Origin of the sequence: Lysinibacillus sp. G01H, from assembly GCF_028872195.1 — a bacterium.
GTDB classification, from domain to species: domain Bacteria; phylum Bacillota; class Bacilli; order Bacillales_A; family Planococcaceae; genus Lysinibacillus; species Lysinibacillus capsici.
Genome location: NZ_CP118397.1, coordinates 1845489 through 2306861, shown reverse-complemented (window position 1 = coordinate 2306861; position 461373 = coordinate 1845489). Strand labels below are relative to the sequence as shown.

Genomic DNA, 461373 nt, shown 5'->3' with positions numbered 1-461373 from the left:
TTCCCTTAGGTAATTCAATCTGTATACCTGTCTTAATGAGTTTGGCTACGCCTGCTGGGATTTCTACTGCTTCTATGGAATAGAGATCCATGCCTGCATCCCCAGGGTTGGCTTGTATCGGTAGCATGGCATCAGCGTGAACTTTTTTAATTTTTACTTCTAGATTCATTGTTCTTCATCCTTAACGATTAAAATTGAATGTGTCATCTGTGATTGGCGCAACTTTTGCCTTCGCATACGTAGCGCCCTTTTGTGAAAAGAAATCATATGTGGAGCCTTCATTACGAATACCATTCATCACAATTGGATTGACTTCCTCTTCTGGGAACATGGCTTCAAAGCCTACATTCATTAAAGCTTTATTAGCATTATAACGTACATATGCTCGCACTTCAGGTGATAATCCTGTTTCCGCATAAATATCATCTGTATACTTCATTTCATTTTGATATAAATCTAATAATAGCTCATAGCCCCATAAATGTAGCTCTTCTTGCTTTTCCTTTGAAAATTGCTTGAATAGATTTTGAGCAAAAAATCCAACTGCTACCCCATGGATAGATTCATCCCGCAAGATGAGTGAAATAATCTCGGCACTGTTTCGTAGGAAGCCTTGTCCTCCTAAGTAGAGTGGATAGAAAAAGCCAGAATAGAACAAGAAAGATTCAAGCATAACGGAGGAGAACATCGCTTTCCATAAGCTCTCTGGGTTGCCTTCTTCAATACTATTATAAATGTCTGCGATTTTATTGGCCTTATACTGTAGAAATTCATTTTTCTTGACCCATTCAAATAGCTCGTCGATTTCTTCGTTTGTACAAAGCGTTGTGAAAATATAAGAATAGGACTTGGCATGTATCGCCTCGAATGCATCAAAAACAGTTAGGACAGCCTTTTCCTGTAAATCGTCTGTATAAGCAGCAACACGATTCATCCCGATATTTGTTTGTACAGTATCCAGTAAGGTTAATCCTGCAAATACTTTTTTATATGTGTCCTGATGCTCAAAGCTTTTCCATTGTTTAATATCTTTACTGACCGCAATTTCTTCTGGAAACCAAATTTGCTTCCATTGCTGGTCCCAAAATATTTGGGCAAGCTCACTTGTTGCCTTATTCCAATTGACTGCCTCATAAATTATATTTGACATGCTACACACTCCTCTAAGCTTTGTAATCGTTGACGAACATAGTAAACAGACTTAATGCCCTTTACCCACGCATAAATGTATACTTTAGCCAATTGTTCGGTTGTCCAATTGTCCGTTACATAAAGCGTCATGGAAATACCTTGGTCAACGTGCTTTTGAGAAGCTGCATATAAATCAATTAAATCATAAGGATTCACATCATACGCCTCCACATATAAATGACTATTGTCATTTGTTAAATGAGGCATTGGATAAATGGTTCTACTATCGGCATAATCACGAACCTCTACGCGCTCTGTACATGGAGCGATTGAAGCCGTACAGCTACGAATATATGAAATACTACCAGTTGGTGCAATAGCCAAACGATAGGAATGGAATAGCCCATATTGCATCACATCTTGCTTTAACGTTTCCCACATCTTGTTCGTAATGATTGGAATATTGCCAAGTGCCTTCAATACAACAGGTGACAATTCTTCCTCAGCTTTATTGATATATTGGTCAAAATAGCTACCAGATGCATAATCACTGTCCTCGAATCGATAGAAGGTTGCAGCTTTTTCTTTTGCCATTTCCATCGAAGATTTCAGTGAATAATAGTTCATCGCTTCCATAAAGTGATCCATGAAATCAATAGACTCTTTAGAGCCGTACAGGATGCCCTCCGTCACCAGATGCCCATGGAGGTTCATACAGCCAAGCCCTACAGAATGCATTAATTGATTGGCTTTTGCAACAGACGGTACATTTTTAATATGCGTCATTTGCGATACATTTGTTAATAGGTGCATCGCTGTATCGACTAATGCGCCGAAATCATTCACTTTACTTGCTGCATGGATATCGATGGAACCTAAGTTACACGATACATCTAATCCATAGTCATTTGGTTGATCCTGATCCGTAATGATACTTGTCTCTTGCACTTGCAGAATTTCTGTACATAGATTGGACATTTTGACACGTCCAATATTTTTTAAAGGATGTACCTTATTGACATTATCATCAAAGATTTCAAACGGGTAGCCTGATTCAAATTGTGCTTTTTTCACCTCTGTATAAAGCTTCCGTGCATTTAAACGTTTAATTTTACGAATTTTTGGGTTATCAAGTAGCTCGTAGTACATGTCTGAAATGGAAAGCTCAGACATACGTTTACCGTATTCTTTAAAAATATCGTATGGGCTAAACAAGACGATATCCTTATCACGTTTCATCAGTTCGAAGAAAATACTAGGTATAATAATCCCTGTTGAAAGGGTTGCGAGGCGAATTTTATCATCAGCATTTGGTTTTTTTGATGATATGAAATTTTCTATGTCTGCATGGAAAATATTTAGATAGACAACACCTGAGCCATTTCGTTGCCCTAACTGATTCGAATAACTGAAAGAATTTTCTAACAGTTTCGCTACTGGGATGACACCACTTGCACGATTTAATATTTCTTTAATTGGATCACCTAAAGGACGTAAATCTGTTAAGTTGACCCCAACTCCACCACCAAGGCGTGATAGCTCTAAACAATAGCCAATATTTTCGGCAATACTATTCATGGAGTCATCCATTGATAACTTAAAGCAGCTGACTAATTCACCACGTGCTTTCTTACCACTATTTAAAGCAGTTGGTGTCGCTGGCTGGTAGGCTTCCATCATTGCTTCGACAGAGCGTTCTGCTAGAGTTGTGTTTCCTTGCGCCAAATACAAAGCAATAATGACAATACGATCCTCATACTTTTCTAAGATCTCTTCCCCGTCACGACTTTTCATAGCATAGCTATCATAAAATTTGCTTGCGCTCATAAAGGATGGGAAGCGGAAATTATAATCATAGGCTTTCTTGTACAGCTTCTTAATAAATTCCATCTCGTACATATCGATAAATGCTTTCTCATAGTAGCCCTCATCAACTAAATAGCGGATTTTTTCCTCAATATCTATAAAATAACGCAAACGTACGTTAACATACTCTAAAAAGTAGCGGCGCGTAGCTTCGCGGTCCTTTTCTAACTCAAGTAATCCAGTTGTACTATAACGATTCAGTACGTCATTATTAAGCTTTAAATAGGTTTTCATCTCATTACCCTCGTTTCATAAAACGTTTGTATTGCTTCGTAATCCGTTTGATTACCTCGTAAATCTAATTTCCTTACTAAGGGTACATGATAGGTAGCGGCGATTTTCTCACCAGCAGCGCCAAATACATGATGGCCGAAATTACTATTGCCACTGGCAACTACTCCTTTACAAAAATCCCTGTTTTTTTCTAAGAAACGTTGTACCTTTGCTGGAATGTCACCTAAACCATCTGTGTAGGTAATTAAAAGATAGGGCTTGTTCAATCGCAATTCCTCCGAGAGCTCGATACATTCTGCCTTTAATTTGGATACAACATTTCGGACATTACCTGTACGACTCGCGTAAACGATCATAGAGCAATCAACTCAATTTGAGAAACAATTTCCTGAACATCTCCTATAAAAGTTTCATTCATCTCTAAAACAGGCACACTTAAAAAACCTGCGTCAATAATCGTTTGCTTTGCCTGTTCATCATGATCGATGTTAACAATTTCAGCTTCAAGTCCTGCACGTTGTAGTTCAGATTTTACCCATAGGCATTTTGGACAAATTGTTTTCGTATAAAGTTTCATAGAAATCCCTCTTTTCATAAAATAAAAAGCCTATCTCCTCTAGAGAGATAGGCTAAATGGAAACGTTAACATACCAAAAATACTGACGTTCCCATCTCTTAATCCCCGAAGAAATGATAAATTTGTTTTATAAAGGCAGGTCTCCTGGCTTTGCTTCATTCTCTGATTCCCTTCCCATGCAAATGCACAGTGGTTGCAATCATCGTCAGCTTCACAGTTGCGGGGACAGCGTCGGAATTGTACCGAACTTCCCTTTTAAACTACATATAGTAGTACCTTTGTAAAACGAACACAATATATAGTTGTTGTTCAATAGTTTTAAGTGTACCATCCTTCAAATGAAAAGTAAATCAAGATTCTAAACTTCTTTATTTTTGGATTATTCAGTATTTTTAATTATGTAGTTCCAAGTAGATTACCACTAATCATTTATACCCAAATCAAAAATCTATTTTAAACGATGAACATCTTTATCTATCAAAATGTATCTAGAATTCTGAAAGAAATGTTCTATTTTAAGTACCATTGAAAAATAGTAGCTTCTATATGTAAATCCTGAAATAATTATCATCTCTTACACGTTTCAAATGACACTCATTAAAAAAGAGCATGCTTTTATCATAACATGCTCTAACCATTCTATCTTTGGGATTATAGTCTAATCTTAACCTCAGTCCCATCCTGAGCTTTGACATCGACTAGCACGAGTCCCTTATAATTTTGTAGTTCCTTGATAATCGGCTTTAGCATTTCTTTGTCGATGAGCGGAAAGGTAAAGTCTATGTTCTTTCGATCGAAGTATGCCTTTGTCCACTTATTGGCTTGTTGCTGAATCCATTTAGAAGTTAAAATGGAGAGGACAATGGTTAGCACGGTATAGGGAACTGGGACTGTAAAGCGAACATCTTTTGCTTTCACTTTTACATGCATCATTCGTCGCCTCTACTCAATGAAGACTGCAACGGAATCCCCGTTTGCTGATTTTATATCTACAATTTGTCCGTCTAATTCATTTTCGATTGCTTCAAGAAGAAGATTGATGTCGATATCTTTTACGTATTTTTCTGATTGTGGAATACTCGCAGCGATGCTGTGTCCTGCCATAAGTACGGCTTTGACAAGTTTAATCGGCAAGTTTACCGTAACATTATCATTTTCGGTGGATACAACACGAACCTTTAATGTTTTTTCTAAATACTTTGTTTTTTCCACAAATTTGTTCTCTGATTCTTCTTTCTGTTGTAGCACTTGAATCAGCTCTGATCCTTTATCCGCATCAATTTTTCCCTCTTGAATCATGGTTAACACTTTTGTGATTTCCTCTTTCATGGTCCGTTCCTCCCTATTCGTCTTTTAAGAGCTTTATCGCTTCATCTGTTGTGATTTCGCCATTTTCCAGCATGCTTACAATTTTTTTCTCGTCTACTTCATTTTTCTTTTTTTGAGCATAGCCAAGGAATGAAATAATGTCGTTTAGCTTGCCTCGAACTGTTGGATACGAAACCCCCAGTTCCTTTTCAACCTCTTTAATGTTTCCTCGGCAGGTTAAAAATACTTCCACAAAATGAAGCTGATCCTGTGATAAGGATGCTAGCTTCGACAATTCAAATTCATTTTCAATGGTCGTGTGACAATGAGAACACTGTAACTTCGTAATTTTTAATGTTCTACTACAGACAGGGCAATTTGTGATTACTTGATAAGCCATAGTGAACTCCTTCCTTTAAGTTAAGTTGATTATATAACAAAGAAATTAAATATGTAAATAATAAAAATTGATTTTTTTTAATTATAAAATAAATAAAATTAATTATTAAATTAAAAATGTTAATTAATCATTGCTGTATTGCTTGTCCTAAGCAATTTCAACTTTACTCTATGTATGTCTTTTCTATTTCTACTTGTAGCTAGCGGCATCAGTTAGATAATGACAGTTTAGAATTGAAAATAAGGTTACATTGTATTCTGTAAAAAAATTTGTTACTATAAAAAGACAATTATGAGAGGACTGATGAATGGACAATGAAGAACTAAACTATATTTTCATTTGAATTGAATGATTTCAAACACAAAATATAGGGTTAGTCTATCCATTTTTAACAATCAGTTTGCATTGTATTTGTCATGACACAAATGGCAAATTGTATTTATTCAGTGAAAGACTAATCCTTCCAATGCACAATTGGAGGGATTTTTTCTTGCTTTCATAGTTGATTTTGCACCTTTCATTTACCCATAAAGGAGAGGGAAAATATGAGCGATTCAGAAACTATTGTGACGCATGTAACACTCCGTATAAGTCGTTAATATCCATCTGCTTATACGGAGAAATAAAACATAGATGGATAGACCGACTTTGTATGAAAAGTAAACTGTTGTAATACAAAGGAGGAATTATCATGTCCATGATACAAGTACAAAACTTAACTTTTTCTTATCCAAGCAGCTTTGACAATATTTTTGAGAATGTCAACTTTCAAATCGATACGGATTGGAAACTTGGATTTATCGGTAGAAACGGACGAGGTAAAACAACATTTTTTCAGTTGTTATTAGGAAAATATGAGTATAGCGGAAAAATCATCTCTTCTGTAGACTTTACTTATTTCCCCTACCCTGTTTCAAATCCAAATAAATATACCCACGAAATATTTGAGGAAATTTGTCCTCAGGCAGAGGATTGGGAATGTCTACGTGAAATAGCTTACCTACATGTAGATGCAGAGGTCATGTATCGTCCTTTTAAAACATTATCCAATGGCGAGCAAACAAAGGTGCTGATTGCTGCGTTGTTTTTGACAGAGGGTCAATTTTTATTAATTGATGAGCCAACCAATCATCTAGACACGGATGCACGAAAGACGGTTTCAGATTATCTTCGCAGGAAAAAAGGATTTATTTTAATTTCACATGACAGAAGCTTTTTAGATGGCTGCGTTGACCATATTCTATCGATCAATAGAGCCAATATTGACGTTCAAAGTGGAAACTATTCTTCTTGGAAGTTAAATTTTGATCGACAGCAGGAGCACGAAGAAGTAACCAATCAACGACTGCAAAAAGATATCGACAGATTAAAACAATCCTCAAAGCGTTCGGTAGGATGGTCTAATCAAGTGGAAGCCTCCAAAAATGGCACAACCAATTCAGGTTCAAAGCTGGACAAAGGCTTTGTCGGGCATAAAGCAGCTAAGATGATGAAACGAGCAAAGAATCTGGAATCCAGACAACAAAGAGCTATTGAGGAAAAATCAAAGCTGCTAAAAAATGTGGAAAAAACTGAGTCATTGAAAGTAGAGCCATTATCATGTTCATCTAAAGAAATGGTTGCTGTAACAGATGTATCCATTCAATACGATAACCATATCGTGAATAAGCCTATTAGCTTCAAAGTGGCACAAGGGGATCGAGTTGTTTTAGATGGCAAAAATGGAAGCGGAAAAAGTAGTATGTTAAAACTTATTCTAGGTAAGCCCATCCAACATACAGGCTCCATAAAGTTAGCTTCAGGTCTAGTCATTTCCTATGTTCAACAGGATACATCCCATTTAAAGGGATTGTTATCGGAATTTATTGAAGAGTATGGTATTGATGAGACGTTATTTAAATCAATCCTGCGCAAGATGGATTTTGAGCGTATTCAATTTGAGAAGGATATCTCTCATTATTCTGGTGGGCAAAAGAAAAAGCTCCTGATTGCTAAAAGCTTGTGTGAGAAGGCTCATTTATATATTTGGGATGAACCACTCAATTTTATTGATATCTATTCACGCATGCAGATTGAAGAGCTTATAAAAAGCTCCCATCTCACAATGGTGATTGTTGAGCATGATCAGGCATTTCAACAAACTGTAGCAACGAAAACGGTAGCGATGTCGTAAAGAGAAGAATCCATTTTATGGATTCTTCCTTTTTAATGATATTGAAATCAATGGACCCATTTAGTATTTGTCTCTTTCACGATATATAGCTCACCTAGTGATGCACTTTGCGCTGGCAGTAATCTTGGAAACCTTAATCGAACAAACCAGGAGTGATTAGCAACATTTTCTCCACAGAAGTTCACCGCCATTTTATAGTAATTCTCCTCCATGCCAGTTAATATGGGCATGGGCTTTATCACCTCAATTTGCCACTCCTGATAATCAGGGCTTGAGCCATATACTTTTGGAATGATGTCAGCTAATGCTTGACTAAGCTCATCTTTGTCTTTCTCCGTTGTTTTCATCAATACATCTGGATTTGGACATTTTAAGCCTTCAGGTTCTGACCCCCAAGTAGCTGTTGGAAATAACAAAAGCATACATAAAAAGGGCAGTATTATTTTTCCCATTGTTCAACTCCCTTTCTTTAAAAATGCTCGATAATTTGCTGTGATTGGTGCACTCTATAAAGTATCATCCTGCAGAAAGGTCACTATTCCATGAAAAAATTTGCTTATGTTTTAATGGCTATCTTCACTATGTTCATTGTGCCATGTAAGATTTATGCGCAAAGTGAACAAGCTGATGATCAACTAATCAGGGACACATTCATTACAATCCTTAATCCATTTATCGAAAAGGAAATTGATCATTACTACGGCTATCCTAAGCAGTACGGCTTATATGATGTGAAAATTTTAAAGATTGTCAGAGAAAGTCAGTTTAGCTTTAGGGTTGACGTGGAAGCTACTACCTTTGAGCATGCACATTCCCCACCCTACAGTAAGGAAATCATTACATTTGAAGTCAGTCCAACTGGTGTCAGCACACTTCGCTATATACATGAGGCAGATGATGTAGAAAAAGCAATAAACGCATTCTATAGGGCAACACTGTTAGATATACAGCAGAGTTTTAAGCTGGACTTAGCATCGTATACTTCCTATCATTACGATCAATTGCAATATCAAGCTGAAATAAATAGTGATATGAAACCCCTTGCTACGATTGCAGAGGAAATAGTGACCCATATTTTATTTCCTGATCGAAAGATTCCCTACAAAAATGTCATAGACCCTGTCACCTTTATCAAGGGTAATATAGGCTATATGGTCTTTAAAAGGGCGGATGGTACAAATGTAAGCTATCAACTGCAAAAGAAAGACGGCACATGGATCGTAACAGATAAAACAAGTAAGCCAGGTAAGAAAATGGAGGATTTGTTGCCGTGGTATATATAGAAAAATGAAGCCAACTGATTCCATCAGTTAGGCTTCATTCTTTAAGAGCGTTTGCATCATACTTTTTATAATCCCCATGTGTAAATTTTCATGGTTCATATGAAAGACAACCATGTCGCCTAATGTTTTCATACCTAAAAAAGGTTCTTTAAGCGGTTCATGTAAATGTCCTTCACAAGCTTGTTCAATAAGAATGGGTTGTTCCTCTAGGAGTATAATGATTTGATCCATTGTTGGCGGTTGCTCAGTCCAGTTATCTGGTTTACTGCCACTTGGGAACATTACATGATAGGATAGGGGCAAACGCCTTTCTTGTGTAACAGCTGGAAAAACGGTATGATCCCAACCAACTAATAGATGACCAGCATTCCAACGAATATTGTTATGATGTCCAGCGGGTATCTGATCAGCAATATTTTCAGGGATTGTACGTAGAAATTCAACAGTCCAATTACGCCACATTTTCATTTGCTTAAATAATTGCTCTTCGTTCATATACTAGCTCCCTTTCTATACGTTTTCAGTTCTATTGAATACCATGGATTAAATTAATTTATAGTAAATTACGGTTGCTTCTAATTCTCCATCTGATGAAATAGTATATTGAGGAATTTTCCCCACTTCTTGATAATCTAATGATTTATATACTCGTTGTATTGTCTATAAATTTTTTCTGGCACAGGGAGATCAATTTCAGCTAATTTTGCCTCTATCGATTCAAAGAATTTTATACATTCTTGTTTTCTATTTTGTTGAATTAAGAATTCTAACAATTGAAACATATAGTGTTCATTATATTCGTCTAGCTCTAATAGCTTTTGTAGGCAATTATACTTTAATAAAGTATGGGCAGCGTTTGGACGTGCAATATACTGTTCAAGCACATGTAATACAGCTTGCTTTAAGCGGAGCCTAATTTGATTAACCCATAAATACTCCTCATCTATTAAAAAATCACCCTCATAGCAATTCAATAACTGCTGAATAGATTTCTCATCATGTTGTTCCTGCTCCAATAGTTGATTCAGCTCATCATAATCAGTTTGAATTTCAGCATTTAATTTATAGTGATTATTGACCAAGAGTATTGGATCTTGAATGCCATTGTCCTTTAATATCTTTCTTAAATGATAAATAGTTGTATGTAAATTACTAGCTGCCTTTTCAAAGTCCAAATCTGGCCACAATTCCTCTAAAAGAACTGCATTTAACATAGGTCTTTTTTGGTGAAATAGTAAATATAAAAATAGTTCACGTACTTTTCTTGTACGCCACTTAATCACATTATGTTGAACATCCAGTAGATAAAAGCTGCCTAATGTATGCGCATATAATGAGTTTTTCTTCTCATCCCTCGGCGCCAACGTAACGACCATTTTTTTCTGTGCTTTTGTTAACGCAATAATCAGTCGTTTTTCATGTACAGGCTTTAATAAATAATCCGTTGCCTCTACTTCAAAAGCCTCCACTGCAAATTGTGTATGAGCTGTAACAAAAATAATTTGTAAGGATGGTTGCTTGTGTAGTAACTGCTTTGCAAGTTGCATACCGTGTGTGTCAATCATTTCAATATCTAAAAACACTACATCTATTATTTCTTTTTCAAGAAAATGGAGGGCTTCAGTTGAATTTGTAAATGTCCCCTTAATGTTAATCTGAAATTGGGCAAGCTGTTTAACCATAATAGTTAAAACATCAATAGCCAATTTTTCATCATCAACGATCATTATATTCATGTGCCACCACCCTCTGGTAATAAAATGACAATTGTTGTTCCCTTTCCTTCTTCGCTGTAAATTCGTAAACTAGCATTTTTTATTAATTTAAATTTCTTTAATGGATTCATAAAGCCAATTCTTGTACTTTCTTCATTAAGCAATTGGTGCACTTTTTCTTCTGAAATTCCTACACCATTATCATAGATTTTTATTCTTACAAATTGTCCCTCTCTCTGTAGGCTTAATTCAATGGTCCCTCCCTCTACTTTCTTAGAGATTCCATGGAATACTGCGTTTTCAACTAATGGTTGAATGGACAAAGCAGGGATTCCTAATTGAATAGATTCGTCAATATCATATTTAATACGTAAACGATCTCCAAAGCGCATTTTTTCAATCGATAAATAGGCTTTTACAAGTTCCATCTCCTCATCAATGGGGACAATGCTATTTCGGTAATGAACATTCAATTTTGCACGGAAATAAGTGGCTAAACAATAAAGAGCTTCACGTGTGTTTTCCATATCTGTATAACTTAAACCAATAATCGTATTAAGGGTGTTATATACAAAATGTGGTGTGACCTGTGAATATAAATAGTTCATTTCTACTTCGATCGCATCGATTGAAGATTGTCGAACAGCCAATAAAGATTCAATACGAATAAAAAGTTCATCGGTAGAAATCGGCTTTTGTAGATAGTCATTCGCCCCAACTTTTAACGTTTGCAGTAAGTCAGATTGCTTCATAACTGTAGTTAAGATAATTATGGGTAGTTCCAGCATATCATATTGTTTACGTACACGTTTACATAACTCATAACCTGACATCCCATTCATCATTAGGTCGATTAACATACAATCTACATGATTGGTTTTAATATAATAAATCGCATCAAAGCCATTATCTACGGCGATCACTGTATATCCCTTTAAACTTAATGCTTCCGTTAAAGCTTTTATATTAACATGGTTGTCATCTACCACCAGTATTTTTTTATCACTTCCTTTATAAATAAGAGGTAATCGAAGCTGTATTTCTGTATCGGTATGCGATGTAATGGTAGCTTGTTCATTACTTACGTTTTCTGGTGTTGAGAGAGGCATTGTAAATGTAAATGTTGTACCTTCCTCTACAGTGCTTGTCACATGAATGTTACCATTTAATTTTTCAACAATATTTTTAGTAATACTTAGTCCCAAACCTAACCCTTCTTTATTATGATGATTGTTTCCTTGATAAAAGGCGTTAAAAATACGATCTAACTCTTGTGTCGCAATTCCACAGCCTGTATCACTTACTTGGATGACCATCTGCTGCTGTTCAACATGCGCAGTGACTGTGATTGTTCCGTTTTGTGTAAATTTAATAGCATTATGCAGCAAGTTATATAAAATTTGTTTAAAGCGTAATTCATCCGTGAAGATCTTTGGCAAATCCCAGTTTATCTCTGCTGCTACCCTTACTTGACTATTTTTGGGCATTACACTACGAATTTCGGCCACTACTTCATGTATAACAGACAGAGATACACTACGTAGACTAATCCTTAATTCTCCTGTCATTTGATTGGAAGAAAACAATAAATCTTCTACTAAATGACCTATGCGCTGTGTAACGCTGTGAATTAGAATAACTTGCTCCTGTTGCGATCGTTTTAATGGTCCTTGAGCACCTTCCATTAAGGATTTGGATAAATTTAATATTCCGTTTAGGGGGGCACGGAGTTCATGCGATGTTTTCAGAAGAAATTCATTCTTCATTTGGTTATGTTCAAGCAATTCTTCTGACAATGCTGCTATTTTTAAAAATGCTTGATTGGCACGATAATTTAATAATGAGGCAAAGCCAAATAATATTAGTAAAAATAACAAAAATTCTGTATAGTCAAAAGGCGTCCCAAATAAAAAGTTACAAATGAGTAAAATGGAATAACAACTAATCGCTGTAATAACTATTAGCACATAACGCACAGCCTCTAGACGTTTTAGCATGACCTTTATAAGAATCCATATATTATAGAAAATAACCGGAGCGGTGACACTAATATAGATTATTTTTCTCATAATCATTTCAAATTCTGAGGAGGCCCTTTCATTTTTAGTAAAGGGATTATAGATACCGTACATAACAAACACGATACCAAGCAATATGGCAAGCGTGTATAAAATTTTTCTTTCTAGTAATTGTGGATACATCGCATTTATAAAAAATGTTAAAGCAAGCAATGCAAGTGGAATGATTCCTAATTGCAGACGTAATTGATTGACCGTTGATAGATCAGTAAATAACAGGAAAAACACTTTTTGATTGATAAACGACATATAAAACCCTAATGAAATAGTAAAAAGACCAAAAAATAACTCTTCTTTACGCTTGCGATTCTGTAAAAATGTAAAGACATAGATCGCACCAACTATCATATGACCTATACTCACTACTATATCTAAAACCAATTTCCAGTGATAATGCTTTTGAATAGCCTTCATCGTACCAAATTCAATAGGATAAACAATTCCAGCCTGAGGATAATTGTAGTTTGCAACATGGATGACAATGTCTAGTTTTTTATTGACACTAGGAGAAAACACGGTATATTTATCATCATTTTCAGATGCATACGCACTTAAAACGGTACTTGGATTTCCTTTAGCCCCTACCTCAACGCCATTAATGAATACACGACTAGCTTGACGAATCGTTCGAATATATAGGCCGTAAAATCCATCTGATGGTACCTCTATGCTGACGTGATAGGTTCCCACCGAAAGCCCCTCTTCATTTGGCTCTACATATGATTGCCAATTAAAGGGTACATTTAAATTCAGTTTTTTATGTTGATAGCTATCAAAATTTTCCCCCAAAGAAATTAATACATTTGGATAAAATACCCATTCGCCTTCTAGCTTTACAGGCTTTAATAATTGCTCTTCCTCTAACTTTCCTACACCTTTATGTATAATTTTCGGCTGATTATTGGAGAAATATTGCCAATTACCAATCAAAAAAACAATCACAAAAAGCATGATTATACTGACAATAATTATGATATTTTTTTTCATTTCCGTGCCCCCAAAGATCGATCATTTATGATGTATCTTTACATCATATTGCTCACAGTTTTTACAATCAACCCCTTTTGAGATAGTAGCATACTGTGTTTGAACAAAATCTAAACAAACAATAATAATACCTTTCTTGATGTTTTATTTGTTGTTATTTTAAAAAAATGATTGTGAGCAGATTATGGATTTTTATTAGCCTCTGCAAGTATGTGAAGGGATTTGTTTTTCAACAACATACTATTGTCTAAATAGTCTTTCCACATTATTGAAGGAAAATATTAATCATTAAAATTTTTCTGAAAAAATGTTATGATCAAAAAGGATTTTGATTGATGGAGGATTTTGATGAAGGTTGATTTTGAAGAGTTATTAAATGGTGTTTTTTCAGCTTTACAAGCTATTGAAGGAGTAAAATCCGTGGATTCCATTCTTGAAGTACTAAAGGATCGAATTATTTTTCCTGAGATTACCACTCTAGTATTGAACGCTAGGTTTGAACTGGTTTATTTATTTAACGAGCAGAAAGTAGTGTTTAAAACATTAAAAGAAGTATTGATTGATTCAAATTATATAGAAGAAATTAATTTAATCAATCAACATTGTCATTCAATTGAAAGTATTTTAAATGACTTTGTTCACACAGATACACTTAAAAACTATTCTTTAAGCCTCCTCTCCTTTAAATATAAAGAGAAAATTCCGAATAGTTAATATTTTTAGGGTGTAGCGACCTGAAAATGGAGTATGGCAAGTGTCCCTTCTCCAAACTCCATTTTCCAGACGTTAAGACCTAGTATTTCTGTTGATATAAAATGGTTTGAGCAATCCCGATAAAATATTCGGATTCTACAATGATATGATTTAATACAACTTTAGCTGTCGGATTGGCGCTTATCGGTTGACTTTCTTGCATAAGCGTTCGGCAAAATTGAATAAATTGATCACTCTGTTGCAGACAGAAGGAAGTAAGCTGTAAAATATCCTGAAACAAAGCTGGAGAAACTTGTCCCTGTGAACGATTGACGGTTTCTATATATCTCACAACTTGCTGATGTGTTTGAGCGAAAGCTTTTTCCCATTCCTTTAACGCATCGACATATTGCTGCTCCAAATCTTTCACAAGCTCTCTGATTACTACTGTATGCTCCTCTTCTTGATGTTTCCAAAATTCAGCTTCATCTAATACACGTAATGGCATTTGATGGCCATAATAAAATTGCATAAAAATCCCCCTCCCACTTTTCTCTACTATGTATATACAAGAAATGTAGAAATAGAACTTTGAAAGAGATTCACGTCATTGTAGTACTGTTAAACCAAGCATTGTTTAATAGCTTAATGCCTGTGTCAATCTCATCTTCCGCTAGATTAGCAAATCCAAGTAATACCTTTGCAGGCTGAACACCCAAGGGATTTGCATAAAAAACAGAAGTAGGGTAGACCTTAACACCCACCATTTTTGCTGTATCAATCAATTCCTCTTCAGTCATCTTATTATTTGGTTCAAGTAAAATATGTAAGCCACTGCTCGCTCCATAAATTTTCCCATTTTCCCCGAAAGTTTGATGAATGGACTTTAGTAAGGCCTCATATCTTCGCTTATAACTATTTCGTGTTTTATTCAAGTGTCTCTCCCAATGCCCACTCTCTATAAATAGCTGTAACGTATGCTGATGGAGTCTAGACACAGTTTGAACATAGTAATTGTTTTGATGAAATAAATCTATTAATTTTCTAGGTAATATCATATAGCTTAGCTTAATGGCTGGAATCAAAGATTTTGAAAAGGTGCCCATATAGATGACGCGATCACTCGAATCTAATCCCTGTAGTGCAGGAATCGGTTTCCCAGCATATCGAAATTCTCCATCATAATCATCCTCGATGATATAAGCATCTTCTTCCTTTGCCCACTCTAGTAATGCTAATCTTCTTGAGATAGGCATAACCGTTCCTAGAGGAAATTGATGGGAGGGGGTGACATAAACAGCTTTGATATTATTTTTCCTTAACGGATTGATATGAATACCATGCTCGTCAAGTGGGATTGGTTTCACCTTTATCCCAGTATCTTTAAACAGGTAACGAACGCGATAATAACCTGGATCTTCCATAGCAAAAAGCTCATTTCGTCCAATTAGGTTACATACGATACCCAGAAGAAACTGCAAGCCTGCTCCTATAACGATTTGCTCTGCACTACATTGCACCCCTCTTGATTCATAAAGATAGCTTGCCATATAATTTCTTAATTCCAGCTCTCCCTGTGGATCTCCATATAAAAGGAGTTGAGCCTGTTCTTCATCAAGGCTCTGCATCGATAATTTACGCCATATTTTAAAGGGAAAATCTTTTAGATTAATATCCCCATAATTAAAATCGTACTTAATCGCTGGTCTGTCTTGTTTCTGCTGAGTCGCTAGTTGTGGTTCAAAATGGTGAGGGCCTCCTTGAAAATAACCTTTTTCAAGGTCAACCACATATAGTCCATCTCGCTCTCTACTTATCACATAGCCCTCTGCAAGAAGCTGCTGATATGCTGCATCTACTGTGTTGCGACTAATCTGTAAATGTTTAGCTAAACTACGCTGAGACGGCAATTTGCTTTGAGCTCTTATCTTTCCATTTTGGATTTCTGCTTTTATATAGTTATATAATTGAAGGTAAAGTGGTTCCTGATTATTCAAGTTTGGGGTCATTTCGAGCATGCTTCTTGGCTCCTTTAGAAATAGCGTTATTGGCACTTTTAAGAGGTGCCAGTGATTGATTATAATAAAATCTACATTGTTGAGTAGAAAATGTAAAGACATCCCTGCATAATTATTTTTTTATTCAAAAAACTCGCGATGATTTTATGTATAAGGAGAGATTTCCATGTATGTTCCTAAGTATTATAAAGTATCGGATTTAGAAGAAATCAAAGAATTTATTCAACATAATTCCTTCGCAACAATCGTTTCAATAAGAAAAGGTAAGCCAATTGCAGCTCATATACCCGTGTTGCTGAAAAAAATCGAGAATGACTATTATTTGACTGGTCACTTAGCCTATGGTAACCCTTTATGGAAGACCTTTGAGGAAGTACAAGACATTCTCGTGATATTTAATGGTCCACATGCCTATATCTCTTCCTCTTGGTATGAGCATGAAAATGTGCCAACCTGGAATTATCAAGCTGTCCATGTATATGGAAAGGCAAGTCTGATTGAAGGAATAGCTTTAGAACAAGATTTGACTAGCTTACTTGAAAAATATGAGTCATTCCGTGAAAATCCTGTGTTGTGGGATAAACTATCTCCTGAGCTTTTGCAGCAAGAAATGAAAGGAATAAAGGGGTTTAAAATAAAGGTGGAAGAAGTGCAGGCAGCCTATAAATTAAGTCAAAATCGAAATGCTAGTGATTACGCCAATATAATAAAGGAACTTTATAAAGAGGATAATCCACATGCTGATGCGGTGGCTGAGGCGATGAAGAAAAATAGAAGCCATTAAAATAGCAGGCAGAAATGTTGTGAATCAACGTTTCTGCCATAACATTTTGGCTAGTGTTTTCGTCATGATAAGATCAATTTGTTCTTCGTCACCCATATAAAAAGAATGGGCGCCTGTTTGGACAAAGCCTATTTTCTGATAAAAACCGATGGCACTGTCATTTTTCTCCCAAACCCCTAGCCAAATGCTTTTTTTGTTTTGAGCTACAGCCTCCTCTATTGCTTTATTCATAAGGTATTTGCCAAGCCCTTTTCCTTGATATTGATGTCGAACATAAATTCTCTCCACCTCTAATGACTCATCCCCCATTAGTTCCGATTGTGCTTCATTGACATTTACTTTTAAATAACCAGCTATTTCTTCCTCATAATAGATAAAATAGAACGCTGAATCCAAATTGGCCAATTCCTTCTCTAGCTGTTGCTCATGAAAGGCACGCTCTAAATAAGCCTTCATATTTTCGGGGGAGTTCTGATCTTTAAATGTATCATTAAATGTTTCAATACTTATTGCTTGAAGCTGTTTTAAATCTGCGTGCTCACACTTCTCTAATTTAACAGACATTGATTCCACTCCTTTGTCGTAACTCTTCCTAGAATTTATATTGCAAATGCAATAAAAAGAGTATATAGTCAATTTAACGCAATTTTGTTGTATTTGCAATAAAAATAGTAGAAGGGGGTCTTTTAGTTGAAATATGTCTTTTATGTAGTGGGCATTTTAATTTTAACGCTAGGTATTTCGCTCACGATTCAATCTAAACTCGGTACATCACCTTTCGATGCGCTTCTAGTAGGATTATCTAAAAATGTGGGGCTAACTGTAGGTAGTTGGGAAATCCTCTTAGCTCTCCTATTAATAGGTAGTAATTCCCTATTAGCTAGAAAAAGGCCTGAAATTTTAGGGTTGATCACCGCATTGATCACTGGCATAGGGATTGATATATGGTTATTTTTATTACACGATGTAGTATCACCAGATATTTTGTTTAGCCAAGCTGTCTGTTTTACTACTGGATTAGTTATAGTGGGGTTAGGAACGGCAACTTATTTACATACAAATTTTGCACCAATTCCTGTAGATCGACTTACTTTGATCATCAAAGAATTAACAAGAAAAACGGTTTTCTTCTCAAGAACCCTTATTTATATTTTATTTTTAATATTAGCTATCATTTTTAATGGCCCCATCGGTGTCGGTACATTATTAACAGTTTGCTTAGGTGGTTATATCCTCCATTTTTTTATGCCGATAACTGGAAGAATACTAGATAATATACTGAACAACTCCTAAAATATAAAACCAGATACTCGTTCAAGAATGAGTTCTGGTTTTGATGCCTAATTTTCCCCAAGTTCCACACCGTATTGATTGAAAATGGCTTGGTATTTATTTTTGAAAATGGACCACCTCTGTTCGGTTCCATGCTTTTTCTGCAATGCATTGTAGTAGAGCTTTGCTGTTGTTACATCATTGGCTTGTAATAACAAATGAAAACTTTCTTCGCCCAAGTGCAAAAATGGCCCTGCTATATAATAATCAACAATGGATCTTGCGGAAGTCATCGTTTCATAGAAATTATGAACCTCCTCTAACCCCAGCAGCAATATGTTGGTTAATTCGTCCAAATTTGTAGTGGCTGTGATGGAAAATCGATCAGGTGCATCTTCGACAATGGAGCTAATCCTTGCTCGAAAGTGGCATTCTGCTTCTTTGGGTGCTGTCACACACTCTCTTGATTGTAGCTGTGCCAGCTCAGCTGCATATATCCCACAATTCACATAAAACATCAGAGTGTCGGCTGTATTACCAGAGGATTTTTGAAAATTGATGAGATAGATAAGATTTTCAGTTGTTTGATAGAAGTTCAATCCTTTCTTTTTGTAGCCTAGCTTGATTAGAAATGGCTTGATGTCCTGTTTTATTAATTCATTAAAAATTTGCTGCAATGGAGTGCCTCCTTCTCGTTTAGTATTCATTCGATTTTAATATCTCTATCACTCTCGTATGTTTCTTTATTATTTTTATTATAGTTTAACGTATCCATTGATCAAAAAGACATACATTAAGGCTAACCATTCCTATTTAGCAATAAATGACTTTGAAGATACTGGAGCTACATAAAAAGCAGCGCATGTCCACATGTCTAAGGCTGTATAAATTCCTTAAAGAGATAAAATGGAAGATACGTTGATAAATAGAATTTTCTACCACCATCCTTAGTGCCATAACGTGAGAAACACTTAATAATGATTTAAATAGCTGGAAAGTTACTATTAAAATATCGGTTTTTCAATTGGATAAAACATTTAAATTAACACTTATGTCCCTATAAAACCATTAATTTCATATATTTTTAGTAAAATTGCCCATTATTATTGCAAAAGTTTTACACAATTAAAATTAAGGTTTCAATTTTGGTGTTTAGGGGTAATCGGTAATATTATTGAAAAATAACTCTACCCTATTTCATGCTATTCTTACTTTAGTTCAAAGGCGAAAGCTTTTTGAAAGGAGTAAGATTGATTTGAAGAAAAAATGGTTACTACCCATTTTCGCATCGTTTATGTTCTTTACAGGTATGGGTATTCATGATGCGAAAGCGGCAACAATAGCAGATATAACAAATACAGCCAAAGCATATATTGGAGCTCCTTATAAATATGGAGGAACGGATATTAAGACAGGTGTGGATTGCTCAGCATATACACAATTAGTTTTTTCTAAGCTAGGCATTTCATTAGAACGTACATCTAAAGCTCAATACCAGCAAGGTACTTCAATTTCAAAAGACAATTTAAAAACGGGTGATCTCGTATTTTTTAATACTTCTGGAAGCGGTGTTTCACACGTTGGTATATACATAGGTGACAATAATTTTATCTCAGCTACTACGAGTTCTGGGGTTAAGGTAGATACAGTGAATGACCCATACTATTGGGGTTCACGTTATGTAGGGGCAAAACGTATTGCCAACTTCTCTGATTATGGAGAAGTAAAAGATGCGGAAATTGACTTTAGCATTTATGCATCGCGTGGAGAGGTAGCTCTTCGATTAGCCAATAAATTACATTTAGATACGAGTAATACGAATTCAAGTTTCCCAGATATTAAGCCATCATCGAAATATGCAGGTGCTGCAGAGGCACTTAAAAAAATTGGCGTTTTTACGGGTGATGATAATGGAAAATTCAATCCTGGTTCTCCAATGACACGTGGGCAACTATCTAAAGTCTTAGTGGAAGCATTTCATTTAACACAGCAAGGAACAGCTGAACAATTTATTGATGTTCCAGGCTCACATTGGGCAAATAATTATGTAGCGATCCTTGCTTCGAATAAAGTAACCGTAGGTAAAGGTGACGGCACATTCGGAGTGAACGACAATGTCACATTGATCCAATTAGAAGCCTTTATCCAACGATTAGCTCAATAACTACTAGAATAGGTATTTCATCTATGGATGAAATGCCTTTTTTATTCTTACTAGGAAATGGCATTTTATACTCCCCCACTACCATATAGAAAAGCCAGTACGAATTGTACTGACTAATCAACTAGGATTTTCATATAAATTATTTTGGACTCTGTAAATAAGTTTTCTCAAATTATTCAATCGAAATTAAAGTTGAGAAACAGGTACTTGACTTTCATTTTTCTCACTGACTCTCAAATCTAGTGTTTTTGTAACTATATAGTACAAAAATGTACCAGTTAATCCTAGTAGAAGAAGTAAGCCTCCCATATAAATAGGTGGAACCCACTCCCCTATGATGATTAGCAGTGAAGAAACTACCATTGCTCCATAGAGGGTCATGCTATTAAAAGCCATATAGGTACTCCGAGCGTTGGGTGGTGCAATTTCGCCTAGCATTGCCTGCTTTATCGGAACATACATCAGTTCACCGATTGTTCCAATAAACATAGCGATGAAAAGAATTAACACATTATTTGTAAAAGCAAAAATACTAAAGCATATCGAAAAGATCAGCATGCCTGTAACTAGCGTCCAGCGATCACGCCATTTTTTAAAGGCGAATAATATAACACTGGATAAGAGAACCACAAGAATGGTGTTCTCTGTGCGTAGAAAGCCTAACATCTTTGTGCCATCAAGCATGAAATCTATATTGAAGAATGTAGATAGTTGATGAGGTATTTCTTTTTCGAGACGAATGCCAATATAGTTTGTTAAAGACTGTTCCAATGAAAGGATTAAGACCCCTCCTATAATGTAAAACATAAACAATTTATCTTTTAAAACGGTAGAAAAACTATAGAACATTTCTTTTAATGCCCAATTTTGTTTTTGATTTGATGGTTTAGCAGGTTCTTCGGGTATGTAGGTTTCCGTAATTAAAAAAATGGTCATTAATACAGATAGCAAAGAGATAAATGATATTCCGATAAATAATTCAAATAAGTAATTTTTGAAGAGAAATGCGCCAATGATTCCGCCAATAGCAGTTGCTAAATTCCCTAACCAATAGCTAATTGTAAAAACAAGCTTTCTGGATTCAGAATTAGTTACATCAATAATCATAGCTTGTGCTGCGGGCTGAAACATGCCTCCCCAAAACATATTAATAATAAAGAAGCCAGCAGAAAGATATGGTGAATCGAACCAAGGTGAATTACAAATAGTGATAAACAGATACGAAAGTAATAAACCTATTTCAGCATAAATCATTATTTTTTTTCGACCTATTCTGTCTGAAATGTGACCGCCGATTAAACCACCAATGACACCACTTATCACAATGGTGATAAGTATAATTCCTGTTTGAGTAGCTCCTATTTTTTGAGAAAAATAGATTGCTAAAAAGGGTATAACAGCCATGGACATAAGGCTGCCTATAAATTGCATTGCTAAACGAAGTTTGACATTAGGATGGATATCCTTTAGTTTCATACTACTCACCCCTTTTTAGTGATAGGACCGAATAACCTCAAAGCCTGTCTCGTTATATCTTTCCACATCAAATTTGTATACTCATCGATAAACGTTAAACGCATTCCATTTAAGATGGATAGGTATGACTCGGCAATTAAGGATGTATTTTCTTCATAAAAATAACCTTGCTTTTGTCCTGCTTCTATAACAGGATGAATACTAACAATAAAACCGTTGACGAAATCGTTTAATTCATTAAAGAGTTTTGGATATCGATCAGGTCTTGCTAGAACCTGCTGAATTAATCGTAGAAATTCACTTTTCATTGAAAAAAGTTGTACATGGCAATCTATCATTTTTCTCACAATATCAAGAGGCTCGCCTTTAAAGTGTTTTTCTATCTCGATAAAATATGTTTTAATTTCCTCCAATGGTTCTAAAATCGCTGCTTCATAAAGTGCTTCTTTCGATTCAAAATATGTAAATACTGTTCCAAAACTAACACCTGCTTCTTTTGCTATTTCTGCCACCTTTGTCTCTGCAAAACCATTTTCGCTGTATAATTTGATTGCAGCGTTTAGAATAGTGGATCGTTTTATTTTCTTTTTTTCATTAATAGTAAGTTTAGATTCCATTTCAAAACTCCTTCAAAAAATGATTGATGAATCAATCAAATTGTATTGTAAGTTGTTTCCTATGTCAATTTAATTTTTGGATTTATTTTCATATTCTTAAAGTTCTTTGTATTAAAAACAGACGTTGCTCAGCATAAGCAACGCCTGTTTTTTCATCTTTTCATTATTCCTCTACCTGTTTTCCAGCAACTTCCCCACCTGTGAGATTATCATCGTTAGGCTTAACTCGCTTTATAAAGAAGGCAAGTATGAGTGCGATGGCCGCAATCAATGTGGAAAGGAAGAACGTATAATTGATGCCATGCAGCATGGCTTCGTTTAAGATTTGCTGTTTTACTTCGCTGGCAGATTGTGTCGTAGCCTGTGCTGCATTGGCACTCATATTGTTCATCGCACCTGCAGTCAATTCCTCTGCCTTGGCAGTTGTTTTATTGTTCATAATCGTAATCAGCACCGCAGAACCAATCGCACCAGAAACCTGTTGTAATGTGTTGTTCATAGCTGTACCGTGTGGATTATTGTGTGCTGGTAGCTGATTTAAACCGTTTGTCATCACAGGCATCATTACCATAGACATCCCAAACATACGTAATGTATACAGCAGCACCAATGTAGAATAAGCTGTATCCATGCTAATTTTACTGAAGTAATACGTCGTTACAATGGTAATGATTAAGCCAAATACAGCCAAGCTTCTTGCCCCGTATTTATCAAAGAGCTTCCCTGTAATCGGCGACATAATTCCCATCACAATGGCACCAGGTAGCATGAGCAGACCTGAATCCATTGGTGAAATACCACGAATGGTTTGTACGTAAATAGGCATTAAAATCATAGCCGAGAACATCGCTACCGAAATAACGATGGAGATGGCTGAGGATAAGGCAAACATTGGATATTTGAAAATACGAAACTCAAGCATTGGTTCATCCATTCGTAGCTGACGAAGGGTAAAGGTAATTAATGCAATCGTCCCAATAATAATAGTTCCATATACAAGGATATGATCCCATCCTTTTTCACCTGCGGAACTAAAGCCATAAAGCAAGCCGCCAAAACCAATGCTTGATAGAATAAGAGAAATCACATCGAGCTTAATCGCACGTTGTGGTGTTACATCCTTTAATTTAAAGGCTGCAAAAATTAAAGTTAAAATGGCAATTGGTAGCACAAGGTCAAATAACATTCTCCAGCTATAATGCTCGATTATCCAACCAGAAAGCGTCGGGCCGATCGCTGGAGCTGTAATCATCACAAGACCGAACATCCCCATTGCAGCTCCTCGTTTTTCTACAGGGAATGCTGTCAGCATAACATTCATTAATAAAGGCATCATGATCGCTGAGCCTGCAGCTTGTATCATACGTGCTGCTAATAACACACCAAATGCAGGTGCAATACTAGCTAGAAATGTACCTAATGTAAACAGAGCCATCGCTGTAATAAATAATTTTTTATCCGTAAATCGTTGAATGAAGAACGCGCTGGCAGGAATTAAAATACCGTTAATTAGCATATAGCCTGTTGAAAGCCATTGTACTGCAGTGGCTTTCACATCGAATTCGTCCATAATGGCTGGTAGTGCAATGTTGAGTAAGGTCTCATTTAAAATAGCAACAAAGGCCCCGATAAATAAAATGGCAATCATGCCATATGGCGCTTTTGTCTCAACTGAAATGGTTTTCTCTGACATATAGTATCAGTCCTACTTTCTTTATCTTTTTCAATTTCATTCACATGTTTAGGAAGCCATTTGATTGTCTCAAAGAATGGAGCTTCTTCGTTGTTTGTTCCCCCAATCTGCTGTTTTGCCCCTGTTAATTTCATCGCAACCACCCCTCAAAAAATTAAAATTAAAATTGTTGACGACACAATAGATTGTATTGTATAATTAAAATAGGGATAACTCGCTGTTTAATAATTATACAGTGTCTATCTCTATAAATTTATCACAAGACTATTCACATTTCAATGTATTTTACATAATTTTTTCACAAAAAGTCGATTCCTGAACTCTTGGAATGCGACTTTTTTGTTGTCGTTATTTTTATAAATAATCCTTCCCTTGTTAATTCGTAAATGGTAGGGGTGACTTCTTGTAAGTAGCAGTGACTACGCGAAACACTAATGTTTCCACCGCAATATCTAGGACCAATTATACAAGCTAACCAGGCGCTCAAATATTTACAGGCCAATGTCTCAAATCAATTATTTATTGACGATGATTCAGCAGGGACTCAAATTGCCAGTCGAATAAAGGCGATAATAACTAATGAAGCACTAGCAAAATCAATGGATATTCAAACTTTTGTTGATAAGAAACAGTTAAAAAGTGCACTTTTATTCTGTGGTGTTTACAACATGGAAAAATAGGTGCTCAGTCATCTTTCATTATTATTCATAAGAACCATAAATGTGCAGGTAAAGATTTTTCTGAAACAAAAATGTTGAACAGACGAATAATTAGTTTCATTTTATTTTTTCATAAAAAATATATAATCCTAGAAATAAATATCTATTTAAAATGATTCATGAATATAAAAATGAATAGTGAACTTTGTATGTAAACACAAACCTCCCTTCCAACTTATGAATAAGTTATCGTGAGGAGGTGATAAAAAATTGAGTGAGAATAAAACTAGAAAAAATGCTACTAATAATGAAATAGATCAGTTTTATAAAGCTGTTGATGATTTCAATGAAGCAGCGAGTGCTTTTTTCCGTATACCTATTTTTTTTTAGCCATCAGAACCTATTTACTCTGGGGCCATCGCAACCACCATTATCACAAGAGCAGCGATTCATTATTCGTATGTTTAATGAAATAAAAGAGGTTCTTCTTTTCCCTAGAACACTACCCAATACAGACCAGTATCCTAACACCACTTTAGAAAATGTACGTAGAATTAACTCTAGTTACGGAACTATAGCTGCCCTTTTAAAGCCAACACGTCGTACGGATCAATTAGAACCCTATTCACCTTTCATGCAAATAGAACCTTCGATGTCTTTTCAACACGGGCTCCCCTTGCTTCTTGTGAAACAAAGTACGATTAAAGCTGGGGGGATTTGGGGTGATGCGGGACCACTTGCACCCTTCACACCATTAATTTGGTTTTCTGAAACAACAACAGTAGATGAGTTTTTTGAAAGTGTAGCGTGGAAAGAAGCACTACAGAATTGGGCAGGGCAAGTTAGAAGTGGATATTTTATTCAGACTAATCCGGAATTTAAATATACATGCGATGACTAAAACCTGTATTCCTTATGGACGTATAAAAAAGAAGGATCACTTGTCGCTCAAAGTGATCTTCCTTATCTATATTATATGTAGTTCATTTGTGAACCATTTGAAAGTGTTTTTACTCACATTAAATACCCATACATAAGGTTATTGTTCATGCCTAATACTCTTTACTACATATTATAAATAGAAAGGGGATAAGTTCTTGTATGGATAATTGTCGATATAATAGTAGTTTGTCAACATTTAGAGCATGCGATCAATCAGGACCATTTGTGGCTACAGAAACCAACTGTTTAAACCCTTCTTCTACCACTGACAGCACTATAATTGCATTCTCAAGCGGAAATTCAACATCACATATTCAAGCTCTAGTTGGACTCGCAAGTAGCATAGGGTTCGGTACTGTAAATACCGTTTCTATTATAAATAATGTCATTAACATAGATGGAAACACAAGTGAAGCCTTCGCAGTTCCTTGTAATGGTAACATTACAGCTATCTCAGCGTCATTTTCTCCATTAGGATCATTACCTTTAGTAGAAGGAACTGTTACAATCCGTGCTCAAATTTTTCATGCACCCGTTGGAAGTAATATTTTCACTGGTACAAGTGCCTTTATTGATTTGACTCCCCCCATAACATTACCGATTGTAACCTTAGGAAAAATAGCTTTCGCATCAGGTAATATTTCACCCTTACCTATATCGATAGGTGATTGTTTATTAATAGTTTTTTATATTCCTTCAATAACAGTGAATCTACCAGTTAATGTAATAGGTACTGCAAGTGCAGGCATTAATATAGTAACTAAAAAATAATATTGTATATCATCACCACTAACTGAGTGATCACGAAACTTTTATAATCAGATATTATTACTTAACTATTTTCTCAATCTTTCTATAAAAGCAGCCAGCCACCTAGCGAGCTGACGGTATTGCAGAGCTAGGTGGCTAAGTGATGCTTTTAACTAGTTTTAATTGAATATATAAGGAGTACCTATATCCTTTCTATATTCTCGTTGGCCTTAAAATATAATAAGTAGTGACTGCCTTGGTTTTTTTCATCAGCAGCTAAAGCTAAAATGAAATTGGTCGAACAGGTAAAGCTTTCAGACAACTTTAACAATCGGTGTTGTGAATGTTATAACCTCTTTATTAAAAGTGGGCTCTAGCAATTTTTTCCAATAACCTCTGTGAAGCATTAACCTACTAGCATTAGCGATCTACCTCTTCCCTAACGTCCTCGGCATAGCAGTCAAGGTTTCTCTATCACCTTCCCAATTTACAGATTTCATTACTTGTGTGAATAATTGTGAATCCATCCACACTGCCATGATAGTAGTTAGCCTTGATGGATAGTTGTTATCCATGACTCTATCTTAAATACTTTCTAACGAATTTAAACCATCCACTTAAGCACTTTCTCAGCCATCCACTTGGCTATAATTTACAAAATTACTAGAAGCTATTTAGAGCTTGTGCAAACCTTTTAATCCCCTCATTGATTGAATGAACATCCTCTCTGGCGTAAGTGAAGCGTACAAAACCCTTTTTGGAGCCCATCGTAGATCCAGGAACATAAATGACGCCTCGCTTAATGGATTCCTCAAGTAATTGCGTTTCGTTATATCCCTTGAGAACATGACACCATAAATGAATCCCACCTTGTGGAATGGAAAACGTCACTATGTCCTTTAAATACATATCGAGGCTCTGTACAATGCTATCTCGTCGTGTTTCTAATTCCTTCACTAAATGCTTAATATGCAAATTAAAATTAGGGGACTCTAAAAAATCATTGGCGATCCATTGTGTGAAACTAGAATGCCCAAAGTCAATTTGTTGCTTGGCATCGGATAGTCGTTCAATTACAGATGTAGGACCAACAATCCATCCGATTCGTAAGCCTGAGGCAACAATTTTGGACAAAGAGCTAATATATAAAACATTCCCGTTCTTATCGAGCGATTTAAGCGTAGGCATTTTATCCCCCGAAAAAGCTGTTAGGCTATAGGGGTCATCTTCTACTACTGGTATACCTAGTTTAGAGGATATGTCTAGAATAGCTTCTCTTTTCTTCAAATCTAAGGAAGACCCTGTTGGATTATGAAAATCAGGATTTAGAAAAATCATTTTAATTCGATGTTTTTTATATAATACTTGCAAATCATCCGGTTTAATGCCATCCTTGTTGACAGGAAGATAATGGATTTGTAAGCCTGCTGTTTTAAAGATAGGCAGATTAAAGTTGTAAGAAGGATCTTCTATGGCGACTGCATCTCCAGGCTTTAACAGGCATTGGACAATCAAATGTAGGGCTTGCTGTGCTCCTGATGTAATCAGTATGGAGGACGGCTTTGTCTCAATTCCCCTGCTGTTTTTAATATGCCGTGTAAGGGTTGTCCGTAATATGTCACTCCCTAAAGGATGATCATACCCAAGACTACCGATAAATGAACGCGTTGCGGTAATCTCTCTCAAGGCGCTTTTTGGAAAAAGATCCTCTGATAATTCGCCAGTAGCTAGATTAATTAATTTATGCTCAATAGCCTCTTTTCTAATTTTTTGGGTAACAGGAAGGTTCGGTAAAAAGGAACCTGCCTCAATATAGCGATTCCAGCTAGGAATCCGTTTCCTCGTGATGCCCCAGATGTCTTTACTAATGGTTGTGCCACTTCCACGATTCCGTTCAATCAGCCCCATTGCTTCCAATTCATCGTATGCACTCACTACCGTACTTCTGTTTACACTCAAAGCGTTTGCTAAATAGCGCTCAGATGGTAAGGGTTTATCGGGCGGGAATGTTCCATCTGCAATACCCTTCTCAATGTATTCTGCGAGCTGCTTATAAATCGCTTTTTTTACTGTTCGATCAGGTTTCCAATCCATGTTTATTCACCTCGGTTATGCCTTATCCTTTCTTAGCTCTAGTAAATAAGCTAAAAAGACAATCATACTATAACAATATTTGAAGCTAACCATCCATTTCCTTATTACTTTCACCATCCACTTTCAATTTCAATCCATTCTAATTGATGAAAGCCCTTACTTGATGCGCATTTCCCTCTATAAAATTATACTGAAATTATTTTTCTCGTTTGAGAACATTCTGTGTTATCTTGGAAAACGCCTTGTCTTTCAAAAGAAGTGCCCCTATTATAAAAATCAATTGTGAATCGAATTCCATACAAACCCGTAGTAGCCTATAGCACTTCAATGAAATAGTTAAAGGGGTTTGTTTATGAAAAAAAGTTGGCTCAGATTAATTGGTCTTTCCACTATTGTCACAATGCTAACAGGCTGTGACCCATTGTTAGTATTAGATCCAAAAGGACCTCAAGCTCAAGTGCAAGCCAAAGATATTATGCTCTCGATAGGGATTATGTCCTTTATCATACTCATTGTTTTTGTGTTGTTAGCTTATATGTTAGTGAAATTTCGTGCATCTAAGCAAAGCCCTGACTATAAGCCTCCCCACATTAAGGGGAGTACAAAGGTGGAAATCATTTGTGTAGGTATACCCGTTCTAATTGTAGTGTACCTATCCTTTATTTCTGTTGAAAGTAACTATAAGGTGGAATCTACACCAGAGAAATACAAACAGGAAGAGCCGTTAATTATTTATGCTTCAACATCGAACTGGAAATGGCATTTTAGCTATCCAGAAGAAGATATTGAAACGGTAAATTATTTGTATATTCCTGCAGAGCGTCCTATCGAATTTAAACTTTATTCTTACGGACCGATTACAAGTTTCTGGATTCCTCAACTGGGTGGTCAAAAATATGCAATGGCCGATATGGTGAATACATTGCATCTGGCTGCGGATCTACCTGGGGAGTATATGGGGAGAAATGCAAACTTTAATGGTAAAGGGTTCGCTGAAAATACGTTTAACGTAACAGCAGTGACTCAGGATGAGTTTGATGATTGGGTGAAGGAAGTAAAAGCAACAGCTGAACCATTAACAGAAGAAAAATTTAATACGTTGCTAGAACCAGGACACGTTGGCCAATCAACCTACACGGGTACACATTTAACATTCCTGCCAGCCCCTGAGGGTGAAAATGGTGGACATCAGCATGGCACATCACACATTAAAGATCATGCTTCTCAACAAAACGATCATTAATTAAAAGGAGACATAGTCATATGGAGTACTTCGAACGATTTGCTATACCCCACCCAAGCCCAGCTATCTATGCATCGATGGTTGCGATTGGACTGACGGTGATAGCAGTTATAGTTGGCTTAACCTACTTTAAAAAATGGGGCTACCTTTGGCGTGAATGGTTAACAACCGTTGATCATAAACGTATTGGTATTATGTATCTAATTTCTGCCCTTCTGATGCTTTTCCGTGGTGGAGCAGATGCGATTATGATGCGCGCCCAAATGGCTGTACCTGACAATACATTACTTGATGCGCAGCATTATAATGAAATCTTCACAACACATGGAACAGTCATGATTATTTTTATGGCCATGCCTTTTATTATGGCCTTTATGAATTATATTGTGCCCTTACAAATCGGTGCAAGAGACGTTGCTTTCCCACGTTTGAATGCTTTAAGCTTTTGGCTATTTTTCATGGGGGCTATGCTACTAAATATATCCTTTGTTATAGGTGGCTCCCCTGATGCTGGCTGGACGAATTATTTCCCTCTAGCAAATAATGAATTTAGTCAATCTGTAGGAACAAACTATTATTTATTTGCCTTACAGATTTCAGGTCTTGGCACATTAATTACTGGTATTAATATGATTGTGACGATACTTAAAATGAGAGCACCAGGCATGACGCTTATGAAAATGCCGATGTTTACGTGGTCTTCATTAGTAGCAAACGTGATTATCGTTTTTGCTTTTCCAGTTTTAACGGTTGCCTTAACGATGGGAACTTTTGACCGACTATTTGCTACTAATTTTTTCACAACTTCCGATGGTGGTATGGATATGCTGTGGGCAAACTTTTTCTGGGTCTGGGGGCATCCTGAGGTTTATATTCTGATTTTACCTGCCTTTGGGATCTACAGTGAGATTATTTCTACTTTTTCAGGTCGAAATCTCTATGGCTATAAATCAATGGTCGGCTCCATGGTGATCATTTCCTTCCTTTCGTTTTTAGTATGGACACATCATTTCTTTACGATGGGACAAGGTGCTTTAACAAATAGTATTTTCTCGATTACAACGATGGCCATTGCCGTTCCAACTGGTGTTAAAATTTTTAACTGGTTATTCACCCTGTGGAAAGGAAAAATTGTTTTTACAACGCCAATGCTTTACTCCATGTTATTTATTCCTACTTTTACAATAGGTGGCGTAACGGGTGTAATGCTTGGCATGTCAGCAGCTGACTATCAATACCATAACACAATGTTCTTGGTTGCCCACTTCCATATGGTAATTATTCCTGGTGTTGTCTTTGCTATGCTAGCTGGTTTACATTACTATTGGCCAAAAATGTTTGGCTTTATGTTGAATGAAAAAATCGGCAAGTGGACGGCTTGGATTATTGCTATCAGTACGTTACTAGCCTTTATGCCAATGTTTGTCTCTGGCTTAGATGGACAAGCACGACGTATGTACACTTATTCTGCCTCCACTGGCTTTGGATTATGGAATATGATTTCGTTTATCGGTGCAATTGGCTTAACAATTGGTTTTATCTTAATTGTTTACAATGTTATCTACAGTATTCGTTATTCACCAAGGAATGTTGGGTCGGATCCATGGGACGCTCGCACGTTAGAGTGGGCTACACCAAGCCCTGTGCCTTACTATAATTTTGCCAAGGTGCCACATGTGATTTCAACGGAAGCGTTATGGGATGCAAAATATCATCAGCATGAACTGTTCCCAGAGCCATATGAAAAGATTCATATGCCGAATAATAGCGGTGTGCCTTTTATATTAGGATGTATTTTCTTTGCATGGGGCTTCTCCTTTGTTTTCGGAATGTGGATACCGACAATTCTCACAACCATTGGTATTTTTATTTGCATGGCTCATCGTTCATTGGAAAAAGATCCAGGACACTATGTACCTGTCGAAAAAGTGAAAGCAACGGAATCGAAATTGCGAGGTAGTCAATTATGAAAATCGATCAATCACTCCCTTTAGAATATAGTACTCAGCAAAATCAATTGAATATATTAGGCTTCTGGGTGTTTATTGGTGCTGAAATTATGCTCTTCGGCACATTATTCGCAGGTTATTTTGTTTTAGTAGACCGTACTGGGAATGGTCCAACAGGAGCGGAGATTTTTGAAATTACACCTGTTTTATTTGAAACGTTTATTCTTTTAACAAGTAGCTTTACCATTGGCTTAGGTATACATGCTATGCGTAAGGGCTACACGAAAGCAATGATAGGTTTCTATGTTTTGACAATAGTACTCGGTGTCGTTTTTATTGGTTTTGAAGTTTACGAGTTTATGCACTATATTCATGTTGGTGCGAGCTTACAGACGAGTGCCTTTACGGCTGCCCTTTTAACAACATTAGGAACACATGGTGCACACGTTACCTTTGGGGTATTCTGGGGAATGTTCATCGTCTATCAGCTCATCCAACGTGGCTTAACACCAGAAACAGCCAATAAATCGTTTATCTTCTCTTTATACTGGCACTTTTTAGATGTGGTCTGGATTTTTATTTTCAGCTTCATTTACTTGAAAGGAATGGTGTAACATGAATGATTTATTCCCGATGAAACAAGTCATGGGGTTTGGTGTGTCCATAATCCTTACGATCCTTGCGGCATGTGTATATTTTTTCAATCTATCTTTTCCGATTACCATGACTATTTTATTAGTCACAGCATTTATTCAGGCAGGCTTGCAGTTAGTTGTCTTTATGCATGCTGGTGAAACAAATGATAAACCAGCTATCTATACCAATATTTATTATGGTTTAATCATTGCGCTCGTTACCATTTTCGGAACATTATTATGTATGATTTGGGGTTATATCTGAATAGAAAAAAATCGTCCTTACTTTAACTTAGTAAGGATGATTTTTGTATGGAAACGCATGATATTCAAAAGACAATGAGGGTAAACAATTCTTTGAAATTTTCACAATCAAAGTAAGAGTCCACTTTCATTAATTGTGATATGAAGTGATTCGTGGTTGAGCTTGGTTGAATGGTATTAATATAGAATTGCCTTTATCAATAATTATAGAGGATGTTGTTTCATTTATGACGCCAATTTTATCGATTTCCTCGTTTCTTACAAGATTTTTTTGATATTCATGAAAATAATAAATGATGAAATCGATAATCAGAATTATTTTTTCCTCCCAAAATAGTATCATCTTCTGCTGGATTTTTGTTGAACAATCATGGGGTTGTATACGTTAATGACAGCATTAAATGTACTTTTTCATCCGAGTGATTGATATACGTGTGAAGTTCTTCACCCTTGAATTTAATGACATCCCATTGGTTTAGCTGATGGGTTTTCTCTCCGACCTGTAGCTCCAATTGCCCATTTAATACAAGCACAATTTCCTCGGAGCCTGCTAGGTGACACTCGCTGTATTCACTATTCGGTTCAAGACGACCTCTAAACCACTCAGTCCCATTTGTTTTGAATAATGGATCAACAAACCAGTCGTTATTATGACCTACGAATTGATAGTCTGAGCCAAAACGATGAACCTCTATATTTTCCTCAAAAGATAGTAAAGCGACAAGCGGAATATTAAGTCCTCTACAAATTTTCCAAAGAATATTTACAGTCGGATTCGTTTCCCCTCGTTCGATTTTCCCTAACGTCAATTTACTAACATTGCTGACTTTCGCCAGTTCCTCTAAACTCATCCTTTTGCTTTTTCGAATTTCTCGCAAATTTCCTCCAACTTGTCCAGATAAGTCGATATGTTCCTCCTGCATTCTACGCACCCCTCCCATTGACTTTGTATAAATAGTATATTATAGTATACAAATCGATTAATTATAGTTTATTTTTAAATTTAAAAGTTAACTATAGTATATCAAATAATAACTAAAAGAGGTGTTTTCAGTGATGGCAAAATCAAAAAACTTTCCAATTATTTGGAGCGTTTTTTCTTTGTTTATACTATCTATGAATTTACGAGCTTCGATCACATCTATCTCGCCAGTATTGAAAAATATTCAAATGGATTTGCAGATGACAAGTGTTGTTGTAAGTTTATTAACAGCACTTCCCGTATTTTGTATGGGGATTTTTGCACCATTGGCTGGTAAGCTAAGTGAACGATGGGGTATCGAATGGACGATTGGGCTATCCGTTTTATTAATTGGTGTATCAACAGCTTTACGGTTAGTGGCGACTTTTCCTTTATTTTTATTAGTAACAGCTATTCTTAGTGGGATAGGTATTGCTATTACAGGCCCACTGATTTCAGGCTATATCAAAAAGGAATTTCCTAAATATTCTTCTACGATGATTGGTGTATATTCTGCGGGTATGGGAATTGGAGCGTCTTTGAGTGCTGGTTTAGTTGTGCCAGCTATGCATGCTTTTCATCAATCCTGGAACGCAGCTTTAGCGATATGGTCGGTATTCGCTCTTATGGGTATTATTGTTTGGATTCCAATTATCAAAAAATCCAAACAATCTCAAGAGCCATTAGAGAAATCTGCAAGCCAAAAAAGTCGACTACCTTGGGGAAACCGTTATGTTTGGCTCCTTATGGTCATGTTCGGTTTACAATCTGGCGTCTATTATTCCCTAGCGACATGGCTCGCTCCAAAAGTACAGGATATGGGATATAGTGATGCCTACGCCGCAACAACTGTAACTATTTTTTCTGTCATGCAAATGATTTGTAGCTTTATTATTCCCATTATCATTAATAACAGCGTGAAGAGAAAGCCTTGGATGCTACTGTGTGCTTCAAGCTCCTTTATTGGCATTTTGATGTTAATTCTGGGCGGCATCTCGCCTATTTTCTGTGCGACGTTAACAGGGATCGGTGCTGGTGGTTTATTCCCGTTAGCAATGATTTTACCTTTAGATGCTACAACTACACCAAAAGAGGCAAGTGAATGGACAGCGATGATTCAATTCGGTGGCTATATCATTAGTGGTATCATTCCAATGCTTGTTGGTGTCATCAAAGATATGACGAATACATTTGACGTTGCCCTTATCACCTTATTATTGATCATCATCATTATCATGGTGCTGACGTTAAAGGTTAAAACAAAGGTGGAATCAGCTACTATTCGCGTACTTCCTAATAGATGAGGTAAGGAATATTAAAACCGTGTTTAAAGAAAGTAGACAATCTATTTTTTGAGATTTTAGTTGCTAAAAAATTTATCCAACAACATTTTTACGTAGTTCTTTATATGCTACAATTCACTATAAATGAGGAAGGAAGATGTTTTATGAAAATATCCGTTTATGTTGCAAGTGCGTTTAGCAAGGATCATCAAGGCGGGAATAAAGCAGGAGTGGTATTGAATGAACATACATTGACCACTACTCAAAAAATGGCGATAGCCAAAGAATTGGGCTATGCGGAAACCGCATTTATATCAGCATCTGAAATGGCTGATTATAAATTTGAGTATTTTACACCAAAAGAAGAGGTTGATTTATGTGGTCATGCCACAATTGGCTCTTTTACGATAATGATGCATTTAAATAAACTTTTCAAGGATCGCTATACAATTGAAACAAACAGCGGTGTTCTTACTATTACCATAAAAGATGACATCATTTTCATGGAACAAAACAAACCGATATTCTATGATATTATTTCTCCAAACGAGTTTATCGATTGTTTTGACATTAAAGATATAGACAATCAATACCCGATTCAAATTGTCTCCACGGGCCTAAAAGATATTTTAATTCCTATAACAAGCGAAACACAATTACATGCACTGCAACCTAATTTCGAAAAAATTAAAGAAATCAGCAAGTACTATCATGTTGTCGGGACCCATCTGTATACTTTTAATGACGATCGAATTATATGCAGAAATTTTGCTCCACTATATGACATCAATGAAGAAGCAGCGACTGGCACTTCTAACGGTGCATTAGCTTGCTATCTTTATGAACAGCACCACTTGCAAAAAGAAGTCTATGTATTTGAACAAGGTTATTCTTTACACTCTCCTTCCGAAATATTAGTTAAACTAGCAACCAATAGCAAGAATGAAATAGAGAAAGTTTATGTTGGCGGCAAAGGCTATTACTGTGAAACTAAATATTTAAAAGTAGAAAATATGGAGTGAAAATAATTTCTCAACCTCAGACTGTAGATTTTCTGAATTTTAATTTAAAAATAGAACAATAGATAAAAAGACAAACACATTATTTAATTGAACAATGTGTTTGTCTACAATGAATGCCTTTTTTTCCACCCTTATAAGGAACCGTATGTTGACCATTTATAGTCAAGATAACGGTTTATTTTTTATAATAATAAACCTACTTTAATCCCTTTATTTAAAATATTTTGATACTCAATATAGTCATAGATATCGTCATCGATGAACGAACTTAATTCTTTCAATTCATCCATTGTTAAATCTTCAATGGCTTTTTTTATGATCTTCACAATAAATAACAATGGAACCCACGATGCTGTGTGCATCTCTGAACGCAACGCCTTTACTCACTAAATAATCAGCGACCTCTGTTGCATTCAGAAACCCTCCTTTGACTGCTTTTTTCATGTTTTCACTGTTTACCTTCATTGTAGCAATCATTTTTGACATGATTTGTAGACAAGCTAATACGGTATCCAATGAATCGAAAAATGGCTCCTTATCTTCCTGCATATCTTTATTATAGGCTAATGGTAAGCCCTTCATAGTTGTTAAGAGTGAAGTCAGTGAACCATATACACGTCCTGTTTTGCCTCGTATCAGTTCAGTGGCATCAGGGTTTTTCTTCTGTGGCATAATACTGCTGCCAGTAGAATAGGCATCATCAATCTTAATAAATCTAAACTCTTGGCTACTCCATAAAATTAACTCTTCACTTAATCTAATAATAATCGAAAAATCGGAATTGAATGATGCGTTCTACAGATGAATGAGGATCGCTGACACCAACTGTATACATTGCTTCCTCCTAATGAAATAACTTTATCTATACCATCCTATAGAGAAATGCCCAATATTTATAATGTCAATTAAAAAAGGCTGTTATGGTATGTGAAAATGTGATCCAATTTCATGTTAAAGCGCTCTTGTTCTTGTTCGAAGCGCTCACTTTTTATCCAATGTCGCTCATATTTCAGCTAGAAGTGATCATCCAACCTAGCAATGGGATGTTAAAGGAAACATAAAGTGCCCTTGTAAGAAGGGCTTTTTCGAGAGAATGAATAAGGCATCGTCATCATTTGTGGTGATAGTGGCTGTCATGCCTTCGATTGTAAAGTCAGGTGTAAAATAGAATACTACTTTTTTTGTTGTATCCTTAATAATGCTTGTTAATACAGTCTCTACATTGGTTGCCTGTAAAGAGATGATATCATAAATATTTAATACCCCTTCTTCTTCCTCCATTACTACTATTGTTTCAAATTCTTCTAAATAGTAAATAGCATGAGGGAAAACTAACGTAAAATAAAACATTAATAAACTTTCATTTTCCTCAACAGCAATCATACTTAAATGGATATAACGATTTTTTGCATACTCTTCAAGGAGTGCTAGATCCTGCTCAATTGTCAGCTGTTGAACGCTGGTCTGCTTTGGTTGAATAGTTCTTGTGGTAAGATCTAAGCTGTATTCACTTTCATGGATTCTTCTAAAACCAAACTTTGGATAAAAATCTAGTACTGTTTTATTGGCAAAGAGATACATGAAATCACAGGCACCTTCGTACTCTTTCATGATATGCAACATCAACTGCTTTGCCAAACCTTGATGACGATAGTGTTCATCCGTCATCACTGTACCGATCTGAATTCCCTTTAATCGCTTGCCATTTATGCGAATCGACATCTTATAAACAGAAGCATTCGTAATCACTTTTCCTTCTCGTACAAATGAGTAAGGAATATATTGGTCACTCCAATAACCTTTGTTATACCACCCTCGAAAATCCAAACCAAATGTTTTCATTGCTAAATCATTAAAACTTGCCTTTAATTTTTCATTGTGACGATAATCACTAACTAAATCATATTTTTCCAAGTCTATTCCCTCCAATTTTATGTTTCAATCGCTAATTTTTGTGGGAATCATCACCTCCTAAAAACAGAAAAAGACCCTATGAGAACAAGCTCATAAAGTCCGTTGTATACAAAATATAACTGTGGATTAGACATCATTATGCTTCTCTTTTATCGCAAAAGGGCATCACTAAATGAACCCTATAATTAAAAAAATTATAGGATGGCCCCTTTATTAAATTCATTGGAATTTAATTAGCGATAATTAGTTTTAGCATAAAAAAGCTAATCTCCCTTCTGTTTTTAAGAATACTATTATATTACCGTTATTTGTTAGATATGTCTACATGATGAAAATAAATGAAATAAGTATAGAATACCCCTTTAAAGCCTATTCTATAAACGAAGTTAGCAATGAAGGGAGCCTACCATTTACTATGAAATTTAAACTACCTTTCAACAAACAACAACAACCAGTTCAAGAGGCGCCTAAAGAAAATCTTGTGAGAGTTGCACATGCCACAGATCATTTTATTCAATCGATTAAAAATGCAACGAATCATCCAGCCGATTTAATCATTAAATCTCTTCCACCAAACGTCACCCTTATTTACATCGATAATCTGATTGATGATCAGACTTTAAATAATGATATTATTGCTAATTTACAGAGCAAGCCTCATGATACCCCCGAGGCAATTGAGGTGGCCCTTTCTATTGCAGAAGTTAGTCAAACCGGTCTACTAAGGGAAACCGTAGAATTGATGGTCAATGGTCATGTTGTGATACACATAGATGGTTTTCCACAGACTATTTTAGCCAATATCGCTAGCAGAGAGTCTAGAGCATTGTCAGCGCCTGAAAATGAATCGCAGGTAATAGGTACACAGGTTGGATTTAATGAGAGTCTATCTACCAATGTTTCCTTGATTCGTCGCTACATAGTGAGTCCTAATCTTTGTAATGAAAAAGTAAAAATTGGTGCAAGGACAAGTACCTCTGTCTCTCTTTTATATATGCGTGGCATTGCCAATGATCAAATGGTTCAAACAATGCGTCAACGAATCACAGATCTTTATATCGATGAGCTTATCGATAGTGCCGTATTAGCTGAAATGATTGATGATAATTCACTATCTGTCTTTCCACAAATGCTTTTGACGGAAAGACCTGACAGATTTTGTGATGGCATTTTAGACGGGAAAATTGGGGTTCTCGTAGATGGTAGTTCAATGGCTATCGTTTGCCCCCAAGGATTTACTGAGTTTTTTCAAAGTCAAGAAGATCAAAATTTAAGGTGGCAAATTGCTACTTTTCTTCGTTTATTACGACTGGCTGCCTTCTTTTTATCTGTTTATTTAACACCGTTTTATGTGGCAGCTCTGACATTTCACTATGAAGTGATTCCACAAGCCTTTCTCGTACCATTAAGTGAATCAAGGGCTTTGGTTCCTTTCCCACCCATATTTGAGGCTTTGCTGCTGGAATTTATTATTGAACTACTGAGAGAAGCAGGAGCCAGATTACCAACAAAAATTGGACAAACAATTGGTATCGTTGGTGGTATCGTTATTGGAACAGCTGCTGTACAGGCGGGGATTACCAGTAATATATTGCTGATTATCATTGCGTTAAGTGCCCTAGCCTCTTTTACATCGCCAAGTTATATGATGGGCAATGTGATTCGTCTTATTCGCTTCCCTATTATTATACTTGCAGGATTTTGGGGTTTTTATGGTATCATGCTGGCTTTTTGTTTTATTCTTATTCATTTGTTACGTCAGTCAAGCTTGGGTGCTCCTTACATGTCGCCCTTCTATCCACCGAGGTTGAAGGAAATGCGGGATAGTATTATTAGAATGCCTGTCCCATTAACAGCGAAAAGACCTGCTTTGACAAGACCAAAGGATGAGCATAAATTTGTCCCAGAGCCAGTGAAACCTGATAAAAGTTGAACTGAAGGTGAAATAAATGGGAAAACCTATACAACTTAGCCCTAAAGATATGATCAATGCTTATTTGCTTTTTTTTGTGGTACATGGTGCTCAAATTGGGGTTGGTATACAGGGATTTCAACGCATTATCTATCAGGATGCAAGACAGGATGCATGGATTTCTGTTTTACTGGCTGGGATTGCCACACATGTTGTTACCATTTGTATGATTAAAACATTAGAAATTTACGGCTCTAATGACCTTTACGGAATTCAAATTGATATTTTTGGCAAATGGATTGGCAATTTTTTAAATGCAATTTATGTCATCTATTGCTCCGTGGCGTTCTTTTCTGTTTTACGAAATTATATTGAAGTTATACAAGCATGGATTTTTCCTAGCATCGAGACCTGGTTCCTGTCAGCAACTTTATTAATTATTATTATTTATGCCTTTACGGGAGGGCTTCGCGTCATTGTAGGCGTGTCTTTTTTTAGTATCATTCTCTCCTTATGGATTTTCCCAATGCTAGCATTTCCGATGAAATACGCTACAGTAGAAAGTCTTCTCCCTATTTTAGAAAATGATATTCGCTCCATTTTAAAAGGGGCACAATCAATGACCTTTACGATTATCGGCTTTGAAATCCTAAACGTGATTTACCCCTTTGTAAAAGACAAGAAAAAAATCAGAAAACCTGTTCATTTAGGACTATTAGCTACAACCATCATCTATTTAGCTGTGATGCTGGTGTCCATTGCTTATTACAGTGAGGGCAAGCTATTGAAAACGATATGGGCAACCTTGACATTATTTAGTTTTATTAGCTTCCCCTTTATGGAACGCTTTGAATTTGTAGCTGTTTGTTTTTGGATGCTAATCATTTTACCGAATCTATGTCTATACTTATGGGCTGCGTACCGCGGAGCAATTCGTTTATTCCCGATAAGTGAAAAGACATTTGTTTGGCTCTTTTCATTCATCGTTTTAATTGGAACATTATTGGTTCAAACACGGACACAGATTAATACAATTAACACGGTGTTTGGACAGATTGCTTTTTACGTAATCTTTGTCTACCCTATTTTACTTTGGCCAATAGCACGACTAAAGAAGAACTTCACATCAAAGAAGGTGAAAAAGAATGAACAAACTTAGAGGAAGATGGATGATTCTTCTATCCTTTGTTTTTTTATATGGATGTGCACAAACCAATATTTTGGATAAAGTTGGATTAACTACTTTAGTCGGCTATGATGTAGGAACAGAGGATAAAATAAAGACAACAGCTGTTATTCGTGAAGTAAATCCCGAATTTCAAAGCAATGTGGAAGTTCTGTCTACAGAAAACGATACGAGTAAAGGAAATCGGATGGAAGCCAATCGTAAGCTTTCAAAAAAAATCATGGTTGGTCAAATGAGAGTCATCCTATTTGGAGAGGAATTGGCAAAAAAAGACCTTCGCTATTATATTGATACAAACTTAGAAAATGCTAGTGTCAGCAATGGAATCTTTATGGCTATTGCGGAAGGTGAAACAGAAACATTACTGAAATACGAATATCAAAATATTGAGGATATTGGGCAGCATATTTTTAGGTTAATTGAACAAAATGTCAAGCAGGAATACATGATTTCTTCTACACTTCATCAAATTGCCCATGATTTCTATTCATCTGGAAAAGATTTTGCCATGCCTATTATTAAAAGAGATGATGAGCTGGTGGAATTAAGTGGGATAGCTCTTTTTAAAGGCAGCAAAATGGTCAGTACCCTTCCAGCAAAAGATAGCTTTTACGTAAAAATTGTCAGAGATACCTTTAAAGTAGGCTTATATGAAACCATTCTGGAAAAAGAAGATATCCCTTCCAAGATTCTTCAAAAGCCTGCAAATAAAATAACGGTAGCCTTTGATGCAATCCATTCGAAACGAGATATGAAGTTAGTTGATGCGGAAACGCCAACATTTGACCTGAACATCAAAATCAAATCAAGAGTATTAGAGGTGTACCCTGATATCAATCAAGGGGACCCAAAAAGTGTGGCGGCACTGGAAAAAGCAATCGAGAAAAAATTGTCAAAGGAAATACGTAGAGTAATTGCTCATAGTCAGGAAGTTGAGTCTGATATTTTTGGCTTTGGTGAGAAATATCGAAGCGAAGTAAGACATTCTAAGCTAACAAAGGATAAATGGCAAAAAATATATAAAGACATGAAGGTAAATGTCCATGTTGATTTTACAATTTTAAGAGATGGTGTTTTTGAATAACTAGTGAAATGGTTGCCCTGTCATAACCGATAAAAAGTTTTGGAAAAAATGTTCATAATGAATATCAAAAGCAATACGATGCTTTTTTTCGCCATTATTATTTTCATAAGGTCTTGTCTCGGCAATACTTTGCCCTCTTGCAGGTCCTTCTAACTTATCGACAACGGTTACAGGATAGGACTCATAAATAAACATGTCAGGATAAATGACTGCCATTAGTGTTAACGCATCATGCACGGGACTTCCTAGAAGTGAGGGGTCCCGTTCTTTATAAAAACGTGTATAGTATTCCATTAAGGGTTTTAGAATTTTTGTTTTGCCAAAGGAGTCAATATAGTCCACCATCCCAGGTGTGACAATGGCCTTTTGTGTCGCATTTAAAGGGATGATTGTCACATTCGTTGCATAGGTAAGCACAATATTAACGGCAAAGGGATCACCATGGAAATTCGCTTCAGCCACTGTCGTTACATTACCTGGCACCCAAAATGCTCCACCCATAATATAAAATTCCTTGATATTTTTCATAAGCTCTTTATAAAGGATAAGCATCGTGGCTAGTGAGGTTAATCGCCCAATATTAACAATAATTAGCTCATCATGCTTATACCTTTCAATAATGTTGATGATTTCAAAAAAGTTTTCAATTTTTAATTCGTGATCATCATTTGGGATGATGGGTCCAAGACCTCGTTCACCATGAATTTCTGGGTAATAGGTCGGCTGCTCTCCTGTTAAGGGTACTTCTGCTCCTAAGATCACAGGAATGCCTTGAGGGAAGTCGAACAATTTCATGACATAATAAATATTGGATACCGCATCCTCTCGTGATACATTGCCATAATCTGCAACGAGTCCCACAATTTCTATTTCTTGATTAAGCCGTGCATAGATCAATGCCACCGTATCATCAATGCCAATATCCCCGAATAACAGCACTTTTTTTACCAAACCATGTCCTCCCTTTTACTACCATTACTGTTATCTTTATAGTAATCAAAGATGACACGAATTATGAATTTTTGTGGAAAAATGAGTGAGTAATTCTAGTCCAACGAAAGAAACCCATATGCCGAAGCACATGGGTTTGATGATTTAGTGATTTGATTGGAGGAACTGATAGACTGCCATCATTTCCTGCTTATTCAATTCGCGCATACGATTAAAAATAGGAATATTGGCAACGGCCTCAAGATGGGAGCCCTCTGTCACAACATCGCTTACAGTACCAGTTAGCCATGTTTCCACATCAATGCCATCAACGATTTGCTGGCGTCCTTCCTCATTAATGCCACTTGCGCCACAGCTTACACAGGGCACGGTTAATTTATGGACTCCATCATGCAGTCCATCTTCTGAGAGCACCTTTTTCCCTTTACAGAATGGACAGGAATGATTGGCTTTGACTTTATTGATTTGGGTTACGATTTTCTTGTAGCCAAATGCTTCATATACATATGTTAGTTTTTTATATTTACCATTCGTAAAATATTGATCGATGATGAATTCTCTTGTCTCCTGTATATTGGAAAAATCACAGATGGTCACTTGATTTTTATGGCTGATGCGCTCTAGATTATCTTTGATTTTGTTCCAAAAAGGAAAAGCGTTTTGTAGTACGATTTCATAGCCGACAAAGCTTGCCAGCTCTAATTCCAGCATTTTTAGGGATACCTGTGTTTCCCTTGGCAATAAGGAAACATCTTGTAGCAGTGACATGTCTCCGCCAACGATGGCTTTGATTTTTTCTAGTTGTGGTAAGTTGCCTACAATGTTGATGACTTCATCAAGCGGTTGACGAATTAAGTTACGAATATCTGTGTTCCCAAATCGTAATTTCTTTTGGTGGTTGAGCACAGAACCATGACAAATTGGGCATGGCACCATTTCTCTTGTTTCCTTCATTTGCTCTTTAATAATGGATTTTGAAATCACGATATAACGACCAATGATAAAATTAAAGCCCTCCCACTTTTTCGAGGATTTTGTTGCCTTATCATAAAAGGACTTGTCCCAATAACCATATAAAAATGTATGCTTTTCCTCCTCAGTCATATCATGATAGCTTTTACTAATGTCCTGACCAAGCTCGATTTTAATCTGCTCAAAGAGAAATTCTAATTTAGAATGTTGATAGTATTTTAAAACCTCCATTATATCGGGATGTAGTAGGCCGTCCCAAAATGGCACGTTTTTGTCTTGCACCACAAGATCAAAATCGAATTTTTCAATTTCCAATCGACCAGAGCAGCTAGGACAATGATTTTCTTGGCTATAAAAATCGAAGCTTCTCGTATCCTTATTTGTTGGATGAGCAGCCACAATATGATTGATAAGACCACCTATTTCATACAGGAAACTATATTGGCTATATAAATGTCTTTCCAAATCAATGGCAACAACAGGGGCAATTTTGTTAGATTCATATTCACCGTAAATCAGACGAGCCATGGAAGATAAGCTTTTTAAGATGCCACCCTTATATATATTTTCCGCATTTTTGAAATAGCTAATATGGTTGTTTTCTAAGTATTGAATGCCATTCCTTAATGCGAGCGTAGATGTGATTTGTAATGGAGCTGAAACCCTTGAATGATTATCCTGATTAAAATAATCTTCATGGCTAACTACATTTAGATGTGTTACAGGCTCCTGCTGTCTTTTACCGAAGTCAACAACAAAATCAGAGCTTTCCAGCATATAGGCATTATGCTCAATCATGATGATGGAGATAGATTCATCCTCTAGGATATCCCTTACACTATCGATAAATTGGTTTAGAATGTTCTGAGATAGCCCTTTAGATGGCTCATCAAAAATAAATAATGTATGGGGATTACGAGAGTTGGCAAATAACTCTGAGACTAGATGCACACATTGGAATTCACCAGTCGATAGAGATTGCGTTTTTCTCTCAAGTGTTAAGTAGCCTAGTCCAAGCTTAATCAATAAGCTTAAGCGTTTATGTGCGATATCTTCATTAGGTAGTTCATCGATAATATCTTCAATCGAGCGCTGGAAAATATCATCAATGTCCTCACTATATTTTGTTAGTTTCTTTTTAATATCGAGGAATGTTGCGACAGTGGAACGACTCGTAATGGATTGGTTACGATCTTGCCCAACCATCACGAGTTTGTCCTTTGGATAGCGTTTGATAAAATCTTTAGCAATACACTCATTAACAAGCGTTGATTTCCCACAACCAGACTCTCCTGTAAAGGTAACAAGTCGATTTTGTGGAATGTCTATTGCATCTATTTGGATATTACGGCAATACAAATCTCGGAATTGATAATAGGATATGGGTGCTGCTGGATTTCGTCCCCAATAGATAGGCTTTGGTCGTGGAGATTCTTCAACGATTTTTCCTCCGTATTTTCCACTACCTGGTCCGAAGAATAGATGCTCGTCTGCCGTGTCTAACACGGTATCAGAATGATCAATCAACCAAATTTGGTTTTTTGCGCCTAGTTGTTGAATTTGCTCTAAAATTTTTAGTAAGGTGTTATGGTCAAGACCCACAGAAATTTCATCAACAATAATCACGGTGTTTTCGCTTGTTGCCATGAATTCTGCTAAGTACAGCCTTGTTAATTCTCCACCTGATAAAGTCCCCATAATACGATTTAAGGTTAAGTAGCCAATATTCATTTGCATAATATTATGCAGAATATGCTGTTTTTCTTCACTGATATTTAATTCTTTTGATAAGGAATAGATGGCCTCTATACTTAAATGATGAATATCAGAAATACTATAGGGCTCATTCCATAAAGTGATTTTATACTGCTCTACTTCTGGACTATAGCGCTTACCCAAACATTTTTTACATTCTACATTTTTTGTCGTGCCTCGCCCCTTACATGCAGGACACCAGCCTAATGCATTGTTAAAGGAAAACATCTCTGGCGATAGCTGAAACTCATCTGCCAGTCGATTACGAATTTCTTTAAAAACACCTGTATGAGTACCAATTGTGGAACGTGGATTGCTAGAGATCGAGGATTTTCCTAGAAAAAGTACAAGGGGCATGTCCTCCATTTTGATGGCACTGAAGTTCGTTTCCATAATGTTTGGAAATAAATATTGATATTCAGCCTTTGGCAATAAAGAAACAAGACGTTTTTTGGATTCTTCTCCAATCGTTTGACAAAATGTCGTCTTCCCTGAACCAGACAAACCTGCTATGGCTAAAGATTGATCGTCGGATAAAACGACATCTAGACGGTTAATATTATTGGCAATAAGTTCATTAATTTTCATTTAGTTATCCTTCCATTTAAGAAAATTAAAAGATGGGACTGAACATGAAAGAACACAATTCTTGCTACTGAATTGCGCTCTTCTTGCTGTTATTTAATTTATACTACGCTAATACTTTTTCAAGCTGTGCACTCATATTTGTCCAAGCATATTTTGCTCCCTCGATTGCACCTTGACGCGCTTTCGTTTCTTCGCTGAAGCCACCTTGATCAAGATGAAGCTGAGTCGAGCCATCTGCTTCCTGTGTTAATGTCCATATAACTGTTGTTGTTTCGCCAGCACTTGTCCAAGTATAAGATAATTTGTGAGGCTCTTCCACTTCCAGTACCTCACAGTCTACAATACCGTCCCACCATTCATTTGGTTCAGCACGGAATTGGAATTTATGTCCTACAACTGGTTGGAAGTCATTGCTCCAGATCCATTTTGCTAGTGTATCTGAGTCTGTTAAAGCATGCCATACTTGTTCGATGGAACTTGTAAATTTAAAATCTAATGATACATCTGGTTTCATTTTTTTTCCTCCAATAATAGCTGTAATTTCGCGATTCTTTCTTTCCAAAAACCTTCATAAAACGATACCCAATCTTGTATTTCTTTCAATGGAGCTGCATTCAATCGATATCTCGTCTCTCTACCTTCCTTGCGTGCAATGACGAGGCCTGCATCTTTCAGGATGGCTAAATGCTTCGAAACAGCCGTACGCCCCATATCAAATTGAGCGGTTAATTCGTGAAGCGGTAACTCATCTACCTCTGCCAATAAATGGATCAACTTTCGTCTTGTAGGGTCAGCAATGGCTACATAAACGTCACGCTCTTGATGATTGTTATTCAAAACCACCACCCTTTCTAATAGGACACTGATTGGTGTCTTAATTATATGACACCAATCAGTGTCCAGTCAAATATTATTTTGGTCAAAGTGTTAGGAGTTCTATACCTACAAGGAAAAACTAGCTGAAATACAAAAAAGTACAGAGGAGAGCCTGTGTACTTTCGGGTAATTATTCATTTGTTATGGATAACCCACGTTCGTAGCAAGAGACAAATGTTATAATGATGTCGATGTCCATATGAGCCAATGTTGAATTCAACCTATTATTCCTTTTACCTAGAAATAGTTAAAATATCTTACTCCTAATCAACTTGTTTCAATATATTTTCAATCGTTGTTAAACGTTTATTTATTTCTTGAATCTGTTGCTGTTGCAATTGAGCTGATTCTTTCTCTATTTTTAGGCGTTCCTCTGCACGGCGTTCCACTCGTCGAAAGATACTAATAACAAATACAAAAATAAAAACAAGTACTAGAAGTGGAAGTAAACCAAAGAACGCTGAAAATATGGTAAGTGTTGTTGATGACATATAATAAAACTCCTTTCATAAAATCTGCACTCTCTCGCAAGTTGGCTAACATATTGTTTTTCTTGATGAAGAATTGCAATAATATTTAATCGATAAGGATTGGACAAGCACCCAAAACTGTTAATAATTCATCACCTTTTCATATGTAATAATTTTATTATATATAAAAAAAATAACAATACACCTCAAAATAAAAACCCTTATTGTTATGAATTGCGCATGGCAATAAGGGTTTTCTGATGTAAATTTATGCTAGCTCTAAAGGTAAAAAGGCGTAGTCTCCATCTTTTATAATGGAACCTTTACGCACCGCAATTGGCTGCTGGAAAAGAGGTCCATCAATGACGGTCGTATGGAATTCGCCGCCTTCTCCGCATGGGTCAATGCTCCGGGCTTCAAGCTCCTTTACATAATCAGGGGTAAGCACACGCCCTAAATCGTCCTCCGTCATGCCCAAGGATAGGTTGACTGTGACAATCATTGTAATAAATCCTAAGTGAATAAATTCATCGACAGCCTCACGATGGTTCATCTCCCACAATGGCATGCCTAGCTTTAAACCTACCTTTTTAGTGACTTTGTCGTGCCAGCAGCCATGTTCAGGCATATCTAAGTCTCCTGTTACTAATACTTCAGCTCCCTGCTGCTTTGCATTTACTAATAAACCTACAAATACTTCTTCATAATCAGCCCAGCTTGCTGCAGCAGTATAGACTGGCAGCCCAATAGAGTCAGCTTGTGCCTGGATTAGGGCAGGTGGCATCCCGTGGGATCTTGAACGTTTTCCTTCTTCCTCCAGCATCACGATAAGCCCCATTGCTTGGCCCACCTGTGATGCTTTATATAAAGCTAAAACACTATCCTTGCCACCACTAAATGAAGCTATAAATGTGCGATTTTGTGCATTCTGTTTCCAGCCTGTTGTGTTGGTCATTTCCTTGTCTCCTTTTACTGTTCATCAAGATATATGCTTCTAGCATCCTCGTCAAAAAACTCTATGATCGATGGATAATTGTTAATGTTAATATTTCCCTCTTTCAAAATCTTTTGCATAAAGATGGTATCGACAAAAATTTTATTGATAATCATCCTACAAATTGATGGTGAATCATTGAAATACGCTATTAACTGAATAAGGTCATCAAAGTGAAAAGTCAAAATATAAGTGACATAATTCTGTAATAGCATACTAAAGCAATGCTCACGATAAGGATTCGATTGATGATCGAATAGAAAGCTATGAAGCAATTGATAGAATGCCTTATTATTTTGATTAAACATATGTAAAAAATCATCTATATTGTTAATTAGATGTAGGTACTCTATGCCATCTTCAAATGGCATAACGAGTCTTTTTGATTTTCCTTCGATGCTTCTCAATAGTTCGATTGTCAGCTTCTTGCAAGCATTTATCTCATGTGGTGTTAATAATGTTCGGTCATGCTTATGCTTACAAATATAATCATGATAATGAGAAAAATATTGCTCCATATTGATATTCGTTTTAGCATGAATTAAAGTTCCTTCTTTGAACGAAAAAGCGTAAAGCGTTTCCTCATTCACTGGATGGGTATACAGATAGAAAAAGAATAAAAAGTCCTTTAACTGTTGTTTCTGCTCTTTGTTGAGTATCGTAATATGCTCTAATTGAGCAAGTTGAAAGAAGCAATAGTTTTTCATAAAATCATTCATCTTGTTATAAGGGTTCCGTGGAATTATTCTAGTTGTTGCATTTATCGTGTAGAGCAAATAATAGCATACTTGCTCATCATAAACATCTAGCTGCTTGAAAAAAGATGTAAGCATAGGCTGCCAGTCTGGCTTTTGAACATAATGCGGATTTTGTGGTTGAAATGCCTCTGCCCATTCCAAAAATGTCCCCTGTTCGTGATCAATAAAAAAGAGCTCTGCGCTAGTATCTTCTAATAAAACATATTCGAAATCATTCATGTGAACAGCTGGTAATCCCCGGTTAAATTTGATATTAAGGTAGTTATCAAATACTTCTTGTAATACTGTCATTCATATCCTCATTTCTTTAGGATTTTTCAGAAGCAAACGTCCCTTTATTTTATCACAATCATGATGAGAACTTGGCGATATACGCTAAGGTTTAGACAGAGTGAAGGAAACACCATTATGAGTGATGAAGGCTGTTCGTTGGATCAATGCCTGGAGAAACAGGAGTGAGAATTTTAAAATTTGGTATAAGAGTTTCCGTGAAGAAAGCATAGCGTGTTATTGTTCACCATCTTAACATGAAAAACCCAAACTAATTATAAAACAACCAAGTGTGCTTCATAATTGTTCGGGCTTGCTTCATATGGCTTTATTAATTAATAAGCTTGCGCAAACCAAACTGTATGTTTTGCTTCGTTTCCACAGCCAATACATGTGGTTTTCGTTGTTGGTGGATTGAATGGAATATTGCGAGATGTGTATTTCGTCTCTTCCTTCACTTTTTCTTCACATGCATCCTCGCCACACCATCCAGCAAGCACCCAGCCTGGGATTGTGCCATTGTCTTTTGCTGTGTCAATGTGCTGTTGCAATTGTGAAAGTGTGTCAATTGTTGTGTGAGCATTTGCTTCACGGAATTGACGAGCTTTTTCTAATAAGCGCGTTTGCATGGTTGTTAATTCTTCTTCAATAGCTGTGATGATAGTAGGTAATTCGACAGTTCGTTTTTCTTCTTCATCACGCGCTTTCAGTAAAGCTTGCTTGTTTTCTAGGTCACGTGGCCCTAATTCAACACGCACAGGCACGCCTTTTAGCTCCCATTCATTGAACTTATAGCCTGGCGATTGGTCTGAATCATCCAGACGTACACGAATACCCTTCGCTTTTAAGGCTGCAAAAATCTCATCTAAATGCTCCATGATTTGAGGGTTCTTTTTCCATGGCCCTACTGGAATTAAAACGACTTGTGTTGGTGCGATACGTGGAGGTAAAACAAGTCCCTGCTCATCACCATGCACCATAATAACCGAACCAATTAAACGTGTGGAAGTACCCCAAGATGTTGTGTGTACGTATTCGTGCTGGTTCGCTTTATTTAAATACTTGATATTAAAGGCTTCAGCAAATTTTGTTCCTAAATAATGGGATGTTCCTGCTTGCACAGCCTTGCCATTTTTCATCATTGCCTCAATAGAGTACGTATCGACAGCCCCTGCGAAACGCTCAGAAGGGGTTTTTTGTCCGTCATAGACAGGAATTGCTAGTACCTGTTCTACGACTTCTTTATAAATGTCTAGCATTTGCATTGTTTCCTGACGAGCATCGGTTTCATCTACATGCGCTGTATGCCCTTCTTGCCATAAAAATTCAGAGGTACGAATAAAAGGCAGTGTTTTCTTTTCCCAACGGAAGACATTTGCCCATTGATTGATCAGCACTGGTAGGTCACGGTAGCTTTTAATCCAATTAGAGTAAAGATGACCAATCATCGTCTCAGATGTTGGACGAAGGGCTAGCCGTTCTTCTAATTGTTCCCCTGCTGCCTCGGTTACCCAAGGAAGCTCAGGTGAGAACCCTTCGATATGATCCTTTTCCTTTTGGAAGAAGGATTCAGGAATAAGCATTGGGAAATAGGCATTACGATGTCCTGTCTCTTTAAAGCGACGATCCATCTCCTCCTGAATATGCTCCCAAATTTCATAGCCGTCTGGCTTAAAGGCGATACAGCCTCGAACAGGTGTATAATCCATTAAATCGGCTTTTTGGATGGTCTCGATATACCATTTCGAAAAATCTTCTAGTTGTTTTGACATGTGTTCTCCTCCAATTGTGTTAAATGAATACTTGTTCAACCCGTATGAAGATTTAGCTGAAGCAAGAAAAAAAAGCACAAAGCTGTCCTCAGAATAAGGACGTCTTTGTGCTGGAACGACGTGGTACCACCTTGATTTAGCTTTAAGTAGAATATAAAGCCCTCTCACGTTTGGTAACGAAAACGACTCGGTTATGTTTGCATAACATCTCCGTGGTAGGTGTTCAGTCAAGAAGCGGTGATATAGCTCTCAGCAGGTGCTATATTTTCTGTTTCACAATTCTTACTTACTTGGCCACATCATCAAAGGGTTTATCATGTTAACAGTTTTACTTTATCCCACTTTAGCAAAATCATTCAGGAATAGCAATTAATAACTGGATTTATTTGTGACAGTATTAACAATGAGATTCGTAAAATCTCCTACAGATAAAGGCTTACTGAAATAATAGCCCTGCACATACTCACATCCATGCTCACGCAGAACATTTAATTCAGCTTCCTCCTCTACACCTTCAGCTACTACTTGTAGGTTTAAGGCATGTGCTAATGAAATCATGGCTGAAATCATAGCGATTCCAGACTTCTCAGGTACGATATCACGGACAAAGGCACGATCAATTTTAAGCACATCCACCGGGAATTTTTTTAAGTAATTTAACGATGAATAGCCTGTCCCGAAATCATCTAATGAAATAGTTATACCTAGTTCTCGTAATTGCTTGATGGTATCAATTAAATCTTCCGTATAATCAAGCATACTCATCTCGGTAATTTCAATTTCTAATAAATTAGGGTCAATGCCTGTTTCTGCAATGACACTACGCACCATATCCACAAAGCCACCTGTACTAATATGAATTGGTGAAATATTCACAGCTACCCGCAATGATAGTTCATGTGCTTCATTCCACTGACGAGCTTGAGCACAGGCTTTACGTAAAACCCATACACCGATATCATTAATCAGGCCACAATCCTCTGCAAATGGAATAAAACGATCTGGCGGAATATGACCTAATACAGGGTCATACCAGCGTAGCAATGCCTCCATCCCAATAACAGAATCCGTTTTTAAGTCGATCTTAGGCTGATAATGTAATTCTAGACGATCTTGCTTTAATGCTTGATGTAATTTCGTTTCTAGTAAAAGCCATTTATCATTGGCCTCGTCCATATTATCGCGATAGAGGCGATATTGGTTACCACGTGTAGATTTTGCCGCATACATAGCAATATCCGCATTTTTCAATAATTCTTCCACAGAGTTTGCATGATCTGGGAATATACTGATGCCGATGCTGATACTTGCATAAAACTCATAGGTGTCGACAATAAAGCTTTCATTGAAGACGCTAATAATTTCCTTAGCCATTTCCTCAATGCGACTGACATCATTTAAAATCATGACAAATTCATCACTATTGTGGCGATAGAAAGAATTTGATGTATGATCAATATTGCGCAGACGATTCGACATTTCCACTAAAAACATATCGCCGATAATATGACCAAGTCCGTCGTTAATATGTTTGAAACGATTCACATCAATGAAAAATAACGCAAACTTCTCTCCTGTACGTCGAGATTGATGAAATTCATTTTCTAAACGCTGTTCTAATTTGCGACGATTTGGTAGCCCTGTTAGTTCATCATGATAGGCAATGTGAGTAATTTTTTTAATGTCCTTTTGCGCTGTAATATCTACGCGAATGGCAATATATTGATACGGCTTTCCTCGTTCATCTAGGAACGGGATAATCGTTGTTTTCACCCAATATAAACTGCCATCTTTCGCACGATTGCACACCTCGCCATTCCACATATCGCCATTACCGATTGTTTTCCACATCTCTCTAAAAAAAGATTTGGGATGAAAGCCTGAATTTAGTAAACGGTGATCTTGACCAACTAATTCTTCACGCGTATACTTCGAAATTTTACAAAAATGATCATTAACAAATGTAATTTTTCCGGTACGATCTGTAATCGCTACAATGATGGAACTATTCATGGCGGAAAAGATATCTTGTAATTCTTTTAGACTGTAGTTCATTTGATTAACACTACTAGGCGTGATATTCATCATTTTCATTCTCCATTCATTAAAATATGAAGGGTTTGGTACTTTTGCTTTATCTTACAGCGAGGTATAAAGTTGTGGTATATCGCCCTTTTTTATGTAATTATATTATAGTCTTAGAAAAGCAGTTAATTCAACCCAAATCTCAAAAACATTCAAAGCTGTATTTGATAGTTTTTAATAAAATAGACAAAAATTAGTGGATATAACCTCCTTGTAAATGTCTAAATATATAGTTATTTAATACTTTTGGACTACGTTAAATAGTTTATTTAGGCTATTTATCTTTTTAATACAAAATTTAAAAGTTTCATATAATAAGTTTTAATGTCTTGTAAAATTTTTGTTAAAGTAAAATACCTTACTGTCCCACATAGGAAGTAAGGCATTTTATATGTTAAGAGACCTCATATTCTATTGAACCCCCTATTGATTTCGCCTGCATGTTGTAGGCATCTAATTGCTCTTGGGATAAACTTGAAATGTAATAGTGAAAATTAATAGGCTCTAGCCCATGCTCCTCACATACTTGACGATAAAATTCATAACCTTCTCGATAATCTGTCATCCTCATAACTTCCTTTCACATTTGCTACTATATGTCTATTTTTTGTTATATAACAGAAATATTATTTGTTTAAAAATATATAACAGGCTACTGTACTTGTCAATGAATTATCTGAAATTTCTTGCTGAAATTACGAAAGCCCAGACCATTTTATTTAGTATGGCTGGGCTTTTCATAAAATATTCACGGCGGCTTCCGTCATAATCACTCCTTTTAAATTCCTAATTGTTTTGCTTGCATATTGTAAGCTGAAAGTTGTTGCTGTGATAATTGTAATACATAGTAACGGAAAGAAATTGGCTCCAATCCATAGCGCTCACACATTTCACAATAAAATTCATAACCATCACGATACTTTGACATTTATATTTCCTCCTCTAACGAAAACTGTTTTATAACAGTTGTTATTATTTTTATTTAATATATAACAGATTATGTAGCACGTCAAGAGATTATAACAGAAAAATTGAATAACAATAAAAGGAATTTAGCTCATCTCCTGTGGCCAAATTCCTTTCATACATGTTATTCTTTAACGATTTCTTGTAATTGCTTGATATGACGTTGCTCGTGCAAATAGACCATTTCAATCCATTGATCGAGTGGTAATTCGCCTAAAGCTGGGTGCTGCACAGCGCGCTTAGCTAATGCTTCAGGTTCCTCAATTGTTTGTAAAAAGGCGAGGAGGTTCTTTCTTGTTGTAGCTAGTAAATCTAGCATTGCTTGAACAGTGAAAGGTTCTTCTGCTGGCTCTACAATAGGCGGTGCTTGGAACTTTCTTGATCGATCTAAGATGAGCTGAACATTTTTTCGAGCGGGTGTTGACTGTTCCTCTGCCTTTAATCCCCATGTAATGGCTTTCTTTGTTGCTTCCTCTACTAATACGAGATGATGACAGATTTGTGCCACACTCCAGCTTTGAGCATCTGGTTTCTTATTAAAGGCTGTATCATCCAATAAGTGAATTTCCTGAAGTAATTGTGTTCTTGTGGTATCGAGATGTTCTTTGACGTTTGACATCCTTGGCTCCCCTTTCATTAGGTCTTCTTCTATATATTCGATATGGAGGGGAGAAAATCATCTTTCACGAACAATATTAAATGGATTATTCTCTAAAACATGCTGTAGCTGCTCATCTTCAACATGGGTATAAATTTGCGTGGTTGCGACGCTAGAATGCCCCAAAATGTGCTGCAAACTACGGATATCTGCCCCTGCTTTATACATCATCGTTGCGGATGTATGGCGTAGCTTGTGTGGTGTAAGCCGTTCTTTTTGAAGACCTGATTGCTTATTAATACGTTTAACAATTTTGGCAACGGTTTGTCTTGTAAAGCGTGTTCCCTTTTGTGACACAAAAAGTGGCTCCTCGCCTTCTCCCTTATAGGGTGTCTTCCCACTGTTTTCATAGTCAGCAAGTGCCTGCATACAGCTATCATTTAAATAGACGGTGCGCTCTTTATTGCCCTTTCCCATTACGGTTAAATAACGTCCTTGAATGGATGTTTTATTAAGCTGACATAGCTCAGTGACACGTATTCCTAAATTTAAGAAAAACATCATCATGCAATAATTTCTCGGGGATGCCTGATTGCTTTTAATCCCATCTATAAATTGTGTAGCTTCTTGTAGGTTCATATAAATAGGTCGTTTTCTGCCTATCTTTGGTGTCTCTAATTCATCTGCTGGATTTTCCTCGATAAGTCGACGTTTGCCTTTTAAATATTTAAAAAAGGATTTTAATGTGGCCACTTTTCGTGCTCTTGCAGCAGCAGAATTACCTCGCTGTACTTCACAATATTCCATGAATAAATAAAGATCCTCTAATGTCATTTCACGAATTTCTTCTATTGTAATAGTACCAATATCAATGGTAGCTAAATTCTCTATATCCAAGTCCTCCTGGACAGCTTTGTGGAAGCGGAAAAATAAGGTCAGGTCATATTCATATTCTTTTCTTGTGCGCTGAGACTTTCCTTTTATGGTTGTTAAATAGACAAGAAAATCCTTCATGAATTTTGGTTGCTTCATTTTTTGCATGCTCATCACCTCTATTTGCTCTATTTTACCATAAAAAACGTTCCCAAATATAAATTTGGGAACTTTATTGAAAAAAATGCCCTTTTTCGTACGTTAGAACAAATGTTCTGTTCGAAGGTAATAAAAAAACCCCTTTTTAAAAAGAGGATTTTTGTTACAACTATTTTGTGACAGTTATAGGATTTTAGGCATAAAGTTCACGGTAAATGAATATTAAAATCTAGTAGACTTTATTTGCTTTGTGAGACGCTTCGAAAAAACAATAGATGGGTAACTGTTCATGTCAATTCGTCTCACAACACACATGGCATTATTTTACAAAAACTGAATAATTGCCATCCTCTTGTTTTGTTAGTGACCAGTTTGTCGATAACATTTGCTGAAGTCTTGTGATTGTTTCCTCATCACACGTTAAATGCTGGATACCTGTTTCTACTAGTTGGTAATCCTTCCCTTCTTCTAATTGAAAGCGTAGCTGCAATAAACGTTGGATGCCTGGTAATGTTACATACTTGATTCGATAATGGCCATGGTATGCATCTAAGAACTGTTGTTCCCCTTCCTGATATAGAGCCATTGTCTCGCTAAATTCATAGTTTGGCACTTGTTCTTGCCAAGCTGATACATCCCCCGAACGCAAAGCTCGTAAAATTTCCTCGTCTGATAAATGTAATTTGGATAGTTTATCTAATTCATACGCTTGCATTAAATTAATGATGGTCATGGTTGTTAGCTCCTTTTATGTATTTATTCACAGTGTAACATGTTTTCTCTACTACTTGAATTCGGAGGCGATCCATATGATGAATTTATATGATTCTAGTCTGTTTTTCGATGAAATGTTTGATGGCAATAAGCCAAAGCCTCATTATCGATCTTTTCATCATAAGCTAACCTTTTTTTCGCGGGAGCAACTTGAAGAAAAATACCGTCAAGCGCAAGCAAGCTTTCTCAGACAAGGGATTACATTTACCGTATATGGTGCACAAGATGGAACAGAACGTACCATGCCTTTTGATTGTGTCCCAATTATTATTCCTCAAACCAATTGGGCCATGATTGAAGCAGGTGTCAAACAGCGCGTGGAAGCCCTCAACAAATTTTTACAGGATGTTTATGGACAACAAAAGATCATTCAGGATGGTCTTATTCCGAGACAGCTTGTTGAAAATAATCCCTATTTCAAACCAACCATGAGAGGACTTCAAGTACCAATTGCGAATCATATATTTTTAGCAGGGATTGATTTAATTCGGGATGAAAAAGGCGATTATCATGTACTCGAAGATAATTTACGCAATCCTTCTGGCATTTCCTATGTCTTTGAAAATCGGGATGTGATGAAGGAAGTATACCCAGAATTTTTCTCCAAGCATACGATTCGACCTCTTGATAAACAAATGGCTTATATGAAAAAAGCACTTCTTGCCCATCGCCCACCTTCCATGCAAGCAGAAAGAGAGCCTAAAGCTGTACTCCTGACAGCAGGCATGTACAATTCTGCGTATTACGATCATGTCTTTTTAGCCCAGCATTTAAACATCCAGCTCGTGGAGGGCCGCGATTTAGTTGTACAGGATTTAAAGGTCTATATGAAAACCATTTATGGCCTACAGCAAATCGATATTATTTATCGTCGGATTGATGATGACTTTTTAGATCCTACTGTCTTTCGTGAGGATTCTTTATTAGGTGTTCCACATTTAATGGCTGCTTATCAAGCTGGTCATGTATCCATCTTGAATGCCGTTGGGAATGGAGTGGCAGATGATAAAGCAATGTATGCCTATGTGCCTGAGATGATTCGCTATTATTTACAGGAAGAACCTATTCTACCAAATGTGAAAACCTATCATCTAGAAGATGACAGTCAGCGTGAATGGGTGCTAGAGCATATTCACGAGCTCGTTATTAAAAACGTAGGAGCCTCTGGTGGCTATGACATGTTAATTGGTCCACATGCGAGTAAGGAAGAGATTGCTTTATTTAAGCAAAAAATTGTTGAGCAGCCCTATCAATACATTGCACAACCAACGATTAAATTGTCCAGAGCACCTGCCTTCCAGAATGGGCGATTTTATCCTTGCCATGTTGATTTACGTGTCTATGTTATGAAGGGTGAGGATTGCTATGTGTTGCCTGGTGGTTTATCCAGAGTGGCACTACAAGAAGGGTCTCTTGTTGTGAATTCATCTCAAGGGGGCGGTGCAAAGGATACGTGGATTTTAAAGGAGGAATTGCAGCATGCTAAGTCGAGTAGCCGACGCATTGTACTGGATGGCACGTTATAGTGAACGTACACAAACAAATGCACATATATTACAGGTACAGCTGTTGAATATGTTGGAGCAATCTGGGCAAGAACATGATTATATTGATCATTGGGAGGCTGTTTTAAATATTTGTGCCTCTAAGGAGGAGTATTTAGCAAATTACACAACGATTCGTGTTAACCCATTGATTGATTATCTTCTGTTTTCTGAGAAAAACGGTAATGCCCTTCATGCCACATTACGTGCTATTCGGGAAAATGCACGAGTTACACGTGATAGTATGCCAACGGAACTTTGGGAAATTCAAAATTCCTTTTATTTAACAAAGCAACAGTCCATACTAAAAAGAGAACGACCTATTCCACTCATTGCCCTTCAAGATTTTTTACAGGATGTGCGAAAGACTTTATGGATGGAGACAGGGTTAATTGAGGGTTCGATGGATCGCGATCTTCCCTTCTATTTTATGCAGGTCGGCAAATGGCTTGAACGAGCAGAAAAAACCATTCGGATGATCGTTATAATCTTAGAACAACAGAAGCTAACAGGTACGTCACTGTTAGAGGATGATGGTACCTTTTTATTGGATCTTTCTGCAGCAAGAGAATCTTTCATGCGAAAGCATCGCCAGACCAATTTACTAACGGTCATTCGCTATTTAGTTCAAGATGAGCATTTCCCATGTTCTGTGATGTTCTGTGTAAAGAAAATAGAAGAAGCCATAATGGCTATTGAACACGATTCTTTATCCTCACGATTTTTAACGCTTCAGTCGGATATTAGTAGCCTTGTTCTTGCAATCGATCATATTGATTTTTGGCAAATGACTATTGAGGAAACCCTAAAAATGATGGAGGAAAGATTGTCTCAATGTATGGCTTTTAGTGATGCCTTTTCGACAATCTATCATTTATATGAACCCAGCGTACAACCTTGAAAGGAATTCACCACAGCTCCCTTTCAACAGGCAAGTCAGTAAGCAGAAGGAAGCGGACACGATGAAATTTGAAATTCAGCATACAAATATTTTTCAATATGAGTCTGAAGTCGATCAAAGCTTGAATACTATTCGTTTAAAGCCGCGTAGTGATGAGCGTCAGCGATTGTTATCTTATCGAATTGCCATTACGCCATCCTCCCTAACCCGTGAGCATACGGATATTTGGGGCAATACAGTTGGTTCTTTTTATATACCAGAGCAACATCAAATCCTAGAAATTCATACATCTTCAATTGTTAGTATTCAGCGTGCACCATTTATTCATCGTATTCAATATTCGCCCGAAATGCAGACCATCTTTCACTCACAGCTATTCTATGAGCATTATTTACCGTATTTAAAAGCAACACATTTTACATTTATGACAGAGCAGCAATTAGAGGAAGTTTATCATGCGATCGGTCATGCTGAAAATCCTGTGCTCTTTTCGCTTAATTTAATGCAGTATTTATATTCTAGCTTTGAGTATGACCCGACAGCGACCGATGTAACCACAACAGCAAGTGAGGCATTTGCTTTAAAACGTGGTGTTTGTCAGGATTTCACCCATGTCATGCTTGCTGTTTTACGGGCGAAAGGAATACCAGCTCGCTATGTCAGTGGCTATCTATATGTCGATGAAAACTCAGCCCTTATCGGAGATATCGCTACACATGCCTGGGTAGAAGTCATGATTCCAGGTATCGGCTGGATCGGTCTTGATCCCACAAATAATGTGGAAGTATTAGAAAACCATATTATTTTATGTATTGGTCGCGATTATAGTGACATTAGCCCTGTGGAAGGGGTATATACAGGAGGCAAGCATGATTTAACAGTCAAAGTAAATGTCAAAGCATTGAATCATTTATAAAAGGCGTGCAGTAATGGTGATAAATCGCGATTACTGCACGCTTTTATTCTAGACGCTGCTGTCTTTCTGTTAGCACCCATTTCCGTACATAGCCCATTTCTAGTTGAATGTGCTCCAATGTTTTTTCCTGTTGAAACGCCCGTTGCATCACAGTATAACGCAAGTCAGTGGCTCTTACATTCTTCCCTATATCTTGTGACATCGTTTGAAAAATGCGTTCAACTGTTTTCGTAGTAATCGGCTTCGTTAAACTTGCCTCGCTTACCCAAACCCATTCCCCTACCTCTTGCTCATGTAAATTGGCTGTCTCTTTTTATACTGTGCCAGCATGTCCATAAGGATCGGTGAACACTTTATTTCTCGACGTCCATTTCGATTGGCAATAAAAAGAGTCCCTTTTTCTTCATTAAAGTGAGTCCATTTCATTCGAACGAGCTCGGCAGGCTTACAACCCGTTTCCATCAACACTTGAACGATACAGCCATTACGTCTTGCCAGCCATGCATGCTCCTTTGTTTTAGCATATTGGAAATAGGTCGGCCATACGTTAGCAATTTGCATGATCTGCTTGTTTGTCAGTGCTTGCAGTGCCTCTTTTTGTCTTTTTTTCGGCTGTAAAATAGGCTGATAATCAAAAGGCTCCACCCATTCTCGTAAAAAAAGAAAGTCTACAAAGCCTCGTAATGTCGCTATTTTATGGTTAAAAGTATTGCTATTACTGTAGGTTTCCTTTAAATAGTCGCAGTAGAGCTGTAATAAATTTTTCAATTGATGATCTACATACAAGTAGTTTTGCTTATGGGCGAAATTTAAAAATTGCTGTCCATCCATATTGTATTGTTTTTTTGTAGCAGCACTTTTTTTCAAAGATTGTAGCAATAAATAGTAGCTATTCCATGCGTCCCTAAGTGCAACCATATGGCACCTCCTTGTTTGCTATGCGTGTGTTATTTATATTTTACTATATTTTGGGTGCGTAGGTTCAATTTCATTTTATCATATTGTAATGTCGGATAATCTGTATTTCTATAACATGAACCCGCTTCTACCATTCAAATGCCCCTTACGTATTGAAGAAACATATGTTCCTAAAGTAGTTTCTCATAATTTTTACTTTCTTACAATAGTAAATTCCGCTCCCCTGTTGTAGTACAATAAATGCTTACTATTCCCTACATTCTTGTATAACAACGCAATTTTATGTGAAAATTCGTATCATTTCGTGTTTAAGGTTAATTGTGTTATATAATAAAGATAGACACTAACATGTAGGAGGCTTTCCGATATGCAAGTAAAAACGACTCGACTGGAAGCAGAAGATGCGAAAATTATTTATCAAGAAACAGCTGGACTAGCGATTATTACGATTCATCGACCACAAGCAAAAAATGCTTTAACCGCAAACATGTGGGATCAATTAGCCAAGATTGCCCTACAAGTATTAGATAACCCGAAAAATAAAGTACTAATTTTACGAGGTTCTGGCCAAAACTTTACAGCGGGCTCTGATATTAAAGAGTTCAATGCCATTTCTCTTGAACAAGCTGAAGAAGCCTTCGTACATATGGAAAAAACCATTTCTACCATTGAGCGCCTCCCAATTCCAACGATTGGCGTTATCAATGGGCCTGCGATGGGCGCTGGCTTGGAATTAGCCTTAGCCTGCGATATCCGCATTGGCTCTGAAAAGGCCAAGCTCGGCATTCCTGTCGGTAAATTAGGAATTACCTTAAATAACAAATTTGCACAGCGTTTAGTCCAGCTTGTCGGTCCTGCCACAACCAAGGATTTAGTCTTTACAGGACGAATGTTTAAAGCAGAGGAAGCCTTCAAGCTTGGAATGCTTAACTACCTAGTAGCTGAAAAAGATTTAAATAAATACATGATTCGAATGGGTAAGCTGGTTGCAGGAATGTCGCCTGAATCCTTACTTGCCGTGAAGCAATCTGTTCAAGAATGTCTCGATAGTGTGCCGACCTTATGGCAAGGCTCTTCGCCATTTGTAGGCAGTGATTTCGCAGAGGGTTGTCGTGCCTTTGTGGAAAAACGCCAGCCACAGTTCACGCGCCAGCCTAAATGAAAAACAGGTACTCTTAACGCCAACGTGCGAGCGGAGTACCTGTTTTTTAAGCTTTTTTCTTTTGCAAAGCCGTTTTTACATGTACATGAATAGCATCTAATTCATAGCCAAAATGTAGATAAAAATCTTGCTGCACAGCTTGTTGTAATTCTACTAAACGCGCTGCTAATGGATAATCAATCGGCAACTTCACCTGTATAGTGAGGATAGCTTGAACCTGATCCCCTAGTATAAATTGTGCTTGCTCGACCTTTTGTACAATTGCCTGTTGGCTACAGCAGTATGTCAGTAGCTGTACATAAACAGGCTTGCTGATTTCTATATATTCCCGCTGAAAATCAGGACGTACAATCGTCGTTTCCCCGATTTTTTCTCGTTTCGAAGAAAAAATCTCCATGCCCTTTTGCACCAATCGTTTAAAGAAATTTTGCTCCACTTGTCTATATGGGATCGGCATAACATGCTTGCCCTGTGTTTGACGGATAAAGCGTGCTTTTTGAATTTCTTTCAATGAACGGACATCTTCTACATTATAATAGTGTTCAATCGGACCCAGCTCTAGCTGCTTGGCAATACTATTCGTCATTTTAGTTGATGTGCCTATCAGTAAAATAGATTGTACCTGATGATGAGCTAGCGCCTTTTGGACAGCCTCACGATGAACTGGATCTGTAAAAATGGCACGTCGTACAGCAGTAATTGTATTCTTTTCGAATTTAGCAGAAAGGCCTGCCACCCTGACGCCATTCACAATGAGTAATCCATCATCAACAATGGCCTCTACGCCTAATTTATGGGCAAAGGCAAGCGCACTTGTACTTTTACCTGTGCCGCTTGGTCCACTTAATGAATAAACCTTCACTGCCCTCTTCCCCCTTACAATATCGTTTTAGCATCTGCTGGTAATGAACGTACATGCTTCAAATAGGCTGACATATGAGCATCATCCTCATGAGGGTACGCGAACTGAAAGTGATGGGCTACCTCCTTTGCGATACTTCGAAAGAGTGTGCATGCCGCAAACAGGGCATTCCACATGTTAGCATAGTCTGCGTCCGCATAGGTTTTTACATACAATGTCCAATAGTTATCTGGTACATAGTTTTTTAAATACTTTCCCATTTTGCCCGTAGATAATTGAAAATGATGATGCTGACCAATCCACCAATTGAGCATTTGATGTAAGCACTGCCTTGTCGTTTCCTCAAACATTTGCTTGGCATATGGGAGTTCGTCCCGCCAAATACCCTTGGCTACATTTTGTAAGCACCACCAAAAATCATTCGTACAGCTGGCAAATTGCCCCACAGTCGGCGGGCTAATATGATAGTCACAATCTGAAGATGGAGAGATAGGTGGCAAAAGCTGATCCTTATCGAGTAAAGAGACTGTCAGCTTGTCTTGACCATACTCATTCAGCATAGCTTGTGTCGATAATAAGCGAAGGTCAATGCGATGCCCATCCTTTAATAACATTAAATATGTATAGCTATAAGAAAAGTCTTTGTCCAAGCCAAGCCCCTTATCCAGTCGATCAGGCTCCTGCACCATCAGCCGCTCACCAAATACGTGAATCCATTTGTCATCTTGTAAAAAAGAGGCTGTGTCTGTTACGACATACACAACATCAAAATCTTGAAACATATCCCTTGGACCATTCGGATTTGCTCTTGAGCCATTTAGGTAAACAGCTCGAATTCTAGTGTCCTGCTGTGCGATAGCCAGGATTAAATCATACATTTCTTGTTCTGTTCTCATAGGATTCACCCCACCTGAAAAGCTTTATACTCAGTATAATACACTTTCCTCTTTGAAGGAATTTATAGTAGCTTCTCCCAATGGTAGAAAATCTTTTTTCGCTAGTCTATGCACACATCCTCTTCATTATATAAATATTTTCTTTTTTCAGAATTTCTGTCCCTTTCTGCGCTTCAGTATGATAAAATGTGAACTACTATTCTGTTATACAACTACAAGGAGTGTACTAGTTTTGAAAATCGTACCATCTAAAAAAATGTCATTATTTAAACCAGCAATTTTCGGAGATTTGAAAAATTTTGCTCGAGAGCAGCAAGCAAAGGGTATGACCTTAATTGACTTAAGCTTAGGAAGCCCTGATCTTCCTCCACATGCAAAAATACGTGAGCATCTTTCCTATCGCGCAGGTTTAGCTGAATCTTACGGCTATACACTGACTGGCACACAGCGTTTTTATGACGCGGTGAGTCGCTACTATAAACGTCGTAGTAATGTTGATTTAGATCCCGCAACAGAAATTATTCAAACAATTGGGTCGCAAGAAGGCTTAGTGCATTTACCAATCGCCTTTTGTGATCCAGGAGACATCGTCTTATCCACAAACCCAGCTTATGTAGCGTATGACGCAGGGATTCACTTAGCTGGCGCAACACCTTATTACATGCCTCAAACAGCCGACAACGATTATTTACCTGATTTAGACGCTGTACCAGAAGAAATTGCACAGAAAGCAAAGCTATTGATTTTAAACTTACCAGGAAATCCTGTACCAGCAATGCCGTCATTAGCGTACTTTGAAAAAGTCATTGCCTTTGCTAAAAAGTATAATATCATCGTCCTCCATGATGCAGCCTATTCAGAGTTCTATTTTACGGGAGATGGTCCTATTAGCTTCCTAGCTGCTCCTGGAGCAAAAGAAGTCGGTATGGAAATTAACTCCCTCTCTAAAAGCTTTAGCCTTGCTGGAACACGTATTGCCTATATCGCAGGAAATGCAGAAATGATCGCGGTTATTAAGCAATTAAAATCAAATTTAGATTTCGGTATTTTCGAGCCAATTCAGGATGCGGCTGTCGTAGCATTGGATAACGCTGAGGAAATTACGGAAAGCTTACGTGCCACTTTCTCAGAGCGCCATAAAACGCTGATGAATGGTTTAGAAGCTTTAGGCTGGGAAGCAGCACCCTCTGATGGGGGAATGTTCGTATGGGCTAAATATCCCTATGCTATCGATTGCACAGAATTAGCCTTTCAATTGATTGAACAAGTAGGCGTTGTCACAGTTCCAGGAACCGTATTTGGTACAGCTGGACAAGGCTATTTACGTTTAGCATTAGTCCAACCAAAGGAACTTCTGCAAGAAGCAGTGGATCGCTTAGCACAAGTACAATTATTAGCAAAGCAATAATTAAAAAACCCTTCTAACGTTTTGTTGGAAGGGTTTTTCTATGAAGGTTAAATCCACACATCATTTTCAGCGGTAAGCGCTGATTGCTCCTCACCTGTATTCACGACACCCATTGGCTCTACAAGCAGAATTTTACACTCTGAAGCTGCAAAGGGTTTATGTTCCACATTGCGAGGAACAACAAACATCTCTCCTGCACGCAAGCTTACCTGACCATCTCGAAATTCGATAATTAATTGCCCCTCCAGGACGATAAACACCTCATCCGTATCCTCATGCTTATGCCAAACAAAATCCCCCTGAACTTTAACTAGTTTGAATTGATAATCGTTCATTTCAGCAATGACCTTTGGAGACCAATGCTCTTGAAATTTAGCCAATTTCTCTTGGAAATTGATCGGTATGTATGCCATTTCCTTCCCTCCTTGTTTTAACTCTACTAATAGAATAGCATAATGCGATTTTCCACAGCAAAAAAACAGCTACTGCGTTGCTAGCAGTAGCTGTTTTGTTAGATATCATATTTTTGATGAACGTCATCTTCGTAGCGATTATAGCGCTGCTTAAAGAGCTTGAATAAATGCGTGACAAGTACCTTAAAGATCGCATAGCCTGGTATCCCTAAAATAACGCCTGGGACTCCAAATAACGAGCCTGCCGTTAATAGTACAAAGATAATCGTAATCGGGTGAATACTGAGTGATTTCCCCATAATTTGCGGGGAAATGAACTTTCCTTCGATTAACTGAACGATTGTCCATACAATCGCTAGCTTAATCAGCATCAATGGGGATGTAACAAGAGCGATAATGACTGCTGGTGTGATCGCAATAACGGGTCCTAAATAGGGCACCACACTTGTAATCATCGCAAGGAAGCCGAGCAATAAAGCATACTTCATGCCAATAATTAAGAAGCCTATCGTCACCATTGCTCCAATACACATGGATACTAAAATTTGTCCCTGTATGTACGAACTAATTTGCTTGTCCATGTCATGGAAAATGTCAGTTACCTCTTTACGCATACGTGGTGGGCACACTTTCAGCATAAATTTCGGTAATTTTTCGCCCTCTTTTAGTAAATAAAACAGAATGAATGGCACCGTTACAAGTGAAAGCAAAATACCTGTTAACGTTGATAGGAAGCCAGTAATACCAGATGCCACACCCTGTGCTACATTGGTCGCCATATCCTTCACTGTTTTTACCATATCCGTTGTGAAGTTATTCAAAACTTCATCAAAATTAAAACTAATTTTATCTAAGTACTCATTAAAACGTGAATGATTTAGGAATTCTACAATGTTTTGCGTAAATGCCATGAAGTACTCTGGGAATTCCTGTGCTAAATTAGTAAACTGATCGCGTAAAAACGGATAGACTAGCACCACAAGTAACGTAATGACACCAATGACCGCAATATAGAGGATTAAAATACCCCATATTCTTGGAATGCGCCATCGTACTAGAATCGCCAGCAATGGGCGTAATAAATAGTAACCAATGACGGCTAGTACCCCTGGTAAAATGACTACTTCAAATAAAACTTGTAGCGGGGTAAAGATAAAGGAAACTTGATTAAACATAAAAATAACACATGCCACCAGTAATAAAATTACCAGTGTAAATAATAGGTTTCTACCACCTAAAAAACGAATAAACTTGGTTGCTAACAGGCTTGAACGCTCTTTTGGTCTCTCTTTTTCCATATATCCACCCCAATCCAAATGCTCTACCTTTATATTACAGGATAATGCTGGTTTTTGCGAAACATCACTCTAGTGAAATACCTAAAAAATCACTTAAAAAGGCTTTGTTTTGCTCCACATCGATGACAATGGAATCGCCCGCATGGCTAAAGTTTTGGAATTGATAGCTCCCCTCGATAGGGATGGTTGCTTTCTCAATGTTTACCTTGCCCTTTGATAGCAATTTAAGCACTTGCTGCATTTCCTCAGTAGATGAATAATCTGTTGTGATATAGCCCTGTGCCGCACCAACAAATTTTGGTAAATGCAACATATTCGTAGGCATTAATAACTCTGTTTTTAATGCTTCAATCACTTTTTGCTGACGTGCAACACGCCCAAAATCTCCTTCTGCATCATGACGGAAACGCGCATAACCTAGTAGCTCCTGTCCATTTAAACGATGAACACCTTGCTTTAACTCTACCCCAATATTTTCAGACATGTCCTTTTCAACATCCATTTCCACACCATTTGGGGCTAAAATATCCACTAAGGATTCAAAGTTTTTAAAATCAATCAGTGCATAATGATGAATCGGTAGGCCAAACATATTTGTCAATGTATCCTTTAATAGCTGAACACCATCTAAGTAGTAAGCTGTATTAAGTTTATAGGATTGATAGCCTGGAATATCCGCGTAAATATCGCGCATAAAGGATACGAGTTTAATGTCGTTGTTTGCTTTATTCCAGGATAATACCATCATTGTATCGGTCCGTGATTTTTCCTCTCCACGTGTATCGACCCCTAAAATCAAATAGTTTTCGATATCCCCTTTGATGCTATCACCCGTAAATTCTTCCTGTGCAACTTTAGTATCGTTGGCTAACTCAAGTCCGCTGCGATATTGCATGACCGAATAGCCGACAATCACAATGATACACAATAGTAATAGTGTAAAAAATGCTCTCCCTTTACGTAATCGACGCTTTTTAGGACGTTGGGAGCGTCTTGTATAATCTTGCTCTTCCATAACAACTAACTCCTCTATTTTGATATAGTTAATGTAACGATTGATTAGCTAGAAAGTTTCATTATAAAAAGGAACTATTCCATGTTTTTCTATCTAAACGTTATTTTACACCCATTTGCACAGTTTGGCGTCAAACAATGCTATAATATTTTCACAAAAGAAAGGATGATTCAATTGATAGAAAAAGCGACATTTGCTGGCGGCTGTTTTTGGTGTATGGTCAAGCCATTCGTCGAGTGGGACGGTATACATAAAGTCACTTCAGGCTATATGGGTGGCCACTTAGAAAACCCAACCTATGAAGATGTCAAAAAAGGAACGTCAGGTCATTTAGAAGTAGTCGAAATTGAATTCGACCCTGCTATTTTTAGTTATGAGCAGCTCCTTGATATTTATTGGATGCAAATTGATCCGACAGATGCGTATGGACAGTTCCATGACCGTGGTGAATCCTATACTACCGCAATCTTTACCTATACAGATGAGCAAAAGCAAATCGCAGCGGCCTCGAAAGAAAAACTTGCCAATAGTGGACGCTTTGATAAACCTATTGTAACCAAAATTCGCGATGCTGAACGCTTTTACCCAGCAGAGGATTATCACCAGGATTATTATAAAAAAGAGACAGAACACTATCAGCAAGACCGGGCTGTTTCTGGGCGTGATACGTTCATTACAAAGCATTGGGAAAAATAATAAAAAAGAGGTGTCCCACAAGCTGGAGACATCTCTCTTTTATACAATCGCAACAAATTTATTAAATAGAGGCTTCTAAAAACGATTGTAGTGCGTCAAAAAAGCGTTGACCATACTTCTCAAATTTTACTTCCCCTATACCACTCACCTGTCGTAAATCCTCCAATACAGTTGGTCTCTTATCACATAAATCACGTAACGTTTTATCGGAAAATACAACAAATGGTGGTACCTTTTCCTCATCGGCAATCTCTTTGCGTAATACCCGTAAGTGTTCAAATAATGGATCATTATCCACTAGCTTCTTCACTGTGACAGCTTCCTTGCGCATGACCTGTCGATTACCAAGTAGCACTTCCTTGCCTTCAGTTGATACATAAATTGTAGGGAATGTACCATGCTTCACGGCCAGCAAGCCCTCTGCAATTAAAAATTCGATAAAGTTAGAGACATCCTTTGAGGCATATTGTCCTTTTAAAATGCCATAGGTCGATAAACGGGCAAAGCCAAATTCAGCTATCTTTTGATTTTTAGAGCCAATTAACACCTGCGCCACCATGGTCTTACCGAATTTTTGTCCCATACGCACAACACAGGCCAGCACCTTTTGCGCATCCTCTGTCACATCCGTCACTGCTCGCCCGTCAATACAGTTACTACACCGCCCACACGGCTCCTCCTCTACTTCTCCAAAATACGCTAAAATCGCATTCTGTAAGCAGCCCTCAGTATGGCAATAATCGACCATTGTTTGGAGTTTAGCTAGCTCCTGTGTAATACGAGCCTCATCCTGTGACTGTTCGATAAGAAAACGCTGTGTTTGAACGTCCCCTGAAGCATACAATAAAATACAAGCACTTGGCAGACCATCTCGGCCAGCACGACCCGCTTCCTGGTAATAGCTCTCCATATTACGAGGCATTTGATAATGCAACACAAAGCGCACATTACTTTTATCAATACCCATACCAAAAGCATTCGTTGCCACCATGATACGTGCCTCATCTTTTAAAAACCGCTCCTGCTCAGCCATTCGCAAGTTTTCTGAAAGACCTGCATGATATTTTGCTACATCTTCACCAGAGCGACTCAGCACATCATAAATGGCATCCACAGCTTTTCGAGTAGCTGCATAAATGATGCCCACTTCCTGTTTATTTTGTTGTACATAATTTTTTACATAACGTTCTTTATTTTCACCAATTAACACCGAAAGTGCCAAATTCTCACGTGAAAAGCCTGTCATGACCGTTGCCTGCTCATCAATCGCTAACAATTGACGAATATCATCACAAACTGTTGGAGTAGCAGTGGCTGTCAGCGCTAAAACAGTGGGTTTTTGTGGCCATAGTGTAAAAAGCTTGTGGATCGAACGATAGCTTGGTCTAAAATCATGCCCCCATTGCGATATACAATGAGCCTCGTCAATCGCAAGTAAAGGGACAGATAAATTCGACAATGCTTGAAGAAACGTCGTACTTTCCAGACGCTCAGGTGCAATATAGAGGAGCTTTAAATAACCCGCACTGGCAAGCTGCATGGTTTCATCCACTTCCTGTGCTGTCAGCGTACTATTGATATAGGCTGCTGGAATATTTGCTGTACGTAAAGCCTCCACCTGATCTTGCATCAGTGAAATCAGTGGCGAAATCACGATGGTTAACCCCTCAAGCATTAACGCTGGAATTTGATAGCAAATGGATTTCCCTCCACCTGTTGGCATGACACAAAGACTTGACTGCCCTCGTAATGTTTGTTCAATAATTTGGGCTTGACCTTGGCGAAAGGTATCATAGCCAAAATGATGCTGTAGCATTTGTCTAGCTTGCTCCATGCAAAATTCACTCCTTGTTTGTGAGACCAAGTAGCTTGTACTCGCCCTGTTCATTTTTTTCTAACTCATACAACATGTTGGAGTAGGCAAGTGCCTCCTGTCCAGCAGCATTCGTCAGGATATATTCCGTTTTAGCCTGGACGATAAGACGCTGTCCTTCTACGCGAATTGCCTGAATATCCGTGTCTGAGAAATGAATTTTGGCTTGCTTGGAAGCATAATAGGCAACCATACTAGCCAAGGTTTCTTGTATAGCCTCTGTTCCGACAATCGGTTTCATAACACTTGCATCCTGGGTTGTCACCGCCCCCTTTAAATACTTGTGAAACGTATCTAAAAATAGCTTAATTTCATCGGTATTATACGCAAATATATTTTCTCCATATTGTTCGATGGCTTGCTGTACAGCTTCTTTATCCCCTTGTTCAATATAGGGGTATAAGTTTTTCGATTGGGAAAGTCGTACACTGGCTGTCATGCCCTCCTCAATCCATTCATCGATGGATGCTTGGAATTCCTTTATAGGCAATATGTATGGCTGTGACTGTCCTTGCTGTTGTCGATTAAAATATAATCCGACAATGGCTCCGTTTTCAGCCTCCATGACAGGGCTTCCTAGAGGGATCGATTGTTCCGCTTTTATATAATAGGCCGCTACTCTATCTTGGTATTTTTGAATCGTATAGGGTAAGCCATTCACATAAACAGCCAGCTGACTTAGCTCTCCTTCATATAAATTAGGCACTTGCACTTCCGCTTGATAGGTTACTCGTAACAGGGCCATATTATAGGCTGTTGACATGACATGAATAGTTGCTGCTACCAGCTTGTCATGACCAAATTGAACAAGAGCAGTTGGTTTGGATGCCACTAGTGCACCATTCGTTAAAATATACAGTTGATCATCCTGTTGTCTGATAATAATGCCTGCTCCAACACCATGCTCTCCAATCACTTTGACCTCTGGGACAATTTTTTCCTGTTGCTTCGTCACAGTTCCCTCTGTTTCCACCTCTGCCTTTTTATTTTGAAACCATCCTGTCCCTATTTGACTGTCGCAGCCTGCGACAAGAAAAGCTGTCGCTCCTAAAATGAGCACTTTTTTATACATACCTTCACCAAAACTTTCTATTCTACATTCTCTCTTCTCTATCATAATCAAGGACTAGTAATGTTTCAAGTTTACATAATATTATTATAAATTGAATAATATTAGAAAAATGCAGCAACTACCTTAAAGTCATTTCTTTCTACCCATTAATATTGATGGAAGCCAAAATTTGCTGTGAGGATGGAAGGATATCATACCCTCAAAATAATTTTCACATAAAAAGACATGTGCAACCTGACACATGTCTCTGACAATCATTTTTTCCTTAATAGTCCTGTCGTTACTAGAATGCCGAGCATTAATAATACAAAGATCAGATACGTCCATGTATGGTTGCCTGTTAGGTCATAGCAAACGCCTATTAGAATGGGGATAATGGCACTTACCATAAAGCCACCTGCCAGCACCATAGATGACCAACTAGTGGCCTCCTGATCATTTTTGGCTTCATCAAGAGGCAACAATAGTCCGATTGGAAATAGCCCACTTAGCACAATACCAATTAATAAAACAGCCAGCCATAGGTAAAAACCCGCTGTCAGCCAGAGTAGCATAAAACTAATCACGCCAACAAAGCTAAACACTAGTAGCCAGGCCATTCGACTTGGCCATTTTTCCATGAGAATTGGGACCGCCATATTACCTATCATTTGTACAATAGACATAATTGTTAGCATGGCACTGGATGCCTCTAATGACAGGCCTTTATCCTGCAATAGCGGCGTAAGCCATGACATAATTGAGAAAAAGAGTGATGTTTGTAAACCAAAGTACAGTAAAATTACCCAGGCACGTCTAGATGTCCACGGATTACGGACTTCTTCTGACGTAGTTACTTGTTGGAGTTGCTCGTTGTGTTCGGATGGAATTGCCGCTAGCCAGATAACGAGAGCAACTATAGCAAGGATTGACCACATGCCAAGGGCGATTGTCCAACTATTACTGAAACCCTGATAAAAAGTCACGGTTAAGGCTGCACTTAAGGTAGCCCCTACGCCAATACCGAATGAATAGATACCGACTACTGTCGTAAAGCGTTCTGGAAACTTTTTCTTAATATAAGCATTTAGAATAGGACCAATCATTGCAATCGCTAAGCCTGCCGCAAAGCTTGTCACGATGAGCAAGAGATAACTTGCTTGGAAAAAGCGTAGCCCATTCGCAACGACAAGGATCGCCACTAAAAGGGTGATAGCTGATTTCGTGCCCATTTTTCGCTGAAGCGGGACAGCCAAAGGTGCAAATAATCCCATACAAAAAACGGGGATAGCAGTGAGAAAGCTCATGCTTGTATTCGAGACTTGTAAGGATGTCATGAGGATATTAAAAAGCGGTCCTATTCCCGTGACAGCTGGTCTCATATTAAGAGCTACAAAAAATGTACTAATGACCACGAAGGTGAGTGATACGGTCCAATGTTTTTTAGCCATTTGTTTGATCCTCTCTATTAATACGCTGCCTTTATTTATGAAAAGCTTGCATGGATTCCTCTATCCTTTTATCATGTTTTCGATGGATGGTCAATGATTGGACAGTTTATCTTTAAATGGCTAATGCTTCTTACATATTTTCAGGTGATTCAATACCTAATAAGGCTAATGACTCTTTTAAAACAATCGCAACACTCTGACATAGAGCAAGACGGGATGCTTGCTGTTCGTCCTCTGCTAATATTTTGTACTGTGCATAATATTTATTAAATAAACGTGCCAGTTGTAAGGCATACTTCGCTATTTGGGACGGATCAGCCTGCTCAAAAGCCATAGCTACCGTTTTAGGAAACTGTTCTAATAATAGGATCATCGGCCAAGCCTGCTCTCCTAAAGATTTGAATAATATATCTTGAGTCGGAGCTTTCGCTTTATCTAAAATAGAGCAAATACGTGCATATGTATATTGTACGTATGGCCCTGTTTCGCCTTCAAAATTCATCATTTGCTCGATTGAAAATTCAATATCGTTTAGACGATGGGCTTTTAAATCATTAAAAATTACCGCTCCAACCCCCACTTGCTTTGCGACTTGCTCTTTATTAGGCAGAGAAGGATTTTTCTGCTCCATATTACGCTGTGCTGTCGTTATAGCTTCTGCTAGTACATCAGCTAATAGCACCACTTTGCCTTTACGCGTCGACATTTTTTTACCATCCTTCAGCATCATGCCAAATGACACATGTTGCAAATTCTTTGCCCAAGGATAGCCCATTTTTTCGATGACCTGAAAAAGTTGTTTAAAGTGGAGGGACTGCTCATTGCCAACAACGTAGAACATCTTTTGGGGCTGGTAGTGCTGTTGGCGATACAGGGCAGCTGCTAAATCACGCGTCGCATAAAGCGTGGCCCCATCCGTTTTCTTTATTAAACATGGAGGCATCTCCTCCATCTCCACAACATACGCACCTTCTGATTCCACGAGGAGCCCTTTTTCTTTTAATTCTGTTACAACGGATGGCATTTTGTCATTGTAAAAGGATTCACCTGTAAAGCCATCAAAATGAATTCCTAATAGCTCATATATTGTTTGAAATTCTACGAATGACACATCTCGGAACCATTGCCATAATGCCTGTGCCTCTTCATTACCGTCCTCCAATGCTTTAAAGGCGGCACGAGCCTGTTCATTGAGCGTTGGGTCTTGCTCTGCCTCTTCATGAAACTTCACATAAATCTTTAATAACTCCTCTATCGGTGACGCTGAAATGGCCTGTTTATCACCCCAAAGCTGATAAGCAACAATAAGCTTGCCAAACTGTGTACCCCAGTCCCCTAAATGATTAATACGAATGGCTTGATAGCCATTTTTTTCTGCAATATTTGCTAAGGCATTGCCGATGACCGTTGAACGTAAATGTCCCATTGAGAAAGGCTTGGCGATATTAGGAGAGGAAAAATCCAAGACGACCGCTCCCACCTTTGTTGGAGTAGTACCATATTGTTGCTTGTCGCGCAGAATCTTGCTTAACACCTGTTGGGTCACCTTTTGTTGATCGAGAAAAATATTAACATAGCCACCAACAGCTTGCACACGCTCAATGCTGTCATGATTTATTTGACTTGCAATATGTGCTGCGATACTTTGCGGTGATTTTTTCCACACTTTTGCTAGAGTAAAGCATGGAAAGGCTACGTCCCCAAGCTCCAAACTTTTGGGTTTTTCTAATAATGACACTATTTCCTCTCCTATTATTTGTTGCTTTAATGCGACCGCTATACTGTTGGCGATTAGTTGATTCATTTTACTCCTCCTCCTGTTCAAATAAAAAAGCCCTCGCCTCTATAATTAGAGACGAGAGCATGATAATCCCGTGGTACCACTCTAGTTGTCATGTAACATGACCACTTTCCGTTGTTAACGAGGTGACGCCCCGCTATTCTCTACTACTTGTTCGAGAACCTTCTCCAAAGTGCGCTTCATTCATGGTTCCTGCATTAGGCTCCCACCATCCCTAACTCGCTTGCCAGTCATCCCATCAATTACTCTCTTTTTCATCGAATTTTTCTATGATTTTGACATATATTACAGGATTTCCTTATTGGCGTCAACCATTTTTTACGTTGCCATTTCAGCAAAAAACGCTCCTCACAAGGAGGAACGTTTTTTTTCTACATACTGAATCACATCAGCCATAATGGCATACATCTCTTTTAATTTTAATTCCTTATTGTCAGAGACTTTCTTCGCTACTTTCTCCGTGATAATTCCTTTTTCTACTAATGTATCCCAGTTAGTCTCATTGGATTCACCGATTAGGACGTCGGCCAAATATTGAGCCAGCTCATCTCGCTCAATAGCTTCATCACCTTGATTATAAACCTTATTGATGACAATTTCGAGTTGGTCCTTCATTCCTGATCCACTTTCTCCACCAGCACGTAACATACTCTCTTTTAACATTTTAGCAAACTTTATTTTCGTCGCCTTACTGTCTACTTTTAAGTCATTATCATAGCCGCCCACTACAAGGCCGTAATTAATGAGCGTTTGAATGGCTTCATCATACCATTCTCCTTGATATGGATACTCAATTGAAAATGAATCAACATAGGCACCTTGTTTAGCCAATTGCTTTCGTAATGTAGCGATTAATGGTTTATCCTTACTCATGTCTCTAAAGGTTACATCGTGCTTCTGTGCAAGAGCAGCTGCAGTCCCAGCCGCTTCACCAGTTACCATCCCTGTTGGAACAATACGTGCACTACCAGCTGCAAGTGATGAATAACCAGCAGAGCGTCCGACAACCAGTAAGCCATCAATATCCTTCGGTACTAACGAACGGAAAGGAATAGCATATTGCTTTGGTGCAGCGATCACATAGCCGTAATCATGAGGCGTTTGCGCTTGCACATCGACTGGATAAGAGGCAATGCCAATGCTATCCCACTGATCACTATTTTTCCACAGGTCTGCCATTGGTAATTGATACTCTGCCCAAATGTGTCTCGTTTCTCGGACGTAGAGTTCTTCTGGATAGCTGACAATTTCAGCCTTTTCAAACCCTGGGAAGTTTGTTTGTAAATATTTTAGAATGTGTAACGTTTCTTTCTTCCCAGCGACAATCGCCGCTTGTTTTGAGGATTCATTCAAGCCATCAATACCAAAAATCTGTAAGGCATTGATGAAATATTCATCATCTACACGAGCTAAGTTTAAGCCTCGTAATCTTGTGCCCTCTTGTAATGGCTTGTATTCATCATGCAGCTTTGTAAAGCCCCACATCACCGTATGATTTAAATTAGCACCGCCAAATACACCAGAATTAGCCGCTTTTTTGACTTCATCCCAATTGACATTTTTTAAATGTAGCATTAACGTCACAGCCATACGCTTATCCTTTATGCCAATATCTTCTCCACCCACAAAGAAAGGAACGCCCGACAAGGCAGCAAAATCAGCATCCTGTGTAGCATCTATAAATGATTTCCCCGTCACAACATATGTACCGTACTCATTTTTTAATTCCACAGACGTTAATTGTTGTTGTTTGACATTCGCTTTCACAACCTCGGTTTGCACGGATAAAGTTAAGTTGGGCTCTTCATCGATCAGCTTTTTAAAGGCTGCATTAGCACCTACAATGCCAAAAGCGTCATTCCCTCTAACAAGCTCATGCCATTCCTTAAATATTCCCTCACTAATCGATTTGTTATGGCCATTACGAGGAATGTCGAGGAAATTCAGCATACCATATGTAAATAATCCACCTAACTCTTGTCGTTTTTCGACCAGCAATGTTTTCGCACCATTTCGAGCAGCAGCCACAGCCGCAGCCACACCCTCTGGTTCACCACCGATGACAATAACATCATATTCTTCCTCTATATGTTCAATTGGTTCTGGCTTTTTATACTCATCTACTAATTTATTGTATGCCATAGAGTTTGTTATTTCTTTAATAAAATAGTAGCTACCAAACCCAAGTAAAACTACTATTACACAAGTGGCTGTCCATAATAAGCCCTTACCCATAATATACCTCCAATTGTTAAAATTTCCATCGATGTGTTTATTTAATCATCATTCCCGCCACAAGGGCTGAATGTCCTAGTTGAACGCAGGCATATCATTACCAACAACGAATAATTCATTGGCTTACAGCATTTTTTATGAAATTATCATCAAGATAAATGAATGAAATCATTTATGAGGATTGTGATGTTTTTAGTCTAACTTTAGCAACATCTATCTAGTATAAATGAAAGAGCCACAAATAGCTGGCATTCAAAACGGGGATGGGCTTGTGGGCACCAGTGATGATTTACTTGATATATAAACAGTCAGAATCATTTTAGACGAAACCTTTGTGAATAAGCAACTAAAATCCCCGTGGTAAATGATGTCATTTTTCTATTCTTTTTCAAAAATAGTTAATCACACTACAATATAGACGTCTCACTCTCAAAGAAAGTTACACCAAATTTAACTTTTTTATTGTATCTTTATTCAGTTTATGTTTAACAAAAAATGTGAAAAGAACGCCAAACCTTGATTTAATAATGTTTATAGACTATGGAACATATTTCATGCTATACTAGAGCCATTGTGAAAAAAAGGAGGAACTTGCATGATTCAAGTTAGTAATGTAGGTCTTCGCTATGGCGATCGTAAACTATTTGAAGACGTAAATATAAAATTCACACCAGGCAATTGCTACGGTTTAATTGGGGCAAATGGTGCTGGTAAATCAACATTTTTAAAAATTCTTTCTGGTGAAATTGAAGCGCAGGAAGGAAATGTATCGATGGGTAAGGACGAACGTTTATCTGTCCTGAAACAGAACCACTTCGAATACGATGAGCATACTGTGCTCGACACAGTTATTATGGGAAATAAACGCCTATATGACGTGAAAACAGAAAAAGACGCTATCTATGCAAAGGAAGATTTCTCCGATGAGGATGGCATGCGTGCTGCAGAGTTAGAAGGTGAATTTGCAGAGCTAAACGGTTGGGAAGCTGATTCAGAAGCGGCTACACTACTAAACGGTTTAGGTATCTCCGATGATCTTCATTACATGCTAATGGGCGATCTTGAAGGTTCTGACAAAGTGAAAGTATTACTGGCACAGGCACTGTTTGGTCAACCTGATGTACTATTACTCGATGAGCCTACCAACCACCTTGACTTAAAGGCAATTCAGTGGCTGGAAGAGTTCCTGATTAACTTTGAAAATACAGTTATTGTTGTATCCCATGACCGTCACTTCTTAAATAAAGTATGTACACATATTGCGGATTTGGACTTCTCTAAAATCCAATTATATGTAGGGAACTATGATTTCTGGTATGAATCTTCTCAATTGGCGCAAAAAATGGCACAAGACCAAAATTCGAAAAAAGAAGAGAAAATTAAAGAATTACAAGCGTTTATCGCACGTTTCTCTGCCAATGCTTCTAAATCGAAGCAAGCAACATCTCGTAAAAAAATGCTGGATAAAATTGAGCTGGATGATATTAAGCCATCAAGCCGTAAATATCCATTCATCAACTTCCAAATCGGCCGTGAAATTGGTAACGATGTCCTAACAGTAGACGGTCTAACGGCAAGTCATGAAGGCGAAACACTATTCAAGGACATGCGCTTCTCGATGAACAAAGAAGATAAAATTGTTTTACTTGGTAGCCCAATGGCGAAAACAGCACTTCTTGATATTTTAATGGAAGAAAAAGAAGCGGATGCTGGCACATTCAAATGGGGTGTAACGACATCTCAAAGCTACTTCGAAAACGATCATGACAAGTACTTCGAAGGTTCTGAAAAAACATTAGTAGAATGGTTACGTCAATATTCGCCAGACGATGAAACAGAAAGCTTCCTACGTGGTTTCCTAGGACGTATGCTATTCTCTGGTGAAGAAGTGAAGAAATCTCCTGCTGTTCTTTCTGGAGGCGAAAAAGTACGTTGTATGCTATCGAAAATGATGCTTGCGACAGCAAATGTTATTTTATTAGATGAACCAACGAACCACCTTGACCTTGAATCTATTCAAGCATTGAACGAAGGCTTAATTCGTTTTAAAGGCGCAATGATTTTCACATCCCATGACCATCAGTTCATCCAAACAATTGCTAACCGTGTCATCGAAATCCGTGAAGACGGCTCTATTTTAGATAAGCAGTTAACATATGATGAATTCTTAGAATGGAAAGATAGCCAAGGCTTAAGCTAGGCTTTACAAAAAACCTCTACCCAAAGTAGGTAGAGGTTTTTTTGTCTTTGTTTTTAAAGGATTAAAAGGATTTTTATTGAATTATTTAGTATAGCATTAATGAGGGGGTAAGCTTCGTGAAGAAAATTGCAATTATATCAGATATTCATGGGAATAAAACGGCATTAGAGGCCGTATTAAAAGACATTCGCTTAAGAAAGATTGACAGAATTTTTTGTTTAGGTGATTTAATCGGCAAGGGCCCTCCAGGATCTGCCTGTATTGAACTTATCCAACAAAATTGTGAACAAGTCGTACGAGGCAATTGGGACGTATTTATTCAATCCCCTACTGACAATGATTTTCTCCAATGGTTTAAAGATCGATTAACAGCAAAAGACTATCAATATCTCGGGTCATTACCCTTCCATATTGATCTTGAATTAAATGAACAGCTCATTAGATTTTTCCATGCGTCTCCAAGGAGCGAGTTTGAACGTATCTTACCGAGTCATCCGCTTGAAAAGCGTTTATCTATGTTTGAGAATAATGCAGTAACCAACTCAATCCATTACAAGAAACAACCTGATATTGTGGTCTATGGCGATATCCATACAACTTTTTTACATACATATAAACAAGGAATTCTTTGTAATGTAGGAAGTGTTGGTAATTCACTTGACCTAACTTCTGCTTCCTATGCCATTCTAGATGGAACACAGTCAAACAATGCCATCCAATTTATTAGAGTAGCATATGACCGAGGGGCTGAGCTAATGATCGCAAAAGAGCTGGGTATGCCTCAATTAGATCAGTATTATAATGAAATTATGTTTGCCAACTATCGAAATGCTTAGTACCGTCACAATCAAAAAAGGAATCCATTTTAATGCCAGCATGGATTCTTTTTTATATTTAACGCTGGAAATACCATTGCCACGCATTCTCGTAGAGGATTTTATCAGCCGCCTGTTGATCAAATAGCAGTTGAATCAATTCGACATCCCCATAATTAAAAGGTCGTCTGGCTCTTGTAGATGGCAAATCTGTTCCGAACATCAGCGCAGCTGGATTCACATTATAAATCGCTTGTAAAGCATGCTTCACATCCAGCTCCACACGACCAAAGCCAGTCGCCTTGACACGTACTCCCTTATCAACAAGCTTTAATAAATGTGGCAGCCCCTCTTCCGTCAACCCTAAATGATCGATGGAGATGGCTGGTAATGCTTCAATTGTCGAGGCTATCTCTGGTAATTCCTTCGCATCGATATATAATTCACTATGCCAACCGACCAATTCATAAACCCGTCGCGCAAAGGTATCTAGCTGCGATAAATCCTCTGAGCCACCTCGTTTTACATTAAAGCGTAATGCCCGTACCCCATTGTTATGTAAATGTACAATTTCATCATCCGTCACCGTATTAGGTAATTGTGTTACCCCACAAAATGTGGGACCCAGTTGTTTTAATGCTTTTAAAAGATAGGCTTGGTCAAATCCTTGAAAAGATCCTGATACAATGGCTCCTCCCGCTATCTGGACACTCACTGTATCCTTTTGATAATCCTCTACTACATAGCTTGGTGGTGTATAACCTTGGTTTTCGATAATCGGAAAATTAAAGTCAATGATATGTAAGTGTGCATCAAAGATTCGCATCATTTATCCCCCTTTTCCTTTGAATTTACCATACTCTAACTATAAGTTATAATACGAATTTCTAGCCATTTATCATAAGGAAAACTTATTGACTTGTCTCTTTTCTTTTCAAGTGAATAAAACAAACGTAAAAAATGGTATGAACAATCAAATTCATACCATTCTTTTTAGCAAATAGCTAATGCCTTAATCCTCAAATTTTTTAAATGCTAGCACAGCATTATGGCCGCCAAAGCCAAACCCATTGGATAGCGCAAAGTTAACGTCTTGATGAAGCGCCTCATTAGGAACATAGTTTAAATCACATTCGGGATCTGGTGTATCATAATTGATGGTTGGTGGAATAATGCCATCCATTATACTTTTCAATGTAATAATGGCTTCTATTCCACCGGCCGCGCCAAAGAGATGTCCTGTCATCGATTTTGTGGAGCTAACCTTTAGTTGATAGGCATGGTCACCAAAAACATGTTTAATAGCTTTTGTTTCAGATTTATCTCCCTCTGGAGTACTTGTGCCGTGTGCATTTATATAATCGATGGCTGACCCATCGATATCACCCATTTTTAATGCTAGCTTCATGGCATTGGCAGCACCCGTAAAATCAGGAGCTGTAATATGATAAGCATCAGTTGTCACACCATAACCAACAATCTCACCGAGAATCGTAGCACCCCTTTGTTTCGCGTGTTCATACTCCTCTAGGAATACGATGCCAGCTCCTTCAGACATGACAAAGCCATCTCGCTCGCTATCGAATGGTCGACTGGCCTTTGTTGGTTCTTCATTCCTCGTGGACATGGCTTTCATGCGGGAGAATCCTGCAAAGCTTAGTGGATTTATGGGTGCCTCCGCTCCACCTGCTAAAATGCCATCCGCATAGCCATGTCGAATCGCTAAGAAAGCTTCTCCAATCGCCTGGTTTCCTGTCGCACAAGCTGAAACAGGTGAAAAGCTTGGCCCTTTAAAGCCTGTTTTAATGGCTAGTATTCCTGCAGCCATATTACTAATCATCATTGGCACCATAAATGGTGACACCTTTCTAGGCCCTTGATTGAGCATCGCTTGATGATTTTCTAAAATCGTTTCAATGCCCCCAATGCCAGAGCCAATGTAAACGCCTAAACGCTCCTTATCTACCTGGCCCATACTTAAATTAGCTTGCGTCAGAGCTTGTTGGGCAGCGGCAACAGCATATTGCACAAATAAATCATATTTACTGATTTCTTTTTTATCCATATACAGCGTTGCATCGAAATCCGTACTCGTCCCAGCAATTTGCGTATTAATGCCGCTGAATGCCTCCCCTTGAATTTTTTGAATCCCTGATTTTCCTGCTTTAATATTCTCCCATAAGGCTGATACCGAATTACCTAACGGGGAAACAACACCATATCCAGTCACAACGACTCTTCGTACCATGCACATCGCTCCTTCTTGTTTCATGTCTTACTTTAACAGTTCCTTTAATTGCTCCAGCATCTTTAGAAAGAACGCTTCTCCTAAAACACGTTTATATTGTAAGGCCCCTTTCGTACTTGAAATAAGTAATACAGCTAGAGCCTCCAAATCATTAGTAGCTTGGAGTGCGCCCTGTTGTTTAGCTTCTTTCAATAGCTCAACAAAGACATCGATTTCCATTTGACTAAGCTGCTGAAGCTTTTCTTGCATTGGTTGCGGTAATTCTTGATAATCTGCCTGTAAAGCTGAGATAGGGCAAATGCCGTCTTGCTCTAGAAATTCTATTCGCTGCATAATAAAGGCAAATGGCTTTTCCTCAGCTGGCAAAGTGGACTCCTTCGTCAATGTAAAAGTTCTCTCTAACCCTTGTTGAATCCTTTCACATACAGCAATCCCTAAGTCTCCCTTCTTCTCGAAATGATAGTGAATACTGGCCTTCGTGACGCCAAGCTCCTTTGCTAAATGCTCATAACTAAATGATGTGAATCCTTTTTCCTGAATATTCTTCAATGTTAATTCTATAATTTGCATTTTTCTATTTGTCATGGCTTTATACTAACTTACTAGTAGGTAAGTGTCAATCTAAAAAATGCAGCAGATAAATCGTTTATCTGCTGCTCGCGTGATTATTGCATTTCCTTTGTTGGTCCCATCACGCCAGGTACTGGTAAACCTGCTTGACGGAGCAGGACCGTCATTTGTCCACGATGATGTGTTTGATGGTCAATTAATACACGCAATAAAGCCCCTTTTGGCATCGGCGCTGTAAAGCCGGTTACTACCTCTAGTAAATCGTCATTCGAAAGCTTAGCCACTTCCTCTTTAATACCATTTGCTACGCTTTCATAGGCTGTCACGATCTCAGCCGCAGTCGTTGGCACAGGATCTTCTTGACGAATCATGGGTACTTTTAACCCTGCTAGATAGCTAAAATAACCTGCTGCTCCAACTAAATGCCAGCCCAACCAGCCAAGTGTACTGTGACCCTCCACAATACTTTGATCTAATTTGTCATCTGTTAAAGCCTGTAATACCTGTAGTGTCCCGTTTGATGCATTTGACCATTCTTGTAAGAAATCATCTACATGTCTATACATGTCTTTGCCCCCCATTTTTGAACTTCATTTCTATCATAAATAATTTTCCATGCTGTTACAAGTTTTCGCTAAATAGTTTACATAATAATAATATGTATATATCTCATATTATTCGTATAACACTCCTCGTTCACGTATAATGAAAGAAAATAGCGAAGGAGTGTGCCCATGAGATACCCTGTTCTAGTACTTTCTGTAGTATTTTTACTAGCTGGCTGTCGTGAAGAAGTTCAGAAAGAGCCTGTGCCAGCTCCAACACCATCTGTGGAAGACAAGCAACCAGTGGAACAAGATCAAACGTCACTTCTCTCCTATTTTCCACCTGATGGATCTGTTGCTTCTTTTCAAGGGGAAGGAAATGAATTTGCTAGCTTCACACTAAAAACCACCTACCTCGATACACAGCATATCGTACAAATAGAGGATAATGGTGGTGTAACACTATTAAAAATCTTCCGCATAACGGATACAAGTATTGATCTTGTCTATCGAGAACCTGTTGACAGTAATCCAAGCATGCCAAGTGCAGCTGAGGCAGCTTCTTATCCTGTACTGGAAACCGTACTTCAAAAACCATTACAAGTCGGGACAAGCTTTCAAGGTTGGACCATTGAATCAACGACAGCTACTGTTGATACTGGTACAACGGTCTATCAAGATGTCATCCAGCTAAGTCGCTCTGAAGATCAAATGACCACAACCAAATATTTTGCAAAGGACATTGGTCTAATTCGCAAAGAGGACACGATGGAAACAGAGCAAGATGAGCCATTTGTTGTGACATCAACCTTGCAAAAAATAGAATAATTGAAAGAAAACAGGCGTCCTGCTTGGGCGTCTGTTTTTTAGCAAAGGAGGCCAAACAATGAGTGATATACATAATACAACACCCAAGCAAGATGAATTAACGGAAGAAGAATTTATTGAACTTGTACTAGAGGAACAGCAAAAAGCATTAGCACAGGCGCAAGAAGAACGCATTTATGGAAAAAAGCCCAAAAAACAAAAGCCTCTTGTACGCTGGATCGTGTGGGGTATGGCACTGGTGCTGTTTTTCAATACATTTGCCCTCATTTTTCAAATCTACTCCATACCTGCACTTGAATTTATCAAGGTTTCAACGCGGCTCTCTGCACAAGAAGATATACAAACCTATAAAAAGGCAGTCGTTGAAATTTCAACAGGCTCCAGTAAAGGCACTGGTTTTGCCATCTCACCAGATGGTCTGATTGTCACTAACGCCCATGTTGTCGAACATGCCACAACATTATCAGTCGTCTTTCCTGATGAGGGATTGATGGAGGCAACACTAATCGAGAGCTATCCAGCCGTAGATTTAGCCTTTGTACAGGTGCAAGGTGAGCAACTTCCCTATCTACCTCTTGCAGAAGATCCACCTTACACTGTTAATGAACATGTCTATTTTATTGGAAATCCACTTGCTTTCACCGGCATCGCTAATGAAGGAAGATTGCTAGAAGCCATTCAATTAGAAGATTGGCAGGAACCAGTTAGGATGCTAAAAGCTCCTGTTTATCGTGGCAATAGTGGTAGCCCTGTAATCGATCAGCATGGGGAGGTCATTGGAGTTATCTTTGCCACGATGAAATATGAGCCCATTGGACGTGTTGGCCTGTTTGTACCTGTACAACAACTCCGAAATTTATTAGAAGAGCAATAAAAAATGAACCTGCTTATGACAGGTTCATTTTTTTAGATGCTTTAGGTTTACATAATATTATTATTTATTTTTACTTTCTTGCTTGACGAACTGAGCAATTGGCGATTTTACAGGAATTTTACTGACAACCTCATCACTCACTTCTGCAACCTTTTGTAGCACATGTAAAAGCTTGTCATCCCCTGTCCAATGCTTTTCCACTACATCTGGACCCAACTTATTAATAATGGTATTTACCACAAAAGTTGCTAGTACAACATCATCTAAATAGCCACCAAAGCCTAGCAGTCCTTCTGGCATTAAATCCATCGGTAATACAAAATACGCAATGGATGCCCCAATTAATGCACGACTCTTTTTATCTACACCTGCATCGGTTACAGTTTTAATTAATAAATGAAATAAATCAGGCACAAACATTAAATACGGAGTAAACTTGTTACTTTTTCCTTTTTTCGACCCAAGAAAAGCTACTAATTTTGTACGTAGTTTCTGATAAAAATCTTGTTGCTCCTGTTCATCAGGCAATTTTTCTTCATTATTCACATTCATCTGCCTCCTTCTTTACAAGCATGCGCTATTTTGGCGGGGCTACCCTCCATTTTATGGGGTTATCCGCTACTTTTGTGCAGCTATCCATCAGTTTCACATGGCTATCCGCTACTTTTATAGTGCTATCCTTTACTTTTGCATGGCTATCCACCACTACTATATATTTAACCTAAAATAGAATTTGTAATCCTTAAACTTGCAAATGATACAAAAAAGACATCCTATTTGCATAGGATGTCTTGGGTTTAACGAAAGTGATTTTAATTACTGAGAATTAAAGTTTAGTTACGTTAGCAGCTTGTGGTCCGCGGTTGCCATCTACAACTTCGAATTCCACTTTTTGACCTTCGTCAAGAGTTTTGAAACCTTCGCCTTGGATAGCTGAGAAGTGTACGAATACGTCGTTTTCACCTTCAACTTCGATGAATCCAAAACCTTTTTCTGAGTTAAACCATTTTACTGTACCTTGTTTCATTTAAGAAAACCTCCAAAAAATAAAAGTGAACAATATGTAATTTCTTCAGCGATTGAAAAAAATTCACATATTACAAAGAGTACCGAACTAACGCGATCACTTTTTGTAATATGTGAATTCATGTTTCCGGTGAAGCAATTAAATTGTTAAGTTAAGTATAACTGCCATCCATAATTTTGTCAAATAAAGAAAAAATCTTTTTTACTTTTTTTCAAAATTTTTTTACTTCTCTTCTATTTTACAAGCAATTATTCCATGATATACTTGTGCATCATCATCGCAAGCCTCACAATAAAAGCTTTCATCCTCAGACCAAAAAGCCCAATACTGCTCCTCTTTCGTTGCCTCATTATCATAAGAGGAACGAAAATGCGCTAATCTTTGCTGTAATGCACGTTCAAAGAGCTCCTTCGTGTCAAATGTATCTTCGGTTTGAATATAAGCTTCCCAGCCTTCAAATTTCCACCAAGGCTCATAGTCTGCTTTCATGTAAATAATTGTATACATATTTGCCCATTCCTTGCTGTCATAAGATAGTTTCATTTTAGCAAACACAACTGAAATGTCTATTAAAACCACCTGAATTATGCTATTATTACCTTATTATACATACTTTTTGGAGGTATTTTTATGTTTTCAAGTATTCGACCTAAAGCAGAGCTAGAAGAACTACTAAAACGTGGTACAGATTTACATGCAACAGGCCGATTTTACCAAACACTGGCATTCAATCATTTCAATTCACAAGATGAGGAGCACTTAAAGGCACTTTATCAAAAGCTCAAAGATATTACCCCTTCCATGAATGCCATTTTTCACCATTATTTAAGCGAGATATCCCCTACCTCTCAATTAATCATTAGTGAAGAAAATATTAATCAATACTTAACACAGTTTTTCTTAGCAACTCGTGATGATCATTATGTAGATGAAACTGTCAAATTTTTCAATCTATTCCGTAAGCATCAATATGAGCCTGGTAAATTAATTGTTGTCTTCAACCAATTTGCCTTCTATATTACTACATATATTTTACACAATTTTGGTATCAAGCCAAATAAAGCATTTCAATATATGAAATCATTCCAATCCGCTGTCAATGTCGATCAAGAATTATTAGTGGAAGTGTTAACAGAACGCATTATTGAAAATGTGGTAGGAGAAGTATCCTCTTTAATGGATGTCAATGCCAAAATTATGTACATGAAGGATTTAGTTTTTAGCCTAGATAAGCAAAATGAAGAAATTCAATCCTCTACTGCTGCAACAGAACAGATTGCTGCTTCTATCAATGAGGTTGCACGCATGTCTTCTCATATATCAGAGAAAACAACTGAATCTGTTGACCATGCTACAAAAGGTAAAAACGCTATTGAGCATGCTCTATCGGAGATTTTTAAAACAGAAGAGACATTTACATCCATTGTTGACTCATTTTCAGAATTACAAAAACGGGTAAATGATATTGAGCAGGTTGTCACATTAATCAATCAAATCGCCGATCAAACGAATCTACTCGCACTTAATGCCTCCATTGAAGCAGCGCGTGCAGGTGAACATGGGAAGGGCTTTGCGGTCGTTGCACAGGAAGTACGAAAGCTTGCTGAAAACACGGTAGCTGCGCTAAGTGAAGTATCTGCAAATGTTCATCATTTAAAGAGTTATTCTAATGATGTTTCTAACTCGATTACAGATACGACAGCTATTATTAAAGAAGCAACCGTTGAAGCAAAGGATTCGTTACCATTATTAAATGCCATTGTTCAAGCGATTGAGGGTATTAATTTAGATGTGACAAATACGGCTGCCATTTCCCAGGAACAAGCAGCTGCGATTGATGAAGTTTCAGCAAGAATGATCGAAATTTCAAGCTTGCAGGAAGATATTCGTGATTATAGTCATAATACATCCAGCGATATTCATTTATTAGGAAAAGAAATTAACCGTTTCCGTAATGATCTTATTGCTAACAATAATGTACAGCTTTCATCTATTGCCCTACTACAATTATCGAAAGCGGATCATATTTTATGGAAATGGCGCATTTATAACATGTTCCTTGGCCTAGAAAACGTTGATCCAAGCGATGTTTCTTCTCACAGAGACTGTCGACTTGGCAAATGGTACACTGCGCCTCGTACAGTCGAACGTTTCGGTCATTTACAGGACTATCATGAATTAGATGGCTATCATTTACGCGTCCATGAATCAGCGAAGCTTGCGGCTGAAGCCCATAAAGCGGGTCATATCGTGCAAGCTGATGTTCATCTAAAAGAGGTCGATGAGGCATCAAAGCATGTACTTTATCACATTAATAACTTAATTGCCTATTTAGAAAAAGAACGTGTCATGCAATAAAAGGAGAGGTTCGCCCCTCTCCTCTATTAAGTAGGAGGTATTCCCTTGAACAAACGAGCAAGTATAAAATTTTTTGGTGATGTCTACGGCACAGGCTACCGATTCTTCATCAAGCAAAAAGCTATTGAATTAGGGTTAAAAGGATACTGTCGATTGAATGACGCAGAGCAAATTGAAGTGGAAGTGGAGGGCTCAGAAAAGGCACTCAATGAATTTCTCCTTTTTGTCCAAAAAGGTGTGAGTCCCCAAGCCGATTCCAATTCATTTTCTTTAGAATTATACGATGATTTAAAAGGCTATATACGTATGGAGTCAGACATTGTTTAATGTCTGACTTTTTTGTAGTGTTGTTTTAGAGAGGGGTTTAACAATTTTTAATTAACACGGCGTTTTGTTACATAGGAAGTATGATAAAATTATCGAAAAATATATCGGAGTGATAATAATGAAATTTACTTGTCCTTGTTGCGGATATAAGACATTGAGCGGAAAACCACCAGGTACATATGAGATATGTGAAATTTGTTTTTTGGAAGATGACAGCGTTCAATTTTATGATAATGACTTTGTAGGTGGTGCTAATACACCATCCTTAAGGCAAGCACAGAAAAATTTCATTATATTTGGTGCGTGCGAAGAAAGATGTATTGCGTTTGTAAGAAAACCAAACGAAAAAGACGAAAAAAATTCAAATTGGAAGCCGTTTGTCTAGAGATTAGTCAACACTGGGAAATGATTACTATTCTCCTTTTTATTGAAATCAAAAAAAGTCATGCTCTTAAGAACATGACTTATCATCATTTTTTGATTTTTATCTTTTGAATGGCAGCCACTAATATTGATTCATCAGTGATTTTCACATATTGATTTTTAGATTCCTTCATATACCCTTCTTTGTTTAAATAGGCTTTTAATTTTGATTTTTTCTCAAAGACTTTTTCTTTCACTTTCTGTTCACTTACTGGTTCATCGATATTTTTTGTAATAGACACCAGAAAAATTTTTGTCATCATATATCCCCCTTTGTTTCAGTTACGAATTCACTTGGAAAAAGTTTCATACAAGACTCATTCATTTTGGATGAAGATGCTCTTCTTAGAGAATAAACGGCTCCTTTTCGAGTTAGAGCCGCTCATGGAACTCACTTATCCGCTCTCTCAAGGACCAAAACCGCTCGCAATTTGAGTAATACCGCTCGCTCTGAGGCAGAAGCCGCTCTTGAAATCAAATTACGCTCCTCTATTCAGAGACCGAATTGCAAAAAATCGCTCATTCCGATGTCAAAATGGCTCCTTAGGAGAACTAAACCGACTTATTCATGGAAACAACTCACTTATTCTATGTATTATCATTGAGAAAGTTCACAAATAGCAGTAAAATTTATGTAGGGGATTAATTTTCAATGAAACTTTATGTCGATTATTTCGTATAAGAAGATAGACATATTGAAAAGCAAGGAGGATGAAACAATGCTTAGTGTCGGACAGTTTTTCTCTAGACATAGTGCCAGCTTTCTTATTTCGCTCACAACTGTTTCTATCGCAGCCATTGCGGCAAATCCTGGATTCTTCCTTGGTGGTTTACTGTTTGCGGGTTCCTATGCGACGAGTACAGCGTTGCTGAAACATAGACAAAAAAAGAAAGTCATGCAAATAGCAGGCATCACAAAAGAAGAGTTCAAACACATTGAATCACAAGTATTAACAGCCAATAAGCATATTCAAACATTGAGTCAAAACTATTTACGTGTACGTTCTGTTTCTGCTTTTAAACAACTACTTGAAATGACGCGTATCTCCAAAAATATCGTCAAAATCGTCAAGACAGACCCACGTAAATTTTATAATGTGGAACCATTTTTCTATGCACACTTACCTTCTGCTGTGGAATTAACGGATAAATATACGATGCTTTCCAAGCAGCCTGTGAAGGATAAGGAAATTCAATTAACTTTATCCAAAACACGCGAAACCTTAACTGATTTGAATGACACAATTCAAATTGATTTAAAGGATGCGCTTGCAAATGATATCGATCATCTGCAAATGGAGATTGAATTCGCAAATCGTTCCAATCTTAGACGTAGAGAACAATTGGACTGGCGAGGCGATGATAAATGACAGCAAACGAACACGCTTTTCAACTAAATACCATACCAGGGCTTTCTCCACTAGTCCAATCCTATTTAGAAACAACTCCGCAAAACGAGGCGATAGCGACTTATGAAACGCTATCGCCTCTTGCACAAAGTCGTGCATTATTGTATGCCAGTCAAATCGATTTGGCTGATTTTGAATCATTGCTGTCCCTTGGGCAAGATTCACAGCGAGCTCTGTCTCAATTTGCCGACCGTATGCTTGCTCAAGTAAAGCAAAAAGATGTCACTAAAATTGGTCAAATGCTGGATTCTTTAATGCAGACGTTAGATCGAGTAGATCCGACTGCTTTGGAACCTAAGAAGCAAACCTTTTTCAAAAAAATCTTTGGCAAAACCGAGCCTAATGTGAAGCAAACACTCACAGAATTTGAGCGTATTAGTATACAGGTGGAACGTATTGGTGTACAGCTGGAGCGTGCACAGCTCCAGCTGATCAAAGATGTCGAAAACTTAGAGGCGCTTTATGCCCATAATCGAGGATTTTTTGAGGAATTGGCAACGGCCATTGCCGCAGGACAAATGAAAAAGCAGCAAGCCATTGAGGTAGAACTACCTGCACAAATAACGAGTGTCCAAGCAACCAAACAGCCACTTGCAATTCAGCAATTAAATGACTTTGCTGCTCAAATCGAAAGACTGGATCAACGTATTTATGATTTACAAGTATCACAGCAAGTCGCCCTGCAAACAGCTCCTCAAATCCGTATGATTCAACAGGCCAATCAAACCTTAGCTGAAAAAATTGAGTTTTCTATCGTTACCTTGATTCCGCTCTGGAAAAACCAACTGGCGATGATGTTGTCGATGCATATGGATCATCATTATGCACGTTTAGAGGAGCGATTATCAAGGGCTCATGATCGCTTCTCAAGTCCCACGTTTGAACAGCAAGTTTCGAAGTTTAAAGAAACACAGCAAGAACTGCAAACAGCAATTAAAGATGTTTTTGCCCTGCATACCGCAACTGAACAAGAGAAACAGCAGCTACAGGATGTGGCGGGTGCTAGCAGCTATCAGCGAGATTAACAAAAAAATGGGTGGCTCAGCAAATGTTCTGAACCACCCTGTTTGTTTTTATTCAAAATATTCTTTATAGTAGCCACCGACATTACCTGTGTTGTCGATGATAAAAATGAACTCTTCTGTTTCATTTTTCACTTCATACTCTTTCCCTACAGTTAATACGTTTGATACTAAGTATTTCGATGCATTTGTATGTTTGCAAGTAACCGTTCGTAATGTTGGCGCATCTTTCCATTTTAAATGTAACATATTCTCTCTACCTCTCTTTACTAGCAAAAGCTAATGTCTATTGTTTATTTTATAATATTTTTGGTCTTTTGTGGAGAAAAAAGAAATACTATACCTATTCTATCCAAAAAAAATGAATATTTGAGGTGTTATGATGAGTTTTGGTGGAGTACCGCAATGGTTTTTTATCATTGCTGTAGCATTCGCAATCTGCTTTGTACTTTATGCAGAATGGAATTCTAGAAAATAAGTGAGTCCAACAGGTTGGACTCACTTTTTTGTGCTTATTTTAATGTACGCTTTAAAAATTCCTTCGTACGTTCATGTTGTGGATTGACTAATACTTGTGCTGGAGGGCCTTCCTCCACAATTACACCCTTATCCATAAAGACAACACGATCTGCTACTTCTTTGGCAAATTCCATCTCATGTGTCACAATGAGCATCGTATTGCCCTCGTTTGCTAGCTGACGCATTACCTTTAACACCTCACCCACCATTTCTGGGTCTAATGCGGATGTTGGCTCATCGAATAGCATAACATCAGGATTCATTGATAAGGCACGAGCGATGGCCACGCGCTGCTTTTGTCCGCCTGAGAGTTGACGAGGCTTGGCATTCACATATTGTTCCATGCCAACGATTTTCAAGTATTTAAGCGCCGTTTCTTCTGCTTCTTTTTTCGATCGTTTTAACACTTTGATTTGGCCCACTGTGCAATTACTTATGACATTGTGGTTGTTAAATAAATTGAACTGCTGGAACACCATGCCTAAATGTGTACGATATTCTTGAATATTGTGCTTTTCATCTAGGATGTCTTCCCCTTTATAAATAATTTGACCGCCACTTGGCGTTTCTAATAAATTTATGCAACGAAGCAATGTGGATTTACCAGAGCCAGAGGAGCCAATTAAACAAACTACCTCTCCTTTTTCCACTTGGAAATTCACATCTTTTAACACTTGGTTACGTCCAAATGATTTACTTAAATGTTCGATTTTAATGACTGCCATTTGTGCGTCCCCCCTATACAGCTTCTTTTTGTTCTTTTTGATAGGCATCAGGACCATCTAGACGTTTTTCAACATAAAGAAGGATGCGAGATGCGGTAAATGTCATGATGAAATAAAGAACACATGCAACGAAGAATGATTCGAAATAACGGAAGTTGTTACCCGAAATTGATTTTGTTTGGAAGAATAATTCCGTTACTCCAATGACATTTAATACGGCTGTATCTTTAATATTCATGATTAATTGGTTACCTGTTGCTGGTAAAACATTACGCGCTACTTGTGGTAAAACTACATGAAGCATAATTTGGAAGTGATTCATGCCAATTGCTGATGCTGCCTCGTATTGACCATTATCAATAGATACAATACCGCCACGAACAATTTCTGCCATATAGGCCCCTGTATTGAGGGAAACGACTAAAATACCTGCTGTAATAAAGTGCATATCGATACCGAATGCGATATCTAATCCGTAGTAGACAACCATAGCTTGTACAATCATTGGTGTACCACGGAAAAATTCAACATAGCATGTTAGTATAAAATTAATGAGCTTTAAGCTATAAAATTTCACACCTTTTTTACGAACTGGAATCGTATGCATAATTCCGATGAAAAATCCGATAAATGCACCAATAATTGTACTAATACTCGAAATCAGTAACGTATAATACGCACCTCGTAAAAACATTTGCCAGTTGTTTTCAATAATTGAAAGTATCCATTCAAGACTCATGATGTTCCTCCTAACAATGTCATCTTGCTCGTTTATTTCTTTTGTGTCCTAGCTCTTTCTACTATTCTATGATTTGTCACGCTAGGACATTATCATTATGTAGAGAGGTTCTCATTTTGATAATGATGAAATGATCATGCACGGACTAATTGCTAGTCCGTGCCATATCATTATTGTGCTGCGGGCTGTTGAGAAATAGCTTCTTCCATAATGGCTTGACGATCATCTTCTGAAATGCCTTTTAGGATTTCATTGATTTTTTCACGATTTGCGTCATCTTTACGTAAGCCTACAGCAATTGAAGTATTTGATAGGTCTGTATCAAAGCCTTCTTCAAATGCTACATATGTGAATTTATCGTTGGCTGCAGAAGCGGAAATGCCCTCTGGACGTTCAGCTACATAGCCATCAATTTTACCTGCTTCTAGTGCCACACGCATTGCTGGGAAGCTCTCCATTGCCGTTTGCTTTTCTACGCCTTTAATTTGATCGATAACTGTGTAGTTTGATGTATTTAATTGTGATGTAATTTTAGCACCTGAGAAGTCTTGAATCGATTTTGCGCCTTCATATTTGCTACCTTTTTTAATAACCATAACAAAATCAGAAGTATAATAGTTTTCTGTAAAATCAATTGTTTTCTTACGTTCTTCTGTTGGTGACATACCTGCAATAATTGCATCAATTTTGTTCGATTGTAGCGCTGGAACTAATCCGTCCCACTCCATTTTAACAATGACTAACTCTTTGCCTAAACCTTCAGCGATTTTCTTTGCCATTTGTACATCATAGCCACCTGCATATTCTGCATTATCCGCAATTTTCACTGCGCCATTCGCATCGTCTTGCTGTGTCCAGTTGAACGGTGGGTAGCCAGCCTCCATGCCAATTCGGAATTCACCGCCGCCTTCTTCTTTGTCAGTTCCAGCATCACTTGAACCGCCCTCTTTTTTGTCGCTTGTGCCACATGCAGCTAGCACAATTGCCGTCATGATAGAGATCATTACTAACAACCATTTTCTTTTCATGAAAAACTCCCCTTTTCTGTAAAAAAATAAGACAACTGTACTAAAAAAGACCTAAGTTTATTGAACTTAGGTCTTACCTTTTATGACAGTTGCCCAAATCCTCACTATAATTTCCATGTTTCCGAGATAGCACAACCTAGTAAATCTGGAAATCCATTTACTAGGACAGTCCTGCACTTATTCACTGCAGACCCAGTATAAAAGTACGAGCTCCTTTTATACTTCGGCGATATTTCCTTCTTCATTGCGTCTTCGCTTGCTTTTACTCAACAATGAACTAATAAATACCGCGCCTCTACCTCACTGGTAACAATTCGTGAGGTTTGTTTATTTAATTGATATTTAGATACTACTATAAAACTAATATGTTCGTCAAGACGATTTTAACATTTTTCTGACTAATGACAATATTAGGATATTGTGCGTTCTGCTTCCACTTTAAATCGTTGAACTTTTGTTGATATTTCTGAAAATTACAACAAATATTTATTATAGAGTATGTTCTCTATGTGAGAAAAGTCGCTTTTTTTCTTTCTTTGCTCCTCTAAACGATATAACATTCGTACTCATTCAAGCATAGAATCGGTCAATACCTTTTATCATACAAAAACCCTGCTGAACATTGTTCGCAGGGTTTAATGGCATTATGAATTTAATAATAAATCTTCAGGATTTTCGATTAATTCTTTAACTGTTTTTAAGAATCCTACAGAATCTTTACCATCGATGATACGGTGGTCGTATGAAAGTGCTACATACATCATTGGACGGATTTGAACTTCACCATTTACTGCAACTGGACGGTTTACAATTGAGTGCATACCTAAAATACCAGCTTGCGTACCGTTCATAATTGGTGTTGACATTAATGAACCGAATACACCACCATTTGTGATTGTGAATGATCCACCAGCCATGTCATTTAAGCCTAATTTTTTATCACGAGCTTTTGTCGCTAAGTTAGCGATATCTTTTTCGATTTCTGCAAAGTTTTTACTATTTGCATCGCGTACAACTGGTACGACTAAACCTTCTTCAGTTGATACAGCAATACCGATATCAAAGAAGTTATTTAAATGAATTTCATCGCCAGAGATTTGAGCGTTTACGTATGGGTATTTTTTCAGTGCTGCAACAACAGCTTTAGTGAAGAATGACATGAAACCAAGTTTGATGTCGTTTGCTTTTACAAACTCTTCTTGTTTACGTTTACGAAGTGCCATGATGTTTGTCATGTCAATTTCGTTGAATGTTGTTAACATTGCTGTTGATTGTTTAACTTCTAATAAACGTTTTGCAATTGTTTGGCGACGACGGCTCATTTTTTCAATTGTTACACGGTCAGAATTAGCTGCTGGTGTGAATACTACTGGGCCACCTGAAGTTGCTACGGATGTAGGTGCTGCTGCTGGCGTTACAGCTGGTGCTGTACCGTGAGCTGCTACATCTTGTACACGTACACGTCCTTGTGGATCTACTGGAGATACCGCTGCAAGGTCAATACCTTTTTCACGTGCAAGACGACGTGCTGCTGGAGATGCAACTACACGCTCACCAGAAGTTTCTTCTACTACTGGAGCTGCTGCAACTGGTGCAGGTGCTGCTTGTGGCGCTGCAGGTGCAGGTGCTGCCTCAGTTGGTGCTGCCGCTGGAGCTGCTGCTGCGCCTTCGCCTGCTTCTACTACTGCGATAACTTGACCAACTAGTACAGTATCGCCTTCTTCAGCTAAAATTTGTGTTAATACACCTGCTTCTTCAGAAATGATCTCAGCGTTTACTTTATCTGTTTCAAGTTCAACGATGAATTCACCTTTTTCAACGCGATCGCCCACTTTTTTTACCCACTGTGCGATACTACCTTCTGTAATCGATTCTGCTAATTCAGGGACTTTAATTTCAGCCACTTTCATTTCCTCCTTTGATTAACGTGCATGACGCACATAGAAGGGCTACTGCTTAAGGGCAAGTAGCCCGGTTTCAAAAATTGATATATGATTATTTAACCTTTACTGGCTCAGCAACCGCTTCTTCAATAAGAGCTGCTTGTGCTGCTTTATGAGAATCTGCATCCCCTTCAGAAGTTGAGCTCATTGCAGGACGGCCTACATAGCGAAGTTTTTTACCTTCTGAAAGTTCGTATAATGTTTCTAATGCATAATTCCATGAGCCTTGGTTTTTAGGTTCTTCCTGTACCCAAACAATCTCTTTTGCATTAGGATACTTAGCAATGATACCAGCAACTTGCTCTTTTGGGAATGGGTAAAGTTGTTCTACACGAATAATGTGTAGGTGATCGAAGCCTTCGCCGTCTTTCACGCGCTCTGCTAAGTCGATCATCACTTTACCTGTACCTAAAACGATACGCTCTACAGCTTCTGGTTTAGCCCCTAAGCCTGGTTGTTCGATCACTTCTTGGAATGAACCATTTGCTAATTGCTCAGCATTCGCCGCAGCTAGTGGGTGACGTAATAATGATTTTGGTGATACGACTACAAGTGGACGTACCCCTTCTGTACCTAATAATGCTGCTTGACGGCGTAATAAGTGGTAGTAGTTTCCTGCATTTGAACAGTTCGCTACAAACCAGTTATTTTCAGCTGACATTTGTAAATAGCGTTCCATACGGCTTGAAGAGTGCTCTGGACCTTGACCTTCATAACCATGAGGTAAAAGGATAACTAGGCCAGATTTTTGACCCCATTTTGAGCGTGCCCCTGAAATAAAGTTATCAAACATCACTTGTGCCATATTCGCAAAGTCACCGAATTGTGCTTCCCATACTGTTAGTACATGGCTATTTTCTAGGTTGTAACCATACTCAAAGCCTACCACCCCAGCTTCAGTCAGCGGAGAGTTGTGTACTGTAAAGGATGCGTTCGCACCAGAAATATGGTGTAGTGGCGTGAAGACATTGCCATTGTTTTTATCATGCAGTACTAAGTGACGTTGAGAGAATGTACCACGTTGTGCATCTTGACCTGTAAAGCGTACTGGTGTGCCATCTTGAATAATCGTTGCATACGCTAAAGTTTCAGCATGACCCCAGTCAACTTTTGCAGACGCATAAGCATCACGGCGTTTTTCTAAGATTTTACCAAGCTTTTTCTGTGGTTCGAAGTTTTCTTCAAACACTAAAAGCTCTTCATTGATTTTTTCTAAACGTTCCGCACCTACTGCTGTATCAATTTGTGGGAACTCTACTTTTAATTCTTCTGGCATTTCTAAATGATGATGATCATCTTTTTCTGCCATTTCTTTGACATGGTCATAGGCTGCTTGCATTTCGGCATAGATAGCTGTATCTAGTGCCGCTACATCATCAGCAGTTACAAGACCTTCTGCCACTAATTGTGCACCATATAATGCACGCACTGTTTCATGTTTAGACACTAATTTGTATGTTTCTGGGTTTGTCACTGTTGGGTCATCTGTTTCATTATGACCATGGCGACGGTAACCTACTAAGTCCACAATAATGTCTTTGCCAAATGTTTGACGGTAGTTTGCCGCAAAACGTCCGACTTGCACTACTGCCTCTGGGCTATCTGCATTGACATGGATTACTGGTACTTCATAGCCTTTTGCAGGGTCAGAAGAATACACAGAAGAACGAGAATCATAATGTTCTGTTGTGAATCCGATCATATTGTTTGCGATAATATGGATTGTTCCACCTGTTGTAAAGCCTTCTGTTTTAGCGAAGTTTAACACTTCTGTTACAATCCCTTGACCTGGGAATGCAGCGTCACCGTGTACAAGAATGCCTAAGCCCTTTGTACGGTCAAAAATAGGTTGCCCTGGTTTAGATGTATCATCTTGTGTTGCACGAGTAGCACCAAGTACTACTGGATTACCCACTTCTAAGTGAGATGGGTTGTAAGCCAATTTCACATTCATACCAGATTCACGGTTGTAAGAAGCACCCATGTGGTATTTCACATCACCTGTCCAACCTTTTGTAATTTCAAGGCGGCCATGCTCTGGCATAAATAAATCATTGGAAACATGTGCAAAATCAGAGAACATCATGTCATAAGGTTTATTTAAAATATGTGTTAAAACGTTTAAGCGACCACGGTGTGCCATACCAATACGTACGTTTTCCACATTTTTTGCTTCTGCCGTTTTAATAATTTCATCAAATAGTACGATTTGCGTATCTAAGCCCTCACCAGAGAAACGCTTTTGTCCTACAAAAGTTTTATGAATAAATTTCTCGAAATTTTCAACGCGAGTTAAACGATCTAATAAGGCTTTCTTCTCATCCGCAGATAATGCTTGTTTGAATGAGCCTGATTCGATTTGCGCTTGAATCCAATCACGTTCTTCAGTAGCTACTACGTGACCATATTCAAATGCTACTTTATCTGTATAAATAGCTTTTAAATAGTCGATTGCATCCTTACCATTTTTCACGTTTGCTGGCACATCTTTGAAGAAGATTGCTGCAGGAATTTCAGCTAAATCTGCAGCGCTTAAGTTGAACGCGCTTTCTTCAATTTGAGCTGTTTGTAGTTCACGGTTTTTCAGAGGATAGATATCTGCCGCTAAATGACCGCGTGAACGAATTGCATCTGCTAGTTTTACAGCGGCTAACACTTTTTTGTAATCGCCAGCAGGAGCCGCTGCTGTATGACTAGCTACAGCTACTTCACCTTCTACTACTACTGGTGCACCAAATTGTTGGAATAAAGAAACTAACTCCGGTTCTACTTCTTCAGGAGACTGTAAGAATAAGTCGTATTGCTCCATCACATATCCTAGGTTAGGACCAGAGAAAGCTGACCATGGAGAACTTACAGTTGTAACGTTGTTCGACATGAAAAATGACCTCCAAATTTTGCCTTTCGGCAGTTCCATTAATTAAATTGCAATTAATTATATAATATTTAGCCGTTCTTTAAAAGAATGTTTCACACTACTTTTCCATATTTTAAAGAACGTTTTTTCCATCTCAATCTTACTACTCTTCACAAAAAATACAACTCTTTTTAGCAAATTAAGCAATTTTTTTCGCAAAGGATAGAATAATGAAATAAAGCATGTATTTTTCTTAATATTTTAGCGGGATTTTCAGCAAGAAAACGGTTCCAATATTAACCTCACTCTTGACTTCTACTGTGGCATTATATTTTTCAAGTAACATCTTCGAAATACTAAGCCCTAAGCCTGTTCCACCAATTTGGCGATTTCTTGCTTCATCCACTCGATAAAAACGATCAAAGATAAACGGAATATTGTCTTGTGCTATTCCTATACCATTATCAGTAATTTCTAAACAAGCATAATTTCCAGCAACAGAAATAGAAATTTGTATCTCAGGAATTTTTTCACAATAACGAATAGCATTCTCTATTATATTACGAACGATTTGACTTAGTGCATTTTCGGTAATAAATAACGGACCTATTTCACCATGTTTCGACAGCGACATTCGCGCTTGAGGATGAACAAGCTTTACCTCATCCATCACTGCTTCGATGACCACTAGTGCATCGGCCTCACTTGTTTCATCTTTTTCCTCACGCCGTGCAAGTTCTAATAATTCTTCAATCATTTTGCGCATACGAGCAATTTCTGTTAAGGAGGTATCAATGGATTCCTCTAATATAGCAGGATCATGTTTGCCCCATCTTTTTAAAAGAGAAAGATGCCCTTCAATTGCTTGAATGGGCGTACGCAGCTCATGAGAAGCATCGGCGACAAATTGTTGCTGCTGGGTAAATGAGATTTGCAGCTCATTCATCATGGCATTGTACATCTTCAGTAAATCACCAATTTCGTCATGTGATGTATAGGATAGCTGTATAGGCTCGTTAAATCCTTGATCCATCACAGTTTTCATGGATGCTCGCAATTCGTGCAGTGGCTTCATTAAATAGTTCGCGAGATAATAGCCAATAGAGCCAGATAACACTAAGGCTCCTAACCCTGCAATCAGCATGGCTGTCAAGAGATAACGCATGAGAGATTGAAAACTAGTTAACGGGTGAATCACTTGAATATAGCCTTGGAAAAAACCCATCCGAATCGGTTCATTAATGACCAACACATCTTGCTTATCAATGGTCATCTCAAAAATTTCTTGCAATGAATTAAGTGGTGCAGCAGCAGAGGTATCATTGATTCGTAAAATATCCACCCCATCAGCATTAAATATTCGGACCGTCTCATCACGATCCGCAATCGATTTGAGCAAGCCCGTATTGTGCTGAATTTGCTGAATGGTAATTGTAGGACCTTGGGACTCTAAAAAAGAAATGATATCCTTACTAGTCCTATTGACCTTACTCTCCTCATCGTTTAATAACCATGTATGCAGAGAAAGATAGACGACTACACAAATAATCGTAAAGCTAATAAAGATGACACTGCTTGAGGTCAGCATCCATTTTTTTTGCAGGGACTGATGACGTAAATAATTTCTTAACTTATTCATTCTCGCATCACATACCCAACACCGCGAACGGTTTCAATATAATCATTCATCGCCCCAGGGAGCTTTGTACGTAAATGTCTGATATAAACATCTACCACGTTGGTCTCGATATCCGTATCATAGCCCCAAACGGATGTTAAAATATGCTCTCGTGTGCATACTCTATTTTTGTGCTCGATTAATAGTTTCAATAAGTCATATTCTGTCTTTGTTAGATCAAGTTTATTCCCCTGAACGAAAACTTCATAGGCAGCTACATCTATTTCAATATCCCGTAGGCATAAAGATTCACTGTTTGTCTGCTCTGGCGTGACACGACGTAAAATCGTCCGTATTCTAGCCAGCAGCTCTTCAATCGCAAATGGCTTGACGATATAGTCATCAGCCCCAGCATCGAGTCCTGCTACACGATCCATCACAGCATCTCGTGCCGTTAATAAAATGATCGGCACTTGTGATTGTGTTCGGATACGGCGGCAAATCTCTATCCCATTAATACTTGGTAACATCACATCCAGTAAAAGTACATCAAAATTTTCCGACGTTGCCAAAGACAATCCTTCTCGACCATCAAAGGCAGTTTTCACTTCATAGCCTTCGTGTTGTAATTCAAGTTCCACAAAACGAGCGATATGCTTTTCATCTTCTACCAACAATATCTTCTTAGGCATCGTATCACCTTCTATTCCAAAATAACGATGTAGGATTTTTATCCCTATACTGTTATAGCATAACATCAAATAAAAAGTCTGTCTCACAAGGAAAACCTTGTGGACAGACTTTTTAGTGTATGTCGGAAATAGAGAGGTTGTTTTTCCCCGACTCTTTTGATTTATATAATGCTTGGTCAGCTAAATCCATTAGCTGATCCAATGTTTGAGCATGGTCTGGGTAATAGGCAATGCCAATTGAAGCAGTTGGTGTAAAAAGATGGTCCTCTATCATCCAGCCTTCTGCTAATTCATCGCGTATGCGTCGAATTATATGCATAATTTGATGATGTCTTTTTTCTTGATCTCTTGTTAAGCCCGTTAAGATGACAATAAATTCATCGCCACCTATTCGAATAACCATATCATGGCTACGAACAGTTTTGTTCAAGGAACTGCCGAATCGCTGAATAAACGCATCGCCAGTCTCATGACCAAAGTGATCATTTACTTCTTTAAAATCATCACCGTCTATATAGAGCATCGCCACACAGGTTTGATTTTCATTTGCTTCTGCTAGGATTTTAGGAAACTCCTTTTCTAAAAAACGCCGATTAGGTAGCTGAGTTAAAGCATCATGATACGCTAGATATAGCAAATCATTTTCCCTTTCTTTGCGATGCGTAATTTCACGAGACACCATCATAATTTGGGAAACTTTTTCACGTTCAGGATCATGCACAACCGTGACATTTCCTTCTGTCCATATCGGGGTTCCATCTTTCGCCTTCAGTAAAAGTTCAAACTGTGAATCTGTTTGCCCTGTATAATTATTTAAGAATGTTTGCCATTCGTCTTTACTTTCTCGATCAATAATGTCACTGTAAAACTGTCCTTGTAGCTCTACATTTTCATAACCTAAATAAATACCATAGGACGGGGAAGCATAAATAATGATGCCATCTTCATTAGTAATCACAATTAAATCATTTGTATTTTCTGTGATAAGTCGGAAAGTACGTTCAATATTTTTTAATTCTGTGAACATTCTTTTCTTATCCGTAATATCATAGTTAATGGTTAAAATTTGTTCAATTTGACCAAACTCATCTTTTAATGGAACAATGGTAGCTTCTACCCAGTAATCGGCATGATATTTCGTTCGATAGCAAAGTTCTCCACGCCACATTCCCATCGTATCCAGCTTATCTTCAATTATTTGAAAAAGGTTTTGCCCACGGAATCGAGGTTCGATCAATGCGTAGGGCTGACCGATTAATTCCTCCGCCGTGTAGCCAGAAGCCTGTAAAAACATCTCACTCACTTCGGTAATGTTACCCTTACGATCTAATACAGCAATGGCCGTAGCTGAATTTAATGCAGATTTAAAGACCTCTAGTCCATGAGACTTCGAACGTAATTCTGCTTTTTGTAAAGTAAATTGTGTAAAATCTTGCATGATAAGAAAAATGGCAAATGAATTATCATCCTGCATCACTGGTGATAGTGACAGTAAATACATACGTTCCTGCTGGTCCAATGTATGCAATTTAATAAACTTCTCACCAACGTTTTCCCCTCTTGCAGCTTTTTGCAAACAAATTTTAATTTGTTCAACTTCTTCCTTTGGAATAATCGGTAAATCCACAAACATTTTCTGTTTGACGGCTTCATTATCTAATTGAAAATCTTCCATAAAGCTTGAATTCACTTCGTATATCATTCCTTCAGCCGATAAAATGACTGTTGAGAAAAAGGCATGGTCAAACATGGACCGCATAAATAAAAATTTATCTTCAATACTGCGGTCATAGAGTATTTCCTTCGTGATGGCTAATATATAGTCTTCATTCTTATATTTCAACGGTCTGACGGATGTTTCATATTTACGAACCTCCGATTGAACATATGCATAATCTACATAGTCAACCTGTTTATGTTGTCTAATGGCCTCATGGTAATTTTTCTGAATGATCAAAAAATTACGCTTTGAGGTAACGGTCGAAATCATTTTGCCAATCGCCTCATTCGATAACAGATCTTGAGCTGCTTGATTTAAGCGAATATATTGATAATCGTCCCCTACTTTTTTCACGAGAAAAACAAAATCCTTGCCAATAAATAATGAGTTAAAGAAATCTTCGCTTAAAATATACTCCATGCTGTCACCTCCAGAAAAGCCATTGCCATCATGATAGAAATGTTCGTATGTATGTGTTGTTAGAATAAAAATAATACTACTATTATAACATAAAAATAAAAAATTACCTTTCTAGAATCATAAAAATTATATCCTTTTAAGGATAATATTTGATATATTACCTATTCTAACAAGCAACCAATCCTACTAAAGATGTAGATAAATGATTAATATTAGATAAAATTGATAGGTTAGACTTAAGGCTATAAAACAACAATTTTATGGATAATCTCGCTTCACTTGTCAGAATATACTGACAATTAACCTCAAATTTTGTTTTTTTACGAGCAAAATGATTGCATCGAACAGATAATATGTTATATTATATTTAAAAAACTAGCCTTTTTTCGGTATGGTCGAAATCAGTAAGACAGCGGGAGATTATGGAATATCATAGTTATAACGTCTAGTTCTTTGGGTTTTAATTCCAGTACGAATTTTAGTTTTCTTCTTTATGCTTCAACGGAATTGTTTTAACTACCCTAGTAAAGGAGGCGTTTCGTATGCTTAAACATCGAGACCTGCATGAATGTACAGAGCTTTATGAGCTATTATCACACCCTTCTGTATTCCCTTTTGTCCGTCAAAAAGCCACATCCGCTGATGAATATTGGTTTATGACAAAACAACTGATTGAAGAGGAAGCGAGAGGACTCGCTATCTCGAGGACCATAACTGATGATTGGGGTCAACCAATCGGCACCATTAGTATTCACGATGTGGAGGACGGTGCAGGCTTTCTAGGAACGTGGATTGGACTCCCTTACCAAGGTAAAGGTTATAATCAAAAAGCAAAAATGTTATTTTTGAACGAGTTATTTTTTGACTATAATTTTCATACGGTCTTTCTCCGTATACGTGTTGAAAATTTAAAATCACAGCGTGCTGCTTTAAAGCTTCCTTATGTGGTGAGTGCCAATGAAAGTCATCCAACATTATTAGCGCAGGTTAATAGCGGTGAGGCACAATTTAATTTATTTAAAATACCAAAAGATTTATTCTACCTAACAACAGCACATCAAATGCAAGAAGGCGAAGAGCAAGCAATGTAGTGTGTATATATAAAAGAGAAGCTATAAGGTTTTGTCATTTCGACCTACCTCATAGCTTCTTTTCTTTTTTCAAATAGCACTTATTTCTTATACCGTAAAATTAATGACGCCATTTCATCTGGTGTTTTTGGTTTTTGCGTTTTTGCCATTGTCTCCACCATTTCCACTTTACGCTCTGTTAGTGTATGAACAGACTTCATAAAAGATTCCTTTGTCAACTCGTCTTCCTGTAGCACTTCTGCGTAACCTTGTTTTTTAAACAAGTTGGCATTTAAAATTTGATCCCCACGGCTTTTTTGCGCTGAGAGAGGTACTAATAGCATCGGCTTGTGAAGCGCTAAAAATTCAAAAATGGAGTTAGAGCCTGCTCGTGACACAATAAAGTCTGCAGCATGCAGTAAATCAGGTAACTCTGTTGTCACATACTCAAATTGCTTGTAGCCTGGCATTGCCTCCAGTGCTTGATCATAATTCCCCTTCCCACATAAATGAATGATGTGAAATTGTTTGAGGAGCTCTGGTAAGTTTTTACGTAGTGCCTCATTTAAGACAACAGAGCCTAAGCTCCCTCCCATAACAAGTAAAACAGGCTTTAAAGTAGAAAAGCCGCAGAAAGATAGCCCCCTTGCTCTTTCTCCCTCAAATAACTCAGGACGAATAATGGAGCCTGTGCAAGTAGCCTTCTCTTGAGGTAAATGCTTCAGTGTTTCTTCAAAAATCGTGAATACATGTGAAGCAAAAGGTAAGGCTATTTTATTGGCAAGACCAGGTGTGACATCAGATTCATGGATGACGACTGGCACACCTGCTAATTTCGCTGCCATCACAACGGGTACAGAGACAAACCCTCCCTTTGAAAAGACAACCTGTGGCTTTACTTTTTTTATAATACGAAAAGCCTGCATCATTCCAGCAAGCACTTTAAATGGATCTGTAAAATTTTTCATGGAGAAATAACGACGCAATTTACCACTCGCAATGCCATAAAACGGAACATCGGGGAACGCCTCACCAATTAATTCTTTTTCAATACCTTGCTCTGAGCCAATATAGTGGACATCATAACCAAGTTCTAGTAAAGACGGGAGTATCGCCTGATTTAACGATACATGGCCAGCTGTCCCACCACCGGTTAAAATGATTGTTTGTTGTTTCACACAAATTCTCCTATTCCTTAAAAACCATTGTAGTTAGCACTACTTTTTGTTTACAGTGTTCTATTTTACTATATGCTGACGAAAAGATATAGATGAAGCATGAAAATTTCAGCTTTTCTCTCTTTACATATGCTATACTTGTTCATTATGTTCATGAAGGAAGTAGAAAATATGTATCAAACATCCACAATTAAGGAAAAATACGTGCTGCTTTTAAAAATGATTGTCCCTATTTTAGTGACACAGGTAGCTATTTATCTTATTTCATTTTTTGATATTTTAATGTCTAGTCGTTACGGGACGGTTGATTTAGCAGGTGTTTCGATTGGTTCCTCCATATGGATGCCGATTTATACTGGACTTTCAGGTATACTCCTAGCTATTACCCCAATTGTCTCCCAGCTTGTGGGAGCGAAAAAAGAGATGGATGCAAAAAAGGCAGTCCAGCAAGGCATTTATGTCGCCATATTGCTAGCGATCCTTATTTTTACAGGACTCTTCTTTGGCATTGATTGGATACTTAGTAAGATGAACTTAGAATCTGCTGTACATAACATTGCAAAAGGCTACATCTATGCGATGTGTGCTGGTCTTTTGCCACTTTTCTTATTTTTTGTGATGCGTTGCTTTATTGACGCTCTTGGTCAGACACGGGTCACGATGATCATTACCTTAATGACAACGCCAATTAATATCATGCTGAACTATATCTTTATTTTCGGCAAATTCGGTGCACCTAAGCTTGGCGGCATCGGGGCAGGTGTAGCGACAGCAATAACGTACTGGCTAATATTCATGATTACTGTATGGATCATCGCTAAACGAGTACCGTTCGAACGATTCCGCCTGTTTCATGATTGGCCTAAGCTTGAATGGCTTCGATGGAAGGAAATTTTATTAATTGGGGTACCGATCGGTATATCCCTATTTGCAGAAACGAGTATATTTTCTGCTGTGACCATGATGATGAGTAATTTTAGCACAGAAATCATCGCAGCCCATCAGATTGCTATCAATTTCACTTCTCTGTTATACATGGTTCCGCTCAGTATTTCTATGGGTGTCACAATATTAGTAGGTTTTGAGATCGGCGCTGGTCGCATGCGAGATGCTCGTATGTATAGCTATCTATGTGTCGGAACAGCCATTTTATTTAGCTTTATATCAGCTTGTATTTTGTTTATTTTACGTGAACCTGTAGCACATATGTATACGACAGATAAGATGGTACTTGAATATGCCGTACAATTTTTAGTCTACGCAGCCATTTTCCAGCTATCTGATGCGATACAAGCACCAGTACAAGGCGCATTGAGGGGCTATAAAGATGTCATGATCACGTTTATCATGGCCATTATATCTTATTGGGTGATTGGCTTGCCAGTTGGGTATACCCTTGCCACACATACGGATTTCGGGCCATTTGGCTATTGGATTGGCCTTGTGGCAGGTTTAACAATGGGTGCGGTTACTCTTTTAATCCGTCTGTTGATTGTTCAAAAAAGAGTCACTGTTTAACGACAAAAAATCGCTTTTCTCTAACTTGAGAAAGGCGATTTTTTAGCGTAAAACACCTGTACGAATGATTTTCACTTGAACAGACGGCACTAGCTGTAAGGATGCATAGATAGTATGCCAATCCTTCTGAAACATCTTGGGGTGATAAGCACGAATATATCGACCAATCCCCAACATATCCGATTGCTGAACTTGAAGAATTCGCAAAACCTCCTCAAACTCTGCCTGCACATGGTCTTGAATCAACTGCTGAACCTCCTTGAAAATGGGGTCTTTATATAAATGGTCATGTGCAAATTCCTCAATTTCTACCTCGATGAGATAATCCATGTCTATTCTTTTTAATTCCTCATTCACCCTCCATTGACGCTTGATATGAATGACATCAGCCGTTATTGGCATCGCTTTTCCATCATGTTTCCACATATAGCTCATCCGTGCTTGTTTGCTAGGTTGATTCATTAAGAGAAGCATCGTGAGCGATTGTTTTGGTGTTAATACTGTACCCGTAAACGTTTGACCTGAGAACAAAGCAACGCCTGCCGCAACAGCATGCTTTTTATCCTCACTTAACTGAATATAAGGTAGTGCAATATCAATTGTCTGTTCAAATAGCATGGAGCCAACCGTCTGTAAATCTAATTTCGGAAAAATTGTATTTTCCTCTGTGCTTTCCATAAAACGTTCATAATAGCCTCCTGCACCCCCTGCTAAATCCTTTGTTAGCTCAATAAACGGCTTGACATCCCCTTCAGTTACAGCTATTTTTATCGAAATCGGGTTTTGGGGATCACGAAAATAAATATCTAAAATATCATAAAGAGGCTCTCTTACCGTTTGATCCGATACAAGGATGGTCGATAGCTCAGATAAATCAAGTGTTTGTTCTACTTTTAAATTGGCTTGATTCCGTACATCTCTTGGTGAAATACCGTCCGCTTCAATCACTTCATTTTGCTGAGCTGCTGTATTCGGATAGGCATAATATCCCTTGTATGCCCCTATATATCCGTCCACCCCAACGAGCGTCACAACGGAAGCGTTTTTATAAAGTCGTTCATCCCAACAGCCAGTTAAAAGTAACATAGACAAGAGGAGCATAATCCCTTTACGATACACGTTTTCCCCTCCATTTATTCCAACAAATTATCGTCATTGGTAGTAGAATCGTAAACACTATGAGTACGTAGTGTATAGAATTTTTGATAAACTCAATGCGCTGAAATTGCATGACAAATAGCGGTAGGATGGCTAAGAGAAGATGATAAATAACAATAAATCTTTTCGGATGCTTTCGCTTTTTTGACAAATAAAGCACACGAAAGGACAAACCAAAGATCATAACCGTAACAATGGACCACGAAAGCCAAATATAGATGAAAAAAATATCCAGCCGTTTTACAAAAGTCACTTCCTGTGATTTTAATATATACATAATAGGCTCTGGTATCAGTTGAACCTCCTCCAAAGCAAAGAACATTTGTGTAAAGACAACCGAAATAAAATAAAAGATAAAAATGACAAGTTGATAAATCCATAAGGGCTTTCCCTTCACTTGTACATCCTGTTTGAGAAATGGACGATAAAGGAGGTACATTTCAATCCCAAAATAAGCATACATGCTATGAATCATGCCCGCCATGATTTGCCTAGTATTGTTCCACTCAACGGGAAAAAGATTACTCCACGTTAAATCTGGAATAGCCAGCATTAAAAAAATGACAAAGAGGAAAATGATAGGAATTAGCATGACACCAATATTGATGATGGTTTCTGGTCTAACTAAATTGGCATACAAAGAGAGCCCTACAATCATCATGACAACAATCCATTCAGGTGTTTGGGGCAAGACCCATGAGGCCAGAACATACCCCATATAGGCAATTAATACAGCTGTTATTAATAACCAATAGATAAGATAGACCCAGCGAAAGAACCCATTTAAAAAGAAAAATTGATAATAGCGTTCAAAAAATAACAGCAAGCCGTAATGGAAGATGCTAGCAAGGAAGAAGACATACCATGCACTATGTTGGCTGTATATGATTAACGGTGTTTGAAAGGCAATGTAGACAACACCTGTCTGAATGATAAAGAGTAGTAAAAAAAATTGTGCCTTTGATAGAGAAAAATTCATGGTGTATCCTCATTTTTTCCCTTTTCATCTTTCGGTGGTTGAAAGGAAGTGACTTGGACTGTCGGTTTAATGAATGGCCAGCGTAAAAAAATTTTATAAACAGCTTTCGGTTGAAAAGGTACGATAGGTGAAAAATACGGCTGTTTCAATGACGTTAAACTAATTAAATGAATTAATAGGATGACAACCCCTACCACAATGCCTAAAAACCCAAATAATGAGGCAAGTAGCATAAACGGAAAACGGAGCATGCGAATCGTGCTATTCAATTCAACAGACGGGACAACATAGCTTGAAATGGCCGTTAAGGCGACAACAATGACCATTAAGTTCGACACGAGTCCCGCACTTACAATGGCATCTCCTATCACTAATCCCCCTACGATCCCAATCGTTTGCCCTACTGATTGTGGTAAACGAATACTTGATTCTCGAATGAGCTCCATAATAATCTCAAGTATCAGTGCTTCAATTAACGGTCGATAAGGTATATCATTAACATCATTTTTTACTTGATTACTTAATTCTAAGGGTAATACCTCAAAGTGAAAGCTAATCACAGCAATATAAAATGCTGGTAAAAAAACCGCCGTTACAAACGACAGTAAACGCACTATTTTATAAAAAGAGCCAACCACTACCCGACTATTATAGTCATCAGGTGTTTGATAGAAAGAGAAAAATGTCACAGGGCCAATCAAGGCAGACGGCGAAATATTGGTCATGACCACAACTTTACCCTCCACTAAGTGGGCTACCACACGATCTGGATGCTCTGTATTTAACAATTGTGGAAAGGGCGATAACACGGAATCCTCTAGTGCATCACTTAACTGGCCAATGCTATAAAAATAGTCGATTTTAATGTCCGCAATCCGCTTTTCCATCTCTTGTAAGGTTTCAGGCTGTATAACCCCATCCATATAGAGATAATAAGCTTTAGTGTTAGTTTGTTGTCCAATTGTAAAAGATTTGACCACAAGAGCGGGATTATTCACTCGTTTTCGTATCAATGTTAAATTGGTATCCGCCCGCTCCACAAGACCCTCATGGGAGCCTCGCAGAATATGTTCATTGTTTGGCTCCTCAAGGTTACGACGAACTTCATTGGTAATCGCTAACGTCAGCATTTTTCCCGTATCAGGCAAAATCACGAGCGTTTCACCTTGGCAGACCCGTTCAATCGCTTTCGGTAGCGCAAAATTATCAAGTGTTGTAAGTAGGGTTTCACTCCAAAAAGGTTTTTCTGTATCTAAACGTGCATAAATCGTATCCAGTATTTTTTGTACTTCCTTCGCATCAACAAGAGAAGCGTAAAAGCATAAAATAGCCGTGTCCCCTTCATGCCAATCTATTTGTCTGACGGTCAAATCCGAGGAATGGTAGAATGCTTTTTGTAGGCTTTTCATCATATACTCCACTTTATCCATAAAACGCCTCCTCTACTGGAGAGTATAAGCATTTTTCGTGTATTTCAAACGCTTAGTTCGTGTGATTCCACGCCATGAAAAAAAGATGCCCTCTAGAACATTTGGGCATCTTCATGATCAGCTATTTTTTAAAATAAGCTTCAATATCCTCATACATAAAGGGCGTTCCCTCTATTTTTTCATGGTGATTATGCAATGCTGTCATTCGATTGATAATTGGGGCTAATTTTCCTTCATCCTCCTGCGTCAAATTGAAGGCGACGCCATAAGAATAGATTTGGTATTTTTCTTCTAAGGTCCATCTAAAAGTACCCTCTAGGTTAAATGATTGATTCATTAAAATAAAGCTAAATTTAAATTTCATCGTTTGATTAACGGGTAGCTTCAAAGAAGAGCGAATCTTCATCCCGCCTAAGCTAATATTTTCAATGATGATCGGCGTATGACCGATATTAATTTTTTGCTCATTCATTTCGATAATCGTCATGAAGCCCTTCACATAGGCCGGGAATTGAAAACGATAATATTTGCGCCGTTCCACCACAGGTTTTTTATGAACAATGGCTTTTTGTGGTGTTAAAATGCCTTGTACCAGCATTTTTTCAAAGGCTTTCGCGGGAACAGCCTTCGTATAAATACTACCTTGCAAATAATCACATTCTTGCTGCTTTAAAAAGATAAATTGCTCGTAACTTTCAACTCCTTTTGCCACAACCTGAATACCAAGCATTTTGGCTAAATAAATCGTTGTTGAAATGAGTCCATTTTCAATCGGACGATCATAACGAATTTCACGGATAAACGCTTCATAGATATGGAGTGTCGTTGGTTGGAATGTTCGCAATGATTCTAAGGAAGAGTAGCCTGTTCCAAAATCACCAATAGCAATTTTAACACCGATGTCTTGTAATTCTTTGAGAACGGCCATCACACTTGTACTATTTTTTAAGATGGTACTTTCGCTAATCTCGAACTGTATATAATGAGCGTCAATCGAATTTACCTGTAATTGCTCTTGGACAAACTGAATAAAGCCCTTTTTCATCAGACGGATTGGCGATATCTTAATACTAATTGTTCGCAGCACATGCCCTTGCTGCTTCCAGTGCTGTAACAACACACATGCTTTTTTAATCACCCAATCTGTAATGATGTGAATCATATGGTTTTCTTCCGCTAATGGAATAAATTCACCAGGTGACACAAGGCCCCATTCTTTATGATGCCAACGAATTAACGCTTCTGCACCGTTGATAACCCCCTTTTGCGGCTCCACCAATGGTTGGAAATATAATTCGAATTCCTCATTTAACATGGCTTGTCGCATATCTCGGTCTAACACGTACTGTTTATAGGAAGTAATATCCTCTGTAAAGGCATAAATATGAAAACGATTCCTTCCCTGCTGTTGCGCATAGCATAAAGCTGAATATGCATTTTCTAATAAAATATTTCTCGTTAAGCCCTCCTCTGGGTAAAAAGCAATACCTATGCTAGCAGATAGGTGCAAGCGATAGTCTTTTATCGAAAAAGGTGTATCAAAGGTTTTCAGTATACGGCTAGCCAGCGCGTAAATATGTTGCTTGCTCACATATTTTTTAATGACAATGATAAAATGCTGATTGTCTAAACGTGCCATGTAACTGTGATCATCTGTTAGTGTTGAAAAGTAGTTGGTCACCGTGCGCAGAAGCTCATCACCAATTTTTGTACCTAGCGCATTATTTAAGATATGAAAGCGGTTAATCGAAATATATAATAGTGCGAAGGGTTCGCCAGCTAAGCATAAGGTATCAACTTTATCATGTAAGCTCAAGCGATTTGGTAAACCTGTCAATTCATCATAATACACTAAATAATTAAGCTTCTTTTCCCGTTCAATCTCCTTTGTAATATCCGTTACTAAGCCGAAAATATGGTTGACCTCCCCTTGCTGATCTAGTCTCGGCACAATCTGTTCCAGTAACCACTTTGTCTGATTCTCCCCCGTTAGGATACGATAAATCACTTGATAGCTTTTGCCTGAAGCGAGATGATCTGTATACGCTAATACTTCCTCACGATGCGCAGGATGAATCATATTAATCCATACTTCTGAGTCTTCGTAAAGCCTGGCTAATGGAATACCTAGAATTCCTTCCAGTCCTTTAGAGGCGAACAGCATATTGCCACGAATAGAATCTCGCATCCAAATCCCTGCATCTAAATTGTCAAAGATAGAATGATAGTTGGCTAATGTATCATTTAGCGTTTTCTCAAGTAATTTGAAAGCCGTTTCGTCTTTGACAACCCCAATCATCTTAAAGGGCTTGTCATCCTTCCAAATGACTTCAGCGGCCGCCTGTAGAAAACGCAGTTCATTGGTTTTACCGTGATAAATTCGGAAGTCACTGTCAAAATTAGTCCCTTTTCGAGCATGATTAAATGCATCATATGTCCTTTCATAATCATCTGGATGAATGAACTGGAAAACGTGATCAATACCATCGTTATCTGAACGTGCAAAGCCAAAAATATGATAAAAATTATCCGAGCAAAACAGTTTGTCATGCTGAATAAAGTACTCCCAGCTCCCAACTGCCGCAATATGCTGGGCGTAATTTAAATGCTTCTCATGGAGCATTAACTGATGCTTCATGGCTGAATACGTGGACATATCTTCAATGATTAAATAGAGCCCCTCCGCCTGATTGTCGTCATTTTTGATTGGTATAAATGTCAGTACTAGGCTTAGATTTTGTCCTTGATGCTGTAGTCTTTCAATATCAATTTTGACCGACTTTCCTCGTAATGTTCGATTGAACGCTCTTTTTAATCGTTTATAATCTACATCAGTCAGAATTTTCTTGAAATCTTCAGCATGACTAGGTCGATCTTGTAATAGTTCATAGAGTGCTTCTTGATTGACGTAAATAATTTCGCCATCTGCCGAAAACACAATCATCATATCGGGGTGATACTTGGCAAAGGACATGGCATATGAAAATAAACCATGGTCTTGAGCTGTTGCCAGCGCAATCGTATGTGGTCTTTCTTCCTTTGTAAAAAATTGCTTTAATAGATTCGGCTTTTTCATCCATCTCACCTCTCCCTACTTTTTACCCACTACTTATTTATCAATTCCCCCAAAATACAGTTTAAAAACTACTATTTAGAAAAGAGAAAGAAAAGTTTCATCGACCTTTTTTCGCTGGAGAACCGCTCTTTTTTTAGGGGGACTGCTCTTTTTATTTGGATATCCGCTCCTTTTCGAGGGTGAAGCGCTCTTTCTATCAGGATATCCGCTCCTTTTCGAGGGTGAAGCGCTCTTTCTATCAGGATATCCGCTCCTTTTCGAGGGTGAAGTGCTCTTCTTATCAGGATATCCGCTCCTTTTCGAGGGTGAAGCGCTCTTTTTATCAGGATAACCGCTCCTTTTCGAGGGTGAAGCGCTCTTTTTATCAGGATAACCGCTCCTTTTCGAGGGTGAAGCGCTCTTTTTATTAGGTGATGCCCCCTATCCAAAGAAATAGTTCATGTGTTTTTCTTAAGGTACTACGATTAATTCCATATCCAATAGCCAGCGATCAATGGCTTGCTTCGGATAATAGACTTTGTCTCCTACCTTCACATGAGGGATTTCGCTTATGTAACTATTTGATCCATCTGGCACTTCTGTTAATTTTAGCACTTCCACTACACTGATTCCTAAATAATCAGCTGCCTCTTCTTGTGACAAAAGCTGGTGTTGCACGGATTCCTTTGGCTGCTCTTTTAAACTAGTGGCGATGAGCCAGCTTCCTATTAAAAACGACACCGCTAAGGAGAAAATCGCCATTGTTATGCTATATTGTTTCAATTCTATCCTCCCTTTCTCATCAAATTTTACCATTAATTCAATAAAAAAAAATGCTCTATAAGCCTTTAAAGACTTGTAGAGCATCTTTCTATTCATAAATGATTATTTTTGGATAAATTGTTGTGTCCAGTAGTTACCTGATTTCACATAACCTACACCGATGTGTGTAAATTTACCGTTTAAAATGTTCGCACGGTGTCCTGGTGAATCCATCCATGCTTGTACTACTTCTTGTGGTGAACGTTGACCTTGAGCAATGTTTTCACCTGCAGCTTTATAAGCGATGCCTAAAGCTTTCATACGATCAAATGGTGAACCAAATGTTGGGCTCGTATGTGAGAAATAGTTTTTACTTTGCATATCTTGTGATTTTTCACGAGCTGCAGCCATTAATTTTGCATCTGTTTGAAGTGGTGATAAACCAGCTTTTGTACGCTCAGCGTTTGTTAATTTTACTACTTCTTGTTCAAATGCGTTCACATCTGAAGTTGTTGTTGATGGTGTTGAAGTAGTTGGTGGTGTTGCTGGCTTTTCATTTTGTGATGATTGATTATTATTTGGCTTTGTTGGTGTTGTATTATTTGTTGTTGGCGTCTCATTAGATGGTGTAGATGCCTGTGGAAGCTTAATCGTCCACTTATGATTATTGTTTGACCATTTATAATAATAAACATTACAGTTTGTTGATTGCTGTACGGAATTCCCCTCTGTTGTATTGGCAGCAGCAGAAGCTATTTGAATTGGAGCTGCTAAAAGAAATGTTGCACAAATTGCAGTTAGTGTTTTTTTCATGTTTGCAATTCCTCCTTCTCTGCCACTAATCGTAAGGGATGATTTTCATTAAAATCTTACCAACATCTGCTAACTGCACCAACGAAGAAGAAAATGCGCGAAAAACCACGTTTTTTTCGCGTTATTTTTTAGCAGGTTTCACCAATCTATGAAATACTTACGTTTGAAAGAGGGTTGACACCCCTCCTAAACTCGTAAATATTTTAGAAAATAAACAGCTAATATGAATAAAAAATGTATGTTTTATACACTCATTTTTTAACCGCCTTGCTTCATTTTTCTCTTTGCATCACCCTAGAGATGGCTAGTGTCGTAGCCTCATGTCAACCTAATATTACAATCGTGTTACAAAATCGTTACATTCCGTTTACATAAAAATAAAACAACCTGTGTAAAGCTACACGGGTTGTTCCGGTGCAAAATTCACAGGTTGCTTTATTCTTCAATTAGTCCCAATAACAGGTAAAGAAACGACATTCTCTCCTATAATGACAAGTTTTGCTGGCATTTTTAGATATTCTGGGAGCCATTGCACCATTCCATAAGCATATTGGAACAACATTGGGTTTTTGATGCCCTTAATTGGTACATAGCCTTTCATACGATAAATCGTTTCAGGTAATGCACGCACCCAATCTTCAAACTGCTCCTGTGTAAATTCCTGATCTGTGAAATCTACTAAGCGAGAGCCTAGCTGCATTGAGGCTATTGGTGCTTTAACTATATCTGCTTTATCGACCTGTGTCGTTGCCTTCAGCCCCTCTAATAAGCAGAGTGGTACACGTCCATTTGTTGTTTGCAATATAAAGGCATGGGGGTTTAAGCCCTGCAGTTCATAGACCACCTGACCTTGCTCTGCCTCGGTTAATAAGTCTGTTTTATTTGCTAATAATAGATGTGCATGGCGAATTTGCTCTAGAAATAAAGAGCGCACTTGAGGTGTTAACGTATCACGGTGTAGCCAGAGCTTAGAATCCGCCACCGTGATAATACCTTTCACATTGAGCTGATCTGCAAAAAGCGGTGAAAAAACGGCATCCAAAGCTTCTACAGGATGTGCTGCACCTGTTGTTTCGATAATGAGCACATCAAAATCACTATCTAATAGAAGAGATTGAATTTGTGCCTCTGTTTTTTCAGCACCTGAACAGCAAATACAGCCCTCTAGCATCTCCTTGAGCGGGATATCTTTTTCCACTGCCTGTGAGTCAAATGGTAGCTTCCCGAGCTCATTCATAATAACAGCAGGCTTTAAATTCTTTTCTTTTAGCTGGCGAATGACATCTGTCAGCATGGATGTTTTGCCACTCCCTAAAAAGCCACTAAATAGGTACACATCTTTCATATTAGTTCCTCCTATAAAAAAAGCTGTCGCAGATGCCGTGAAAGACAACTGTTGCGACAGCTACATTGTTAGTTTGTTGTTTCCTCTGTTTTTTCGGCTGTTCCTACAAGAAGCTCTTTCGCTTTTAGTAACTGAGGATCATCAGCTTTCATTTTTGCACGTAACGCATCCATTAATGCATACGTTGTATTACCTGTTAGAATGCCTGTTTCTTCAAGGTTGTTCGCTGCTTGTAGTTTTTCTACTGCCTGTGCGGTATTGTCATCAAAGATCCCATCTACTTCACCAGGCTCATACCCTAACACCTGAAGCATCTCCTCTGCTGCTTTCACAGATTCAGATTGTAGGCCTGTCTTCATTTCTAAAGAGGCATTCAAGTATGGTAAAGAGGCATAGGATGGATACGCAACTTTGACATCAGGCACAATTCCTTTTTCATTAATCCAGTTGCCCTTCGGTGTTAACCATTTACCTGTCGTAAATTTCAAATTAGAGCCGTCTTTTAATGGTGTAACATTTTGGACAGTTCCTTTACCGAATGAGGTTTCACCAACAACTTTAGCACCAACTGACTCTTTTAATGCTCCTGCTAAAATCTCAGAGGCTGAAGCACTACCACTATCAACTAGTACCGTAATCGGTAGGTTATATTTTTTACCTGCAATGGCATTTGTAATTTGAGGCTCCGCATCTTTTTCTTGTACCTGCACAATCGCCTTTCCTTCTGGTACAAAGAAATTAGAGATATCGACTGCAGCCTTTAGGTAGCCACCAGGATTTTGACGTAAATCTAATACAATGCCCTTCATTCCTTTGCCTTCATACTCAGTAAGGATTTTTTCAAGCTCTTGGGCAGTTTGTTCACTAAATGATGTAACTTGAATATGGGCAATATTGCCATCCAGCATTTCACCATAAACGGTTTCGACTGGGATGTCATCACGAACAATCGTCATTTGAATAGGTTCCGTATTTTCGCCACGTTTTACCGTTAATTTTACGGGTGTTCCTTTTTCGCCACGAATCAGTGCAACTGCCTCTGTTGCACTTAAGCCCTGAATACTTTTCCCATCAACTGTTAAGATAATATCTTTTGGTAATAAGCCTGCCTTTTCAGCAGGAGAATTTTTGATAGGTGACACAACTGTAATATAACCATTACGTTCTTGGATTTCTGCACCAATTCCTTGGAAGCTCGAAGATAAGCCAGAATTAAATTGATCCGCTTCTTCCTTTACCATGAAATCGGAATAAGGATCGCCTAATGCATCAAACATACCATTGATCGCACCATCGACCACTTTTTCATCGTCAATATCTTGGTAATAGTTATTTTTCAGTAAATCAAATGCTTCATATAATTTTGTAAATTCCTCTCGTTCAATCGGAACTTTCACTTCTACTACTTTCTTATCACCAAAGGTTAACGCAAATATTGTTAAACCTGCCGTAATAAGAATTGTAAAGAACATTAGCATGATAAATTTAAACGGTTTCAGTTGTATAAATTGTCCTGCTGGCTTTATTTCAGCTGGAGTCGGCTCCTGCTGCTGTTCTGTACTTTCTTTTTTCTGTTCATCCATCTTGATTGTCACCACTCTCATTTACACTAACTTGTTGTCACACTACTACCATCTTAACAGGTTATCCAGAAGACGAAAAGAAAAAGACTGTCAAAATTTCATGACAGACCTTGTCCGATCATGCTTCATTCTAACTAGCATTCCAGCACCTATTCAGCCATCATACTACTAAGTTTAGGCATATTATGGTACTGCCTTTTAATTTTACTCATTTCCTAGTAGCAGTCAACAAAAAACTCAAAGAATCATAGAAATGCTATAAGAATATAACGTGCCAGTGTCCAAAAAAGTTGCATCCTATCAGGAATTATTCATGAGTTTTTGCAGTTTTTTATATACGGAATGCACGGTTAATCGATGAAAGGCAATCAATTGTCCTTTATAAACCACTGAAAAAATACCATATGGTGTCGGTGATTTCTCCATCAGCTCTTCTCTCGTTTGAAGATCCACCAGCACTGGCTGCAATCCTAATTTTTCTGCAGCTAATTGAATATTTTCCGTGGCGACGTCTACATATGGACATTGAAAGGAACGTAAAATCGTTAAATGAGGAAATCTCGTTAATCGTTCCTGCCAATTATCAGGAAAGTATGGCCGTTCAACGCTTTCATGAAATGGAAAGGCCCATAATTCAAAATCATTGAGTGCTGTTGCCATATGTTGAAACTGGTGCTGTAAAAATAAATCCTTGCTTGGCGTCCAGGAAGTTTGGTCATTTGTAATGACCACCACTCCCTTTTTCCCACGTTCCTTGGCATCCTTTAAGCACCTCTTCAGTAATTGTGTACCATAGCCCTTACCCACTGCACTTACCCATAAACAGTGAATCACCACATAGCCATCTGCATGTACAACTCTTGAAGAGTATTCCGCGTCTGTATATTCTATAAAACCTACTTGTTTTTGATTTTCAAGTACTTGTATGTAATGTAAGCCCTTTTCAAATTGTTGATTAAGCCATTTGTTTTTGTTCTGATAGCCTTTTGTTTTTTTCTTGCTTCGTAAACAAAAGCTGCCCTTCCCCTCTAACAGCTCACTATTCATTTCAATCAGCTCTATATGTTGTGTCAATGCTAGTCCCCCCATCCATTGATTGTACTAATTTTACCATTTTAAGTGAATCATTCAACGATCATCGGAATCGCCTTTTCACTTGTTGTCGCATATGATGCAAGTAATGACAAATGTAAGGAGGAAGAATAATGGGGAGAAATAATAAACCGAGCCAAGGCAATGAATCCATAGAAATTTATGCGGCTAAGCTAGCCTATATTGGCACAGCCATTTCAACATTAGGGGATGGTTTACAAACCATTGCAGCGGGACTCGCATTAGAAGCGCTCCAAAACGCGAACAATGATTCTTCTCAACCTAATAATGGCAATGGAAATGGGAATCAAACAGTTAAAATAGATAATATGCAGAAACAAATTGATTATTTAATTGCTGAGCTTAAAGAAATCAAAAAAATGCTTAAATAACCTTTACATAAAGAAAAGTGTTGAAGACGTTTCAGCTTCAACACTACTGTTTTTTTTCCATTTTCTTATGTGTCCTTTGGATTTCCAATAATTCAGAAACTGTCACAAACTGATAGCCCTGTTTTTCAAGCTCTGGTATGATTTGTTCCATTGCCTGAACCGTTTGTGCTCGATTTCCCCCACCGTCATGAAATAGGACAATATTACCTGCCTTCACACCTTTTAAAACCGTATTCACGATGCGATGAACACCAGGGCTTTTCCAGTCAAGCGTATCTAAATGCCAAGACCACATAACAACCTTATAGCCTTTTTTTGAAATTGCATCAATCATCGCATCTGTATATTGTCCTTCAACTGGTCTAAATAATGTTGGCTGATAGCCTGTAATCCCTGCAATCACTTCATCTGTTTGCTGTATTTCTTTCATTAAATTGGTAACATTTGTTCTTAAAGGGTGTGTATAAGTATGATTGGCCAATTCATGTCCTTCGTCATACATTCTTGTAATCAGCTCAGGATTTTTTTCTGCATTTTGACCGACAATAAAAAAGGTTGCTTTTGCATTATACTTGTCTAAAACATCAAGAATTTCCGCTGTATATTTGCGATGTGGCCCATCATCAAAAGTTAAGGCAATGATTTTTTCATCTGTCTGAATTTCCCAAAGAATTTGACCTGCTTCCTCATAATACTTTCTTCCTTTATTTTCAGAAGAACTCACTTTTACATAAAAAAGCGACACCGTGATTAGACTAAGTGGTAGTAAAAGCAATAAAAACTTTTTCACATTTTCACGTCCCCAAATAATTATTTTCGTACTTTATTATTTGAGGATTTCCTAAAAAAATGCTTATGTTTCGCATTCATTCATTAAAAATTTGATGATGGATATGATGGGCCAGATGTTGCATATACTCCTCCATCAACCATCTCAACGTTCTTTGTTGTTGATTCAACACACATGGCTGGGCCAATGTCTCTTCAGCAAGGTGGTCCAGTACATACATGATTTTTTTATTGATGCTTGTCCACAACATTAAAATATCTTCTATTGGTAATTCCTGATAGCCCTGTAACGCGACCCATTGTACTTGGTCGTATGTAGTCACTACATAGGGTGAAGCTTCATACTGCATTTGAAGAAATCGTTCGAGATTGACAATAGCCGAATCACATAAATGACCGATTACTTCTTTTTTGGACCATTTTTTTGGAGCAGGTCGTTGTGTTATTTCCGCTTCCGTCATCACACGAAATACTTCTGGTACTTTTATAAGCCAATAATGTAATTGTTCAACTGTCTTTTGCATGAAGGTCACTCCCTTCGGAAACAATTGTTACGTAATATTCTAATAATGCAATCACTGACTGCACCCGCTTATGTTCGATTTCAATTTTAAAGGAAATCCATATAATGGCGACATTAAAACTCAAGACGGCTAATGCAACGATTTGGACAAGTGACATGCCGATCATGAGCTTGCTATTCATGGTTGTAGCTAGCAATGTTAGCACGGATAAAATAACACCACTCATGGTAATAAACATGGGCTTCATGCGGATTATCTCATTTGCCTGTACCTTTAACAAATGGACAATAAATCGCAGCTCTTGCCTTGTATATTGTTGTTGAAGGATAACAAAATAGGACTGATATACATCCTCATCAAGCTGTTTATGCAATATATTTTTATGCATCTTCTGCACAAATTGATCACAGAAATCATGCGCCAACGCTTGCTCTGGCTGTAGCTGTTCTTCTTTGTGTTCTATAAAAGCGACCCTCAAACCTCCTCATCCTCTCATATTAAAACTTTCACTCCATTTATTATATGAAGGAAAGAGAGCCGTGTAGTACGAATTGAAGCAAAGTCGTTTATTTTTGAGTGTCTTTTCGCCGTCCTCTACTTAATCCAAAAATAGCTGTTGCGAAAACAAAAACCGCCGTACAGAGCCACATAGTTAGCCCATTCCAAGTGCCTTTAGCAATCGTAAAATTCACCAATAGCGTTATTTGCATGATACAAATGGCGATATAAAGCATAAATGTGTAATTCAACCGAGAACCTCCATTTTTCTAAGATCCAAAAGCGAATACAAGATCCGTCTCACAAACTATTTCTCCATCTACCAGTGCAATCCCTCTGCCTTTCCCGACAGCGCCCTTCACACGCGTAATCTCAACCTCTAGATGTAGCTGATCACCAGGCTTTACTTGCTTTTTAAAGCGACAATGATCGATTCCTGCTAATAAACCTAATCTTCCCTCATTCCCAGCCTTTGTCAGCATAATCACTGCACTAACCTGTGCTAATGCTTCAACAATTAGCACACCTGGCATCACAGGATACTGTGGAAAATGACCTTTAAAAAACGCTTCATTAATCGTTACATTTTTCAGCCCCACTGCTCGCTTGCCCTCTTCTAACTCCACAATACGGTCTACCAAAAGAAATGGATAACGGTGTGGCAAAATAGCTTGTAATTGTTGACTTGTTAACATATGAATTCCTCCAACGTATTTTTATAATCTTATTCTAACACTAAATATTAGTACTAGGTAATAAAATTTCATTAGTATTATTCATTAGTTTTCTGAATTATTTTTCATTATTTTTTCAATATTTCTTTATCAACAGCCACACAATAGCTAGAATATAATATTCCATGCATTCACCCTAGAATGATTAGTTTATTAGAATAGGATGGTTTCGCATGTTATCTTTTATCGCAATAGTTCTTTTATTATTTTTAATTCCAGGTCCTGCAGTAATTATTACCATTACACAAACATTAAAAAGCGGAAAAAAGAATGGTATTTATACAGCTTTAGGTATCGGTCTTGGTGACTTGGTTCATACATTAGCGGCTGTTTTAGGTCTCTCTGCTATTTTAATGAAATCAGCCACTGCCTTTGAAGTGGTGAAATATATTGGTGTGGCATACCTTGTTTACTTAGGCATTCAGATGCTCCTCACAAAGCCAAAGAAAATTGAGCAACCGACTGTCGAACAAAGTCCTGCTAGTACTTCATTCCGTCAAGGCTTTTTAGCAGAAATCCTCAATCCAAAGACGGCACTGTTTTTCCTTGCCTTCCTACCGCAATTTGTTCAGCATAACGAGCAATCTGTCACAAGCCAATTGCTAACACTCGGTATAACATTTGTCGTGATGAGTGCTTTATATACAATCCTACTCGCAGTTATTACAAGCTTCATTGGTGAAAAAATCTTTACAAAAACAAGCGGTAGCTCACACTGGCTCGAAAAGACAGTTGGCTTCGTTTATATCGGTCTCGGTGTGCGTTTAGCATTACAGACACAAAGTAGATAATTTGGAGAAGAACACAAAAAGTGTTCTTCTTTTTTTGCAGGAAAATGGAGGATTATAGCCAATAATATTAAAAAGGAGGGTTACATGTGAATCAACGTCAAGAAAATTTATTTCAGCAGCTAGCCAATTATCGTGGCGAGCTGCTTCACTTACTGGAGCATGTGTCAGAAGAAAAAGCGAATATCATCCCAGCTGGATTTCATAATAATATTCGCTGGAATATGGGTCATGTTTATCTCGATCAATATTTATGGATAGAGGCGTTAACAAAAGAAAAGAATACAGAACTAGAAGCTCTCAAGAAATGGTTTGGGTTTGGTACATCGCCAAGGCATTTTGACGACGAAACGCCATCCTTTGAGGAGTTAAAAATGTATTTGGCTCAGCAGCCTGCCCAATTAAAGGAGCAGTATGGTCACCGATTGTCAGAGGAATTCCGTCCTATTGATATGGGTATGCAAACCATTGAACAAGTACTGTTACGCACCATCTTTCATGAAGGGATGCATTTACAAGCAATTTTAACCATTCATCGATGCCTAAACGAAGCAACAGACCGAGTTTGATACTGGGTCTGTTGCTTACTTGTTTATTGATAATTTTCAAGATAGTTGCCTTTTTCAAAAATTTCTTTCGGACTTAAAGCAGTCCACTCCTCTATCGATACATCGGGATGCAAATCAAGATAGGATTTTACCATTTTATATCCCTCACTATACCCATATTGATAGGGTAGATCATTTCCACCTCTAATTATATCTAATGCACGATTCAGATCAGGCTTATCCAAATCTGCTGCAACATCTGCCCAGTAGACTTTGTTGTAATCTAAATCAACTCGCGTAAAGTTCAAATCAGGGTAAACTAATTTTTCAAACATCACAGCCCTTCCTTCAAATATGAGATGATCTAGCACTTTATCTTCACCACGTGGGCGGTTTTCAGTTGCAACACTATGATGATATTCATGAGCGATAATGGCCCTGATAGATTCATCGGTATAATATTTATTATAGAGGGCTGTTATTTTACCTGCACCTATCGTTACCATATTCGCGTTAACATCTGTGGCTGGAAACACACATACCGTTGTTTCATTATTAGTTGGAAGAAATTCAGAAGATTTGAATAGACCCTCTTTGATACTCTTTTCAGTTGCTTCCCTATCAATTTTTTCGCTTAATAATTGATTTTCTTTCAATTGTTTGGGCGTGATATTCAACACCGTCTCAGCCATATTTATATATTCACCATTCTCAAAACATGCACTATAAACAGGATCAATGACCTCTTCTCGATAGATGTCCAATGGCGAACGATCTGGGTCACTTTCTACCTTTTCTGTATAGTTTTGAAAAAGCTCATAAGCATGAATTATTTTAAATGGTTGCTTTGTTTCAGGATGTTCGAATGAAACTGTGATACTTTCTACATCTGGTTTCTCATGAGAAGGCTTTTCTGTTTGTGCACAGGCACTAAGCATGAAACATAACATTATTAATACGATAAAACCCTTTACATAATTCATCCTTTTCATCCATCCTTTTCATCAATAAATATTTTAACCATGCTAAAGTCATTAACGATATGCCCTGTCGCTCGACTGTTTGTGTTTGCATGATTTAGTATCCTTTCCGTTCAAAAAATGGGCTCGCTAGAAGACTAGCATCCGTGCAAATATGCGTAAGACCAAGCTTTTTTGCATGCGCTTCTATTTCCTGTCCCTGAAAGTCCTTATGTACATAAAGGCTGATCCTAATAGCCTCCATTGTCATATCCCCAAAGCCAACAATTTGATGATGCGCCCTTGCGACATAGGTCTTATTACGGTCTTATTATTTCTTAAAGACTGTTGCCAAGCCGCTACATTAACTGGCTGAATTGCTAACGGTGCCCAAGCATCCAATTGTGTCTGTGAATTATCTTGAGCGTTTACATTATGTACGGTTTCGTAAAATAATTGCAAAATTTCTTCTAAATCATCGTCATAATAGTTTGTAAAATCGAGCATTTATACACCACCTCTTCTCACAATCAATTATACCAATGATAGTATATTTATGTAAAATTATAGTAAGCTTATAGATCAAAGTAATCTATAAGCTTTTGTTCTACTGTTTCGGTGTATTGGCTGTCAGCGGATTCGCATTGGCAACTAATTGTACAGGCGTCGTTGTTTGTTGAAAGCTATCCTTCTGTCCTTGATTGGATTTCCCGTAGCCTTTCATCACAGCAAATAATGCCGCACCAACAATGCCCCATGTCAAAAACTTCATTCAATAACCTCCTTTCAGCGTTAGTATTCGAGAACAAATACAGATTATACGCTGTCAAAAAGTAGCTATTAGCGATGGTGACTTTGTGTCATTATACATCTGATAATTAAAACGGTTATTGAATTTAGAGAAAAAATAGTAAGATTTTTATTATATATTGAAGAATATTATGGTAAAATTTCCGATGGTGGTAAATGTTAAAATATAAGGAGGTTATATACCATGAAAAAATTTTTTACAGGGCTATTTTTAACATCTACATTATTTATAGCAACACCTGCTGATGCAGCAACTCCACAAATCAAAATCGACGATGTTGTGGTAAAATCTGATACAGCACCTGAGCAAAAAAACAATCGAACAATGGTGCCATTACGTGTGATCAGTGAAAATCTTGGTGCACAAGTTCATTGGCAGGATTCACAAATCACCCTTTCAATGGATCAAGCAACCGTTAAATTGAATCTTAATAACCGAACAGTCATTAAAAATGGTGAAAAAGAGCAATTGGATGTACAACCATACATGAAAAACAATCGCACCTATGTACCAATCCGCTTTATTGCTGAAACATTCGGCAGCCAAGTGCATTACAATGAAGGCAAAGTGAATATTACGACTGAACCATTGCGAATTGAAGATGAAAAAATCAAGGTACTACGCTATGAATACCATATGACAATGGGTGGTGTCATTCAGGACATCAAGGGCAATGCCTATCACCAAGCACTTTTCAAAATTTTCCAAGAAAAGAAAGGCGACAAAGTAGAGGCTCCGAAAGATTATTATTGGCACCTAAATCTAGAAACTCCTGGATCTTATTATAAGCTTGGTCAATTTGATTTTATGAGCCATGATCATAACAGTGTCCAACAATATGATATCTATACATTAAATAAACCTTTCCCAGAGGAATTATTACAAGGCTATCCTGAGTATTTACTCCATGATTTCGATGGCGATAATTGGTATATTTTCTCTGAGCAAGCAGTAAAGTCAATACAGCTTCTGATTAATAGTGCATATAATAATGGCTTTAGCAAAATAATTAGTAATACGGTCGTTTAAAAGATTTTTTAATGGCAGCTATACGCAACATATTCTGTAAAAAAATGTGCAAAATATTCATATCAACAATTGATTGATGGAGGTTTGCCTCATGCAGAAATTCCTGTCATTTAGTATAGCGCTACTATTCCTTTTATCTGCTTGTTCGTCGGAAGAAGCTCCGCCCAGCGAGGAAGCAGAAGCCAAAGAACAGACCGTAAATGCACAGCCAAAGGAAAATCTAAACGTTTTGAACGATGATAAAGGTTTGGTAATGGCTGAGTAATGAGAAAAGCGTGTTTTGATATTTTTTATCAAAACACGCTTTTCTACACTATCTTTGTATAATCTGAATAAGGTTGCCACATGTATCATTAAAAACTGCTATTGTGACTTCTCCCGCTTTTGTCGGCTTAAGTGTAAATTCAACGCCTTTCTCCTGTAAACGACTATACTCCTTTTCTAAATCAGCAACTCCAAACATTGTTGCTGGAATGCCTTCAGCGAAAATCTTCCTTTGATAGTCCTTTGCTGCAGGATGCTCATCTGGCTCGAGTAATAACTCAGTGCCCTCTAAATCATCAGGCGACACAAGCGTTAGCCATCTATATTTTCCTACTGGGACATCCTCCTTTTTTACAAACCCTAGCTTTTCCGTATAAAATGCTAGTGCCTTTTCTTGATCTTGTACAAAGATACTGTTGACAATAATATTCAATTGCTTTTCCTCCTTTTGAGCGTTTAAGAAGCATCCTTCACACGTAAGCTTTACTCTACCCATCCTTTCAGTAAATCTTTAAGTGGTTCCTTATTGAAGAGAATGACTCGATATTTTCCCTGCCGCTGTGATAGGACGAGTCCAGCACTTTCCAATACAGAGAGATGCTTAGCAATCCCCTGCCTCGAAATTGAAAGTTCATGTTTCATTAGAAGACGCACCGTCAATTCATACAACGTCATCTCATCACACTCAGCCAGTTCATCTAATATCAGTCTCCGAGTCGAGTCCCCTAGTGCTTTAAAAACAGCGTCTGTATCCCAATTCATAGCTTGAGTATAGGCAACTCTATGGTTGCGTGTCAACTATAAGCAACTTGCAGGTTGCGTGATTTTTGTACGTGTGATCTCTTTATTTGAAGCAGAGCTAATCTCTCGTGATTTGGGTTCTACTAATTTAGAGCGGAGTTCTACCCATTTAGAGCGGCTACTATCCTTTTTCAAGCGCTTTTCTACTCATTTGGAGCGGCTGCTATCCCTTTTTCGAGCGCTTCTCTACTCATTTGGAGCGGCTGCTATCCTTTTTCGAGCGCTTCTCTACTCATTTGGAGCGGCTGCTATCCTTTTTCGAGCGCTTCTCTACTCATTTGGAGCGGCTGCTATCCTTTTTCGAGCGCTTCTCTACTCATTTGGAGCGGCTGCTATCCTTTTTCGAGCGCTTCTCTACTCATTTGGAGCGGCTGCTATCCTTTCATGAGTAAAAAAACAGCAAGCCTGAGTTACCTTACTCAGGCTTACTGTTTTCTTCGATCGGTAACACTGTAGAATATTTAATTTCCCGTAAGGATAAATTCGTTTGAATTCTAGAAACGCCAAGCTTATTTAGTTTTCGGATGAATTGGTCTAAGTCTTGGCGGTCTCGAATGACGACCTTTAACAAATAATCATAGGCACCTGTTAAGCAATGACATTCCAAAATTTCGGACATTGTTTTCAAGCGGTTTTCTAATTCCTCTATTTGCTTTTCCTGATGAATATTCGTGCTCATAAAAATATAGCACAATAAATCAAATCCTAGTTTTTCCTGATTTAAAATCGCAACTTGTTGATCAATATAGCCTTCATTTTCTAGACGTTTCACTCTTGTATGAGTTGCTGGTGGGGACAAATTCACCCGTCTAGCTAGTTCCGCATTGCTAATCTGAACCTCTCGCTGCAAAATCGCTAAGATTTGCAGATCCACATTATCTAATCCTTTATTTTTTATATCCTCCATTGTTTTCTCCTCTTTTGATTATTTTTAGACAAGGAAGTTTTTAACACGATTTCAAAACATTATTTTGATATCTGTTAAATAACTTTCGATTATTTCGAATTTATTCAATTACACAAAATATTATACTGACAAATCACTTATAGTGCTATGATTCTTATTATACATAGAAGTAAAAGGAGTGTACCTATACTGTGGTTAAATTTTATATGGGCTTAATGCTTGTCACGAGCTTACTTTGGGGAGGCAATTTTGTTGTGGCTAAGACGCTAGTGGCTCATGCCTCACCGATGACCTTAACGTTGGTCAGATGGCTGATCGCGGTGATCGTCCTGCTACCGTTCGTTTGGTGGAAAGAGAAGAAATTGGTTCCTGCTAAGGCCGCTCTTGTGCCATTATTCCTCATGGGCATTACAGGTGTTGCCTTGTTTAATATATTTCAATTTTTAGCGTTGGAGCGGACAACATCCACGAATGCTGGTCTTATTTCTACAATGAATACCATGTCCATCGCCCTCTTTTCCTTCGCCTTTCTGAAAGAAAAAATAAATGGCTTGCAGCTTCTGGCCATGGTACTCTCTTTCATTGGTGTTTTTCTTGTTCTTTCAAAAGGAGATTGGCAGCTGTTATGGCACTTCCAATTGAATACAGGAGATTTATGGATGATGGCAGCCGTTTGCGTATGGGGACTTTATTCTGTATGTAGTAAGTGGGCTATGCAAACAACCTCTCCATTAATGGCGACATTGTATGCAGGTTTGTTTGGGGTGCTCATCCTAGTCCCATTCACAATCAATGATTTTACCTTCTCTGAAATCGACTCTACTTTCATTCTTTCGCTTTTTTATACAGGGGTCATCTCTACAGTAGTTTGTATGGTATTTTGGAATATTGGCGTTCAACAATTAGGTGCTACAACCTCTGGTATTTTTCTAAACTTTAATCCCATTTTCACAGCATTGCTCGCCTTTTTATTTGTCGGTGAACAGCTAAGCTGGCTGCAAGGCATTGGGGGTATCATCGTGATTTTGGGATGCTACTTATTCACACATTTTAAAACGAAGACGCCTCAGGTTGTGCTCTAAGTCAGCGTGTGATGTTGGAAATCAAAATCTCGTAAATCCATTGGGCAGGGCATGCTTCCCAAACTTTTCGAATAAGTCATTCAGAAAAACTAGTGAAGGCAACGCCACAGGAAGTGGTTATTTTTAATGACGGACCTTTTTAATAGATGGCTGAAAGAAGCAAAGTAGTTTTCTAATCCCTGACCCAATGCTCTCAGTACAAAAAAACACATTATTCGCTTTTGCCTATTTCACCTCCTAGGTCAGCGCCAATAATAACTAACGTATGTTCTGTGAACGCAACCATTGTACTAATCGCACATCTACAAAATCTGAACAATCAATAAATAGATGAGATTAGCCCTAGACTACAGGTATAATGAAAGAAAAATCAAAATTGATTGGAGATGCCATGAATATTCGATTAGAAAAATTAACACAGGGTGATTATGAAAACTTATATGCATTTGAGGTTAAAAATAGGGCCTATTTTGAAAAAACAGTACCAAGTCGAGGGGATGACTATTACCTATTACCAAATTTTATAAGAAAAAATGACATGCTTTTAGAGGAACAGGCACAACAGCAATGCTATTTCTATCTAATAAAAAATGAACTTGAGGAAATTGTAGGAAGGATCAATGTAATCGATATTGATAAGGATCAACGTTTAGGTCATATCGGTTATCGAGTGGGAAAAGAATATAGTGGGAAAGGGGTTGCCCATACAGCCTTACAATTAGTATTAGACCTTATGCGCCAGCAAGGCATGCTCATCCTTGAGGCTCAAACAACGACGAACAATATAGCCTCTCAGAAAGTATTAGAAAAAAACGGCTTTAAACAATTGGATAGAAGCGGTGAATCATTTGAAATGAATGGTCAAAACTTCACTTTTACTTATTACCGGTGGATTAATTCCTAGGATGATCTGATAAACCGTATTATCAGATCATCCAATATAAAAGAATGTGTCTAGTCTAATGAAACACCTTTAATCGCTGTTTTCAATTTCTCTAAACTCTTAATCATTTGCAGTAAAGAATGATATTCAGCTGCATTCAAGTGGTCACCATGCACTGTTATGTATCTTTTTATGCTACTTTCCATCGTTTGAATTTCTAGCATAGCATTATCTTGAAGGTCAGGTTCTAGTTGTCTACTCTTCTTTGTATTTTGTTGGTTTCGATTTTGGGGCACTGCGGTTTGATAGCTCCTTTAACATATCGTATACCTCCACAGATATACATATTTTGCATGACAAATCACTAATAACGAAGGGTAATTAGTATAATAGTTACCCTTTTACTCCTTTCTAATTGTAAAAATACAATTATTGAAGCCTATTCTATAATATAGCACTCTACAAATTCTATACAACGCAAAAAAATCAAAATGAGCACCCAGCCATCTTGATTTTTTGCATGTGGAAGCCAATAACTTTCACACCTTTTGTGGTGGAATAATGCCTGTTACAAGTAAAATAAAGAATACCAATCCAATAAGGAAAAATATCAGTGACGCTATAAATACGGGTCCAAGTTTAACTTTGAACCGTTCTCGCTCATGAATGATCCCTGTTTGCGCACTCACTTGGGATGCATAAAGCCTCGACATCGCTCCACCGCTACTCGAAAAGTAAAACGTTCCTAAGGTAAAGGCAATGCCCGTGAAAAACATCACTTCAATAAATCGCACAGAGAACATGGTGGCAACCCAATACGTCAACGATATTTCTACAATCCATGCAATGATGATAATAATAATGTGTTTCCGCGGCATTAAAGGAGCTCCCTTCCTTTTTTCTTCAGCTACTTCTACGTATCTTTTTAGAAAAAGTTTCATTTTTCTAACTATATTGTCTATAAGACTTATTTGTTCTTAGAGATTATCAATCAATTGTGTTAATTGTTGTTGAGTGAGTTCGCCTTTCACGCTGTGCTGTAATTTCCCTTCTTCGTCAAAGATAAAGGTACTAGGATAATTCATCACTTCAAACGATTTCTGTAGTACTCCCTCTTCGTCTAGAAAGATAGGAAATGATAAATCATAGGTATCCTTAAATGCTGCCGCCTTTGCATAGCTATCATAGGCTGTAGCATTGATGGCTAGTAGCTCGACATCCTTTGATTTTTGTTGATAGAATGCCTCTAGTTCAGGTGCTTCCTGTTGACAAGGTCCACACCAGGACGCCCAGAAATTCACTACTAAAATTTTGCCCTTATATGCTTCAAACGTTGTGGCGGATTGATCTAGCTTTGTTAAAGCAGTTTCATAATTAATTTGTTTGGTCCCATCCTCCAAAACAGTCATAGAGGGTGTAAGAGATGCTTGAAAAAAAACATTTTTTAATGCCACACCAATAAAAATTGCAATGATAAGGGCTGAGATAATGAAACTTATTTTTTTACGATTCATACTACTTCTCCTTTTAAAATATACAAATATTTGTATATTTTACCACACTATCAACTAACAGGATATAAACTTTTTCTAAAAAATAGCCCCTACTCTAAAAGTAAGGGCTACTCTTTCTTACGTGAAAGATGTTTTATTTTTATAGGCAATCACACTTACGAGAAGTAGCATACTAGCTGAAAGGAAAAAAACAACTCGTATCCCATACCATTCTGACAACATGCCCATCATTAAAGATGAAAGGCCGAATACCCCTGTCACAATGACATTCAACGATGTATACACCGTTGGTAATTTCTCCTTTGAAACACTTGTTTGAATGATGGTTTGCTGTGGAATGTTTTTTAATTGCCCACATAAGCCAATCAGCAAAGAACAGAGTAAAGCCATAAATGATGTGATACTAACCGCAAAGAATAGTGTAAAAATAGCGGACAACAGCGCTCCTCCACTTATGAACATAGCTTTCTTACGCTCAATAAATTTGGTCCATTTTAAACAAATCATACTCCCTAAAATCATGCCGATAAAAAAAATGCCGTTGAGATAACCCCACCATTGAGAAGAAGCCTGCAATGCTTCTTCTACAAAAACAAGTAAAATCGCTGCGACCCACACTGCACCTGCCATCGATTCCAGTAAATCCATACGTGCAGCAATTTTTAGTACAGGCGTTTGATGGATGGTTTGCCACCCTTCCATAATTAACACCCATTTCTTTGTTTGTGGACGTTCCATACGTGCCACATCTGGTAGAAGTTTTAAAAGCAATGTTGCGATGAAAAAAAGGACGACAACACCCCATATAAGCTGTGATGGTGTAAAGAGAAGAAGCAAGGAACTGCCAACAAACCAAGAACCCACCTGAATGGATTGGATAACCGTTTCAGCAATACTATTTGCTCGTAATAAATCCTTTTCTTCCACATAATGAGGCACCAAGGATTGACGAATAGGATTGGCACAACCATCCAAGAACGCAACCATCGCAATCAGTAAAAACACAAAGCCAAACATCGGCTGATCTCCTATCAATTCTACATACAAGGCAAGACCCAAAAGGACAGCTGTTTTAAAGCCCTGAGAAATAGTTAGCAATTGATTCAACGACACTTTCGCCGTAATAAGAGGTGTTAGCAGACTGGAAATCAACATACAAGTAGTAATAATAAATGGTACAAAGGAAGTAGCAATCGCCGAGTTGGTTAAACGATAAATTATACTAATCACGCTTACTATATAGAGAATATCACCAATATCCGCTAAAGATTGACCTGTCAATAAAAGTGAAAAAGATCGGTTTTTAAACACGTTTTATCCCCCAAAATTAAGATTTTATTTTTACTTGGGAGATTTTTAAATTGGACGAACCTGCATGTCTGAACTCCTTTTTACGCCTAGTTGAAAAAACGATGGGGGATTTCATTTTTTTCAATTTCTATGCGTGATTTTAATTAAATTTCAAGAACATTCTAAAGTATTTTTCTTATTTTAGCATTACTTCCACTTTGTTGCCAGCACGCAAAAAGACCAGGTGTTCTCAAAAAAATTTGAGACCTGGTCTTTTTGTGAAAAGTGAAACCTACTAATTTGCTTTAGTGTTTTGTATTCTACTAATACAGTAGTCGTACCAGCTTTACAAAGGTTACACATTTTTGAAGAAAATTTAGGAAAACTTATTTTTCTCGTTGATAGATTTCCGGTTAATGTCTGGTTGTATGGAGCAACTTGCGACAAACGCTTTTGCTTCATCTAGTAAGGTTTTTATAACACTCACATTTTACTTACAATATAATGCTACGGACAATAAATTAAGCTATCCTATTATTTTACAAACAGTTTTGATATTTCTTCAGGTGGGTATGGTTTGGTTAAGTATTTTTTAATTTGAAATTGGTCCACCATTTCTTTTACCTCATCTAATGCTGAAGATATAATAATTGGTATCTCTTTTGTATGCTCTCTTTCTCTTAGTGCACGGACTAAATCCCAGCCGCTCATTTCTTCGCCAAGCATTATGTCAATCACAATACCAAGTAAAGGTGTATTGAGTGTATCTTCAAAAGCTTTTTTTGGATCATGATGATGAATCACGGTAAAGCCCTTGCTTTTTAGCTCTTCAGACAACAGTAGAGCTAAGCTTAAGTCATCCTCGACAATCATAATGTTTAAGCCATTGCTATCCTCCATTACATCCTCTTCATCGAAGGTGATAGTGTTATTTGCAAGTGGTAATGTAAAGTACACAGTAGTACCTTGTCCCTCTTCTGACTCTATCCATATTTCTCCTTCATGCTTTAAGATGATTTCTCTACAAATGGAAAGACCCAGTCCAGTCCCTCCTATTTTACGTCTTAAACTATTATCGATTCGTTTGAATTTTTGGAACAACTGAGCAATATCCTGTTTAGATATGCCTATGCCCTCATCTTTTATACTCACTTGGATACTATTATTTTTGTTTTCTAACAAAATCTCCACATCCCCCCCTTGTGGAGAAAATTTAATCGCATTTCCTATTAAATTAATAAATAATTGAACGAGTCTATCTTGATCTGCATTGACATAGACCTCTCTTGCCTTATCAATTAGATGGACATTATGCTTTTGCTCATGTCGGAAACGATTGACACTTTCAAAGGCTATTTCATTTAATTGTAATGTCTCCATGTTATATTGCTGCTTGCCTGACTCCATTCGCTGTAAATCCAAGAAGTCATTTATAAGATTGGTTAGTCGTACCGCTTCTCTATGGATTGTATCGATATATTTATTTTGCCGTTCGGGTTTTATATTTTTCGTTAACAGAAGCTCTGTAAAGCCAAGTACACTCGATAAAGGCGTTCGCAGTTCATGACTTACCGTACTCACCAATTCGGATTTCATTTGATCTACTTCATATTCTCTTGTAATATCACGATGCACAAAAATTGTGCCTACTTTTTTCTGCCCATCAAAAAGACAAGTTGCATATACCTCGACAAAGATTTCATGTTCAGCCGTCATACAATAGCGGTATTTTCGTGTATCCTCAAAGCTCTCCATAATAGATGCCTCTAAAAATTCAATTAATTCATCTGGTTGGGCACTACATTTTTGAAAATGCTGTAGCCAATCCTCTTTAGGGATACTTGTTTCTGTTGTCAAGTTAAAGAAGTTGACAATACCACATAGCGCTCTATTGATAAGAATGGTATCGCCTGGAACAGAAACTAACTGGATACCTTCGTTGACATTATCAATAATCGTTTGATTTAACGTCCTCGATTTTTCTACCTCTTCATACATAAGAATGCGTTCAAATGCGATGGACACACGATTTAATAGTCCATTTAAACTATCTATATCCCGATCATTATGGGGATGCCCCTCGCGTGTCGCCATTAATATAGCGACTAGCTCTCGTTTAGAATTAAACACGGAAGAATACAAGTCATAGGCATAATAAGACTCTTGTGCAATTCCTTTTTCATTTGCTGTCAATTGACGTTTAATAACAAAGGATTTTTCCTGCTTTAATCTTGCTTGTTTATCCATGTCAAAATTTTCAACTAGGGCTGCAGCAGATTGGTGTGATAAACCTTTTGTCGCATACACATTGCCCTCCATCCAATAAAGCACACTCGTATCATATTGATAAATGTCGTTTAAATAATTATGGAGATTATCGATTAGTTTCTGTTTATTTAACGTAAACGTCAGTACATGATTTAATTGATTATACTTTTCTAAATAATTTAATGAATTTTGTAATTGTAATTGATTTTCTTGAAGCTCGTCCTGCTGCGCTAAAAGCTCCTCATTTTGGGTTGTCAGTACCTCTTCCTTATCCTGAATAGAGAGTATCATTTTAAGAAATGAGTTCGCTAAAATACCTAACTCATCTTCCTTTTGTACAAGATTACCTAAATCAATAGATTTCCCTGACGCCAAAGCGTTTGTCGCAAGTGTTAATTGTTCAATTGGTCGAATCATATTATTCAGCACTCTTCGTAAAATGACGCCAACAAAGAGTAAAATGAGACCGCTGATCATTAACGAAATAAAAGTGAATAATTGCCCCTGCTCCACTGTCTTGCTAAAAATTTGGTTTAAGGAGTGGTCTGTTTTTTTCTTATAGGATTTTGTATAGGTAATAAATTTATTGACAAGGTCATTTGCTCCGCCATTCGAAAGCTCTCTCAAAGCCTCATAATCCCCCATCTTCGCAAAGCTTAACGCTTTTGGGAGAGTAACTGTTTTATAATTATAATGAAAATCAACTAGCTCATTATAGAGCCCTCGTTCTTCTTCCGTTAAATCCAGTTGCGAAAACTGCTGTAATAGAACTTCGAAATTCTCCAAATTTTCATACAATAGCTTTAATTCCTGCTCATTTTGAAAGGCATAGTAGCCCCTTGCTCGAAAAAATATGCCATTAAAATTTTCTTCCAATTCATCCACAAGCATTGATTTTTCATACATTTGTTCTCTCTTCTGCTGTAAGGCATTTTGACTTGCATTGACTACGACAAGAAAAGCAGCAATGATGATTAAAAAGCTAACAACTAGAAAAAGCAGCATTTTAAAGAATTGGCTTCGTATACTTTTATTCAGCAAGGATGTCGACTTAATCATTTAAGATGTCCTCCACCAAATTCATTAGCTTAATGGGACTAAACGGTTTGGACATAAAGTAATCTGCCCCTAAATCAAATACCTTTTGACGATCACTTTCTTGTGATTTAGCTGTCAGCATGAGAATAGGCATCGACATTTTAATCTCTTGTGGGAGAAGCTCGATCACCTCAATTCCTGTTAAATTCGGCATCATATAGTCGAGTATCATTAAATCATAGGAGCTTTCCATCATTTTTTTAAGGGCTTCTTCGCCATCCTCTGCCTCATCAATATCAAATTCTAAATCTTCTAAGGTTTCACGTATTAACATGCGTAATATTTCTTCATCATCCACTACTAAAATTCTAGCCATCCTGTCTTTTCTCCCTTTCCCATTAAAGAAACATCTGATGAATTAAACGAATAATGCGTTCCGATACTTCAGCCACATTAAACGGCTTCACAATATAATCGTCCGCCCCATTAATGAAAGCCTTCATGACGTATTCTTCCCCCACACGTGAAGTTAGCATGGAGACGATTACATTACTTGAAGCATGTTGCTCTCTTATCTTACTTAGCACCTCGATGCCGTCCATTTTCGGCAATATCCAATCTAATAAGATAATGTATTTGCACTCAGGGTCATACCAATTGGCTTCCAGAAAACTAATGCCATCAGGGTATGCCAGTGTTTCAATCATATAATCCTCATTTTCCTCCAAATGCTTAAAATGATTGGTAATCAGATCACGAATAATATACACATCATCAATGACAACGATCTTGATTTTCACCTTTCTTTTCTCCAAAGCAGCTATGTTATCAAAGATGATCGTTTGATTTCTCCCTAATTGCTTGGCCGTATATAGTGCTTGATCTGCCTCTTCTAGCATCTTTTTAGGATGTAAATTGGTAGAAGTTGCTTCTGCGATTCCACTAGAAAATGTAACATGGAAGCTAGTTCCATTTGCTGTAAATATCTTTTTCTCCATGGAGGTACGAAGTTTTTCAATAAAAATAAATGCCTCTTTTTTAGTAGTACGGGGCATTAAAATCACAAATTCTTCTCCACCAAAGCGACAAGCAATTTCTTCAGCTCCTTTTAGCTCCTTCACCAATGAAGCGAAACCCTTCAGCACCTCATCACCTACTAGGTGACCATATGTATCATTTACTTTTTTAAAATAATCTAAATCGATAATCGCAATTGAAAAATGTTCTTTGTTTTGCTGATGGTGTTTAATGAAAAGCTTTATTTGCGATTCCATAAATTTACGATTATAAATTTGGGTTAATTCGTCAATGACAATAGCCTGCTCTAATTCTCTTTTATAGGCTAAGCGATTGGAAACATAAGCAACTAATAGCTCTTCATCAATGGGCTTTGCCATAAAATCCATAGCACCCATCTCCAATGTGCGAACGCGATTTTCTTTACTATCATTACTACTAATCACTGTCACAAACATGAGCTCTTTTTTCGTTTTTTTAATATTGTCTAAAATAGAAAAGCCATTAGAATCTGGAAGCATGATATCTAGAAATACGATGGATGGTTGCAATTCATAAATTAACGCTAATCCTCGTTTACCATTATGAGCTGCAATGACAGAGTAGCCCTTTTTCTCTAAAACATTTTTTAAATAGGAAATAAATACCACATCATCATCTATTATCAGAATAAAATCTTGTTTTGCTGGATTTTTAATGATGGTTGTAGGATGTTCTATATATTGAGCCATTGAATCATTTTCTTGATAAAAATGAACGCTTTCAATAAACGGAGCAAGGTACTTTTTCCATTCTGATTTGGTCCATTGCTTGTTACGGTCTTCATTCAAAAGCTCTAGCTTTTCACTAGCAATCGAAGTTAATTCATGTAAACCGATTGATCCAGCGGTGCCTTTTAATGTATGTAAAAATGAATAGAGTTCGTCTTCTCTAACAAAGTCACTATTATCCCATTTTTGTAAATTTTCACATATACGTGTATAAACCATTCGGTGATATTTAGCTGTTTCCATCCTCTTTCTCTCCAATCAATCATACTTCTATAAATTATAACTTACTATTTTGTAAAAACCACGGCAGATTTTGAACGTTTATTGTAATGAATTCCTTACGCTAAGCCCCCCCTTTAGTTGGTTTTAAAAGAAAGGGTTCCAACTTTCCTCTTTTCGATTGACTTATAGAAGCGTTTAATGCTAAATTTACTAAATCAGTAATTTACTAAATTACTAAATTAGAAATGATAAGGAGTACGGATACATGAAAATTCCAACACATTTAAAACATAAACCTGTCATCGTGGCAGAAAATTATGCCAATATTGATGGGCGCACGGCTTATCAAACCGATGCACAAGGACTTTCCCTTGGTCTGGCACAATGGAATGATCGAGGAAAGGTTGATATTTCTGCCAAGGTTTGGCGGCATACAGGTGGCAAGTGGTCTCGCCAATCAGAAGAACTTCCCCTACACCGCGTGCTTGATCTCGCTATTTTAGTGTGTGAAACGGAACTTTATTTTAAGGAGGCTTATCGTCATGAGCATTTATATGATGAAGAAAACCCTGTGATTAATCGTGTAGGCTTACAGGGAGATGCCATGACAGTGGAAGTTTGTACAGAAAATGAACAGATTAAAGAGGATATCCAGCTTTTTCAGCAAGCACTTACTAATGATGGTGAGCTAATTGGAGAACGCCTACGCACACTTTCAAGAATCTTAAAAGAAATGGGTTATTAAAACTCAAGAGGAACTTATTTATGAACGAACAAATGTTACAGGATGATCAACAGCTACGCAAAGCTTTTTTTAATTTCTTAATTCCCGTGATGCTAGCAAATGTGCTGCAATCTGTCGGCCAGGTATTTGCTATGTTTATCGTCGGACGCAATTTAGGGGTCGATGCCCTAGCAGCCATTTCGGCATTTTTTCCGTTTTTCTTCTTTTTAATGGCCTTTGCAATTGGCATTGGTTCAGGAAGCTCTATTTTAGTCGGTCAAACATTTGGGGCTGGTAATCATGCCAAAATGAAAGAGGTTGTTGGTGTAACACTCGCCTTTACAACCATTTTATCCATTGCTGTCGCGATTTTTGGTGGCTTTTTCATTGAATGGATATTACGCTTTATGCAGACACCTGCGAATATTTTAGACATGAGTATTAGTTATGCCCAAATACTTTTCTTCACGTTACCGATTATGTTTTGGTATTTGGTGTATACAACCTTTATGCGAGGAGTCGGTGATTCCAAAACCCCATTTTTATTTTTAGTAATTAGTGTCGTGTTAAATATCGTCTTCCTACCACCTTTAGTATTTGGATGGTTGGGGTTGCCTGCGTTCGGCTTAAATGGGGCTGCCTATGCTTCCGTGTTATCAAATCTGGTGACAATGATCCTGTTGTTAGCCTATTTGCATAAAACAAAGCATTTACTACGTTTTGATAAAACGATCTTACAGCATTTTAAATTAAAGAAAGATATTTTAACGTCCTTATTAAAGCTAGCCATTCCAGCCAGTATTAGCATGGTTGCCATTTCAGTGGCCGAAATTGCCGTTATTGGCTTTGTGAATGGCTATGGTTCGGATGCTACTGCCGCTTATGGCGTTGTCAATCAGGTAGCTAGCTATGCTCAAGTCCCAGCTATGAGTATTGCCATTGCTACATCTGTCTTTGTAGCACAGGCGTTAGGGGCTAATTCCACAGAGATGATTAAAAAAATCCGACAAATGGGTGTGCGAATTAATTATTTTCTAGGTGGCGCGATCATCCTCATTATGTATCTGTTTGCAGAGCCTATTTTGGCTTTCTTTATCGATTCACATGAGACTGTGCTTATTGCCAAGAATTATTTATATATTGCCTTTTGGAGCTATTTAATTTTTGGACACACACAAACTGTTTCTGCTACAATGCGTGCCACTGGTGTGGTATTATGGCCAACCATCTTCTTAGTCATTACGATTTGGGTTGTACAGGTACCATTAGCGTTCCTATTATCTCACCATACGTCACTAGAACTAAATGGCGTTTGGTTAGCCTATCCAATCACCTTCTGCGTCCACTTCATTATGCAATATGCATACTTCAAGCTAGGCTGGCAAAAACGAACATTAAAAGCTATGCTGAGCGAATAAAATCGAAGAGGGTATGCCATGTGCGAGCCCTCTTTTTATTATGACAACAAAATAACCAGGCACTCAAAATTGAGCCCTGGTCATTTTGTGAAAAGTGAATGTTACTACTTGCTTTAGTTCTTTTGTATTCTACTAATAGAGTAGTCGTTTCACATTGAAAAAGGTTACAACAAGTTTCAAATTTTTTCTCGCTTTTTCTAATAGGAATAATTACCAAAACAAAAAACTGTTACCTCGAATATAAATCTCCTTCTAAACCGTAACTAGATGTTTAATTCTCCTTGCAAGACTGTAACTGCTGCGCCTGCAATCAATACCTTGTTGTGATGAGGGGTCACATAGAGTACACCACCACGTTTAGAAAGTTGTTTGCTGACAAGCTGTTGTTTAGATAATTTCTCACACCAATAAGGGCCTAGTGCACCATGACTTGAACCATTTACATGATCCTCGTCAATACCTTGTGCTGGAGAAAAAAAGCGAGATACGATATCAATGCCTTCTTCCTTCGACTGACTAGTTAGACAAATTCCTCGAACAGAAAACTGCTTCATCGCAGAAAAGTCAGGCTCAAACTGTGCAATTTGATCTTCATTGCCTACTTCCACGATATAATCCAATTCGGTCCTCCCTACAAAGATGGGCTTACATCCTAACCAGTCCTCCAATGCTGAAGGACATTCCATTTCAGCAATTGGATACGTTTTGATGGCGATTTCCACTCGTTCATGTTGCCACTTGGCATGTAAAGGACCACTTGCTGTATGAAATGTAATTGTGTGCTCCTTTGGCACAATTCCTTGCTGCCAAAGCACAAAGGCACTAGCAAGGGTGCCGTGACCACAAATGGGTATTTCCTTATTTGGCGTAAACCATTTCAGCGAAAAATCAACCTGTTTTTTTTCAATAAAGGCTGTTGTCGGGACAGGTATCTCCTGTGCAATTTTTTGCATGGCCTCCTCAGAAATAGCTTCATCTAATAGACATATTGCTGCAGGATTTCCTTTATATAGCTCATTCGTAAATGTATTAATTAAACAATATGAAATACTAGTCACCGTTCTCCCCTCCTTGCCTCATCATACCTGAAAATCGTCTCATTGGATATAATTTTCCAAATACCATTTCCTCAGCAAGCACTTTATAAAAAAGCCATCTTTTGTCTAAGCTAACACTATAAAATACAACTGAAGAGCAATTCGAGTGGAGAAACCATGAAAACTTATTTCAAATTTTTATTGATCATCGGATTGACAACCTTACTCGCTGGATGCTGGGATATTACGGAGCCGCAAAGAATGTACTATATAAATGCAGTAGGTGTAGACTATGAAAACGACGAGTATATTGTCTATTTACAAGTGATTAATTTCGCTGATGTCGCGAAATCTGTACAACCTAGCGCAACGGTGGCGCCTGCTGAAGTAGGTCGTGCCACTGGTAAAACAATAGAAGAGGCCATTTACAAATTATATCGCTCCTCGGATCAAGAAATTTTTTGGGGGCATATGCGATATATGGTCTTTTCAGAGCAGGCTATGGAAAATGAACACATTATTCCTGTCATCGATACATTCATACGTTTTCGCGATACTAGGTATCAAATCTGGGTGTATTGTACAAAAAACCCAGTAGAAGACATACTGCTTGTCACACCTATCTTAAGAAATTCGTTATCCTCATCAAAATTAAGTAGCCCAATCAACCCAACAGAACAAGAAACATTTATTGAACCAAAGGACTTAAGAGATGTTGTCATTGGTTTAAATGAGCCAAGCTATGAAGTAACAATTCCTTATGTGTCCATTAAAGAGGATTGGGAAACAGGTGGGGAGCAAGTAGAGGAAACCTATTTTTCAGGGGTTGGTGTCCTGTCGAAAGATGGCTTTAAGGGGTTCGTGCAAGACACTGCGGCTCGTGGCAGTCAATGGATGCATAACTATACAAATCGTGGAGAGATTACCTTTCAATTAAATACAGGCGACCAGGAAGAACTAACGGTCAGTATTGAGAAAATACATGTCGATGTGGAACCACTTGTCAAACAGGAGGCTGTTACATTTGAAGTCAAATTGAGAATCAATGCGACCATCAATGGTTTTAAAGGAAAAGTAACCGAACAAGAGCTGAAAGAGCTTATTGTAAAAGAAGTGAAAAAGGAAATCCAGGAAACCTATAAAGAAGGTCTAAAATTAGATGTGGATATCTATCGATTGTCAGAATATCTCTACCGCGATAACGTCAAGGCTTGGAAAAAGCTTGAGAAAGATGGAAAAATCCCTTTATCAGAGGATTCAATTAGCAAAATTGATGTGGATGTAGCCAAAATCAATCCAGGTCGAAAAACTTTTACAGAAACCATCAAAAAATGACCAGATGTCCTTATAGGAATCTGGTCTCCCTATTATTTAATAAGTGAGTATATATAAGTATCATGGGGCACATGATGTTGATGCATATATTTTTTTAATAAGCCTTCTTGTTCGAAGCCTATTTTCTGCAATAGTAGATTGGAAGCTTCATTTTCTTTAAATACAATGGCTCCAATTCGTACTAAATCCATTTCTTCAAAACCATAGGAAATAGCTCGTTTGACAGCTTCCTGAGCATAGCCATTTCCCCAATATTCAGGCAAAAGGGCGTAGCTGATTTCCGCTCTTCGATGCTCTATTGACCACTCTTGAAAGCCGATTGTACCAATAATTCCTTCATGATCCTTTAATGCAATGCCCCATTTAATACCACGTTTTTCGGCAAAATTGTTTGCAAAATTTCGAATGATTTGCTGCACTTGACCTAAGCTCGTTAAGGGCTGTTGTCCATAATGGCGCAAAACTTCAGGATTCGAAAAGCACGCAAGTAGAGCTTGTCCATCAGAACTCGTCAATTCCCTTAACACTAATCGTTCAGTATGTAATATTGGAAACATCATATACCTCTTTTATCGTAGATTTATGAATCAAATTTTACATTTATCCACTGGCTATTGCACTCTCTATTTCCACTTGGTGCTACTTTATTAAAAGGACAAGGCTAGTTGCCCTGCCCCTTTTGTGCGTGTTAGTTTGCTTGTGCACCCCAACAGAGTAAGTCTACCATAGCTATCTATACATTCTCTCAACAAATCCTCAATGATTTCTATGTCCACAATAAGTTGTAAATTGTCAATGCTAGGTGAACGGAATGGAACACTTTCCACTCATACATACAAATTTTTGGGATGCCGTCGTTGCAGTCCCTGTAGTTAAGATTATTACGCAACTAATTAAGAAAATGTGTCATATAAAGCCTTTCTGGGTTCTGACCATTGCACTAGTTGTCGGCTTATTCATTTCTATTTTCATCAGCCACCGACATAATCTTCTTGCAGGACTATTCATGGGCTGGTTTTATGGCTATGCAGCAATTGGAAGTTATGCTTCCTTAAAAACTTCTTATCTTACCTATAAGCAAAAGAAACGAAGAAAGCAGAAGTATACTGCTCCTTAATGGTAACTATTGCACCTTCATACACGAGAGTTTATACTACATTTTAACAAAAACACTTAATAAATTTCATACTTGTTAAGTTGCCTTTTGACAAACAATAAATTGGAGAGGAGGAAAAAATATTTCTGAACAAGATCTTACACCTGAAGAAATCGATGCTATTTTATCTAGTCAGAAAAAATTTAATCGCCCTGCAAGCCAATTAGATATACAAAATATGACGACAGCAATCACTCTTGAACTAGAAAAAGAAACAAAAGCTGAAAAACCGAATGAACAAATAATCCAACAATTAAAGCAATTGCTAGAAAATTATACTACTTACACTGTCTATATTAATGATAATTCAGCCGACAGCATTTTCTATTCTTTTTACCCAAAGAAAAAAAGTTTAGTTACTGAAAATATCAACGACATTCAATTTCTTATAATTCGCCCATGAATGTGCCCCCTAGGAAACGGAGGAAAATCAACGTGTCTAAATTCATTACGTTTTCCTTTAATACGAAATATACCGATCAAATTCAGGAAACATTTTCATTTGAACAATTAGGGATTAATGAGCAATTACCTAGCGATGAAATAAACTATGTGATCGTCTCAACCTTTCCTTTAGCATCTTTTTAGAAGAAGATGAATGACCGTTGTATCACCTTTTACTTTAGAATATCTTTAATTGTTCTCGCAAAGTGGTAATGAACACGCGAATTTGTTCCATCGTCACAATAATACATAATGCAGGCCCACATTCTCTTGCACCATAATGATTCTTTTCATAAGCATCTAGTACAAACATTAATTTATAACGTTGCTCTGCTTCCTCCCTCTCCTCTTCAGGAATTTGAAAGATACCGTATCCAGGAAAAAAATATTCGCCATAATGAGGGATATGATAGATGCATAGGCCAGGATCATGCGGCTCCAGCATACTTAAATAAGCAGGCTCCAATTGTGTTATGTCTTCTAATAATTGAAGGAAATCTCTTTTTAAACAGTAAATCTCAGTATTTATCGCTGGGAAAGCTGGCCCAAAGCGAAATTCAATACGAAACTTTACACTTTCCTCATTCACCATTAAAATATCTAGCTCTACCTCACAACTCGGCTGACTCGAATAATCTTTTAAAATTGCCACTATACCGCCCCTTACACTTGCTTAATCGTCGTTCTCTCTACAATATACTACGAAACTATTATTTTACCAAATAAATGAAATTATTCACATTTATGTATGGTATAATAGATTTTATTCATTTTTGGGAGGTGAAGGTGTTGAAAAGATATTTGGTGACAAGCATTTTAGTAGGAGCCATCTTCCTGACAGGCTGTGAAAAGAATGACAAAGCAGCCTCAACACTATCTACATCAGTAGATGAACAAATAATCACAACGGAATCTGTCAGGGTACCTGTTCCATTAGTCTTAACGCTAGCGCAGAAAGAATACTACTATAAAGAATATTCGGCAATTGTCAATAAACTAAATGAAGAGTATGGGACAGGCTTTAAGCTAGATCCCATCACATCATTCTCAGCAAATTATTGGATAGAATTGAAAGATTTTGAAGACATGTTAAAAGGTAGAATAGACACTTCTTATGTCGTGGTCGATAATAAGGAAGTTTTTTCTCCAGTTAAAGTACCGAAATTCGTTGAATTACATATGGGGGCACATCGAACAATGATTCGAGTGGATGGTTCATTTGACACCCAACTAAGCATGGACATTCCTGGGGGAAGACAGTTATTTTCGGTTATGCATTCCTTGTCTTCTACAATTGAACAGGGTAAAGGCTACTGGACGCAAATGGGGTATGACCCTTCCATTAAAGATCAAGGCAGTGCTTACAATATTGCGATCGGTGGCTACTATTCATATAATGGTGTATCCTCACCTCATATTATTGAGATCGAGTATTATTGTAATATACATGGTGGCATTACTTAATAACTAGCAATAGGCTTGTCTGTAATCTTTTTCACAGACAAGCCCTATTCTTTTATAGGGTAGCCTCTATTCCTTTCATCATATCAAAAGCTCCCTTAGATTTATTGGAACATACGACAACTTTAATGGAAGAAGCAGGATAATAGGCTGAATGGAAGCACACGCCAGGATCATACCCCATTACATGGTATTTCAGTATTGCTTGTTCACTATTCTTCTTAATCCATACACCATAGCCATAACTATCATTTTCATTGAGTTCAACATGTGGCATTAATAGCTGATTCGTTAAATCTTCATTTAAAAGTTCAAAATTCATCAGTGCACTCCAGAACTTTGCCATATCCTTCCCCGTTACGAATGCACCCCCATCAGAACCCCCCTTTACAGGTAAAGAATAGATATTTGTTTTCCAGGTTCCATCTGGGTTGTCTATGTACCCTAATGCTGTATTAGCTGGCAAAGAATCTAACGAAAAATAGCCTGATTCCGTCATATGCACCCGATCGAATAGATGTTGTTGAATGTAATCGGAAAAATCCATACCAGTTGCATGCTCTACAATTAACCCTAATACAATATATCCTGCATTATTATAGTGAAATCGCTCACCAGCTTTATATTTCATTGGACGTTTCTGAAATAATGGTAAGAAATCTCGCAATGTTCGAAGCTGGTACATCGGATTTTCAACCCATAACGCTTCAAAATTCTCCATTTCTTCCTCATCAAAATAATCGGGTATTCCTGACGTATGTGTTAGCAGATGAGCGATGGTTACTTGCTCATCGAAGTACTTAAAATGTTCAGGCAGACAATCGCATAATTTTGTGTCAAATGCAAGCTTCCCTTTTTCAATAAGCTGACAAATAGCGACTGCAGTAAAAATTTTACAGCCAGAGGCAATGCCAAAACGAGTTTTGGCATGATTGTCGATTTGTTCTGAGCGATTCGCATAGCCAAAACTTTGGCTAACTAAGGCAACCTTCTCCTGATTTTCCACTAGCACCGTTCCTGAAAAATTAACCTTCTCTTGTATGTCGATTAGAATATTTTGTAATTTTGTGTGCATAGGTATTCTCCTGATTTTCTTAAAATTACTAAATAATAGCTTTTTTATTTTAACCATATCGTTTTGAACATATTTTTACAAGTCTATTTAGTTTCAATCCTGAAGATCCGCATAATCATGTAACGGAAGGAAACAATAAGAAAAAAAAGGATGTGTCGCTGTGGAATTTTTTCATAGTCAAGAATCACTTACTGCTATTCAATGGATTCTGCGAGCCATTGTCGCTTTTTTCTTCCTACTTTTCGCAACAAAAATTATGGGACAGCGCTCTATTTCTCAGTTAAGAATGCTGGATTTTGCAATGGCTATCACACTTGGGAATATTATCGCACATCCCTTATCTGATGAAGGTTTAGGAATGAAGGGTTCCATGATTACCATGACCGTTTTAGTTGTGCTTTACCTCATCGGTGTTTTTTTGAGCCTAAAATGGGTTGCCTTTCGTCATTTGATAGACTCCCCGCCGATTCCCCTGATTAAAAATGGGCAAATTATTAGCGCCAATTTACAAAAGGCTAGAATATCTGTAGATTTACTTTTATCGGAGTTAAGAAAAGAAAAAATTGAAGAGGTTCAAAATGTAGCACTAGCATTATGGGAACCAGACGGATCGATCTCTAGTTTTTTGCACACACCCTACCAAACACCAACACGAGCAGATATGAATTTACAGCCCGAACCCTTTTTTCTTCCCACTGTTCTTATTAAAGAGGGAAAAATTGATTACCATGAGCTTAGCAAGACTAAGCATTCTGAGCAATGGTTGATGAGTCAACTAAAAACAATCTATAACCTAGAAATAAAAGATGTCCTTCTTGCCACAATGGACCAAAAGGACAATTTGCATGTTTTTAGATACTAATTAAAAATAATTGCCAACATAAAAAGCATTAGGCTCTATTTTTAATCCCAATATTGAAGAATAAATTCAAGTCAAGTCGTCTTTGTAACGTATCCTTTGTCTTTAGATGCAAAGAGCTTACGCTGGATATACCATTCCATCACGATTAAATTTGGCACCCAACATAGCCAAGCGATAGAGGCATAACTATACTGAAAATTATCAAAGCCAAATAATACCGTAAACAAAGGTAGCCAGATTCGCAATGTCACAGCTGCAAAGGTTAAAGCATAATTTCTTAGCATCCATTTCTGATGGCCTTGGATATTTCTTTTTTTAATATGGACCAGCGCCTGAAACATGGTGAAGAGCCACCCTATGGATAATAAAGCAAAGCCTAGCTGTGCTACCCATCCTCCTGTTGCGTTCAGTGCTAAATAAAGTCCTGCCAAGCCACCAAACAAAATACTAACCATATATATATTGCCTAGTAGTCTATGGCGTTTCACATTTTTCTCTCGTAACTTTGATGACAACGTAAAAGGACCGATGACGAGAGCTAATATACCGAATACAATATGTATATAGAGCACAATATACCAAAATGAATGCAATGTAGCATTAAGCATAAGCTTTAATTGTACAAATCCAGCCTTCTGTGCATCGAATAGTAAATATTGAACAATTGAATAGCCCGCTATGAACAATGCCAAGCCACATATTATCCACCACAATTTTTGTTTCATTTTTATAGCTCCTTTCAATGTTAGCGTACCATTCAAATCTCCTATCTTTTAACACAGATAAATAAGAGGGCGGAAAAAGCACATAAGTGGACGTTTATCGACAGTACAACGAATTAACCATTAGGTAGTGTAGGTTAATAGACAGCCAAAACGTTCCACTCCAGGGTATTTTTCTCCTAAACTTGTAATATGAAAGCCGTTATTTTTATAAAAAATCACTGCGTCCTGATCTGTTTCTGCGTAAATAGAAGAAAATACATGATGTTCTTCCACATATCGTATCATCTCACGGCCAATGCCTTTTCCCCGATAAGCGGGCGATACGGCTATATGTTTAATTTCACACTGATTTGCCTCTCTTTTAACAATTCCTATACAACCAACAATGTCTTGTTCAAAGGTATAGCCATACAATAATCTTTCTGGACATGCAATGTACAATGAATATTCCTTCTCCACTTTCTTTTCGGAAGTGGCATAGGATAATAATGTTTTCACTTCGGGATGAATTTTGCTTGAATGGATCATTTTCATGGAATTCTACCTTTCTGGGCATCGTCTCAACTTACTAATAATATCTTCAAATTACTATAATTGTAAATAAAGTATTCGTATTATCATTTAAAAATCCCATAATATACCTAAAAATTATCTTTTATGTTATGATAGTTTAAAAATTGAGGAGGGAGTACCTTGCTGGTTAAAGGCTATAAATTTAGTTTACCTCGCTTTTATTGGCTATTGTTCATACCTATCTTTTTGGGGACGAGTTACAAAGCATTATTTTTTGATTGGCATATACAAAAATATACTTTTCATGAGCTAGAAGATTTCGGTCGTTATATAATAATACTAGCTACAAGCTTCATAGAGGCCTTTTTCTATCTACTTATTTTTCGATTGATTGTCTATTTGCTTCAACACGTTTTTCAAAAGTTTACTAGGAATCATAGCGAATGAGCTGGAGAAAGAATTGTGTTTGCGCCGTTGAAAGAATATCCATTGCAGCTAACAGAAGGTATGCTGTTGGCATAATCTTTTATGAAGCAGAAGAAAGAGGTATTATTTTTCCATTGCCATTCAATTTGGACAAAAAAGGGCAGCCAGCTACTCGGCAACCCCTATTTCTCTTCCCACCTCAATTAGTGTTCATGCTAGGATTATGTTGATTCCACGAAATAATTTCCACATCGTCTACGTTGACATTGCCTAAGCTAAAGAGATGCGGAATATACGCAAAAAGCCCAAAGTTCTTCCCTTTTTCGTTCTCCGTTTGGAAATAGTCTACAGTTGCTGATGGTAGCTCTTCTAGTTCTCTATAATCAGGTAATGACAGTAGTTTTATATCCTCTGCAGCAATGGCCCCTGCTGGCCCTTTATAGTGTTCCTTAGAATACAGGTACATCGCATTACGATTAGCCGCTAGTTTTTGGATTGGAATTTGGTAAAACATTAGACTTTCTTTCGTTGCAATACCTAGCTCTGTTAATGCCTTATATAGATGACTAGGATGGATTGGTAGGAAATGAACAACATCATTCCACAAGCAATTTAATTGAGGAATTTCTTTCATGAATAATTTCGGCCTCTCTGGATGATCAAAATATTTTTTCGAATATCGTTCATATAAATGTGGATACATTGCCCCTAACCTATTTAATGGCATGAGCTCCTGACCCACCATTTCCCTTGGAACCATATGATAAACATATCTCTGCATGACAAGCACCTCCACCTAACTAATTCTTCATACATTTGGAAATTCCTGTTACAATCATTGTATAAATAGAAAGTAGGTGCAAGATGGAATTACTAGTTATCATTCTTATTTTTGCGGGGATTTTTGCTATATATGATTCCATTAGACGAGTTAACAAAACTATTTTGGAGCAAACGGAGGAACTAAAGAAATTACGAGAGGCGCTGAAAGGTAAGGATAAAAATTAGAGGGGCTAATACTTTTGCTTTGGATAATCCATCGAATTAGCAATATCAATCAGGACTTCAGCCGTCACTTGATCTGCCACATCTCGATCAATACTAAAGACATATTGCCAATTGTCTCTTTCAAATACAAGTAAATGAAAACCAATTCGTGGATTTTCAATATAGGCTGCCTCACTGCCATTTTTCAGCTTAAATACATCCGTTTTATATTTTTCAAATGACATTTTATGTTGAACTGGTCGAACCTTGATTTTGAAATGATTTTGTGGCAATTGATCACTGATCATTACCACCTCCAGCTGATCATTCATTTCTCCTTCCAAATCACTAAACCTTCCAAAGTGATGCGTAAAGCTGATTGGCGGTACTCGTAGGGGTAGCTTCAGCTCTTTATTATAGTGGTGTTCGAACTCTTTTACGGCTATTTCTACTGTTTTATAGCCGATTTCAGGAAGAAATTCTTCAAGAGGTTGTGGCGAATCACTGTCCTTTGCAGAAACCAAATAAAAAGGGGAAACATACGCAAATAAAGATAGTCCAATAAGAATACGCTTGTTCATATTAACGCTCCTCTATCCTGTTTGAGTATAGATTAACCTTCTGAATCAAAATTATGCTGGCACTGATCACTATCATGGCATAGTCTTATCGTTAAAAATGGACGTAAAATAGCGAAGTGTCGGTACTACTTTATTCGCGTGTAGCATCTTTTCAAGCTCTAGCTTTGTGACCCATTGAACAGCTGTCACTTCCTCCTCTTGAAGCATGGTGTCACAAATTTCAAAGCTTTGTTCAAATAACCAAACATCGTAAAAATCATTGAAACAATCACGACGCTCACTCTTTACTAATTGTCCATTAGTCCTCAATAATGATATCCCGATTTCCTCTTCCACCTCCCGAATAGCCCCGTCCAAACTACTTTCACCCGCGACTATAGAGCCTCCCGGACATTCCCATAAATGAGGATAATGTTTATTGGGATGTCTTTTTGTTAGAAGGAATTTTCCCTTGTTATTGCAAATCCATACGTGCACAACGATATGGTAATCTTCAGCTGCTAATTTTGTCCCACGTACATGATGCTTATTTGTTTTTTTGCGATTTTTATCATAAATATCCCAGACTTCCATTGAGCACCTCATTTCTGAATTTGAACAAGCACATACTGCTTCGTCCACATTTCCGTCGTCACAATGGAACGTTCATCATTTTTTTCGAAAAATAGACCGCTCCCCTCTTTTTCAAGAAATGCCCATCCTTCATTAGCCATCATTTGCTGAATGTCCTCGTCTACCTTCTGTATGCCCCTAGCTGAGAGGGCTGTGAGGTACCAAGTTGCCTTCTTATCATTGGAGAGCGCCACTAAATCGAAGGAGGATGCATTTAATTTTTGTATGGCTTCCTTTGGTGTAAGGGAATCGATTGGCAAAGGAGGATATAATAATTTATTGCTATCAATAAAGACCGCACTTACTACGAAAAGAGCTGCTATTAGTAAACCTATTTTTTTCAAAGCTCACTCTCCTCCTTGTCTGGTTAAGAATCGGCTGCTAAAATTTATCTGTAAAAGAGAGCTTCTATTTTAAAGCGGTCATACGTTTATTTTTTTCATTGCTATTCAAGCTTTTAATAATGAAGAAAAGTTATAGAAAGCGTTTAAAACATCTTCCCCTAATGGATCAGCAAATGCTTGATTTTCAAATGGGAAGATGCCTTCATTCTCTAACTGCTCCAAATATTTTTTGAAGCCTTGATCTATAGCCTCCATATACCCCCTAAGAGAAAATTGATAATTAAAGATTCTTTCGATAGGATAATGACTTTTATGTTCAATTAATATGTATTCACCATCGCAGGAAAAAATATAGTAATCATAGTTTCCGTGACAATCTATCATTACTTCATTTGTATTACCTTGATAAAAACGGGTGAGCGTGGAGAAAAATTGCGGGATGGCTATAAAGGCTAAACCAGATCTAAAACTAAAAAGTTGTTCATCATTTGACACATCAAATTGAATATCTCCACCCTCTAAATTAATTTTAATCGTACACATATACTTATTTTTCAAAAATATACCCCCTCTATAAACCTATACATTTCATATTTTACCTTATTAAGTAAATAAACTATAGAAGATGTTATCATTCTGTTTATAAAGATTTAATAGGAGGTGATAAATTTCATCATTAGAAAGGCAACTATAAAGATGCGAAAGGTATTGGAAAAGTACATGTTGATAGTTGGTGAACAAACTATAAGCATATTGTGCCAGCAAAATATTAAAGTAAATTATCCTACGAACAAAAAACGCAATGTTGGACACAACAAATTGCCTACAAAACGAAGTATGTCCTAGTAGCTGAAAATGAATTAGGCGACATTATTGGCTTCACATCTGCAAGTAAAAGAGACTCAACCCCTACCCTATTCCAATTATGTAGAAACGCTCTATCTTTTAGAAGACTATCACGGAAAAGGGATAGGAAAACAATTGCTGAAGGAAATCTTTCATTACTTTCATCAAAAAAACTACCAAACTATATTTGTTGAAGTCTTAGCTATAGAATAAAACACGTTATTTTTATGAACATTATGGGGCGTAGCTTATAAAAAGCTTGGAAATTACAATTGGTGGGAAAGTGTTAGAAGAGTTAGTGTACGAATGGAAAGATATCGAAGAAGCTATAGAAAAACTAGTGTAATAAAATTGATTTTTCTAGTCAAAGTAAATAAGGAAAATGTTTTCAGAGATGGACAGTTTGTTTTATCCCTTATAACGTAAATATTATTGACAAATATATGTAATTATCTTTCAACAACAAAGGCCATTCATCACAATTGACTTTTAATTGTATACTTACTATACGGCTCGTATGCTTCCTCTTGCGAAAACTACTAGGTGACAGATGTACATATTTGCTGAACGTTTTTCCCAATTACGAGCCGCCTGCGAATCCTGTTTTCAAAGCAATATCCTGCAACTTGTCATTTGTGCCAAGTAGCATATGCTTTGCTTGAGCAATTCGAATTTGATTAACATATTCTGCATAGCTCCAACCTGTTTCCTTCTTAAACAATGAGGAGAAATAGCTTTCGTTAAAACCAGTGAGGTTGGCCATAAAAGAGCGAGTTAGCGGTGCTTCAAAATGTTGTTTCATATAGGTAACTGCCTGTTGAATCGCTTAATCATGTGTCACAAAACTGATATCGATATTCTTTCTTTCAAAAATCGTATCAAGCAACTCATGCAATAGCAAATGGAGCTTAGGAGTGGCATTTACCTTTTGTGTTTGCTGAAACTGCTCCAACAAATTTTTCAGCAGTCCTTCTGTATATCGAGGAAATTCCATAACCTGTCTATACCCTGGCAAATGGGCTGTATCAGCCACATAGAGCAGCGTGTTTTGCTCATCCATGAATAAATTCCACTGCTTTACAACAAACCGTATAGCCTCGCAAAACTCTGCTAAAGGGCTGCTTCGGTTTGTTGTAAGTTCCTTCGTAATTGAAACAATTGAGCTTATCTTGCAACCTACTGTAGCTGAAGTAAACCTTATTTCCTTATTTGCCATTTTACTTCCAATTAATACTTTGCTATGTTATGATTTCTTTATAGAGGGTTATTTGGAGGTTATTATATGCGACATTATTTAGTTTACGCTCTATTACTAATGATGATTTTTATTGCAACGCTTAACTCTTGGGGTGATACATCTAAAACAGTATGGTATGTAATTGCATCTATAAGCATTACCTGTTTAATGCTAATGAAAACAATTGAGCGAAAAAAACACTAATTAATAGGCCTATTATTGCCTGCGGTATTAGTAAATCTCAACTTTTATCTACTTACCACCTCTGTACTAACTCATACACCTTACTATGTTACGATAGAGTTTTCAGCTAACCAGGAAAAAAGGTAGTTCTTTTTAGAGAGGATACTTCATGATGAATAGATTAAAAGCAGTAGGATTTGTTTTATGAATACTTATAATTCAGGAGATATTTTAATTAGTGCTTTCTCGATTTTCTGGTTACTATTTTCTCTAGTTCCAATTGTTTTTTCCTTTGGTTTGCTATCCGTACAACTAAGCAATAAAAAAGGCAATCCAGATAATTAGAGGAAATCAATAAAAAATTAAAACGTACATAAGAGATTTCATCAACCATTCGACACTTGAAACAATTTCCCGTCATGCATCAAACTAGGTACTTGTGCTTAAAATTACGCACAAGTCCATTTGTAAATGCCACGTCAATCACTTCGAAAACCTCTAGCATGTCTCTCACAACGTTCCATTTAATCATTCATTAAATTCATATGGCTTGTTTGTGAAAGTTTGACGGGACACTAAAAAAGCCCATTAGGCTCTGATTTATTCAGTCACCTAACAGGCAATTCGTGTAAAGGTTTGTCCTTTGATATTAAACCCAAACCATAAATCCTTGATACGCTTAGTCTTGAATCGCTGCGTCTAAAGCTACCACGATCATATCATTGAATGTTGTTTGACGTTCTTCAGCTGTCGTTACTTCACCTGTGATGATATGGTCACTTACTGTTAGAACAGCAAGTGCTTTACGGCCGAATTTTGCCGCTAATGTGTAAAGAGCTGCTGATTCCATTTCTACCGCTAGTACGCCGTATTGAGCTAATTTTTCGTTTTGGTGCTCATCTGAGTAGAATAAATCTGCTGTGAAGATATTCCCTACTTGTAAGTTAAGACCTGCATCTTTACCTGCATTGTATGCTTTTAATAAAAGATCAAAGTCAGCGATTGGTGCGAAATCGATAGCACCACCCCAAATGATTTGGTTCATACGTGTATCAGATGTTGCTCCTTGTGCTAAAATCACGTCACGTACTTTTACATCTTTTTGAATTGCACCACAAGTACCTACACGGATTAATTTTTGAACATCATATTCTTGCATTAATTCTGTTGCATAGATTGAAATAGATGGCACACCCATACCAGTTCCTTGTACAGAAATACGTTTTCCTTTATACGTACCAGTGTATCCAAACATATTACGTACTTCGTTGTAGCAAATTACATCTTCTAAAAATGTTTCCGCAATGTATTTTGCACGTAATGGATCTCCTGGAAGTAAAATTGTGTCAGCGATTTCACCTTTTTTTGCATTAATATGAATACTCATACTGCAATCCCTCTTTTCTGTCAGTTATCACTATAAATAATACTGTGTTTCTGTCATTTACGCAATGCTAGACGTCTAGCAACTACAAAATTATTTATAGTTTTCGTACAATTATGCTTGTTCCTCATAAAGTGACCACAAAGTATCAAAGGTCTGGATTGTTAAGTTTTCCGTTGCATAGGTTTCTATATAGTCGGACAACTCATTAAAGTCTGTGCTCTGCTTTGGAAAATTATGCTCATGAAACACTTCCTCTGCAAAGCGTACTTTAGGGTCAGACCAATCGCCACCTCGAAAGGTTAGGACATATAAATAAAAACTTTTCTTCATCGAACAAATTCCCCTTTTTACGCATTGGCTTTTCGCTAGTGTATCAAAAAAAATTGTATTCGTCATAAATTCCACTACTACTATATTTTATCCACTTATGATTTTAGAACTATTTTCATAGTCTATCCTGACTTTTGTCATAGTTATTTTATCTGAAAAATTTTAATTTTTAGAAATAAAGATAGAAAAATCTAGCAAAATAAGATAAAATTGAAATCGATTATTTAAAAAATAGGAAGGTGATGGCGATGAAAAAGACTAAAAAAACCCATGGTACAGCGAAAAAACGCCCGTCTCTCTTTACTTTTAGCTTTTTTAAGAAGAGGAAAGCTTCTACACAAGGGGAAACTGGGAAAAATCCCCCTCCTATTAAAGAAAAACGACAACGTTTTTACCATTTAATTCGGGGTAAAGTGCTTATTATGTTTGCACTTCTTATTGTAATTAACGGTATTATGGGTATATTGTCCTATGTCAATATACAAAACTTGCAACACCAAATGGAAGATTTCACAAAGAAAAATGTGCAGGAGCAACTAACGGTGAATCAACTTGCCTATGAGATTGCTAGACTGACCAATTTAGAGCAATCGTATTTAATTACGGGTAACGGCATTTATTCTACTTCTTATCATTTAAAAATAGATACCATTAATAAAAAGCTAGCCGCTTTGAAAGATCAATTTCAAGATCGACAAGTGGAACTCGGTCATATGCAAGCTATCGAGCAATATTATAAAAATTACCTTGATTATTCAGATAAAGTCATGACAATGCGTGATGAGCTCGGTCTTGAGCAGGCTCGTAAACTGATGATGGGTGCTACTGGGGAAACAATGAAAACGCATATCGATCAAAACATTGAGACCATTAATACTGTCATGGACGATTCCAATAAAACAAAATTAGACAAGCTTAACCAGCAGGTAAATATTTCTATCACTACATTCTTTCTCGTTTCAATCGTTGGCTTTTTAGCGATTGTAATTTTTGGCTTTATGCTATTTAAATCATTAAAACGTAATACACAGGCGATTAATGACTCTATCCTTGATATTGCGCAAGCAGGAGGCGATTTGACAAGACGTGTAAATGTACGTAATCGTGATGAATTTTCGATTATTGCAGCCTCGACAAATACGTTAATTGAGTCGATTTCTAACTTAATTCGACGCGTAAGTGAGTTGGCGGATCATGTATCAAGCAGCAGTCAGGAGCTAATGTCCTTAGCAGATGAAAATGCGCGTACCATTCAGGATATTGCGGATGCGACAGCAGATATTGCGAGTGATAGTGACAATACAATTTCCAGTATGAATAGTGCGCAGCAAAAAATGAGCGACTTAGAGCATTCAATGCATCAATTAAATGAGCAAGCGAGTGCTGTCCATCGTGCCTCTATCGCCATGCAGCAAGCAGCCGATGAGGGTAGCCGCTCTGTGGAGCAATCATCACTCGTCATGCAATCCATTGAAGAAACAATGGCTTCTACAACATCTACTGTGGAGGCGTTGGGTCGTAAATCTGCGGATATTACGTCCATTATTGGTACGATCACGGCCATTTCTGAGCAAACGAATCTCCTCGCTTTAAATGCGGCGATTGAAGCGGCAAGGGCTGGCGAGCATGGACGAGGCTTTGCTGTCGTAGCCGATGAAGTTCGCAAACTAGCAGAGCAATCCCAAAGTGCAGCGAAAGAGGTGACATCGATTGTCACATCCATCCAAGATGAGGTCACATCCATCATTGCTCAAAATCACGAGGGTGTGACAACGGTCATCCGAGGCGTTGAAGTAACAAACGAAACAAATCAATCCTTAGCCAATATTTTATCGCATACCGAAGAAACAACGTCCATCATCGCGGCCATGGTGGATAAAATTGCAACAACGCTTGAAAATAGCAATGCGGTGGCAAGTGACTTCATTCATGTCAATGCCTACGCAGAACAATCCGCGGCCAACACCGTGACATCTGCGGCAGCAGCCACACAAGGCTCCGCATCCATGCAGGAAATCAACGCCGCAGCCACTGAGCTTGCCCAACAAGCAGATAGCCTACGCAACCTCGTGAGCGAGTTTAAAGTTTAAGCGAACTGAAAGAGAGGGAGAACCAATTTTTTATTGGTTCTCCCTTGACTTTGTGGGGCTATCCCTCACTTTGAGCATTCTACCCCCTACTTTTTCAGGTTTATCCTCCACTTTCAGATTTCTATCCAATTATTTGAGAGCTATCCCCCTAATTTGCCGGGCTATCCCTCACTTTGAGCATTCTATCCTTCTAAACTGCTGTGTCATGACCACAAAAAAACCTAGCAAGGAGCTACCTTGCCAGGTTTTTTACTATTTAAATAGTGCTAGGTATTCGCCATAGCCTTCTTTTTCTAAATCTTCTTTTGCGATAAATCGAAGCGCTGCTGAGTTAATGCAGTAGCGTAAGCCGCCTTGCTCACTTGGGCCGTCTGGGAAAACATGTCCTAGATGCGAATCCGCTTCTTTACTGCGTACCTCCACACGACGCATACCGTGAGATGTATCGAAATGCTCGGTTACCTGTTCTTTTTCAATCGGCTTTGTGAAAGCTGGCCAGCCACAGCCTGAATTGTATTTATCGAGTGAGCTGAATAAAGGCTTGCCAGACACAATGTCTACGTAGATGCCTTCTGCAAAATGGTCATCAAATTCATTACGGAATGGTGGCTCTGTGCCATTTTCCTGTGTTACATAGTATTGCATCTCTGTTAATTCTTTTAAACGTTGTTCCTTATTCATGTTTGTTCCCCCAGTGTTGCTCCTGAAACGCTCGACGACCTGATCCAATCGAATAGCGCTCATAGTGCATTGGATTTTTCTTATAATACTGTTGATGATAATCCTCAGCCGGATAAAACGTAGTGGCTGGTAAGATTTTTACCATAATTGGTTTATCAAATTTGCCAGACGCTTGTAAATCCGACTTTGAACGTTCAGCTAGCTCACGCTGTTCTTCGTTATGATAAAAAATAGCCGTTGTGTAGGATTCTCCACGGTCGTAAAATTGCCCGCCTGCATCTGTTGGGTCAATTAAAGTCCAATAAATCGCAAGTAGCTGCTCGTAGCTATATAACTCATCATCAAATTTGATTTGTACAGCTTCCACATGCCCTGTTGTTTCTGAGCAAACCTGTTCATAGGTAGGATTTTCAACATGTCCACCTGTATAGCCTGAGATTACGGAATCAATCCCAGGTGTTTCGTCAAAAGGCTTGACCATACACCAAAAACAGCCTCCCGCAAATGTTGCATATTGCTTTGCCATTCATTTCACTCCTTATTCACCAGGAACAATAATTTCCAATAAGATTTTATCCTTTGGTAAGTCCAACTCTTTAGCACGTACACGTGAACCAGAGGCAATGTTAATACGCGATAAATCAATATATATTTCTGCTTTATTCGGATTCACGGTAATCCAAGAGGGAAATTCCACCGAATCGCGCATGATTTTCATTGTCGTTTCTGGTGGAATGTTTAATAACCCTACATTCATGCCTGTCTGTTTTAAAATAATATTCCCCTTGTCATCCACAATGGGGTCAAAATTCATGGAAATAGGGATTTCCGTATAAAATACCGTTAGTGTGCTACGTAATTGAATATCATCCCCAATTGTGAAATCCAGTGGTAAAGGAGAGCCTTTCGCTGCATCCTTTAGGTATTTTTTTGATATCGATTCTAATTCCTTTGTTGTGGTTTGCACCACGAGTACATTCCCTTTGCTTTCACTTTCACCTGCTGAACTCTTCGCAACATGGACATCATCCACTGGTCTAGTTGCTAAAAAAACGACGAGGAGGATTGCAAAAAGCACTGTGCCCGCTAAGGCGAAAAACGCGACTTTCCATTTATTCATTTTGTCACTCCTCGAAGCCTATTGCCTTGTTAATCTTTTTTTCCATACCACACTGCTCCATTGCTGCTAGTATACGCTCTGTCATTTTTTCATACCCCTTTGCATTCGGGTGAAAAAAGTCTGTATGATAGACGAGCTCTTCATTTGAATCAAACAAATCTTCTACTGATACGTAACAAGCATTGGAATCCTTGCTGGCTACTTCCTCAATCACATTATTCCATTCTGTGATAATCGTATCAAATTCATTCGCCTCATTGGTTACAATCGAAAAAGGATTGTAAAAACCAATGAGTAATAAGGGCACTGTCGGATTTTTAGCACGAATGCCTTCTACGATTTTGCTGTAACGTTCCTTGTATGCCAATAATTCCTTATCAAAAGCATCACGTTTCAGGTTAAATAAATCCTGCCTGACGACCTTCATGACATCATTGCCACCCATTGTTAAGGAAATTAGCTGGGCTTCTTGCATCTCTTCATCATAATGCCCTTTTTTCACTAATTTTAGTAGCTGATCACTGCGTCTACCACGTTTGCCCCGATTATCAACCTCTACATCCGAAATCGAAGGCCATGCGAGCAATGAATCTGCTAATCTTCCAACATAACCGTCTTGACTATACTCATCACCGACACCATCTGTCAACGAATCTCCCAGTGCCAAGTAATGTAGTTGCTTTGCTTGTTCTTCATCAATTTGCGATAAATCCTCTGCTGATGGCTCAAAAAAATGTTCAAAAATTTGCGTCAACATATTCTTAGATGTTTTTTCCTCATCTTCTGTTTGTTGCTCATCCTGCGGTATATCTTGCTCCGTTCCTGCTTGCTCACCTTCAGGTTCTGCTTGCGGATTCGGTTCATCGATTGATATTGCACAACCACTTAGTACTAAGACGGTCAAACATGACAACATAAATCGCCAAATGTCCATTTGACCACCTTCCATCCCTTTCTATTACTTCTATTATAGAATAGTTCATGTCGCAATGAAAAGTGACTTACCCTTAGTTCTCCATAATTTTGTGCTCTTGCCAAATTTCCTCACTCAATAATGATAAATAATTAGGAAGATTTCTGATTATTTTTGGTGGCACCATGATCACTGTTTGATTGAAGCTGCTCTTCTTTGGTGGAAAACGCTCACAATTTGATTGGAGCCGCTCTTTTTTGTTAGCAAAGTGATCACATTTTGATTGAGGACGCTCATAGTTAGTTGAAAACTGCTAATCCCTCTTGTCAAAGTTGCTAGGAGAAGCACGCATAAAAAAAGCCACTACATTTACTTATGTAGTAGCTCCTTCTTATTATTCTGCAAAATAAATAAAACCAATTGCTCCTGGACCTGTGTGTGTCGAGATGATTGGAGATGTAAAGGCAATTTCAACATCGTTAAAGCCAGTTTCTTCGATCAGCGCTTTTAATGGGTTGCCCATCGTTACTAGGCCATCTGCATGGGAAATGCCGACTGCCTTCACTGTTTTTCCAGCTGTATCTGCTTGGAATTGTTTAAATAAAAAATTGACTACTTGTTTATGACTACGTACCTTTGACACAGGATTGTATACGCCACCTTCAAGGTTGGCAATGACTTTGATGTTTAGGAGAGAACCGATAAAGCCTTTTCCTTTACCAATTCGACCGCCTTTGATTAAGTTTTCGAGCGTGTCTACAATAACGTATAAATGTGTATTGTCTCGTACCTTTTCTAAACGTGCCACGATATCCTCCACAGTGGCGCCTTCATCTCGCATACGGATTGCCTCTCGTAGTTGGATAGCTAAACCAATCGCGATAAAGCGTGAGTCAATGACTGTCACATCAGCATCTGTCATTTGTGCTGCTTGACGGGCTGATTCTACCGTTCCACTCATACCGCCAGTCATATGGATGGAGATAATTTGATCGCCATCTTTACCGAGCTCATCATATAATTCTTTAAACTTACCTGGTGCTGGTTGTGAACTTTTCGGTAAATTTTTTGCATTTTTCATTAAGCCTAAAAAAGATTGTGGCTCTAAGTCCACTCCATCTGTATATGTTTGACCATCAATTTGAATCGTTAAGGGCACGATATGTATGCCATGTTGTGCTACTTCTTCTTTTGTTAAATCACAAGTTGAGTCCGTTACTATATGAATTCGTCTCACTTCGACACATCCTTTTACTTCATTAAAATTTATTATATAGACTAATGAATCATTATGTAAACATGACATTTGTCATTAGGCAAAGCTCTGTCCTAGCTCGCATGTAAACGCTACCTTGGATACTATAGCGTTTTCACCTACCTCCTGTCTATCAATGCCCCTCAAAGAATATGACAGGCTTATGACATTTTTGATATGAACTATATGACAAATGTAAATGTTCATCTATAAATTATTGGGGTATAGTAAATGTATGAACGAAAGGAGTGTTTCAAATGGTTGATTCATTTGACTATAAATCATGGAGGGAAGAGCTGTGGAATGCCATAACACACGGTATTGGTTTCATTGCTAGTATTCCGGCACTGGTTGTTCTACTGTTAGCAGCCGTACAAACAGGAAATGCCCTACATATTACAACCTTCAGCATTTTCGGTGCGTCTGTCATCATTCTGTTTTTAATGTCTACATTACTACACAGTATGCCAGAAAAATATAAACACTTTTTCGCTATTTTGGACCATTCGTCCATTTATATTTTAATTGCCGGCACCTATACGCCGTTTTTATTAATTGCCGTTGGTGGTACCCTTGGATTGACGCTACTATGTATTATTTGGTCGTTGGCTGTGCTTGGTGTGTTGTTTAAATGTTTCTTTATTAATCGCTTTGAAGTACTTTCCTTAATTTTTTATATTGGCATGGGCTGGTTAATTATATTTGCCATTAAGCCCGTTTATCTGTATTTAGGTTTACATGGCTTTGCTTTACTGTTAGCAGGCGGGCTATTTTATACGATTGGAGCCATCTTTTATGCATGGCGCTCTCTGCCCTTTAATCATGCGATATGGCATCTCTTTGTACTAGCGGGCTGTGCGTCTATGTATGCCTGTGTGTACTTCTATTTATAAAAAAATCGCTCCCATCATATGGAGCGATTTTTTATGTATTCTCTTAAAAACATAATGCCTTCCCTTACCTCTTTTTCATTCTCTTCATGATTCAATTGATTTCGAGCATGAAGTAAAACTGGCCTTAAGGATTCCACGGATCGCCCAAATGCATGCATCCACTCATAGCGTGGCACCATCCAAGTATGGAAGTGATGGGTCGTATCTTCATTGTAAAAATAATAAACGTATTCTATGTCCAATACTTCCCTTTGAGCCTTTCTGATTGTTGTTAAGAGGTTGATATAGTCCAGTTTTTCATCATCGTTTAATTCATCAAAGCAATGAATGTGACGCTTGGAGGCTAAAATGACTAATCCCTTGATAGGATACGCTACATCTTGGTGAGCGTGAAAATAATCTGTTTCAATCACTACTCCTCCATTGGGTGCTACCTGTCCACTAGTGATGGCACAGCTCAAACAATCAACATGTGCAATTTCTCCACTCGATAAGGTTATTTTACGCATCAATATTCCCCCTACTTACAGAAGAAGGACGGTCCTACAAAACCGTACTTCTCTCGCTGTTATTTTCGTTCAAATATTTGATATTGGAATGTATAGCCTTCTGGGGCTGTTTCAGGCTCCTCTGAAGAGACTTGAACAAAATCTTGCTCATAGCTCGGGAAATAGGTGTCTCCCTGAAAGGCATGATTAATTTTTGTGATATACAAGCGATCAGCTATCTCCATCACTAAACGGAAAATTTGCTCGCCGCCAATAATCATCACCTCAGGTACATCTCCAGCTAGCGCTAAAGCTTCTTCCAAGCTAGTCACAGTTTCAATGCCTTCTGCCTGATAGTTTTCATCACGTGTAATGACGATGTTGCGTCGCCCTGGAAGTGGTCGACCGATTGATTGAAATGTTTTACGTCCCATAATCATAGGCTTGCCCATTGTTTTTTGTTTAAAATACTGCAGATCCCCAGGTAAATGCCAAGGCATCCCATTGTTATATCCGATGACGTGATTGTCATCATGTGCCACAATTAAAGAAATCATACTGTCCCTCCAAATACTTTCGTCCCTTTTATTATAAACATAATGCGCTTATTTCACCTATTTTTAAATAAATAAACATTTGTTACACCTAAATCCTAGTAAAATTATATGAATAGTTTATAATAAGAATAACAAACCTCTCAATAAAGGAATGATGAAGATGATAACTTTAAGAAAAGAAGCTGTTCAATATCTAGAAGCTCAGCGTACTGGTACACCTTATTACAAAGTTTCACCGCAGGAAGCGAGAGCCATGCGGACGGTTACACAATGGCAAGCTGCACACAAACCGAAGCTAGCATCCATTGAGGATCACAAAATTACAGTGCGAGATGGCGAACAAATTACAGTTCGGCTTTATACGCCTGTACTCGGTAAAACATTACCTGTTATTGTTTATTATCATGGTGGAGGCTGGGTCTATGGCAATCTAGAATCTGTTGATGCAGGCTGCCAGCTATTAGCAGACCAGGCACAGGCGATTGTGGTATCAGTGGATTACCGCTTAGCACCTGAATATCCTTTCCCAATACCCTTACATGATGCCTACGATAGCTTAGTGTGGGTGCACGATCATATGGAAGCCTTAGGTGGCGATGCAAGTCGATTATCAGTTGCTGGGGACAGTGCTGGCGGAAATTTGGCTACTGTGGTTGCATACTTAGCTACTGCACTAGAGGGACCATCGTTACACGCTCAAACACTCATCTATCCTGTTACAAATGTCGATTTTTCAACAGTATCTTATCTGGCATATGGTGAAGATTACGGCTTAGATACACAAGCCATGCAGTGGTTCTCTCATCACTATACAGAGGAAGCAAACTTTACAAATCCACTTGTGTCCCCTCTTCAGCTAGAGGAAGTCCGTAACATGCCGAAAACGTTTATTATAGCTGCAGAGGCAGATGTACTCTTTGATGAGGGTCTAAGCTATGCACAGAAGTTAAAGGCTGCTGGTGTGGTAGTGGAACATATTACAATGTCAGGTTTAATCCATAGTTATTTCAGTAAAATGAATTATTTTGAAGACGCAACGATTGAAACCGTGACAAAAATTGCGCAATTCCTGAAATAAGTTTGGCTATCCCGTGCAAACAGTGCGATAATAGAGCAAAACGTTTTTTAAAGGATGACACTATGACACAAACAATAGCTCTACAAATACAACAGCCCTTTTCTGATCAATTAAAAAAAGGCTTCCCACTTATTTCAAAAGATGCGGTTGATGCACGACGTTTACCTGCTAAGCAAGGAACACTCCTCAAGCTCATGGATCACCATAACCGTTTTATTGGAACAGGTTACTATGGCGTCCAAAACAAAGGGATTGGCTGGGTGCTAACGACCGATCCGAATGAAACAATCGATAAAGCTTTTTTTATAAAAAAATTCAAAAAAGCCATCGACAATCGTGCTGCATTTTTTAGCAATGAAAACACAACAGCCTTTCGTGTGTTTAATGGTGAAGGAGATGGCATTGGCGGTCTCACGATTGATTTTTTTAACAGCTACTATATGGTAAGCTGGTATAGTGAGGGCATTTACTCATTTAAAGAAGTGGTGTATGAGGCGCTTGCTGAGACAGTGGACTACCAAGCTATTTATGAGAAAAAACGCTTTGATACCAAAGGACAGTATATCGAGCAGGATGATTTTGTGATGGGCACGCCAGGAGAATTTCCTATCATGGTGAAGGAAAATGGTATGACCTATGCTGTGCATTTAAACGATGGCGCGATGACAGGGATTTTTCTCGATCAGCGTGAGGTACGAATGGCTATTCGTGAGCGTTATGCCAACAATACAGATATGCTGAATACATTTTCCTATACAGGAGCATTTTCTGTGGCAGCCGCTCTAGGAGGAGCCATCAAGACAACGAGTGTAGATGTGGCAAAGCGTAGTCTAGCCAAAACGATAGAGCAATTTAGTGTCAATCATATTGATTATGAGGCTCAGGATATAAAAGTCATGGATGTCTTCCATTATTTTAAATACGCACAGCGTCATGCTTTACAGTTTGACCTTGTCGTATTAGACCCACCTAGCTTTGCACGTACGAAGCAAATGACCTTTTCAACGGCAAAGGACTACCCTAAATTACTAAAGGACACGATTGCCATTACCGCTAAAAACGGCATCATTGTGGCTTCCACAAATAATGCCAGCTTCGGCATGAAAAAGTTCAAAGGCTTTATCGACCAAGCCTTTAAAGAGACTCATACACGCTATAAAATCGTTGAGGAATATGGTTTACCAAAAGATTTCCGTGTACCACGTGAATACCCTGAATTTAATTATCTGAAGGTCGTGTTCATCCAGAAAATCGACTAACCAATCGAGAATCACGCCATGCTGTGATTCTTTTTTCTGTATCATTAAATAACGGTTCTTATAAAACAATTTATTTATATAATTATAAAGCAAGTAGAGAAGATGTTTGGTACCTTTATAATAAAGGTGAACAAATCCTTTACCATGAGATTTTTCAAAAGATTGAATCGTTATAAACAATCATACAGGGCTTTTCTATTAAAAGTAGCCTAAGAAGATATTCTCTTCTTAGGCCACCCTATTATAGATATTTTACAAACCAATCACGAATATATTCAAGTCGATTAATTCGCAATGTGGGCTTTCCACTTCTTGACAGTTCATGATTCGCCTCAGGGAAACGCACGAATTTTGTTTGTTTTTTACGATACTTTAAGGCGATAAACAATTGCTCTGCCTGCTCAATTGGACAACGATAGTCTTTTTCACCATGTAAAATCAATAATGGTGTCTCCACTTTGTCTACATACTTCAGCGGCGAATGATGCCATAGCTTCTCTATATCATCGAGTCCTGCTTGAATTTGCCAGTCTGTAAAGTAATAGCCGATATCACTGACACCAGCAAAGCTAATCCAGTTCGAAATGGAGCGCTGCGTCACAGCTGCTTTAAAGCGATTTGTATGGCCCACAATCCAGTTAGTCATAAAACCACCGTAGCTTCCACCAGTTACTCCTAGACGATCCTGATCAATAAAATCATAGTGCTCCAGAGCGTAGTCTACCGCTGCCATTAAGTCCGCATAATCATTACCACCATAATCGCCACGTACTGCATCAACAAATTTTTGGCCATAGCCATGACTACCACGCGGATTAGTGTAAAGCACTGCAAAACCTTGTGCAGCAAGGATTTGGAATTCATTAAAGTAGGTATTGCCATACATTGCATGTGGACCACCGTGGATTTCAAGAATGAGAGGATACTTCTTCCCTGCTTCATAGCCAACTGGCTTCATAATCCAGCCATTGACCTTCCAGCCTTCTGCACCTTCAAATTCTATACTCTCTGGAACAGCTAATGTTTTGGTCTTTAAAAATTCTTCATTAATGGACGTCAACTGTTCTGTGTCACCCGTTTTTAGGTTCACATAAAACAGATCGCCTGGATTGGTCGTTGTGCTAATAGCCACAATAGCCTGATCGTTTTGCGCATCAAGTGAGAAGCCATAAACATATTGATCATCATGGATAGCTGGGTAAATTTCGCCATCTACATTTCCGTAATAGATCGCCGCATTGCCGTGATCTGTGACTTGGAAGTAGAAGCTATGATTATCATTCATCCATTGCACACGTGGTGACGCTACACCTTGCAGGAAATCACCGATGACAAAATCACCGACAGGCGCATCAAATTCACTTGTTACACAGTTTAGTAGTTTTTGCTCCATGTCATAAATCCAAAGCTTCGCTTGTGTGGCATTTTCAAATTCACGTTCTCCTCCTACAAAAGAAAGATAGCGACTATTCGGAGACCAAGCCGTTTGGTAATATGCTCCCGAACCTTCTGTTAGCTTGTGACTCTGTTTCGTTTCAAACTCCAATAAATAGATATCCACATTGAATGAGAAATCTAAATCCTCCGCTTTATCTGCTAAATACGTAAGGTATTTGCCATCTGGCGACCAAGTACCCAGATGGAAGTACTCTTTGCCTTCTGTCACTTGTTCTAGCTCTCCTGATTCCACATTGACAATGGCAATATGGGTAAACTGCTCCATATCAATAAATCCACCAGCATCCGATTTGTGTTTCATTTTCTCGATTTCTAGTGGCTTTAGTTCTTTATCCTTTTTCTTCTCATCCTCCGCTTTATCTAGGATGGTTTCATCTTTCCCTAGCACGACTGAAAAAGCAATTTTCTTGCCACATGGTGACCAGACAGGGGATGTCGCTCCATTTTTACAATGTGTCACCTGTTTTCCCTCTCCACCTGCTTTCGAAAGAACATAAATTTGTGACTTACCTGTTCTCGTTGACAAAAATGCAATTTGACTGCCATCTGGTGACCAAACAGGGGAACTCGTTCTATCTTCACCAAATGTCCATTGCTGTGGTGTTTTGTCCTTCAAGTTTATGTAAAACAAATTCGATATATAGTCATTTTTCTTCTCGTCCATACGAGTCTCTACATAAACTACCTCTGTCCCATCTGGTGAAAGCTGTGGATCTGCTACTGATTTTAAGCGATAAAGATCTTCTGGTTGAATCCCTTGTTTCGATGTCATGTTCTTGCTCCTTTGTATTGTAATTTTCTGTGCCTTACTACAATACTTCGACACCCTAAGTAATATTCCTGCTATTTAATTGAATTTTTTACTAGTTCCCAATATTCTGCGGACTTTGTTCTGCGATAAAATTTGTAAAAGGGCTCATTTGGGCGAGCATGCTCCTTATATAGGTTGATCAGGTGCAGTAAAAAATCTTCAATTTGTGTGACGTCTACCCTCTTAGCGAATAACGTACCAGCCTGTGCCTTTGCTCCCATCGGTACTGCCCCTAAATAGACATCAAAGCTTTTTTGTTGGTAAACGAGTCCAATATCATCATAGACTGCATTGTAGCAAGCTGATGCACAGCCATTAATATTGACACGCACTCTTGCAGGTACCTTCATCCCCTCTATAGCATGATAGAGCTGTTCGGTTATCGGCGCAGCCTCCATTTTCTCCCCATCACAAAAATCGCAGGCCTTCATGGCTATGATTGAACCAGAGGGAGCAACATAAAGACCTGCTTCCTGTAAGGCTTGCACCGCTTCTGTGGCATCGCACGTTGGTATGGATACGAGTATACTATAGGAAGCAGAATATTTTATCGCCCCCTTTTCGCCAGCAATTTCGGCTATTTTTTGGAATTGTGCAGGCGTATAATGCTTATTAATAATGCCCGGGCTAACGGCTAGACGGGTAAACTCACCATGACGGTTTAGTGTTTCAAATGTTTGATCTGGTACATTTTTTTGAAATGCGTTCATTTTTATCGCTCCTTATAAAAAAGGAGCTAGCAAAACGCTAGCTCGAATGGATTAAAAGTTTTCAGGATAGAAGCCCTTGGCTAAAATTTCAATGGCCTCTGCTGCACGAACCCCTTCAGACGCTGCTGAAAGTGGCAGGATGACAAAGCGCTCATTTTTGACCGCTTCCATCTCCTTCAATGCTGGATCATTTTTTAAGAATTGGATCTTTTGGTCTGCCGTTGTTTCACCGTAATCAATCACGACAACTACCTCTGGGTTGCGGTCTACTGCATCTTCCTTCGACACAGTTGTCCATCCTGATTCCACATCACCAAAGATATTTTGACCACCCGCGATTGTCACCAGCTCATTCATAAAGTTTTGACCAGCTGTAAATACATCCTTTTCACCGCTATCAAACACAAGAACACGTAATTTTTCGCTATCTTTTGGTAATTTAGCTTGTACTGCCTCTACATCTTTCGTCATTTGCTCAATTAAAGCTTCGCCACGATCCTCAATACGGAAAATCTTCGCGATATGGCGAATATCAGTGAAAATATCCTCTAATGTTGGCTTTGTCATGTTGGAAGCCGTATGTAAATACGTATGGATGCCTAATTCTTCAAGCTCTTCTGGTGTGCCTACACCCTTTTCGCCAAAGCCACTTTTCCAGCCTGCATATAGGAAATCTGCCTCGGCATCAATGACTTGCTCCTTCGTTGGGTATTGATCGGAAAGCACAGGGACTTTGTCGTATGCCTCTTGCAGTGGCTCATAGATTTTATCATCTAAGTAAGCTGTCCCTACCATAGAATCCTCTAAGCCAAGTGCTAGCATAATTTCTGTCACATGCTGATTTAAGCTAATCGCTTTTGTTGGTGCTTCCGTATATGTTTGACTTGTGTCATTGTTTTCAATGGTTACTTCGGCTGCCGCCTCAGATGGCTCAACCTTTTCACCTTGTGCTGCTGATTCCGTTTTGTCTTTTGCATTACAAGCCCCTAAAACAGCGACCAAGGCAATGATCATCATTAGCCATATACTTTTCCATTTCTTCATGTCCTTTTCTCCTTTGTTGTTAAAATATAGAAAGAAATCAGAGATTTCTTTACTACCCAGGTGTTTGGAAGGGCATAAAAAAAACCCTCTTGTCGCCAAGAGAGTAGCATAGTGAAATAACGGTATATTACCTGTATCACTATCCCCATCCTCGTGGTTCTTAGTCAAAAAATACATACTGGCAGGTATCCTGGCTTAGGTTCATCATCTATACGCCTTCCCATAGTTTCACTACAGTGGCATGCTGTATAGACTCCCCATTTACAGTTGCGGGACAGCATCGGAATTGCACCGATTTCCCTTTTAAGCAAATGACAAATGCCATTTGCACCAATACGTTCTATAATGGTCAATACTATTGATAGACTAGCAGAAGAATATTTATCGCGCAATCAGTAGTATGACACTAAAAGTATAATCATCATTATATTAGCACTATTTCGACATAAAGACGAACTATTTTACAAGAAATATAGAAGCTAGTATTCTGTTACAATAAAAAGATAGCATTCTATAGAAACGAGGATTTCTTATGTACAAAACAATTGGTGTACTTGCGCACGTGGATGCAGGGAAAACGACCTTTTCTGAGCAAGTACTTTTTCATACAAATAGTATCCAAGCCCGTGGTCGAGTTGATCATCAGGATACCTTTCTTGATAATCACGAGCTGGAGCGCAGACGAGGCATTACGATATTTGCCGAGCAGGGGCGTATGCGCATTGGCGATGATACATACACATTGATTGATACGCCAGGGCATGTCGATTTCTCCCCTGAGATGGAGCGTGCCATTCGTGTGATGGATTATGCCATTATGATCATTAGCTCTGTCGAAGGGATACAAGGCCATACAGAAACAGTATGGCAACTTTTACGTCAATACCATGTCCCTACCTTCTTCTTTATCAACAAAATAGATCGTGAAGGTGCCAATGTGGAGGCTGTCATCAGGCAGCTTCGCAAAGATTGCTCACAGCATGTATTGTTCATCGATGAGCCACTGCGAGCAGACTATGTGTCAAATAGCATCATGGAATGGCTAGCGGAGCGCGACGAAAAATTGCTTGATGCCTTTCTGAATGAGTCATTGGAGCATGAACAGTGTCTTGCTCAGTTACAGGGAATGATTAAAAATGAATGTGCCTTCCCTTGCTTTGCTGGCTCTGCCTTAAAGGATGAGGGCATTCAGGAATTTCTTGACCAGCTCCCGCTGTTAACGAGTACCGATTTTGACAAGGTTGCCCCGTTTGAGGGAGAGGTTTTTAAAATTCGTCATGATGGTCACCAGCGTTTAACCTTTATGAAGGCGGTCAAGGGTTCATTGCATGTGCGTGATGAATTTTCATTTAGCGAAGTAACAGAAAAAGTAACTGAAATTCGCCTTTATAACGGCAGTCGCTATGAGACCGTTCAACAGGTAGAGGCGGGAGAAATTTTCGCTGTCAAAGGGCTGAGCCAGGCAAACATTGGGGATCGAATCGGTACAACGATGCTATCCCAGCCCTATGAGCTTGTCCCAACCTTACAGGCAAAGGTTCAATATGAGGGCGATCAGCATATCAAGGAAGTGCTCCAGTTTTTCCGTTTACTCGAAGCAGAAGAGCCGTCCTTGCGTGTGGTCTGGCTGGAAAAATTTCAGGAAATCCATGTGCATATTATGGGTGTCATTCAATTAGAGGTCCTGACAGAGGTATTCATGACGCGTTTTTCAATAGCTGTCTCCTTTGGTGAGCCGCAAATTTTATATATGGAAACCATTGCGACCCCCGTAACAGGCTATGGTCATTTCGAGCCCCTCAAGCATTATGCCGAAGTTCATTTATTAATGGAGCCAAATCCACGTGGAACAGGTAATACCTTCAGCAATGCCTGTCATGCAGATCATTTATCTTTAGGCAATCAGCGCCTTGTTGAAAAGCATCTGTTTGAGCGTGACCATCATGGGCTACTGACAGGCTTCCCTGTAACAGATATTCATTTTACACTTCTAACAGGTCGCGGGCATAATGAACATACATCGGGGGGAGATTTCCGCGAAGCCAGTTTCCGTGCACTGCGTCAGGGGCTGGAGCAGGCACAAAATGTCCTACTTGAACCCTATTATCGCTTTAAAATGAAGGCTTCAAACGACTTTATCGGCCGTATGATGAATGATATTCAGCAAGCAGCAGGCACATTCGATGACCCGATTTTATCCGAAACGGATGTTATCCTAACAGGTCGTGCGCCTGTTGCCACTTTAATGAGCTACAGTACAACCTTTGCCGCCTATACAAATGGGAAAGGTGCACTCACTCTCCAATTTGATGGCTATGATGTGTGCCATAATACAGAGGATGTGATTGCACAGATTGGCTACGATAAAAATGCAGACCCTGAGTATAGTTCCTCTAGTATCTTTTGTGCAAAGGGCAAAGGATATTCGGTTCCATGGCAAGAAGCACAGGCAGCCATGCATTGCCTGTAGGATGGGGAGATTTTGTTCGCGTGAAGGCATTGCTTGCTTTCGCGGGTATTCGTCGCACTAGCGCGGGTATTTTTCCTGCTTTCGCGGATATTCATAGCGCAAGATCAAAACAAGCCCTCCAAAAAATGGAGGGCTTGGTTTTATAGTGCACCGACAGCCTTCTTTGTTGGTTTGTCTATCAAATAAGCGGGTTCAACTATCACGTAGTCATGCTTGTTCGTAAAATCAATCAGTACCTTACCTGGCTGACTTTTTAATAGTTGTAGATGATCAATTAATTGCAGTAAAAGCTCGTGACCGTTGCCACGTGGATGCCAGTTGAAATGATAATCATTTAACGCTTGCACTGCTGCAATAAACTGGGCATATTCCTGCTGTACAAATGCGATGAGTTTGTCATGGTGAGGTGCTAAATCGTGTAAATACGTTTCGTAAAAGCGCATAACAATCGAGCATAATAAGTCATTGACACGAGCGGCACTTAAAACAGGCTTTGGCTCCAATGAGAGTCGGTCAAGGTTGGGCTTTGCGCGTGTAGAATCAATGCGTGTAATTAAGTGATACGCTTCTCCATTGACCTCATAGACAATCGGATTGGTCGGCATGTACATCATAAAGCTATTCGTCTTTGTTTTCAGTTCATCTGCTATGGCTGCTTTCGCTAAAAGATGACCGTCCACATCCCCATTTTGTATCCAAATAATTTCTTTATTATATAAGATTTGCTCAAAGAAGCGATCATTGCGAATCAGCTTCGTTGCTAATAATTGATCGATTAGAGATTCGACCACCATTCTTGTTTTCGCTTTCTTGGCAACTTCTGTGCGTGGTTGCTTACAAATGTTCAGATCTTCAAAAGGCGTTTCCAACGTTGTCGTTACATGAAAATTTGTCATACGTGCATCCCCTTTGCGTACATATTTTCAAAACAAAAAGGACTCCCTACTTTAGAGGAAATCCTTCATTTTATCTTCTTTCATCACACAATGGCAAACAAACCCTAAGTATGTGTGAACGAGTTCGATTGTGAACCCTTTCATTTACTATGGGCGTTTGACGTACTGTGACGAACAGAGTATTCTGTTTTGTCAACATGCCACCTCCTATTCCTCGTAGGTTTATGGTGTGTACTCGTAACTAGGCAGGTATCCTGACTCATGGTCATCGCCACTTTTCCCCTTCCCATCATTTGACAGTGGTTGCTGAAAAGTCGCTCACATTTACAGTTGCGGGACAGTGTCGGATTCGCACCGACTTCCCTTTTAAGCAAATTGCACGCAATTTACACCTATTACTACACGCTATTCAGTTGTCATAGGAATTTAGTGTACGCCACATTCCTATTAGATTACTAAAATCAATTGTAAAGTAGTATTTTTCTAAAGTCAAATATCATAATATTTTCCAAACTACTAATCATCCTTGCTTTTCGTACCTGATTGTTTTCTGAAAATTATGGGAGGATATAAAAACGGTGAACTCCGTATTTTTAATCTTTCAATGACTCTATAATAAAAGATAGTGCGCACTACTAATAGTGAAAGGATGAAAGATATGAAAGCAAGTCAACATTTAGTGACGAGTAATTTAGAGGAAAAAATGAAACTATTTACTCAAGCTGTTTCTGGACAAATTATAGAGGAAGCTCATTTTGTCATAGCCAACACGAACATTCCAACTGATACATTTAATTTGCTAGTAGTGAAATCGCCTATGATTCATAAGGAAAATCATCTTAAACAAAGGATTAATCATTTCATTGTTAATAAACTTCCTTTCAGCACGTGGGTGGATGCCAACTATCTAAGCGATGATTGGCTACAGCTGATAAAAGACTGCAATTTACAGGAAGCTGAACGAAATATGATGATGAAGCTTGACCATACACTTCGCACAGGTCCACGAATTTCCAATCATCTTACCATCACAGAAGTAAGCAACAAGGAAGAGCTTCTACAATATAAGGAAGTTTTTCTAAGTTTATTTGGAGACAGGAAAAGTTAGCATCAAATGCTCGAATGTTTATTGGCTGTTTAAAGGAAATACCTATCGCTACGGGATTATTAATAGACAGTAAACATTGCTATGGGATTTATGATGTGATGACAAAAGATGCGTATAGGGGCAAGGGGTATGGCAGTGAGATGTTTCAATTCCTACTCAGTCAAACAATTGATAAGCAAAAGCCCGTAGTCTTACAGGCATCAGAGGATGGAAAGAATATATACAAACGCTTCGGGTTTAAAGAAGTCGGAGAAATGATTGTCTTTGAATAAGACTTCGGCAAGGCGTTCTTATTTACGCTTATCAGTATTTTCGAGCCTACCGTAATCATGAAGCCGACTTAAAATCCCTTACGCCGTCCTCTTCTGGCACGACAAAAAAGCCTCGCATATTTGCGGGCTTTTGGTTGTGCACATGTACTATTAACACCTTCATTACGTCGCCAACACATACTGTGCTAAGACGCTTTGCACCTTATAAATATTTGTCGCCTTATTGAAGTTTTTTTGAATCGGTAATGAACTGCCAGACACCCATATTTTGAGCTCTGCATCTAAATCAAATGTTCCAGCTGTTTCTACTGAAAAATGCACGATATTTTTATAGGGAATAGAATGATACTCCGTTTTCTTGCCAGTCACTCCTTGCTTATCAATGAGGATCAATCGTTTATTGGTAAAAATAAAAGTGTCTCTAATAATTTTATAGGCATTCTTGACTGTCTCATTTGGAATTAATAAATCATGGACCTCCTCCTGTAGTTTTTCTAAATTCACCTCACTTGCATTGCCGATCAATCCATCAAATAAGCCCACTATCTGTCCCCTTTCGCTCTCGTTTATTTAATGTATTACAAAGAAGTGAGAGCTACGACAGGAAATGGTGGTATTATTTTGCCTATTGAGGGGGTGAGTGGTTACGAATAATGATAGTTGCTTTAGTGTCTCTACTAGCCGTTGTTTTACTAGGATGTAATGAAAAACCAGATGATGATTTAGCTAAGGTCAGCATTTCTAATCGTGCTGAATTTGGCAAGATAAACCGTGATTTTTGTAAAAAATATCAGGATGAAGAATTACTTACACTATTCCAACAAGCCATTGCAACAGCTGTCAAAAACGAGGGTACCGTCAATATGGCTTCACCAGAACATAATGTACAAATAGTGGACAAGGCAGGAAACAAATATGGCTAGCATCTTTGGTTAGTTGATAAAGGTCAAAACAGTAGTTTGATGCATGTCGAGGATACGCATACGATCTACACACTATCTGAGGAGTTCACTGGGAAACTAATTGCGCTGGTTCGACCATAAAAACACTTTCCATGTATTCTAGGAAAGTGTTTTTATGGTCCATCATTTCTACTTTGTGGCTTTTCGTAGTATTGATGAAGATGCTTATTTAGGGCTTAAAAAACCTAGAAAAATACTTTTCATTGCCTAAACCTGAAACTGGTTAGTTAACTTTTGTAAGTTATCCGCTTGGACACTTAAATCCTGTGTGACATGATTAACTGCTTGCATTGAGGCTGTTTGCTCGTCCATTGAATGTAACACAGCTTCTGTATAATTCGATAGCTTGCCCATGCCAGCTGCTATGGTTGTCACAGTGGATGCTACTTCATTGGCGCTACTTGAAAGCTGCTCAGCTGTCGTCGAAATATCCTCAAGCTGACTTGTCATCTGACTAACATGCTGTGAAATCGTGCCAAATGATTTTGTCGCTTCGTCAATGACATAAACTCCTTGTTGAACATTTTTCAAATCATCTTCTACTGATGAGGCTACTTGTTTTGTATCACTTTCTATTCCTACAACTAAATCCACAATTTGCGTAGCAGAGTGCTTGGATTGTTCTGCTAATTGACGCACTTCCTCAGCTACAACGGCGAAGCCTTTACCATGCTCTCCAGCACGCGCTGCTTCTATGGCCGCATTTAATGCTAGTAGATTTGTTTGATCTGTAATGGCCGTAATCATATCTGTCATTGATTTAATATCTGACATTTTAAGGGATAATTGCTGCATCAATCCACTTGTTTTTTCTGTTGAAGAGGAAATAAATTGCATTTGCTCTTTTGCCACATGTAAAATATTTGCACCATTTCCTGCTATCTCGCTAGCATCTTTCGCATGCACAAACACATCTTGTGTGGCTACTGTAATTCGCTCAATTCCATCAACGGTTTCTTGCATAGATTTAGCACTATCATTAGCCGATTGTGCTGCTTGCTTCAAGCCCTCAGAAGTCTTATCCATTTGTTGATCTACTTCTTCCACAGCAAGCGTAATTTCATTCGTACTCGCAGATAATTCCTCGATGCTTGCTGATAAATCTGTAGAGCTGTGCGCAATTTTTTGTGTCATTGTTCGTAACTGTTCCTGCATCTCTAAAAAGGATTTTGCTAGTTGAGAAATTTCACTATTGTCACGAACCTCAATGACAACTGTATCTAATTGGCCTGCCGTAATTGCTTGTGCAGCCTCTGTAATTTGTTTGATAGGCTGTATCACTTTGTAGTGGACATACACTGTGTAAGATAGTGTAATAGCGATTCCTACAATTGTTAACACGGTAGAAAACCAATCTAATGTCGTTACATTGGCTAAATCGATAAATAAAATAACGATCATTAAAACATTTAAAGCGGAAAAGCCAAGTAAACTCTTTTTTCGTAAACTCATTCCAAATTCCCCCAACTAAAATATGTATTCCATACCATTATTATAGTTGAATAATCCTAAAACACATAAGGATACGCTCTATTTTTATATGAGGAAAGGTCTACAAAAAAAGACTATAGACAGCTTTTTAGGGCATGTCTACAGTCCATCATTGCTCGTTTTATTTTAATTTCATGATACTTGAACCCGCAATACCTGGGTGTGTCATTTCATATGGATCTAAAATTAAGTCTAATTGTTCTTTTGTTAGGACGCCTTCTTCAATACAAAGCTCACGAATTGAACGACCTGTTAGAATGGCTTCACGTGCTAGACGAGCAGCTACTTCATAACCGATGTGAGGGTTTACTGCTGTTAGCACCCCTACGCTTTTTTCTACATATTCTTTCATGCGCTCTTCATTTGCCTCAATATCTTTTAAGCAGTTTTCTGTAAACGCACGGAAAACATTATTCATAATGCTAATGGATTGGATTAGGTTGAACACTAATACAGGCTCCATTACGTTTAATTCTAATTGGCCAGCTTCCGATGCAAGAGAAATCGTATGGTCATTCCCAATTACTTGGAAGGCTACTTGGTTCAGCACCTCAGGCATAACTGGGTTGACCTTACCTGGCATAATTGAAGAACCTGGTTGACGAGCTGGTAACAGGATTTCTCCTAAGCCTGCGCGAGGACCAGAAGCCATTAAACGCAGGTCATTAGCAATTTTAGACATATTAATCATACAGATTTTTAAAGCGCCTGATACTTCTGTATAGGCATCTGTATTTTGTGTGGCATCCACTAAATGCGTTGCACCCTTTAAAGGTAAACCAGAAATTTCAGCAAGATGCTCATCAACAGATTTAATGTAGTCTGGGAAGGCATTTAAGCCTGTTCCGACAGCCGTTGCACCCATGTTTACATCATATAAATTTGGACGTGTTTGACGAATGCGTACGATGTCACGATTGATCACGCGGCAATAAGCTTCAAACTCTTGTCCTAAGCGAATTGGCACGGCATCCTGTAAATGCGTACGACCCATTTTAATAACATGAGCAAATTGCTCAGCTTTTTGATGGAAAACGGATTGCATATAATCCATCGTTACTAATAATTCATCTATTAAATTTAACACAGCGATATGAATAGCTGTTGGGAAAGCATCATTTGTTGATTGTGACATATTGACATGACTGTTTGGGCTTACTGTGTGATAGTCACCTTTTTCTTTCCCTAAAATTTCTAGGGCACGGTTAGCGATGACTTCATTGGCATTCATATTAATGGAAGTACCTGCTCCACCTTGAATTGGGTCTACGATAAATTCAGCATCCCATTTGCCATCAATCACTTCTTGTGCTGCTTCGACAATTGCCTCACCAATTTCTTTTGATAATAGGTGTACTTCCATATTACTTAATGCAGCTGCCTTCTTCACAATCCCCATTGCTTTAATAAGTGAAGAGTGAATTGTGTAGCCTGTAATCGGGAAGTTTTCCGTAGCACGTAGTGTTTGAATTCCGTAATACGCCTCTGCTGGTAATACGCGCTCACCTAAAAAATCTTTTTCTATTCGTTGTGTTGACATTATTGTCGTCTCCTTTTATGTAATACTCACACTTGATAGTAGCTAATAAAAGTCGTATTGTAAACAGTCATTTTTCTGTAAACGAAAAAAATCCTTCAAAAAAGCAAAAAAATCACAAAAAACCGAGCGCATTTTATCTTGATTCAGCAAATGTTTTGTGCAATGAAAGCCAATGTAAGGTCCTTATGATTTGCTCATAGTATTTGCTCAAAATTCCACTGAAATAGAAGAACACCGTCAAAAGCGCCACGTCCTGTGGCATTGACGGTGTGACCAACTTCGTGTTGCCCCAAAGCCTCCGGCGAATGTCACAGATTTTGCAGAGGAGCTTTTCGAGCAAGCTCGAAAAAATCTGGACGCAATTACGCCGAGGAGAAATTGATAGAAACGCTCAGTTGCATATTATTTATTCGACGTTACTGTGAAACGGCTATTAACGTGCTGTGGGTTTTCTAATTCATCGACGACAGCCACTGCGTAATCGGCATAGCTGACATAGCTTTCCCCCGCATCATTTACTAGTAAGTGGTCGACTCCTGCTGTATAGCGCCCTGTACGTGGTCCTTCTGGATCGAAAAATGCAGATGGACTAATAAATGTCCAAGTAATGGATGATTGTTGTAAATCCAAGAGGTTTTGTCCTTGATTTTGCGCCGTTGCTAAATACATGGCTGGGAAATCTGGTGTATCCATCACACGCACTTTTTTCTCTTGGTCCACAAATAGACTACCCGCTCCGCCTACAACCACTAATTTTGTAGGAATACCTTGGAAAATCGAGATCAAATGTCGACCAGCTTTGACATGTAAATCTTCTTGTCCAGCTGGAGCACCGAATGCATTGACAACGACATCGAAGCCTTTTACATCATCTTGCGTCACATCAAACACATCTTTTTCAATTACTGGAATAGTAGCTGTCACTTTTGCTGCTGAACGAACGATGGCTGTGACCTCATGACCACGTTGTATCGCTTCCTCTACTATTTTTTGTCCTGCTTTCCCTGTTGCACCAATTACGGCCATTTTCATGATTTGTTCCTCCTAAGGTTTAGTTGTAACTATTTTAGTTACAGGTTAGATACAAGAAGACCATCTTCGTCTAAGTACGAAGCTGATCTAGCACACCCTGTAGCGTCTGTGCTTGTAATTGCTCTTTTATTGCCAGCCAAACAGATGTATAGACACCCTCCAATGTATGCTGGATTTTTTGACCTACTGCACACGCTGGATTTGGCTCATCATGAATGGCAAATAGCTGTTCTGGCCCATCAATTGCCTGATAAATAGCTAACAGTGTTAAATCCTTTGGCTCTACTAATAGCTCATAGCCAGCCATGCCAGAATGAGAAGAAAGTAAGCCTGCTTTTTTTAGCACACCAATCATTCTTCTTACGACTACTGGATTGGTATTCACACTTCCAGCTATAAAATCGGACGAAAGGAGACTTTTATCAGATGTTGTAGCAATGAGCGAAAGAATATGGATCGCCACCGAAAATCGACTGTTCACCATATGTATCACCACCTGTTGTAACTATTATAGTTACAGGTGCAGAAAAAAGTCAAGCACTGTCACCTGTATATATTGTTTCCCGATATGCTGTTGCTAATGTATCGCTTATATTTTTTTTACGTAAATGACTAATTCCTGTCGTATTTGACCGTTGTCCTCATAAAAATCTAAATTATGAAATTCATATTTAAAGTGACCTACAGGAAATGTCACACTTTCTCCTTGTGCTGCTGCCAAAATGCCTGCTACATCTTGTGACACCATATGTAGCAGCTCTTCCCCAGAATAAGAATCGATAAAAATAACGTTCATAAAAAACACCTCCATAGTCATTATAGCTTAGGGGGCGCTTACATTTATAGTGTATCTTTATAACCTTTCAAGCGAATCTCTTCAATGATTTGCATCATTTCTTGAATTTGCTGCTGTGACAATTCGATCTTGTTACAAGAATATGCATGTGGCACAGAACCCATGCTTTGTTCTGGCTCTCTTTGCTGTCGATCATATTCATCTACTAGAAGTACCATTGTATTTTTCACAACTATCACCCCTACAATATAACGAACTATTCCTATTATACCAAATAATGCTAATTATACCATAATAACTATAATGATTTTTTTCATCCAGTCATCCAACTACTTACCTATTTAACAAAAAGTTAGACCTAGCTATTCGTTTGAAAAAACAGCAACCAAAATGGCTGCTGTTAGCATTATACGGCAATCGGTGCTTTAATCGCAGGATGTGGATCATATCCTTCAATCGATAAATCCTCAAGCTCTATATCAAAGATGGATGCTTTATTGGGATTGATGTGCAATGTTGGTAGGTTTCTTGGCTCACGTGATAGCTGTTCTTTCACTTGCTCCACATGATTCGCATAAATATGCGCATCTCCAATGCTATGAATAAATTCGCCAACCTCTAGGCCACACTCATGTGCGATCAAATGTGTTAATAAGGCGTAAGACGCAATATTGAATGGACAGCCTAATAATGTATCAAGGCTTCTTTGCATTAACTGGCAGCTTAATTTACCATCTGCTACATAAAATTGGAACATCACATGGCACGGTGGTAATGCAGCTTTACTGCCCTTTGCGCCCGCATTAATGACATCTTCAGGATTCCATGCATTGACAATAATACGGCGTGAATCAGGTTGATGCTTAATTTGATGAATAACATCCTGTAGCTGATCAAGGCTATCGCCATCAGAGGTTGTCCAATGGCGCCATTGTTTGCCATAGACATTTCCGAGATCTCCATATTGCTGTGCAAAGTCATCATCTGTTAAGACACGTTCACAAAATGAGGCAAGCTCCTTTTGATACATTGCGTTAAATGACTCGTCTACTAAACAGCGTCGACCAAAATCTGTCATATCAGGGCCTGTATACTCATCAGATTCCACCCATTTTTTAAATGCCCATTCATCCCAGATGTGGTTGTTGTGCTGCAATAGGTAACGGATATTGGTATCCCCTTTAATGAACCATAATAATTCACTTGCTACAAGCTTAAAGGGCACACGCTTTGTCGTTAGAAGAGGAAAACCTTTGCTTAAATCAAAACGCATTTGATACCCAAAGACACTATATGTACCTGTCCCCGTTCGATCCTCTTTCTTTGTGCCATTTTCTAATATATGTTGTAGTAAATTTAAGTACGCGAATTCTGGATGCGTCATTTTTCTTCAACAGCTCCTTCAAGTTTGCTGTTGATCATTATACCATTTCACAACGAATTATTGTTGAGCTCCCTTGAAATTTCACTCTCTGTTGTGACGAAAAAAGTGGGCAGCAAGATGATATTTAATAAAACAGGTCCAACGATCACTAATAAATCAATGCCAGGACTAAAGTATAATCCAAATGCTGTAATTAGACCCGATAAAACAAGGAACACGATTTGTGCGACAATAATCAAGATCGGCACCAATTGATACAGGTAATTGAGTTTACGGAACTGATGCATATTGTCTGGATTTTCAATGATTTTCCTTTTTAACCGTCTGGATAAAATAAGACAAGCAAGCAGTTGGATAGCCATAAAGCAAAAATAAATGACACTGTATACAAGCAACTGACTTTTTTGAATGGTGCCATCAAAATGGCCAACTCTTTGGTTTAATAACTCTTGGACTGCTCCCTCATAGACATATTCACGTTCACTTAAAAAAGTAAAGGGCTCCATAAAGCCAAGCGCTGTCCAATCCTTTGTATTGACAGTCCACTTGGATAATTTACTTGCTAAAATACGCAATTGAATAGGATCTTGCTCGCCAAACATCCCTACTAGATGACGATAGGGTATGGCTACTTTTAGCTGACCATCCTGCTTTTCTTGAAATAAATCCTGAATATAAAAGGTATAGGCAACATCGGATTTATTGGCCTCATAACGAGTCTCTCCAATTTTCCAATGATTAGCTAAGGAAGCTTGAATGCCGTTTTTCATTTCTGTATAGGGCATATCCTTATGTAAGTGCTTCGGAATCTTATAGACAAAATGATGATCACTGCCTATGAGACCAATTTCTACCTCGACTTTATCCTGATTCACCGTTTTGGCCTTCGTGGTCAATGGAATGGTGATCATAGCGATGAGAAAAAAAAGTAAAAGTGTTAAAATGCCTTTTTTCACGCAGAAGTCCCCCTATTCGTCACTAATGATTAAATTTACCCTATCATAGCCATGTCCGAAAACACTATTTCGTTATTCCGAAAAAACAATAGTGGTTTTCCGAAACTCGTTATTTCGGTATTCCAAATTTATCAATAATTAGCGATAATATATAGGAGATTATGATCATAAGTAAATTCGAGGTTTTACAATGAAAAAATGGACATATTGTATTTTTCTTACATACCTAATACTCGGTATTTATGTGTTAGGTATTACTATCAAAACACCCTTTGTTAGTCTCACTCTCGATACAACAAACGGTCAGCCTGTTTTTGTGGATAGCTATTACCCTCTATGGGCAGAGCAAAAAAATATTGAAAAAGGGGATATTATTGTGGCTATCGATGGGCAGCCAGCCATGGAGAATCGCTACGTTCAACAGCAAATGATCGTTAGAAGCGCCAATGCAATAACGATCCAAAAGGCTGATAAGAGTATTCAAACCATTACTGTCAAACATCGGGACATACCAGAAGAATTATATCTGCAAATTTTGTTCCCCATCTTTTATTTTTTCCTAGCTTTTGGAGTCGCACTTTATGTTTGGCGACGCAATCAAAATAATCTTTCAACGTTTTTATTGATCCTATTTTTATTAACTTGTTCGACTGCCTATATCAGTACTGGCGCATCAGCTAGAGGAAATATGATTGGGATGTTTGTCATTAGTAGCTGTATTATTTTATGCATGGTTCTCTTTATTCACTTTTTACAACACTTTTTCAAATACCTGCAAATCAAGTGGACCTATCCTCACAGCAAATGGCTGTACTTTTTAATACTTATCATTTTACTGGAGGAAGTGGTGCCAACATTACGTGAGATAATACCTATCTTGAACTTGAGCTTATTTGCTGTCCTAGTGCTCTATGCAATTTTTATTTTAGTAACGAGTTTCTTACGTACAAAATTGGCCAAAATTCGTTTAATTGCGCTTGCCTTTATCGTGCCGTTTTTACCCTTTTTATTATTCTTCGTTACACCTGAAATATTAGGACATAAGCCGATATTACACGCTGAAATCGCCGCATTGTTTTTATTATTTATTCCGTTCTCTTTTCTGTTCATTCAGGTGAACGAACGATTATTCGATATTGAATACCAATTATCACGATTACGCTATTATTCAACGCTAGCCTTTTTCAGTGCGCTTCTGTTGACAGCAGGGATTGCCCTGTTATTTATGGGGGAGCTATCCATCGTGCATGTCACAAGTATTTTTTTACTTGTCTTTATGGTGATCATTGCGAGCTTTTATATAAAAGAACGCATTGATTTTAAGTATCGGAAAATTATCTTCTCTTCTACTGGAAATTATGTACATAATTTATATGCAGCCGTTCAGCGCATGGGCAAAGCAAAAAACCAACAAGAATTATTGGATCGTTTTAAATATGAAATCACCGAGAAGCTTGGAACAACAGCGTTTCATATCTGTACAATAACAGACGATTCTCCACAGCAAGTAAGCTACTATCCGCAATTATTGTTACATGATGCTGGTGAGGAAAAGATTATGTTAGAAATACGCCATGCTCTGCAAAAGGAAGAGCTACTTTGGTTAGAATTGCTTGCACTGTATGTGTCGATGTTTATCAATAACTTACAGCAAATTGAGGATTTAGTGCGTGAAATTCAGCATATGAAAAATACCAGTGATACACCGCTTCCTTGGCTCGATAAATTGCTATGGAATATTATTGAGAAGGAAAAGAGTATTTTAGCACAGGAATTACATGACACCATTTTGCAGGAGCAGCTTCATTTAGCCAGAGAGCTTGATGTCCTAGCTGGCTCCCCTACTATTCAAAAGGAGACCGTGCTAGCTATACGCGAGCAGCTATTAAATGCAACGAAGGACTTACGAGAATATTGCGAGAACTTAAGTCCCCCACTATTGGATACCTTTGGTTTACAAATGGCATTAAAAAAACTCATTCAAAAGGTAAAAATAAGGGCTGATTTTTTATTAAGCGCACAAATTGATCGTGTAGAATTTCAGGATGTCACCCTGCATCTCGTAGTCTATCGTCTCGTTCAAGAGCTGTTAAATAATGCAATCAAGCATGCCGAAGCAACAGAGGTTTCGCTTCAATTACAAGTGATTCCTCAAGGCTTTATCCTTCGATACGATGATAATGGTATAGGCTGCGACATTGACGATTTAATACAGTCCTCTGCATCAATGGGCATTAATGGCATTCGTGAACGTGTCCGTGCTTTTAATGGTGACATTACGATTCAATCGAGCCTTAACGAGGGCATGCATATTTATATACAAATACAAGAGGACGGGGATTCATATGATGAACATACTTATTATAGATGACCATCCTGTCGTTTTAGATGGTACGAAAACATTGTTGCAAGATTTAGCCAATGTTCAAATCGAAACAGAACAGGATAGCGCAGCCGTTTTATCAAGAATGGATACAGATACCTTTCAGTTGTTTCTCATTGATATCAATATGAAGCCAATCAACGGTATTCAATTATCAGAGATGATTAAGAAAAAACAAGCTGATGCTTTGATTATACTTTACACAGGCTACGAACTTTCCGATTATTATGAGCTATTGATTGAGAAAAAAATTGACGGTCTATTATCAAAGCTGGCGACAAAGGAGCAAGTGATTCAAACCATTCAAGCAGCCATAAGGGGTGAGATTTTACTTGCAGCCGATTTCTTAGACTTTGTTCAGCAACGCACGAACCTGCCGAATGTGCAGCAGGAGGTTCTACTGAGCGATAAGGAACAGGAAATACTACAGCTCGTTGCCCAAGGCTGTACAAATAAAGCCATCGCCTCTGCAATAGGTGTCACCCAGCGTACGGTGGAGAACTATTTATCCAAGCTATTCGTCAAGCTGAATGTAGAGTCGCGGGCAGAGGCTGTCATCGTTGCTAAGGAAAAAGCATGGATTAAATAATGAGGAAATAGCGTTTCTTTACTATTAGATTACAAATGTAAATTTTTCCTTACTAAAAACGGAATTTACTGGATATACAAACAATTCTGTACTATAATAAGGGTAATAATTACATTACTTCATTGCGATGATTAAAAACACGTATTCAAAAGTAATACGAGCTTTTGAATATGTTTTTTATATGTGATAGAAGCAATTGATTGTTGAATTTTTTTGGGAGGGTGTTTACATGACACAAGGTACAGTAAAATGGTTTAACGCAGAAAAAGGTTTTGGCTTCATCGCAGTTGAAGGTGGCAATGATGTATTCGTACATTTCTCTGCTATCCAATCTGATGGCTTCAAAACTTTAGAAGAGGGCCAAAAAGTTGAATTCGGCGTAGAAGAAGGCAGCCGCGGACCTCAAGCAACGAATGTAGTGAAACTATAATCTTCACTTAACATAGACGTGCATATAAAAAGAGACATTCTTAAATGGATGTCTCTTTTTCCTTTTCAGGATTTATAAATCCGAGTTACTCCCTCGTTATACCTTTACGATGATCCTATCAACTTGCGCAGGTAGCCCCTCCGTATGATCCATTCCATCCTGACTAATATAAATGAATTTGATAATACTTTTTTGGGCGTCCACGCGTGGTGGATGTGTTGCTTGGTAATTCGTGTGCTAAATTTTTCTCATGGAGCTGCTTTAAAATGCGGTTTGCAGAGCGTACAGTAATGCCGAGATGTGTGCTGAGCAGTTCCCCACTAACAATCGTTGTCGTTAGTTTTTCCAGCATCGCTTCTATTTTTTGTAATTGTAATAAGGGAATATCATATGTCGTACTTAAATTTTTTAGATGCTGTTGTTTTTCATCGTCAAACTGTAGCATCGTTCCATATAGTAAAGGCCCAATTTCTCGTGAATTTTCAATAATGTATCCCTGTGTTTCCTTTGAAGAGCAGAGGGTTGCGGCTTTTTTAGCAAACTCCTGACTTTCAATTAGAGAGTCACCAATTCCCCACCCTATTCTGACAGGAAACGATAGCTTCTCATTTAAAAAATCAACTAAATGACAATGTGAATAACGATTCGTTGTACTTAAAAATTGCTTATACGTCGTGATAATTGCAATAAACGATGCCTCACGATGTACGATAAATGAGCTAGCATACAGTTGTTTGAAATCTAATATCGTTTTATATAGGGCAATTTGCCGATATTCTAGGTCTTCTATATTCGATTTATCTATCGGAATTAAAATATGCACTACCACTACTTTATTTTGGTTAAGCTGTCGAATTCGCAGTTGATTGAGAAAATGATCTAATGTTAATTGCATTGCATATTGAGACGGGTAAAAAGCGATAAATGGTATATTTTGATCTGCTAAGCGCTCACGTATTTCTGCAATGCGGGTAAAGCTCAAATCAACCTTGTTTTCCTTATGCAATTGTATGTGCCATTCAGCAGCTTTATCGACAATATCGTTACTTGCGTACTCGCTCATCGTTTGGCTAAAAAGATAAGGTTTTTTTCCAATCGACCATTCATGAATGCCCAAATAGCCGTTTTCTTCATAGCAAAAGTCGATGGCAATGCGATTCATAGCAATCTTTTTTTCATAAAAAAGCTCCGTAACGGTACGGTAAAAATCACGCTCTGAAATATCAAAATAATGCATGGGTACCGTTGCTTCTTGAAAATGTTTTTGTGCATAGAAATATGGAATTTGCCCGCTAAAAAGTGCTCCATCTCCCCCTTCTAAATACTTTTCTAAAAGCTCCTTCAAATGTTCAAAATCAGTATAAGCATAGTAATGAAATTCACAAAAAGAGGGTTTAATTTTTTCAAGCTGTTGAACCCATGAAAGTGAGCGTTTAGCGGTAAAAACATTAATTTTATACATACATATAGCTCCTTAATAAAAAATAAATATTGAAAATAGTCAGAAAATATGGTTTCTTTGTATAAAGGACATAGATTTTCAGCGTCTTAAAATAAAGACATTGGATTTTTAAAGGTTAAGTCTAATAAAGTATAAAAGGAGATGAAATTTATGCAAGGGAATTCACAAACAATTAAGAAAAAATCTTGGATTGATAACATGTTAGATAAAATCGAGCGTGCAGGTAATAAGCTACCAGACCCGATCACGTTATTTATTATTCTAGCAGGTGTAGTACTAGTTTTATCATGGGTTTTATCCATGCTCGGTATTTCAGCAGTTCAACCTGGGACCGAAGATGTCATTCAAGTAAAAAATCTGCTAAGTCAAGAAGGGCTTATCTTAATATTAACGCAGATGGTTTCAACATTTACAGGCTTCGCTCCATTAGGGCTAGTAATCGTGACAATGATTGGTATTGGTTTAGCTGAGCAAACAGGTTTAATTTCAGCTGTCATGAAGAAAATTGTGATGTCAGCACCTACAAAATTAATTGTACCTTTTATCATTTTTACAGGTTTAGTTGGTAACTTAGCGGCTGACGCGGCATTTATCATTTTACCACCAATTGCTGCCATGATTTTTATGAGTATTGGTCGAAATCCATTAGCAGGCTTAATTATTACATATGCGGCTGTAGCGGGGGGCTTCAGTGCGAACATATTAATTAGCTCTCTAGATGTATTATTATTGGGGATTACAGAATCAGCAGCACAAATAGCAGATCCAGCGTACGCTGGTCGCGCAACGATGAACTACTATTTCTTAATTGCTTCGACGTTTTTATTAGTCATTATTGGTACGTGGGTTGCAAAGAAGTTTACAGAGCCTCGCTTTGGTTCGTTCCATGGTGAAATTGAAAAGCTAGAGCCATTGACAGCTTTAGAAAAGAGAGGTTTAAAATGGGCTGGAATTGTAACGCTAGTTTATATTTTAGTCATTGCTTTTACAGTCATACCATCAAACGGTCTTTTACGTGATCCTGCAACAGGTGGCTTTTTAAACTCACCTTTCATGGCAGGTATTGTCCCTATCATGTTATTCTTCTTCCTATTACCTGGCCTTGCCTATGGGATTGCAGCGAAGGAGGTTAAAAACGATAAGGAAGTTGCAGAGAAAATCTTTAAATCCATTGCAGATATGGCACCATTTATAGTATTAGCATTTGCCGCTTCACAAATGATTGCCTTTTTCAATTGGAGCAATATTGGTTCTATTTTAGCCATTAAAGGTGCAGAGCTTTTACAGGCATTAAATTTTACAGGTTTACCAATGATGATAGGTTTTGTTTTAATTTGTGCCTTTGTCAACTTATTAATCGCCAGTGCTTCTGCAAAATGGGCTTTACTTGCACCAATTTTCGTACCAATGTTCTTATACTTAGGCTATTCCCCAGCGGTTACACAAATGGCCTATCGTGTAGGTGATTCGATTACAAATCCAATTACCCCTATGTTACCGTATTTCGCGATTTTACTATCATTTGCAAAGCGCTATGATAAAAATATCGGAATTGGTACGCTTATATCTTCTTTATTGCCGTTCTCGGTGTTTTTCGCAATCGGTTGGATTATCCTCTTCGCCATTTGGTTCCTATTCGGTTTACCGCTTGGTCCTGGAGATTATATTTACTTAAAATAAGGAGTGTTAGTGAATGACAACTTTACAACAACAGTTAGCAGATTTATTAAAACATTATGAAGAAGAGACAATACAGCTTCGTCGTCATTTTCATGAAAATCCTGAGCTTTCCTTTGAGGAAGTAGAAACACCAAAAACCATTGCTGCCTTTCATCGCGCGTTAGGTCATGAGGTTCGTGAAGGTGTAGGTGGCAATGGAGTTGTGGCAAAGCTAATTGGTGGGAAACCAGGGAAAACAGTTGCGTTGCGTGCAGACTTTGATGCTTTAGCCATTACGGAAGAAACCGGCTTACCTTTCCAATCAAAAATTAAAGGGCGTATGCATGCTTGTGGCCATGATGGACACACAGCTTCCCTATTAATCTTAGCGAAGGCGTTTAACCAAATGAAGAATGATTTAGAAGGAACAATCGTCTTTATTCATCAACATGCTGAGGAGCTTGCGCCAGGTGGAGCTATTTCGATGATTAGAGATGGCTGCTTAGAAGGTGTAGATGTTATTTTTGGGACACATTTATGGGCACCAACTGATCTTGGTAAAGTGCAAACAGCTAAAGGACCATTAATGGCTGCAGCAGATGGTATCTATATAACGATAAAAGGCAAGGGTGGCCACGGTTCAAACCCAAGTGACACCAAGGATTCCATTGTCCTTGCAGCTCAGTTTATTACAAATTTACAGCAGCTTGTGGCACGTCGCATCAACCCATTACGTCCAGCAGTAGTATCAATTGGGCATATTGAGGCATTAAATCCTTTCAACGTCATTGCTGATCAAGTGTACATGAAGGGTACGGTACGCACTTTTCACGAGGAGGAGCGTAGTTTGTTAGAGCATGAAATCGAAGAGCTTCTAAAGGCAACTTGTTATTTAACAAAAGCCGATTACGAGTATGAGTATGTGCGAGGCTATCCGCCTGTTGTAAACCATGAAGAAGAGACTGAGCATATAATGGCGTCCGCAGAGAAAATTGCAGATGTTGAGACGGTTGAAATAGTTGATCCGAATATGGGCGGTGAGGACTTTGCCTATTTCTTAGAGGAAATCCCCGGTGCGTTTTTCTTCACAGGGGCAAAAAATCCTGATTGGGAGGAAGTCTATCCACACCATCACCCGAAATTCGATATCGACGAGCGCTCATTACGAATTGCCGCCAACGTTTTAGGCCAAGCAACGCTAGACTATTTCGCAAAAAATAATTAATAAAAAGCATTACGAAGTGCTCAATGCATTTCGTAATGCTTTTTTCGGTTGAATATTTTAATAAGAAGAAAAGGATGGCCAAAGCTAAGAGGTTCTCTCACTCGTTGGAGCGATTCACTCATCAGTTTGAGCACTTTTCAGTTATTTTGGAGCTGCTTCCTTGCTGGGTTGAGCGCTTTCTCCTCACTTTGGAGCGGTCACCTGACTAGTTTGAGCGTTTTCCTCTCACTTTGGAGTCACGAATCCCCCCTTTTAGCTAGGCATAGGAGTGTAAGCCGGCAATGACTAGATTGACAAATACTTGGTTAAACACAATAATGCCGAAGCCGATAATGGCCAACCAGGCTGTTTTTTCCCCTTCCCAGCCTTTGGATAGGCGGAAATGGAGGAAGGCAGCGTAGAATAAAAAGGTAATTAATGCCCACACCTCTTTCGGGTCCCAGCCCCAATAGCGACTCCAGGCAATTTGCGCCCAAATCATGGCGAATAGCAGGCCACCTAATGCAAATAATGGGAAGCCGATAACAACAGCCCGATAGGAAATTTCATCCATTAATTGTGGCTGTACGCGGCTTGTCCATGGCTTTAATAAGGCACTCACTGATTTTCTTGTGATGAATCGAATGACACCATATAAAATAGTCCCCACGATAAATGCCCAGACAATCGAGTTTAATTTCTTGGCATCTATTTTATTTGTGATTTCGACACCACCGATTGCTTCGCCCTTTTCGGTGACGGCTCCTTTACTTACAATCAGGGGCATCATGGAGTAAGTAGCTTTTTCCTGCTGTCCCTGTGCATTATCGAATTGTACCTGCACCTCTTCTGTGGCAAGGCTGAAAAAAGTAGATACGCCGATAAAGCCAATGACAACCACCAAACAATACAATACAAACTCAAGCCCATATGTACTGATAGATTTTTTGGAAACATCCAGCGTTCTTAATAAATAAATTAAACCTGTAGCAAAGGATACAGATAAAATGGCACTAGAAAAGGCCACAGTCATGACATGAATCGTTAACCAGTGACTTTGTAATGATGGAACAAGCGGCGATACTTCCTTCGCAAAAACGCTTCCATAACCAAGGATGATTAAGGATACAGGAATCGTGAATAAGCCAACCACGATTTGCTTATATAAGAAATGGATAATTAAGTAACTTCCTGTAAGCATGATGCCAAAGAACGTCATAAATTCATACATATTACTGACAGGCGCATGGTCAACCGCCACCCATCTGACAACAAAGTACACGAGCTGTAGGGCAAAGGCTATATAAGTGAGCAATAGGCCTAGCTTACCGAATGTTTTTCTCTTTGATTTGACTGCTAGCCCTAATGGCACAATAGCAATGAGTAGTAGAATAAAGGCAATAAATAAGGCATTGCTACTAATGGATAATAAACTTTCTTGATTCAATAGAATCCCTCCAACGTCTCTTTTTCGGAATATGCTTCCAAATACTAAGAACGTTATAGCGTGTGAGAAGTGCCATGTTTTCCCTTTAAATATATTTATTTTTTCGAATTGTTACATTTTTATGACATAGAAATGAGGATGTGCTTGGTAGGTTCAATCATTATGTAGAGGGAACGATAAAATACCCCATTAAATGGAAAACGACTGTATCAAAAAATGGTATGCCTCTATCTACATCTTACAAAAAATTGTAATAAAAGTCTATTTCTTTTTCTATCTACATGGGACAATAATGATGCGCACAAATGACATAACGTTATGTTTCATAAACTGGAGGCTTTTAATGAAACAAAATATTTATGATAATCCGATATTTTTTCATCACTACAAGACATTGAGACAAAAAGCAACTAATTATAACCGTCTTTTGGAGCAGCCCACGATGAAGGCTTTACTTCCACCTTTGACAAATTTACAGGTACTCGATATTGGCTGTGGTATGGGGGATTTCGCCAAGTATTGTATCGACCATCAAGCCAAGCACGTAACCGCATTAGATGTTTCGAGCAATATGCTGTCCGTCGCTAAACAGGAGCATGCCCACCCACAAATTGACTATCAGCTACAGGCAATAGAGGATTATGAAGCTCCTTCGGCTAGCTTTGATTGTATAACCAGCTCCCTATCTCTTCATTATGTCAAAGATTTCGATGCGGTCATTGGTCAAATTGCTCACATGCTCCGTCCTAACGGTGTATTTATTTTCTCGGTGGAGCATCCTATTGCTACAGCTCGTCATACAACAGATGATAATTGGGTATATGATGACAATCATCAACGTCTGCACTATGCTGTGGATCATTACCAGGAAGAAGGCTTGCGTGAGCAAACATGGTTGGTGGATGGTGTTGTCAAATATCATCGCACCATAGCGACACTGGTCAATACATTGATTGCTCATGGATTAACGATTGATAGTATTGTAGAACCAATTCCAAGCACAGCAGCCATTCAACAGCTTCCTTCTATTGAAAAGGAGCTACGCAGGCCATCCTTTTTATTCATCAAAGCGAAAAAATAAACGAAAGCCTCACCCTATGTTTGTGGTGAGGCTTGTTTCATATAAATAATTTCTGGGTCTCCCTCATCCAAATTGTCGATAAAACCGCTTTTGACAAAGCCTAGGTTATGAAAAAGCTGGTGCATACGCCTATTGGACTGATTTGTAGAGGAGAAAACCTTTGCTGTTTTAGCCATTTGGATATAAGCGATCATTAAGGCAGAAGCGATCCCCTGTCTGCGCTCGGATGGCTTGACAATGACTAAGGAAATAAAGCTATAGCCAAAAAAGTCATTGCTAAATAACAAAAACCCCCCAACGGTATCGGCGGATTGGTATAGCAAACAGCGTTTCTCTTTGATAGCTTGCTGAATTTCTTCCGCTCTGGATGAATCACCAATCACTTCTTGATCGATTGTACAAAGTACTTGTAAATGCTCCATTCTTGCTTCAATTATATTGTGGCTCAATTTTCAACCTCCTTCATATAATAGCTCATCACCTTTAGCTCATCTCGAATTCCCATTACCTGTCTGCCTTCATCGACAAAGCCACATCGCTTATAAAGTTCCTGAGCAGCTCTATTTGGCACATTGACCCCAAGCACCAGCTCATTGATGTGTGGGAAATGCTTGCGAACAAAGTCAGGCAATAATTGGAGTGCTGTCTTGGCATAGCCTTTGCCCTGCTCATAAAAATCAGTGGAAAAGGAACGGATTAATAGCGCCTGTTCGTTGGAGGAGTAAGGCATCACCCCCTCTTTTTCATGTAAGACAAAGAACGTGACTAGCTTGTTGCCGTCCATTGCTAATACAGCATGCCGACTAGTATCCTGCTTAGCAAGTGCAATGCTTTCTTTTGGAGACTTTGTATAGCGTAGCTGCTCTTCTGTTAGGGTATATTGTTCTACTAAATTTTGTGCTTTGTCCTCATAGAACATGAGCTTCATAGTCACTCGAATTCCTCCTCGTAAATAGCGGTGAATTCATAGTCTCCCTCTATAAGTTGCTGTAAATAATCCTCAAACGAAGCTGCAATCACCTCAAAGCTATCAGGATCATGGACATAACGAACCACTTGGCCAACTTGTCCCGCTTCATTTGGCGTAAAATCAATATATAGGCTTGATGTTCCCCCATTATTCATACAATCTGCAAAGCAGAGCCGTTCATTTAACGGGACATGCATATTAATCTTTTCATCTACTTCCACATACGCTAAAAATTCCTGATAGCGCTCATAAATTGTTTCACGTTTGTCATGATAATCTTTCACGATTTGCTCCACCGACTTTAAATAATATGGATAATCCCCTAAATCAGAGCCTAGCACTAGAACACAGATCGTTTCTTGCCCATGCTGACAATAATATGTACCATTGACATCCTGTAATAGCTCCACCAAAACTTGTGGGCAGTTCGGAAATACCTCTAACAAGGCCTGAATTTGTGCCTCTGAAGCACCAAAAGCCTGTTGTAATTGTTGCTGCTCTTCTTGTGGTAAGTATTGTAATAAATTCGCAAAATATGTTGTGCGCATCTTAATCCCTCTCTCTCTTTAACTATGACATATTTTAGCATAATTTCTTCCATTCTCTTAGTCCCTCATGCTACTATGGAAGTATGCACAAAAAAGGGGTGGGTTTATGAGTGTGAAAGATGCAGTAGACGTGAAAATATTACCAACAATCGTAGGGTTGTAACGCTACTTGCAGCCCTTATACAAGGGAGAATATAATAATGGAAAACTATTTGACAACATTTTTAACAGGGCAATCGATCACTTTACAGCAAATGACTGCTGCTGACCTAGAGGCTTTTATAGCAATCGAAAGCGAATTCACCTCTTTACTACTTGCTAATGATGAGATTCCCTTTCCACAAACTGTAGAGGATCACACCGCTTTCTTTAACAGTATCAGCGGAAAGAAGGAGGAATACTTTTTCGGTATCTATGAAAAAGCGTCACATCAGTTAATAGGCTCCTGTGGCGTTTATGCAGTGAATTGGCAAAATAGCACTTGCTCAGTGGGCATTTCAATTGGGAAAGAGTGGCACGGCAAGGGCTATGGCACGGATGCAATGAAAACGCTTATTGATTTTATCTTCCAATATATAGCTATTCAGAAAATCAAGCTTCAGGTTTTCAGCTTTAATCCAGCAGCTATTCGCTCCTATGAAAAATGTGGCTTCACAAAAGAAGGCATTTTACGCCAAGAAATCTTCCGCTTCGGTACATTCCATGACGTAGTTTTATTTGGCCTCTTACGCTCGGAATGGGAGAGGAACTAACTAAATAGCACAACAGAGATACTATGATCGCTGTAGTATCTCTTTTTTTGTTCAGTCCTCTTGCCACACGCGTGTTACTTCCTGTAAGGATAGACCTTGAAAGGCTAATCGATAGATATCTGGCATACTTAACGTTTGCCAAAATGCATAATCGTACTGGGCATCAAAATATTGCATCATCAATGCCATGATATTACCATGTGTACCGATAACGACAGACTCCTCTTGATGAGTAAGAAGGATGCGCTGCAAACTTGGAATGGCACGAGCCATCGCCTGTTGATTGGACTCTCCACCTGCCCATGCAAAGCTTGGCTCCTGCCACACCCGTTGCACTGCTGCATGAAAATCCTCCAGCTTCCCAGTAGCAAGTTGTCTTTCTTTTAAAGCATCTATCGTTTGGATGGGTAAATGACGCGCCTGTGCAATCCCCTCCACTGTTTGAATGGCTCTTCGATAGGGACTAGCATAAACGGCATCGATTCGATAATGCTTCAAAAGATTTGTGACACGCTCTGCATCCCTTTGTCCCTGAGCAGATAGTGGACGATGATATTCATCCTCTGAATAATGAGCATGTGCGTGTCTAACAAAATAAATTTCAGTCATCTGTTTCTCCTCTTTAATATTAACTAAATGAATCTACCAAATTCCCTCTTGCTATTGCAGGGTGTATGTTTTGCTGTAGCGCTGACTCCCAACGGAAATTTCCAGTTGAACGACCTGTAAATCAGGGGTGCTCGATTCATTAATAGCTATTCGATCATAAAATCTATAAGAAAATACGTAATTGAATCCGTTAAGTATTGCTTAAACAATTCTTTTGTGGGGAAATGCATCATGGCTATCAGTCATTGCAAATCATGAGGTTCCTCCACTAAATCAAACATAATGAGCAGTATTTCCTATATTTGAAGAGGTTTGTAAAAGACGAATCTTACCTGCCTTTAAGAAAGCTTAAAAGATCTCTCTTTTTTCCAAAGATAAATTCGCTTCATCACCTCTTCTCTTACCCATTATTCCATTAATTTCAAAAATTCTCAACATTTCACCATAGACAATGAAATGTCCCCATTTCTAAACAACAAAAAAGGGAATTTGCTAAAATGTGACAAGATATGAATTCTGCGCTTAATTATCGGAAAATTCAATCTCCAATCACAACTTTTTTCTTAGTATAAAAGACTTAATACCGCTCTGTTTTCCCCTTAATATTTTCTAAAACAAAGAATGTGAATAACCCTATCCAGCGCATGAATAGGGTTTTAAGTCATGTATTAAATTCTATAAAAGGGGAATTACACAGTAATTTTTATCTATAATACATAAAAAATTTCAATCAATCTAAATAGTATGAAGTACCTTATCTATGACTAAATTACGAATTTGAGAAACGATACACAATATGACATTTTTTTTAATATAAGTGATATACAATGAAAAAGTTGAATCGAGGTCATAAAAATTTATTTCAAGAATATGGATAAAAAATTAGGAGGAAAATATCTTGGTTAACTTATTACTTAAACAATTCTTGAAGGCGGAAATTGAGATCAAACGAAGAATTATGTATAAAAAAGCAAAGGATCTTGGTTTCACCCACCCTATTGTAGTAGATTACAGTCAAGAATTGGATGTCTTACTTAATAGATATTTAAAACAAGCACAAGCTTCCTAATCATAACGAGGCATATAATAGAAGAAAGTATAGATATGATAAAGCCAGGCCATGTTTTATTGGCTGGTTTTATCGGGGATGATACATGCATTCACCTAGCCATTTCTCAGAATGTATAGAGAATGAAAAAGTAGGCGATGTTTTTGATAAGAAAACATTTGGAGGTTGAATGATGCACGTATTCATCTTAACTTTTATGGTTGTTTCCAAAATATTAATGCCACCTCAACATTCAGTAGACCATACAACACCCACACTTTGCACACCAACTGAAATAAATACACTATATCAATATCCAAACAACCAATTTCAATCGTTTCGTGATGAGGACAAATTTTATCAGCAGCTTAATCGTGCGATTTATGAGGAATATACCAATGCTTCATTGAATATTCGTCAAAAGATGGCTTTTAAAGATGTAGCAAATGCGACAAAACGTTTTTATTTACAAACAGATGGTAAACAGGAAACAATAGACCTCTCTCAACATACTTTTATTCATCCCAATCGACAAGTTTATTTTTTAGCATCCTTTCAGCACAATACCGATGAATCCTATCGCAAATTTCTTGTCATCGACGCTGAAACACAAGAAGTAATACTGGGACATTCGCATTTTCAAGAAAGTTCCAAGCACCTTTAATTCATTGTATGCACACCATGTAGATTCTAGTAGTCATTTCAAAAAAATAGAAGTAAAAATTTCTTAACAATTAAAAAGCTTGCGATGAATGACGAACATGCATCGCAAGCTTTCTTTACTTGAATTAAGCTAAACTTTTTTGTTGAATGGCTGCTGTGACTTCTACTATTAATTGCTGTAGTGACTTATCAGTGGAATTTTGCTGACCATGTCTGCGAACAGCTACAGTTTGGTTGGCAACCTCACGATCACCGATAACCACAATATATGGTATTTTTTGCAATTGGGCTTCTCGTATCTTTTTGCCGAGCTTTTCTTGGCGATCATCTAATTGCACACGGATTTCTGCCTGTTGTAAAGCTTCAACAACTTGCTTGGCATAGCCTTGATGTGCCTCTGCTACCCCAATCACTTGGACTTGCTGTGGTGCCAGCCAAGTTGGAAATGCTCCGCCAAAATGCTCGATTAAAATACCTAAGAAGCGATCAATTGAGCCAAACACTGCACGATGGATGACAACAGGTCTCACCCTTTCATTGTGCTCATTAATATACGTTAAATCAAATTTCTCTGGTAGCTGGAAATCAAGCTGAACCGTTGCGCATTGATGACTGCGCTGAATCGCATCTTTAATATGGATGTCAATTTTCGGTCCATAGAAAGCCCCGTCCCCTGCATTAATTGTATAGGCAATGCCTAAATTGTTTAGGACATTTTCAAGTGCTGCTTCTGCTTGATCCCACAGTGCCAAATCACCCATATAATCATCTGGTCGTGTCGATAATTCAATCGTATACGCAAATCCAAAGACGTTGTACACTTCATCTATAATCTTTAAGGCCAGTGCAATTTCATCCTCAATTTGCTGCGGTTTGGCAAAAATATGGGCATCATCCTGACAAAAAGTTCGTACACGTAACAGACCATTCAAGGCACCACTAAACTCATGTCGGTGCACTTGCCCAAATTCTGCCATACGTATTGGTAAATCTCGATAGGAATGTAAGGCATTTTTGAAAATCAGCATATGCCCAGGACAGTTCATCGGCTTTAAGGCAAAGCTTTGGTCATCTACCTGTGTAAAATACATATTGTCCTTATAATGATCCCAGTGACCTGACTGCTCCCATAAGCGTTGGTTCATCATCAGCGGTGTTCGTACTTCCCTATAATCATATTTTGCTTGTAAATGTCGCAAATACGATTCTAGTTCATTGCGTAAAATTTGACCATTGGCTAAATAGAAGGGCATGCCAGGTGCTTCCTCTGAAAACATAAATAACGATAACTCTTTTCCTAGCTTACGATGATTCCGTTTTTCTGCTTCCTCCAAGAAGATAAAATGATCGCGCAGTTCCTCTTTTGTAGCAAAGGCAACGCCATAAATACGCTGAAGCATTTGATTATTGCTATCGCCTCGCCAGTAAGCGCCTGACACATGCATTAATTTAAAATGCTGTAATTTGCCTGTAGACGGGACATGTGGACCACGACATAAATCATAAAACTCTCCCTGCTCATAAATCGTAACTAGCTCATCTGCAGGAATTGCCTCCAACAGTTCGAGCTTTAACGCATCATGGGCGAATAATCGCTTCGCTTCTTCACGAGAAACCTCGCGTCTATGAACCGGTATATTTTCCTGAACAATTTGTTTCATTTTCTTTTCAATTTGCTGCAAATCACTCGGTGTCAGTGTATCGGCAATATCTATATCATAATAAAAGCCATTTTCAATGACTGGTCCTACCCCAAATTGTGCATGTGGGTAAAGTCGTTTAATTGCCTGAGCGAATAAATGGGCCGTAGAATGGCGAATGACCTCGATCCCTTCCTTCGAGCTTGCATCGTACAATGTAATTTGTGCATCTTCCATAATCGGGCGCGTCAAATCAATGATGGTTCCATTAGCACTCCCTGCGACTGCCTTTTTGCGAAGCTCTGGACGAGTCGCTTGTGCAATATCGGTTAGTGTCACACCTTTTGTAAATGCTTGTTGTTGGCCATCTGGAAATTGAATGTGAATACGTTGATTTGACATGTTCTCTACTCCTTTTTAATAATAAAATCAATTACACCTTGGCATAATTGTGTAGATAAAAAAAACACATATCCGTCCCTACTAAGGGACGAGTATGTGTTGTTTACCCGTGGTTCCACCCAAATTCCCACTAGTTTATAAGCTAGTGGCTCATTGAATTTGCAGTAACGCCGCAAAAAACGGTGCAAGTTTCCAAGCACGGCTCCAAGGTAGTAAGATGGGATTACGACATTAGGAAGCTTGCAGCCAATGCCTCCCTCTCTAAAAATGGTTAATCGCATCTCTTGTCCTTATCATTGCCCATTTCATTTTGTATGAAATTGTTAATTACTATAACGAATAGTGAATTCTTTGTCAAACCCTAAAAAAGAAAAAATTTAGCGACGGACTTGCAATGGACGTTCTGGACGTTGTACACAGTAGTGACAATTCGGGTCATCACATGCCGCCTCTTGCCACTCATTACACATCGCACAAAAATAACTATCGAACGTGTCATCATAGATGATGGAATTTTGACAACTCGGGCATTGTTGATTCTTTTGAATCGTACCGCTGATCTCTAGCCCATCAATAATCACTATATCTTCGCGCTGTTCAATTCGCATTTTATTATTATCTCCTAATAATTTTTCACTTCTAAGGTCTCATCTTCAGATTGCCATTCTACATGGATCATTGGCTTTGTTTCTCGTTTAAAGATTTTCTCACTTTCTTTTTTTGTGAAGGAATAATAGCCATCTTTATTTAACTGAACATCACTTAAATTTTGGGATTCTTTTGTCCCCTCAATCGTAATTTCTAAAGGCCCCAAATCATCATCATCTCCCAGATAAAATAAGCGTAAGCCCACCTCGCCATTACTATGATAGATGGCTTTCCAATGCTCACTTTTGGCGATATAATGTATCTCCTGCTTGGGGCTTTGACAAGCTGTCAATAGGATGATGAGGACAAGTGGAAACATCCATTTTCTCATTAAATATCCCCCTAACCTTGTATGGTGACAGCCCATCCTGTCGGCTTTTCTTCAAAGGCATCCTCGTATTCTGTAAAAACAAAGTGAAGTCCCCTTAAATCATCTGGCAAGGGTGGTGTCACCACATACGTACTGCTTTCATGTCCATTTGAGCCACCTGTACCTTTACTTCGGCATTCATAGGACGCATCAATGTATAGACCAAAATGATTTCGTTGTAATTTTTGCTGAATCGTTAGCTGAGGTTCTTGCTGCTCATCCCAATCGATTAATAATTGTACTACACTTGCATTGTCATATTGACGAACATAAGAAACCGTATACAAACGCTCTCCCTTTTCTACCGTTTTCAATATAGGGATATAGTGACGGAAGCCTGATGGTTCTACCTTTGAAGTATAGTATTTTTCTGATTTAATCAACTGGAAGAACAACGCTAAAAAAGTATCATCGAAACCATATTGCTGTGCCCATTTCGAAATGGTATCATCCGAAGGCAAGCCTGGAGTATGAGCAGCTTGCTCTTTTCGTTGCTGCAAAAGTGCACATATTTGCTCATCTATTGTGACAAGCCTTGAATCATTGTATTTGCTATGTTGTTCGGACATCTATATCCTCCTTCCTCCTGCAAGTCCTTCTTCTTTCTATACGTTATTTTCCTCAATTGGTTCCATAAACAGCCTATTTTTACTTGTAAATACCAAAAAAAGCTATCCAAAACATTGGATAGCTAGTTCGCTAGCATATCATTGTGCCAGCTAGCGGAGTCTGATAATTGATATGTAACCATATTGGCTGTCACAGCGAGAATAACACCCGCTCGGGACATATGAGAGGTATTTGGCTTTTCCAATACAAGGACCACGTAGCCCTCTCCACGTCCTTGCTCATCAAGCGCATTCGTCGCATTGATTTCAAAGGTGGAATACGTTTGCTCATTCGTCGCATACAGAAGTCGTTCTTCATCATACACGCCATGTTCTTTTAAATTATAGCTGACAGGCATCCACCCTTCAGACCATTCAATACTGCCTATCATTTCTCGTTTCCTTCTGGCAAGACGTCCAATGGAATACCTAAAATATATCTTCATAATCGCTTGATTGTCTTCATTTTTCCCTTCACAAGTGGCTGTCACTTCAAGCATAATATCATTTTTCGAAAGCTTTTTCATAAACACTAAAGCCACAGTGATAACACAGATAAATAGTACTATACCCAAGATGATAAATGCCATTAGGTCCCTCCTAGTATCACAATTGCTGTTAATACAATATTACCATGTTCTAGGAGAGATAGGAGCTTTTCACCAAACAATCTTAGGAATTGACACAGGCATAAAGGATAAGACAAAAAGCGATTATTTATTGGCTTGAAGCTCAACTGTAAGCGTAAAAGGTATTTTTAAGTATTCATAGTGTATCGTTACTTTCTGGTTGTTAGACGCTTGAACTTGAACAGCATAATGCTGCGGCTGCTCGCCAATAGCTTGTTGATTTATGTATCTTTGAGGTACGATCGTTCGCTGTGCTAATTTATGAAAAGATAGTTGATCATTTCCCTCTAGCTTTGTTTCCGCCTCAAACGGTTCTGACTTACTTATTACAAGCTTCGCGCTATCAGGACGCTGATCATTCACCAGTATTTCCTTCAGCTTAATTTCACGCAACCCTGTATTTTCAAGTGCGATGATTTTGATTGCTTCATTGCCTTGTTTGCTGGTATAGCTTTGAATAACAAGTGGTGGATTGCTCTTAAGATAAATCATAAAGATTGCTCCGACCACAAGCACACTCAGTAGTAAAATAAATAGTATTTTTTTCATACTTTCCCTCTCTTTCCTCCTCACAAGTATAGCAAAAACAACCTGACTTATTGACAGTCAAGTTGTTTTTGTAAACGTATTTCATCTCGTATTGGAATACCATCATTACCAATGAGCGGGATAGAAGGTTTATAGGCTCTTGCTTTTTCAACTGCATTACGTAGTATTTCTATTAAACAATAGCCACGTTTTTGATAGAATTTTAATGCATGTAAATTATCGTTTGTTGTAATAAGTGATATGCTTGTACAGCCCTGCTCCATTGCTGCTTGCTCTAGCGCATTCACAAGAGCAGAACCGATGCCTTTCCCCTCAACCGTACTATCTAAAGAAATGATTTCACAGTCCTCTTTTCGCACGATATAGGTGATTAAACCGATCATCATTTGTTGCTCATTCATAAAAGCAAAGCCCGCTAAATCACTACAGTCATAAATGCCACTGGAAATGACCATCTCCGTTGAACCCCAATGCTCCTGAAAAAATTCTCTTACAGTTTGTTTTGGTACTTCATGTATGGCAATAATCGTCATGTTATAAACTCCTTCTTAAATGGAAATATGAAAAACCCCTGCAATCGCTTTTTGTATGCCTAAAAATATAGCCCAGGACAGCACACCAAGACCAATAGCTAGTACAATATGTACGGAGGATTTCATCGCCATGTAAATCACAAATAGCATGCACATCGTTGCAGGCAAGCCAACGATAACGCCTACTGTAAAGCGTTGAATATGCTCACTCGACTCACTTTGCACGGTCAGCCAAATAATGCTTAAAATACTCACCAATGGCAACGCAGCAATAATGCCTCCATAGGTAGGGAATCGACGTGCAACCTCCGTCACAACGCCAATGATGGCTGCTGAACTCAAAATTTTAAAGAATGTATACATTATTTTGCCACCTCACTTAGACGTCGAAACGCCTGTAGAATGGCTTGCTGCTCCTGCTCAGTTAGCTGATTAAGGGCTTGCTGTAGCTTATCATCATCTAGCTCCGAGTTTTTCTTCAACACTTGTAGCCCTTCTGCTGTCAAATGTAGCATGACCTTACGCTGATCGTCACTTGCACGCTCCTTCATCACCCAGCCATGACGCTCTAGCTTTTTCACATGCTCTGATGCCGTATTAGGAGAAATATTTAGTAACCCTGCAATATCACGCACCGTCACTTCCGCTTCCTTTTGAATCATTTGCAAAATACGCACACTTTGATGGGAAATAACATCTTCATGGGTTGTATGTAGATGATAGAATATCGTTGTAAAATAATCATTTATATCTTTAATCATTGTAATAGCTCCTTTAATATATCGTTCCACACGATTATATCGTATATAACGATATATTAAAAGCTACCTCGTTAAAGTTTATATTTTCAGATATTTTTCTTCAGTAAGCTTAGCATTTGATAGCCATCTGAGGGTAATCCTGCATAGGGCTTATACCAGTTTGGATAAATTAGCGGGTATGCTGTTGCAAGAAATTGAAAAGTATTCCAATAAAAAAGGCCATTAAAAAATAGTGTATCCCTGCATAATCAGTAAAATAACGGGCTAGATAGCTGGCACAAAGTAATACTGCTAAAGTCATGATAGGACCACCCGCTATAAATCCAAGCGACTGCTTGCGCGTTAAGCTACTCCCTTTTTGCGGGGTACAGAAGCCAAAAAATCCCCATCGAATATGGAAATGTATACGACCTATACGCAAGTTTTCAGGAAAATTTTTTGCCCCCAAATAAACATGGGCTCGTTCCTTTGAACATACTATAACACCCAATGCATGCCCAATTTCATGCAACAGCGTGGAGATTGGTATGCCTACTACATATAAAAGCATAAAGGATAGAATGGACATCACAACTCACCCCCTCCCAAATATACTATCTATTTTTCATAAACATCTATCTTTCTGCGTTTCTTGCTAAATCGTATCAATGAGTACTTGTGAACACTCTCCTTCTACAGTATTATCACTCTAATCTGAATTTAATTTTGGGCATCCTATGTTATACTTTCTCTATTTTTTAGTAGGTGGCACAAAATATGAAAGAAGATACCTTTCATACTGTTCTTCAAAACACGGTATTTGGAGCGGTTGGCATGCTATTATTTACTGCGCTCCCCTTCCTCCTAACAAGCTGGTTTAAACCAGCCATTTCTGTTATGAGCGCGCTCGCTATCTATGCCCTATTTATGCTTTCTGCAAATATATTTTATCCATGTTGGCCTAAAGAAAAGGAGCTGCCTTTTGACAGCTCCTCAATGATTGCCTAACCTTTGATTATTTTCACATAAACACCCTGCTCAAATCTTTCCAAAGCACAGGCATTCATTGCTTTAACTTGGTTAGATACCTCGCTCGTCTTCCATAGTCGCTGTTGATGATAAATAGCTGGATCGATGAGTCGTACTTTATTACGAAAATGAATGTCATGATTCTCTTGTTCTTCTCTTACCTCTACATTTTCATGTAATTGTTGTAAAAGAGCTTGAACTTCTCGATCATGTGAATCCTTCACCAGCTGCAATACCTCATGATCAGTCTTTAGGAAATCTTCAAGCGTTAGAATTTGTTTTGCTAGCGACAGTTTTAATACATTCGCTAACGAACTAGTCGCATAGATATTTAAAGGGTGCAAGAAAAAATCTAACACTTCCTGATAATAAATTTTCACAAACCATTCTGCACGCTCAATCGTTTTAACACACAATTTCCCCTGAAAAACGAATAAGTCCTGTAAAAATTTTTGGATATCTTCCAAAGTTAAATTTCTATAAAAATACATATCTCTTAATGTATAATCTATACGATCCGCACACAATGCTGGAGCAGGTTGTTCAAGTAACGACCACCTTGATGTATCGAGTATGTTCTCAACCTCGTAGCCATATTTTTCAAGAATCGCAGGTATCGAAGACTGTTTGATAACATCCATGAATATTGCTTCATGATAATCTTCCGCCTCATTTTCAAGGACAACATCCACAACATGGGAAAAAGCGGTATGGGACACATCATGTAATAAGCCTGCCACCTGCTCCTGCAATGAACCGCCAAACTGTCTAATAAGCAGCATGACGCCTACAGAATGATCAAATCTTGAAATAGTCCACCTGCTATTTACTAGAAAGCCTGCCCCAGCCTGATGAATTTCCTTTAAGCGTTGAACTGGCTTACTTACAATCAATTCCTCTAACAAACCATCTATTTCGAACTCCCCATATAAGGGATCACTAATCAGCATTTATATTCTTCCGACTAATCACAAAGACTCCACCACAATGCGATAGTGGGTAAAAGGTTAACTCACAAATTTCCTGTAAGGCGACCTTTAGCTCCTCATGGACAAAGTAAAATTCATCCTCATCCCAGTATCCCTTGCTATCTTGACGACATTGCTCCAGCTGCTCTCTTGTCTGGAAAGCTACATCGCCAATTAAAATTTTCCCTGTTGGTGATAGGTGCTGTAATAATTGTGTGATATACACAGCCTTTAGCTCATCTGTAAAATGATGGAGCGCATACGTACTAATAATCGCATCGTAGGGCTGCTGCAATAGCTCCTGTGGCAAGCCATTCATTAAATCCCACTCCATTAAGTGGGCATCTGGCATTTTTTCCTTGGCAATGGCAATCATGTTCGCTGAAAAATCAAAGCCATAAATTGAATGCCCATGTTCATAAAGCTTCGCAGTTAATATCCCAGTACCAAAGCCAATATCTAAAACAGTGGAAGCAGGAACAGCCATCACTTCATTGAAAATTTTATTTAAAATCGCTTTATAGCCTGCAAATGGATATTGATACTTTTCCTCACTGTGTTGAACCGTTTGATCATATCCTTCGGCCCATAAATCAAAACCTTGTTTATTTAATAGCATAGTGCCTCCTACAATGTATAAATTCTCCAAGCATTCATTAATTTACGTTCAGTCATCTGTTTCATCATAAATCCCCCTTCATTAACCAATTCAGTCCATTATACCAATTTATTACCTTTCCAACAATTCAGAAAATAAACAGTGCATTATCAATTTTCAAATTTTCATAAGCTGTTATAATCAATATGTATAAAATCACAATAAACATTCTGGATAATATTTCATTATAAATTCCCAAAATATTACCATATTCAACTTTTTACGATATAATAATATTATTGGGTAGTTAAAATATAAAAGGAGATGACTTAATGCAAGGTACAAACAAAAAGGCGTTGTTATGGATTAGCATTATAATGAGCGTATTGTCCATCTTCTTTGCATCTTATGATTCTAACAAATTTGGAGCCCCATTCCCCTTTATAAGTTACATCGGTGAGTATGAGTTATCATCCGCAATTGCTTTATTTACTAAAAATGGCATTACTCAAATTCACTTTAATATACTTTATTTCTTTATAAATGTTACACTAATTTACTTTATCCTTTTTTACGGTAGAAATATAATTAATTCATTAAAATCAATTAAACAATCCTAATTCTTATACATCAAGATTACAAAAATTAGCCTAACAAAAGAAAAATGAATAGTATCCTACATATAATGAAGATGGAAATGATTGATTATAGACAAATAATTTCGTCTAATAAATTTGATGAACCTTTGCATCTTATCCCATTGTAAAGGGAGTAAATTTCAAAACAATTCAAGAGCAATTAGGGCAATCACATGTTACTATATCTATAGACACTTATAATTTTTAACAAATTAATGTAAATTGGTCGCCTTTTTAATTCAACTTATTATAAAACCTCATGTAAACCCATATAAATCAACGTTTCCTTTAAAGGAGGGATCTAAATGATCGCATTCACTTGTAATGCATGCTCTAGAACGACTTCTTTAGGTCAAAGAGGTCAATATTAAGTTATAAACTAACAGAAATTGAATGATCTCTTTAGGCCAAAAAGTAATCAAATAGCCTAATAAACAGGAGAGATTTCAAATGGAACAACAAACAATTCAGCCGTTTTTAACGGTTGCCAACTATCATTTACTAGAACAGCAATTAAATAAAATTTTACATGCACTGACAACAACAAAGGATAAAAACGTTATCCTAGCAGTACGTGGCCTTGTTGATACGGAGGTAACAACAAAATTAGCATTATCAGCAGCAGAAACAATGATGATTGACCAGCTTTTTGCTGTCACAGATCGTGCACAAGGTGATGCATTTTTAGAGCAATTAAAACCATATGTCATCCCGTTCAAGCCGGTGACCGCTAGTACGCTTAAAGCCATATTTAAAAAGGAAAAGAAGCTCAAGCTACCAAATCTAGAAGCACTCGATTTTCAGCAAATTTGTTATCTTGCTTGGGATGATGCTGGCACACATCGAAAATATGTTGTCCTTGAGCAAAATGGGCAGCTAAAAGGGATCAAAGGGATATTTGCTAATAACACGGTTCGCGGCATTTGTGCTATCTGTAATCGCCATTCAGATGTAGGCTTATTTACTACGTCCATTAAAGGACAGGTGGTAGGCACGTTTACCAACCACAGTAATTACATTTGTGCAGATAGTCAAACATGCAATGAACATGTTACGGATATGAACAGAACACTGGAATTTTTCGAGCGTATAACTCAAAAATAAATGAACGAAGGCAGAAATGTTGTGCAAGCAACATTTCTGCCTTTAAACTTTATTTAAAAGGTCAATTTTAGGGTATAGAGAAATGTTATCGGTTGGGATTACGATCAATAAATTTCTCTATTTCATCCGCTAATCCGTAGACAAGATGGAAATAGTGTTTTTCCGTCATGACACCCTTTTTTCGCCATTTTTGCATTTCTTCTTAATGAAATTGATAAAAATAGCCTTCTACATCTCTTCTAGCAATTCCTTTTTTCTCCGCCATCTCTGCAATAGAAAGACTTTTCCCCCACTCTTGGTCGTATTCCCGCACTGTCATGCCCCAAAATTTACTTATAGCTTCATAATCATATTTGACATGGTATACAAGAATACCTTCCTTATTGTTTTCTGCATATACGGCTGTAGAAAATGAAAAAACTACGATGAATAAAAGCACATACACTTTATTGGCATTTTTCATTTTGGAACCCCCATACTTTTTGAGGTTAATGTGTGTGGTTCTCGTCATTACTATATGAAGGAAAACGTGGAAGTCATGAAGCTTTTATGCCAAGGAATGCTGTAATACCAAGGCTTGTCGTTAGTTATGTAATACAAAATGGAGCATGATACTATTCACGCAAATTTTCAATTCTACGTTCTTATCCATCGATAACGCTTGTCTAAAATCAATTAAGTCCTTTTCCTCTACATGAATCATTTTCGCGACACTATCCGTGGAAAACATGTATTCCTTGATGAGATCATTCAAAAGCAATGCGGCTCTTTCCCTTGCATCAAGGCCTTCAAAGCCAGCACATAACATAGCTATTTTTCGTTCAATCTTATCCAGCTGCTCCGTCGTAATGCTTCCCTTGTTATTCAATAAACTATCTAGCTCCTTCATTGGTAAATCAAATATTTTCGCAAGTTGCTGATGATTGAAACTGAATTTTTCAGCCACTTCTTGAATTTGCTGTCTCAGGTAATCGAATCGGGAAATATCCGTGACAAAAGATACTTCTGCCCTATCCTTCAATTTTTTCACAGTCATAACCCTCTTTTCACAATTAATTATTCAAAATGAAACTATATTAAAAATCAGGACGCCATATAAGTGGCAGTATTAATAAAAAACGGAAATCATAATGAAAGTGGTAGTGCTTTTAGGGGATAAAGACTTAATAACCCTCCCTAGAATTGTTAGCCAACGAATTCAAAAGAAAAAACCAACTTTATGATAAAAAGCTGGTCTAGTCATTCAATCATTTATTGTGCCTTGCTGTTTTTCATCTTCATATAGAGCCAGAAAAGATTGGCTATTTCTTCAGCTTCATATTTATAAATTGTTTCAGCAAAAGAAGCACGAAATGGCTGTAACATGATCTCTAAAACACTCATGCGGGGTGTTTCTCTCTTCATTTCATCCAAAAGCAAGCTAGAAAGTTCGAGTGATTTTTGTGGAAGTTCGATTGTCGAGATTTTTTTACAAAATTTCTCTAATTTCTCTTGTATTTGTTCACTGGTGATGGACTTATAGGCTAAATCCTTTTCTAACAAAAACATTTCCTGTGGTTCTAATAAAATTTCTCCACTCTTAATCATTTCTGGGAGAAAACTTTCTACATATTTCAATGACCGAGTAACCACTTTTTTTAGATCTATCGTCATATTAGTAGCCAAATTCCAATAAAAAGATAAATATTGGAATGTGCCAAAAAAGACGACCGCACACTCATAATAATAGTGCTTTCCTTCTTCTCCATAAATATCATAGAATCTGTTTTTTAACCAGGTAATTTCATGAAAGCGATGTTCCGCAAGAATTTCTTGCAACTCTTCATCATGCAAAAAGGAGATTTCTCGAAATAAAGGCATTAAATTATATTTTTCTTTAATTTTTAATGTGGCGATTAATTGTTCAATTAAAACGTCAACATCATCTTTTTTCTTACCAACTAAAATTTCCTCTTTTAAAACATTTCGTTCTTGGCGATTTTGCTCTAATACGGCTTTCAGGCATTCGTTTTTAGATGAAAAATAATTATAAAATGTACCTTTTGAAATATTTGCCTTATCTAAAATATCCTGAACCGATGTATGCTGATACCCTTTTTCAGTAAATAATTGTAATGTTGATTCGATAACGATTTGTTTACGATCCTTCATACATTTCTCCAATCTCTAAACACAATAACGAACTGACTACAATTATACTAGGAAAACTAGATTTCTTAAACTATGTAAATTTGATGCAAGCGTCCTCATTCTGTAGTGCCAGTCCAAATCGGTTAGGTTTTTCTAAAATGTATGGATAGTAAAAAGCCTTCTGCACAGACTACTTTTCAGGAGGTGATATTTAATGGCGAATAATAACAACAACCAAAATTTCAACTCAAAAATTCCTAATGCAGCTCCAAACGCAATGAATTCAATGAATGTTGAATTCGGGAATGAGACTGATGTTAATCAAATCAGACAGCAAATTCAACAAGCTGAGGCTAAAAAGCAACAGGCTTCTGGTTCTATGAACGCAATGAAATCAATGAATGTTGAATTTGGGAATGAAACTGATGTTAATCAAATCAGACAACAAATTCAACAAGCTGAAGCTAAAAAGCAACAGGCTTCTGGTTCTATGAACGCAATGAAGTCAACGAACGTTGAATTTGGGAATGAAACTGATGTTAACCAAATCAGACAACAAATTCAACAAGCTGAAGCTAACAAAAAATTTGCTTCTGGTAAATTTGCAAACGAAAATAATTCAAAATAGCTTTCATTCAACATCCGCAGCCGGCATCCTTGCCGGTTTTTTGTTTCTCGGAAAATTTTAGTTGATTTCTTCAAGATAAAATTCTCGCTTTAGATGTTGATTCAGGTAAACCGAATTTACATACATCTACAATGATTCGATTGAAGTTATATCAATTTGTTTTTTTAAAAAAATTTTTTGCTTCTTCTATTTGCTCCTTTGGTAGCGTCCGCAGTAATTCTTCTTCTAACCATGCTATTGTTTTGCTTCTTAAATAATTACGCATGTGTTCTTCCGCTTCCAGCATGACACTATTGATCGTACAGTTCGTTTGACTTGAACAAGATTCACACTTTTGTTTTTTATTTTGATAAGCAAAATTCGCTTTAATATTCTTACACTGAAATATCGGCTCTTCACCTTCAACAGCTCGCACAACATCCCAAAATGTAATATCCTCAGGCTTTCTATTGAGTCGATAACCCCCTTTTACGCCAGATACCGAGCTAACGATGCCTTCCTTGGACAATTTCCCTAAAACTTTTGAAAGATAGGTCTCCGATAATCCTTGAAATTCTGATAAATCCTTTATTCCTATACTTTCATTTTTTGGTACATCAATTAAATAAACAAGACTGTGTAGGGCATATTCAACCATCACACTATATTTCATTATTCCACCCTCTTAAAACATTTTGCTTACCATGATAGTAACACATTTTAGCCATACATAAATGAATCAGTTTGACAAACGAAAATGAAAAGCGTACATTGTAGACAAAGTTAATCAACGATTAAGTTAATCGACGATTAGTAACAACTTTATTTAACTGGAGGATTTTTATGCGCAAACTACTTGTGATAAATGCACACCCTGAAGTGGAATCAAAGACATCTTTGAGCCTTCAAGTATTGGACCATTTTCTAGGGACATACAAAGAAAATAAACAGAATGATGAAGTAATTGAGCAAATTAATCTATATGAAGATGTTGTTCCGATGATAGATAAAGTTGTTTTAAGTGGCTGGGAACATTCTCGAAATGGAGATCCTTTGACACACGGAGAAAATGAAGTTTTGGAACGCATGAATGAAATTTTAGTTCAATTTAAAAGTGCTAATAAATATCTAATTGTAATGCCTTTGCATAATTTTAATATTCCTTCAAAGCTAAAGGATTATATGGATAACATTCTAATTGCGCGAGAAACATTCAAATATACGGAAAATGGTTCTGTGGGCTTATTAAATGATGGAAGGAGCATGATCCTCATACAGGCAAGTGGTTCAATCTATTCAAATGACGATTGGTATACCGAAGTGGAGTATTCTTACAAATACCTTAAATCAATGTTTGCCTTTCTTGGAATAGAAGATTTTAAAATTCTTCGTGTCCAAGGAACAGCCTTATTGAATACAGAAGATGTCTTGCAAAATGCACTTTATCAAGCGAATCAATTATCAGTTGAATTAGCTAATAAATAATGGAGGGATTCACAATGACACAACGTATGAATTATTATGAAGTTGCACCAGATGCTATGAAGATAATGATAGAAATGGACAAATACACTAAAAAAAGTAGTATTGAGAGAAAGCTTCGTGAGCTCATTAAAATTAGAGCTTCTCAAATTAATGGTTGTGCCTATTGCATCAACATGCACACTGCTGATGCTAAGAAAATGGGAGAGACTGAACAGCGTTTATACTGCATTAGCGCTTGGAGAGAATGTACTTTTTATTCAGAAACTGAAAAAGTAGCATTAGAATTAACGGAACATATTACGCTTATTCCAGATAAACGCGTTCCTGATGAATTATATGAACGTGTTCGCAAGCATTTTGATGAAAAGGCTTATGTCGATTTAGTTATCTTGATTAATCAAATTAACAGTTGGAATCGAATTTCTATTGCTATGGGCAATGTTGCGGAATAATAAATGGCTGCCTTAACAGGTAGCTATTTTTTTATATTAGTTTGATATTAATTGGAGTCGTACTTTCATTTGTCAGTCCCCCGATCTCCCTTTAACAAAATGTAACTTTAGGAAATAAAAAAATTTCCCGGGTAAGCGCAAGAAAAGACAAATTCAATCCTACATTCCTCCATCAAACGACTGATTTTTTCATTTTCCTTGCCTTTTGAAAATACTGGCAGAAGGCATTTTGGGATAGTTTCCCTGTTCAATAATTATTTCCTGTTGAGTAGAACCATCTTGAATACCTTCAATACCAAATAATCCGTGATATTCCCATCATCTCAAAATTTCGGGGTACATGCTTTCCCTTACCTCTCAGTATTGTGTTTTCACACAAACTCCTTACAATAGTCTTTTCTTTAAATATTAAAAAGCCACACCTTGTTAGATGTGACTCTCTGAATTAATTACTTGACGTAGTAAACTCTACAGGAAATATCTCAAGTGAGAATATACGCTTACAGGGAGGTACATTAATTTTAAGTCCTGAATTGCAGAAATGTTACTAGCTGAAATACCAATGCATATTAAAATTATTACTGTACAAAAAAACTTAGACAAAAATGGTTTGAGTTTTTTTGGTGTATGTGAATCCTTTAATTTATTAAAATATTATAGGTGTGTAACTTTTTCTCCAAGTCTCATATTTGTTACACTAAAATAGTATCACTATTTACAACCCTTTCACCGAATCAATATATGTTAGGGCTATCATTTATCATTCAAACCTGTTAAATGAAAGAAACATTGAATATTACCCCTATCCCAAATATTGGGTTTATGATAACATATATCTGAATCTTTTAACTTTGGAAAATATGAAAGGAAGTGTAATAACCAGAGATGAAAAAGATATTGAAACCTTTGATTAGTGGTATAGTCATTGGTGCCCTCTCTCTAACTATAAATATAGATAAAAATGTATTAGCTAATGATATTGCAAATACATGTAAGTATGATTCGGCATCGAAGGTCAACCCTGATTATTCAACAATGAACTGTTTGTTAACCGAAACAGCACTGAGTTATAATGTTCCTCCTGAAATTGTGAAGGCAATAGCGGAAGGTGAAAGTGGAAATTGGCGTCATTTCGATATGAATGGTAAAGCGATTGTGACAGCTGATAATGGAATTGGCATTATGCAAATTACAAATCAAGCTGGCTACAATCAAGATAGACTAAAAAGCGATATTGTCTATAATATTCGAGCTGGTGTTGAGACTCTGGATGATATGTTTAAGCGGAAGGATTTGCCTAGCATCAACGGAGGGGAAAAAGATGTATTAGAACATTGGTACTTCGCTATCATGGCTTATAACGGTACTAAGCCAGTAAATAGTCCTTTTGTCCAAGCGACTGGTAAAAGAAATGTAAATGCCTATCAAGAAAGAATTCTCCAAATTATTGAGAAATTAGAATTAATAGACTTAACAGAGCTGCCTTTTAAACGCGAACATTTTCAATATGACTCTAACAGCAGGGAAAATATTAAATTTTCAGCGATGAACTATGATTTTGATTTACCATTAACAAAATCAAAGTACTTTTTTAAAACAAATCAAAAAGTTAGTGCAACAACTAATGTAACAGTTAGAACAAGACCTACTACGGATAGTCCTTCTATGGGTACTTTACGTAAAGGCGAAATTGTTACCATTACGGGCCCTTTTGAATATGAAGCAGTATCAACGAAGAAAAACCATTTTGTTTGGTATCCTGTGAAAAGAAATGATGGGACAGAGGGTTATGTAGCATCAAGTTATTTAAACTACTCAGCTTCAACGCCAACACCTACAACTCCAGTAGGTAGTATAAATATATCAAAGTTCGCTGATTACAAGGCAGACCAGTACTGGGCAGAGGATTTTCAATGGGCAGTCAACAAAGGTCTTATCAGCGGTTATCAAAACGTATACAACCCTGCCACAAAGAAATACGAAAACTTACTGAAACCAAACACAAATTTAACAGAAAATCAGATGTTATCTGTACTTTTCCGTTACTTTAAGTCAGATGAATTAGCTTCAACAAAACCTAGTTCTTCATGGAGTGCAGATGTAAACTATCAACTAGCGAGTAAGTATGCTCTACCAACGCTTGGTGGTAATTCAGCATCTAAACAGGTATATGCAGTCAAAGATATCACACGTGGTAATTTTGCTCGTATCCTAGCATCTATGCATTATGGAAAAACAGTATCTCAGCCAGAAGCCATCCATTTTCTACGTGAATTCGACTTAACAACTACTAAAACGGATGCAGAGTTTAAACCAAATGATTCTCTCACAAGAGCGCACGCAGTGGCATTCTTCCACCGTTATGAGCAAATATTCAATAAATAAATTGCTATATAAGTGAAAAGGTGACTATAAAAGTCACCTTTCTTTTATATGGTTGTCTAAATGGTGCTATAAAGCCCTATGTGGATTACGGGAGAGGCTGTGAAAGCATAACAAAGGGACTTGCATATAGGGTAATCAATCATAAACACAATTCCTATTCATATCGAAGGAAAGTACCCGTTAGCTTATGGATATTGTTTCACATACTCCATGAAAGCCGTCCTTTTTATAGAGAAACGGCTCTTTAGAATTATTTATTTCTTCAAACGATTTAATTTCTCAGAAACATTAAATCTTCTCATTTCATCTTCTCATTACTATGATGGATCAATAATTTTTCTACTTGAGTCTTTAGTGCTTGGTTGGCATAGCGAAGCACGACATCATTGCCAGCAGTTGCTATTTGTACATCACTAAAATATTCATCTACATTAGTCCATCCTATGACCCGTATCTTTTGCTAAACCAACTGTCTTTTGAGATCGAAATACTCTTGGCGTAAATCTTTTAAAAGGGCATCCATTTGGAGAAGAAATACAACTTTAATTTTTTAAATTGTTCCGTTTTTTGATAATCAATCTGTACGGACTTCACTGCTAGTTCAATTAGTAAGTATTGGTGTAACAACTGTCGTTGATCAGGTTTAATCATAATAATCAGCTTCTAATTGAGCTGACTGTATGTTTTGAATAGGAATTCGTTTTGTTTTAAGTAGTGTATCAAGTATGAGTTCATAAGTATTAAAATTATCTTTCATTACTGGAGACGCAGCTTGCACCACCTACCTGGTTGACTAAAATTGCCGACAACTGCGATTGGATCTTTCAGTATATCCAACCCCTCTAACATAGCGGTACAGCTGGCATCGAAGCTTTTCATATCGATACAAATGATTGGTCGATTTGGCATATTCTCGTAGTTTATATAACGCCACGCTCCTTGTAAAAAACTGGAACACCAGCAAGAACACTACTTATTAAAAATGTACGCTTTGTTTGTCTCATGAAACAGAATGCTTGAAATGAATCACCAACGATTTTAAAAATTTTTACTCGCCTTTTTGTTACAGACCCAATTTTAGATACATACATCATGTTTACTAATTGATTACGCTGCATAGCTTTAATCAGTTGCTCTCTCATCACAGTTCCTCCTAATATGTGAAATGTTCCTCATTTATAATCTATAAAAGAACACTTGTTTGTATACGAATCGGAGCAAACATTCGTATTTTGACAAGATAAAATTTCTGGAAATAGAAAATGCCCAGGCTCAAAAATAAATGAGTTCCTGGGCTATTTTCTCAAAATGCGATTTGTTTTAAGAACTTATGTAGCTCTATAAATAGATGTTTGCATCTTCTGTGGGAATAACAAATTACAGAATTGTTGCACAGTTAAAAAATATTAAAATCATAAGATATATAAGTACCATCCTTGAAATGTGCATGAACGACAGCTGTTCCACGCTTAAGTGGTTTAAGCGAGTTATTAGGAGTTAAAGTAACTACATCAAAACCCGAAATAATTTCTATATTATCAGCACCAAAAGTATACATTTGAGCTATTGATAAAGTTTTGTAAAATGAACCCCCAAATTTATCATTTGGTAAATTACAATTTGGACTTGCAGCAGATGCTTGTTGTGTAGTTGTTAATGGTAACGCAAACGCTGATAAAGCTAATGCAGAAGCTAAAACTATTTTTTTAATTTTTTTCATATATAATCACCTTTCTTTATTTGTAATTAACATAAATTGCTATAGCAAAATACCCTCGAGTAACTATTATCCTACCATTCCTGAAAATAATAATTCAATTGAATAATTACGCCATTTTTTGGCGTTCACTCCGTCATTTTTTGGCGGTGCTCAATTAATTATTTTGAAAGTACGCCAAATCACGCCACTTATACTGTCATTATTTGGCGCATTTTTTATTATTTTATATAACAAAAGTAACATTTTTAGTTAAATTCACACTAAAATCCTTGACACCTTCATTTAGTTCATTTCTTATAATCCTCTAATAATTTTCGCAGAATTGTCACTTTTATTACTATGTATTAAAACCAGCTCGACTAAATAGCTTTGCTGATCTTATAGTTTTTAGTATGCTCGTTGCGCAATGATGATCTTCAATCCTTCAAAATTATCACTTGTCATAGTACCTGAATCAAATTTATCAAGCAACGACTTATCGATTTCCCCTTTATCTACAGTCTGTTTGATGTAGTCGCGTACTGCATTTTCAGTTGCTGGATTTGTAAATCTCAATGTTTTATCATCATCTTCTTTAGGTATAGCCCAATTTTAGAATCTCAAAGTGTGGAGCATCAAAATTTCCTGCCTGCCAGTAACCACCCCATTCAATACCTAGTAAGAAGAAACATTCAGGAATTAAATTGAGTAAGCAAAGTGGTAACATCGAGGAAAAGTTAAAAAAATACAGATAAGTAAAAGAACCATGCTATTGAATTACGTAATACTCCGATATAACTGTAAAGGAGATATGTACAATTACAGGAATTAGTCAGGCGGCATTTTATCTTAGGCTAAAGGAAATGGAAAAAGATAATGTATAACAAGTTTAATGTGTTTAATTATTTTGCAACCGATTTACCTCCTCATTCGACTTTATTGTGTAACGGAGAGGAGAAGCAAAATGGATATAGCAAAATTAGTAAAAAAAGCAAAAAAGGGTGATGATGAATCATTTGAACAACTGATAGGTTCTGTTCGACAAAAGCTGTACCGAACAGCCTATGCGTATGTTAGAAATGAACAAGATGCTCTTGATGTCTATCAAGAAACTATTTATACAGCTTATATTTCAATAAAGACATTAAAAAACCCTGAAAGTTTTTCGAGTTGGATTACAAAAATTCTAGTTTTTAAATCGATTGATTTTATTCGGAAAGAATCCCACCATTTTACTACAGATAATGAGGAAATCTTTACTGAATTAATCGATTCTGAAAATGTTGATTTTATTATGCATTCGATGGATTTATCAGAAGCCTTTAAATTCTTAAATCCAACTGTTAAGACCATTATTTTGTTGAGGTACTATCATGATCTGTCTATCAAGGAAATATCTACCATAATGAATTATCCAGAAGGAACCGTGAAATCACACTTAAATAGAGCGAAAAAAGAGCTAAGACCCATTTTAAAGGAGGGCTATCTTTATGAATAAAGGCAAATTCAATCAATCTATCAACAACATAAATGTACCTATTGAAAAGCTAATGGCAAGGGAGAAGACGGCTATCTTTCAAGGCAAGAAAAAAAGAAAAGTAAGAACCTCAAAACGGTCAATCTTGGTTGCGTGTGGGTTATGTATTACTTTGCTTGGTTCTGGATTTGTTTCAACAGGCATGGCAGAAGCATTATCAAATATCCCCCTAATTGGTCCAATTTATAAGGACTTTAGAGACATTGCCTCAGATAAAATTGAACACGATCAACTTACGACAATAATTGATAAACAAGATAGTAAAAATGGCTTAACAATGACTGTAAAAGAAGCAGCTTATGATGGTAGCCGGTTAATCGTAACATTAGTTTACACAGGAGAAAAAGAACTTTCGATGAAAGAAGAAGTTGTTGGCTTTAATTATATAACAATTAATGGACAACCAGTTAAACCAGCGATTAGTTCAACAGGGCAAGTTGACATAAACTCGAAAACAATAATAGAACATCATCAATTTACTTTTTCTAATTATAATGAATATGGAGATAAAATTGAGATTGCGGTGCATGGCGAAGATTTATTTGGCTATGAGGGCAAGTTGAGGGTGGCTTTCCCACTTGAAAAAATTAAAGGTGATGTATTTGAGTTTTATCCAGAAGTTACAACTGAAACTGTCGATGAAGTTTATACATTAACGGCCGACAAAGTAACATTTTCACCTCTATCAACAAGAATAGACCTAACAATTGATTATCCTACTGAAATGGATGAAAACGATAGTTGGCCATGGTTTGATTTCTCTGTAGTCGATGATAATGGTCATGTATATGATAAACTGAAACTACAAGCAGGTATGGCTGGGAACTATGGTCATCATATGGTACTGACTTTGCCTCCAATGGATACGATACCAAAATCATTAACACTCAAGCCCAGTCATACAAATCGAGAAGGTTTTAGCGAAGAAATAAAGGAACTAGAATTGGTCGTTCCTTTAAATAAAAGTAAATAAGGATACAAGCTGTAGCGTGTGCAAACGCTATGGCTTTTATTCACTTGAAAAATCAATTTATTAAATGATATTAGAATAAAATATTTTTTAAAAATATTTTTAAAAAATGAGTAAAATTGTTCATTCAAAACATAATCTAACGATGAATAAAGGATTATTGAAATCGAGCAATTTGTCTCATTTAATTAAATTTATGGAGGAATAAAAGTGTATGCAAAGTTAATTAATCGGATTTTCAGTAGTTAACCCGGTGTCTAAGATGCCAGAAGATAAGCCTTTTACATACAATGGAACTACTTATGTTCCTTTACGCTATATATACTCCGTAGACGCCTTATAAAGTTTATGCACATTCATTCGAAAAAGATGAGGTACACGCATCTAATCTCATGGATGAAATCATCAACTTTAGGTTCATTTGAAAAATCTAAGCAAAAAATGAAGAATTTGGGATACATTTTGAGGTACATGCTTTTCCCTACCTCCCCCTCTCTCTATTTTGTTAAAAATCAACAACTTAATGAACTACAACAAACACTTATATATCAACGTTTTACAACAAAAAAACACCCGTATTCAATACGAGTGTTTCGGGTATTCTATGACAACCACTTAGGTGGTGTGTTTTTTTCCCAATAGATATCGCCAAGGTTGTTGTGTGCCATGAAGTTGTCCTCGACACTGTGGTAATGGAAGTTGTAGTAGTAGCCTTCCTGCGGTCTTTTTTCTGTGCGCACATGGAAGCGAATTAAATCTGTGCCAGTTTCATTGTTGATGACATTGAAAATTTTCTCACCGTAATTACCGCTTGGCCTTTCAGAGATGGTTAAAGATGCAGCAGTTTGATCATCAAGATTAGCCACTGTCATTGCAATGGCTTCCTCCATTTTCGGGAAGATGATGCTGTCGAATTCATTGCTAATTTTTGGACCAATTTTTGTGCCAAATTTTATGTACGATTGTTCTCTAGCTGCATCTACGAGTAAGGCATTATAATCAATTGCTTCCTCTTGTATTTGTAGCTGCTCGTCACTGCTATCATCATGCTCAGCAGCTAAAGCAGTGCTTGTCCCTGATGAGGGGCCGATGGATGCACGGTTCGAAGGATTTTGATCAAATGCTTCCCAAATCTCATGTGTAGGCGTTATTAAACCAAATGTTAAAAACGCAACCATGATGACTATACTTTTCTTAACCCACGTTTTCATTTATTGTCACCTACTCTTTATGTACAAATTGGTAATTCTCCTATTATTATATACGTTCTCGCCATTAAAAGGTTTCATATTTCTATAATTCATTGTACAATATTTATGAATAATGTGTCGTTTTTTTAAAGGAGGTACAAAGCATGAGCATCGCAATGGGTATTGGTCTTTTATTAATGTTAGGTTACTTATCATCTTTATGTTTCACGGACTAATTTTTATATTTTGTAATATGTACCCTACAAAGCCCTAAAAGCCTGTTATATGCAGCTTTTGGGGTTTTTCATTTTTCTTTACATTGCATAGTAACGCAAAATAATGCACAGTTGTGGCTCGTTTTGGGACTATGTTGGGGCTTGTTGGGGCTAATATAATATTAATAATTCTGGGCAGCGTGTAAGCAATTTTCAATTTTGGTATTAACTCAATTTTCCGAAAAATTTGCTAATCTAAAATTTTATAATTTCGGTGAAGTTAAGCAAATAAAGTTATTTGTATTTATTAATAAATCAAATAACCCTATTGCATGGTGCTACCATTCATAAAATGTATTGAGATACGATTTTAAAAGCTAGTATATTAAACTATGATGGTGAACCAAAAATTACTTTTCATGATTTACGTCATACCCATGCAACAATTTTATTAACAGCGACCAGAACTTAAAAGCTATTGCTCAGCGCTTAGAGAATACACCAGCAATGATTTATGAAATTTACGGCCATGTAATGAAAGAATTAGAAGAACAATCAGTGGAGGTTTTCAGTAGAAGTTTGGAATGCGGAACTGGTGTTGCTTTGAAATAAAGTTTGAGCAAAAATACTCTGAAACCCCTTATTTTACGTTAAAGTAAGAAGAATCCCTTTTGAAAAAAGATTAATCAAAAGGGATTTTTCTTTAGCAGTTTTAAGTTAGGTTGTTATAAAAAAGTTTGATATTTTCTACCTGTTTTGCTCAACAATCTTGCCCGATTGGTAAATATCAAGCCTTTTACTTAGCTGATCATTAAAAACCAGCCCTCTTATGTGCCACTTTTTATATCAAAAATTATCAGTTGAATAATTAACTATTACGCTTACAGTCACATTGGTTTTCGCACCTCAGAGTGTTCAGAAAGAGCTACTTTTTTGTTAATCTTTTAACACTAATTAATAGCTACACATTTCACAAAAGCCGATGCGTGTTGGCACACTCGGCTTTATTTGTTTTCTGTATCTTATCAATCCTTCTTTTTCTAGTTCTGATAGTACTCTAAAGCTTTTACAGTTTGCTCGCGATATCCTCCACCATCATAAAAAAAGAACAATGTTCCCTCCCTGTACTCCTTTTAATACAGTATCAACAATTTTATTTACACATGGGTTTTTCCAATCTAATGTGGTGCCAAGACCACATCACTACTTTATAACCCTCTTTTACAACTGCTTTTATCATCGCATCTGTATACTGTCCCTCAACATCAGTTATATTTTAAATAAAATTACTTTCTGCCTATGCTGTTTTACAATTGGGTACTTAAATAATAACTGAGTTTCATTAATAGAAATACTCACTTATTCCATTTGTGAATATTGGAAGGGATTTAGTCACTAGCTCTTCTGCTGAAATAGGTCTTCCATTATTATTCCACGTGTATGTTGCTCCGTAGATCCCCCAACTTAGTATAGTAGATAGGGTTGCTACAAATTGTTTATCTCCAATTAAAATGGTATTTTTAGTTTCTTTTAACACAAGATCAGCTATTAGCTTCTGTAACTCTTCTTTAATTTTACTTTCTATAATTGTTCCTAAAGAATTATAACCTTTATGGCATAAGTCGCTTAACTCTTTATGGTGATCACACATAGCTAGGAAAATGTTTGCAAGGACTTCCTCATTGAATCCACTGTGATTATTAATTCTTTTTTTTAATTTGTCTGTAAAAGTATTGGTGATTGTAGAATGTAACAACTCAAATTTATCTTCAAAGTGCGCATAAAATGTAGCGCGGTTAATAGTAGCTTTTTCAGCGATATCGCGTACCGTTATTTGGTTGAAGTCTTTTTCGCTAGTTAATGAAATAAATGCGTCTACTATCAATTGTCTTGTGCGAAGTATTCTCGGATCATTTTTTTCCATATCGTTTTTCTTCTCCTTATTGGGCTACATAATGATGTTTAAAAACGACAATATTACAGAAGTGTTGTGTAAACAACTTATTAGCCATTTTGGTGGTTGTTAATACTTCTATTTCATAATATCATAACTTAAACAACCAGTGTTGCCTAAATTACAAGTGTTGTTTTTCAAACCCAAAATGGTTGTGTTTTGTTTAAATCGCAGACGGAATAAATAATACATTAATCAATTTAGGCGAGAAAACTTTAAAAATAAGGAGGTTCAAAAGATGAAAGTAGAGATTTGGTCAGATTTTGTATGCCCGTTTTGTTATATGGGCAAACATAACTTTGAAATAGGGTTAGAACAGTTTGAACATAAAGAAAAAGTAGAAGTAGTATTTCGTAGTTTTCAATTAGATCCATATGCGAAAAAAAACACAGGTATGGATATCCATCAAGTTTCATCTTCCAAGCATGGTATCCCATATGAAAAAGCAAAAGAAAGGAATAATAAGTTGAAACAGCATGCGAAAAAGGTGGGGTTAGATTATCAATTAGATACAATGATTCCTACGAATTCATATGATGCACTTCGACTTTCGTATTATGCAAAAGAGAATGGGAAGATGGAGGAATATATGGATCGAATTATGAAGGCTCACTTCACGGATTCACTAGATATCGGTGACCCATCAACACTTGCCCAACTTGCAAATGAGTTAGGTCTTAATGCCAACGAAACTTTGAATGTTTTAGCAAATGATAAATATAGCGAGAAAATTGCAGCTGATAAAGCCGAAGGAATAAAAATTGGGGTTCAAGGCGTTCCCCTTTTCGTGGTGGATAACAAATATGCCATCTCAGGTGCGCAATCTAACCAAGTATTTTTAGAAACATTACAACAGGTTTGGAAAGAAGATTACGCGAATAATAAAGCTGAAGAGCAATTAGAGCCATCACTTGATAATTATTGTTCAGATGGAACATGTTCAAAATAAAGTTAAGAATAAAATCATTTTTATTTTGCTAAAGATCAAAAGGCGATCACATAAGGTAGTATTCAATAATGATAAAAATTTTTTGAAAAATTTGGAACTATGGAGGAATAAAACTATGAAAAATATTGTAATTGTTGGTGCAGGACCTGGATTAGGAATGTCTATTGCTAAAAAATTCGGACAAAATGGATTTCGTGTGGCGCTTATTGCCCGAAATGAAGAAAAGTTAAACCAACTGGTTAATGAATTAGAAGTAATAGGAGTTGAAGCAGTAGCATATCAAGCAGATATATTAAATAAAGCAGAAATTGGTTTAGCATTTGCAAAGATCAAAGAAAATTACGGATTTATTGATGTGCTTGAATATAGCCCTACTCCGAGTATCGATACAGTAGCAAATGCTTTGGAAGTAACGGAAGAAAATGCATTTTACCAATTTCAATTCAATGTTATGGGTGCAATATCAAGTATTCGAGAAGTCCTTCCAGATATGTTGGATAAACAAGAAGGTGCTTTGTTATTTACGACGGGTGCTGCCGCAATGAATCCAGTACCAATGATGGGTAATGTCGGAATTGCTGTTTCTGGCCTTCGAAATTATATATTAAATTTGAGCAATGAATTAAGGGACAAGGGTATTTATGCTGGGCATGTTTCGATTGGTATCTGGATGCAGCCAAATTCAGGAGTACAAGACAAAATCGCTGACATTTGGTATGACATGTATACCAAAAGAGATCGAGTTGAAGAATTAGTTACTGATGATTATGTGTCATAAAAGAGCCTTTAAGAATAAATTGACACGAATTTTGGTATAGAAATTAGATGCATTTTATTTAGGAACATAATACGCTCGAGGTGGTAGGAAAGGAATGAACATAACTATTTTTGGGGCAAGTGGGGCAATCGGTCATCTCCTAATGGAAATTGCATTAGACAACGGAGATCTTGTTACTGCTTATGTTAGAAATACTAAGAAGATCAAGATAAATCATTCGAATTTACGGCTTGTAAGAGGGGAACTCTCGGACACACCAGCCATTGAAACTGCAGTTGCAGAAGCTGATGTTGTAATTAGCACAATGGGGCCCCCGAATGATATATCTCGAAAGCTTAAAGGTACGCCAATTGCCGACGGACATGACCGGATTATCATAGCAATGAAGAAGTTCAACAAAAGGAGATTTATTACTCTAGCAACACCGGCCTTACAATCGAAAGATGATAAGAAAAACTTATCGACAGTTTTGCCAAGAATATTGGCAAAACTCTTCTTACCAAACGGTTATGCTGAAATGAAGAAGATGGAAAGGATTATTAAGCAATCCAACTTAGATTGGACTGTTGTAAGAATTATTAATCCGAATATAAAACACAATGGGCAACTTTATGGTTATTCGATTGGATATCAATCGGCTAAACTGTCTGTCTCTAGAGAGAATGTAGCAAAATTTATATATTCCACTATTGGACAAGGCACGTTAATAAGAAAAATGCCCATTGTTTATAATAATTAATCTATCTTTTAACGGTAACCTCTTGCGGATATCATACCCGAAGAGGTTACTTTTTATCAAATTTTATTAATGATCCATCTTTATTTTAAATAATCGAACTTTGTTTTAAATAATCAATCTTTTTTATAACTCTACAATATGCAGCTCTTTTTTCTTTATTGAACTAACGAAGCAGTTTAATTCAAATAATCACAAATGAAACTTTAAATGGAAATTAACGACTTATTATGGAAAGAAGGATACTTATGAGGTTAAAATACTATTTCTTTTCAGTAGTAATAGTTTTTTTGTCAGGTTGCTCCAATGCTATTAACAAATCATCAGCAGATTGTTTTTTTGGATACCAATACCACATTTAGTTAACACTTCCATTTGTGAATAATTCCGTTGAATGTAGTCCTCCACAGCCGCTAACTTTAACTCTTTTGAATAGAATTTACATGAAGCCGCTTCTTGTAATCTTTCACGTCCACCTGCCTCAAATTTCATTTTCCATCTATGAAAAGTTTGATGATCTAATGAAAATCTTTCACACAATTCATTTATAGAATAGTGACCTTCTTCGAACAATTGAAGGATATGTAGTTTCAACTCGAGTGAATGTTTGCTTTGCCCCATAAAAAATACTCCCCTTAAATAAACAGATTTTATTTTTTAATCTGTCTACCTATTATATGCTATTCCGCATTTTCTTTAGACAAAGAGAAAAATGCCTAAAACTAATTTTCATAAGGTTTCAAGCACATAAGTAATGTAATAAATGGGTTGAGTGAAAATAATGGAAGAAATTCAATTTTAAATCAGATTTTAGCTATCAATATAGTTTTTTAATCCAATGAGAATTTGTATAAATAACTTGCTAAAGGGAAGACTTTTTAAAGAAAATTATGGAGGTGCGAATTACGTGTTTGAGAAAAAATTAGCACTTCATGAAACCATGGAATTTCATGAAGTCATTAACTTTATGACAACTAGTTTACTTAAATCGAAGCTGAGTCAAGGTGTGGTCTTTGATGATGATTTAAGAGCGTTATTGGACAAAAATGTAAAATTATCTACCCCGGCACTCACTGCTATGGTTAAGCTCTACTCAAAATCGGAATTGGAATATTAGGAGGACAATTGTATGCAAGACTATTTAGATCCTATAAATTCAGTTGGGATGCCTGAACTAACTGATTTGGGGCTTGCTCTTGAGTTTTTACTTACAACCAAAACGGGTATTCGGAATCTTTCAATTGCCTTAACAGAAACAGCTTCTCCTGCTCTTCAGAAAATCTTGAGAACTCAGCTGGATGTCATGGTCGATTTATATTTCGAAATTTCTGAACTGATGGTAAAAAAAGAATGGCTGAAGCCTTATGATCTTGCAGGTCAAAAAGAACTGGATATTAAATCTGCAGAAAATGCGATTAATATTGCCCAGTTGGATTTATTCCCTAAAGATATGAATCGAAAAGGAATGTTCCCTACCTCACCGAAAAAATAAACGAAAATGAGGGATTTTTTTAATGAAAGCTGTCACTTTTCAAGGTGTAAAAAATGTTGAGGTTAAAGAAGTACAAGACCCTAAAATAAAAAAAGCCGATGATATTATTGTTCGTTTAACCACAACTGCCATTTGCGGATCAGACTTGCATTTGATTCATGGTATGATTCCGAATCTTGGACAAGATTATGTCATTGGTCATGAACCAATGGGTATTGTAGAAGAAGTTGGAAAAGATGTGACGAAGGTTAAAAAGGGTGACCGGATTGTCATTCCTTTTAATATTGCATGCGGGGAATGCTGGTACTGCAATCATGATCTGGAAAGTCAATGTGATAATGCAAACGATAATGGCGAAATGGGTGCCTACTTTGGTTATTCAGACACAACAGGCGGTTTTCCAGGAGGACAGGCAGAGTTTATGCGGGTGCCCTATGCCAATTTTATCCCTTTCAAAATTCCAGAGAAATCAGAAGTACCTGATGAAAGTCTTGTTCTCCTTGCCGATGCCGCCTCTACTGCTTTTTGGAGTGTAGATAATGCTGGTGTGAAGAAAGGAGATACTGTTATTATTCTTGGCTGCGGACCTGTTGGACTGCTAGCACAAAAATTTGCTTGGTTGAAAGGAGCAGAAAGAGTAATTGCAGTTGACTACATCGGGTATCGTCTGAAACATGCAAAGAAGACAAATAACGTCGAAATCGTTAATTTTGAAGACCATGAAAATTGTGGTGAATACTTGAAAGAGATTACCAAGGGCGGTGCAGACGTTGTCATTGATTGCGTAGGGATGAGCGGAAAAATGACGCCTCTAGAATTTCTTGCAAGTGGGGTAAAACTTCAAGGTGGTGCTATGGGAGCCCTTGTCACGGCCAGTCAAGCTGTACGTAAAGGAGGAACAATCCAAATTACCGGTGTATACGGCGGTCGATACAACGCCTTCCCACTCGGAGATATATTCCAACGCAATGTAGCGATTCGTACTGGACAAGCCCCAGTTGTTCATATCATGCCTCATGTCTATAACTTAATGGCTGAAGGAAAAGTGAATGTCGGTGATATCATTACACATGTTCTCCCTCTTGAAAAAGCAAAACATGCATATGAAATATTCGATACAAAGCAAGAAGGTTGCATTAAAGTGGTTTTAAAACCCTAAATAGAAGAGTTTAGGTACTTTTGTCTCTGTATTGCAAAAGTACCTTTTTCCATTGAACTAGGGGTATATATTTATATGTATTACCTCTGAAAGTGATTCTTCAAAAAATGGCATCAATATTTGAGCACCTGCTAACATCAAATGCATAGTCCTTTATTCAAGCCTCTTCGACTGGCGAACTACATTTTGATCAACAGAACTAATCGTTGGCTAACCAAAAATCATTATGTATCGACTACTTTAATTGAACAACTTATAATGAACAATCTGATACATTGATATTACTACATTCTATTTTGTTCAGCTAGAGTCTACTTAAAATGAACATTTATTAATAGTCTTTAAGTTTAATGTCGATCAGATATTGCTTTGAAATAAAGTTTGAGCAAAAATACCTCGCAAACCCTTATTTTATTATAATAAGAAGAATCCTTTTTGAAAAAAGATTGATCAAAGGGGATTCCTCTTTAGCAGTTTTAAGTTAGGTTTTTATAAAAAAGTTTGATTGTTTTCTACCTGTGTTGCTCCACAATCGCGCCCGATTGTGGAATAACAAATGCCATCACAAGGTTATGTTCAGCTATACTCCCAAACGTCACTTTGGGGACTATACCTCCATTCATTTTGAATTGGATATTTACTATTGATGTCTATTTAACAGAAAGTGCATAATTAAATTGTCCCAATTTTAAAACGAATAGAGGTGGAAATAATAAAATTCCCCAAAATCTCTCAAATACGTTTCTCCAAATTAATATTACACGGGTTGTTATTAATGACCCTAATAATATTAATATCTATAATTACAAAAAACATAGTTGAGTTTATATTTAACGTAAATTTCCCTGAAGGAAATGGACCTGCTAGTACCTTAGTTATGATTTGGGCTTTCTTTGCTATTCAAAATAAAAAATACCAGAAAGAAACTTAGTTTAAATAGATGTAATGCTATAATTTTGCGAATAGCTTATACATCTCATAGTTAAATAACGTTCCAAACAAAAGTTTGGGGACACATTAAAAAAGCACGAACGTTGTTAAATTAGCGTTTCTTGCCTTTTTGTATGAACAATGATTATGCAGCATTTTATACAATGACGCAAACCGTTGATGGAACGGTATTTATACTTGCTGAGCTTGTTCTTTAATTTGTATAAAAACTTGTATAGCAAGTCTCTTATTGTTATTGGTAACTTTTCTTATTCAACAATATGGCCCTTTAACAGAAAAACGCGATCTTCTTATTGAAGAATCGCGCCCGATTGTTGAATAACGAATATTAAATCTTAGCACGATATAGACTCGACATTTAATTACATACAGTTCTCCATAACGAATATAAGCGCAGTTTTCATACTCAGTTTTATATTAAATTAATCTTCCCCTTTAATGAAAACAAGCGCTAATCTTAATTACAAAATATTACTAATAGGGGTAGCACCATGTGTATTTTTAGTCAATTCCAATTAAGTAATTCAACCTAAAATTCTATTCTATATTTTTTTTAGCTGCGTAATCACCATAAAAGTAAGTGTCCCAAAAATCACCATATTTAGGAGTGGCAATTATTGTATATTCCCCATTTTCGTCAACTTCAAATAAAACTACACTATTATGTTCCCATCCCACAAAATGTTTTGAGTCATCTACGAGCATATAGATGCTGTATATTCCCTTTTCTAATACTTCACTTTTTTTGAAGTCATCAATTAATTCTTTGGCGTTTGGAATAGTGTGTTTATTTTCATTTATGTCAAACTCAAATTGGAAATTTATCACACCTATTTTCGATGCATACCTTCCATACCTGTCATCACCAATATTATTTCTTGGGTCGCTAGGTACCAATGTAGGTAAAAGTTTAATAGTATCTATCTTTTGTGTCATTTTAAAATCGTCAAGTAGCTCTTGATAATTACCTACACCTATCTCAATATTGTCGTAGGGAAATATTGAAACAGGTCCATTTCTTACTGGTTCATATTCATTAGGGTATTTCACTAAACCATATTTTGTTATTAGCTGTTCAACTACTTGAACTACCTTTGGATGTTGCTCAATATATGCACCCTTGAATTGTGAAAGGTAAATATCGTCATGACTGCCCTTTCCTATAACCTTCAATGTATCTCTATCAATCATTAGGTACGGATAAGCACGATATGGCTCTTTCATTTCTATATATGTTTGATGGTCAATACTTGCAAACCAGTTATTACTTGCCTGAATAACAGAAAACTCACCTTGTATTCCATAGTTTGCTTCTAAATAATCTTGTATTGGTTGATTCAGATCATCTTTAGAGAAACATCCACTAAGAATTAGGATTGATGTACTTGCTAAGATAACTTGAATCAATCTTTTAATACTCTTCATTTCCTAAACTCCATTCCCTAAATTTTGATAATATTATAACATTTTCCGTTAAACTAAGCTGCCACGTTGGCATAAGTACATTTCTTCACAATCTTAACGAAACAATTAATAAAGTCACTCCATAATCTGGCCCTTTTCATGAAAAAGACGCGTTCTTAAATAAACGCGCCCGATTGTTGAACATCCTTTTTTAACTGCCCCTAAAGTAAAACTCAAACTTTCATTTGGTAATGAAATATTATAGCATGATTTATTCACGAATCTTACCTAATAAATAGTCTCGATGCTTCAAACTTAAATCAAAGTATTTAAAAGTACCTTCGTGTATTTGTTTCAACACTTGATTAAAAACTCGATAGGCAAAATCGTATTGTGATTTTGTAATCCAATTATTGTGTAGAGCCTCTTCTAATTCATCTTTATCTTTTTCAATGATTTCTCCAGTTGGTAATACAACAATATCTAAAAATATGTCCATCATATAGGGTTCTCCATTCTCAACGCCATTTTCATATGTGATATCTATGTACCACTGAATAATTTCTCCATTTTCATTAAACATTGATGTAATAGCGAAATTTTCATTGAGTGGAAGTTGTTGTAACCATAAGTAATTATTATCAACAATACAAAGCTTTTTAATTAAATATTCAGTTATTAATGGTTCTTTTACTTCATTCATTTTTATAAGAGCAATAAATCCATTAAAATCTTTGTCATTTATCTGCTCTATAGAATAGTCGCGTTGTATAATTCTAGTCCAATCATTTCTATGTAAAAACCGTTTTTTCAAAAGATAATCGCTCCTCAATTAATATTATTGGTAAATCATAACATATCAGTGAGTTTAAAATATATATAACATATCCGTAGAGTTTTGTACAATTGCATAAAATAATGATATTCAACAATCTGGCCCGTTCGTAATATGAGGTTAGCCAGTTTTTTAAAGTGTACCCTTTGTAAAGGACATTTTGAAAAAGGTTAGGCAACTTCTTGAAGCTGCAGTCTGTATTTTACAGGCGGCAGCTTTTTTAAATCCCACTGACCTCGATAATGGTTATAATAGATCATATAGCTTTTCACTTCTTGTTTTACGTCTTCCAATGTCTCACAATCTTTTATATTCGTCTCATCTTTAAAATGCCCAAAGAATGATTCTTGAGGTGCGTTGTCCCAACAGTTTCCTCGGCGTGACATCGATTGACCTAAGCCCATTTGTTTCACGAGTTTTTGGAACGCTGGATTGGTATAATGAAAACCTTGGTCTGAGTGGATGAAGGCGTCCTGAGCTAGATGCTTTAGCTTTTTCAGTTTTTTCAAAGTGTCGAGCACAATTTCCATTGTGATGCTATCTGCTACTTCATACGCCAAAATCTCATTCGTCTCAGCGTCTTTAATCGTTGATAAATAAGCACGTTTACCATTTTTATATGTCAAATACGTGATATCTGTTAAGAGGACTTTACCAGCCACGCCTTGTTTAAATTGGCGTTCGAGCATATGTGGACACGTACGATGTTCTTGTGTGGCTTTGGCTAGACGACGGTAAGGATTCGCTTTACGAATTGGACAGATAACCCCGAACTTCTTCATAATGCGGCGAATTCGCTTCAGATTATAGGTAATACCATATTGATGGTGAAGCGTCATTTTGATTTGACGTGCGCCTTTGTGACGTCGTCGGAATCGATACGCTTTTAAAATCACTTCCTTTACGACTTCATCTGCTTGGTGTTTCATCGCTCTTTTTTGAAGAGATTCTTCCTTAAAATAGTTATAATAGCCTGAGCGTGATACCTCCAACACTTCACAAAGATAGCGTACCATTCGCTTCAATCCATACGTTTCAATCGTTTGACCAATCAGTTCAAATTTCAGTTCTGGTGCGAGTTTTATTTCTTTTTCAACATCTGCCTTTCGAGTAAATCGATCTTTTTTAATAGTTCGTTTTCAGCTTCTAGTAAACGCATTTTTGCTTCAAGTCGTGCATACTTTTCCTCTATACTTAATTCTCGCTCGATAGGACGTCCTGTACTGTGTTTTCGAGAATCTTCTAAACCGGTGATTCCACGTTTTTTATAAGCTGTTCTCCACCTAGTACCTGCTCTGTGAATACGTGTTATACCAATCGCTTCCACGTCAAATCCCGCTTCTTCAAAAATTTCTCTTGGTAATTTTCCTGTTTCAGATTGTGCAATAAATAAGCGTTTAAACTCATCCGTATACGTAATCGCTTTATTGCTCACAGCTTTTACATACGGATTCTTTTTTAATTCATTTTGTTGGTGGGGTGTTAAAAAGTTCTTAGTCATAGTAGTGGCTCCGAATCTTGTTTTTTTCAATTATAAACAAAAATGCCCTATAAGATGACCTTTTTCAAGTGTCTATCTTATAGGGTACAGTTTATTTTCTGGTTGACCTTTTTCTTTTAGGTCTTATTATAACGGTAGTCGGGGTAGAACGTCTGGCCCGTGGGACTAGATCCCGTCCGCAAAACTGTTCACCCCCTACTTGTATAAACATGTTTCGAGCTGGTTGGGACAAGGATCCCGTTTAACAAGCGAACCTATGACATTACAAGCAGCTTTAGGGGTTACCGACGAATTTAGTTTTCTTTAGGAGGAGATGTAATTATGAATCCAGTCGTTGGTCTGGATGTTTCAAAAGGAGAAAGTCAGGTTCAAGCCTTTTTAGATAAAGGCAAACCATATCGTAAGAGCTTTAGTATTAAACATACTCTTGATGGTTTAGGAAGTTTATTAGAATTTCTAAGGGATATTGAAAAATTGGCTGCTGGTAAGCAACCTTCGGTTATTTTAGAATCTACAGGTCAGTACCATATGCCTGTCATTCAATTTTTGGAGGAGCAACAGTATGTCTATATTATTGTAAACCCACTTATCTCTCATCGAGCTAGAAGTACAAATTTACGAAAGGTAAAGACAGATGCCATTGATGCCTATCATCTATGTGAACTGTATTATAAGGAAGAGTTAGAACCATATAAAAAAAGAGGAATTCAACTCTTAAATCTTCGTAATCTCACGAGACAACAAGAAACGATATCAAGCACATCTGCACAAACGAAATTACAGCTACAATCGATTTTAGATCAGGTATTTCCTGAATATAGAGGTGTCTTTGGGAATCTGTATTCAAAAATCTCGTTACAGATTCTATCACTCTTTCCAACTTCAGAAGAGGTTCTAAGAGTCAGTGAATCTGATCTTACTGATAAAATCGCGGAATTATGTACAACCCGTTCAGAAAAATGGGCAAAAGAAAAGGCAATTAAATTGAGAGAAGCTGCATTACGTAATCCATTTCAAAACAACTTGTACCAAAGCCATATCTTTAACCTAAGAATGTTTATTAACATTGTTCTTCAATATCAAGAGCACCTATCAAAGTTAGCAGCAGAAATAGATGCCCTCGCTAAAGAAATTGAAGAATATGAGATAATCCAGTCTATCCCTGGTGTTGGAGAAAAGATTGCGGCAACAATCATCTCTGAAATTGGAGAGATAGAACGGTTTAACCATCCTAAAAAGCTAGTAGCATTCGCCGGGATAGATCCTAGCGTTTACTCTTCTGGTCGGTTTACTGCTTCCGTCAATCGCATAACCAAAAGAGGTTCTAGCAGGTTAAGACAAGCGTTGTTTATGGCTGTACAATGCGGTATAAGAGATGCACGTAAGCAAAAAACAAGTGAAGAAATAATCCCTAGAAATAAGAAATTAAGAGAGTTCTACGATAAAAAACGCGAAGAAGGAAAGCCTTTTAGAGTAGCCATAATTGCATGTGCTAATAAGCTTTTACATTGGATTTATGCCCTACTTAAAAGGAAAGAAGCCTTCCAAAATGCGGTTTAAAAATCACATTTAAGTACATTGAGAAAAACCTTCCAATTTTAAAGAGGAAGGCTTATTTGCTGTACCCTTTTTTAGTATATCATGCGAGTTTTAATTTTTTTATTGAAAAATCTTGACAACTATTAGCTGGTTTTGTTGAACAAAAAAATCCTGCATTTCAACTCAGGATTTTTAATCAAACTTTATTATAAATGATCAATCTTTGTTTTAAACGTTCAATCTTTTATATAAAACTACACCAAGTATAGCTTATAATCAACGGATGTTCCATTTACCTCATTTTAAATTCAAAGTAAGTCTTAACAGCACTTCGTAAACTGGTTGTTCCATCATAAATAGTTTTGTAACCCTTTTTACCTTCAAATGGTATTGAATGTAGTGGTTCACGACATTTCTGTTCATCATCTTTTGTATAGGTTAACTTGCGAATTAAGCTTTGCCCTTTATTATGTTTGAAATGTATATCCAAATCTCCTTCATACTTTTCAACTTTTCTACATCTAGAAATATAATCTTTTACTACTCTTTGAGAGAGAGGGAGCTTTTCCAAATACATAGAGAATTGATTATTCATTTAAAACCCCTCCAATTTATTGATAAGTTTATCTTTGGAGCAAGAAGAACATTGTTTAACCTCTCTTTTTAAAAGTCCTTGTTTTTTTAACTTATTACAAATTTGATTGACTTGTTGTCTTGGTTTAATATCCAACTTTTCAGATAGACAATCATCACAATATAAATCATTTTCACTGTTAATAAAGTTTTGGACAATCTGTACATTAGACATAAGTTAATATCTCCTTCCTTAAAAAGAGAACTTTGCTTACAATTATATAAGCCTTCCACTATACTTCCATTAAAACAGAGATAATGTCTGTTGTTGCAACTCCTCGGATTCATTATTTCTATCTTCCTCACGGTACGGATTCACATAGAAAATACAATCCACTATATTTGATGATTCATCCATAATAAGATTTCCTTTATCCACTTGTTTCTTCAAAGCCAGTAATACGTCAAAATATATGAAGGGACGATGCATAATGCCTACAGAAAAATGCTTATTAAAGCCAAAATCATTAGCCATAATATGACTAATTGCTACCGCGCTATGTTGACCGTTCAATACAAGTAAATATGCTACTTCATCGAAAGCAGCATTATAGCCAAGCTGTGCTTTTACTGATTCAATTAGTTTGTCTTCTATCATCTTTTTTTCTTGTGACAATTTTTCTATACGTTCGTTTTCCTGCTGCTGTCTTTTGATTTCAATTTCGCGTTGAGCCTTTCTTCCAGCCTCTAAAGTGGCCTCAATTTTTTTCTTTTCCTGAAGTAATTCTTCAATTCGTCTTCTTTCTTTCTGGCGCTCTTCAAGGTCAACTTCACGCTGAATTTTACGTTGTTCTTCCTCTAATGCTTCCATTTGTTTTTCAAAATATTTATTTAACCTATTGATTTGTCGATCTAAAAATGGAATATTCATTTCAAAATGCTTTTTAATGCTTTCAGAAACTACTGTTTTATCAGGGATTCTATTGTAGTATTCGTGGTAGTACACATTATTATTTATTTTCCATAAAAGTTCATCTAGTTCATAATCAATTTTATCTAACTCATTTATAACGCCATCTATTTCATTAACCTCAATATTTAAAAATGCACTCAAATGATCCTTCCCATATTGAATTTTTGTCCGAGTCACTTGATGTTCAACGGTAAACATATATCGTAGTCGTCGACCACAGGCGCATCGCCCATCTAGATTACCTGGACCAAAATCATTGTAATCGGATATCAACCAATCTACGACATTCATCTCATCTTCTTGAAGGGTTATATCTATGGACTTGAGTGCTGTGATTTTTTCTTCTCTCATAACGTTTTCAAATACTGTCCGTCTACTACGTTTCATTTCGTTTTCTAAAAAATTCCGTTGTTCTATAGTTAATACTGATAGCTGTTGCTCTCTTTCCTCCGCAGAAAGCTTTTTATACATAAACACATCCCTACTCTCTTTAAAAGTGGAACGAATAAGTTCTTGAATGTCACTGTGACTATGTAGAACCAGTTCATTATCCATATTATTACTTCTTTTATATATATTACTTACATTATAACAAATTAAATTATGCTTTGTTCTATTGCTACTGATGGAGAAACAGTATTTTTTTGTTTAGTTTTTTTGAATATCTTATAAGATATGATGGCCATTATTTATAACTTAAAGGGTTTCATTCTTTCTTTGATAGAAAGAAAAACATAACCAACTTCACACTATCCTCATCGATGAGGAAAGTATAATAGAAAAAATAATAGAGAAAAAACAGCGCATAGTAATCAATATAGTATTCATATATTAATAGAGAGCAATCACTATGCTCGCAAAGCCAATGATAGCAAGGCCTTGACGACTTATTAATTTTTGGAAATGGTTTATCCTCTAAAAATGACGAAAAGGAATGATTTATTCACACAATCACTTCAATTATCCACGAAATGAGCAATCTTCAAGATAAGTCATCCACATAACTAAATGGATTTAATTTTCAAAAGTCGACTATTCCACAGCTCGAATTGGATTGAAATGCCATCAAAAAAGGTAGGCTCCTGGATATTCTCCTGGTCCTACCAACAAATTTTCTATTCTTCTATTTTTGAAAGATATACATGGTCAAGATACATGTTTGCCTGCATGACAAATAGCCCTTTCTGAATACTTTTTTCAGAAAAGGCTCTTATTGAAACTGCTCGGGTACATCCCAATTTGCATCTTTGTACGAGCTAGCGATGAGATAGCGTAACGGCTGCTCCTCTTGGAAAATACGTTTTGTCTGAAGCCGTAGGGTCTTGCGGAAGTACGCCCCTAGAACTTGAATATTACCAGTTTGACGTTCAATATCTCGCACACTTGCGCTTAAAATGTCAGCCATGACAGCTTTCACTGTAGACATTGCGTTTTCATTCGCTTCCACCGCATAATACATTGGCGTAATGATTTCTTGCTTGCAAGCATACTGCATATCCTGTAACTCATCGCTTGTATAACGTACACTGCTGGATCTTAATAAAGAAGATAATGTATTGTGTTCAGATGCCTGGAATTGGTCGAACTTGGCATCGTGCTTCCTTTCTCTGTAGACGTTTTCTACAAACGCCAATTCAAATAGACCTTCTATTTCTTGTTTAACCTGGATCAAACTATTCTTGCCATAGAATACACGTTTTAACCACTTATTAAACACATGCTTAGACTGTTTTAATTTATTGAATAACGTGATTTTCTTACGTTTTAATCATTGTTTACTCTTACGTTTATATTCCCTATACAGGCCATTTATAAGGTCCAATAAGCCTAATAAACCACGTACATCACGGCCTTTAATAAAACCTCTTAAAAAGCCACTTCTAAAAATTGCTATTGGTACAAAAAAATACCCAGGTATCGTTTGTTTAATTATATTCCTTCACAATCTCTTCTAATTTAAAAAGGTTTTACCGAAAAAGAAAAAAGTTGAAATTTTCAAAAGTCTTTTACCTGTATCCATTATCTTTAAAGTTTTTCTACATATTTTTGCTTTGTTGTAGAAGTTTAGATTCCCCTGTCCGTTCCCATTCTTCCACTGTCTCATATGCCTCTACTGGAGAATATCCTTTACCTACTAGAACTCCCATAAGAATAAATTCCTGAAGAATGTGTGTTGGATTTACTCCTCTTTGAACATCCTCTAATCCTTCATTTACCAAGAATTCCGTGTACCGCACCCATTCATCTGGAGTCTTGCCAGAAATAACTGTATTTCCATTACTATTATTTTTATCCTTTGCACTAGCCATTGCTACAGCTTTAGTAGGGTGAACGGTTCCAAACGGATGGTTAGGCGGAGCATAGATAGAATAAAGTTTTAGTGGAACACTACCTATATTTGTTAAATTATGCCATGTTCCAGCAGGGATAAAAATAGCAAAATCATCATGGACATTTCTTTTAAAGGTTAAATTATCTTTACTCTTGCCCATTTGAGTTACCCCTTGACCCTGCTCTATACGCAAGAATTGATCCACATTAGGATGCATTTCTAATCCAATATCTTCTCCGGGATTTAGACTCATTAATGTTAGCTGTAAATGCTTTCCTGTCCATAAAGCTGTACGATACGTATTGTTTTGCTTTGACGCCTCGTTAATATTAATAACAAATGGGTTAGCTCCATAATCTTTTAACATTATTTCATTAGAAGCATGACCATAAGGGTATGTCCAGTAATTCGGGTATTCCATATAATGATGGATTGATATATTTCCATAATAAGGGATTTGGTGTGGATACCCGTTAGATTGATAATACATTTAATTCATTCCCTTCACAGATTCATCATATTATCATATGCAATTGTTTTAGAAACGTCTTTCATTAAAAATTAGTTTTATGTATATCCAAAAAAACAAGAAATTTTGTCAAAGTAGCAATGATTACTGTTAAAGAAAATTTCCCCATATATCTATTAAATTTTTTAGGTTTTTTGCATTGTTGAAGATTTTAGAATACCCTGTACTTTCTCATTCCTCGACTGTCTCATATGCTTTTTCAAGAGAATAGCTTTCTCAGCCCTCATTATATATGAATGCTTTTTAAAAGTGTTAGGCTAAAAAACAAACATATTGACTAGCTAACCGTATACTAGCTTAGAAAGAGGAATGGAGGCAATCTAATATGCAAAATGGTAGCGGTCCGATGGGAATGAATTTAACTAGTGACACTCATCTAATAGAAGACGTTTCAAGAGCAATTAATTTAGAAGTTCATACTTATAATTTTTATCAAAGATTAATTCAATTAACTCCCAATGAACAGTTCAGACAGATTATTTTAAGAATACAGCACGATGAAATAAAGCATTATCATTGGTTCACAATGATTTTAAGGATGATGGGTGGACAAGAACCACAAATTACGTTTGGGGAAATACCAAGAGATTTTAAACAAGGTGTCCAAAAAGCGATTCAAAATGAATTAGAGGCTTCTGCTTATTATCAGGATATTGCATCAAAAGCAACAACTCATTATGTTCAAATGCACTTTATACATGCCTCACATGATGAACAACGACATGCAACTTGGTTACAAAATATATTGATGATGGACAATATGAAAATGAATAATTCAAGTTCAGGAGAAATTCTAGAAGGTTTAAAGGTAGCTGAAAATCCCGCTTTCCCAATAGGAAGTAAAGCTATTATAAATGCTGAACATATGCCTAACATGAAAGGAGCTGAAGCTACAATCATAGGTGCTTATGATACAACTGTGTATATGGTAGATTATATTTCTACTACAGGAGAAATGGTTAAAAATCATAAGTGGTTAGTAGAAAGTGAACTATCACCAAAATAATTCGGTATTATTTTACTGATTGTACAGAAAACTTAATAATTGATAAAAAACCCTCCTCAAAAAGAAGGACTTTAATCAATTATTGAGCCAACTTTCTATACATTTCCGCACATTTGCAACAAATTTTTGCATATTCTTGGCAATATGCATATTGAAATTTTCAACAATGCTATGCACATGATTCACAAATTTCTGTACATATGTTGCAAAATTTGCTTAGTAATAGCACTATTACAAGACATTAACACCACCGCTTGTAAACAAATCTCTGTACAATCATTTAACCTTTCCAAGCAATTAATAATCAACAACAAAATTCAAAATATCTTCAATAGATAATTAGCCAAGAGTCGTAGTCCTCTTGGCTTTTATTATTTATTTTAAAAAAAATATAACTTTATCAATTGTTTGTCGTATACTCTTGGAGCTTTTTACACAAGTTAATTCACATCTTTTAGAGTCTGCCTTTATAAAAAATAGAATGCATATGGAAGAGTTAACAATGATGTTACGCGAACAAGCTATTTTCTCCGTACAAGATGTACAATATGCATTACTTGAGACAGATGGTAAACTCAGTGTTTTACCAAAAACTTCTGAACAGGTTGCGACAAAACAGGGTGTCAAAGCAGATATATCACAAGCCTACCTACAAACATTTTGGATTTGATAGAACTTATCTCTTTTATTTATCCGTCCATAGAACTTTGTAAAAATATGCAAGTTCAGCTCCTTCAATACCCGGGGGTAGTTCCCCATTTCTGCCTCTACCAGAATATAGTTCGTTTTTAGTAGTGCCTAGCCACGCTGTTAAATAAATAGGTTTATTTTTTTCTAAAGTCATTTTTTCGTCAATTAGTAAGCTGAAAGATGAAGTTGTCATGTTATTCGAATAAAATGTTGTGGCAAGCCCAGAAGGTATACCATTTAACAGTTTTAAAGAATGGTCTTCGTCCCTACTGTCACTTATTCCAAAAGAAATAAGGCTATCATTATATTTTGTTTCGAGTTCACCCCAAGTCTTTAGTAACTCCTCTTTAAACTTCCCATTTTCAAACACTTCCACTGAAAATTGCAAATCATCATCTTCTTTCAAAGTGCCATTCAACTTGAAAAAATTAATTTGCTCTACACCTGTTTTACTGATGAGTAAGGTTTCTTTTTCACTCATGTTGTAGGGCTCAATGGTTATTTTAGTATCTGATGGGGATTTTTCCTTTTCAACTCCTGCACATCCAATTAAAAACAACAAGGTGAACATTATTAACAAGCTGTAACCTGTAAAGTACCGCATTTTCGCCCTCCCATTTACGAGTGTTTCATTAAATTATTTCAAATTATACCCATTTTTGCAATAAGCATTACTACCTTCAATGACCCTATAGCAAAAAAACAACTACTCTCTACATGAGTGTTTTAATTGAAATTAAAGTTGTCCTGTCCTAGCTTTCGCTTAGCTGAGCGTATATCGATGGTAGGTAATAGCTCGAAGAATATTTCCATCAAAAATTATATCATTTAATCTTTTTAACTCATTGAACAATAATACTTTTTCTAACAGTTATAGATGCATCAAGCATTTATTTAAAAAGAACAGTATCCAAATACCTTTGCTGTTGCTTTGGCTTCTGCTTATATCTTTGATAAAGCTCCTGATGTGTAGGATAGGGTGACAAGTTTACATTAAGTTTTTATGATTAAATAAAAATAAAAACATCTTACGCATTCTGTAGGGATTCCTTTAAAAAAATAAACTAATAAGTGCTAAAATAGCAGGTCCACCTTGTTTTAATAGAATCGATTTAGAGCTTGTTAAGCTACCATACAAAGCGACAATAATTACAAAGATTAAAAAAATGGCGACCATTTCCGTTTGCTGATGTGACAAAAATAATCCATACAATAAGGCGATCGCAATCAGACCATTATAAACGCCTTTATTTTTGAAAAGAACTTGAACATTTCCATTTTCTAACGCTACTTCAGACAGATTAAATGTTCTTGCTGTTCTTTTAGAAGTAGTAGCAAACGTTTCTAAATACATAATATACAAATGCTCAGCTGCTACGACTAAGCTTAAAATAAAAGTTAATGAAGACATCCTATTCACTCCTAAAAAATCTTTAAAAAAGCAATGTCCTCACGTGTATCAAGGACATTGCTTGAAATTATTTATTAAAGCGAACAATGCGGTCTATTGGTAGGCGTGAAGAACCATATGCTGGGGCTGCCGCTTCACCAATGGCTAATAATAAGATAGGAATTTCATTTGCTGGTAATTCCATGTATTCAGCGAATTTTGCTTTATCAAACCCACCCATCGGAACGGTATCATAGCCCATTTCCTTCGCTAATAGCATGATTTGCATCGATACTAAGCCAGCATCAAAATGTACGATATTTTCTAATGTTTTTGTTGGTGCTGAACCATACATTGTCAGCGCATCTTGTGCAAGCTTATTGGCAATTGGTTCTGGCATATAGCCCAGCTCCACATTTTTTGCATAGATTTCCTCAGCATTTACATACATCTCTATATCACCAATGACAGCAATAATAGCAGAGGCTGTTTCGATTTGCTCTTGATTAAATGAAAAGAAGTTAATATTCTTCTGAATTTCCTTATCATCAATCACAAGAAAGCGCCATGGCTGCATATTACTTGAAGAAGGTGCTGAAGTAGCATCCTGCAACAGCTGCATGATTGTTTCACGCGGAATTTTAGTCTCTGCATTGTATTTACGAACAGATTTACGCATTTGCATAATTTGTTTTAATGATGTAGTTGATAACATGTAGTTTCCCTCTTTTCACAATTTAAACTGCTTTTATTGTTACATTAATATTGCCCATTGTGGCTTTTGAATATGGGCACACCGTATGTGTGACCTCTAATAATTCCTGTGCTTCCTCCACTGCTAGTCCTTCAATATGCCCTTCGATTTCCACTGCAAGCACATAGTCAAAAGAAGCTTGCTCCATTAATTTCACTGTTACTTTAATTGTTGATGCATTTTTTAGTTTCTTTTGGCGTTTAATTAAATCTAATGCACTATTAAAGCAAGCACTATAGCCAGCCGCAAATAATTGTTCTGGGTTTGTCACATCGGCTAATTTGGAGCCTGGTGGTGCAATTTTTAACGATAAAGATTGATCTTCTGCATAGGATGTGCCACTACGGCCACCTTCATTAATCATTGTAGTTGCGTATAATTCTTTCATAACTGAAAACCCCTTATCTTTTGTTATTAATTAAATTGTATACAATCTAATTTCCACAAATTGAATTGTACACAATTTAATTGCGTTTGACAAGTAGGAACTTTATTTTTAATATAAATGGTAGAAGAAGAACTTTAAGAGGGGATTTTTATGCCTAATCATTTAGATAATCAGCTGTGCTTTCTTTTGTATGCAACATCAAAGGAAATCACTCGGCAATATACATTATTATTGAAGCCTTACGATCTTACTTATACAGGCTATATCACTTTATTAGCTTTAGAGGAAAACGAACAGATAACGGTGAAAGAATTGGGCCAACGTTTATTTTTAGATTCAGGAACATTAACACCGTTGTTAAAAAAATTAGAGGCAAAGAATTACATTTGTCGTGAGCGTTCTAAGGAGGACGAACGATTAATGAAAATATATTTAACTAAGGAAGGCGTAGATGTAAGAAGGAAACTACCTGAAGTGTCCCGCCAAGTGATGAAGCAATCTAATATCTCGGAGCAGCAATTTGTACAACTGAAAAATGTACTTCAAGATATCGTTTACAACGACTGGAAAATAAAAGATGAAAACTAACGCATAGCTATTCCATTAATAGGATTAGTCTCCCCATCAGCAAACCTAATAAAGTAGACCTGTCAGTGCAAATAAGAAGGTTGGAGCTACATCGGCTTCAATCTTTTTTGTTTTTCTCTCCCTCATCTCTTCAAATTGTTAATAATCATGTGACTATAGTTGAGGTGTTTGGATGAAAACAAGGACAAATAAACATAAATGCCCCCATCGAAAACGTTTGGAAATTACTTGATGGCTCTTTAGCTGATATGCAGAAGATTATGCCACAGGTAATTGAAAACAAGCCTGTAAAAGTAACGGAAGAAGTGGTTGGCAGTTATTTATCGCCAAAAATATAAAGAAGGAAAACGTATCGAAGCGTATGAATTCGAATACACCTGATAAAAAAATATTGAAAGTACTCGCTAATATGTTTGAAATTACGGCTTACTATGACTTAAACAAAATAAATGAAACAGTGACTTCCTTTACTTATACCGTAACAAATAATGCGTTAAAATGGTTCGTCAAATTATTTTTATTGTTTGCATCGGACAAAGAAGTCGTACAATTTTTAGAACGGGTCAAAACAGTTGCTGAAGCGCAAGATTAGCACCTAAAAAATAACCGTAGAACTCCCCATGAGGTGAGCTTCTACGGTTTATTTATTACTAAAAGTCTGAACCTGTAATTTCTTTTAACTTACCGTTTTCTTTAATCTTTTTAAGGCCTTCATTTAACTTATCTAAAAGCTCTTTGTTCCCCTTTTGAACCATGAAACCATAGTATTCTTTTTCGAAGGAATCATCTTTAATTACTTTGATTTTGTCATTTGGATGTGCCTTGATATATTCATAAACAACTGAATTATCTCCAATCGCCGCTTCTACGTTGCCATTCAGCATCTCTTGAATAGCAATTGGTTGATTTTCGAAAGCAAAAATGTTGGGACTAGATTCACCCTGTAGCTTTTTGGCAGCCATATGACCAGTTGCATTAATTTGTACTGAAATCTTTTTGTCTTTTAATTCATCCAATGATTGGATCTTTGAATCTTCTTTCACCACGATTAATAATTGAGATTCGTAATACGGCTCAGTAAAATCAAATGTTTCCTTACGCTCGTCCGTAATGGTAATCCCTGCACCACCAATATCTGTTTCACCATTTTTAATTGTTTGGAATACAGGCTCCCAACCAATACTTTCCCACTTCACTTCAAAATCCATTTCATCCGCGATTGCTTGTAGCACATCCACATCAATCCCTACAATATTCCCTTTATCATCAAGAGAAACGATAGGTGCAAATGTAGCCTCAGTACCTACCTTATAAACTTTTTTACTATCTCCATCACCTGATGATGTATTGTCTTTCGAGCCGCAACCCGCTAAAACTAGCGTGAAAGCTGCCATAATTGTAAGCAACACCATTAAATTTCTTTTCATAGCCCATCCCCCTAGTATGATATTTTTTCCATAATGCGTATTATTTTTCGCAATTCGGAAATGTAAGACTATTACGTAAATTATAGTGACAATATTCTCTTTAGACAATACTTTTTTGTATAAAAATAATCATTTCTTTATAAATAGTATTATTCAATCTCGTTTTTAGGATAAAAAGGAATAAATAGTTAATCGGAAGATATAAAAAAAGAATCTCCCTTAGGAAATTCTTTTTTGAGTATCTAAATCTTTATCGTATTGGATGTTCAAAATTCCAATTTGTATAAATGGCAGCAGCCTGAACTGGGTTTGAGGAGGTATCTTCTGTATAGCCGCCAATTAAATTACCTACTCTAAAAGTAGGCTCAAATAGCTGTTCCTCCTTCGGTGGTGCTGTCGGTCCATCTATTCCTATTTTGGTTTTGTCTGTCACGACTACTTTCATACCGTTATCCAATGTAAAGCTCAGCCCATCTGCTCCGACTTCTGTAATGGTCCCTTCGATATTTACTAGCGCACTTGCCGCAGGAGCTGAATGGTCCGCAACAATTCTCTCCGTCAAATCAATTGGTGTGTCATGATTTATATTTACCATAGCAAGGACAGCAATCACTGCACAGGCTACTAAGCTTCCAACACTAATTCTTACTTTTTTCATAAAGGACCTCTTTTCATATTCCATCATCTCTTCCTGCATTTTACGCTTAAATTCCTCAGAAGCATGAATCTGCTTCATCACATTCTTATAAGCATTCACCATACTTTGCTCCCCTCTTCTAGAATCGTTTTCAGCTTCATTCGTGCCCTTCGGAGCTTTGAGCCTACTGTATTTACGTTGATCTCTAATAAATCAGCCATCTCTGCTGTTGTATAGCCCTCGTAATAATGTAAATAAACAATGACTCTCTCTTCTGGAGGAAGCTCAAAAATTTCAGTAAGAACCATCTGCTCCTCTTTGGCAATAAAGGCCATTTCTTCTGTAATGGGTATCGTCTTCTTCACCCGTGAAGACTTAAAATAATCCTTGCACTTATTGAATGTCACCTTTATGAGCCAAGCCTTTAAATGTGCTTCATGAGCGAAGGGCTTGTTCTGCCTCATCAGTGTCATATAAACCTCCTGCACAATGTCCTCTGCCTCAGCCATATTTTTGGTCTGTTGCACAGCAATTCGTATAAGGGTGTCACTATATGTTTGAACAATTTCTTGCACACTTAAGCCAGCAAACTTTATCATATTTTTCACCTAACCTCCTTCATGACATAATACGATTCAACTTTATCTATTCGTGCAACAGATACACTTTAGCCTACATTTTAATAAAAAGAAGAGACCCTTCATGGGACATACAAATGTATTCCCCTAATAAATTACTGAATAATAGCCATGCAAAAACCCGCAAACCGTAGATGATTTGCGGGTCCCTCTCCTCATTGCCATACTCGATTGTTCCATTGCTTGAAAAATTCGTCCTCAGCCAAAATAGCTTCATAAATAGGGATAAAGAATTGTTTCAGAATCCCTGACATCTCGAGTGTAGAAGTTAGCTCGATTGTAAAATGATGTCGATCAAATAAGTCCACAATATATGCCTGCAATCTTCGTCCTTCAATAGTTTGCGTTTGTAACAATTGTTGTACTTCATTTATTGTTTTTTCAGTCTTTTCTAATGCTGGGTACTGGTAAATTTCGATAAATTTTTGTGCAAGCACGAATTCTGTTGGATATGTATAAACCACCGCAGCCTTATTGTCTAGCAAGCTCGGAAAAATAATAGTCTTTGGTGTTATTCGCAATCTTTCTTTAAAGGTAATCCTTACTTCTATGTATACTGTCATTTTGCCCAATGTAGCTGGTATGCTTAGTTGAATATTGTCATTCGATACGGACGATTTGATCTGCTGTGCATTCCATTCAATACCATCCGCTGGTATTGCTAGTGAGCAAATTTCATTAAAGGCCTGTTTCACTATATCGTGTTGATGAACGCTTGCTTGCGCTGTCAGCGTGACTTCTTTGGAAGGGTTCACCAAACCATTTGTTAAAGCAAATAAAAGTAGATCCCCATCTAGATAAAATTGATCTTCATAGGAGGATACAGATAGACGATAAAGCAGTCTTTCTTGGCAATAGCGTGATACTAGCTGATCCATACTGTCTTGCCGTGTAACCATTTCTTCTAATTGTGTCACGACATTCGTCGATAGTGTGTCGATATTTCCCATTGACATCCCTCACCTTTTTGATTTTTCTGATTTTTTATGCAGAATTTAGATTTTTACCAAAATTCATGCTTTTATTATCACTTATTTATGGAAGAGAGTAAACGGTAATGTATACCAAAAAGGCCTGTCATGGTTGAACATGACAGGCTTTAAAATTAGACAAGGGGCAGCCTCGCTGTTGCGAAACTACCCCTTTAGTATTTATAGGTAACATTCTCGTAAATTGTAAAAGTCTCAACCCAATCGTCTGGGGAATATTATCTTGAAACCAAATTCGTTTCATCACCGCGGTAAAATTCCACTGTGTGCCTTCTAACTTAAGCAACGCAAACCCTACCATCTTTTGCGTCCTTGCAGCCCCAAAGCATGCGCCAGTGTGAATAAGTATCTACAAAAACAAAAAGCAGAATGCCAGATTACGGAAATATGCTACCTAAAATAGCACGTTTTCTATTATAGCATCTTATACTATAAATGTAAAGCTCTATAAAAAATTACCAAGGAATCTCCTTAGAGCATTTAATCTGATAGCCCTTTTCAGCTGTCCATTGGAGAAGTGTTTGCCAAAAGTTTTCACAGGCAGCTATGATTTGCTGAGGATTCGTTAGATTGCCAGTCATGACCATTTCAGCTAATGCTTTTAACCCGTGTGGCTGATCATCCATCGCTAAAGCCTCAGGTAATACTTGTGCAGATGTTGTATAGCACTGCTTATGGTGTAATCCTACTATCATGGCACCTGTCATCGCTATTTTCATCGCTAGTATCGGCAAAAATGTGGTGGGACCCTGAACAGCTATGTTCCTTAATTTTCCCATGTATTCATACATTTCTTCTACAATGGTTTTGCAAATTGCTTCCTTAAATCGGGCATTCTCCACAGTGGCCGCTTTGTCTTTGAGTTCTAAAAAAAAGCCCGAAGGATCATAAAGTGGCTGTAAATCGAAAAACTTCCCATTTGTTAATGGCCAATCTTCCTCAACCGTTATTGCCTCTTCGATAATCACTTCTGCCTGATCGAAATTGACCTCTGCCTTCCAATCTCCTGCTGTCCATTCATAGCTATAGCTGTGATCTAATTGATGACAGATACACTTAAGCTCAATGTCGGAAAACGGGCCATCTGTTTTTCTAGCCAGCGAGCCATAAATACCAATTGCTCGAACATTTGCCCCATATTTTGCGATAACTTGTTGCGCAATCGAATAGGCAATCTGCATGCGTTCATCACTTGTCTTTTTTCTTGGTCCAATCATTTACATCGCTCCTTTTATAATAAGATCGTTGTTATTGAACCAAGGTGGACCACGGGCTTAACGAGGAATTTTTGCTGGTGACATTATCAAAATCTCCTTTCATCACATTTCCTGCAATTTAATAGAGCATACAAAATCGATATGAAACGCTTCATGGCTTACAGATTGAATGTGACCCTCATATTTCATGTCATATAGTAAAATTATTGCATTATAAGCTTTCTGTAGTTCATTCCCCATTTTGGCTAGCACTTGATGTTTAAATTGCTGCGAATAGGAAAATTCATCACAAAGTAGTTGCTTAAGTTGATTTGAAGCTGCTTCGTAAAATAGCGCTTCACAAAAATCCTCGTTGAAGGTTAAGCCGAAATCGTATTCAAATTGATTGTAGAACTCATCATAAAGTGCTTTAAACTCTTCCTCACAAGTTCGGTGCTGATTTTCTGGTAAAAAAAGCTTTGCTAACTTTTGTGAAAAGGCTTCGTCCGTTTCATCTTCTCCCTGATAGACAGTGGCAAGATATGTATGTAACTGTTCTTCGCTTGTAAAATTACCAACCCATATGGAAACATAGCCATTCTGTTCATCATCCATGACCTCACCCCTTTCTCGAATAAATCAATGCACCGCCTGAGCCCATTATTATTAAATGCTTGCCAGATGGAGAAAATCCACCTTTAATCATGCCATCCAATCGCTGTAAATCAATAGCTGTCGCATTTTTTAAATAAGTATAATTAGTTGTATATAGATAATCGAGTACTACTGTTGCACGTGGCCACCAAGGATAAATAACTTCAACCTGCCAGCCATCTGCTGTCATATGAATCCCATCCCCAGCTTCAAAGCCGAAAATAGATATTGACCCCTGAGGTAATTGAAACGATAAACGGTCTTCACTCATTCTGTCATAGGTTTCATCCACATCTCGTTGTCGATGAAGTCGACGACCTGTTATAGGCTCAGTGACACTATAGCCAGAGCCACTAATTAGCACGATGTTTTCCTCATGATCCCAACCGCAAGCCAAAACACCATTGGCAGCAATGCTAGTTTCATACGCCCATGGAATAGGAGGTTTCGTGCAGATCAACGATTGTGCATTAGCCAGCAATTCTAGCTCAAAGGGAGTTCGCCTATCATTGTTCACCATATTATTCCACCATCCTCTTTTATTACCATATACTAAAAAAAGGCTTGTCTCAAGAACAAGCCTCTATACCTCTAACACACCATAATGAAATTTTGCAGTTATCCGTTCATGCTGCTGAAAGCCATAGGTCGCAAACCACTCTGAGCGAAAATGTGCCTTTAACACCACACGCTTTTTCGCTACACGTTTGGCTTCATGAACCCATTCATCGGTTAATGTGACATGCTCCCCTGCTAGCCGTAGTGCCTGAAAATTATTGGCCTCTTCAATAACCTTCTCAAACATCGGGTCCAAATAAACCACATCAAATGCATTGTCTGGTAAGGTGTTTAAATAGCGAACAGCCTCTGACTGTATTACCTCGATGTGTCGCATACAGGCAGTTAACGGTAGCCCGGATGTATCATAGGCTTGCATCCCCTGTCTAACAATAAACGCTACATTTGGATTCGCTTCTAGTCCGACAACACGACCTGCTTTACCCACTGTATAAGCCGCTAACATGGCATCTGCCGCTAAACCTAACGTACAATCTAACACCGAATCCCCCACTTGAAGCTGTGCCGCTTCCAAAAAAGGCTCTGCCTCACCACGGGCAACACGCTTTAATCGAAACGCCGCAGAATTGGGGTGAAAGAAAAACGACTCCTGCGTCCCATAGGCATAATACTCGAAGCGATTCTTCCCAGCGACCATCACATGTGCCTGCAACTCCTGCGAAATTTTGCGAACAGAGCGCTTGTTCCGTGGCTCAAACGTAGCACCTAATTCTTGACACGCAAAAGCAGCGAGCGCCATCGATACATCATCTGGTCTGCCCGCTGTCGTCACTATCGTTTTTAGTTCTCGCATGTTTGCTCTAACACGCCAGTTAAATGAGAGACAATCTGCTCCACAGGGAATCCCTCAATTTGTTCACGTGGGATAAAGTAAGCCAACTCCCCATCCTTTAAAATCGCCATAGATGGTGAGCTAGGTGGCACATCCTCAAAATAACCACGCATCGCCGCAGTCGCCTCTGGATCCTGCCCCGCAAACACCGTCACAAGATGATCTGGCTTCACCGCTGCAATTGCCTCACGCGCCGCTGGACGAGCAAGCCCTGCCGCACAACCACAAACCGAGTTAATCACCACTAACGATGTTCCCTTCGTCTCCGCCATAAATTCATTCACCGCATCCGCAGTCGTTAGCTCCGTAAAACCAGCCTCCACAAGCTCCTCACGCATCGGCTTCACAACCTGCTTCATATATTCATCATAAGCGTTCATGCTTTTACCCTCTTTCATATGTATTCGCAAACCTTATTATAGCAAGGTTTTGTGTGAATGTACAAAGACATGCTTTTCGCCTGATTTCGTGGGTTTTCGGGAGGAATGTGACTTTTTCGTGATTTTGGTGACTTTTTTGTGTAACGGATAGTGGCTTTACATTTTATCACGTATTAGTTTATGGAAATAATTACATATATGAATTAGAGCAATACATTGTTAAGATTTTAAAGGTGTAACATTCTAAGGGGAAATTTCCAGAATTGAAATTGAGGCGAGTTAAATGACGTTCGCATCGTTTGGATTATTATGTATACCCATTTTTTATCTTTATCATTACCTGCGTGACCAATTTATTGATTTTTTGTGCGACTAGTCCATTAGGGCTTTTTATCGGTGTTATGGCAACTGATACCGGAGAAATCCCTATAGCTTCATTCATTTTAGGATTTTTATTCATTACTGGTTTACCATTACTTTTCTTCATTTGGTCACTAAGAGATTTTCTGATTTTATGTAAAAAGTAAGAGAGACAGTAAGTAGAAACATAAAAAAGCCCATTACCAATTAAGTTAACGAGCATCTACTGTTAAGCGCTACGATGTGCAATTATAATCTTCAAACCTTCAAAATCACTATCCGTCAATGTACCAGCATCAAATTTATCTGGATGTGATTTATCGATAAGCTTTTTGTCCACTGCTTGCTTAAGGTAATCAAAAGCTGCAGCTTTGAGTATTTCATTCGTAAATCCCATTGTATCATCATCCTTCACTATCGATTTAGCTGTATTGTCCTCCACAATTAATTACACTTGGTATTTGCTATAGTGGGAATAATCACTTGTCCTTCAATTTTATATTCTTTTGGCATAATCCAAGTTGGTTTAACTTCAAAATGTGGACGATCAATGTTCGCTGTCCAATCTCCACCCCATGTAATACTAAGCTTTATTGCAATAGCACCGACTCGACTTAGTGTTGTCACATCATATAAAGAGTGTGGGGGCAAACTGCGATATCCCATGCTAATCATGACTTATGGTTTCTGTCCATGGTCCAAGTAACAATCTGCCCTGCATCCTCTCAACGTTTTCTTAATTAAAATCAGTTTCAAATGCCTTAACCAGTTGTTCCCATTGTTTTACAACTGAACTCCAATTTTGCTCAGGGAAGCTGTTAGCAGTATAGTTAGACAAACTCAATGCTTCTCCAACCCTTAAAATATATTCTGTATCCGCTTTTCCCCATTTTTCTACCTCAAATAAATCACTTTTTGGCAAAGGTTCTAAAAAATTGTATATGCTCAGTAGCATCTTTTTTTCTTTATCATTCAACACACTACTTGCGAAATTATTAGTTATTACCGAATCAACTAAAAGACCTTTTACCTTATCTAGCTGAATCATTACAATTTGAGGGTCCTGAAAATCATTTTCTTTTTGATTGTTTATTGCTAAATTTAATTCATATAATTTGAGGTTTAGGTTATAAATGAAGTATTCTTGTTTCCTCGAATTATTTTCTATAAACGTCACTACAAAAAATAAATTCAATAGTAAGCTAATGGGTAACAAAATTAATAACGCTTTATAAACCTTTGTTTTATTAATTATATCAACTCCTATATCTTATTTATTTTTAAACGACTAATTGACATATATTTTTAATTAAATAAATTAATACTTTTCGGAAATGTAAATAATTACAAATTATAATAATTTCTAAGGGGTAGGCACAGCATGTGTTGTTTTTCACCGATGCAGAGAATTAACTTTTGTTCTCTGAGACGACCACTAGAAATGGAATAGAACAAATATAAAATTTCTATTCTATCTCTTTTTAGTGTGAACATAAAATTATAGCTAAAGAAACCAACCATAATAACAATAGATATGCCAAGAGTAAAATATTCGTATTGACAAAATCTATTTCAAATTTATTTATTACCCTTGTAGTTATTGATGTAAGAATTGATGAAAAGACTATCTTTATATAATTTCCCATCATTGTTTCTATTTCAAGCTTTTCAATATAATAGATTACCGTAAACCACTTTCAAACGAATGAAAGTCACTAGAAAAGGACACGTCCATAGACGCATCCTTTAGCTTGTAAAATTAGTTCTATTGGAAATTAAAAGTCCATGTCATCGACCCAGTTTTATTGTTAATATCTGTGTAATCAAATGTTATCTGCGCTTCCCCAATACCATTTTTCTCTACATTTAAAAAAACATGTCCAGAAGGATTTGGACCCGTGATCGTTGCAGTGGCAATATTGTCATCATTGCTTCTCGGATTACTGAAAATGACAGTTGAATTGTTTTCCCCTGTTATGGCAACCGTCAAATTCACAATAGTTGACATGGCATAAGATCCACCAATTGTCCCCCCATCAACATATGGTGGTGAAATATTAACTCTTGGTGTATCTGGAATTGTTACCGTTACGGGTGCTGACTTGTAAGCCACTACTCTAGTATTATTATCCACTATTTTATAGTTTACCGTTACATCACCAGCTGTAACACCTCTTATAGCCCCTGTACTTTGCTGAATTATCGCAGCTCCTGTACCATTTGTTACAGTCCAGATGATGGATTGTCCGACTCCTGAAGGCGTGAAATTAGTTGCTGCTGAGCCCCAGCCAATAACTGAATAAGGTGCTGGCACCATGGGTATTGCAGCTACTGCTGCTTGTGGATGAACTGTCACAGTTGTCGTACCTTTTTCAATTACTACGCCATTAGCATCCATTCCTACATACGTAATAACTGAGCTACCTGCACTTATAGCTGTTACTTGGCCAGTTGTAGCATTCACTGTCGCTACACTTGTTGGTTCAGCTACAAAACTTTTGTTTGTTGCTGTTGCAGATAAGCCTGCTCCTACTGAAGCTGTTATCACTTCGTCCATTTGCAGTACTTGCGAATATGTTGGGCTTTTTGCTGTTGCCTCATCATATACAGTGAGACTCACAGAATTCATTTTACCATTACTACTAGTATACGAAATGGTTGTTGTGCCCGGTGTGTGAGCAGTAATTTCACCTGTACTAGAATGAACTGTTGCAACACTAGTATTGCTTGATGACCAGGTTATGGTGCCTGATTCGGTTGTTTCTGCTGTTCTACTAGTAGTCTCTCCCATTTGTAAAACAGATGATGACGTTCCTACGCCAGTAATCGCTGCACCATTGCTATGGGTCACTGTGAAAGTAACTGAAGCTGTTTTTAATCCATCTACCGTTGTTGCTGTTATGGTCACAGTCCCTATACCAGTCGCTATTACTTTCCCCTGCCCGTTAACAGTTGCAACGTTCAGATCTGATGAAGACCATCTCACAAGTTTATTTGTCGCATTTGCAGGTACAACCGTTACTGTTAGTGTCTTTGTTTCACCAATTTGAAGATTTTCTATTACCTCATTCAATGTAATCCCGACTACAGGAATTACACTTGGTGTTGGTGTAGGATCTGGGGTTGGGGTTGGGGTTGGGGTTGGCTCTGGTTTTGGCACCGGTTTTGGCTCTGGCTTTGGCTCTGGCTTTGGTTCTGGCTTTGGTTCTGGCTTTGGTTCTGGCTTTGGTTCTGGTGTTACTTTATCAATCTGCTTTAAAAACCGAGACGCAACAAGGGCAACTTGTTGTCTTTCAGCTATTGCTTGTGGATTGAAACGATTTAATGTATCGCCTGTCATTAGGTTTGATGCTACTGCAAAACCTACCGCATCCCTTGCCCAAGCAGAAATTTTATGTTGGTCATCAAAAGTAAGCTGCTCGCCAAGGCCAATAGATTCGCCACCTAATGCTCTAGCAAATAGAGTAGCCATTTCTTGACGTGTTAAACCTGAGCCAACCCCGAACTTCCCATCACCTGTCCCATTTATTAATCCAGCTTTAACTGCTGCTTCGATAGCTGGATAAGCATAATGAGTTGTTGGAATATCGGTAAATGTTGGAGTACTTGGAGAGTTAGTTAGATTCAAATTCAGTGCTTTCGCTAAAATTATAGCAAAATCTTGTCTTGTAATTGCTGATGTTGGTCTAAATTCACCATCTGGATAACCATTTATAATGCCTTTTTCCACTAACTCGTTGATAGCATTTTTTGCATAGGAATTCTCAATATCAGAGAAATCCACTGCAGCAAAGGTGACTGTATTTACTGAAAGAAATGAAACGACAAAACTTGATAAAAATACTATACTAATTATAATATTTTTCAAAATAACACTCCTTAGTTTAGTTTGGAATAAGTACTTTCATCTTCAATTATTAATTTTTATAGCCATTTAATGTCGTTTCTATTAACAAACGTTAATAGTACTGTTAATTATTAACAGCATAGAATTATTCTTTGTTTTTGCAGCAGACTTCTCATTTTACTTAGAGCTCTATCATCACAAATTACTTGTTAAATTGTATCCCTCCTATCAACAAACTCATCTAGTTTTAACAGGTCTTCTACAATAAATATTCTTTACCTATTACTTTTTTTCCTTCTGTAATTCAATCCATCCGTTAAATATATATTGATTGCAAAATAAACAGTAATTAACGCTTACTTTCATATTCAATATATGCTTATTCGGCAGTGGTAGATATGATAGTTTATATCCAACTGACTTAATACTGTGTTCTTGATAATATGTCTCAACGTTTTTTCAATGCTTACAGGTGCCATCATCTGGTCTGATTAAACTTGAAAATCAATTACTAAAAAAAGTAAATATACTAAATCTTTTCAAGTTCAGTACGATAACAACTATGGAACTAAAAATGTGAATGGGAAGGTGACAATTTATCATGATGACGACAAAATTTTCTAATATGCAATATTTAATGTCACGTAGATCCTCGTCTAAGTATTATGGGTTGACGCGACAAATGAACAAGGAAGTTAAAGCTACATCAAAAGAGGATCAAGAAAAAATAAATAATGTAAATAAAATTCTTGAAGAAAGTAAAACTTCTAAATTATCTACCAAACAAATTGATACGTTAAAAAGTGCTGTAAAGCAAGGTTTATTAGGATCTAGTTCTAATCATTTAAGCCCATTAGGTATGTATAACTATAAAAAAACAATCGCAAGTTCGAATTCAAACTTACATTCAACTTTAAGAGCTTATCGAAGTTCTATCTAGTATGTATTAGCAAAACACCCTTTAACCAATTAGAGGGTGTTTGTCTTGTAAGGCTGGTTTCATATCATGGTATTCAAATAACCAAAGTCGAGCATCATGTATGCTTTTAAATCTTATCCCCTTTTAAACGTCCACTATATAAAAAGGATCACTTTCCTATCAGTGACCCTTTCAACGATTATTTAAAATTCTGTGGTTTTACCACCTTAAATGAAGCAACTTCCCCGCAGTTTTTACAAAAAGTCATTTGGAGTGGTGACCCTACCGCCATAATTGCGCCAATAGGTCTTATATTGCCTTGGCTTGTAGTACCTCCCACCTGTCCAGTCGTAAATTTATCTCGACCACAAACCTTGCACACTAATTTTTCATTCTCCATCTTATCACCTCATTATGTAATTTATGTAAATTATAGCATAAAACCTTTAGTATGAGCGACGAGCGGTCTGCCCCATCAAATGATTAGCTTTAAATCTACTCTATAAATATTCTTATTATTCGTTTTGTTAATTCTTGTAGAGTGTAATGAAACGGTTAAAACGGAGGGAAAAACGTTTGAATTTCCTGATGAAATTCAAAAAGTAATTGTGATGGGACAAGGGGCAAATCGTGAGATAAAGAGACGGACTATTGAACATGCTGATGATATCAACAGTATAAAAAAATGCCATGCAAATTTCAACTGAATACCATACAAATATAGGGCCATTATATAAGTTGAAAGTGATTAATGAAAATGGCTGGAAGAACTTGATCGATGTATGGTATTACGAAAATTAACAGTGGCTGCTTCCCTTAAATCAAGACAAAGCTTTGAACGGACACATAGATTGAAAATATAGATACCCCCATTAGGAACCAACCATAAACTGTTCGCTGTTTTTGGAATTCTTGAATGCCTAAAGTGAACATGAAAAGGCCTAAGAACAATATCATGAGGTAATTCAATTGGAAATCTCGTGTGACTAGTCCGTAAACTGCGAGAGATATGCCTGTGATGGAAAAAATAATTTTCAAACAATTTAACATAATTCTCCACCTCCCCTTTTAGTTTATCATACACTAAATAAAGGTTATAGCTAACTAGAAAGACATTGGCCTAACTATATTTCCATAGAAAAAGGCATATGCTCATCCGCAGATCGGCATATGCCTTTATTTTTTAAACTCTTAACGATCCACGGAAGCCTCTTGCTGCGTAGTAGGATTCTGCTCCATTGTGGTACATAAAGACCATGTCATAGCGACGATCGCAGAAGATGGCACCGCCGAGTTTGCGAATGTTGTCAGGTGTTTGTACCCAGCTTGATGTTTTTAAATCGAACTTGCCAAGCTCCTGTAGCTGGCGATATTGCTCCTCTGTTAACAGCTCAATGCCCATTTCCTTGGCAACATCCATTGCCGTATTTTCAGGCTTATGATTTTTTCTAGATTCCCATGCTTCACGGTCATAACATAAACTTCTGCGACCTTTAGGACTTTCCGCAGAACAATCATAGAAAATGAACTCATCCGTGTTTGCATCATAGCCTACTACATCTGGTTCACCACCTGTTGCCTCCATTTCGTGGAGCGACCATAGTTTCTCCCTATTATCCTCTAGCTTAGCTTGGACATTTGCCCAATCAAGCCCTTCATGACGAGATGTATTTTTCTCGAAGCGAACTTGCAAAGTATTGATTAGTTCCTCGGTTTGCTCTTGTGATAATTCCTTCGTTGACATTGTTGTCTTCCCCCTCACTTATTTAAATAACAAGCCTTCTTCTTTCAATGATGATCTCATAATCGGTAAGGAGGCTGGTCCAATACCATGCAATTTTAAGATATCCTTTTCCGTGTACATAGATAGTTTTTCCAACGTATCAATACCTGCGTGCACTAATGCATTTCTTGCAGGTGAACTTAGTTTGGAAAGGAAGCCACTGTTAGGTTTATTTTCCCGATCACAGGTAGGGCAGCTTAGACAATCTGTGCTTTTGTGAAATCGATGTCCATTTTCACAAACTTTTAATCTTTTTTCTGCCAATGTCATCCCTCCAAACCTTATGCTTTTGTCCATTTTACCATATTTCAATCTAGGGGATTGCTAGGGAAACTTAGAATGCCTCTATTTGTTGATCTGTTAAGTTTTGTGCACCGAGGTATTGAACTTTCGGTACCCCATCCATATATTTCACCACAGCATATCTTTGTATCCCTGGTTTTAGCCAAATCCGTGCTTCCTTAGGCCAACTTGCAAAATCCTGCGCAAACATTTCCTCTGATGTAATGTTTGTATCCTTTGAGAGCGAGTATTCAGTATGATTAAATTCATTATCTAAGATGGTCACATAGTATAAATCGTCTCTGACTTTATAGACATCTTGAAAATGGCGGTCAATCGCATCAAAATAAAAACCAGTTGGATAGATATAAAACTTGCCTGCTTCATAAGACATAATGGACTGGCTATCTCTGGAAGGGAAATTCATCTTCTCGATATCTAAGTCAACGCCAAATGTTTCTTTGTATTTTTCTTTGACGGAGGCCCCATCAAAAACCATTTCACTCATGTCTGAATACTCATGGTCAAGATTGGCCTTTTGAATAACATCTAACACTAAAGATTGGACGACACGTTTGTCTTGATGATGGATGCGTCTCACTGTATTAAATTCACCTAAGGCACCGATGATTTCTTCCCTTTTCTTCTTTTCTAGCAATGCTTCTTGCCCAACTATACTATTTACGCTCGGTAAGAGGGCAGCAAGGACTGTGCCAACATTGCTAGCTGGGCTAGTATAATCGAAACCATATTTTTTCTCGGAAAAATTACTAATCAGTATGGAACGTTCCTCTCCAGTATATGGGGCAAAAGCTGTGTCATATGTGGCTTGATCTGTTACTTCACCATCTAAAAAATAATCGATACCCACTGCATTGTTATTATCAATTGTATAGCCAGTAATAACTAACTCCATTGCTGAGTTAGATGGCTCCTTGGCATAAATCCATATCTTGTCCACCGTAGTGCCTTGACTTGTTTGATTGGAGAACATTTTGATGAATGTTCGACCATCCTGACCTTTGACTAAAGACACATTCATATCACAGGCTGAGCAGACCAATTGATCAACTTCACTTGAAAAAGATAGAATAGCGCTTTCGCCATTCGCATTTCCCGTCCAAACTTCTTGGATATAATTATCCTTATTTCGATGTGTATATGCAGATAATGGATAGTCTACTCCCTTCATGAAGGCATAAACCTCCTGAACCCCATCATTATCAAAATCGATTAATTCCGAATATAAAACGCCCTGGTTATACTCATTTTCAGCAAATGTTTGCATATCGTATGTATAGCCTATTGTCTCAACGGCCTCAGATAATTTCTCATATAATTGACGATCTACCAACTGCTTTTCCTGTGCTAACTTAGAAGCTGCTTCTTGTTCAACGCTAGCCTCGACCCCAGTCTCCTCCTTGGATTGATTTGAACATCCGCACATCAATACCATGAGGAATAATAACAACCAACTTTTTTTCATATTAACATTCAACCTTTCAACACTATGTAATATCTATGTAAATTTTCTACATTTACTACTTTATACCAACATAAGGGTGCTGTAAGTAATAAAGTTTTGATATACCCATTTGCTAAAAATGATTTAATCCAAACTCTCTATATGGAATTGCTGAACCTTTTGTGGCTCTTTAGGGGGAAAATCTCACTTAAAATCGTAATGCTTCCCTTTATCAAAATTAAATAGTTCCGCTTTTGTAAAGTGACAATTTTAACCCTTCTAAATAAGAATAACCCCGTTCCAAGTTAGGACGGGGTTAACAGTAATTTGCTTTCTTGTTTCATCAATAGCACTCGCTGAGATTAATCATTTCCCTTTAATTTTCTGCGTTTTAGCACATAGAAAGGTCTCGTAAATTCCGTTATTTATATTTATTTAAAATTTCTGCGGGAATATGACAATAATCATTTGGACATCTGGTTAATCTATCCTGATGCTCCTCTGCACTTCTGACATAGTTTGTAAGGGGCAATACTTCAACCATTATAAGCTCATAATCATTTCTCTCTCTTAGAAATGCCCTCGCCTCTTTTAAATGCTCAGGATTTTCACTATATACGCCTGTTCTATATTTTTCGCCAACATCCTGTCCTTGTCTATTCAAACTGTAAGGATCAATGATTTCGAATAAATAGCTCATTAAATCTCGAATGGATACAACTGTTGGATCAAACCCCGTTTTTACACATTCAGCGTATCCATCATAATCGCCCTCAAGCGTACGACTTGTTCCATTCGCTCTTCCTGCTTCTGTAAACGTAACTCCTGGTAACGTTTTTATAAAAGCTTGTACGCCCCATAAACATCCACCAGCCAAATATACTACTCCCATCATGCCCCTCCTTTTTTGTCTAAATACAGATCAATTTTATTATGAACCTATTCATAAAGAAAGGCACTCATCACATTCTTTACTAATGGATAAAAATGATTAGACCTTAGATAAATGTAACGAATCGAGTATACCAACAGAATTTTTTTACAATATGTCTGCGCTGTAGAAGTATCAATATGAAAAGATGTAACTACTTCTTAACATGTATTACTTTGTAGCCAATAAATAAGATGAAAAACCAAATTGGTGCGACATATAGGGCAACACGCATATCTGGAATAAACGCCATTAGCACAATCACCATTAATAAAAATGCAATAGCAATATACGTAGAAAGTGGGTAAAGCGGAATTTTGAATTTCAGTTTGGCTACTTCCTCTTTCGTTTTTGACTTCCTAAATTTCAATTGTGCTAATAAAATAATCATCCAGCTTGTAATAACTGCAACCGTCGCAACAGCAGAAATATAGATGAACACTTTTTCAGGTACTACATAATTTAAGACAACCGCGATTAATAACACAGCAGAAGAAAATAAAATCCCTCGACTTGGACTACCATTTTTGCTTACTGTTCTAAAATATTCTGGACCATTTTTTTGTACAGATAAGTTGTGTAGCATACGTCCTGAACCGTATAAGCCACTATTAAATGCAGACATTGCTGCTGTAATGACAACAAAGTTAATAATGTGAGCTGCAGCAGGGATACCAACGTAATCGAAAATTTGAACGAACGGGCTACCTTCTGAACCAACTTCGTTCCAAGGATAAATAACCATCATAACGCCTAGCGCCCCAATGTAGAAAATTAAAATACGCCAAACGATGTTGTTAATGGCTGATGGAATAGACTTGCTAGGATTTTTTGCTTCTCCTGCAGAAATACCCACTAATTCAACCCCACCGAATGAGAACATAACTAATACGAGTGACATTAAAATACCATGGAAACCGTTTGGCATGAAGCCACCATGTGCCCATAAATTATCAAAGCCAATTGCTTCACCGTGGTTGCCGACACCGAAGAAAATAATGGCTAGTCCTAGAACAATCATACCGATAATTGCCACAACTTTAATCATCGCAAACCAGAATTCGAATTCTCCATATGCTTTTACATTTGCTAAGTTTACAAGCGTCATCATCACAAGTACCACAAGGGCAGTTACCCATTGTGGAATATCTGGAAACCAGTAGTTAATATATACACCGACCACTGTTAATTCTGCCATGCCCACGACAATCCACATGAACCAATATGTCCAACCAGATAAGAACCCAGCAAAGCGTCCTAAATATTTATTCGCGTACATACTGAATGAGCCTGATACAGGTTCCGCTACTGCCATTTCACCTAATGCACGCATAATGGTGAAAATAACTAACCCGCCAATTAAATAAGCTAGTAAAATAGATGGTCCCGCCATTTGAATGGTTGAACTAGAGCCATAAAATAAACCGACCCCAATGGACCCGCCAAGTGCAATTAATTGCATATGACGCGTGCTTAATTCCCGCTTTAGTTGTGAATCTTGATGATTATCTTTCATAATGCTTACTCCCCATACGTTTAGATTTTCAAATACTTGTCAAAAAAGGAATAAAAAAAACGCCCCTTTGGATTAACCAAAAGGACGATTCAACTCGTGTTACCACCTTTAATTTATAAGCAATTCACATTACTTACCTTAAGAAGTACGGTCATTTGACGATACTCTCGCACATGATTACGGGTGCTTACCGGCGTAGCCTACTTAGAATAATCCTTTCGGTACACAGCTCCAAGATGAATTCTCAATTGTTTTACATGCACCTCTCATCGACCGGTAACTTTCTGTTCGTAAAAATAATTGATACTACTTCTTTTCATAGCCTTTGTTCTATACAAATATTTTTGAATTGTTTTTCATTTTACAGAAAAAAAATAGTTTGTCAATATAATTTTAAAAAATTCTTCATAAACCGCATAAATTACAAATGACAATAATAGCTAATTTCTAAACAGCACTATGTTCTTCAAGTAATACCCCTGTTAGTTTAAGAAAAATATGACGTTCATTTAATAAGCGAGCCTGATAACTCTGTGTTATTCTTTCCCACTAAACTCCCATATATTTAAACCCTCGGAAGCTTCTGGTGCTTCAAAAAATTTAGTAACTTCAATAAACGTCGCTTCCGTGTCAAAAGCTGCTCTTTCGGGTTGTTCATTACGCCTTTGCGCAATTTGAACCAAGCATTGCTGGTTATTTAAATTAAGGAAAATTAGTTGATGGTTTGCATTGACCTCTGACGCTATATCCAAAAACCATTTTCGCTGTTTTTGAGTATTACCTGGAAAATCCATTACTACATCCGTACCAACACTCAATATGTTTTGGACATGCTTTTTCACCATCGGCTTGAGCTGTGCTGATAATTTTAGATAGTCCTCAAATGATGTGATCTGATTGGGATAAAGAGAGGAAAGCCACTCATCCTCAGATAAAAGGACCGCATTTTTTTCTTTAGCCAATTGTTTTGATTTTGTTGATTTTCCTGCCCCCATTTTTCCACAGAAAAAGTATAGAGTCCCCACTTGTTTCATATTTTTATTCCTCCGCACTTTTTTATTACCCTTGTAAAACTATAATTTTTGCAACAAGAAAAACGGATTCTACAATCATCCGTTCTTTGTCATTTCTTATAGTAACTCTAACACAATATTTGAGAATACATTAGCTGATATGTTTTTACTAAGATCCTATTCCAAGTGTTATGACGTCATCAAAAGCGTTCCATCGTTAAATCAGTATTTACTGAAACAGCAGCTTTATTACCTTTAGCAGCTGAAATCATTAAAGTGGATGGTTTAGATCTTTCGGTTTCCCCTGCAATATATACATTTTTTTGAGTTGTTCTACCAACACCATCTGTTATCACTTTTCCATCTTCATCAATATCACAGCCAAGCTTCTCAGCAAACTGATTGGGGCGATAATAAGATGGGGCAACAAATCCACCCGACCTTATAATGGTTGCTCCTGTTTGAAACTCTATTTTTTGTAAGTACCCATCCTTACCGATGAGGTCTTTTATCTTCTCTGGTATAATTTTGATATTGTGTTTTTGTAACTCCATTTTACCTTCTTTAGATAAGTGAGCTCCATTCGTTAATACAACCAAATCCTGTGACCAATTATAAATTAACTTGGTCAAATGCAGTACATGCTCTTCTTGTTCTGCCAACACCACTAATGGCTTATCCTTTTGCTCCCAGCCATCACAATACGGACAACTAAATAGACTTTTCCCATAAAACTTTCTTATACTTGGTATAGTAAATATTTCTTGAACACCGGTGGCGAGTATGATTTTTTCTGAAACAAATTCCTGACTAGTAGATGTTTTGACAGTAAATCGCTCATTACCTATACCCTTTATTATTTCAGTAACTGTAGCATTAAGATAGGACACAGACGGGTAATTCTCCAACTCTTTTAACGCTATATCTTTAAACGCTTGTGGTTTTATCCCATCACGCGTAATAAATCCATGTGACGCTTGTGTCACTCTATTCCTATTTGTCCCATCATCCATTAATGCAATATTTCTCCTAGCTCTTCCTAAAGTTAAGCCAGCACTTAACCCAGAAGGACCTCCGCCTATAATGATACAATCAAGAACAGTCATTTTTACCTCCGCATTGATTTGGTTTTCTTTTGAAATTGTAATTTGCATTAGAGAACTACATTATTTCCTACATCTTGGATTTCCATTCTTTACACACTAATAACGCGGAGTTTTTGTTTATTTTACATTAAAAAGACGCATTCCTTTTAAAGAAATGCGCACAATTAGATAAATTTGATAATAGTTGTTCAATAACTTCTGAGTCTTTCGGGTATGTATGAATAAATTTTGAAATTTCATTGCAATTCTTCCAAGGTAATTTCTTCATCTGGGTCTTGATATTAAATATCCCCACCTGTTATTTCACATAAAAAATATTGTGTTGTTAGTTTATATTATTTGATAATTTTTAGCGCTGTTCCTTATTGCAAAATCTCGCCCGATTCTTGAACAATTTAAAACCGTTAATTTCTGTTTCAGACGTACTCATTCTGGAGGGTGTGCGGTGAACCAACCCGTTTGCGTTGCTCCTCCCGTAGTCGCCGTTTTCCAACCCAATCAACTTTGAATCTGCTTCTTCATTTTGTTGGATATTCATATTCTTTTGGTTGCCTGCAAGACTTCTTTAACATAGGCAATACTGCCCCAAAACTTTGATAATTTTTTCTTGCTTCAGTCAATGTTAAGCCATGGTTTTGGTCACTTGCCTCTACATTACTTTGAATAAACAAATCTATCTCCCAAAAACATACGGGACAAATATAAGCAAGGGCCTCGCCATTATTCGGAATTGTAATAAACTCGCAGCAAGGGCATGGTGAATTTCCAACTACTATATCAGATTCAATGTCATGTTCGCAGTTAGTTGTATCATCGTAGTTTATGCTTGGTAAGTATTGATTTGTCTTATTTTCTTCGTTTTTCATTTTTGATAGACCTCCAACAAAAATTGGTTAAAGCCTTCAAATACTCTTTACCTAAGTTCTGGAAGAACAATCTTTCACTTTTCATTTTGATAAAATACTATGATTGTAATCTCTTATTACTGAGCATTCAGTTAGCCATCAACGAAGGGCAAAATTAGCATGTCTCCATAGACAATGGAAGATGATTGAGTCCCTTCATGGAAGTTTAATTTCGTTATTTGTGAGTTAAAGGTGTTTCTGGTCTATTAGAGCAATATTTACAAGTAGGGTCACTACATTTTGATTCAGTCCAACTATTACAATTAGGACAAAAATAAGAATCAAAATCATCGTAATATACTAAATTATAGTTGCATTTAGAACATTTATCTTGTTTAATTTCACCATAAAATTCAAAATCATCTATCATCACTTTGCCATAGCCTTCTGTTATTTTCATAAATAACCTCCTTGAAACAATTTAATCGATAATTGTATAATTAATAACCATTCTAACATATATTATCCAAATATTTTTCAAATATATTACATTAATTTCCAACAATCTGTTTCGTTATTTGAATAAAAAAAACGTGCAAAAATTTTTGAATTATTGATAAAATTAAACCATTAATCTATTGGAGGACATAATGAACACGAAACAATTAAATGAGCAATTTTATGCGAATGGAGAACTTGTTGGTACTGTCAATCATTGCATATGTGAGGATTGTATTTTTTATGCGGAGCAAATTATGAAAAATAATATGCTTATCGAGTTTTTACATAGTAATGGCCTTGATCCACGAAAAGCTAATGAAGTTTGGTGTTACATGGAGAAAGATGGGTATAAACATTACACGATTGATTTTTTTGAAGTGTATGCAGATAAGGAAGAAACGCATACTGTTGGCAACGCAAAAATCACATTTTACGTGAACATCTACGCTGAAAAAGAGCAGCTTCCATACGGATGCACAATAGATGCTATTTTTAAAATGTAGTGTAACTGTAAAAATCTCCAAAGCATCGTTTTCGAACCTTTCGTTAAAGAATGTTCCTCAACAATCTGGCCCGTTTGTTGAACGCAAGTCAAACAAAGCTCTTCAAACTAAATTACCATTGGTCTTCAAGTCAAGACTCTGTTAGTTGAAGCGTATTCAGGACATGGCATTACTTTATTAATTTTTCTCCTGTTAAAATTTTATAGAGATTTTCTGAATCTCGCTTTGCTAATTCCACATATTTATCGCTGTCCGTAACAATTTCTAAATTTTCACCATTTTGGCTAACCCAAAGCGAATAATAGGCTATTTAGTTTTCGCTACTGTTCTTAAATAAAAATTGAAATTGGTAGTCCGCATATAGCGTGCCATTTCTACTTTTTTATTTATCCAATTAGCATTTTTCACTATATCAATCGCTTTTTCCACTTGTTTTTTTGATTGAATTCTTTAAAGTCTTCAAAATATTTTCTTCACCACTTCGTTTTTGTACAGTTATTTTTTGCCCAACCATTTCATTCAAACAACCCGAAGTAACTAACAAAACAGCTAGTAGAGAAAAAAATAATATTATATTTTTCAACATATGGCCTCCTCATATGCTAGTAACGATGTAAACTTTCTATAAAGGCCTCTGATTCCTCAGCTATTCGCTCATAGTCAATACTATGAACATAATGTGAAGAATCTAACTCAATTAATTTACCTTTATCAATCCTATTAATAAAGTCATTTTGAATTCCATTCCACTTTTGATTGTCAAAACCAGTCCCCTCACCATTCGATGAAAACAAAAGTATAGGAATGTTCGGGATTCCCACTTTTTTGACTTTTTGTGCATTTGCTTTTATATGATCTATTTCATTAACCATATCTTTAGTCAATGTTCTTCGATAAAAAATTACTTTATACAACTCTTTCTCTTCGTCTGTTAAATTCCCATATTTTATTGCGTCACTTTCTGATAGTTTTGGAATCCATCTGATCAAACCAGTCTTAGCAGTAAAAGCACCTAATCGAACGAGGAACATATTGATAGATATTTCTTCATATACAGCAGGAACAGCCATATCTAATCCAATAATAGCTTTAATTTCATCAGGGTAGTCTTGCGCCCATTTCAAGGCTTCAATGCCAGACATCGAATGAGGGAATAAAATATATGGACCTTCAATTTCTGATTTAAAAAGTGCCTCTTTTGTTTCAGCTAGAATTGTATCAATATCTCGGTCAATATCTGTGACTTCGCTAAATCCATAACCTGCCTTTTCAACAACAACAATTTTATATTTATCGCTTAACAAAGTATAAAGAGATTTAAAATCTAATGCAGGTGAGCTCGTACCACCACCAGACATAAAAACAAGGGTATCTTCTCCTTTTCCTTCTGTATAAACGTGCATTTGATGACCATTAACTTCTACAAGTTGCCCAGTTGGAACAAATCGTCCCTCTTCTTTTGATAATTGTATTTTATGATTAATAAAGCTCAAAGTAAGAATCAACACCAATAATGAAATAATAATTGTAAATATAATTAACATAATGCGTTTAAATCCTCTTTTCATATTTCTCACCTATATTCTTCATTTTATAGCAAATTTGCTCTCTCCTTTTTTAATATTTAACAGATAAATTCGCACCTATATTTTGACTATTTCACTGCCATCAATCGTTCCTGCATTTTATACACAATCAAGTTTCGGTCCTTTTACACACGTAATATTTCATAACTGCCTGAATGGTTAAAATGAAACTAATCAAAGTCGATAATAAAAGCTCCATTGCTTCATGCTGATTCCATATAAGCCCATATCGCATGAACAAATAAAAACCGCTTGCCAATGCTTGGCAGGCAAATAGACTTCCCCAGATCACTGCCTTTGACCTTTTATAAGCATTACTACCCCTTAAATACTTCATATACAAAAAACAAACAACACCTATACCTATAATAAACAGTGATGTCTGCGCAAAGGATGTTGTCACAGTCATCGGTTCTTCGTGTGGCATATCCACATAGAGAAGGTTTCCAAGGTGAATTATGTTAAAGCTCAATAGACAAATTAACACATATAAAAACAATAGCCATTCGGCAATTATTATGAACCATTTCATTATTGCCTCAACCATCCTAGTCTAATAACCTTGTATTCTTTATTTGCTAAATATCTACAAAAGGGACAATAATGATCTCTCGCTATAAAAATCGCACGGTACATTTCTGACCAGGGAATGGTATCTTCACAGCCATCACATTCTACATAAAGATCAGGTAGTAAACCCTTATCTAACAAGACATCCCACTGCGTGTTGGTTAATTGATCATGCCCATTTTTTATAACATCTATAATGATTGCCAATACTTCCCCATCATAAATTCGATTTGACTTCACTAATTCTGTTAAATAAGCCATACATTCAGTTGGTTCACTTATGATTTTTTGCTTTAGCTTTTCCCTTAGCATGTAACGCCCGCTTTCTTTTCTAACTTTACTTGCAAACCTAAAACACCACTCTCTAATTATGTAAAAAAATAAAAATTAAGTAAATGAAAAGCCTTCTTCTATAAAAGTAATTTACAAGTATGTTTTCAGCATTTTTTAGAACCATAGGGTAAATACCATTTCTCCTTTCTGCCAGCACACATATTATAGGTTGTAGAAAGGAGGGATTTTCAGTGGGATACAACGGAAACGTAGGTAACATGAACAACAGCTGCTATTATGGCGGCGACTCTGGCGGTGGCGGCTATTACGGTTCAACATTCGTATTAATCGTCGTTCTATTCATTCTTTTAATTATTGTTGGCGCTTCTTTCATGTACTAATCATCCCAATTAGCACCTAACCTTTTACAGACTCCTAAAGTTTGTAAGGTCATACTAGCTATTTTATAAGGGTCACTTTACCAGCCTAGTGACCCTTTTCCTTTTCAGACAATCGTGCGATAATCAAATCAGAAAAGGTAAATTTGAGGTGAATTCTACATGTTGAGAGTAATTAAAGCATTGCTAGGCATCGCATTGATTATGGTTGGCCCTTTGTTGATTGTCATTACGGTTGACGATACTGTATTTCTCAAAAATATATTATTAAGAATCATTGGTGGTCTGTGCGTTTTACTGGGCGTTCATTTATTACATAGACAGTTTCATCCGAATTCATACACAAGTAAACCCACGAGCTCCAAATAAAGAGCACTTGGGTTTACTTATTTAGAAAAATATTATTCCTTGGCAAAATATTTTGGGTCTATTTGAAGAAGAATTGTATTCATATCATAAAAATTTCCTGATTTAAATTTTTCCTCATGAGTAAACCCTTGTTGATTTTGAATAAATGCTAACCATTCCTTTTCTAACTCACTACTACTCTTTCCGTAAACTTCCTCTAATTTTTGCGCTAGTTCTTTCTCGTTGTATATATGTTCAAACTTTTCGAGTCCGTAGGTATCAATTAAGTATTTAACAAATGATGCCGCATGCGTGTAGCTCATCTCCATCATGACTCGATTCTGTTCTTCACTTGAAAGTGCTGGGCGAAAATAGACATCATCTTGATTTGGATCAATTAACTTACTAATGGGAATTAACTTATCTGAATCCAAATAATGCTTCATGTATTTTTCAAAGTATAATTTATTTTTTCCATATTGATCCTCCATATAACTCGCAAAACCCTCTTGTGTAAAATAGCCATGGTCTGATCCGAAATTGTTGCCATAGCCAAGTAAAGAATGGGTCATTTCATGGACTAGTGGATAGATATCTTCATTAACACCAGTTAGTTCGATTTTCGATGCAAACCCCCAGGAGAGACCGTCTTCCTTAAACCATACGTTAATGTGCTCTGATGGCGTGTAGGAAGTATGTATAGAATCCTTTATGTGGTCGTATGCTGTCACAATTTCATCCTTTATAGCCTCTACTTTATCTTGTGGAACACCCATCTCATTCTTAATCTCAAAGGTTATCTTGCCATCCTTTGTGACCACCATATTTTCATCGTTTTGCTCTTCCTGTATTTGTTCTTTAGGTTGAACGGTTTCTGCTGTACAGGCTGTTAGTAGCAATGTACAAAGAAGGATTGTGCCTCTCCATTTAGCCATAATTACCTCCTAAAAAAGTATTTTCCATTTTATACGAAACTAAAAATCCAAAAGTTTCATTTTTAAAAGAAAAATAAGGAAAAATTAGACAAAATTATTTATAATGGTAGTAGACATGGCAAAAAGGAGGTCGCAATGAACAAAAGTACATGTATTCATTACAACCCACGCTATGGCTGGGATCTAAATAGTGATGCAAATTTAGAAATGCGGTTATTCGCCAAAGCACAACGAAGACAAGTAACTATTCTGAGCTATGGATGTGACTTAGATCATCACACCATTAAAAAAATTGCACGGCACTACCTCACTAGGAAAAAATTTGACGAAGCCGAAGAAACATTAGAAATAAGATATGATACATATGATGCTAATTCAAGTAAACACGAAGAGAGTCAATACTATTGGAAAACCTATTTCATTAGTGAAAGAACATTAGCTGCTTTCCTACAAGCGCTACGTCGATTATCTGGTATACATATTCACTGTGAATTTAATGTGCGGGGACATTTTGAAGTAAACCTAAATGGTGTGGAATTTTCTACACGTGTATTAAAAGCCCTTGATTATCCATCTATGTATAAGGAAGATTTAATTGGACGCTATCTTTTATTTATTGATACAGAATCACCTGACAATGAAATAATACGTCATAAAATACACTTGCTCCCTAAAGAGCTGCAAAGTCTCTCTCTTCCCTTAGACAGTTCACAGCTCCAATGGCAACTATTAGTAAAGGACTGGATAACAGCCATTCTTCGCTACGACGTGTAAATTTTAGCATATGCAAGATGATGGTCTATAAAACCAAGTATTATTATCATATAAATAGAATTAGTGTTAAGCGAATTCGTTTAACATGGCACCTCCCGATTTGTTACTAAGGGGCACTTCCAACCGTGTCCCTTCTATTTTTTTGCCTATTGCACACTTCATCGCCATCCAATACATAATGATGGGACGTAGATTTATGTTAGAAGTTATTTTAAATTTTTTATCGAATACCTATGTTGATCAAAATATAGCAAGGCAAAATGATTGGTTCCACACCATTTATTATGATGAACCGTATTGCAACTTATTTTTGCCAATCGACATGTCAGAAAATACCTTCAATTGTTTGTATAACCTATACTCGAACACCTTTACTTCGATCATACATACTTCATTCCATAAAGGTAACAATACAATGCATTAGGGAAAGATCACAAAGAGGTGTTTGGAAGAAAATGAAAAAGATTTTACTTTTTTTTATATTCTCCCTTGTACTAATTACTTCATTTCAAACAATACCCGCTTCAACAGCTGAACCAACACAGGATTCTAACGAGCTGAGATTGCAGGATATGCTCATGCTTTTGCTTACTCCTTATATTGAAGAAGATTTGACCAATTATTATTCAACGATTAGGAAGGATGTTTCCCCTCATATTACGCCATGGAAAATTGAAGTAATTGATACAAAAAGAAATCATTTCCGAGGCTTTAACATGCAAATTACATTTGAAATTGAACCTACGGATGGCGGACAATGGATTCCTATTGGAAGGGATCAAATGACCTATGAAATTTCTTCAGGACCAGATGTTAAATTGATTCATCACACGCATCTCAAAACGTATAAATATCCGCCTGAATAATACCTTCCCATTAAAATCATAGACTTGTCCCTTTATTGAATGTCGTGCGATTTTTTCATCTTTGGCAGATAAAAGCACCCCGTCAAAGCTAGATTTTTTTGATGGGGTATTTCATCGTTATACTAAACTTTACTGTTGGTAAACTATCTATTTATTTTCTATCTCTTATTTCTTCTATTATTTCTATTATGCGATTGTTTTGCCTTTCAATCGATTTTAACTTTTTCTCTATTATGCTTGAAGAGAAAAACACAATTAGTACAATTGCTATTCCAATTAGTAAATCCATTTTAATTCCCCCACTGTTTATTTATGTAATTTCACTTCATCCTACGTAGATTTCAAAAGAAAAAGATGGCTCTATACGGAGGCCATCTTTAAGTAAGGTATCCATGGTTGTGTACTAATAATGATAAACAACAATGAATTACCGAATTCGTGCCTTGCGGAAGCTGTCGAATATACTGATTGCCGCAGATACAACAAATATAATAATTATGCCGCCAATTAGCCATATTTCAAATTGCTTAGTAGATGTGGTAAATAATTTACTCATGTACGTGATACTTTCTTGGTTCATTAAATTCGGATTACTTACTATCACAATGAATACAACGGTTGCGAAAAGCTCCACAATTGTATTAAAGATTGCCACTTTCCTCGTCCATTGCCCTTTCAGTAGTTTATAGAGAGCTAACCCAATTTCGAGAGCAATGACAACGATTACAATGGGCCAATAACGAAGTAAAACATCCTGATTTAAAGCTGGCGTTACGAATTTGAGACCCTCTCCACCACCTTCATATATACCTAAAAGATGATTTGCATAAAAATATAGTGTTGCCCAAATGGCCGTCCACATTAAATAGCCAAATACTTCAAGCTTGGTAATTGCTTTTTTCTTCGGAATATAAATGACGGTTTTCAAATCCTCAGGAGTCCATTTTTTAAGACTTGCTGATAATGGATGCTGCTCTTTTCCTTTATCTGTTCGTTCCAAAATGACGAATACAAGTGTTAGCCAGAAAAAGACATGTATGCCTACTTCAATGATCCTCCATATTCCTTCACCCATCATATTGAGGACAGCATTCATAACTGCTTCTTCCCCACCAAATCCAATAAAATATTCAGCAATCATGGAGATGACCGCAATGACAGCGGCAATGGGAATAATCATTTTTAGTAGCGAGAGGTATACATCAAAATAGCGAGGGCCAATTAAATGCATTGGTTGATCACGATAACCGCTCGCTAACGCCGCTGGGTTCCCTAACTTTTCCAGCACTTCCTTTACATCATGCTCATTGTAATCATCAGGCAGCATATCCCCAATGGTTGATTGTAACTCAAGTGCAATATCCTCACGATTTTTTTCAGGCAGCCTCCGCGTGACTTCTTGAATATAAATTTCAGTCAGATTCATCTTTATCCTCATCTCCTTTTAGTAACTCATAAAGTTCTTTTGAATTATTAATCCATTCTCGTTTCAATTGCAAAAAGACGTCTAATCCATATTCACTTAATACATAATACTTGCGGGGTCTACTCTCAGAGGTTTCCCAGCTACTTGTCACTAACTCTTGTTTTTCTAAACGGCGAAGCAATGGATATAAGGTACTTTGATCGATGTTAATGCCCGAATCTTCTAATAATTGAACAAGTGAATATCCATACTGCGGTGTTCGTAATTGACTTAAAACGGCTAATGTCAGTGTTCCTCTCCTAAGTTCTGTCATTAATGAATTCAGTAACGTACTCATTTACTCACCTCAATTTCACTTACTATATGACATACACTGTATAACTTATACTATGTATCGTACACTATTGTTGTTACAACAACAAGCAATTTTATTTTCCTTTATAGAAAAAAAGCTGTTTTTCAACACAGGAGTCTTTGTCTCTTTTACAGATACTTGCTTTCTACCAATTAAAAAGAAAGGGCAAAATTGATAGCAACCACGTTCCGTTAATTAAAGGTCCAATCACTGAATTATCGTCAAATTTCCAATACATAACATTTCAGACATTAGTCTGAAGACAATCATTGATGTTAGACGGTATATTGTATTTATACTTTTTAACTATAAAAGTATTAGGAGAAATCCTAGACAACCGTTACGTATAGAAAAAAATTACTACTAAAACGTTCAAGTATCTTAATTTATAAAAACTATACGTAATGTGTTTGTTAGTTTTGTACTTGAAAAATTACCAGCAGGTATACATCTTGTACAACGCAGCGTACAGTGATGTTTTTTTTATGCGATTTTTGCTATGAGCAAAACTGTATGTTCAGACCGATTAACTATTTATTAATAAGGAAATACAAATGTGTCGAGGTGACTTCTATGAAAGAGAAAATGCATTTTACAATTTTAAGTAACGATTCAACTGACGGAGATGGAGGTTACGGAGTAGGTACCCTTGATCTAAATAATGTAACGTCAATTATTATAGATTGTGAAAAAGAGCACGTGTTTATAGATTTAGACGCCTTACACGGACGAAGTAAAATTGAAAAAAAAGTTCGTTTTTCCCCTGACCTAGCCCATGCTAGCAGCGATTATTATCGTTACTGGATAGTTTGGGTAGCGATTAAGGTTAATCAAAATGGCCCCTATTATGCGGGATGTACCGCAAGTGAAGTACGGGTATCAAAGGAAGAACGTCGTATTAAGCTTGGCTATAAATCTTTGCCAGAGCAGGTAAATTTTTTAGATAAGGCACTGAAAGGGAAATTTCTTTTGCAGCATATGGATAGTCATTCAAAAAAGCTACTTTATCAGTTTTTATCTGAATTTAATGAAGCGTATTGGAAACACTCACCCGAAGAATTAAAACACCAGTTGTCTGTATAGGAGGATTTATAATGGCATTTGTAATTACAGAATTATGCAGGGATGAAAAAGCGGCTGTCTGTTTGGATGTCTGTCCAGTAAATTGCATTGTTATGACAGGTACCCAATATGTAATTGATCCAGATCTTTGCATTGATTGTGGCGCTTGTGAATTAGTTTGTCCAGTAGAAGCGATTTATTTTGAGGACGAGTTGCCTTCTGAATATCAGTCAGCTACACTGCTAGCACGAAATCATTTTCGAAATTAGCATTGTCTTTATCCCTTTAAATTGAATAGAAGCGAGAAAAAGTCGATTTTCTATATAATAAGAAATCGACTTTTTCGTATGGCTTACTTGATAATGACGAATTTAGCCTAACTGGCGTTTAAATTGTTTAATGGCGAAAAAATAAGCAATGACCATGATGCCGATGCACCACATAAGAGCGAGCCAGATATCATTACTAACAGAGCCTTCATATAAGAGGGCACGAATTGCATTGACGATTGAGGTAACGGGCTGGTTCTCAGCAAACGCACGGATAATTGTAGGCATGGTTTCCGTGGGAACAAAGGCCGAACTGATAAAAGGTAGGAAAATAAGCGGGTATGAGTAAGCTGTTGCCCCCTCCATCGTGCCTGCTGCCAATCCAGGAATGACTGCCAACCATGTCAGTGCTAGCGTAAACAGCCCTAGTATGCCAGCTACCGCAAACCAATTAAAGAGATCCGTACTAGAACGGAAACCCATCAACAACGCAACAAGGATAACAACTACAACAGTAAGCGCGTTGGAAATAAGCGAGGCCAACACATGAGCCCACAATACAGACGAGCGCTTGATGGGCATGGCGATAAAACGTGCCATCAGCCCACTCTTTCTATCTGTAAACAACCGCGCGGAAGTGTAAGCGCAGCCCGATGCAATTGCCATCAGCAAGATTCCTGGCAATAAATAATTAACGTAGTTGGCTGTACCTGTGTCTATTGCGCCACCAAATACGTAGACAAATAGTAGCATCATGATAATTGGCGTAATCGCCACCGTGATTATTGTATCAGGACTGCGCATAATGTTACGCATTAAACGCCCTAGCAATACCCATGTTTTACTCTTCATTTAAATCTCCTCCTTTTTACCAATGATGGCGAGGAAAATGTCCTCCAGTGTTGGCTGCTTCTCAATGTACTCTACTTTCGCAGGTGGGAACATCTCTTTAAGTTCTAGAAGGGTGCCTGTCGTTATCATTTTTCCTTCATGTAGGATGGCAATACGATCCGCCAGTTGTTCGGCTTCCTCCAGGTACTGGGTCGTTAGCAAGATGGTCGTGCCACCATCGGCAAGCTCCTTGACTGTTTCCCAGACTTCCATTCGTGCTTCAGGATCAAGCCCTGTAGTTGGTTCGTCTAGAAATATAACTGCTGGCGTCCCAATCATGCTCATGGCAATGTCAAGTCGGCGCCGCATCCCGCCAGAGAAATTGTCTGCCCGACGATTGCCTGCATCTGTCAGGCTGAATCTTGCGAGTAGATTGTCTGCGGTTTGAGCGGGATTGGAAACCCCTCGCAACTTGGCAATCATGATCAGGTTTTCTCGCCCTGTGAGCGTACCGTCTAAAGTGGCGAACTGCCCTGTCAGGCTGATGCTCTGACGAACATGATCTGGTTGATGCTGGACATCAAAACCACAAATCGCTACTTTGCCACCATCAGCCTTCATCAATGTGGAGAGAATATTGATTATCGTCGTCTTCCCTGCTCCATTTGAGCCTAACAATGCGAAAATTTCGCCACGCCGCACCTCAAAATCCACGCCCTTTAAAACTTCCTTTTCTTTAAAAGATTTATTTAACCCTTTTACAGAAATCGCACCTTCAATCATCCTTTTTCCTCCCTTTTTTTGCAGAGTAGATTGCCCTTCCTTAACTACTCAGTCTGACTGATAATCTGTATAACTTAGTACCACTTGAAATTAAAACTGAATAGCGAAGGCAACAATGAACAAGTAGCTATTCAGTCGGTATTACTGACCCATTTATTTTTTTCCTAATCGATTTAAAATGCTTTGGTTTAAATCTTCACGATACTTGGCGATATAGGTTTTTGCGTTTGCCACTAGCTCATCAGCAAAAGACGCTACATCTTCGCCAGTGATTTCCAGCACTTTCCTGCCTTCTGCTGCCCCAGCCTCGAACAACTCGATCAATTCATATTGCATATGCAGCATATCCATCCCATTACCCACTGTGAAATTCCACATGTAGTTTTGAATTTTTTTAAACACAAATTGGTAATCCTCTGGTAGTTGTTCGACCCGTGCCATCATCATCTTGTACTCTTTTTTATCACCCATCATTTTTTTGAACAATTCAATCACGATAGTTTCCTCCTTTGTATTATCAAGCTAAAGATCAGACGCATTATCATATGAAACTAAAAAGACTTTAGAGCATTGATTTTTGACGAGATAAAATCCCACTTTTCCCAAAATAATTTTAGTTCGTCACGTCCAGCCTCATTAAGTGAGTAAAACTTGCGGGGTGGTCCCATATCTGATGGTTTCTTTTGAATATTCACCAGTTTTTTTTTCTCTAAACGCACGAGGATGGTGTAGACCGTCCCTTCCACGACTTCAGTGAACCCTAACTCGTTCAGGCGTCGAGTAATTTCGTATCCATAGGTTTCATGACGGCTAATGATTTCCAGTACGCAGCCTTCCAGGGACCCCTTCAGCATCTCTGTTAAATTTTCCATATGCAGAACCACCTCTATTTGCTTTACTATTCTGTACAACTTAGTACTTAGGTAAAATTTTTTCGCTTTCGAGAAGCTATTAAGTATTACTTATTACAACTACATAGTAACACCGAGTAGTTTGGGTGTCAATTACTTTTCTTATAAATTTTCTGATACCACTATTCAAGAAAGAAAAAAGAGCTGCCTACGCAACTCCATATTCTTTCATTAAAATTTCAAATCTTATCAGGCGACTGACAACAATTTAGATATAGGGAATTTAACTGTCTTAACCTTTTTAAACATTTACCTTCCACCTACCATGTAATAGGCAAAGATGATGTGAAATATAGGATACCATCTTCTATTTTTCATGCTACTTAACGATTGCTAAAATATCCTTTGGCTCATAAAAAACGTAATCTGCCTCCTCAAAGCCAGTGGTGGATTTGGCTCCCCAATGGGCAAGGGCAAATTTAGCACCTGCCTGCTTTGCGCATTGAAAATCATAGATAGAATCACCGATATAGATGGCCTCTTCTGGTGCTACCTGTAATGCGTCCAGACATTTTAACAGCGGCTCTGGGTTTGGTTTATGCTTTTCCGTATCACTGGCACTTACAATATGTTGGAAATACTCACTTAACCCAAACGGCTCAAACTCATCCACTACCTCTTGCGCTGTTTTAGAAGTGACAATACCCAATTGTAGCGGCTTTGTTGCAAGGTGCTGAATAACTTCCTCTAGACTTTCGAAAACAGCCACTTCATGTGAAAAATCCAGCACAGCCGCAGACCATTTCTGATGCACAGCCTCTATGTCATCCACGTTGAGCCTCTGCAATGCATCTTTTCCTGGGATGCCTAAAGCAAATCGTAGCGCCTCAAACGGATAGTCCTGTTGTGTTTCTTCTCGTAAGGTTCTTTGCAATGACTGTAAAATCGCTTGCTCTGTATCCAAAATCGTTCCATCTACATCAAATATAATCGCTCTTAGCATGTATTCCCCTCCTAGTTAAAGCACGTTATTTACATATGTGCATAATTGCTGATACATTTCTTCTTCATAATCCTTCTGGCCTCTTATAAATTTCTCCTTTAAATTATAAAAACATATTTCAAGATATTCCTGATTATGATGCTGTTGAAAGGGTTTCCTATCCTTTACTGGGCCTAAACCCTTAAAGTAGTTATTCTTTTTTTCGTAGGTTCGAATTTGGTAACCCCGCTTCTTCATTTCATCCATGACTTTTTCGGTATACAAATACAAGTCTTCTTTCGGGTATTCGTATATATAGTTAATCAGTATATGCTGATCCTCTTTCGCAAATATGCTATTTAGCTCTCTCCACTGCGACAGTAGTTGTCCTTTTGGTAGATATGCAATTAAATCTATATGCCATAACCTCATGTGCCTTCTCCTTTCTATTAATCAACCATTAATGTAAAATATTACTTACTATGATGCTAAAACTGACGGAGGGATAGTATGGAAATAAAAACTGCAACGCTCGATGAAATTCCACAAATTGAGCGTTTATACCAAGAGCTTTTTTTTGAGATGTCCATTCTTCAACCTAAATATATCAAACCTGCCAAACAAGATGCCAACTTTATCAGGTTTACGATCATTGAAGATGATTCAGATATTTTAATCGCAACATTCGAGAACGAAGTAGTAGGCTTTTTGCTAATTCAAGAAACAACGACCCCACCCTATACTTGCTTGGTTGAACACAAATATGCTTTTATTGTGGATGTGATTGTTGGCAAGCATTACCAAAACAAAGGAATTGGCTCTGCTTTATTAGATGAAGCGAAAAAATGGGCAGCCTATCGTCACTTGGACTATTTGGAGTTAAATGTATTGACTGAAAATAAAGGCGCTAAATCCTTATATGAAAAACACGGGTTCAAGGATACGAACCAGACCATGCGCTTAGAATTTTAAGTATGTGATGAGAAAGAAGGGATTTCAATGGAAGAAATGAAAACCGTACAAAAGAAAGCCAACCTCGTCGTGCCTGTCTTTATTGGCATGGGGTTAGGTGCGTTTATCGGTTTACTTGCCTATGTAAAGGATTGGCTATAAAAAAATAGACAAAGCCCCTCAAACTGCTTTGTCTATTTTTCAACACTATATTAGTTTACTTTCTTTCAGTAAATCATAAATGATTGTATCCTTTGTTTTATGAATACCCAATTTACCGATTTGCTTTAAGATAAATGGTGCATCAATATCTGTTAGTTTTTTACCATCCAGCAAACGAGCCGTTGATGCTAATAATGTGCGAACATCAAAGGCAGACGCAAACACCTCTGGCACACCTCGGTCAATCCTTAATAGTTGATAGACTGCCTCCATCGCCGTTCTTACGGAATATTCTGTAGTAAAGACAGTGTCTCTTGCTGTTTCACTGAAGTTGCCAATAAAGGCTAAATTAGCAGACCCTTCTGGCACAACAAGTGGACGATCACCCATTGCTCTTGGCATGAAATAAGAGGTGATGTAAGGCATATAGCATGGAATCGTATTGCAAGAATTTTGTGCAATGTCTGGAATTTCATCCACTGGTACACCCATATGGTATAACCACTCTTGTGCAATTTCAATGCCTGTACATTCCGTAATACTTTTTTTAATAAAATCACCTGGCTTGTTTGATAGTAAGCCATAAATCCAAACAACTAATTGGTCCTTTGGTTGATTTTTAAAGTGAGGTTGTCGGTTCAATGTATAGCTTAGCATCCAATTAGAATCGGTAGCTGTGACAATTCCTCCTGTTACGACCTTACCAGCGTATGGGTCCCTTTTACTGATTTTTTCAATATACGGAGCCACTCGATCATCTAATGTTGTCAGGGTAGCGGAAACAAACCAGCTTTCCTCTGGCAGATTATCGCAGAACTTTTCTGGTCGACCAAATTCTTCACCTTGGGCAGCGATATTTTTCCACAGGGACCAGCTGCCACCTAAATCTTTATTGATAGGGGCTGGCGTATTATTATCCCCGTATGTTGTACTTTCTGTAATACTACCATTTGTCACAAACACGAACTCATTTTCTGTTAGTTCAATATTCTTTTTCACACCATCTTTTCGTAACACCAATGTATGAGCTACTTTTTTGTCTCCTACCCTATCAACTAAAACATTTTCTACAACCGTATTATATTGGAAATCGACATCATGACTTTCTAAGTATTTAATCATTGGCAGCACGAGCGATTCATACTGATTATACTTTGTAAATTTCAAGGCCGATAAATCTGGTAATCCGCCAATATGATGAATGAAGCGCATAATATAACGACGCATTTCCATCGCAGAATGCCATTTTTCAAACGCAAACATTGTGGACCAATAGAGCCAAAAGTTCGATTCAAAAAATTCATCTGAGAAAACCTCTGTGATTTTTTTATCCTCTAATTGTTCCTCAGGTGTAAAGAATAATCTAATCATTTCTTCTGAGGATTGATCCGATAAGGTGAACTTGCCATCATCCTCAAGTCTTTGGCCTCTGTCCTTCATTAATCGACATTTTGAATAATTAGGATCCTCTTTATTGAGCCAGTAAAATTCATCTAAAACCGAAGCATTTTCTACTTCTAACGAAGGAATGGAACGGAATAAATCCCATAAGCATTCAAAATGATCTTCCATTTCTCGTCCACCGCGAATAATAAACCCTCTCGTTGGATTAAGTATGCCATCAAGACTTCCTCCTGAAATATCTAACTCTTCAAGAATATGAATGTTCTCACCTTTCATTTGGCCATCACGAATTAAAAAACATGCTGCTGACAGTGAGGCTAGACCTGAGCCAATCAGATAAGCAGATTTTTCATCGACTCCCTCAGGTTTTTTAGGACGTGCGAAAGCTTCATAGTTACCATTGCTGTAATACATATTACCGCCTCCTAATTTATTATTCTAATATAGAATATCATAGGTTATCGGCTAAATGGTAAAATGAGCTAATAATTAACAAAAAATTCAAATCCGATAATTGTTCGTTAATTTATCTCCCCTTCTCATTGGACAAAGCAAGTGCTTGTATTTTTATAAAAGAGAACCATAGAGTAAATAATTGTTTTAATCCCCTTAACTCTGGCCTTAAAAAGAAAAAACCACTCCAGTACGTTGATATTAGCTTTGCATAATTATTATCTCAATAAATCTTTTTTTAAACTTTATTCCCTTTTTTATGTTTAGCCAATTTTTCGAAACCCCGTTTAAAATTACCCGTAATTTTAGCTAACAATAGCTGGACTTCCTTTATCTGCCCCTCCACCTGCTGAATTTTTGCTAGTAGACGCTCAGCCTCTTTCTACTTGACGATTTTAATTTGCTTTCCTTCATAACGTGAATGGCTCCTCGTTTAGTCTATTACGTTTATCGATTTCACTCACAGCTTCATACCCAATTTCTTAATAAATCAATTAAAAATGAATCTTAGCTTACAACTTTTTCTATTTTCAATATATCATTATTAACATATATTATATAAATATGGTATTTTTAGTAACACTTCCAGCATAGTGATAAGGAGAGATGTATTTATATGGAATGGTTGAATGTACAAACACTTATTTGGTTGTTTCCTATTTTATTTATTATCCATGATTTTGAAGAAATTATTATGGTAGAGAAATGGTTACAAAATAATCGTCATAAGCTGTATGAAAGATTACCTCCAAAAATAGCCGATAAAGTGGTAAAACAATTTTCAATGAGCACCGCACAATTTGCTGTTGCTGTATTATTTATCTTCTTGTTTGTCAGTCTCTCTACCATTCTGGCTAACTACTATTTTCTAAACGGAGTCGCTTTAACTATTTATTTTTTCACAGCTGTCACACTTGTTTTCTTTATCCATGCTTTTACCCATATTGGACAATCGCTATTTTTTCGTTCTATCACACCAGGAGCGATAACATCAGCCATCATTATTATTCCCTATAGTATTATTTTATTTAAATCTTTGTTTACTAGTGGCATCCTTACTTGGCATATCGTTTTACTAAGCCTGCCTTTTGGTATACTATTTTTCCCAATTGTCTTTACTGCGCATTGGATAGGAAAAAGAGTGATATAGATTCATGTTCATGAAAAGACAGAAAGGAGGCAGTAGAATGGCAAAAACTCCGATTTATTTAAAATTGATGATTGGGATTGGGATGCTTATTATTCTAGCCTTGTTGTACTTTTTAAAAGACCATCCTTATTACTTATGGGTTAGGTGGACAGGTAATATTTTATTGATCTTAGGCATTGTATGGATGCCGTTTACTAAAGAAATCGATAAAAAACATGTAAATTCTTAGCAGGAGTAAACCTTCTGCTTTTTTTACGGTAAATTTACCTACGATTATAATAAAGTGATAAAATCAGATAAAAAAGAAGGTCTTTGTATGTTAGAAAAACTAAATGTATTTCTCCAAAAATACATTGCGATCCTGACACCATTAAGCTTAATTGTAGGTGTATTCTTAGAAAGCATTGGACATCATTTATTATTCCTTGTCTCCTGGCTATTTGCCTTCATGACATTCTCAGGAAGCTTACATATGAAATTTAAAGATGTAAAAATTTTCATGAAGCACCCAGTACTCATTTTATCCTCCATCCTTTTTCTTCATCTCTTGATGCCTTTATGGGCATATTTCTTATCCACCGTTTTGTTTGATGACCATTTGTTGACTGTTGGTTTTGTCTTAGCGGTTGCACTCCCAACAGGCGTAACGAGTGTTATTTGGATCAATATTTGCAAAGGGAACTTACCGTTAGGCTTATCGATTATTTTAATTGATACCCTCCTTTCTCCCATCATCCTCTATATCGTTTCGGGTGAAAAAATTGAGTTGGATGTGGCATCCCTGATTCTGAAGTTACTATGGATGATTGTCTTACCCACGATTTTAGGTATCTTAGTGAATGAACTTTCGAAAGGAGCCATCCCCCAAAAAATCGGTAAAAAGCTTGCTCCTTTTTCAAAGCTATGTTTATTTGCGGTCATACTGATTAATAGCAGTGCCATTGCTCCCTACTTAAAGGATATCAACATGCATCTCTTCTTCGTGGTGCTTTTAGTGTTCTTGCTTGCAGTCTCAGGCTATCTATTTGCTTACCTCATTGGTCGATATCTGTTAAAAGACGGTCCACAAATGGCAACCTTTGTTTTTACGGGTGGCATGAGAAATATTGCTGTCGGTGTTATCGTAGCCACAACATACTTTCCAGGTAAAGTCGCCATGCCTGTTGTGTTCGGTATGCTGTTTCAACAGATACTAGCTTCCGTTTTTAGTAAGATGGTGAATCCTTTGTATAAACCAAATAAGAGCACCGTATAGACGGTGTTCTTATTTTAGGTTTGCACTTATACTAAATAGAAGAAGCTTTTATTTACATTTGAAGGGTGTGCTAATATGTCATACAATTTCCAACTTACCTCACCAAAAATACCTCCGAATCTTGACAAGGCAAATTTTCAGGATATTTTTTATGAGGAGGAACCCTATTTAACAAATTGCATGATTACGGATACCGTCATTGATCAGGATGTTGAACGATTAATCGTCTCTAATGTTATCTTTAAAAATGTCACATTCATCGATTGTACCTTTCAAAAAATTGATTTAACGGACGTCATTTTTGAAAACTGTGATTTATCTAACACTAACTTAAGTGAAGGCATCATTCATAGAGTGGCCTTCAAAAACTGTAAATTATTAGGGTTGAATTTAACTGAATCGAACCTCGGCAATGTTTCATTTGAAAATTGCCTTGCAAACTTATGCAATTTTCCTGAAGTGCGCTTTAAACAAGTGCTATTTGATAACACCTCCCTGCAAGGTGCGAATTTTTATGATTGTTTACTAAATAAAGTAGCGTTTCAGGAAAGTGATCTAAATGATGTGGATTTCTCCCAAACTTCCTTAAAAGGAATAGACATCAGTACATGTAAATTTAAAAGACTTCAAGTAACTCCAGAAAGTTTAAATGGGTGTGAAGTCTCTACTGAACAAGCGATCGGTTTTGCTTCATTATTAGGATTGAAGGTTAAATACTAGTTTAAGGGCTTAAAAATTGAAGCGCTTATCCTCGGATAGCGCTCAATTGTTGTAATTTGTAAAGCTTCTATTTTATCGTCTTTAGAATTTTATCCTTCTCTTTACAGGCTATCCCCCTAATTTGCTGGGCTATCCTTCACTTTAAGCGTTCTATCCGCTTCTTTTTCAGTTCTATCCGACACTTTTAGAATTCTATCCTTCTCTTTATAGGCTATCCTCCTACTTTGCAGGCCTATCCCTCACTTTAAGCGTTCTATCCGCTTCTTTTTCAATTTTATCCTCCACTTTTAGAATTCTATCCTGCTATTTACAGGTTATCCTCCACTTTAAATGCAAGGCGTCTGATAGCATAAATTATCGGACGCCTTGTTTGTTTGTTATTAAATTCATATTATTATTCGACCGACAGCCTTTTATATAGCATTTCTATATGTTCTATTCCATCTTCTAAATAAACATCTGATGTCTTTTCAAATCCGAAGCCCTCATAGAATTTTAGCAAATATGCCTGCGCAGAAATGCGGATTGCGTCTTCTCCAATATCATCTAGAATGTAATCAATTGCTCTTTTAACCATTTCCAGAGACAAACCCTTTTTTCTGTATGTTTGCTTTGTTAACACTCTTCCGATTGCCGCTTCTTTATATACTATTCCTTTGGGAAGAATCCTTAAATACCCAACTACCTCTCCTTGGTCTTCACCAAATAAATGATAAGCATTTTCGTCTTTTGAATCGATATCCTGATAGACACACTCTTGCTCTACAACAAAAACTTCCGCACGAACCTTCAGTATCTCATATAGTTCTTTTACTGTTAATTCATCAAATTTTTTTATCTTCCAATCCACTTTTATAGCCTCCTTATACTATTCAATTTCATAAAGTATAGCAAAAGTAGAATAAAAGTGGATCAGCTCCTTTTAATGTAAAAGATTAAACTACATATCTATCTAGAAATTTACTTGCGTCACTATTAAACTTCCATAGGATTCCGAATTCTAACTGATATGTTTTACATCTCTTCTATGAGCAGTTTTCGTTTGGCTAATATCACCATATCATCCATCTCAGACCGTCAACTCATTTTCTAATTTTATATTCGTCACCTCTTGTAGAAGTCGTTGAAGGACAGCCGCAAAAATGGCGATAACCAATGAAGCAAAAATGATGAGGAGTCCCACTATTCCAAAAGGAGGATCCATTTTGTTTGTTATAAAATGAAAAAGTGGTGCACCTAATACATGCAAGCCACTGATTATTATCGCACACCACTTTATGTACTTTAATGCTTTTACAGATAATTCCGAGAACGCGGTATTCGCTTCAATGTACCGTAAAAGATTAAAAGCCTGATAGAGAGCAATGTAAAAAGGTACAGCCGATCCATACATCACAATGAAAATGAGATCGTTCATTGGGTAAAAATTCGGATACAAACTCGATGCAAAATGAGCCATTGGTGGTAAAAAAAATATACACAGGGCAAAAATGACCATACCAGCTAGAAGAATTATCACCTTTAAGAAAGTTGTTAATCCTCGTTTACCATTCACATAAAGCACCTCACTTATTTAATGACACTATAAATTTAGCACACAATTTATTGATTAACAATAAATAATAATTGTTTTCAATTATATTATTATTGTTATTTATATATTTGACATTCATTGAAATATTCACAAGAGCCTTACTACATTAGATTGTAGTAAGGCTCCATAAAGTTATTTAAAAAGCATTTGACTTTCCCCTGCACAGGAAACTGTATACTTGCATTAAGTTATTAGATTGGAGGTGATAGTTTGTTTAAAATCAGTGAATTTTCTAGGCTAAGCAAAGTATCTTTAAAAACATTGCGCTATTATGATCAGATTGGCATATTAAAGCCAAGAAAGGTGGACCATGATACTTGCTACCGATACTATTCAGCAGACCAGCTACTAGAGCTTAATCGAATCTTTCTCTATAAGGAATTGGGGTTTACCTTGCCACAGATTATACGCTTACTCCACGAAGATATTTCGTTAAAAGATATACAAGGGATGTTTAAGCTGAAAAAAAGTGAGATTCAACATATTATTCAGACGGAACAGGCCAAGCTTGCACGAATTGAAGAACGTATGCAACTTTTAGAACGAGAGGGTCAGGTGGAATCAGATCAAGAAATCCGCATCAAGGCAGTGGATGCTCAGCAATTCCTTTCTTTGAAAGCACGCGGGAGAGAAGAAGATATTCCAGATCTGTTTCGTACATTTAATCAATTACTCACAAAGGAAATGCGCCAATTAGCTCAAAGTCCTCAGGTTGTTTTATGGAAAGAAATAGAGGAGAAAGAAGATGAATTTGAATTTGAAGTCGGCTATTTTTTAACCAAGGAACTTCCCTCATTCCCTGATACATTTCAACTACGGACTCTTCCGCCTGAGCCGATGATGGCCACAATGACCTTTCGCTCAGATTCTAACTTTGCTTGTACAGCCTGTGTTGATTTAGCGAAATGGATTGTAGAAAATAACTATCAAGTCAAGGAAAACGAACCAGGTAGAGAAATCTATTTACCATTATCTACAACCCAGAACGTCCAATTAATGGAGATACAAATACCTATTATAAATAGCTGAAGGAAGCGTGAATTGAGTTGAAAAATAAGCTGATTATCTATGTTTTATCACTCGTTGTTTTTCTAATCGGAACCATTGAGTACATTATTACAGGCGTTATTGAAATGATTGCCGTAGATTTTGGCGTAACGATTTCAGAAGCTGGGTTATTAGTGACTTTATTTGCCCTGGCAGCAGCCATTTTCGCTCCAATTCTCATTGCGCTTACGATCAATATGGATCGCAAAAAGTTACTTATGACTACCGTTAGTGTGTTCATTATTAGTAACGGATTCATGTTTATCAGCTCTTCTTTTGAATACGCACTAGGAATACGCATTATTCAAGGAGTTAGCGGAGGAATTGCTACAGTGGTAGCCATGGCAGTAGCTACTCGATTAGTTGAAAAAGAACGAAGAGGTCGTGCTATTGGCATCATTTTGATGGGCTTAAGCAGTTCGCTCGTGCTGGGTGTTCCAATTGGCACATTTTTTAGCGAATTATTTGGATGGAGAGTTTTGTTTATGTTGATCGGTCTATTAACCATTCTTCCACTGCTTATCATCTATAAAAAAATTCCAGTTATTAAGGAGGAAGAAGCTGTTACACTCAGGTCGCAGCTTTCGATTTTAAAAGATTCAAAAATTCTAACTGCCCTGGCTATTACTTTATTTTATGTCGGTGGCTACGCTACCCTATTTACTTATATTACGCCTTTCTTACAAGCCACATCCCCTCTTTCTATGACCGAAATTAGTGGCATCCTATTTTTAGCTGGCATCTGTAGCTTCCTTGGATCAAGAGCGGGCGGACAATTGGCTGATGCAAAGGGTTCGCGATTTACCATTTGTTTCGGATTGCTGTTACAAGCTGCAACGCTCCTCTTATTCGGACTAGCTGGTATCAATCTCCTTGTATTGATCTTGATTTTAATGATTTTTATGGTAGCAACTTGGAGTATATCTCCTGCCCAGCAGCTCCTTCTTGTTACACTAGTACCTCGAAATCCAGACATTGCCCTAAGCATAAATACCTCCTTTATCCAATTCGGTTTTGCCCTAGGGTCTGCATTAGGCGGGTTTGTCATCGGTCATACCTCTGTCCTACATTTGAATTGGGTCGGTTTTGGTACTGTAAGCATGGCTTTATTCCTTGCCATCTGGCTATTCCAAAAATTGAATAGTAGAGTTGAAACCCCTATTATTACTAAAGTCAAATATTAATTTTTTGTCCTACCTTTATATTGAAAATGGCCTATTCAATATAAAGGTAGCTTTTCAAAATATGTACTCTTGATTAAATGTGCCTGTGGCAGCTCATCAATGCCATAGAGTCGGCAAAAGTTTCGGCTCTCTGCTGTATCAAGCGTAAACACATGAAATCCGCCTATATTATTTAAGGCATTAAAATCAGGCTTTAAAGCATACCGAGCATCCTTTGGTAGCATTACATTCCAAAGACCTGTGCTAGAAGCTTGTGGTACTAGGTTGAAATTTTTATCTCCTATTTGACTTTTATCTATTTTGAAAAGGCTTGATAAATAGGCATAATCATCAAATGTTTTCCTAGCTTAGGTTGATCGTTATCATCATGAATTTGACAGATAAACGATCATCCTTCTAAACAACAATAAAAATCATTTAAAATTCCTCTCTATAACGAAAAGGACTCGCACTTTTACTGACACAAAGCACGAGTCCTTTTTGATGAAAGCTAGAGTTTTATACCCAGTCTCTATTTTTAAGATTGTTGCGTGAGCACGCCATCTTCCATACGATATACATGGTCACAGAACTGTAGCATTCGTTCATCATGGGTTACCATTATGGCAGCTTTGTTACGTTCTTTTGCTTCTTTGGCAAGAAGCTTTACGACCTCAAGTGCCCGTTTAGAGTCAAGGCTAGCAGTTGGTTCATCGGCTAAAATCACTTTTGAGTTATTCATGAATGCGCGCGCAATCGCAACACGTTGACGCTCACCTCCTGATAATTCATTCGGCATTTTTTTAAGTTTATCACTTAAGCCAAGCTCTGTAAGTAGTTGCTTTGCAAACTCTTTATCATCTTTTGTCACTTTACCACCCATTTTTTTCACAAGTAGTAATTGATCAAGTACATTTAAGTAAGGTACTAAGTTTGATGTTTGTAAAATGAAACCAAGCTCTTTTAAACGGAAACTTGCTAATTGTTTTGCTGAAAGATCAACAATATTCCTGCCGTTAATTTCTACAGTACCCTCTGACATCTGTAATAGAGCGCCTGCAATGGAAAGTAGTGTACTTTTACCTGAACCTGATGGACCGATAATGGCTACTAGCTCCCCAGCTTCTACTTCAAGTGTTGCTTGTTTTAATGCTTGGACAGTGCTAGCGCCTTCTTTATAGCTTTTAGAAACATTTTGTAGTGATAATAGCGCCATTTATTCCACTCTCCCTAATGCTGTTAATGGATCGATTTTAACGATTTGACGTACAGAAACAATTGAACTTAATAATGCAATAATTAATAAAACAATCGCATAGGTAATGATTAAGGTCGGTTCTAAGTCAAATGGCATACCCTCTGGTAAAATTTTAGCCGTTAAGTAAGTTAGGACTATACCAATAACGATACCTAATACTGATAGAATCGCTACTTGTGCAACAATTGCTTTACCGATGAAACCATTGCTAGCGCCAATTGCTTTCATGACACCAAATTGTTGTGTCTTTTGCATTGTAATGACGTAGAAGAATACAGCGATAATGAATGCAGAGATAACGATACAAAAAGCAAGCATCATCATAATAGTGCCGTTTTCTTCTTTATAACCTGGCATACCGTTGATTGCTGTTTTCTTTGTAACTGTTTCAACATCTTTTACGGCTTTGTCGATAGTAGTTGGATCTTCTAAGTTGGGAGCCTTTAGGAAGAAGGCTTGTACAGCTTTGTCTGTATCATTGTCAGAGCCGGGAGCTGCATATTGATAATCACGCCAGTTTTCCATTACTGTGAAAATAGCAGGTAAGTGATTATAGGTTTCTCCTTTTACATAACCTACCACTTCTAATTTCATGTCAGAGTTTGCTACTAGTAAGATATCACCAATCTTGTAGCCTGCTTCTTTTAACGTATCGTTAATAACAACACCCTTTTTGTTGTCGTATGATAATTTTTCACCCTCGATTACCTCTGGCATAAAAAATGCGTCTGGCTCAACGCCTAAAAATGCGACATCTTCCTTCGAATCGGCATCTTTTGACTTTGTTTTGCCGACTGCAATTGTAGAAGCGCCAAACGCAGCGACTTTATCTACATTGTTTTGCTTTTCTAAATCATCTTGTAGATTTTCTGACAGGATCGATTTTGCGAATGTAGCCCCTGCTGTTTCTTCATATACAACGTATTCTGCGTCGATATTTTTCAGTGTAGCGGCACTCAAAGTCGCTAAACCGTTGCCAAGTCCCGATAAAATGAACACGAGCCATGCGATTAAAATGATAATTGTCGTCATCATTACATAGCGGAACTTCGCATATTTTAATTCTTTTAATGCTAAAAACATGATGTAGCCTCCATATTAGAAATAGAATTTATATGAGCAAAGATTGTATCCTGCTAAATATGAATTCTTTTTCATTATACACAAAAGTTACACATGTGTAACTAAAATAAGTGACACATTTGTTACTTATTTTGAAATACCATGTAAAATAAGCAATTTGATCTCTTTTAAAAAGCTTTCTATAGGCATATTGAGATGGTTTGGCATATCAATTAATTGAAAAATGAAGCTAAGCAAAATAAAGTCGTTACGATCTTCTGCAATTATCCCCTCTTCCTTACCCTGCTTGATTACTTGTTGAAGTGGTATGTAAAGTCCACCATGCATGTTATTTAATACTTCCTTTTTTTGCTTCACAACTAGTGATACGTCATTAATCTGTGAGGTGAATCCTAAAATTTGATGTAGGTCGCGCATATCAAACATACGAACAAGTAAATCCTCAAGCTGTTGTTCAAATGATTGCGAAAAATTAACATTTGAAAGGTTCTCGATGCTTTTTTCCATTTGCCAAACCATAAATTGAATAATAAGTTCTTCTTTATTTGGATATTGTTTATAAATTGCGGCCCTTGATACGCCAATACTTTGTGCAAGCAAGCTCATTGTAAACCCTTGATATCCAACAGATAGCAAAAGCTGGTGTGTATGATGCCAAAGGTCTTGTTCAGAAAATTTTTTATCTCGTCCCATATAATACCTCCAATATTCTACAATGCTAACATTGAGACAAAAAAAAAGCGAGTAACCTTTAAACATGCATGATGTTTGAGTAAATTACGTTTTTGTTAGAGGTAGTAACCATTCAATAGAAGATGACGACTATTTCATTTCCCAATCCCAAAACTCTCCATAGGTACTTATAACGTAAGAAAGATAAAAGGAATGACTTTCTTTCACTAATCAACAATTTTAATAATAATCTTGGTCTTCAAGAATTTTTTAGGCAATGGATCGCAAACTTTTTTAAAAAAATTCCATTTCAAATCATCTGTGGTAAAAATAGAAATATACTGGTATATTATAGGTTATATTCTATTTATTTCATGAAGGATGGTGTGTTGATGGATAAAACACTGGAAGATTTACAAAAGGAAATGATTGGTGAAGTAAAGAAGGGATTTCCCATTTTACTTTCTGGTGCGGTTGTCTTTTTACTTTTTACTCTAATGCCCTTATTTTTACCAATTGAAGCTGTACGTTTAAGTTGGATATTTGGCTTAGGTGCCATTTTCCCTATCGGTTTTGGCATTAGTAAAATTCTTAGGATTAATTTAAACGCTACTGGCAATCCTTTAGGGACGTTAGGAGGAATTGTTGCCGCTCCTCAAGCTTTTTACATACCTGTATTTATCATTGTGTATATGAACATACCTGAATACCTTCCCTTTACAATAGGTTTACTTGCAGGCTCTCATTTTCTGCCATACATATGGATTTATAAAAGTAAGGCTTATTTATTTGTGACTTTAGGCGTCTGCTTCTCTGCTTTGATTTTTGGTGGGTTCTTTGTCGATCAAGCCTTCACACTTGTACCTTTAGCCATTTCTATTGTGTATGGAATGGGCGTTCTTTTAATTCTAAGAGAACTTAAAGTCAATCCGATTTAATCACCTTCCTCTAGGTGATTTTTTTTAATATTCCAGACCTCTTTCAACCAGAGAAATAAAGTATTCATTTCCTAGCCCGTACTTGTTCCTTTACAATAAACCTATTAATAAATGAAAGGATGTATAAATGTGCTATTTCCATATCGTAATGATCTTAGGAAAACGTTAATCCCTTACCTAAGCACACTTGATGAGGCATTTTGGTTTAAGACGTCTGATTTTTATCCAAATAATGTAGCATGGATTATTTCTCATTTATCAAGTAGCGAAGACTATTGGGTGAATGAAATTGGACTTAAAAATCCTTGTATATTAAACCTTCACGATGATTGTTCGCCTAAGGAAATACTAGATAGCTATATTCAAATTAGAAATTATACGGATGACATTCTACATACATTAGACGAATCGCAGCTCAATGAAATAGTCGAGGTGCCGAAGTTTACCGATGGTTGGACGCCACCTTCCGTCCCTACACTTAACTGGTTGTTTCATCATGTTTACTCACATGAAGCTTACCATGTTGGGCAAATCTCCGTTATCGCGCATCTTAGTGGATTGCCAAAGCCTTTATTTTAATAAAAGGCAAAGCAATGAAAGGAATAGCTTTTTCAATGGAAGAACAGTAGTGGGAAAAGGCGTTATTTCCGTAACTTATGGTTTGAAGATATGAAGAGAGCACATATAGCCCTATATAAAAAAGCTCTCAACATTCGGAAAACCTTATCAAATATGGATGGAGTTTGTAGTGGAGGATGCTGGTTTGGATTCAGTTAATATACTTACAGCTACATTTCCCACTAACAATAGTAAATGTAGATTGGAATTGCCCTGTCCCCAAATTCCTTAAGGATTTAATCAACCTGAATGAGTGGAATGTAGGGCACTATAAGCAGGTATCAACTAACAGCTATTTCATCCAGTCTAATTATAATGAAATAAAATTGTAAGGTCGGAAACCATTTGTGGGTTTCCGACCATTTCCTTTAATCCAGATATTCTTGAGCTAGTTGTTGATTTTTATAGATGGCCATACCCGTTTTCAATTTTCTAAAGCCCATTTTTGCATAAAACGGTTCATTCCCTGTTGTGGCGATTAACTGAATGCAGGATACCTCCCTTAACTGTGCGATCATATCCTCCAGCAGTAAACGAGCAATCCCTGTACCTTGATAAGCTTGATGCACAACCACATCGTAAATGGCGGCATTAAATACGCCATCTGACAAAGCTCTAGCAAAGCCCACTATTTTTCCATCTACCACGGCGAATACTTGATGTGTGCTTGCATCGAAAACTTGTTTGATAATCTGTTCATCATGTTTCCTCCACCCAACAGATTGATAGACTTCCTTTAATACTGGCAAATCCTTCTCTTCCATCTTGTATTGAAGTATTACCATTTTCATCCTCCCTCTTTTTGCTTTCATGAAATCTCCCTATGAAAACGATGTGTATTCTATTATACTAATAAAAAATGACTTGAGGATGGTGGGATAATTATGATGTTTGCTCCATTATTTGAACAGGACGTACCAGCACTTCTTCTTCCTTAACGGTAGAAGCGCTTTTTCTCCGTTAAGGGCATAGGTATCTATGAAAACGGAGGAAAAAACATGAGAAATCTAGTAATCGGTGCCATCTTTTTATCGCTTGCTGCGAGTATTTGGGGTGCCATGTATGTAGTCGTTAAAGTAGTGGTGGAGGTTGTGCCACCATTAGAGCTTGTTTGGATGCGCTATTTAATTGCGGTGATTGCACTCGGTATCATTGGGATCATGATGAGGCAATCCTGGAAAATAGCTAAAAAAGATTGGCTGATCATTTTTCTTGTTGGCCTTATTGGGAACACGATTTCAATTGTGACACAGGAAATGGGCACAATGCTATCCACCGCGCAGATGGGAGCAATTATTACTGCTACAACCCCTGCTTTTATGGTTGTCTTCGCACGTTTGATTTTAAAAGAAAGTATTACGCTGAAAAAATGCTTGTCCATCGCTCTTGCCACGATTGGTGTTGGAATCATTGTAGGCAATGGTCAAATCGATGTGACACAGCAATTAGGCGGACACTATTTACTGCTTGCTGCCTTAACGTGGGCATTGATGTCGGTATTAGTCAAAAAGATACCAAGCCATTACTCACAAATTGTTGTCACAACCTATACATCTATGATTGCCGTGATGCTGTTGACCCCTTTTGTCCTTCCAAGGCTAAAGAATTTAGATCTGGCAAGTGTTTTACAGCCGACCATTTCAGGGGGCTTGCTTTACTTAGGCATTATCTCAACAGCTGGTGGTTTTTTATTATGGAATAAAGGGCTTCAACTAATGAATGCGTCTAGTGGCGGCTTATTTTTCTTCTTTCAACCAATTGTTGGCACATTTTTAGGCTGGCTCTTATTGGGAGAGACGATTGGGCTTTCCTTTTGGATAGGCTCCCTATTAATTTTTAGTGGCGTTTTTATTGTCATTCGAGACGAATAAATCGAAGTGCGTTTCTATGTTAGATAGAGACGCACTTTTTATGTTGGCTCAGCTTATGGTCATTGAATGACATGTTGGCACATATATTGCCAATGCCTAAAGGAGTTGATATTCTGAACATCTTTTTAGATAACTTAAAGGATTTTACTTTATTAATTTTTTTACTTGCTAGTATGATCTATTGTCGACAGCTAAAATTAACGAGGTGGCAACGAAAATTATCGATTGGTGAATGGAGCATGTATATCCTGCTCTCGATTGCCCTTCCCCTTTATGCAATTCTTTATCTTGCTTTTCTTTTAGGTGCATAGGAAAATAAGACATCATAGGATATTTTTGGAGGGATTTCATGTTTCAAACAATCGATCATTTTTTACAGTCTTGGGCATTTGAAGCCGCTGCTACGCAAAAATTACTTAATCACCTTACAGATGAATCGCTACATCAGGCAACCACTCCTGAAAACTGGACTTTAGGACGCGTTGCTTGGCACACGGTTACTGCAATTCGAATTATTACCTCGAATTCGAATTTAGCGTTTGAAGCCCCAGCAAAGGATTTTCCAGTTCCTACTTCTGCTCAGTTCATTGCAGATGGCTATCACCAAGCGAGTGAAGCCTTTGTGCAAGCGATACAATCGCAATGGACTGACAAGACAATGACTGAAACGATTGAATTTATTGGTCAACAAATGCCCAATGGTTCCCTGTTATTATTTTTACTACAGCATCAAAGTCATCATCGCGGTCAAATGACGGTTCTGATGCGTCAGGCTGGTTTAACTGTTCCAGGTATTTATGGTCCAGCGAAAGAGGAATGGGCTCAATTTGGGTTGGAGGCTCCTCAAATGTAGCTAAGCTTGTGCCAAATTATAAAGAGGTTGTCTATTCTAAGACAACCTCTTTTATTGATTGACTATAAAGATGCTAGCCAGTTATTAGTATCAGCGATGGTTGGGTTAGCGAGGTAATGTCCGCCTTCAATTTGCAATGTTTGGCCCGTCATAAATTTTGATTCGTCAGAGGCTAAAAATACAACTGCATGGCCAATATCATCCGCTTCTCCATGATATGGTAGCGCATTAAATTTCGCATAAATTGCCAGCATTTCTTCTGGCATATTGTTTTTCGCGGCTGGTGTTAAAATAAGACCTGGTGCAACCGCATTACAACGGATATGATCCTTCCCAAATTGTGTGGCAATGTTTCTTGTCATATTCACCACACCTGCTTTTGTTGCCCCATAGGCTGTTCGGATTTGGTCACTGGCGAACGCAGCCATAGAAGCCGTATTAATAATTGAGCCCCCACCAGCTTTTTGCATATGTGGAATGGCAAAACGACTTCCTAGTAATATGGATTTTAAATTCACATTGACTAAGCGGTCCCACTCATCTAAATCAATATTTAATACATCTAAATCTTTCTTCAAGTTAGTTAGACCAACATTATTAAAGAGCACCGTTAATGAGCCGAATCGTTCTACAGTGAAGTTCACGGCCGCTTCAATGGAGGAAGCATCCCTTGCATCAAGGAAAACGGCTGCCGCCTCATACCCATCATTGACTAAAGTTGCTGCAACTTCTTTAGCACCCTCTACATTAAAATCAGCAATGACTACTTTTGCGCCCTCTTTTGCTAACAAGCTAGCTGCTGATAAACCAATACCAGATGCTCCACCTGTCACTAATGCCACTTTATTTTTTACTCGATTCATTTTCAATTCCTCCTTCAAATCACACGAAAAAGAGCAAATCAGCTCTCTTAACGTAAAATAGTTTAACATTAAACCATTTAATTTTAAACTAATATCCCTAAATGTGAACGCGTATATTTTCATCCTGAAACAAAATACTTCTATAAAGTGCTATTTAAATAAGGACGTGCAAGCAAATGCTAAAGAAAATTACTTTTTCACTATGTATTTTTTTAATTTACCAAACCATGGAACATGCAAGTGCGCAAACTAAGCCACCCACTTTTGAGGAAAAATTTGATGAAGCTGGCTATCAATCAGTAGAAGCTGCTGTGAAGGAATTTGAACAGCATTATAGTAAGGTTAAACTACAAATGTTTTACCCCCGTTTTCCATCACACATAAGTTTGGTCGATTTTACAAAGATCATCAATATGGCATGAATGATTCACTTAACATTCTCTATGTTCATAACGAAATGAAACAGCATATTTTTAAAATGGATATTCGACCTATTCAACCAAAAGTGAGCTTTTCAGGAAAAGCATATACACTGCAAGATGGTAGTCAGGGAATTTATTTTGAGCACCTGCTTTTTAACTTCTTTGTCTTTGAAGAAAGCAATTTACAATATCTTCTCGGCATTTATAAAGATAGCACGAATCAGGAAACACCCAATCTTTTCGTACAAATAGCCAATTCGATAAAGTCAAATGAAGTCGCAACATCTATATATTTTCCTTCATCTATACAATGAATATGTTGTTATGCTATAATACTTTAGAAAACCTCAAAGGGTATCAACCAATTCTGAGCTACAGTGATGCATATCGCTGTAGTTTTTTCTATGCTATAATTTCCTTAAACTTACATTAAGAGGTGAGAATATGGAAACAAATACATATAGTTGTAAAGCCTGTGGCGGTCAATCTTTTTCTGAAGGGAAATTAGATGGCTATGCTGCTTTAAGACCCGTGAATACTATCTTTTCCTCAGGTTCACCCCTTATTTTCACTGTTTGTACGCAATGTGGAGAAATTGCCTCTATTAAAGCCACAAAACCTGAAAAGTTCAAGTAAAAAACAAGAGAGCATCATTTCAAAAAATGAAATTTGCTCTCTTGCTTTATGTTTCTTTCTTATTCTTCTTTCCCCATTGATACGGCTTTTTGGACCAATTCCACATCCAAACAAAGAAATAGATGAAGACCATTGTGATGACCATCATCGTCACATTTTCTCCCCATGCAATCGGCTCATGTTTCCTCCATTGATTCACCGTTCTAACAATGAAGTACAAAAAAGGATAAATAAAATAACCTACTTGATCCCGTCGCATCTAAACACGCCTCCTCTTAGAAAAGATGATTTTCCCTACTCACCAATCATCGTCGCAAGCTTCATCATCGTTTTCCAATTGCGAACTGTAGCAGGCACCTCTAGCTTATGCAGTTGTTGACTAAGCTTGGCATTGCGAATGCTATCGTAAAATAAAAGATAGACATCTCTCCCCTTGATAATGCAGCGCTCTTTTTCACTTACATACTGTAATAACTTAGCACCGTTCTCTTCAGTTGGAACTGTTGAAAGTAGTGCAACATGGAGACTTTCCCCTGTAGCTGTTGCACTTGCATCTGCTAAGTCTTGTTCTGAGAAAGGACAATTGTTCACAATAGAGCGGAATTCTTCAGCTGTACGGATGATCACTGTACTCGTAATAGTGAAGGTAGTTTGGATGGTCTCTTGAATTTGCTGTTGCAAAAGTTCTGCTGATTCACTCGATTCAAAAAGGATATTGCCACTTTGAATATAGGTCCGAATGTTTTGGAGTCCTAGTGGTTGCAGCGCGTCTCTCAATTCAGCCATTTTTAATTTATTGTGCCCACCTACATTAATACCTCTTAAAAGTGCTACGTATTTAGTCATTCGCTTCCACCTTTCCTTTTATCTATAGTATAGCAATAATTAGGGAATAATAGGAAAAAACTGCATCCTTTCATGCAAGGTGCAGCTTGATTGGTTATACTAATTGGTGGATATCGTCTATTAAACGATCCACATTTTCTTTGGTCGTAGCCCAGCTTGTGCAAAAGCGAACAACCGTATGAGTAGCATCGTATGCTTCCCAAATGGAGAAGGAATATTTTTCTTCCAGCGTCGGAAGTAGATGGTTTGGTAAAATCGGAAATTGCTGATTCGTTTTTGAATCATAACGCATTGTGAAGCCTTTATCGAGAAATGCCTGTCGTATCAGCATTGCCATATCTACCGCATGATGCGAAATATCCATATAGAGCGTATCTTCAAATAGCGTTTCGAACTGAATGCCTAATAATCGACCTTTGGCAAGCAGCCCCCCTCTTTGCTTGATCATGTAGCGAAAATCCTTTTGATAAGCAGGATTCACGATGATGACTGCTTCGCCAAACAATGCACCCATTTTAGTGCCACCAATATAAAATACATCGCAAAGCTTAGCGATATCAGCGAGAGCTAAATCACTGTCTTGTGCCACTAGCCCATAGCCTAAACGAGCACCATCGATAAACAGCGGTAAGTCACAGTCTTGGCAAACTTCACGTAAGGCTGTTAATTCTGCCTTACTATAGGTCGTGCCATTTTCTGTAGGATGAGATATGTACACTAAGCCTGGCTGCACCATATGCTCATGTGTGCTATCCAGCCAGTGCGCATCATAGCAGGCTTTCACCTGTGCCGCAGTTAGTTTGCCATCATCGCTAGGCAATGTCAGCACCTTATGACCCGTTGCCTCAATGGCTCCTGTTTCATGCACCGCAATATGCCCTGTACTCGCAGAAATGACGCCCTGATGAGGACGCAAAATAGACGCTATCACGGTTGTATTCGTTTGTGTACCACCAACTAAAAAGTGAATGTCTGCCTGCTCCGCTGCAATCGCCTTTTTTATATAGGCTCTTGCTTTTTCGGAATGCTCGTCCATACCATACCCTGGAGATTGTTCTTCATTTGTTGCCACTAACCGCTGCAAAATTTGTGGATGGGCACCTTCTGCATAATCATTTTCGAATCGAATCATAGCTACTACTACCTCCAAATTCTCTATCTATTACTCTATCTTACGCCTGTTGCTTCATTTTCGCTATATCTTAAAGACAGTAGTTGTTAGTTATGAGGTGATGAAATTTTAAATATGTACTTCGGAGGAGATCGATGCCCAGCAGATCTCATCCGCTTTGATCACGCTATAAACAATTTCCTCTTTGTTTGATTACTTTGAATCCTCTTTAGGGAGGTTCTACTACAGGGGAAGCAGGTTTCATCCTTTGTTAGATCACTTTGGATTCATTTTGGAGCAGATTCAACTTAGTTTGGATCACCTTGGACTCTCTTTAGAGCGGCTTCTCCTTAGTTTGGATCACCTTGGACTCTCTTTAGAGCGGCTTCTCCTTAGTTTGGATCACCTTGGACTCTCTTTGGAGCGGCTTCTCCTTAGTTTGGATCACCTCAATCAATCTCTCAATAATTCAGAAGGGTCACTTTCATTCCCCGCCAGAGCCACAAGATGAGTCACTCGTAGTAGCACTAGAATCAGCACATTGTTGACTGTCTTGGGAGGAAAGATATGCATCATTTGTTGAAAATTCGTTAGTGGAATGGATATGGTGGTTGTGCTCATTCGATTTCCTGTGATTTTTATTTGCATTACTGACGATGCCTATAACAACGACAACCCCAACAAATACGATAAATATAATCATTTATTCCAGCTCCTTTCATTCATTCTATAAATTGTAACATTAAATCAACGATTGTTAGTAGAGATCTATGTAAAAGTGGCAATAGATAAAATAACACCACAATCGAAAATGATTGTGGTGTTTACGTTATGATTGCGATTTGCGTGTGGCAGATTTTTTTGAACGATTTTCTTCATTCGAATTTTTCTTTTGTTCTTGTGTTAAAGCATTTTCTTCGCGCACATCTAAATCATCTGGACTTAAATCTGTCGCTAATTCCGCCAACTCTGACTGACGTTTATATTGCTTGCCCTTTGTCAAAATGATCACCTCCAAGTAGTATTACATTGCCCTATTTGGTTTGATCTATTCCCGCGACGGTATGAAATGATTATTTCTAGCTAAACTAATTGCACCATCTGCTGGTTCAAAAGATGGTGATAAGCTTGTAAATCTTGCTCATATAAACGCTGATAGGTCGCTAGGCTATGCTGTTTGATATTGTCAAAGTCCTTTTCAGGAACTAAGTGATGTGTATTATTAAGCATCCATGCATTTTCCCAAGCTGTTTGCTCAAATTGAAGATTCATTTCATGTTCTTCAATCAGCATGGCTAGTAGTTGTTCCTGACTATATATTTCTTTTAAGGCATGTTGCTTTTTCATTGTAAAGATTTCTATTGTACGTGGAAGTGATGCCTGTAATGCTTCTCGATCCACTGCATGACCTAGCTCATGTAGGGTCATTGTTTTGACATAAATTTCAAGTGAAGTTGGAAGCATTAGTTCATTTCTTGCCTCTACTAATCGTTTCGCATCAAATCCTACATAATCCCCAATAAAGTTATAACTCATATTAATACCTGAATCGTCTTGTTTTATCTTAACCGTCATGTTCACAGTCTGCACGACGGATTGAATTACCTGAAATAGTTCTTTTTCTTTAAGTTGTGTCATTCTCTCTATCCTCATTTCCGCTAAAAACAAGTAGAAGCGGATTAAATATTATACTACAATTAGGAGAAATTCAACAAATTTATCCTGTGGATTGAGAGGAACTTAACAACAAAAAAGGCGCTTGTAGTTTAAAACTACAAACGCCCTGTGTGTGAAGGGTTTCGACCTATTTAAAAGTGATTAGTTATTATTGTTATTTCGACGATTTTGGTTGCCGTTGGAGTTGTTACTACGCTGTTTACTGCGTGCTTCTCCACCTTTACGTCCTATTTCTTCATAAAAATCGTCGTCGTGCTTTTCAGAGGTAGCTTCTCCGCCTTTGCGGCCAATTTCTTCATAAAATTCTTCGCCGTGGTTTTCAGCCGTAGCTTCTCCACCTTTGCGACCAATTTCTTGATAAAATTCATGTCCATGATTTTTAGACGTAGCCTCGCCGCCTTTACGTCCTATTTCTTCATAAAAATCACGGTCATGATTTCTGGAGGTAGCTTCTCCGCCTTTACGTCCCGCTTCTTCGACAGTCATGTTTTCATTGTTGTTTCTGTTGCGATTGTTTTGCTTGTTAGCCATTTCTATTCCTCCTAAATATTTTTTTGAGCTTTTTACTAGCTCGCTATTTATATTCCCAGTCAAAACACATCTAAACATATTTTTTTAAAAAATTGATTTTCTTATTGTAATAGAACACTGTTAGGAGCGGATTGTTAACAAACCCATCAATCATATACATGTACCCTTTCCAATATAATACTAATCTATAGTATGTCATCGATGATGAAAGAAGGGTGATGGAAACATGACGACGCTCACAAAGCCATCTATTGGTTTAACACAATTTACTGACTTCACAATGAAGGGAAGTGCAGCAAAAACAAAGTTTGTGAAGGATATAAAATATCAGGGAGAGTACCATCCAATAAAAGATTATTGGAAAGCCTTGCGTGATGGATTAAAAAAATACCATGAACATCGTTTTAATGATACCTATTTACTCGACATCGTGGATAATGCCCTACCTGCACGCCAGAAAAATTACCAAGAAGCCGTTAAAGCCTATATAAAATTTGTAAAAAATAAAAACGTTCAGTGGTTTGAACCAGGTAAGGCGAATTGGTATTGCGACGATTTAATTGTGCGTTCCAATCCTGAGCTCGGTTTAATCATTGATGATGTACCCTATTTAATCAAGCTGTATTTTAAAGGAAAAAATGAGCGCATCGATAAACATAAATGTCGATCTGCCCTCACTCTTCTAAAAGACTCCCACTATGCGATTGAACATCCAGACTCTGTTAAGCATGCTATTTTAAACGTGCAAAAAGGTCGCTTGATCACAGATGATGATTCAACGGACTATCATCAAATTGCCCTCGAATCGGATGCAGCTCAATTTATGTTTATTTGGAATAGGCTCTAGCTACTTGTAAATTGGTACTTCCTTCTCTATAAAGTGACTGACAAAAATATATTCAGATATGATATTTTATATTCTAATATGATATGCTTTTATTCCATTACAAAAAGACATTCTTTATAGGATAATAAAAATAATCTAGAAAACAGAAAAAAAGGAAGTGCTACTTTGAATGCTGAATTGGTGATGCAGGAGCTAGAGGCTCTTGGCAAGGAACGGACGAAAAAAATGTATATGTCAAATGGCGCCCATGAGCCGTTATTTGGTGTGGCAACAGGTGCCATGAAGCCTATTGCGAAGAAAATTAAAATCGATCAAACTCTAGCAGAAGAGCTTTATGCTACTGGCAACTATGATGCAATGTACTTTGCTGGCGTCATTGCAGATCCAAAAGCCATGACTGTGGAAGATTTTAATCGATGGATCGAGGCAGCTTATTTTTATATGCTGTCGGATTATGTAGTAGCGGTTACTTTAGCAGAGGCACCGATTGCTCAGGAAGTGGCGGATGCGTGGATTGCCAGTGGTGAGGAATTGAAAATGTCTGCAGGCTGGAGCTGCTATTGCTGGCTATTAGGGAATCGCAAGGATAGCGAATTTTCCGAGAGCAAGCTAGCTCATATGCTGGAAATCGTGAAAAATACCATTCACGATGCACCTGAACGCACAAAATCGGCCATGAATAATTTTTTATACACAGTGGCTATTTCCTATGTGCCGCTCCACGAACAAGCAGTAGCAACCGCACAGGCGATTGGTCCTGTAGAGATGAAGCGAGACAACAAAAAAAGCACGCAGCTAAATGCTTATGAAACAATTCAAAAGGAAATAGAGCGAGGCAGAATTGGCTTTAAACGTAAATATGTGAGATGTTAATCATCGCATTTTAAAGGCATCTATCCCATAAGGATGGATGTCTTTTTAAATGAAAAATCAATGAATAATAATATATTTTTATTGAAAAACGATAAATTTTATTTTAAAATCAATATACCATTACCAGTGAGGTGTTTTGTATGAAACATAAAAAGGGGTCAACCATTTTCCTAAAGAGTGTGATTATGCTGCTAGGTATCCCTGTATTAGCTTTAGGGCTATTTTGGCTACCTGGGATAGCCAGTAGAGATGCAGCGGCACATCCCGAATCCTCCTATTTGTCTTATCTTTTTTTACTCTATGTGTATGCACTATGCATTCCCTATTACACGGCGTTGTATCAGGCCTATCGAATCTTAACGAACATCGACAAGCATAAAGCGTTCTCCAAATCATCTGTACGGGCTTTGAGAATGATCAAAAATTGTGCTCTCACGATTGTAGCCGGCCTTGTGCTAGGTATTGCAACAATTATGATGATGTTTACTGGCAAGGAAGATATTACAGGAATTATTACGCTGACACTCATAAGCATCTTTGTAACCAGTACGATTGCAACCTTTGCAGCCGTTCTGCATCGACTACTCCAAAAAGCCATTGATCTCCAAAACGAAAATCAATTAACCGTATAACAAAATGGCACTAACCAATCTTGAATGGTAGTGCCTTTTAATGTTTCGATAGTATTTTTTAAAACTAATTTCCTATAAAAACATATCAAAATTCTCTTTTCAATAGTATAATAATTACATATTTTGAGAATTGGAGGATTTATATGAAGAAATTGGTTTTGTTGATGGCGATGCTTACATTATTTTTCACCACAGCCTCTATTGCGAGCGCACATCCAGGGCGTTTAGATAGCAATGGCGGTCACAACTGTTCTGACAAATCAAAGGCTAAAGGGCTTTGTTCTGGCTATCATTATCATAATGGCAATGGTGGCAATGATGCAGGGTCTTCTTCAGGCGGTCAAAGTTATTCTACGCCAGCCCCTAAAGCAACGGTAGCACCTGTATTAACGAAGGTTGCTGTCTATTTAAATGACGTGAAGCAAAATTATACGCCTAGCGCTTATATGAAAAATGGCACAACCTTAGTGCCAATGAAGGCAATCTTTGAATCTCTTGGGGCAACGGTTAGCTATGATAATGCAACGAAAAAAGTAACGGCGACAAAGGACAATAAAAAAATTGTGATTGGCGTGGGGAATAAAACGGCTTATGTTGATACAAATGGTTCTGCATCAACAATCACACTCAGCCATCCTGCTGAAATATATCAAGGTACAACAATGGTGCCTTTACGCTTTGTCAGTCAAGCACTTGGCGCAAATGTAACATTTGATGAGGCAGCACTTGTTGTTTATATCTCAACTAAATAATGGACAAGTCTTAAGCAGTATGCTCCTACAAGGTGCTGCTTTTTTATTGTTTCTTAAAGTTAAAATCATACTTCTTGTTGATTTTACCAGCAATCGTTTCTAGAAATAAAGCCACTGTCATATTCTCGACTTCATTTGTATACCATGCTAGCTTTGCACCATAGTTCTTTTTATTATAATTCACTTCTAATGGCCAGAAATTTTTTGTTTTATACGTATAATCAAATTTTACATAGAGTTGCTTACCATCGGGACATTCCATCACCACCTGGTATAATGGATTTTTTCTTTCTTGTTCAAATTTTACTTTTCTTATTTTGGTTAACATCAAAACCCCTCCTCTCTTCTACTATATTCGACAAAATTTTGAAAAAACCTTTATTTAATGAAAAAGGATAAAGCTCGTGATGACTAGGAGCTTTATCCTGCACAATTAGTTGGCTATAAATTTGTCGTAATAGCGTTTCAGCATGGTCGCCATTTGCTCTCTTGTTAAGGCGCCTGCTGGATTCATGTTCTTACTTCCATCGCCTCGGATAATGCCTTGGCTAATAGCCCACTCCCAAGCCTCTTTATGGGCTGCCCCCACTTCTCTGCTTGTTTGTAAACTAGCTTTTTCAGCTAGTAAGCTTTTCAACGTCTCTATTTCTTGTTTTAGCTCATTATATTGTGACACTGTTAATCCCTCCTCAAGCCCATTTTTAATATCTTGCTGGAACTGTGCTTCTGTAATCCCCATACTTTTTAAATAGTCAAAAGGATCTTTGTGCGTAGTGCCTCCTAGATTTTCCGCAATCCATCGATGTGACTTAATACCGTTGCCGCTACCATCTAAAACAGTGGGAACACCTGCCTCTATAGCAAGCTTACGTAACAGCCAAATATAAGCTGCATAGTCCTTTTTAAATTGTTCCTTGTCAGCAGTCCGTGCCAGTTCCACCTGGGCATAGCTATATGGATTTCCCTTTGGTCCACAGCCATATTGCACGCGATTGACTGGGGCTACTTGCACGATTCTTCCACCACCACCTACCCAGTGAGAAACAAAGGCATTGGCTTTATTTCGATTCATATAGGCGATTTCGTTTTCCAATGCATTTGGACCTGTATTGCTGCCATTACCTGATTCATGCGCCACAATGTATTTGACTGCCGTTAGCGTCAGATTCGGTAGCCCTGACATCATCTGTTTTTCAATAACATAACTCATATTGCACCATCCTTTCCTATTATTTTTTAGCGACTGACGCTATGTTATTTTTGTCTTTTTGTGTTTTTTTAGGGTAAGCAACAGATAATTAGAGGTTCCTTTTGAGGCTTATTAGCTTCTTTTCGCGCTCAAGGCTACTGCGATCGTTTCACCTCTCTTTCCTCGAAGCTATGAAGTGTGAATGTCACAAGGACATCCACTTACTATTAGTAAATGCTCGCACAAAAGTGTTTTCTAGTTAGTTGTGCTCTTTTACTATTTTTTCATTATGATTTTATAACCGCTTTCCTCGATTCCAAGCATTGACAAAGTATTATTTCCTGTAGTATTTTAGATCTTCTAAAATATTGAAAGCGAGGAAAGAAAGTGTGCAGGCAATAGAGATTATTCGTCAATTACCAAGCTTACACGGCTTTACACAGCTAGTGAAAATTAACAAAGGCTATTCACCTGATAGCAAGTATCTGGTAACAGTTGGTGAAACGCGCTATTTGGTGCGCTTGTCAGATCTAGCACATCATGACAAACGTGCAGTAGAGTTTTCCTTGCTCCAAGAGTTAGCAAAGCAGGGCGTAAGAACACATAAAGCCGTTGACTATAACTTGTTTCAGGAAGCCAACGTATCCGCAATGGTCGTTAGCTTTTTAGAAGAAACACCAGCAGATGAAATTATTCAGGAACTTTCTGACTCTGAGCAATTCCACCTTGGTCTTGCCGCGGGGAAAGAATTGAGAAAAATACATCAAGTGAGCCCTCCACAAATAATTCATTGGGAGACAACACAGCTCAAAAAGTTTTCTACCTATTTGAAGGCATACCAACAAGATGCCTATCAACTTCCACAAGAAGCTAAACTATTGCGCTTTATTGAAACGCACTTACCACTGTTAAAGCAACGCCCCATCACCCTGCTTCATGATGATTTTCATCTCGGTCACATTATTTGTAAAGGACATACTTACAATGGGGTGATAGATTTTAATGGCTATGCTGTGGGTGATCCTTATCATGACTTTTATAATCTTGCCTTGTTTAGTAGACGACAAAGTATCCCCTATTGTATTGGGCAGATTGATGGCTATTTTTCATCTGCACCAGACGATATGTTTTGGCGGTTATATGCTCTCTATGCAGCCATGACTGTCTTTTCAACCATTGCTTGGACTCGTCACTATGATCCACGCTCCTTTGACGATGCGTTGGAAATAATTTACATGATTTTACAGGACCATGATGACTTTTCATCGATTAAACCTTTATGGTATGTGGAGAATTTATTCACTCCGTAAGAGGGCTAATATTTTTTGTCGTTCTGCTGCAAAATCAATTGTTGGCTGAGATTTTGGTTCCTGATCGCCACGCTGCTGAAACCACTGCGGAATGATTTCCTGTCGTCTGGCTTTAGAATGTGATGACACTTGCTGCTTGCGGGCTTGAAAACGCTGCTGGTCGATAGCAATATCAGCAAGACTCTTTATGTTCTGATGGCACCAATTTTGTAAGATTCTCTCGACATACCGCCAGCGTAAAACATTATGCTCCACCGCTAGCTTCATCGCATAGATGACCATGTCCTCTGAAAAAATAGTGAGCCAATGACGAATTTTACTAGCAATACAGGCTGTTTGTGTGCCAAAGCCTTGTTGCACATAAAAGTGGTAGGCAGTGTTAGTAGACTCCTTATCATCTTTATCTTTTAGTAATTGATTATTTAGTAAATTATTATTTAGTAGTGTGGGCTTTTCCGTCGATGGTACGACCGTTGACGAATTTCCCGTTGACGGTATAGCAGCACGTTTTGATGCTTCATAGACGAAAAATTCTACCCTACCGAACTTGCCGTCTTTTCCTCGTTCCTGTACTTTTTGAAGATAGCCCGCCTCTATGAGTTCATCCAAAATTTTGGCTGTCGCTTCCCGCCCACATTTACTACGTATTGCTAAATCTGCAAGACTAAATGACCAATCATCTGGCAAAGACAGCATATAGGCAAGCAGACCCTTTGCTTTCCAGCTTAATTGCTCATCATTTAAAAATGCTTTATCCAAAACCACAAAATTCTCCTTTTTAGCTACTCGATAAATCATGACGCTCCCTCTTTCCATCTAATGTCCTTTCTAACTATATAAAGAAAATTTTTAAAAATGGGACATAAAAAAAAGAACATGCCATGAAGCATGCCCTTTTAAGCAGATGAAATGAATTTTTTAGCGAATTCCTATTAAGACAAAGGCATTCCAATTCATGCTATAAAACGTTTTGATGACTTTGCCTACTTCAAGATTTAGATGGAAATATAATCATGATCTGTAAGGGTAATGAAAGCAGCAGAAACAAACAATTGCTTCTGCTTTTTTATTCATAAAGCTCTTTATAGACGATGACTTTTAAAGCGGCAATCTCTTCATCGGATAATTTGCCTTCCACCATTTGCAGAGCTTCTTCCTGCGTCATCGAGCCGTCCTGCAATTTAACACGCATGTCGTTCAAATCGGTAATGCCCACTTTTTGAATTAGGACTTTCGTTGCCTCTTCTTTTGTCGTAAACGGTAATGTACTGCTATCGACCGTTTTCGCCTCTTCCATATAGGCTTTTAATTGTGGGTCATTTTCAATGGTACTTTTGATGTTTTCCTTTTGTCCGCTATTTTCTAATTCTGTCGACAAGGTATCTACAATTTTTTCAGAGGCGAATTTTGTGCCGAAATGTAGCACACCATACCCCACTACACCAACGAATATAGCAATTACCACTAGAAATTTAATCAATCTCAACTACGCTCACTCCTTTATACACGTTCATCATACTATATGAAGCGGGTGTTGAGAAACAATTCTCCCTAGAAATTATGTAAAAAAACCCCATCTATGAAGATGAGGCTTATTTAACGTATTTCAAATACTTCCGCACAAATTCTACAATGTAGAGAACTTCCTCTTCTGTCATCGTTAGCAGCTTGCAAACACGCTGTAGTCTAGCAGGTAATGCTAAATGCTGACGCACCTGATGAATATACATATATTTACATTTTCGCGGATTTACTTTGTCTCGTATTTGCTTATATCGTAGATAAGCATAGCGGGCAAAGGCGTTGAGCATCTCCCGCTCCTGCTCATCACGCTCCCTTTTTTTAGCAGCCTCATCAATGATATCCGTGTCAAATATCTGTGTACCATCTGTTAATTGCATAGTACCACCTCTCTATTGCAAATGTACTCCTCTCTATTAAATGCAACAAAAAAAGCCACACCTAGGGTAGATGTGACATTTTTTATGATTTTTATATGTAATGATTGATGGATAGAATTCTAAATGTGACGGATAGAATTCTATTTTTGACGGATACAATGTCTAATCTGACGGATACAACGCTTATTTTGATGGATAAGGTCGCTTAGATTGGATTGCTCATTCAAATCGGTGGTTTAATACAATGCTTATTCTGATTGTTGGCTACTCTCTGTACCCCATATGAGAATGGAGCATATCACACCTAGAATGGACAAGATGGTGCCAATGCCTATATACTTCATTTTCAGCCCCCCTTCGTTTATTATACGGCTAACCGCTCTTTTTCGTTTCAATAAACCCCTATTTACCTATACAAAATTTTTCCTTTTCCAGTAAAATAACTATAAAGAGGGAGGCTATGCAAATGAAAGACAAAATAAGTGCATTAACGAAAATGACCTTAGATGATTTAGTACATAATAGATATGAGAAACTTCAACAGGCGAAGATATTAACAGAGGATACTGCTATTTTTCTGCAGGAGGTTTTCGCCTTGCAAGGTACCTTAACATGGCCGCTGGATGAAGCTTCCGTTGCTATTGATGTGTATGAAATGGATGACCAAAGTTGCTTTACAACAGAAATTCGCTATTTATGGTTTGATGATGAAGAAAGTGCTGTGGTTCTTTTTTGCAAAGCCTATACAAATGCAGATCAAACGGAAATCACTGCTTTTATGATTGATACGGTTGATGCCTAGTATAGTATCCTCGCCAAACGTTCATAGTAAGTATGGTGTGAAACTCACGCCGAATCATACGACGGAGGGATCAATTTATGAATGGAATTCGTGAAGGTTTAATCCCCACTATACTTGGGTCAGCTGTTACAGCGGCAGGCTATGCAATGAAGCAAAAACATGGCTCTAACAAAATGGTAGCCAATACGATTTTTGGCTTTGGCTTAGCGCACATTGTGTTAGGTGCGATTGACCTGGTAGAGCATCGTCGTTAACGAGAGAAGGGCACGCTAGGTGCTCTTCTTTTTTTGTATTTTTTTCTATTAAATGCTAACATTGTCATAAAAGCTTAAGGAGTACAGTGATGGCGACAATAGAAGATTTTACAGCACTTGATATACGAATTGGCACGGTACTAGAGGCAGAGGAACTGCCAAAGGCTCGGGTTCCTGCGATTAAAATGAAAATTGATTTTGGTGAAGAGCTGGGCATTAAACAGTCTTCTGCACAAATTACGAAGCGTTACACACCCGAAGACATTATTGGGAAGCAAGTTGTGGCGATTGTGAATTTCCCACCACGTCGCGTTGCGGGTTTTAAGTCAGAGGTATTAGTGATTGGTGGTGTACCTGTGGAGGGTGATGTAATCCTGTTAACGCCCGATCAGCAGCTACCCAATGGAACGAAAATACAGTAAAAAGCCTCTCGCATTATGCAAGAAGCTTTTTTTTCTGAAGAGGTATCCAGATTTCACTTGTAAAGGTTGGTGAGGAAAAATCCGTGCTTGTATGACGCACGATTTCTGGACCAGCAACCTGTTCATAGCCAGATGATGGGAACCACTCCGCATAAATGCGCCCCCATGTTTCCTGCAGTGTTTGTGGGAATGGTCCAACTGCTTCAAAGACAGCCCATGTACAAGCGGGTACATCCAACTGTGAAAAATGGTGAGACGTTTCGGTAGTGGCTACGCCGATATAATGATCAAGCTCGCCCTTTTCCTCCATCCTGCTCTCGGAAAAGTTAGTGGAGGCTTGGATAATTCCCATTGGTTCTACATTCGCTAGCTTTTTTAGGTGCCCAATATCCTCCATTGTTAATGAACGTGCCATTTCAGTTATCGCTTGATTTTCTCCTTGAAAAACGATGGGTACTCTTTTCATAAGACCCACGATGTGAAACGCTTCTTTTTGTTCGAGTCGGTAATTCATTTCACAACCTCCTTGTATGGTAAGTTGGAAGGTCATTCGTGGAAACGCTTTTAGGTGCTGACCATTTTGCCTCGCCTCTGATGGCGTGATGCCATGCATTTGCTGAAAGGCTCTTGTAAATGCATCTGCAGAGCGATAGCCATAACGAATCGCGATATCGAGAATTCTCATAGATGAATCTGATAGTTCCAGTGCGGCAAGCGTTAGACGCCTACGACGAATATACTCGGACAGCGAGATGCCTGCCAGAAAGGAAAACATACGTTTAAAATGATATTCCGAGCAATAAGCTAATCTCGCAGCCTCTTGCACATCAATTTCCTCTGTTAGATTGGCCTCGATATACGCAATTGCCTCATTCAACAACCTTGTTAAAGAATCCACTTCTATCACCTTCCTTATCATTACTTTAGCAGGAATAGTAGCCCTCCATCCGACAATTGGTGCCCCATTTAGTCGCCTTCCAAAAAATAATCTATCGAACAGGCAGATAACTAGCTTTTGAAGCTACTTTCACATACATATAATAGTGTAAAGCTAATTTTAGCCTTACACCTCCTGACTTGATACTTAGGGTCACTGCTCGCACAGTGGCCCTATGAAATAAAAGATCATTGTGTCGCATCATAATTTTCGTTACAATATTTGTAAGAATAGTCTATTGAGCTGGAGGCAGCAACATGGATCGACTTTTCCAGTGGTACAAGTATTTAAAATACATACTCATTCCTATAATTATTTTAAAATACTTTCATGATGGGGATGTAACAACTAAGCATCCTCTATTCGTTCTTGAATATGCTCTCCTATTTGGGGTGAGCTTTTTACTCATTATTCTACAGGATTTTTTCGCCATTCGTAAAAAAACAAAATTCCTACTGCGTCTCATCATACTGATTATTTTACTGTTTTTAGCTATAACTGCCATTGTCTATCAAGCGATAATGTCTATTATTTTTTCAATCCTACTACTAGGCGTGTTAGGTATGGTACTTTTTTTACATAGAAATGACGAGGGAGAACAATAAATGGTACATGAAAATAATAGTAAGCGATTACTTTTAATCATCGGTTGGGTCAATGTGGTAGCTGCCCTTCTCCTATTCCAAGCTTTTAGTGGGCTCATGGCTATCTGTATGGGGATTGTACTTAAAAAGGATTATCAAGCACCAACCCATGGGCTGGTCTTGATAGTAGTTGGTATCTTGAGTACTGTTATAGGTTGGTTGCTCAATCACTTCTATATGTAAAAATGACCAAGAACCTCGATTCTTGGTCATTTTATAATTAGCGATAACTATTGTGTGTGGGTTCAAATAATGCTTCGTCGGCGTTTCGCACAAGTGAGAAATGATCCACATTATAATGGCCGTGCAGGATGTCGTTATGGTGTGCAACTGTATCTTCTGGTGATAAGTATTGGGAACCATTTGTTGAATGACCATCTCCCACCAATGTGACATCAAAGCCCTGAATAGTTGCTGCTCTAACTGCTGTATCCACGCAATGCTCGGTTTTGCAGCCCATCATCACCAAATGCTCTACCTTATTGGCCTGTAAATAATCGAGTAAGCCTGTCTTATAAAAAGCGTTCGTAGCCAGTTTATCAAAATAAACAGCGGTAGTCGGTACTTGGATCGCTTGATGTACCTGAAAGCCTTCCCCTTCTCCACCAGCTACATCCTGATCACGCACAAAGATAATATGTACCTCTGCCTCAATAGCTTTTTGAATAACGGCATTGATTGTTTTGAGCAATTCATCCTTGCGATAGACGGCTTGTTCATCCTGATTTCCCTCGATTAATTCTTGCTGTGTATCAATGACCACTAGTGCTTGCTTCAAAAGCATCTCTCCCTTATTGTTTGTTAACAATATTTTACCATTAATAGTTAATTCTGATATGCATTATTTTTTAACTTTTGAAACCGTCATGCCATCCCCAATGGCGCTTGGGTGTTGCCATAAACTAAATAATTTTCATAGTTATCCTTATCAGCATCAATGAAAAAGAAATCAAAACACTGTCCTGTTGCCACAAGCTTTTCAAGGCTTTCCAATGCAGGATCTGTCATATACGTTACCTGCTCAGCAAAGCCTGCCTTGGCAAAATTCTTGGCTGCCAGCTGTGCATATTTTTCCTTTGACTCTAGGGAGGTCACTTTGCCTTCCCCTTCCATTCCTCTCGCCAGACCAATTTCTAAAATAGCCTTTGACCTAGTAATCGATACAAGCATCGTCAACAGCTTTCCTGATGATCGAGACACAGAAATAGCAGGCATACCATTTTCGGCAATGGAGGACAGGACATCCTCTAATAGGGCATCGTACTGATAAAATACCTCATCTATATAATTTCATGTGTGTTATCTTCCTCTTGTAGACTGTCGTTGGTTACACTTTCTTGAATATCAAACAACTGGCTAAATTCTTGGATAACCAGATCGATTGCATCTAATCGACTAAAATTTGCTGAATGGATTGAAATTCTGGCTGTTCTAATTGCTGATTAATGATAGCCCGGTTCACATGCATCATTTCAAAAATGAAATCGCTTTGCCTTTTGCTCCTCGCTGTGGCGTCCTCCACGGTGATTTCCCTCTCTCATATGCTCTCTAAATCCAGATCCTTCATTTCTAAAACACCCCTTTTGTATACAAATTGCCAATTAAACATAATGCTTTCATGCTTCAACATATGTTAGACAATAGGGTAGACGTATCGAAATGGGGGTAAGATGAGTGAAAAGGGTTACAAAATATGTGTTGGGCATCGCGACATTATTGATACTGTCAGGCATATTTTTGATTGGGGCACAATCTCACTATAATCAGAAGGAAATTAAAATTGCCAGTAAGCTATGTCTTGAAAATGGCGGACAGCCTACTATCATACGCGATTATTTGGCTTTGAATTACTCCTTTTCCTGTCAGAAGAACTAAGGTAGTACATATTTGGATGGTGAACTGCGATGCTAGTAAATCGAGTAAATTTCATCTATCTGTCAGGCAAATGGCTAGCTAACAAGATTACTTTTACATACAAATAGTAGTGTAAAGCAAATCTAGCCTTTCCACAGCTCTCCTGTTTTGAGGTCACTTTCCTTGGAAGGTGGCCTTTTTGGCATGAAAAAAGACGTCATGTCGACGTCTTTAATGTTTGATCGATATCCTCAATCAACCTATCCACTTGTTCCTTTGTTATCTTGATGACATATAATTCTGTCGTTTCGATTCCATCAAGGCTTGTTAGGTGTTTAGGATATTGATAGTTATTTGATATCTCCTTGTCCATACAATCACCTCTTCAATAGATATATTCGACATAAAGTATAGCAAACCTTCTATAAAAAGGAAAATAACAGTATATTTTTTCACTAAAATAGCTATCATTTGGACGATTTAGGGTAAAAAAAGGTTAAAACGTTAAGTCCATTTAGACTATCCTTGTGTAAAAGTGATTATTGCTTACCAAATTTCGCAATTTTTTTGAGGTAGAATGACCCGGTGAAAACAATGATACCTCCATAGACTTTCAGCATCACATTTCTAACAGGCGCTTCTTCAATGGTTATACTGAGAAAGGCACACCAAGCGAAAATGATTACCATCCCGATGATGGCAAGAATATATTTCACCGTATCTCCCCTTTTCTAGTAGGCAAGTCCGACACGTGTTTTCATGAATTCCTCGCTAAAGATTTGTTGATAGGCAAAATCTGCTGTATCCGCTACAGAAATTTCGCTACCTCCCTCTGGCAAGAAGTTGCGTTCTGCTCGATAGTTTCCTGTCCAGGGTCCATCAGGTAAATAAGTAGGACAAACAATTGTCCAATCCATAGCAGATTGCTGTAACTGTTCGAATACACGCTGGTGCTCCTGTGCAGCAAAGGTCGATTTTCGTTTCGATTCCGTTGATTGGTAACGAAGAAGAGTCGGCGTTACACGACTTTGTAAGATCCCAGCTGTTCCAATCGTAATGATTCTTGTCACCTGTTGCTTTGTCATCGCTTCAAGAATCAATGGTAAGCTAGCCGATAATGTAGTGCCTCCATCTGTATTTAATGCACTCACCACCACATCGACATGATGCATTGCCCGCTCGATATCCTGCTTGTTTAAAACATCACCTTTTATTACACACAGCTGTTGGTGATGGTGCGGTAATTTATCAGGATTTCGAACTAAAAGGGTGACCTCATGCTGATCCTTTATTGCTAGTTCCACCAACTGGCTGCCGACACGTCCACTCGCGCCTAATAGTAATATTTTCATTTCTCTCACCTCTTTATCATTATATTACAATTCCCTTTATATGTAAAAAGGCACAGATCACAGTGCCTCCCCTCTACTATTCACGCTCTAGTAATTGAACATCAACCATAAATAGATGCATATTATTCTTTTCAGCTAGCTCATCGATAATCGATTGAATTTCACTTTCTGTACTTACATCAATTTCTTCCCCATCGTGTAATTGAATAGTGATGACTTGATGCGCTGGAGGGTCTATTAGATAACCGACTGTACTATCAGGTGAGTAGCCTGCCGACCGTATGGCCTGTAACACTTGTTTTGTAAAATTCGTAGCTTGTAATTTTTCGCCAAGCTCCTCTGCATAGGGAGTCGCTCTTTCAGGGCTTGGGGCTATAATTGAAGGCTCCCTTTGTGCCTTCCACAAAGAAATCACAACCAGTAAGCACATGAATAAAAAGAAGATTTGCAAAACACTTTTCATACATTCGCTCCATTTCTCCATGAAATTTACAGGCGGAGGTCTAGCAATCTTTTGCCCTGATATTGTTATTATTCTCACAGCTATGTATGGCTATTTCTCTCTTTAATTAGTAAAAAATAATTTTCTTTTTGTACGGAGGGCAAATTACCAAGAAGTTTTGTTTGTGGCTTCATAGATTAGAAATGTAAAGGTTAGCGCTACCATTACTAAAAAACTAACAAAAAGGGAGATTAAAAGATGCAGGATAGTAGATTTAGTCAATATATGAATTGGAATCATAAAAAAGAAAAGTGCTGTGAACAATATGTAAAATGCTATTGTCATTTAGAAAAAAAATGTGAACACAAACAAGAAGAATGCAAATGCAAACAGAAGCATGAGCATTGCAAATGGGAACAGAAACACCTGCGATGTAAGTGTCATGAAAAGGATGACCATTGTAAATGGGAACATAGGGAGGATTCTTGCTCTTGCAAAAAAGAGGAGGAAGAGTACTACTACGAGATGGATTATTCCAAAGATCACAAGTGTAAAGGCTGTATTTGTCATCAATTAAGATGCTTATCTCCTGGCACTTTGGTAGATGTTATTTTAGCAGGTGGCGGTAGCTTTGCAGGAATTTTCTTCATCAGCTTAGATCCTAAAACTTGCTGTGCTACATTCTTAGAGGTAGATGCAGCAGCAGCAACACCACTTATCATTGATTGCCAGCAAATTATTGCCATTAGAAACGCGTAACTGTTCCATTATCCTACTTGACACCAATTCATATACCATAATCCTACCACTATAAGCACATTTAATCTTCTGCCAGGTTCGTGAAACCATACCTGGCAGAATTCATATTTTTTCAGCTATTCATTGACAATGACTTTGACAATGGGCTCTAATTTTCCTCTATTCACATCGCCAAGATAATCAACATCCACTACGACAGCTCGTGGCTCAAAACGTTGGATACATTCAATGAGGCGTTTTGTGTTTATTTTCTTCATACGCTGGAAGGGTTTACGAATATCAGACCTTGTCACATATTCGCGGAGCGGACAAGGAATCGTAAACGTCGATAAAATAAATGCTACATTTTGTAATATACCTTCCACGCCTGTAGCATTACCATTAACATTACTTAAAGCCGTTACTTGATGTGTCATTCTATCAACCTTTCTTCTACGTTCATACAATTGGTACGTTGGAAAAAGAGCACTTTGTTATTTATGCTTGCTCATTAAAAATTATGAACGCTTTGTTTTTATGTACCCAATGTTATTTTTATTCAAACAACATTTTAGTTGATAGGTTGACCTACAGGCTTAGCGCATGATGGCATAGTAAATAACATACAGCCAGCTAAAACAGCCGTGGATAATTGCCCAAATGATGGAGTGATGCACACTCCATGAGATCGTAATCGCTAAAACCGAACCAAAGCCAATGCCATTTTTGACCACCGTTTTATGCTCCACTTTTCTCACCTTCCTTGTGCTTTTTAACTCTCTTTCTTGCCATCGCAATCGGTTTCCCTCCTATCTTTTTCTATGTTTATGCATGAACGAACAAGGGCAATCTGAAAGAAAGGATGTGATATTATGACATTTTTCATGCTGACTGCCACGATTGGCATCCCCAGCCTTATGGTGTATCTTCAGCACAAATGGGCTAGCTTTCGATTTCTTTTCAACATACTAGGCGTCATTGCTGCTATTCTGTTTAGCACGATTGCCTCTACAGCTATAACGAACATTATTCTTGAGGATGTGGTCTTTATGACAACGATTCATGCTGTGTTCTTAAACCCTGTCTTTCTGATTACAGGCGCATACGTTGGCTTATACCTGATTTATCGATTCATCATGATAACAATTCATGAAAGAGACAAGCCCTCCACCCTTTAGTAGAAATCACAATAGACATGCCAAGTCTGGTTTGTTGGATTGTAGAAAAAATAAAAATTGCCATGATCCACAATGTTCAAACGTGCTTTTGCATCGGAGGCAATTTGAAGGACAAATGGCGCATCATCACCAAAATCAACGCCACTTTGACAAAAGCTTGGATAGCCACCAATTTTATGGAACGGATAGAGGTCTTCCACGATATCCTCAAAATAGTCGAGCTGTTCTTCCTGCTCCAATGTCAGAATCTCTTCCTCCAATTGAGCAGGAATACCGCCCCCATCCCATGTTGGATAGTCATTTGTAATATGTTGCGGTAGGAGTGGAAACGCGCGAATTTGTTTATGCTGCCATTCGCGCTTCACCAAGCCTTCCAAAGTGGTGTACGTTCTAATATCAAAATAAGAACAAAGATCATCCTCCATGAGATGATCTAATAGACGTTCATCGACAAAGACTGTGACTAATTGAAAAGGCTTTAATGCCATCGGTACGTGGGGTAGGTCTTTTAGAAAGAACGTAGCGAGCGGCTGATAGCCAGATGGTGGCTGCTCTTCTGGTAAGGACCAGCCAACATAGCCAATCCAGCTTTCCAGTAAATCATGCGTGGGTCGAATACCACCCGTTTGAAAAATCGTGGCCTGCTTGGCTAATTGAGCCCGAATTTGTTCAATTGCCATCCGCTAGCTCCTTTTGTCGACAGCAGCAATCCGTTGTATGGTCGTTTACCATGCCCACTGCCTGCATAAAGGAATAACATATTGTACTACCGATAAATTTAAAGCCATCTTTCTTCAATTGCTTGCTCATACGATCACTAACTTCTGTCGTCACAGGCACCTCTTTGATGGATGCCCACTCATTCATAACTGGTTTGTGATCTACAAAGCCCCAAATATAATCTGAGAATGAGCCATGCTTTTCCTGTATTTGGAGATATGCTTTAGCATTTGTCACCACGCTAGCTATTTTTAATTTATTGCGTACAATCCGTGTGTCTTGCTGCAATTCCTCTAGCTTGTCTGCTGTATAATGGATAATTTTTTCCACATCGAATTGGTCAAATGCCTCACGATAGCCTTCACGCTTTTGGAGAATCGTCCACCAGCTCAAGCCAGCCTGTGCCCCCTCCAAGCAAAGCATCTCGAATAAATGCTGGTCATCATAGACCGGTACACCCCACTCCTTGTCATGGTATTCCACATATAAAGGCTCATCTAGCTTGACCCAATCACATCTTTTCATTTTTATACCCTCCATTTTATGTATCCTTTACTTAATAGCTGTAATGCAAAGCCATCCTTTACTTGATTTTTCCGTGACATAAACGGTTTGAAAACCGATACGTTCTAATAGTTGCTTCGTTGCCTCAGGTGTTTGATAGGCTTTCATATGATAGTTCATCTTGTAGAGCTCTGCTATGATAATAAATTTCCCACCGTTTTTCAGAACCCGCCATACTTCCTCTACATCCTGCTCCAAGGATGGCCAAAAATAGTGCGTTTGAAAGGCCGTAATCGCATCAAAAAACTGATCATCGTATGGAATGTTTGAAACGCTTGCTTCTTTCACAAAGACCCTACCACTGGCAACATTTGCTTTATTCAATTTGATTGATTCCTTCACTGCCTGTGTGGAAAAATCTATCCCATATATTATACCATTTGGATTCAATTTGGATAAAATTTGGAGCGTTTTCCCACCACCACAACCTATGTCTAATATACGATCACCGTCATTGATAGCTCCTTGCCTGATGAACCATGCATTCATACCACGATGGGCAAAATTCATAATTTGTAGCATCGTTGAGCCAATCCATCCATTTGGCTTTTTCGCTTGTTCAATTAACGTTTGCAAGAGTGACATGATTGGATTCCCCTCTTCAAGTAAGATTGTTAAAATAAAAATTAGAGCTTTAAAATAAAAACGCTTACTAGTTTGTACGTACTTCAAAACAATTTGTTTCATTTTTTACAAAGGAGGAAGATTTTATGATACAACAAGCAAAGCAGAGGGACGCTCATGCTGCTGCCTCATTAGCCTTACTGCTCTGGCCCAATCATACACTAGAGGAATTTACTGAAGAGATGACACAGCTGCTAAAGGAAGAAAACACAGCTATTTTCCTTGCCTTTGATGATGACAAAGCAGTTGGATTTGCCCAATGCCAGTTAAGAACAGATTATGTAGAAGGCACCGACTCGAGTCCAGTCGGCTATTTAGAAGGCCTTTTCGTGAGGGAGGACTATCGCCAGCAGGGCTATGCAAGACTGCTTGTGGAGAAATGTGAGCAATGGGCAAAGCATAGGGGCTGTCTAGAGTTTGCCAGTGACTGTGAATGGGACAATGATGAAAGCCTAAGGGTTCATCTTCAGCTCGGTTTTACAGAAGCCAATCGCATCATTTGCTTCACAAAAAAATTATAAAAATGGCTGACAAAAAAATCACAGGCGTTGCAAACATAACACCTGTGATTTTTCGACATTTTTTAGTTTAGATATGTATTGTTGGAAATATTTCGTTCGCGCTCATCTATGATTAAATGGATCATTAATGCGAGTTGTTGTTCGATTCGCATATTATTTAGATGTAAGATATCAGCAATCACATTCTTTTGCTTCTCTGCTAATTCCATCTCCTCAAGCATTAACATAATTTCTTCTTTTGTCAGCCCAAACATACTCATATCACCCCAATACTCTCTCTTTTTATTATTGTAAAATCATTACTCCCATTTCATATTTAGCGAATTTTTATCTTATTTCGTGAACCATTTTTACTAATTATAGGTTTAAACATGGAAAATAATCAATCTATTATCTACATTTATTTAATATTTTTTTTACATTAAGTAAAAACTTTTATTATGTTTGTTATAACTTATACAAAGATTGTATAAGTTTTCCTGTGGAATATTTCAAAATATTGCAGTAATTGCAACAAGACATCTATACCATTATAAAAATATTCTTGCATTTTGTCGAATTATAGATTTTTTTTGCACAAATTATAATTAATTTACAGCCCAAACGTATTCCTTTACCCATTTTTCACATATATAAAATATCAATACACAAATCCATAAAAAAAGTAATTTCAAAATTGAAACTACTTGTCTTATTTGTATAATCGGCTTTTATATTATTTTTTTAATATCATGTTTCACTATTTCTATTTTCATGTCCTCAATTTGGGAAACCTTTGATGCTGTATCCTTCTGCCATGTCGCTGACTGTACATGTCCTTGCACAAATAATTGGCTGTTTTCCTGGACCACCGCTGGAGCCTTTACTGCAGCTATATCTGTATGACGCATTTCCAATAATGATTTATTGGACAACGCTAAAAATGGTCTAGCCGCCTTATCCACCCTACAATTTTCAATACGCCCCATTGATTGATCTGACCAAATCATGGCATAAGGGCTTTCTTGATCATCTTTAAAATAGCTATTAGCTATCTCAAAAATTGCATCAATGCACGTGATTCCGTTTGCTTCCATTTGTTCAAAGGTGCAATAGTGTGTAAATAATCGGGCATTGTTGATATAGATATGGTGGCTTTGCAGCTCTCGAATCGTTGTATGATGCATCATAATTTTGGCATGTTCATTACCATAAACACCACCTGATTGCCCAAATTGAATAATCGATTGCTGTAGATTTAATCCACTAGCATCAACAATAATATGAAATTGCTGATGGTTTTGAATTTTACATTGGTTCATCGAAACATTTGCCTCATCCACAATGGTAAGCCCGACAGCCATGCCATTACGAACATGACATGTATGAAATTCCACCTTGCTATTTTCAATCAACACCTGTGCCTTGACATGCCGAGAAACTTGACAATCATAGAACTTGGCTTCGGTTTTTTCTCCAAGATACAGCCCATGACTTTGACCATCTGAAAAAATAGAATCAGATACCATTAGTTCACTGCGATGAACCACCATATTCGTATCAAGATGCTCTTTTATTTCACAGCCATCCATCCTGAAAGTCGTGCTATCAAACAATTGAATGCCTACCCCTTGCCCTTGGTGAACTAAACAATTGGTCATCGTCATCTCACTTGACGCAGCCATTACTTGTGCCTTGTCATGCCCATGAATTTCACAGTCCTCCATTGTCAGCTTGACATGACGAATCGCAAAAATACCATGCTTCTTCCCTTCCAACAGCATACAATTCGTCAGGCTTAGCTCACAGTTTTGAGCGATAATCTGTGCCTTCCTATGATGCTCAAATGTCGTGTCGACTAGAATAACACTAGAGCCATTCGCCACACGCAAACCAAAATGATTCAGTGGCGTTGCAAGCACTGCACAATTTTTCATCAGCAAACTACCATAGCTCACCATCATCTGCGTTCGAATCAATTGCTCCTCAATCACACAATTCTCAAGCTGTAAATCGCCTTTCACATACAGCCCCTGCCCTTGCCGGAACCGTAAATTACGCATCGCGACAGGTGTTTGATAGCGAATAAATACGCCACCCTTGATGGTCACATTGCCAACCCCATACAACGTCAGCCGCTTGGCAATATCCAAGCTTTCCTCATAAATCCCATCCCGAATTTCAATCATATCCCCAGGCGCCGCCTCTTCAATCGCCTGCCCGATACTTTGATAACGATGCATAATACTCCTCTTCACCACAAGTACAGCCATTTACACACTCCTAACCAAAAAATGTTCGTACCCTATTTATATACCGAACATGCTTGTGCTTATTCAATTTTGTGTAAAATTGCTGGAATATGCAGGCGTTTATTTGGAATGTTTGACGGTTTAATGAAAGTGGGGAAAAATGCAAAAAAACCAACAACAACCGAATCCCCCCGGTCATTGCTGGTTTATTTCATTTTCATTATTTCTTGCGTTTCACAAATACAATAACAAAAATAGCGGCTAATGCTGCTAGGATGGCGATCATCCATACTGTGTTTGAGTTGGATGTTGTGTCATCTGCAGCGGCTGCTTGTTGCTCTTCTCTTGGAGTAGCGTTCGAAGACTCCATTTCTTTGGCATCCTCTGTCACCACTTGTGCAGTGCTAATTTGCACATATTGTAGTGTTGCTTCATTCGAGGCGGATGCTTCATGCTCGTGGCTGTCGCCATGGCCTTCTGCATGATCCCCGTGGCTCTCCTCTTGCCCACCGTCATGACCATGATGGTGATCCGCTGCTGTTGTAAAAATAGAACGTTCTAGCTGTTGCCCTACCCAGCTTTTGGCATCTGTTGAATCGGCAAAGATGCGAGGGTGTCCTGACAGCATGTATGTTTTACCGTCGATGATAATTCCTGTTTGGTCACCTGTGACTACGTCTTCAATCGTACCCGTTGGTCCTTCTGCGAAGCCGCCCATTTGAATAAGCGTATGTCCGCCCATATCAAATGTAAGGTGCTCTGTTAAGAATGCAATGTACTCTTCTTTCGTCATGGTTGCGTCAGGATTGGCTAGCTCAAGTTTATGATGAAAAAGTGCTGTATTTATTTCCTTGTACGTAATATCTCCCTCTAGAGAAGACACGTAATCCTCTTTTTGAGCTGCCTGTGCTAGCTCATCCACTGTTGCTCCCTCAAGGCCGAAAAAGCCACCTACCCAGCCTGCAAAGTCCTTGCGTGAAAGATTGTCTGTTGGGTTTAAGGCCATATCCTTGCCATTGTACCCAAGAAGCCCAATACTGTGTAGTACCATAATGTCCTGAATATTGGCGGCTGTTTCAGGGACATCCGTGAATAGTGTACTTTTATCCATCGTATGGGCGTAGGCAACGGGTGCCATGAATAAAGTACTCATCAATAATAAAAGTAAATATTTTCTCAAAATGATTCCACCTTCCAATGCAATAGTATACAGCGTAAATGTGTTGGAAGTTTGAAATCAAGCACAATTTTCTATAGTTTGAATCGACGAATGAGGCCATTTAATTGTTCGGCCATTTCTGCTAAATGCTCGGCACTATGTTTAATTTCCTCCATAGAGCTTGCAGCCTGTTCAATGGTCGCCGATGTTTCCTGAATGCCTGCCGCTGACTGTTCAGAGACAGCCGCAATATCATCGACAGATTGGTGAATCGTAACAGTATAGTGAACTACCCCGTGCAAATCTGATGACATCCCATCAATGCTTGCTGCAATGGCATCGATCGCATCTGCAATACGATAGAATGTTGTATTGGTCGTGGCAATTTGCGCTGTGCCTTTTTCTACTTCCCCATAGCCTTGCTCTAATGAGGAGGTCACTGTCCTCGAATCATCCTGAATGGCTCCTACAATGGCTGTAATATCATCAACGGAGAAGGCCACCTGCTCGGCTAATGTGCGAACCTCGTCGGCTACCACCGCAAAGCCCTTTCCTTGTTCCCCAGCTCGGGCTGCTTCAATCGCTGCGTTCAGTGCTAATAAATTTGTCTGTGCCGCAATATTTTGAATGACCGCTACAAGCTTAGAAATTTCTTGTGTTTGTTTACTGAAACCAGTTACCTGATCCACCGCGTTCTTTACCATCTGCTGAATCGCTTCCATTTGCTTTGTGGAAGAGGTCATTGCATCTCTACCTTCTTCTGTTAAAGCTTTGACTTCCTGCGAATATAGTTGAACGTCTTTACTGCCGTCATGAATAGTCGTTACTTTGACAGCAAAGTCGTTTATGGAGGAAGCGACATCTGCTGCATGGTTTGCCTGTCGTTCTGTACCGCTGGCGATTTCTGTTACAGTATGGGCAACTTGTTCTGTACCTGTTTTTACCTCTGTGGTTGACTGCAAAAGCTCCTCACTATGAGCCGCTACCTCATCCGACACTGTTTGAATATGTTTCAAGAGTCGATTTAAAATATCTGCCATTGTGTTGGTCGCTTCCATCAACTGGCCCACTTCATCCTTTGATTGAATAGGTAAAGGGGGCTCGCTTAAATCCCCCTTCGTCATTCGTTGCATACGTTCTGTTAATGTAATAATGGGTCTTGAAATACCACGAGCACTTAATAGCTCAATTATCACTGCTAGAAGAACAATCACCACACCTACGATAATGGCAATTCGCTGTTTCTGTTCCCCAGCGGCAACACTGTCTTTCCCTACTTCATTAATGGCTAGTTTTCGTTGCTCAGCTAAGCCTTCGTAGCCTTCACGAATAGACGTGGCTGTGTCATCCATTTTTGTGAGGTTTTGAGTAGCCAGATTGGTGTTCCCTTGGTCATATACCGCAAATACCTCTTGTTCAATATAACGGTTCCATTCTTTAGACATCTCCGCAAATTGTCCGAATTCGCCTGAGGAAGATAATGCTGATCGTTTTTCTTCGTTGCTTAGTTCCTTTGCAACATTATCCTGAAATATCTCTTTATACTTTTCTCTACCAGAAAGCACATAGCCTCTAGCTGCCGCTATTCTTAAATCAATGGACTGTGCCTGCTCGTAATCGATGATTAATAGTTGTAATTCTTGCTGTACAATTTGCTCTGTCGCATCATTGCTTTGCTTGATGGCAAAGTAATTGTAAACAATGTATCCCATCACGATTGCAATCACAATGCTAAAGGAAAAAACAATGCGTCTACTAATTGTTTTGAACTTCATTTGCAAAAACCCCTTATTTTCCTAATCTATTCCATCATTAAAAATTTACCATTTAATAAGGGCGATTAGCGGTTTTAGGAATTTTTTCTATATTTCCAGAAATAACTTGGTCAATATAATGTTTTTTATAGCATCTTTTATCTTACGGCTTTAGTACTATTCTTAATCCCAGCCATTGAACATTACATCGCCAATGGTTTGGCTATTAAAATAAGAGACGTATTTCCATTCTGTAGTAGATAGACTATGTAACGCCTCATCCTTTATTAGTAATGTTGTAAGTGTCTCCGCTTCCAAGCATTTTCGCATAGGAAAATATTTATGCAGGTGAGGCTTGGATAAAAAGGTAAAGCTACTCTCCTCCTGCTTGGCAAAGGCGATGTACGGCATCAAACGATGATGAAGAATCGTCAGTGTTTCTCCATCGATTTCAATCAATGCCTGCATATAGACAAAGGGCGTTTGATCGATAAATTGCCGTACCTTCGCTCGTTGTTCGCTTGTCACTAAATGGTACACCATCGACTGAAACATGCGCATGTCCTGCTCAATTAAATGCGCTGCATCGAAACCAGAAATTCCTTTTGTTAAACGCAAGCCATCCATCACTCCTTGTTATTTGCCTCTATATAGGACCTTCTCGTTCGGATGAGGCATTTCCTGCCAATCTATGCATTTCTTTTAATGTGATAATCAATTTGTAAAAAGGGAATACCAAATAACGTCATCTGATGGCGTGCTGACAATGTCTTGTCATCTACCGCAGAAATTTGAAAATGCTCCTGTAAGGGTAGCCTCATTACATTTTTTCCTATCGCCAAATAAATTCCTGCATCTCCATCATGGCGACTTGTTAGGTGTAGCTGACCATTTTCTTCATAGGCATACAAAATGCCAACCATTGTTGAGAACGGGAGTGGTAAGGCTATATTCATATAGGTCGTTTCGTCGCTTGTGTGCTTCGAATAAATCGCGACAAAAACGGTTTGCTGTTGAATTGTCCGAATCCATGCACGTGGAGACGGACGGCTATCTTGTGCAGAATCAACCTGAACAATGCTACCCGTCATTTCAATTTGCTTACTGGAAAAGGGTAAATTGAGCTGTTGGAGAAAACGCCCCATGCCTTGATACAGAAAGGCAAAAGGTCGAAACCAAGTCTTCCATTGCACCGTCGAAAACAGACGATAGGTCGTTGTATGCTCATAAAAATGTGGAATGACAGGCGGTAGCTTTGCTGTATCGACAAAGTCCTGTAAGGCATCGACCAAGCCAGGGTGTGGTATATTCTCGTGATGTAGCTTTCCGCGAATTTGGCTTACAGGGAACTCAAACGGACGCTGTGTTGTTGGGGGGACAGCCATTAGCCAGGCGATGACCCCTAAAGCCCCAAAGAAAACACCATTGATCACACCATGGAATTGAAGCATTTCTGGAATGCCGATGGAAACGTTTCCGCTGACACGACTGTAAACATACAGACAAGACCCAAGAATTGTCAGACAGAGCGCTCCATAGGAAATCCTCAGCAATAGCCCCTGTCCAAACAGAAGCTTTGTTTTGAGCGCTACGAAAAACAAGCCGTAAATGGCGAAAATATAAAGAGCAACGGCAATGATTTCGATGAGAACGGAAAAGGCAATACCTATCGCAACAAGGATTGGTCCTGCTAGCAATATCATCACCATGACACGATACCCATTACTATCATGTAATCGACCTAAAAGTCCTACGGAAATGGGTAATAAACAAGCTGAATAATGAAAGTGAATCGCTGTTAACCACGTTATTAATGGTGAAAAACCCGTATCCATGTTGGCGACATAGGCGAAAAACCACAAACCACCAAGAGCTAGGTAGAAAAGCCCCATGTCGATAGCAAACTCCGCAATATTCGTAAAGCCTCGTTGTAAAAATCTTTTCACGCCTTGTATGGCAATATAGAAGGTATACAGTAAATACATGCCTGCCAAAACATTAGCCAATAAGCCATCCGTCGACCAATGCAGCAGTGTAACGGCTAGCATCATCCCAATAATGATGGCTTTGCCCGCTTTTGTAACATCGACAACCATTGAAACCATGGTGGGAACGAAAATCAGTTGAGCAACTGTTAGTAACCATAAGTAATTGGGTTGTCCACTAAGCACAAAGCAAATCACCGTGAACAAAATCCCTAGTAAAAAAATAAAATTACTTCGATTGTTGCGTAAATTCACCAGCATACATCATGAGCCTCCCTATGAATGGATTATGGATGGAGACATGAATGGTAAAGACATTTTTCGATTCATCAAAGCCTTCCTCTACAATGACTCGACCCTCTAACAGTCGAGGCATCGGGCATTCGAAACGCGAGAGGACAAAGCGCTGCTTACCTGACCGAATGACTAATGTCCCCTCACGTGTCACCGTAAAGTGCAAATCGGAATAAAAAAGCGCGGGTATGCCTAAATAATCTTTCACAATTTTTTGGATTGGATCAATGGTCATCCTTGCATCAAAATGCCTGGTTTTCTGCGGGAAATAAAAGGTACGCTCCCATAGCACCTCTAGTTCCCCACTTGGCAGGGCTCTGCATGTATTCGAAATGGTAAAGGGGATATCCTCCCCTGACTCTGGGAACAGAAATCGCGTTTTCGCAGCCAGTGTATAGAAGGGACGCATCCATTTAGCACCAGATTTTATTTGATGCATCACGCCCTGAGCAAAAAATGGTTCATCTATTGGTAACGCATAACGCTGCTGTAGCTTCGGATGAAGTCTCGCAAAATCATCCCCTAATATTGTTTGATAGATCGTCATCCTTGTTATCCTCGCTTTCTTTTGCAACTTTTAGCACTGGGTACATCCTTACTTAAGCTAAAGCCGATAATCGACAACACCCATAAAGCGCTATTAAAGGTAAGTGGATTAAAGGGTGCTTGTACACTTGTCGGGTCCGCAACAGTAGCAGCTATCGTCAAGAGCGGAAAAATGATAATTTGCATACCAAAGAGCCAGCGTTTTCCTCGCGGGTAAAGCCAACATAAAGCAAAGAGAATTTCCGCAACCCCTATCCAAATAACCAGATGATCTGCATGATTTAGTAATGAAGCCGTCATCTTTAATTCCTGCGGATGTAAATGGATAATCTTCGGTACAAGACCATGATAGAACCAGACAAAGCAAAAGAATAGACGCATGAGCATCGTTAAAAAGAATCGTCTATACTGTGCAGCAGGATTTTCTCCTTTTTCTAGCCATCTTTTTAAAACATCAAAGCTGAGTGCCGTCGCCCACCCCATTAATGGACGAAAAAGTAAATCAAAGAATACGCCAAGCTTGCCGTAGCGTGTGTCATAATCATATTGGGTCAGGAATGTCAGCCCCTGTTGATGCGGGATATATTGCCAATAGCCCTTTCCCTCCGCTATGGGTGAGCGCTTTTGAGGCGTACCAAAATGCAGTGAGGATGTTCGCGTGCCATTTTCTTTATGATGCTCCCCCTTGCTTTCTCCCCAGCCGCTTACCTGTAAGCCTGGCATGACCTTCGTTTCATAGGTAAAACGCTGTGGCTCCTCAGTTGTTTTTTTCGGACTATATGTAATCGATGTAAAACGTAAATCCCATTGCTCATGCAGCTGAGGATTTTGTGTATAATCCCACGCTTTCTCTATAGGAGCCTGAATGTCTATCTCGACATAAATAGGCTTTCTGCTCATAAACTCACTCCTTTTTTGATGAAGCCACTATCATTATAGCAGTAAATTGATAACCTTCTATTAAATGGGTATGCAAATTACGTTTCTCAATAAAAATAAAAAACTTGAATCGAAATGATGACTTGAGTCTAATGGTATCGTTAGTACTATTAGTTTTAACGAGAATACGAGGCTTTATTGATGATGGTATACCCATGTCCTATGTCTTCTTCACATTAGGCATCATGAGCATGCCTTTATGTACTACACTCATTCACTCTCTAGAGGTTATGGGAGGAGCGGACAAAGCTAGAAATTTAAATAACAACAGCCCCTCTATTTAATAGAAGGGCTGTTGTCTTTCGTGTTCAAAATTAAGCTTTTGAAGGGTCCTTTCATAAAATGTTATGGTTTTTGACAAGCAAAATTATAGCCGCCGATTTTTCTAGCCTCTGTCGCATTGGTTTGTCCATTTACACCAGCATCATCTCGGGAGTCAATGATTGGATTGCCTCCCTGTGCAAAGCATTTGTTCATATAATTCATTTTTTCTTTATGTGTCAAGTATCGGTCCCAGAAGAAATAGCCTATGAAAGAAACCAAACCAATTCCTGCAAGCCATGCTATAACAGCATATGGTGTTACTTCTCCATCTTCATTTTCTTTATAAATAATTGTGCCTTCATAATTGTCCATGTCTAGCCCAAAGGTTAAAAGTTTATGATGAACCTCATTAGGAGATAGTGATTCAAGAGATTCGTAATAATTTAATTCTTCATCTGTGAAATGATATAATTTCTGAGCTGCTTCTTCATCAAACTCTAATGTTTGTGTAGCCAAGTTATAGTAGATGGATTCGGCTAAAACACTTTCTTTACGTCCATATTCATCAGCATTCGCAAAATTCGGAAAAATTGTACCAACAATCAACGTAACAATCAAACTGCAAATAAAAAATTGAAGCTTCTTCATCACAATGAACCTCCTTGTTTTAATTTGTTTATGGCAAAATATTACATTAATGGATAATGTAACATTATCTTTATTATACATATAATCCAGATAAATGTATAATATATAAAGAAAGTGAGGTGTTTTTTTGTATTTCTCAAATATACAATTATTAATGCTTGTATTTGCTTTTGTTATTGCGATTTTCAGTGTAATTAAAGTGTATCAAATAAAAAAAGAGTATTTGATTAAACACAGAGAATTAGAGGTGGAATACGAAAGAATCCAACTGGAGAAACAAAAACAAAAGATTCTTTAATTTAGTATGAAACTTACTATATAAAAAGTGCACCTCGTCATTAGATTTTCCCTAACGATTGGGTGCACCTATTTTTTCCTAAATTGCTCTAGCTACTTATCTATTGATACTGACAATGATTTGTAATAGTTTATCGAACTTGGGCAAGCTTTATAGTAAAAATGCCTTCGTTGGATAACCCACTGACCGAAATCCTCTGATAGGCTTCAATCATTAACTACATCCTGCCACCAGTCGTCTACCTGATAGTGTAATAACTGTTCGGGGTGAGTCCCATGCCCGCGATATAAGGGCGCATAGCAAGTATAGCCTTGGCTATGTAATGAAGTGGCTACTTTCTTCATATCTCTTGTATGCCTCGTAAAAGAATGTAAAAGTAATAGGGCATGCTCATTTCCCTGTAAATAAATTTCTTTTGCTGGTAGTATGTTTAGCACATCATCAAGCCCCTCATCTAACTTCATTTAAGCCCCAACAAACAGCACAGCCTGTCCGATCGCAATAAAAAAGGCTTCCTGCTGAATGGGGCTGCTGTCTTCAATTTGCAGCGTAATGTCAAAATGCGTCTCACAGAAAGTCGCTTGCCAGCGGGCGATGGGCTGCTCATTCACAGTAAAAACAGACCAGCCCTCCATTTCCTTGTTGAGCTTGATCTGCTGTTCGCCATCGGTAATGACTAAATCAGGAATCATGATTTGCCAGCCATCGTAGGCAATCATATAGTCTTTCCCTGTCACCAAATCCTTACCACGAAAATGCACACGTCCGCGACGGGATACTTTTTTACACGTAAAAAGTTGTTGACCGTTGCGATCATTGACATCAAAGCGAACAAAATAACGATAGTCCATTGTGCGGTCAAATGCTTTTTTTAGAGCATTGGAATACACGCGTTGAACAGTGGACGATACCTCCCCCGCTTCATTTAAAATAGTAACGGTCTCTGTTGACTCGATGGCTGCTGGTTGCTTGTATGTATAGGTCTTCAATCTATTCGCTCCTTTAAAACAATTGCTTTCTTAAAGCTACCATAAAATAAGCGCCAAATACAAAGGATGTATTTGACGCCCCTATTATTGTACGGGTACTTCTACTGTAAATGGTTGGAAGTTCACTTCTTTATAGGCTGATGGATTGAATGGAAGATGTGTTTCTTTGCCATCAGCATCTATTTGAACGCTCCCACCCCCTGTTGGAATAGCAACATAAGGCGTAATGGTTAATTTTCCAACGTGTTGTGCTATTGGATCAAAGGCTTTCGTGCTGCTTAATATCCACACCCCATCATCAAATTGCGCTTTTCCACCGCCCGAATGAGAGGCGATCTCCCTGCCTTGCCCATCTGTTATGAAAATTTCTATAGATGCTGGTGGGTTATCGAGGATTCCATTCATCTTTGCTTCATAGTCAAGGGAGATCCCCGATGGACTGAAGGAGATGTTGGATATATCAAGCTCAATGCCTTCAACCTCCTGTCGATGATTCACAGGAACATGGACAATCTCTGTAATCTTTTCAATCGGGGTCGAAAACGTCCATTTTTCTCCCTTTTCGCCTGCTAATATTAAGCCCAATTGAAAGAAATCTGGCATTTCCTCAACCTGTTTGACATCAAACGTCGCAATACCTGTCCGAACCGTAGGACTTAACCTCTGTTCAGAATAGCTACCTGAGCTGACAGTTGGTTGGGCGCCATTAATGGTAAATTCCAAGCCTGCTCCAAAATATAGTTCACTCAATTCCTGCTCAGATTGCATCGTTACCCCAACCGTTATACGAGAATCATCATAAAGCACCTCATCTACTGTGACCGAAATCCCATTGATGGTTTGTGTTTCGCCAACAGCTTTGGTTAGTCCCTGTTCACTGGCTTGTTTTAGCCCAGGCAAGCCTGAGTCATTGAATACGGAACCGATAATTGGTAGCTTGGACAATGTGCTCGCAAATGTTGGTGATACATAGGCTGTGCCAATGGTTAAACTAAAAACGGCAACAGTACTGGCAATAAATACGAATGGTTTACGCTTGCTTCTTCTTTTCATTTGAATTGGTTTACCTTGTGCTTGTTGAATACCTTGTGCAATCGCTGCTCGTACCTCATCCCGTGGAAATTCAGGTAGGGTCACTGACTTTTTCATTGAACATTGCACTCCTTTCTAATTGTCGTTTTAGCTGTTTTTTACCACGATGCAAATAGGTTTTGATGGTGTTCTCAGGCTTTTTCATCATGTCTGAAATTTCTTTAATAGGTAAATCGTGATAATAAAATAAAAGGAGCGCCATCTGCTGGGAATGGTTTAATTGTTGGATAGCTTCTGCTAAATCAATAGGATTCCCTATGACCTGCTCCTGATCATGCAACCGCTCTAATAATTCCCTCTCCTCATAGGGAATCATTTTCTTGCCCTTTTTCAGCAAACGATAGCATTCATGAATTAAAATGCGGAACAGCCATGTCGAGAAAAATGCTGGATTTTTTAGTTGATGAACGGTTAAATAGGCTTTACATGCCGCTTCTTGAATAGCATCTAGCGCATCCTCTTTTTGACCAACATACGATAACGCCGTGTAATATAGTTTTTCTTCCTCTAGCACAAGTAGCTGTTCAAAGGCTTCCTTCTGCCCCGCAATCGCTTGTTTAACGATAGATAAATCATGTTCCATGCTTGTTTCCCCTCCTTCCATACTTAGAGTCTTTTATCCAAGCAAAAGGTTTCACTTTTATTTATTTTTTTGGCCATACAAAAAGAGACTACTTCAATGAAAGTAGCCTACTCCATTTTCTATCGATCTAACTTAAAGGTAATTTCCCCGATGCCCAATTCCGAATTGACCTCTAGCACGACATCCGCCTTGTCGTAAGCTTCGTTGACATAGACACCATTCCCTTTTGACATAAGACCCTCCACAGTAGACGAGCCAATGCCTTTTTCCGTCGTTAGTTTCACGCCAACCTTTGAAGGTAAAATAACTGTTGTTTGACCGACACCTGTTTCAATAGTTGTTGTAAAGCTCTTTTTCCAGTCGCCACCTAGATTAACCGTTAGATCACCGACACCCGCTTCAATATCGAGTTTTTCCAGCTGAAGACCCTGTAAATCGAGGTTGGCAAGAGAGGCACCCGTTTCCACAGTCAGATCCATCGGGATGCTGTCGTTCAGTTGAATCGCCCATGTGTTTTTAATATTGGAGAGCCCCAGCTTTGTTGAGCCCTTATGCTTGATTTCCACTTCTCCTGTATCGCCATGTAGATCATAGTCTACCTGAGGGGCTAGCTTTTTTACATTATATTCTGCGTTACCCTCCACCCATTCCTTTGCACCACTCGATACATTCATTTCGCCAACACCTAAATCAATATCTACCTCTAATGCTTTCGCTTTATCCTTTTCCACCAAAATGGCTTCCTCTCGCATTTTATTTGGAATAAAGGAAAAGCACCCCGATAATACCAATGCTGACGTGCCCATCACGACACCTAAACCAACTAATTTTTTCACTATTATTTCCTCCCGCCGTATAATCTACCAATAATTTCATTATATAGGAGAAGGGAAATTAAAATACGACCCTACGCTTGAATTTCATCTAAGACCTAAGACGTAGAGAGGCTTACTGATAAGGAATGTCATGCCCCTCCAGCAATGCCTTTAAATTCGCAAGAGAGGCATCATAGCCTGGCGAATTAAAGCTCACCGTAGTGCCATTACCCTGTTCGGCTAGCGTAATAGCAATTAATGTTTCAGGAACTTCTAGATAGAAGGAAAATTCCTCATTTTTCTTCACTTGCTGAATCGTTAGCTCCATCGGCAGTTTTTCAGAAAGCTTATTATGTGCGTTTGGCATTAAAGTAAATGTCATTTTTTCTCCAGCTGCTAGAATAGGAATGTCCCATGTGGAGCCTGGTGCGTACCATCGGGAGAGGGATTGCTCCTCTGTAATCGCTTGCCATACTTTATCAATCTTTGCCTCAATCCAAATCGAACTGGTCATTCGCAGCAACCTCCATTTCCTCTTTTCCATTATTTTATCGAACTTTCAGGAGTTATACTACTTTGGGATGTTCTGTATAAGTGAAATGCCCCCAGTATGACCATCACAGCGATGACATCCAAAGCGAGCTGATAGCTGGAAAAAACAGCAACCAATAATCCATAAACTGTTGGTGCCAAAACAATAAAGAACTGATTAATCGTTAACGCTGCACTAACTGTCAGTCCTACTGCTTGCGAATCGGATTGTTCCGTGACACAGGTGATATATATGGAATACCAGCCAAGCGCTAAAAATCCAAATACACTGCAAAAAATAATCATGAGGCCCTTACTATGTATGACAAAGGGCAAACAGCCAACCATCAGAAATGTAGCGACCATGACGAGCACTAATAAAGGCTCTCGTTTTTGAGCGAAATAATGATCACTCATCCAAGCAAGTACAATTCTGCCAAACATCCCACCAAGTAAAATCAGACTTAAATAGCGCCCTGCCTCGGTTAATGTATACCCACCTTCATGATGTAAATAGCTCATAAAGTGAGCAATAATAATCATTTGGAGGGACATCATGACCATGCCCACAAAAAATAAAGGATAGAGCGCTCGATTGTGCCGAATAGCACGCATTTTCTCTTTAAAAGGAATGAGAGGTGCCGTAGCGGTGTCATGCTGTTGCTCTTTATAAAGCAATAAAAATAATAGTCCCCCACCAACCGCCATCAAGCCCTGTGCTAAATGGACAGAGGAAAGATGATGATGTTGATACAAATAGGTCAACACAGTGGAAGCCAATGCACCACCAATTGGAATACCTGTTTGGCGAATCCCTATAGCCAGTCCTCGATGCTTGTTAGGAAACCATTTCACAATAGCAGTACTGCCACCTGTTTGCGCACTGCCATACCATATCCCCACAACTATTAATACGAGAAGCAATGTCGTATAATGATTCACGGGTATTAGCAATAAGGCTGACAGGCCCAGTAATATCGAGCCCCATCCAATAATCTGCTTTTCTCCCTTCTTATCCATGAGATAGCCGAATAGCAGCATGGAGAAAATTGGCCCAATATTGACGGCTGAAACAATTAGCCCTGTTTGGAAGGACGTTAAGTGCCACTCCATTTGATAAAAAGAGGCAACTGGCCCCATTCCGTAGGTCACAAAGGTTGCGGCTGTCTGCGAAAGTGTAGCCACAAGCAAAATGACCCATCGATAATATGTATGCATAATAACCCTCCATCAGGTTACTGCTTTTGCAGTCTACCTTTTCATTATCTAGAGTGTACGTGGACAGCTAGCGTACGTAAAATGGAGGAAAATGATAGCGGCTATTAAAAAAATCTATAGGTATGTGAGGAACAACATGAACATTGAAGAAATTGCCTTAAAAATGGAGCTTTTAGAGAGGCAAAACTTGAGTAAATCGGCTGAAATCACCAATTATACACAATCTGCCTTAACAGCAAAGGTGAAAAAAATGGAGCGTGAAATTGGGCAGGACGTCTTTAAACGAACACCTCAAGGCTTAAAGCTGACAGAGGTAGGTCAACATTATTTACAGTTTTTAAAGAAAGTTGCCGAGCAGTATGAAGACTTTTTACATACCATCGGCCCTGCACAAACGAGTATTTTGGTTGGTACATCTCATACAACCATTAAAATTTATGGTCCATCCATCATGAACGCACTGCAAACTAGTCGAAGTCCGATAGATGTTGATTTCACTGTGGAATCAAGTACAGCCTTAAATCACAAAGTTCATCTGGCGGAAATAGATTGCGCATTAACAAGTAATCCAATCAAGCATTATAGCGATCTACACTATGATGTACTAGCCACAGAGACATTTGAAGTTATCTCAAGCACCGCTCCTATCATCGACTTTGAACAACGAACACCTGTCACATTGCTTGTGTTAAGTAAGGGCTGCATGTATACCCATGCATTAGCACAATGGCTCACTGACAAGCAGGTACCTTTTACGATGAAGGAGATTAAATCGGTTAGTAGTATTTTAGATTTTCTTGAAATCGAGCACACATTGGCTGTATTAAATACCAAATTACTAGCACTTTATCCTTGTCCTGACCTGCATTTTTATGATTTAGACGGGCTTCACAATGCGATCGAAACAGTTTATATCTATAAAAAAGATGACAGTAAGCAGCCCTTCATCCTGCAATTAAAACAGGTCATTGAATCCTTGCTTGAGCAGAATTAGCTCAATAAACCTATTTTGTGCTAATATTCTAAAAACCCTATATTATTCACACGGACTACACTATAATAGGTTTGTCATTATTAATCTTGTAAATGCTTAGGAGTACATCATGTTTTATTACATCTCGTTATTTTTTGCAGTATTTGCATTATCTACCTCAGCAATCTTTGTTAAGCTAGCTGATGCACCACCAGCGATTACGGCCTTTTATCGACTATTTTTTGCGATGCTAGTGCTTCTTCCATTTTTATTGGCAAAGAAGGACTTGCGGCAGGAGCTTGCTAGCCTATCGAAAAAGCAGTGGGGACTTGGCATTTTATCAGGCTTATTTTTGTCCTGTCATTATGTGTTATGGTTTGAATCATTAAACTACACCTCTGTGGCTAGTTCAACCGTCATTGTGACACTCCAGCCACTATTCTCTTTAGTAGGCAGCTATTTTTTATTTAAAGAGCGATTTTCAAAAGGAGCAATTTTGGGCTGCTTCGTAGCGATCATCGGCTGCTTCATTATTGGCTGGCAAGATTTCCAGATTAGTGGACAAGCCCTTTATGGCGATATTCTTGCCTTTATTGCGGCAGGTATTATTACAGCCTACTTTTTTATTGGGCAATCAGTGCGCAAGGATTTATCGCTCATTCCCTATTCCATTATCGGCTATGGCAGTAGCTCGATCTTTTTAGCCGTTTATGCCCTCTTTATGAAAGAATCGTTTTTCGATTATTCAGCCTCCACCTGGTGGTCCCTTGTAGGGCTGGCTGTCATTGCAACGATTTTCGGACAAACCATTTTTAATTGGCTGTTGAAATGGTTAAGTACAACGGTAATTTCCATGAGTATTTTAGGCGAAACAATCGGCACCTGTATATTAGCTTATTTTATTTTAGATGAGATAATTTCCGTTCAACAGGGGATCGGTATTTTGGTCATTTTACTAGGACTTGCCCTGTTCTTACTACAGCAACGAAAATCAGTGTAAAATAAACAACGGCAAAGGCTGCCGTTGTTTTTTATTGGTGTGTAAAGTAGAAGGTCGTGCCATTCTTGTTTGATTGTAAGAAAGCTTCGATATTCAGTGTTTTAGCAATATCCTGAATGATTTTAAGCCCAAGTCCGCCATGCTCATCTTCAGGCGTAAAGCCAATACCATCATCACACATGACAACTTGCCCGTCCTTGATCGTCACCTCTAGCTTGGATGCTTGGGCATGCTTTAATGTATTTTGAAAGACATTATCGAATAAACGCTGTAGCCACAATTCATTGCTAAGCCAAGTTGCTTGTAAATCACCATGCTGAAAATGCAGCGTAATATTCTGCATGCGATATAGATACTGCCATTTCTTTATCATCATTTGTAACAATGGAACAAGTTGAACCTCCTCCTGCATGACATAGGACTGTTCACTCGTATCAAAGGACTGTAACTGAAATGCATTTGTTAAATTCGTGATATATTGAATTTGTGCATGTAAGGATTCCACCAATTTGGGCTGCCCCTGTAGCTGATCCTCTAGATAAAACAGCTGCAAGCGGATAGCCGTTAACGGCGTATGGATGTCATGTCGCAACTTTTGTAGCAGCTCTTTTTGAAGCTCCTGCTGCTGGGCAAGCTCTAATTCTCGGTAAGTTGTACGCTCAATTAAGAGATTGACAGATTGGCTAAGCTGCCCGATTTCATCCTCACTTTTTATCGTTAACGTGTCAGGTATTCGCTCATTACTCGCTAGTTCTCGTATTGTTTTATTAAGTAGTGTAATTTTGGATAGTAAAGAATGAATCGATGTGGAAAATAGCCATGCGAGCATTCCTAAAGCTAGCACAAACGCAATCAGCATCACAGGATAGGCATAGGACTCATGAAACGGAATACCGTCATTTTTCATTTTAAAGGCCTTGTCATACAAAATTGACATGGCCACACTAATGCCTAATAGTACAACCGGCACACTCCCAATGGCTACAAATAATAAAGTACGGTATTTTGTTTTTAATGTCATTTTTTATTATAGGTATTTAAACGATACCCTTCTCCATAAATATTTTGCACAATAGTGCCTGCTGGGTCCTGTAGCTTTGTTCGAATTTTTTTAATATGGACATTCAAAATATTATGATTGCGTTCATCGAGCGGCCAAAGATAATCGAAAAAGTGTTCCTTTGTTAACACTCTGTCTCGATTGTCAAATAAATAAAAGAAAATTTTTCGCTCGATTGCTGTCAGGGCGATTTCATCATGGATACTACGATGAAATACTTGACGGCGCTCCCCATCGATCAATAAATGCTGAATTTGCGTAAATGTACCATACTGTTGTGCTAGCATTTTTTGCATTCTTAGCAACAGCTCTCGCGGATCAAATGGCTTTGTCAGGTAATCCTCTCCGACCATCAACCCCTCTAGCTTACTTTCAATATCATTACGTGCTGATAGAAAAATGATTGGAATATTTAAGCCTAATCGTTTAATATTTTTGCTTAATTGATAGCCATCCTCTCCTGGCAGCATAATATCCATTATGACTAAATCCACCTGCTGAATCAGCGCCATCATATCCTTGCCATCTGTTTTCCAGATTGCCTCATAGCCCTCACGCTTCACTATTTTTTGCAGTAGATCACCAATCATGTGATCGTCTTCTATAATTAAGATTCTAAATCCTTTCATACTTATCGACCTTTCTCATCACCCGTTGTTTTCATAAATTCCATTGCCAGTTGATAGATTGCATCTGGCTGATAGAGATAAATACTATGTGTCCCACTGACCTCCTTCACCTGTGCATTAGTGAATTGCTTTGCAAAGTCGGCATAATCCTGTCGGTTTTGCTTCGTATATTTCGAATGTTTATTTTCTTCCGCAATCGCATCAATCAGTAAGATAGGCGTGTCTTGCGGCTTTTTGAGCTGTTCTGATTGTAAACTATTTTCGTAGACCTGTAACAGCTCATTTTGCATATCCTCATTAAAAAATTGCTTAAAGGACAATGCCTGATAGATTTCCTTTTCCTGTGCTGTTAAAAAGGACATGTTCAATATTTGCGGATTATAGACCTGAGATGGCATAAGTCGATGTAAGCCCAGCTTAGTAGCGAGATGCATTCCCCTTACCATCCAACGATCGACCGACCCCATTTTATGCTTTACATATTGACTAGGTAAGCCAATGTCCAGAGCGATGATGCTCTTTACTTCCTCTGGGTATTTTTGCGCCCAGTAAATGGCCTCTAGTCCAGAAATGGAATGTGGCACAAGAATATAGGGCGGTTCAAGCCCACTTTGCAGAAGTGCCTGTCGTGTTTGCGCTACAATAGTATCGATTCCTCTATCATCATGGGCTACGTCGCTATAGCCATAGCCAGCTCGATCCACTACCGCAATTTGATGATGCTGTGAAAACTTACGATACAGCCCTTTTAGCTCATATACGGGCGCTGCGATACCTGAGCCAGCCATAAAAACATAGGTATCCTCGCCAGCCCCCTCCTGATAAACATGGATGTTTTGTCCATCTACATTGTTTAATGTGCCGTTAGGTTGTAAAATAGCTGACTCCTTCTGTATTAAGCTATAGTGATATATACAAACGATCACCATTCCGAGCACAATCAATGCCCCCATATAGACAATTATTTTCTTTGCTTTCTTTTTCATACGTATCTCCTCTTTTCGTTGATACTTGCAAGGATACACGGTAAAAATAAATTTCTACTAAACTTTTGGAGAAAATAGATAAGTTTCATACAAAACGAGGCTGGGACAAAAAGAAAAAATGTTAGACCAAGATATAATTGGTCTAACATTTTTTTGATTTAGGAAGGCATATTTAACTGCTTGAAGTGGAAAAGTTAATATTCATTTTTATTGTTTTTCAATATAATCAAGTTATGTCCCAGCCTCTCTCTTGATTAAGCATCTGGATAGGTTTTTCGTAAAAAATCGATGGTTTGTTGAATAAGGGCTTTTAAGATGTCTTCATTCACATCAGCAAGCTTATTAATATAAACACAGGCCTTTCCTGTTGTATGTTTACCAAATTGTTGTAATAGTTGCTCCCGTTCATCCCCTGGGGCAAAATATAAGCTAATTTTCGCTTTGCGAGGGGAATAGGCAGCTAGTGGGGCATCCCCTTCATGGCCTGTTTGATATTTGTAATGATATTTACCAAAGCCTATAATGCTCGGTCCCCACATTTTGGCTTCATAGCCTGTGACCTCTGTAAAGATGTCCAATAATCGATAGGCGTCTTCTCGCTTTTTTGGATGGTCTACACTTTCAATAAATTCAATGACACTTACATCGGTTTCTTTGGTCTTTAATTCATACATGTCAATCCCTCGCCTTCCGGAAGATGTCCCTTTATTATTCCCTATTCTACCTGCTCTAACAATAGTTTGTGTTGAAGATGACGATAGATCCCCTGCTGCTGCATCAGCTCTTGATGATTGCCCTGCTCGACAATTTCTCCCTGCTGAATCACGAGGATTTGATCGGCATTTTCGATTGTTTTGAGTCGATGGGCAATGACAAAGCTTGTGCGTCCCTGCATTAAATGCTGTAAGCCTTTTTGAATATCCACCTCTGTTTGGGTATCCACGCTTGATGTCGCTTCATCCAAAATTAAAATATCTGCATTCTCTAATATCGCACGCGCGATCGCAATAAGCTGACGCTGCCCCTGACTTAAATTGGCTCCCCCTGCCTGTACGGGCGTTTCGTATTGAGCTGGTAAATATTTAATAAAATGATGGGCATTCGCAATTTTTGCCGCTTCCACAACCTCTTCATCTGTTGCATCTAGCTTACCAAAGCGAATATTGTCACGAATCGTTCCCGAGAACAAATAGGTGTCCTGTAAAACCACACCAACTCTTTGGCGAATCGTCTCCATCTGATAGTTCTCGATATTATGCCCATCAATCAAAATCTCACCTTGATCGACGTCATAAAAACGTGTTAATAAATTTATAATCGTTGTTTTGCCTGAGCCTGTTGGGCCAACTAGAGCAAATGTCTCCCCTGCCTTGGCATGGAAGTCAATGTTTTTTAACACAGGCTTATTTGACTCATAGCTAAATGATACTTGCTTAAAAACAACATCCCCCTTAAGTGAAGCCGTCTTGATAGCGTTAGGCTTATCGGCTACCTCTGAGGGTTCATCTAGTATCTCAAAAACACGCTCTGCCCCAGCAATAGCAGATTGGAAGGTGTTTAATAGATTAGATAGCTGATTAAGCGGACGGAAAAATTGCCGAGTATAGGTCACAAAGGCGGCAATAATCCCCACTGTAACAATACTCTTCACTGCTAAAAAGGCACCTGTTCCGATGACGACAGCAAGGCCTAAATTATTCATAAAGTTATTAATCGGACCTAGTAAGCCAGAGGTAATTTCTGCTCGTTGGGCGGAGTTTCGTAGATTTTCGTTTTGCTGATGGAACGTATCAATCGTTTGCTGTTCCTTACCAAAAAGCGTAAGTACCTCCGAACCTGTAATCATTTCCTCAATATAGCCGTTCAGCTTCCCAAGATCCCGTTGCCGTTCAGCATAATTTTTACTGCTGCGTTTAATGATTTGCTTGGTTGTGAAAACGATCAGCGGAATAATAATCAATGTCACGATTGCCAATGGCCAGCTTAATGTAAACATGGCGATACTGACACCAATTACAGTTAAAATGGACGACACGATTTGCGTAACACTTTGCGCAAGTGCGGTATTTAAATTATCAATATCGTTGGTCACACGGCTCATTAGATCCCCAAGTGCCCGCTGATCAAAGAAACGTAATGTCAGCGTCTGAAGCTTTTGAAATAGTTCCAATCGCAAAGTCCGAATGGTTTTCATCGCCACATGAATCATGACATAGGTTTGCAGCCATGTCAGAATAGATGCCACTGTAAAAATAACAGCTAACACAATACCTAAACGAATCGTTCCATTAATATCTTTTTTCATAATGTAATCATCAATAATATGTCCGATCATATAGGGACCTGCAAGGCTTAAAAAGGTCGAGGCAATGACAAAAAGGATAGAGAAAAACAGCCCTATTTTTTGTTGCTTAACATAGTGCCATACACGTGACAATGTCTCCCTTTGATTTTTCGCCTTCTCAGCTGGTCCCCCCATACGCGGTCCACGTCCAAAATTCATTTGCTTTGATTGACCTTGACTCATCCTTGTTCACCAGCCTTTTGCTGTGACGCATAAATTGCTTGATAATGTGCATTTGATTGTAGAAGCTGCTGATGGGTTCCTTGCCCAACAATGTCGCCATCCTCTAGTACCAAAATAACATCTGCCTGCTGAATGGAGGCAATTTTCGACGCTACGATGAATGTCGTAGTGTCTTGATAATAGGTGGCAATAGCTCGTTGCACATGTTGTTCCGATGCACTATCGAGCGCTGACGTTGTATCATCCAGCACCAAAATGGCAGGCTTTCGAATCAACGCACGACTTAATGCAAGGCGCTGCTTCTGTCCACCTGAAAGATTCGTAGCACCCTGTGACAATTCATGCGCTAAGCCCTTATCAAGTCGCTCTACAAATTCACTGGCACAGGCGGCCTCTAATGCCTGCTGTATGTCCTCTGCTGTGGCATCATCCTTACCGAGACGAATATTTTTTTCAATCGGCCCAGAAAACAATAATGCTTTCTGTGAGGTAAATCCGATATGCTCACGTAGGGTTGCGAGTGAGTAGGATGTTAGCGGTTTTCCGTCTATGCGGATTTCGCCACCAGAGGGATCAACTAAGCGAGGTAATAGCTTCACCAGCGTCGATTTACCACTACCTGTTTTCCCAATAATACCGACCGTTTGCCCTGGTTTTACCGAAAATGAAATCTTTTTGAGGACATCCTCAGCTGTTTCATAGTAACGATAGCTCACCTGATCAAAGTCAATGGCCCCTTTTATTGGATCTGTCAGCGTATGTTCCGCTTCCTTAACAGCAATCTCTTTGTTTAACACGTCCACAATGCGTTCTCCTGAAGGCAAGGCTCGCGCGATTTGCATCAGCACCATACTAGAGGACATCAGTCCATTTAAAATAATCGTTAAATAGTTGATAAATGCAAGAATAACGCCCACTTGAAGCGTACCCGCGTCTACCTTAATGGCTCCAAGCCAAAGCGCGGCTACAATCCCTAGATTGACAACAAACATCGTAAAGGGTACAAGCACGCCGACAATTTGCTCAGCTGTAATAAAACGTTTCGTCAACGCCTCATTTAATTCTCCAAACTGTGCAACCTGCTGTGTTTCACGGCGAAAGGCTTTAACTACACGAATACCCGCCAAATTTTCCTGTAGCTTCGTATTGACGGCATCAATGGCCTCCTGAACACGACGATACAATACACCCGAATACTTCGTAAAAAAGTACATCGCTATAACCAACAATGGAACGATAATGAGCAATATGGAAAAAAGCTCACGTGCTGTGACAAACACAATAATCACTGCGCCGATAAAGAGCAAAGGCCCACGCACAAAAATACGCAGCGTCATCATAAAGGCACGCTGAATACTTTCCACATCACTCGTTAAAATCGTAATCAGCTTCCCCGTTGTAAAAGCATCTCGCTCCTTGGCTGAGTAAGTCATCATCTTCTCATAAAGAGCCTGACGAACATCCGAAGCAAAATGAATCGCCGCCTTCGAGCTATAATACGAGCAACCAACCCCACCAATAAGCCCGAGCACTGCACTGCCAAGCATCCACACAAACATAGTCAATACGTATCCATTATCTCCATTGGCAATCCCCGTATCAATCATATGCTGCATGATGGTCGGCTGAATTAAATCCATCGTCACCTCCAGCACCATCAATAGCGGTGCAATCAGCGTGAAAAATTTATAAGGCCCCAAATATTGCCCTAATTGTTTAACTGCCTGCATACATTCGTCTCCGTTCTATTTAAATCCCATTCGTTCCTCATTATAACTGAAAATCATTCCCATTTGATAAATAATTTTTCGGGTCTCGTAATATTCTGGACTGGACTGGTTGGGGGGAGATTTGTGAGAAGAAGCGGCTTTTGGAGGGGGTGACTCTTTTATTGAGCGGGGTTCTCACATTTTGGAGCGGCTTTTCCCTGCTTAGGAGCGGCTTCCTCACATTTTGGAGCGGCTTTTCCCTGCTTAGGAGCGGCTTCCTCACATTTTGGAGCGGCTTTTCCCTGCTTAGGAGCGGCCTCCTCACATTTCAGAACAAGCTTTTTCCTTTACAAGCAACAACCAGCTACTTTAGATTCAGCGTCATCCTGTTAATTAAGTAAGGAACCACCCAGAGCAAGGATTATATCGAAGTAAAATAACACTCGCTCTGGATTATCTGGACCTGTCCCAAGAAACAATCATTTTCTCAAAACAAGCCCCATCACTTTTCAGAAATGTGTAGTTTCTCAAAATTTCGCAGGAAAATTTTTTGTGCCTGTGACTCATTGTCTGCAGCAATTCCTAGCAAAATGACCGTACAGGGGCCTGCTGATTTTGCACCATCAAGGGCGCATTCCACATGTCGCTCCCCAAACAGACGGGAAAATTCTCCTTGTAGCCCCCTTGATCCGACTGGCCATACTTGCTGAACAATTTCTGCCTGCCATGCCTTGAAAATAGGCAGCAACTGCGCCACATCTTTAGGCTGTGCCAACACCTCTTCGCCTACAAGCGGCAGGCCATAGGTGTACCAGCTAAGCTGATCGTGATCAAATGCTCGACGCTGCTGGATTTCTCCAAGCATTGTAACAGCTAAGCCTGACTGTAATGTGGGCATATTGGATTCCGTACTCCCCGCAATGGCTGGACATGTAAGATCTGCCTCTGCAAACACTTGCTGTATACCTTTTTCATAGCGAGACCATGCGGCATCTCCAGAAAAATTCGCAAGTAGAACTTGAACAGGTAATGCCTGTGCCGCCAGCTGTTCTAAAAAGGTCACACGTGCTGTCATATAGGCCGTCAGTTGATCGGGTGCTGACACTACATCTTGCGGTTTTTGTCCAATGGCTGCGGCATTATCCATTGTTGCAATGAACGTGCCAACTTTCATCGCATTTCTCACTGTACACGACCTTCCTTACGCACAAAAACCTTTGACAGAATGGGCATAACTACCGCGACAATAATTAAATTGATCACCGTTGCCATCAGAATACTGCCTAAAGCACCCCAGAAAAATGCTGGACTAATAATAAAGTAGAATGGGAGTGGCGCTACAATCCCGTTTAATACTAAGGCAACAGGCCATTTCCAAAAGTGCATGCCTTTTTTATGCATCACCCCAAAGACCCATACGACAATCAACATTTCTACCGCGATAATGATATGTAATGGTCCTAATGGGAAGCCAGATGTTAATGCCGTAATAAAATGCCCGATCAATCCAGCAACCCCTGCTAAGATGGGAGATAGAAAGACAACACCTAAAAAGGCAGGAGCCGAATCCAGTGCAGCCGTTGAAATAAACGTTGGAACCTTAATCATTGCCCCTACTGCACAGATGGCCGCTACCATTGCTGTCAAAACCAATTTTCTTAATTTTTGTCGTTCCATTTCATTCCCTCTTTTCTGTTGAATGTCTACTTTACTTCAATAGCTCAGCTATTCCATACCAAATCCGTACAACTTGCTCCGCTTCCTTGAACAAAGCTTGGTATAGACGACCACAGGTATCGCGTAACTGTCGGGCTTGTTTTTCCATTGGCACAACTCCACGCCCCATATCCGTCACAATAAGTGCGAGTGTACATTGCTGCTCAAGCTCTTGTAAGGTTGCTAGCACCTTTTGTACGATTTGTTCATCTTCCTCCAAATTTTGTGTCACAAGCCATTTTTCTAAGTTCTTTAGGACAAGAACATCACAGACGGGCGCTACCTCAGGTAGTTCACCAGCAATCATAACCATCTGTTGCTGTTCATACAAGCGCCTCACATAGTCGGTTTTGCCGTTATAGGCACCTCCGATAAAGACATGCATCGTGCTCCCTCCTCCCAAGCCTTTCTTGTAAATGTTAAAGCAAATTGTTTATCATGTGGCACCTGATAGGACCAAAAAGGCTGTTCTGTTGGCGCAAACGCAACGAGTAAGGCACGAATGACCCCACCATGAACCACTAAATAATAGCTATCCTCATTTTTCGGTATATAATGAAATCCATCTACAACACGTTTCATAAAATCATCGAATGCCTCACCCTGTGGAGGGGGTGTACGGATTGGATCATCTATCCATGCCCGATAGTGAGCATCCATTTTTAGCTCCTCATAGGTTTTCCCTTCGAATGCACCAAAGTTCGTCTCTCGAAGGGATGCTTCTGCCTGGTAGCTAGCATTGGGAAAATAATGAGCAGCCGTTTGTCGGCAGCGCTGTAGATCACTGCCATATACCTTTTTAACATTTGCATCCACAACAGCAAGCTTGACTGTATCTGCTAATGGTGTATCCGTCCAACCAAGATAACGCTTTTCAAGATTCTCTTTTGTAGGCGCATGCCGCATTAAGCACACAGTAACAATGTCACCCATAGCACTACCTCCATTCCTTCAATGGAGGCACCCAGTAAATCGCCAGATACTCCACCAAAATTACGCAACGTAAATTGTCGAAAAATAAAAAGGGCAATGGCTAAAACGACGACTAAGACAACAGGAAGAAGTAAAAACTGCGTGCTCATAAAAACAACCGTCATTGCCAATATGAGCGACAACAGCATGATCGCTTTTAATCGAGTAGCATTGATATGAGACTTAAAAAAATAAGCAAGACCTTTTTCCTTTGAGCAATGGAGTGACATAAAATAAAAGCTCATGCCCACCCTTGTTAGAAAAGGGACGAATAGTACCATCCACAAGGCGAACCTCTGCTGCACGAAAAGCTCATGTAAAATAACAAATTTCCCCATCAATAAAAACACCACAGCCAATACTCCGAACGCTCCCACACGAGGGTCATCTAAAATCTCCAATCGTTTTTCTCGATCTCGATAGGAAAAATAGGCATCGCCCATATCAATAAAACCGTCTAAGTGCAAACCACCTGTCCATAAAGCAAATAGCCCTATCACAGTGAAAGCTAGCATCACTTCACTGCTTGCTGTCCACTGCATAAGACTATAAAGCACGGCTGCCACCGTTGTTCCCATTAAAGCACCTATCCATGGTAAGCAAGCAAACATGCCTGTGATGGTGGACCTCGTTAACGGAAGCTCTTTATGTACTGGCAATACCGTAAAAAATTGAAATGCCAGTAGGAGGCTATGCCAAAAATTTTTCATCCTCTTGCCTTCCTTCTTAATTATTTCCATCTCTTTACAATGCCATAGTTCATTTCGTAGGCCTCTTGTGCCATAGAAACCAACCATTGATGGAATTGTCCGAGCGTTCGTCGGTATAATTCTACTTCATCACTAGCATAAGGAGGTTCATCAAACAGTTCATTGGATACCACAAAAAAAGTCAAATCCTTCTTCAGTAGTGACAAGATCGCCTGCTTGACGGCCTGTAGCTTATTAGCTAAACACCCAGGCTGTTGTAAACAGGGTGTCCCCTTGTCATAGCCTTCGTAAAAAGCATTGGTCAGCCACGTTGTCACGCAATCCCACAGCACCACATCTCCCTCCTGAAGTGTCTCAAATACTTCAGAAATTGCATAGGGAGCCTCCACCGTCAGCCACTGAATAGGCTGGGCCTGGCGATCTGCCTGATGCCGTAAGATTCTTTTTTCCATTTCATGATCTAAGGCAATACCCGAAGCCAGATAGAGCAAGCGTTTCGCTGTACTTGACTGCGCCTCATAATGCTGAAGCGCTGCTTGCTCTGCAAAATGGGATTTACCACTACGTACACCACCTGTAATAAAAATAAGCGGCATGTAGGACACCTCCTATTGTAAATGCTGTAGATTACCAATATCCTTCACAAACCATTGTTGACCTTGGCGTTCAATCACTGTCACACTTGTCCCATGAATGTACGGGGCTGCCCATAGCTCACTAATGCTGCGCTGTAAAATAGCATTGATGATGCATTTAATCGTTACAGCGTGGGAGACAATGAGGATAATTTCATTGCGATGTTGGGCTGCTATTTTTTTTAATGTAAACATCGCTCTTTCTGTTACGGCTCCAAAGCTTTCTGTATGACTCGCAACAAACTGCGCAGGGTAATTCGTATATAGCTCATAATCAAGCTTATATGTCGCCAGTATATCGTGGGTTGTCTGCCCCTGCCATTTCCCTAAATAGATCTCCCGTAAATCATCTTCATAGGCAATAGGCAGCTTGCGATTGGCCATCAAAATAGCCATTGTCTCTCTTGCACGACCACTTGAACTACAATATGCAGCGGTAAAAGGAATCTGTTGCAGTTGCTTGTGAAGTTTTTCAGCCGCTGCTCTACCGTTTTCCGTTAATGGAGAATCCAGCCACCCCTGTAGTCGATGCTCCTGATTCCATTTCGTTTCCCCATGTCTTACTAGATAAAAAGTTGTCACTTTTCTCTCCCCTTATTTACGTTAAACCACGCTTGTAGACAATTATGTAAAGCTGTCATGGCTGCAATGTCTTTGATGCCAATACGGAACCACTCACCCTGCAAACCTTGAAAGTTTTTTGTGTGACGCAGCACAACACCCTGTGCAAGACAATAGGTGAAAAAGGCATCCGCTTGCTGTGTTTTCGGTAAGGAGAAGCACACATAATTCGTCACACTATTCGTTACTTGACAGCCATTGTCCTGTAAGTAACGATGCAGCCATTCCCTTTGTGCTGCGGCATCGGTAATTGCCTGCTGACAATAGTGCTGCTCGTCTAAACAGCTTGCCCCAATTACAAGCGCAAAGGCATTTAAATTCCAATGCGGCAGCATATCTTTTAAGGCGCCCACAATAGTAGCATGTGCAACCATATACCCAAGTCGTAAACCTGGGATCGCATACATTTTAGTCATCGAACGAACGACAATAACATGTGGGTTTTGTGCACTAAACGGAATCAGCGAATGCGCCTCATCTACCCAATCCATAAATGCCTCATCGATCACAAGCTCACAGTTAACGATTGCTCCGTGTGCCATTAAGGCGAGTAAATCTTCCTTATTTGGCAGTACGCCAGTCGGATTATTAGGTGTACAAAGATAAACAGCATCTGCTGTCATCATTTCCTGCTGTAGCTGCTCTAATGGCAATGTGTAATCGATAAAATCCGTCACGACAATAGGAACAATCGTAGCACCTGCTGCACGCAATGTTCGCTCATACTCTGAAAAAGTCGGATGCACAATGATCACACGCTTATTGGCATAGCGTCTTGCTAGTACACTAAAAAGCTCTGAAGCCCCATTGCCTAGTAAAATCGTATTCTTCGCTACTTGATGAAAAGCAGCGACCTTTGTTAAAAAAGGTTCTCCATCTGGATCTGGATAGCGCTGAATTAGTGGATAAAAAGTACGCCAACGTGCCTCCACAAAGGCTGGTGGTCCTGCCGCATTGACATTTTCGCTGAAATCATACACCACCTCAGGCATCATTAAGCCTAATTGCTGATAAACATTATGCGGATTTGCTCCGTGATTAGGTAACTGCATAAATTAACACCTCCACCGCTAACATAACAAGCGCAAACAGCACTGTGGCAATACGCATATGAATAATGGACGTTGCAATATGCTCTTTCGTTAATGGCACTAATTTTTCCCCCATAATTGCTCGATAAGAGACAACGCCCTGATACGTATTTTTCCCTCCTAGCTGTACACCAAGCTGCACTGCAGTCGCTGCCTCTAAATAGCCACTATTTGGACTAGGATGCTTCTTAGCGTCCTGTACCCAACGCTTTAAGCGCTTGCCAAGCGAACGATCTGTTTCATTTTTCGTACCAAGCACGAGCAGTAAGCCTGTAATGCGACTTGGAATAAAATTCAGTACATCATCAAGTTTGGCTGAAAACATACCAAAGTCTTTATATTTTTCATTTTTATAGCCCACCATCGAATCCAATGTATTGACAGCCTTATAGCCCCATAAACCAATTGCCCCAAATAAAAAGGCATAAAAGAGTGGAGCTGTCACACCATCACTTGTATTCTCAGAAACCGTTTCTACCACACCACGCACGATTTCATCCTCACCTAGTTTATCGGTATCACGTCCGACAATCCAAGACAGCTTAACACGTGCTTCGGCAAAATCCCCTTTGACAAGTGGCTCATAGACAGCCATCGCCGCCTCCTTCAAGCTACGCTGTGCCAGTCCGATACCAATCAGAAGACCCTCTACAAGAATGCCGAAAATGATACTCACCTGATAGCTTAGTAATAGAATCAGCGTCACCACAAACATGGTCGTGCCAACAACAGCAAGTGCCATCACCGTGCCACGTAGCTTGCGCCATTTGCCCTTATTCCATAAGGCTGTTTGCGATTGAATCAAGTGTCCAATCCAGCGTACTGGATGAGGAAGCTTCGGAGGGTCCCCTACTACTAAATCAAAAATTAGCCCTATGATGCAGGCAATCACGATAGCAATCATTTAGACCTCGCCTCTTTATCTTTTTTGTATTTCCTAATCGCCTCACACATCGTTTCATAAACACCATAGCCAATGACCTTGCCCAGCATGGTGATGGGACCTGCATATTGATGAAAGTCCCCTTCTTCTGTCGAGGCAATAAGTAAGCTATCAGTAGATGTACCTGTGGCTTGTGTGCCTGTCGTTGGATCTGTAACACCTTCATCTACTAAAGCCTTGACCTTGGCTTCTGTAGTTGAAATCATTGCCTGAAAAAGTGCTTCATCAGACAGCTTGCCATTAATCAGCACCCAAGTATTAATGGTGCCTGCATGGTACTGCTCCTCTCGATGAAAAGCACGGGTAATATCCACCGCATTGCCAAGCCCAGCGGTAATCATAATGACAAGGTGGATTCCCTCATATGTAAAGTCACGAATAGTCGCAAACTTGGCTTGGACAGCCGTCATCATAGCCACTGTATTGTCATGCGGGAAGTGCTGTGCCTGCAAAAACTGCAGCAATTCCTGATGTGGCTGTCGTTCATCATAGGTAATAGGCACCGTTCGATTCATCAGATGCGTATAATGACCAAAGCCTGGGTTATGCATGGCTGAGGATACAACCTTCATGGCTGAAGCTGTTTGAAGGGCAACATAATCGTCAAAAATATGAATGCAATCCTTAGTAAGTATAGGCAATCAATCGCCTCCTCGCGATAAAGTTATGACGGAACATAAAAAAACAAATTCTTACAAAGAAGAATTTGTACGGTCGATTCTTTATTAAAATTTGAACCTTCTGAACATTTGTACAGAATAACAACTTCATAATACTCAAATTATTTATTTTCTTTGAAATTGTATCACAACTTTGGCTATTGTCACAATTCCATTTTCAAAGTGTTATTGCTGCTTTTGTTTGAGATTCTTAAAGCGGATAACAGAGCCGACGATAATAAAGACCCACCCAATGCCTATGTAAACAATTTTCATTGTTTTTGTCGATGACGGTAAAATATCCATAATCGTTAAACAGACAAAAAGTATCCCGATGATTGAAAAAAGCATACCAATTGTTAAATTTTTCACAAATAACCCTCCCAACTATGTACGCCCTCGATTTTACCGTATTCTCAGCAAAAAGAAAACACTAATCCAAGCAAGAAACACTTGGATTAGTGATGATTGTGTCATTATGCTTTTGCATGGGCAAAAAACTCTTCATATAATGCTTGTAAAATGCGGTTTTCATATTCCTGAAGGACACCAAACACGAGGCTCACTTCAGAAGAACCTTGATTAATCATTTCAATATTTGCGCCAGTTTTTGAAATCGCTGTGGCAGCACGGGCAGCTAATCCTGTGTTATGACGCATCCCTTCGCCCACAATCACGATCATGGAAAAACCGTGACGCATTTCTACATACTCTGCATGTAGCTCTTCTTTCACACGACTAAGAATGCGTGCTTCATTTTCTGGTGTTAGTTGATTCGAACGCATGATGACAGAAATATCGTCTAAACCAGATGGTGTGTGTTCATAAGAAATATTCTCATCTTCTAAAATTTGGAGTAGCTTACGTCCAAAGCCTACCTCACGATTCATCAAATATTTAGAGACATATAAAGTTGAAAAGCCACTGTCTGCCGAAATCCCTGTAACTGGACGACCTGTTGCAGGACGGCTTGGTACAATACGTGTACCTGGGGCTGTTGGATTATTTGTATTTTTTATGTTAACGGGCACCCCAATCTTGTAGACAGGCATTAACGCTTCATCATGGAACACTGAAAAGCCTGCATATGATAATTCGCGCATTTCGCGATACGTAATTTCTTTAATTTCCACTGGATCGTTGACGACTTTCGGATTCGCGGAGAACACACAATCCACATCCGTAAAGTTTTCATACAGCTCCGCTTCAACGGCTGCTGCTAAAATGGAGCCTGTAATATCAGAGCCACCGCGGTCAAATGTTCGCAATACGCCCGCTTTAGTGTAACCGAAGAACCCTGGGAACACAATAATTTCTTTTGTGTCTTTTAAAGGGGCTAAATTAGCATACGCTTCAGGTAATGCAAAGGTTCTTTCTGGTAAATCATTAACCACTAAACCTTCTTTAGGACTGACATAGCGTGCGGGCATACCAATGGCATTAAAGTAAGCTGCAATAAGCTTGGCGTTATTATCTTCACCTGCTGCTTTAATACTATCGATGAATAATTCCACATTTGTTTTGTCACCTTGTACACGTTCACGTAAATCTTCTGCGATTACGTCACAAATGGCATTATCTAGCCCCAAACCATCAGCAATCGCTCTAAAACGATCCACAACAGTTTGCAATTTTTCCTCTGTATTCTCTTGTTGTAACGCTGCATTTGCTAATTGTATTAATAGGTCTGTTACTTTTATATCGTCACCAGAACGTTTCCCTGGTGCTGAAACGGCAACAATCTTACGCGCCGGATTAGATTTTACAATGTTTGCTACTTTTTGTATTTGTTCTGCACTTGCTACAGATGTTCCACCAAATTTACACACGATCATATCTATCAAATCCTAACTTTTTCAAATTAATTGTATTCCTCCACAAAACAATTGACTGTACACAGTGTACAAATTATCGTTTCCTACGTCAATACAATTTAAAAAATTCACGCAATTTTTCGAGAAATATGGACAATTTTCGTACTGTTTGATTTATTATACGGATTTCACATGAAATAGTTAAGGTTTTTGTGAATTTTTTTTCGTGACGTTGACATAATCGTGAAATTTCTCGTTTTGACTTTCTTCTATATAATGAAGAAAACGCTTTCTCCATTTATGATATGCACAAATATCCACTATGTTTGTGCTATTTTTGTATGTATCGTTGATTCCTTCAGCAAGGCTTTTTCTTTTATTTATGAGGGTTCTCTCTCGTATCGAGGGGTTATTGATCAATCGCGGGTATTTGCCTCTCTACCGCGTGTTTTTCCCTTCGATTCGCGGGTATTCATTTCTCTACCGCGTGTATCTTCACTCGATTCGCGGGTATTCTCCCTCATCTGCATAAAAAAACTAGGCTCACGTCGAGTGATGCCTAGTTTTGATTTTCCTATTGGATTAAATGGCTGTCCAGCCGCCGTCGATTACGAGCTCTGCGCCTGTCATGAAGCGGGATTCGTCTGATGCTAAGAACACTACGCCATAAGCTACATCTTCAGGTTCACCGAAGTATGGTAATTGTGTGTAAGCTTGATAGTATGGCAATGCACCGCCCTCCTCCATCGTAGGCGCTGTCATTGGTGTTACAATAATGCCTGGATGAACAGAATTCACACGAATTTTATCTTTACCATACTCGATCGCAGCCGATTTAGAAAGCACACGAAGCGCACCTTTTGCTGCTGTATAAGGGCTTGTACCAGCCATTCCCACGATTCCACCGATCGAAGAAATATTGATAATTGAACCACCGCCAGCTTTTTGCATTTGAGGAATCACATATTTCATGCCAATGATACAGCCATTCAGGTTAATATCCATAATTTTATTCCATTCAGCCATTTCCATGTCAGCAATCGTTTTTGGTGATGACACCCCTGCATTGTTGACGAGGATATCCACTTTGCCATATGCCTTTACAGCCTCGGCAATCACTGCTTTCCACTCATCCTCAGAAGTAACATTATGTTGAAGACCAATAATGTCCCCACCATTTTCTTTAATTTCTTTTACTAAATTATTCAAGGGCTCGATTTGTACATCTGTTGCAATGACTTTTGCGCCTTCTTGTGCAAATAGTTTTGCCTCAGAAGCGCCCATTCCCATTGCTGCTCCTGTAATAATTGCTACTTTCCCATTTAAACGACCCATCATAAAACTCCCTTTCTTCTATATAAATGAACAATTCGTGAACACGTTAACAACTAGTTGTATTATCGACACGGTGTCGTTAATATGATTATAACGCGCAATTGAAAAAGGGCAAACAACACCACAGCCCATCATGACGCTTTCACAACACTTGCAATCGGACTGTTGTTTAAATAGAAAATTTAATACAAGGAGCTTCAAAATGTCGAAAAAAATGGACCCTCGCGTCATCAGAACGCGCCAATTATTAAGAGATGCACTAGTGGCATTAATTGATGAACAAGGCTATGAAAAGATTACGGTACAAGATATTACACAACGGGCTACATTAAACCGTGCCACTTTTTATTTACATTACCGTGATAAATTAGACCTTCTCTATCAAAGCTCAGAAGAAGCTTTGCATGAGCTTGTAAGTAGTATCCATCCACCCTTCGAACAGAAGAGGGATTTTAATTTATTACCAAATTATGACCAGCCACATGAGACATTTATGTATTTATTTGAACAAATAGCGCTGAATAGTAAGCTATACAAGGTCTATCTCACGGAAAAAAATATCCCTTATTTCTCCGATGGTCTTAAAGACATTATTATCAATTTTGTCTCGAGCGGGATTCAAATGATGGAGCCTGACGATCAAAAGCTGACCGTGCCCCGCGAAATGGCCGTCCGTTTTTATGCCGCCGCCTTTCTTGAAGTAATTGTCTGGTGGTTAGAAAATGATATGCCCTATACCCCCAAATTTATGGCGACCCAGTTAATGCGTATTACCATTAAAGGCCCTTATATTGACAACCCTTTTGAAAGATAAGAGCACTTAATTCACGCTCAAACGAATTTTCAATTAACAGAAAAAGGTAATCACAACACATATGTGATTACCTTTTTCGTTCCCATTTGTCTCGGCCTCGGAAGTTATCGTATTTTCATGTTTAACTCTCTAGTAGGGTTATAGAGTTGTAACCATTTATCCGCTTCACTGACCATCCACCTTCCAAATTCATTTAAAAACAACAACAAAACGTTCGTATCGATTATGGGCGTTATTGCATATTCAAGTGCCCTTCTCATGTCGCTTTCCTTGTCAGGGAAATATTCCGAGAACCGTTTATAGGCGGGGTATAAATCCCTTGTATAGGTGTTTTCCTTCGTTATGACAAGTGCAAGTCCTGCTCTTACTATAATTTTCATAATCCACTTGCAACAATCTTTAATATCCTCTATATCCGCATTATCTTGAAGGTCATCACAGGCATTTTTTATTTGCCCCTGCAAATGAATAAGGTGGTCATTCGCTAAAGCCTCGTCCACCTTATATCTTGGTAATCGAGGTATTAAATCCTCTCCAAACACACATATACTATGGGTTTGGAGGATGAAACTAATGATTGAAAAAGATGTCGTATTTAAAATAGCTTCTTTGCCAAATACACTTAGCTCAATCCCATCTACACAATGATGGTTTTGAGTTAATGCTTGTTCTACTTCTTTTATTCGCTTTACCTGCTGTTTTTTAGGCTTTTGCTTCGTAACCGCTATGGTGTCTAAGTCAGCTACTCCTTCAATACCTATACCCTTTAGAATTGATCCCCTTAGATAAATGCTATGTAAGTCATCTTGGAGAATTGTGCGATAGGTATGAATCACATCGTTGATGACAGCAAGAAAAATAGAGTTGATTTTATTCCAATCTGCATGATTAATTATGTATCCATCACTATCCGTCACACATAAGCTACCAATTTCTTTTATAGTCGTCATTACATCGCTCCTTTTAGGTGACTGATTTGCTTAAAAGTAGGATAGCATGTACTATATCAAACACGCTATCCAGCTTCCAAGTTGGAAGTCCTTTGAAACTAGCAGCATTTACTTTTCATTAAACTCAAATTCAATTTTTCCTTCTACCAAACGTAGGGCTGCATTAAATGGTTTGCCATTCTTTGATTTAAAGCCTTTCATCAAAGCAGTTTTGCCACTCTTACATAAGTCATGAATGTTTTTTTCCGTTAGTTTTTTTCCTAATAGCCTTTGTGGGAACGTTTGCTTACAACCATTTTTATAATTCGAACAACTGTAAAAGCTTTTACGCAAGCCTATTTTCCCTTCCTTGCATGCTGGACAGATGGCAATATCTTTTACCACGGCTGGTTTAAACTGCTCTGCTTCAATTGTCAGAGACTCTAACTGTTTAGGCACCTCTGCTATTAATTGATGAATAAACTTGCCTATGCTTTCAATAAAATGCTTGGCAGAGCCTTCCCCCTTACCAATTTTATGTAAGTAAATTTCCCATTTAGCCGTCATGGAAGGGCTTGACAGTAATGTCCCTTCAATTGCCTGACATAAAAGCTGTCCTTTCGGTGTAATGCTCACGATATTTTTTCGTACTTCAATAAATCCATGCTTCTTAATCGTCTCGATAATGCCACTCCGAGTTGCCTCCGTTCCAATCCCTTCAATCGATTTCAGCACCTCGATTTCCTCTTCATCCTCAACCGATTTACCACAGGTTTTCATCATCGTAATGAGTTGGCCTTCTGTATAGGGCTTCGGAGGTGTTGTCGTGCCTTCTAAAATAGCAATCTTACTTTGTACCAGCTCATCTTGGAAGACAACAGGTAAAGACTCCTCACGCGCCTGCACCTCTGTCTCATTTGAAAATAATTCTTTCCAGCCTTTGACAAGCTCTGTTTTCCCTACTGTTTTAAACTCTACATTTTTGACATTCGTGATAATCGTTTTTTCATCGTATTCATAATCCTGATGAAACATAGCGAGTGTCGTATTGAGGATTTCAAAATAAATATTTCGTTCATCAGCATTCATGGATTGCAACGCTTTGGCCGTCGGTATTTTTTTCGTTGGAATAATTGCATAGTGCTCCCCAACATTGGCACTGTCGACATAGCGCTTGTTCTTCCCTCGATTGATCGGCTGAAATGCTTTTCCCACAAGCTGCTGATAGTTTCCTAATGATTCATTTAAATAGAGAAACTCATTATGTGTAATGAGCTGTGAATCGGTACGTGGGTAAGAAACGAGCTTTTTCTCATAAAGTGATTGCGTAAGTTTCAACACATGCGATGGACTGTATTTCCAACGTTTATTGGCAGCCGCTTGTAATGTTGATAGCGCATGTAGTTTAGGTGGTGCCATCCGCTTCGTTTTGTTCATGACACTTGTAATGAGACCTGTATCATGCGGTTCAATCCCATGCTGTTGCAATAACTGCACTGCCTCAGCCCGCTCTTTTGTCTTTAGCTTCGCCTTCCCTTTATACACACCATGTTGAGCTTTAAATACTCCTTCGATTTCATAAAATTTTTCAGGCTTGAACTGTTCAATTTCCTGCTGTCTTTTATAAATTAAATAGACGGTTGGCGATTGTACTCGTCCGATGGAGATACTGCCCTTAAAGCCCTTTTTCTGCAACAGTAGCGTATAGAGGCGACTACAGTTCATACCTACTAACCAATCGCTAATTTGACGCGTTTTGGCTTCTTGGTACATCAGCAAATCACGCTCATTACCTTGCATATGATTAAAACCTTTTCGGATTTCCTCCACTTCTAATGAGTTAATCCATAATCGTTTAACTGGCTTATTTACTTTTGTCATTTTCAAAAGGGAGTAGAAAATATTTGAACCCTCACGTTCACTATCACAGCAGTTATAAATCGTTGTTACTTGGGGATCACTAAAGATTTTTTTGACTGCATTGAATTGTGGATACATTTTAGAGACCACTTTATCTTCAAATTTTTGCGGAATGATCGGTAATGAAGCAAGCGACCACTTCTCCCATTCCTTGTGATATTCTTTCGGCTCCTTTAATTCAACAAGATGACCAACCGCCCAGGTAATAACTGCACCATGAGGAAAAGTAGAACAAGGTTCCAGTTCAATAAAGGTTTTCTCTTTTTGCTTCACTTTAAAAGCGTCTGCATATGCTCTTGCTTGAGATGGTTTCTCTGCTAATATCGCAATTTTCCCCATTAATCATCACATCTTCTTTACAATATTTTAGTAGCTTTTTCTATAAAAACATAAAACTCAACTAATCAGATTAGTTGAGTTGATGGTGAATACCTTACTACTATTTTACTTTAAACCATATAAAATAGCACTTACTAAAATCTTTGACCACTTTTAAAGCAAATTATAAAGAATCAAAAATTTTCTTTACCCATTCAAGATACGCTCGCATATAGTATTCCTGCTTAAAGCCATGATTCTGACCCTCTGCTACTATCACAGTCAAATCCGCGTCTGCGTTTCGTGCAGATTGGATATATTCCTGTGGACCTTTTACCCCGATTGCTAAATCCTTTGTCCCATAAGCTATAAACTGAGGTATATGAGCTGTCCTGAAATGCGTAGATAAATCTGTCTGCTGCAAGAGCTCTTCCCGCTTTTCTGGATTTCTGACATCTTCATCATTAAAAGAAGCAAAGAGCATGGGCACATTATAGCGATACGTCAATGCAGGGTAAATCATTGCAGCGGATGCTACTTGATCATCAACAGCATCAATGGCATCAGGCTGATAACTAGCAGGAAACAGATTTCCACCTTGAATGAGGTTAATAAAGCTACCCGTTTGATAACCTCCAGCACTAAAACCTATCAAACCAATTCGATCTGGATGGAGACCATAATCATTGGCATGGTAACGTAGATAACGGACAGCACGTTGAACATCTAGCTGTGGAATAGGCCACTCATAGGGATTGGAACGATAGTGAAGAACGAATGCATTAATACCTGCTTTATTTAATGATGCAGCTATTTCCTTTCCTTCCGCTGTTCCTCCATCCATTTCCTTAAAGCCATAACCACCACCTGGCATAATAATGACGGCACTGTCACTGTTCGCGACCGTATAAGGAATCAGATAGGGCTCATCTTCATAGGTTGATTTTTCATAACCCCCTTCAATTTCATGGATATAGGTAAAGGTATCAATGGCCACTTCATTGTCTTTATAGTCTTCTCCCACGATGCCAGTGGAAAATTTGAATGTCGCCAAAAGTCTGTTAGGATTGCCCTTAATATTCATATCATCTAGCTTACTTCCCGAATGATTACCTGCCACTTCTTCTCCCCAAATCTCCACCTTGTCTTCAATATCCGCAACTGGCTTGCCTGGTTTATTTCCTAATGGATTAATCACAAGAATAGCGTATCCAATCCCCATAAACAAAGTCAGTATAACTAGAAGGATTCCTGCTATCTTGGCTATCTTCTTCGCTACCCTCATCATCATAACCTCCATTAAATTTACTTATGTATCGTTTACTATTTATTATCTCGGGTAAAGGATTATTAACCTTTAGCTCATTCTTTAGCAAATAACGATTGAAGATCTTGTATAGCATTACAAAATTTTATTCTTCCATTTTCTAAAGGATTAAAATGACCTTACTAAAGAAATGTCTGAAGACCAAAAATTTTTAAAAAACTGCATACGTACCTTGCGTAAACTATATTATTAAAACACAACAATAATTTTTTCTAAATATGGGGTAGGTATTGTAAAAAAAGGAGGGATACGATGTTTGATGAAGCTGCATATTTTATTTTTAGAGCGCTGTTAATTTTAACGGTTTTGGTTGTGGTGGTAGGAATCCCACTTGGTGAAATATTGATTAGAAAAAAATAAAACTGCATCTAAATGGATGCAGTTTTTGATTTTTATCCTACTTTGTGTCGATAATAGATTTTGGAATTGTTGAAATAATGAACTATATAGAAGTCTTAGAATGGATTTTCACCTTTTATAAAAGGGATAAAAACTACATAAATTGAACCAATAAAAATGAGCCAAAAGAGTACGGATGTACGTCGCTGTTTAAAGATATTACTTTCCTGAAAAATAAAAATACCGACAATCAACGAGTATAAGACGAATAAAATATACGATAATCCAAACCAGTTTACCCATACGTCACCTGTAAATTGAATTCCAAAATTCTCGTATATAGGCCTTAAAATATAAGTTGTAAAAAGGAAACCAATCGATAGAATTACAATGATTTCGAGTAAACTAAGTACAACTTTCTTCCATTCATCCAAATAAATTACCTCATTTCTTCTGACAACATGAAAATATAAACCTGCGTAATGGTACAAACAAAGTTGCAATTTTGTTAAAGTAGAAAAAGGCTCTACTCCTTATTAAGAGTAAAGCACTCCGTTAAAACAATAGTAAAATACTATCATCCACCTTATGGAACTGTATTACTCATAACCGTCACAAAGCCGTTCATCGAGGCATTATCAATTAATTGAAGTATGCCTAGTCTTGCGGTATCACTGTATGCATACCAATGATTTGCAGTAGTATCATGCACCAATACTCCGCCTAAGTTCCCTGTTGAAAAATAAATATCAAACCGCTTGATACTGTTCGAGTCTTGGTCTAAAAAATCAAATTGCGCATTTTTATCATAGTCCCCTACTGGAATGGGATGAGTATCCCAAGGATTATAAGTAGGTGCTTCGACTTTACTTCCATTATTTTTTATAAAAGTATTATAAATAGCTTCGTTATAACCATTCCCATTAATTTGCTGTATGACTCCGCCTAATGTCATATGATATTCGTATTGCAAAGCTTTTACTTTTATACCATTAATAAAGAGAGGCTGTGTCTCAACTGTTACTGTACCGTTATTGTAAGTGACATTGCTGCCAAATGTTTCGGCAATAAAACGCATCGGAACAAAAGTACGATTATTTTTCATGTATGGCTCTACATCAAGCAGTTCAATTTTACCGTTTTTCACCACTTGATTACGATTAAGCTTTAGTATGACCTGCATATCGTTTTTAGTAAGGGTAATTTGAGCATCCGTCCAAGTAACATTTGCCCCTAAATTTTCGCTAATTACACGTAAAGGAACCATTGTCCGATTATTTTTAACTTCGGGGTTTACATCGGATGCAATGGTAACACCGTCAACTTTTATTTGAAAATCGGCTGCATTTGTAGGTGATGAAGTCATGATTAAAATCAATGCAAGAAAAATTCCTGAGAACACTTTTTTCAACTTTAAACACTCCTTTTTTTAAAACTCACTATTCTCCCAAAAAATACATTTCACTAAATATTTTACCATAAAAATCCACATATATCGTTAAACTATTCTACTCTTTATTCAATCTACATGACCTATTAAAAGAAGACGCGTTTCGAAATAAACGCGTCCGATTGTTAGATAAGGATACTGATGAAAATTATCCAATAACGCTTTAGGAAGGTTTTTGCCTTCATGCGTAAATTGATGTTCTTTCTAAAAAGCTAATAAATTCCTCTACTAAAGGCTGGCTGCCAAATTCCTTGGGCATTTTTTTCCATACTTAGCTCTATTGGTCCTTCAAGTGAAATAAATTTTATAACCCCTGTTGTATCTGTTTGCTGCTCAAACTCTGCATGTTCTAACCCCGCAAAGAGATTTGCGATAATAAGGCGATTTATTTCCTTTGTAAACAACTCCTGTCGTACGATTTTCGTTTTCTCATAATATCTTTGAACACTTTCTGTTTCATCGTTCCTATTTGTTGTGAACAATGCTTCATATGTTTCATAATCTTTTTCCATATCACTCATTAAAAACATTTTAGTAATCGCTTGGGGTGTCATATTTTTTAACTTTTCAATATTATAATCCTCTTTAAAGGCATTAAAAACTTGCTGCTCCTGTTCAGTCAATTCAAATGTTAGCTCAAAATTTTGGAAGCCTACGACCTTACCTACTAATTGTCCCTCACTAATTTTCATAATCGTATGGCCCTCGTCACTGTCATAAACAACCATTTCTTTTTCTTTCGCAGAAATCGATTTGTCATTGAATGGCGCTGGTCTAGTTCCAAAATTATGAAAAAAGTAAGGATTTTTCAATGGGTCATTGATATCCTCTTTTTTTATTTGCTCATTTAATCCATGAACTTTTAATGGGGTATCATCTACTAAAATTTGCCCTTGCTTCATTGTTACATGATCATTACCTAATCCTAATACAGTTGAAACGACAAGCCCATCCGTTCCATAAAAGGCAATATAATCTCCATACGTAATGGGGGCTTCCTTATCGATAATCATTGGCAAAAAATGCAGCATCCATTGTTCCCCAAGTAGATGAGCATATTGCGGTTGAATGATGTCTAAAGAAGAAACATCATCGACAATCGGTAATAGCTCATTTTGCTGACTTGCAGTTTGTAGGTTATTCTTTTGAGAAAATTCGACGAATAACATTAATCCAATAATGAAACATGCTGCAAGAGATACGGTGACAACCTGCCAGTTAAACTTTCTTTTTATAGGTTTCTTTTGCAATATTCGTTGCTTTATGTCGTTTGTAAATGGGGCATCTTGTCGCAATTCTTCTTTTAGCTTGTTTTTAAATTCCTTCATAAAATATTGCCTCCAGTTCCTGATTTGTTTTCAACAATTCTCTCGCTCGACGAATCCTTGTACGAACGGTGTTTTGTGAGACATTTAATAAACTAGCAATTTCAGAAACATCAAATTCTTCATAGTAAAACAGTACAATGACTTCCCTATAATGAAGTGGTAATGCAAAGACAATTTGCTTTAAGGTTGCAAAATCCTCAGTTGCTATATATGTTTGCTCAACTGAGGGTTCAGTTCTGCCTAGTGGTAAAAGTTTTGAAATAAATGATTTTCTCTTTTGTTTACGTAGTTCATCGTGACAGCAATTAATAGCGATACGAGTTAAATACGTTTTCAATGAGGCATCTTTTCTAAAATCGTCTTTATGTAATAAATACTTCATGAGTACGTCCTGTGTAATCTCCTCTGCAAGCTGAAAATCCTTCATATATAAATAGCTAAGATGATACAAATATTCACCATATTGTTCTACGATTTTTTCCAACAACAACTCACCTCGTTTCAATCCTACTACTTAGACGCTCGTTTTCTAAAAAATTGTTCAATCTCCTGGAAATATTTTAGAGTAGCCTTTTTATCAAGGTTACAGAAGTATGTAATACACTCCTATGGTCATTTAGATGATGCAGCAGTGCCTATATTTGATAATGGCCCTTTTCATGAAGAAAGACGCTTTCCTATTATTTCAGAAAAGCGTCCGAGAAGATCGTTATTCAACTATAACTATAGTTCGTTCAAGAAGGACTGTTCTTTTTTTGATTGGTTAAATAAATCTATTCTTTCTTTTATACTTTCGTTCTTGCTAATATCCCACCATTCAACCACCACATAAATCTCATTTATATCTTCAAGTGTAACAAAGTCACCATTTTTATTGATATACGGCCCTGCAATAGCACCAGTTGTATATTCTGCTATATTCGTCTCACCAGTAACTGAACCAGTATGAACCACTGAATCATCACTATCGATAACCACATGCGTTTCAAAGTGGAAGAAATCTGTCATATACGTATTGACGTTTTTCATTTTTAAGGTTCCAAATCCTGCTTTAAAGTCTTCTGGTGTGATAACAATTTCATATCCTGTTAGGTTCCAGCTTTCACTTTCACCCATCAATAATAAATAATAAGTATTAGCACTTTTTTGAGCATTGCAGCCAGATAGTACAAAGAACGACAACATCAAATAAATGCAAGGTACTAAACCTTTTATATGCTTCTTCATTCCATCCCCCTTTGACAAATTTTCGCATAAATATCTAATTCCCAAAAAGAATGCTATTCAACTCTTTAAAAGAAAAAGCCACGTTCCTATATATAAACGCGCCCTTTTCTGGAATAAAAAATTAGTTACTCAATATTCATATACTTTTGTAGGCAACTTGAACGATTTGTTGTTCACCATTCTTCTCAAAAATCTTATAATTTTCCATCCCGATTTTTTCCGCAACTTTTTGGGATGGGATATTTTTTAAGGTCGTGTATGAAAATATTTCGGAATAGCCCAGAACATTCCATGCATATTCCTTACAAGCACACGCCGCTTCTGTGGCATACCCTTTATTCCAATACGCTTTAATAATGTGAAACCCGATTTCAGGTAACCATACACCGTCAATGTTCTGCATGGTTATTCCACAATCACCGATAAATTTATGCCCATCTTTTAAAATAACTGCCCATAGTCCGTGATTATATTGCCTATAATTTTTCTCATTCCATCTGATCCAATTTTTAACCTCTTCTTGATTAAAGGGATGAGGATAATATTGCATAGACTCTGGGTCGGAAAGCACTTTTGATAATTCATGATGATCGTCCATTTTTAACGCTCTAAGATATAATCGTTCCGTCTCGATTATCTGCAAAATGCCCACCCTTTGCTTTTAATTTATTTTGCCACAAAATATCACGCATTCCTTTTTAGAAATGCGCAGTACCTGTTTTTAAGCACATTTGAAGCTAAAAGTTACCCAAAGTAATGATGAAAACACCAAACAACAAGAAACAGACTTACGATCCCCCAAGCAGTGGTACTCCATATCCACCAAACTACAGATTTAGCTTTTGATGAATTTTCCTCTTCTTCCATATTCAATTTTATAAAAGCGACCTTACTTTCCATATCTTTTTTCATAGAGGCGAGCACAACAAATCCAATTATTATGAAACCAATAGTTATCAAAAGTAGTAGGTCCACCTATACACTCCCTTTATATAATTGAATTTCACCGCAATTTATTATAATAATTAGATTCTACAAAGATAACAATAAACCCATTGTTCTTTAAATGAAGAGTGCATTACTTATTAGCGAAATATGCTCCCACTTAAAACACTGGAATCTACTATCCTACTTTTTGTTCTGTCGGTATACAATAAAAGTAAGTCCATTTAATATAAATGTAAAAATGAGAAGAACTGCTGTGGCTATCACGACTGCACGCGTCGTGTCCATGAGTGCCGTCCAATCCTCAATTTTTACTAAATGATAATTATAGAACATCTGAAAACTAATTGAAATAGCAGAGGCACTGATGCTGAGAACGGAAAGGATGCCCCAATTAGAATGTTCATGTTTTTTATTTCCCATGAGATAAATAACTGGAAGTATCCAAGCGATTAGTCCTAGTAAGAGACTGCCAATATTAAGCCAACCAATCATAACGAATCCCTCTTTCTATTTTGTAATGCTGTTTAACAATACTTAACGGTAAATTGTAGGAAAGGTTTCAAATAACTGTATTATTCAACAATATTGCCCTTTAAAAGAAAAAGACACGTTGATTAATAAACGCGCCCCATTGCCGAAAACTATTATTCAATTAAAACTACCATTATAAACTTTATCTTTTCGCTTCACTTGTATTTGCGTAAATATTTTCACTATTAATATACCAACTATTCCACCAAGCATATTACATAATAAGTAGATACCATCTAGAGAACCAATGTTCCTAGGAACTAAACTAAACGACCCTAATAGTAGACGTAAAAGCTCTATTCCTAAACAACACAATATCACTATAAAAATGGCTTTATTTCTATTGTTAAAATGGAAAAGAACGAATAAAAATATCCCTAAAGGAAGTAATAATAAAAAATTATAAACTATAGCTGAATAGCTCCACAAATACATACTGAAGTGGATACCATCAAAAATTCCAAACCAATCATTAGCTGTAATAAAACTCCTACTTTTGTCTGCTGGATTTAGAGGTAAAAGTGTTATTCCCCCTACTTTAATTTGAAGTAAACATAGTAAATAGAAGAGAAAGCTATATAAAGTAACGCGTCTTTGGTTACGCTTGATTTCTTTTCTAAAGTAATCAAGAAATACATCTATAAAAATATAGACCAACAACACTAAAAATCCGAAAGGAACAATATTATATAGAACATAGTTTGTATGCAAGTAAACACCTCCTAAATTTTGTAACAACTATCATTTTACTTATTTTAACAATGTTAGTCAAAACCATTTTTCCATTTAGATGCTTTTAATGTCATATATAAAAAAATACCCCTATAGACCACCATATCTATAGGGGAAAAAACGGTACGATATTATATGAAGTTTAGTAGGTTACCTCGGAATCTTTTCGCTTTGGCGTAAGTGCCGTAAAAAGTGCAATTAAATTAGGAGGAATACTAAATAATAAAAACAGCCAGTTTGTCGTCAGGATCGAGATGATCGTGAATACAATAATGGACGTCATGAAGACGAATAGGCCCACCTTCACACGCGAGGGCTGTAACGGGGCTGCACTGGACATATTGATGGTCAAAATAATCCCAATGATTCCCCAACTCGCTACGTGTGTTAATAAAAGGATACCTAAAACCATAGCAGTGCTTAATTGAATCCCAAAATTGAGTAACGTAAAGAAAACATACAGCGCTCCTAATGTCACATACCAAGAATAGGACCTGGCCTTTTGCCAAATATGGTAGTACAGCTCGTCTTAGCCTCTGTTTTTTCTAGCTTTCTGTCGCCCGAACCACCATCCAAGGAGTCCACTCCCCCATACAAACCAATCATACCCCAGATATTAATCTCCATCATTCATTCTCCTCCTCTTCAAATATAAACACCTCTTCAATTGTGCTATTGAACGCTTTGGAAATGTTGTAGGCAAGTTCTAAGGATGGATTGAATTTTCCAGATTCAATAGCAATGATTGATTGCCGTGAAACGCCAACTTGTTTCGACAATTCTTCCTGCGTAATCTTCTTCAATTTTCGTAATTCTCGAATTCTGTTTTTCATAATGCCTCCTTTATAAATGTAAAGCAAACTATACATTTAATGTTAAGTAAAGTTTACTTTACATCACTACGTATTTCAAGCACACTTTACAATTTAATTTTAAATTAGAAAATGTCTAGGAGACATAACACCAAGATTCAAAAGATCATTAAAAGCTAAACAATGTCGATCTATTATTATGTACTATTTTTGGAAGATTTGATAAATTAAAAGTAAGGAATGTTTTGAGCGTTACAAAAAGGAGGTTATCCAAATGAGTAAAAAAGAACTCTTGCAAAATGGAGTCAATCAGGTGTTTTACGAAGAGGAATGGTACCCACCGTTATCAGACGCATTAAAGAATCTCACTGCTGCGCAAGCTAGTTGGCAACCAGAAGGTAATGCTGCTAATACGATTTGGGAAAACGTAAACCATTTATTAATCTTTAAAGAGCGCTTACTTTCTCGCTTACATAAAGATGAGACATTTGTTGCTCCACAAAATAATGATGAAACGTTTGTCCAAGGAGAAGCCCATGATGAAGATGCTTGGCAAGAAACAGTGAAACGAACACTTCACGTACATGATGCCTTAAAATCTTCATTAGCATCCCTTCAAGAAGAGGCATTAGATCAACCTAGTCCCGCTCTTCCAGTTTGGCAACAATATCTAAATATCCTTTTGCACGACGCTTACCATACAGGACAAATTGTTCAACTTCGTAAACTACAAGGTTCATGGCCAGCTAAGCGCTCCTACTTATAAACGATGATTCCAATTGGTGATTGAAAAGCAGATGCCCCCTAAAGTTAGAGACAAACTACTAACTGTAGGGGGCATATATTTAGTTCGTTTTCATTATCAATCTTAAGCTGTTTATCTACCATAATCAGTGGAACATCACTGATGTCGAGAGAGGTTTTATTAAGTTTACAAGTCTATCGGCTTACCACCTGTCACTCCATAAATCTGACCCGTGATATAACTTCCTTCATCGGAGGCAAGCAGAACATACACTGGTGCAAGCTCTACTGGCTGTCCCGCACGGCCAAGGGGCGTATTTTGGCCAAACTCAGGAATCTCTCCTTCCAATTTTCCATTATCCAACTGCAATGGCGTCCAAATTGGTCCTGGTGCAACACCATTGACACGCACCCCTTTCGAAGCAAAATAGGAGGACAGGGATACCATAAAGTTGCTTATTGCACCTTTTGTCGCAGCATAATCCATTAAAGATGAGGATGGATCGAAAGATTGGACCGATGTGGTGGTGATAATTGCACTTCCTGGTTCCAAATGTTCTTCAGCCGCTTTTACGGTCTCGAACATGCTGATGATGTTTACTTTGAAAGTATCTTGCACTTGTTTAATTGTTAAGTCACTTAGGGAGGGCTGTGCGATCTGTTGCGCAGCATTTAATACAAGAATGTCCAATCCACCAAAGGCTTCCACGGTTTTTGTAACAATCTCTGTCGCTGCGTTATCTTCTCGTAAGTCATACGGTAGCAGCAATGCTTTTCTTCCTGCTTTTTCGATTAATTCTTTAACGACGTTGGCATCTTCCTCTTCACCAGGGAAGAATTGGATGGCTACATTGGCCCCTTCACGTGCATAGGCAATAGCGGCAGCACGGCCAATCCCAGAATCGCCTCCTGTAATTAACGCATTACGCCCTTCTAGACGATTGTATCCTTTATATGATTCTTCTCCGCAGTCAGGTTTGGGGATCATTCCATGCTGTAGCGCTGGCGTGTTCTGTTCTTGATTTGGGAATTTTTCAGTATGAAATTTTTTACGTGGATCGGTTAGATGTGGGTTTCCCATCAACTATCATCTCCTATTTTGAATATTTAGTGACAAACACTTTGTTTGCTTGCACTATTTAAATCCTGTTACATTTTGTTGAATACCCTTTGAACATTTACTTTAAACAGTTTCAGAACCTATGATTGAGTCATTTACTCTTCTTACAAAAGAAAAAACACCCTATGGAAGCGAGCAGACTAGTCCAATGCTAAAATGGATAGTTTGAACACTTACATTGAGTGTTTTAAGAACCTCTATAAAGTAGGTTATGAAAGATATTTTGTATATTTAAATTAACGCCTCAATTGCTTGCGCTACTTGCTCTTCTGTTAAATTGTGACGCACGATGTAGCGATTGCGCGCATGCTTTGTACATTCAATGGTACAGCCACCTAAATGCTTAGCTTCATTTTCTTCAGATGCGATGATTTGCTTGTTACATTCAGGATTTGCACAGTTAATGTAGCGTTCACAAGGTTCACCGTCATAGTGATCACGACCGACAATCACATGCTCTACTTGATTGATTGGCACTGTTAAACGCTCATCGAAAACGTACATTTGCCCATCCCATAATTGACCTTTCGCAACAGGATCTTTTCCATATGTTGCCACGCCACCATGTAATTGACCGACATTGCCAAAGCCTTCACGTTTCATCCAACCCGAAAACTTCTCACAACGAATACCACCCGTGCAATAGGTTAAAACATTTTTCCCTTCGAATAGCTCACGGTTTGCACGGACCCATTCAGGTGTATCACGGAAATTTTTTACCTCTGGTCGAATCGCGCCACGAAAATGGCCGACATCGTATTCATACGTGTTACGCACATCTAATACTACTGTATTTTCATCTTGCATTTCAGCAAGGAATTGTTCTGGTGACAGGTAGCGACCTGTTAATTCATGTGGGTTGACGTCTTCTTCTAAGCCTAAGTTGACTAACTCAGGACGTGGGCGAACGTGCATTTTTTTGAATGCATGTCCTTCTGCCGCATCCATTTTAAAGACAATGCCTTCAAATAATGGGTCTGCTTGCATGTTTGCCATGTATTGCTCTGTTTGCTCAATCGTCCCCGAAACAGTCCCGTTAATACCCTCATTGGCTACTAAAATACGACCTTTTAAACCGATTTCTTTACACATTGCTAAGTGCGTTTCTGAAAACACCGCTGGGTCTTCAATCTTCGTGTAATGGTAATATAATAAAACTTGATAATTCATTGTTTTCCACCTATCATTTCAATATTTGCAGGATATTCCTGATAGTGTCTTTTACGACCTATTAACCATAAAGGATAATCCGTTAATATGCTATCGGTAATTAGACTGAAATGAGTAGAAATATTTTCCCATATTCCGCTAGATGAAAAAAGACACATTCATTCGTTAAACAAATTTTATATTTTTCTTCACCGCATTTTCTACTAAAGCGTAGAGGAAACCCGCAATCCCAAAAATAAGCATGGAATTGACAATACTTATATTATATTCTTCTATAAATCGCGAATCATAGATGATTGTTAAAGAAAAAGCCCCTATTGCCCCACCAAATAAAGTAAAGGGAACCACTTTGAACAGCCCATTTTTCATAAAACGACTCACAATAAATGTTAGCGGTAAAAACGAAATCGGATAGAGAATAAAAGCAAAAGAACCCATTAAGAACATATAACCAACGCCTAAATCACGAAATCCCGTCATATATTCTGATGTTCTGATTTTTCTTCCTTCTAAAACTTCTAAGCCAAATCCTGCTAAGGCAAACAGCACTATAAAAGGTATCCACATGATGAAACAATGATAAAAAATTTTCATTCTAATCCATCCTCTTATGATTTTTATACTTTTAGTACAATTAAACCTCATACTAGATCAAACGAAAATTGTGGAAGAAAGTTACAATATTTCTAACCCGTCAAAAAATCAAAAAAAGCATATTTTAGAGATTGATACGCCTAAAATATGCCCTTCTAATTTCTTCTATTTAAAACACAATCCCAATAATGATCGCGGATAGTACACTTAAAAGTGAGGCACCGTATAGCAATTTTAATCCAAAGCGTGCCACCACGTTGCCCTGCTTTTCATTTAACCCTTTTACTGCACCTACGATAGTACCAATCGAGCCAACGTTAGCAAAGGATATGAGGAAAGCAGAGACAATGGCTGCTGTACGCTCACTGAAGCTATCTTGCTTGGATTTTAACGAAGTCCAGCATGGCAACGAATTCATATTTGAATTCGTTATCCCTATTCTCACCCCATCCATCATTCACAAAAAGGAACATACACCGGTAGCTGTATGTCCCTTTTCGCCTTTATTTCATATACGTATTCAAAACTTTTTCGATGCCCGTGTTAAGCTTGTTGATATCGACTGCTGGCACGGGCTGATTGACAAGCTGATATTTTTCTTTTAGTTTTAGGATTCTTTGGACACTTTCATTTATGCGGTCCTCTGTTATTTCCCCATTGCTGACGGCTACCTTCACCGCTTCTATCGCTGCTGTAATATTGGCATATTCATGAGCGATTAAAATAATATCACTACCAGCCTTGATCGAATCAACAGCTGCTTGCCCGATCGCATAATGATTCGTGATGGCTTTCATCGTCATATCATCAGTCATCACAACACCATCAAAGCCCAGCTGCTTTCTTAGCATACCCGTGATAATTTCCTTCGACATTGAGGAAGGATACTGTGGATCAATTTTTGGCAATAAAATATGTGCGACCATGACGACATCTGCACCATTGTTAATGGCCTCTTTAAATGGGACAAGCTCTAGCTGATTCAAATCGTTCAAGCTTTTTGCCACCTTTGGCAATTCTAAGTGAGAGTCCACAGATGTGTCACCATGCCCAGGGAAATGCTTCACGACAGGAATAACCTGCTCCGACTCCAGACCCTTCATTGTTTGAATGCCCAATTTGCTGACGATAGCTGGATCATTGGAAAACGAACGATCCCCGATAATTGGATTATTCGGATTGCTATTGACATCTAATACAGGCGCAAAGTCCAGATTGAAGCCAAATGCCCTTAATTGCTCTCCTAATAATTGGCCTACTTCAAATGAAAACTTGGATTGGTTAATGTCCCCAATTTTTTGGTTCGTTGGGAAATTGTTTAAAGCGCCTGGTAATCTGACTACTTTTCCACCCTCTTGGTCGGTGCCAAGGAAAAGTGGTAGCTGATTCTTCGAATTGGCAGCCATTAAGTCATTCATCAATGTGACTGTTTGCTGGGGTGTTTCAAGATTATTGCCATAAAGGATCAAACCACCTACTTTAGCCTTTTGAATAAGGCTTGTTGTCTCCGGCTGAAGCGTCGTGCCTGAAACACCTGCAAACATCATTTGACCGATTTTCTCGTCCAATGTCATTTGTTCCAGCCTATCTGGCGCTTGTGGCTTAAGTTCCGTATAGACTGATATATGATGAACGGCAGGATTGGCATCACTGTCAGTCGGTTTGGGTAAAATCCACTTTAATTGATAGCTGGCATTTACTTGGTAGACAAGAATAATTTGATTGGTTGATGGATCCTGATAGTAACGAACTTCATCAGGTTCACCCAACTTATTTTTAATATCTGCTAAACGAATGCTTTTGATATTCTCTTTCGATGAACGGATATCGAAGGCCTGTGAACCTCGATAACCAATCGTCACATCCTCATAATCTTCATATTGTCCATTGGCGGATTCAGTGACCTGCTGCGGTTCTCCCCATTGCTCACGAACCGCTTGTTGTTCTGTATCTCCTGCTGCAAATGGCACATCAGGTACTTTTCCTTCTCGTGCTAATTGAGCAATCTCCTGTATGAGAACCTCAATATTCTCTGAACCACCTTCCTGTTCAGACGCATCCTCTTGAACGGGCGTTGTCTCAGGATTTCTAGTCGGTTGTGTGACTGGTCTCATTTTCATGCCGATAAAAAAGGCTAGACCCATTAACATCAGCACAAGAATTAGCAGCACACCACGTCTTCTTTTATGCATGTAAAAACCTCCTTCACCAAGCCATTTGGCGACATCGAAACAAATCTATCAACTAACGTTATCATAACTGTCAACTGAATTCAAAACTCACGCTGTGAACAGAATCGCAGCCTTCAATAGAAAATATTATCGTAAGCTAGCAAAAATGCAAAAGAAGATGTTAAAATATTCACATAAAGGGGGATATAACACATGGGGAAATTAAGTAAAAGAAATATATTGTGGATTGTGCCAATCGGTATCTTAGCGGTATTTTGGTACTTCTATGGTCCACAAAAGGATATTACCGACAATGAATATATTACATACGTAAAAAACTATTCCTATGAAAATAGTACAAAAACTTTGGAGAGTGCCTTTGCCTCTGCCTGTGAAAATCCATATTGGGTCTATTTTGAAACACAAAAGGGACAGGATGTTGTAGAGTTTGAGGGTGATTGCACGGTTAACAATGAAATAGCCAAAGTCAATGTACAGTTTCTTGTAGACAACGACATCACAAGTGTTCAATCAGGTGCAATGCTTGTCGATAGTAAAATGCAGGAAGAAGCAGACCGCGATAAATTTTTGCTAGCACTTGCTAAATAATGAGGGTTTGCTCTGGGAAAGCGGATAAAATGTACAAAGTAGTGGATAGCAATCCTAAAGTGACGGATAGAAAGTTAAAAGTGGCGGATAAATCCTGTAAATTGATGGATATAGCTCTGTGAAAGCAGAGTAATATTTTGATGCTGCAATCGAATAAAAATGGAGAGGGTTGATCCTCTCCAGAAGGTGGTTATTATTTTTTCTTAGCGATCCAAATCGTCCATCGATCCTTTTCCATAATGGAACCTTCTGTTGTGATCGCATTCCTTATATCCTCAAGAAGGGTCGATAATTGGTTGTCATTCAATTCATGTAATAGACTACGCCCCACTCTACCTTGTAAATCAGCCAATAATTGCTCCTTATTGGCATAGACCTGTCTCGTCTCCCATAGTTTTAGCTCACTAATTTCTTGAAAGCCTACTTCTTGTAAGCTTTCTGTCACCAACTGACTATTGTGTCTGCGCTCTACTTCCTTTTGAATAAGCGAAGGAAAACTTTTAAAGAAATAGCCCCTTATATGATGAGCATCCCCTGGAAGTAAGCAATCCTCTGGGGTGCGATCCTGTACGATAAAATAACCGCCTTTCTGTAAAAGCCGAAATGCCTCTTGAAAGCATGCTTTGACATCTTGTATATGATGAATTAAGGCTCGTTCAAGCACGATATCAAAAGTATCCCCTGCAAGCCCTGTATTGAAAGCATTTCCTTGGACAAATGTGATTTGCGGATATGCTCGACAATTTTCTTTCGCTCCGTCTAGCATGGATAGTGAAAAGTCTACACCTGTTACAGATGCCACCCCCATGTCGACAAGTGCCTTGGCATAAATTCCTCCGCCACAGCCGATATCTACTGCCTTTCCCATACGATGAAAAGGAATATGTTTCGCTAACGCTGCCTTCCATGAGCTATCTGCCTGTCTTGTTGTATAAGACGTACGATGTTGCTGATTGTGGAAATCAATCCCCATTCTCTTCACCCTCCCCTTTTATTTTAGTGTACTAGTAGATCAACCATAAGAAAAATCTATAATTATTATGAAAATACATAAGATTACCTTATCAAACGAAAAACCCATGCAAGGAAATGCATGGGTTGAACTTCCATTAACTATTTCTAGTAGGATGGGTGGACTTTAATATGGTCCGTTCAATTATTCTAATTTCGTTATTTAGTTTTGTAATCGCCGCTTCAATTTGTTGATACCGCTCCATTCGCTTGACCTTCTCAGTTGGAATGGAATCCTTTAAAGCAGCCTGTCCTGCGTATAAGCTTGACAGTAAATCTAGCTTTTGAAAATAAGCTGTGCTATATTGCTCCATAACACCCAGCCCCTCATCTGTTACTTTTTTACACGAACTTATGAATTGTTGTTCATATAAGAACTATAACCGAAAAAAGCAGCCTCAAAACTCGATCTAAATTATTATTTATTATCCATTTCCAAGTAAATGATTATTCTATAAAAGCGCTAAAGCTACGTTAATCATCTTTTTTTAACAAAGAATAGATAAATGTATCATGTGCTTGTCCCTTTTGATACATATAGTCCCTCAATATGCCTTCCTGTTGGAATCCAAGCTGAATTAAAAGCTTGGAAGATGCCTCATTCTCTAAAAAAACAATGGCTCCAATCCTGTTTAAGTTCATATCCCCAAAACCATATGCAATTACTTTCTGCACAGCTTCTTTTGTATAACCCTGCCGCCAGTAATCAGGATGAATTTCATAGCCAATTTCTGCTCGTTGATGTGCCGCTGACCATAAATGGAAGCCAACTGTACCAATCACTTCATTCGAGTCTTTTCGTTCAATTCCCCAACGAATCCCGCGCTTTTCCTCAAAGGTTTTGGCAAATTGCTTGATTAATTGCTCGGCCTGCTTTAAGTCGGCAAAAGGCTCCTGCCCATAATAGCGTGTTAAAGCCTCATTGGAAAAACAACGAAAAATCGCAGGAACATCCTCCTCTGTGAGTTCTCTTAATCTCAGTCTTGCCGTCTCTAATTCTGGAAACATGCTGTTCCCCTCCTCTACCATCCATATCATTCTCTACTCTTCCTTCAAAATCCTTTTTTAGCAACATAAACGTGCAAACCTCAAAGTAGGCTTGCACGTTTGATTAACCAAAGGCTTGTGCTGCTAGAGCAAATAATGTTTGATTTCTTGTAGGTATTTTTTTGGCATTACGGATCATGATTGGTGGTGTTGCAGCCATCGTAAAACCACTCTGTTGTAAAATTGGACCAAGCTCCATTTGAACAGATGGACAGTCGATACGTAATTTCCCCTGATAGCCCTTAGCCAATTCATTGATAATATGATGCGCTATTTCTTTACTTGGCGCAACGATTGGTCCTAAAAGAAGATAAATCGGCCCCGCGATTGTTAAGCCATAGCCAATCATTTGATTGTCTTGATTTTTCACAACAACACAGCGCTGTGACTGCTGTATTCTTTTACGCAGAAAGATTCTTCTACTATCCCCAAAGGCTGCTGCGTCAAGCTTGGCAAGCTGTTCAAAATCCTGCTCTTGAAATTCTTTGATGGTGCCTAAAAAATCGGATTCTCTTGTCGTCTCAACAAATTTGTCTGCCAAATATTTATGTACATGCTCAACAGTCGTGAAGCCCATCTTTTGATATAAAGGTTGTCCTTCTTTTGTAGCTACGAGCATAATCGCTGTTTTCACTGAAACACTATCGATACAGGCTTGTGTAACGATTCTACCTAAGCCAAAACCTCTGCATTGCTCATGCACAATCACCATACCAATGGAAGCTACATTTGTATCGTAGGGAATAATGGCTGCACAGGAAACAATTTTCCCTTCCCTATTTTTATGTCCAACTATTCTACCTGCTGCCATAATCGTTTCAATTTCGTAGGCATCGTAATCCCATCCAACGGAAGCTGATAGCTCGATTAATCCCTGAATATCGGTAGAAGTAAATAAAGTTAGCTCAAAATTCAATTAGATACACCCTCTGTCATCCAAATTTAAAAGAACGTTTGTTCCATTTTACAAAATCCCCCTTCCATGTACAAGCAATATCTCTTAGCTTTAGCAATTATTACTATATAAGTATTGTAAAATAGCCTATAATAGTTGCTAGACTATGCACTCCTACTTCAAGCATATAAAGGTGATTTCAACATGACATCCTATGAACGTATTCTTATAATGGTCCCGCCGTTTCCCTAGCTACGCAATCTACTTGTATCTAACAAAGTAGAATTTTGCTTGTAGGAGGGCAATATGTTGAAAAAACAGGCAGTACCATCTTTATTATTAATGATTGTTCTTGTGGCTTTTCCACAAATTAGTGAAACAATATACACACCATCACTTCCGGACATTGCCTCTGCACTTGGTGTAGCCAATAGCTCTGTCCAATTAACATTAAGTATCTATTTTATTGGCTTTGCATTCGGCGTTTTCTGCTGGGGATGGATTTCTGATTTGATTGGCCGTAGACCTGCCATGCTAGGCGGTTTAATTTTTTATGGAATAGGTAGCCTACTCTGCTTTTATGCAGAGACAATTCCTTTTCTATTAGCAAGTCGATTGCTCCAAGCATTCGGCGCTGCCACTGGCTCCATTATTACGCAAACCATTTTGCGTGAAAGTGTGACGGGAAGTCAACGCCATGCAATGTTTGCTCAAATTTCAGCCGTCATTGCCTTTACCCCAGCGGTAGGGCCGTTGATTGGTGGTTGGGTGGATCAAGCACTAGGCTTTCGAGCCGTGTTTTTTGTCCTTGTCATCATGAGTATCCTGTTGTTTATCTATGCTTATTGCAGACTTCCAGAAACAACCAACCCTGTAACAAGACAAAGAACAGCGATTTTGCCTGTCGTCAAACGCATTTTCGCTTCACCCATCGTGCTTGTCTATGGTCTACTAATTGGAGGCATCAATGGTATTCTATTTAGCTACTATGCCGAAGCACCCTTTATATTCATTGAGCATTTCCGACTGTCACCTGGCCTGTACGGATTTCTTGGCATTATAGTTGCCCTTGCTTCCATAATAGGGGCTATGATTTCAAAGCGACTCGTCATCAGCCATCCGCCACAAAAAATCATTCATGTTGGCTGTTTGGTAATGCTTGGTGGCACTTTGCTTTTGACCATCGTCTGTACGCTACCATTGCACGCGAGCATGATGGCCATTAGTATGCTGATTACTATTTTTATAACACTGCTAGGCTCGGGCATTGCACTTCCTAATTGCTTAAGTTTAGCGTTAGTAGATTTTCAGGATGTCATTGGCACAGCAGGCGCTATCTTTAGTCTCGGCTATTACTTACTCGTCAGTGCCATCACATCTGGTATGAGCTTACTGCATAACGGTTCTTTACTGACAATGCCACTCTATTTCTTAGGTCTATCCTTGATGATGTGGCTTTGCGGGAGAAAGTTTATTCGATAATGGAAGAAAGCGGGCTTCCAATCGCTATTGCTTTTAGATAGATGAAAGACTAGAACAAAACCTCTTCTCCGAATAGAAAAAGTGGGTGAAATTTTACTCTTCGTAAAATTTCACCCACTTTGATTATAGGATTGCCTAGCTCTAACTTTTTCCACTGGCACCTATTGAATTTTCTCACTCAAACTGTAAATGCTACTGACAAAGATTGAACTATGTCAGTAGGCATCGGGCAGTGATCTAACTATCTCCTGATGCATAAAACTGATATAATAGATATACCATTAAAGTGAGGGGTGTTATTTATGAAAGAAAATTCATCCTTAGAACGTAAAAAGCAAGTGCAATTCGCAGTTGGTATGGCGGCCATTGACGGTGGAAAACCGAGCGCATTTACACAGAACCTCTTAAACCAATATGAAAATGGTCAAGTATCATCCAGCCAATTGAAACAAGCGATTGTGGAAAAATATACAAGGGTTTCACAGTAGTTTATGGACCTATATATTTATCCTAATACAAATGTCTTAATCAACAAATTAAATATTCGAGATGAACAACAATTGATTGACGTTGAAGCACAACTGTTAATCGCTGGGATTATAGATATTTCTTCTATCACGCAGGATATTGACTTCCAAAAATATAAAAGTCTCCAAACGATTCATCACTTCCTTTTTCATGAGCTATATTCATGGGCAGGAGAATTCCGAACAGTCAATATTTATAAAAGTGAACATGTTTTAAATGGATTATCTGTTGCTTATAGTGATAAAGATCACATTGTATCTGATTTAAAAACTATTTTCAGTTGGTCTAAATCTAAGCAATGGAAGTATTCTAATCCTCGCCTTGTAGAGGACTTTTCTTCATTTATGACAAAACTTTGGCGTGTTCATCCTTTCCGAGAAGGAAATACGCGAACGGTATCGATTTTCATGAAGCTTTTTGCTGAAGCAAATAGGCTAGACTTCAATGCTCAATTACTCTCACAGCATGCAGGATATTTACGAAATGCACTAGTTCTTACCGCAGTAGAAGAAGCTCCGGAACCACAATATTTATTGAAGATGATGACAGATGCACTGGATGTAGCTGATTTCAATAAATTTAAGGTTGACGATGAAACGTCTAGTAATTATCAATTAATTGGGCATTATGATGTTTCCAAATATAAAGAAAAGCCCTTTGAAACGGATTAAGGAATGATTTATTTACCGTTTAAGTATGTTTTAGTTATTTAACACACTAAAAAGGATGGTGATTTGTAATGGAATCATCATCCTTTTTATATTTATTTCACAAAAGGTATCAATTCATTCATTTAAAACCTTTTACTCTTAGAAAAATCACCTCCCAATTGAAATTTAGTTTTTAACCCCATATTCAATCGAAGGTGTTTTTTTATTTGTCTATACTGTTGAGGTCAGTCCTCAACATCAAGTTTCCACTTTTTATACACCTACTAGTTTTTCCTAGCTATTTCTCTATCCTTGAAAATAATAATCCAACACTTCCTGAGGGGTATGAAAAACTTTGTTGCTTTGCGTTTTATAAAGAAATTTGGGATTCGTACAGGCTTTCTCTAGACTTTTTGCTTGCTTTAGCTTATCCGTCATTTGCTCAATAATATCTGTGTAGCCATCGAGCTGGTTTGAAATTTTCGGTAGCATCGTTGGTGAGATATCGAGTACAATAGAGACTTGATCCTCAGCATAACTATTTAAATTGATAAAAAAGCATTCTTCCAAATGCTTTGAATGTTTATCTACATTAATGACAGCCTCTTGATAATTGGCGATTAACCCTGTTGATGTATTCGTAATTGTAAAGCCTTGCTGTGTCAAATGCTGTTCAACCAGCTTTAAAAACTGCTCGACCTCTGCATCTAGCTTTGGTGTAACATTGGATTGAATTAAATCATTACATTTTTGATAAATGGTATCTATTTCAGTCTGTTTTTCCACAAGTAATTTAAAATTAGACATTGAATACACGCTTCATCTCCCCTTTTTACTAAGGTAGACATTCATAAAGCGTTTTAGTCATGATCACGAAAAATAACAATTAAAAGGAGAAGTCGATGATTAGAAATTCTGTCAAAGCCATCATCATCATGGATGGGAAACTATTGCTAACAAAAAATCAAGATGTCGAGGGCTACTTTTACCTTTGCCCAGGCGGTGGGCAGGAGCATGGAGAGACCTTTCACAAGACATTGCAAAGGGAATGCCTTGAGGAAATTGGCTCCTCCGTTCACATTGGAGAGCTGTTATTTATCCGTGAATACATCGGACAAAATCATGAGCATGCCGCCTTTGACGCTGATGTACATCAGGTAGAATATTATTTCCTCTGTCAGGTAAATGCGCAAACTTGTCAACCAACCAATCCAGATAGTCTTCAAATTGGAACCCAATGGATACCGATTGAAAAGCTTCATACATATAGACTTTACCCCAAAGCGCTTATCCAACCGTTACAGCAGTTTATACGAGGACAGCAAACAACAATCTATTTGGGCGATGTCAATTAAAACAGGCTATCTATTTCCTTAGACAGCCTATTGTTAAGGAAGCACTTTCACCATCGTATAGTAGCTACTGCCTGGTGGATAATCTTTAATTTCTCCCACTACTTGATAGCCATGAGCCTCATAAAAGGAACGCGCTTGAAACTCGTAGGTTGTCAGTAGGGCTTTTGTTGCCCCCATGTCCTTGGCTACTAACTCTGCCTGAGCTAAGAGTTTTGTGCCCATTCCCTTTCCACGATATTCTTCACTAAACCAAAATTTATGTATTTCTACCCATCCCCAGTAGACTTCAGCTGTTATACCACCTATCCATTGCTGCTGCTGATCTGTGACGATTAACTGTAAAGGAAGAACCGCATCCTTCTTTCTACTTTCACGATGATGAGGAGATTGCTCATTATTATAGGCACGAATTTTTTCGCTTAAAAAATTCGTAAAATCCTCATGCTGTTCCCGTAAAACCTCTACTTGATATTCCATCTCGCTCCTCCTATTCCTGATAACGCTTTATCAGCTTGTCTTGATGAGCTGCAAATATTTTTTCTAATGGAATATCGTACTGATTAGCAATCACGATAAGATTTCCTAGGACATCCCCTAGCTCTTCAATTAGCTCCTGCTTATTTTCTTCAAAGGATTGTGTTTTTTCATCTGGTCGATCTCTACCAATCTCGATTGCTCGAATCGCCCTTGCTACCTCACCTGTTTCTTCTGCCAAGAAGCCAATACGTGTAAAAATATTAAGCTCTGACCAGCCACGTGCTTCATAGTAATCCTTTACCCAGCGTTGAAAGTCATTTAGTTCCAATTCTACTTCCTCCATTTCCTTCCTCTTCAAAATAAATTATACTATAAAAGAATTCGATCAGATATGGAGGAAATCAGCTATGAAAAGTATTGCCGTATTTTGTGGATCCAGTCTAGGGGCTTCCGACGCTTATCGTCAAGGAGCGATTTTACTAGGAAAAGAATTAGCTAAAAGACAAATTACGCTTATTTATGGTGGTGCTTCTGTAGGCATCATGGCAACAGTAGCGAATACAGTGCTAGAAGAAGGCGGCAAGGTCATTGGGGTGATTCCGACATTATTAGAAGAACGTGAAATTGCGCATCAACAGCTGACAGAGCTGATTGTTGTAAAGACGATGCATGAACGTAAAAGTAAAATGATGGAATTAGCAGATGGCTTTATTGCCCTTCCTGGTGGACCTGGAACATTAGAGGAATTTTTTGAAGTATTTACGTGGAATCAAATCGGTCTGCTTCAAAAACCTTGTGCTATTTTCAATATGGAACGCTATTTTGATTTATTAATATCATTCTTTGACCATATGCAAAATGAGCAATTTTTAAAAGCACAATATCGTGAGGCACTTATTGTTGATGAGGACGCAGCAGCCCTATTAGATAAATGCGAAAGCTTTGTTCCTCCAGCTGTGAAAACCTATGAATTAAGCAAATAATAACGTGGTGAGGTTGGACCTAATTGGACTAACCTCACCTTTTTCTTACCTAATCCCCAATACTATCCTACGTTACTATGCAAAACAAAAGATGGATCCGGTCGTTCAGATTACTAGAGATTTGGCTACTATGATTTCATAAGTCCGCCTTCTTTTCCCTCTTTTTCACTGCTACCACAGCAATCAATACCATCCCAAGCTTCACCACCCCAATAATGGCATACAGACTAAACGAAAGAATCGCTGGGAATAAGACGAACCACCACGACCATGTAATCACTTCTGTTAGCTTTAATACGACAAAGACAATAGTCAACACCTCTGCAATGCCCATCTTTTCACCACCTTACTGCCCATTCTTGACTATATAGGAACCATATACCTTACGATAAGGAACATCGCAGGAAACATTTTCACTATTTTTTCTAAATCATACAACAGGAGACAGTAAGATGACGAATATTTTTGTAAAAAGCGAGTTTGCCCCTTTAAAACGAGTTGTCATGGCGCAATCGGAATTTGCTTTTCCAGCTAAGGAGGCTCCACCAGATGATGAATTTTTAACAGAAGAAACTTTAGCTCTTTATGCAAGCGTTGATACACTCGGTAAAAATTTTAATGAGGTATTCCCAGAAAGACAGCAGCAATGGGAATTAGAACGAGCAAATTTAAAAAAAGTATTAGAAAAATATGGGGTAGAAGTACAAGTACCAAGACGTTTAACAGACTATGAAAAAGAAGTAGGAAAAGAAGATGGCTATAGCAATTTCTTTGTTCGCGATCCCTTTTTCACTATCGGCCATTTCTTAATCGAGGGCTCCCTTCGATTCCCACATAGACGCAACGAAATTTTGCCCGTACGCAATCTTTTAGTACAGGAAGCAAACGAAAATCAATGTTTCTATGTCTCCATTCCAAAGCCTGATATGGCAGATGGTTTTGATTCTGAAGCTGGCCCGTTTGATAGAGGGCGGCGATGTGTTAGTGTTAGATAAAACGATTTTCGTCGGAAATTCAGGACTAGCCTCCAATAAAAATGGTGTGCAATGGTTGCGTAATTTAGCAAGTAACTTTGATTATACGGTGGTTGAAGTGCCACTTCATCCAACCATTCTTCATCTTGACTGTGCGCTTAGCCTCGTTAGAGAGGGTCTAATGATTGTCTGCGAGGAAGCACTCATTGATGGTATTCCCGAACAGCTAAGAGATTGGGATAAAATTCACGTTTCCCTAGAGGATGCCGCAAAACTTGCTACTAACGGTTTACCTATTAATGAAAAAGTCTATATTACAGACAAAGAATTTACATGGATTGGCGAGCAGTTAGCGAAGAGAGGTATCACCGTAGAATCTGTTGATTTTACGATTTCTCGAAGCTTAGGCTTAGGCGGTTCTTTTAGATGTAGTACACAACCCCTATTACGCACGGATCTCTAGCAATTATCTCTCCCACTAAAAAATAGTATGAATAATGAGCAACCTGAAATGGCACATTACTTGTAGGAGGTGGACAAGAAATGTCTAGAATTATTGGTGTGGAACAATCATTAACGAACATCGAGGATGCTTTAAAAGCACAAGGCTATGAAGTCATCCAGCTTCGCAATGAAGAGGATGCGAAAAAATGTGATGCTTGTATTATTACAGGTCAGGATCGTGATGTCATGGGAATGAGTGATCCAGTTATGGAAGGTCCTGTGATTGATGCGGATGGACTATCGGCAAACGAAGTCGTTGAACGCGTCCAAAAATATTTCCACTAAAATCATTAGTGCTGTCTTTACGTCATTTTGACGAGAGCAGCACTTCCTACATACTAAATGGTCTCTACTTATAATACCTTGCGTTCTTGTACAAACTAATATACACGAACTTCAAAAAGTAGGGAGATATATGAGCCAAAAACAGATTGCAATTGTTATTTTAATGCTGACGACTACACTACTGCTATCCGGCTGTTGGGATGTAACAGAGCCACAACGAATGTATTACGTACAAGGTGTGGGGGTTGACTATAAGGATAATGAATATACAGCATACTTACAAATTATCAACTTTGCTAACGTAGCGAAAACAGAATCAGCTAACCCTAATGCAGCACCTACCGAAATTGGTCAAGCCAAGGGTAAGACAATAGAAGAAGCCATTTACAAATTGTATCGTTCAATGGACCAAGAAGTATTTTGGGGACATATGACCTTTCTTCTCTTCTCAGAGAGTGCTATGAAAGCTGAACATGCGATTGCGGTTATTGATACTTTTCTACGCTTTCGAGAGACAAGATATCATATTTGGGTTTACTGTACCCAAGATCCTATTGAGGATGTTTTATTAGTTTCTCCATTGTTAGAGAAATCACCAACTGCCGCCAAATTAAGTAATCCTAAAAATACAGCGAAGCAGGAGTCATTTGTAGAGCCTGTTACTTTAAGACAGCTCGTCATTGGCTTAAATGAGCCCAACCACGAAATGAAAATTCCTTATGTAACCGTCAACGAAAACTGGGAGACAATGGATGGCCCCAAAAAAGAAACCTTTTTTGCTGGCGTTGGTATTCTTTCAAAGGATAGTTTTAAAGGCTATATTAAAGGCAAATCTGCACGTGGAATAGAGTGGATGAATGATGAAACAAAGCAAGGAGAAATCACCGTCGAATTAGAAAATAATGAAAAAAGTGATTACTTAACCGTCGATATTAAAAAGCTAGATGTTAAAGTCAAGCCAATTGTGAAAGGTAATGATGTAAAGTTTGAAGTAAATTTAAAGTTCGATACGATTTTAAATGGTTTTAAAGGGAAGCTGACACCCAATCAGGTAAGAAAAAAAGTAGAAAAAGCCGTCAAGGAAGAAATCCTAACTACCTTTGAAGAAGGACTAAAAATAGATGCGGATATCTTTCGCCTATCCGAATATCTCTATCGTAGTAATGTAAAGGCTTGGAAGAGATTAGAGAAGGATGGCAAAATTCCTTTAAGCAAAGATTCCATTAGCAAAATCGATATTCATATTAATAAAGTAAGCCCTGGCCGTAAAACATTTGCAGAAACGATTACTGAATAATAGGTAGAGACCATCCAAAATGGCATGGTCTCTTTCTTATGGCCATCTTGTCATGCTCTATTAATGGAAAAGATCTAGGAAACTTTTAACAGACAGGAAATCAAGACGATGATAAAAAGGTTTGGAGGAATATTTTTGGCGAACAAAGAAGCTATATTATGTAAAATAACGGTAGATCGAAGCCTTGTGCTAGAATTAAACAATTGGAATGGGACAATCATTAAACCTCCAAACCTCTAGAGAGTATTAAATTTGGCAAGTTTATTAGGGCTAAAGATCCAATACGTTTTATAGTTCAAAGAAAAATGGACCAGCACTTGAGACTGGTCCTTCTTCCTGTATTAATGGTTTGTTTTCTTATTAAGAATGTAATCCCGGTAGACTAACAGAGCGACAAGAAGGAAGCTTAGGCTAACAAGTCGGAAAATCATTTCTACACTTATCCACTCAGCTAAAATCCCTAAGATAAATGCGCTCATACCGACCCCAACATCAAAGCTGGAAAGAAAAGTGGCATTGGCTGCACCACTTTTGGCTTCACTTACTTTTTGAACAGCCCAAGTTTGTAGGCACGGCATAATGGTGCCATAGCCTGTACCAAATAAAATCGCAGCGAAAATCAAAGTGAAATTATTTGTAGTATAGGATAACACGATTAATGATAGAAAACCGAAAATCGCTGACACAATAATGATCGACCATGGTCCATGCTTATCAAACCATTTTCCTGTAAATGGGCGTATTAAAGTGGAAACAAGTGCGTTGATAAGAAAGAATAGAAAAATATGCTTTAATCCCTTTTGTTCACCAAAAAGAACTAAGAATGTAATAATCGCGCCAAAACCAAGCGTCGTCACAACAGTCAATAATGCCTGAAACCTCACTTCTTTTTCAAATATCGCTTCCATAAATCGAAATGGCTGCTTATCATTTTGAGTAGGTGCCGTGGAATGCACAAATGAAAGCATTATGATCGCAAATAGACTTAGTAAGGCTGACGACCAAATCAGCGTGTGAAAAGAAAAAGTACTGTAAATAAGGATCCCGAGACTTGGTGCAACAATCGCTCCCACGGTTGTGGATACCGAGAAATAGCCCATACCCTCTCCTAATCGAGCTTTAGGGATACTATCTACAGCCATTGTACTATTGGCTGTCGTGGATACACCCCACGCTGTTCCATGGAAAAGTCGAAGTAATAGGAAAATCCAAATCGTGTGAAGCAATGGATACAGCATTGTAATTATTAGTAATGCTATACTTGCCACAATCGCTAGTTTTTTCCGCTTATGATCCATTAAATAGTACCCTACAAAAGGTCTTATCGTAATGGCACCTAGTGTAAATACCGTCGTCACCAAGCCTACTTGCATCGGATTGGCGTTTATGCTTAATAAATAGGCTGGTAAAATAGGTAATAGCATTTCAAATCCTATAAAAATGAAAAAATTACTTATAAATAGAAAAAGAAATGATGAAGTAAAAATTGGCTGTTTTTTCATAGTTAATTCCTCGCTTCTAATTATTTTTCTAAATTAGAAGCGCTTGGAACACTGCAACATTCCTTAATTGTCTTAGTTTTTTTAGCAATTAACTCACCCTCTCTCCGTTTTATCACAACAAAAAAGACGCCATAAAACCGGCGTCTACCAATCACTTTGTATGGTTAAAAAGTCATTTTTCACACTTGACTAACAAAGGCAAAAAGCTTCCGGTTACTACTTTCACTATGCTGTTTTCTTAAAAAACCACAGACTGATCCCTTTGAGCCTAAATCATCTAATTGTAAAAATGTCTTTACCTCAATCGCCGTTCTTCTGAAAATCGTTTCCATGACTTTTGCCTCCTCTCTCAAGATCAATTCATAGCTTACTATAATTTAATACAAATTTACCATAAAAGCAAATGCAACGTTGAAACTATGTATTAGACGCAAAATATTTTCCACGCATCGACTATTTATAAAGTTCTTTCCTTGTCACCGTCAATTAATTGAACATGCACCTTGGAGGAGCTACCTCCCTCTATATGATTAGGAACATCTGTTAAATCAAGTATTTCCTTTAGATGAATAGCTTTTTCACGATTGGCCTCGATGGTCACATGATATGGCCCTGCTATATTCATCAGTGAATTCATCCGCTTATCGCCTTTAAAAAAATCCGTATCGATAAATTGTAAATCAAAGGATACAGCTTCATTGCTTCGATTATGTAAGACAATGGTACATTCCCCATTCATTAAGTCTTTTCTCACCATATCAAAACGACATTCTCCATCCCCTTTGTATGAAATGGCCATAATGCCACTAGCAAAGGTTTCTTGGTATGCTGCGATGAGCAAATGGGGTAAAAAAGAATAGAGTAATACTACCATGACAAATATTCGAAAATGATATTTGTTTATGCTCCTAAGTAGTAAAATCATAGCAATTATAAATAAAATCGAGCCAAAGATGCCAAGTAACACGTATCCATCCTGTGTTTCGATCGGAATTGACATGAAGGTAGTATGTGCCATCATCGCTTCATTGTAAGGATACGGAAAAAACAGACACATACAAATACCCAACATAACGATTGACCCTATAAACGTCTTTTTATTGTTCATCATATGCTACCTCCTTTCTAAGGTAATCCATAATATGCACATACCAAATTTACCATATTCCCCCTAAATAAGAAATGAAGCCTATGAAAAACTTCTATTTTAAAAATAGTCAATCCGTCTCTAGGCTGAGATGTAGCACCATCTATAGGACATTTCCAAATTTAAGGTAAATTGCTATAATTAAGCTCCGAAAGGGAATTACAAGAAGAAAGAGGGTGCCATATTGGGTATGAAAATAATTTGGTGGGCTGTAAATATTGTATGGTTGTTGATTTTTTCTGGCATCGCCGTATTTATTGGGGCAAGAAATGTTGATGGTGCAGGGATTGTGCAAACACCTGAAGTGAAAATGGTGTCATTCATTATTTTGGGCATCATGTTTCTAATCGTTGTGCTTGTGCAATTAATTTTTCTTTACTTTATTAAAAAAAGCACAAAAGCTCATTATACGAAAATTTCTTAAAAAGAAGCGAGAGGCTATTTTAGCACTCGCTTCTTTTTCACCTTGATGCACATAGCTCCCTAAAATTACAGCCACGACAATGCCATTTTTCTTGTGTTTGTTCAAAGTCCTCGAGGTCTACGGGCTCGTTGGAAAAAATATCAGCCTGATACTTTTTCATTTCTAAAACGCTGCGCTGAAACGTATACAAAATATTCTCCATATCGATGTCTGTAAAACTATATTTCTTGCGCTTGCCTGTTAATAAATATTCATTATAGACCTCGATTTGCGCTAGAGACACACGGTATTTTTGCTGAACATAGTAAGCGTAGAGGGCTAATTGCTGACGGTCATCATCAGATTCTCCACCGGTCTTCCAGTCAACAATAATCCATTTATCCCTCAATTCATCATAATAATGAAAGTCCATAACAACAAATACCTGAACATCTTCTATTTTCATGGAGCGGAATTGCTCTGGTTCTCCGATACGGAGAGAGCCTTTTTGTGAGGTGATTTGCTGGAATGTTTCACTCATCAAAAAATGATTAAAGACAAGTCGTAAACGTTCTTTATAGTCTTGCACCAGCTCAGGAGAAAGGGTGCCATGATAATAGATTTCCTGCATCATATAATACTTATTCGGTTTTTGCCTCCAAAATTCAAGACGACGAGTGGAGTCAATAAAGGCTGCATTCAGCTGTCCGCGCCCCAATTGAATTAGCTCCTCTACAGTTGGAGCTTTTCCTGTTTGTAAATAATCATTAATGGCCTGCTCAATGTATCGATGGACAATTTGCCCAAATAAAATAGGCATCGATTGCAGCTTTTTTAAGCGATACACCTGTTGATGATATGGCTCCACATTGTAACTGAGCCACCCGTTATGTGAAAAGTAATATTCATAGCCGTATTTGCGGGCGCAGCTTGTCAATGTTTTATGACGCGATAGCGACCACGAAAAGGTTGGATAGGGTGAAATTTCAAACAGGACAATCACCTCCTAAAACTGATGGATGAAATCATAAACAAGCTGTATGATCAGCACAATCGTTACAATGCGCAGTAAAAGCTTTACCTGATGTGCTTTCACTTTTCTGGCTAGCACAAGCCCAATCTGTGCACCAATCGTCGAGCCAATCATTAAAATAAGTGTTAAGGGCCATTCGATTTTCCCTGTAGCAATATAGGTAATCGCTGCTCCTGAGCACATTGCAAATACCCCTACCCGAGATAGCCCGACTGCTTTAATATAGGAAATTTTCTCATGTGCATATGTATAAAGCGCCAATGTACTACTGCCAGGACCAAACATACCGTCATAAAAGCCAACCCCAAGAAGGATCGGACCGTTTTTTCGATTCATCGTAAAACGTTCCTTGTCGCCAAAATCAGCTCCACCCATAAAGGACATGACAAGCGCAAAGCCAAGTAAAATAATAGCAATGAACGTCAATGATTTACTACTCATGAATGAAGCGAAAAGTCCCCCCAATGTACCTCCGATTAAAGAGACAAGTAACACCGAACGCATTTCATTCCATGCTAATTCCTTACGTTGATAAATTGTATAAAAGCTTGAAAAAGCACTCACCATATTGGACACTTTATTTGCGCCAATAGCAGAATGGACGGGTACTCCCATTAGCATCATCGTTGGCAAGGTAATTAAGCCACCACCCCCAACTAACGTACCAATGACATTCCCAATGATGCCAATTAGTAAAAACAATAAGTATTCCATAATATCCTTCTTTCTCTAGCACAAAAAGCAAACATTCTATGATACAGTATAACAGATTGTTATTATCAATGATGATGGAAATGAGGAGCAAGGATGCATATACAACAAAAAACACCCACACCACGCTTTTGTCACCAGTTAACTGTTATTGTGGCGACTATTTTTTAGCTGGTATTACAGCTACACTTATTCAATATGGCAAGCTCCCAGCCACGATTCCTGTCTTGCAAAGCTTTACGAGTGACCATGCCCAATTCGGTCCAAAAATCGCTATTTTTTATTTACCCTTTGTCGCTCTTATGCTCTTTCTACTTTTACACTATTTAGAGATAAAGGCCGCTTATCCTGTGATGCGTAAAAATAAAGCACCGCTATCCCATAGACAGCGACAAAATGGCATCCTAACGTTTTGTCTCATCAAAAATAGTATTCTATTGTATTTTACCTACTCCCTTTTCAATGATCTTACGGTGGCTTTAGGACGCGAACGTATTTTACAACAATGGCATGCTTACCTATTTTTACTGCTGTTATTTGGCATCTTCATGATGGGTATTGTGCGAGGCATTTTGTTGGATAAAAAAAGTTAATGTAAAAAAAGAGAGCATGTTTTAACAATGAACATGCTCTTCTTAGACTAATTATTATTCAATGGATGTCATTAATTCATAAAAATACTTTTTCTCCTGCGTCTCATAAAGCTTATACCAAGCATGTAATGTTTCTGGTGTAAAAACATCGAGCAGCCTCAAAACATGGTAGGCAAAATTCAGCGGTGCAATGCCAGATGCCGTTACTAAATTCCCCTCAGTTATGGCTGGCTTCTGTTTAAAATATTCATCCCCCATATAATGTGGACAAAGCATCTTCAAGTATTCGAGATCGTTGCTCGTATGTTGTCTTGTATCAAGCAAACCAAGCTTTGCGAGACCGAACGTTGCACCACAAATTGCAGCTATGAAAACTTCTTCGTTCAACGCTTTTGAGACTTTATTCAATACAGGATCATGAATAGATTCTAGCCATGTATTGCCTCCTGGAAGAATCAAGACATCCATGCTATTCAAGTGACATTCAGCAACGGCAATAGTTGGAAGTATGGTGATGCCACCCATTGTCGTAACAGGACTTCTATCAATCCCTATAGTTATCACCTCTAAAGGCTCTAGCCCCTTTTTAAAATACCTACCTGTATTTAATTCTGCCATTAAATACCCTATCTCCCAATCTGCCATCGTATCAAATACATAAAGATACACTTTTCTTGTCTGCATAATAAACACTCCTTTTATTGAAACTATGCTTAGTATAAAAAAACTTTACTGACATTCTCCGTCAGTAAAGTTTTCATTTCCATAAAAATGTATGAGCTCATATAGAACGTCAATTATCTTTTGCTTTAGACTTATGGGTTCTACTACTTGGATTGATTTTCCATAGGGAAAAAGTAAATAGGGTACATATGTATGGAGTGCTTCCTCATCTACTAAAAATATTGCGTTCTTATTGGTGCGTTCTTTGAGGTGATACTTTAAAAACCAATGCTGACTGATTGCATCCACAGCACTTGTCTTTCCACAAATGATGAAGGGCACAAGCTTCTGTTTATGTTCATCTTGGGGAAAAAGGCTATCCATAAAAAAATCACTGGCAGAGAAAGATTGTGGTCGTTGGAAGGGAATGACGGTTTGATGCAGACTGCTAATTCGGCCTACTTTAAAAGTACGGATTTCATTTCTTACATGACAAAATGCAACGACATACCAGTTTTGATTCCAATAAACCAAACCATATGGATTAACCACCCTACACTTAGATTGCTCTTCATTATTAGTATGGTATTCCATTTCTATAGAGGTTTCCTTTACTATACTCTCTTCTAATTTTTTTAATAGTGGCTCCAATGAGGTTTCTGTTGGACCGATTATCTCGAAACCTTGTAAATGCTGTTGAATCATTTTTTCTTGCTCCTGATTTGAATACATTGTAAGCTTTGCTGTTGCACTGTTTAATGCCTCATCTAAAAAATAACCAGCTTCTTTTGCAAAAATAGAAGCATGAAGTAATGCCGCTTTCTCATCAACATCAAAAATAAGAGGACTTTTAATAAAATTATTCAACAGGGTATATCCCCCATGATGACCTGTTTCAGCTATAATTGGCACACCACTGGCAGAAAGTGAGTTAATATAGCGGTAAACGGATCTGATATTTATCTCTAATTTTTCAGCAATTTCTTTCGCAGTAATTTTCCTACCTGAATTCAACATCCATAAAATCTGCATCATATGATCTATTTTAGACAAACATTTCCACCTCATTGAATTTATGATTTCTGACACAAAATCAGGCTACCTGATACTATTATCAAGTAGCCCTTCGATTATGCCTTTACCAATTCATCTTCCATTTGCTTAAAATTATGTATTAAAGCGTATTTCTGTATGCCACGTGCTTGTTGGATGCTGTCATCTGCGAATTGGCGGAACTTAGCCTGATCCTTTATTGTATAGGCATAGATGGCTTCAATTGCAGGTTGCATCCACGGCTGTGTTAGTTTATCACTTCTCATATCGGCTGATCGACCTTCAAGCGCAGCGATATAGCATAGTGCATAGCTAGTTAAAGGCTCCTTATCAATTTGTCTTGCGGCTGCTTTAGCAGCTCCAAGATTCTCCTCCATAATCGCCTTAATAAAGAGGTAATTGTACTTAATAGCTGGCTGCTTATAATGATGGATGATGACATCGATTGCCTGAATCTGTTCCTCTTTTGTCCCGTAAGCTGATGCATAGAGAGCAGCAAATATAGGCTCTTTTCGATGATTTTTTACCCATTGATCTACCTGCTCCATATTGTTTGTGCGATATAAAATATGTATATGGCGATAAATCATCCCTACCGCAATTAATGCAAATATTCCAAGTGAGATGGATAGACGAACACCCGCTAAGGACAGCGTCAATGCCAATAAAATAATAGCTAAATAAAAGAATGTTAATTTAACAATTTTCATATTACCTCCTACTGTAATTTCCTACGCATTTTACGAGAAAAGATATAACCTGCCCCTATAAAAAAGATAAGAGCCATCACTTTCATAATAGGAATAATAAACAGCTTGCTAATAACGACTACAACGAGGATATAATAGACAACCATCGCCAGTAAAAATAATGTCAGCTTATTCACGAGGTTCCCTACTTTCCTTTAGTGCCGCCTCAATCGCTGCTAAAGCTTTTGGACCCATTCCATGAAGATGAGCTAATGTAGAAAGCTCAACTCTTTCTAGCTGCTTCAATTCTGTATAGCCCGCGGCATGTAATGCGCGAATTGCTGGTTTTGCTACTCCCTTAGGCCACTCTGTCATGCTTGCACGTCCCTTCACGAAAAAATCTTCTCTGCCCTATTATGCAAGTGACAGCAAAGAAATGCAAATAAGTCAAAATATAAACATATACAAGCACGCCGCTATGAAATTTACGATACTATGGATACTCCAGCTAGCAATAATAGAGCCCCCAGCAATTCGTTCATTCACCCAGCCCATCACATAGCCAGCAAGCGCTGTTGTAAGCACAACTAATAAGATTACATGAAGCGGAAGCACCGACCATAGCATGGCACCATGAACACAGCCAAAAACAAAACTTTGCACGACATTACCTACTTGAAAGCCAAAAGTCTTCATTACTCTCTTTAATAAAAAGCCGCGAAATAATAGCTCCTCTGATAAACCTGTTTGAATAATGGCATAGAAAAGCGCTGGAATGACTGCCGTCGCTCCAAGTCCCACGAATTGATTCGCTGCTAGTAAGGAGCGATCAATATAGAAAAAGATTAGCGCAAAGCTCGGTACAAACAGCGCGAAAATGGAGAGTACAATGTACATGGCATACCTTCCCTTGTGCAACACAATCGGCTTTTGCAATCCTATCCACGTTAAAAAGGGCTGTTTTTTTCTCGCTGTGCAAAGCCACCAAATAAATGGAATCACCGAAAATAACATCACTTGCAAAATGGCACTAATTAAACTATTCATCATCTTATTTCCCCTCCTGTTTACTACAAGCATAGAAGAAAGCACCATTATTTTCAATAGTAATTTAATGATAAACATTAAATTGTTTATCTTTATTATTAATTTTTAAATGCTTTACATAAAAACTGCTGTCTACGGAGGTCTCCTTTGTCTTTTCAGTTATTTTCATTTATACTCTATTACAGACATTGAAGGTCTGTAATAGAGACATTAAAACACTGGAGGCTATCACAATGGGTACATTATCTACACATTTATTAGAAAAGGCACGAACTTATGAGCAAAGCACGCGGATATCAGTGCCTGCCTATGACACATTATTTGCCGTGACACAAGCCTATTTCCGCATGCATTTATGGGAACAAGAAGCTTCCCTACTTGTTGTAGGAGCTGGTGGGGGCAACGAGCTTTCTGCATGGGGACCAACAAACCCTAAATGGAAGTTCACTGGGGTTGACCTATCTGAGGAAATGCTCCAAATCGCACAACATAAAGCCGTACAACTCGATATTGAAAGTCGCGTTCAGCTACTACAAGGAACAATCGAGCGCTTGCCACAATCAACACCGAAATTCGATGCAGCAAGCTGTATCCTCGTTCTTCATTTTATTGAAGATCGACAGGAAAAACTTCATCTACTGCAAAACATTCACAAGCACTTAAAACCTGGAATGCCCTTTGTCCTCGCATGTGCCTACGGAGATCGAGAAAGTGACGAACTACAAGATCGCATCAAAATATGGCAAAGCTACTTTTTAGATGCCGGCTATACAAAAGAAAAGGTAGATAGCATGGGCAAGGGCATCATGAATATTTCCTTCCTCTCCGATCAAGAAATCCAACAGCTATTAAGTGAAGCGGGCTTTCAAAACATTACCCGCTTTTTCTCCTCAGGTCTCTTCTCAGGATGGATGAGCCACGCCTAAACACAAAGCCCCCTCCATTACACAATAAATGGTGGGGGCTGAAGTTTAGATATAAAAGGGTATTGAGCGTGCTCTTCTTCTGATGGATCACTTTCTCCTCATGTTTGAGCGGGTTCTCCTTCAGTTGGATCACTTTTCCTCATGTTTGAGCGGGTTCTCCTTCAGTTGGATCACTTTTCCTCATGTTTGAGCGGGTTCTCCTTCTGATGGATCACTTTCTCCTCATGTTTGAGCGGGTTCTCCTTCTGATGGATCACTTTCTCCTCACATTTGAGCGGGCTCTCCACCAACTCCCATCACATCGAAAAAAATCACCAATAAATACTGTAATAATAAACAGTTTCATCAACCGTCATGCCCATTTTTTCATAGAGCTTCTGTGCTTGGACATTATCTCTGGCGGTTTCAAGCATCATGTAACGAGCACCTTCCTGCTGACAATAGGCATAGCATTGCTCCATCAACGACTGTGCTATACCTTGTTTTCTGGCTTGTTCCGCCACAAATAAATCATTTAAGAGAAACGCTCGTTTCATAGCTACAGATGAAAAGACTGGAAACAATTGTGCAAATCCAACTGGCTTCTCCTCCAAATATGCCAGAAAAATAATAGACTCTCCTCCCATCACTCGCTCCTGTATAAACTGCTCGGCTTGCTGTAAATCAGATGATTGTCCATAAAATTCACGATAGGCATTAAATAATGGGACTACTTCTCCTATCGTTTCCTGTGTCACCTTACAAATTTTCATGTTATGCTCTCCATTTCCTTTTGATTGTCCTTCTAGTATGATGGTAGTAAATAATCTGACATTTCAAAAGAAACAGTTCCAAACATTTTAACATGTCAAGGTGGTGCCTTATGGACGATTTTATCTTTCTATTAACAGAAAAGGAGGCAAAATATAAGCAAGTGTATCAGCAAATTAAAGTACTTATTACGCAAGGTACACTTCAAACAGATGATTCCCTGCCCTCCATACGAAAACTTGCAGAAACTTTACAGGTCAGTCGTAATACTACATTAACCGCTTATGAACAGCTTGTCGCAGAAGGATACATACGTGGGGAGGGACGAAAAGGCTATTTCGTCAATGCACTAGAGCAGGTTTTTCTAAAGGAGCAGGAACAGCCCCCTATGACACAGCCAAAAAAGAAGGTTGCATCCTATCTTGTAGATTTTCGCGCAGGGGCTGTCGATCAGCAACATTTTCCCATGAAAACATGGCGCCAAATTGCCAATCAAGTATTACAGGAATCAACCTGTTACGAATATGGAGAACTGTTTGGAGAATCAGTGCTAAAGGAGCAGCTTGTGCCGTATTTACTACAAGCAAGAGGGGTTTATACAACGAGCGACAATATCATTATCGGTAGTAGCACACAGCAAATGCTCTTGTATCTTGGCTTTTTACTAAAAGATTCTTTTCCAAGCATTCTTTTGGAAGACCCTGGCTATGACGGTGCACGTGAAGCCTTCCAGTTACATCACTTCGAAATAGAGTCACTACCTGTAATGGAAACAGGAGCTCAACTTGATATACTCCAAAGCTGTCAATCACGCTTAATGTATGTCACCCCGTCACATCATTTCCCATACGGAGTGTCCATGTCTATTCAGCAGCGACAGACCTTAATACAATGGGCTCAACAAGTCGATGGTTATATTCTAGAGGATGATTATGATGGAGAGTTTCGCTATACGCAACAGCCATTTCCTGCCCTGGCCTCCATCGACTCATCAAGGGTAATCTATCTCGGCACCTTCTCAAAATCGTTTTTACCAGGTGTGCGTTTAAGCTATATGGTGCTACCAAATGCACTTGTTCAGCCATATAAAGAGCGTTTTGCTCACTTTGAACAAAATGCTTCGTCCCTCCATCAACGCACTATGGCCCAATTTATGGCGCAGGGAGAATGGACACGCCATATTAAACGAATGCGTTTGACCTATAAACAAAAAATGCAGCACCTTGTACAGGAGCTACAACGACATTTTGGGCAGCAAATATCCGTGTTAGGCGAGCAATCAGGCCTCTATGTATTAGTGAAAATAAAGTCTCCACTTTCCGAGCAGCAGCTAATCCAACGAGCGGCGACTTACGGTGTGAAGGTTTATCCGACAAGCCCCTTTTTTATCCATCAAACAAATAAGGAACCAATGCTGCAATTAGGCTTTAGTAAATTAGCGTTGGAAGAAATCAAGCTGGGGATTGAGCTGTTAAAAGAGGCGTGGCAGCCATAACCGTCAACGTTATGGCTTTAACCCCCATACCTCTTAAAAATAATCAATAAATGTTGGGATACCCACTGGTAAAACCGCCTCAAGCAATGCAATTTCCTCTGCACGTCCCTGTAATCGTTCAATTTTTTCTAAATAGGTTGGACGTTTGTAGCCTAACAGCATGGTAGCCAGTGTTTGCACTGTTAAATGCACAGCATTCGCGTTCAACGTCTCACTTACCTTCTGCACAGCAAGGTTTCCATCTTTCATTTTGATGATGTAGGTACCATTATTCCATGCCACAGTGCGATCACTGACAGCTAGCTGAAGCTCGAAATCCTGACCGATAAATGGATAGCGCAGTAAAAATTCTTTGACATCGACGATTCTTGCCATGAAATAAGGTGATACCTTTTGAATAATTTCGCTGTCCTCTAATAGAAAGGCTACCGCTTCATTTCCGGTTGTTTTCCCGTAGACATTGTAGACCATCGAGCTGTGAGCCGAGACGAAATTCCATAAACCTTTACGAGCCTCTTCCTGCAAATAGACGATTTCATCAATGTAATAATTTTCCTCCATAATACGATAGAACATATAGCCCTGCGCCACATCTTCTTCATCATAGTAGACCGCTGCCTGAAGGTTCACATCACTATCTATAAATTTCTCCTCCCAGAAATCCTCCTGAAATTTCTCGTTCCAGGCAATACTATTGCGCACCATTACGCCATGCGTTTTCTGTGCATAGCGTGCGTAGATATCCACCACATCCTCATGCTTCGGATCAACTCGGCGAATTTTCCCATTAAGACCAGCATAATGAGGAAGCTGTGTATCCTTCACTTGAAATTCCACAATATCACTCATAATTTCCCATCCCTTTTTGCGGTAATAAGGAATAGAATATGGAAATAAATAGGATATATACTGTCCTTCATTTCGCATACTTTGCAGACTTTCAATTATCAAGCTCTCCATTAAGCCATGTCCTGAATATTCAGGGTATGTCCCAACTGCTGTGATGCCACCCATTTCATAAATCTTACCATGCACATTCACCTCAAAAGGCAAACTTAATATTTGCGATACAAGCTGTGAACCATCAAACCACCCGATAGCATGCTCTTCATTAAATTGCCTACTCTTCGCATTCACAAAGCGACGATCCTTGTGAATGGACATTGACATTTGAAAGACATAATTCAGTAAATCAATGGACTGTGCCATTTCATCTAATCGGATTTCTCGCATGATTAAGCCTTTTCGTTGATTCATGATTCTCTCTCCTCATCAAATAACTCTCTTAATATAGACTGTGGCGCATCTAAAAAGCGTTTGGTCACGATGTAATGTATGGTATCCTCATAGCGAATGGATTCAATTTCTCCTTGATCAAAACTATAAATCGTTGCATTCGGATAGCCAAGCAAAATGGGTGAGTGTGTAGCAATAATAAATTGTGCCTCATGCTCAAGGTCCTTCATTATTTTCAGCAAGCTCAGCTGCCTCGTTGGTGACAATGCCGCCTCAGGCTCATCCAATAAATAAATGGCTTTACCCTTAAAGCGATTCATAAATAACGCAAGAAAGGATTCACCATGAGATTGGTGGTGTAGAGATTTCCCACCAAAAGCGTTGTATCTCCTTGGATCTTCTATCAAATCAATATGACTGGCAAATTGATAAAATGTTTCTGATCGAAGAAAAAACCCATTCGATATTTTCGGCAACCACGACAAACGGATATATTCCCCCAATGAAGATTCCGCCTTATGTACTTCATATAAATTTTGACGACCGCCACCAGCCGTATTGAAATCGCAGCGATCAGCAATCGCCTCCAGTAATGTTGATTTCCCCGAACCATTTTCCCCAACAAAGAACGTCACATTCGTCGGGAACTCCAGCTCATGCAAATCCTGCAAGCTTGGAATATTAAAAGGATACTCCTGTTTATTGGGAATCGTATCCTGTAACACCTTACATGATTTTAAATACATTTTATTTCCTCCTTACTCTTATTATAACGAACATCCCCCTAGCTGAAACGTAATCCACCCACCTGTTTGATTGAAATGTCACCTTTTTATGTAGCCACCCGAGCCAGCCAAACATAAATAGCCTAAAACAGCTGACGAAGTCCCTACCATTTTCACAACTCGCTATGAGATATTTCCCGAGAAATAAATAAAAAACATGTCGAAAGTTGTAATTTTTACCTGTAGTATCATGTCATATTTTTGATTTTTTTATAAAATAACTGGACATTGACCTCCTCTCTAACTGACTGAGTGAATGATTTCCCCGCAACATGCAGTAGTGCTTCCATAGCAATTTTATTTCGCTGTGGCTTGCTAAATGATTGTTTCTAATAAGTGGGGTGCCTCTCTTTAAGATCACCTAGACTTCCTTTCTGAGGGGATATTTTGGATCACTTTCATTACTAAATTAATCCGATTCAAAAAAAGGCTCAATACCTATTTCTTTTAACAATAATCCCCAATTACTTCTTTTATTTGCCAAATGTTGTTTAGGTATTAAAATTTCTTCTCTTAATCGCTGAAACAAATTCGGGTTATGCTCTGGAAACCATTCTTCATAACTGATCCCTTGATTTAATTCTATTTTTATTAAAAATAAAACAATATCTTCAAACATATAAGGAAATTCTTTCTCTATCTGCTCATGATGTGCTAACAGAGCATAAAGATAATCTTTAAAACGATAAAATCGCTTCTGGTCTAATGGATTTGAGCTCCATTTCTTATTTTCCTCCCACTCTTGTATTGGCTGAAATATCTGAAGAGAACCTGTTTCCCAAGTACCCAGCATACAAGTAAATGCAGCTATAGCGTACTTTCTCGTTTCATAATCTGGATCTCCAAAATATTTATAGTATTCCTCCCGATACTTACCAAAATTTCCGCTAGTATGATAACCTCCAATAGCAAAACCCTCCAACCCCCGTTTTGCTTGTTCGATGATATTATTTGTCATTCTTCTTTCTCGCCCCTTTTTCTAAATTTTTTGTCATGGTTAGTAGAATAACAATAACCTGTCATAAAATTCCATAGTTATTTTAACATAAATATCTAACAAAAAAATCAACTCACCTCTTAATCAATCTATCGAGGTAAGTTGATCTAAAATTAAACTTCATCAAAATAAATCAGCCTTCTTCACAATGATCAATTTATTTAACTATATTTTTTAGAAACTACAAACTCAGTAATTGGCATAGTAATCCAAGCAAGTCCTATGACAATAACAAGTGGAATATTCTTAATATCATTTAAAGCGGTTACTCTTTCTGAGATCACTAAAACAATAACCATAAATAACAGTAAAAGATAGTAACTAATTTTTGAACTAACAAGTGTTATATGTTTTTCTAACTCATCTTTTTTTCCTTCATTTACTCCGTTCATTTCTCCCCAAGTAATGGACTGAAATAAAAGACCTATTCCTAAGAATACAAAGAAAATTGTCGCTGCACCAATCATTTCTTTCGTGATCCATTCATATACACCGTAACTACCAATAGAAACAATAATAACTAAAGAACCGATTAAACTTACCTTTTTTGTAATCGTCACTTTTTCTCATTCCTTCCATATGTAAAAATAAATAATTCTTCTATAGGAGCACTTAAAATATAGGACAAAGTAAAAGCCAATTCCAAACTTGGATCATATTTATTATTTTCAATGGCATTAATGGTCTGCCTTGTCACATTGCATAACTCCGCTAATTTACCTTGTGAGAGGTTATTTTTTTCTCGATATACCCTTATTTTATTTTTCATTTCTAACACCACTCCGCTCCTAGCTTGTAAAAGATCTTTTACACCATAATATTAAGGTAGGACAAATAAGGTGTCAAACATATTTTACACCCAATTATTTTATTAGCTTTATCACATAGTTTTTTGTTATTTACTATGTCGTGAACCAAAATACTTCAGGTTTAAAAAACTGTACACCTAGAGACCCCTTTCAATTTTTAATTATCTTAAGCATCTAGTCGTTGTTCTTCATTTTTTGATCACCACCTCCAAAGTTCTAACTATTATCCCTTGCTCATAAATTGAGTAACAATCAAAAGTCAGAAGGAGAATCGCGATGTTTGTGACTCATTATTACGAAAACAAGACGTCCGTTTTAAGTCAATTGCTCGTCAAGCTACCTACTGTGGAAGAAAATATTCGCATTAAAGGGCGTAAGGCAAAGGTGTTGGAGGTACTACAAGTTGATAACAACAATTTTCATGTGAAGATATTGTTCGAAAAAATCCCTAAAAAGCAGCCTCTTAAAGAGCTTGGAAAGAAAAAGAGATAATCGACTAAAACATGGTTTATTCCCTTAAATTTCGGGAATAAAATAAGTAATGAGTGCGAATCATTCACTTTAAATTTCTTCAAGCTAAACCGTTGACTTTTTAATTGATAACAATTATCATTATCAATAGATTATTTCTTTCTCCAAATTGCTTCATTCAGAATCCCCCTCTTTTTTGAATAAGCATGTATCAAACGGATATTCTTACATCAGACTAAGAGTATCCGTTTTTATCTGTACATGAGGAGAACTTTACATACTAAAGGAGCTGTTTTGACATGGATTATCGTATTGAAAAAGATACTATGGGTGAAATTAAAGTACCTGCTAATAAAATTTGGGGCGCGCAAACACAGCGCAGTAAAGAAAATTTCCAAATTGGTACGGAACAAATGCCAATCGAGCTTGTGCAAGCTATGACGATCCTAAAGAAAAGTGCGGCCATTGCGAATAATAAATTAGGCAAACTTTCTGATATTAAAACAAATGCCATCGTGCAGGCTGCAGATGAAATTTTAAATGGTCAATGGGACGATCAATTCCCTCTTGTGGTTTGGCAGACTGGTAGTGGTACACAATCCAATATGAATGTGAACGAAGTCATTGCTCACCGTGCGAATCAACTATTAAAGGATGCTGGTGAAGCGGACCGTATTCATCCTAATGATGATGTCAATAAATCACAAAGCTCTAATGATACATTCCCAACAGCATTGCATATTGCGGCTGTTTTAAAAGTGGAAGATTATTTATTACCAAGACTACGTTTACTAAAAGCAACTTTGGAAGATAAAGCCGCTCAATTTAAGGACATTATTAAAATTGGTCGTACGCATTTACAGGATGCGACACCTCTTACATTAGGTCAAGAGATTAGCGGTTGGGCAGCCATGCTCGCAAAATCAGAGCATATGATTATCCATAATATTGACTATATGAAGGAGCTTGCAATTGGTGGAACAGCGGTCGGTACAGGAATCAATGCTCACCCTGAATTTGGTGATCGTGTGGCTGAGGAAATTAGTGTGCTAACAGGCAAACAATTCACATCGGCTGCAAATAAATTCCATGCCTTAACAAGTCATGATGAAGCTGTTGTAGCACATGGTGCATTAAAAGCTTTAGCGGCTGATTTAATGAAAATTGCCAATGACGTTCGCTGGTTAGCAAGTGGCCCTCGTTCAGGTATTGGGGAAATTACGATCCCAGAAAACGAACCAGGCTCTTCCATTATGCCAGGTAAAGTTAACCCTACCCAAAGTGAAGCAATGACAATGGTTGTCACGCAAGTAGTTGGAAATGACGCAACAATTGCCTTTGCCGCTTCTCAAGGTAACTTTGAATTAAACGTCTTTAAACCAGTCATCATTTACAACTTCTTACAATCAACTCGCCTATTAGCAGACACAATGAAATCATTTAACGACCATTGTGCGGTAGGCATTGAGCCAAACAAAGAAGTACTCGATCATAATTTACAAAATTCATTAATGCTTGTAACAGCATTAAATCCATATATTGGCTATGAAAACGCAGCAAAAATCGCAAAACAGGCCCACAAAGAAGGCACGACCTTAAAGGCAGCAGCCATCGCAAGCGGATTACTTACAGAAGAACAGTTCGATGAATATGTAGACCCAGCAACAATGATTTATCCGAACGTAAAATAGAAGCAATGCACGTTGACTACGTAATGCCTTTAAAACATTGATATATCAACGGTTTTGATAATGTCCCCTAATTTGATCTCAGCATGTCAATGTATTTTATGGCATGTTTTTGGGGCTAAGTGGGGCTAGATTGGGGCTAATAAAATACGGCGAGCGTGTGTACAGGAATGTGTGAGTAAAAAAAGATTGAGGCTAATTGCTTCAATCTTTTTTTGTTGATCATTTATTATGAATAGCTTCGTTACATAAAAAAATAGCACTGCTAGGCACAGTGCATACATATATTTTATTGTAAGTAGGCCTCCCTGAAATAATCTGTGGAAGACAAATTCCTAAATATTTAGCAAATTATATCATCTAGAAAGATCTATACCCTATTATTCTCGCCGTTCCTTTCTTCTTGTTCTGATTCTTTTATATATCTTTTGTATTCAAAAAAATTCAAAGTAAGCACTAATGAGACTAATACAGTGAAAAGTAAAGTAAGATATAAAAAAAACTGAATCCATGATTTTGTAAAGAACAAACTTACCAATAATACAATACATAGTGCAGGTAAACCCTTTAATACATAGGGCATCTTTTTACTAATGTACATTTTAGAGAGTAAATAATTGTTTCTACGAATTTTTTTATATCTTCTATTTTCCTTTACATCTACAAATTCTTCTATACCTTCTGATTCTACTAAAAGCGTATTATTGCTACTAAGTTTGATGATTTTATAAAGCGGATCACCATTTTGATCCACTATGTAATAATCATATTGAAAAGTTAAAATAGTAGCTATAAAACTTATTATCTTCTCAAATAAGAACATTACCCCAATAAATGTTATAAAATAGATTGCTACTAAAACATAAATTGCTCTAACATCATCAACCTCAAATGGGATTTTAGCAAAAATTATAACCAAATAAATAAATGCTAAAAAAACAAGACTAAAAGTAACATATTTCAAAAATGAAATTGAGAATTTTTTTAAATTACTTAATCTTAGTTTTTCCAACTCTGTTATCCCATAATTATCAATTGTTGTCTTTACAATATAAATAATAACGGGTATTAATGATAATAAATATGTCTCAAAAGATGTATTTTCAAACAGAGACAAATTAACCCCTCCCTTTCACCTATCCCAATATTCGACAAAAGGAAAGGATTTCCTTCTTATTTAGACAATCAGATCTTGATAGCTTATACTGCAGTATCTTTACTAATCTCCTGACTATATAAAAAAAACACCTGCCGTAGCAAGTGCTTTGTTTCTCACTTCCTAAAGTTAGTGTCTTCCTCTAATTTCACGTAACTATCAGACACATCAAGCTTTTATTTCATCGGCAGTTGTCTTGCTAGGTTGCCCTGAGGGATCATCCACTTAAAGATCCCTGAGCACTTTAACCATTTTTTCTAATTCTTCGATTTTTCTTTTCATCTCATATATATAATCTTCCCCAATCCGTGCAATCACTCCGTAGCGATCATAATCCCAAGCTACGTAATAAATTTCTTCTTTATTCTTTGTTGGTTCCCATTTAGCAAAATAACCATCATTTAACTCATTTTGCATAAGTTGTACCTTTTCTAACGCAATAGAAATATCCAGTACCACGTCTGTAATACGGTTGAAATTAGTTAGTTGTTGTGAATGTTCCTGCATATCCTCATTCCCCTTTTTCTTCTAGTTTTTATTTGTTTGCTATTGCCTTTAATGGTAATTGTATATTATGGTCAGACATGACACACCATTCCTTGGCTGTAACTTTCATGTGTCCTCACTTCCTTCTCATTAAAGTACTTCTGTTGGTCCATCTCTATCGGTTAGCCAGTTGTAGAAAGGTACTGGACGTACATTTACAGGCTTTTTCTTCATAAATGATGTGTTTGTTGTTGGATGCTTATCTATGCGCTGTACTGCTTTGTTGTGGGCTCCTACGAATACTGCACGTAATGTCTTTGTAACTGTCAGCACACTGTCTTTAATATCGTTGGCCATTTTAAAAATGATATCTTTGGCTATTATTAATTCCTGGACGTTACTTACATTGGATGCTAGTACCACTTTATGCAGCTCATCCTTAAAGTTATTTGGGAGAGGTAATGAATGCATAAAGTCAAATAGCATTTGTTGATACTCATTCATGAACTCTTTGCATGCTTCTTTTTCAACCTGGGCCTGGTTATATGCTTCATGTAATGGAACAACCTCATATTCCTCGATAGGCTCGTCAGGATCTTCACATGTTTCAGATTGGTTCGGCAAAATAATATAGACGTTTGCACCTCTACCTCCCTTTACCTTCGTAGTTTTCTGTCTCTTAATGATTCCTAACGACTCCAGTTTTGAAATAGCTCGATAAATTGTCTTGGTGCTGATCTCCAATGCTGCAGCAATTGTCGCAGCTTTCAAATGACAGGCTCCTGGATAATTAAGAGAGTGTGAAGCAAGCTTATAAACGATGGCACGTTCTGATTCCGTTAAATCGTAGTAATGAGCCGCAATATGATTTTCTACAGCCGTATCCATATCTGCTACTGATTCAAATGTTTTATATTGTGCTAAGTACTCAAATGCCATCGTTTTCACCTGCCCTTCTATCACCAAATAAATTAATATACTACATGTACATTTCCATCTTCTCGAATTTGGACAGGTTGTTCGTCTACATCATCAAAATAAACTTTTCCCCAACCTTCGATATGTTCCCAGTAACCTAAATTGTATTTGTCGCCATATCTCTTTTTGAAATACTCTCTAGCTTCTTTGTAGTCCTTGAATTTCGGAAAATTTGCTTCATCTTCTCTTGAAATTTTAAAACCAAAGTATGTCATAGTGTTTCACCTCTCTTTCCTGCAGCAAGTGAGTAATTTTCTATGATAAATAAACCCCAACAAATTAACCTTACAAGGTTAATATATCACCACAAAAAGTTATTGTAAAGTTAAATTTTAACCTCTCAAGGTTACTTTTTAATATTTTCAAAAACTATTTAACTTCAAAAGTGATATAATTAAAGTTAAAAAAGAGGTATTGTAATGGCTATAAAATCAAATTTAAGAATTTTAATGGCTGAGCATCGTATTGATGGAATATCAGAATTAATGGCAAAGTCAGGACTTAGTAGAAATGCTATTAATCGATTGTATAAAGGGACTGAAGAGGAGATGAAATCAACAAATTTAAAAACCTTGATAACTCTATGTGAAGTTTTTGAATGTAAACTATCAGATTTACTAGAATTCACTCCAGATTCCACAAAGTAAGATCAACACATAAAAAGGACGCCCAATAACCCGGGTGTCCTTTTAAGATTTTCTAAATTATTTCATTAGGTATTCATTAACCATTCTTCAATAGTGGGTCTATGAAATAAAATACGGCCACGAACTTTTTTATGCGGAATCTCATTTTGACGAACCATCGTGTAAATAGTAGAGGTACTTATTTGTAATTCTTCTGCTAATTCTTCTACTGACATCGTCATTTTTTTATTGGGTTCCACAATTATAGGATTGTCACCTTGTGTTGTAGGAGGCTTAATTAATTCAACTTCTAGATCAACCGGTAGCTCTAATAATAACTCTAATTTCAAATATTGTTTCATTGGCACGCTCCAATTGTTTTTATATTATCATTGCCAATTTTTAAGTTGTATAAAATGAAAAACAAAAAGCAACCACATTTCTGCAGTTGCTAGATTATATATATTAATTATTAAGAGCATGTTTTAAAAGATTAAAAGAATAAATGATTAAGTTTTAAATTTGACCAGTTCATGTTTACTCTCACAATGGATTTCAGCATTTCAACGGTAGGACATTGCGGTGGGACAATTAAAAGCATAATAACAATTATGACCACCACCCATAACGTCTTTCTTTAACATATATGTGAGAAACATTTCTATGTGTTTTATATTTAAATTAACAAACTGCATTGTAATTTAAGAAAGTTCAAAATGAGAACACATTTAATGCTTTTAATTTATATTTTTATTTAATTCATAAACTGGGCAACCTATATGACTTAGATTAAGAGAATAGTAATGGCATTTGTTTTTATACTCGCATTTATTAATAAAGTGAGTTTTATTATTAATGCTTTTTTCAACAAATAAAGGATCGGCTATTAATGATCTTCCTAGAGAAAAACTTAAATTATTTGGAAGCTCTTCTAAACCTAATTTTTCTATATCCCAAATATTACCCGCATAATTCCATAAAATGTTTGGATACTTGTTCGCATAATCAATTATATTTTGTATAAAGCATGCATGTCCCCACTGCTCAATAGGATAAATTAATTGTTTATTGATATCGTATATTCCATTTGAAAAACTTATAATATCAATATCTAAATCAATAAGTTTCTTAATTAAAACTTCTTTTTCTTTTTTTTCATGTATATCATTGTTAATACCTTCTAGAAATGAAATTCTTAAATCAATAATTAAATTTGGTTTTTTGTCACGTATACCATTAATAATGGCCTTTAAAAAAAATAAATCTGAAGCGTTGTATTCATCAACCCTTAAATTTATACTTTTGCTAATAAGTTGAGAAAGAAAGTACCCATGTGCTGCATGAATCTGGACTACATTAAAACCCAAGTTACTTGCTTTAATACTTGTATTAATAAATTTATTTATAATATCTTGTATTTCTTCTTTTGGTATATTAATTAAATCAGTTCTAACAGTATTTAAATACTCTTCTACATTATTGTTAATCATTTTACGAATAGGTATAAGTGATGAATTCCGACAAGCAATTTGTATACCTGGAACAGATCCACGATTATTTATCGATTTTACAAGCTTTTCCCACTGATTAGTTTGATTGGTAAAATAAGCTGTATTAGAATTCGTTACATATTTTGGATCAATCGCTACATTCCCAATGTAATTTATTCCAATAGAACTATGAGACCTTTCTTTATAAAAATCGAAAAATTCTTCCTTTAATGTTCCATTTTCTGATAATCCAGTATTAATTGGTGCAAAAAAGAAACGAGATGGGATATTCAATCCTTTAATATCGTACGAAAATTTTAATGGATTTTCTATATTATTTATTTTCATATTTTTTAAATCTTCCCTTATTAATATTATATTTTCGTAAATACTCTTTACTTATATCCATATTGAGATGTGAAGATATTCTAATAAGATAAATAAATGCGTCTATTAATTCTTCTTTAAGATCAGGGTGAAGTTCAGTAAATTTTTCATTTAATTCGTCCTCTGAAAAACGATTATTTATTAGGTTTAATTTCTTAATTAAATTTGAGAATTCTCCTATTTCTCCAACTAACCCAATTATATCTTTACTAATAAAATCCATTTTTTCAGATATAGAAGAACTATTGTGACTCCAACCATGATTTTCATCAAATTCCTTCTGTAAATCGACTAGTTTTGAAATATCCAAACTACTCACTCCTTAAATTGAGTTACAATAAACGCCGTTACCCCATAAATAATATTTACTGTTAAACCAACTATTACTGTAGTAATTGTATTAAGCCAATCAGTACCAGAAAATAGTCCAATTAATATTAAAGTAAATATTAAGTATAAAATACTAGCAAGTAAGAACCTACGCTCGTATTGCTGGATTCTTTTTATTACGCCTGTGAACTTTTTACCGTATGAAAGTTCAATTTCAGTAGAGATATTTTTTATTCTTTTATCATGTTTTATTTCTTCTGATGACATAATGTATTCCGTTGGTACTGGCCAAATGCCTGTTTCATACCCATGTTGACCAGAGTAAGGTCTAGTAACAGCAAGTTCCAATTTGTTAAATTCAATCTTAGCAATAGATTCACCTGGATTAATTTTCAAATAATTATTCGAAATATTGGTAAAAACTATACCTAGTTTCCCTTGGAAACCTGGATCTGCATAGGTATTAACAGGTAACAGACCAATCGAAAAAAGCTTTCCTTTTGTTAAAATTCTACCTAACATATCATTTGGTAAGTATAGAGTTTCTGCAGTTAGAATTACTACAATTTGTTTGGGTTTAATAAGGATGTATTCATTATCTTTCAAATTATATTTTTGATGTGAGTTAGAAATGTCATAATATATATTGCTAGCAGTTAATTCATAGCAAGCTTGTTTGACATTTTTTTCAGAAAAATTATCTGTTATTAATTGTCCCTGTGCGCAAAAATTGATTATATCTTGATCATTTAATGTCCCAATTGTTGTCATTATTAATAACTCCACCTTTCAAACAATTACAATTATACGTTCAAAATGTAAATAGTGGAAGTTCATTAACTTATATAAATTAAAATTACTGTGAACAAAGCATTATAATCACATGAGACTTATTTAGTATAAAAATAGATTAGCCGACTCAAGTATTTCTTGAATCGGCTTTCTTTTTATGATTGCTATTGAATATAAAATACTTATTTTGAGTTGTTTTTGCTCCACAATTTATAGTTCTACAGGTAAGATCTATTCGATACATCCACCGGACTTTGCGGGCATAATAAAAAGCCACACCTTGTTAGATGTGACTTTAATTTTTTCATTTAATCAAACACAGGTAATTTTTCAGCTTCTGACCACGCTTCATAAAATTCTCTTTCTTCTTCCTTAGTAAATTCAAACCGAGCTTCAGTCATATAAATATTAAAAGATTTTATATGTTTATTAAAAAAATCGCAAACTGCATTGTAACATAATTTCAAAACATCAATTTGTTTATAAAACTCTTGTTCATATAGACTCAACTTAGAATGCATTAATCTATTTCTTGTTTTATTTAATTCTAAAATAGCATTTTTCATCTTACTATTTATTTCTACATCACATATATACTCTAGACGATCTAACGATTCTTTTAAAGTAACAGTCTGTAGTTCCGGATCTGCAGCAAAGATATCCTTTTTATTTTCTTTTTTCATTATTATTTTTGCCTTTTGATACTTTTCAATATTTTTAAACAATAAAACAGAATTTCTCTCTTCTAACATTACTTTCAATAGAATTTCTATACCATGATTCAAAAAAATTACAGCATCTTTTAAAGTATGGTCAACACCTTCAACAAGTTCATCTATTTTTTCAATACAAGCATGTGCGTTTTTTATAGAATCTGCACCATTTTCCACCAAAGAAAATCCTATAATTTTTTGTTCTTTTTTGTCACCAAAAGTCATTTTCCATTCACCTTCCTATCTACCAACATCATAGGATAAATAGAATGTTATGCCAATAATACAAATTTGATATAAAAAGAGACTACCAATTTAGTAGTAACAAACACATTCCAGCGATTCACGTACATTTATCTTATAAAAAAACACCTACCCAAAGGTAAGTGTCTATATAAACAATTTATTTAAAGATTTCATTGCTCTTTTCCTATTCTTCTCCAGCTGTTGCACCGTTATCGACTTTACTTTTGGAGCTGGACCCTCGATATCTGCACTGATTTCTTTTGAACGTTGCTCTGCAGCTTCTGTGTCTGAATCATAGTATGTCTCAATGAATTTAAGATGCTTTTTCACAACTTCACGTAATAGTTCATAATCAACCTTTTTTCGCTCTATAAAGTACTGCTGTAGCACTTCCACATCTTGTGTGGGTAAACTATCCATAATAGAGCAAAAACGCTCATATCCCCTCTCTAAGCGGTCTATTTGACGTTTCCTGTTCTCTTTCTCCGCAATAATCATTAAAGCGAGTCGTTCGGTTCCTTTAGTTATACTTACATTTTCATCATAAGAGGTAACACCGTATGAAAACTCATACAATTCCTGAAAGTATTGTTCCGCTGATCGTTTTAAATACTTGGCCAACTCATTTGACGTTGCATCCTTCCACAAGCAATACATGGTGTTACGGATCCTGGCTTCCATAACTGGAACATCGTTATCCGATACACTACTTATTTCATACCTTGTACCAGCTGTAATGGTTGCTATTTGCTCTCCAAACTCTTCGTTAATCATTGCTAGATTCACAGACCATCACCTCACTTTTCATAAAACCGTAATATTTTTAGAATTTCCGAATGCTTGTTATATATATAATTTGCGCTATATTCTAATTCATTTGCTATTGATTCCAGTGTCTTTCCTTCTACATATTTACGGTGTAAGATTTTTTGTTCCAATGATTCAAATTTAGAAACCAGCTGCTCAAACCGTGCTTTTCGTTCTACACAAAATTGTAATTGATTTTCTGTATCTTGCTTTTCTTGTTCATTTAGGTCTGGATCCGTTAGTTTAAACTGTAAATACTCGAACTTTTCCAGCAAACTTGCATAATCTTTTAACCAAAACATATTTGAAACCACCTTTTAATGACTTCCTAAAACAATGCCTTATCAATTTTAGAAATTAACTCTAACAGTCTATTATTGCATCCAACTCGAACACTAGATGTTTTATAAGCTGGATTCTCTACTATACTTATTTCTACTAAATCTGCACGTTGTATTAACCTAAACTTTTTACTTCCTCTTTTTGTCTCTTTATATTCTGCATTTTTGAATCCTACTGAAACGTGACTTAATTGTCCATCTTTTATTAAGTTGTAAAGTAGACGATTTTCATGGCTATTTTCTAATTCAATACGAAATGACAGCCCTTTTTCATCTTCAAATAATGTAAGTTGTCCAGCTTCTGCACTAGCAAAATCTAGGGAACTCAAGTGGGAATATAGAACAGTTTGATTCCGTTTTTTTATAGAGTCTATAAAGGAGCCTGGTAGGAACTGTTCGTAAAATTCCCCTTGGTCATCATGGATACACGCTTGTTCATTCCAACACAGCGCGTATCCACTAATAACTAAGGGTTTTGTCATGGCCGTTTCATAACCTCATTTGTGATTTGACCGTGAAAATCAATAATTCGTTCAATATGTCCTTCCCTAATACGTGGATCAAATTCCAGTTTTACAGGAATGGTAAACCTTTTACTTGGTTGGTTTGGATAAGGTGGATTTTGTGAAGCAGCTGCTACCTTCTGGTACTCTCTATCAATGGTGTTTTTAATCTCATTGCTAAAATGACTTGCTGACCTCTTTATCCCGCCATATTGTTTCAAAAGGTCAAAATATTGCTTTTGCGCAGTTAATACTTTCTCACCCATTTCATCGAGCTTACTTTTTGAAATGTTTAATACTAACTCCATTTCAGTTGAGATTTTAGATACATCAAACAGTTCAATAGATTCTACAGCTTGCAAATTCTTAATTTCAGTTTCTTCATTGGAAATTTTACGTTGTAATTCTTCAATTTTCCTCGCACATTCTTCTGAAGAAAGTTTGTTAAAGAATCGTTTAGGATTAAGTAAACTATAGCTATTATTTAATTGAATCCCTTCCAATTGTTTAATTTCTTCCTGGATCTTTTTAATTGCTTGCTCCTTTTTTTCTATTAAAGCTGGCTTATCATCCACTAACATTAGTAACTCAGCAAATGAAGGGACCATTTTTAAAAGGTCTTTGCTTTTAGATTGCGATAACAATTCTGCTTTACTTAATTGTGGTCTTTTTGGACCGTCAGCCGTAAACATTCCATTTTTAAGTAGTGACAGTGCTGTTGTAAAGGCATGTGTTTTCTCCATATATACCTTTTGTGCCTGTTGGCGCATATTCTCATTCTTGTGTTGCATTAATTTACTAGAGGCATAGTATTCTTCTTCAATCTTTAAAAATGCTTCTCGATCTCTTTTAGGTAATTTATCGACTAATGCTTTATATTCAATCATCCTTATTTCATCTCCTTGAAATTGGAGCGTGTACACAATCATACACGCCCATTGTTGGGTTATTTCTTCAATACTTTATTAATCTTAATAATTAGTGCATGTCGCTTTTCATAAAGCTCTTTTTCGCGTTTAAACGCTTCAATAGCAGCTGCACGTGATTCTGTAAACATAGAAGCCTGTTCAATTTGTCTCATAATCCTCACCTCCTTTCAGGACTTTGTCACAATGGAGTGCTGTGACAAGTGTGACAAAATGGTATACCTCTCTAAGTAGCATGAACCCAGGCTATATATTGCTTATTGCCTTTTGTCACACTAAAAATTTTTTCAAAAAATCAACTTGAGGTGCGCGTTTGTATGCTCATACGGTCTACAGCAAAATGGCCAATATTTTAATTTGGTAGGGGGGCTATCACCTAAGTGTGACAAAAAATAAAAGCCCAATAACATACACATCACTGTGCTGCTACTGGACTTCATGAGTCTCTATGATTATTTAACTTTGAATCGATTGATAGTCTTGCAGCCTGATCGTGTGCATTGCACTTCTAACTCACAATCATTCGTACTAACTTCATACTCTTTATTTGCTTTGAGTAATAGCTTCCTACACTTAGTGCATCGTATCTCTTTCATCACTTTGCCTCTTTCTTATCAACTTCCACTGGTATCTTAATGCCATACTTATTAGCCAATCTGATATTATCTAAATCATCCCAATCGATATTAATACAATAATTATGTGGAATGACTTCATCACTTCCAACCAGGCCTTTTAATTTACACATCGTTACACGTCTACCGTTATATACTTCCTGACCATGTTTATGCAGTCCACCACATATACAACATTGTGGAATAAAAATACCTATATCTGATCTTCTTTCAAATTCGTAGAAGTAACCTTTATTTGCTGGTACATAAGCTAAAATTTCTTTATCACTCATTCCCAAAAACATTTCTTCTCTTTTACGTTTTGCATCCTGAATCATTACTTTAGTTATTCGTTTATTTTCATTTAACTCCACTTAATTCACCCCAATAGAACACCTATGTTATTTAAATGCGTTACCTTCTGCTACCATCTGTTACCCTCATAAACCCTTATACATCAACGTTTCTCATGATTTTAGATTAAAAAAGGTAGCACATTTACCCCCTATTTTTCTTTTATAAGATAAAAAAATATTCTTATATAAATATATAAAATATAAAGAAGTTGAATTTATCTGCTACCATCTGTTACTTATCTCTGAACCCTTGACATGACTAGACTTGTGAGGTAGCAATTACCTGTTACCGGTAACGCATTTAACCTATTTTTTTAATGAAAACCATGTAAAACAGTAAATTTTCAGTCGTTTTTGTGATGGAAATTCCATCACTTTTTTTAAAACTTCCTTGATATATCAACGTGTTTCCCTAGGGAAAATATCAAACGCATGAAAAAGGTATTTTATTCGTTAAAAAGGTAGCGCATTTTATAAATTAATCACTAACAAAGATGCGTTTATTTTTACCGTCTATTTTTTGCTGCTTAGTAGCATAACCGAAAAGTTGTTTAATCTGCTTACTAAAGCTAATGTTACTCACTGGATTAAATCCATTTTCACTGCAATAAACCTTGTACTGTAAATAGACATCACCAACAACAGATCGCTCCAGCTCCACATCTTCATTTGTAACAAAGCTAATAATTGGGTTATTTTCTTCTTGATACTTTTGTAGCTCTTTTTCTACAACTTTTGATTTTGTAAATCCTTTATTTTCAAGCAACCGCTTTAAAGCATTTAAAGCTAAAGTCAACACATATTGCATCGATTCATCTGAAATTAATTTCTGCCTGATTAACGGATCGTAATCTTCATCTGAAATATCAAATTTTGCTTTAAAAGGGACAATGAATAACCTTCTAACTAATCCATCACTATAATCATTAATTCGTGGCATTTCATTGGCCGAAAAGATCAGTTTTGCATAGTTTTTAAAATCGAACGGATCCTTTCCCTTACGCTCTACGTTTAAACGTTCACCAGTTGCAAGCTTTTTAAAAATAGATGATTCTTTAATATATCCTTTTGAAATATCATCACCAATATTGACTAACTTTCCAAATAACTCAGCTGTTTTAAATCGTTGGTCCAATTCTTTTAAATCTAATGACGAAAGATTATTCTCACCGACAAGTGCAGCTAAAATTTCTAAATATGATGATTTACCATTGGAGCCGTTACCTGTCAAAATGAATGAATAAGAATAACGACAATCCCTTAATATTGAATAACCCAATATCTCCTCTAGGATGGACCGTATTTTTTTATCATGGACCGCAATTTTATTTAGAGTACGGTCCGTTACTTCATAATAAGCACTTGGCACATACGCAATTGGAATTTTGTTGCGTGTAATAATCTCAGGTGAAAAGTCTTGCAGCTGCCATGTTTCTAAATTAAAAACACCATTCTTCATAACAATGTATTGTGTTGAAGCAAACTGTTTTTCCTTTGCGTTGAGCTGTATATATGCCAATGTTTCTTGTCGTCTAGCCCTGGTCAATGATGAAATATGTTTAACCATCATTCGCTCAATGTCTTCCTCACGATCCGAATACACACCATCGTGATATATATGCAGCACATTCGCTATTTTACAAATGTGATGTTCATTTATTAAGAAATCACCGAATTTATCATGATGAAAAACACCTTTCACAAAAAACGACTCTTTCATAAATGCTTCATCACGTAAAATAATATTTAATTCACCCTTATCAACTGGTTCCTCTAAAATATAGTTGTTGATAATAGTGATTGTTTCTTTAATGTCTTGCTTGGCCATTCCCTGGGACTGCATTTTTAAAATATAGGTAAATAGTTTGTCATTACGTCCGTCACCATCAGTTAACTTAGTCAAGTTTGGATTTTTCTTGTTATATGGAGATAACCAGGCTGGCATAGGACCATGTTCATCACACTTTCGGAGCCATTTGCGAACCTGTCCATTTATCTTCAATGGATCTGCAGTATTTTTCATACCTAACTTGTAATCGCAAAGAATACCGATATTGGAATACCATTTAATTTTATTTGCAGTTAAATCATAGCCTTTAAAATAAAAATGCATGCCATTATTCGTTTGTAATACAGAACATTTAATATCCTTATCTTCTACTATGTCGAGTAGTATTTCAGCTTCGTCTATATCATCAACATCGACCATAATAAATTCATCTGCTAAAACACCAACATAAGAATTTTCTAATCTAGCTGTATTGTAAGAAAGTAGCTTGCTACCATCTTTGAATGCAGTAGCAGCATGCTTACCGTTACCACGTAAATATCCCTTATAAATTATAATCACCTACTCCCTGTACACACGCCGCCAAACTGTGTAATTTCACCACTCACTTGTAATTTCACTTATAATTTCAAAAGCTTGTCGATATGGCCACCATCGCTTGCGATTCTTTTTTATTTCAATTGCTCTCATTCGCACATCACAAATAATTACTTCTTCTAACCATCTACGAGACATACACGTTAAATCAGCCATTTTGTCTATATCGACCAGCCAAAGAACCTCTCTTACCTCTTCATTCAATTTTTGCTCGATATATTGTCGAATAGCTACTTTATCAAGATTTACCTCAATATGTGCTGGTAACATTTTTTCACCTCTTATATTTTTGGTTAACTTTTGTGAACAATTTCTGTATAAAAAAAATCTTCAATTTTAGAATCTAATTCATTGGAGATTTTCTTAGCCAACATTGGAGATGGATGTCTTCTTTTTTTTAAGATAGCTGATAAATAATTATTATTAACCCCCAACAAATCACTGAAACTTTTTAAACTGTGCCCTTTTAATGCAATGTGAGAACGCAATTCATCACTATTTTTCAATAATAACTTCGTCACCTTTTCTCCCCCTTCATTCAATTTATATCTATAATCTAACACGCATTGTTATACTTTTGCAACCAAATTGGTTAACTTTTGTTTATTTTTTTAAGTTTTTAATTTATACTTCATTTAAAGGGGGTTTTATAATGACTACAGAAAATATTAGTTTTGCTACTTGTCTAAAAAGCTTAAGAAAAGAACATAAGTTAACTATTAGAGAATTGGCAGAACGATCAGATACGTCTCACTCATATCTTTCACAATTAGAGAACTCAAGAAGAAATCCTCCAAAACCTACAATGATTAAACAACTGTCCAAAGGTTTATCAGGTAATGACGATAGTAAATTTTTAAGAGTATATAACCTTCTTATGAAAGAAGCTGGTTATAATATGGATTGGCAAGTATACGATGAAGTCTATCAGGATTCAACTGGAAAAATTTTAAAAGAGGCAACATCACCTGAATTTGTTAAAGCAACTTTTAATCATAATGTTGAGATGCCAATTTACCTAAATTCAAATAATGAAGGATGTTTTTATTTTTTCAATGATGATGGTCCTTTTCCAGATGAAATTCAGGAAAAACTTCGGTTAATGATTAAAACAATTCTTGATTAGTATCCACATTACTCACCTATTCCTGTACACACGCCGCCAAGCATGAAAGGAATGGACAAGGTGAAGTTATATAAATCAACAAAAGAACCTGAAATATATCACTATTTCAATGCAAATGAAGAAAAGCTATGGATGTTTCGACACAAGTATTATGATGCAACTGGAAAACGGAAAGAGAAGAAAAAAAGTGGTTTTAAAACAGAAAAAGCAGCATTGAAAGCCCTTCTGGAAGTAAAGGCTGCAACGCTGCGAGGTGAAACTAAACATATAGAAAATGATAACCTAACTGTTGGCCAATGGCTAGATATTTGGTTTGAAATGAATAAAGGAAAATGGAAACCTGCTACAATTGAACAACGTGAGATTTTTATAAAGCTTTATTTAAAACCCTATCTAGGGTCATATAAGATACAAAAACTAGATAAAAATATTTATCAAAAAGTATTTATAAATGCCTTAGAAACAAAATTAAAGCCTTATTCAATTCATTCCTTGCATAAGACTTTTAGGACTGCAATTAATGCAGCTGTAGCAGATGAAATTTTATTACGTAACAAAATATATGGTGTTGCCCTACCCTCTATAAGAAGTAGAGAAGCTGAAAAGAATTACCTTAAACCATTGCAACTAAATGTATTGCTAGATCATTTTAAGCGTAACGAAAATATAGCCTACTATACTTTATTTTTAACAATTTCCTATACTGGCATGCGAAAAGGTGAAGCTTTGGGGCTTCAATGGCGTAATATGGACTTTGATAACCGAACAATCACTATTGAGCGTCACAGAGGAAATAACGGTGTTGGAACCACAAAGACACAAAACAGTGAGCGCACCATAAAAGTTGACGATATTGTTTTTCAACAGTTAAAGAGTTATAGAACAGCTGTCAAAGCTTTGTTGCTGTCATATGGCCGTAAATTAAATGAAGATATTTCAAAAGATGACTCTTTTATTTTCATTTCACCTTATACTGGTGAACCTTTCATTTCAACAGGGTTAAATGCAACATTTAATCGTGCTGTAAAAGCAGCCGGACTTCCAGCGACTACAATACATGGATTACGGCACACACATGCCACAATTTTGATGAATAATGGTATCCCTGTTAAAGCAATTGCTGAACGTTTGGGAAATACTCCTGAGATGATTCATACAGTTTACGGACATGTTCTTCAGGAAATGGAGGAACACACTATATCAGTATTTAGTCAAAGCTTAAAAGAAAATGGGGCTAAAAGTGGGGCTAATCTATAGCCAAAACCTTCTCAACACTAGATATATCAACGTTTCTAAGCATCCAATTATTTTACCGAACGTAAAATAGAAGCAATGCACGTTGACTATGCAATTGATATATCATCATCTCTGATAATATCCCCTATTTTGAGCAACAAGTGTATTTTACAACATGTTAGTGTGGCTAATAAAATACGGCTAGCGTATGTATAGGAATGCGTGAGTAAAAAAGATTGAGGCTAATCGCTTCAATCTTTTTTTCTTTATAACCCAGAACCCCTTTGAAGCTTTTTAGTCTTTAGCGTTATTTGCCTTTTCCTATAAACAATCAGACCAATAATAGAAAGAAGTAAAAGTACACTACTAGCAATTAAAAAGAATAAAGATAAACCTCTCTTTTCTCCCCAGTTGTTAAATGCTTGTGAGAAACCTATAAAAACCATTAAAAAAGATAGTACTAATTGAGGTTTTGAAACTTCTTTAAACAATAAGATACCTCCCTTTTTATTCACTTAATAATTTGAGGTGTTAAATGTAAATTAGGGCTGATTAAAACTGCAACGTGTGTAAAGTAACGCGTGAGTAAGGCTATTTAATTTATCTAGTTTCTATAAAAGTAAAAATGCTAGAATTTTGTTATAACCTTCTGGCGTATATGTATGATTTTTACGTTAGGTCAATGTTAGCTTATTTTGAATAGCAACCTAAACGAACGTTTACACCTCAAAAAAAAAAAAGCATATCATAATTTGGAATATGCCTTCATATTTAAATTCAAACTCTTTTTAAGAAATTTATGATTGGATATGTGACTTTTAATAAATCAATCATACATAAACAAATTAAGACCACCCATCACGGATTGGCTTTTTTAAAAACGCCTCAGTTTACTATGAAAGATTATTTTTATTACTTATAAAGGAAATTTGTTCAGCTGATATAATAAAATCAATTAAATCCATCGTTTCATTTTGTAGCAAAACGTGAAATTCATATTTGTCATTCACTTTATATATTTCCTCATACAGCCACCATGCATCTTCTAACAAATTATCTTGTTTGATAATATTAAAATTTTCAAATATGACCTCATCTATATTTGTATAACTCCCGTTGTTATCAAGGAGTAAATTTAAGGATTTATCATTCTTGATTGATTTTATAATTTTGCAATCATGGAAGCTAAAATCCCCATCAATTTCTATATCCAGTAATGCTGAGTTTTCTTTTATATATCTTTTATAATCTTCAATTACTGTAGTTACAATTCTTTTATTTTCCTCGCAAAGTTGAGTTACAGCATTTATTACATTACGAGTTGCCTTATCTAAAGCAAACACCCTTATATCTGCAATCTGTTTTACTATTGTTTTTGGTAATTGCTTTTTTAAATACATAAGATTATGTATGAAAATATCATGGAATTGTTCTATTCCCTTCTCTTTATTAAAAGGTTCATAGTGATTATCTTCATCTCTGTTTGCTGTTTCATTAAATTTTAATATTAAATTAGCTTCTTCCTGTAAAGTAAGCCAACTATTTAATTCAAAGTCGTAAAGCTGTTGAAAATATTCTTCTGAGAATGTTTCAGCTTGCTTTTCTTCCTCTAAATGCAGATGGAGATTATTTTTTTGACACAGTTCATGCCATTCTTTAGTAAAATATTTCATTTTATTACCCTCGTCTCTCTAAGTAGATAAATTTTCCATTAACCTACCTCGCTAGCTTAATAATCTAATTAAACCCTAACTTGGCGATCCTGTAGTAAAAAACCACATGGTCAATAAAATCAACCAAATTATTACAATGCCAATAACTAAACGCTTCATACACAAGCCCCTCTCAGATCTTACTTCCACTAATCTGCTTTGTAATGTAATAATACCTCTTAACTCTTTCATTTGGATAACTATTTCCATTTATCACTCCAACCAATTAGCATGGATGAAAGCAAAATTAACAGACATGAATCCCGATAGGATATCGAATCTATGCCAAACAGCTTCCTAATGAAAATAATTGTATCTATCCTATGCAGTCACTTCATCGGAGAGTGGTTTATTCTTCCACCTATGTAATCCATCCTCCATTACAGATGCTTATAACAAATTAAAATTCTCTCAGCTTATCTCGTCCAGCTTTACATTAAACGACAATTCATCGTCAATTAGATTAAACGTATTAGCATTATCCTGTTTAGATAATATAGAGATATAATCATAGTAGTTTGGTAATATTTCAAAATCAGCATTTAAATACTCTCGTATTAATTGATCATCTTGAAACTTTGAAATATCCCCTATTAACAAATCATGTTTTATTAATTCTTTAGTATTGTTAGTAAAATCAGATACTACGTATGATAGAATATTGTTCTCATATTGCAATTTTTCAGAAGCACCTGAATAATTTAATAAAGATATCAGTGTTGCATTATTAAAATTTTGTTGATCAATTAAAGATGAAACCTTCATTAAATAAATAGATTCAAGGTGGTCATGATAAGGATTTTCAATATCTACATTTTTATACATTGATTGTTTTTCAAAGGGTCTAATTCTCCCGGTTTTTAACAGCAAAAAGTGATTATGATTGCTTAGATAGATGTTTTTGGAAGTATCTAATCTTAGTAAATTATCTCCGTTTGGAAGTAAAGGATTTAATTGTTTTATCTCTCCTGTTGAAGTGTCTACTAAAAAAATACATTGATAAAAAGGATGTCCATAGTTCATTTCTCTTTTCGTAATAAAATACAACAAATATTGATGATTAAGGTAAATTAACTTGGAATAATAGCTTTCATCCTTAAGTTCTTCAGAAGAAAAATAATTGTATAAATTTAATGTTACCGCATTTATTTGACTGAATGTTTGAAGATTAATTCTATGAAAATTTATGCTATTTTTATCTTTTAGACTAAAACAAAATTCATTATTCACAGTATCCAAAGCAAACTCGTCATAGCGGGTGTCTAAGCGTTGTTTGTTTTTGATCGTGCCGTTTTTTAAATGAATCACACATTGCGCAATACTATCATTTTCTACTAAAATGGCCTCAAACTCTTCTTTAATTTCATTTGTAGGAATTAGTTGTTTATTATTCAAAAATATTCCTCCTGATATTTTTCTTTATAGTAAATAAATCTATTTTACTTTTACTCCTTACCAGCCTTTGAATAAAGAAGTTTTTCGAGTTCGTCCACCTTGCTCCCGTCTAATTGGTGTGTGAGCCCATATGTTTCACCCTTGCCATCGTTATTGATGATTACGTTGAGATCGTGAAGTAATTCAGTGAAATACGTAAAACACTTAGTTAATTTTCCATAGAACTCAGCTGTATCAAGACCTTGCTGTTTCTCTACCGATATCACATAATCCAGATGTCCCATCAAAATCTGCAGTACATTTAAATTTTCAAAATCCTTTTGAAGGTCTTCCCCTTGAACCCTAAAATAAATCATTTCCTTCGTGAGACGATCTGCCCTTAGATAATATTCGTCTACGTCTGTTGTTTTGTTAATATCTTGGGCATGATAGGCAATCCATGCTTCCAACGTTGGTTCAATTCCATAGTTATTGAAGCCTTCTGGGGTTGAAACATCCTTCCAGATTTTCGAAGGGTTTACTGTTGTTACTTGTTTGATTTTTGTTACTTCTGTTTTTACCTTTTCGCCTTTCGTTTCTTCTTCCTCGATACAACCTGTTAACAATCCACTAATCAATAGTCCTGTCAATACAACTTTTATGAGCTTCATCTCTCTCACTCCTTAGAAGGTTATCCATTACTTATAACAATACCTTACATTAGTTAATTTTATAATATTTTCCATTTAATAAATACGTGAAATATGGCTGATTTTCTATGTATCTCGCAGTAAAAAAAGCCACCCCTCATAATGAGTGCGACTTTTCTAACCACCTAAAATTCACTTTTCAATAGGGAAAAGATAGCGAGATCCACATACTTCCCTTTTTCAAATTCATGTTGCCTCAAAAGGCCCTCTTGAGAAAAGTTTAATTTTTCCAATAGTTTGATAGATGCTATGTTTTCTGGTTCTATTTTTGCTTCGATTTTATTGATTCCCATGGATGTAAAGGCAAAGTGGATGATCATGCTTAAAGCCTCTTGCATCACACCCTTCCCCCAATAGTAAGGGTTTAAATCATAGCCAATTTCTATACGATTATGCTCTTTTTCATAATTCAAATAGCCACATGTGCCAATCACCTTGTTGGTCTGAATTTCCTCGATTACCCATCTTAAGCCTTTTTGTTCTTTAAAAATTTTCTCATACCAATTGATTTCATCAATAGCATCTTCAACTGAAGCAAACAATGGTAATGGCAGGTACTTCACTACATTTTCATTAGAATAAAGACTTAAAATATCTTGGGCATCATCCAATATCCCTTTTCGTAAAATAAAACGTTCTGTTTCCAATTGAGGAAAAACCGTAAATTCGAATTGTGTATGCATACTACTCCCCTTTTTCACCATTTATTAGCATTTTACTATTGAATAATAACACAAAAACCTCTCATACTCTCTTTCTATTGCTATTACAAATCCTTCGTTATTATAGTAAATTGATTACAACCAAATAGCACCAACTCCGTCTAATAATTGAAAGGGTGTGGAAGATGCTTGAACATGTGAGAACATCAATAGAAGTTAGCAGTGAATGTAGTAAGGAGGAGAGGCTTGAATGGTTGATGAAGGCATACGGAGATGACATAGCACGTCTTGCCTTTACGTATATAAAGCACAAGCAGCTTTCGGAAGATATTGCGCAAGAAGTGTTTATAAAGTGCTATGAGCAATTAGATAATTTCAGGAATGAATCTTCCTATAAAACATGGTTATATCGAATTACTGTCAATCTATGTAAAGATAAATTAAAAAGCTGGTCTTATAGAAATATTGTTCTGACAGAATTTTTCTCAAAAATTAAGAGTACTAGTAAATCTCCTGAGCTGGAATTAGTCGGACAGGAGGATAAACGATTACTTTCTGAAAAGATTCTTGCTCTACCAATACGGTACAGAGAACTTATTATTTTATATTATTATGAAGAGCTGTCCTATAACCAAATAGCTGATTTGTTAGATTTGCGTTTACAAACCATTAAGTCTCGACTTCATAGGGCTCGCCTTTTGCTCAAAAAATCAATGGAGGGGTGCAAGATAAATGAATGATATGTTTAAAAATATAGGCAAGGCATTGGATGACACGGCATTCAAGGACATTCATTTTAATGAGAAACATAAAGAAAAAGTAAGGCAGAGGCTTCGAAAAGGTCACAAGAAACAACCCCAATTTCAATCCATTTTCAATCATTTGTTACCTATAGCTGTCATTGGTTTTTTTCTTATAGGGGCTAGCTATTTTATGGTCACGGAGCTGACAGAACAACCAGTTGCTAAGGGAGACCGTTCACACGAACCTACAATGGAAACTACTCTTTATCATCCCCCGATCCAAGAAGAATTTTATGGGGATATGACGAAAGAGGAAGTCGTGAGTAAATTATTAAATTCGATCGATTATTTTCACTCTGCAGCTGGAAAATTTGAAGAATATAAAATTTCTCAAGACGATTCCACTAGAACATTAGGTGTTACTTATAAAGTAAGTACCAAAAAAGAAATTGGAGGCTATGAAAAAATAATCGCTTTAGATGATAACACGACGGGAATCAAGAACGATACACAGGAGTATTATTATAACAACAGAAAGAGCTGGTTAAAATATACAGCACTTAATGGACAAAAAGTTTCTACAGTTAGTGAAACGAAACAGAAGTCAAAACGAGACATAGTTACTCCTGAGCAAGCTTTTAGTATTGACTTGAAATATCCGCCTATTTCATCTAATAAATTGAGAGAAAGACCTTCATTTGGAAGTTCAAGTATGTCGTTGTTCGCTTATGAGAAAGCAGCTAGTTATTTAAGAAATATGGAACATTGGGAGATTGAAAAACAAAATGAAGCGTTGTTAGGTCATAATACAATCGTATTAGCTGGGAAAATGGATGAAACGGTGACAAATAGTGAAAATTTAAAAGGCACGACAGAAGCGTTTCGTTTTTGGGTGGATAAAGATACTGGCATTCTCGTTAAAAGTGAAACATATGACCAAAATGGTGAGCTGACAAGCTATGTTCATCCAGAAAGGCTTGAAGTGAATGTGCCGATTGATCCACAAGAATTTATTCCAGACTTAGAGGGCTATCAGCTTCCTAGCAAACAGAAAAAAGATTGAGGCTTATTGCTTCAATCTTTTTTCTGTTTGAAGGTTTTAGTTTCTCAACATCATCAAACATTTCTCATCGATTTCTACCTCATCTACTGGCAGTTGGTCTAACGAAAGTTCGAATTTTTTCTCATGGTCCTCCCCTTCTTCTCCTATCCAGCAAATATAGATTTCGCAATAATCTCCTTTGGGAAGGAAATTCTTTAGAAAGTCACAAACATGAAGAAAAGTTTTTTTGGCTTTTTCATAGTTATGTGGGGAAGACACTTTATTCTCGTTATGCATTTGCCAAATGGGCTCTCCCTTTGTTTCGATTTCATATACATAGGGTGTTGTAAAATGCTTTGCCTGTACAATTTGGCGATTCTCTTCTACTGAGAAAAAATAAATTATGTCAATTTCATTTTCTGTATAGTCATCCTGTATTTCAACTGGAAAATTGAAGCCTATATAGGTTGCCATACTCATGTTTTTACTCCTCCTATTAAAAAAACCCTGTAAATGTACAGGGTGTCAGCAACGTAGCTGTTGATAGTGTAAATAGACACGCTTTTGAGTTCGTGCTTCGACGAAATTTCCTTGCATCACCATTTCTTGGGCCACGCTTTGAAGAAATTGCTTGAAGGAAAAAGGCTTCGAGCGACGGGCTGTTCGCCTCTTTTTGTGAGGCTTGCTACCGTAGTTGGTCTACCGTGATGGCTGTTGCTTTGATGGTTTGGTGTTGCGGCGGTGTTTTTGGTTCAATATAGAGCGTTGTGTAATACGCATCCGCAATGACAATCACGTAAATAATGAATAGTAATCGTTTTGTTCAATGGTTCAAAAAAATCATTTCTCCCTTTTTTATAGCTGATAATGAAAACTTGTCTACTTATCATACGAGCAATTGATCAAAAGGTTTCAAAAATATTTAAAGGGAGACAAATTTCTGTCTCCCTCACGCCTCTAAGCTTCTGCCACCATCATTTTCCCAGCGATCAATGTCCCAGTGATCCTCATCTTTTTCTCTCCTGATACCCATTGCATTCAATGGAACGAATGACATTTTGTCCCTCACCCTTTTCAAGCGTTCTTATCTAGTTTATGAAGCGAAAGGGGTTTTCGTTCATCGTAAAATAGGCTTAATTTTAAAGCCTAAGGCAATCGCAGCCCCAATACAGCTAAAAAGACAGCCTAGAATTAAATAAATACTAAGTGTTGATTCGCCAATGACAACTGAAGCAAAACCGCCAATTACGGGGAATAACGCAACCATATAGCCACTTTTTGCCCCGCCTATTCGTTCGACTAGTTTTAAGTAAAATAACCATGCGAGGAAGGATGCGATAAGCGTTAAGTACAAGAGAGCCGATAAGTAGGTAAAAGATTTAGGTATCACGACTGTTTGTCCCTGTAGCCAAACAATGGCACACATGACTGCACTGCCCAATGCAAAACCAATGGCATTGGCATAAACGGGGTTTATTTGATGCTTGGCATTTCGGGCAGAGCTTGCATCTCCGATGGCTGTCAGGACAGTCCCTACGAAGGCAATCAAAACTCCTTTTAACTCGATATTATGTAAAGCTGGATAAATCAGCACCCCCACGCCGATGACACCTAAAATGCCGCCAATTAAAACACGACGATGCAATGGCTCCTTGAGAAATATCCGTAGAGCGATGGGTGTTAGTATGACTTTTAATGAAAAAATTAATGTGACAATCGCAGCCGAGCTCCATATCGTCGCATAATACAGTGCTAAATAGCTGAATGCAAAATTACAAACGCCAAAAACGATGATAAACGGTACATCGCGCTGTTGTGGTTTACCCTGTGGTTTCAAGAACCAAGCAAGGATGAAAAATAAAAGGGCTGTCATGACTAAACGATAGGTTAAAGATAATTCTAAACTGACTGGCGTTCCTTGAATTTTGACTGCAATAAAATTAAGACCCCAGACAATTAAACAAAAGATATACATAAAATTTGTCATACTGTTTCAAATTCCTTCTACGTTGCTATTCCTGCCATCTTCCCATTATGATCGTATGATAGAACATACCATCTGCAAGGCATTTATCATTTTTCAGAATGCCTTCCACTAAAAAGCCCATTTTTTTATAGAGCTGTATCGCTTTTTCATTGGTTTCTAACACTTCTAGTGCTATTTTGCGAACACCATTGGCATCTGCCCAATCAATGGATTCTTGCAGCAAGGCTTTTCCGATGCCATAGCCCCAAAACTCTTTACTGACACCAACACCAAATGTTACTTTATGGGCAAGCCTTTTGAGTGGAGAGCCCTCACACCTTGAGAATCCAACGATCCGATCATCGACAACCGCTACTAAACATAGATTTTTGGGGCTTTCGCTATCATGTTGAATAAGCCGCTCAAAGCCTGCTCGATCAATCAACGCCTCGCCCTGTTCACGATCGAAGTTTTCCGTTTCACCGTCTAATTGCAAGCGTAAATTCGATAAGGCTTGGGCATCTTCGCGTCGGGCACAGCGAATTGTATAGGATAGCTCTTTTATCTGGAGCTCTTTCTGATCAATCAGCATGTTCGAATCCTCCAATTGACTGAATCCGCACAAAACGATTATGCCAAATGGATTCGTGATGTTGAATAATTTGTGGTGCTGCCAGTACATTACTATCTAAGGTGCTATGTGCATCTTCTATTAAAATATTATGCTGGTAGCCATGACTAAAAGCACTACGGATTGTTGTATCAAGACAAAACTCTGTTTGAGCACCCGCGAAAATCAATTGGTCGATGTGATGCGCTTGTAAATAAGCTGCAAGCTCCGTTTGATAGAAAGCGTCCCACGTTGTTTTTTGAATCACTTGATCCTCCGCCTGTCTAAGTAATCCATGATAGAGTTCCCAGCCTGGTTGACCTAATGTAAAATCCACATCATCTGCGTCTGTATGCTGAATAAAAATAACGGGTACTTCGTTGCGCCGTGCCCATGTAATGGAGGCATTAATATTTTTGATAATAGCTTCACTGTTCCAAAGATTTTGCTGGCCATCTAGAAAGAAAGCCTCTTGTATATCGATAATGATGAGTGCTTGTTTCATCGTGTCCTCCTTTGTGTATCAGTAGTAACATTTTTAATTGTACAGAAAACAATCTTCCATTAAAAGAAAATTTTGAACAACAAAAAGCACCTTTACAACATCGTAAGGTGCCTCAACTATGTACGGTACCATCTAATACATGTCACTATTAGATGGTGTCATGCGCTTGCATCATTTGATATAGGCTAATGTTTGATAAACTTGGTGAACCGAATGATTAAATGCTTGCTGTTCCTCTTCGTTTAAATGCAATTCAATTACACTTTCAATACCAGCTCCCCCTAAAACAACGGGGACACCGATGCAGGCATTGTTTACTTGATATTCGCCCTGTAAATACGTAATGATGGGCAATACTTTCCGTTGATCCTTCACAATCGCTTCAATCATTTGGACAATGGCGGCGGCTGGGGCATAGTAAGCACTGCCATTGCCAAGTAGGGCGACAATTTCGCCTCCACCTTTTCGCGTTCGCTCCACTAATTGCTCAATCTGTGCTTGTGGCATTAATTTTTCTAGTGGTATTCCTCCGACATACGTATAGCGAACGAGTGGCACCATTTCATCGCCATGCCCACCCAAGACGAAGCTCGATATATCCTCGACAGCGAGCTGAAGAGCCTGTGCGATAAAGGTATTAAAGCGCGCTGTATCTAAAACACCTGATTGTCCCATGACACGATTTTTTGGAAAACCTGTAGTTTTCAGACAAACATAGGTCATGGCATCAACAGGGTTACTTAAGACGATAATATAGCTAGTTGGCGCATAACGTTTGATCTGTTCGCTTACCGTGCGGATGATTGCCGCATTTGTATGAATTAAATCCTGTCGTGTCATGCCAGGCTTTCTTGCAATACCTGCCGTGATAACCACAATATCAGCATGAGCTATTTCCTCATACTTTGAAGTAGCCGTCACCTGTACGTTAAATCTTTCTATGGGTCCAGTTTGGAGAATATCTAGTGCCTTCCCTTTCGCAGCATTTTCGAAATCTGGTAAATCGATAAGCACAATATCCCCGATCTGTTTCTGTGCGACCATTAACGCTACGGTTGCACCTGTATGTCCAGCGCCAATGATGGCGATTTTGGGTCGCCTAAAGCTCATCTGCCTCTCCCTCCTAACGACATAGATTCATTGCTAAAGATCGCCGATTACTTATCTGCCTGCTCATCCTCGACAAGTTTTGTTTGCTGAGGCTTCTGGCGAGCGCTTGTTTTTTTGGCTGCTGTCTCCGTCGCTTTTGTCGCTTGTTTTTCATCAATAATCGCTGTGAATACTTCATTGGCTGCTCGTGGAATTACATGTGCGCTTAGTAGCTTGCTCGTTCGCGTTGTTGCCGCTTTGCCAGCCTCAACCGCAGCCTGTACTGCACCCACATCTCCCTCGACAATAATGGTTACGATACCACCGTCTACTAGCTCCTGTTTCACTAATTGGACATTGGCTGCTTTTAGCATAGCGTCCGCAGCCTCAATGGAGCCAATCAAGCCATACGTTTCGATCATTCCTATCGCTTCTGTCACTGTGTTCACCTCACGATTCATCTGTGCCATCTATAATGCCAACAACAATGGCATCAATTGGACAAATACTGGTCGTAGAAAAACTTCGTACGGCAGCACTGCCCATTGTTAAAATGACATTATCCCCAACACCTGCACCTATACGATCTGCAGCAACAATTTGTTCATCACTCAGTTGACCATCCAGCTTTATTGGCTGGATAATGAGTAATTTCAATCCCTGTAGCCCTTCCTCTTTACGTGTTGCCCAGATATTTCCGACCACTGTTCCTATCCGCATGCATCCTCATCCTTTTTCGTGAAACTGAAGTTCAATTTCTAATTTTTCCACGGCCTCCTTCGCCAGTGCCGTCAACCTTGCCTCTTTGGGGACTATCACTGTCTCACCTTGATAACGGCTTACATCATTTGCCGTTATAATCTTTTGTTTAATTTCAATTGGAGGACGGACGAAGTTATTGTAAGGCTCTCCTGCCATCTTACCTGTTATAATTGAACCTGTTTCGCCCTGTTGGATGAAGCCTGCGTTTGCTTCATCTGTATCTATATGCATTTCTAATTGATAGTGATCAGCCACACGAATTTTCACTTGCTCAAAGGTAATGGGACGTCGCCCTTGCACCTTAACGGAGACATATTGACCGTTTTGAACACCTAACTGCTGTGCATCAGCAGGTGCCATATGAATATGTGCTTGTGCGATAATGACCCCTTCTTGTAAAATCAAACTTCCCCTAGGTCCTACCAGGATACAGCTAGCTGAGCCAGCAATTTCACCCGATTCACGCAAAGGTGGTTGAATTCCTAGGGCAATCGCATCAGTATGACTAATTTCAATTTGTGTGAAGGTGCGAGCTGGACCTAATACACGTACATTTTGGATGCTTCCTTTTGGTCCCACCACCTGTAGCGTTTCATGTGCTGCAAACTGGCCGGGTTGAGCTAACATTTTTTTCACACTTAACTTAGCACCTTTCCCAAATAGCTGCTCGACATGCTCTTGTTGTAAATGAATATGCCTTGCAGAGATACCTATAGGAATTTCATATGATGTAGAAGCTGCTTCTTTTTTAGGTAGTAATTCGGCTATGACATCATTAACAATTTGCATTATTGTTTGTTCATTCATATAGCCACCTCACTCATTATTACACTTTTAAAATCGCTTCCAATTCTGCATGTGGTCGTGGAATCACATGTACAGATAATAGCTCTCCAACACGTTGTGCTGCTGCGGCTCCTGCATCTGTTGCGGCTTTCACAGCCCCTACATCCCCGCGAACAAGTACCGTGACAATACCGCCACCCACATGGACTTTACCAACAATATTCACATTGGCAGCCTTGACCATTGCATCGGCTGCTTCAATAGAGCCCACTAAGCCCTTTGTTTCAATCATTCCTAATGCGCCTAAATTCATCTCGTATCCCTCCTTCTCTTAAAATGCCTCTGCATCTTCAGGCAATGTTTGGCCACCATCAATAATGATCGATTGACCCGTAATAAAGCCTGCCTCCTTACTACTTAGGAACAATGCAGCATACGCTATATCCTCCACACGACCAAGGCTACCAAAAGGAATCGCCTTCGCCATCTTTTGTAGATAGGATTCACCAAGACCATCTAAGCCTTCTGTTGCAATATTTCCTGGCAACACGGCATTGACCGTAATATTATAAGGGGCTAATTCAAGAGCCGCAGTCCGCATAAAACCTAATTGAGCTGCCTTACTTGCGGCATAATGTGTCCATCCAGCATAGCCAGTCACCGGACCCGTTATCGATGAGGTAATAATGACCCTGCCAGCATTCGCTTTCTTTAAATGGGGAACGCAAGCTTTGACAGCAAACATCGTTCCTCTGGCATTGACATTTAATACCTGATCCCAATGGTCAGTGGTCATGTCCTCTAGTTTCATGGAGGGAAAAATACCAGCATTGGCACATAAAATATCGATGGAACCAAAGGAGCTAGCAACCTCCGTAGCCATGCTTTCAACAGATTCATAGTTTTCAACATCAACAGTGGCAGCAGAAGCTGAGAATCCTTGCGCTTGTAATTGATTTGCTACTTCTGTGGCAGCTTCAATACCTCTTGCTGCAATCACCACATGAGCACCCTGTTCCGCAAATACGGTAGCAATCCCCTTCCCAATTCCTTTACTACCACCAGTAACTATGACAACCTTCCCCGTTAAATCGACCTTCAACTCGTTCCTCCACCTTTCCTTTTCTTCATTTTAAATACTTGGCTTTTTCGCAATTTCTGTTACTAATCCATTCACCGCAATATCTGGCCTTAAAATAGTCGAAGAGGCAATCCATTGGTTGGCTGCTTTAGCTAGTTGTGTACCAATGGCTATCGCTTCCTGAATGGCCGCTGTGTCCCCTTCAATGGCAATGGTTACTAGAGCCAAATCGATGGTTTCTTGTCGAAGTATTCGAATATCCGCTGCTTTGAGCATAGCATCTGCGATTCGTATGGAAATCGCAAGTCCTCTTGTCTCCACAATACCAATCGATTTCATCATGTAACAACACTCCTGCTAATATCTTTGTATCGTCATCCCTTTTTCCTGGATCATTTCTTGTGCTAGTGCTGTAAGTTTTGTGTGGGCAGGCAGTGTCAGCTGTTGCCCCTTGTACGATTGAAGCATCTCTGCTGTCAAATAGTTTGCCACTATAGTCGAACGAATCGGTTCCTCTTGCTGCTTTAAAAATCGAATAAGCTGTGCAAATAACTGAATGTCACAGCCAAACTCCTTTAGGCGCTCTATATGATGCAACAACATTTTCATGTAAGGATTCGGTTCCTTTGCTGTGACAACAGCAGATAATTTTTCATTAGGAATTAAAATTGCTGTTCGATTGTTCACCAGCAACTCAGACAGATACAAGGCTGCCGGTGTAGTAGGCAAGCCTTGGGCACTGCTGACGATAAATGTTTGATCCACTTCGAGAAAAACAATAGCATCGTAGAATAGCTGAGTGGGACTGATGGTATCATTTGCCTGCCACTCCTCAACATGGCAATAGCTTTGTAATACGCCCACCTGTTTCTCAGAAATGGTCGTATGAGAATGGACAAGCAAAAGTCTTTTATGCTTTTTTTCCATCATCGATGTGACTACTTCTTCGATGATTCTCTGTAATTCTTTTATATCCATACCTGTCACTCCATTTTGATAAGCTTGCCAATTGAATACTGTTGAAGAGCGGCGGCATTCGCCTCATCTGTATCTACATGCATCTCAAGAACGAATGCTGGTGAAACGCGTATGACCACATTCATTAATCGTAGTTGACGTACATCCCCACAGATTTCCACCGTCACGATTTCCTTATCTTGGACATTGAAGGCAATAGCATCGGATATATCCATGTGTATATGTGCTTGTGCAATAATCAATCCTTGCTTTTTATGGAGAGTTCCATGAGGCCCAATCAATGTAATCGATTCAGATTTTTCTAAGTCGCCTGACATACGAATCGGTGGTGTTACGCCAAGCTTTATGGCATCCGTTTGACTGATTTCGATTTGGGTTGCAGTGCGAAATGGGCCTAAAACCCGAACCTTGTCAATTTGACCTTTGGGTCCCTTTAGCGTTAGGACATGCTGTGATGCAAATTGACCTGGCTGGGAAAGATCCTTCCAGCTCTGTAACGCTGCCTCTCTACCAAATAAATAATAGAAATCCTCCTCATTAACATGACAATGACGGGCAGAAATCGCAATCGGGATACTTTGATTCGTAACAACAGCAGCATGTACTTGCTTGTTTTTCATCACACTCCCTCACTTTTCACTTAGGTAAAATTGCGTATAATTCCGAATGAGGGCGTGGAATAACATGTACCGATAATAGCTCACCTACTCGACGTGCGGCCTCAGAGCCTGCATCCGTCGCTGCCTTGACTGCCCCGACATCACCTGTCACCAGCACCGTCACAATACCGCCACCAACATGTACTTTCCCTACAATATTGACGTTTGCTGCCTTTACCATGGCATCTGCCGCCTCAATTGATCCGATTAAGCCTCTTGTTTCAATCATGCCTAAAGCTCCATTTATCTCTACGCTCATTTCCTTTTCCTCCTCTAATTACTTAGCTTTGTGAGTACTTCCTCTACAATCTTTTCAATGGTTAGCCTGTCAATAGATACCCCTTCAATTGCTTGCATCGGTAGAGGCTGTATATTTTGTGGATGCCGTGGGGGAGGAATCGTTAGTGCCTTCACACCATAGGCCACTCTTTTTTTATTTAATAAATGATGTGCAGAAATATTATCACTCGTAATATTTCCCCCGTAGGCCCCACAGCCCAATGTAAAGGAAGGCGTTAAACTTGTCGTACCGCCTGCTGCCCCAACAGATGCTAAAGTATTGACTACTATTCTGGACACGGGCATTTGAGCGGCAAACTGCTTAACAAAATGTTCGTCCTGTGCATGAATAGCCAAGCTATGTCCTCTTCCTCCAACGTCAAGCAAGCGACGGCAAATCTTTACGGCTTCTTCCTGCGAGCGAGCCGTATAAAGACCTAAGATAGGAGAAAGCTTTTCCATGGAAAATGGATACTCCTTCCCAATCTCCTGTTCCTCCGCCACTAATACACGTGTATGTCGAGGGACATCAATATTGGCCATTTGGGCAATTACGGTTGCTGGCTTCCCAACAATTTGGCTATTTAATGTACGAGCTACTGGTGAAATTACCTTTGCTAATTTTTCCTTGTCCTGCCCGCTAAGAAGGATGGCCCCATTTTCTGCTAAAGCAGCCATCACCTGCGCTTTTACCTCCTGATGCACGACAATAGCTTGCTCTGTGGCACAGATAGTACTATTATCAAAAGATTTACTATCGATAATTTGTTTCATTGCCTCGTTCACATTTGCTGTGCGATCAATATAGACAGGAACATTCCCAGGGCCAACACCATAGGCTGGTTTCCCTGAGCTGTAGGCAGCTTTGACAAGCCCTGCTCCACCAGTTGCTAAAATGAGCTGTACATCACGATGATGCATAAGTTCCTCTGTTCCTTTTAATGTTGGATGGCTAATCCATTGAATAAGTCCCTCTGGTGCTCCTGCCTGAACGGCTGCCTGCTGACAAATTTTCAATGCCTCAATGGTGCAGTTGACTGCTGTTGGATGAGGACTAAAGACAATGGCATTTTGCGCCTTTAAGGCAATTAGCGTTTTAAAAATGGCTGTAGCAGTCGGGTTCGTGACAGGTGTAACTGCCGCAATAACACCGAATGGATAAGCAATTTCCACCTGCCTTGCTACCCTATCCTCGTGTATAATGCCAATTGTCTTTTCATGCCGAATGGCTTCATAGACACCTTGAGAAGCCAGTTCATTTTTTATTTTTTTATGTTCAATAATGCCCATCTTTGTTTCCGTAACAGCTAATACGGCTAGATTTTCTGCCTGTTTATACGCAGCTTGGGCAATGACCTCGACAATTCGATCGACCTGCTCTTGCGTAAAGCTGGCATACATTTTTTGCGCAATCGAAGCGGCTGCTATACCGTCTCTTGCCTCTTGTATCGAAACCAAATCTTGATCGCTCACCATATGACGAACCTCCCGTCATGTAAATTTTTTTAGGGCAATTAAGTCGCTCGAATTAGCTACAGAGACAGTGCCTGATGATTGCTGGTGCAGACTTTGCCAATGCTGTAATTCATGCGTAGATAATGCTTCATAGGAAGGGACAGTTGATTGCTGCATCTGATGGTGATTTTCTTTTATTAATCGAAATGATTGCCATTCCTGTAATTCTTCATTTGTTAATATTTTAGAAGCTAGTTCAGGCTGAGAGCCTTGCGATAGTTTTTCCAATACCAATTCAGTAATCTTGGCAATTAGCTGATTGTCCATATGCTCACTCCTTTTCGATTAGCATGGTGAGAACAGATTCGTCATACGCTTCAATGATTGTGGTTGCATCAGGTAAATAATCCTTTGGGTATGTGGCTACAGGAATAATGCCAATTGAAAAACACATGCCAGCATTTTTAGCAAAGAGCATATCTGCATTCGAATCGCCAATCATCACAGCTTTCTCAAGTGGTACTTGAAATTGTTCCTTTGCCACATATGCTAAGTCTGGGAAGGGCTTACTGGATGTAGCTTGGTCACTGCCTAGAACGAATTCAAACAAAGCTAATAACTCTAGCTGTTGTAAATGTGATTTGGCTCGTGCCGTTTGATCAGCTGTAATCACTCCTAATTTCATCCCTTGATTTTTTAAGGTTATTAAAAGATTACGAATACCAGGTAATGCCTGTACCTCGCTATTTTCCTGCTGTGATGTGGCTAAGTTGGAAGCTGCTCTCGCCAGTGTTACCCCTTTGCTCCATGGGATTCCCTGCTGATAGAGTAAAAATGCCACGATCGTCTCAGCTTCTTGTATACTTCCAATGGCTAGAGGACTCGTTGGGTCAATCGTTGCTCCATTGTCGTTAACCCCTATGTTTCTTAAAAAGGTTTGTAAGGAAAAACAGATTTTTAAGTCTGAATTTTCAGTTAAATTGACATATAAATTTTTTGCCCAGGCAATCCATAAAGAATCCATTTCAATGATTGTTCCATCCTTATCAAAAATGACCCATTCCACTTTTGTCATAGGAAAACCCATCCCTTTATTTATTCTCGTATAGCCTCTATTGGCGATACTGGTGCTTGCACCTCTACCTGCACCTTAGCGTCCTTCGCAAAGCGTTCCTCTGGTGCATCCTCATTAATATGGTGTCTTGCCCACACCCAATAATAGACCGTTGCCACAGCAAAAACAGCCAAACAAACGATGAAAAAAGTCAAATTTGCAAAGAAGCTCGCAAAGATAGCAATGACGGCTAGCACAAGTGAGACAATAGGCGTAAAGGGATACAGTGGTGTCTTAAAGGTACGCACTAAATGAGGTTCTTTTTTACGCAAAATCAGCACCGATAAATTCATCGTAATATACGATACTAATGCCCCAAATGTAGAAATTAAAATTAAATCATCTGGATTAAATAAAATGACTAACACTAACCCGATAAAGCCTGGCAAAATAATGGCCATATATGGTGTCTGACGCTTTTTATGCATCTTCGATAACATGCTTGGCAAATAGCCTGCACGTGATAAAGCATAGACCTGACGAGAGTAGGCCAAAATCACGCCTGAAAAGCTTGCAATTAGTCCTACTAAGCCTACAGATGCTAAAATCTGCGCCAACCAATACGTATTTCCAAACACAGCGGCAATCGCTGCTGGCAATGGATCTTCAGCAACCGTCATAACATCGATGCCAGCTAGCCCAATGGCAACAGTTGTTGTCAAAATGGATAAAATCAGCAAGGTCACCATACCTGAAATTAACCCCTTTGGCATGTCCTTCTGTACATCTCTCGTCTCCTCCGATAACATAGGCAACATCTCGATTGCTAGGAATAGCCACATCGCATAGGGCAATGCTGACCAGATACCTTTAAATCCACCTGGTATAAGATCACCACTCTCAGGGAATAAATGGCCTACATTAATTTGCGGCAATCCAACGAAATACATTAATACTAATAACCCTAACGCGATAAAGACAAGCACCATTTCGATTGTGGCGTATTCCTTAATACCAATAATGTGAACACCCATGAACAAAGCATACATAAAGGCAGCTGCCACCACTGTCGGTACGGCTGGAAATAAAAAGCTAATATAACCCCCAATACCAATCGCAATAATTGGTGCGGCAATGACATATTGCAGCACGACACCAACCCCTGTAATAAAACCGATATAACGACCCATCGCCCGTCGAGCAAAGGAGTAAGGGCCTCCTGCATAAGGTAACATCGTCGATAATTCAGAAATACCTAAGGTCATCGTTAAATACATAATCGCCATAAATAATGTGGCAATGAGCATTCCTAAAAAACCAGATTGACTTAAACCAAAATTCCAGCCAAAGTAGTTACCAGAAATCACAATGCCGACGCCAATTGTCCATAAATGGATGGGTGTAAGGGCTTTCTTTAATACGATGATTTCATCCTTTTTGGAAGACATGTTATTCGCCACCTTTTATCGTTATTTAGTTGTTACAGTCTTGATACTTTTCTACATAGGTTTTCACTAAATCATCACTCTGAAGCGTGTAATTTTCACCAAGTAAGCGCGTTGTCTCATTATCTCGACTTCCAATCCACGAAATAAGCTGTAGTCTTCTCATTAATATAAAAGTTGGGATCATCTCTTTTTCTTCGTCTGTTAATAATCGAATTTTGCAGTAGCCCTTAACCCATGAAGCGATCAACTCATCAAGATACGGCATATGCTCAATAAAGCTCACCGATGTGGCTAAATCATATAAAAACCACCCAAAACCACAATCATCAAAATCAATCACTTTAATTTCATCCCCATAGATGAGTAAATTAGCTAAGCGTAGATCCGCATGGATAAGGCCAAATCTTGTTTTATCTTTCCCAAATGCCTCAAGCTTCTTTTGAATGATATGTGATGCTTCCTCATATAAAGCGATTCGTGCAGGGGTCATTCCAAGTCCATCCTGCCATCTCGCCCATTTCGGAGATTGACCTAGAATCGTATCATAATCCCATGTCATGCGCTGAAAGGCTTGGTAATAATCATGCTGCTCGATTGTATGTTTATGGAACATGGCTGTTATTTCGCCTAATGTTTCAAATTGCTGAATTAAATCATCTTCATTATTCTCATCAGGAGCAGTGCCCTCCAAAAATGTAAATAATGTGCTATAATATATCGTGTCATTATACGAATGAGCATGTACGTAGTCACCGTCATCTGCTCGCATCGGTAATGATACATCAATAGGAGATTGCTCATGGAGCGAGTTTAACCAGGCAATCTCCGCTTCGATTTCCTCTTTTCTATGGTAATTTGGTCGGCTGATCCTCAGAATATATTTTTTGCCCTGCCCATCTTCTACGAGATACGTTGCATTTTCGGAATAATCAATCATTTTACAAGATGCTTCTAGTAAACAACTAAACTCCTTTAATGCATCATTTGCTGCTTGATGAAAGTTGGAAAGGACCAATTCTAAATCTATGAAATCCATTTGACCCATCTAGAAAACCCCCTGTTTACTAAATTGACAAGCTTTCTTTCCTTTAATAGCGTGCAAATTTTACAAGCTGCGCTGCTTCTTTAATGCCCGCCTCACATTTTTCAAGCAATTCATCACAGTACGCTTTATCACATAATAGCCCTGGCTTAAATTGCAACACACGTGTATCCAGCATTGAATAAATAGCCCATACCCCATGTTTGTACAAGGAGCTCATCACATATTTAGCCCCTTCAGGATGATTAAACTCTAGGCCCATAACAACGCCAAGCTGACGAATGCCCACAAAGAAATCTGGATATTGTTGTTGAATACGCTCTAAGCCACTTCGTAGATAACGAGCAACATATTCTACATTCTTTACTACTTCAGGACGTTGGGAGATTTCTAATACTTTCATCGCCACTACACAACCTAGTTCTGCTCCACCAAATGTAGAAATATGGGCTAGTCCATCTTCTTCCATCCAGCCGCCTGCTCGTTCATTGACCACTGTAGCTGCAATTGGATAAATACCGCCACTTAGACCCTTTGCTGTCACCAGAATATCTGGTTTCACACCATAGTGCTCAATACCCCACAGTTTACCTGTTCTCATTAAGCCTGTTTGCACCTCATCTGCAATATATAATGTCCCGTATCGTTCACAAAGTGATTTGACATCAGCCAAGTAATTAGCAGTGGGCAAGGGGAACCCATATGTCGCAGGGATGGTCTCGATAATTACGCTAGCTACATCCCCTCTAGCAAGCTCACGTTCCATTGCCGCAAGATCATTGAATGGCACGTGCACAAATTCATGTGGACTGCCCTCACTTAAAAACGGTTTTGAATAGCGTTCATTGCCAAGCGAAACTGCAAGACCTGTGTGCCCATGATATCCATTTTTAATGGAAATCGTTTTCTTACGTTTTGTAGCATAACGCGCACACTTTAGGGCAACATCAATTGCTTCACTTCCACCACTAGAGAAAATAGAATATGTTAAGCCTTCTGGTGTGCAGGCTGCTAATTTTTCAGCTAACTGTGCACGTGCAGTAGATGGAAAATGATGATTGCCAATATCAAAATAATTGGTTCCTTCCACTAATGCAGCAATGACTTCTGGATTACGATGGCCAAGGTTATACGTTCCGCCATTGAGATGCGCATTCATTAATTTTTTGCCATCCACATCGTAAAAATAATAGCCCTCTCGTTTCCCGATAACGACATCGACACCATCGATTTGCCACTGTTTCGTTTTTCCTGGATTCCACCAGTCAATTGATTTTTGTAAGGTTGCCTGTTTATTTGCAAAATAGTCCATAGTTTCCACCTTCCTATACATTGACGTCATCCAACATTTCACCTGCAATGAATAACTCCACTTTTTTCTGCTGTAATCGTTCCTGCCATTGTGTGGAGCTCTTTTGATCTGTAATCACCATCGAAACGTCCTCTAAATGACAAATATGCGCAAATGTAGAGACACCAAATTTCGTATGGTCCGCTAAAATAATCGTATTTTCTGCCCGCTCTATTAATTTCTTTGAAATCGCTGCGCCCGTAATATCATAGTCGGTAATACCATCAGCTAACGAAATCCCACCTGCAGCAACAAAAGCTTTATTTGCCTTTAGTTGATTAAAAAATAAATCAGCTAATGGACCTCCCATAAATTTTTGTCGATGTTCATATTCTCCTCCCGCAAAGAGCACCTTCCCTTGAAAGCATTCTGCGGCTAATGATAAAACTGGGAGTGAATTGGTGACGACAATGACGTTGGGCTTATCACCTAAATAACGAACGATTTCATAGGCTGTTGTACCATGACCGATAAAAATAACATCACCGTCTTCCACAATACTTGCAGCAGCCTTACAAATCCTTCTCTTCTCTATATTGTTAAGTGACGTTTTCTGTTCAAAGGTCCTCTCATACTTTTCCTTTGCCTTCACAGCCCCCCCATAGACTTTGTGTAGAAGCCCTTCTTTCTCCAATCGATCCATATCTCTACGTATAGTCTCGCCTGAAACATTTAATAGCTGCTCTGCATCACTTACCTTTACTTTTCCTTCTAAATCTAAAATATCTAAAATCACTTTTTTACGTTCCTCAAACGAAAGAGACACACATCATCACTCCAAACACAAAGTTAAATCCAACAAAATCCACAAATCCAACACTTTATTTCTGTATTTATGTGGATTTGTTTTGAATTTTAAATAATAGTTCGATAATTGTCAATACTCAGGATTTTATTTTACGTATGATTTTTTCTCTCTAAAGCCACTTATTTCTCATAAGTGTAAAATGAATACTCCACAAAAAACCAATTTCAGTTGTCTCATAATGCTCTCTAAACCTTTTTCAAAATATTTTTCTACAACTATTTTTTCTCATAAAAAATCCCCCTTCATGGTAGAAACCATAAAGGGGGATGACGAGATTATTTTGTTAATTCTTCAACAAATTCAACAGGTACATATGTTTTGCCGGATTCTAATAAAGCAGGGGCTACTTTAAATTGGCGAAGCGCTTTATTATAACCATATTCTTTTTGACCTCGCGTAATTGTATACGAAAGGGCTCCTTTTGAAACAATGGCACCTTTTGGCGTTACTTCCACCGTAAAGCCTAGCTTTTCAGCGATTAAGCGTAGCGGCACCATTTTAGTCCCATCTACTTCGTAAAAGTCTTTATTGATAATTTCTTGAACCGCTGAATCAACTGGAGCTGGTTCTGGTGTTGGAACTGGATCCACTTCAACAGGTTCTTCCTTCTCAATCGTATCTAATACGATCACTTTTGATGGCGGTGTTTGAGCAGGGATGCTCATTGTTGCGATTGTGTAGAACACCACTAAATGCTGCTCTTTTAAATCGTCCACTTTCACATCTTTACCAGTAGCACTTGCTAGCTTCGTGTCTTCCCCAACATTTAACTTAAGGTTATTTTCAGTATCCACTAAATCTTTATTGAAGAAATCCACTTCCACGCTACCCATTTCTTCTGTTTCTACAATGATTACTTCTGGGTTGTATTGTGGTGGATAAATCGCAAGCATCGGCTTCTTGGCATAAGAGTAAGCTGAGACCTTATTTCCTTTTTGAAGCTTGGCTTCTTTTCCCATATTGTCGAAAACTAATGAGTCTTTATTGGCAATCACAATATTTGTATTGTCACCATCCACCACTGTATAGTATGTGGCATTTTCACGTACTTCTACGTTTTCAACAGTACCTGTCACTTTAATAAAAATAGGCTGCACTTGTTGCACTGAAGTTTCTGCGTTAATCACAGTAGGTTCCCCTTCGTTCGCTGATGCAGTTGGAGCTCCAATCGCGCCCCCTAATAATAATGCTGACATAGCAAATGGTACGACCTTCGTCATTTTCATACAAAAAGCATCTCCTTCATTTTCCCGAATTCAATAAAGTAGTCGTATACACAAGAAAAAGGTTACAAACTGTCTCCATTTTTATGGCTAGAGCTTTGCTTTCGCGGGTATCTACCTTCTCTCCGCGGATATTCGCTTCTTCGCGATTTTATTCTACCCCCATCAAAAGATAAATCTCAGCCGATTCAGGATGCGTTGTAAGAAATATTGGTTTTCGCTTTGCTGAGTTCTTAGCTCGCGGGCGACGTCAGGATGGTCGGTGATGACGCCGCTGACATTTTTTTCGATGAAGGTTTGCAGGGAGCGATCGTCATTGAGTGTCCAAACAAATAAATCGGTCGGATGTTGCTTCAATTCTTCGATAAGCTGCTCCGTTACCCAGGATTCCTCCAGTGCGATAAAATCAACATTTTCCTCCATTGGTCCAATATTGAGTGCATAAACAATACCGACACGCAAATTCGGCACCAATTTTTTTAATTGCGTCATTTTTTGTCCATCGGCGGATTGCACATAGTAGGAATCTAGCACCTTGTATTTTCGTAGCTTCTCTACTAATTTAGGTAAAACATCTTCCGTTTCCTGACCATGCACCTTTAATTCGATTAGTAGCGCCACATCTAACGCTTTGGCAATTTCAATACAATCATCTAATGAAGCAATTTTATCGCTAAAGCCATTTTGATGAATGGTTAACGTTTTTAGTTCGCTCAGGGTCATATTCGCAATGACACCATTTTTACCTGCTAACCTTCGTAATGTTCGATCATGGAAGACAACGAATTCCCCATCCACAGTTTGTTGAATGTCGATTTCAATTAAATCTGCCCCCGCATTGGCTGCACTCACCAATCCACTAATTGTATTTTCTACATTACCTGCTACATAGCCGCGGTGGGCAATAATTTTGGTATCTGGTGCATAGACACTTTTCTCTAAGGAATTGATATTCATCATACTTAATACGAGAAACACAATGCCACTGATCAACAGCAATGGCTTATAGCGCCGCTTCCGATGTGTAGTAGCGCTGATTTTACCCATCACTGGCGTATTATACGTGATGGCGACCATAACTTGTGAAAACATCGCCTGTAATAAACTAAATAGCACCACAAAGACCATTTCTAAAAAGGCTAGTGTCAGCCCAGCCGTAATCAAGGCTGCACTTGGCATTAAACGTTCAATTAAATAGAGTGGAAACGTAGCGACCACTGTTATACCAAGCATCATCAACAGATGACCTGTTAAAAGCATAGCTAGTAGCACGACTAGTTCAAATAATCCACGCTTGGAAAATCGCCAGCTTTGCTTAAAAGAACGCAAAATTGAGATGTTCGGCTGGATTGTAAAGATAGGTAACGTTAAGATACTTCGAATGCCTATCATCACAATGATGCTTGCCACCACAGCATATGCTAGCCTACCCGCTCGACTACTCATGATTTCTTCAGTTAGAAAAGGTGGTAGGGAGATGGATTGAGTCAATGTAAGGGGTAGCATAAAGGAAGCTAGTGGCATTAATAGCGCTAGATAGACGATGAGAAATAAAACTTGCACACTAAAAAAATAAACAACCTTGCGATTTAATTGTTGCCATAAAGGAAGAAATCGGTAGCGAAGTCCTCGTTGCTGATGAAAGGCCATGAGAAATAGAAAGCCCATCTCATAATATACAAATAATAAAAACAGCAAAATTAATAGACAAATCATTATCATCACAAAGGGATGCGTCACAAAGCTTTGCCAATTTTGCTCAGTAATATGTGTAAACCCAGTTACTCGTAGCATGAGCTTCAAGACGATAGAGGTTACAGGGATCATTAATAAAAACTGAAAGATTCTAATTAATGCGAAAACCTGTACATAATCGAATCGATAAACATAAATATTATGGACAGCCTGTCGCATAACTTGTCCTGCCTTGTGCACATACTCACCCCTATCATGCTGTTAAAATCGCTCACTACTAACGTATGTTTTGACTGCTATGGCCCATTCCTCAAAGCCAATAAAATAGCACTCCTCTACACCAAAGTAGGCGTCAATTTTTGTATTAATCGTGACATTCACCATTTTTTTGAAACTTTTTAGCATGTCACCCTGTATATAACTAGATACCCACTACAGAAAGGAGCGCAAACATGAAATTCAACCTTGGTGATATCATTAGTACAACCGTTCTTTTATGTATGTTTCTAGCAATCTTTTTCGTGATGATCCATATGATCAAAAAAATGAAATCCACTGCCCCTGTGTCTCCTCCACCAACCATGCAACAGCAAGTAGAGGACTTATCAAAACGTGTGTCGACCTTAGAACAACAAGTAAAACAACTAGCTGACAAACAATAGTCCCATAAAAAAATCGCTGTGAAGGATAACCTTCTCAGCGATTTTCATATACTATCTGACCATTCACAACCGTGCATGCGACTTGAATGTGTGGAAACTGCTCCATCTCTACTGTAAAAACGTCCTCTTGTAAAATCGTAAAGTCTGCTGCAAAGCCTTCTGCAATTTTGCCACGCATAAATTGCTGTCCAATTATTTCAGCCGCCCCTACTGTGTACAAACGGACTGCCTCAAATCGGGAAATTTTCTCATGAGGGTTATAGCCATCATGTGTCTCCCCAAAATTTCTTCTAGTGACAGCCGCATAAATACCATGCAACGGGTTTGGCACTTCAATTGGCGCATCACTTCCGCCTGCGACAATCAGCCCTCTGTCAAGAAGTGATTTTAAAGGATGTAAGCCATGTGCGCGCTCCTCCCCAAGTCTCGATAGCTCTGCTTGGTATTCTCCCTGTACAAACTGCGGCTGCATATCCACTGCCACTGGTAATGCAGCTAGCTTGGCTAATAGTTCCTCATCGACTAAGCTACAGTGAATCACGCGATCAAGCTGACCTTCCTGAGGAGGATATGCCGCAAAAACGTCTAAAATCGTGTCTATTGCTAAATCGCCAATGGCATGCACGGCAACGGTTTGTCCATATTGACGTGCCAGCTGAACATAGCTTGTTAATTGCTCAGTTGTATGAATAAGCATCCCTGCATTGTACGAATCATCACAGTAAGGCTGACGTAGTGCAGCCGTACGACCTCCAAAGGCTCCATCAATAAAAATTTTCATCGCACCAAACTCCAAAAATGGTGAGGAAGCTAAATCCATCTTCGCAACATCTTCAAAGACTGTATGATGCTGTAATAAATGCACCTTAAAGGATTGCTGTGCCTCTACTATTTTGCGATAAGCCTGAATCGGCTGGCCTGGCGGTCCATAATAGCTTAAATCCTCTGAATGTCCCCCTACTAAACCATAGGATTGCAATGAGGTCACCGCCTTTATCAGTGCATCCTCAATATACGCAGGTGTAATATGTGGCATCTGGTTAACAATTAAATACAATGCTGCATCCTTTAGTATCCCTGTGAGCTGACCATCTACTTTGTCAATGACACCCCCCTCTGGCGAAGGAGTCTTATTTGTAATTCCTGCAAAAGCGAGTGCCTTGGAATTGGCTAGGATCAAATGATGACAGCTCCGTTTAATGATTAAATGAGCATCTCCAAGGGCATCTAGCTCCGCTAAGGTCGGGAAAATGGGCTCTTCAAATTGGTTTTCGTTTAGTCCAATCGCAATGACCCATTCATGTGCTGACGCCTCAGCCATTTGCTCCTGAAGTTTCACAAGCAACGCCTCTTTACTCGTAACTGCCGATACATCAAGATGCTTGAGCTTTTCCCCGTAGCCAATAATATGTAAATGACTGTCGACAAAGCCTGGATACATGATATTGCCCTCTAAATGTTGGATAGAAGCAGCTAGTGGCGACAAGCTCTCCACTGAGCCTGTCGCCACAATTTTTCCATCTTCAACAAGGACTGCATCCACTGTTTCACCAACCTGAGCCATCGTGTAAATCTTACCACCTGTCCATAATGTTGCCAAAACAATTCCTCCCATGTCCTATGCTATTGCTTCAATTAAGTGCGCTCTTTCTAAGCGACGACGAACAATTACACCAATCCATGCTGCAAGTACCGCTTTGACAATACCTACCACGATAAATGGTGCAACACCACCCATAAAGGCAGCTGTCCATGTATAATCTGCTACAATTTTTAACCACACTGTCCCAAACGCTAATGTAACAATCATCCCAATGATATTCGCAATAATAGCTTGAGTAAATGTAATACCAAATTTATCTAAGTATAAGCCCATAATAATAGCTGTGGCAAGGAAGCCTACAATATATCCACCTGTTGGACCAACTAAAATCCCAAGTCCACCTGACATACCGCTAAATACAGGTAAACCTGCTGCCCCTAGTAAAATATATAATAGAACAGATAACGTGCCTAATCTTGTCCCTAAAATCGTCACGATGATGCCAACTGCTAACGTTTGACCTGTAATCGGGATAAGTGGTAGTGGGATTGTTACCTGTGCTAAAACTGCGATTATTGCTGCCCCAAATGCTGCTAACACATATTGATATGTACTTCCTTTTTTCAATGTAAAAAGCCTCCCCTTGTGCGTTAACTAATAATAAAAATAAGTTAACACAAAGATAAAGCAAATGAAAACCATTGTCAATCTATTTTAGAATAAAAAAAGAAATTGCTAGATTAGCCTAGCAATTTCCTGCCGAAATCATTACCATAAAGGTTCATTCATCGGATCTTTCTCTTGTAGCTTAAACACATATGGCGCAATTTGATAATGGTAAAAGAACATGCCCACTAAAAAGAAAATGAGACCAATAACAAAATGATGGAAAACATGCTGCAACATAATCAGCAACGGCACTGGCATCGTCATTACACCACTGATTTGCATGGATTTTTTTGTGCGGTATTGTTTTTGTCCACAATGAGGGCACACAATTTCACTATTTTTGCGATATAATTTACGTGCATCCTTCTCAGACCAACTCTCCCCACATTCAATACAAACAGGTAAACCATATCCCTTTTTCAATAGATAGCGTTTGACAATAATGGTCGCCCCTATAAAAATGCTCAATAAAATAAAGCCTCTTACATAATCCGAAGCAAAAAGTGACCACCAATGCCAAGTATCCGACTGTAGGCTAGCCGCCTGATGGCTTGAACTCTGTTGCCCCTTCTGCTGTGTCAAGATATAGCTAAAACCGATAACAAAAATAGTAAAGGTTGCGAATACGATACGATACGTCCATTGATTACCTGCTTTGCGTTGAACTTTTCGTTGTGCTTTCTCCGCGATTACTTGTTTGCGCTGCTGTGAAAGCTTGACATCTTGTAGCTCCTTTAATAGTTCCTCTTTAAATTGATTCATGGCGTAGCACCTCCCAATCAAAGTCACCCATTGCTGTTGCTAATTGTTTACGAGCTCGCTGTAATCTTGTGCGAATCGTTGCTTCTGGACAGTGTACAAGCTGTGCAATTTCCACTGTCGACATCTCCTCAAAATAATACAAAATCAAGACCTCTCGATAGGCAACTGATAATGTAAACAATGCCTCCACCAGCTCTTTTTTTACAGTTTTCTCTAGTATCTCCTTTTCAGGTGTCATAGCCGTTGTGCGTCCCGTGATCTTTTCAAACAATGTCAGTCGTTTACTTTTCCAACTTCGTAAATAATCGTGACTTCGATTAACCGTCATTTTCACTAGATATGTACGTAAGGATGCTTCCTGACGAAACTGTCCCTGCTTTTGATAAAAGGCGATGAACACATCCTGCACGATGTCCTCCGCCGTTGCCTTATTTTTCACATAGAGATAGGCGACCTTAAGTAAGTAATCACCGTGCTCCTCGATTATCTGTTCAATAGCCATCATTGCCCTCACCTACTTCCTACACTACTGACGGATGCCATAACGAATGCGATTCATTTTATCAAAAAAAAATCCGTAATTTTTAAATCATTACGGATTTCTTCAAGCTAAATACCTATTTTTTGCATAGAAGAGACAACTTTGACCATTCGATCGTCTAAATCGGCGCCTGTGAATCGAGGCAATCTCAGTTCATTCACGATAGCGCCATCAGACATAAAAAGGATACGCTCTGTTCTTGCGGCAATTTTTGGGTCATGGGTCACAAGCATCACCGTTGTACCTTCACTATTGATGGAGGCTAATAAATCCATGATTTCCTGAGCAGACGTTGAATTCAATGCGCCTGTGGGTTCATCTCCAAAGATCACTTGCGGGTTGCTAATCAAGGCGCGGCAAATGCCTGCCCGTTGAAGCTGCCCACCAGAAACCTGTGTAATATCTCGCTTTGCCAAGTCTGCAATCCCCATTTTGTTCATAATCTGTAGTGCCCTTTCTGTTAAGGCCCTCACATTTTTTCGCTCATCACGCATCGCAGGTAACAGGATATTATCAAGGATATTTAAGCTTTTTAGAAAGGTCGGCTGCTGAAAGACAAAGCCCATTTTCGTTCTACGCAAATCAGCCAGTTCTTTGTCACTTAATGTCGTTAAATCCATTCCATCAAAGATGACCTGACCTTGATCAATACTGTCCATCCCGCTAAGGGCATACAACAATGTCGATTTACCACAGCCTGATGGGCCCATAATGGAGATAAACTCTCCTTGATTGATTGCAACTGATACATCCAGTAAAACGGGATGCTGTTCTTTGCCTACCTGAAACGACTTTACTATTTGCTCACCACTTACTATATTCATAGGTTCTACTCCTTTATATGCTCAATAATTTTTACCTGCCCTGCCCTTGACGTACCAATTAGCGTAGCTAGCAGTACAACGCTTGTAAGCGCTAGTGGGCAAAAAACATAAGCTGCTAGTGGATTAATCATAAAATCAAATGATGCCGCCCCGAATGAGGCAATGACCGTACTAGTTAAATATTCACCTAACGTGTTTGCGAGCAACGTCCCCATCGAGATGGCAAGCAGTAATACAAAAATCGAACGTGCTGCATATTGTGTAGCTATATCGACATTCGTGAATCCTAATGCCTTCATAATAGCGATGGGTGCTTGATCCTTCGCAATCAGCATATTTATAAATAATAATGTCACGAGCACACACAGCAATAAGGCAATGACGAGTGCTGCACGAGCTGCCTTTTCGATGGCATGAATCGTCGTGCCAAAAGTTTGATGAATATAATCATCAATACCTGACACCTTGGCAAACGAGAAGGTTTTTGCATATTCCGCCCGTTTATCTGCAACAAGCGATGGATTAGCCATCGTACTATAGATGACACTCCACATGCTATCCGTAGACTGGTCAGAGAAAGCTGCCTTAGCAGTCTTGCCGCCATTGGTAATATCTGAATAAATACCGCTGACCCTCAAATTTTTCTTCTCTCCATTAATGACTACTGCTAAACTATCGCCAACCTTTTTTTGAAGCTCCTCTGCATTGAGCACCGAAAGTGCCACTTCATTAGGAGCGACTGGAGCCTCTCCGTGTGCATATTCTAAGGGGAATATCGTATGGTCACCCAGCTCTATTTTTAGGTTTTGCGCTGTTCCGTCCTCGGCAATCGTTGTGAATTTTTTTGTTGTCAAAACAGTATAATTCTTAATGGCTGTGTCATGCTCAAGCATATCCTTCACCGCTGCCACCTGTTGTTCATTTTGCTTGCCTTGTGGGATATCAATTCGGATGTCACTGTTCCCAATACCCATATACGTAATAAAGCTTTTAGCTGCAATTGTGTTGTGTAAGTTTTGAGGCACGATAATAATAAATGTTGCCAATACTAATACTGCGAGCATTGTCGCATAAAGTGTTTTTCGTGATAATACATCCTTCATGCCAAGAAAAAGATTGATCGGTAGTCTTTTATTGGCGCTAAGGTTCAATAATTTTGTATGCTGCACTTTTCCTTGTGTTGTGCCAAAACGCATCGCCTGCGTGGCTGATAGCTTGCGAAACTGTTTGAGTACCGATCGTACATAGCCCATAATCACGAAAAATACGAGCAACAATCCCAGACCCGTGAACAACCAAATGAGTGAAACTTTGTCCGTTTCTCCCATGAACAGACGGATATTTTCTAATAGAATATCTCGAAGGAAGAAGGAACAGGCAAAACCGAGCATACAACCAATCACAGCTATAACGCCATATTTGGCTAGATACATTTTCTGTATATCTGCCACTCGTAGGCCAATTGCTTTCATCACACCGATTTCTCTATAATCCTCTTCTATTTTAGTGAGCAATGTAAATCGAATACACATAAAAGCAATAGCGACTACAAGGACACTGATGAGTAAGATAACAGCAATCATAAGTCCATCTGATATGGCATTCAGCATTTGAAAAAGCTTATAAGTAATGGTTGGTCCGTTTGCTTCTAGCCCTGCACTTGTATAGGCCTCTTCAAACTTCTTTAAATCCGCCAAATTTTTCAAACGAAACTCAATTAAATATTCAACTGTTCCCGCTTCCTGGATTGCTGCATAATCTTGTTCACTGACAAGAAAGCGTTTGGAGGAAGCCAGCATAGAGTTCATCTGTGAATCCCTTAGAAATCCAGCTATTGTAAAGGTTTGATCATGAACGATGACAGTATCCCCCAAGTCAGCGATGCCGTCCTTCCAATAGCTTACAGGTACATAAATATCACCATTTGCCACTTCAATCACATGACCATCAAGATCAAGTAAATAATCAAATTTCTCACTTTGTGTGCTGAAACCATTGTCCTGCACACTATGTGCCAAGGTGGTACCCGCAATATTGATCTTCGTGCCCTCCACATTTAGAAATTCATTCATTTGATATTCATCTACATATTTATTTTGCTCTGCAAATTCAGTCAGCCGCACTTGATCGATTTCCCCTGCATGCATCTGAAGAAAATGAGACGTTTCTGCTTGTTTCATCAGCGTGTCAATTGCACTTGTCAAATGGACAATAAGTATTGCTGATAGTGTGACAAGTAAAGCTGCTACCGCCACAAATAGCATGGTCATACCTGTAATTAGCTTGCTATTTGCCATATCATTTCGAACAATTTTCCAATACATAAGTCACCTCTTTGTATATTGTTAACCGCCATCAAACCTAACAAGACCTAAAAAACTTAGTTCGTACTGCCTTCTTCCTTATCTCCAAACATTTGCATCATATACAATAAGCTACCATTCTCCACCCCTAGCATTCTTTCAATATTAAAAATCAATGCCGGAATACGGGCAGCTCTTTCCTCATCTGTCATCAAGACGAGATCATCATCGAATACCGTATTGGTATAAGCAATAATCATTTCCATACACTCATAGGGATAAGGCGTTTGGTAAATACCTTGCTCAATGCCCTCACGAATAATGGCAGTGAGGATTGGTGGTACTTGATTGATGACCACTTGCTGTATTTTACGGTGCATCAAAGCATTTTGCGGCCTATGAACATGCTCCATCATTTCCTGTCCACCCTGTTCATTTTGCATATTCAATGCCATGACAACGCGCAATATCCGCTCATTTACAGCTATAGTCTTGTCTGCTGCAACGTTTTTCGCCTTTGCTAGCATCGTGCTTGTATAACGCTCAATGAGCGCATCCATAATATCTTCCTTAGATTTAAAATGATAATAGAGAGTGCCTCGAGCAATGCCTACTTTTTCCAAAATATTACTCGTACTAGTGCCATCAAATCCCTTCTGTGCAAATAATTCATCCGCAGCATCTAATATTTCATTTCTGCGTTCTTCCGCTTTTTTTATTTCCCTCATAAGACACCTCCTTATAATTGACCGACTGCCTGTCGATATATCTATTCTTTATCCTAGCATAGGATGACTTCATTTGGCAATAATTTCTACAAAAAAAAGAATCTGCTTTACGCAGATCCTTATTTTTGTAGTTCCTCGTTCTTCCGATATTCCAAAATATCGCCAGGCTGGCAATCCAATGCCTCACAAATAGCCTCTAATGTTGAAAAGCGGATGGCTTTGGCCTTGCCGTTTTTTAAAATCGAAAGGTTCGCCATCGTGATGCCAACTTTTTCTGAAAGCTCTGTAACACTCATTTTTCGTTTCGCCAGCATTACATCAATGTTAATGATCATTGCCATAGTATTCACCTCAAACCGTTAGATCATTTTCTGATTTGATATCGATGGCATTTTTTAGAAGCTTTTGCAGCACAGCAGCAAAGACTGCCACGACAAAGGAAGCAAAAATAATGACCATTCCAATAAGTATAAGACCTGGGGCATCGTCTACTTCCGCAGCATAGTATATCAGTGGCATGCCAACCACGTAAACACTACTAATAAGAATTGCACAATATTTGATCTTAATTAAAGCTTTCACTGACAGCTCTGAAAATGCGATGTTTTGGTCAATATAGCTTAATAGCTTGATCGTTGTAAATAGCGCAACAAAATAAGCAATAGCCGTTGCATAGACGCCAATTAAAGCAACAATGGTTAGAATGGGAGAATGCTCCACTGTATTTAAAGCAACATGAGGCACCACCCATACACATAAGGCAAGAACGGGTATACCTATTAGAAAAACAGCTATCTTTAAAAAGAGCGTTTCTCGTTTCATCTTACGCACCTCTTTTATTTATTATCCTGTTTAATTTACCACATAATTTATCGTTTTTCAATAAATTTTTATTCCAATTCAAGATTTAATAAGATATCCATTATTTGGTTTACTTTGCTTTTTATTGTGCTATAATCAATCCAACCATTGAAAAGGGGGTATTCGATGATTTATTCGCCAACCGAAAAGACGATAGAAACGACACGTTTAATACTTCGACTCTTTACACAAGCAGATGCACAAGAAGTAAGTGTTTTATGTAACAATTATGCGATCTATAAAAGCACATTGAGTTTACCCTATCCTTATACATTAGAATGTGCATTATCATGGATTTCCACACATCAACAAAACTTTGAGGAAAATAGAAGTTACGAATTTGCGATAACAGACAAACAAAGTGGACAATTATATGGAGCGATAGGACTGTCAAATCAATCCCAACATCAAAGAGGAGAAATCGCTTATTGGATTGGAGAGCCCTATTGGGGTAATGGCTACGGAACAGAAGCTGCTCAAGCGATTATTGAATTTGCCTTTCAGGAGAAACAGTATCATCGTATTTATGCCCGGTATTTCCAATCTAATCCTGCCTCAGGGAAAATTATGGAGAAATGTGGCATGCACTATGAGGGAACATTAAAGGATCATATTTATAAAAACGGTACTTTTGAAGATATTGTGTTTTATGGCTTGCTTAATCCATCACACTAGCAACACTTTTACGAAAGAGGCACTTCCCGAGTAGATATGCCTCTCTCTCTTTTAAATACCATTTCCCACATCGCAATAATGATTATAGTGCGTAATTTGGTTGCGGCCGTTACGCTTTGACTTATAGAGCGCTTCATCCGCATGCTTGATAAGCTCCTCTACTTTCTGAATTTTGCCATGATCATTCGTACTGACACCAATACTAAATTCCAACTGAACAGTTTGATTATTCACTGTTAGTGATAGTGCCGTTAAGGTTTGATACAGGTTGTCAGCCAATGTTTGTACTGATTCACCTTCCTTTACTTGACTCAACACAATGAATTCATCCCCTCCAAAGCGAGCAACAATAGACTCAAAGGGCTGAAAATAGTCCTGTAAAGTTTTGGCTGTATTCGTCAAAGCATCATCGCCAAATAAATGGCCATTCATGTCATTGATTTCTTTAAAATGGTCTAAATCCACCATCATCAAGGCCAATTGCTGATGATTTTCAGCCGCCTTTTCGACCATCTTTTTGGCCTGTTCATCAAAATAGCGACGATTGTAAATATTCGTCAGAGGATCAATATAGGCATTTTTTTCAAACTGCTTCTTATGATCGTTATATTCCATTTCAAACAATACATGTGAATAGTTTTCACGCTGGATTTCTAACAAAATATTAATATATTCCTTTTGTATCGCACATAATACAATTTTATTGCCTTGCTCCTCAATGAGCTTCACTAAAGAATTATAAATTAGTTGAAGTAGAGAAAGGTCATTGTTTTGTAAAGCATAATGCTTTGTCTTTTGATATAAATCGATGGCCTCACTTATACGTCCCTGTCTTTCACACAGGAAGGCATAGGCATTGAGTACCTCAAGTTGTACTTTCGAATAGGGTGGATGATGAATCGTTGCCATTAATTCTTGTAATATCGTATTGGCTTCCTCAAATTCTTCAAGCCAAATAAGTGCAACAGCTAGGTTTGTCTTCGGATGGATAATCCCTGTATAAGGCTCTTTATGCTTCATTTCAAACGCATTCGCATAATATAAACTCTTTAAGGCAAATTCCTTAGCTGTCCGATAGCTTCCCATGGATATTTCTAAGTCGCTCAGATTGTTATAGATTTTCCCCATGCTCTCCACGTGCTGGATTGCTTCAGCAATTTTTAAGCCTTTCAGCATCAACTCTTCTGATTTCTTTAAATGACCAAATGTTCCCCAATAAATGGCTGCTAAATTGTAATATTGAATTAAATCAATATCGTTGCCATGTTGAAAGGTTAACTCACGATATTGTTCAAGGACACTTATAGAAAGCTGTAAATCACCCGTTTGAAAATAACTGGCACAGCTATAACGTAATAGAAGGATAGCCTTATCATACATTTCAAGCTTAATGGCACTTTCAATTGCGGCACTACTTATTTCTATATATTCTAAAAAACGATCCGCATTATATAACTCATTAAGCGTAATCCATAGTTCTTCAAATTCTTGTGCGTTCATACCGCCCCTCCTTTTCTTCATCCTTACTTCTTTAATACTACCTTCGCCCTTAAAATATTACAATTCTTTGGACTCATTTATTTTTTTAACATTAAGTAATTCAGCCTAATAATAAAAATCACTGTGTATTTTATCCTACATTCAATTAAAGGTTATTTTAACATGGTACTTTCACTATAATTTTCCCCTAAATAAAAAACAAGCCTCTTTCAAGAGACTTGTTAAGATTCTTCTATGCCTAGGATGGCTATTAATTCCTTCGCTCTATTGGCACTAAGGTGAATTTCTCCGCTACCAGCCTTTTGGAGATAAATTGAACCACCATAGCCCTTCCACATTTCAATACGGACGCCTTCTACTTCAAATGAATATTCGGGTGGTCTTTTCATATAATTTGCGGGCTGCCAAGGGATATCCTGTAAAAACTGAGCAACCTCTTTATTATTTTCTAGCTCAAGCCTTTTTATATTGATTGGCTCTAGTTTTTCCAGTTTAGATAATAAACCATATTTTCTGACGACCCCGTTTTCCTCTATACTGCCTGTTCCCATAGAAGTTAAAGTAATATAATCCCCCTGCTTGACAGGAAAATCATCCAGCACAGGATACCAATTGGCCTGCTCATATTTTTCAGCAAGCTGTTCTTCCGTCATATGATCAAGGTCCTCAGGAATCACTCCTTCAATAAATAAAAAAACATTCGATTCAACCTTTGCAACTGTTCCGACCATTGAAGAGCCATGTGAACTAGCCCGTAATATGATGTTATGCTCATTTTGAAAGGCTGTTGCCTGCTCAGTATAATGCGCTTGGAAATATCGATTGGCATCAATATTGGCTACTTCTTGGTAAGCATAAAAAGTTGGATATTTTTCTTTATAGAGGGCATATAGCTTTGTTCTTGTTGTATACATTGGCAAAAGGGGCTCAAGATATGTTTCAACATACTGTTTCGGTGCTAATCCCTGAAATAGTGCTTCGTATTCAGATGCTTGATAAAGCATTTCCAACTGTTCTACTTGCTTCTTGCTCTCCACCTCTAGCTCGGCCTTTGAATAATCAATCCCTAATGATTTCGCAAAATAGTAAGCGGCAACGAGCTTCTCATACGCTAGATAGGCTTCCTCTTTATAAAATTCCTGCTCTTTTCCTGGCCACATTAGCCGATTAATACGTTCGAAATGCTCAAGCTGTCTTTCATGAAATAATGAGGATGTTTGCTCTGTTTCGTTTGTAAGAAGCTGCACCATCATAAACCCCGCCACACAAAGTGTCAGTACGACGGTTAATAGGGTGAAACGAAAAGGCTTCCTTCTATTGATAGACTGTTGTAGTACATGTTTTTTGACTCGTTCTTTGCTTGCTGTCATATCACCAGCGACTTTGAGTAATTCCTTCTGTATCTCATTCATGTCTAAGCACCTCCCATTCCTCCTGCTTCAGATGAGGCTTTAATGCTTCTCTTGCCCGCTTCAGTCTTGTTTTCACCGTATTCTCTGCAATGCCAAGTAGCTGGGCAATATCACGAATCTTCATTTCTTCAAAATAATAAAGGATAATGGGCTCCCGATAGGTAAGTGAAAGCTTTAAAATAGCTGCCCCAATGTGAGACCGTTCCTCTGCTGCCACGAGCGCATCTCGTTGTCTATTCCCCTGAACAGGAAATATTTTTTCTTGTAATAGTAATTTCTTATAATGCCAGCTTTTTAAATAATCCTTGCTTTGATTAATCGTTAGAGTGGATAAATACGCACGCAACTGCCCACGTTCTTCATAGCCACGCTGAGAAAATTTAATAAAGACCTCTTGCACAATATCCTCTGCGGTTTGTCGGTTCTTCACATAAAAATAGGCGAGACGTAATAAATGTGCTGCATGTTCTTCGATCATTTCCTCAAGTATGCCGTCCACCTCCCCTTCTTACACTATAAACGACTGCCACTGAATGACCGTTTCATTTTTTTAACTTTTTTCCTCAAGCATCTTGACCTTGGAGCATACTCCAATGTTAGGATGAATTTAGGAGGTACTTACATGAAAATTAAACAATTCGCTGAGAAATTTCAATTAACAACGGATACCGTTCGCTATTATGAAAAAGAAGGACTCATACAACCGCAAAAACAAGACAATGGCTACCGTGTGTATGATGCCATGTGTGAACATACAATGAAATTTATTATCGTTTTACGTCAGCTAGGCTTTACGCTCCAAGAAATTAAACATTTACTGACTCTAGAACAAAAGCCTATTTCAACAGCATGTAATGAGGAAACGGTACAGCTATTTTCAACAAAGATTGCCCAGATTGAGCAGCAACTACAATTCTACCAGCATGCGCTTCATTCGTTACAACTGACAAAAACGTTAATGGCTGACGGACAATACGAAGAAAACCAAGAAAAAATTTCCTTACTCATAGAGGATATGTATCAAAATTTACTGGAAGGTCGTGGTTAAATGTCACTACGTAAAATCATCTCAATAGAATATATCCTTGCTTTCTTCATCACTGTTTCTTTCTATGGTCATCTAAATTTTCCATGGCTTTATTTTATTGTGTATTTATTGCTACCAGACATTACAATGGTTGGCTATCTCCTCAATACAAAAATAGGCGCTCTTTTCTATAATATGGGACATAGCTTTGTGCTACCTGCCATGTTGATGGTGATTGGTTTACTAACGACTACACCAGTACTCCTGATGGCTGCCCTGATTTGGCTCGCACATATTTTCTTAGATCGTGCACTTGGCTATGGTTTAAAATATGAGGATGCTTTTAAGAAGACACATTTACAGCAAATTGCGTAATGAGGAGGAAAGTATGGCTATCCATTTAACACTACGATTTTTAGTAGAAATGGGTGTTCTACTCACTATTGGAAACGGGGGTGCCTATATTGGAACAAATCTCCTAATGAAATGCTCTCTTGGGTTGGGAATACCATTATTCATCATTGGAATATGGAGTATCTTTGGCTCTCCAAAAGCAAGGGTGCCCTTGAATCCCTTTACGCATGGACTAGTAGAAGCTGCTCTCTTTACGCTAGCTGTTCTTGCTTTATATGAAACAGACAGAACACTCATTGCTAGTGTGTTTGCAAGCATGGTCATTTTCAGTCAACTAGTCTCCTTTCACTTGCATCAAAAAACCATCTAAAAAAACAGCCGCCCTGCACAAACAGACGGCCGATTTTAGCGAATTAAACTAATGATAGTATGCGGTTCATGTTTTATATCGTCATATTTATTGACCATATCCAACACGATAGCTCCATCCTGTGTTATAGCATACACCCAGACGGCATGAGGATTTTGTTCTACATAATCCTTCCATGTAAATACTTCTGTAATTTTCGTTTGACGAAGTTGTGCCCCTTGCTCTATCAGTTCATTGAGCTGATGAATATCATGTTGTGCATCGACAAGAAGCTGTCCCCCGTACTTCCGTGAGTAATTTTTTGGGTCTGTAGTATGTAAAGCCGTTTGAAAAATATTGAGACGCCCTAATTCTGGAACAAAGTCTGCACAAACAAGGACATTATAGGCGTCCTGCTTTGTCGCTACAATTAGTTGATCATAGGGAGTTAAATCAACATAAAATTCTGTATGCTCGCTTAGAATATCACCTGTTTCTGTCTTAATACCATTTTGTCGAGCAGCAGATAAATCTTCCCATGCACGATCCATCATCAACACATCAATCCCGTTATTTTGCAGGGACGTTGCGAGCTGTGTTGTAAATGGAGAAGCGCCTACAATCACAATACCCTTCCCTGTGGAAGCTTGTAGATCTAATTTTTTAGCAAGCCAGCCAATGCTAAAGCCATGAGCAACCACTGTCGCAAAAACAAGTGCTAATGTGAGCGCTGTTAATAATTGTGCACTTTGAAAACCTACGTCTTGTAGTGCCGTTGTAAAGTAACCTGAAACGGTTAATGCCACAATCCCTCTCGGTGCAATCCACCCAATTAAGGCCCGTTCTTCCAATGTTAAGCCCGTATTAATGGTCGCAATCCAAATCGATAACGGTCGAACAATAAACATCATCGCTAGTACGAATAGTAGCATACGCCAATCAATGATTTGCCATAACGTATCGATGGTTAAGGACGACGTCAGCATGATAAAGACACTTGAAATTAAAATAACCGAAATATTTTCTTTAAAATGCAACAGCTCATGATGACTTGTTAAATGCATATTGGCCATCACAAGCCCCATCACTGTCACAGCCAATAAGCCCGTTTCGTGCATGATGGCATCGCTTAGGGCAAAAACAAGTAAAATAGTAGCGAGTAACAAAGGTGATTTCAAAAACTCTGGAATCAAACCACGCTCCAAGCATTGTCCCATTACATAACCGACGCCCCCTCCTAACAGGGCGGCTAAAAAGGCGGAAACAAAGAAAACGGTTAGAGATGTCCCACCTTCTAAATGATATATACCCAAAACGACCTGATACGCAAATAGCGCTAACAATGCGCCAAATGGATCTACAACGATGCCTTCCCATTTTAAGATAGCTGCTGGTCGCTCCTTCAATTTTGCCTGTCTCAATAAAGGCAAAATAACGGTTGGACCTGTCACAATAAATAATCCACCAATGACAAAAGAGACTGGCCATGATAGCCCAGCAACAAAATGCGCGGCAGTAGAGCCTGCAATCCAAGCGATGGCTGCCCCTACTGTGGAAATACGCAATATAGACTTCTTAAAGCCACGTATTTCTCGAAAGTCAAGGCTTAAACTTCCTTCAAATAATATTACGGCAACGGCCAGAGAAATAATGGTATGAAAAAT

Annotated in this window: 535 protein-coding genes, 4 pseudogenes, 4 riboswitches and 2 other annotated features (2 of these 545 running past the window's edge); of the genes and pseudogenes, 158 read left to right on the top strand and 381 right to left on the bottom strand. The window is 37.8% G+C overall.

What is annotated here, in order from left to right; translation table 11 throughout:
- The 8 genes from dut to PSR12_RS11615 form a co-directional block, all read right to left on the bottom strand.
- Positions 1-169, bottom strand: partial view of a dUTP diphosphatase gene (gene dut, locus PSR12_RS11650; RefSeq protein ID WP_048392753.1) — the 5' end (the start) only. It extends 269 nt beyond the left edge of the window; the window shows 169 of its 438 coding nt (coding positions 1-169); the start codon lies at positions 167-169; its stop codon lies off the left edge, out of view.
- Positions 170-181: 12 nt separating this feature from the next.
- Positions 182-1150, bottom strand: a complete 969-nt coding sequence (gene nrdF, locus PSR12_RS11645; RefSeq protein ID WP_004229921.1) for a class 1b ribonucleoside-diphosphate reductase subunit beta — start codon at positions 1148-1150, stop codon at positions 182-184.
- The gene (gene nrdE / locus PSR12_RS11640; RefSeq protein WP_257522177.1) at positions 1138-3231 is read right to left on the bottom strand and encodes a class 1b ribonucleoside-diphosphate reductase subunit alpha; all 2094 of its coding nucleotides are present in this window, start codon (positions 3229-3231) and stop codon (positions 1138-1140) included. Before nrdE ends, nrdF begins: the two co-directional genes overlap by 13 nt.
- Complete coding sequence (nrdI, locus tag PSR12_RS11635) at positions 3228-3587, bottom strand: class Ib ribonucleoside-diphosphate reductase assembly flavoprotein NrdI (RefSeq protein ID WP_048392755.1); 360 nt, start codon at positions 3585-3587, stop codon at positions 3228-3230. The genes nrdE and nrdI overlap by 4 nt, the downstream gene beginning before the upstream one ends.
- The gene (locus PSR12_RS11630) at positions 3584-3808 is read right to left on the bottom strand and encodes a glutaredoxin family protein (RefSeq protein WP_004229925.1); all 225 of its coding nucleotides are present in this window, start codon (positions 3806-3808) and stop codon (positions 3584-3586) included. The genes nrdI and PSR12_RS11630 overlap by 4 nt, the downstream gene beginning before the upstream one ends.
- A 117-nt stretch (positions 3809-3925) precedes the next feature.
- Positions 3926-4103, bottom strand: a riboswitch (cobalamin riboswitch).
- Between the two features lie 356 nt (positions 4104-4459).
- On the bottom strand, positions 4460-4741 hold the full coding sequence (locus tag PSR12_RS11625; protein WP_274773352.1) for a hypothetical protein: 282 nt from the start codon (positions 4739-4741) through the stop codon (positions 4460-4462).
- A gap of 9 nt (positions 4742-4750) precedes the next feature.
- Positions 4751-5137 carry an SHOCT-like domain-containing protein gene (locus tag PSR12_RS11620; RefSeq protein WP_257522175.1) on the bottom strand — a complete coding sequence of 129 codons (387 nt, stop codon included), beginning with the start codon at positions 5135-5137 and terminating at the stop codon, positions 4751-4753.
- A gap of 13 nt (positions 5138-5150) precedes the next feature.
- Positions 5151-5516, bottom strand: coding sequence for a DUF2089 domain-containing protein (locus PSR12_RS11615; RefSeq protein WP_274773350.1), 366 nt, complete (start codon positions 5514-5516; stop codon positions 5151-5153).
- Between the two features lie 691 nt (positions 5517-6207).
- Between PSR12_RS11615 and PSR12_RS11610 the strand changes: the two genes are divergently transcribed.
- Positions 6208-7689, top strand: a complete 1482-nt coding sequence (locus tag PSR12_RS11610; RefSeq protein ID WP_257522174.1) for an Lsa family ABC-F type ribosomal protection protein — start codon at positions 6208-6210, stop codon at positions 7687-7689.
- A 47-nt stretch (positions 7690-7736) separates the two neighbouring features.
- On the opposite strand, the gene PSR12_RS11605 is transcribed toward PSR12_RS11610, so the two are convergent.
- Positions 7737-8141 (bottom strand): hypothetical protein, encoded by a 405-nt coding sequence (locus tag PSR12_RS11605; protein ID WP_274773347.1) that lies wholly within the window; start codon positions 8139-8141, stop codon positions 7737-7739.
- A gap of 90 nt (positions 8142-8231) precedes the next feature.
- Between PSR12_RS11605 and PSR12_RS11600 the strand changes: the two genes are divergently transcribed.
- The gene (locus tag PSR12_RS11600; RefSeq protein WP_274773345.1) at positions 8232-8972 is read left to right on the top strand and encodes a DUF3888 domain-containing protein; all 741 of its coding nucleotides are present in this window, start codon (positions 8232-8234) and stop codon (positions 8970-8972) included.
- 27 nt (positions 8973-8999) lie between these two features.
- Here PSR12_RS11600 and PSR12_RS11595 read toward each other — a convergent pair whose 3' ends face one another.
- The 4 genes and pseudogenes from PSR12_RS11595 to PSR12_RS11580 all read right to left on the bottom strand — a co-directional run bounded on the left by PSR12_RS11595 (position 9000) and on the right by PSR12_RS11580 (position 13752).
- Complete coding sequence (locus PSR12_RS11595; protein WP_221681901.1) at positions 9000-9467, bottom strand: DinB family protein; 468 nt, start codon at positions 9465-9467, stop codon at positions 9000-9002.
- 48 nt (positions 9468-9515) lie between these two features.
- Positions 9516-9623, bottom strand: a pseudogene (locus PSR12_RS11590) (GNAT family N-acetyltransferase); the annotation flags it as partial.
- A complete protein-coding gene (locus PSR12_RS11585; RefSeq protein ID WP_274773343.1) occupies positions 9605-10708 on the bottom strand; it encodes a response regulator in 1104 nt (367 codons plus the stop codon). The pseudogene PSR12_RS11590 and the gene PSR12_RS11585, both read right to left, overlap by 19 nt.
- Positions 10705-13752, bottom strand: coding sequence for a sensor histidine kinase (locus tag PSR12_RS11580; protein ID WP_274773341.1), 3048 nt, complete (start codon positions 13750-13752; stop codon positions 10705-10707). The genes PSR12_RS11585 and PSR12_RS11580 overlap by 4 nt, the downstream gene beginning before the upstream one ends.
- A 348-nt stretch (positions 13753-14100) precedes the next feature.
- Between PSR12_RS11580 and PSR12_RS11575 the strand changes: the two genes are divergently transcribed.
- The gene (locus tag PSR12_RS11575; protein WP_221681921.1) at positions 14101-14466 is read left to right on the top strand and encodes a hypothetical protein; all 366 of its coding nucleotides are present in this window, start codon (positions 14101-14103) and stop codon (positions 14464-14466) included.
- A gap of 79 nt (positions 14467-14545) precedes the next feature.
- Here PSR12_RS11575 and PSR12_RS11570 read toward each other — a convergent pair whose 3' ends face one another.
- Both PSR12_RS11570 and pdxR (PSR12_RS11565) read right to left on the bottom strand, forming a co-directional pair.
- The gene (locus PSR12_RS11570; RefSeq protein ID WP_066036753.1) at positions 14546-14977 is read right to left on the bottom strand and encodes a DUF2935 domain-containing protein; all 432 of its coding nucleotides are present in this window, start codon (positions 14975-14977) and stop codon (positions 14546-14548) included.
- A 70-nt stretch (positions 14978-15047) separates the two neighbouring features.
- Positions 15048-16463 (bottom strand): MocR-like pyridoxine biosynthesis transcription factor PdxR, encoded by a 1416-nt coding sequence (pdxR, locus tag PSR12_RS11565; RefSeq protein ID WP_257522168.1) that lies wholly within the window; start codon positions 16461-16463, stop codon positions 15048-15050.
- Between the two features lie 166 nt (positions 16464-16629).
- On the opposite strand from pdxR (PSR12_RS11565), the gene PSR12_RS11560 reads away from it, so the two are divergent.
- Entirely contained in the window at positions 16630-17247 is a 618-nt protein-coding gene (locus tag PSR12_RS11560) for an FMN-binding negative transcriptional regulator (RefSeq protein ID WP_274773337.1), read from the top strand.
- A 24-nt stretch (positions 17248-17271) separates the two neighbouring features.
- On the opposite strand, the gene PSR12_RS11555 is transcribed toward PSR12_RS11560, so the two are convergent.
- Positions 17272-17811: a spermidine/spermine N(1)-acetyltransferase gene (locus PSR12_RS11555; RefSeq protein WP_274773335.1), complete on the bottom strand. Its 540-nt coding sequence runs from the start codon at positions 17809-17811 to the stop codon at positions 17272-17274.
- Positions 17812-17937: 126 nt separating this feature from the next.
- Between PSR12_RS11555 and PSR12_RS11550 the strand changes: the two genes are divergently transcribed.
- Positions 17938-18540 carry a YczE/YyaS/YitT family protein gene (locus PSR12_RS11550; RefSeq protein WP_274773333.1) on the top strand — a complete coding sequence of 201 codons (603 nt, stop codon included), beginning with the start codon at positions 17938-17940 and terminating at the stop codon, positions 18538-18540.
- A gap of 47 nt (positions 18541-18587) precedes the next feature.
- On the opposite strand, the gene PSR12_RS11545 is transcribed toward PSR12_RS11550, so the two are convergent.
- The gene (locus PSR12_RS11545) at positions 18588-19196 is read right to left on the bottom strand and encodes a DUF4304 domain-containing protein (RefSeq protein WP_221681938.1); all 609 of its coding nucleotides are present in this window, start codon (positions 19194-19196) and stop codon (positions 18588-18590) included.
- A 578-nt stretch (positions 19197-19774) separates the two neighbouring features.
- Between PSR12_RS11545 and PSR12_RS11540 the strand changes: the two genes are divergently transcribed.
- Positions 19775-20683, top strand: a complete 909-nt coding sequence (locus tag PSR12_RS11540; RefSeq protein ID WP_257522166.1) for a C40 family peptidase — start codon at positions 19775-19777, stop codon at positions 20681-20683.
- 186 nt (positions 20684-20869) lie between these two features.
- Here the strand turns inward: PSR12_RS11540 and PSR12_RS11535 are convergent, their stop codons facing one another.
- From PSR12_RS11535 to PSR12_RS11520, 4 genes are all read right to left on the bottom strand, one after another.
- Positions 20870-22159 (bottom strand): MDR family MFS transporter, encoded by a 1290-nt coding sequence (locus tag PSR12_RS11535; RefSeq protein WP_274773330.1) that lies wholly within the window; start codon positions 22157-22159, stop codon positions 20870-20872.
- Between the two features lie 5 nt (positions 22160-22164).
- Positions 22165-22776 (bottom strand): TetR/AcrR family transcriptional regulator, encoded by a 612-nt coding sequence (locus PSR12_RS11530; protein WP_257522164.1) that lies wholly within the window; start codon positions 22774-22776, stop codon positions 22165-22167.
- A 163-nt stretch (positions 22777-22939) separates the two neighbouring features.
- The gene (locus PSR12_RS11525) at positions 22940-24469 is read right to left on the bottom strand and encodes a DHA2 family efflux MFS transporter permease subunit (protein ID WP_257522163.1); all 1530 of its coding nucleotides are present in this window, start codon (positions 24467-24469) and stop codon (positions 22940-22942) included.
- Positions 24421-24603, bottom strand: a complete 183-nt coding sequence (locus PSR12_RS11520; protein WP_221681964.1) for a hypothetical protein — start codon at positions 24601-24603, stop codon at positions 24421-24423. The genes PSR12_RS11525 and PSR12_RS11520 overlap by 49 nt, the downstream gene beginning before the upstream one ends.
- Positions 24604-24903: 300 nt before the next feature.
- Here PSR12_RS11520 and PSR12_RS11515 point away from each other — a divergent pair, with 300 nt between their 5' ends.
- From PSR12_RS11515 to PSR12_RS11505, 3 genes are all read left to right on the top strand, one after another.
- A complete protein-coding gene (locus PSR12_RS11515) occupies positions 24904-25149 on the top strand; it encodes a hypothetical protein (protein ID WP_274773328.1) in 246 nt (81 codons plus the stop codon).
- Between the two features lie 439 nt (positions 25150-25588).
- Entirely contained in the window at positions 25589-26029 is a 441-nt protein-coding gene (locus PSR12_RS11510) for a hypothetical protein (protein WP_274773326.1), read from the top strand.
- A 200-nt stretch (positions 26030-26229) separates the two neighbouring features.
- Positions 26230-26841 carry a hypothetical protein gene (locus tag PSR12_RS11505; protein WP_255601563.1) on the top strand — a complete coding sequence of 204 codons (612 nt, stop codon included), beginning with the start codon at positions 26230-26232 and terminating at the stop codon, positions 26839-26841.
- Between the two features lie 642 nt (positions 26842-27483).
- Here the strand turns inward: PSR12_RS11505 and pdxR (PSR12_RS11500) are convergent.
- A complete protein-coding gene (gene pdxR / locus PSR12_RS11500; protein ID WP_257522158.1) occupies positions 27484-28914 on the bottom strand; it encodes a MocR-like pyridoxine biosynthesis transcription factor PdxR in 1431 nt (476 codons plus the stop codon).
- Between the two features lie 352 nt (positions 28915-29266).
- On the opposite strand from pdxR (PSR12_RS11500), the gene qoxA reads away from it, so the two are divergent.
- From qoxA to qoxD, 4 genes are read left to right on the top strand one after another with little or no spacing between them, the layout of a single operon-like run.
- Positions 29267-30157, top strand: coding sequence for a cytochrome aa3 quinol oxidase subunit II (gene qoxA, locus PSR12_RS11495; RefSeq protein WP_221681980.1), 891 nt, complete (start codon positions 29267-29269; stop codon positions 30155-30157).
- A gap of 20 nt (positions 30158-30177) precedes the next feature.
- Positions 30178-32127 carry a cytochrome aa3 quinol oxidase subunit I gene (gene qoxB / locus PSR12_RS11490; RefSeq protein ID WP_257522157.1) on the top strand — a complete coding sequence of 650 codons (1950 nt, stop codon included), beginning with the start codon at positions 30178-30180 and terminating at the stop codon, positions 32125-32127.
- Positions 32124-32720: a cytochrome aa3 quinol oxidase subunit III gene (gene qoxC, locus PSR12_RS11485; protein ID WP_221681998.1), complete on the top strand. Its 597-nt coding sequence runs from the start codon at positions 32124-32126 to the stop codon at positions 32718-32720. The genes qoxB and qoxC overlap by 4 nt, the downstream gene beginning before the upstream one ends.
- A gap of 1 nt (position 32721) precedes the next feature.
- On the top strand, positions 32722-33006 hold the full coding sequence (gene qoxD / locus PSR12_RS11480; RefSeq protein ID WP_221682008.1) for a cytochrome aa3 quinol oxidase subunit IV: 285 nt from the start codon (positions 32722-32724) through the stop codon (positions 33004-33006).
- A 367-nt stretch (positions 33007-33373) separates the two neighbouring features.
- Here qoxD and PSR12_RS11475 read toward each other — a convergent pair whose 3' ends face one another.
- Entirely contained in the window at positions 33374-33928 is a 555-nt protein-coding gene (locus PSR12_RS11475) for a helix-turn-helix domain-containing protein (protein WP_274773321.1), read from the bottom strand.
- Positions 33929-34061: 133 nt separating this feature from the next.
- Here PSR12_RS11475 and PSR12_RS11470 point away from each other — a divergent pair, with 133 nt between their 5' ends.
- Together PSR12_RS11470 and PSR12_RS11465 are read left to right on the top strand one after the other, a co-directional pair.
- Entirely contained in the window at positions 34062-35270 is a 1209-nt protein-coding gene (locus PSR12_RS11470; protein ID WP_274773320.1) for an MFS transporter, read from the top strand.
- Positions 35271-35413: 143 nt separating this feature from the next.
- A complete protein-coding gene (locus PSR12_RS11465) occupies positions 35414-36271 on the top strand; it encodes a PhzF family phenazine biosynthesis protein (protein ID WP_274773319.1) in 858 nt (285 codons plus the stop codon).
- Between the two features lie 300 nt (positions 36272-36571).
- Here PSR12_RS11465 and PSR12_RS11460 read toward each other — a convergent pair whose 3' ends face one another.
- Complete coding sequence (locus PSR12_RS11460; protein WP_446720657.1) at positions 36572-36982, bottom strand: lyase family protein; 411 nt, start codon at positions 36980-36982, stop codon at positions 36572-36574.
- A 321-nt stretch (positions 36983-37303) separates the two neighbouring features.
- A complete protein-coding gene (locus PSR12_RS11455) occupies positions 37304-38185 on the bottom strand; it encodes a GNAT family N-acetyltransferase (RefSeq protein ID WP_274773316.1) in 882 nt (293 codons plus the stop codon).
- Positions 38186-38600: 415 nt separating this feature from the next.
- On the opposite strand from PSR12_RS11455, the gene PSR12_RS11450 reads away from it, so the two are divergent.
- Genes PSR12_RS11450 through PSR12_RS11440 form a run of 3 tightly spaced genes read left to right on the top strand, consistent with a single transcriptional unit; the run spans position 38601 to position 42367 of the window.
- Positions 38601-40118, top strand: a complete 1518-nt coding sequence (locus tag PSR12_RS11450) for a spore germination protein (protein WP_221682023.1) — start codon at positions 38601-38603, stop codon at positions 40116-40118.
- 16 nt (positions 40119-40134) lie between these two features.
- Positions 40135-41256 carry a GerAB/ArcD/ProY family transporter gene (locus tag PSR12_RS11445; RefSeq protein WP_274773314.1) on the top strand — a complete coding sequence of 374 codons (1122 nt, stop codon included), beginning with the start codon at positions 40135-40137 and terminating at the stop codon, positions 41254-41256.
- Positions 41243-42367: a Ger(x)C family spore germination protein gene (locus PSR12_RS11440; RefSeq protein ID WP_274773312.1), complete on the top strand. Its 1125-nt coding sequence runs from the start codon at positions 41243-41245 to the stop codon at positions 42365-42367. The genes PSR12_RS11445 and PSR12_RS11440 overlap by 14 nt, the downstream gene beginning before the upstream one ends.
- On the opposite strand, the gene PSR12_RS11435 is transcribed toward PSR12_RS11440, so the two are convergent.
- The 14 genes from PSR12_RS11435 to PSR12_RS11370 all read right to left on the bottom strand — a co-directional run bounded on the left by PSR12_RS11435 (position 42368) and on the right by PSR12_RS11370 (position 57187).
- Positions 42368-43318 (bottom strand): nucleoside hydrolase, encoded by a 951-nt coding sequence (locus PSR12_RS11435; protein ID WP_274773310.1) that lies wholly within the window; start codon positions 43316-43318, stop codon positions 42368-42370.
- A 144-nt stretch (positions 43319-43462) separates the two neighbouring features.
- Positions 43463-46633, bottom strand: a complete 3171-nt coding sequence (locus PSR12_RS11430; protein WP_274773308.1) for an ATP-binding cassette domain-containing protein — start codon at positions 46631-46633, stop codon at positions 43463-43465.
- Positions 46634-46736: 103 nt separating this feature from the next.
- Positions 46737-47147 (bottom strand): SRPBCC family protein, encoded by a 411-nt coding sequence (locus tag PSR12_RS11425; protein WP_257522152.1) that lies wholly within the window; start codon positions 47145-47147, stop codon positions 46737-46739.
- Entirely contained in the window at positions 47144-47470 is a 327-nt protein-coding gene (locus PSR12_RS11420; RefSeq protein ID WP_274773305.1) for an ArsR/SmtB family transcription factor, read from the bottom strand. The genes PSR12_RS11425 and PSR12_RS11420 overlap by 4 nt, the downstream gene beginning before the upstream one ends.
- A 302-nt stretch (positions 47471-47772) precedes the next feature.
- Positions 47773-48000 carry a hypothetical protein gene (locus PSR12_RS11415; RefSeq protein ID WP_274773303.1) on the bottom strand — a complete coding sequence of 76 codons (228 nt, stop codon included), beginning with the start codon at positions 47998-48000 and terminating at the stop codon, positions 47773-47775.
- Between the two features lie 247 nt (positions 48001-48247).
- Positions 48248-48934 carry a Dph6-related ATP pyrophosphatase gene (locus tag PSR12_RS11410; protein ID WP_274773301.1) on the bottom strand — a complete coding sequence of 229 codons (687 nt, stop codon included), beginning with the start codon at positions 48932-48934 and terminating at the stop codon, positions 48248-48250.
- A gap of 14 nt (positions 48935-48948) precedes the next feature.
- Positions 48949-50022, bottom strand: a complete 1074-nt coding sequence (locus tag PSR12_RS11405) for a hypothetical protein (protein WP_274773299.1) — start codon at positions 50020-50022, stop codon at positions 48949-48951.
- A 314-nt stretch (positions 50023-50336) separates the two neighbouring features.
- Entirely contained in the window at positions 50337-51773 is a 1437-nt protein-coding gene (gene proS, locus PSR12_RS11400) for a proline--tRNA ligase (RefSeq protein ID WP_274773297.1), read from the bottom strand.
- Positions 51774-52142: 369 nt separating this feature from the next.
- Positions 52143-53861, bottom strand: a complete 1719-nt coding sequence (locus PSR12_RS11395; protein ID WP_255601566.1) for a putative bifunctional diguanylate cyclase/phosphodiesterase — start codon at positions 53859-53861, stop codon at positions 52143-52145.
- A gap of 391 nt (positions 53862-54252) precedes the next feature.
- On the bottom strand, positions 54253-54423 hold the full coding sequence (locus PSR12_RS11390) for a hypothetical protein (protein WP_048392829.1): 171 nt from the start codon (positions 54421-54423) through the stop codon (positions 54253-54255).
- A gap of 213 nt (positions 54424-54636) precedes the next feature.
- Positions 54637-54786 carry a hypothetical protein gene (locus PSR12_RS11385; protein WP_004230023.1) on the bottom strand — a complete coding sequence of 50 codons (150 nt, stop codon included), beginning with the start codon at positions 54784-54786 and terminating at the stop codon, positions 54637-54639.
- A gap of 162 nt (positions 54787-54948) precedes the next feature.
- A complete protein-coding gene (locus PSR12_RS11380; protein ID WP_274773292.1) occupies positions 54949-55443 on the bottom strand; it encodes a DinB family protein in 495 nt (164 codons plus the stop codon).
- Between the two features lie 57 nt (positions 55444-55500).
- Positions 55501-56463, bottom strand: a complete 963-nt coding sequence (locus PSR12_RS11375; RefSeq protein WP_274773290.1) for a tyrosine recombinase XerC — start codon at positions 56461-56463, stop codon at positions 55501-55503.
- A 310-nt stretch (positions 56464-56773) separates the two neighbouring features.
- A complete protein-coding gene (locus PSR12_RS11370) occupies positions 56774-57187 on the bottom strand; it encodes a hypothetical protein (protein WP_274773288.1) in 414 nt (137 codons plus the stop codon).
- A 76-nt stretch (positions 57188-57263) separates the two neighbouring features.
- On the opposite strand from PSR12_RS11370, the gene PSR12_RS11365 reads away from it, so the two are divergent.
- From PSR12_RS11365 to PSR12_RS11355, 3 genes are all read left to right on the top strand, one after another.
- Positions 57264-58754 carry a circularly permuted type 2 ATP-grasp protein gene (locus PSR12_RS11365; RefSeq protein ID WP_274773287.1) on the top strand — a complete coding sequence of 497 codons (1491 nt, stop codon included), beginning with the start codon at positions 57264-57266 and terminating at the stop codon, positions 58752-58754.
- Positions 58708-59673, top strand: a complete 966-nt coding sequence (locus tag PSR12_RS11360) for an alpha-E domain-containing protein (RefSeq protein WP_274773285.1) — start codon at positions 58708-58710, stop codon at positions 59671-59673. Before PSR12_RS11365 ends, PSR12_RS11360 begins: the two co-directional genes overlap by 47 nt.
- 61 nt (positions 59674-59734) lie before the next feature.
- Positions 59735-60589 (top strand): transglutaminase family protein, encoded by an 855-nt coding sequence (locus tag PSR12_RS11355; RefSeq protein WP_221682078.1) that lies wholly within the window; start codon positions 59735-59737, stop codon positions 60587-60589.
- A 279-nt stretch (positions 60590-60868) separates the two neighbouring features.
- On the opposite strand, the gene PSR12_RS11350 is transcribed toward PSR12_RS11355, so the two are convergent.
- Complete coding sequence (locus PSR12_RS11350) at positions 60869-61507, bottom strand: tyrosine-type recombinase/integrase (protein WP_274773282.1); 639 nt, start codon at positions 61505-61507, stop codon at positions 60869-60871.
- Positions 61508-61874: 367 nt separating this feature from the next.
- Between PSR12_RS11350 and PSR12_RS11345 the strand changes: the two genes are divergently transcribed.
- On the top strand, positions 61875-62669 hold the full coding sequence (locus PSR12_RS11345; protein WP_004230036.1) for an enoyl-CoA hydratase/isomerase family protein: 795 nt from the start codon (positions 61875-61877) through the stop codon (positions 62667-62669).
- Positions 62670-62715: 46 nt separating this feature from the next.
- Here the strand turns inward: PSR12_RS11345 and PSR12_RS11340 are convergent, their stop codons facing one another.
- Together PSR12_RS11340 and PSR12_RS11335 are read right to left on the bottom strand one after the other, a co-directional pair.
- Complete coding sequence (locus tag PSR12_RS11340; RefSeq protein ID WP_221682098.1) at positions 62716-63531, bottom strand: ATP-binding protein; 816 nt, start codon at positions 63529-63531, stop codon at positions 62716-62718.
- A gap of 14 nt (positions 63532-63545) precedes the next feature.
- Entirely contained in the window at positions 63546-64427 is an 882-nt protein-coding gene (locus tag PSR12_RS11335; RefSeq protein ID WP_221682100.1) for an aminoglycoside 6-adenylyltransferase, read from the bottom strand.
- Positions 64428-64659: 232 nt separating this feature from the next.
- Between PSR12_RS11335 and PSR12_RS11330 the strand changes: the two genes are divergently transcribed.
- Positions 64660-65835, top strand: coding sequence for an aminotransferase class I/II-fold pyridoxal phosphate-dependent enzyme (locus tag PSR12_RS11330; protein ID WP_221682108.1), 1176 nt, complete (start codon positions 64660-64662; stop codon positions 65833-65835).
- Between the two features lie 47 nt (positions 65836-65882).
- Here the strand turns inward: PSR12_RS11330 and PSR12_RS11325 are convergent, their stop codons facing one another.
- From PSR12_RS11325 to PSR12_RS11315, 3 genes are all read right to left on the bottom strand, one after another.
- Entirely contained in the window at positions 65883-66248 is a 366-nt protein-coding gene (locus PSR12_RS11325; RefSeq protein ID WP_274773278.1) for a cupin domain-containing protein, read from the bottom strand.
- Positions 66249-66346: 98 nt separating this feature from the next.
- On the bottom strand, positions 66347-67546 hold the full coding sequence (locus PSR12_RS11320) for an AI-2E family transporter (RefSeq protein ID WP_004230045.1): 1200 nt from the start codon (positions 67544-67546) through the stop codon (positions 66347-66349).
- A gap of 64 nt (positions 67547-67610) precedes the next feature.
- On the bottom strand, positions 67611-68561 hold the full coding sequence (locus PSR12_RS11315) for an LCP family protein (RefSeq protein WP_274773276.1): 951 nt from the start codon (positions 68559-68561) through the stop codon (positions 67611-67613).
- Between the two features lie 165 nt (positions 68562-68726).
- Here PSR12_RS11315 and msrA (PSR12_RS11310) point away from each other — a divergent pair, with 165 nt between their 5' ends.
- Positions 68727-69257 (top strand): peptide-methionine (S)-S-oxide reductase MsrA, encoded by a 531-nt coding sequence (gene msrA, locus PSR12_RS11310; protein WP_274773470.1) that lies wholly within the window; start codon positions 68727-68729, stop codon positions 69255-69257.
- 61 nt (positions 69258-69318) lie between these two features.
- Here msrA (PSR12_RS11310) and recQ read toward each other — a convergent pair whose 3' ends face one another.
- The 5 genes from recQ to PSR12_RS11285 form a co-directional block, all read right to left on the bottom strand.
- Positions 69319-71091, bottom strand: a complete 1773-nt coding sequence (recQ, locus tag PSR12_RS11305; protein WP_274773274.1) for a DNA helicase RecQ — start codon at positions 71089-71091, stop codon at positions 69319-69321.
- Positions 71092-71098: 7 nt separating this feature from the next.
- Positions 71099-72202, bottom strand: coding sequence for a TcaA NTF2-like domain-containing protein (locus PSR12_RS11300; RefSeq protein ID WP_274773272.1), 1104 nt, complete (start codon positions 72200-72202; stop codon positions 71099-71101).
- Positions 72203-72456: 254 nt separating this feature from the next.
- A complete protein-coding gene (locus PSR12_RS11295) occupies positions 72457-73632 on the bottom strand; it encodes an MFS transporter (protein WP_274773270.1) in 1176 nt (391 codons plus the stop codon).
- A 130-nt stretch (positions 73633-73762) separates the two neighbouring features.
- The gene (gene argS, locus PSR12_RS11290) at positions 73763-75436 is read right to left on the bottom strand and encodes an arginine--tRNA ligase (protein ID WP_274773268.1); all 1674 of its coding nucleotides are present in this window, start codon (positions 75434-75436) and stop codon (positions 73763-73765) included.
- Between the two features lie 44 nt (positions 75437-75480).
- Positions 75481-75700, bottom strand: a binding site (T-box leader).
- 81 nt (positions 75701-75781) lie between these two features.
- Positions 75782-77668, bottom strand: a complete 1887-nt coding sequence (locus PSR12_RS11285) for an FAD-dependent oxidoreductase (RefSeq protein WP_274773266.1) — start codon at positions 77666-77668, stop codon at positions 75782-75784.
- A 595-nt stretch (positions 77669-78263) separates the two neighbouring features.
- Between PSR12_RS11285 and PSR12_RS11280 the strand changes: the two genes are divergently transcribed.
- Together PSR12_RS11280 and PSR12_RS11275 are read left to right on the top strand one after the other, a co-directional pair.
- A complete protein-coding gene (locus PSR12_RS11280; protein WP_221682137.1) occupies positions 78264-79868 on the top strand; it encodes an ABC-F family ATP-binding cassette domain-containing protein in 1605 nt (534 codons plus the stop codon).
- 116 nt (positions 79869-79984) lie between these two features.
- Entirely contained in the window at positions 79985-80704 is a 720-nt protein-coding gene (locus PSR12_RS11275; RefSeq protein WP_274773264.1) for a metallophosphoesterase family protein, read from the top strand.
- A gap of 58 nt (positions 80705-80762) precedes the next feature.
- On the opposite strand, the gene PSR12_RS11270 is transcribed toward PSR12_RS11275, so the two are convergent.
- From PSR12_RS11270 to PSR12_RS11255, 4 genes are all read right to left on the bottom strand, one after another.
- The gene (locus PSR12_RS11270) at positions 80763-81509 is read right to left on the bottom strand and encodes an amidohydrolase family protein (protein WP_274773262.1); all 747 of its coding nucleotides are present in this window, start codon (positions 81507-81509) and stop codon (positions 80763-80765) included.
- A 186-nt stretch (positions 81510-81695) separates the two neighbouring features.
- Positions 81696-82931, bottom strand: a complete 1236-nt coding sequence (gene fabF / locus PSR12_RS11265) for a beta-ketoacyl-ACP synthase II (protein ID WP_263082489.1) — start codon at positions 82929-82931, stop codon at positions 81696-81698.
- A 27-nt stretch (positions 82932-82958) separates the two neighbouring features.
- Complete coding sequence (locus PSR12_RS11260) at positions 82959-83516, bottom strand: TetR/AcrR family transcriptional regulator (RefSeq protein WP_274773260.1); 558 nt, start codon at positions 83514-83516, stop codon at positions 82959-82961.
- A gap of 80 nt (positions 83517-83596) precedes the next feature.
- Positions 83597-84067, bottom strand: coding sequence for a DinB family protein (locus PSR12_RS11255; RefSeq protein ID WP_274773258.1), 471 nt, complete (start codon positions 84065-84067; stop codon positions 83597-83599).
- Between the two features lie 168 nt (positions 84068-84235).
- On the opposite strand from PSR12_RS11255, the gene PSR12_RS11250 reads away from it, so the two are divergent.
- The gene (locus PSR12_RS11250) at positions 84236-84874 is read left to right on the top strand and encodes a hypothetical protein (RefSeq protein WP_263082488.1); all 639 of its coding nucleotides are present in this window, start codon (positions 84236-84238) and stop codon (positions 84872-84874) included.
- A gap of 58 nt (positions 84875-84932) precedes the next feature.
- Complete coding sequence (locus PSR12_RS11245) at positions 84933-85748, top strand: S1C family serine protease (RefSeq protein ID WP_274773256.1); 816 nt, start codon at positions 84933-84935, stop codon at positions 85746-85748.
- Between the two features lie 60 nt (positions 85749-85808).
- Here the strand turns inward: PSR12_RS11245 and PSR12_RS11240 are convergent, their stop codons facing one another.
- From PSR12_RS11240 to PSR12_RS11230, 3 genes are all read right to left on the bottom strand, one after another.
- On the bottom strand, positions 85809-86300 hold the full coding sequence (locus PSR12_RS11240; RefSeq protein WP_274773254.1) for a YkvA family protein: 492 nt from the start codon (positions 86298-86300) through the stop codon (positions 85809-85811).
- 274 nt (positions 86301-86574) lie between these two features.
- Positions 86575-86775 carry a cold-shock protein gene (locus PSR12_RS11235; RefSeq protein WP_004230088.1) on the bottom strand — a complete coding sequence of 67 codons (201 nt, stop codon included), beginning with the start codon at positions 86773-86775 and terminating at the stop codon, positions 86575-86577.
- Between the two features lie 222 nt (positions 86776-86997).
- Entirely contained in the window at positions 86998-87282 is a 285-nt protein-coding gene (locus PSR12_RS11230; protein WP_009371335.1) for a DUF1033 family protein, read from the bottom strand.
- A gap of 123 nt (positions 87283-87405) precedes the next feature.
- Here PSR12_RS11230 and PSR12_RS11225 point away from each other — a divergent pair, with 123 nt between their 5' ends.
- The 3 genes from PSR12_RS11225 to PSR12_RS11215 all read left to right on the top strand — a co-directional run bounded on the left by PSR12_RS11225 (position 87406) and on the right by PSR12_RS11215 (position 89845).
- A complete protein-coding gene (locus PSR12_RS11225) occupies positions 87406-89133 on the top strand; it encodes a globin-coupled sensor protein (protein ID WP_274773242.1) in 1728 nt (575 codons plus the stop codon).
- A gap of 45 nt (positions 89134-89178) precedes the next feature.
- A complete protein-coding gene (locus PSR12_RS11220) occupies positions 89179-89460 on the top strand; it encodes an acylphosphatase (protein WP_016994023.1) in 282 nt (93 codons plus the stop codon).
- Positions 89461-89578: 118 nt separating this feature from the next.
- Positions 89579-89845: a CPCC family cysteine-rich protein gene (locus PSR12_RS11215; protein WP_274773239.1), complete on the top strand. Its 267-nt coding sequence runs from the start codon at positions 89579-89581 to the stop codon at positions 89843-89845.
- Between the two features lie 85 nt (positions 89846-89930).
- On the opposite strand, the gene PSR12_RS11210 is transcribed toward PSR12_RS11215, so the two are convergent.
- Positions 89931-90143: a hypothetical protein gene (locus tag PSR12_RS11210; protein ID WP_221682179.1), complete on the bottom strand. Its 213-nt coding sequence runs from the start codon at positions 90141-90143 to the stop codon at positions 89931-89933.
- Positions 90144-90602: 459 nt separating this feature from the next.
- On the opposite strand from PSR12_RS11210, the gene PSR12_RS11205 reads away from it, so the two are divergent.
- Positions 90603-91253 carry a 5-bromo-4-chloroindolyl phosphate hydrolysis family protein gene (locus PSR12_RS11205; RefSeq protein ID WP_221682181.1) on the top strand — a complete coding sequence of 217 codons (651 nt, stop codon included), beginning with the start codon at positions 90603-90605 and terminating at the stop codon, positions 91251-91253.
- Positions 91250-92317 (top strand): toxic anion resistance protein, encoded by a 1068-nt coding sequence (locus PSR12_RS11200; RefSeq protein ID WP_221682183.1) that lies wholly within the window; start codon positions 91250-91252, stop codon positions 92315-92317. Before PSR12_RS11205 ends, PSR12_RS11200 begins: the two co-directional genes overlap by 4 nt.
- A gap of 48 nt (positions 92318-92365) precedes the next feature.
- On the opposite strand, the gene PSR12_RS11195 is transcribed toward PSR12_RS11200, so the two are convergent.
- The 9 genes from PSR12_RS11195 to PSR12_RS11155 all read right to left on the bottom strand — a co-directional run bounded on the left by PSR12_RS11195 (position 92366) and on the right by PSR12_RS11155 (position 104575).
- Complete coding sequence (locus PSR12_RS11195; RefSeq protein WP_221682185.1) at positions 92366-92563, bottom strand: DUF6501 family protein; 198 nt, start codon at positions 92561-92563, stop codon at positions 92366-92368.
- Between the two features lie 263 nt (positions 92564-92826).
- Complete coding sequence (locus PSR12_RS11190; protein WP_274773234.1) at positions 92827-93558, bottom strand: amino acid ABC transporter ATP-binding protein; 732 nt, start codon at positions 93556-93558, stop codon at positions 92827-92829.
- Between the two features lie 13 nt (positions 93559-93571).
- Positions 93572-94297: an amino acid ABC transporter permease gene (locus PSR12_RS11185; RefSeq protein WP_004230111.1), complete on the bottom strand. Its 726-nt coding sequence runs from the start codon at positions 94295-94297 to the stop codon at positions 93572-93574.
- 170 nt (positions 94298-94467) lie between these two features.
- Positions 94468-95325 carry a transporter substrate-binding domain-containing protein gene (locus PSR12_RS11180; protein ID WP_004230114.1) on the bottom strand — a complete coding sequence of 286 codons (858 nt, stop codon included), beginning with the start codon at positions 95323-95325 and terminating at the stop codon, positions 94468-94470.
- Positions 95326-95444: 119 nt separating this feature from the next.
- Positions 95445-95631, bottom strand: a riboswitch (Lysine riboswitch).
- Positions 95632-95969: 338 nt separating this feature from the next.
- Positions 95970-97229 carry a 2-oxoglutarate dehydrogenase complex dihydrolipoyllysine-residue succinyltransferase gene (gene odhB / locus PSR12_RS11175; protein ID WP_221682187.1) on the bottom strand — a complete coding sequence of 420 codons (1260 nt, stop codon included), beginning with the start codon at positions 97227-97229 and terminating at the stop codon, positions 95970-95972.
- A 91-nt stretch (positions 97230-97320) separates the two neighbouring features.
- Positions 97321-100146, bottom strand: a complete 2826-nt coding sequence (locus PSR12_RS11170) for a 2-oxoglutarate dehydrogenase E1 component (protein ID WP_048392890.1) — start codon at positions 100144-100146, stop codon at positions 97321-97323.
- A gap of 232 nt (positions 100147-100378) precedes the next feature.
- Positions 100379-101764 carry a HAMP domain-containing sensor histidine kinase gene (locus PSR12_RS11165; RefSeq protein ID WP_221682189.1) on the bottom strand — a complete coding sequence of 462 codons (1386 nt, stop codon included), beginning with the start codon at positions 101762-101764 and terminating at the stop codon, positions 100379-100381.
- Complete coding sequence (locus PSR12_RS11160; RefSeq protein WP_004230122.1) at positions 101761-102435, bottom strand: response regulator transcription factor; 675 nt, start codon at positions 102433-102435, stop codon at positions 101761-101763. Before PSR12_RS11160 ends, PSR12_RS11165 begins: the two co-directional genes overlap by 4 nt.
- 112 nt (positions 102436-102547) lie before the next feature.
- Positions 102548-104575 carry a diguanylate cyclase domain-containing protein gene (locus PSR12_RS11155; protein ID WP_221682197.1) on the bottom strand — a complete coding sequence of 676 codons (2028 nt, stop codon included), beginning with the start codon at positions 104573-104575 and terminating at the stop codon, positions 102548-102550.
- A gap of 542 nt (positions 104576-105117) precedes the next feature.
- On the opposite strand from PSR12_RS11155, the gene PSR12_RS11150 reads away from it, so the two are divergent.
- Positions 105118-105666 (top strand): GNAT family N-acetyltransferase, encoded by a 549-nt coding sequence (locus PSR12_RS11150; RefSeq protein ID WP_004230128.1) that lies wholly within the window; start codon positions 105118-105120, stop codon positions 105664-105666.
- An 80-nt stretch (positions 105667-105746) separates the two neighbouring features.
- On the opposite strand, the gene PSR12_RS11145 is transcribed toward PSR12_RS11150, so the two are convergent.
- On the bottom strand, positions 105747-106823 hold the full coding sequence (locus tag PSR12_RS11145; RefSeq protein ID WP_263082485.1) for an undecaprenyldiphospho-muramoylpentapeptide beta-N-acetylglucosaminyltransferase: 1077 nt from the start codon (positions 106821-106823) through the stop codon (positions 105747-105749).
- Positions 106824-106994: 171 nt separating this feature from the next.
- Here PSR12_RS11145 and PSR12_RS11140 point away from each other — a divergent pair, with 171 nt between their 5' ends.
- Positions 106995-108341, top strand: coding sequence for an MATE family efflux transporter (locus PSR12_RS11140; RefSeq protein WP_274773227.1), 1347 nt, complete (start codon positions 106995-106997; stop codon positions 108339-108341).
- Positions 108342-108383: 42 nt separating this feature from the next.
- On the opposite strand, the gene PSR12_RS11135 is transcribed toward PSR12_RS11140, so the two are convergent.
- The 9 genes from PSR12_RS11135 to PSR12_RS11095 form a co-directional block, all read right to left on the bottom strand.
- The gene (locus PSR12_RS11135) at positions 108384-109460 is read right to left on the bottom strand and encodes a Ger(x)C family spore germination protein (protein WP_221682203.1); all 1077 of its coding nucleotides are present in this window, start codon (positions 109458-109460) and stop codon (positions 108384-108386) included.
- Complete coding sequence (locus tag PSR12_RS11130) at positions 109450-110478, bottom strand: GerAB/ArcD/ProY family transporter (RefSeq protein WP_221682206.1); 1029 nt, start codon at positions 110476-110478, stop codon at positions 109450-109452. Before PSR12_RS11130 ends, PSR12_RS11135 begins: the two co-directional genes overlap by 11 nt.
- A complete protein-coding gene (locus PSR12_RS11125; protein WP_221682209.1) occupies positions 110475-111908 on the bottom strand; it encodes a spore germination protein in 1434 nt (477 codons plus the stop codon). Before PSR12_RS11125 ends, PSR12_RS11130 begins: the two co-directional genes overlap by 4 nt.
- A gap of 121 nt (positions 111909-112029) precedes the next feature.
- Positions 112030-114984: an EAL domain-containing protein gene (locus tag PSR12_RS11120; protein WP_274773224.1), complete on the bottom strand. Its 2955-nt coding sequence runs from the start codon at positions 114982-114984 to the stop codon at positions 112030-112032.
- Positions 114985-115434: 450 nt separating this feature from the next.
- On the bottom strand, positions 115435-115746 hold the full coding sequence (locus PSR12_RS11115) for a helix-turn-helix domain-containing protein (protein WP_274773222.1): 312 nt from the start codon (positions 115744-115746) through the stop codon (positions 115435-115437).
- Positions 115747-115848: 102 nt separating this feature from the next.
- Positions 115849-116538 carry a CAP domain-containing protein gene (locus PSR12_RS11110; protein ID WP_221682217.1) on the bottom strand — a complete coding sequence of 230 codons (690 nt, stop codon included), beginning with the start codon at positions 116536-116538 and terminating at the stop codon, positions 115849-115851.
- 442 nt (positions 116539-116980) lie between these two features.
- Positions 116981-117883 carry a CobW family GTP-binding protein gene (locus PSR12_RS11105; protein WP_274773219.1) on the bottom strand — a complete coding sequence of 301 codons (903 nt, stop codon included), beginning with the start codon at positions 117881-117883 and terminating at the stop codon, positions 116981-116983.
- A 68-nt stretch (positions 117884-117951) separates the two neighbouring features.
- Positions 117952-119466, bottom strand: coding sequence for a lmo1851 family serine protease (locus PSR12_RS11100; protein ID WP_221682227.1), 1515 nt, complete (start codon positions 119464-119466; stop codon positions 117952-117954).
- 300 nt (positions 119467-119766) lie between these two features.
- On the bottom strand, positions 119767-120540 hold the full coding sequence (locus PSR12_RS11095; RefSeq protein WP_274773217.1) for a GNAT family N-acetyltransferase: 774 nt from the start codon (positions 120538-120540) through the stop codon (positions 119767-119769).
- Positions 120541-120671: 131 nt separating this feature from the next.
- On the opposite strand from PSR12_RS11095, the gene PSR12_RS11090 reads away from it, so the two are divergent.
- Complete coding sequence (locus PSR12_RS11090) at positions 120672-120950, top strand: translation initiation factor 2 (RefSeq protein ID WP_221682229.1); 279 nt, start codon at positions 120672-120674, stop codon at positions 120948-120950.
- Positions 120951-120993: 43 nt separating this feature from the next.
- Here the strand turns inward: PSR12_RS11090 and PSR12_RS11085 are convergent, their stop codons facing one another.
- From PSR12_RS11085 to fabZ, 5 genes are all read right to left on the bottom strand, one after another.
- Positions 120994-121740 carry a polysaccharide deacetylase family protein gene (locus PSR12_RS11085; RefSeq protein WP_221682237.1) on the bottom strand — a complete coding sequence of 249 codons (747 nt, stop codon included), beginning with the start codon at positions 121738-121740 and terminating at the stop codon, positions 120994-120996.
- Positions 121741-121816: 76 nt separating this feature from the next.
- Positions 121817-122263, bottom strand: coding sequence for a DinB family protein (locus PSR12_RS11080; RefSeq protein ID WP_274773214.1), 447 nt, complete (start codon positions 122261-122263; stop codon positions 121817-121819).
- Complete coding sequence (locus tag PSR12_RS11075; RefSeq protein WP_274773212.1) at positions 122247-122741, bottom strand: hydroxymyristoyl-ACP dehydratase; 495 nt, start codon at positions 122739-122741, stop codon at positions 122247-122249. Before PSR12_RS11075 ends, PSR12_RS11080 begins: the two co-directional genes overlap by 17 nt.
- Positions 122742-122829: 88 nt before the next feature.
- Positions 122830-123012 (bottom strand): hypothetical protein, encoded by a 183-nt coding sequence (locus PSR12_RS11070; protein ID WP_221682243.1) that lies wholly within the window; start codon positions 123010-123012, stop codon positions 122830-122832.
- Between the two features lie 18 nt (positions 123013-123030).
- Positions 123031-123456 (bottom strand): 3-hydroxyacyl-ACP dehydratase FabZ, encoded by a 426-nt coding sequence (fabZ, locus tag PSR12_RS11065; protein WP_221682244.1) that lies wholly within the window; start codon positions 123454-123456, stop codon positions 123031-123033.
- A 212-nt stretch (positions 123457-123668) separates the two neighbouring features.
- Here fabZ and PSR12_RS11060 point away from each other — a divergent pair, with 212 nt between their 5' ends.
- Positions 123669-124286 (top strand): LysE family translocator, encoded by a 618-nt coding sequence (locus PSR12_RS11060; protein ID WP_221682245.1) that lies wholly within the window; start codon positions 123669-123671, stop codon positions 124284-124286.
- An 86-nt stretch (positions 124287-124372) separates the two neighbouring features.
- The gene (locus tag PSR12_RS11055; RefSeq protein WP_221682246.1) at positions 124373-124852 is read left to right on the top strand and encodes a DinB family protein; all 480 of its coding nucleotides are present in this window, start codon (positions 124373-124375) and stop codon (positions 124850-124852) included.
- Positions 124853-124875: 23 nt separating this feature from the next.
- Here the strand turns inward: PSR12_RS11055 and PSR12_RS11050 are convergent, their stop codons facing one another.
- The 4 genes from PSR12_RS11050 to PSR12_RS11035 all read right to left on the bottom strand — a co-directional run bounded on the left by PSR12_RS11050 (position 124876) and on the right by PSR12_RS11035 (position 126562).
- Positions 124876-125814, bottom strand: coding sequence for a DUF2268 domain-containing putative Zn-dependent protease (locus PSR12_RS11050; RefSeq protein WP_221682247.1), 939 nt, complete (start codon positions 125812-125814; stop codon positions 124876-124878).
- Positions 125762-125905 carry a hypothetical protein gene (locus tag PSR12_RS11045; RefSeq protein WP_257522119.1) on the bottom strand — a complete coding sequence of 48 codons (144 nt, stop codon included), beginning with the start codon at positions 125903-125905 and terminating at the stop codon, positions 125762-125764. The genes PSR12_RS11050 and PSR12_RS11045 overlap by 53 nt, the downstream gene beginning before the upstream one ends.
- A gap of 152 nt (positions 125906-126057) precedes the next feature.
- Positions 126058-126297, bottom strand: a complete 240-nt coding sequence (locus tag PSR12_RS11040) for a hypothetical protein (RefSeq protein ID WP_255601598.1) — start codon at positions 126295-126297, stop codon at positions 126058-126060.
- 100 nt (positions 126298-126397) lie between these two features.
- Positions 126398-126562 (bottom strand): hypothetical protein, encoded by a 165-nt coding sequence (locus PSR12_RS11035; protein ID WP_004230164.1) that lies wholly within the window; start codon positions 126560-126562, stop codon positions 126398-126400.
- Positions 126563-126784: 222 nt separating this feature from the next.
- Between PSR12_RS11035 and PSR12_RS11030 the strand changes: the two genes are divergently transcribed.
- Both PSR12_RS11030 and PSR12_RS11025 read left to right on the top strand, forming a co-directional pair.
- Positions 126785-127630: a copper amine oxidase N-terminal domain-containing protein gene (locus PSR12_RS11030; protein WP_274773207.1), complete on the top strand. Its 846-nt coding sequence runs from the start codon at positions 126785-126787 to the stop codon at positions 127628-127630.
- 91 nt (positions 127631-127721) lie between these two features.
- On the top strand, positions 127722-127895 hold the full coding sequence (locus tag PSR12_RS11025; RefSeq protein ID WP_221682249.1) for a hypothetical protein: 174 nt from the start codon (positions 127722-127724) through the stop codon (positions 127893-127895).
- Between the two features lie 48 nt (positions 127896-127943).
- On the opposite strand, the gene PSR12_RS11020 is transcribed toward PSR12_RS11025, so the two are convergent.
- The gene (locus tag PSR12_RS11020; protein WP_274773205.1) at positions 127944-128327 is read right to left on the bottom strand and encodes a VOC family protein; all 384 of its coding nucleotides are present in this window, start codon (positions 128325-128327) and stop codon (positions 127944-127946) included.
- Between the two features lie 50 nt (positions 128328-128377).
- Positions 128378-128656 carry an ArsR/SmtB family transcription factor gene (locus PSR12_RS11015; protein ID WP_221682367.1) on the bottom strand — a complete coding sequence of 93 codons (279 nt, stop codon included), beginning with the start codon at positions 128654-128656 and terminating at the stop codon, positions 128378-128380.
- 58 nt (positions 128657-128714) lie between these two features.
- On the opposite strand from PSR12_RS11015, the gene PSR12_RS11010 reads away from it, so the two are divergent.
- A complete protein-coding gene (locus PSR12_RS11010; protein WP_274773203.1) occupies positions 128715-129083 on the top strand; it encodes a hypothetical protein in 369 nt (122 codons plus the stop codon).
- A 27-nt stretch (positions 129084-129110) separates the two neighbouring features.
- Here PSR12_RS11010 and PSR12_RS11005 read toward each other — a convergent pair whose 3' ends face one another.
- Positions 129111-129602, bottom strand: a complete 492-nt coding sequence (locus tag PSR12_RS11005; protein ID WP_004230168.1) for an Lrp/AsnC family transcriptional regulator — start codon at positions 129600-129602, stop codon at positions 129111-129113.
- Between the two features lie 206 nt (positions 129603-129808).
- Here PSR12_RS11005 and PSR12_RS11000 point away from each other — a divergent pair, with 206 nt between their 5' ends.
- Together PSR12_RS11000 and PSR12_RS10995 are read left to right on the top strand one after the other, a co-directional pair.
- A complete protein-coding gene (locus PSR12_RS11000) occupies positions 129809-130684 on the top strand; it encodes a DMT family transporter (RefSeq protein WP_255601658.1) in 876 nt (291 codons plus the stop codon).
- 391 nt (positions 130685-131075) lie between these two features.
- A complete protein-coding gene (locus PSR12_RS10995; protein WP_221682252.1) occupies positions 131076-131588 on the top strand; it encodes a GNAT family N-acetyltransferase in 513 nt (170 codons plus the stop codon).
- A 50-nt stretch (positions 131589-131638) separates the two neighbouring features.
- Here PSR12_RS10995 and PSR12_RS10990 read toward each other — a convergent pair whose 3' ends face one another.
- The 7 genes from PSR12_RS10990 to PSR12_RS10960 all read right to left on the bottom strand — a co-directional run bounded on the left by PSR12_RS10990 (position 131639) and on the right by PSR12_RS10960 (position 139707).
- Positions 131639-131863 carry a hypothetical protein gene (locus PSR12_RS10990; protein WP_257522117.1) on the bottom strand — a complete coding sequence of 75 codons (225 nt, stop codon included), beginning with the start codon at positions 131861-131863 and terminating at the stop codon, positions 131639-131641.
- Between the two features lie 243 nt (positions 131864-132106).
- Positions 132107-132445 carry a hypothetical protein gene (locus tag PSR12_RS10985; protein ID WP_257522116.1) on the bottom strand — a complete coding sequence of 113 codons (339 nt, stop codon included), beginning with the start codon at positions 132443-132445 and terminating at the stop codon, positions 132107-132109.
- Positions 132446-132544: 99 nt separating this feature from the next.
- The gene (locus tag PSR12_RS10980; RefSeq protein WP_221682255.1) at positions 132545-133081 is read right to left on the bottom strand and encodes a TlpA family protein disulfide reductase; all 537 of its coding nucleotides are present in this window, start codon (positions 133079-133081) and stop codon (positions 132545-132547) included.
- Between the two features lie 117 nt (positions 133082-133198).
- Positions 133199-134392: an MFS transporter gene (locus PSR12_RS10975; RefSeq protein ID WP_257522115.1), complete on the bottom strand. Its 1194-nt coding sequence runs from the start codon at positions 134390-134392 to the stop codon at positions 133199-133201.
- Positions 134393-134905: 513 nt separating this feature from the next.
- Positions 134906-137698, bottom strand: a complete 2793-nt coding sequence (locus PSR12_RS10970) for an ATP-binding protein (RefSeq protein ID WP_274773200.1) — start codon at positions 137696-137698, stop codon at positions 134906-134908.
- Positions 137691-138053, bottom strand: coding sequence for a response regulator transcription factor (locus PSR12_RS10965; protein WP_048392951.1), 363 nt, complete (start codon positions 138051-138053; stop codon positions 137691-137693). The genes PSR12_RS10970 and PSR12_RS10965 overlap by 8 nt, the downstream gene beginning before the upstream one ends.
- A 22-nt stretch (positions 138054-138075) precedes the next feature.
- Positions 138076-139707 carry a diguanylate cyclase gene (locus PSR12_RS10960; protein WP_274773197.1) on the bottom strand — a complete coding sequence of 544 codons (1632 nt, stop codon included), beginning with the start codon at positions 139705-139707 and terminating at the stop codon, positions 138076-138078.
- Positions 139708-139951: 244 nt separating this feature from the next.
- Here PSR12_RS10960 and PSR12_RS10955 point away from each other — a divergent pair, with 244 nt between their 5' ends.
- Together PSR12_RS10955 and PSR12_RS10950 are read left to right on the top strand one after the other, a co-directional pair.
- Positions 139952-140431 (top strand): DUF6530 family protein, encoded by a 480-nt coding sequence (locus tag PSR12_RS10955; protein ID WP_004230188.1) that lies wholly within the window; start codon positions 139952-139954, stop codon positions 140429-140431.
- 20 nt (positions 140432-140451) lie between these two features.
- A complete protein-coding gene (locus tag PSR12_RS10950) occupies positions 140452-141828 on the top strand; it encodes an MATE family efflux transporter (protein ID WP_257522110.1) in 1377 nt (458 codons plus the stop codon).
- 263 nt (positions 141829-142091) lie between these two features.
- Here the strand turns inward: PSR12_RS10950 and PSR12_RS10945 are convergent, their stop codons facing one another.
- A complete protein-coding gene (locus tag PSR12_RS10945; RefSeq protein WP_274773195.1) occupies positions 142092-142886 on the bottom strand; it encodes a PhzF family phenazine biosynthesis protein in 795 nt (264 codons plus the stop codon).
- Positions 142887-143042: 156 nt separating this feature from the next.
- Here PSR12_RS10945 and PSR12_RS10940 point away from each other — a divergent pair, with 156 nt between their 5' ends.
- Entirely contained in the window at positions 143043-144200 is a 1158-nt protein-coding gene (locus PSR12_RS10940) for a Ger(x)C family spore germination protein (RefSeq protein WP_274773193.1), read from the top strand.
- Positions 144201-144232: 32 nt separating this feature from the next.
- On the opposite strand, the gene PSR12_RS10935 is transcribed toward PSR12_RS10940, so the two are convergent.
- The gene (locus PSR12_RS10935) at positions 144233-144757 is read right to left on the bottom strand and encodes a GNAT family N-acetyltransferase (RefSeq protein WP_274773191.1); all 525 of its coding nucleotides are present in this window, start codon (positions 144755-144757) and stop codon (positions 144233-144235) included.
- A gap of 254 nt (positions 144758-145011) precedes the next feature.
- On the opposite strand from PSR12_RS10935, the gene PSR12_RS10930 reads away from it, so the two are divergent.
- From PSR12_RS10930 to PSR12_RS10920, 3 genes are all read left to right on the top strand, one after another.
- Complete coding sequence (locus tag PSR12_RS10930) at positions 145012-145317, top strand: hypothetical protein (protein WP_221682263.1); 306 nt, start codon at positions 145012-145014, stop codon at positions 145315-145317.
- Positions 145318-145534: 217 nt separating this feature from the next.
- Complete coding sequence (locus tag PSR12_RS10925; RefSeq protein ID WP_255601606.1) at positions 145535-145759, top strand: hypothetical protein; 225 nt, start codon at positions 145535-145537, stop codon at positions 145757-145759.
- A 32-nt stretch (positions 145760-145791) separates the two neighbouring features.
- Positions 145792-145944: a hypothetical protein gene (locus tag PSR12_RS10920; RefSeq protein ID WP_221682370.1), complete on the top strand. Its 153-nt coding sequence runs from the start codon at positions 145792-145794 to the stop codon at positions 145942-145944.
- 34 nt (positions 145945-145978) lie between these two features.
- Here PSR12_RS10920 and PSR12_RS10915 read toward each other — a convergent pair whose 3' ends face one another.
- Positions 145979-146452, bottom strand: coding sequence for a hypothetical protein (locus tag PSR12_RS10915; protein WP_274773187.1), 474 nt, complete (start codon positions 146450-146452; stop codon positions 145979-145981).
- A 134-nt stretch (positions 146453-146586) separates the two neighbouring features.
- Between PSR12_RS10915 and PSR12_RS10910 the strand changes: the two genes are divergently transcribed.
- Positions 146587-147264 carry a hypothetical protein gene (locus PSR12_RS10910; RefSeq protein ID WP_274773185.1) on the top strand — a complete coding sequence of 226 codons (678 nt, stop codon included), beginning with the start codon at positions 146587-146589 and terminating at the stop codon, positions 147262-147264.
- Between the two features lie 52 nt (positions 147265-147316).
- Here PSR12_RS10910 and PSR12_RS10905 read toward each other — a convergent pair whose 3' ends face one another.
- Positions 147317-148336 carry a serine hydrolase domain-containing protein gene (locus tag PSR12_RS10905; RefSeq protein WP_221682266.1) on the bottom strand — a complete coding sequence of 340 codons (1020 nt, stop codon included), beginning with the start codon at positions 148334-148336 and terminating at the stop codon, positions 147317-147319.
- Between the two features lie 160 nt (positions 148337-148496).
- On the opposite strand from PSR12_RS10905, the gene PSR12_RS10900 reads away from it, so the two are divergent.
- Positions 148497-149198: a DUF421 domain-containing protein gene (locus PSR12_RS10900; protein WP_221682267.1), complete on the top strand. Its 702-nt coding sequence runs from the start codon at positions 148497-148499 to the stop codon at positions 149196-149198.
- 71 nt (positions 149199-149269) lie between these two features.
- On the opposite strand, the gene PSR12_RS10895 is transcribed toward PSR12_RS10900, so the two are convergent.
- The 3 genes from PSR12_RS10895 to PSR12_RS10885 form a co-directional block, all read right to left on the bottom strand.
- Positions 149270-149923 (bottom strand): DUF2306 domain-containing protein, encoded by a 654-nt coding sequence (locus PSR12_RS10895; protein ID WP_257522104.1) that lies wholly within the window; start codon positions 149921-149923, stop codon positions 149270-149272.
- Positions 149924-150043: 120 nt separating this feature from the next.
- Entirely contained in the window at positions 150044-150457 is a 414-nt protein-coding gene (locus tag PSR12_RS10890) for a GNAT family N-acetyltransferase (RefSeq protein WP_221682269.1), read from the bottom strand.
- A 604-nt stretch (positions 150458-151061) separates the two neighbouring features.
- Complete coding sequence (locus PSR12_RS10885; RefSeq protein WP_257522103.1) at positions 151062-151643, bottom strand: group-specific protein; 582 nt, start codon at positions 151641-151643, stop codon at positions 151062-151064.
- Between the two features lie 83 nt (positions 151644-151726).
- Here PSR12_RS10885 and PSR12_RS10880 point away from each other — a divergent pair, with 83 nt between their 5' ends.
- On the top strand, positions 151727-151870 hold the full coding sequence (locus tag PSR12_RS10880; RefSeq protein WP_221682271.1) for a hypothetical protein: 144 nt from the start codon (positions 151727-151729) through the stop codon (positions 151868-151870).
- 5 nt (positions 151871-151875) lie between these two features.
- On the opposite strand, the gene PSR12_RS10875 is transcribed toward PSR12_RS10880, so the two are convergent.
- The 4 genes from PSR12_RS10875 to PSR12_RS10860 form a co-directional block, all read right to left on the bottom strand.
- On the bottom strand, positions 151876-152430 hold the full coding sequence (locus tag PSR12_RS10875; RefSeq protein ID WP_221682272.1) for a hypothetical protein: 555 nt from the start codon (positions 152428-152430) through the stop codon (positions 151876-151878).
- A 72-nt stretch (positions 152431-152502) separates the two neighbouring features.
- On the bottom strand, positions 152503-153003 hold the full coding sequence (locus tag PSR12_RS10870; protein ID WP_257522102.1) for an NUDIX hydrolase: 501 nt from the start codon (positions 153001-153003) through the stop codon (positions 152503-152505).
- A gap of 8 nt (positions 153004-153011) precedes the next feature.
- The gene (locus PSR12_RS10865) at positions 153012-153386 is read right to left on the bottom strand and encodes a hypothetical protein (protein WP_221682274.1); all 375 of its coding nucleotides are present in this window, start codon (positions 153384-153386) and stop codon (positions 153012-153014) included.
- 105 nt (positions 153387-153491) lie between these two features.
- Positions 153492-153944 carry a hypothetical protein gene (locus tag PSR12_RS10860; RefSeq protein ID WP_221682275.1) on the bottom strand — a complete coding sequence of 151 codons (453 nt, stop codon included), beginning with the start codon at positions 153942-153944 and terminating at the stop codon, positions 153492-153494.
- 315 nt (positions 153945-154259) lie between these two features.
- Here PSR12_RS10860 and PSR12_RS10855 point away from each other — a divergent pair, with 315 nt between their 5' ends.
- A complete protein-coding gene (locus PSR12_RS10855; RefSeq protein ID WP_274773179.1) occupies positions 154260-154445 on the top strand; it encodes a GNAT family N-acetyltransferase in 186 nt (61 codons plus the stop codon).
- Positions 154446-154812: 367 nt separating this feature from the next.
- On the opposite strand, the gene PSR12_RS10850 is transcribed toward PSR12_RS10855, so the two are convergent.
- Together PSR12_RS10850 and PSR12_RS10845 are read right to left on the bottom strand one after the other, a co-directional pair.
- Entirely contained in the window at positions 154813-155034 is a 222-nt protein-coding gene (locus tag PSR12_RS10850) for a helix-turn-helix domain-containing protein (protein ID WP_257522099.1), read from the bottom strand.
- A gap of 24 nt (positions 155035-155058) precedes the next feature.
- Positions 155059-155448, bottom strand: coding sequence for a hypothetical protein (locus tag PSR12_RS10845; RefSeq protein ID WP_274773177.1), 390 nt, complete (start codon positions 155446-155448; stop codon positions 155059-155061).
- 66 nt (positions 155449-155514) lie between these two features.
- Here PSR12_RS10845 and PSR12_RS10840 point away from each other — a divergent pair, with 66 nt between their 5' ends.
- Positions 155515-155673 (top strand): hypothetical protein, encoded by a 159-nt coding sequence (locus tag PSR12_RS10840; protein ID WP_202342117.1) that lies wholly within the window; start codon positions 155515-155517, stop codon positions 155671-155673.
- 183 nt (positions 155674-155856) lie between these two features.
- The gene (locus PSR12_RS10835; RefSeq protein ID WP_274773174.1) at positions 155857-155997 is read left to right on the top strand and encodes a hypothetical protein; all 141 of its coding nucleotides are present in this window, start codon (positions 155857-155859) and stop codon (positions 155995-155997) included.
- A 334-nt stretch (positions 155998-156331) separates the two neighbouring features.
- Here PSR12_RS10835 and deoD read toward each other — a convergent pair whose 3' ends face one another.
- Positions 156332-157039 carry a purine-nucleoside phosphorylase gene (deoD, locus tag PSR12_RS10830; RefSeq protein ID WP_048395686.1) on the bottom strand — a complete coding sequence of 236 codons (708 nt, stop codon included), beginning with the start codon at positions 157037-157039 and terminating at the stop codon, positions 156332-156334.
- Positions 157040-157150: 111 nt separating this feature from the next.
- Positions 157151-157369 carry a YozE family protein gene (locus PSR12_RS10825; RefSeq protein ID WP_257522098.1) on the bottom strand — a complete coding sequence of 73 codons (219 nt, stop codon included), beginning with the start codon at positions 157367-157369 and terminating at the stop codon, positions 157151-157153.
- 248 nt (positions 157370-157617) lie between these two features.
- Here PSR12_RS10825 and PSR12_RS10820 point away from each other — a divergent pair, with 248 nt between their 5' ends.
- Positions 157618-159459, top strand: a complete 1842-nt coding sequence (locus tag PSR12_RS10820) for a methyl-accepting chemotaxis protein (RefSeq protein WP_103118074.1) — start codon at positions 157618-157620, stop codon at positions 159457-159459.
- 252 nt (positions 159460-159711) lie between these two features.
- Here the strand turns inward: PSR12_RS10820 and msrB are convergent, their stop codons facing one another.
- The 5 genes from msrB to PSR12_RS10795 form a co-directional block, all read right to left on the bottom strand.
- Entirely contained in the window at positions 159712-160140 is a 429-nt protein-coding gene (gene msrB / locus PSR12_RS10815) for a peptide-methionine (R)-S-oxide reductase MsrB (RefSeq protein ID WP_048395692.1), read from the bottom strand.
- Positions 160133-160666: a peptide-methionine (S)-S-oxide reductase MsrA gene (gene msrA, locus PSR12_RS10810; RefSeq protein ID WP_274773169.1), complete on the bottom strand. Its 534-nt coding sequence runs from the start codon at positions 160664-160666 to the stop codon at positions 160133-160135. Before msrA (PSR12_RS10810) ends, msrB begins: the two co-directional genes overlap by 8 nt.
- Positions 160667-160678: 12 nt before the next feature.
- Positions 160679-161260, bottom strand: coding sequence for a YpmS family protein (locus tag PSR12_RS10805; protein WP_004230217.1), 582 nt, complete (start codon positions 161258-161260; stop codon positions 160679-160681).
- 4 nt (positions 161261-161264) lie between these two features.
- The gene (locus PSR12_RS10800; RefSeq protein WP_255601626.1) at positions 161265-162194 is read right to left on the bottom strand and encodes a GDSL-type esterase/lipase family protein; all 930 of its coding nucleotides are present in this window, start codon (positions 162192-162194) and stop codon (positions 161265-161267) included.
- A 373-nt stretch (positions 162195-162567) separates the two neighbouring features.
- Positions 162568-163410, bottom strand: coding sequence for a DegV family protein (locus tag PSR12_RS10795; protein WP_202342112.1), 843 nt, complete (start codon positions 163408-163410; stop codon positions 162568-162570).
- A gap of 275 nt (positions 163411-163685) precedes the next feature.
- Here PSR12_RS10795 and trhA point away from each other — a divergent pair, with 275 nt between their 5' ends.
- Complete coding sequence (trhA, locus tag PSR12_RS10790) at positions 163686-164321, top strand: PAQR family membrane homeostasis protein TrhA (protein ID WP_016993322.1); 636 nt, start codon at positions 163686-163688, stop codon at positions 164319-164321.
- Between the two features lie 14 nt (positions 164322-164335).
- On the opposite strand, the gene PSR12_RS10785 is transcribed toward trhA, so the two are convergent.
- A complete protein-coding gene (locus PSR12_RS10785; RefSeq protein WP_009371292.1) occupies positions 164336-164830 on the bottom strand; it encodes an HIT family protein in 495 nt (164 codons plus the stop codon).
- A 59-nt stretch (positions 164831-164889) separates the two neighbouring features.
- A complete protein-coding gene (locus PSR12_RS10780; RefSeq protein WP_221682282.1) occupies positions 164890-165366 on the bottom strand; it encodes a dihydrofolate reductase in 477 nt (158 codons plus the stop codon).
- Positions 165367-165526: 160 nt separating this feature from the next.
- On the opposite strand from PSR12_RS10780, the gene PSR12_RS10775 reads away from it, so the two are divergent.
- Positions 165527-166444: an alpha/beta hydrolase gene (locus PSR12_RS10775; protein WP_221682283.1), complete on the top strand. Its 918-nt coding sequence runs from the start codon at positions 165527-165529 to the stop codon at positions 166442-166444.
- Between the two features lie 62 nt (positions 166445-166506).
- Positions 166507-167703: a class I SAM-dependent rRNA methyltransferase gene (locus tag PSR12_RS10770; RefSeq protein ID WP_274773162.1), complete on the top strand. Its 1197-nt coding sequence runs from the start codon at positions 166507-166509 to the stop codon at positions 167701-167703.
- A 241-nt stretch (positions 167704-167944) separates the two neighbouring features.
- On the opposite strand, the gene PSR12_RS10765 is transcribed toward PSR12_RS10770, so the two are convergent.
- From PSR12_RS10765 to PSR12_RS10755, 3 genes are all read right to left on the bottom strand, one after another.
- Positions 167945-169933, bottom strand: coding sequence for a S9 family peptidase (locus PSR12_RS10765; protein ID WP_274773160.1), 1989 nt, complete (start codon positions 169931-169933; stop codon positions 167945-167947).
- Between the two features lie 71 nt (positions 169934-170004).
- On the bottom strand, positions 170005-170682 hold the full coding sequence (locus tag PSR12_RS10760; protein WP_221682286.1) for a precorrin-3B methylase: 678 nt from the start codon (positions 170680-170682) through the stop codon (positions 170005-170007).
- A 51-nt stretch (positions 170683-170733) separates the two neighbouring features.
- A complete protein-coding gene (locus tag PSR12_RS10755) occupies positions 170734-171726 on the bottom strand; it encodes an ABC transporter substrate-binding protein (protein WP_221682287.1) in 993 nt (330 codons plus the stop codon).
- Between the two features lie 163 nt (positions 171727-171889).
- Positions 171890-172076: riboswitch (cobalamin riboswitch) on the bottom strand.
- A gap of 182 nt (positions 172077-172258) precedes the next feature.
- On the opposite strand from PSR12_RS10755, the gene PSR12_RS10750 reads away from it, so the two are divergent.
- Positions 172259-174196: an elongation factor G gene (locus PSR12_RS10750; RefSeq protein ID WP_274773157.1), complete on the top strand. Its 1938-nt coding sequence runs from the start codon at positions 172259-172261 to the stop codon at positions 174194-174196.
- Positions 174197-174336: 140 nt separating this feature from the next.
- On the opposite strand, the gene PSR12_RS10745 is transcribed toward PSR12_RS10750, so the two are convergent.
- Positions 174337-175092, bottom strand: a complete 756-nt coding sequence (locus PSR12_RS10745; protein ID WP_274773156.1) for a hypothetical protein — start codon at positions 175090-175092, stop codon at positions 174337-174339.
- 227 nt (positions 175093-175319) lie between these two features.
- Positions 175320-175503, bottom strand: a riboswitch (cobalamin riboswitch).
- A 247-nt stretch (positions 175504-175750) separates the two neighbouring features.
- Between PSR12_RS10745 and PSR12_RS10740 the strand changes: the two genes are divergently transcribed.
- The gene (locus PSR12_RS10740) at positions 175751-176200 is read left to right on the top strand and encodes a hypothetical protein (RefSeq protein WP_274773154.1); all 450 of its coding nucleotides are present in this window, start codon (positions 175751-175753) and stop codon (positions 176198-176200) included.
- 14 nt (positions 176201-176214) lie between these two features.
- Complete coding sequence (locus tag PSR12_RS10735) at positions 176215-176472, top strand: GNAT family N-acetyltransferase (protein WP_274773152.1); 258 nt, start codon at positions 176215-176217, stop codon at positions 176470-176472.
- Between the two features lie 162 nt (positions 176473-176634).
- On the opposite strand, the gene PSR12_RS10730 is transcribed toward PSR12_RS10735, so the two are convergent.
- Positions 176635-177015: a PH domain-containing protein gene (locus PSR12_RS10730; RefSeq protein WP_274773150.1), complete on the bottom strand. Its 381-nt coding sequence runs from the start codon at positions 177013-177015 to the stop codon at positions 176635-176637.
- Between the two features lie 110 nt (positions 177016-177125).
- On the opposite strand from PSR12_RS10730, the gene PSR12_RS10725 reads away from it, so the two are divergent.
- A complete protein-coding gene (locus PSR12_RS10725; RefSeq protein ID WP_274773148.1) occupies positions 177126-177395 on the top strand; it encodes a hypothetical protein in 270 nt (89 codons plus the stop codon).
- A gap of 246 nt (positions 177396-177641) precedes the next feature.
- On the opposite strand, the gene PSR12_RS10720 is transcribed toward PSR12_RS10725, so the two are convergent.
- The 8 genes from PSR12_RS10720 to PSR12_RS10685 form a co-directional block, all read right to left on the bottom strand.
- On the bottom strand, positions 177642-178886 hold the full coding sequence (locus PSR12_RS10720; RefSeq protein ID WP_221682292.1) for a methyl-accepting chemotaxis protein: 1245 nt from the start codon (positions 178884-178886) through the stop codon (positions 177642-177644).
- A gap of 160 nt (positions 178887-179046) precedes the next feature.
- Complete coding sequence (gene aspA / locus PSR12_RS10715; protein WP_004230240.1) at positions 179047-180465, bottom strand: aspartate ammonia-lyase; 1419 nt, start codon at positions 180463-180465, stop codon at positions 179047-179049.
- A gap of 402 nt (positions 180466-180867) precedes the next feature.
- Positions 180868-181497, bottom strand: coding sequence for an NAD(P)-dependent oxidoreductase (locus PSR12_RS10710; protein ID WP_274773144.1), 630 nt, complete (start codon positions 181495-181497; stop codon positions 180868-180870).
- 70 nt (positions 181498-181567) lie between these two features.
- Entirely contained in the window at positions 181568-181981 is a 414-nt protein-coding gene (locus PSR12_RS10705; protein ID WP_221682294.1) for an Rrf2 family transcriptional regulator, read from the bottom strand.
- 105 nt (positions 181982-182086) lie between these two features.
- Positions 182087-182293 carry a hypothetical protein gene (locus PSR12_RS10700; RefSeq protein ID WP_036080672.1) on the bottom strand — a complete coding sequence of 69 codons (207 nt, stop codon included), beginning with the start codon at positions 182291-182293 and terminating at the stop codon, positions 182087-182089.
- 44 nt (positions 182294-182337) lie between these two features.
- A complete protein-coding gene (locus PSR12_RS10695) occupies positions 182338-182523 on the bottom strand; it encodes a hypothetical protein (RefSeq protein WP_274773141.1) in 186 nt (61 codons plus the stop codon).
- A 176-nt stretch (positions 182524-182699) separates the two neighbouring features.
- Positions 182700-183677, bottom strand: coding sequence for a thymidylate synthase (locus PSR12_RS10690; protein WP_274773139.1), 978 nt, complete (start codon positions 183675-183677; stop codon positions 182700-182702).
- Positions 183678-183724: 47 nt separating this feature from the next.
- Positions 183725-184633 (bottom strand): hypothetical protein, encoded by a 909-nt coding sequence (locus tag PSR12_RS10685; protein ID WP_221682297.1) that lies wholly within the window; start codon positions 184631-184633, stop codon positions 183725-183727.
- Positions 184634-184823: 190 nt separating this feature from the next.
- On the opposite strand from PSR12_RS10685, the gene PSR12_RS10680 reads away from it, so the two are divergent.
- The 3 genes from PSR12_RS10680 to PSR12_RS10670 all read left to right on the top strand — a co-directional run bounded on the left by PSR12_RS10680 (position 184824) and on the right by PSR12_RS10670 (position 188035).
- Entirely contained in the window at positions 184824-187004 is a 2181-nt protein-coding gene (locus PSR12_RS10680; protein ID WP_274773137.1) for an ATP-binding protein, read from the top strand.
- Positions 186979-187605 (top strand): response regulator transcription factor, encoded by a 627-nt coding sequence (locus PSR12_RS10675; RefSeq protein ID WP_221682299.1) that lies wholly within the window; start codon positions 186979-186981, stop codon positions 187603-187605. The genes PSR12_RS10680 and PSR12_RS10675 overlap by 26 nt, the downstream gene beginning before the upstream one ends.
- Before the next feature lie 229 nt (positions 187606-187834).
- Complete coding sequence (locus tag PSR12_RS10670; protein WP_004230248.1) at positions 187835-188035, top strand: cold-shock protein; 201 nt, start codon at positions 187835-187837, stop codon at positions 188033-188035.
- Between the two features lie 163 nt (positions 188036-188198).
- Here the strand turns inward: PSR12_RS10670 and PSR12_RS10665 are convergent, their stop codons facing one another.
- Positions 188199-189497 carry a hypothetical protein gene (locus PSR12_RS10665; RefSeq protein ID WP_274773133.1) on the bottom strand — a complete coding sequence of 433 codons (1299 nt, stop codon included), beginning with the start codon at positions 189495-189497 and terminating at the stop codon, positions 188199-188201.
- 150 nt (positions 189498-189647) lie between these two features.
- On the opposite strand from PSR12_RS10665, the gene PSR12_RS10660 reads away from it, so the two are divergent.
- Both PSR12_RS10660 and PSR12_RS10655 read left to right on the top strand, forming a co-directional pair.
- Positions 189648-191177 carry an AbgT family transporter gene (locus tag PSR12_RS10660; RefSeq protein ID WP_221682301.1) on the top strand — a complete coding sequence of 510 codons (1530 nt, stop codon included), beginning with the start codon at positions 189648-189650 and terminating at the stop codon, positions 191175-191177.
- Between the two features lie 13 nt (positions 191178-191190).
- A complete protein-coding gene (locus PSR12_RS10655; RefSeq protein ID WP_274773131.1) occupies positions 191191-192381 on the top strand; it encodes an amidohydrolase in 1191 nt (396 codons plus the stop codon).
- 256 nt (positions 192382-192637) lie between these two features.
- Here the strand turns inward: PSR12_RS10655 and ccsB are convergent, their stop codons facing one another.
- The gene (ccsB, locus tag PSR12_RS10650) at positions 192638-193807 is read right to left on the bottom strand and encodes a c-type cytochrome biogenesis protein CcsB (protein WP_112118749.1); all 1170 of its coding nucleotides are present in this window, start codon (positions 193805-193807) and stop codon (positions 192638-192640) included.
- A 343-nt stretch (positions 193808-194150) separates the two neighbouring features.
- Between ccsB and PSR12_RS10645 the strand changes: the two genes are divergently transcribed.
- Positions 194151-194888, top strand: coding sequence for a class I SAM-dependent methyltransferase (locus PSR12_RS10645; RefSeq protein ID WP_274773128.1), 738 nt, complete (start codon positions 194151-194153; stop codon positions 194886-194888).
- 14 nt (positions 194889-194902) lie between these two features.
- Here PSR12_RS10645 and PSR12_RS10640 read toward each other — a convergent pair whose 3' ends face one another.
- From PSR12_RS10640 to PSR12_RS10630, 3 genes are read right to left on the bottom strand one after another with little or no spacing between them, the layout of a single operon-like run.
- Positions 194903-195337, bottom strand: a complete 435-nt coding sequence (locus PSR12_RS10640; RefSeq protein ID WP_274773126.1) for a GNAT family N-acetyltransferase — start codon at positions 195335-195337, stop codon at positions 194903-194905.
- The gene (locus tag PSR12_RS10635) at positions 195334-195816 is read right to left on the bottom strand and encodes a GNAT family N-acetyltransferase (protein WP_439778285.1); all 483 of its coding nucleotides are present in this window, start codon (positions 195814-195816) and stop codon (positions 195334-195336) included. The genes PSR12_RS10640 and PSR12_RS10635 overlap by 4 nt, the downstream gene beginning before the upstream one ends.
- A gap of 2 nt (positions 195817-195818) precedes the next feature.
- Positions 195819-196406, bottom strand: coding sequence for an SMI1/KNR4 family protein (locus tag PSR12_RS10630; protein WP_221682306.1), 588 nt, complete (start codon positions 196404-196406; stop codon positions 195819-195821).
- A gap of 200 nt (positions 196407-196606) precedes the next feature.
- Here PSR12_RS10630 and PSR12_RS10625 point away from each other — a divergent pair, with 200 nt between their 5' ends.
- The gene (locus PSR12_RS10625) at positions 196607-197158 is read left to right on the top strand and encodes a GNAT family N-acetyltransferase (protein WP_221682307.1); all 552 of its coding nucleotides are present in this window, start codon (positions 196607-196609) and stop codon (positions 197156-197158) included.
- Positions 197159-197209: 51 nt separating this feature from the next.
- Here the strand turns inward: PSR12_RS10625 and PSR12_RS10620 are convergent, their stop codons facing one another.
- Positions 197210-197767 (bottom strand): histidine phosphatase family protein, encoded by a 558-nt coding sequence (locus tag PSR12_RS10620; RefSeq protein WP_257522082.1) that lies wholly within the window; start codon positions 197765-197767, stop codon positions 197210-197212.
- Between the two features lie 898 nt (positions 197768-198665).
- Between PSR12_RS10620 and PSR12_RS10615 the strand changes: the two genes are divergently transcribed.
- Entirely contained in the window at positions 198666-198836 is a 171-nt protein-coding gene (locus tag PSR12_RS10615) for an aspartyl-phosphate phosphatase Spo0E family protein (RefSeq protein ID WP_004230265.1), read from the top strand.
- A 172-nt stretch (positions 198837-199008) separates the two neighbouring features.
- On the top strand, positions 199009-199479 hold the full coding sequence (locus tag PSR12_RS10610; RefSeq protein WP_257522081.1) for a hypothetical protein: 471 nt from the start codon (positions 199009-199011) through the stop codon (positions 199477-199479).
- A gap of 124 nt (positions 199480-199603) precedes the next feature.
- On the opposite strand, the gene thrS is transcribed toward PSR12_RS10610, so the two are convergent.
- The 10 genes from thrS to PSR12_RS10560 all read right to left on the bottom strand — a co-directional run bounded on the left by thrS (position 199604) and on the right by PSR12_RS10560 (position 206186).
- Entirely contained in the window at positions 199604-201520 is a 1917-nt protein-coding gene (gene thrS, locus PSR12_RS10605) for a threonine--tRNA ligase (protein WP_274773118.1), read from the bottom strand.
- 377 nt (positions 201521-201897) lie between these two features.
- The gene (locus tag PSR12_RS10600) at positions 201898-202128 is read right to left on the bottom strand and encodes a hypothetical protein (protein WP_274773117.1); all 231 of its coding nucleotides are present in this window, start codon (positions 202126-202128) and stop codon (positions 201898-201900) included.
- A 14-nt stretch (positions 202129-202142) separates the two neighbouring features.
- Positions 202143-202499: a hypothetical protein gene (locus PSR12_RS10595; RefSeq protein WP_274773115.1), complete on the bottom strand. Its 357-nt coding sequence runs from the start codon at positions 202497-202499 to the stop codon at positions 202143-202145.
- Positions 202500-202510: 11 nt separating this feature from the next.
- Complete coding sequence (locus PSR12_RS10590; protein WP_257522077.1) at positions 202511-203107, bottom strand: hypothetical protein; 597 nt, start codon at positions 203105-203107, stop codon at positions 202511-202513.
- A gap of 122 nt (positions 203108-203229) precedes the next feature.
- Entirely contained in the window at positions 203230-203736 is a 507-nt protein-coding gene (locus PSR12_RS10585; protein ID WP_257522076.1) for a hypothetical protein, read from the bottom strand.
- Between the two features lie 123 nt (positions 203737-203859).
- Positions 203860-204324, bottom strand: a complete 465-nt coding sequence (locus PSR12_RS10580) for a hypothetical protein (protein WP_274773112.1) — start codon at positions 204322-204324, stop codon at positions 203860-203862.
- A 47-nt stretch (positions 204325-204371) separates the two neighbouring features.
- Positions 204372-204857, bottom strand: coding sequence for a GNAT family N-acetyltransferase (locus tag PSR12_RS10575; RefSeq protein WP_274773110.1), 486 nt, complete (start codon positions 204855-204857; stop codon positions 204372-204374).
- A 15-nt stretch (positions 204858-204872) separates the two neighbouring features.
- Positions 204873-205220 carry a DUF3147 family protein gene (locus PSR12_RS10570; RefSeq protein ID WP_221682317.1) on the bottom strand — a complete coding sequence of 116 codons (348 nt, stop codon included), beginning with the start codon at positions 205218-205220 and terminating at the stop codon, positions 204873-204875.
- Positions 205220-205618 carry a MarR family winged helix-turn-helix transcriptional regulator gene (locus PSR12_RS10565; RefSeq protein ID WP_131520412.1) on the bottom strand — a complete coding sequence of 133 codons (399 nt, stop codon included), beginning with the start codon at positions 205616-205618 and terminating at the stop codon, positions 205220-205222. The genes PSR12_RS10570 and PSR12_RS10565 overlap by 1 nt, the downstream gene beginning before the upstream one ends.
- Positions 205619-205787: 169 nt before the next feature.
- Positions 205788-206186 (bottom strand): hypothetical protein, encoded by a 399-nt coding sequence (locus tag PSR12_RS10560; RefSeq protein WP_274773108.1) that lies wholly within the window; start codon positions 206184-206186, stop codon positions 205788-205790.
- Positions 206187-206374: 188 nt separating this feature from the next.
- On the opposite strand from PSR12_RS10560, the gene PSR12_RS10555 reads away from it, so the two are divergent.
- Positions 206375-206605 carry a hypothetical protein gene (locus tag PSR12_RS10555; protein WP_274773106.1) on the top strand — a complete coding sequence of 77 codons (231 nt, stop codon included), beginning with the start codon at positions 206375-206377 and terminating at the stop codon, positions 206603-206605.
- Here the strand turns inward: PSR12_RS10555 and PSR12_RS10550 are convergent.
- Together PSR12_RS10550 and PSR12_RS10545 are read right to left on the bottom strand one after the other, a co-directional pair.
- A complete protein-coding gene (locus PSR12_RS10550; protein WP_274773104.1) occupies positions 206602-207576 on the bottom strand; it encodes an HD domain-containing protein in 975 nt (324 codons plus the stop codon). The two genes, PSR12_RS10555 and PSR12_RS10550, sit on opposite strands and share 4 nt — an antisense overlap.
- Entirely contained in the window at positions 207566-208213 is a 648-nt protein-coding gene (locus PSR12_RS10545) for a class I SAM-dependent methyltransferase (protein ID WP_274773103.1), read from the bottom strand. The genes PSR12_RS10550 and PSR12_RS10545 overlap by 11 nt, the downstream gene beginning before the upstream one ends.
- 1067 nt (positions 208214-209280) lie before the next feature.
- Here PSR12_RS10545 and PSR12_RS10540 point away from each other — a divergent pair.
- Positions 209281-209934 carry a FusB/FusC family EF-G-binding protein gene (locus tag PSR12_RS10540; RefSeq protein ID WP_274773101.1) on the top strand — a complete coding sequence of 218 codons (654 nt, stop codon included), beginning with the start codon at positions 209281-209283 and terminating at the stop codon, positions 209932-209934.
- A 202-nt stretch (positions 209935-210136) separates the two neighbouring features.
- Here the strand turns inward: PSR12_RS10540 and PSR12_RS10535 are convergent, their stop codons facing one another.
- From PSR12_RS10535 to PSR12_RS10525, 3 genes are all read right to left on the bottom strand, one after another.
- Positions 210137-210397, bottom strand: coding sequence for a hypothetical protein (locus tag PSR12_RS10535; protein WP_274773099.1), 261 nt, complete (start codon positions 210395-210397; stop codon positions 210137-210139).
- Positions 210398-210517: 120 nt separating this feature from the next.
- Positions 210518-210970 carry an HTH domain-containing protein gene (locus PSR12_RS10530; RefSeq protein ID WP_274773097.1) on the bottom strand — a complete coding sequence of 151 codons (453 nt, stop codon included), beginning with the start codon at positions 210968-210970 and terminating at the stop codon, positions 210518-210520.
- Positions 210971-211185: 215 nt separating this feature from the next.
- Entirely contained in the window at positions 211186-212085 is a 900-nt protein-coding gene (locus PSR12_RS10525) for a TetR/AcrR family transcriptional regulator (RefSeq protein WP_221682325.1), read from the bottom strand.
- A 193-nt stretch (positions 212086-212278) separates the two neighbouring features.
- On the opposite strand from PSR12_RS10525, the gene PSR12_RS10520 reads away from it, so the two are divergent.
- Positions 212279-212692, top strand: a complete 414-nt coding sequence (locus tag PSR12_RS10520) for a gamma-type small acid-soluble spore protein (RefSeq protein ID WP_221682326.1) — start codon at positions 212279-212281, stop codon at positions 212690-212692.
- Positions 212693-212843: 151 nt separating this feature from the next.
- Here the strand turns inward: PSR12_RS10520 and PSR12_RS10515 are convergent, their stop codons facing one another.
- Entirely contained in the window at positions 212844-213344 is a 501-nt protein-coding gene (locus PSR12_RS10515; protein WP_221682327.1) for an Rrf2 family transcriptional regulator, read from the bottom strand.
- A 170-nt stretch (positions 213345-213514) separates the two neighbouring features.
- Between PSR12_RS10515 and PSR12_RS10510 the strand changes: the two genes are divergently transcribed.
- The 4 genes and pseudogenes from PSR12_RS10510 (at position 213515) to PSR12_RS10500 (ending at position 216993) form a co-directional block, all read left to right on the top strand.
- The gene (locus PSR12_RS10510; protein WP_274773093.1) at positions 213515-214156 is read left to right on the top strand and encodes an FMN-dependent NADH-azoreductase; all 642 of its coding nucleotides are present in this window, start codon (positions 213515-213517) and stop codon (positions 214154-214156) included.
- Between the two features lie 14 nt (positions 214157-214170).
- On the top strand, positions 214171-214608 hold the full coding sequence (locus PSR12_RS10505) for a carboxymuconolactone decarboxylase family protein (protein WP_274773091.1): 438 nt from the start codon (positions 214171-214173) through the stop codon (positions 214606-214608).
- A gap of 473 nt (positions 214609-215081) precedes the next feature.
- Positions 215082-215159 (top strand): annotated as a pseudogene (locus PSR12_RS23875) (hypothetical protein); the annotation flags it as partial.
- A gap of 334 nt (positions 215160-215493) precedes the next feature.
- Positions 215494-216993 (top strand): SH3 domain-containing protein, encoded by a 1500-nt coding sequence (locus tag PSR12_RS10500; RefSeq protein WP_274773088.1) that lies wholly within the window; start codon positions 215494-215496, stop codon positions 216991-216993.
- Positions 216994-217500: 507 nt separating this feature from the next.
- Here PSR12_RS10500 and PSR12_RS10495 read toward each other — a convergent pair.
- From PSR12_RS10495 to PSR12_RS10480, 4 genes are all read right to left on the bottom strand, one after another.
- Positions 217501-217644 (bottom strand): hypothetical protein, encoded by a 144-nt coding sequence (locus PSR12_RS10495; protein WP_274773087.1) that lies wholly within the window; start codon positions 217642-217644, stop codon positions 217501-217503.
- Positions 217645-217913: 269 nt separating this feature from the next.
- Positions 217914-218135, bottom strand: a complete 222-nt coding sequence (locus tag PSR12_RS10490) for a transcriptional regulator (RefSeq protein ID WP_274773085.1) — start codon at positions 218133-218135, stop codon at positions 217914-217916.
- 254 nt (positions 218136-218389) lie between these two features.
- On the bottom strand, positions 218390-218713 hold the full coding sequence (locus PSR12_RS10485) for a BLB8/JUQZ-1 family protein (RefSeq protein ID WP_221682333.1): 324 nt from the start codon (positions 218711-218713) through the stop codon (positions 218390-218392).
- A gap of 387 nt (positions 218714-219100) precedes the next feature.
- The gene (locus PSR12_RS10480) at positions 219101-219268 is read right to left on the bottom strand and encodes a hypothetical protein (protein ID WP_221682334.1); all 168 of its coding nucleotides are present in this window, start codon (positions 219266-219268) and stop codon (positions 219101-219103) included.
- Between the two features lie 218 nt (positions 219269-219486).
- On the opposite strand from PSR12_RS10480, the gene PSR12_RS23835 reads away from it, so the two are divergent.
- The 3 genes from PSR12_RS23835 (at position 219487) to PSR12_RS10465 (ending at position 221202) form a co-directional block, all read left to right on the top strand.
- Entirely contained in the window at positions 219487-219576 is a 90-nt protein-coding gene (locus PSR12_RS23835; protein ID WP_320939500.1) for a hypothetical protein, read from the top strand.
- A gap of 80 nt (positions 219577-219656) precedes the next feature.
- Positions 219657-220190: a sigma-70 family RNA polymerase sigma factor gene (locus tag PSR12_RS10470; RefSeq protein WP_274773083.1), complete on the top strand. Its 534-nt coding sequence runs from the start codon at positions 219657-219659 to the stop codon at positions 220188-220190.
- Positions 220183-221202: a DUF4179 domain-containing protein gene (locus tag PSR12_RS10465; RefSeq protein ID WP_221682336.1), complete on the top strand. Its 1020-nt coding sequence runs from the start codon at positions 220183-220185 to the stop codon at positions 221200-221202. Before PSR12_RS10470 ends, PSR12_RS10465 begins: the two co-directional genes overlap by 8 nt.
- Positions 221203-221801: 599 nt before the next feature.
- On the opposite strand, the gene PSR12_RS10460 is transcribed toward PSR12_RS10465, so the two are convergent.
- Complete coding sequence (locus tag PSR12_RS10460) at positions 221802-222410, bottom strand: YpjP family protein (RefSeq protein WP_036080766.1); 609 nt, start codon at positions 222408-222410, stop codon at positions 221802-221804.
- 1536 nt (positions 222411-223946) lie between these two features.
- On the bottom strand, positions 223947-224528 hold the full coding sequence (locus PSR12_RS10445) for a TetR/AcrR family transcriptional regulator (protein WP_221679834.1): 582 nt from the start codon (positions 224526-224528) through the stop codon (positions 223947-223949).
- Between the two features lie 268 nt (positions 224529-224796).
- On the opposite strand from PSR12_RS10445, the gene PSR12_RS10440 reads away from it, so the two are divergent.
- The 3 genes from PSR12_RS10440 (at position 224797) to PSR12_RS10430 (ending at position 227024) form a co-directional block, all read left to right on the top strand.
- Positions 224797-225507, top strand: a complete 711-nt coding sequence (locus PSR12_RS10440) for a DsbA family oxidoreductase (RefSeq protein WP_221679836.1) — start codon at positions 224797-224799, stop codon at positions 225505-225507.
- 115 nt (positions 225508-225622) lie between these two features.
- Positions 225623-226285 (top strand): SDR family NAD(P)-dependent oxidoreductase, encoded by a 663-nt coding sequence (locus PSR12_RS10435; RefSeq protein WP_274773079.1) that lies wholly within the window; start codon positions 225623-225625, stop codon positions 226283-226285.
- 94 nt (positions 226286-226379) lie between these two features.
- A complete protein-coding gene (locus PSR12_RS10430; RefSeq protein ID WP_221679840.1) occupies positions 226380-227024 on the top strand; it encodes an NAD(P)-dependent oxidoreductase in 645 nt (214 codons plus the stop codon).
- 309 nt (positions 227025-227333) lie between these two features.
- Here the strand turns inward: PSR12_RS10430 and PSR12_RS10425 are convergent, their stop codons facing one another.
- Positions 227334-227642 (bottom strand): helix-turn-helix domain-containing protein, encoded by a 309-nt coding sequence (locus PSR12_RS10425; protein ID WP_274773076.1) that lies wholly within the window; start codon positions 227640-227642, stop codon positions 227334-227336.
- A gap of 286 nt (positions 227643-227928) precedes the next feature.
- Here PSR12_RS10425 and PSR12_RS10420 point away from each other — a divergent pair, with 286 nt between their 5' ends.
- Genes PSR12_RS10420 through PSR12_RS10410 form a run of 3 tightly spaced genes read left to right on the top strand, consistent with a single transcriptional unit; the run spans position 227929 to position 229672 of the window.
- Positions 227929-228138, top strand: a complete 210-nt coding sequence (locus PSR12_RS10420; RefSeq protein ID WP_016993944.1) for a hypothetical protein — start codon at positions 227929-227931, stop codon at positions 228136-228138.
- Positions 228139-228150: 12 nt separating this feature from the next.
- A complete protein-coding gene (locus PSR12_RS10415) occupies positions 228151-228513 on the top strand; it encodes a spore coat protein (RefSeq protein ID WP_274773072.1) in 363 nt (120 codons plus the stop codon).
- A gap of 22 nt (positions 228514-228535) precedes the next feature.
- Positions 228536-229672 (top strand): zinc-dependent alcohol dehydrogenase, encoded by a 1137-nt coding sequence (locus PSR12_RS10410; protein ID WP_274773070.1) that lies wholly within the window; start codon positions 228536-228538, stop codon positions 229670-229672.
- 1488 nt (positions 229673-231160) lie between these two features.
- Here the strand turns inward: PSR12_RS10410 and PSR12_RS10405 are convergent.
- The 3 genes from PSR12_RS10405 to PSR12_RS10395 all read right to left on the bottom strand — a co-directional run bounded on the left by PSR12_RS10405 (position 231161) and on the right by PSR12_RS10395 (position 234363).
- Positions 231161-232048 (bottom strand): hypothetical protein, encoded by an 888-nt coding sequence (locus PSR12_RS10405; RefSeq protein WP_274773068.1) that lies wholly within the window; start codon positions 232046-232048, stop codon positions 231161-231163.
- Between the two features lie 250 nt (positions 232049-232298).
- Entirely contained in the window at positions 232299-232841 is a 543-nt protein-coding gene (locus PSR12_RS10400) for a ribonuclease FAU-1 family protein (protein ID WP_274773066.1), read from the bottom strand.
- Between the two features lie 191 nt (positions 232842-233032).
- A protein-coding gene (locus tag PSR12_RS10395; RefSeq protein WP_446720643.1) for an IS3 family transposase occupies positions 233033-234363 on the bottom strand; the annotation gives its coding sequence in 2 pieces (ribosomal slippage) (positions 233033-233976 and positions 233976-234363; 1332 coding nt in all).
- A gap of 321 nt (positions 234364-234684) precedes the next feature.
- Here PSR12_RS10395 and PSR12_RS10390 point away from each other — a divergent pair.
- A complete protein-coding gene (locus tag PSR12_RS10390; RefSeq protein WP_274773064.1) occupies positions 234685-235923 on the top strand; it encodes an IS110 family RNA-guided transposase in 1239 nt (412 codons plus the stop codon).
- A gap of 271 nt (positions 235924-236194) precedes the next feature.
- On the opposite strand, the gene PSR12_RS10385 is transcribed toward PSR12_RS10390, so the two are convergent.
- The 5 genes from PSR12_RS10385 to PSR12_RS10365 all read right to left on the bottom strand — a co-directional run bounded on the left by PSR12_RS10385 (position 236195) and on the right by PSR12_RS10365 (position 240270).
- Positions 236195-236497 (bottom strand): hypothetical protein, encoded by a 303-nt coding sequence (locus PSR12_RS10385; protein WP_274773063.1) that lies wholly within the window; start codon positions 236495-236497, stop codon positions 236195-236197.
- Positions 236498-236710, bottom strand: a complete 213-nt coding sequence (locus tag PSR12_RS10380) for a MarR family transcriptional regulator (RefSeq protein ID WP_274773061.1) — start codon at positions 236708-236710, stop codon at positions 236498-236500. It lies immediately after the preceding gene.
- A gap of 69 nt (positions 236711-236779) precedes the next feature.
- A complete protein-coding gene (locus tag PSR12_RS10375) occupies positions 236780-238003 on the bottom strand; it encodes a hypothetical protein (protein ID WP_274773059.1) in 1224 nt (407 codons plus the stop codon).
- Positions 238004-238658: 655 nt separating this feature from the next.
- Complete coding sequence (locus PSR12_RS10370) at positions 238659-239081, bottom strand: hypothetical protein (protein WP_274773057.1); 423 nt, start codon at positions 239079-239081, stop codon at positions 238659-238661.
- Between the two features lie 403 nt (positions 239082-239484).
- Positions 239485-240270, bottom strand: a complete 786-nt coding sequence (locus PSR12_RS10365) for a cupin domain-containing protein (RefSeq protein ID WP_274773055.1) — start codon at positions 240268-240270, stop codon at positions 239485-239487.
- A gap of 364 nt (positions 240271-240634) precedes the next feature.
- Between PSR12_RS10365 and PSR12_RS10360 the strand changes: the two genes are divergently transcribed.
- Together PSR12_RS10360 and PSR12_RS23870 are read left to right on the top strand one after the other, a co-directional pair.
- A complete protein-coding gene (locus PSR12_RS10360; RefSeq protein ID WP_274773053.1) occupies positions 240635-241315 on the top strand; it encodes a DUF1541 domain-containing protein in 681 nt (226 codons plus the stop codon).
- A 361-nt stretch (positions 241316-241676) separates the two neighbouring features.
- Positions 241677-241985, top strand: coding sequence for a YetF domain-containing protein (locus tag PSR12_RS23870; RefSeq protein ID WP_446720652.1), 309 nt, complete (start codon positions 241677-241679; stop codon positions 241983-241985).
- Between the two features lie 15 nt (positions 241986-242000).
- Here PSR12_RS23870 and PSR12_RS10350 read toward each other — a convergent pair whose 3' ends face one another.
- The 4 genes from PSR12_RS10350 to PSR12_RS10335 form a co-directional block, all read right to left on the bottom strand.
- On the bottom strand, positions 242001-242609 hold the full coding sequence (locus PSR12_RS10350; RefSeq protein WP_257522053.1) for a hypothetical protein: 609 nt from the start codon (positions 242607-242609) through the stop codon (positions 242001-242003).
- Positions 242610-243056: 447 nt separating this feature from the next.
- Positions 243057-243416 carry a DUF1304 domain-containing protein gene (locus PSR12_RS10345; protein ID WP_274773048.1) on the bottom strand — a complete coding sequence of 120 codons (360 nt, stop codon included), beginning with the start codon at positions 243414-243416 and terminating at the stop codon, positions 243057-243059.
- Between the two features lie 67 nt (positions 243417-243483).
- Positions 243484-244110: a nitroreductase family protein gene (locus PSR12_RS10340; protein ID WP_221679850.1), complete on the bottom strand. Its 627-nt coding sequence runs from the start codon at positions 244108-244110 to the stop codon at positions 243484-243486.
- A gap of 22 nt (positions 244111-244132) precedes the next feature.
- Positions 244133-244537, bottom strand: coding sequence for an Ohr family peroxiredoxin (locus PSR12_RS10335; protein ID WP_004228436.1), 405 nt, complete (start codon positions 244535-244537; stop codon positions 244133-244135).
- A 150-nt stretch (positions 244538-244687) separates the two neighbouring features.
- Here PSR12_RS10335 and PSR12_RS10330 point away from each other — a divergent pair, with 150 nt between their 5' ends.
- Both PSR12_RS10330 and PSR12_RS23830 read left to right on the top strand, forming a co-directional pair.
- Entirely contained in the window at positions 244688-245125 is a 438-nt protein-coding gene (locus PSR12_RS10330) for a MarR family winged helix-turn-helix transcriptional regulator (protein ID WP_054549302.1), read from the top strand.
- Positions 245126-245486: 361 nt separating this feature from the next.
- Complete coding sequence (locus PSR12_RS23830) at positions 245487-245717, top strand: hypothetical protein (RefSeq protein WP_306831351.1); 231 nt, start codon at positions 245487-245489, stop codon at positions 245715-245717.
- A gap of 58 nt (positions 245718-245775) precedes the next feature.
- Here the strand turns inward: PSR12_RS23830 and PSR12_RS10320 are convergent, their stop codons facing one another.
- From PSR12_RS10320 to PSR12_RS10260, 13 genes are all read right to left on the bottom strand, one after another.
- Complete coding sequence (locus PSR12_RS10320) at positions 245776-246552, bottom strand: basic amino acid ABC transporter substrate-binding protein (RefSeq protein ID WP_004228443.1); 777 nt, start codon at positions 246550-246552, stop codon at positions 245776-245778.
- 250 nt (positions 246553-246802) lie between these two features.
- Positions 246803-247312: a hypothetical protein gene (locus PSR12_RS10315; protein WP_257522051.1), complete on the bottom strand. Its 510-nt coding sequence runs from the start codon at positions 247310-247312 to the stop codon at positions 246803-246805.
- Positions 247306-247788, bottom strand: a complete 483-nt coding sequence (locus PSR12_RS10310; RefSeq protein ID WP_274773465.1) for an RNA polymerase sigma factor — start codon at positions 247786-247788, stop codon at positions 247306-247308. The genes PSR12_RS10315 and PSR12_RS10310 overlap by 7 nt, the downstream gene beginning before the upstream one ends.
- Before the next feature lie 194 nt (positions 247789-247982).
- On the bottom strand, positions 247983-248777 hold the full coding sequence (locus tag PSR12_RS10305; protein WP_274773043.1) for a nucleotidyl transferase AbiEii/AbiGii toxin family protein: 795 nt from the start codon (positions 248775-248777) through the stop codon (positions 247983-247985).
- A 494-nt stretch (positions 248778-249271) separates the two neighbouring features.
- On the bottom strand, positions 249272-250033 hold the full coding sequence (locus tag PSR12_RS10300; protein WP_274773041.1) for an ANT(4')-I family aminoglycoside nucleotidyltransferase: 762 nt from the start codon (positions 250031-250033) through the stop codon (positions 249272-249274).
- Positions 250034-250135: 102 nt separating this feature from the next.
- Positions 250136-250627: an immunity 22 family protein gene (locus tag PSR12_RS10295; protein ID WP_274773039.1), complete on the bottom strand. Its 492-nt coding sequence runs from the start codon at positions 250625-250627 to the stop codon at positions 250136-250138.
- A 4-nt stretch (positions 250628-250631) separates the two neighbouring features.
- Complete coding sequence (locus PSR12_RS10290) at positions 250632-251186, bottom strand: hypothetical protein (protein WP_274773037.1); 555 nt, start codon at positions 251184-251186, stop codon at positions 250632-250634.
- A gap of 63 nt (positions 251187-251249) precedes the next feature.
- Positions 251250-252038, bottom strand: coding sequence for a class I SAM-dependent methyltransferase (locus tag PSR12_RS10285; RefSeq protein ID WP_274773035.1), 789 nt, complete (start codon positions 252036-252038; stop codon positions 251250-251252).
- Positions 252026-252457: a BrxA/BrxB family bacilliredoxin gene (locus tag PSR12_RS10280; protein ID WP_004228455.1), complete on the bottom strand. Its 432-nt coding sequence runs from the start codon at positions 252455-252457 to the stop codon at positions 252026-252028. The genes PSR12_RS10285 and PSR12_RS10280 overlap by 13 nt, the downstream gene beginning before the upstream one ends.
- Before the next feature lie 589 nt (positions 252458-253046).
- On the bottom strand, positions 253047-253259 hold the full coding sequence (locus tag PSR12_RS10275; RefSeq protein ID WP_257522047.1) for a hypothetical protein: 213 nt from the start codon (positions 253257-253259) through the stop codon (positions 253047-253049).
- 2 nt (positions 253260-253261) lie between these two features.
- A complete protein-coding gene (locus tag PSR12_RS10270; RefSeq protein ID WP_263082467.1) occupies positions 253262-253492 on the bottom strand; it encodes a M15 family metallopeptidase in 231 nt (76 codons plus the stop codon).
- Between the two features lie 61 nt (positions 253493-253553).
- Positions 253554-254012 carry a hypothetical protein gene (locus tag PSR12_RS10265; RefSeq protein ID WP_257522045.1) on the bottom strand — a complete coding sequence of 153 codons (459 nt, stop codon included), beginning with the start codon at positions 254010-254012 and terminating at the stop codon, positions 253554-253556.
- A 570-nt stretch (positions 254013-254582) separates the two neighbouring features.
- Entirely contained in the window at positions 254583-256685 is a 2103-nt protein-coding gene (locus tag PSR12_RS10260) for an S-layer homology domain-containing protein (protein WP_274773030.1), read from the bottom strand.
- Between the two features lie 661 nt (positions 256686-257346).
- Between PSR12_RS10260 and PSR12_RS10255 the strand changes: the two genes are divergently transcribed.
- The gene (locus PSR12_RS10255; RefSeq protein WP_257522043.1) at positions 257347-257604 is read left to right on the top strand and encodes a hypothetical protein; all 258 of its coding nucleotides are present in this window, start codon (positions 257347-257349) and stop codon (positions 257602-257604) included.
- Between the two features lie 178 nt (positions 257605-257782).
- Here the strand turns inward: PSR12_RS10255 and PSR12_RS10250 are convergent, their stop codons facing one another.
- The 11 genes from PSR12_RS10250 to PSR12_RS10200 form a co-directional block, all read right to left on the bottom strand.
- Positions 257783-257983: a hypothetical protein gene (locus tag PSR12_RS10250; RefSeq protein WP_131520383.1), complete on the bottom strand. Its 201-nt coding sequence runs from the start codon at positions 257981-257983 to the stop codon at positions 257783-257785.
- Between the two features lie 416 nt (positions 257984-258399).
- Positions 258400-258540, bottom strand: coding sequence for a DUF3953 domain-containing protein (locus PSR12_RS10245; RefSeq protein WP_225341030.1), 141 nt, complete (start codon positions 258538-258540; stop codon positions 258400-258402).
- A 226-nt stretch (positions 258541-258766) separates the two neighbouring features.
- Positions 258767-259327, bottom strand: coding sequence for a DUF4256 domain-containing protein (locus PSR12_RS10240; RefSeq protein ID WP_257522041.1), 561 nt, complete (start codon positions 259325-259327; stop codon positions 258767-258769).
- An 18-nt stretch (positions 259328-259345) separates the two neighbouring features.
- The gene (locus tag PSR12_RS10235) at positions 259346-259636 is read right to left on the bottom strand and encodes an RNA polymerase alpha subunit C-terminal domain-containing protein (RefSeq protein ID WP_274773026.1); all 291 of its coding nucleotides are present in this window, start codon (positions 259634-259636) and stop codon (positions 259346-259348) included.
- Between the two features lie 64 nt (positions 259637-259700).
- Entirely contained in the window at positions 259701-261134 is a 1434-nt protein-coding gene (locus PSR12_RS10230; RefSeq protein WP_263082466.1) for a hypothetical protein, read from the bottom strand.
- A gap of 400 nt (positions 261135-261534) precedes the next feature.
- Complete coding sequence (locus PSR12_RS10225) at positions 261535-262005, bottom strand: peptide-methionine (S)-S-oxide reductase (protein ID WP_274773024.1); 471 nt, start codon at positions 262003-262005, stop codon at positions 261535-261537.
- 193 nt (positions 262006-262198) lie between these two features.
- Positions 262199-263560: an amino acid permease gene (locus tag PSR12_RS10220; protein WP_274773022.1), complete on the bottom strand. Its 1362-nt coding sequence runs from the start codon at positions 263558-263560 to the stop codon at positions 262199-262201.
- A 77-nt stretch (positions 263561-263637) separates the two neighbouring features.
- Positions 263638-263889 (bottom strand) — a binding site (T-box leader).
- Positions 263890-264096: 207 nt separating this feature from the next.
- Entirely contained in the window at positions 264097-264594 is a 498-nt protein-coding gene (locus PSR12_RS10215) for a P-loop nucleotide/nucleoside kinase family protein (RefSeq protein ID WP_221679867.1), read from the bottom strand.
- Positions 264595-264773: 179 nt separating this feature from the next.
- Positions 264774-265679: an NAD(P)/FAD-dependent oxidoreductase gene (locus PSR12_RS10210; protein ID WP_274773462.1), complete on the bottom strand. Its 906-nt coding sequence runs from the start codon at positions 265677-265679 to the stop codon at positions 264774-264776.
- A 518-nt stretch (positions 265680-266197) separates the two neighbouring features.
- The gene (locus PSR12_RS10205) at positions 266198-266545 is read right to left on the bottom strand and encodes a CPCC family cysteine-rich protein (protein WP_221679869.1); all 348 of its coding nucleotides are present in this window, start codon (positions 266543-266545) and stop codon (positions 266198-266200) included.
- A gap of 214 nt (positions 266546-266759) precedes the next feature.
- Positions 266760-266984, bottom strand: a complete 225-nt coding sequence (locus PSR12_RS10200; protein WP_004228499.1) for a toprim domain-containing protein — start codon at positions 266982-266984, stop codon at positions 266760-266762.
- 190 nt (positions 266985-267174) lie between these two features.
- Here PSR12_RS10200 and PSR12_RS10195 point away from each other — a divergent pair, with 190 nt between their 5' ends.
- Positions 267175-267528 carry a hypothetical protein gene (locus PSR12_RS10195; RefSeq protein WP_221679871.1) on the top strand — a complete coding sequence of 118 codons (354 nt, stop codon included), beginning with the start codon at positions 267175-267177 and terminating at the stop codon, positions 267526-267528.
- 412 nt (positions 267529-267940) lie between these two features.
- Here the strand turns inward: PSR12_RS10195 and PSR12_RS10190 are convergent, their stop codons facing one another.
- The 4 genes from PSR12_RS10190 to PSR12_RS10175 form a co-directional block, all read right to left on the bottom strand.
- A complete protein-coding gene (locus PSR12_RS10190; RefSeq protein ID WP_221679873.1) occupies positions 267941-268111 on the bottom strand; it encodes a hypothetical protein in 171 nt (56 codons plus the stop codon).
- Positions 268112-268130: 19 nt separating this feature from the next.
- On the bottom strand, positions 268131-269096 hold the full coding sequence (locus PSR12_RS10185) for an alpha/beta hydrolase (RefSeq protein ID WP_257522034.1): 966 nt from the start codon (positions 269094-269096) through the stop codon (positions 268131-268133).
- 127 nt (positions 269097-269223) lie between these two features.
- On the bottom strand, positions 269224-269646 hold the full coding sequence (locus PSR12_RS10180) for a hypothetical protein (RefSeq protein WP_257522033.1): 423 nt from the start codon (positions 269644-269646) through the stop codon (positions 269224-269226).
- Positions 269646-269996, bottom strand: a complete 351-nt coding sequence (locus tag PSR12_RS10175) for a hypothetical protein (RefSeq protein ID WP_221679877.1) — start codon at positions 269994-269996, stop codon at positions 269646-269648. The genes PSR12_RS10180 and PSR12_RS10175 overlap by 1 nt, the downstream gene beginning before the upstream one ends.
- 239 nt (positions 269997-270235) lie before the next feature.
- Here PSR12_RS10175 and PSR12_RS10170 point away from each other — a divergent pair, with 239 nt between their 5' ends.
- On the top strand, positions 270236-270358 hold the full coding sequence (locus tag PSR12_RS10170) for a YjcZ family sporulation protein (RefSeq protein WP_081456919.1): 123 nt from the start codon (positions 270236-270238) through the stop codon (positions 270356-270358).
- A 398-nt stretch (positions 270359-270756) separates the two neighbouring features.
- Here the strand turns inward: PSR12_RS10170 and PSR12_RS10165 are convergent, their stop codons facing one another.
- A complete protein-coding gene (locus PSR12_RS10165) occupies positions 270757-271638 on the bottom strand; it encodes a gluzincin family metallopeptidase (protein ID WP_274773019.1) in 882 nt (293 codons plus the stop codon).
- Positions 271639-271773: 135 nt separating this feature from the next.
- On the opposite strand from PSR12_RS10165, the gene PSR12_RS10160 reads away from it, so the two are divergent.
- Together PSR12_RS10160 and PSR12_RS10155 are read left to right on the top strand one after the other, a co-directional pair.
- A complete protein-coding gene (locus tag PSR12_RS10160) occupies positions 271774-272412 on the top strand; it encodes a hypothetical protein (protein ID WP_274773017.1) in 639 nt (212 codons plus the stop codon).
- 455 nt (positions 272413-272867) lie between these two features.
- A complete protein-coding gene (locus PSR12_RS10155) occupies positions 272868-273278 on the top strand; it encodes a DUF3888 domain-containing protein (RefSeq protein ID WP_221679883.1) in 411 nt (136 codons plus the stop codon).
- Between the two features lie 151 nt (positions 273279-273429).
- Here the strand turns inward: PSR12_RS10155 and PSR12_RS10150 are convergent, their stop codons facing one another.
- From PSR12_RS10150 to PSR12_RS10140, 3 genes are all read right to left on the bottom strand, one after another.
- Positions 273430-273567 carry a hypothetical protein gene (locus tag PSR12_RS10150; protein WP_221679885.1) on the bottom strand — a complete coding sequence of 46 codons (138 nt, stop codon included), beginning with the start codon at positions 273565-273567 and terminating at the stop codon, positions 273430-273432.
- Between the two features lie 138 nt (positions 273568-273705).
- Positions 273706-274704: an HAAS signaling domain-containing protein gene (locus PSR12_RS10145; protein ID WP_274773014.1), complete on the bottom strand. Its 999-nt coding sequence runs from the start codon at positions 274702-274704 to the stop codon at positions 273706-273708.
- Positions 274691-275041 carry a PadR family transcriptional regulator gene (locus PSR12_RS10140; RefSeq protein ID WP_016994532.1) on the bottom strand — a complete coding sequence of 117 codons (351 nt, stop codon included), beginning with the start codon at positions 275039-275041 and terminating at the stop codon, positions 274691-274693. Before PSR12_RS10140 ends, PSR12_RS10145 begins: the two co-directional genes overlap by 14 nt.
- Before the next feature lie 591 nt (positions 275042-275632).
- Between PSR12_RS10140 and PSR12_RS10135 the strand changes: the two genes are divergently transcribed.
- A complete protein-coding gene (locus tag PSR12_RS10135; protein WP_274773012.1) occupies positions 275633-276142 on the top strand; it encodes a YwhD family protein in 510 nt (169 codons plus the stop codon).
- 11 nt (positions 276143-276153) lie between these two features.
- A complete protein-coding gene (locus PSR12_RS10130) occupies positions 276154-276390 on the top strand; it encodes a DUF362 domain-containing protein (protein ID WP_221679891.1) in 237 nt (78 codons plus the stop codon).
- A gap of 102 nt (positions 276391-276492) precedes the next feature.
- Here PSR12_RS10130 and PSR12_RS10125 read toward each other — a convergent pair whose 3' ends face one another.
- The 6 genes from PSR12_RS10125 to PSR12_RS10100 all read right to left on the bottom strand — a co-directional run bounded on the left by PSR12_RS10125 (position 276493) and on the right by PSR12_RS10100 (position 280269).
- Positions 276493-277242 carry an ABC transporter permease gene (locus PSR12_RS10125; protein WP_274773009.1) on the bottom strand — a complete coding sequence of 250 codons (750 nt, stop codon included), beginning with the start codon at positions 277240-277242 and terminating at the stop codon, positions 276493-276495.
- Positions 277243-278004 (bottom strand): ABC transporter ATP-binding protein, encoded by a 762-nt coding sequence (locus PSR12_RS10120; protein WP_221679893.1) that lies wholly within the window; start codon positions 278002-278004, stop codon positions 277243-277245.
- A 153-nt stretch (positions 278005-278157) separates the two neighbouring features.
- Positions 278158-278499 carry a DUF1048 domain-containing protein gene (locus tag PSR12_RS10115; protein WP_036080890.1) on the bottom strand — a complete coding sequence of 114 codons (342 nt, stop codon included), beginning with the start codon at positions 278497-278499 and terminating at the stop codon, positions 278158-278160.
- A gap of 56 nt (positions 278500-278555) precedes the next feature.
- On the bottom strand, positions 278556-278876 hold the full coding sequence (locus PSR12_RS10110) for a PadR family transcriptional regulator (RefSeq protein WP_004228545.1): 321 nt from the start codon (positions 278874-278876) through the stop codon (positions 278556-278558).
- Positions 278877-279234: 358 nt separating this feature from the next.
- Positions 279235-279858, bottom strand: coding sequence for an HAD family hydrolase (locus PSR12_RS10105; RefSeq protein WP_221679894.1), 624 nt, complete (start codon positions 279856-279858; stop codon positions 279235-279237).
- A 15-nt stretch (positions 279859-279873) separates the two neighbouring features.
- The gene (locus PSR12_RS10100) at positions 279874-280269 is read right to left on the bottom strand and encodes a pyrimidine dimer DNA glycosylase/endonuclease V (RefSeq protein ID WP_274773004.1); all 396 of its coding nucleotides are present in this window, start codon (positions 280267-280269) and stop codon (positions 279874-279876) included.
- A gap of 78 nt (positions 280270-280347) precedes the next feature.
- Here PSR12_RS10100 and PSR12_RS10095 point away from each other — a divergent pair, with 78 nt between their 5' ends.
- Positions 280348-280809 carry a GNAT family N-acetyltransferase gene (locus PSR12_RS10095; RefSeq protein WP_004228553.1) on the top strand — a complete coding sequence of 154 codons (462 nt, stop codon included), beginning with the start codon at positions 280348-280350 and terminating at the stop codon, positions 280807-280809.
- Positions 280810-280995: 186 nt separating this feature from the next.
- Here the strand turns inward: PSR12_RS10095 and PSR12_RS10090 are convergent, their stop codons facing one another.
- Positions 280996-282768, bottom strand: coding sequence for an oleate hydratase (locus PSR12_RS10090; protein ID WP_274773002.1), 1773 nt, complete (start codon positions 282766-282768; stop codon positions 280996-280998).
- A 655-nt stretch (positions 282769-283423) separates the two neighbouring features.
- Here PSR12_RS10090 and PSR12_RS10085 point away from each other — a divergent pair.
- From PSR12_RS10085 to PSR12_RS10070, 4 genes are all read left to right on the top strand, one after another.
- Entirely contained in the window at positions 283424-283957 is a 534-nt protein-coding gene (locus tag PSR12_RS10085) for an HXXEE domain-containing protein (protein ID WP_274773000.1), read from the top strand.
- Between the two features lie 37 nt (positions 283958-283994).
- On the top strand, positions 283995-284186 hold the full coding sequence (locus tag PSR12_RS10080; protein ID WP_257522023.1) for a hypothetical protein: 192 nt from the start codon (positions 283995-283997) through the stop codon (positions 284184-284186).
- Positions 284187-284273: 87 nt separating this feature from the next.
- Complete coding sequence (locus tag PSR12_RS10075; RefSeq protein WP_274772997.1) at positions 284274-285212, top strand: bile acid:sodium symporter family protein; 939 nt, start codon at positions 284274-284276, stop codon at positions 285210-285212.
- Between the two features lie 75 nt (positions 285213-285287).
- The gene (locus tag PSR12_RS10070; RefSeq protein ID WP_274772995.1) at positions 285288-285932 is read left to right on the top strand and encodes a pentapeptide repeat-containing protein; all 645 of its coding nucleotides are present in this window, start codon (positions 285288-285290) and stop codon (positions 285930-285932) included.
- A 394-nt stretch (positions 285933-286326) separates the two neighbouring features.
- On the opposite strand, the gene PSR12_RS10065 is transcribed toward PSR12_RS10070, so the two are convergent.
- Both PSR12_RS10065 and PSR12_RS10060 read right to left on the bottom strand, forming a co-directional pair.
- The gene (locus PSR12_RS10065) at positions 286327-286782 is read right to left on the bottom strand and encodes a GNAT family N-acetyltransferase (protein ID WP_274772994.1); all 456 of its coding nucleotides are present in this window, start codon (positions 286780-286782) and stop codon (positions 286327-286329) included.
- Positions 286783-287001: 219 nt separating this feature from the next.
- Entirely contained in the window at positions 287002-287487 is a 486-nt protein-coding gene (locus tag PSR12_RS10060; protein ID WP_274772993.1) for a DUF2975 domain-containing protein, read from the bottom strand.
- Positions 287488-287736: 249 nt separating this feature from the next.
- Between PSR12_RS10060 and PSR12_RS10055 the strand changes: the two genes are divergently transcribed.
- Both PSR12_RS10055 and PSR12_RS10050 read left to right on the top strand, forming a co-directional pair.
- Positions 287737-288555, top strand: coding sequence for a MerR family transcriptional regulator (locus tag PSR12_RS10055; RefSeq protein WP_274772991.1), 819 nt, complete (start codon positions 287737-287739; stop codon positions 288553-288555).
- Between the two features lie 17 nt (positions 288556-288572).
- On the top strand, positions 288573-289757 hold the full coding sequence (locus PSR12_RS10050) for an MFS transporter (protein WP_274772989.1): 1185 nt from the start codon (positions 288573-288575) through the stop codon (positions 289755-289757).
- 517 nt (positions 289758-290274) lie between these two features.
- Here the strand turns inward: PSR12_RS10050 and PSR12_RS10045 are convergent.
- The 3 genes from PSR12_RS10045 to PSR12_RS10035 form a co-directional block, all read right to left on the bottom strand.
- Complete coding sequence (locus PSR12_RS10045; protein ID WP_221683042.1) at positions 290275-290952, bottom strand: ABC transporter ATP-binding protein; 678 nt, start codon at positions 290950-290952, stop codon at positions 290275-290277.
- The gene (locus PSR12_RS10040; RefSeq protein WP_221683043.1) at positions 290953-292077 is read right to left on the bottom strand and encodes an ABC transporter permease; all 1125 of its coding nucleotides are present in this window, start codon (positions 292075-292077) and stop codon (positions 290953-290955) included.
- Positions 292078-292203: 126 nt separating this feature from the next.
- A complete protein-coding gene (locus PSR12_RS10035) occupies positions 292204-292770 on the bottom strand; it encodes a TetR/AcrR family transcriptional regulator (RefSeq protein WP_221683044.1) in 567 nt (188 codons plus the stop codon).
- Between the two features lie 371 nt (positions 292771-293141).
- On the opposite strand from PSR12_RS10035, the gene PSR12_RS10030 reads away from it, so the two are divergent.
- Positions 293142-293687 (top strand): DUF7010 family protein, encoded by a 546-nt coding sequence (locus PSR12_RS10030; protein WP_274772987.1) that lies wholly within the window; start codon positions 293142-293144, stop codon positions 293685-293687.
- A 129-nt stretch (positions 293688-293816) separates the two neighbouring features.
- The gene (locus PSR12_RS10025) at positions 293817-294266 is read left to right on the top strand and encodes a DinB family protein (protein ID WP_257522014.1); all 450 of its coding nucleotides are present in this window, start codon (positions 293817-293819) and stop codon (positions 294264-294266) included.
- 407 nt (positions 294267-294673) lie between these two features.
- Here the strand turns inward: PSR12_RS10025 and PSR12_RS10020 are convergent, their stop codons facing one another.
- Positions 294674-295090, bottom strand: coding sequence for a GNAT family N-acetyltransferase (locus PSR12_RS10020; RefSeq protein ID WP_221683046.1), 417 nt, complete (start codon positions 295088-295090; stop codon positions 294674-294676).
- Between the two features lie 213 nt (positions 295091-295303).
- Between PSR12_RS10020 and PSR12_RS10015 the strand changes: the two genes are divergently transcribed.
- From PSR12_RS10015 to PSR12_RS10005, 3 genes are all read left to right on the top strand, one after another.
- Positions 295304-296176 carry a DMT family transporter gene (locus tag PSR12_RS10015; protein ID WP_221683047.1) on the top strand — a complete coding sequence of 291 codons (873 nt, stop codon included), beginning with the start codon at positions 295304-295306 and terminating at the stop codon, positions 296174-296176.
- Positions 296177-296268: 92 nt separating this feature from the next.
- Positions 296269-296487: a hypothetical protein gene (locus tag PSR12_RS10010; RefSeq protein WP_257522515.1), complete on the top strand. Its 219-nt coding sequence runs from the start codon at positions 296269-296271 to the stop codon at positions 296485-296487.
- Between the two features lie 38 nt (positions 296488-296525).
- Positions 296526-297029, top strand: coding sequence for a DinB family protein (locus PSR12_RS10005; RefSeq protein ID WP_274772985.1), 504 nt, complete (start codon positions 296526-296528; stop codon positions 297027-297029).
- Between the two features lie 62 nt (positions 297030-297091).
- Here PSR12_RS10005 and PSR12_RS10000 read toward each other — a convergent pair whose 3' ends face one another.
- A complete protein-coding gene (locus PSR12_RS10000; RefSeq protein WP_274772983.1) occupies positions 297092-297892 on the bottom strand; it encodes an SDR family NAD(P)-dependent oxidoreductase in 801 nt (266 codons plus the stop codon).
- A gap of 176 nt (positions 297893-298068) precedes the next feature.
- On the opposite strand from PSR12_RS10000, the gene PSR12_RS09995 reads away from it, so the two are divergent.
- Positions 298069-298314, top strand: coding sequence for a hypothetical protein (locus PSR12_RS09995; RefSeq protein WP_274772981.1), 246 nt, complete (start codon positions 298069-298071; stop codon positions 298312-298314).
- 444 nt (positions 298315-298758) lie between these two features.
- Positions 298759-298950, top strand: a complete 192-nt coding sequence (locus PSR12_RS09990; RefSeq protein ID WP_115673749.1) for a hypothetical protein — start codon at positions 298759-298761, stop codon at positions 298948-298950.
- A 46-nt stretch (positions 298951-298996) separates the two neighbouring features.
- Here the strand turns inward: PSR12_RS09990 and PSR12_RS09985 are convergent, their stop codons facing one another.
- From PSR12_RS09985 to PSR12_RS09960, 6 genes are all read right to left on the bottom strand, one after another.
- A complete protein-coding gene (locus PSR12_RS09985; RefSeq protein WP_221683050.1) occupies positions 298997-299209 on the bottom strand; it encodes a hypothetical protein in 213 nt (70 codons plus the stop codon).
- A 35-nt stretch (positions 299210-299244) separates the two neighbouring features.
- Complete coding sequence (locus PSR12_RS09980) at positions 299245-299796, bottom strand: DUF1697 domain-containing protein (protein WP_257522010.1); 552 nt, start codon at positions 299794-299796, stop codon at positions 299245-299247.
- 94 nt (positions 299797-299890) lie between these two features.
- On the bottom strand, positions 299891-300928 hold the full coding sequence (locus tag PSR12_RS09975; RefSeq protein ID WP_274772977.1) for a threonine aldolase family protein: 1038 nt from the start codon (positions 300926-300928) through the stop codon (positions 299891-299893).
- Between the two features lie 808 nt (positions 300929-301736).
- Positions 301737-301919 (bottom strand): hypothetical protein, encoded by a 183-nt coding sequence (locus PSR12_RS09970; RefSeq protein ID WP_263082503.1) that lies wholly within the window; start codon positions 301917-301919, stop codon positions 301737-301739.
- A gap of 71 nt (positions 301920-301990) precedes the next feature.
- Positions 301991-302545 carry an integrase gene (locus PSR12_RS09965; protein WP_274772975.1) on the bottom strand — a complete coding sequence of 185 codons (555 nt, stop codon included), beginning with the start codon at positions 302543-302545 and terminating at the stop codon, positions 301991-301993.
- Positions 302546-302725: 180 nt separating this feature from the next.
- Positions 302726-303115 (bottom strand): KGG domain-containing protein, encoded by a 390-nt coding sequence (locus PSR12_RS09960; RefSeq protein ID WP_066038479.1) that lies wholly within the window; start codon positions 303113-303115, stop codon positions 302726-302728.
- 226 nt (positions 303116-303341) lie between these two features.
- Between PSR12_RS09960 and PSR12_RS09955 the strand changes: the two genes are divergently transcribed.
- The 4 genes from PSR12_RS09955 (at position 303342) to PSR12_RS09940 (ending at position 306219) form a co-directional block, all read left to right on the top strand.
- Complete coding sequence (locus PSR12_RS09955) at positions 303342-303962, top strand: hypothetical protein (RefSeq protein ID WP_274772972.1); 621 nt, start codon at positions 303342-303344, stop codon at positions 303960-303962.
- A gap of 165 nt (positions 303963-304127) precedes the next feature.
- Complete coding sequence (locus PSR12_RS09950; RefSeq protein WP_274772971.1) at positions 304128-304835, top strand: DNA alkylation repair protein; 708 nt, start codon at positions 304128-304130, stop codon at positions 304833-304835.
- Between the two features lie 140 nt (positions 304836-304975).
- On the top strand, positions 304976-305467 hold the full coding sequence (locus PSR12_RS09945) for a DUF2975 domain-containing protein (RefSeq protein ID WP_274772968.1): 492 nt from the start codon (positions 304976-304978) through the stop codon (positions 305465-305467).
- Between the two features lie 143 nt (positions 305468-305610).
- Complete coding sequence (locus tag PSR12_RS09940; protein ID WP_274772967.1) at positions 305611-306219, top strand: copper amine oxidase N-terminal domain-containing protein; 609 nt, start codon at positions 305611-305613, stop codon at positions 306217-306219.
- A 43-nt stretch (positions 306220-306262) separates the two neighbouring features.
- Here the strand turns inward: PSR12_RS09940 and PSR12_RS09935 are convergent, their stop codons facing one another.
- Positions 306263-306547: a hypothetical protein gene (locus PSR12_RS09935; protein WP_048393855.1), complete on the bottom strand. Its 285-nt coding sequence runs from the start codon at positions 306545-306547 to the stop codon at positions 306263-306265.
- A gap of 105 nt (positions 306548-306652) precedes the next feature.
- The gene (locus tag PSR12_RS09930) at positions 306653-307429 is read right to left on the bottom strand and encodes an N-acetylmuramoyl-L-alanine amidase (protein ID WP_221683058.1); all 777 of its coding nucleotides are present in this window, start codon (positions 307427-307429) and stop codon (positions 306653-306655) included.
- 368 nt (positions 307430-307797) lie between these two features.
- Here PSR12_RS09930 and PSR12_RS09925 point away from each other — a divergent pair, with 368 nt between their 5' ends.
- The gene (locus tag PSR12_RS09925; RefSeq protein WP_274772963.1) at positions 307798-308718 is read left to right on the top strand and encodes a phosphotransferase family protein; all 921 of its coding nucleotides are present in this window, start codon (positions 307798-307800) and stop codon (positions 308716-308718) included.
- Here the strand turns inward: PSR12_RS09925 and PSR12_RS09920 are convergent.
- The 3 genes from PSR12_RS09920 to PSR12_RS09910 all read right to left on the bottom strand — a co-directional run bounded on the left by PSR12_RS09920 (position 308704) and on the right by PSR12_RS09910 (position 310619).
- On the bottom strand, positions 308704-309516 hold the full coding sequence (locus PSR12_RS09920) for a DnaD domain protein (protein ID WP_274772961.1): 813 nt from the start codon (positions 309514-309516) through the stop codon (positions 308704-308706). The genes PSR12_RS09925 and PSR12_RS09920 overlap by 15 nt on opposite strands.
- 268 nt (positions 309517-309784) lie before the next feature.
- Entirely contained in the window at positions 309785-310204 is a 420-nt protein-coding gene (locus PSR12_RS09915; protein ID WP_221683061.1) for a hypothetical protein, read from the bottom strand.
- Between the two features lie 106 nt (positions 310205-310310).
- Positions 310311-310619 (bottom strand): hypothetical protein, encoded by a 309-nt coding sequence (locus tag PSR12_RS09910; protein WP_221683062.1) that lies wholly within the window; start codon positions 310617-310619, stop codon positions 310311-310313.
- Between the two features lie 466 nt (positions 310620-311085).
- Here PSR12_RS09910 and PSR12_RS09905 point away from each other — a divergent pair, with 466 nt between their 5' ends.
- From PSR12_RS09905 to csaA, 3 genes are all read left to right on the top strand, one after another.
- Positions 311086-311421: a DUF7668 domain-containing protein gene (locus tag PSR12_RS09905; protein ID WP_274772958.1), complete on the top strand. Its 336-nt coding sequence runs from the start codon at positions 311086-311088 to the stop codon at positions 311419-311421.
- Between the two features lie 77 nt (positions 311422-311498).
- Positions 311499-311675 carry a hypothetical protein gene (locus tag PSR12_RS09900; RefSeq protein WP_004228639.1) on the top strand — a complete coding sequence of 59 codons (177 nt, stop codon included), beginning with the start codon at positions 311499-311501 and terminating at the stop codon, positions 311673-311675.
- Between the two features lie 89 nt (positions 311676-311764).
- Positions 311765-312097, top strand: a complete 333-nt coding sequence (csaA, locus tag PSR12_RS09895; protein WP_257522000.1) for a chaperone CsaA — start codon at positions 311765-311767, stop codon at positions 312095-312097.
- A 13-nt stretch (positions 312098-312110) separates the two neighbouring features.
- On the opposite strand, the gene PSR12_RS09890 is transcribed toward csaA, so the two are convergent.
- The gene (locus PSR12_RS09890; protein WP_274772954.1) at positions 312111-312995 is read right to left on the bottom strand and encodes an AraC family transcriptional regulator; all 885 of its coding nucleotides are present in this window, start codon (positions 312993-312995) and stop codon (positions 312111-312113) included.
- A 296-nt stretch (positions 312996-313291) separates the two neighbouring features.
- On the opposite strand from PSR12_RS09890, the gene PSR12_RS09885 reads away from it, so the two are divergent.
- The gene (locus PSR12_RS09885) at positions 313292-313639 is read left to right on the top strand and encodes a hypothetical protein (RefSeq protein WP_274772953.1); all 348 of its coding nucleotides are present in this window, start codon (positions 313292-313294) and stop codon (positions 313637-313639) included.
- The gene (locus tag PSR12_RS09880; RefSeq protein ID WP_221683067.1) at positions 313640-313861 is read left to right on the top strand and encodes a hypothetical protein; all 222 of its coding nucleotides are present in this window, start codon (positions 313640-313642) and stop codon (positions 313859-313861) included. It begins immediately after the preceding gene.
- A gap of 37 nt (positions 313862-313898) precedes the next feature.
- Here the strand turns inward: PSR12_RS09880 and PSR12_RS09875 are convergent, their stop codons facing one another.
- From PSR12_RS09875 to PSR12_RS09865, 3 genes and pseudogenes are all read right to left on the bottom strand, one after another.
- Positions 313899-314456: an isochorismatase family protein gene (locus PSR12_RS09875; protein WP_257521997.1), complete on the bottom strand. Its 558-nt coding sequence runs from the start codon at positions 314454-314456 to the stop codon at positions 313899-313901.
- A gap of 119 nt (positions 314457-314575) precedes the next feature.
- Positions 314576-314962 (bottom strand): annotated as a pseudogene (locus tag PSR12_RS09870) (O-methyltransferase); the annotation flags it as partial.
- 103 nt (positions 314963-315065) lie between these two features.
- Entirely contained in the window at positions 315066-315200 is a 135-nt protein-coding gene (locus PSR12_RS09865) for a hypothetical protein (RefSeq protein WP_257521996.1), read from the bottom strand.
- Between the two features lie 152 nt (positions 315201-315352).
- Between PSR12_RS09865 and PSR12_RS09860 the strand changes: the two genes are divergently transcribed.
- Entirely contained in the window at positions 315353-315553 is a 201-nt protein-coding gene (locus PSR12_RS09860) for a hypothetical protein (RefSeq protein ID WP_221683070.1), read from the top strand.
- A gap of 196 nt (positions 315554-315749) precedes the next feature.
- On the opposite strand, the gene PSR12_RS09855 is transcribed toward PSR12_RS09860, so the two are convergent.
- The 4 genes from PSR12_RS09855 to PSR12_RS09840 all read right to left on the bottom strand — a co-directional run bounded on the left by PSR12_RS09855 (position 315750) and on the right by PSR12_RS09840 (position 317347).
- A complete protein-coding gene (locus PSR12_RS09855; RefSeq protein WP_016993988.1) occupies positions 315750-315905 on the bottom strand; it encodes a hypothetical protein in 156 nt (51 codons plus the stop codon).
- Positions 315906-316071: 166 nt separating this feature from the next.
- Complete coding sequence (locus PSR12_RS09850; RefSeq protein ID WP_221683071.1) at positions 316072-316248, bottom strand: hypothetical protein; 177 nt, start codon at positions 316246-316248, stop codon at positions 316072-316074.
- 15 nt (positions 316249-316263) lie between these two features.
- The gene (locus PSR12_RS09845; protein ID WP_274772948.1) at positions 316264-316884 is read right to left on the bottom strand and encodes an NAD(P)-dependent oxidoreductase; all 621 of its coding nucleotides are present in this window, start codon (positions 316882-316884) and stop codon (positions 316264-316266) included.
- Between the two features lie 76 nt (positions 316885-316960).
- Positions 316961-317347, bottom strand: a complete 387-nt coding sequence (locus tag PSR12_RS09840; protein ID WP_274772947.1) for a hypothetical protein — start codon at positions 317345-317347, stop codon at positions 316961-316963.
- A gap of 504 nt (positions 317348-317851) precedes the next feature.
- Between PSR12_RS09840 and PSR12_RS09835 the strand changes: the two genes are divergently transcribed.
- Positions 317852-318085 (top strand): hypothetical protein, encoded by a 234-nt coding sequence (locus PSR12_RS09835; protein ID WP_274772945.1) that lies wholly within the window; start codon positions 317852-317854, stop codon positions 318083-318085.
- 116 nt (positions 318086-318201) lie between these two features.
- Here the strand turns inward: PSR12_RS09835 and PSR12_RS09830 are convergent, their stop codons facing one another.
- The gene (locus PSR12_RS09830) at positions 318202-318501 is read right to left on the bottom strand and encodes a GPW/gp25 family protein (protein ID WP_048393880.1); all 300 of its coding nucleotides are present in this window, start codon (positions 318499-318501) and stop codon (positions 318202-318204) included.
- 159 nt (positions 318502-318660) lie between these two features.
- The gene (locus tag PSR12_RS09825) at positions 318661-318861 is read right to left on the bottom strand and encodes a hypothetical protein (RefSeq protein ID WP_274772942.1); all 201 of its coding nucleotides are present in this window, start codon (positions 318859-318861) and stop codon (positions 318661-318663) included.
- Positions 318862-318936: 75 nt separating this feature from the next.
- On the opposite strand from PSR12_RS09825, the gene PSR12_RS09820 reads away from it, so the two are divergent.
- Positions 318937-319242: a transposase gene (locus PSR12_RS09820; RefSeq protein WP_274772940.1), complete on the top strand. Its 306-nt coding sequence runs from the start codon at positions 318937-318939 to the stop codon at positions 319240-319242.
- Here PSR12_RS09820 and PSR12_RS09815 read toward each other — a convergent pair.
- Genes PSR12_RS09815 through PSR12_RS09805 form a run of 3 tightly spaced genes read right to left on the bottom strand, consistent with a single transcriptional unit; the run spans position 319239 to position 321111 of the window.
- The gene (locus PSR12_RS09815) at positions 319239-319922 is read right to left on the bottom strand and encodes a DUF1963 domain-containing protein (RefSeq protein ID WP_274772938.1); all 684 of its coding nucleotides are present in this window, start codon (positions 319920-319922) and stop codon (positions 319239-319241) included. The genes PSR12_RS09820 and PSR12_RS09815 overlap by 4 nt on opposite strands.
- Positions 319912-320487, bottom strand: a complete 576-nt coding sequence (locus tag PSR12_RS09810) for a DNA-3-methyladenine glycosylase I (RefSeq protein ID WP_257521991.1) — start codon at positions 320485-320487, stop codon at positions 319912-319914. Before PSR12_RS09810 ends, PSR12_RS09815 begins: the two co-directional genes overlap by 11 nt.
- 27 nt (positions 320488-320514) lie before the next feature.
- Positions 320515-321111, bottom strand: coding sequence for a class I SAM-dependent methyltransferase (locus PSR12_RS09805; RefSeq protein WP_274772935.1), 597 nt, complete (start codon positions 321109-321111; stop codon positions 320515-320517).
- A gap of 125 nt (positions 321112-321236) precedes the next feature.
- On the opposite strand from PSR12_RS09805, the gene aac(6') reads away from it, so the two are divergent.
- Positions 321237-321671, top strand: a complete 435-nt coding sequence (gene aac(6'), locus PSR12_RS09800) for an aminoglycoside 6'-N-acetyltransferase (protein WP_274772933.1) — start codon at positions 321237-321239, stop codon at positions 321669-321671.
- A 62-nt stretch (positions 321672-321733) separates the two neighbouring features.
- Here the strand turns inward: aac(6') and PSR12_RS09795 are convergent, their stop codons facing one another.
- The 16 genes from PSR12_RS09795 to PSR12_RS09720 form a co-directional block, all read right to left on the bottom strand.
- Complete coding sequence (locus PSR12_RS09795; protein ID WP_004228683.1) at positions 321734-321925, bottom strand: hypothetical protein; 192 nt, start codon at positions 321923-321925, stop codon at positions 321734-321736.
- 456 nt (positions 321926-322381) lie between these two features.
- Positions 322382-323923 carry a right-handed parallel beta-helix repeat-containing protein gene (locus PSR12_RS09790; protein WP_274772930.1) on the bottom strand — a complete coding sequence of 514 codons (1542 nt, stop codon included), beginning with the start codon at positions 323921-323923 and terminating at the stop codon, positions 322382-322384.
- Between the two features lie 199 nt (positions 323924-324122).
- Entirely contained in the window at positions 324123-325082 is a 960-nt protein-coding gene (locus PSR12_RS09785; RefSeq protein ID WP_274772928.1) for a hypothetical protein, read from the bottom strand.
- A 71-nt stretch (positions 325083-325153) separates the two neighbouring features.
- Positions 325154-326836 (bottom strand): methyl-accepting chemotaxis protein, encoded by a 1683-nt coding sequence (locus PSR12_RS09780; protein ID WP_257521988.1) that lies wholly within the window; start codon positions 326834-326836, stop codon positions 325154-325156.
- 162 nt (positions 326837-326998) lie between these two features.
- Entirely contained in the window at positions 326999-327442 is a 444-nt protein-coding gene (locus tag PSR12_RS09775; RefSeq protein WP_221683088.1) for a hypothetical protein, read from the bottom strand.
- Positions 327443-327504: 62 nt separating this feature from the next.
- Complete coding sequence (locus tag PSR12_RS09770) at positions 327505-329061, bottom strand: YndJ family protein (RefSeq protein WP_274772924.1); 1557 nt, start codon at positions 329059-329061, stop codon at positions 327505-327507.
- Positions 329030-329641: a DUF4166 domain-containing protein gene (locus tag PSR12_RS09765; RefSeq protein ID WP_274772922.1), complete on the bottom strand. Its 612-nt coding sequence runs from the start codon at positions 329639-329641 to the stop codon at positions 329030-329032. Before PSR12_RS09765 ends, PSR12_RS09770 begins: the two co-directional genes overlap by 32 nt.
- Positions 329642-329646: 5 nt before the next feature.
- A complete protein-coding gene (locus tag PSR12_RS09760; RefSeq protein WP_274772920.1) occupies positions 329647-330540 on the bottom strand; it encodes a DoxX-like family protein in 894 nt (297 codons plus the stop codon).
- Positions 330541-330924: 384 nt separating this feature from the next.
- Positions 330925-331491, bottom strand: a complete 567-nt coding sequence (locus PSR12_RS09755; protein ID WP_221683092.1) for a hypothetical protein — start codon at positions 331489-331491, stop codon at positions 330925-330927.
- Between the two features lie 504 nt (positions 331492-331995).
- A complete protein-coding gene (locus PSR12_RS09750) occupies positions 331996-332253 on the bottom strand; it encodes an alpha/beta hydrolase (RefSeq protein WP_274772918.1) in 258 nt (85 codons plus the stop codon).
- Positions 332254-332778, bottom strand: a complete 525-nt coding sequence (locus PSR12_RS09745; protein WP_274772916.1) for a tubby C-terminal domain-like protein — start codon at positions 332776-332778, stop codon at positions 332254-332256.
- A gap of 84 nt (positions 332779-332862) precedes the next feature.
- A complete protein-coding gene (locus PSR12_RS09740; protein ID WP_274772914.1) occupies positions 332863-333927 on the bottom strand; it encodes a DUF4179 domain-containing protein in 1065 nt (354 codons plus the stop codon).
- Positions 333902-334453, bottom strand: a complete 552-nt coding sequence (locus PSR12_RS09735) for a sigma-70 family RNA polymerase sigma factor (RefSeq protein WP_131519938.1) — start codon at positions 334451-334453, stop codon at positions 333902-333904. The genes PSR12_RS09740 and PSR12_RS09735 overlap by 26 nt, the downstream gene beginning before the upstream one ends.
- Before the next feature lie 119 nt (positions 334454-334572).
- Positions 334573-335289, bottom strand: a complete 717-nt coding sequence (locus PSR12_RS09730; protein WP_274772912.1) for a toast rack family protein — start codon at positions 335287-335289, stop codon at positions 334573-334575.
- A 112-nt stretch (positions 335290-335401) separates the two neighbouring features.
- Positions 335402-335782: an SRPBCC domain-containing protein gene (locus tag PSR12_RS09725; protein ID WP_274772910.1), complete on the bottom strand. Its 381-nt coding sequence runs from the start codon at positions 335780-335782 to the stop codon at positions 335402-335404.
- 29 nt (positions 335783-335811) lie between these two features.
- Positions 335812-337017, bottom strand: coding sequence for an MFS transporter (locus tag PSR12_RS09720; protein ID WP_274772908.1), 1206 nt, complete (start codon positions 337015-337017; stop codon positions 335812-335814).
- A 136-nt stretch (positions 337018-337153) separates the two neighbouring features.
- On the opposite strand from PSR12_RS09720, the gene PSR12_RS09715 reads away from it, so the two are divergent.
- Together PSR12_RS09715 and PSR12_RS09710 are read left to right on the top strand one after the other, a co-directional pair.
- The gene (locus tag PSR12_RS09715) at positions 337154-338011 is read left to right on the top strand and encodes a LysR family transcriptional regulator (RefSeq protein ID WP_221683099.1); all 858 of its coding nucleotides are present in this window, start codon (positions 337154-337156) and stop codon (positions 338009-338011) included.
- Between the two features lie 109 nt (positions 338012-338120).
- The gene (locus PSR12_RS09710; protein WP_221683100.1) at positions 338121-338990 is read left to right on the top strand and encodes a DMT family transporter; all 870 of its coding nucleotides are present in this window, start codon (positions 338121-338123) and stop codon (positions 338988-338990) included.
- A 31-nt stretch (positions 338991-339021) separates the two neighbouring features.
- Here PSR12_RS09710 and PSR12_RS09705 read toward each other — a convergent pair whose 3' ends face one another.
- The 19 genes from PSR12_RS09705 to PSR12_RS09615 form a co-directional block, all read right to left on the bottom strand.
- Complete coding sequence (locus PSR12_RS09705; RefSeq protein ID WP_274772906.1) at positions 339022-340011, bottom strand: sensor histidine kinase; 990 nt, start codon at positions 340009-340011, stop codon at positions 339022-339024.
- Positions 340008-340679 carry a response regulator transcription factor gene (locus tag PSR12_RS09700; protein ID WP_004228754.1) on the bottom strand — a complete coding sequence of 224 codons (672 nt, stop codon included), beginning with the start codon at positions 340677-340679 and terminating at the stop codon, positions 340008-340010. The genes PSR12_RS09705 and PSR12_RS09700 overlap by 4 nt, the downstream gene beginning before the upstream one ends.
- Positions 340680-340681: 2 nt before the next feature.
- Entirely contained in the window at positions 340682-341665 is a 984-nt protein-coding gene (locus tag PSR12_RS09695) for an alpha/beta hydrolase (protein WP_274772903.1), read from the bottom strand.
- A gap of 254 nt (positions 341666-341919) precedes the next feature.
- Positions 341920-342339 (bottom strand): DUF1801 domain-containing protein, encoded by a 420-nt coding sequence (locus tag PSR12_RS09690; RefSeq protein ID WP_004228761.1) that lies wholly within the window; start codon positions 342337-342339, stop codon positions 341920-341922.
- Positions 342340-342380: 41 nt separating this feature from the next.
- Complete coding sequence (locus tag PSR12_RS09685) at positions 342381-344192, bottom strand: ABC transporter ATP-binding protein (RefSeq protein WP_274772900.1); 1812 nt, start codon at positions 344190-344192, stop codon at positions 342381-342383.
- Positions 344189-345922 carry an ABC transporter ATP-binding protein gene (locus tag PSR12_RS09680; protein ID WP_274772898.1) on the bottom strand — a complete coding sequence of 578 codons (1734 nt, stop codon included), beginning with the start codon at positions 345920-345922 and terminating at the stop codon, positions 344189-344191. Before PSR12_RS09680 ends, PSR12_RS09685 begins: the two co-directional genes overlap by 4 nt.
- A 481-nt stretch (positions 345923-346403) precedes the next feature.
- Positions 346404-347087 (bottom strand): hypothetical protein, encoded by a 684-nt coding sequence (locus tag PSR12_RS09675; protein ID WP_263082450.1) that lies wholly within the window; start codon positions 347085-347087, stop codon positions 346404-346406.
- Positions 347084-347578: an ECF transporter S component gene (locus PSR12_RS09670; protein ID WP_274772896.1), complete on the bottom strand. Its 495-nt coding sequence runs from the start codon at positions 347576-347578 to the stop codon at positions 347084-347086. Before PSR12_RS09670 ends, PSR12_RS09675 begins: the two co-directional genes overlap by 4 nt.
- 31 nt (positions 347579-347609) lie before the next feature.
- Positions 347610-348002 carry a bifunctional adenosylcobinamide kinase/adenosylcobinamide-phosphate guanylyltransferase gene (locus PSR12_RS09665; protein WP_274772894.1) on the bottom strand — a complete coding sequence of 131 codons (393 nt, stop codon included), beginning with the start codon at positions 348000-348002 and terminating at the stop codon, positions 347610-347612.
- A complete protein-coding gene (locus tag PSR12_RS09660; RefSeq protein ID WP_274772892.1) occupies positions 347954-348550 on the bottom strand; it encodes a histidine phosphatase family protein in 597 nt (198 codons plus the stop codon). Before PSR12_RS09660 ends, PSR12_RS09665 begins: the two co-directional genes overlap by 49 nt.
- Positions 348523-349299 carry an adenosylcobinamide-GDP ribazoletransferase gene (gene cobS, locus PSR12_RS09655; protein ID WP_221683110.1) on the bottom strand — a complete coding sequence of 259 codons (777 nt, stop codon included), beginning with the start codon at positions 349297-349299 and terminating at the stop codon, positions 348523-348525. The genes PSR12_RS09660 and cobS overlap by 28 nt, the downstream gene beginning before the upstream one ends.
- Before the next feature lie 20 nt (positions 349300-349319).
- Entirely contained in the window at positions 349320-349895 is a 576-nt protein-coding gene (locus tag PSR12_RS09650) for a bifunctional adenosylcobinamide kinase/adenosylcobinamide-phosphate guanylyltransferase (protein WP_274772890.1), read from the bottom strand.
- 12 nt (positions 349896-349907) lie between these two features.
- Positions 349908-350516 carry a histidine phosphatase family protein gene (locus PSR12_RS09645; RefSeq protein ID WP_274772888.1) on the bottom strand — a complete coding sequence of 203 codons (609 nt, stop codon included), beginning with the start codon at positions 350514-350516 and terminating at the stop codon, positions 349908-349910.
- Positions 350513-351607, bottom strand: coding sequence for a pyridoxal phosphate-dependent aminotransferase (locus PSR12_RS09640; protein ID WP_274772886.1), 1095 nt, complete (start codon positions 351605-351607; stop codon positions 350513-350515). The genes PSR12_RS09645 and PSR12_RS09640 overlap by 4 nt, the downstream gene beginning before the upstream one ends.
- Positions 351594-352550 (bottom strand): adenosylcobinamide-phosphate synthase CbiB, encoded by a 957-nt coding sequence (gene cbiB / locus PSR12_RS09635; protein ID WP_274772884.1) that lies wholly within the window; start codon positions 352548-352550, stop codon positions 351594-351596. The genes PSR12_RS09640 and cbiB overlap by 14 nt, the downstream gene beginning before the upstream one ends.
- Positions 352547-353230 carry an adenosylcobinamide amidohydrolase gene (locus PSR12_RS09630; RefSeq protein WP_274772882.1) on the bottom strand — a complete coding sequence of 228 codons (684 nt, stop codon included), beginning with the start codon at positions 353228-353230 and terminating at the stop codon, positions 352547-352549. The genes cbiB and PSR12_RS09630 overlap by 4 nt, the downstream gene beginning before the upstream one ends.
- Positions 353231-353434: 204 nt before the next feature.
- Positions 353435-353620 (bottom strand): hypothetical protein, encoded by a 186-nt coding sequence (locus PSR12_RS09625; protein ID WP_048390624.1) that lies wholly within the window; start codon positions 353618-353620, stop codon positions 353435-353437.
- A gap of 104 nt (positions 353621-353724) precedes the next feature.
- Positions 353725-355083 (bottom strand): aspartate kinase, encoded by a 1359-nt coding sequence (locus tag PSR12_RS09620; RefSeq protein ID WP_221683116.1) that lies wholly within the window; start codon positions 355081-355083, stop codon positions 353725-353727.
- 561 nt (positions 355084-355644) lie between these two features.
- Positions 355645-356397 (bottom strand): glucose 1-dehydrogenase, encoded by a 753-nt coding sequence (locus tag PSR12_RS09615; protein ID WP_221683117.1) that lies wholly within the window; start codon positions 356395-356397, stop codon positions 355645-355647.
- A 202-nt stretch (positions 356398-356599) separates the two neighbouring features.
- Between PSR12_RS09615 and PSR12_RS09610 the strand changes: the two genes are divergently transcribed.
- Entirely contained in the window at positions 356600-357211 is a 612-nt protein-coding gene (locus PSR12_RS09610; protein WP_274772877.1) for a TetR/AcrR family transcriptional regulator, read from the top strand.
- A 104-nt stretch (positions 357212-357315) separates the two neighbouring features.
- On the opposite strand, the gene PSR12_RS09605 is transcribed toward PSR12_RS09610, so the two are convergent.
- The 15 genes from PSR12_RS09605 to PSR12_RS09535 all read right to left on the bottom strand — a co-directional run bounded on the left by PSR12_RS09605 (position 357316) and on the right by PSR12_RS09535 (position 369093).
- A complete protein-coding gene (locus tag PSR12_RS09605; RefSeq protein WP_274772875.1) occupies positions 357316-358161 on the bottom strand; it encodes a nucleotidyltransferase in 846 nt (281 codons plus the stop codon).
- Positions 358162-358269: 108 nt separating this feature from the next.
- Positions 358270-360399: a type IA DNA topoisomerase gene (topB, locus tag PSR12_RS09600; RefSeq protein ID WP_274772873.1), complete on the bottom strand. Its 2130-nt coding sequence runs from the start codon at positions 360397-360399 to the stop codon at positions 358270-358272.
- 163 nt (positions 360400-360562) lie between these two features.
- Positions 360563-361663 (bottom strand): alpha/beta hydrolase, encoded by a 1101-nt coding sequence (locus PSR12_RS09595; RefSeq protein ID WP_221683121.1) that lies wholly within the window; start codon positions 361661-361663, stop codon positions 360563-360565.
- Between the two features lie 497 nt (positions 361664-362160).
- A complete protein-coding gene (locus tag PSR12_RS09590; protein WP_221683122.1) occupies positions 362161-362478 on the bottom strand; it encodes a hypothetical protein in 318 nt (105 codons plus the stop codon).
- Positions 362479-362630: 152 nt separating this feature from the next.
- Complete coding sequence (locus PSR12_RS09585; protein ID WP_274772870.1) at positions 362631-363455, bottom strand: copper amine oxidase N-terminal domain-containing protein; 825 nt, start codon at positions 363453-363455, stop codon at positions 362631-362633.
- Positions 363456-363706: 251 nt separating this feature from the next.
- Entirely contained in the window at positions 363707-364822 is a 1116-nt protein-coding gene (locus PSR12_RS09580; protein WP_274772868.1) for a hypothetical protein, read from the bottom strand.
- Positions 364809-365306 (bottom strand): RNA polymerase sigma factor, encoded by a 498-nt coding sequence (locus PSR12_RS09575; protein WP_274772866.1) that lies wholly within the window; start codon positions 365304-365306, stop codon positions 364809-364811. Before PSR12_RS09575 ends, PSR12_RS09580 begins: the two co-directional genes overlap by 14 nt.
- A gap of 239 nt (positions 365307-365545) precedes the next feature.
- Positions 365546-366049, bottom strand: a complete 504-nt coding sequence (locus PSR12_RS09570) for a hypothetical protein (protein ID WP_274772865.1) — start codon at positions 366047-366049, stop codon at positions 365546-365548.
- Between the two features lie 136 nt (positions 366050-366185).
- Positions 366186-366692: a GNAT family N-acetyltransferase gene (locus tag PSR12_RS09565; RefSeq protein WP_202341909.1), complete on the bottom strand. Its 507-nt coding sequence runs from the start codon at positions 366690-366692 to the stop codon at positions 366186-366188.
- Between the two features lie 101 nt (positions 366693-366793).
- Positions 366794-367024, bottom strand: coding sequence for a hypothetical protein (locus tag PSR12_RS09560; RefSeq protein WP_274772861.1), 231 nt, complete (start codon positions 367022-367024; stop codon positions 366794-366796).
- A 153-nt stretch (positions 367025-367177) separates the two neighbouring features.
- On the bottom strand, positions 367178-367489 hold the full coding sequence (locus PSR12_RS09555) for a hypothetical protein (protein ID WP_221683127.1): 312 nt from the start codon (positions 367487-367489) through the stop codon (positions 367178-367180).
- 156 nt (positions 367490-367645) lie between these two features.
- A complete protein-coding gene (locus PSR12_RS09550) occupies positions 367646-368239 on the bottom strand; it encodes a VanZ family protein (RefSeq protein ID WP_274772859.1) in 594 nt (197 codons plus the stop codon).
- A 163-nt stretch (positions 368240-368402) separates the two neighbouring features.
- A complete protein-coding gene (locus PSR12_RS09545; RefSeq protein ID WP_274772857.1) occupies positions 368403-368738 on the bottom strand; it encodes a hypothetical protein in 336 nt (111 codons plus the stop codon).
- Positions 368735-368890 carry a hypothetical protein gene (locus PSR12_RS09540; RefSeq protein ID WP_274772855.1) on the bottom strand — a complete coding sequence of 52 codons (156 nt, stop codon included), beginning with the start codon at positions 368888-368890 and terminating at the stop codon, positions 368735-368737. The genes PSR12_RS09545 and PSR12_RS09540 overlap by 4 nt, the downstream gene beginning before the upstream one ends.
- Positions 368887-369093, bottom strand: a complete 207-nt coding sequence (locus tag PSR12_RS09535) for a helix-turn-helix transcriptional regulator (RefSeq protein ID WP_004228831.1) — start codon at positions 369091-369093, stop codon at positions 368887-368889. Before PSR12_RS09535 ends, PSR12_RS09540 begins: the two co-directional genes overlap by 4 nt.
- A gap of 253 nt (positions 369094-369346) precedes the next feature.
- Between PSR12_RS09535 and PSR12_RS09530 the strand changes: the two genes are divergently transcribed.
- Positions 369347-369838: a DinB family protein gene (locus tag PSR12_RS09530; protein WP_202341906.1), complete on the top strand. Its 492-nt coding sequence runs from the start codon at positions 369347-369349 to the stop codon at positions 369836-369838.
- Positions 369839-370003: 165 nt separating this feature from the next.
- On the opposite strand, the gene PSR12_RS09525 is transcribed toward PSR12_RS09530, so the two are convergent.
- From PSR12_RS09525 to nagZ, 5 genes and pseudogenes are all read right to left on the bottom strand, one after another.
- Positions 370004-370897 (bottom strand): SDR family oxidoreductase, encoded by an 894-nt coding sequence (locus tag PSR12_RS09525; protein ID WP_221683129.1) that lies wholly within the window; start codon positions 370895-370897, stop codon positions 370004-370006.
- Positions 370898-371167: 270 nt separating this feature from the next.
- Entirely contained in the window at positions 371168-372106 is a 939-nt protein-coding gene (gene trhO / locus PSR12_RS09520) for an oxygen-dependent tRNA uridine(34) hydroxylase TrhO (RefSeq protein WP_221683130.1), read from the bottom strand.
- A 165-nt stretch (positions 372107-372271) separates the two neighbouring features.
- Positions 372272-372700 carry a hypothetical protein gene (locus PSR12_RS09515; RefSeq protein ID WP_221683210.1) on the bottom strand — a complete coding sequence of 143 codons (429 nt, stop codon included), beginning with the start codon at positions 372698-372700 and terminating at the stop codon, positions 372272-372274.
- A gap of 169 nt (positions 372701-372869) precedes the next feature.
- Positions 372870-373070, bottom strand: a pseudogene (locus PSR12_RS09510) (nucleoside transporter C-terminal domain-containing protein); the annotation flags it as partial.
- 133 nt (positions 373071-373203) lie between these two features.
- Positions 373204-374892 (bottom strand): beta-N-acetylhexosaminidase, encoded by a 1689-nt coding sequence (nagZ, locus tag PSR12_RS09505; RefSeq protein WP_274772852.1) that lies wholly within the window; start codon positions 374890-374892, stop codon positions 373204-373206.
- Between the two features lie 192 nt (positions 374893-375084).
- Here nagZ and PSR12_RS09500 point away from each other — a divergent pair, with 192 nt between their 5' ends.
- Positions 375085-375480 carry a glucosamine 6-phosphate synthetase gene (locus tag PSR12_RS09500; protein ID WP_221683207.1) on the top strand — a complete coding sequence of 132 codons (396 nt, stop codon included), beginning with the start codon at positions 375085-375087 and terminating at the stop codon, positions 375478-375480.
- 193 nt (positions 375481-375673) lie between these two features.
- Here the strand turns inward: PSR12_RS09500 and PSR12_RS09495 are convergent, their stop codons facing one another.
- From PSR12_RS09495 to PSR12_RS09480, 4 genes are all read right to left on the bottom strand, one after another.
- The gene (locus PSR12_RS09495) at positions 375674-376453 is read right to left on the bottom strand and encodes a class I SAM-dependent methyltransferase (RefSeq protein WP_274772851.1); all 780 of its coding nucleotides are present in this window, start codon (positions 376451-376453) and stop codon (positions 375674-375676) included.
- A gap of 136 nt (positions 376454-376589) precedes the next feature.
- Entirely contained in the window at positions 376590-376805 is a 216-nt protein-coding gene (locus PSR12_RS09490) for a hypothetical protein (RefSeq protein ID WP_221683205.1), read from the bottom strand.
- Between the two features lie 160 nt (positions 376806-376965).
- A complete protein-coding gene (locus tag PSR12_RS09485; RefSeq protein ID WP_221683204.1) occupies positions 376966-377499 on the bottom strand; it encodes a GNAT family N-acetyltransferase in 534 nt (177 codons plus the stop codon).
- Between the two features lie 103 nt (positions 377500-377602).
- Positions 377603-378454: a GNAT family N-acetyltransferase gene (locus PSR12_RS09480; protein ID WP_274772848.1), complete on the bottom strand. Its 852-nt coding sequence runs from the start codon at positions 378452-378454 to the stop codon at positions 377603-377605.
- 288 nt (positions 378455-378742) lie between these two features.
- Between PSR12_RS09480 and PSR12_RS09475 the strand changes: the two genes are divergently transcribed.
- The 3 genes from PSR12_RS09475 to PSR12_RS09465 all read left to right on the top strand — a co-directional run bounded on the left by PSR12_RS09475 (position 378743) and on the right by PSR12_RS09465 (position 381114).
- Positions 378743-379915 (top strand): multidrug effflux MFS transporter, encoded by a 1173-nt coding sequence (locus PSR12_RS09475; RefSeq protein ID WP_274773457.1) that lies wholly within the window; start codon positions 378743-378745, stop codon positions 379913-379915.
- 302 nt (positions 379916-380217) lie between these two features.
- Positions 380218-380403, top strand: coding sequence for an antitoxin VbhA family protein (locus tag PSR12_RS09470; protein ID WP_221683202.1), 186 nt, complete (start codon positions 380218-380220; stop codon positions 380401-380403).
- Between the two features lie 3 nt (positions 380404-380406).
- A complete protein-coding gene (locus PSR12_RS09465; protein WP_274772845.1) occupies positions 380407-381114 on the top strand; it encodes a Fic/DOC family protein in 708 nt (235 codons plus the stop codon).
- Positions 381115-381399: 285 nt separating this feature from the next.
- Here the strand turns inward: PSR12_RS09465 and PSR12_RS09460 are convergent, their stop codons facing one another.
- On the bottom strand, positions 381400-381900 hold the full coding sequence (locus tag PSR12_RS09460) for a hypothetical protein (protein ID WP_255601736.1): 501 nt from the start codon (positions 381898-381900) through the stop codon (positions 381400-381402).
- A 95-nt stretch (positions 381901-381995) separates the two neighbouring features.
- Between PSR12_RS09460 and PSR12_RS09455 the strand changes: the two genes are divergently transcribed.
- Positions 381996-382448 (top strand): NUDIX domain-containing protein, encoded by a 453-nt coding sequence (locus PSR12_RS09455; protein ID WP_221683199.1) that lies wholly within the window; start codon positions 381996-381998, stop codon positions 382446-382448.
- A 33-nt stretch (positions 382449-382481) separates the two neighbouring features.
- Here PSR12_RS09455 and PSR12_RS09450 read toward each other — a convergent pair whose 3' ends face one another.
- On the bottom strand, positions 382482-382925 hold the full coding sequence (locus PSR12_RS09450) for a GNAT family N-acetyltransferase (RefSeq protein WP_221683198.1): 444 nt from the start codon (positions 382923-382925) through the stop codon (positions 382482-382484).
- 10 nt (positions 382926-382935) lie between these two features.
- Positions 382936-383268: a MazG nucleotide pyrophosphohydrolase domain-containing protein gene (locus tag PSR12_RS09445; protein ID WP_370635396.1), complete on the bottom strand. Its 333-nt coding sequence runs from the start codon at positions 383266-383268 to the stop codon at positions 382936-382938.
- A gap of 64 nt (positions 383269-383332) precedes the next feature.
- On the opposite strand from PSR12_RS09445, the gene PSR12_RS09440 reads away from it, so the two are divergent.
- The gene (locus tag PSR12_RS09440; protein WP_009371001.1) at positions 383333-383908 is read left to right on the top strand and encodes an LOG family protein; all 576 of its coding nucleotides are present in this window, start codon (positions 383333-383335) and stop codon (positions 383906-383908) included.
- Between the two features lie 136 nt (positions 383909-384044).
- Here PSR12_RS09440 and PSR12_RS09435 read toward each other — a convergent pair whose 3' ends face one another.
- Entirely contained in the window at positions 384045-384242 is a 198-nt protein-coding gene (locus tag PSR12_RS09435; RefSeq protein ID WP_221683196.1) for a transmembrane Fragile-X-F protein, read from the bottom strand.
- 118 nt (positions 384243-384360) lie between these two features.
- On the opposite strand from PSR12_RS09435, the gene PSR12_RS09430 reads away from it, so the two are divergent.
- The 4 genes from PSR12_RS09430 to PSR12_RS09415 all read left to right on the top strand — a co-directional run bounded on the left by PSR12_RS09430 (position 384361) and on the right by PSR12_RS09415 (position 386968).
- A complete protein-coding gene (locus tag PSR12_RS09430) occupies positions 384361-384903 on the top strand; it encodes a hypothetical protein (RefSeq protein WP_274772842.1) in 543 nt (180 codons plus the stop codon).
- Entirely contained in the window at positions 384887-385345 is a 459-nt protein-coding gene (locus tag PSR12_RS09425) for a dimethylarginine dimethylaminohydrolase family protein (protein WP_274772840.1), read from the top strand. Before PSR12_RS09430 ends, PSR12_RS09425 begins: the two co-directional genes overlap by 17 nt.
- Positions 385346-385425: 80 nt before the next feature.
- On the top strand, positions 385426-385671 hold the full coding sequence (locus PSR12_RS09420) for a YkuS family protein (RefSeq protein ID WP_257521943.1): 246 nt from the start codon (positions 385426-385428) through the stop codon (positions 385669-385671).
- Positions 385672-385801: 130 nt separating this feature from the next.
- Positions 385802-386968 (top strand): Ger(x)C family spore germination protein, encoded by a 1167-nt coding sequence (locus tag PSR12_RS09415; protein ID WP_221683195.1) that lies wholly within the window; start codon positions 385802-385804, stop codon positions 386966-386968.
- A 341-nt stretch (positions 386969-387309) separates the two neighbouring features.
- On the opposite strand, the gene PSR12_RS09410 is transcribed toward PSR12_RS09415, so the two are convergent.
- The 3 genes from PSR12_RS09410 to PSR12_RS09400 all read right to left on the bottom strand — a co-directional run bounded on the left by PSR12_RS09410 (position 387310) and on the right by PSR12_RS09400 (position 389581).
- Entirely contained in the window at positions 387310-388470 is a 1161-nt protein-coding gene (locus PSR12_RS09410; protein ID WP_274772836.1) for an MFS transporter, read from the bottom strand.
- Between the two features lie 179 nt (positions 388471-388649).
- Positions 388650-388802, bottom strand: coding sequence for a hypothetical protein (locus PSR12_RS09405; protein WP_274772834.1), 153 nt, complete (start codon positions 388800-388802; stop codon positions 388650-388652).
- Between the two features lie 125 nt (positions 388803-388927).
- On the bottom strand, positions 388928-389581 hold the full coding sequence (locus PSR12_RS09400; protein WP_274772832.1) for a hypothetical protein: 654 nt from the start codon (positions 389579-389581) through the stop codon (positions 388928-388930).
- 226 nt (positions 389582-389807) lie between these two features.
- Between PSR12_RS09400 and PSR12_RS09395 the strand changes: the two genes are divergently transcribed.
- A complete protein-coding gene (locus PSR12_RS09395) occupies positions 389808-390041 on the top strand; it encodes a DUF3923 family protein (protein WP_255601735.1) in 234 nt (77 codons plus the stop codon).
- Between the two features lie 37 nt (positions 390042-390078).
- Here the strand turns inward: PSR12_RS09395 and PSR12_RS09390 are convergent, their stop codons facing one another.
- Positions 390079-391014, bottom strand: a complete 936-nt coding sequence (locus PSR12_RS09390) for a PD-(D/E)XK nuclease family protein (RefSeq protein ID WP_342456130.1) — start codon at positions 391012-391014, stop codon at positions 390079-390081.
- 12 nt (positions 391015-391026) lie between these two features.
- On the bottom strand, positions 391027-391767 hold the full coding sequence (locus PSR12_RS09385; protein ID WP_274772828.1) for a sulfite exporter TauE/SafE family protein: 741 nt from the start codon (positions 391765-391767) through the stop codon (positions 391027-391029).
- Between the two features lie 38 nt (positions 391768-391805).
- Here PSR12_RS09385 and PSR12_RS09380 point away from each other — a divergent pair, with 38 nt between their 5' ends.
- Positions 391806-392357: a DUF1648 domain-containing protein gene (locus PSR12_RS09380; protein ID WP_274772826.1), complete on the top strand. Its 552-nt coding sequence runs from the start codon at positions 391806-391808 to the stop codon at positions 392355-392357.
- Between the two features lie 54 nt (positions 392358-392411).
- On the opposite strand, the gene PSR12_RS09375 is transcribed toward PSR12_RS09380, so the two are convergent.
- From PSR12_RS09375 to PSR12_RS09350, 6 genes are all read right to left on the bottom strand, one after another.
- Positions 392412-393041 carry a type 1 glutamine amidotransferase family protein gene (locus tag PSR12_RS09375; protein WP_274772824.1) on the bottom strand — a complete coding sequence of 210 codons (630 nt, stop codon included), beginning with the start codon at positions 393039-393041 and terminating at the stop codon, positions 392412-392414.
- A gap of 45 nt (positions 393042-393086) precedes the next feature.
- Positions 393087-394073, bottom strand: a complete 987-nt coding sequence (locus tag PSR12_RS09370) for a helix-turn-helix transcriptional regulator (RefSeq protein ID WP_274772822.1) — start codon at positions 394071-394073, stop codon at positions 393087-393089.
- A gap of 77 nt (positions 394074-394150) precedes the next feature.
- Positions 394151-394783 carry a hypothetical protein gene (locus tag PSR12_RS09365; protein WP_257521934.1) on the bottom strand — a complete coding sequence of 211 codons (633 nt, stop codon included), beginning with the start codon at positions 394781-394783 and terminating at the stop codon, positions 394151-394153.
- An 8-nt stretch (positions 394784-394791) separates the two neighbouring features.
- Positions 394792-394959: a hypothetical protein gene (locus PSR12_RS09360; protein WP_016993359.1), complete on the bottom strand. Its 168-nt coding sequence runs from the start codon at positions 394957-394959 to the stop codon at positions 394792-394794.
- Positions 394952-395137: a helix-hairpin-helix domain-containing protein gene (locus PSR12_RS09355; RefSeq protein ID WP_202341883.1), complete on the bottom strand. Its 186-nt coding sequence runs from the start codon at positions 395135-395137 to the stop codon at positions 394952-394954. The genes PSR12_RS09360 and PSR12_RS09355 overlap by 8 nt, the downstream gene beginning before the upstream one ends.
- Positions 395138-395209: 72 nt before the next feature.
- Positions 395210-395812, bottom strand: a complete 603-nt coding sequence (locus PSR12_RS09350) for a CPBP family intramembrane glutamic endopeptidase (RefSeq protein WP_221683186.1) — start codon at positions 395810-395812, stop codon at positions 395210-395212.
- 230 nt (positions 395813-396042) lie between these two features.
- Here PSR12_RS09350 and PSR12_RS09345 point away from each other — a divergent pair, with 230 nt between their 5' ends.
- Positions 396043-396735, top strand: a complete 693-nt coding sequence (locus tag PSR12_RS09345; RefSeq protein WP_274772818.1) for a class I SAM-dependent methyltransferase — start codon at positions 396043-396045, stop codon at positions 396733-396735.
- 311 nt (positions 396736-397046) lie between these two features.
- On the opposite strand, the gene PSR12_RS09340 is transcribed toward PSR12_RS09345, so the two are convergent.
- A complete protein-coding gene (locus PSR12_RS09340; protein ID WP_257521932.1) occupies positions 397047-397487 on the bottom strand; it encodes a GNAT family N-acetyltransferase in 441 nt (146 codons plus the stop codon).
- A 110-nt stretch (positions 397488-397597) separates the two neighbouring features.
- Between PSR12_RS09340 and pdxR (PSR12_RS09335) the strand changes: the two genes are divergently transcribed.
- A complete protein-coding gene (gene pdxR / locus PSR12_RS09335; RefSeq protein ID WP_221683183.1) occupies positions 397598-398980 on the top strand; it encodes a MocR-like pyridoxine biosynthesis transcription factor PdxR in 1383 nt (460 codons plus the stop codon).
- A gap of 33 nt (positions 398981-399013) precedes the next feature.
- Here the strand turns inward: pdxR (PSR12_RS09335) and PSR12_RS09330 are convergent, their stop codons facing one another.
- From PSR12_RS09330 to PSR12_RS09310, 5 genes are all read right to left on the bottom strand, one after another.
- Positions 399014-400237 (bottom strand): GNAT family N-acetyltransferase, encoded by a 1224-nt coding sequence (locus tag PSR12_RS09330; RefSeq protein WP_274772815.1) that lies wholly within the window; start codon positions 400235-400237, stop codon positions 399014-399016.
- Complete coding sequence (locus PSR12_RS09325; protein WP_036081249.1) at positions 400234-400962, bottom strand: AAA family ATPase; 729 nt, start codon at positions 400960-400962, stop codon at positions 400234-400236. The genes PSR12_RS09330 and PSR12_RS09325 overlap by 4 nt, the downstream gene beginning before the upstream one ends.
- 448 nt (positions 400963-401410) lie before the next feature.
- The gene (locus PSR12_RS09320) at positions 401411-401959 is read right to left on the bottom strand and encodes a hypothetical protein (protein ID WP_274772812.1); all 549 of its coding nucleotides are present in this window, start codon (positions 401957-401959) and stop codon (positions 401411-401413) included.
- Positions 401960-402159: 200 nt separating this feature from the next.
- Complete coding sequence (locus tag PSR12_RS09315) at positions 402160-402558, bottom strand: hypothetical protein (RefSeq protein ID WP_221683180.1); 399 nt, start codon at positions 402556-402558, stop codon at positions 402160-402162.
- Complete coding sequence (locus PSR12_RS09310; protein WP_221683212.1) at positions 402555-402767, bottom strand: helix-turn-helix transcriptional regulator; 213 nt, start codon at positions 402765-402767, stop codon at positions 402555-402557. Before PSR12_RS09310 ends, PSR12_RS09315 begins: the two co-directional genes overlap by 4 nt.
- Before the next feature lie 316 nt (positions 402768-403083).
- Between PSR12_RS09310 and PSR12_RS09305 the strand changes: the two genes are divergently transcribed.
- Entirely contained in the window at positions 403084-403299 is a 216-nt protein-coding gene (locus tag PSR12_RS09305; protein ID WP_274772809.1) for a hypothetical protein, read from the top strand.
- A 278-nt stretch (positions 403300-403577) separates the two neighbouring features.
- Positions 403578-404969: a class II fumarate hydratase gene (gene fumC, locus PSR12_RS09300; protein WP_257521930.1), complete on the top strand. Its 1392-nt coding sequence runs from the start codon at positions 403578-403580 to the stop codon at positions 404967-404969.
- A gap of 367 nt (positions 404970-405336) precedes the next feature.
- On the opposite strand, the gene PSR12_RS09295 is transcribed toward fumC, so the two are convergent.
- From PSR12_RS09295 to PSR12_RS09280, 4 genes are all read right to left on the bottom strand, one after another.
- Positions 405337-406083: a hypothetical protein gene (locus PSR12_RS09295; RefSeq protein WP_274772807.1), complete on the bottom strand. Its 747-nt coding sequence runs from the start codon at positions 406081-406083 to the stop codon at positions 405337-405339.
- Positions 406084-406347: 264 nt separating this feature from the next.
- Positions 406348-406629, bottom strand: coding sequence for a hypothetical protein (locus PSR12_RS09290; RefSeq protein ID WP_274772804.1), 282 nt, complete (start codon positions 406627-406629; stop codon positions 406348-406350).
- Positions 406630-406758: 129 nt separating this feature from the next.
- Positions 406759-407547, bottom strand: coding sequence for a helix-turn-helix domain-containing protein (locus PSR12_RS09285; RefSeq protein WP_274772802.1), 789 nt, complete (start codon positions 407545-407547; stop codon positions 406759-406761).
- A 32-nt stretch (positions 407548-407579) separates the two neighbouring features.
- Entirely contained in the window at positions 407580-407801 is a 222-nt protein-coding gene (locus tag PSR12_RS09280; protein WP_274772801.1) for a hypothetical protein, read from the bottom strand.
- A gap of 204 nt (positions 407802-408005) precedes the next feature.
- Here PSR12_RS09280 and PSR12_RS09275 point away from each other — a divergent pair, with 204 nt between their 5' ends.
- Positions 408006-408233, top strand: coding sequence for a helix-turn-helix domain-containing protein (locus PSR12_RS09275; RefSeq protein WP_274772799.1), 228 nt, complete (start codon positions 408006-408008; stop codon positions 408231-408233).
- A 65-nt stretch (positions 408234-408298) separates the two neighbouring features.
- On the opposite strand, the gene PSR12_RS23825 is transcribed toward PSR12_RS09275, so the two are convergent.
- The 14 genes from PSR12_RS23825 to PSR12_RS09205 all read right to left on the bottom strand — a co-directional run bounded on the left by PSR12_RS23825 (position 408299) and on the right by PSR12_RS09205 (position 418624).
- Positions 408299-408574: a helix-turn-helix domain-containing protein gene (locus PSR12_RS23825; RefSeq protein WP_342456128.1), complete on the bottom strand. Its 276-nt coding sequence runs from the start codon at positions 408572-408574 to the stop codon at positions 408299-408301.
- Positions 408575-408949: 375 nt separating this feature from the next.
- Positions 408950-410050 carry an oxidoreductase gene (locus tag PSR12_RS09265; protein ID WP_274772796.1) on the bottom strand — a complete coding sequence of 367 codons (1101 nt, stop codon included), beginning with the start codon at positions 410048-410050 and terminating at the stop codon, positions 408950-408952.
- Positions 410037-410399 (bottom strand): hypothetical protein, encoded by a 363-nt coding sequence (locus PSR12_RS09260; protein WP_274772795.1) that lies wholly within the window; start codon positions 410397-410399, stop codon positions 410037-410039. Before PSR12_RS09260 ends, PSR12_RS09265 begins: the two co-directional genes overlap by 14 nt.
- 5 nt (positions 410400-410404) lie before the next feature.
- Entirely contained in the window at positions 410405-411190 is a 786-nt protein-coding gene (locus PSR12_RS09255) for a dCTP deaminase domain-containing protein (RefSeq protein WP_274772793.1), read from the bottom strand.
- 329 nt (positions 411191-411519) lie between these two features.
- Positions 411520-412149, bottom strand: coding sequence for a hypothetical protein (locus PSR12_RS09250; protein WP_274772791.1), 630 nt, complete (start codon positions 412147-412149; stop codon positions 411520-411522).
- 165 nt (positions 412150-412314) lie between these two features.
- A complete protein-coding gene (locus tag PSR12_RS09245; protein ID WP_274772789.1) occupies positions 412315-412956 on the bottom strand; it encodes a hypothetical protein in 642 nt (213 codons plus the stop codon).
- Between the two features lie 11 nt (positions 412957-412967).
- A complete protein-coding gene (locus PSR12_RS09240) occupies positions 412968-413279 on the bottom strand; it encodes a sigma-70 RNA polymerase sigma factor region 4 domain-containing protein (RefSeq protein ID WP_274772787.1) in 312 nt (103 codons plus the stop codon).
- Positions 413280-413305: 26 nt separating this feature from the next.
- A complete protein-coding gene (locus PSR12_RS09235) occupies positions 413306-413800 on the bottom strand; it encodes an HK97 family phage prohead protease (RefSeq protein WP_274772785.1) in 495 nt (164 codons plus the stop codon).
- Positions 413797-414708 carry a hypothetical protein gene (locus PSR12_RS09230; protein ID WP_274772783.1) on the bottom strand — a complete coding sequence of 304 codons (912 nt, stop codon included), beginning with the start codon at positions 414706-414708 and terminating at the stop codon, positions 413797-413799. The genes PSR12_RS09235 and PSR12_RS09230 overlap by 4 nt, the downstream gene beginning before the upstream one ends.
- A 59-nt stretch (positions 414709-414767) precedes the next feature.
- On the bottom strand, positions 414768-414902 hold the full coding sequence (locus PSR12_RS09225) for a hypothetical protein (RefSeq protein ID WP_274772781.1): 135 nt from the start codon (positions 414900-414902) through the stop codon (positions 414768-414770).
- 440 nt (positions 414903-415342) lie between these two features.
- A complete protein-coding gene (locus PSR12_RS09220) occupies positions 415343-415735 on the bottom strand; it encodes a hypothetical protein (RefSeq protein ID WP_274772779.1) in 393 nt (130 codons plus the stop codon).
- A gap of 460 nt (positions 415736-416195) precedes the next feature.
- The gene (locus tag PSR12_RS09215; RefSeq protein WP_274773451.1) at positions 416196-418058 is read right to left on the bottom strand and encodes a DNA primase family protein; all 1863 of its coding nucleotides are present in this window, start codon (positions 418056-418058) and stop codon (positions 416196-416198) included.
- Positions 418059-418103: 45 nt separating this feature from the next.
- Complete coding sequence (locus PSR12_RS09210) at positions 418104-418373, bottom strand: hypothetical protein (RefSeq protein WP_274772777.1); 270 nt, start codon at positions 418371-418373, stop codon at positions 418104-418106.
- 23 nt (positions 418374-418396) lie between these two features.
- Positions 418397-418624 carry a helix-turn-helix domain-containing protein gene (locus PSR12_RS09205; RefSeq protein ID WP_274772775.1) on the bottom strand — a complete coding sequence of 76 codons (228 nt, stop codon included), beginning with the start codon at positions 418622-418624 and terminating at the stop codon, positions 418397-418399.
- Between the two features lie 131 nt (positions 418625-418755).
- Between PSR12_RS09205 and PSR12_RS09200 the strand changes: the two genes are divergently transcribed.
- A complete protein-coding gene (locus PSR12_RS09200; RefSeq protein ID WP_274772773.1) occupies positions 418756-419229 on the top strand; it encodes a helix-turn-helix domain-containing protein in 474 nt (157 codons plus the stop codon).
- A 51-nt stretch (positions 419230-419280) separates the two neighbouring features.
- A complete protein-coding gene (locus PSR12_RS09195; protein WP_274772771.1) occupies positions 419281-420486 on the top strand; it encodes a site-specific integrase in 1206 nt (401 codons plus the stop codon).
- Between the two features lie 245 nt (positions 420487-420731).
- Here the strand turns inward: PSR12_RS09195 and PSR12_RS09190 are convergent, their stop codons facing one another.
- The 5 genes from PSR12_RS09190 to PSR12_RS09170 all read right to left on the bottom strand — a co-directional run bounded on the left by PSR12_RS09190 (position 420732) and on the right by PSR12_RS09170 (position 424944).
- A complete protein-coding gene (locus PSR12_RS09190) occupies positions 420732-420956 on the bottom strand; it encodes a hypothetical protein (protein ID WP_257521929.1) in 225 nt (74 codons plus the stop codon).
- A gap of 402 nt (positions 420957-421358) precedes the next feature.
- Positions 421359-422138 (bottom strand): DUF4085 family protein, encoded by a 780-nt coding sequence (locus PSR12_RS09185; protein WP_221683177.1) that lies wholly within the window; start codon positions 422136-422138, stop codon positions 421359-421361.
- Positions 422139-422588: 450 nt separating this feature from the next.
- Entirely contained in the window at positions 422589-423572 is a 984-nt protein-coding gene (locus tag PSR12_RS09180; RefSeq protein ID WP_221683176.1) for a hypothetical protein, read from the bottom strand.
- A gap of 50 nt (positions 423573-423622) precedes the next feature.
- On the bottom strand, positions 423623-424222 hold the full coding sequence (locus PSR12_RS09175; RefSeq protein WP_274772769.1) for a hypothetical protein: 600 nt from the start codon (positions 424220-424222) through the stop codon (positions 423623-423625).
- A gap of 164 nt (positions 424223-424386) precedes the next feature.
- The gene (locus tag PSR12_RS09170; protein ID WP_274772767.1) at positions 424387-424944 is read right to left on the bottom strand and encodes a GNAT family N-acetyltransferase; all 558 of its coding nucleotides are present in this window, start codon (positions 424942-424944) and stop codon (positions 424387-424389) included.
- A gap of 164 nt (positions 424945-425108) precedes the next feature.
- Between PSR12_RS09170 and PSR12_RS09165 the strand changes: the two genes are divergently transcribed.
- Positions 425109-425663 carry a sigma-70 family RNA polymerase sigma factor gene (locus PSR12_RS09165; protein WP_274772764.1) on the top strand — a complete coding sequence of 185 codons (555 nt, stop codon included), beginning with the start codon at positions 425109-425111 and terminating at the stop codon, positions 425661-425663.
- Complete coding sequence (locus PSR12_RS09160) at positions 425656-426729, top strand: hypothetical protein (RefSeq protein WP_274772762.1); 1074 nt, start codon at positions 425656-425658, stop codon at positions 426727-426729. Before PSR12_RS09165 ends, PSR12_RS09160 begins: the two co-directional genes overlap by 8 nt.
- A gap of 36 nt (positions 426730-426765) precedes the next feature.
- On the opposite strand, the gene PSR12_RS09155 is transcribed toward PSR12_RS09160, so the two are convergent.
- From PSR12_RS09155 to PSR12_RS09045, 23 genes are all read right to left on the bottom strand, one after another.
- On the bottom strand, positions 426766-427188 hold the full coding sequence (locus PSR12_RS09155) for a hypothetical protein (RefSeq protein WP_274772761.1): 423 nt from the start codon (positions 427186-427188) through the stop codon (positions 426766-426768).
- Between the two features lie 637 nt (positions 427189-427825).
- The gene (locus PSR12_RS09150; RefSeq protein WP_221683171.1) at positions 427826-428695 is read right to left on the bottom strand and encodes a DMT family transporter; all 870 of its coding nucleotides are present in this window, start codon (positions 428693-428695) and stop codon (positions 427826-427828) included.
- Between the two features lie 25 nt (positions 428696-428720).
- Positions 428721-429266 carry a GNAT family N-acetyltransferase gene (locus tag PSR12_RS09145; protein WP_274772759.1) on the bottom strand — a complete coding sequence of 182 codons (546 nt, stop codon included), beginning with the start codon at positions 429264-429266 and terminating at the stop codon, positions 428721-428723.
- Positions 429256-429789: a cysteine hydrolase family protein gene (locus PSR12_RS09140; protein ID WP_274772757.1), complete on the bottom strand. Its 534-nt coding sequence runs from the start codon at positions 429787-429789 to the stop codon at positions 429256-429258. Before PSR12_RS09140 ends, PSR12_RS09145 begins: the two co-directional genes overlap by 11 nt.
- Before the next feature lie 171 nt (positions 429790-429960).
- Positions 429961-430899, bottom strand: a complete 939-nt coding sequence (mdh, locus tag PSR12_RS09135) for a malate dehydrogenase (protein ID WP_221683168.1) — start codon at positions 430897-430899, stop codon at positions 429961-429963.
- Positions 430900-430946: 47 nt separating this feature from the next.
- A complete protein-coding gene (locus tag PSR12_RS09130; protein ID WP_221683211.1) occupies positions 430947-431339 on the bottom strand; it encodes a BMC domain-containing protein in 393 nt (130 codons plus the stop codon).
- Positions 431329-431598: a EutN/CcmL family microcompartment protein gene (locus PSR12_RS09125; protein WP_004228986.1), complete on the bottom strand. Its 270-nt coding sequence runs from the start codon at positions 431596-431598 to the stop codon at positions 431329-431331. The genes PSR12_RS09130 and PSR12_RS09125 overlap by 11 nt, the downstream gene beginning before the upstream one ends.
- Before the next feature lie 6 nt (positions 431599-431604).
- Positions 431605-432447, bottom strand: a complete 843-nt coding sequence (gene pduL, locus PSR12_RS09120) for a phosphate propanoyltransferase (RefSeq protein WP_274772755.1) — start codon at positions 432445-432447, stop codon at positions 431605-431607.
- A gap of 19 nt (positions 432448-432466) precedes the next feature.
- Positions 432467-432739, bottom strand: coding sequence for a BMC domain-containing protein (locus PSR12_RS09115; RefSeq protein WP_221683166.1), 273 nt, complete (start codon positions 432737-432739; stop codon positions 432467-432469).
- A gap of 18 nt (positions 432740-432757) precedes the next feature.
- A complete protein-coding gene (gene fabG / locus PSR12_RS09110) occupies positions 432758-433528 on the bottom strand; it encodes a 3-oxoacyl-ACP reductase FabG (protein ID WP_221683165.1) in 771 nt (256 codons plus the stop codon).
- Between the two features lie 30 nt (positions 433529-433558).
- Positions 433559-433849, bottom strand: coding sequence for a BMC domain-containing protein (locus PSR12_RS09105; RefSeq protein WP_274772751.1), 291 nt, complete (start codon positions 433847-433849; stop codon positions 433559-433561).
- 15 nt (positions 433850-433864) lie between these two features.
- On the bottom strand, positions 433865-434485 hold the full coding sequence (locus tag PSR12_RS09100) for a hypothetical protein (protein ID WP_221683164.1): 621 nt from the start codon (positions 434483-434485) through the stop codon (positions 433865-433867).
- A gap of 5 nt (positions 434486-434490) precedes the next feature.
- Complete coding sequence (gene pduL / locus PSR12_RS09095) at positions 434491-435105, bottom strand: phosphate propanoyltransferase (protein WP_221683163.1); 615 nt, start codon at positions 435103-435105, stop codon at positions 434491-434493.
- Between the two features lie 16 nt (positions 435106-435121).
- Positions 435122-435403, bottom strand: a complete 282-nt coding sequence (locus PSR12_RS09090) for a BMC domain-containing protein (RefSeq protein WP_004229005.1) — start codon at positions 435401-435403, stop codon at positions 435122-435124.
- Between the two features lie 14 nt (positions 435404-435417).
- On the bottom strand, positions 435418-436899 hold the full coding sequence (locus PSR12_RS09085) for an aldehyde dehydrogenase family protein (RefSeq protein WP_221683162.1): 1482 nt from the start codon (positions 436897-436899) through the stop codon (positions 435418-435420).
- A 15-nt stretch (positions 436900-436914) separates the two neighbouring features.
- A complete protein-coding gene (locus PSR12_RS09080; protein WP_221683161.1) occupies positions 436915-437205 on the bottom strand; it encodes a hypothetical protein in 291 nt (96 codons plus the stop codon).
- Positions 437206-437209: 4 nt separating this feature from the next.
- Positions 437210-437953 (bottom strand): HAD-IA family hydrolase, encoded by a 744-nt coding sequence (locus PSR12_RS09075; protein WP_221683160.1) that lies wholly within the window; start codon positions 437951-437953, stop codon positions 437210-437212.
- 20 nt (positions 437954-437973) lie between these two features.
- On the bottom strand, positions 437974-439380 hold the full coding sequence (gene eat, locus PSR12_RS09070) for an ethanolamine permease (RefSeq protein ID WP_221683159.1): 1407 nt from the start codon (positions 439378-439380) through the stop codon (positions 437974-437976).
- A gap of 25 nt (positions 439381-439405) precedes the next feature.
- Complete coding sequence (locus PSR12_RS09065; RefSeq protein WP_274772746.1) at positions 439406-440425, bottom strand: phosphotransferase enzyme family protein; 1020 nt, start codon at positions 440423-440425, stop codon at positions 439406-439408.
- Positions 440426-440468: 43 nt separating this feature from the next.
- Complete coding sequence (locus tag PSR12_RS09060) at positions 440469-441734, bottom strand: class-III pyridoxal-phosphate-dependent aminotransferase (RefSeq protein ID WP_202341857.1); 1266 nt, start codon at positions 441732-441734, stop codon at positions 440469-440471.
- Between the two features lie 13 nt (positions 441735-441747).
- A complete protein-coding gene (locus tag PSR12_RS09055) occupies positions 441748-442539 on the bottom strand; it encodes a DeoR/GlpR family DNA-binding transcription regulator (RefSeq protein WP_004229022.1) in 792 nt (263 codons plus the stop codon).
- 317 nt (positions 442540-442856) lie between these two features.
- Positions 442857-443807, bottom strand: a complete 951-nt coding sequence (locus tag PSR12_RS09050) for a stalk domain-containing protein (RefSeq protein ID WP_274772744.1) — start codon at positions 443805-443807, stop codon at positions 442857-442859.
- A 162-nt stretch (positions 443808-443969) separates the two neighbouring features.
- The gene (locus PSR12_RS09045) at positions 443970-445739 is read right to left on the bottom strand and encodes a glycerophosphoryl diester phosphodiesterase membrane domain-containing protein (protein ID WP_221683156.1); all 1770 of its coding nucleotides are present in this window, start codon (positions 445737-445739) and stop codon (positions 443970-443972) included.
- Between the two features lie 212 nt (positions 445740-445951).
- Here PSR12_RS09045 and PSR12_RS09040 point away from each other — a divergent pair, with 212 nt between their 5' ends.
- Positions 445952-446161, top strand: a complete 210-nt coding sequence (locus PSR12_RS09040; protein WP_004229027.1) for a hypothetical protein — start codon at positions 445952-445954, stop codon at positions 446159-446161.
- A gap of 34 nt (positions 446162-446195) precedes the next feature.
- Here the strand turns inward: PSR12_RS09040 and PSR12_RS09035 are convergent, their stop codons facing one another.
- The 9 genes from PSR12_RS09035 to PSR12_RS08995 form a co-directional block, all read right to left on the bottom strand.
- Complete coding sequence (locus PSR12_RS09035; RefSeq protein WP_274772742.1) at positions 446196-447761, bottom strand: amidohydrolase; 1566 nt, start codon at positions 447759-447761, stop codon at positions 446196-446198.
- An 18-nt stretch (positions 447762-447779) separates the two neighbouring features.
- On the bottom strand, positions 447780-448331 hold the full coding sequence (locus tag PSR12_RS09030; protein ID WP_004229030.1) for a biotin transporter BioY: 552 nt from the start codon (positions 448329-448331) through the stop codon (positions 447780-447782).
- A gap of 141 nt (positions 448332-448472) precedes the next feature.
- Entirely contained in the window at positions 448473-449135 is a 663-nt protein-coding gene (locus PSR12_RS09025; RefSeq protein ID WP_221683154.1) for a TIGR04104 family putative zinc finger protein, read from the bottom strand.
- Positions 449122-449640, bottom strand: coding sequence for a sigma-70 family RNA polymerase sigma factor (locus PSR12_RS09020; protein ID WP_221683153.1), 519 nt, complete (start codon positions 449638-449640; stop codon positions 449122-449124). The genes PSR12_RS09025 and PSR12_RS09020 overlap by 14 nt, the downstream gene beginning before the upstream one ends.
- A 104-nt stretch (positions 449641-449744) precedes the next feature.
- Positions 449745-450500 (bottom strand): ABC transporter ATP-binding protein, encoded by a 756-nt coding sequence (locus PSR12_RS09015; RefSeq protein ID WP_274772739.1) that lies wholly within the window; start codon positions 450498-450500, stop codon positions 449745-449747.
- Between the two features lie 5 nt (positions 450501-450505).
- Positions 450506-452824, bottom strand: coding sequence for an ABC transporter permease (locus PSR12_RS09010; RefSeq protein ID WP_221683151.1), 2319 nt, complete (start codon positions 452822-452824; stop codon positions 450506-450508).
- Positions 452825-452880: 56 nt separating this feature from the next.
- Positions 452881-453531 (bottom strand): TetR/AcrR family transcriptional regulator, encoded by a 651-nt coding sequence (locus tag PSR12_RS09005; RefSeq protein WP_257521916.1) that lies wholly within the window; start codon positions 453529-453531, stop codon positions 452881-452883.
- 119 nt (positions 453532-453650) lie between these two features.
- Entirely contained in the window at positions 453651-453872 is a 222-nt protein-coding gene (locus PSR12_RS09000; protein WP_004229042.1) for a helix-turn-helix domain-containing protein, read from the bottom strand.
- Positions 453873-453882: 10 nt separating this feature from the next.
- Positions 453883-454353 carry a DUF2975 domain-containing protein gene (locus tag PSR12_RS08995; RefSeq protein ID WP_221683150.1) on the bottom strand — a complete coding sequence of 157 codons (471 nt, stop codon included), beginning with the start codon at positions 454351-454353 and terminating at the stop codon, positions 453883-453885.
- Positions 454354-454518: 165 nt separating this feature from the next.
- Here PSR12_RS08995 and PSR12_RS08990 point away from each other — a divergent pair, with 165 nt between their 5' ends.
- On the top strand, positions 454519-455067 hold the full coding sequence (locus PSR12_RS08990) for a GNAT family N-acetyltransferase (RefSeq protein WP_257521915.1): 549 nt from the start codon (positions 454519-454521) through the stop codon (positions 455065-455067).
- A 51-nt stretch (positions 455068-455118) separates the two neighbouring features.
- On the opposite strand, the gene PSR12_RS08985 is transcribed toward PSR12_RS08990, so the two are convergent.
- The 3 genes from PSR12_RS08985 to PSR12_RS08975 form a co-directional block, all read right to left on the bottom strand.
- Entirely contained in the window at positions 455119-456567 is a 1449-nt protein-coding gene (locus PSR12_RS08985) for a tetratricopeptide repeat-containing diguanylate cyclase (protein WP_221683148.1), read from the bottom strand.
- Positions 456568-456788: 221 nt separating this feature from the next.
- Positions 456789-457979 (bottom strand): hypothetical protein, encoded by a 1191-nt coding sequence (locus PSR12_RS08980; RefSeq protein ID WP_274772737.1) that lies wholly within the window; start codon positions 457977-457979, stop codon positions 456789-456791.
- A complete protein-coding gene (locus PSR12_RS08975; protein ID WP_221683146.1) occupies positions 457972-458478 on the bottom strand; it encodes a sigma-70 family RNA polymerase sigma factor in 507 nt (168 codons plus the stop codon). The genes PSR12_RS08980 and PSR12_RS08975 overlap by 8 nt, the downstream gene beginning before the upstream one ends.
- A gap of 123 nt (positions 458479-458601) precedes the next feature.
- On the opposite strand from PSR12_RS08975, the gene PSR12_RS08970 reads away from it, so the two are divergent.
- From PSR12_RS08970 to PSR12_RS08960, 3 genes are read left to right on the top strand one after another with little or no spacing between them, the layout of a single operon-like run.
- Positions 458602-459027: a MerR family transcriptional regulator gene (locus PSR12_RS08970; protein WP_221683145.1), complete on the top strand. Its 426-nt coding sequence runs from the start codon at positions 458602-458604 to the stop codon at positions 459025-459027.
- The gene (locus PSR12_RS08965; RefSeq protein WP_221683144.1) at positions 459028-459381 is read left to right on the top strand and encodes a DUF4260 domain-containing protein; all 354 of its coding nucleotides are present in this window, start codon (positions 459028-459030) and stop codon (positions 459379-459381) included.
- Positions 459382-459394: 13 nt separating this feature from the next.
- Positions 459395-459730, top strand: a complete 336-nt coding sequence (locus PSR12_RS08960) for a YrdB family protein (protein ID WP_274772735.1) — start codon at positions 459395-459397, stop codon at positions 459728-459730.
- A gap of 35 nt (positions 459731-459765) precedes the next feature.
- Here the strand turns inward: PSR12_RS08960 and PSR12_RS08955 are convergent, their stop codons facing one another.
- A protein-coding gene (locus tag PSR12_RS08955) for a cation:proton antiporter (RefSeq protein WP_274772734.1) crosses the window boundary here: on the bottom strand, positions 459766-461373 show its 3' portion. The gene runs 168 nt beyond the window's last position; the window shows 1608 of its 1776 coding nt (coding positions 169-1776); the start codon falls outside the window, past its right edge; the stop codon is at positions 459766-459768.

Excerpts from the sequence above, each read along its gene's own strand:
- nrdF (WP_004229921.1), bottom strand. The coding sequence starts at position 1,150 with ATGTCAAATATAATTTATGAGGCAGTCAATTGGAATAAGGCAACAAGT.
- nrdE (WP_257522177.1), bottom strand. The coding sequence starts at position 3,231 with ATGAAAACCTATTTAAAGCTTAATAATGACGTACTGAATCGTTATAGT.
- nrdI (WP_048392755.1), bottom strand. The coding sequence starts at position 3,587 with ATGATCGTTTACGCGAGTCGTACAGGTAATGTCCGAAATGTTGTATCC.
- PSR12_RS11630 (WP_004229925.1), bottom strand. The coding sequence starts at position 3,808 with ATGAAACTTTATACGAAAACAATTTGTCCAAAATGCCTATGGGTAAAA.
- PSR12_RS11625 (WP_274773352.1), bottom strand. The coding sequence starts at position 4,741 with ATGATGCATGTAAAAGTGAAAGCAAAAGATGTTCGCTTTACAGTCCCA.
- PSR12_RS11620 (WP_257522175.1), bottom strand. The coding sequence starts at position 5,137 with ATGAAAGAGGAAATCACAAAAGTGTTAACCATGATTCAAGAGGGAAAA.
- PSR12_RS11615 (WP_274773350.1), bottom strand. The coding sequence starts at position 5,516 with ATGGCTTATCAAGTAATCACAAATTGCCCTGTCTGTAGTAGAACATTA.
- PSR12_RS11610 (WP_257522174.1), top strand. The coding sequence starts at position 6,208 with ATGTCCATGATACAAGTACAAAACTTAACTTTTTCTTATCCAAGCAGC.
- PSR12_RS11605 (WP_274773347.1), bottom strand. The coding sequence starts at position 8,141 with ATGGGAAAAATAATACTGCCCTTTTTATGTATGCTTTTGTTATTTCCA.
- PSR12_RS11600 (WP_274773345.1), top strand. The coding sequence starts at position 8,232 with ATGAAAAAATTTGCTTATGTTTTAATGGCTATCTTCACTATGTTCATT.
- PSR12_RS11595 (WP_221681901.1), bottom strand. The coding sequence starts at position 9,467 with ATGAACGAAGAGCAATTATTTAAGCAAATGAAAATGTGGCGTAATTGG.
- PSR12_RS11585 (WP_274773343.1), bottom strand. The coding sequence starts at position 10,708 with ATGAATATAATGATCGTTGATGATGAAAAATTGGCTATTGATGTTTTA.
- PSR12_RS11580 (WP_274773341.1), bottom strand. The coding sequence starts at position 13,752 with ATGAAAAAAAATATCATAATTATTGTCAGTATAATCATGCTTTTTGTG.
- PSR12_RS11575 (WP_221681921.1), top strand. The coding sequence starts at position 14,101 with ATGAAGGTTGATTTTGAAGAGTTATTAAATGGTGTTTTTTCAGCTTTA.
- PSR12_RS11570 (WP_066036753.1), bottom strand. The coding sequence starts at position 14,977 with ATGCAATTTTATTATGGCCATCAAATGCCATTACGTGTATTAGATGAA.
- pdxR (WP_257522168.1), bottom strand. The coding sequence starts at position 16,463 with ATGCTCGAAATGACCCCAAACTTGAATAATCAGGAACCACTTTACCTT.
- PSR12_RS11560 (WP_274773337.1), top strand. The coding sequence starts at position 16,630 with ATGTATGTTCCTAAGTATTATAAAGTATCGGATTTAGAAGAAATCAAA.
- PSR12_RS11555 (WP_274773335.1), bottom strand. The coding sequence starts at position 17,811 with ATGTCTGTTAAATTAGAGAAGTGTGAGCACGCAGATTTAAAACAGCTT.
- PSR12_RS11535 (WP_274773330.1), bottom strand. The coding sequence starts at position 22,159 with ATGAAACTAAAGGATATCCATCCTAATGTCAAACTTCGTTTAGCAATG.
- PSR12_RS11530 (WP_257522164.1), bottom strand. The coding sequence starts at position 22,776 with ATGGAATCTAAACTTACTATTAATGAAAAAAAGAAAATAAAACGATCC.
- PSR12_RS11525 (WP_257522163.1), bottom strand. The coding sequence starts at position 24,469 with ATGTCAGAGAAAACCATTTCAGTTGAGACAAAAGCGCCATATGGCATG.
- PSR12_RS11520 (WP_221681964.1), bottom strand. The coding sequence starts at position 24,603 with ATGAAATTAACAGGGGCAAAACAGCAGATTGGGGGAACAAACAACGAA.
- PSR12_RS11515 (WP_274773328.1), top strand. The coding sequence starts at position 24,904 with ATGTTTCCACCGCAATATCTAGGACCAATTATACAAGCTAACCAGGCG.
- PSR12_RS11510 (WP_274773326.1), top strand. The coding sequence starts at position 25,589 with ATGTTTAATGAAATAAAAGAGGTTCTTCTTTTCCCTAGAACACTACCC.
- PSR12_RS11505 (WP_255601563.1), top strand. The coding sequence starts at position 26,230 with ATGGATAATTGTCGATATAATAGTAGTTTGTCAACATTTAGAGCATGC.
- pdxR (WP_257522158.1), bottom strand. The coding sequence starts at position 28,914 with ATGGATTGGAAACCTGATCGAACAGTAAAAAAAGCGATTTATAAGCAG.
- qoxA (WP_221681980.1), top strand. The coding sequence starts at position 29,267 with ATGAAAAAAAGTTGGCTCAGATTAATTGGTCTTTCCACTATTGTCACA.
- qoxB (WP_257522157.1), top strand. The coding sequence starts at position 30,178 with ATGGAGTACTTCGAACGATTTGCTATACCCCACCCAAGCCCAGCTATC.
- qoxC (WP_221681998.1), top strand. The coding sequence starts at position 32,124 with ATGAAAATCGATCAATCACTCCCTTTAGAATATAGTACTCAGCAAAAT.
- qoxD (WP_221682008.1), top strand. The coding sequence starts at position 32,722 with ATGAATGATTTATTCCCGATGAAACAAGTCATGGGGTTTGGTGTGTCC.
- PSR12_RS11475 (WP_274773321.1), bottom strand. The coding sequence starts at position 33,928 with ATGCAGGAGGAACATATCGACTTATCTGGACAAGTTGGAGGAAATTTG.
- PSR12_RS11470 (WP_274773320.1), top strand. The coding sequence starts at position 34,062 with ATGGCAAAATCAAAAAACTTTCCAATTATTTGGAGCGTTTTTTCTTTG.
- PSR12_RS11465 (WP_274773319.1), top strand. The coding sequence starts at position 35,414 with ATGAAAATATCCGTTTATGTTGCAAGTGCGTTTAGCAAGGATCATCAA.
- PSR12_RS11450 (WP_221682023.1), top strand. The coding sequence starts at position 38,601 with ATGAAATTTAAACTACCTTTCAACAAACAACAACAACCAGTTCAAGAG.
- PSR12_RS11445 (WP_274773314.1), top strand. The coding sequence starts at position 40,135 with ATGGGAAAACCTATACAACTTAGCCCTAAAGATATGATCAATGCTTAT.
- PSR12_RS11440 (WP_274773312.1), top strand. The coding sequence starts at position 41,243 with ATGAACAAACTTAGAGGAAGATGGATGATTCTTCTATCCTTTGTTTTT.
- PSR12_RS11430 (WP_274773308.1), bottom strand. The coding sequence starts at position 46,633 with ATGAAAATTAATGAACTTATTGCCAATAATATTAACCGTCTAGATGTC.
- PSR12_RS11425 (WP_257522152.1), bottom strand. The coding sequence starts at position 47,147 with ATGAAACCAGATGTATCATTAGATTTTAAATTTACAAGTTCCATCGAA.
- PSR12_RS11415 (WP_274773303.1), bottom strand. The coding sequence starts at position 48,000 with ATGTCATCAACAACACTTACCATATTTTCAGCGTTCTTTGGTTTACTT.
- PSR12_RS11410 (WP_274773301.1), bottom strand. The coding sequence starts at position 48,934 with ATGACCAACACAACAGGCTGGAAACAGAATGCACAAAATCGCACATTT.
- PSR12_RS11405 (WP_274773299.1), bottom strand. The coding sequence starts at position 50,022 with ATGACAGTATTACAAGAAGTATTTGATAACTACCTTAATATCAAATTT.
- proS (WP_274773297.1), bottom strand. The coding sequence starts at position 51,773 with ATGTCAAAACAACTAGAAGATTTTTCGAAATGGTATATCGAGACCATC.
- PSR12_RS11395 (WP_255601566.1), bottom strand. The coding sequence starts at position 53,861 with ATGATGAATATCACGCCTAGTAGTGTTAATCAAATGAACTACAGTCTA.
- PSR12_RS11390 (WP_048392829.1), bottom strand. The coding sequence starts at position 54,423 with ATGACAGATTATCGAGAAGGTTATGAATTTTATCGTCAAGTATGTGAG.
- PSR12_RS11385 (WP_004230023.1), bottom strand. The coding sequence starts at position 54,786 with ATGTCAAAGTATCGTGATGGTTATGAATTTTATTGTGAAATGTGTGAG.
- PSR12_RS11380 (WP_274773292.1), bottom strand. The coding sequence starts at position 55,443 with ATGTCAAACGTCAAAGAACATCTCGATACCACAAGAACACAATTACTT.
- PSR12_RS11375 (WP_274773290.1), bottom strand. The coding sequence starts at position 56,463 with ATGCAAAAAATGAAGCAACCAAAATTCATGAAGGATTTTCTTGTCTAT.
- PSR12_RS11370 (WP_274773288.1), bottom strand. The coding sequence starts at position 57,187 with ATGACCATCATTAATTTAATGCAAGCGTATGAATTAGATAAACTATCC.
- PSR12_RS11365 (WP_274773287.1), top strand. The coding sequence starts at position 57,264 with ATGATGAATTTATATGATTCTAGTCTGTTTTTCGATGAAATGTTTGAT.
- PSR12_RS11360 (WP_274773285.1), top strand. The coding sequence starts at position 58,708 with ATGCTAAGTCGAGTAGCCGACGCATTGTACTGGATGGCACGTTATAGT.
- PSR12_RS11355 (WP_221682078.1), top strand. The coding sequence starts at position 59,735 with ATGAAATTTGAAATTCAGCATACAAATATTTTTCAATATGAGTCTGAA.
- PSR12_RS11350 (WP_274773282.1), bottom strand. The coding sequence starts at position 61,507 with ATGGTTGCACTTAGGGACGCATGGAATAGCTACTATTTATTGCTACAA.
- PSR12_RS11345 (WP_004230036.1), top strand. The coding sequence starts at position 61,875 with ATGCAAGTAAAAACGACTCGACTGGAAGCAGAAGATGCGAAAATTATT.
- PSR12_RS11335 (WP_221682100.1), bottom strand. The coding sequence starts at position 64,427 with ATGAGAACAGAACAAGAAATGTATGATTTAATCCTGGCTATCGCACAG.
- PSR12_RS11325 (WP_274773278.1), bottom strand. The coding sequence starts at position 66,248 with ATGGCATACATACCGATCAATTTCCAAGAGAAATTGGCTAAATTTCAA.
- PSR12_RS11320 (WP_004230045.1), bottom strand. The coding sequence starts at position 67,546 with ATGGAAAAAGAGAGACCAAAAGAGCGTTCAAGCCTGTTAGCAACCAAG.
- PSR12_RS11315 (WP_274773276.1), bottom strand. The coding sequence starts at position 68,561 with ATGGAAGAGCAAGATTATACAAGACGCTCCCAACGTCCTAAAAAGCGT.
- msrA (WP_274773470.1), top strand. The coding sequence starts at position 68,727 with ATGATTCAATTGATAGAAAAAGCGACATTTGCTGGCGGCTGTTTTTGG.
- recQ (WP_274773274.1), bottom strand. The coding sequence starts at position 71,091 with ATGGAGCAAGCTAGACAAATGCTACAGCATCATTTTGGCTATGATACC.
- PSR12_RS11300 (WP_274773272.1), bottom strand. The coding sequence starts at position 72,202 with ATGTATAAAAAAGTGCTCATTTTAGGAGCGACAGCTTTTCTTGTCGCA.
- PSR12_RS11295 (WP_274773270.1), bottom strand. The coding sequence starts at position 73,632 with ATGGCTAAAAAACATTGGACCGTATCACTCACCTTCGTGGTCATTAGT.
- argS (WP_274773268.1), bottom strand. The coding sequence starts at position 75,436 with ATGAATCAACTAATCGCCAACAGTATAGCGGTCGCATTAAAGCAACAA.
- PSR12_RS11285 (WP_274773266.1), bottom strand. The coding sequence starts at position 77,668 with ATGGGTAAGGGCTTATTATGGACAGCCACTTGTGTAATAGTAGTTTTA.
- PSR12_RS11280 (WP_221682137.1), top strand. The coding sequence starts at position 78,264 with ATGATTCAAGTTAGTAATGTAGGTCTTCGCTATGGCGATCGTAAACTA.
- PSR12_RS11270 (WP_274773262.1), bottom strand. The coding sequence starts at position 81,509 with ATGCGAATCTTTGATGCACACTTACATATCATTGACTTTAATTTTCCG.
- fabF (WP_263082489.1), bottom strand. The coding sequence starts at position 82,931 with ATGGTACGAAGAGTCGTTGTGACTGGATATGGTGTTGTTTCCCCGTTA.
- PSR12_RS11260 (WP_274773260.1), bottom strand. The coding sequence starts at position 83,516 with ATGACAAATAGAAAAATGCAAATTATAGAATTAACATTGAAGAATATT.
- PSR12_RS11255 (WP_274773258.1), bottom strand. The coding sequence starts at position 84,067 with ATGTATAGACATGTAGATGATTTCTTACAAGAATGGTCAAATGCATCA.
- PSR12_RS11250 (WP_263082488.1), top strand. The coding sequence starts at position 84,236 with ATGAGATACCCTGTTCTAGTACTTTCTGTAGTATTTTTACTAGCTGGC.
- PSR12_RS11245 (WP_274773256.1), top strand. The coding sequence starts at position 84,933 with ATGAGTGATATACATAATACAACACCCAAGCAAGATGAATTAACGGAA.
- PSR12_RS11240 (WP_274773254.1), bottom strand. The coding sequence starts at position 86,300 with ATGAATGTGAATAATGAAGAAAAATTGCCTGATGAACAGGAGCAACAA.
- PSR12_RS11235 (WP_004230088.1), bottom strand. The coding sequence starts at position 86,775 with ATGAAACAAGGTACAGTAAAATGGTTTAACTCAGAAAAAGGTTTTGGA.
- PSR12_RS11230 (WP_009371335.1), bottom strand. The coding sequence starts at position 87,282 with ATGTATACAATTATTTACATGAAAGCAGACTATGAGCCTTGGTGGAAA.
- PSR12_RS11225 (WP_274773242.1), top strand. The coding sequence starts at position 87,406 with ATGTTTTCAAGTATTCGACCTAAAGCAGAGCTAGAAGAACTACTAAAA.
- PSR12_RS11215 (WP_274773239.1), top strand. The coding sequence starts at position 89,579 with ATGAAATTTACTTGTCCTTGTTGCGGATATAAGACATTGAGCGGAAAA.
- PSR12_RS11210 (WP_221682179.1), bottom strand. The coding sequence starts at position 90,143 with ATGACAAAAATTTTTCTGGTGTCTATTACAAAAAATATCGATGAACCA.
- PSR12_RS11205 (WP_221682181.1), top strand. The coding sequence starts at position 90,603 with ATGCTTAGTGTCGGACAGTTTTTCTCTAGACATAGTGCCAGCTTTCTT.
- PSR12_RS11200 (WP_221682183.1), top strand. The coding sequence starts at position 91,250 with ATGACAGCAAACGAACACGCTTTTCAACTAAATACCATACCAGGGCTT.
- PSR12_RS11195 (WP_221682185.1), bottom strand. The coding sequence starts at position 92,563 with ATGTTACATTTAAAATGGAAAGATGCGCCAACATTACGAACGGTTACT.
- PSR12_RS11190 (WP_274773234.1), bottom strand. The coding sequence starts at position 93,558 with ATGGCAGTCATTAAAATCGAACATTTAAGTAAATCATTTGGACGTAAC.
- PSR12_RS11185 (WP_004230111.1), bottom strand. The coding sequence starts at position 94,297 with ATGAGTCTTGAATGGATACTTTCAATTATTGAAAACAACTGGCAAATG.
- PSR12_RS11180 (WP_004230114.1), bottom strand. The coding sequence starts at position 95,325 with ATGAAAAGAAAATGGTTGTTAGTAATGATCTCTATCATGACGGCAATT.
- PSR12_RS11170 (WP_048392890.1), bottom strand. The coding sequence starts at position 100,146 with ATGTCGAACAACGTTACAACTGTAAGTTCTCCATGGTCAGCTTTCTCT.
- PSR12_RS11165 (WP_221682189.1), bottom strand. The coding sequence starts at position 101,764 with ATGAATAAGTTAAGAAATTATTTACGTCATCAGTCCCTGCAAAAAAAA.
- PSR12_RS11160 (WP_004230122.1), bottom strand. The coding sequence starts at position 102,435 with ATGCCTAAGAAGATATTGTTGGTAGAAGATGAAAAGCATATCGCTCGT.
- PSR12_RS11155 (WP_221682197.1), bottom strand. The coding sequence starts at position 104,575 with ATGGAGTATATTTTAAGCGAAGATTTCTTTAACTCATTATTTATTGGC.
- PSR12_RS11150 (WP_004230128.1), top strand. The coding sequence starts at position 105,118 with ATGCTTAAACATCGAGACCTGCATGAATGTACAGAGCTTTATGAGCTA.
- PSR12_RS11140 (WP_274773227.1), top strand. The coding sequence starts at position 106,995 with ATGTATCAAACATCCACAATTAAGGAAAAATACGTGCTGCTTTTAAAA.
- PSR12_RS11130 (WP_221682206.1), bottom strand. The coding sequence starts at position 110,478 with ATGAATTTTTCTCTATCAAAGGCACAATTTTTTTTACTACTCTTTATC.
- PSR12_RS11125 (WP_221682209.1), bottom strand. The coding sequence starts at position 111,908 with ATGGATAAAGTGGAGTATATGATGAAAAGCCTACAAAAAGCATTCTAC.
- PSR12_RS11120 (WP_274773224.1), bottom strand. The coding sequence starts at position 114,984 with ATGAAAAAGCCGAATCTATTAAAGCAATTTTTTACAAAGGAAGAAAGA.
- PSR12_RS11110 (WP_221682217.1), bottom strand. The coding sequence starts at position 116,538 with ATGAAAAAAACACTAACTGCAATTTGTGCAACATTTCTTTTAGCAGCT.
- PSR12_RS11105 (WP_274773219.1), bottom strand. The coding sequence starts at position 117,883 with ATGAAAGATGTGTACCTATTTAGTGGCTTTTTAGGGAGTGGCAAAACA.
- PSR12_RS11100 (WP_221682227.1), bottom strand. The coding sequence starts at position 119,466 with ATGGATGAACAGAAAAAAGAAAGTACAGAACAGCAGCAGGAGCCGACT.
- PSR12_RS11090 (WP_221682229.1), top strand. The coding sequence starts at position 120,672 with ATGGGGAGAAATAATAAACCGAGCCAAGGCAATGAATCCATAGAAATT.
- PSR12_RS11080 (WP_274773214.1), bottom strand. The coding sequence starts at position 122,263 with ATGCAAAAGACAGTTGAACAATTACATTATTGGCTTATAAAAGTACCA.
- fabZ (WP_221682244.1), bottom strand. The coding sequence starts at position 123,456 with ATGTTAACAAGTCAACAATTACAAGCTATTTTGCCACACCGTTATCCA.
- PSR12_RS11060 (WP_221682245.1), top strand. The coding sequence starts at position 123,669 with ATGTTATCTTTTATCGCAATAGTTCTTTTATTATTTTTAATTCCAGGT.
- PSR12_RS11050 (WP_221682247.1), bottom strand. The coding sequence starts at position 125,814 with ATGAATTATGTAAAGGGTTTTATCGTATTAATAATGTTATGTTTCATG.
- PSR12_RS11045 (WP_257522119.1), bottom strand. The coding sequence starts at position 125,905 with ATGCAAACACAAACAGTCGAGCGACAGGGCATATCGTTAATGACTTTA.
- PSR12_RS11040 (WP_255601598.1), bottom strand. The coding sequence starts at position 126,297 with ATGCTCGATTTTACAAACTATTATGACGATGATTTAGAAGAAATTTTG.
- PSR12_RS11035 (WP_004230164.1), bottom strand. The coding sequence starts at position 126,562 with ATGAAGTTTTTGACATGGGGCATTGTTGGTGCGGCATTATTTGCTGTG.
- PSR12_RS11030 (WP_274773207.1), top strand. The coding sequence starts at position 126,785 with ATGAAAAAATTTTTTACAGGGCTATTTTTAACATCTACATTATTTATA.
- PSR12_RS11025 (WP_221682249.1), top strand. The coding sequence starts at position 127,722 with ATGCAGAAATTCCTGTCATTTAGTATAGCGCTACTATTCCTTTTATCT.
- PSR12_RS11015 (WP_221682367.1), bottom strand. The coding sequence starts at position 128,656 with ATGAATTGGGATACAGACGCTGTTTTTAAAGCACTAGGGGACTCGACT.
- PSR12_RS11005 (WP_004230168.1), bottom strand. The coding sequence starts at position 129,602 with ATGGAGGATATAAAAAATAAAGGATTAGATAATGTGGATCTGCAAATC.
- PSR12_RS11000 (WP_255601658.1), top strand. The coding sequence starts at position 129,809 with ATGGGCTTAATGCTTGTCACGAGCTTACTTTGGGGAGGCAATTTTGTT.
- PSR12_RS10995 (WP_221682252.1), top strand. The coding sequence starts at position 131,076 with ATGAATATTCGATTAGAAAAATTAACACAGGGTGATTATGAAAACTTA.
- PSR12_RS10985 (WP_257522116.1), bottom strand. The coding sequence starts at position 132,445 with ATGCCGCGGAAACACATTATTATTATCATCATTGCATGGATTGTAGAA.
- PSR12_RS10980 (WP_221682255.1), bottom strand. The coding sequence starts at position 133,081 with ATGAATCGTAAAAAAATAAGTTTCATTATCTCAGCCCTTATCATTGCA.
- PSR12_RS10970 (WP_274773200.1), bottom strand. The coding sequence starts at position 137,698 with ATGATTAAGTCGACATCCTTGCTGAATAAAAGTATACGAAGCCAATTC.
- PSR12_RS10965 (WP_048392951.1), bottom strand. The coding sequence starts at position 138,053 with ATGGCTAGAATTTTAGTAGTGGATGATGAAGAAATATTACGCATGTTA.
- PSR12_RS10960 (WP_274773197.1), bottom strand. The coding sequence starts at position 139,707 with ATGGAAACAGCTAAATATCACCGAATGGTTTATACACGTATATGTGAA.
- PSR12_RS10955 (WP_004230188.1), top strand. The coding sequence starts at position 139,952 with ATGAAAATTCCAACACATTTAAAACATAAACCTGTCATCGTGGCAGAA.
- PSR12_RS10950 (WP_257522110.1), top strand. The coding sequence starts at position 140,452 with ATGAACGAACAAATGTTACAGGATGATCAACAGCTACGCAAAGCTTTT.
- PSR12_RS10940 (WP_274773193.1), top strand. The coding sequence starts at position 143,043 with ATGAAAACTTATTTCAAATTTTTATTGATCATCGGATTGACAACCTTA.
- PSR12_RS10935 (WP_274773191.1), bottom strand. The coding sequence starts at position 144,757 with ATGTTTCCAATATTACATACTGAACGATTAGTGTTAAGGGAATTGACG.
- PSR12_RS10930 (WP_221682263.1), top strand. The coding sequence starts at position 145,012 with ATGGAACACTTTCCACTCATACATACAAATTTTTGGGATGCCGTCGTT.
- PSR12_RS10925 (WP_255601606.1), top strand. The coding sequence starts at position 145,535 with ATGACGACAGCAATCACTCTTGAACTAGAAAAAGAAACAAAAGCTGAA.
- PSR12_RS10905 (WP_221682266.1), bottom strand. The coding sequence starts at position 148,336 with ATGCACACAAAATTACAAAATATTCTAATCGACATACAAGAGAAGGTT.
- PSR12_RS10895 (WP_257522104.1), bottom strand. The coding sequence starts at position 149,923 with ATGAAACAAAAATTGTGGTGGATAATATGTGGCTTGGCATTGTTCATA.
- PSR12_RS10890 (WP_221682269.1), bottom strand. The coding sequence starts at position 150,457 with ATGAAAATGATCCATTCAAGCAAAATTCATCCCGAAGTGAAAACATTA.
- PSR12_RS10885 (WP_257522103.1), bottom strand. The coding sequence starts at position 151,643 with ATGCAGAGATATGTTTATCATATGGTTCCAAGGGAAATGGTGGGTCAG.
- PSR12_RS10880 (WP_221682271.1), top strand. The coding sequence starts at position 151,727 with ATGGAATTACTAGTTATCATTCTTATTTTTGCGGGGATTTTTGCTATA.
- PSR12_RS10875 (WP_221682272.1), bottom strand. The coding sequence starts at position 152,430 with ATGAACAAGCGTATTCTTATTGGACTATCTTTATTTGCGTATGTTTCC.
- PSR12_RS10870 (WP_257522102.1), bottom strand. The coding sequence starts at position 153,003 with ATGGAAGTCTGGGATATTTATGATAAAAATCGCAAAAAAACAAATAAG.
- PSR12_RS10850 (WP_257522099.1), bottom strand. The coding sequence starts at position 155,034 with ATGAAACAACATTTTGAAGCACCGCTAACTCGCTCTTTTATGGCCAAC.
- PSR12_RS10845 (WP_274773177.1), bottom strand. The coding sequence starts at position 155,448 with ATGGCAAATAAGGAAATAAGGTTTACTTCAGCTACAGTAGGTTGCAAG.
- PSR12_RS10840 (WP_202342117.1), top strand. The coding sequence starts at position 155,515 with ATGCGACATTATTTAGTTTACGCTCTATTACTAATGATGATTTTTATT.
- PSR12_RS10835 (WP_274773174.1), top strand. The coding sequence starts at position 155,857 with ATGAATACTTATAATTCAGGAGATATTTTAATTAGTGCTTTCTCGATT.
- deoD (WP_048395686.1), bottom strand. The coding sequence starts at position 157,039 with ATGAGTATTCATATTAATGCAAAAAAAGGTGAAATCGCTGACACAATT.
- PSR12_RS10825 (WP_257522098.1), bottom strand. The coding sequence starts at position 157,369 with ATGAAGAAAAGTTTTTATTTATATGTCCTAACCTTTCGAGGTGGCGAT.
- PSR12_RS10820 (WP_103118074.1), top strand. The coding sequence starts at position 157,618 with ATGAAAAAGACTAAAAAAACCCATGGTACAGCGAAAAAACGCCCGTCT.
- msrB (WP_048395692.1), bottom strand. The coding sequence starts at position 160,140 with ATGAATAAGGAACAACGTTTAAAAGAATTAACAGAGATGCAATACTAT.
- msrA (WP_274773169.1), bottom strand. The coding sequence starts at position 160,666 with ATGGCAAAGCAATATGCAACATTTGCGGGAGGCTGTTTTTGGTGTATG.
- PSR12_RS10805 (WP_004230217.1), bottom strand. The coding sequence starts at position 161,260 with ATGAATAAATGGAAAGTCGCGTTTTTCGCCTTAGCGGGCACAGTGCTT.
- PSR12_RS10800 (WP_255601626.1), bottom strand. The coding sequence starts at position 162,194 with ATGGACATTTGGCGATTTATGTTGTCATGTTTGACCGTCTTAGTACTA.
- trhA (WP_016993322.1), top strand. The coding sequence starts at position 163,686 with ATGGTTGATTCATTTGACTATAAATCATGGAGGGAAGAGCTGTGGAAT.
- PSR12_RS10785 (WP_009371292.1), bottom strand. The coding sequence starts at position 164,830 with ATGCGTAAAATAACCTTATCGAGTGGAGAAATTGCACATGTTGATTGT.
- PSR12_RS10780 (WP_221682282.1), bottom strand. The coding sequence starts at position 165,366 with ATGATTTCTTTAATTGTGGCACATGATGACAATCACGTCATCGGATAT.
- PSR12_RS10775 (WP_221682283.1), top strand. The coding sequence starts at position 165,527 with ATGATAACTTTAAGAAAAGAAGCTGTTCAATATCTAGAAGCTCAGCGT.
- PSR12_RS10770 (WP_274773162.1), top strand. The coding sequence starts at position 166,507 with ATGACACAAACAATAGCTCTACAAATACAACAGCCCTTTTCTGATCAA.
- PSR12_RS10765 (WP_274773160.1), bottom strand. The coding sequence starts at position 169,933 with ATGACATCGAAACAAGGGATTCAACCAGAAGATCTTTATCGCTTAAAA.
- PSR12_RS10760 (WP_221682286.1), bottom strand. The coding sequence starts at position 170,682 with ATGAACGCATTTCAAAAAAATGTACCAGATCAAACATTTGAAACACTA.
- PSR12_RS10755 (WP_221682287.1), bottom strand. The coding sequence starts at position 171,726 with ATGAAGAAATGGAAAAGTATATGGCTAATGATGATCATTGCCTTGGTC.
- PSR12_RS10750 (WP_274773157.1), top strand. The coding sequence starts at position 172,259 with ATGTACAAAACAATTGGTGTACTTGCGCACGTGGATGCAGGGAAAACG.
- PSR12_RS10745 (WP_274773156.1), bottom strand. The coding sequence starts at position 175,092 with ATGACAAATTTTCATGTAACGACAACGTTGGAAACGCCTTTTGAAGAT.
- PSR12_RS10740 (WP_274773154.1), top strand. The coding sequence starts at position 175,751 with ATGAAAGCAAGTCAACATTTAGTGACGAGTAATTTAGAGGAAAAAATG.
- PSR12_RS10735 (WP_274773152.1), top strand. The coding sequence starts at position 176,215 with ATGTTTATTGGCTGTTTAAAGGAAATACCTATCGCTACGGGATTATTA.
- PSR12_RS10725 (WP_274773148.1), top strand. The coding sequence starts at position 177,126 with ATGATAGTTGCTTTAGTGTCTCTACTAGCCGTTGTTTTACTAGGATGT.
- PSR12_RS10720 (WP_221682292.1), bottom strand. The coding sequence starts at position 178,886 with ATGAGTTTACGAAAAAAGAGTTTACTTGGCTTTTCCGCTTTAAATGTT.
- aspA (WP_004230240.1), bottom strand. The coding sequence starts at position 180,465 with ATGTCAACACAACGAATAGAAAAAGATTTTTTAGGTGAGCGCGTATTA.
- PSR12_RS10710 (WP_274773144.1), bottom strand. The coding sequence starts at position 181,497 with ATGAAAATGGCCGTAATTGGTGCAACAGGGAAAGCAGGACAAAAAATA.
- PSR12_RS10705 (WP_221682294.1), bottom strand. The coding sequence starts at position 181,981 with ATGGTGAACAGTCGATTTTCGGTGGCGATCCATATTCTTTCGCTCATT.
- PSR12_RS10700 (WP_036080672.1), bottom strand. The coding sequence starts at position 182,293 with ATGAACGTTATTTTTATCGATTCTTATTCTGGGGAAGAGCTGCTACAT.
- PSR12_RS10690 (WP_274773139.1), bottom strand. The coding sequence starts at position 183,677 with ATGACGCATCCAGAATTCGCGTACTTAAATTTACTACAACATATATTA.
- PSR12_RS10680 (WP_274773137.1), top strand. The coding sequence starts at position 184,824 with ATGAAAAAATGGACATATTGTATTTTTCTTACATACCTAATACTCGGT.
- PSR12_RS10675 (WP_221682299.1), top strand. The coding sequence starts at position 186,979 with ATGATGAACATACTTATTATAGATGACCATCCTGTCGTTTTAGATGGT.
- PSR12_RS10670 (WP_004230248.1), top strand. The coding sequence starts at position 187,835 with ATGACACAAGGTACAGTAAAATGGTTTAACGCAGAAAAAGGTTTTGGC.
- PSR12_RS10665 (WP_274773133.1), bottom strand. The coding sequence starts at position 189,497 with ATGTATAAAATTAATGTTTTTACCGCTAAACGCTCACTTTCATGGGTT.
- PSR12_RS10660 (WP_221682301.1), top strand. The coding sequence starts at position 189,648 with ATGCAAGGGAATTCACAAACAATTAAGAAAAAATCTTGGATTGATAAC.
- PSR12_RS10655 (WP_274773131.1), top strand. The coding sequence starts at position 191,191 with ATGACAACTTTACAACAACAGTTAGCAGATTTATTAAAACATTATGAA.
- PSR12_RS10645 (WP_274773128.1), top strand. The coding sequence starts at position 194,151 with ATGAAACAAAATATTTATGATAATCCGATATTTTTTCATCACTACAAG.
- PSR12_RS10635 (WP_439778285.1), bottom strand. The coding sequence starts at position 195,816 with ATGAAGCTCATGTTCTATGAGGACAAAGCACAAAATTTAGTAGAACAA.
- PSR12_RS10630 (WP_221682306.1), bottom strand. The coding sequence starts at position 196,406 with ATGCGCACAACATATTTTGCGAATTTATTACAATACTTACCACAAGAA.
- PSR12_RS10625 (WP_221682307.1), top strand. The coding sequence starts at position 196,607 with ATGGAAAACTATTTGACAACATTTTTAACAGGGCAATCGATCACTTTA.
- PSR12_RS10620 (WP_257522082.1), bottom strand. The coding sequence starts at position 197,767 with ATGACTGAAATTTATTTTGTTAGACACGCACATGCTCATTATTCAGAG.
- PSR12_RS10610 (WP_257522081.1), top strand. The coding sequence starts at position 199,009 with ATGCACGTATTCATCTTAACTTTTATGGTTGTTTCCAAAATATTAATG.
- thrS (WP_274773118.1), bottom strand. The coding sequence starts at position 201,520 with ATGTCAAATCAACGTATTCACATTCAATTTCCAGATGGCCAACAACAA.
- PSR12_RS10600 (WP_274773117.1), bottom strand. The coding sequence starts at position 202,128 with ATGCGAATTGAACAGCGCGAAGATATAGTGATTATTGATGGGCTAGAG.
- PSR12_RS10595 (WP_274773115.1), bottom strand. The coding sequence starts at position 202,499 with ATGAGAAAATGGATGTTTCCACTTGTCCTCATCATCCTATTGACAGCT.
- PSR12_RS10590 (WP_257522077.1), bottom strand. The coding sequence starts at position 203,107 with ATGTCCGAACAACATAGCAAATACAATGATTCAAGGCTTGTCACAATA.
- PSR12_RS10585 (WP_257522076.1), bottom strand. The coding sequence starts at position 203,736 with ATGGCATTTATCATCTTGGGTATAGTACTATTTATCTGTGTTATCACT.
- PSR12_RS10580 (WP_274773112.1), bottom strand. The coding sequence starts at position 204,324 with ATGAAAAAAATACTATTTATTTTACTACTGAGTGTGCTTGTGGTCGGA.
- PSR12_RS10575 (WP_274773110.1), bottom strand. The coding sequence starts at position 204,857 with ATGACGATTATTGCCATACATGAAGTACCAAAACAAACTGTAAGAGAA.
- PSR12_RS10570 (WP_221682317.1), bottom strand. The coding sequence starts at position 205,220 with ATGTATACATTCTTTAAAATTTTGAGTTCAGCAGCCATCATTGGCGTT.
- PSR12_RS10565 (WP_131520412.1), bottom strand. The coding sequence starts at position 205,618 with ATGATTAAAGATATAAATGATTATTTTACAACGATATTCTATCATCTA.
- PSR12_RS10560 (WP_274773108.1), bottom strand. The coding sequence starts at position 206,186 with ATGTCCATTCTATCCTTTATGCTTTTATATGTAGTAGGCATACCAATC.
- PSR12_RS10555 (WP_274773106.1), top strand. The coding sequence starts at position 206,375 with ATGAAAGAAGATACCTTTCATACTGTTCTTCAAAACACGGTATTTGGA.
- PSR12_RS10550 (WP_274773104.1), bottom strand. The coding sequence starts at position 207,576 with ATGCTGATTAGTGATCCCTTATATGGGGAGTTCGAAATAGATGGTTTG.
- PSR12_RS10545 (WP_274773103.1), bottom strand. The coding sequence starts at position 208,213 with ATGCTATTAAATAAACAAGGTTTTGATTTATGGGCCGAAGGATATGAT.
- PSR12_RS10540 (WP_274773101.1), top strand. The coding sequence starts at position 209,281 with ATGGAACAACAAACAATTCAGCCGTTTTTAACGGTTGCCAACTATCAT.
- PSR12_RS10535 (WP_274773099.1), bottom strand. The coding sequence starts at position 210,397 with ATGAAAAATGCCAATAAAGTGTATGTGCTTTTATTCATCGTAGTTTTT.
- PSR12_RS10530 (WP_274773097.1), bottom strand. The coding sequence starts at position 210,970 with ATGACTGTGAAAAAATTGAAGGATAGGGCAGAAGTATCTTTTGTCACG.
- PSR12_RS10525 (WP_221682325.1), bottom strand. The coding sequence starts at position 212,085 with ATGAAGGATCGTAAACAAATCGTTATCGAATCAACATTACAATTATTT.
- PSR12_RS10520 (WP_221682326.1), top strand. The coding sequence starts at position 212,279 with ATGGCGAATAATAACAACAACCAAAATTTCAACTCAAAAATTCCTAAT.
- PSR12_RS10515 (WP_221682327.1), bottom strand. The coding sequence starts at position 213,344 with ATGAAATATAGTGTGATGGTTGAATATGCCCTACACAGTCTTGTTTAT.
- PSR12_RS10510 (WP_274773093.1), top strand. The coding sequence starts at position 213,515 with ATGCGCAAACTACTTGTGATAAATGCACACCCTGAAGTGGAATCAAAG.
- PSR12_RS10505 (WP_274773091.1), top strand. The coding sequence starts at position 214,171 with ATGACACAACGTATGAATTATTATGAAGTTGCACCAGATGCTATGAAG.
- PSR12_RS10500 (WP_274773088.1), top strand. The coding sequence starts at position 215,494 with ATGAAAAAGATATTGAAACCTTTGATTAGTGGTATAGTCATTGGTGCC.
- PSR12_RS10495 (WP_274773087.1), bottom strand. The coding sequence starts at position 217,644 with ATGATTAAACCTGATCAACGACAGTTGTTACACCAATACTTACTAATT.
- PSR12_RS10490 (WP_274773085.1), bottom strand. The coding sequence starts at position 218,135 with ATGAGAGAGCAACTGATTAAAGCTATGCAGCGTAATCAATTAGTAAAC.
- PSR12_RS10485 (WP_221682333.1), bottom strand. The coding sequence starts at position 218,713 with ATGAAAAAAATTAAAAAAATAGTTTTAGCTTCTGCATTAGCTTTATCA.
- PSR12_RS10470 (WP_274773083.1), top strand. The coding sequence starts at position 219,657 with ATGGATATAGCAAAATTAGTAAAAAAAGCAAAAAAGGGTGATGATGAA.
- PSR12_RS10465 (WP_221682336.1), top strand. The coding sequence starts at position 220,183 with ATGAATAAAGGCAAATTCAATCAATCTATCAACAACATAAATGTACCT.
- PSR12_RS10460 (WP_036080766.1), bottom strand. The coding sequence starts at position 222,410 with ATGAAAACGTGGGTTAAGAAAAGTATAGTCATCATGGTTGCGTTTTTA.
- PSR12_RS10445 (WP_221679834.1), bottom strand. The coding sequence starts at position 224,528 with ATGGAAAAAAATGATCCGAGAATACTTCGCACAAGACAATTGATAGTA.
- PSR12_RS10440 (WP_221679836.1), top strand. The coding sequence starts at position 224,797 with ATGAAAGTAGAGATTTGGTCAGATTTTGTATGCCCGTTTTGTTATATG.
- PSR12_RS10435 (WP_274773079.1), top strand. The coding sequence starts at position 225,623 with ATGAAAAATATTGTAATTGTTGGTGCAGGACCTGGATTAGGAATGTCT.
- PSR12_RS10430 (WP_221679840.1), top strand. The coding sequence starts at position 226,380 with ATGAACATAACTATTTTTGGGGCAAGTGGGGCAATCGGTCATCTCCTA.
- PSR12_RS10425 (WP_274773076.1), bottom strand. The coding sequence starts at position 227,642 with ATGGGGCAAAGCAAACATTCACTCGAGTTGAAACTACATATCCTTCAA.
- PSR12_RS10415 (WP_274773072.1), top strand. The coding sequence starts at position 228,151 with ATGCAAGACTATTTAGATCCTATAAATTCAGTTGGGATGCCTGAACTA.
- PSR12_RS10410 (WP_274773070.1), top strand. The coding sequence starts at position 228,536 with ATGAAAGCTGTCACTTTTCAAGGTGTAAAAAATGTTGAGGTTAAAGAA.
- PSR12_RS10405 (WP_274773068.1), bottom strand. The coding sequence starts at position 232,048 with ATGAAGAGTATTAAAAGATTGATTCAAGTTATCTTAGCAAGTACATCA.
- PSR12_RS10390 (WP_274773064.1), top strand. The coding sequence starts at position 234,685 with ATGAATCCAGTCGTTGGTCTGGATGTTTCAAAAGGAGAAAGTCAGGTT.
- PSR12_RS10385 (WP_274773063.1), bottom strand. The coding sequence starts at position 236,497 with ATGAATAATCAATTCTCTATGTATTTGGAAAAGCTCCCTCTCTCTCAA.
- PSR12_RS10380 (WP_274773061.1), bottom strand. The coding sequence starts at position 236,710 with ATGTCTAATGTACAGATTGTCCAAAACTTTATTAACAGTGAAAATGAT.
- PSR12_RS10375 (WP_274773059.1), bottom strand. The coding sequence starts at position 238,003 with ATGGATAATGAACTGGTTCTACATAGTCACAGTGACATTCAAGAACTT.
- PSR12_RS10365 (WP_274773055.1), bottom strand. The coding sequence starts at position 240,270 with ATGTATTATCAATCTAACGGGTATCCACACCAAATCCCTTATTATGGA.
- PSR12_RS10360 (WP_274773053.1), top strand. The coding sequence starts at position 240,635 with ATGCAAAATGGTAGCGGTCCGATGGGAATGAATTTAACTAGTGACACT.
- PSR12_RS10350 (WP_257522053.1), bottom strand. The coding sequence starts at position 242,609 with ATGCGGTACTTTACAGGTTACAGCTTGTTAATAATGTTCACCTTGTTG.
- PSR12_RS10345 (WP_274773048.1), bottom strand. The coding sequence starts at position 243,416 with ATGTCTTCATTAACTTTTATTTTAAGCTTAGTCGTAGCAGCTGAGCAT.
- PSR12_RS10340 (WP_221679850.1), bottom strand. The coding sequence starts at position 244,110 with ATGTTATCAACTACATCATTAAAACAAATTATGCAAATGCGTAAATCT.
- PSR12_RS10335 (WP_004228436.1), bottom strand. The coding sequence starts at position 244,537 with ATGAAAGAATTATACGCAACTACAATGATTAATGAAGGTGGCCGTAGT.
- PSR12_RS10330 (WP_054549302.1), top strand. The coding sequence starts at position 244,688 with ATGCCTAATCATTTAGATAATCAGCTGTGCTTTCTTTTGTATGCAACA.
- PSR12_RS23830 (WP_306831351.1), top strand. The coding sequence starts at position 245,487 with ATGAATTCGAATACACCTGATAAAAAAATATTGAAAGTACTCGCTAAT.
- PSR12_RS10320 (WP_004228443.1), bottom strand. The coding sequence starts at position 246,552 with ATGAAAAGAAATTTAATGGTGTTGCTTACAATTATGGCAGCTTTCACG.
- PSR12_RS10315 (WP_257522051.1), bottom strand. The coding sequence starts at position 247,312 with ATGGTGAATGCTTATAAGAATGTGATGAAGCAGATTCATGCTTCTGAG.
- PSR12_RS10310 (WP_274773465.1), bottom strand. The coding sequence starts at position 247,788 with ATGATAAAGTTTGCTGGCTTAAGTGTGCAAGAAATTGTTCAAACATAT.
- PSR12_RS10305 (WP_274773043.1), bottom strand. The coding sequence starts at position 248,777 with ATGGGAAATATCGACACACTATCGACGAATGTCGTGACACAATTAGAA.
- PSR12_RS10300 (WP_274773041.1), bottom strand. The coding sequence starts at position 250,033 with ATGATTGGACCAAGAAAAAAGACAAGTGATGAACGCATGCAGATTGCC.
- PSR12_RS10295 (WP_274773039.1), bottom strand. The coding sequence starts at position 250,627 with ATGGATGATGAACAGAATGGCTATGTTTCCATATGGGTTGGTAATTTT.
- PSR12_RS10290 (WP_274773037.1), bottom strand. The coding sequence starts at position 251,186 with ATGGTGAACAATGATAGGCGAACTCCCTTTGAGCTAGAATTGCTGGCT.
- PSR12_RS10285 (WP_274773035.1), bottom strand. The coding sequence starts at position 252,038 with ATGCGAGAACTAAAAACGATAGTGACGACAGCGGGCAGACCAGATGAT.
- PSR12_RS10280 (WP_004228455.1), bottom strand. The coding sequence starts at position 252,457 with ATGAACGCTTATGATGAATATATGAAGCAGGTTGTGAAGCCGATGCGT.
- PSR12_RS10270 (WP_263082467.1), bottom strand. The coding sequence starts at position 253,492 with ATGATTAGCATGGGATATCGCAGTTTGCCCCCACACTCTTTATATGAT.
- PSR12_RS10255 (WP_257522043.1), top strand. The coding sequence starts at position 257,347 with ATGAACAAGGAAGTTAAAGCTACATCAAAAGAGGATCAAGAAAAAATA.
- PSR12_RS10250 (WP_131520383.1), bottom strand. The coding sequence starts at position 257,983 with ATGGAGAATGAAAAATTAGTGTGCAAGGTTTGTGGTCGAGATAAATTT.
- PSR12_RS10245 (WP_225341030.1), bottom strand. The coding sequence starts at position 258,540 with ATGATATTGTTCTTAGGCCTTTTCATGTTCACTTTAGGCATTCAAGAA.
- PSR12_RS10240 (WP_257522041.1), bottom strand. The coding sequence starts at position 259,327 with ATGTCAACGAAGGAATTATCACAAGAGCAAACCGAGGAACTAATCAAT.
- PSR12_RS10235 (WP_274773026.1), bottom strand. The coding sequence starts at position 259,636 with ATGACATTGGCAGAAAAAAGATTAAAAGTTTGTGAAAATGGACATCGA.
- PSR12_RS10230 (WP_263082466.1), bottom strand. The coding sequence starts at position 261,134 with ATGAAAAAAAGTTGGTTGTTATTATTCCTCATGGTATTGATGTGCGGA.
- PSR12_RS10225 (WP_274773024.1), bottom strand. The coding sequence starts at position 262,005 with ATGGGAGTAGTATATTTGGCTGGTGGATGTTTATGGGGCGTACAAGCT.
- PSR12_RS10220 (WP_274773022.1), bottom strand. The coding sequence starts at position 263,560 with ATGAAAGATAATCATCAAGATTCACAACTAAAGCGGGAATTAAGCACG.
- PSR12_RS10215 (WP_221679867.1), bottom strand. The coding sequence starts at position 264,594 with ATGAAACAAGTGGGGACTCTATACTTTTTCTGTGGAAAAATGGGGGCA.
- PSR12_RS10210 (WP_274773462.1), bottom strand. The coding sequence starts at position 265,679 with ATGACTGTTCTTGATTGTATCATTATAGGCGGAGGTCCTTCTGGGTTA.
- PSR12_RS10205 (WP_221679869.1), bottom strand. The coding sequence starts at position 266,545 with ATGAAAAACGAAGAAAATAAGACAAATCAATACTTACCAAGCATAAAC.
- PSR12_RS10200 (WP_004228499.1), bottom strand. The coding sequence starts at position 266,984 with ATGAAAATAACAGAAGGCTATGGCAAAGTGATGATAGATGATTTTGAA.
- PSR12_RS10195 (WP_221679871.1), top strand. The coding sequence starts at position 267,175 with ATGAACACGAAACAATTAAATGAGCAATTTTATGCGAATGGAGAACTT.
- PSR12_RS10185 (WP_257522034.1), bottom strand. The coding sequence starts at position 269,096 with ATGAAAAGAGGATTTAAACGCATTATGTTAATTATATTTACAATTATT.
- PSR12_RS10180 (WP_257522033.1), bottom strand. The coding sequence starts at position 269,646 with ATGAAATGGTTCATAATAATTGCCGAATGGCTATTGTTTTTATATGTG.
- PSR12_RS10175 (WP_221679877.1), bottom strand. The coding sequence starts at position 269,996 with ATGCTAAGGGAAAAGCTAAAGCAAAAAATCATAAGTGAACCAACTGAA.
- PSR12_RS10170 (WP_081456919.1), top strand. The coding sequence starts at position 270,236 with ATGAACAACAGCTGCTATTATGGCGGCGACTCTGGCGGTGGCGGCTAT.
- PSR12_RS10165 (WP_274773019.1), bottom strand. The coding sequence starts at position 271,638 with ATGGCTAAATGGAGAGGCACAATCCTTCTTTGTACATTGCTACTAACA.
- PSR12_RS10160 (WP_274773017.1), top strand. The coding sequence starts at position 271,774 with ATGAACAAAAGTACATGTATTCATTACAACCCACGCTATGGCTGGGAT.
- PSR12_RS10155 (WP_221679883.1), top strand. The coding sequence starts at position 272,868 with ATGAAAAAGATTTTACTTTTTTTTATATTCTCCCTTGTACTAATTACT.
- PSR12_RS10150 (WP_221679885.1), bottom strand. The coding sequence starts at position 273,567 with ATGGATTTACTAATTGGAATAGCAATTGTACTAATTGTGTTTTTCTCT.
- PSR12_RS10145 (WP_274773014.1), bottom strand. The coding sequence starts at position 274,704 with ATGAATCTGACTGAAATTTATATTCAAGAAGTCACGCGGAGGCTGCCT.
- PSR12_RS10140 (WP_016994532.1), bottom strand. The coding sequence starts at position 275,041 with ATGAGTACGTTACTGAATTCATTAATGACAGAACTTAGGAGAGGAACA.
- PSR12_RS10135 (WP_274773012.1), top strand. The coding sequence starts at position 275,633 with ATGAAAGAGAAAATGCATTTTACAATTTTAAGTAACGATTCAACTGAC.
- PSR12_RS10130 (WP_221679891.1), top strand. The coding sequence starts at position 276,154 with ATGGCATTTGTAATTACAGAATTATGCAGGGATGAAAAAGCGGCTGTC.
- PSR12_RS10125 (WP_274773009.1), bottom strand. The coding sequence starts at position 277,242 with ATGAAGAGTAAAACATGGGTATTGCTAGGGCGTTTAATGCGTAACATT.
- PSR12_RS10120 (WP_221679893.1), bottom strand. The coding sequence starts at position 278,004 with ATGATTGAAGGTGCGATTTCTGTAAAAGGGTTAAATAAATCTTTTAAA.
- PSR12_RS10110 (WP_004228545.1), bottom strand. The coding sequence starts at position 278,876 with ATGGAAAATTTAACAGAGATGCTGAAGGGGTCCCTGGAAGGCTGCGTA.
- PSR12_RS10105 (WP_221679894.1), bottom strand. The coding sequence starts at position 279,858 with ATGCTAAGAGCGATTATATTTGATGTAGATGGAACGATTTTGGATACA.
- PSR12_RS10100 (WP_274773004.1), bottom strand. The coding sequence starts at position 280,269 with ATGAGGTTATGGCATATAGATTTAATTGCATATCTACCAAAAGGACAA.
- PSR12_RS10095 (WP_004228553.1), top strand. The coding sequence starts at position 280,348 with ATGGAAATAAAAACTGCAACGCTCGATGAAATTCCACAAATTGAGCGT.
- PSR12_RS10090 (WP_274773002.1), bottom strand. The coding sequence starts at position 282,768 with ATGTATTACAGCAATGGTAACTATGAAGCTTTCGCACGTCCTAAAAAA.
- PSR12_RS10085 (WP_274773000.1), top strand. The coding sequence starts at position 283,424 with ATGGAATGGTTGAATGTACAAACACTTATTTGGTTGTTTCCTATTTTA.
- PSR12_RS10080 (WP_257522023.1), top strand. The coding sequence starts at position 283,995 with ATGGCAAAAACTCCGATTTATTTAAAATTGATGATTGGGATTGGGATG.
- PSR12_RS10075 (WP_274772997.1), top strand. The coding sequence starts at position 284,274 with ATGTTAGAAAAACTAAATGTATTTCTCCAAAAATACATTGCGATCCTG.
- PSR12_RS10070 (WP_274772995.1), top strand. The coding sequence starts at position 285,288 with ATGTCATACAATTTCCAACTTACCTCACCAAAAATACCTCCGAATCTT.
- PSR12_RS10045 (WP_221683042.1), bottom strand. The coding sequence starts at position 290,952 with ATGGCGCTATTATCACTACAAAATGTTTCTAAAAGCTATAAAGAAGGC.
- PSR12_RS10040 (WP_221683043.1), bottom strand. The coding sequence starts at position 292,077 with ATGTTTTTAGCATTAAAAGAATTAAAATATGCGAAGTTCCGCTATGTA.
- PSR12_RS10035 (WP_221683044.1), bottom strand. The coding sequence starts at position 292,770 with ATGGGACGAGATAAAAAATTTTCTGAACAAGACCTTTGGCATCATACA.
- PSR12_RS10030 (WP_274772987.1), top strand. The coding sequence starts at position 293,142 with ATGGATAAAACACTGGAAGATTTACAAAAGGAAATGATTGGTGAAGTA.
- PSR12_RS10020 (WP_221683046.1), bottom strand. The coding sequence starts at position 295,090 with ATGGTAATACTTCAATACAAGATGGAAGAGAAGGATTTGCCAGTATTA.
- PSR12_RS10015 (WP_221683047.1), top strand. The coding sequence starts at position 295,304 with ATGAGAAATCTAGTAATCGGTGCCATCTTTTTATCGCTTGCTGCGAGT.
- PSR12_RS10010 (WP_257522515.1), top strand. The coding sequence starts at position 296,269 with ATGCCTAAAGGAGTTGATATTCTGAACATCTTTTTAGATAACTTAAAG.
- PSR12_RS10005 (WP_274772985.1), top strand. The coding sequence starts at position 296,526 with ATGTTTCAAACAATCGATCATTTTTTACAGTCTTGGGCATTTGAAGCC.
- PSR12_RS10000 (WP_274772983.1), bottom strand. The coding sequence starts at position 297,892 with ATGAATCGAGTAAAAAATAAAGTGGCATTAGTGACAGGTGGAGCATCT.
- PSR12_RS09995 (WP_274772981.1), top strand. The coding sequence starts at position 298,069 with ATGCTAAAGAAAATTACTTTTTCACTATGTATTTTTTTAATTTACCAA.
- PSR12_RS09990 (WP_115673749.1), top strand. The coding sequence starts at position 298,759 with ATGGAAACAAATACATATAGTTGTAAAGCCTGTGGCGGTCAATCTTTT.
- PSR12_RS09985 (WP_221683050.1), bottom strand. The coding sequence starts at position 299,209 with ATGCGACGGGATCAAGTAGGTTATTTTATTTATCCTTTTTTGTACTTC.
- PSR12_RS09980 (WP_257522010.1), bottom strand. The coding sequence starts at position 299,796 with ATGACTAAATACGTAGCACTTTTAAGAGGTATTAATGTAGGTGGGCAC.
- PSR12_RS09975 (WP_274772977.1), bottom strand. The coding sequence starts at position 300,928 with ATGATTCGATTCGAAAATGATTATGCAGAAGGTGCCCATCCACAAATT.
- PSR12_RS09965 (WP_274772975.1), bottom strand. The coding sequence starts at position 302,545 with ATGACACAACTTAAAGAAAAAGAACTATTTCAGGTAATTCAATCCGTC.
- PSR12_RS09960 (WP_066038479.1), bottom strand. The coding sequence starts at position 303,115 with ATGGCTAACAAGCAAAACAATCGCAACAGAAACAACAATGAAAACATG.
- PSR12_RS09955 (WP_274772972.1), top strand. The coding sequence starts at position 303,342 with ATGACGACGCTCACAAAGCCATCTATTGGTTTAACACAATTTACTGAC.
- PSR12_RS09945 (WP_274772968.1), top strand. The coding sequence starts at position 304,976 with ATGAAACATAAAAAGGGGTCAACCATTTTCCTAAAGAGTGTGATTATG.
- PSR12_RS09940 (WP_274772967.1), top strand. The coding sequence starts at position 305,611 with ATGAAGAAATTGGTTTTGTTGATGGCGATGCTTACATTATTTTTCACC.
- PSR12_RS09935 (WP_048393855.1), bottom strand. The coding sequence starts at position 306,547 with ATGTTAACCAAAATAAGAAAAGTAAAATTTGAACAAGAAAGAAAAAAT.
- PSR12_RS09930 (WP_221683058.1), bottom strand. The coding sequence starts at position 307,429 with ATGAGTTATGTTATTGAAAAACAGATGATGTCAGGGCTACCGAATCTG.
- PSR12_RS09920 (WP_274772961.1), bottom strand. The coding sequence starts at position 309,516 with ATGATTTATCGAGTAGCTAAAAAGGAGAATTTTGTGGTTTTGGATAAA.
- PSR12_RS09910 (WP_221683062.1), bottom strand. The coding sequence starts at position 310,619 with ATGCAATTAACAGATGGTACACAGATATTTGACACGGATATCATTGAT.
- PSR12_RS09905 (WP_274772958.1), top strand. The coding sequence starts at position 311,086 with ATGAAAGACAAAATAAGTGCATTAACGAAAATGACCTTAGATGATTTA.
- PSR12_RS09900 (WP_004228639.1), top strand. The coding sequence starts at position 311,499 with ATGAATGGAATTCGTGAAGGTTTAATCCCCACTATACTTGGGTCAGCT.
- csaA (WP_257522000.1), top strand. The coding sequence starts at position 311,765 with ATGGCGACAATAGAAGATTTTACAGCACTTGATATACGAATTGGCACG.
- PSR12_RS09885 (WP_274772953.1), top strand. The coding sequence starts at position 313,292 with ATGGATCGACTTTTCCAGTGGTACAAGTATTTAAAATACATACTCATT.
- PSR12_RS09880 (WP_221683067.1), top strand. The coding sequence starts at position 313,640 with ATGGTACATGAAAATAATAGTAAGCGATTACTTTTAATCATCGGTTGG.
- PSR12_RS09855 (WP_016993988.1), bottom strand. The coding sequence starts at position 315,905 with ATGGACAAGGAGATATCAAATAACTATCAATATCCTAAACACCTAACA.
- PSR12_RS09845 (WP_274772948.1), bottom strand. The coding sequence starts at position 316,884 with ATGAAAATATTACTATTAGGCGCGAGTGGACGTGTCGGCAGCCAGTTG.
- PSR12_RS09840 (WP_274772947.1), bottom strand. The coding sequence starts at position 317,347 with ATGAAAAGTGTTTTGCAAATCTTCTTTTTATTCATGTGCTTACTGGTT.
- PSR12_RS09835 (WP_274772945.1), top strand. The coding sequence starts at position 317,852 with ATGGATTATTCCAAAGATCACAAGTGTAAAGGCTGTATTTGTCATCAA.
- PSR12_RS09830 (WP_048393880.1), bottom strand. The coding sequence starts at position 318,501 with ATGACACATCAAGTAACGGCTTTAAGTAATGTTAATGGTAATGCTACA.
- PSR12_RS09820 (WP_274772940.1), top strand. The coding sequence starts at position 318,937 with ATGACATTTTTCATGCTGACTGCCACGATTGGCATCCCCAGCCTTATG.
- PSR12_RS09815 (WP_274772938.1), bottom strand. The coding sequence starts at position 319,922 with ATGGCAATTGAACAAATTCGGGCTCAATTAGCCAAGCAGGCCACGATT.
- PSR12_RS09810 (WP_257521991.1), bottom strand. The coding sequence starts at position 320,487 with ATGAAAAGATGTGATTGGGTCAAGCTAGATGAGCCTTTATATGTGGAA.
- PSR12_RS09805 (WP_274772935.1), bottom strand. The coding sequence starts at position 321,111 with ATGTCACTCTTGCAAACGTTAATTGAACAAGCGAAAAAGCCAAATGGA.
- PSR12_RS09795 (WP_004228683.1), bottom strand. The coding sequence starts at position 321,925 with ATGTTTGGGCTGACAAAAGAAGAAATTATGTTAATGCTTGAGGAGATG.
- PSR12_RS09790 (WP_274772930.1), bottom strand. The coding sequence starts at position 323,923 with ATGGCTGTACTTGTGGTGAAGAGGAGTATTATGCATCGTTATCAAAGT.
- PSR12_RS09780 (WP_257521988.1), bottom strand. The coding sequence starts at position 326,836 with ATGAAGTTCAAAACAATTAGTAGACGCATTGTTTTTTCCTTTAGCATT.
- PSR12_RS09775 (WP_221683088.1), bottom strand. The coding sequence starts at position 327,442 with ATGGATGGCTTGCGTTTAACAAAAGGAATTTCTGGTTTCGATGCAGCG.
- PSR12_RS09770 (WP_274772924.1), bottom strand. The coding sequence starts at position 329,061 with ATGCTGGTGAATTTACGCAACAATCGAAGTAATTTTATTTTTTTACTA.
- PSR12_RS09765 (WP_274772922.1), bottom strand. The coding sequence starts at position 329,641 with ATGACGATCTATCAAACAATATTAGGGGATGATTTTGCGAGACTTCAT.
- PSR12_RS09760 (WP_274772920.1), bottom strand. The coding sequence starts at position 330,540 with ATGAGCAGAAAGCCTATTTATGTCGAGATAGACATTCAGGCTCCTATA.
- PSR12_RS09755 (WP_221683092.1), bottom strand. The coding sequence starts at position 331,491 with ATGAAGAAGCTTCAATTTTTTATTTGCAGTTTGATTGTTACGTTGATT.
- PSR12_RS09750 (WP_274772918.1), bottom strand. The coding sequence starts at position 332,253 with ATGAAGTTAGATGAGGGGCTTGATGATGTGCTAAACATACTACCAGCA.
- PSR12_RS09740 (WP_274772914.1), bottom strand. The coding sequence starts at position 333,927 with ATGAAAAAGTCAGTGACCCTACCTGAATTTCCACGGGATGAGGTACGA.
- PSR12_RS09735 (WP_131519938.1), bottom strand. The coding sequence starts at position 334,453 with ATGGAACATGATTTATCTATCGTTAAACAAGCGATTGCGGGGCAGAAG.
- PSR12_RS09725 (WP_274772910.1), bottom strand. The coding sequence starts at position 335,782 with ATGACCAGTTCGATTTGGATTGAGGCAAAGATTGATAAAGTATGGCAA.
- PSR12_RS09720 (WP_274772908.1), bottom strand. The coding sequence starts at position 337,017 with ATGCATACATATTATCGATGGGTCATTTTGCTTGTGGCTACACTTTCG.
- PSR12_RS09715 (WP_221683099.1), top strand. The coding sequence starts at position 337,154 with ATGAACATTGAAGAAATTGCCTTAAAAATGGAGCTTTTAGAGAGGCAA.
- PSR12_RS09710 (WP_221683100.1), top strand. The coding sequence starts at position 338,121 with ATGTTTTATTACATCTCGTTATTTTTTGCAGTATTTGCATTATCTACC.
- PSR12_RS09705 (WP_274772906.1), bottom strand. The coding sequence starts at position 340,011 with ATGACATTAAAAACAAAATACCGTACTTTATTATTTGTAGCCATTGGG.
- PSR12_RS09700 (WP_004228754.1), bottom strand. The coding sequence starts at position 340,679 with ATGAAAGGATTTAGAATCTTAATTATAGAAGACGATCACATGATTGGT.
- PSR12_RS09695 (WP_274772903.1), bottom strand. The coding sequence starts at position 341,665 with ATGAAAAAGAAAGCAAAGAAAATAATTGTCTATATGGGGGCATTGATT.
- PSR12_RS09690 (WP_004228761.1), bottom strand. The coding sequence starts at position 342,339 with ATGTATGAATTAAAGACCAAAGAAACCGATGTAAGTGTCATTGAATTT.
- PSR12_RS09685 (WP_274772900.1), bottom strand. The coding sequence starts at position 344,192 with ATGAGTCAAGGTCAATCAAAGCAAATGAATTTTGGACGTGGACCGCGT.
- PSR12_RS09680 (WP_274772898.1), bottom strand. The coding sequence starts at position 345,922 with ATGCAGGCAGTTAAACAATTAGGGCAATATTTGGGGCCTTATAAATTT.
- PSR12_RS09670 (WP_274772896.1), bottom strand. The coding sequence starts at position 347,578 with ATGGAACGACAAAAATTAAGAAAATTGGTTTTGACAGCAATGGTAGCG.
- PSR12_RS09665 (WP_274772894.1), bottom strand. The coding sequence starts at position 348,002 with ATGCATGTCTTTATCGGAGGTGCCTATAACGGCAAAACCGACTATGTG.
- PSR12_RS09660 (WP_274772892.1), bottom strand. The coding sequence starts at position 348,550 with ATGGGTGACATTGTTACTGTGTGCTTAATGCGGCATGCGCCTACAAAA.
- cobS (WP_221683110.1), bottom strand. The coding sequence starts at position 349,299 with ATGAAAAATTTTTGGCATAGCCTCCTACTGGCATTTCAATTTTTTACG.
- PSR12_RS09650 (WP_274772890.1), bottom strand. The coding sequence starts at position 349,895 with ATGCCGCTTATTTTTATTACAGGTGGTGTACGTAGTGGTAAATCCCAT.
- PSR12_RS09640 (WP_274772886.1), bottom strand. The coding sequence starts at position 351,607 with ATGCAGTTACCTAATCACGGAGCAAATCCGCATAATGTTTATCAGCAA.
- cbiB (WP_274772884.1), bottom strand. The coding sequence starts at position 352,550 with ATGATTGCTATCGTGATTGCCTGCATCATAGGGCTAATTTTTGATTTA.
- PSR12_RS09620 (WP_221683116.1), bottom strand. The coding sequence starts at position 355,083 with ATGATCGTGTGTAAATTTGGTGGAACATCTGTAGCAAGTGCAGAACAA.
- PSR12_RS09615 (WP_221683117.1), bottom strand. The coding sequence starts at position 356,397 with ATGGGTCGTTTAAATGGGAAAGTAGCAATTATTACAGGAGCAGCAATG.
- PSR12_RS09610 (WP_274772877.1), top strand. The coding sequence starts at position 356,600 with ATGTCGAAAAAAATGGACCCTCGCGTCATCAGAACGCGCCAATTATTA.
- PSR12_RS09605 (WP_274772875.1), bottom strand. The coding sequence starts at position 358,161 with ATGACGACTATAAAAGAAATTGGTAGCTTATGTGTGACGGATAGTGAT.
- topB (WP_274772873.1), bottom strand. The coding sequence starts at position 360,399 with ATGGGGAAAATTGCGATATTAGCAGAGAAACCATCTCAAGCAAGAGCA.
- PSR12_RS09595 (WP_221683121.1), bottom strand. The coding sequence starts at position 361,663 with ATGAGGGTAGCGAAGAAGATAGCCAAGATAGCAGGAATCCTTCTAGTT.
- PSR12_RS09580 (WP_274772868.1), bottom strand. The coding sequence starts at position 364,822 with ATGAAGGAATTTAAAAACAAGCTAAAAGAAGAATTGCGACAAGATGCC.
- PSR12_RS09570 (WP_274772865.1), bottom strand. The coding sequence starts at position 366,049 with ATGAAGAAGCATATAAAAGGTTTAGTACCTTGCATTTATTTGATGTTG.
- PSR12_RS09555 (WP_221683127.1), bottom strand. The coding sequence starts at position 367,489 with ATGATTGGTTGGCTTAATATTGGCAGTCTCTTACTAGGACTAATCGCT.
- PSR12_RS09540 (WP_274772855.1), bottom strand. The coding sequence starts at position 368,890 with ATGATGGAGATTAATATCTGGGGTATGATTGGTTTGTATGGGGGAGTG.
- PSR12_RS09535 (WP_004228831.1), bottom strand. The coding sequence starts at position 369,093 with ATGAAAAACAGAATTCGAGAATTACGAAAATTGAAGAAGATTACGCAG.
- PSR12_RS09530 (WP_202341906.1), top strand. The coding sequence starts at position 369,347 with ATGAGTAAAAAAGAACTCTTGCAAAATGGAGTCAATCAGGTGTTTTAC.
- PSR12_RS09525 (WP_221683129.1), bottom strand. The coding sequence starts at position 370,897 with ATGGGAAACCCACATCTAACCGATCCACGTAAAAAATTTCATACTGAA.
- trhO (WP_221683130.1), bottom strand. The coding sequence starts at position 372,106 with ATGAATTATCAAGTTTTATTATATTACCATTACACGAAGATTGAAGAC.
- PSR12_RS09515 (WP_221683210.1), bottom strand. The coding sequence starts at position 372,700 with ATGAAAATTTTTTATCATTGTTTCATCATGTGGATACCTTTTATAGTG.
- nagZ (WP_274772852.1), bottom strand. The coding sequence starts at position 374,892 with ATGCATAAAAGAAGACGTGGTGTGCTGCTAATTCTTGTGCTGATGTTA.
- PSR12_RS09500 (WP_221683207.1), top strand. The coding sequence starts at position 375,085 with ATGGGGAAATTAAGTAAAAGAAATATATTGTGGATTGTGCCAATCGGT.
- PSR12_RS09495 (WP_274772851.1), bottom strand. The coding sequence starts at position 376,453 with ATGGGGATTGATTTCCACAATCAGCAACATCGTACGTCTTATACAACA.
- PSR12_RS09490 (WP_221683205.1), bottom strand. The coding sequence starts at position 376,805 with ATGGAGCAATATAGCACAGCTTATTTTCAAAAGCTAGATTTACTGTCA.
- PSR12_RS09485 (WP_221683204.1), bottom strand. The coding sequence starts at position 377,499 with ATGTTTCCAGAATTAGAGACGGCAAGACTGAGATTAAGAGAACTCACA.
- PSR12_RS09470 (WP_221683202.1), top strand. The coding sequence starts at position 380,218 with ATGAAAGAAAATTCATCCTTAGAACGTAAAAAGCAAGTGCAATTCGCA.
- PSR12_RS09465 (WP_274772845.1), top strand. The coding sequence starts at position 380,407 with ATGGACCTATATATTTATCCTAATACAAATGTCTTAATCAACAAATTA.
- PSR12_RS09460 (WP_255601736.1), bottom strand. The coding sequence starts at position 381,900 with ATGTCTAATTTTAAATTACTTGTGGAAAAACAGACTGAAATAGATACC.
- PSR12_RS09455 (WP_221683199.1), top strand. The coding sequence starts at position 381,996 with ATGATTAGAAATTCTGTCAAAGCCATCATCATCATGGATGGGAAACTA.
- PSR12_RS09450 (WP_221683198.1), bottom strand. The coding sequence starts at position 382,925 with ATGGAATATCAAGTAGAGGTTTTACGGGAACAGCATGAGGATTTTACG.
- PSR12_RS09445 (WP_370635396.1), bottom strand. The coding sequence starts at position 383,268 with ATGGAGGAAGTAGAATTGGAACTAAATGACTTTCAACGCTGGGTAAAG.
- PSR12_RS09440 (WP_009371001.1), top strand. The coding sequence starts at position 383,333 with ATGAAAAGTATTGCCGTATTTTGTGGATCCAGTCTAGGGGCTTCCGAC.
- PSR12_RS09435 (WP_221683196.1), bottom strand. The coding sequence starts at position 384,242 with ATGGGCATTGCAGAGGTGTTGACTATTGTCTTTGTCGTATTAAAGCTA.
- PSR12_RS09430 (WP_274772842.1), top strand. The coding sequence starts at position 384,361 with ATGACGAATATTTTTGTAAAAAGCGAGTTTGCCCCTTTAAAACGAGTT.
- PSR12_RS09420 (WP_257521943.1), top strand. The coding sequence starts at position 385,426 with ATGTCTAGAATTATTGGTGTGGAACAATCATTAACGAACATCGAGGAT.
- PSR12_RS09415 (WP_221683195.1), top strand. The coding sequence starts at position 385,802 with ATGAGCCAAAAACAGATTGCAATTGTTATTTTAATGCTGACGACTACA.
- PSR12_RS09410 (WP_274772836.1), bottom strand. The coding sequence starts at position 388,470 with ATGAAAAAACAGCCAATTTTTACTTCATCATTTCTTTTTCTATTTATA.
- PSR12_RS09405 (WP_274772834.1), bottom strand. The coding sequence starts at position 388,802 with ATGGAAACGATTTTCAGAAGAACGGCGATTGAGGTAAAGACATTTTTA.
- PSR12_RS09400 (WP_274772832.1), bottom strand. The coding sequence starts at position 389,581 with ATGATGAACAATAAAAAGACGTTTATAGGGTCAATCGTTATGTTGGGT.
- PSR12_RS09395 (WP_255601735.1), top strand. The coding sequence starts at position 389,808 with ATGAAAATAATTTGGTGGGCTGTAAATATTGTATGGTTGTTGATTTTT.
- PSR12_RS09385 (WP_274772828.1), bottom strand. The coding sequence starts at position 391,767 with ATGGAATACTTATTGTTTTTACTAATTGGCATCATTGGGAATGTCATT.
- PSR12_RS09380 (WP_274772826.1), top strand. The coding sequence starts at position 391,806 with ATGATACAGTATAACAGATTGTTATTATCAATGATGATGGAAATGAGG.
- PSR12_RS09375 (WP_274772824.1), bottom strand. The coding sequence starts at position 393,041 with ATGCAGACAAGAAAAGTGTATCTTTATGTATTTGATACGATGGCAGAT.
- PSR12_RS09365 (WP_257521934.1), bottom strand. The coding sequence starts at position 394,783 with ATGAAAATTGTTAAATTAACATTCTTTTATTTAGCTATTATTTTATTG.
- PSR12_RS09355 (WP_202341883.1), bottom strand. The coding sequence starts at position 395,137 with ATGACAGAGTGGCCTAAGGGAGTAGCAAAACCAGCAATTCGCGCATTA.
- PSR12_RS09350 (WP_221683186.1), bottom strand. The coding sequence starts at position 395,812 with ATGATGAATAGTTTAATTAGTGCCATTTTGCAAGTGATGTTATTTTCG.
- PSR12_RS09345 (WP_274772818.1), top strand. The coding sequence starts at position 396,043 with ATGGGTACATTATCTACACATTTATTAGAAAAGGCACGAACTTATGAG.
- PSR12_RS09340 (WP_257521932.1), bottom strand. The coding sequence starts at position 397,487 with ATGAAAATTTGTAAGGTGACACAGGAAACGATAGGAGAAGTAGTCCCA.
- pdxR (WP_221683183.1), top strand. The coding sequence starts at position 397,598 with ATGGACGATTTTATCTTTCTATTAACAGAAAAGGAGGCAAAATATAAG.
- PSR12_RS09330 (WP_274772815.1), bottom strand. The coding sequence starts at position 400,237 with ATGAATCAACGAAAAGGCTTAATCATGCGAGAAATCCGATTAGATGAA.
- PSR12_RS09325 (WP_036081249.1), bottom strand. The coding sequence starts at position 400,962 with ATGTATTTAAAATCATGTAAGGTGTTACAGGATACGATTCCCAATAAA.
- PSR12_RS09320 (WP_274772812.1), bottom strand. The coding sequence starts at position 401,959 with ATGACAAATAATATCATCGAACAAGCAAAACGGGGGTTGGAGGGTTTT.
- PSR12_RS09310 (WP_221683212.1), bottom strand. The coding sequence starts at position 402,767 with ATGAAAAATAAAATAAGGGTATATCGAGAAAAAAATAACCTCTCACAA.
- PSR12_RS09305 (WP_274772809.1), top strand. The coding sequence starts at position 403,084 with ATGTTTGTGACTCATTATTACGAAAACAAGACGTCCGTTTTAAGTCAA.
- fumC (WP_257521930.1), top strand. The coding sequence starts at position 403,578 with ATGGATTATCGTATTGAAAAAGATACTATGGGTGAAATTAAAGTACCT.
- PSR12_RS09290 (WP_274772804.1), bottom strand. The coding sequence starts at position 406,629 with ATGCAGGAACATTCACAACAACTAACTAATTTCAACCGTATTACAGAC.
- PSR12_RS09285 (WP_274772802.1), bottom strand. The coding sequence starts at position 407,547 with ATGGCATTTGAGTACTTAGCACAATATAAAACATTTGAATCAGTAGCA.
- PSR12_RS09280 (WP_274772801.1), bottom strand. The coding sequence starts at position 407,801 with ATGACATACTTTGGTTTTAAAATTTCAAGAGAAGATGAAGCAAATTTT.
- PSR12_RS09275 (WP_274772799.1), top strand. The coding sequence starts at position 408,006 with ATGGCTATAAAATCAAATTTAAGAATTTTAATGGCTGAGCATCGTATT.
- PSR12_RS23825 (WP_342456128.1), bottom strand. The coding sequence starts at position 408,574 with ATGAAACAATATTTGAAATTAGAGTTATTATTAGAGCTACCGGTTGAT.
- PSR12_RS09265 (WP_274772796.1), bottom strand. The coding sequence starts at position 410,050 with ATGAAAATAAATAATATAGAAAATCCATTAAAATTTTCGTACGATATT.
- PSR12_RS09255 (WP_274772793.1), bottom strand. The coding sequence starts at position 411,190 with ATGACAACAATTGGGACATTAAATGATCAAGATATAATCAATTTTTGC.
- PSR12_RS09250 (WP_274772791.1), bottom strand. The coding sequence starts at position 412,149 with ATGACTTTTGGTGACAAAAAAGAACAAAAAATTATAGGATTTTCTTTG.
- PSR12_RS09240 (WP_274772787.1), bottom strand. The coding sequence starts at position 413,279 with ATGTTTTGGTTAAAAGATTATGCAAGTTTGCTGGAAAAGTTCGAGTAT.
- PSR12_RS09235 (WP_274772785.1), bottom strand. The coding sequence starts at position 413,800 with ATGACAAAACCCTTAGTTATTAGTGGATACGCGCTGTGTTGGAATGAA.
- PSR12_RS09230 (WP_274772783.1), bottom strand. The coding sequence starts at position 414,708 with ATGATTGAATATAAAGCATTAGTCGATAAATTACCTAAAAGAGATCGA.
- PSR12_RS09225 (WP_274772781.1), bottom strand. The coding sequence starts at position 414,902 with ATGAGACAAATTGAACAGGCTTCTATGTTTACAGAATCACGTGCAGCT.
- PSR12_RS09210 (WP_274772777.1), bottom strand. The coding sequence starts at position 418,373 with ATGTTACCAGCACATATTGAGGTAAATCTTGATAAAGTAGCTATTCGA.
- PSR12_RS09200 (WP_274772773.1), top strand. The coding sequence starts at position 418,756 with ATGACTACAGAAAATATTAGTTTTGCTACTTGTCTAAAAAGCTTAAGA.
- PSR12_RS09195 (WP_274772771.1), top strand. The coding sequence starts at position 419,281 with ATGGACAAGGTGAAGTTATATAAATCAACAAAAGAACCTGAAATATAT.
- PSR12_RS09185 (WP_221683177.1), bottom strand. The coding sequence starts at position 422,138 with ATGAAATATTTTACTAAAGAATGGCATGAACTGTGTCAAAAAAATAAT.
- PSR12_RS09175 (WP_274772769.1), bottom strand. The coding sequence starts at position 424,222 with ATGAAGCTCATAAAAGTTGTATTGACAGGACTATTGATTAGTGGATTG.
- PSR12_RS09170 (WP_274772767.1), bottom strand. The coding sequence starts at position 424,944 with ATGCATACACAATTCGAATTTACGGTTTTTCCTCAATTGGAAACAGAA.
- PSR12_RS09165 (WP_274772764.1), top strand. The coding sequence starts at position 425,109 with ATGCTTGAACATGTGAGAACATCAATAGAAGTTAGCAGTGAATGTAGT.
- PSR12_RS09160 (WP_274772762.1), top strand. The coding sequence starts at position 425,656 with ATGAATGATATGTTTAAAAATATAGGCAAGGCATTGGATGACACGGCA.
- PSR12_RS09155 (WP_274772761.1), bottom strand. The coding sequence starts at position 427,188 with ATGAGTATGGCAACCTATATAGGCTTCAATTTTCCAGTTGAAATACAG.
- PSR12_RS09150 (WP_221683171.1), bottom strand. The coding sequence starts at position 428,695 with ATGACAAATTTTATGTATATCTTTTGTTTAATTGTCTGGGGTCTTAAT.
- PSR12_RS09145 (WP_274772759.1), bottom strand. The coding sequence starts at position 429,266 with ATGCTGATTGATCAGAAAGAGCTCCAGATAAAAGAGCTATCCTATACA.
- PSR12_RS09140 (WP_274772757.1), bottom strand. The coding sequence starts at position 429,789 with ATGAAACAAGCACTCATCATTATCGATATACAAGAGGCTTTCTTTCTA.
- mdh (WP_221683168.1), bottom strand. The coding sequence starts at position 430,899 with ATGAGCTTTAGGCGACCCAAAATCGCCATCATTGGCGCTGGACATACA.
- PSR12_RS09130 (WP_221683211.1), bottom strand. The coding sequence starts at position 431,339 with ATGAATCGTGAGGTGAACACAGTGACAGAAGCGATAGGAATGATCGAA.
- PSR12_RS09125 (WP_004228986.1), bottom strand. The coding sequence starts at position 431,598 with ATGCGGATAGGAACAGTGGTCGGAAATATCTGGGCAACACGTAAAGAG.
- pduL (WP_274772755.1), bottom strand. The coding sequence starts at position 432,447 with ATGAATGAACAAACAATAATGCAAATTGTTAATGATGTCATAGCCGAA.
- PSR12_RS09115 (WP_221683166.1), bottom strand. The coding sequence starts at position 432,739 with ATGAATTTAGGCGCATTAGGAATGATTGAAACAAAGGGCTTAGTGGGC.
- PSR12_RS09105 (WP_274772751.1), bottom strand. The coding sequence starts at position 433,849 with ATGATGAAATCGATTGGTATTGTGGAGACAAGAGGACTTGCGATTTCC.
- PSR12_RS09100 (WP_221683164.1), bottom strand. The coding sequence starts at position 434,485 with ATGGATATAAAAGAATTACAGAGAATCATCGAAGAAGTAGTCACATCG.
- pduL (WP_221683163.1), bottom strand. The coding sequence starts at position 435,105 with ATGAAAAACAAGCAAGTACATGCTGCTGTTGTTACGAATCAAAGTATC.
- PSR12_RS09090 (WP_004229005.1), bottom strand. The coding sequence starts at position 435,403 with ATGAGCGTAGAGATAAATGGAGCTTTAGGCATGATTGAAACAAGAGGC.
- PSR12_RS09085 (WP_221683162.1), bottom strand. The coding sequence starts at position 436,899 with ATGGTGAGCGATCAAGATTTGGTTTCGATACAAGAGGCAAGAGACGGT.
- PSR12_RS09080 (WP_221683161.1), bottom strand. The coding sequence starts at position 437,205 with ATGGACAATCAGCTAATTGCCAAGATTACTGAATTGGTATTGGAAAAA.
- PSR12_RS09075 (WP_221683160.1), bottom strand. The coding sequence starts at position 437,953 with ATGACAAAAGTGGAATGGGTCATTTTTGATAAGGATGGAACAATCATT.
- eat (WP_221683159.1), bottom strand. The coding sequence starts at position 439,380 with ATGTCTTCCAAAAAGGATGAAATCATCGTATTAAAGAAAGCCCTTACA.
- PSR12_RS09065 (WP_274772746.1), bottom strand. The coding sequence starts at position 440,425 with ATGGGTCAAATGGATTTCATAGATTTAGAATTGGTCCTTTCCAACTTT.
- PSR12_RS09060 (WP_202341857.1), bottom strand. The coding sequence starts at position 441,734 with ATGGACTATTTTGCAAATAAACAGGCAACCTTACAAAAATCAATTGAC.
- PSR12_RS09050 (WP_274772744.1), bottom strand. The coding sequence starts at position 443,807 with ATGAAAATGACGAAGGTCGTACCATTTGCTATGTCAGCATTATTATTA.
- PSR12_RS09040 (WP_004229027.1), top strand. The coding sequence starts at position 445,952 with ATGAAATTCAACCTTGGTGATATCATTAGTACAACCGTTCTTTTATGT.
- PSR12_RS09025 (WP_221683154.1), bottom strand. The coding sequence starts at position 449,135 with ATGAATCAATTTAAAGAGGAACTATTAAAGGAGCTACAAGATGTCAAG.
- PSR12_RS09020 (WP_221683153.1), bottom strand. The coding sequence starts at position 449,640 with ATGATGGCTATTGAACAGATAATCGAGGAGCACGGTGATTACTTACTT.
- PSR12_RS09015 (WP_274772739.1), bottom strand. The coding sequence starts at position 450,500 with ATGAATATAGTAAGTGGTGAGCAAATAGTAAAGTCGTTTCAGGTAGGC.
- PSR12_RS09010 (WP_221683151.1), bottom strand. The coding sequence starts at position 452,824 with ATGTATTGGAAAATTGTTCGAAATGATATGGCAAATAGCAAGCTAATT.
- PSR12_RS09005 (WP_257521916.1), bottom strand. The coding sequence starts at position 453,531 with ATGAGGGAAATAAAAAAAGCGGAAGAACGCAGAAATGAAATATTAGAT.
- PSR12_RS09000 (WP_004229042.1), bottom strand. The coding sequence starts at position 453,872 with ATGGCAATGATCATTAACATTGATGTAATGCTGGCGAAACGAAAAATG.
- PSR12_RS08995 (WP_221683150.1), bottom strand. The coding sequence starts at position 454,353 with ATGAAACGAGAAACGCTCTTTTTAAAGATAGCTGTTTTTCTAATAGGT.
- PSR12_RS08990 (WP_257521915.1), top strand. The coding sequence starts at position 454,519 with ATGATTTATTCGCCAACCGAAAAGACGATAGAAACGACACGTTTAATA.
- PSR12_RS08985 (WP_221683148.1), bottom strand. The coding sequence starts at position 456,567 with ATGAACGCACAAGAATTTGAAGAACTATGGATTACGCTTAATGAGTTA.
- PSR12_RS08980 (WP_274772737.1), bottom strand. The coding sequence starts at position 457,979 with ATGAATGAGATACAGAAGGAATTACTCAAAGTCGCTGGTGATATGACA.
- PSR12_RS08970 (WP_221683145.1), top strand. The coding sequence starts at position 458,602 with ATGAAAATTAAACAATTCGCTGAGAAATTTCAATTAACAACGGATACC.
- PSR12_RS08965 (WP_221683144.1), top strand. The coding sequence starts at position 459,028 with ATGTCACTACGTAAAATCATCTCAATAGAATATATCCTTGCTTTCTTC.
- PSR12_RS08960 (WP_274772735.1), top strand. The coding sequence starts at position 459,395 with ATGGCTATCCATTTAACACTACGATTTTTAGTAGAAATGGGTGTTCTA.